Annotated in this window: 437 protein-coding genes, 2 other RNA genes, 6 pseudogenes, 3 riboswitches and 3 other annotated features (1 of these 451 only partly in view); of the genes and pseudogenes, 192 read left to right on the top strand and 253 right to left on the bottom strand. The window is 32.4% G+C overall.

Going from position 1 to position 461,373, the window contains the following annotated elements; translation table 11 throughout:
• The 14 genes from MT340_RS08290 to MT340_RS08225 all read left to right on the top strand — a co-directional run.
• A protein-coding gene (locus tag MT340_RS08290; RefSeq protein WP_243589538.1) for an NAD(P)H-binding protein crosses the window boundary here: on the top strand, positions 1-1,389 show its 3' portion. Its footprint begins 135 nt before the window's first position; only the last 1,389 of its 1,524 coding nucleotides appear in the window; its start codon lies off the left edge, out of view; the stop codon is at positions 1,387-1,389.
• Positions 1,390-1,829: 440 nt separating this feature from the next.
• A complete protein-coding gene (locus MT340_RS08285; protein ID WP_243589537.1) occupies positions 1,830-2,303 on the top strand; it encodes a CHAP domain-containing protein in 474 nt (157 codons plus the stop codon).
• A 114-nt stretch (positions 2,304-2,417) separates the two neighbouring features.
• Complete coding sequence (gene lspA, locus MT340_RS08280) at positions 2,418-2,894, top strand: signal peptidase II (protein ID WP_243589536.1); 477 nt, start codon at positions 2,418-2,420, stop codon at positions 2,892-2,894.
• 11 nt (positions 2,895-2,905) lie between these two features.
• Positions 2,906-3,823, top strand: coding sequence for an RluA family pseudouridine synthase (locus tag MT340_RS08275; protein ID WP_243589535.1), 918 nt, complete (start codon positions 2,906-2,908; stop codon positions 3,821-3,823).
• A 934-nt stretch (positions 3,824-4,757) separates the two neighbouring features.
• Entirely contained in the window at positions 4,758-5,285 is a 528-nt protein-coding gene (gene pyrR / locus MT340_RS08270) for a bifunctional pyr operon transcriptional regulator/uracil phosphoribosyltransferase PyrR (RefSeq protein WP_243589534.1), read from the top strand.
• 244 nt (positions 5,286-5,529) lie between these two features.
• Complete coding sequence (locus tag MT340_RS08265) at positions 5,530-6,840, top strand: uracil-xanthine permease family protein (RefSeq protein ID WP_243589533.1); 1,311 nt, start codon at positions 5,530-5,532, stop codon at positions 6,838-6,840.
• Positions 6,841-6,871: 31 nt separating this feature from the next.
• Entirely contained in the window at positions 6,872-7,765 is an 894-nt protein-coding gene (locus tag MT340_RS08260; RefSeq protein WP_243589532.1) for an aspartate carbamoyltransferase catalytic subunit, read from the top strand.
• Positions 7,766-7,768: 3 nt separating this feature from the next.
• A complete protein-coding gene (locus tag MT340_RS08255; protein WP_243603753.1) occupies positions 7,769-9,043 on the top strand; it encodes a dihydroorotase in 1,275 nt (424 codons plus the stop codon).
• Position 9,044: 1 nt separating this feature from the next.
• Complete coding sequence (locus tag MT340_RS08250; RefSeq protein WP_243589530.1) at positions 9,045-10,145, top strand: carbamoyl phosphate synthase small subunit; 1,101 nt, start codon at positions 9,045-9,047, stop codon at positions 10,143-10,145.
• Positions 10,138-13,311: a carbamoyl-phosphate synthase large subunit gene (carB, locus tag MT340_RS08245; RefSeq protein WP_243603752.1), complete on the top strand. Its 3,174-nt coding sequence runs from the start codon at positions 10,138-10,140 to the stop codon at positions 13,309-13,311. Before MT340_RS08250 ends, carB begins: the two co-directional genes overlap by 8 nt.
• An 86-nt stretch (positions 13,312-13,397) precedes the next feature.
• The gene (gene pyrF, locus MT340_RS08240) at positions 13,398-14,090 is read left to right on the top strand and encodes an orotidine-5'-phosphate decarboxylase (protein ID WP_243589529.1); all 693 of its coding nucleotides are present in this window, start codon (positions 13,398-13,400) and stop codon (positions 14,088-14,090) included.
• Position 14,091: 1 nt separating this feature from the next.
• Positions 14,092-14,700 (top strand): orotate phosphoribosyltransferase, encoded by a 609-nt coding sequence (gene pyrE, locus MT340_RS08235; RefSeq protein WP_103297895.1) that lies wholly within the window; start codon positions 14,092-14,094, stop codon positions 14,698-14,700.
• A gap of 29 nt (positions 14,701-14,729) precedes the next feature.
• Positions 14,730-14,957 carry a hypothetical protein gene (locus MT340_RS08230; protein WP_243589528.1) on the top strand — a complete coding sequence of 76 codons (228 nt, stop codon included), beginning with the start codon at positions 14,730-14,732 and terminating at the stop codon, positions 14,955-14,957.
• A 383-nt stretch (positions 14,958-15,340) separates the two neighbouring features.
• Entirely contained in the window at positions 15,341-15,745 is a 405-nt protein-coding gene (locus MT340_RS08225; RefSeq protein ID WP_243589527.1) for a VOC family protein, read from the top strand.
• Positions 15,746-16,563: 818 nt separating this feature from the next.
• Here MT340_RS08225 and MT340_RS08220 read toward each other — a convergent pair.
• The gene (locus tag MT340_RS08220) at positions 16,564-18,261 is read right to left on the bottom strand and encodes an Rqc2 family fibronectin-binding protein (protein WP_243589526.1); all 1,698 of its coding nucleotides are present in this window, start codon (positions 18,259-18,261) and stop codon (positions 16,564-16,566) included.
• A 158-nt stretch (positions 18,262-18,419) separates the two neighbouring features.
• Between MT340_RS08220 and gmk the strand changes: the two genes are divergently transcribed.
• From gmk to MT340_RS08195, 5 genes are all read left to right on the top strand, one after another.
• The gene (gene gmk, locus MT340_RS08215) at positions 18,420-19,043 is read left to right on the top strand and encodes a guanylate kinase (protein WP_243589525.1); all 624 of its coding nucleotides are present in this window, start codon (positions 18,420-18,422) and stop codon (positions 19,041-19,043) included.
• On the top strand, positions 19,043-19,255 hold the full coding sequence (gene rpoZ, locus MT340_RS08210; RefSeq protein WP_103297890.1) for a DNA-directed RNA polymerase subunit omega: 213 nt from the start codon (positions 19,043-19,045) through the stop codon (positions 19,253-19,255). Before gmk ends, rpoZ begins: the two co-directional genes overlap by 1 nt.
• A 201-nt stretch (positions 19,256-19,456) precedes the next feature.
• On the top strand, positions 19,457-20,656 hold the full coding sequence (gene coaBC, locus MT340_RS08205; protein ID WP_243603751.1) for a bifunctional phosphopantothenoylcysteine decarboxylase/phosphopantothenate--cysteine ligase CoaBC: 1,200 nt from the start codon (positions 19,457-19,459) through the stop codon (positions 20,654-20,656).
• Positions 20,656-23,064 (top strand): primosomal protein N', encoded by a 2,409-nt coding sequence (gene priA, locus MT340_RS08200; RefSeq protein ID WP_243589523.1) that lies wholly within the window; start codon positions 20,656-20,658, stop codon positions 23,062-23,064. The genes coaBC and priA overlap by 1 nt, the downstream gene beginning before the upstream one ends.
• Before the next feature lie 187 nt (positions 23,065-23,251).
• Positions 23,252-23,674 carry a hypothetical protein gene (locus MT340_RS08195; RefSeq protein ID WP_243589522.1) on the top strand — a complete coding sequence of 141 codons (423 nt, stop codon included), beginning with the start codon at positions 23,252-23,254 and terminating at the stop codon, positions 23,672-23,674.
• Positions 23,675-23,724: 50 nt separating this feature from the next.
• On the opposite strand, the gene MT340_RS08190 is transcribed toward MT340_RS08195, so the two are convergent.
• Entirely contained in the window at positions 23,725-23,928 is a 204-nt protein-coding gene (locus MT340_RS08190; protein WP_243589521.1) for a TM2 domain-containing protein, read from the bottom strand.
• Between the two features lie 178 nt (positions 23,929-24,106).
• On the opposite strand from MT340_RS08190, the gene MT340_RS08185 reads away from it, so the two are divergent.
• From MT340_RS08185 to MT340_RS08145, 9 genes are all read left to right on the top strand, one after another.
• Positions 24,107-24,595, top strand: a complete 489-nt coding sequence (locus MT340_RS08185) for a peptide deformylase (RefSeq protein WP_243603750.1) — start codon at positions 24,107-24,109, stop codon at positions 24,593-24,595.
• Positions 24,588-25,520, top strand: coding sequence for a methionyl-tRNA formyltransferase (gene fmt / locus MT340_RS08180; RefSeq protein WP_243603749.1), 933 nt, complete (start codon positions 24,588-24,590; stop codon positions 25,518-25,520). The genes MT340_RS08185 and fmt overlap by 8 nt, the downstream gene beginning before the upstream one ends.
• Positions 25,517-26,824, top strand: coding sequence for a 16S rRNA (cytosine(967)-C(5))-methyltransferase RsmB (gene rsmB / locus MT340_RS08175; RefSeq protein ID WP_243589519.1), 1,308 nt, complete (start codon positions 25,517-25,519; stop codon positions 26,822-26,824). Before fmt ends, rsmB begins: the two co-directional genes overlap by 4 nt.
• A gap of 1 nt (position 26,825) precedes the next feature.
• Positions 26,826-27,920 (top strand): dual-specificity RNA methyltransferase RlmN, encoded by a 1,095-nt coding sequence (gene rlmN, locus MT340_RS08170; RefSeq protein WP_243589518.1) that lies wholly within the window; start codon positions 26,826-26,828, stop codon positions 27,918-27,920.
• 5 nt (positions 27,921-27,925) lie between these two features.
• Entirely contained in the window at positions 27,926-28,669 is a 744-nt protein-coding gene (locus tag MT340_RS08165; protein WP_243589517.1) for a Stp1/IreP family PP2C-type Ser/Thr phosphatase, read from the top strand.
• Positions 28,666-30,753, top strand: a complete 2,088-nt coding sequence (pknB, locus tag MT340_RS08160) for a Stk1 family PASTA domain-containing Ser/Thr kinase (protein WP_243589516.1) — start codon at positions 28,666-28,668, stop codon at positions 30,751-30,753. Before MT340_RS08165 ends, pknB begins: the two co-directional genes overlap by 4 nt.
• A gap of 211 nt (positions 30,754-30,964) precedes the next feature.
• Positions 30,965-31,840 (top strand): ribosome small subunit-dependent GTPase A, encoded by an 876-nt coding sequence (gene rsgA / locus MT340_RS08155; protein ID WP_243589515.1) that lies wholly within the window; start codon positions 30,965-30,967, stop codon positions 31,838-31,840.
• A complete protein-coding gene (gene rpe, locus MT340_RS08150) occupies positions 31,840-32,484 on the top strand; it encodes a ribulose-phosphate 3-epimerase (protein WP_243589514.1) in 645 nt (214 codons plus the stop codon). The genes rsgA and rpe overlap by 1 nt, the downstream gene beginning before the upstream one ends.
• A gap of 5 nt (positions 32,485-32,489) precedes the next feature.
• A complete protein-coding gene (locus MT340_RS08145; protein ID WP_243589513.1) occupies positions 32,490-33,128 on the top strand; it encodes a thiamine diphosphokinase in 639 nt (212 codons plus the stop codon).
• An 81-nt stretch (positions 33,129-33,209) separates the two neighbouring features.
• Here the strand turns inward: MT340_RS08145 and rpmB are convergent, their stop codons facing one another.
• The gene (gene rpmB, locus MT340_RS08140) at positions 33,210-33,398 is read right to left on the bottom strand and encodes a 50S ribosomal protein L28 (protein WP_103297877.1); all 189 of its coding nucleotides are present in this window, start codon (positions 33,396-33,398) and stop codon (positions 33,210-33,212) included.
• A 342-nt stretch (positions 33,399-33,740) separates the two neighbouring features.
• On the opposite strand from rpmB, the gene MT340_RS08135 reads away from it, so the two are divergent.
• The 18 genes from MT340_RS08135 (at position 33,741) to rplS (ending at position 52,839) form a co-directional block, all read left to right on the top strand.
• Positions 33,741-34,115 (top strand): Asp23/Gls24 family envelope stress response protein, encoded by a 375-nt coding sequence (locus MT340_RS08135; protein ID WP_243603748.1) that lies wholly within the window; start codon positions 33,741-33,743, stop codon positions 34,113-34,115.
• Between the two features lie 14 nt (positions 34,116-34,129).
• Positions 34,130-35,788 carry a fatty acid kinase catalytic subunit FakA gene (gene fakA / locus MT340_RS08130; RefSeq protein WP_243603747.1) on the top strand — a complete coding sequence of 553 codons (1,659 nt, stop codon included), beginning with the start codon at positions 34,130-34,132 and terminating at the stop codon, positions 35,786-35,788.
• Between the two features lie 193 nt (positions 35,789-35,981).
• Positions 35,982-36,737, top strand: coding sequence for a thermonuclease family protein (locus MT340_RS08125; RefSeq protein ID WP_243589511.1), 756 nt, complete (start codon positions 35,982-35,984; stop codon positions 36,735-36,737).
• A gap of 203 nt (positions 36,738-36,940) precedes the next feature.
• Positions 36,941-38,992, top strand: coding sequence for an ATP-dependent DNA helicase RecG (gene recG / locus MT340_RS08120; RefSeq protein WP_243589510.1), 2,052 nt, complete (start codon positions 36,941-36,943; stop codon positions 38,990-38,992).
• 248 nt (positions 38,993-39,240) lie between these two features.
• Positions 39,241-39,810 (top strand): transcription factor FapR, encoded by a 570-nt coding sequence (fapR, locus tag MT340_RS08115; protein ID WP_070373179.1) that lies wholly within the window; start codon positions 39,241-39,243, stop codon positions 39,808-39,810.
• Positions 39,803-40,789: a phosphate acyltransferase PlsX gene (gene plsX, locus MT340_RS08110; protein WP_243603746.1), complete on the top strand. Its 987-nt coding sequence runs from the start codon at positions 39,803-39,805 to the stop codon at positions 40,787-40,789. Before fapR ends, plsX begins: the two co-directional genes overlap by 8 nt.
• A complete protein-coding gene (gene fabD / locus MT340_RS08105; protein ID WP_243589508.1) occupies positions 40,782-41,708 on the top strand; it encodes an ACP S-malonyltransferase in 927 nt (308 codons plus the stop codon). The genes plsX and fabD overlap by 8 nt, the downstream gene beginning before the upstream one ends.
• The gene (fabG, locus tag MT340_RS08100; protein WP_103297870.1) at positions 41,701-42,438 is read left to right on the top strand and encodes a 3-oxoacyl-[acyl-carrier-protein] reductase; all 738 of its coding nucleotides are present in this window, start codon (positions 41,701-41,703) and stop codon (positions 42,436-42,438) included. Before fabD ends, fabG begins: the two co-directional genes overlap by 8 nt.
• Before the next feature lie 142 nt (positions 42,439-42,580).
• Complete coding sequence (locus MT340_RS08095) at positions 42,581-42,814, top strand: acyl carrier protein (RefSeq protein WP_243603745.1); 234 nt, start codon at positions 42,581-42,583, stop codon at positions 42,812-42,814.
• A 109-nt stretch (positions 42,815-42,923) separates the two neighbouring features.
• Positions 42,924-43,625, top strand: coding sequence for a ribonuclease III (gene rnc, locus MT340_RS08090; protein WP_279390712.1), 702 nt, complete (start codon positions 42,924-42,926; stop codon positions 43,623-43,625).
• Positions 43,626-43,700: 75 nt separating this feature from the next.
• On the top strand, positions 43,701-47,270 hold the full coding sequence (gene smc / locus MT340_RS08085) for a chromosome segregation protein SMC (RefSeq protein WP_243603743.1): 3,570 nt from the start codon (positions 43,701-43,703) through the stop codon (positions 47,268-47,270).
• Complete coding sequence (gene ftsY / locus MT340_RS08080; RefSeq protein WP_243603742.1) at positions 47,267-48,490, top strand: signal recognition particle-docking protein FtsY; 1,224 nt, start codon at positions 47,267-47,269, stop codon at positions 48,488-48,490. Before smc ends, ftsY begins: the two co-directional genes overlap by 4 nt.
• Positions 48,477-48,809 (top strand): putative DNA-binding protein, encoded by a 333-nt coding sequence (locus tag MT340_RS08075; RefSeq protein ID WP_243589505.1) that lies wholly within the window; start codon positions 48,477-48,479, stop codon positions 48,807-48,809. Before ftsY ends, MT340_RS08075 begins: the two co-directional genes overlap by 14 nt.
• Positions 48,810-48,834: 25 nt before the next feature.
• Positions 48,835-50,205 carry a signal recognition particle protein gene (gene ffh / locus MT340_RS08070; RefSeq protein ID WP_243589504.1) on the top strand — a complete coding sequence of 457 codons (1,371 nt, stop codon included), beginning with the start codon at positions 48,835-48,837 and terminating at the stop codon, positions 50,203-50,205.
• Between the two features lie 372 nt (positions 50,206-50,577).
• Positions 50,578-50,853 (top strand): 30S ribosomal protein S16, encoded by a 276-nt coding sequence (rpsP, locus tag MT340_RS08065; RefSeq protein ID WP_103297864.1) that lies wholly within the window; start codon positions 50,578-50,580, stop codon positions 50,851-50,853.
• Positions 50,854-51,143: 290 nt separating this feature from the next.
• Positions 51,144-51,647 carry a ribosome maturation factor RimM gene (gene rimM, locus MT340_RS08060; protein ID WP_103297863.1) on the top strand — a complete coding sequence of 168 codons (504 nt, stop codon included), beginning with the start codon at positions 51,144-51,146 and terminating at the stop codon, positions 51,645-51,647.
• Positions 51,647-52,384 carry a tRNA (guanosine(37)-N1)-methyltransferase TrmD gene (gene trmD, locus MT340_RS08055; RefSeq protein WP_243590255.1) on the top strand — a complete coding sequence of 246 codons (738 nt, stop codon included), beginning with the start codon at positions 51,647-51,649 and terminating at the stop codon, positions 52,382-52,384. The genes rimM and trmD overlap by 1 nt, the downstream gene beginning before the upstream one ends.
• A 104-nt stretch (positions 52,385-52,488) precedes the next feature.
• A complete protein-coding gene (gene rplS / locus MT340_RS08050) occupies positions 52,489-52,839 on the top strand; it encodes a 50S ribosomal protein L19 (RefSeq protein ID WP_103297861.1) in 351 nt (116 codons plus the stop codon).
• Positions 52,840-52,946: 107 nt separating this feature from the next.
• Here rplS and MT340_RS08045 read toward each other — a convergent pair whose 3' ends face one another.
• Both MT340_RS08045 and MT340_RS08040 read right to left on the bottom strand, forming a co-directional pair.
• The gene (locus MT340_RS08045) at positions 52,947-55,580 is read right to left on the bottom strand and encodes a YfhO family protein (protein ID WP_243589503.1); all 2,634 of its coding nucleotides are present in this window, start codon (positions 55,578-55,580) and stop codon (positions 52,947-52,949) included.
• 1 nt (position 55,581) lies between these two features.
• On the bottom strand, positions 55,582-58,173 hold the full coding sequence (locus tag MT340_RS08040) for a YfhO family protein (RefSeq protein ID WP_243589502.1): 2,592 nt from the start codon (positions 58,171-58,173) through the stop codon (positions 55,582-55,584).
• A 239-nt stretch (positions 58,174-58,412) separates the two neighbouring features.
• On the opposite strand from MT340_RS08040, the gene ylqF reads away from it, so the two are divergent.
• The 44 genes and pseudogenes from ylqF (at position 58,413) to rny (ending at position 109,670) form a co-directional block, all read left to right on the top strand.
• Positions 58,413-59,297: a ribosome biogenesis GTPase YlqF gene (gene ylqF, locus MT340_RS08035; RefSeq protein WP_243603741.1), complete on the top strand. Its 885-nt coding sequence runs from the start codon at positions 58,413-58,415 to the stop codon at positions 59,295-59,297.
• Positions 59,281-60,048: a ribonuclease HII gene (locus tag MT340_RS08030; protein ID WP_243603740.1), complete on the top strand. Its 768-nt coding sequence runs from the start codon at positions 59,281-59,283 to the stop codon at positions 60,046-60,048. Before ylqF ends, MT340_RS08030 begins: the two co-directional genes overlap by 17 nt.
• A 110-nt stretch (positions 60,049-60,158) precedes the next feature.
• A complete protein-coding gene (gene sucC, locus MT340_RS08025; protein ID WP_103297856.1) occupies positions 60,159-61,325 on the top strand; it encodes an ADP-forming succinate--CoA ligase subunit beta in 1,167 nt (388 codons plus the stop codon).
• A gap of 21 nt (positions 61,326-61,346) precedes the next feature.
• Positions 61,347-62,252 carry a succinate--CoA ligase subunit alpha gene (gene sucD / locus MT340_RS08020; RefSeq protein ID WP_243589501.1) on the top strand — a complete coding sequence of 302 codons (906 nt, stop codon included), beginning with the start codon at positions 61,347-61,349 and terminating at the stop codon, positions 62,250-62,252.
• Positions 62,253-62,498: 246 nt separating this feature from the next.
• On the top strand, positions 62,499-63,362 hold the full coding sequence (gene dprA / locus MT340_RS08015; protein WP_243589500.1) for a DNA-processing protein DprA: 864 nt from the start codon (positions 62,499-62,501) through the stop codon (positions 63,360-63,362).
• A 200-nt stretch (positions 63,363-63,562) separates the two neighbouring features.
• Positions 63,563-65,635 (top strand): type I DNA topoisomerase, encoded by a 2,073-nt coding sequence (topA, locus tag MT340_RS08010; protein WP_243603739.1) that lies wholly within the window; start codon positions 63,563-63,565, stop codon positions 65,633-65,635.
• Between the two features lie 20 nt (positions 65,636-65,655).
• Positions 65,656-66,963 (top strand): FADH(2)-oxidizing methylenetetrahydrofolate--tRNA-(uracil(54)-C(5))-methyltransferase TrmFO, encoded by a 1,308-nt coding sequence (gene trmFO, locus MT340_RS08005; RefSeq protein WP_243603738.1) that lies wholly within the window; start codon positions 65,656-65,658, stop codon positions 66,961-66,963.
• A 175-nt stretch (positions 66,964-67,138) separates the two neighbouring features.
• A complete protein-coding gene (xerC, locus tag MT340_RS08000) occupies positions 67,139-68,002 on the top strand; it encodes a tyrosine recombinase XerC (protein WP_279390711.1) in 864 nt (287 codons plus the stop codon).
• Positions 68,003-68,548 carry an ATP-dependent protease subunit HslV gene (gene hslV / locus MT340_RS07995; protein WP_243589496.1) on the top strand — a complete coding sequence of 182 codons (546 nt, stop codon included), beginning with the start codon at positions 68,003-68,005 and terminating at the stop codon, positions 68,546-68,548.
• A 62-nt stretch (positions 68,549-68,610) separates the two neighbouring features.
• Entirely contained in the window at positions 68,611-70,014 is a 1,404-nt protein-coding gene (hslU, locus tag MT340_RS07990) for an ATP-dependent protease ATPase subunit HslU (protein WP_243589495.1), read from the top strand.
• A 21-nt stretch (positions 70,015-70,035) separates the two neighbouring features.
• Positions 70,036-70,809, top strand: a complete 774-nt coding sequence (codY, locus tag MT340_RS07985; RefSeq protein ID WP_243589494.1) for a GTP-sensing pleiotropic transcriptional regulator CodY — start codon at positions 70,036-70,038, stop codon at positions 70,807-70,809.
• Positions 70,810-71,073: 264 nt separating this feature from the next.
• Positions 71,074-71,862, top strand: coding sequence for a 30S ribosomal protein S2 (gene rpsB / locus MT340_RS07980; protein WP_103296943.1), 789 nt, complete (start codon positions 71,074-71,076; stop codon positions 71,860-71,862).
• Positions 71,863-72,045: 183 nt separating this feature from the next.
• Positions 72,046-72,924, top strand: a complete 879-nt coding sequence (gene tsf / locus MT340_RS07975) for a translation elongation factor Ts (RefSeq protein WP_243589493.1) — start codon at positions 72,046-72,048, stop codon at positions 72,922-72,924.
• A 140-nt stretch (positions 72,925-73,064) separates the two neighbouring features.
• On the top strand, positions 73,065-73,787 hold the full coding sequence (gene pyrH / locus MT340_RS07970; protein WP_103296946.1) for a UMP kinase: 723 nt from the start codon (positions 73,065-73,067) through the stop codon (positions 73,785-73,787).
• Positions 73,788-73,802: 15 nt separating this feature from the next.
• Complete coding sequence (gene frr, locus MT340_RS07965; RefSeq protein ID WP_243589492.1) at positions 73,803-74,357, top strand: ribosome recycling factor; 555 nt, start codon at positions 73,803-73,805, stop codon at positions 74,355-74,357.
• A 226-nt stretch (positions 74,358-74,583) separates the two neighbouring features.
• Complete coding sequence (locus MT340_RS07960; RefSeq protein WP_126566632.1) at positions 74,584-75,354, top strand: undecaprenyl pyrophosphate synthase; 771 nt, start codon at positions 74,584-74,586, stop codon at positions 75,352-75,354.
• A gap of 3 nt (positions 75,355-75,357) precedes the next feature.
• Entirely contained in the window at positions 75,358-76,140 is a 783-nt protein-coding gene (locus tag MT340_RS07955; RefSeq protein WP_243589491.1) for a phosphatidate cytidylyltransferase, read from the top strand.
• A 216-nt stretch (positions 76,141-76,356) separates the two neighbouring features.
• On the top strand, positions 76,357-77,643 hold the full coding sequence (rseP, locus tag MT340_RS07950; RefSeq protein ID WP_243589490.1) for an RIP metalloprotease RseP: 1,287 nt from the start codon (positions 76,357-76,359) through the stop codon (positions 77,641-77,643).
• Between the two features lie 17 nt (positions 77,644-77,660).
• Positions 77,661-79,361, top strand: coding sequence for a proline--tRNA ligase (locus MT340_RS07945; RefSeq protein WP_243589489.1), 1,701 nt, complete (start codon positions 77,661-77,663; stop codon positions 79,359-79,361).
• Positions 79,362-79,589: 228 nt separating this feature from the next.
• The gene (locus MT340_RS07940) at positions 79,590-83,900 is read left to right on the top strand and encodes a PolC-type DNA polymerase III (protein ID WP_243603938.1); all 4,311 of its coding nucleotides are present in this window, start codon (positions 79,590-79,592) and stop codon (positions 83,898-83,900) included.
• A gap of 165 nt (positions 83,901-84,065) precedes the next feature.
• Positions 84,066-84,533, top strand: coding sequence for a ribosome maturation factor RimP (gene rimP, locus MT340_RS07935; RefSeq protein WP_243589488.1), 468 nt, complete (start codon positions 84,066-84,068; stop codon positions 84,531-84,533).
• A gap of 20 nt (positions 84,534-84,553) precedes the next feature.
• Complete coding sequence (nusA, locus tag MT340_RS07930; RefSeq protein ID WP_243589487.1) at positions 84,554-85,837, top strand: transcription termination factor NusA; 1,284 nt, start codon at positions 84,554-84,556, stop codon at positions 85,835-85,837.
• A gap of 27 nt (positions 85,838-85,864) precedes the next feature.
• Positions 85,865-86,149 carry an RNase P modulator RnpM gene (gene rnpM, locus MT340_RS07925; protein ID WP_126566645.1) on the top strand — a complete coding sequence of 95 codons (285 nt, stop codon included), beginning with the start codon at positions 85,865-85,867 and terminating at the stop codon, positions 86,147-86,149.
• Positions 86,146-86,463, top strand: a complete 318-nt coding sequence (locus MT340_RS07920; protein WP_103296961.1) for a YlxQ family RNA-binding protein — start codon at positions 86,146-86,148, stop codon at positions 86,461-86,463. The genes rnpM and MT340_RS07920 overlap by 4 nt, the downstream gene beginning before the upstream one ends.
• Positions 86,464-86,467: 4 nt before the next feature.
• Positions 86,468-88,588 carry a translation initiation factor IF-2 gene (infB, locus tag MT340_RS07915; protein ID WP_243589486.1) on the top strand — a complete coding sequence of 707 codons (2,121 nt, stop codon included), beginning with the start codon at positions 86,468-86,470 and terminating at the stop codon, positions 88,586-88,588.
• Positions 88,589-88,836: 248 nt separating this feature from the next.
• Complete coding sequence (locus MT340_RS07910) at positions 88,837-89,427, top strand: DUF5780 domain-containing protein (RefSeq protein WP_243603736.1); 591 nt, start codon at positions 88,837-88,839, stop codon at positions 89,425-89,427.
• 139 nt (positions 89,428-89,566) lie between these two features.
• Positions 89,567-89,917 carry a 30S ribosome-binding factor RbfA gene (gene rbfA / locus MT340_RS07905; RefSeq protein WP_243589484.1) on the top strand — a complete coding sequence of 117 codons (351 nt, stop codon included), beginning with the start codon at positions 89,567-89,569 and terminating at the stop codon, positions 89,915-89,917.
• Positions 89,918-90,015: 98 nt separating this feature from the next.
• A complete protein-coding gene (gene truB, locus MT340_RS07900) occupies positions 90,016-90,936 on the top strand; it encodes a tRNA pseudouridine(55) synthase TruB (protein WP_243589483.1) in 921 nt (306 codons plus the stop codon).
• 14 nt (positions 90,937-90,950) lie between these two features.
• Positions 90,951-91,922 carry a bifunctional riboflavin kinase/FAD synthetase gene (locus tag MT340_RS07895; RefSeq protein WP_243589482.1) on the top strand — a complete coding sequence of 324 codons (972 nt, stop codon included), beginning with the start codon at positions 90,951-90,953 and terminating at the stop codon, positions 91,920-91,922.
• 114 nt (positions 91,923-92,036) lie between these two features.
• The gene (rpsO, locus tag MT340_RS07890) at positions 92,037-92,306 is read left to right on the top strand and encodes a 30S ribosomal protein S15 (protein ID WP_103299157.1); all 270 of its coding nucleotides are present in this window, start codon (positions 92,037-92,039) and stop codon (positions 92,304-92,306) included.
• Between the two features lie 134 nt (positions 92,307-92,440).
• Positions 92,441-94,537 (top strand): polyribonucleotide nucleotidyltransferase, encoded by a 2,097-nt coding sequence (gene pnp, locus MT340_RS07885; protein ID WP_243589481.1) that lies wholly within the window; start codon positions 92,441-92,443, stop codon positions 94,535-94,537.
• A gap of 244 nt (positions 94,538-94,781) precedes the next feature.
• Positions 94,782-96,455: a ribonuclease J2 gene (gene rnjB / locus MT340_RS07880; RefSeq protein WP_243589480.1), complete on the top strand. Its 1,674-nt coding sequence runs from the start codon at positions 94,782-94,784 to the stop codon at positions 96,453-96,455.
• A 248-nt stretch (positions 96,456-96,703) separates the two neighbouring features.
• Positions 96,704-97,529 (top strand): annotated as a pseudogene (locus MT340_RS12890) (cell division protein FtsK); the annotation flags it as partial.
• Positions 97,530-97,672: 143 nt separating this feature from the next.
• Positions 97,673-99,130: pseudogene (locus tag MT340_RS12885) on the top strand (DNA translocase FtsK); the annotation flags it as partial.
• A gap of 2 nt (positions 99,131-99,132) precedes the next feature.
• A complete protein-coding gene (locus MT340_RS07870; protein WP_243589479.1) occupies positions 99,133-99,849 on the top strand; it encodes a GntR family transcriptional regulator in 717 nt (238 codons plus the stop codon).
• 26 nt (positions 99,850-99,875) lie between these two features.
• Positions 99,876-101,159 carry an EF-P 5-aminopentanol modification-associated protein YfmF gene (gene yfmF, locus MT340_RS07865; protein WP_243589478.1) on the top strand — a complete coding sequence of 428 codons (1,284 nt, stop codon included), beginning with the start codon at positions 99,876-99,878 and terminating at the stop codon, positions 101,157-101,159.
• A complete protein-coding gene (yfmH, locus tag MT340_RS07860) occupies positions 101,149-102,438 on the top strand; it encodes an EF-P 5-aminopentanol modification-associated protein YfmH (RefSeq protein ID WP_243603734.1) in 1,290 nt (429 codons plus the stop codon). Before yfmF ends, yfmH begins: the two co-directional genes overlap by 11 nt.
• Entirely contained in the window at positions 102,438-103,142 is a 705-nt protein-coding gene (gene ymfI, locus MT340_RS07855) for an elongation factor P 5-aminopentanone reductase (RefSeq protein WP_243589477.1), read from the top strand. Before yfmH ends, ymfI begins: the two co-directional genes overlap by 1 nt.
• A 120-nt stretch (positions 103,143-103,262) precedes the next feature.
• Positions 103,263-104,093, top strand: a complete 831-nt coding sequence (locus MT340_RS07850; RefSeq protein ID WP_243603733.1) for a YmfK family protein — start codon at positions 103,263-103,265, stop codon at positions 104,091-104,093.
• Between the two features lie 21 nt (positions 104,094-104,114).
• Positions 104,115-104,507, top strand: coding sequence for a helix-turn-helix domain-containing protein (locus MT340_RS07845; protein WP_243589476.1), 393 nt, complete (start codon positions 104,115-104,117; stop codon positions 104,505-104,507).
• Positions 104,508-104,541: 34 nt separating this feature from the next.
• On the top strand, positions 104,542-105,117 hold the full coding sequence (gene pgsA / locus MT340_RS07840; protein WP_243589475.1) for a CDP-diacylglycerol--glycerol-3-phosphate 3-phosphatidyltransferase: 576 nt from the start codon (positions 104,542-104,544) through the stop codon (positions 105,115-105,117).
• A 157-nt stretch (positions 105,118-105,274) separates the two neighbouring features.
• On the top strand, positions 105,275-106,417 hold the full coding sequence (locus MT340_RS07835; RefSeq protein WP_243589474.1) for a CinA family nicotinamide mononucleotide deamidase-related protein: 1,143 nt from the start codon (positions 105,275-105,277) through the stop codon (positions 106,415-106,417).
• A gap of 336 nt (positions 106,418-106,753) precedes the next feature.
• Positions 106,754-107,800 (top strand): recombinase RecA, encoded by a 1,047-nt coding sequence (gene recA / locus MT340_RS07830; RefSeq protein WP_243589473.1) that lies wholly within the window; start codon positions 106,754-106,756, stop codon positions 107,798-107,800.
• Positions 107,801-108,110: 310 nt separating this feature from the next.
• On the top strand, positions 108,111-109,670 hold the full coding sequence (gene rny, locus MT340_RS07825) for a ribonuclease Y (RefSeq protein WP_243589472.1): 1,560 nt from the start codon (positions 108,111-108,113) through the stop codon (positions 109,668-109,670).
• Between the two features lie 163 nt (positions 109,671-109,833).
• Here the strand turns inward: rny and MT340_RS07820 are convergent, their stop codons facing one another.
• Positions 109,834-110,052 (bottom strand): hypothetical protein, encoded by a 219-nt coding sequence (locus MT340_RS07820; protein ID WP_243589471.1) that lies wholly within the window; start codon positions 110,050-110,052, stop codon positions 109,834-109,836.
• A gap of 160 nt (positions 110,053-110,212) precedes the next feature.
• Here MT340_RS07820 and MT340_RS07815 point away from each other — a divergent pair, with 160 nt between their 5' ends.
• From MT340_RS07815 to hfq, 17 genes are all read left to right on the top strand, one after another.
• Positions 110,213-111,007 carry a TIGR00282 family metallophosphoesterase gene (locus tag MT340_RS07815; protein WP_243589470.1) on the top strand — a complete coding sequence of 265 codons (795 nt, stop codon included), beginning with the start codon at positions 110,213-110,215 and terminating at the stop codon, positions 111,005-111,007.
• 148 nt (positions 111,008-111,155) lie between these two features.
• On the top strand, positions 111,156-112,916 hold the full coding sequence (locus MT340_RS07810) for a 2-oxoacid:acceptor oxidoreductase subunit alpha (RefSeq protein ID WP_243589469.1): 1,761 nt from the start codon (positions 111,156-111,158) through the stop codon (positions 112,914-112,916).
• Positions 112,917-113,783, top strand: a complete 867-nt coding sequence (locus tag MT340_RS07805; protein ID WP_243589468.1) for a 2-oxoacid:ferredoxin oxidoreductase subunit beta — start codon at positions 112,917-112,919, stop codon at positions 113,781-113,783.
• A gap of 170 nt (positions 113,784-113,953) precedes the next feature.
• Positions 113,954-114,574 (top strand): poly-gamma-glutamate hydrolase family protein, encoded by a 621-nt coding sequence (locus MT340_RS07800; protein WP_243589467.1) that lies wholly within the window; start codon positions 113,954-113,956, stop codon positions 114,572-114,574.
• Between the two features lie 65 nt (positions 114,575-114,639).
• Positions 114,640-114,936 (top strand): thiamine-binding protein, encoded by a 297-nt coding sequence (locus tag MT340_RS07795; protein ID WP_243589466.1) that lies wholly within the window; start codon positions 114,640-114,642, stop codon positions 114,934-114,936.
• Between the two features lie 231 nt (positions 114,937-115,167).
• Positions 115,168-116,712 (top strand): tRNA (N6-isopentenyl adenosine(37)-C2)-methylthiotransferase MiaB, encoded by a 1,545-nt coding sequence (miaB, locus tag MT340_RS07790; RefSeq protein WP_243589465.1) that lies wholly within the window; start codon positions 115,168-115,170, stop codon positions 116,710-116,712.
• Position 116,713: 1 nt separating this feature from the next.
• A complete protein-coding gene (locus tag MT340_RS07785; RefSeq protein WP_243589464.1) occupies positions 116,714-117,082 on the top strand; it encodes a YlbF/YmcA family competence regulator in 369 nt (122 codons plus the stop codon).
• 19 nt (positions 117,083-117,101) lie between these two features.
• Positions 117,102-117,593, top strand: a complete 492-nt coding sequence (gene thiW, locus MT340_RS07780) for an energy coupling factor transporter S component ThiW (protein ID WP_243589463.1) — start codon at positions 117,102-117,104, stop codon at positions 117,591-117,593.
• Between the two features lie 267 nt (positions 117,594-117,860).
• Positions 117,861-120,518 (top strand): DNA mismatch repair protein MutS, encoded by a 2,658-nt coding sequence (gene mutS / locus MT340_RS07775; RefSeq protein ID WP_243589462.1) that lies wholly within the window; start codon positions 117,861-117,863, stop codon positions 120,516-120,518.
• Between the two features lie 10 nt (positions 120,519-120,528).
• Positions 120,529-122,565, top strand: coding sequence for a DNA mismatch repair endonuclease MutL (gene mutL / locus MT340_RS07770; RefSeq protein WP_243603732.1), 2,037 nt, complete (start codon positions 120,529-120,531; stop codon positions 122,563-122,565).
• Positions 122,566-122,580: 15 nt separating this feature from the next.
• A complete protein-coding gene (locus MT340_RS07765) occupies positions 122,581-123,114 on the top strand; it encodes a glycerol-3-phosphate responsive antiterminator (protein WP_243603731.1) in 534 nt (177 codons plus the stop codon).
• A 278-nt stretch (positions 123,115-123,392) separates the two neighbouring features.
• The gene (locus tag MT340_RS07760; RefSeq protein ID WP_243589459.1) at positions 123,393-124,211 is read left to right on the top strand and encodes an MIP/aquaporin family protein; all 819 of its coding nucleotides are present in this window, start codon (positions 123,393-123,395) and stop codon (positions 124,209-124,211) included.
• Between the two features lie 135 nt (positions 124,212-124,346).
• Positions 124,347-125,846 carry a glycerol kinase GlpK gene (gene glpK, locus MT340_RS07755; RefSeq protein ID WP_243589458.1) on the top strand — a complete coding sequence of 500 codons (1,500 nt, stop codon included), beginning with the start codon at positions 124,347-124,349 and terminating at the stop codon, positions 125,844-125,846.
• A gap of 145 nt (positions 125,847-125,991) precedes the next feature.
• Positions 125,992-127,665: a glycerol-3-phosphate dehydrogenase/oxidase gene (locus tag MT340_RS07750; RefSeq protein WP_243589457.1), complete on the top strand. Its 1,674-nt coding sequence runs from the start codon at positions 125,992-125,994 to the stop codon at positions 127,663-127,665.
• Positions 127,666-127,918: 253 nt separating this feature from the next.
• Entirely contained in the window at positions 127,919-128,854 is a 936-nt protein-coding gene (locus MT340_RS07745; RefSeq protein WP_243589456.1) for an alpha/beta fold hydrolase, read from the top strand.
• A 2-nt stretch (positions 128,855-128,856) separates the two neighbouring features.
• Positions 128,857-129,858 (top strand): tRNA (adenosine(37)-N6)-dimethylallyltransferase MiaA, encoded by a 1,002-nt coding sequence (miaA, locus tag MT340_RS07740; protein ID WP_243589455.1) that lies wholly within the window; start codon positions 128,857-128,859, stop codon positions 129,856-129,858.
• The gene (gene hfq / locus MT340_RS07735; RefSeq protein ID WP_243589454.1) at positions 129,812-130,054 is read left to right on the top strand and encodes an RNA chaperone Hfq; all 243 of its coding nucleotides are present in this window, start codon (positions 129,812-129,814) and stop codon (positions 130,052-130,054) included. The genes miaA and hfq overlap by 47 nt, the downstream gene beginning before the upstream one ends.
• Before the next feature lie 192 nt (positions 130,055-130,246).
• Here the strand turns inward: hfq and MT340_RS07730 are convergent, their stop codons facing one another.
• The gene (locus tag MT340_RS07730) at positions 130,247-130,723 is read right to left on the bottom strand and encodes a glutathione peroxidase (protein ID WP_243589453.1); all 477 of its coding nucleotides are present in this window, start codon (positions 130,721-130,723) and stop codon (positions 130,247-130,249) included.
• 109 nt (positions 130,724-130,832) lie between these two features.
• Between MT340_RS07730 and hflX the strand changes: the two genes are divergently transcribed.
• From hflX to glnA, 4 genes are all read left to right on the top strand, one after another.
• Positions 130,833-132,071 carry a GTPase HflX gene (gene hflX / locus MT340_RS07725; RefSeq protein ID WP_243589452.1) on the top strand — a complete coding sequence of 413 codons (1,239 nt, stop codon included), beginning with the start codon at positions 130,833-130,835 and terminating at the stop codon, positions 132,069-132,071.
• 19 nt (positions 132,072-132,090) lie between these two features.
• Positions 132,091-133,329 (top strand): methionine gamma-lyase family protein, encoded by a 1,239-nt coding sequence (locus MT340_RS07720; RefSeq protein ID WP_243603730.1) that lies wholly within the window; start codon positions 132,091-132,093, stop codon positions 133,327-133,329.
• Between the two features lie 213 nt (positions 133,330-133,542).
• A complete protein-coding gene (locus MT340_RS07715) occupies positions 133,543-133,911 on the top strand; it encodes a MerR family transcriptional regulator (RefSeq protein WP_243589450.1) in 369 nt (122 codons plus the stop codon).
• Positions 133,912-133,931: 20 nt separating this feature from the next.
• Positions 133,932-135,272, top strand: coding sequence for a type I glutamate--ammonia ligase (glnA, locus tag MT340_RS07710; RefSeq protein WP_243589449.1), 1,341 nt, complete (start codon positions 133,932-133,934; stop codon positions 135,270-135,272).
• Between the two features lie 190 nt (positions 135,273-135,462).
• Here the strand turns inward: glnA and MT340_RS07705 are convergent, their stop codons facing one another.
• Entirely contained in the window at positions 135,463-136,488 is a 1,026-nt protein-coding gene (locus MT340_RS07705) for a threonine aldolase family protein (protein WP_243603729.1), read from the bottom strand.
• Between the two features lie 233 nt (positions 136,489-136,721).
• Between MT340_RS07705 and MT340_RS07700 the strand changes: the two genes are divergently transcribed.
• The 6 genes from MT340_RS07700 to MT340_RS07675 all read left to right on the top strand — a co-directional run bounded on the left by MT340_RS07700 (position 136,722) and on the right by MT340_RS07675 (position 141,907).
• Positions 136,722-136,916 carry a hypothetical protein gene (locus MT340_RS07700; RefSeq protein ID WP_243589448.1) on the top strand — a complete coding sequence of 65 codons (195 nt, stop codon included), beginning with the start codon at positions 136,722-136,724 and terminating at the stop codon, positions 136,914-136,916.
• Positions 136,917-136,976: 60 nt separating this feature from the next.
• The gene (gene cls / locus MT340_RS07695) at positions 136,977-138,452 is read left to right on the top strand and encodes a cardiolipin synthase (protein ID WP_279390860.1); all 1,476 of its coding nucleotides are present in this window, start codon (positions 136,977-136,979) and stop codon (positions 138,450-138,452) included.
• Between the two features lie 146 nt (positions 138,453-138,598).
• Positions 138,599-139,477 carry an ABC transporter ATP-binding protein gene (locus MT340_RS07690; protein WP_243589446.1) on the top strand — a complete coding sequence of 293 codons (879 nt, stop codon included), beginning with the start codon at positions 138,599-138,601 and terminating at the stop codon, positions 139,475-139,477.
• Positions 139,470-140,207, top strand: coding sequence for an ABC transporter permease (locus tag MT340_RS07685; protein WP_481906663.1), 738 nt, complete (start codon positions 139,470-139,472; stop codon positions 140,205-140,207). Before MT340_RS07690 ends, MT340_RS07685 begins: the two co-directional genes overlap by 8 nt.
• Complete coding sequence (locus MT340_RS07680; protein WP_243603728.1) at positions 140,208-141,308, top strand: sensor histidine kinase; 1,101 nt, start codon at positions 140,208-140,210, stop codon at positions 141,306-141,308. It abuts the gene before it with no gap.
• Entirely contained in the window at positions 141,305-141,907 is a 603-nt protein-coding gene (locus MT340_RS07675; protein WP_243590253.1) for a response regulator transcription factor, read from the top strand. Before MT340_RS07680 ends, MT340_RS07675 begins: the two co-directional genes overlap by 4 nt.
• On the opposite strand, the gene MT340_RS07670 is transcribed toward MT340_RS07675, so the two are convergent.
• Entirely contained in the window at positions 141,904-142,086 is a 183-nt protein-coding gene (locus MT340_RS07670; RefSeq protein WP_243589445.1) for a hypothetical protein, read from the bottom strand. The two genes, MT340_RS07675 and MT340_RS07670, sit on opposite strands and share 4 nt — an antisense overlap.
• A 170-nt stretch (positions 142,087-142,256) precedes the next feature.
• Complete coding sequence (locus tag MT340_RS07665; RefSeq protein WP_243589444.1) at positions 142,257-142,448, bottom strand: LapA family protein; 192 nt, start codon at positions 142,446-142,448, stop codon at positions 142,257-142,259.
• A 163-nt stretch (positions 142,449-142,611) separates the two neighbouring features.
• Here MT340_RS07665 and nucI point away from each other — a divergent pair, with 163 nt between their 5' ends.
• The gene (gene nucI, locus MT340_RS07660) at positions 142,612-143,148 is read left to right on the top strand and encodes a thermonuclease NucI (protein WP_243589443.1); all 537 of its coding nucleotides are present in this window, start codon (positions 142,612-142,614) and stop codon (positions 143,146-143,148) included.
• 90 nt (positions 143,149-143,238) lie between these two features.
• Here the strand turns inward: nucI and MT340_RS07655 are convergent, their stop codons facing one another.
• The gene (locus MT340_RS07655) at positions 143,239-144,096 is read right to left on the bottom strand and encodes a hypothetical protein (RefSeq protein ID WP_243589442.1); all 858 of its coding nucleotides are present in this window, start codon (positions 144,094-144,096) and stop codon (positions 143,239-143,241) included.
• Between the two features lie 460 nt (positions 144,097-144,556).
• On the opposite strand from MT340_RS07655, the gene MT340_RS07650 reads away from it, so the two are divergent.
• The gene (locus tag MT340_RS07650) at positions 144,557-145,138 is read left to right on the top strand and encodes a hypothetical protein (protein ID WP_243589441.1); all 582 of its coding nucleotides are present in this window, start codon (positions 144,557-144,559) and stop codon (positions 145,136-145,138) included.
• Between the two features lie 87 nt (positions 145,139-145,225).
• Here the strand turns inward: MT340_RS07650 and MT340_RS07645 are convergent, their stop codons facing one another.
• Positions 145,226-146,608, bottom strand: coding sequence for an aspartate kinase (locus MT340_RS07645; RefSeq protein WP_243589440.1), 1,383 nt, complete (start codon positions 146,606-146,608; stop codon positions 145,226-145,228).
• Positions 146,609-146,811: 203 nt separating this feature from the next.
• On the opposite strand from MT340_RS07645, the gene MT340_RS07640 reads away from it, so the two are divergent.
• From MT340_RS07640 to MT340_RS07625, 4 genes are read left to right on the top strand one after another with little or no spacing between them, the layout of a single operon-like run.
• A complete protein-coding gene (locus tag MT340_RS07640) occupies positions 146,812-148,089 on the top strand; it encodes a homoserine dehydrogenase (RefSeq protein WP_243589439.1) in 1,278 nt (425 codons plus the stop codon).
• 5 nt (positions 148,090-148,094) lie between these two features.
• Entirely contained in the window at positions 148,095-149,156 is a 1,062-nt protein-coding gene (thrC, locus tag MT340_RS07635; protein WP_243589438.1) for a threonine synthase, read from the top strand.
• Positions 149,157-150,074 carry a homoserine kinase gene (gene thrB / locus MT340_RS07630; protein WP_243589437.1) on the top strand — a complete coding sequence of 306 codons (918 nt, stop codon included), beginning with the start codon at positions 149,157-149,159 and terminating at the stop codon, positions 150,072-150,074.
• Positions 150,075-150,125: 51 nt separating this feature from the next.
• The gene (locus MT340_RS07625; protein ID WP_243589436.1) at positions 150,126-150,929 is read left to right on the top strand and encodes a Cof-type HAD-IIB family hydrolase; all 804 of its coding nucleotides are present in this window, start codon (positions 150,126-150,128) and stop codon (positions 150,927-150,929) included.
• A 93-nt stretch (positions 150,930-151,022) separates the two neighbouring features.
• Here MT340_RS07625 and MT340_RS07620 read toward each other — a convergent pair whose 3' ends face one another.
• Both MT340_RS07620 and MT340_RS07615 read right to left on the bottom strand, forming a co-directional pair.
• Complete coding sequence (locus MT340_RS07620; protein ID WP_243589435.1) at positions 151,023-151,337, bottom strand: hypothetical protein; 315 nt, start codon at positions 151,335-151,337, stop codon at positions 151,023-151,025.
• Positions 151,338-151,514: 177 nt separating this feature from the next.
• Positions 151,515-152,966 (bottom strand): amino acid permease, encoded by a 1,452-nt coding sequence (locus MT340_RS07615; protein WP_243589434.1) that lies wholly within the window; start codon positions 152,964-152,966, stop codon positions 151,515-151,517.
• A 212-nt stretch (positions 152,967-153,178) separates the two neighbouring features.
• On the opposite strand from MT340_RS07615, the gene MT340_RS07610 reads away from it, so the two are divergent.
• The 5 genes from MT340_RS07610 (at position 153,179) to MT340_RS07590 (ending at position 157,582) form a co-directional block, all read left to right on the top strand.
• Entirely contained in the window at positions 153,179-154,702 is a 1,524-nt protein-coding gene (locus tag MT340_RS07610; protein WP_243603727.1) for a catalase, read from the top strand.
• Between the two features lie 80 nt (positions 154,703-154,782).
• The gene (gene rpmG / locus MT340_RS07605) at positions 154,783-154,932 is read left to right on the top strand and encodes a 50S ribosomal protein L33 (RefSeq protein ID WP_103299054.1); all 150 of its coding nucleotides are present in this window, start codon (positions 154,783-154,785) and stop codon (positions 154,930-154,932) included.
• A gap of 201 nt (positions 154,933-155,133) precedes the next feature.
• On the top strand, positions 155,134-155,403 hold the full coding sequence (gene rpsN / locus MT340_RS07600) for a 30S ribosomal protein S14 (protein WP_070440137.1): 270 nt from the start codon (positions 155,134-155,136) through the stop codon (positions 155,401-155,403).
• A gap of 154 nt (positions 155,404-155,557) precedes the next feature.
• Positions 155,558-156,541 carry a GMP reductase gene (guaC, locus tag MT340_RS07595; RefSeq protein ID WP_243589433.1) on the top strand — a complete coding sequence of 328 codons (984 nt, stop codon included), beginning with the start codon at positions 155,558-155,560 and terminating at the stop codon, positions 156,539-156,541.
• 24 nt (positions 156,542-156,565) lie between these two features.
• The gene (locus MT340_RS07590) at positions 156,566-157,582 is read left to right on the top strand and encodes a CAP domain-containing protein (RefSeq protein WP_243590251.1); all 1,017 of its coding nucleotides are present in this window, start codon (positions 156,566-156,568) and stop codon (positions 157,580-157,582) included.
• A 228-nt stretch (positions 157,583-157,810) separates the two neighbouring features.
• On the opposite strand, the gene lexA is transcribed toward MT340_RS07590, so the two are convergent.
• Positions 157,811-158,434: a transcriptional repressor LexA gene (gene lexA, locus MT340_RS07585; protein WP_243589432.1), complete on the bottom strand. Its 624-nt coding sequence runs from the start codon at positions 158,432-158,434 to the stop codon at positions 157,811-157,813.
• 142 nt (positions 158,435-158,576) lie between these two features.
• Between lexA and sosA the strand changes: the two genes are divergently transcribed.
• From sosA to sbcC, 7 genes are all read left to right on the top strand, one after another.
• Positions 158,577-158,810 carry a DNA damage-induced cell division inhibitor SosA gene (gene sosA, locus MT340_RS07580; RefSeq protein WP_481906646.1) on the top strand — a complete coding sequence of 78 codons (234 nt, stop codon included), beginning with the start codon at positions 158,577-158,579 and terminating at the stop codon, positions 158,808-158,810.
• A 282-nt stretch (positions 158,811-159,092) separates the two neighbouring features.
• Positions 159,093-159,335 (top strand): DUF896 domain-containing protein, encoded by a 243-nt coding sequence (locus MT340_RS07575; protein WP_243589430.1) that lies wholly within the window; start codon positions 159,093-159,095, stop codon positions 159,333-159,335.
• Between the two features lie 99 nt (positions 159,336-159,434).
• On the top strand, positions 159,435-161,423 hold the full coding sequence (tkt, locus tag MT340_RS07570) for a transketolase (RefSeq protein ID WP_243603726.1): 1,989 nt from the start codon (positions 159,435-159,437) through the stop codon (positions 161,421-161,423).
• A 182-nt stretch (positions 161,424-161,605) separates the two neighbouring features.
• Positions 161,606-161,848 (top strand): YneF family protein, encoded by a 243-nt coding sequence (locus MT340_RS07565; protein WP_243589429.1) that lies wholly within the window; start codon positions 161,606-161,608, stop codon positions 161,846-161,848.
• A gap of 157 nt (positions 161,849-162,005) precedes the next feature.
• On the top strand, positions 162,006-162,473 hold the full coding sequence (locus MT340_RS07560) for a CcdC family protein (RefSeq protein WP_243589428.1): 468 nt from the start codon (positions 162,006-162,008) through the stop codon (positions 162,471-162,473).
• Positions 162,474-162,591: 118 nt separating this feature from the next.
• Complete coding sequence (sbcD, locus tag MT340_RS07555) at positions 162,592-163,716, top strand: exonuclease subunit SbcD (protein ID WP_243589427.1); 1,125 nt, start codon at positions 162,592-162,594, stop codon at positions 163,714-163,716.
• Positions 163,717-163,719: 3 nt separating this feature from the next.
• Positions 163,720-166,755 carry an exonuclease subunit SbcC gene (sbcC, locus tag MT340_RS07550; RefSeq protein ID WP_243603725.1) on the top strand — a complete coding sequence of 1,012 codons (3,036 nt, stop codon included), beginning with the start codon at positions 163,720-163,722 and terminating at the stop codon, positions 166,753-166,755.
• Between the two features lie 96 nt (positions 166,756-166,851).
• On the opposite strand, the gene mscL is transcribed toward sbcC, so the two are convergent.
• Positions 166,852-167,211, bottom strand: a complete 360-nt coding sequence (mscL, locus tag MT340_RS07545) for a large conductance mechanosensitive channel protein MscL (protein ID WP_243589425.1) — start codon at positions 167,209-167,211, stop codon at positions 166,852-166,854.
• Positions 167,212-167,408: 197 nt separating this feature from the next.
• Here mscL and MT340_RS07540 point away from each other — a divergent pair, with 197 nt between their 5' ends.
• The 3 genes from MT340_RS07540 (at position 167,409) to menI (ending at position 172,611) form a co-directional block, all read left to right on the top strand.
• A complete protein-coding gene (locus tag MT340_RS07540) occupies positions 167,409-169,058 on the top strand; it encodes a glycine betaine uptake BCCT transporter (protein WP_243589424.1) in 1,650 nt (549 codons plus the stop codon).
• Positions 169,059-169,339: 281 nt separating this feature from the next.
• Positions 169,340-172,045 (top strand): aconitate hydratase AcnA, encoded by a 2,706-nt coding sequence (acnA, locus tag MT340_RS07535; protein WP_243589423.1) that lies wholly within the window; start codon positions 169,340-169,342, stop codon positions 172,043-172,045.
• A 95-nt stretch (positions 172,046-172,140) separates the two neighbouring features.
• Positions 172,141-172,611: a 1,4-dihydroxy-2-naphthoyl-CoA hydrolase MenI gene (gene menI / locus MT340_RS07530; protein WP_243589422.1), complete on the top strand. Its 471-nt coding sequence runs from the start codon at positions 172,141-172,143 to the stop codon at positions 172,609-172,611.
• Positions 172,612-172,681: 70 nt separating this feature from the next.
• Here the strand turns inward: menI and MT340_RS07525 are convergent, their stop codons facing one another.
• Entirely contained in the window at positions 172,682-172,981 is a 300-nt protein-coding gene (locus tag MT340_RS07525; protein ID WP_243589421.1) for a HesB/YadR/YfhF family protein, read from the bottom strand.
• Positions 172,982-173,230: 249 nt separating this feature from the next.
• Positions 173,231-173,839, bottom strand: a complete 609-nt coding sequence (gene plsY / locus MT340_RS07520; protein WP_243589420.1) for a glycerol-3-phosphate 1-O-acyltransferase PlsY — start codon at positions 173,837-173,839, stop codon at positions 173,231-173,233.
• 202 nt (positions 173,840-174,041) lie between these two features.
• Between plsY and parE the strand changes: the two genes are divergently transcribed.
• The 6 genes and pseudogenes from parE (at position 174,042) to mprF (ending at position 185,205) form a co-directional block, all read left to right on the top strand.
• The gene (gene parE / locus MT340_RS07515) at positions 174,042-176,042 is read left to right on the top strand and encodes a DNA topoisomerase IV subunit B (protein WP_243589419.1); all 2,001 of its coding nucleotides are present in this window, start codon (positions 174,042-174,044) and stop codon (positions 176,040-176,042) included.
• Positions 176,039-178,438 (top strand): DNA topoisomerase IV subunit A, encoded by a 2,400-nt coding sequence (gene parC, locus MT340_RS07510; protein WP_243589418.1) that lies wholly within the window; start codon positions 176,039-176,041, stop codon positions 178,436-178,438. The genes parE and parC overlap by 4 nt, the downstream gene beginning before the upstream one ends.
• A gap of 217 nt (positions 178,439-178,655) precedes the next feature.
• Positions 178,656-180,116: a glutamine transporter AlsT gene (gene alsT / locus MT340_RS07505; protein WP_243589417.1), complete on the top strand. Its 1,461-nt coding sequence runs from the start codon at positions 178,656-178,658 to the stop codon at positions 180,114-180,116.
• Positions 180,117-180,287: 171 nt separating this feature from the next.
• Positions 180,288-181,135: pseudogene (gene glcT, locus MT340_RS07500) on the top strand (glucose PTS transporter transcription antiterminator GlcT).
• A gap of 118 nt (positions 181,136-181,253) precedes the next feature.
• The gene (locus MT340_RS07495; RefSeq protein ID WP_243589415.1) at positions 181,254-182,483 is read left to right on the top strand and encodes an AI-2E family transporter; all 1,230 of its coding nucleotides are present in this window, start codon (positions 181,254-181,256) and stop codon (positions 182,481-182,483) included.
• 199 nt (positions 182,484-182,682) lie between these two features.
• Positions 182,683-185,205: a bifunctional lysylphosphatidylglycerol flippase/synthetase MprF gene (gene mprF / locus MT340_RS07490; RefSeq protein WP_243603724.1), complete on the top strand. Its 2,523-nt coding sequence runs from the start codon at positions 182,683-182,685 to the stop codon at positions 185,203-185,205.
• Between the two features lie 79 nt (positions 185,206-185,284).
• Here mprF and msrA (MT340_RS07485) read toward each other — a convergent pair whose 3' ends face one another.
• The gene (msrA, locus tag MT340_RS07485) at positions 185,285-185,794 is read right to left on the bottom strand and encodes a peptide-methionine (S)-S-oxide reductase MsrA (RefSeq protein ID WP_243589413.1); all 510 of its coding nucleotides are present in this window, start codon (positions 185,792-185,794) and stop codon (positions 185,285-185,287) included.
• 142 nt (positions 185,795-185,936) lie between these two features.
• Between msrA (MT340_RS07485) and MT340_RS07480 the strand changes: the two genes are divergently transcribed.
• Positions 185,937-186,914 carry an LCP family protein gene (locus MT340_RS07480; RefSeq protein WP_243603723.1) on the top strand — a complete coding sequence of 326 codons (978 nt, stop codon included), beginning with the start codon at positions 185,937-185,939 and terminating at the stop codon, positions 186,912-186,914.
• A gap of 89 nt (positions 186,915-187,003) precedes the next feature.
• Here MT340_RS07480 and MT340_RS07475 read toward each other — a convergent pair whose 3' ends face one another.
• A complete protein-coding gene (locus MT340_RS07475) occupies positions 187,004-187,189 on the bottom strand; it encodes a 2-hydroxymuconate tautomerase (protein WP_243589412.1) in 186 nt (61 codons plus the stop codon).
• Positions 187,190-187,339: 150 nt separating this feature from the next.
• On the opposite strand from MT340_RS07475, the gene MT340_RS07470 reads away from it, so the two are divergent.
• A complete protein-coding gene (locus tag MT340_RS07470; protein WP_243589411.1) occupies positions 187,340-188,602 on the top strand; it encodes a Y-family DNA polymerase in 1,263 nt (420 codons plus the stop codon).
• Between the two features lie 76 nt (positions 188,603-188,678).
• Here the strand turns inward: MT340_RS07470 and MT340_RS07465 are convergent, their stop codons facing one another.
• Positions 188,679-189,770 carry a prephenate dehydrogenase gene (locus MT340_RS07465; protein ID WP_243603722.1) on the bottom strand — a complete coding sequence of 364 codons (1,092 nt, stop codon included), beginning with the start codon at positions 189,768-189,770 and terminating at the stop codon, positions 188,679-188,681.
• 148 nt (positions 189,771-189,918) lie between these two features.
• Here MT340_RS07465 and MT340_RS07460 point away from each other — a divergent pair, with 148 nt between their 5' ends.
• The 11 genes from MT340_RS07460 (at position 189,919) to MT340_RS07410 (ending at position 202,508) form a co-directional block, all read left to right on the top strand.
• Positions 189,919-190,956, top strand: a complete 1,038-nt coding sequence (locus tag MT340_RS07460) for a M42 family metallopeptidase (protein WP_243603721.1) — start codon at positions 189,919-189,921, stop codon at positions 190,954-190,956.
• A 459-nt stretch (positions 190,957-191,415) separates the two neighbouring features.
• Complete coding sequence (locus tag MT340_RS07455; protein ID WP_243589409.1) at positions 191,416-192,825, top strand: anthranilate synthase component I; 1,410 nt, start codon at positions 191,416-191,418, stop codon at positions 192,823-192,825.
• On the top strand, positions 192,822-193,418 hold the full coding sequence (locus tag MT340_RS07450) for an anthranilate synthase component II (protein ID WP_243589408.1): 597 nt from the start codon (positions 192,822-192,824) through the stop codon (positions 193,416-193,418). Before MT340_RS07455 ends, MT340_RS07450 begins: the two co-directional genes overlap by 4 nt.
• On the top strand, positions 193,396-194,394 hold the full coding sequence (trpD, locus tag MT340_RS07445) for an anthranilate phosphoribosyltransferase (RefSeq protein ID WP_243589407.1): 999 nt from the start codon (positions 193,396-193,398) through the stop codon (positions 194,392-194,394). The genes MT340_RS07450 and trpD overlap by 23 nt, the downstream gene beginning before the upstream one ends.
• Before the next feature lies 1 nt (position 194,395).
• Positions 194,396-195,181, top strand: a complete 786-nt coding sequence (trpC, locus tag MT340_RS07440) for an indole-3-glycerol phosphate synthase TrpC (protein ID WP_243589406.1) — start codon at positions 194,396-194,398, stop codon at positions 195,179-195,181.
• Positions 195,178-195,831, top strand: a complete 654-nt coding sequence (locus tag MT340_RS07435) for a phosphoribosylanthranilate isomerase (RefSeq protein WP_243603720.1) — start codon at positions 195,178-195,180, stop codon at positions 195,829-195,831. Before trpC ends, MT340_RS07435 begins: the two co-directional genes overlap by 4 nt.
• Positions 195,806-197,017 carry a tryptophan synthase subunit beta gene (gene trpB, locus MT340_RS07430; protein WP_243589404.1) on the top strand — a complete coding sequence of 404 codons (1,212 nt, stop codon included), beginning with the start codon at positions 195,806-195,808 and terminating at the stop codon, positions 197,015-197,017. The genes MT340_RS07435 and trpB overlap by 26 nt, the downstream gene beginning before the upstream one ends.
• Positions 197,010-197,738, top strand: coding sequence for a tryptophan synthase subunit alpha (trpA, locus tag MT340_RS07425; RefSeq protein WP_243603719.1), 729 nt, complete (start codon positions 197,010-197,012; stop codon positions 197,736-197,738). The genes trpB and trpA overlap by 8 nt, the downstream gene beginning before the upstream one ends.
• Before the next feature lie 571 nt (positions 197,739-198,309).
• The gene (locus MT340_RS07420; protein WP_243589402.1) at positions 198,310-199,563 is read left to right on the top strand and encodes an aminoacyltransferase; all 1,254 of its coding nucleotides are present in this window, start codon (positions 198,310-198,312) and stop codon (positions 199,561-199,563) included.
• 27 nt (positions 199,564-199,590) lie between these two features.
• Positions 199,591-200,850: an aminoacyltransferase gene (locus MT340_RS07415; RefSeq protein ID WP_243589401.1), complete on the top strand. Its 1,260-nt coding sequence runs from the start codon at positions 199,591-199,593 to the stop codon at positions 200,848-200,850.
• A gap of 866 nt (positions 200,851-201,716) precedes the next feature.
• Positions 201,717-202,508 carry an HAD-IIB family hydrolase gene (locus MT340_RS07410; protein ID WP_243589400.1) on the top strand — a complete coding sequence of 264 codons (792 nt, stop codon included), beginning with the start codon at positions 201,717-201,719 and terminating at the stop codon, positions 202,506-202,508.
• A 76-nt stretch (positions 202,509-202,584) separates the two neighbouring features.
• Here MT340_RS07410 and MT340_RS07405 read toward each other — a convergent pair whose 3' ends face one another.
• A complete protein-coding gene (locus tag MT340_RS07405; RefSeq protein ID WP_243589399.1) occupies positions 202,585-202,932 on the bottom strand; it encodes a hypothetical protein in 348 nt (115 codons plus the stop codon).
• A 152-nt stretch (positions 202,933-203,084) separates the two neighbouring features.
• Here MT340_RS07405 and pepF point away from each other — a divergent pair, with 152 nt between their 5' ends.
• A complete protein-coding gene (pepF, locus tag MT340_RS07400) occupies positions 203,085-204,893 on the top strand; it encodes an oligoendopeptidase F (RefSeq protein WP_243590250.1) in 1,809 nt (602 codons plus the stop codon).
• A 147-nt stretch (positions 204,894-205,040) separates the two neighbouring features.
• Here pepF and phoU read toward each other — a convergent pair whose 3' ends face one another.
• From phoU to cvfB, 6 genes are all read right to left on the bottom strand, one after another.
• The gene (gene phoU, locus MT340_RS07395; protein WP_243589398.1) at positions 205,041-205,694 is read right to left on the bottom strand and encodes a phosphate signaling complex protein PhoU; all 654 of its coding nucleotides are present in this window, start codon (positions 205,692-205,694) and stop codon (positions 205,041-205,043) included.
• Between the two features lie 8 nt (positions 205,695-205,702).
• On the bottom strand, positions 205,703-206,590 hold the full coding sequence (gene pstB / locus MT340_RS07390; RefSeq protein WP_243589397.1) for a phosphate ABC transporter ATP-binding protein PstB: 888 nt from the start codon (positions 206,588-206,590) through the stop codon (positions 205,703-205,705).
• An 80-nt stretch (positions 206,591-206,670) separates the two neighbouring features.
• Positions 206,671-207,591 (bottom strand): phosphate ABC transporter permease PstA, encoded by a 921-nt coding sequence (gene pstA / locus MT340_RS07385; RefSeq protein ID WP_243589396.1) that lies wholly within the window; start codon positions 207,589-207,591, stop codon positions 206,671-206,673.
• Between the two features lies 1 nt (position 207,592).
• Complete coding sequence (gene pstC / locus MT340_RS07380) at positions 207,593-208,519, bottom strand: phosphate ABC transporter permease subunit PstC (protein WP_243589395.1); 927 nt, start codon at positions 208,517-208,519, stop codon at positions 207,593-207,595.
• Positions 208,520-208,702: 183 nt separating this feature from the next.
• On the bottom strand, positions 208,703-209,662 hold the full coding sequence (locus MT340_RS07375) for a PstS family phosphate ABC transporter substrate-binding protein (protein ID WP_243589394.1): 960 nt from the start codon (positions 209,660-209,662) through the stop codon (positions 208,703-208,705).
• 272 nt (positions 209,663-209,934) lie between these two features.
• Positions 209,935-210,831 (bottom strand): RNA-binding virulence regulatory protein CvfB, encoded by an 897-nt coding sequence (cvfB, locus tag MT340_RS07370; RefSeq protein WP_243589393.1) that lies wholly within the window; start codon positions 210,829-210,831, stop codon positions 209,935-209,937.
• Positions 210,832-210,984: 153 nt separating this feature from the next.
• Between cvfB and MT340_RS07365 the strand changes: the two genes are divergently transcribed.
• The 9 genes from MT340_RS07365 (at position 210,985) to lysA (ending at position 221,416) form a co-directional block, all read left to right on the top strand.
• Positions 210,985-212,589, top strand: a complete 1,605-nt coding sequence (locus tag MT340_RS07365; protein ID WP_243589392.1) for an ABC-F family ATP-binding cassette domain-containing protein — start codon at positions 210,985-210,987, stop codon at positions 212,587-212,589.
• A gap of 237 nt (positions 212,590-212,826) precedes the next feature.
• A riboswitch (Lysine riboswitch) is annotated at positions 212,827-213,003 on the top strand.
• 86 nt (positions 213,004-213,089) lie between these two features.
• Entirely contained in the window at positions 213,090-214,292 is a 1,203-nt protein-coding gene (locus MT340_RS07360) for an aspartate kinase (protein ID WP_243603718.1), read from the top strand.
• 68 nt (positions 214,293-214,360) lie between these two features.
• Positions 214,361-215,350 (top strand): aspartate-semialdehyde dehydrogenase, encoded by a 990-nt coding sequence (locus tag MT340_RS07355; protein WP_243589390.1) that lies wholly within the window; start codon positions 214,361-214,363, stop codon positions 215,348-215,350.
• A gap of 2 nt (positions 215,351-215,352) precedes the next feature.
• Positions 215,353-216,240, top strand: a complete 888-nt coding sequence (dapA, locus tag MT340_RS07350) for a 4-hydroxy-tetrahydrodipicolinate synthase (RefSeq protein ID WP_243589389.1) — start codon at positions 215,353-215,355, stop codon at positions 216,238-216,240.
• Entirely contained in the window at positions 216,237-216,962 is a 726-nt protein-coding gene (gene dapB / locus MT340_RS07345) for a 4-hydroxy-tetrahydrodipicolinate reductase (protein ID WP_243589388.1), read from the top strand. Before dapA ends, dapB begins: the two co-directional genes overlap by 4 nt.
• 48 nt (positions 216,963-217,010) lie before the next feature.
• The gene (gene dapD, locus MT340_RS07340) at positions 217,011-217,730 is read left to right on the top strand and encodes a 2,3,4,5-tetrahydropyridine-2,6-dicarboxylate N-acetyltransferase (protein ID WP_103298052.1); all 720 of its coding nucleotides are present in this window, start codon (positions 217,011-217,013) and stop codon (positions 217,728-217,730) included.
• Between the two features lie 183 nt (positions 217,731-217,913).
• Positions 217,914-219,065 (top strand): M20 metallopeptidase family protein, encoded by a 1,152-nt coding sequence (locus MT340_RS07335; protein ID WP_243589387.1) that lies wholly within the window; start codon positions 217,914-217,916, stop codon positions 219,063-219,065.
• 6 nt (positions 219,066-219,071) lie between these two features.
• Entirely contained in the window at positions 219,072-220,148 is a 1,077-nt protein-coding gene (locus MT340_RS07330) for an alanine racemase (protein WP_243589386.1), read from the top strand.
• A gap of 2 nt (positions 220,149-220,150) precedes the next feature.
• Positions 220,151-221,416 (top strand): diaminopimelate decarboxylase, encoded by a 1,266-nt coding sequence (gene lysA, locus MT340_RS07325; protein WP_243589385.1) that lies wholly within the window; start codon positions 220,151-220,153, stop codon positions 221,414-221,416.
• A 162-nt stretch (positions 221,417-221,578) separates the two neighbouring features.
• Here the strand turns inward: lysA and cspA are convergent, their stop codons facing one another.
• Complete coding sequence (cspA, locus tag MT340_RS07320; protein ID WP_002433901.1) at positions 221,579-221,779, bottom strand: cold shock protein CspA; 201 nt, start codon at positions 221,777-221,779, stop codon at positions 221,579-221,581.
• Between the two features lie 204 nt (positions 221,780-221,983).
• Positions 221,984-222,292 (bottom strand): regulatory protein MsaA, encoded by a 309-nt coding sequence (gene msaA / locus MT340_RS07315; RefSeq protein WP_243589384.1) that lies wholly within the window; start codon positions 222,290-222,292, stop codon positions 221,984-221,986.
• Between the two features lie 163 nt (positions 222,293-222,455).
• On the opposite strand from msaA, the gene MT340_RS07310 reads away from it, so the two are divergent.
• From MT340_RS07310 to MT340_RS07300, 3 genes are read left to right on the top strand one after another with little or no spacing between them, the layout of a single operon-like run.
• Positions 222,456-222,725, top strand: coding sequence for an acylphosphatase (locus MT340_RS07310; protein WP_243589383.1), 270 nt, complete (start codon positions 222,456-222,458; stop codon positions 222,723-222,725).
• Positions 222,726-222,745: 20 nt separating this feature from the next.
• Entirely contained in the window at positions 222,746-223,372 is a 627-nt protein-coding gene (locus MT340_RS07305) for a 5-bromo-4-chloroindolyl phosphate hydrolysis family protein (RefSeq protein ID WP_103298391.1), read from the top strand.
• Positions 223,373-223,397: 25 nt separating this feature from the next.
• Positions 223,398-224,561, top strand: coding sequence for a toxic anion resistance protein (locus MT340_RS07300; RefSeq protein WP_243603717.1), 1,164 nt, complete (start codon positions 223,398-223,400; stop codon positions 224,559-224,561).
• A 60-nt stretch (positions 224,562-224,621) separates the two neighbouring features.
• On the opposite strand, the gene brnQ3 is transcribed toward MT340_RS07300, so the two are convergent.
• The 25 genes and pseudogenes from brnQ3 to MT340_RS07180 all read right to left on the bottom strand — a co-directional run bounded on the left by brnQ3 (position 224,622) and on the right by MT340_RS07180 (position 248,152).
• Positions 224,622-225,968, bottom strand: a complete 1,347-nt coding sequence (brnQ3, locus tag MT340_RS07295) for a branched-chain amino acid-like transporter carrier protein BrnQ3 (RefSeq protein WP_243589381.1) — start codon at positions 225,966-225,968, stop codon at positions 224,622-224,624.
• 128 nt (positions 225,969-226,096) lie between these two features.
• Positions 226,097-227,986 carry a vWA domain-containing protein gene (locus MT340_RS07290; RefSeq protein WP_243589380.1) on the bottom strand — a complete coding sequence of 630 codons (1,890 nt, stop codon included), beginning with the start codon at positions 227,984-227,986 and terminating at the stop codon, positions 226,097-226,099.
• 12 nt (positions 227,987-227,998) lie between these two features.
• Positions 227,999-228,790 carry an ATP-binding protein gene (locus tag MT340_RS07285; protein WP_243589379.1) on the bottom strand — a complete coding sequence of 264 codons (792 nt, stop codon included), beginning with the start codon at positions 228,788-228,790 and terminating at the stop codon, positions 227,999-228,001.
• A 108-nt stretch (positions 228,791-228,898) separates the two neighbouring features.
• Positions 228,899-229,102: a DUF6501 family protein gene (locus MT340_RS07280; RefSeq protein WP_242239179.1), complete on the bottom strand. Its 204-nt coding sequence runs from the start codon at positions 229,100-229,102 to the stop codon at positions 228,899-228,901.
• Between the two features lie 27 nt (positions 229,103-229,129).
• Positions 229,130-229,945 (bottom strand): VOC family protein, encoded by an 816-nt coding sequence (locus MT340_RS07275; RefSeq protein WP_243589378.1) that lies wholly within the window; start codon positions 229,943-229,945, stop codon positions 229,130-229,132.
• A gap of 655 nt (positions 229,946-230,600) precedes the next feature.
• Positions 230,601-231,881, bottom strand: a complete 1,281-nt coding sequence (gene sucB, locus MT340_RS07270) for a dihydrolipoyllysine-residue succinyltransferase (protein ID WP_243589377.1) — start codon at positions 231,879-231,881, stop codon at positions 230,601-230,603.
• A gap of 12 nt (positions 231,882-231,893) precedes the next feature.
• Positions 231,894-234,701, bottom strand: a complete 2,808-nt coding sequence (locus MT340_RS07265) for a 2-oxoglutarate dehydrogenase E1 component (RefSeq protein ID WP_243589376.1) — start codon at positions 234,699-234,701, stop codon at positions 231,894-231,896.
• Between the two features lie 325 nt (positions 234,702-235,026).
• The gene (locus tag MT340_RS07260; RefSeq protein WP_243603716.1) at positions 235,027-236,388 is read right to left on the bottom strand and encodes a HAMP domain-containing sensor histidine kinase; all 1,362 of its coding nucleotides are present in this window, start codon (positions 236,386-236,388) and stop codon (positions 235,027-235,029) included.
• Positions 236,385-237,044 carry a response regulator transcription factor gene (locus MT340_RS07255; RefSeq protein ID WP_243589374.1) on the bottom strand — a complete coding sequence of 220 codons (660 nt, stop codon included), beginning with the start codon at positions 237,042-237,044 and terminating at the stop codon, positions 236,385-236,387. Before MT340_RS07255 ends, MT340_RS07260 begins: the two co-directional genes overlap by 4 nt.
• Before the next feature lie 173 nt (positions 237,045-237,217).
• Positions 237,218-237,339, bottom strand: a pseudogene (locus tag MT340_RS12860) (hypothetical protein); the annotation flags it as partial.
• Between the two features lie 205 nt (positions 237,340-237,544).
• The gene (locus MT340_RS07250) at positions 237,545-238,168 is read right to left on the bottom strand and encodes a phosphatase PAP2 family protein (protein ID WP_243589373.1); all 624 of its coding nucleotides are present in this window, start codon (positions 238,166-238,168) and stop codon (positions 237,545-237,547) included.
• 18 nt (positions 238,169-238,186) lie between these two features.
• A complete protein-coding gene (locus MT340_RS07245) occupies positions 238,187-239,254 on the bottom strand; it encodes an undecaprenyldiphospho-muramoylpentapeptide beta-N-acetylglucosaminyltransferase (RefSeq protein ID WP_243589372.1) in 1,068 nt (355 codons plus the stop codon).
• Positions 239,255-239,272: 18 nt separating this feature from the next.
• Entirely contained in the window at positions 239,273-239,779 is a 507-nt protein-coding gene (locus MT340_RS07240) for a GNAT family N-acetyltransferase (protein WP_243589371.1), read from the bottom strand.
• Between the two features lie 16 nt (positions 239,780-239,795).
• Positions 239,796-241,268 (bottom strand): S41 family peptidase, encoded by a 1,473-nt coding sequence (locus MT340_RS07235; protein ID WP_243603715.1) that lies wholly within the window; start codon positions 241,266-241,268, stop codon positions 239,796-239,798.
• A gap of 222 nt (positions 241,269-241,490) precedes the next feature.
• Positions 241,491-241,712, bottom strand: coding sequence for a YozE family protein (locus tag MT340_RS07230; RefSeq protein WP_243603714.1), 222 nt, complete (start codon positions 241,710-241,712; stop codon positions 241,491-241,493).
• Positions 241,712-242,212 (bottom strand): PTS sugar transporter subunit IIA, encoded by a 501-nt coding sequence (locus tag MT340_RS07225; RefSeq protein WP_243603713.1) that lies wholly within the window; start codon positions 242,210-242,212, stop codon positions 241,712-241,714. Before MT340_RS07225 ends, MT340_RS07230 begins: the two co-directional genes overlap by 1 nt.
• A 12-nt stretch (positions 242,213-242,224) precedes the next feature.
• Positions 242,225-242,653 carry a peptide-methionine (R)-S-oxide reductase MsrB gene (gene msrB, locus MT340_RS07220; RefSeq protein ID WP_243589367.1) on the bottom strand — a complete coding sequence of 143 codons (429 nt, stop codon included), beginning with the start codon at positions 242,651-242,653 and terminating at the stop codon, positions 242,225-242,227.
• Positions 242,646-243,173, bottom strand: a complete 528-nt coding sequence (gene msrA / locus MT340_RS07215; RefSeq protein WP_243589366.1) for a peptide-methionine (S)-S-oxide reductase MsrA — start codon at positions 243,171-243,173, stop codon at positions 242,646-242,648. The genes msrB and msrA (MT340_RS07215) overlap by 8 nt, the downstream gene beginning before the upstream one ends.
• Before the next feature lie 85 nt (positions 243,174-243,258).
• Positions 243,259-244,098, bottom strand: a complete 840-nt coding sequence (fakB2, locus tag MT340_RS07210; RefSeq protein ID WP_243589365.1) for a fatty acid kinase binding subunit FakB2 — start codon at positions 244,096-244,098, stop codon at positions 243,259-243,261.
• 21 nt (positions 244,099-244,119) lie between these two features.
• Complete coding sequence (locus tag MT340_RS07205) at positions 244,120-244,605, bottom strand: dihydrofolate reductase (RefSeq protein WP_243589364.1); 486 nt, start codon at positions 244,603-244,605, stop codon at positions 244,120-244,122.
• Positions 244,606-244,732: 127 nt separating this feature from the next.
• Positions 244,733-245,689, bottom strand: a complete 957-nt coding sequence (locus MT340_RS07200) for a thymidylate synthase (RefSeq protein WP_243589363.1) — start codon at positions 245,687-245,689, stop codon at positions 244,733-244,735.
• Positions 245,690-245,918: 229 nt separating this feature from the next.
• Positions 245,919-246,353, bottom strand: coding sequence for a bacilliredoxin BrxA (gene brxA, locus MT340_RS07195; RefSeq protein WP_243589362.1), 435 nt, complete (start codon positions 246,351-246,353; stop codon positions 245,919-245,921).
• Positions 246,354-246,390: 37 nt separating this feature from the next.
• Entirely contained in the window at positions 246,391-247,503 is a 1,113-nt protein-coding gene (locus tag MT340_RS07190; protein ID WP_243589361.1) for a conserved virulence factor C family protein, read from the bottom strand.
• Between the two features lie 29 nt (positions 247,504-247,532).
• Positions 247,533-247,784, bottom strand: a complete 252-nt coding sequence (locus MT340_RS07185; protein WP_243589360.1) for a NifU N-terminal domain-containing protein — start codon at positions 247,782-247,784, stop codon at positions 247,533-247,535.
• A 173-nt stretch (positions 247,785-247,957) separates the two neighbouring features.
• Positions 247,958-248,152 (bottom strand): zinc-finger domain-containing protein, encoded by a 195-nt coding sequence (locus MT340_RS07180; protein ID WP_243589359.1) that lies wholly within the window; start codon positions 248,150-248,152, stop codon positions 247,958-247,960.
• Positions 248,153-248,359: 207 nt separating this feature from the next.
• Between MT340_RS07180 and MT340_RS07175 the strand changes: the two genes are divergently transcribed.
• Positions 248,360-249,064 carry a queuosine precursor transporter gene (locus MT340_RS07175; protein WP_243589358.1) on the top strand — a complete coding sequence of 235 codons (705 nt, stop codon included), beginning with the start codon at positions 248,360-248,362 and terminating at the stop codon, positions 249,062-249,064.
• 131 nt (positions 249,065-249,195) lie between these two features.
• Positions 249,196-249,594 (top strand): ribonuclease HI family protein, encoded by a 399-nt coding sequence (locus MT340_RS07170; RefSeq protein WP_243589357.1) that lies wholly within the window; start codon positions 249,196-249,198, stop codon positions 249,592-249,594.
• Between the two features lie 87 nt (positions 249,595-249,681).
• Here MT340_RS07170 and MT340_RS07165 read toward each other — a convergent pair whose 3' ends face one another.
• The 8 genes from MT340_RS07165 to MT340_RS07130 all read right to left on the bottom strand — a co-directional run bounded on the left by MT340_RS07165 (position 249,682) and on the right by MT340_RS07130 (position 258,173).
• Positions 249,682-250,560, bottom strand: coding sequence for a 5'-3' exonuclease (locus MT340_RS07165; RefSeq protein ID WP_243603712.1), 879 nt, complete (start codon positions 250,558-250,560; stop codon positions 249,682-249,684).
• Between the two features lie 16 nt (positions 250,561-250,576).
• Positions 250,577-254,023: a dynamin family protein gene (locus MT340_RS07160; RefSeq protein ID WP_243603711.1), complete on the bottom strand. Its 3,447-nt coding sequence runs from the start codon at positions 254,021-254,023 to the stop codon at positions 250,577-250,579.
• Positions 254,024-254,327: 304 nt separating this feature from the next.
• On the bottom strand, positions 254,328-254,966 hold the full coding sequence (locus tag MT340_RS07155) for an SDR family oxidoreductase (protein WP_103365954.1): 639 nt from the start codon (positions 254,964-254,966) through the stop codon (positions 254,328-254,330).
• Positions 254,967-255,170: 204 nt separating this feature from the next.
• Positions 255,171-256,304, bottom strand: coding sequence for a THUMP domain-containing class I SAM-dependent RNA methyltransferase (locus MT340_RS07150; protein ID WP_243589354.1), 1,134 nt, complete (start codon positions 256,302-256,304; stop codon positions 255,171-255,173).
• Positions 256,305-256,423: 119 nt separating this feature from the next.
• An RNA gene (rnpB, locus tag MT340_RS07145) (RNase P RNA component class B) lies at positions 256,424-256,807 on the bottom strand.
• A gap of 107 nt (positions 256,808-256,914) precedes the next feature.
• Positions 256,915-257,250 carry a cell division regulator GpsB gene (gene gpsB / locus MT340_RS07140; RefSeq protein WP_243589353.1) on the bottom strand — a complete coding sequence of 112 codons (336 nt, stop codon included), beginning with the start codon at positions 257,248-257,250 and terminating at the stop codon, positions 256,915-256,917.
• A gap of 10 nt (positions 257,251-257,260) precedes the next feature.
• On the bottom strand, positions 257,261-257,824 hold the full coding sequence (locus tag MT340_RS07135) for an SLOG family protein (RefSeq protein ID WP_272106545.1): 564 nt from the start codon (positions 257,822-257,824) through the stop codon (positions 257,261-257,263).
• Between the two features lie 13 nt (positions 257,825-257,837).
• Positions 257,838-258,173, bottom strand: a complete 336-nt coding sequence (locus tag MT340_RS07130) for a DUF1798 family protein (protein WP_243589352.1) — start codon at positions 258,171-258,173, stop codon at positions 257,838-257,840.
• A 296-nt stretch (positions 258,174-258,469) separates the two neighbouring features.
• On the opposite strand from MT340_RS07130, the gene recU reads away from it, so the two are divergent.
• On the top strand, positions 258,470-259,096 hold the full coding sequence (gene recU, locus MT340_RS07125) for a Holliday junction resolvase RecU (protein ID WP_243589351.1): 627 nt from the start codon (positions 258,470-258,472) through the stop codon (positions 259,094-259,096).
• Positions 259,093-261,351: a transglycosylase domain-containing protein gene (locus MT340_RS07120; RefSeq protein WP_243589350.1), complete on the top strand. Its 2,259-nt coding sequence runs from the start codon at positions 259,093-259,095 to the stop codon at positions 261,349-261,351. Before recU ends, MT340_RS07120 begins: the two co-directional genes overlap by 4 nt.
• 101 nt (positions 261,352-261,452) lie before the next feature.
• Here the strand turns inward: MT340_RS07120 and MT340_RS07115 are convergent, their stop codons facing one another.
• From MT340_RS07115 to cmk, 25 genes and pseudogenes are all read right to left on the bottom strand, one after another.
• Complete coding sequence (locus tag MT340_RS07115) at positions 261,453-261,776, bottom strand: YpoC family protein (RefSeq protein ID WP_243589349.1); 324 nt, start codon at positions 261,774-261,776, stop codon at positions 261,453-261,455.
• 20 nt (positions 261,777-261,796) lie between these two features.
• Entirely contained in the window at positions 261,797-262,441 is a 645-nt protein-coding gene (gene nth / locus MT340_RS07110; RefSeq protein ID WP_243589348.1) for an endonuclease III, read from the bottom strand.
• Complete coding sequence (locus MT340_RS07105; protein ID WP_243589347.1) at positions 262,431-263,117, bottom strand: DnaD domain-containing protein; 687 nt, start codon at positions 263,115-263,117, stop codon at positions 262,431-262,433. The genes nth and MT340_RS07105 overlap by 11 nt, the downstream gene beginning before the upstream one ends.
• Before the next feature lie 93 nt (positions 263,118-263,210).
• Positions 263,211-264,503 carry an asparagine--tRNA ligase gene (gene asnS / locus MT340_RS07100; protein ID WP_243589346.1) on the bottom strand — a complete coding sequence of 431 codons (1,293 nt, stop codon included), beginning with the start codon at positions 264,501-264,503 and terminating at the stop codon, positions 263,211-263,213.
• A 111-nt stretch (positions 264,504-264,614) separates the two neighbouring features.
• Positions 264,615-267,317, bottom strand: a complete 2,703-nt coding sequence (locus tag MT340_RS07095; protein WP_243603710.1) for a helicase C-terminal domain-containing protein — start codon at positions 267,315-267,317, stop codon at positions 264,615-264,617.
• Positions 267,318-267,348: 31 nt separating this feature from the next.
• Positions 267,349-268,320, bottom strand: a complete 972-nt coding sequence (locus MT340_RS07090; RefSeq protein WP_243589344.1) for a biotin--[acetyl-CoA-carboxylase] ligase — start codon at positions 268,318-268,320, stop codon at positions 267,349-267,351.
• Positions 268,307-269,509 (bottom strand): CCA tRNA nucleotidyltransferase, encoded by a 1,203-nt coding sequence (locus tag MT340_RS07085; RefSeq protein ID WP_243603709.1) that lies wholly within the window; start codon positions 269,507-269,509, stop codon positions 268,307-268,309. The genes MT340_RS07090 and MT340_RS07085 overlap by 14 nt, the downstream gene beginning before the upstream one ends.
• A gap of 1 nt (position 269,510) precedes the next feature.
• Entirely contained in the window at positions 269,511-270,641 is a 1,131-nt protein-coding gene (bshA, locus tag MT340_RS07080) for an N-acetyl-alpha-D-glucosaminyl L-malate synthase BshA (protein WP_243603708.1), read from the bottom strand.
• A gap of 32 nt (positions 270,642-270,673) precedes the next feature.
• A complete protein-coding gene (locus tag MT340_RS07075; RefSeq protein WP_243589342.1) occupies positions 270,674-270,991 on the bottom strand; it encodes a nucleotide pyrophosphohydrolase in 318 nt (105 codons plus the stop codon).
• Positions 270,992-271,139: 148 nt separating this feature from the next.
• Positions 271,140-271,841 carry a zinc metallopeptidase gene (locus MT340_RS07070; protein ID WP_243589341.1) on the bottom strand — a complete coding sequence of 234 codons (702 nt, stop codon included), beginning with the start codon at positions 271,839-271,841 and terminating at the stop codon, positions 271,140-271,142.
• Positions 271,842-271,867: 26 nt separating this feature from the next.
• A pseudogene (locus tag MT340_RS07065) lies at positions 271,868-272,489 on the bottom strand (DUF1405 domain-containing protein).
• Positions 272,490-272,495: 6 nt separating this feature from the next.
• On the bottom strand, positions 272,496-273,056 hold the full coding sequence (locus tag MT340_RS07060; RefSeq protein WP_243589339.1) for a YpiB family protein: 561 nt from the start codon (positions 273,054-273,056) through the stop codon (positions 272,496-272,498).
• Between the two features lie 14 nt (positions 273,057-273,070).
• Positions 273,071-274,315, bottom strand: a complete 1,245-nt coding sequence (locus MT340_RS07055; protein WP_243589338.1) for a tetratricopeptide repeat protein — start codon at positions 274,313-274,315, stop codon at positions 273,071-273,073.
• Between the two features lie 6 nt (positions 274,316-274,321).
• Entirely contained in the window at positions 274,322-275,620 is a 1,299-nt protein-coding gene (gene aroA, locus MT340_RS07050) for a 3-phosphoshikimate 1-carboxyvinyltransferase (protein WP_243589337.1), read from the bottom strand.
• A gap of 10 nt (positions 275,621-275,630) precedes the next feature.
• The gene (aroB, locus tag MT340_RS07045; protein ID WP_243589336.1) at positions 275,631-276,695 is read right to left on the bottom strand and encodes a 3-dehydroquinate synthase; all 1,065 of its coding nucleotides are present in this window, start codon (positions 276,693-276,695) and stop codon (positions 275,631-275,633) included.
• A gap of 36 nt (positions 276,696-276,731) precedes the next feature.
• Entirely contained in the window at positions 276,732-277,898 is a 1,167-nt protein-coding gene (gene aroC / locus MT340_RS07040; RefSeq protein ID WP_243589335.1) for a chorismate synthase, read from the bottom strand.
• Between the two features lie 209 nt (positions 277,899-278,107).
• Positions 278,108-278,557 carry a nucleoside-diphosphate kinase gene (ndk, locus tag MT340_RS07035; RefSeq protein WP_243589334.1) on the bottom strand — a complete coding sequence of 150 codons (450 nt, stop codon included), beginning with the start codon at positions 278,555-278,557 and terminating at the stop codon, positions 278,108-278,110.
• Between the two features lie 164 nt (positions 278,558-278,721).
• Positions 278,722-279,678, bottom strand: a complete 957-nt coding sequence (locus MT340_RS07030) for a polyprenyl synthetase family protein (protein WP_243589333.1) — start codon at positions 279,676-279,678, stop codon at positions 278,722-278,724.
• Between the two features lie 12 nt (positions 279,679-279,690).
• Complete coding sequence (locus MT340_RS07025) at positions 279,691-280,410, bottom strand: demethylmenaquinone methyltransferase (RefSeq protein ID WP_243589332.1); 720 nt, start codon at positions 280,408-280,410, stop codon at positions 279,691-279,693.
• Positions 280,403-280,990, bottom strand: a complete 588-nt coding sequence (locus tag MT340_RS07020) for a heptaprenyl pyrophosphate synthase subunit A (RefSeq protein WP_243589331.1) — start codon at positions 280,988-280,990, stop codon at positions 280,403-280,405. The genes MT340_RS07025 and MT340_RS07020 overlap by 8 nt, the downstream gene beginning before the upstream one ends.
• Positions 280,991-281,221: 231 nt before the next feature.
• Entirely contained in the window at positions 281,222-281,494 is a 273-nt protein-coding gene (locus MT340_RS07015; protein WP_103298232.1) for an HU family DNA-binding protein, read from the bottom strand.
• A 168-nt stretch (positions 281,495-281,662) separates the two neighbouring features.
• Positions 281,663-282,661 carry an NAD(P)H-dependent glycerol-3-phosphate dehydrogenase gene (locus tag MT340_RS07010; RefSeq protein ID WP_243589330.1) on the bottom strand — a complete coding sequence of 333 codons (999 nt, stop codon included), beginning with the start codon at positions 282,659-282,661 and terminating at the stop codon, positions 281,663-281,665.
• A gap of 15 nt (positions 282,662-282,676) precedes the next feature.
• The gene (der, locus tag MT340_RS07005) at positions 282,677-283,987 is read right to left on the bottom strand and encodes a ribosome biogenesis GTPase Der (RefSeq protein ID WP_243589329.1); all 1,311 of its coding nucleotides are present in this window, start codon (positions 283,985-283,987) and stop codon (positions 282,677-282,679) included.
• A gap of 205 nt (positions 283,988-284,192) precedes the next feature.
• Positions 284,193-285,371, bottom strand: coding sequence for a 30S ribosomal protein S1 (gene rpsA, locus MT340_RS07000; protein WP_243589328.1), 1,179 nt, complete (start codon positions 285,369-285,371; stop codon positions 284,193-284,195).
• 308 nt (positions 285,372-285,679) lie between these two features.
• On the bottom strand, positions 285,680-286,342 hold the full coding sequence (cmk, locus tag MT340_RS06995) for a (d)CMP kinase (RefSeq protein WP_243589327.1): 663 nt from the start codon (positions 286,340-286,342) through the stop codon (positions 285,680-285,682).
• 76 nt (positions 286,343-286,418) lie between these two features.
• Here cmk and MT340_RS06990 point away from each other — a divergent pair, with 76 nt between their 5' ends.
• Positions 286,419-287,387 carry an asparaginase gene (locus MT340_RS06990; RefSeq protein WP_243589326.1) on the top strand — a complete coding sequence of 323 codons (969 nt, stop codon included), beginning with the start codon at positions 286,419-286,421 and terminating at the stop codon, positions 287,385-287,387.
• Between the two features lie 59 nt (positions 287,388-287,446).
• Here the strand turns inward: MT340_RS06990 and ypdA are convergent, their stop codons facing one another.
• The 4 genes from ypdA to MT340_RS06970 all read right to left on the bottom strand — a co-directional run bounded on the left by ypdA (position 287,447) and on the right by MT340_RS06970 (position 292,736).
• Positions 287,447-288,433, bottom strand: coding sequence for a bacillithiol disulfide reductase YpdA (gene ypdA, locus MT340_RS06985; RefSeq protein WP_243589325.1), 987 nt, complete (start codon positions 288,431-288,433; stop codon positions 287,447-287,449).
• 208 nt (positions 288,434-288,641) lie between these two features.
• A complete protein-coding gene (gene ebpS, locus MT340_RS06980) occupies positions 288,642-290,273 on the bottom strand; it encodes an elastin-binding protein EbpS (protein ID WP_243589324.1) in 1,632 nt (543 codons plus the stop codon).
• A 137-nt stretch (positions 290,274-290,410) separates the two neighbouring features.
• Complete coding sequence (locus tag MT340_RS06975; RefSeq protein ID WP_243603707.1) at positions 290,411-291,790, bottom strand: RecQ family ATP-dependent DNA helicase; 1,380 nt, start codon at positions 291,788-291,790, stop codon at positions 290,411-290,413.
• A complete protein-coding gene (locus MT340_RS06970) occupies positions 291,777-292,736 on the bottom strand; it encodes a helix-turn-helix domain-containing protein (RefSeq protein ID WP_243589323.1) in 960 nt (319 codons plus the stop codon). The genes MT340_RS06975 and MT340_RS06970 overlap by 14 nt, the downstream gene beginning before the upstream one ends.
• 108 nt (positions 292,737-292,844) lie before the next feature.
• On the opposite strand from MT340_RS06970, the gene MT340_RS06965 reads away from it, so the two are divergent.
• Complete coding sequence (locus tag MT340_RS06965; protein WP_002449743.1) at positions 292,845-293,093, top strand: ferredoxin; 249 nt, start codon at positions 292,845-292,847, stop codon at positions 293,091-293,093.
• A gap of 167 nt (positions 293,094-293,260) precedes the next feature.
• Here the strand turns inward: MT340_RS06965 and MT340_RS06960 are convergent, their stop codons facing one another.
• The 6 genes from MT340_RS06960 to MT340_RS06935 all read right to left on the bottom strand — a co-directional run bounded on the left by MT340_RS06960 (position 293,261) and on the right by MT340_RS06935 (position 298,930).
• Positions 293,261-293,806 carry an ECF transporter S component gene (locus tag MT340_RS06960; protein WP_243603706.1) on the bottom strand — a complete coding sequence of 182 codons (546 nt, stop codon included), beginning with the start codon at positions 293,804-293,806 and terminating at the stop codon, positions 293,261-293,263.
• A gap of 64 nt (positions 293,807-293,870) precedes the next feature.
• Positions 293,871-293,997, bottom strand: a riboswitch (FMN riboswitch).
• A 324-nt stretch (positions 293,998-294,321) separates the two neighbouring features.
• Positions 294,322-296,076 (bottom strand): ATP-binding protein, encoded by a 1,755-nt coding sequence (locus tag MT340_RS06955; RefSeq protein WP_243589321.1) that lies wholly within the window; start codon positions 296,074-296,076, stop codon positions 294,322-294,324.
• Positions 296,057-296,782, bottom strand: coding sequence for a response regulator (locus tag MT340_RS06950; RefSeq protein WP_243589320.1), 726 nt, complete (start codon positions 296,780-296,782; stop codon positions 296,057-296,059). The genes MT340_RS06955 and MT340_RS06950 overlap by 20 nt, the downstream gene beginning before the upstream one ends.
• 150 nt (positions 296,783-296,932) lie before the next feature.
• A complete protein-coding gene (locus MT340_RS06945; protein ID WP_243589319.1) occupies positions 296,933-297,670 on the bottom strand; it encodes a pseudouridine synthase in 738 nt (245 codons plus the stop codon).
• Positions 297,667-298,206, bottom strand: coding sequence for an SMC-Scp complex subunit ScpB (gene scpB, locus MT340_RS06940; RefSeq protein ID WP_243603705.1), 540 nt, complete (start codon positions 298,204-298,206; stop codon positions 297,667-297,669). The genes MT340_RS06945 and scpB overlap by 4 nt, the downstream gene beginning before the upstream one ends.
• Positions 298,199-298,930 (bottom strand): segregation and condensation protein A, encoded by a 732-nt coding sequence (locus tag MT340_RS06935; RefSeq protein ID WP_243589317.1) that lies wholly within the window; start codon positions 298,928-298,930, stop codon positions 298,199-298,201. Before MT340_RS06935 ends, scpB begins: the two co-directional genes overlap by 8 nt.
• A gap of 94 nt (positions 298,931-299,024) precedes the next feature.
• Here MT340_RS06935 and MT340_RS06930 point away from each other — a divergent pair, with 94 nt between their 5' ends.
• Complete coding sequence (locus MT340_RS06930; RefSeq protein ID WP_243589316.1) at positions 299,025-299,531, top strand: DUF309 domain-containing protein; 507 nt, start codon at positions 299,025-299,027, stop codon at positions 299,529-299,531.
• 30 nt (positions 299,532-299,561) lie between these two features.
• On the opposite strand, the gene xerD is transcribed toward MT340_RS06930, so the two are convergent.
• The 3 genes from xerD to MT340_RS06915 form a co-directional block, all read right to left on the bottom strand.
• Positions 299,562-300,449, bottom strand: a complete 888-nt coding sequence (gene xerD, locus MT340_RS06925) for a site-specific tyrosine recombinase XerD (protein WP_243589315.1) — start codon at positions 300,447-300,449, stop codon at positions 299,562-299,564.
• Positions 300,450-300,541: 92 nt separating this feature from the next.
• Positions 300,542-300,988 carry a ferric iron uptake transcriptional regulator gene (fur, locus tag MT340_RS06920; RefSeq protein ID WP_103297783.1) on the bottom strand — a complete coding sequence of 149 codons (447 nt, stop codon included), beginning with the start codon at positions 300,986-300,988 and terminating at the stop codon, positions 300,542-300,544.
• Positions 300,989-301,092: 104 nt separating this feature from the next.
• On the bottom strand, positions 301,093-301,635 hold the full coding sequence (locus tag MT340_RS06915; protein ID WP_243589314.1) for an NUDIX domain-containing protein: 543 nt from the start codon (positions 301,633-301,635) through the stop codon (positions 301,093-301,095).
• Between the two features lie 81 nt (positions 301,636-301,716).
• On the opposite strand from MT340_RS06915, the gene MT340_RS06910 reads away from it, so the two are divergent.
• Together MT340_RS06910 and MT340_RS06905 are read left to right on the top strand one after the other, a co-directional pair.
• Positions 301,717-302,631, top strand: a complete 915-nt coding sequence (locus MT340_RS06910) for an aldo/keto reductase (RefSeq protein ID WP_243603704.1) — start codon at positions 301,717-301,719, stop codon at positions 302,629-302,631.
• A gap of 414 nt (positions 302,632-303,045) precedes the next feature.
• On the top strand, positions 303,046-303,648 hold the full coding sequence (locus tag MT340_RS06905; protein ID WP_284120751.1) for a hypothetical protein: 603 nt from the start codon (positions 303,046-303,048) through the stop codon (positions 303,646-303,648).
• Between the two features lie 251 nt (positions 303,649-303,899).
• On the opposite strand, the gene MT340_RS06900 is transcribed toward MT340_RS06905, so the two are convergent.
• Both MT340_RS06900 and MT340_RS06895 read right to left on the bottom strand, forming a co-directional pair.
• Positions 303,900-304,142, bottom strand: coding sequence for a DUF1413 domain-containing protein (locus MT340_RS06900; RefSeq protein WP_243589311.1), 243 nt, complete (start codon positions 304,140-304,142; stop codon positions 303,900-303,902).
• A gap of 18 nt (positions 304,143-304,160) precedes the next feature.
• Entirely contained in the window at positions 304,161-304,916 is a 756-nt protein-coding gene (locus MT340_RS06895; RefSeq protein ID WP_243589310.1) for an SDR family NAD(P)-dependent oxidoreductase, read from the bottom strand.
• A gap of 330 nt (positions 304,917-305,246) precedes the next feature.
• Here MT340_RS06895 and proC point away from each other — a divergent pair, with 330 nt between their 5' ends.
• Positions 305,247-306,062, top strand: a complete 816-nt coding sequence (proC, locus tag MT340_RS06890; RefSeq protein ID WP_243589309.1) for a pyrroline-5-carboxylate reductase — start codon at positions 305,247-305,249, stop codon at positions 306,060-306,062.
• Positions 306,063-306,126: 64 nt separating this feature from the next.
• On the opposite strand, the gene rnz is transcribed toward proC, so the two are convergent.
• Positions 306,127-307,047, bottom strand: coding sequence for a ribonuclease Z (gene rnz / locus MT340_RS06885; RefSeq protein ID WP_243589308.1), 921 nt, complete (start codon positions 307,045-307,047; stop codon positions 306,127-306,129).
• 246 nt (positions 307,048-307,293) lie between these two features.
• Here rnz and zwf point away from each other — a divergent pair, with 246 nt between their 5' ends.
• Positions 307,294-308,781 carry a glucose-6-phosphate dehydrogenase gene (gene zwf, locus MT340_RS06880; protein WP_243589307.1) on the top strand — a complete coding sequence of 496 codons (1,488 nt, stop codon included), beginning with the start codon at positions 307,294-307,296 and terminating at the stop codon, positions 308,779-308,781.
• 192 nt (positions 308,782-308,973) lie between these two features.
• Positions 308,974-309,837: an AraC family transcriptional regulator gene (locus tag MT340_RS06875; protein WP_243603703.1), complete on the top strand. Its 864-nt coding sequence runs from the start codon at positions 308,974-308,976 to the stop codon at positions 309,835-309,837.
• Positions 309,838-310,030: 193 nt separating this feature from the next.
• On the opposite strand, the pseudogene MT340_RS06870 reads toward MT340_RS06875, so the two are convergent.
• The 5 genes and pseudogenes from MT340_RS06870 to MT340_RS06850 all read right to left on the bottom strand — a co-directional run.
• Positions 310,031-310,096, bottom strand: a pseudogene (locus tag MT340_RS06870) (type I toxin-antitoxin system Fst family toxin); the annotation flags it as partial.
• Complete coding sequence (locus MT340_RS06865; RefSeq protein WP_243589306.1) at positions 310,093-311,739, bottom strand: glycoside hydrolase family 13 protein; 1,647 nt, start codon at positions 311,737-311,739, stop codon at positions 310,093-310,095. The pseudogene MT340_RS06870 and the gene MT340_RS06865, both read right to left, overlap by 4 nt.
• Positions 311,739-312,764: a LacI family DNA-binding transcriptional regulator gene (locus tag MT340_RS06860; RefSeq protein ID WP_243603702.1), complete on the bottom strand. Its 1,026-nt coding sequence runs from the start codon at positions 312,762-312,764 to the stop codon at positions 311,739-311,741. The genes MT340_RS06865 and MT340_RS06860 overlap by 1 nt, the downstream gene beginning before the upstream one ends.
• A 190-nt stretch (positions 312,765-312,954) precedes the next feature.
• Entirely contained in the window at positions 312,955-314,361 is a 1,407-nt protein-coding gene (gndA, locus tag MT340_RS06855; protein ID WP_243589303.1) for an NADP-dependent phosphogluconate dehydrogenase, read from the bottom strand.
• Between the two features lie 77 nt (positions 314,362-314,438).
• A complete protein-coding gene (locus MT340_RS06850; RefSeq protein ID WP_243589302.1) occupies positions 314,439-315,563 on the bottom strand; it encodes a M20/M25/M40 family metallo-hydrolase in 1,125 nt (374 codons plus the stop codon).
• Positions 315,564-315,732: 169 nt separating this feature from the next.
• On the opposite strand from MT340_RS06850, the gene prli42 reads away from it, so the two are divergent.
• Positions 315,733-315,828: a stressosome-associated protein Prli42 gene (gene prli42, locus MT340_RS06845; RefSeq protein WP_243589301.1), complete on the top strand. Its 96-nt coding sequence runs from the start codon at positions 315,733-315,735 to the stop codon at positions 315,826-315,828.
• A gap of 96 nt (positions 315,829-315,924) precedes the next feature.
• On the opposite strand, the gene MT340_RS06840 is transcribed toward prli42, so the two are convergent.
• From MT340_RS06840 to MT340_RS06760, 17 genes are all read right to left on the bottom strand, one after another.
• Positions 315,925-316,902: an aromatic acid exporter family protein gene (locus MT340_RS06840; protein WP_243589300.1), complete on the bottom strand. Its 978-nt coding sequence runs from the start codon at positions 316,900-316,902 to the stop codon at positions 315,925-315,927.
• Between the two features lie 12 nt (positions 316,903-316,914).
• Positions 316,915-317,352: a bacilliredoxin BrxB gene (gene brxB / locus MT340_RS06835; RefSeq protein ID WP_243589299.1), complete on the bottom strand. Its 438-nt coding sequence runs from the start codon at positions 317,350-317,352 to the stop codon at positions 316,915-316,917.
• A gap of 105 nt (positions 317,353-317,457) precedes the next feature.
• Positions 317,458-318,783, bottom strand: coding sequence for a dihydrolipoamide acetyltransferase family protein (locus MT340_RS06830; RefSeq protein WP_243589298.1), 1,326 nt, complete (start codon positions 318,781-318,783; stop codon positions 317,458-317,460).
• A gap of 12 nt (positions 318,784-318,795) precedes the next feature.
• The gene (locus tag MT340_RS06825; RefSeq protein WP_243589297.1) at positions 318,796-319,779 is read right to left on the bottom strand and encodes an alpha-ketoacid dehydrogenase subunit beta; all 984 of its coding nucleotides are present in this window, start codon (positions 319,777-319,779) and stop codon (positions 318,796-318,798) included.
• Positions 319,772-320,773, bottom strand: coding sequence for a thiamine pyrophosphate-dependent dehydrogenase E1 component subunit alpha (locus MT340_RS06820; protein WP_243589296.1), 1,002 nt, complete (start codon positions 320,771-320,773; stop codon positions 319,772-319,774). Before MT340_RS06820 ends, MT340_RS06825 begins: the two co-directional genes overlap by 8 nt.
• Before the next feature lie 18 nt (positions 320,774-320,791).
• Positions 320,792-322,216: a dihydrolipoyl dehydrogenase gene (gene lpdA, locus MT340_RS06815; protein ID WP_243603701.1), complete on the bottom strand. Its 1,425-nt coding sequence runs from the start codon at positions 322,214-322,216 to the stop codon at positions 320,792-320,794.
• 144 nt (positions 322,217-322,360) lie between these two features.
• Positions 322,361-324,037 (bottom strand): DNA repair protein RecN, encoded by a 1,677-nt coding sequence (gene recN / locus MT340_RS06810; RefSeq protein ID WP_243603700.1) that lies wholly within the window; start codon positions 324,035-324,037, stop codon positions 322,361-322,363.
• Between the two features lie 15 nt (positions 324,038-324,052).
• Positions 324,053-324,505: a transcriptional regulator AhrC/ArgR gene (gene ahrC, locus MT340_RS06805; protein ID WP_103297133.1), complete on the bottom strand. Its 453-nt coding sequence runs from the start codon at positions 324,503-324,505 to the stop codon at positions 324,053-324,055.
• A 280-nt stretch (positions 324,506-324,785) separates the two neighbouring features.
• Positions 324,786-325,667: a polyprenyl synthetase family protein gene (locus MT340_RS06800; protein WP_243589293.1), complete on the bottom strand. Its 882-nt coding sequence runs from the start codon at positions 325,665-325,667 to the stop codon at positions 324,786-324,788.
• Positions 325,660-325,875, bottom strand: coding sequence for an exodeoxyribonuclease VII small subunit (locus MT340_RS06795; protein WP_103297135.1), 216 nt, complete (start codon positions 325,873-325,875; stop codon positions 325,660-325,662). Before MT340_RS06795 ends, MT340_RS06800 begins: the two co-directional genes overlap by 8 nt.
• Positions 325,868-327,205, bottom strand: a complete 1,338-nt coding sequence (gene xseA / locus MT340_RS06790) for an exodeoxyribonuclease VII large subunit (RefSeq protein WP_243589292.1) — start codon at positions 327,203-327,205, stop codon at positions 325,868-325,870. The genes MT340_RS06795 and xseA overlap by 8 nt, the downstream gene beginning before the upstream one ends.
• 15 nt (positions 327,206-327,220) lie before the next feature.
• Entirely contained in the window at positions 327,221-327,610 is a 390-nt protein-coding gene (gene nusB, locus MT340_RS06785) for a transcription antitermination factor NusB (RefSeq protein WP_103328165.1), read from the bottom strand.
• A 32-nt stretch (positions 327,611-327,642) separates the two neighbouring features.
• Entirely contained in the window at positions 327,643-328,002 is a 360-nt protein-coding gene (locus MT340_RS06780; protein ID WP_243589291.1) for an Asp23/Gls24 family envelope stress response protein, read from the bottom strand.
• Between the two features lie 13 nt (positions 328,003-328,015).
• Positions 328,016-329,371 carry an acetyl-CoA carboxylase biotin carboxylase subunit gene (accC, locus tag MT340_RS06775; RefSeq protein WP_243589290.1) on the bottom strand — a complete coding sequence of 452 codons (1,356 nt, stop codon included), beginning with the start codon at positions 329,369-329,371 and terminating at the stop codon, positions 328,016-328,018.
• Positions 329,371-329,856 (bottom strand): acetyl-CoA carboxylase biotin carboxyl carrier protein, encoded by a 486-nt coding sequence (gene accB, locus MT340_RS06770; RefSeq protein ID WP_243589289.1) that lies wholly within the window; start codon positions 329,854-329,856, stop codon positions 329,371-329,373. The genes accC and accB overlap by 1 nt, the downstream gene beginning before the upstream one ends.
• A 233-nt stretch (positions 329,857-330,089) precedes the next feature.
• On the bottom strand, positions 330,090-330,647 hold the full coding sequence (gene efp, locus MT340_RS06765; protein ID WP_243589288.1) for an elongation factor P: 558 nt from the start codon (positions 330,645-330,647) through the stop codon (positions 330,090-330,092).
• Between the two features lie 27 nt (positions 330,648-330,674).
• The gene (locus tag MT340_RS06760) at positions 330,675-331,733 is read right to left on the bottom strand and encodes a M24 family metallopeptidase (protein ID WP_243603699.1); all 1,059 of its coding nucleotides are present in this window, start codon (positions 331,731-331,733) and stop codon (positions 330,675-330,677) included.
• A 102-nt stretch (positions 331,734-331,835) separates the two neighbouring features.
• Here MT340_RS06760 and MT340_RS06755 point away from each other — a divergent pair, with 102 nt between their 5' ends.
• Both MT340_RS06755 and MT340_RS06750 read left to right on the top strand, forming a co-directional pair.
• Complete coding sequence (locus MT340_RS06755) at positions 331,836-332,417, top strand: hypothetical protein (RefSeq protein ID WP_243589286.1); 582 nt, start codon at positions 331,836-331,838, stop codon at positions 332,415-332,417.
• 17 nt (positions 332,418-332,434) lie between these two features.
• Positions 332,435-332,650 (top strand): SA1362 family protein, encoded by a 216-nt coding sequence (locus MT340_RS06750; protein ID WP_243603698.1) that lies wholly within the window; start codon positions 332,435-332,437, stop codon positions 332,648-332,650.
• A 103-nt stretch (positions 332,651-332,753) separates the two neighbouring features.
• Here the strand turns inward: MT340_RS06750 and MT340_RS06745 are convergent, their stop codons facing one another.
• Positions 332,754-333,584, bottom strand: a complete 831-nt coding sequence (locus MT340_RS06745) for a lipoate--protein ligase family protein (RefSeq protein WP_243589284.1) — start codon at positions 333,582-333,584, stop codon at positions 332,754-332,756.
• A gap of 156 nt (positions 333,585-333,740) precedes the next feature.
• On the opposite strand from MT340_RS06745, the gene MT340_RS06740 reads away from it, so the two are divergent.
• Positions 333,741-334,127: a rhodanese-like domain-containing protein gene (locus MT340_RS06740; RefSeq protein WP_243589283.1), complete on the top strand. Its 387-nt coding sequence runs from the start codon at positions 333,741-333,743 to the stop codon at positions 334,125-334,127.
• Between the two features lie 119 nt (positions 334,128-334,246).
• On the opposite strand, the gene gcvPB is transcribed toward MT340_RS06740, so the two are convergent.
• From gcvPB to ccpN, 30 genes are all read right to left on the bottom strand, one after another.
• Entirely contained in the window at positions 334,247-335,725 is a 1,479-nt protein-coding gene (gene gcvPB, locus MT340_RS06735; RefSeq protein ID WP_243589282.1) for an aminomethyl-transferring glycine dehydrogenase subunit GcvPB, read from the bottom strand.
• Positions 335,712-337,064, bottom strand: coding sequence for an aminomethyl-transferring glycine dehydrogenase subunit GcvPA (gene gcvPA, locus MT340_RS06730; RefSeq protein WP_243589281.1), 1,353 nt, complete (start codon positions 337,062-337,064; stop codon positions 335,712-335,714). The genes gcvPB and gcvPA overlap by 14 nt, the downstream gene beginning before the upstream one ends.
• Before the next feature lie 16 nt (positions 337,065-337,080).
• The gene (gcvT, locus tag MT340_RS06725) at positions 337,081-338,172 is read right to left on the bottom strand and encodes a glycine cleavage system aminomethyltransferase GcvT (protein WP_103299024.1); all 1,092 of its coding nucleotides are present in this window, start codon (positions 338,170-338,172) and stop codon (positions 337,081-337,083) included.
• 77 nt (positions 338,173-338,249) lie between these two features.
• A riboswitch (glycine riboswitch) is annotated at positions 338,250-338,384 on the bottom strand.
• Positions 338,381-338,893, bottom strand: coding sequence for a shikimate kinase (locus tag MT340_RS06720; RefSeq protein ID WP_279390488.1), 513 nt, complete (start codon positions 338,891-338,893; stop codon positions 338,381-338,383). (Overlaps the previous riboswitch by 4 nt.)
• A gap of 164 nt (positions 338,894-339,057) precedes the next feature.
• A complete protein-coding gene (locus tag MT340_RS06715; protein ID WP_243603697.1) occupies positions 339,058-339,486 on the bottom strand; it encodes a hypothetical protein in 429 nt (142 codons plus the stop codon).
• Entirely contained in the window at positions 339,473-339,766 is a 294-nt protein-coding gene (locus MT340_RS06710; protein ID WP_243589279.1) for a hypothetical protein, read from the bottom strand. The genes MT340_RS06715 and MT340_RS06710 overlap by 14 nt, the downstream gene beginning before the upstream one ends.
• A complete protein-coding gene (gene comGD, locus MT340_RS06705; protein ID WP_243589278.1) occupies positions 339,753-340,199 on the bottom strand; it encodes a competence type IV pilus minor pilin ComGD in 447 nt (148 codons plus the stop codon). The genes MT340_RS06710 and comGD overlap by 14 nt, the downstream gene beginning before the upstream one ends.
• Positions 340,180-340,500 (bottom strand): competence type IV pilus major pilin ComGC, encoded by a 321-nt coding sequence (comGC, locus tag MT340_RS06700; protein ID WP_243589277.1) that lies wholly within the window; start codon positions 340,498-340,500, stop codon positions 340,180-340,182. The genes comGD and comGC overlap by 20 nt, the downstream gene beginning before the upstream one ends.
• A 15-nt stretch (positions 340,501-340,515) precedes the next feature.
• Positions 340,516-341,580, bottom strand: coding sequence for a competence type IV pilus assembly protein ComGB (gene comGB, locus MT340_RS06695; protein WP_243589276.1), 1,065 nt, complete (start codon positions 341,578-341,580; stop codon positions 340,516-340,518).
• Complete coding sequence (gene comGA / locus MT340_RS06690; protein ID WP_243589275.1) at positions 341,552-342,526, bottom strand: competence type IV pilus ATPase ComGA; 975 nt, start codon at positions 342,524-342,526, stop codon at positions 341,552-341,554. The genes comGB and comGA overlap by 29 nt, the downstream gene beginning before the upstream one ends.
• A 51-nt stretch (positions 342,527-342,577) precedes the next feature.
• Positions 342,578-343,204: an MBL fold metallo-hydrolase gene (locus tag MT340_RS06685; RefSeq protein WP_243589274.1), complete on the bottom strand. Its 627-nt coding sequence runs from the start codon at positions 343,202-343,204 to the stop codon at positions 342,578-342,580.
• 1 nt (position 343,205) lies between these two features.
• Positions 343,206-343,529 (bottom strand): MTH1187 family thiamine-binding protein, encoded by a 324-nt coding sequence (locus MT340_RS06680; protein ID WP_103298547.1) that lies wholly within the window; start codon positions 343,527-343,529, stop codon positions 343,206-343,208.
• On the bottom strand, positions 343,529-344,515 hold the full coding sequence (locus MT340_RS06675; RefSeq protein WP_243589273.1) for an ROK family glucokinase: 987 nt from the start codon (positions 344,513-344,515) through the stop codon (positions 343,529-343,531). The genes MT340_RS06680 and MT340_RS06675 overlap by 1 nt, the downstream gene beginning before the upstream one ends.
• On the bottom strand, positions 344,512-344,715 hold the full coding sequence (locus MT340_RS06670) for a YqgQ family protein (protein ID WP_243589272.1): 204 nt from the start codon (positions 344,713-344,715) through the stop codon (positions 344,512-344,514). The genes MT340_RS06675 and MT340_RS06670 overlap by 4 nt, the downstream gene beginning before the upstream one ends.
• Positions 344,696-346,156, bottom strand: coding sequence for a rhomboid family protein (locus MT340_RS06665; RefSeq protein WP_243589271.1), 1,461 nt, complete (start codon positions 346,154-346,156; stop codon positions 344,696-344,698). Before MT340_RS06665 ends, MT340_RS06670 begins: the two co-directional genes overlap by 20 nt.
• Positions 346,157-346,170: 14 nt before the next feature.
• Positions 346,171-346,707, bottom strand: coding sequence for a 5-formyltetrahydrofolate cyclo-ligase (locus MT340_RS06660; protein WP_243589270.1), 537 nt, complete (start codon positions 346,705-346,707; stop codon positions 346,171-346,173).
• A 185-nt stretch (positions 346,708-346,892) separates the two neighbouring features.
• Complete coding sequence (gene rpmG, locus MT340_RS06655) at positions 346,893-347,042, bottom strand: 50S ribosomal protein L33 (protein ID WP_103298552.1); 150 nt, start codon at positions 347,040-347,042, stop codon at positions 346,893-346,895.
• 116 nt (positions 347,043-347,158) lie between these two features.
• Positions 347,159-349,204 (bottom strand): peptidoglycan D,D-transpeptidase FtsI family protein, encoded by a 2,046-nt coding sequence (locus tag MT340_RS06650; protein ID WP_243603696.1) that lies wholly within the window; start codon positions 349,202-349,204, stop codon positions 347,159-347,161.
• Between the two features lie 134 nt (positions 349,205-349,338).
• Positions 349,339-349,938, bottom strand: a complete 600-nt coding sequence (locus tag MT340_RS06645) for a superoxide dismutase (protein WP_103298554.1) — start codon at positions 349,936-349,938, stop codon at positions 349,339-349,341.
• Between the two features lie 248 nt (positions 349,939-350,186).
• Positions 350,187-350,609 (bottom strand): Fur family transcriptional regulator, encoded by a 423-nt coding sequence (locus tag MT340_RS06640; protein ID WP_243589268.1) that lies wholly within the window; start codon positions 350,607-350,609, stop codon positions 350,187-350,189.
• 3 nt (positions 350,610-350,612) lie between these two features.
• The gene (locus tag MT340_RS06635) at positions 350,613-351,458 is read right to left on the bottom strand and encodes a metal ABC transporter permease (protein ID WP_243589267.1); all 846 of its coding nucleotides are present in this window, start codon (positions 351,456-351,458) and stop codon (positions 350,613-350,615) included.
• A 60-nt stretch (positions 351,459-351,518) separates the two neighbouring features.
• Positions 351,519-352,295: a metal ABC transporter ATP-binding protein gene (locus tag MT340_RS06630; RefSeq protein WP_243589266.1), complete on the bottom strand. Its 777-nt coding sequence runs from the start codon at positions 352,293-352,295 to the stop codon at positions 351,519-351,521.
• Between the two features lie 136 nt (positions 352,296-352,431).
• The gene (locus MT340_RS06625; protein ID WP_243589265.1) at positions 352,432-353,322 is read right to left on the bottom strand and encodes a deoxyribonuclease IV; all 891 of its coding nucleotides are present in this window, start codon (positions 353,320-353,322) and stop codon (positions 352,432-352,434) included.
• 9 nt (positions 353,323-353,331) lie between these two features.
• Positions 353,332-354,678, bottom strand: coding sequence for a DEAD/DEAH box helicase (locus tag MT340_RS06620; RefSeq protein ID WP_243589264.1), 1,347 nt, complete (start codon positions 354,676-354,678; stop codon positions 353,332-353,334).
• 43 nt (positions 354,679-354,721) lie between these two features.
• Positions 354,722-355,822: a Nif3-like dinuclear metal center hexameric protein gene (locus MT340_RS06615; RefSeq protein WP_243590247.1), complete on the bottom strand. Its 1,101-nt coding sequence runs from the start codon at positions 355,820-355,822 to the stop codon at positions 354,722-354,724.
• Positions 355,812-356,501: a tRNA (adenine(22)-N(1))-methyltransferase gene (locus MT340_RS06610; RefSeq protein WP_243589263.1), complete on the bottom strand. Its 690-nt coding sequence runs from the start codon at positions 356,499-356,501 to the stop codon at positions 355,812-355,814. The genes MT340_RS06615 and MT340_RS06610 overlap by 11 nt, the downstream gene beginning before the upstream one ends.
• 261 nt (positions 356,502-356,762) lie before the next feature.
• Positions 356,763-357,869 (bottom strand): RNA polymerase sigma factor RpoD, encoded by a 1,107-nt coding sequence (gene rpoD / locus MT340_RS06605; RefSeq protein WP_103298679.1) that lies wholly within the window; start codon positions 357,867-357,869, stop codon positions 356,763-356,765.
• A 408-nt stretch (positions 357,870-358,277) separates the two neighbouring features.
• Positions 358,278-360,089 carry a DNA primase gene (gene dnaG, locus MT340_RS06600; RefSeq protein WP_243589262.1) on the bottom strand — a complete coding sequence of 604 codons (1,812 nt, stop codon included), beginning with the start codon at positions 360,087-360,089 and terminating at the stop codon, positions 358,278-358,280.
• Between the two features lie 60 nt (positions 360,090-360,149).
• Positions 360,150-360,965, bottom strand: a complete 816-nt coding sequence (locus tag MT340_RS06595; RefSeq protein WP_243589261.1) for a pyruvate, water dikinase regulatory protein — start codon at positions 360,963-360,965, stop codon at positions 360,150-360,152.
• A gap of 11 nt (positions 360,966-360,976) precedes the next feature.
• Positions 360,977-361,600 (bottom strand): transcriptional regulator CcpN, encoded by a 624-nt coding sequence (gene ccpN / locus MT340_RS06590; protein WP_243590246.1) that lies wholly within the window; start codon positions 361,598-361,600, stop codon positions 360,977-360,979.
• Between the two features lie 333 nt (positions 361,601-361,933).
• Between ccpN and MT340_RS06585 the strand changes: the two genes are divergently transcribed.
• The gene (locus MT340_RS06585) at positions 361,934-363,325 is read left to right on the top strand and encodes a glycine--tRNA ligase (protein ID WP_243589260.1); all 1,392 of its coding nucleotides are present in this window, start codon (positions 361,934-361,936) and stop codon (positions 363,323-363,325) included.
• Positions 363,326-363,389: 64 nt separating this feature from the next.
• On the opposite strand, the gene recO is transcribed toward MT340_RS06585, so the two are convergent.
• From recO to lepA, 19 genes are all read right to left on the bottom strand, one after another.
• On the bottom strand, positions 363,390-364,142 hold the full coding sequence (gene recO, locus MT340_RS06580) for a DNA repair protein RecO (RefSeq protein ID WP_243603695.1): 753 nt from the start codon (positions 364,140-364,142) through the stop codon (positions 363,390-363,392).
• 31 nt (positions 364,143-364,173) lie between these two features.
• The gene (gene era, locus MT340_RS06575; RefSeq protein WP_243603694.1) at positions 364,174-365,073 is read right to left on the bottom strand and encodes a GTPase Era; all 900 of its coding nucleotides are present in this window, start codon (positions 365,071-365,073) and stop codon (positions 364,174-364,176) included.
• A complete protein-coding gene (cdd, locus tag MT340_RS06570; protein ID WP_243589258.1) occupies positions 365,074-365,478 on the bottom strand; it encodes a cytidine deaminase in 405 nt (134 codons plus the stop codon).
• A 21-nt stretch (positions 365,479-365,499) separates the two neighbouring features.
• Positions 365,500-365,835 carry a diacylglycerol kinase family protein gene (locus MT340_RS06565; RefSeq protein ID WP_103299128.1) on the bottom strand — a complete coding sequence of 112 codons (336 nt, stop codon included), beginning with the start codon at positions 365,833-365,835 and terminating at the stop codon, positions 365,500-365,502.
• A gap of 7 nt (positions 365,836-365,842) precedes the next feature.
• On the bottom strand, positions 365,843-366,304 hold the full coding sequence (gene ybeY / locus MT340_RS06560; RefSeq protein WP_103299129.1) for an rRNA maturation RNase YbeY: 462 nt from the start codon (positions 366,302-366,304) through the stop codon (positions 365,843-365,845).
• Complete coding sequence (locus MT340_RS06555; RefSeq protein ID WP_243589257.1) at positions 366,305-367,252, bottom strand: PhoH family protein; 948 nt, start codon at positions 367,250-367,252, stop codon at positions 366,305-366,307.
• Positions 367,253-367,639: 387 nt separating this feature from the next.
• Entirely contained in the window at positions 367,640-368,344 is a 705-nt protein-coding gene (locus MT340_RS06550; RefSeq protein ID WP_243589256.1) for a hypothetical protein, read from the bottom strand.
• A gap of 18 nt (positions 368,345-368,362) precedes the next feature.
• Positions 368,363-369,349 carry a flotillin-like protein FloA gene (gene floA, locus MT340_RS06545; protein WP_243589255.1) on the bottom strand — a complete coding sequence of 329 codons (987 nt, stop codon included), beginning with the start codon at positions 369,347-369,349 and terminating at the stop codon, positions 368,363-368,365.
• Between the two features lie 12 nt (positions 369,350-369,361).
• The gene (locus tag MT340_RS06540; protein WP_243590245.1) at positions 369,362-370,012 is read right to left on the bottom strand and encodes an NfeD family protein; all 651 of its coding nucleotides are present in this window, start codon (positions 370,010-370,012) and stop codon (positions 369,362-369,364) included.
• A gap of 222 nt (positions 370,013-370,234) precedes the next feature.
• Positions 370,235-370,411: a 30S ribosomal protein S21 gene (rpsU, locus tag MT340_RS06535; protein ID WP_000048060.1), complete on the bottom strand. Its 177-nt coding sequence runs from the start codon at positions 370,409-370,411 to the stop codon at positions 370,235-370,237.
• 131 nt (positions 370,412-370,542) lie between these two features.
• Positions 370,543-371,889 (bottom strand): tRNA (N(6)-L-threonylcarbamoyladenosine(37)-C(2))-methylthiotransferase MtaB, encoded by a 1,347-nt coding sequence (mtaB, locus tag MT340_RS06530; RefSeq protein WP_243603693.1) that lies wholly within the window; start codon positions 371,887-371,889, stop codon positions 370,543-370,545.
• A 5-nt stretch (positions 371,890-371,894) separates the two neighbouring features.
• On the bottom strand, positions 371,895-372,647 hold the full coding sequence (locus MT340_RS06525) for a 16S rRNA (uracil(1498)-N(3))-methyltransferase (protein WP_243590244.1): 753 nt from the start codon (positions 372,645-372,647) through the stop codon (positions 371,895-371,897).
• A 1-nt stretch (position 372,648) separates the two neighbouring features.
• On the bottom strand, positions 372,649-373,587 hold the full coding sequence (prmA, locus tag MT340_RS06520; protein ID WP_243589254.1) for a 50S ribosomal protein L11 methyltransferase: 939 nt from the start codon (positions 373,585-373,587) through the stop codon (positions 372,649-372,651).
• A gap of 3 nt (positions 373,588-373,590) precedes the next feature.
• Positions 373,591-374,724 carry a molecular chaperone DnaJ gene (gene dnaJ / locus MT340_RS06515; RefSeq protein ID WP_243589253.1) on the bottom strand — a complete coding sequence of 378 codons (1,134 nt, stop codon included), beginning with the start codon at positions 374,722-374,724 and terminating at the stop codon, positions 373,591-373,593.
• 151 nt (positions 374,725-374,875) lie between these two features.
• The gene (dnaK, locus tag MT340_RS06510) at positions 374,876-376,738 is read right to left on the bottom strand and encodes a molecular chaperone DnaK (protein ID WP_243603692.1); all 1,863 of its coding nucleotides are present in this window, start codon (positions 376,736-376,738) and stop codon (positions 374,876-374,878) included.
• A 60-nt stretch (positions 376,739-376,798) separates the two neighbouring features.
• A complete protein-coding gene (grpE, locus tag MT340_RS06505; protein WP_243589251.1) occupies positions 376,799-377,431 on the bottom strand; it encodes a nucleotide exchange factor GrpE in 633 nt (210 codons plus the stop codon).
• A gap of 31 nt (positions 377,432-377,462) precedes the next feature.
• A complete protein-coding gene (gene hrcA, locus MT340_RS06500) occupies positions 377,463-378,440 on the bottom strand; it encodes a heat-inducible transcriptional repressor HrcA (protein ID WP_243589250.1) in 978 nt (325 codons plus the stop codon).
• Positions 378,441-378,539: 99 nt separating this feature from the next.
• Positions 378,540-379,664, bottom strand: coding sequence for a radical SAM family heme chaperone HemW (gene hemW / locus MT340_RS06495; protein WP_243589249.1), 1,125 nt, complete (start codon positions 379,662-379,664; stop codon positions 378,540-378,542).
• Between the two features lie 220 nt (positions 379,665-379,884).
• Positions 379,885-381,708, bottom strand: a complete 1,824-nt coding sequence (gene lepA, locus MT340_RS06490) for a translation elongation factor 4 (RefSeq protein ID WP_243589248.1) — start codon at positions 381,706-381,708, stop codon at positions 379,885-379,887.
• 336 nt (positions 381,709-382,044) lie between these two features.
• Here lepA and rpsT point away from each other — a divergent pair, with 336 nt between their 5' ends.
• Entirely contained in the window at positions 382,045-382,296 is a 252-nt protein-coding gene (gene rpsT / locus MT340_RS06485) for a 30S ribosomal protein S20 (protein WP_103298117.1), read from the top strand.
• Between the two features lie 52 nt (positions 382,297-382,348).
• Here rpsT and holA read toward each other — a convergent pair whose 3' ends face one another.
• From holA to MT340_RS06325, 32 genes are all read right to left on the bottom strand, one after another.
• Positions 382,349-383,323 carry a DNA polymerase III subunit delta gene (gene holA, locus MT340_RS06480; protein WP_243603691.1) on the bottom strand — a complete coding sequence of 325 codons (975 nt, stop codon included), beginning with the start codon at positions 383,321-383,323 and terminating at the stop codon, positions 382,349-382,351.
• Between the two features lie 78 nt (positions 383,324-383,401).
• Entirely contained in the window at positions 383,402-385,585 is a 2,184-nt protein-coding gene (locus MT340_RS06475) for a DNA internalization-related competence protein ComEC/Rec2 (protein ID WP_243589247.1), read from the bottom strand.
• Positions 385,586-385,591: 6 nt separating this feature from the next.
• The gene (locus MT340_RS06470) at positions 385,592-386,050 is read right to left on the bottom strand and encodes a ComE operon protein 2 (RefSeq protein ID WP_243603689.1); all 459 of its coding nucleotides are present in this window, start codon (positions 386,048-386,050) and stop codon (positions 385,592-385,594) included.
• Between the two features lie 78 nt (positions 386,051-386,128).
• Positions 386,129-386,824 carry a helix-hairpin-helix domain-containing protein gene (locus MT340_RS06465; protein ID WP_481906645.1) on the bottom strand — a complete coding sequence of 232 codons (696 nt, stop codon included), beginning with the start codon at positions 386,822-386,824 and terminating at the stop codon, positions 386,129-386,131.
• A 55-nt stretch (positions 386,825-386,879) separates the two neighbouring features.
• Positions 386,880-387,605: a class I SAM-dependent DNA methyltransferase gene (locus MT340_RS06460; RefSeq protein WP_243589245.1), complete on the bottom strand. Its 726-nt coding sequence runs from the start codon at positions 387,603-387,605 to the stop codon at positions 386,880-386,882.
• A gap of 1 nt (position 387,606) precedes the next feature.
• Complete coding sequence (gene rsfS / locus MT340_RS06455; protein ID WP_103298677.1) at positions 387,607-387,960, bottom strand: ribosome silencing factor; 354 nt, start codon at positions 387,958-387,960, stop codon at positions 387,607-387,609.
• On the bottom strand, positions 387,961-388,545 hold the full coding sequence (gene yqeK, locus MT340_RS06450; RefSeq protein ID WP_243589244.1) for a bis(5'-nucleosyl)-tetraphosphatase (symmetrical) YqeK: 585 nt from the start codon (positions 388,543-388,545) through the stop codon (positions 387,961-387,963).
• Positions 388,535-389,107, bottom strand: a complete 573-nt coding sequence (locus tag MT340_RS06445) for a nicotinate-nucleotide adenylyltransferase (RefSeq protein WP_243589243.1) — start codon at positions 389,105-389,107, stop codon at positions 388,535-388,537. Before MT340_RS06445 ends, yqeK begins: the two co-directional genes overlap by 11 nt.
• A gap of 3 nt (positions 389,108-389,110) precedes the next feature.
• On the bottom strand, positions 389,111-389,401 hold the full coding sequence (gene yhbY, locus MT340_RS06440; RefSeq protein WP_103298674.1) for a ribosome assembly RNA-binding protein YhbY: 291 nt from the start codon (positions 389,399-389,401) through the stop codon (positions 389,111-389,113).
• A gap of 1 nt (position 389,402) precedes the next feature.
• Positions 389,403-390,209: a shikimate dehydrogenase gene (gene aroE / locus MT340_RS06435; RefSeq protein WP_243589242.1), complete on the bottom strand. Its 807-nt coding sequence runs from the start codon at positions 390,207-390,209 to the stop codon at positions 389,403-389,405.
• Positions 390,210-390,222: 13 nt separating this feature from the next.
• Entirely contained in the window at positions 390,223-391,323 is a 1,101-nt protein-coding gene (gene yqeH / locus MT340_RS06430; protein ID WP_243589241.1) for a ribosome biogenesis GTPase YqeH, read from the bottom strand.
• The gene (locus tag MT340_RS06425) at positions 391,324-391,851 is read right to left on the bottom strand and encodes a YqeG family HAD IIIA-type phosphatase (RefSeq protein ID WP_243603688.1); all 528 of its coding nucleotides are present in this window, start codon (positions 391,849-391,851) and stop codon (positions 391,324-391,326) included.
• A gap of 22 nt (positions 391,852-391,873) precedes the next feature.
• Positions 391,874-392,560: a 5'-methylthioadenosine/S-adenosylhomocysteine nucleosidase gene (mtnN, locus tag MT340_RS06420; RefSeq protein ID WP_243589240.1), complete on the bottom strand. Its 687-nt coding sequence runs from the start codon at positions 392,558-392,560 to the stop codon at positions 391,874-391,876.
• 155 nt (positions 392,561-392,715) lie between these two features.
• Complete coding sequence (locus tag MT340_RS06415; protein WP_243603687.1) at positions 392,716-393,954, bottom strand: NRAMP family divalent metal transporter; 1,239 nt, start codon at positions 393,952-393,954, stop codon at positions 392,716-392,718.
• An 11-nt stretch (positions 393,955-393,965) separates the two neighbouring features.
• Positions 393,966-394,718: a 5-oxoprolinase subunit PxpA gene (gene pxpA / locus MT340_RS06410; protein WP_243589238.1), complete on the bottom strand. Its 753-nt coding sequence runs from the start codon at positions 394,716-394,718 to the stop codon at positions 393,966-393,968.
• A complete protein-coding gene (locus tag MT340_RS06405) occupies positions 394,718-396,079 on the bottom strand; it encodes an acetyl-CoA carboxylase biotin carboxylase subunit (protein ID WP_243589237.1) in 1,362 nt (453 codons plus the stop codon). The genes pxpA and MT340_RS06405 overlap by 1 nt, the downstream gene beginning before the upstream one ends.
• A gap of 14 nt (positions 396,080-396,093) precedes the next feature.
• Entirely contained in the window at positions 396,094-396,546 is a 453-nt protein-coding gene (locus MT340_RS06400; RefSeq protein WP_243589236.1) for an acetyl-CoA carboxylase biotin carboxyl carrier protein, read from the bottom strand.
• Positions 396,547-396,549: 3 nt separating this feature from the next.
• Complete coding sequence (locus MT340_RS06395; protein WP_243589235.1) at positions 396,550-397,551, bottom strand: 5-oxoprolinase subunit C family protein; 1,002 nt, start codon at positions 397,549-397,551, stop codon at positions 396,550-396,552.
• The gene (gene pxpB / locus MT340_RS06390; protein ID WP_243589234.1) at positions 397,541-398,272 is read right to left on the bottom strand and encodes a 5-oxoprolinase subunit PxpB; all 732 of its coding nucleotides are present in this window, start codon (positions 398,270-398,272) and stop codon (positions 397,541-397,543) included. The genes MT340_RS06395 and pxpB overlap by 11 nt, the downstream gene beginning before the upstream one ends.
• A 460-nt stretch (positions 398,273-398,732) precedes the next feature.
• Positions 398,733-399,209 carry a transcription elongation factor GreA gene (gene greA, locus MT340_RS06385; RefSeq protein ID WP_243589233.1) on the bottom strand — a complete coding sequence of 159 codons (477 nt, stop codon included), beginning with the start codon at positions 399,207-399,209 and terminating at the stop codon, positions 398,733-398,735.
• Positions 399,210-399,294: 85 nt separating this feature from the next.
• Positions 399,295-399,918 carry a uridine kinase gene (gene udk, locus MT340_RS06380; protein WP_243589232.1) on the bottom strand — a complete coding sequence of 208 codons (624 nt, stop codon included), beginning with the start codon at positions 399,916-399,918 and terminating at the stop codon, positions 399,295-399,297.
• Positions 399,918-401,186 carry a peptidase U32 family protein gene (locus MT340_RS06375; RefSeq protein ID WP_243589231.1) on the bottom strand — a complete coding sequence of 423 codons (1,269 nt, stop codon included), beginning with the start codon at positions 401,184-401,186 and terminating at the stop codon, positions 399,918-399,920. Before MT340_RS06375 ends, udk begins: the two co-directional genes overlap by 1 nt.
• 15 nt (positions 401,187-401,201) lie before the next feature.
• Positions 401,202-402,125 carry a peptidase U32 family protein gene (locus MT340_RS06370; protein ID WP_243589230.1) on the bottom strand — a complete coding sequence of 308 codons (924 nt, stop codon included), beginning with the start codon at positions 402,123-402,125 and terminating at the stop codon, positions 401,202-401,204.
• A gap of 2 nt (positions 402,126-402,127) precedes the next feature.
• The gene (locus MT340_RS06365; RefSeq protein ID WP_243603686.1) at positions 402,128-402,763 is read right to left on the bottom strand and encodes an O-methyltransferase; all 636 of its coding nucleotides are present in this window, start codon (positions 402,761-402,763) and stop codon (positions 402,128-402,130) included.
• Positions 402,764-403,141: 378 nt separating this feature from the next.
• A complete protein-coding gene (locus MT340_RS06360) occupies positions 403,142-403,456 on the bottom strand; it encodes a DUF1292 domain-containing protein (protein ID WP_103298274.1) in 315 nt (104 codons plus the stop codon).
• A gap of 14 nt (positions 403,457-403,470) precedes the next feature.
• Entirely contained in the window at positions 403,471-403,899 is a 429-nt protein-coding gene (ruvX, locus tag MT340_RS06355; RefSeq protein ID WP_243589228.1) for a Holliday junction resolvase RuvX, read from the bottom strand.
• A 3-nt stretch (positions 403,900-403,902) separates the two neighbouring features.
• On the bottom strand, positions 403,903-404,163 hold the full coding sequence (locus MT340_RS06350; protein WP_103328434.1) for an IreB family regulatory phosphoprotein: 261 nt from the start codon (positions 404,161-404,163) through the stop codon (positions 403,903-403,905).
• Between the two features lie 64 nt (positions 404,164-404,227).
• Positions 404,228-406,858, bottom strand: coding sequence for an alanine--tRNA ligase (alaS, locus tag MT340_RS06345; RefSeq protein ID WP_243603685.1), 2,631 nt, complete (start codon positions 406,856-406,858; stop codon positions 404,228-404,230).
• A 67-nt stretch (positions 406,859-406,925) separates the two neighbouring features.
• Positions 406,926-407,123, bottom strand: a binding site (T-box leader).
• Positions 407,124-407,150: 27 nt separating this feature from the next.
• On the bottom strand, positions 407,151-409,598 hold the full coding sequence (gene recD2 / locus MT340_RS06340; protein ID WP_243603684.1) for an SF1B family DNA helicase RecD2: 2,448 nt from the start codon (positions 409,596-409,598) through the stop codon (positions 407,151-407,153).
• Between the two features lies 1 nt (position 409,599).
• The gene (locus MT340_RS06335) at positions 409,600-410,271 is read right to left on the bottom strand and encodes a tetratricopeptide repeat protein (RefSeq protein ID WP_243589225.1); all 672 of its coding nucleotides are present in this window, start codon (positions 410,269-410,271) and stop codon (positions 409,600-409,602) included.
• Positions 410,272-410,372: 101 nt separating this feature from the next.
• Positions 410,373-411,485 carry a tRNA 2-thiouridine(34) synthase MnmA gene (gene mnmA, locus MT340_RS06330; protein ID WP_243589224.1) on the bottom strand — a complete coding sequence of 371 codons (1,113 nt, stop codon included), beginning with the start codon at positions 411,483-411,485 and terminating at the stop codon, positions 410,373-410,375.
• A 2-nt stretch (positions 411,486-411,487) separates the two neighbouring features.
• Entirely contained in the window at positions 411,488-412,627 is a 1,140-nt protein-coding gene (locus MT340_RS06325; protein WP_243589223.1) for a cysteine desulfurase family protein, read from the bottom strand.
• 236 nt (positions 412,628-412,863) lie between these two features.
• On the opposite strand from MT340_RS06325, the gene MT340_RS06320 reads away from it, so the two are divergent.
• Positions 412,864-413,868, top strand: coding sequence for an LLM class flavin-dependent oxidoreductase (locus tag MT340_RS06320; protein WP_243589222.1), 1,005 nt, complete (start codon positions 412,864-412,866; stop codon positions 413,866-413,868).
• A gap of 565 nt (positions 413,869-414,433) precedes the next feature.
• Here the strand turns inward: MT340_RS06320 and MT340_RS06315 are convergent.
• Complete coding sequence (locus MT340_RS06315; protein ID WP_243589221.1) at positions 414,434-414,577, bottom strand: SAS049 family protein; 144 nt, start codon at positions 414,575-414,577, stop codon at positions 414,434-414,436.
• Positions 414,578-414,716: 139 nt separating this feature from the next.
• The gene (cymR, locus tag MT340_RS06310) at positions 414,717-415,139 is read right to left on the bottom strand and encodes a cysteine metabolism transcriptional regulator CymR (protein ID WP_243603683.1); all 423 of its coding nucleotides are present in this window, start codon (positions 415,137-415,139) and stop codon (positions 414,717-414,719) included.
• An 85-nt stretch (positions 415,140-415,224) separates the two neighbouring features.
• Here cymR and MT340_RS06305 point away from each other — a divergent pair, with 85 nt between their 5' ends.
• Positions 415,225-416,493, top strand: coding sequence for a replication-associated recombination protein A (locus MT340_RS06305; RefSeq protein WP_243589220.1), 1,269 nt, complete (start codon positions 415,225-415,227; stop codon positions 416,491-416,493).
• A 60-nt stretch (positions 416,494-416,553) separates the two neighbouring features.
• On the opposite strand, the gene MT340_RS06300 is transcribed toward MT340_RS06305, so the two are convergent.
• The 24 genes from MT340_RS06300 to MT340_RS06185 all read right to left on the bottom strand — a co-directional run bounded on the left by MT340_RS06300 (position 416,554) and on the right by MT340_RS06185 (position 440,699).
• Entirely contained in the window at positions 416,554-417,330 is a 777-nt protein-coding gene (locus tag MT340_RS06300) for a tRNA threonylcarbamoyladenosine dehydratase (RefSeq protein ID WP_243589219.1), read from the bottom strand.
• Between the two features lie 88 nt (positions 417,331-417,418).
• Positions 417,419-417,609: non-coding RNA, 6S RNA (gene ssrS, locus MT340_RS06295), on the bottom strand.
• A 227-nt stretch (positions 417,610-417,836) separates the two neighbouring features.
• A complete protein-coding gene (gene aspS / locus MT340_RS06290; protein ID WP_243589218.1) occupies positions 417,837-419,603 on the bottom strand; it encodes an aspartate--tRNA ligase in 1,767 nt (588 codons plus the stop codon).
• A gap of 17 nt (positions 419,604-419,620) precedes the next feature.
• Positions 419,621-420,883: a histidine--tRNA ligase gene (hisS, locus tag MT340_RS06285; RefSeq protein WP_243589217.1), complete on the bottom strand. Its 1,263-nt coding sequence runs from the start codon at positions 420,881-420,883 to the stop codon at positions 419,621-419,623.
• Between the two features lie 367 nt (positions 420,884-421,250).
• The gene (locus tag MT340_RS06280; RefSeq protein WP_243603682.1) at positions 421,251-422,126 is read right to left on the bottom strand and encodes an N-acetylmuramoyl-L-alanine amidase; all 876 of its coding nucleotides are present in this window, start codon (positions 422,124-422,126) and stop codon (positions 421,251-421,253) included.
• Entirely contained in the window at positions 422,123-422,575 is a 453-nt protein-coding gene (dtd, locus tag MT340_RS06275; protein WP_243589215.1) for a D-aminoacyl-tRNA deacylase, read from the bottom strand. Before dtd ends, MT340_RS06280 begins: the two co-directional genes overlap by 4 nt.
• Before the next feature lie 16 nt (positions 422,576-422,591).
• Positions 422,592-424,781, bottom strand: coding sequence for a RelA/SpoT family protein (locus MT340_RS06270; RefSeq protein WP_243589214.1), 2,190 nt, complete (start codon positions 424,779-424,781; stop codon positions 422,592-422,594).
• Positions 424,782-425,152: 371 nt separating this feature from the next.
• On the bottom strand, positions 425,153-425,671 hold the full coding sequence (locus MT340_RS06265) for an adenine phosphoribosyltransferase (protein ID WP_154837509.1): 519 nt from the start codon (positions 425,669-425,671) through the stop codon (positions 425,153-425,155).
• 21 nt (positions 425,672-425,692) lie between these two features.
• Positions 425,693-427,966 (bottom strand): single-stranded-DNA-specific exonuclease RecJ, encoded by a 2,274-nt coding sequence (recJ, locus tag MT340_RS06260; protein ID WP_243603681.1) that lies wholly within the window; start codon positions 427,964-427,966, stop codon positions 425,693-425,695.
• A 154-nt stretch (positions 427,967-428,120) separates the two neighbouring features.
• Positions 428,121-430,406 (bottom strand): protein translocase subunit SecDF, encoded by a 2,286-nt coding sequence (gene secDF, locus MT340_RS06255; RefSeq protein ID WP_243603680.1) that lies wholly within the window; start codon positions 430,404-430,406, stop codon positions 428,121-428,123.
• A gap of 953 nt (positions 430,407-431,359) precedes the next feature.
• A complete protein-coding gene (gene yajC / locus MT340_RS06250) occupies positions 431,360-431,620 on the bottom strand; it encodes a preprotein translocase subunit YajC (RefSeq protein WP_103298268.1) in 261 nt (86 codons plus the stop codon).
• 15 nt (positions 431,621-431,635) lie between these two features.
• Positions 431,636-432,775 carry a tRNA guanosine(34) transglycosylase Tgt gene (tgt, locus tag MT340_RS06245; protein WP_243589210.1) on the bottom strand — a complete coding sequence of 380 codons (1,140 nt, stop codon included), beginning with the start codon at positions 432,773-432,775 and terminating at the stop codon, positions 431,636-431,638.
• Positions 432,776-432,794: 19 nt separating this feature from the next.
• The gene (gene queA / locus MT340_RS06240; RefSeq protein WP_243589209.1) at positions 432,795-433,820 is read right to left on the bottom strand and encodes a tRNA preQ1(34) S-adenosylmethionine ribosyltransferase-isomerase QueA; all 1,026 of its coding nucleotides are present in this window, start codon (positions 433,818-433,820) and stop codon (positions 432,795-432,797) included.
• 10 nt (positions 433,821-433,830) lie between these two features.
• Positions 433,831-434,826 carry a Holliday junction branch migration DNA helicase RuvB gene (gene ruvB / locus MT340_RS06235; protein ID WP_103328454.1) on the bottom strand — a complete coding sequence of 332 codons (996 nt, stop codon included), beginning with the start codon at positions 434,824-434,826 and terminating at the stop codon, positions 433,831-433,833.
• Between the two features lie 57 nt (positions 434,827-434,883).
• Entirely contained in the window at positions 434,884-435,489 is a 606-nt protein-coding gene (gene ruvA, locus MT340_RS06230) for a Holliday junction branch migration protein RuvA (RefSeq protein WP_243589208.1), read from the bottom strand.
• A 12-nt stretch (positions 435,490-435,501) separates the two neighbouring features.
• A complete protein-coding gene (locus MT340_RS06225) occupies positions 435,502-435,957 on the bottom strand; it encodes an ACT domain-containing protein (RefSeq protein WP_103328456.1) in 456 nt (151 codons plus the stop codon).
• An 11-nt stretch (positions 435,958-435,968) separates the two neighbouring features.
• A complete protein-coding gene (gene obgE, locus MT340_RS06220) occupies positions 435,969-437,261 on the bottom strand; it encodes a GTPase ObgE (protein WP_243589207.1) in 1,293 nt (430 codons plus the stop codon).
• Positions 437,262-437,399: 138 nt separating this feature from the next.
• Entirely contained in the window at positions 437,400-437,684 is a 285-nt protein-coding gene (gene rpmA / locus MT340_RS06215; RefSeq protein WP_103328457.1) for a 50S ribosomal protein L27, read from the bottom strand.
• 11 nt (positions 437,685-437,695) lie between these two features.
• Positions 437,696-438,016: a ribosomal-processing cysteine protease Prp gene (locus MT340_RS06210; protein ID WP_126567047.1), complete on the bottom strand. Its 321-nt coding sequence runs from the start codon at positions 438,014-438,016 to the stop codon at positions 437,696-437,698.
• Positions 438,017-438,021: 5 nt separating this feature from the next.
• Positions 438,022-438,330 (bottom strand): 50S ribosomal protein L21, encoded by a 309-nt coding sequence (rplU, locus tag MT340_RS06205; RefSeq protein ID WP_103328459.1) that lies wholly within the window; start codon positions 438,328-438,330, stop codon positions 438,022-438,024.
• A 12-nt stretch (positions 438,331-438,342) separates the two neighbouring features.
• Positions 438,343-438,421, bottom strand: a sequence feature (ribosomal protein L21 leader region).
• Positions 438,422-438,454: 33 nt separating this feature from the next.
• Positions 438,455-438,976 carry a rod shape-determining protein MreD gene (gene mreD, locus MT340_RS06200; RefSeq protein ID WP_243589206.1) on the bottom strand — a complete coding sequence of 174 codons (522 nt, stop codon included), beginning with the start codon at positions 438,974-438,976 and terminating at the stop codon, positions 438,455-438,457.
• Between the two features lie 2 nt (positions 438,977-438,978).
• Positions 438,979-439,812 carry a rod shape-determining protein MreC gene (gene mreC / locus MT340_RS06195; protein ID WP_243603679.1) on the bottom strand — a complete coding sequence of 278 codons (834 nt, stop codon included), beginning with the start codon at positions 439,810-439,812 and terminating at the stop codon, positions 438,979-438,981.
• Positions 439,813-440,009: 197 nt separating this feature from the next.
• On the bottom strand, positions 440,010-440,141 hold the full coding sequence (locus MT340_RS06190) for a hypothetical protein (protein ID WP_272108709.1): 132 nt from the start codon (positions 440,139-440,141) through the stop codon (positions 440,010-440,012).
• Positions 440,142-440,228: 87 nt separating this feature from the next.
• Entirely contained in the window at positions 440,229-440,699 is a 471-nt protein-coding gene (locus MT340_RS06185; protein WP_243589204.1) for a DUF4930 family protein, read from the bottom strand.
• A 170-nt stretch (positions 440,700-440,869) separates the two neighbouring features.
• Here MT340_RS06185 and MT340_RS06180 point away from each other — a divergent pair, with 170 nt between their 5' ends.
• Positions 440,870-441,046 carry a hypothetical protein gene (locus tag MT340_RS06180; RefSeq protein WP_243589203.1) on the top strand — a complete coding sequence of 59 codons (177 nt, stop codon included), beginning with the start codon at positions 440,870-440,872 and terminating at the stop codon, positions 441,044-441,046.
• A gap of 62 nt (positions 441,047-441,108) precedes the next feature.
• Here the strand turns inward: MT340_RS06180 and MT340_RS06175 are convergent, their stop codons facing one another.
• The 5 genes from MT340_RS06175 to MT340_RS06160 form a co-directional block, all read right to left on the bottom strand.
• Positions 441,109-441,390, bottom strand: coding sequence for a hypothetical protein (locus MT340_RS06175; RefSeq protein ID WP_243589202.1), 282 nt, complete (start codon positions 441,388-441,390; stop codon positions 441,109-441,111).
• 80 nt (positions 441,391-441,470) lie between these two features.
• Positions 441,471-442,148: a RadC family protein gene (radC, locus tag MT340_RS06170; RefSeq protein WP_243603678.1), complete on the bottom strand. Its 678-nt coding sequence runs from the start codon at positions 442,146-442,148 to the stop codon at positions 441,471-441,473.
• Between the two features lie 13 nt (positions 442,149-442,161).
• Complete coding sequence (locus MT340_RS12880) at positions 442,162-442,851, bottom strand: prepilin peptidase (protein ID WP_481906658.1); 690 nt, start codon at positions 442,849-442,851, stop codon at positions 442,162-442,164.
• A gap of 213 nt (positions 442,852-443,064) precedes the next feature.
• Entirely contained in the window at positions 443,065-444,324 is a 1,260-nt protein-coding gene (locus MT340_RS06165) for a bifunctional folylpolyglutamate synthase/dihydrofolate synthase (protein WP_243589200.1), read from the bottom strand.
• An 11-nt stretch (positions 444,325-444,335) separates the two neighbouring features.
• The gene (locus tag MT340_RS06160) at positions 444,336-446,966 is read right to left on the bottom strand and encodes a valine--tRNA ligase (RefSeq protein ID WP_243589199.1); all 2,631 of its coding nucleotides are present in this window, start codon (positions 446,964-446,966) and stop codon (positions 444,336-444,338) included.
• 41 nt (positions 446,967-447,007) lie between these two features.
• Positions 447,008-447,236, bottom strand: a binding site (T-box leader).
• A 61-nt stretch (positions 447,237-447,297) separates the two neighbouring features.
• On the opposite strand from MT340_RS06160, the gene MT340_RS06155 reads away from it, so the two are divergent.
• Positions 447,298-447,858 (top strand): DNA-3-methyladenine glycosylase I, encoded by a 561-nt coding sequence (locus tag MT340_RS06155; protein ID WP_243589198.1) that lies wholly within the window; start codon positions 447,298-447,300, stop codon positions 447,856-447,858.
• A 33-nt stretch (positions 447,859-447,891) separates the two neighbouring features.
• On the opposite strand, the gene MT340_RS06150 is transcribed toward MT340_RS06155, so the two are convergent.
• The 14 genes from MT340_RS06150 to rpmI all read right to left on the bottom strand — a co-directional run bounded on the left by MT340_RS06150 (position 447,892) and on the right by rpmI (position 461,358).
• Positions 447,892-448,953 (bottom strand): AbrB family transcriptional regulator, encoded by a 1,062-nt coding sequence (locus MT340_RS06150; RefSeq protein ID WP_243589197.1) that lies wholly within the window; start codon positions 448,951-448,953, stop codon positions 447,892-447,894.
• 70 nt (positions 448,954-449,023) lie between these two features.
• Positions 449,024-450,307: a glutamate-1-semialdehyde 2,1-aminomutase gene (hemL, locus tag MT340_RS06145; protein WP_243603677.1), complete on the bottom strand. Its 1,284-nt coding sequence runs from the start codon at positions 450,305-450,307 to the stop codon at positions 449,024-449,026.
• A 26-nt stretch (positions 450,308-450,333) separates the two neighbouring features.
• Complete coding sequence (gene hemB, locus MT340_RS06140; protein ID WP_243589196.1) at positions 450,334-451,308, bottom strand: porphobilinogen synthase; 975 nt, start codon at positions 451,306-451,308, stop codon at positions 450,334-450,336.
• Positions 451,308-451,979 carry a uroporphyrinogen-III synthase gene (locus tag MT340_RS06135; RefSeq protein WP_243589195.1) on the bottom strand — a complete coding sequence of 224 codons (672 nt, stop codon included), beginning with the start codon at positions 451,977-451,979 and terminating at the stop codon, positions 451,308-451,310. Before MT340_RS06135 ends, hemB begins: the two co-directional genes overlap by 1 nt.
• Before the next feature lie 48 nt (positions 451,980-452,027).
• On the bottom strand, positions 452,028-452,960 hold the full coding sequence (hemC, locus tag MT340_RS06130; RefSeq protein WP_243589194.1) for a hydroxymethylbilane synthase: 933 nt from the start codon (positions 452,958-452,960) through the stop codon (positions 452,028-452,030).
• Between the two features lie 29 nt (positions 452,961-452,989).
• Positions 452,990-453,802, bottom strand: a complete 813-nt coding sequence (ccsA, locus tag MT340_RS06125) for a cytochrome c biogenesis protein CcsA (RefSeq protein ID WP_243589193.1) — start codon at positions 453,800-453,802, stop codon at positions 452,990-452,992.
• 21 nt (positions 453,803-453,823) lie between these two features.
• Positions 453,824-455,170 (bottom strand): glutamyl-tRNA reductase, encoded by a 1,347-nt coding sequence (hemA, locus tag MT340_RS06120; RefSeq protein WP_243603676.1) that lies wholly within the window; start codon positions 455,168-455,170, stop codon positions 453,824-453,826.
• 172 nt (positions 455,171-455,342) lie between these two features.
• Positions 455,343-455,930, bottom strand: a complete 588-nt coding sequence (yihA, locus tag MT340_RS06115) for a ribosome biogenesis GTP-binding protein YihA/YsxC (protein WP_103329347.1) — start codon at positions 455,928-455,930, stop codon at positions 455,343-455,345.
• A gap of 161 nt (positions 455,931-456,091) precedes the next feature.
• Complete coding sequence (clpX, locus tag MT340_RS06110) at positions 456,092-457,354, bottom strand: ATP-dependent Clp protease ATP-binding subunit ClpX (protein WP_243589191.1); 1,263 nt, start codon at positions 457,352-457,354, stop codon at positions 456,092-456,094.
• Positions 457,355-457,508: 154 nt separating this feature from the next.
• Positions 457,509-458,813, bottom strand: a complete 1,305-nt coding sequence (tig, locus tag MT340_RS06105; RefSeq protein WP_243589190.1) for a trigger factor — start codon at positions 458,811-458,813, stop codon at positions 457,509-457,511.
• Between the two features lie 164 nt (positions 458,814-458,977).
• Entirely contained in the window at positions 458,978-459,901 is a 924-nt protein-coding gene (locus MT340_RS06100) for a hypothetical protein (RefSeq protein ID WP_243589189.1), read from the bottom strand.
• A 15-nt stretch (positions 459,902-459,916) separates the two neighbouring features.
• Positions 459,917-460,525 carry an NUDIX domain-containing protein gene (locus MT340_RS06095; protein ID WP_243603675.1) on the bottom strand — a complete coding sequence of 203 codons (609 nt, stop codon included), beginning with the start codon at positions 460,523-460,525 and terminating at the stop codon, positions 459,917-459,919.
• 220 nt (positions 460,526-460,745) lie between these two features.
• Entirely contained in the window at positions 460,746-461,102 is a 357-nt protein-coding gene (gene rplT / locus MT340_RS06090) for a 50S ribosomal protein L20 (protein ID WP_103298707.1), read from the bottom strand.
• A 55-nt stretch (positions 461,103-461,157) separates the two neighbouring features.
• On the bottom strand, positions 461,158-461,358 hold the full coding sequence (rpmI, locus tag MT340_RS06085) for a 50S ribosomal protein L35 (protein WP_002448990.1): 201 nt from the start codon (positions 461,356-461,358) through the stop codon (positions 461,158-461,160).
• Positions 461,359-461,373 lie beyond the last annotated feature (15 nt).

Genomic DNA, 461,373 nt, shown 5'->3' with positions numbered 1-461,373 from the left:
AAAGTAGCAGATTTATTTGATTTAGATGAAATTACAGAAGTTATGGAAGGTATTGATATTGCGGTATATCTAGTACACTCTATGAGGTCAAGTGCGAAATTAACTCAAGCTAATTTTGAAGATATGGATGCATTACTTGCAGATAACTTTGCACGTGCCGCTAAAGCACAAGGTGTAAAACATATTGTTTTCATGAATGATATTATTCCTAATGAAAATAATATATCATCTCATTTACGTAGTCGTTCAGAATGTGAAAAAATTCTTGGTTCATATGGTATTCCAGTAAGTACATTACGTGCTGGTTTAATTATTGATTCTAAAGGTAGTTCCTATCCTATTTTAAAAAGATTAGTTGATCGTTTACCAGCAATGCTTCTTCCTAGTTGGGCCTACAATATGATTGCACCAGTAGCAATCGAAGATGTTATTGATAAATTAGTAGCATTAGTAGACCGTGCACCGGATGAAAATGAAACATTTGATATTACGGGACCAGGAGTAATGAACTATAAAGAATTAATTAAGCGCACAGCTAACGTATTAGATAAACGCTTACCTATACTAGATTTACCTATCATTCCTGTTTGGGTGAGTCGTTATTGGGTACAGTTAATATCACAAGTACCAAAAGAAATGGTCTATCCTTTAATGAATAACTTAGTTCACGATATGATTCCACCACCTCATCGTATTCATCCAGAACTTTCACTTGGCAATATTGATTACGAAGATAGTATAAAAAAAGCTTTAAAAGAAGAAGAAAAGCATGGACAAGTGAAAAAAAGTAAGGAATCTAAATCTAAGCGTTCTAATGAGAAAAATAAAAAAGAAGAAATTAAAGATGTTCGTGCTATTACAAGAATTAAAATACCTGAAAGTTATTCAATACGTGATGTAGCACAAGAATATGCAAAATTTATTAATGATATTACATTACACTTGGTTAGTGGCAATATTAATGAATATGAATTCAATATTCGTTTACCGCTAATTAATAAATTCCTTTTGAAAATGGAGAGAGATGAACACGACGCTACAAAAGAAATGATTGTATATAGAATCGTGGGTGGCGATCTTGCATTAGCTAGAGATGATGGTAATGCTAGGTTTGAATTTAGACGTATTTTAGATACGAATGAAGGTTTAATCGCACTTCAAGAATACGAACCAACTTTACCATGGACGATTTATAAATTTACACAAGCGAATGCTCATAAAGCTGTAATGGATGTTTTCATGAAACATATGGATTATTTAGCAGCATCAGAAGAAGAAAAACAACTGTCATCTCAAAAAGAAAAATTTGCAAGTAATTTAGTTATGACAACAGGCGCTATTGTGGGCGCATATGTAGGCGCAAAAATTTATAATAGTTTTAAAAAATAATATAAGTATTACTGATAGCTCAATTCACTGATTAAATTGATTCAGTGAATTGGCCTTTTTTTATAAATAATTTGAAAATAGTAAGCTAATAAATTGCAAACTATATAGAGTACTGGTAAAATATTTAGTATTTTATAGTAAATTTAAACTAATTATTTTACGTAAGTGATTTTTGCAATACGTAAGTAGAAGATGATTTTATAGAATAGTTTGGTTTAGAACGAATAGCTTCTTTAGATAATTTCTCTCTTTTATTAGGTTCTGCCCAATGTTACCCTCGTTCAATTCACTCATAATTATTTAGTTTAAAATTGATGAGAATCACTCTACTTACTGTTTAATACTTATAAATATCTATTATCCCAAATCCCTTATTTAACTATTAAAGAACTTAATGATTTCTTATTTCGATTTAATTTATATAGAAGTAGTGTGATAAAATGAAAAAACTTTTATTAATAATAATAGTTGGAAGTGCACTTTTTACAGGTGGTGCGCTTTATGATGGTGTAGATAATCAGGATATGACAGAACCGACCATACATTTTTGGCAAAGCAATCCCATGAAGTTTAACACGTATGTTAAAGGACAATGTACTTATTATGCTTTCGATCGTATTCGTCAAGACGGTAAAAAGATTAACAATGAATGGGGAGATGCTAAAGATTGGGCATCAAACGCTAAAGATGAAGGTTATAAAGTTGATGAAAATCCAAAAGTTGGTTCAATATTACAAACCTCTGAAGGCGACCATGGTCATGTGGCTTATGTAGAAAAAGTAAATGACAATGGTTCACTCATAGTGTCAGATATGAACTATAAAAAGCCTTACGAAGTGACAACAAGACATATACTAACTTATGAAGTGAAAGAGTATAATTACATTCATCCTAAAAATAATGCTAAAGCGTAATAGATGATAAAATTTAAATAGATTGAGATTGAAACTGTAGCTTTTTTTATAAAGTCTATTAAGCTATAATGTAGAGTGTTGTCAAAGCATTGAGGTGTGAATGGAGGCACGTGAATGAAAAAGAAATATTATATTGGTATTTCACTTATAATAGCAATCGCTATTTTAGCGATTGACCAAATAACGAAACGCATAATCGCGACGACGATGAATATTGGAGATTCATATGAAGTAATTCCTAATTTCTTAAATATAACGTCACACAGAAACAATGGTGCAGCATGGGGAATTTTAAGTGGTAAGATGGTATTCTTTTACATTATCACGATTATTATTTTAGTGGTGCTCGTATTATTTTATATTAAAGAAGCAAAGCATAATTTATTTATGCAAGTAGCGATTAGTTTATTATTTGCTGGCGCATTAGGTAACTTTATTGATCGTTTATTTAATGGTGAGGTAGTAGACTTTATTGATACGAATATTTTTGGATATGATTTTCCAATATTTAATATAGCAGATTCAAGTTTAACTATAGGCGTAATATTAGTCATCATTGCTTTAATTAAAGATGCGACATCAAAAGGATAGGAGGTTATAACTTGGAAACATATGAGTATAAGATAGATAGTGAAGAACTTGTTGGGCAACGAATTGATAAATTACTTTCTGAGTTCAATGGAGAATGGTCTAGAAGTCAAATTCAAGATTGGATTAAAGAAGGACTTGTGACAGTTAATGGCAAAGTCATTAAATCAAATTATAAAGTTAAAATGAATGATGACATAGTTGTGACTGAAAAAGAAGTCGTTGAAGCGGATATACAACCTGAGAATTTAAACTTAGATATCTATTATGAAGATGAAGATGTAGCTATTGTATATAAACCTAAAGGCATGGTAGTTCATCCGTCACCAGGTCATTATACAGGTACTTTAGTTAATGGATTAATGTATCAAATCAAAGATTTATCAGGTATTAATGGAGAAATTCGTCCCGGTATTGTGCACCGTATCGATAAAGATACGTCAGGTTTATTAATGGTTGCTAAAAATGATATTGCCCATCGTGGACTAGTGGAACAACTTATGGATAAAACAGTTAAACGTAAATATACAGCGTTAGTTCATGGTAATATTCCACATGATTATGGTACGATTGATGCACCTATTGGACGTAATGAAAAAGATCGTCAATCTATGGATGTAGTCGATAATGGTAAAGATGCTGTAACACATTTTAATGTATTAGAGCATTTTAATGATTACACATTAATTGAATGTCAGTTAGAAACAGGACGTACGCACCAAATCCGTGTGCATATGAAATATATAGGTTTCCCATTAGTTGGCGACCCTAAATATGGTCCTAGAAAAACACTTGACATCGGTGGTCAAGCATTACATGCAGGTGTCATTGGTTTCGAACATCCTGTGACACATGAATACATTGAACGCCAAGCTGACTTACCACAAGAATTTAAAGATTTATTAGAAGAAATTCGTTTAAGAGAAGCATAATATAGAAGAAACTAGGATATACAGTTCTTGAATAAGTACAAGAGACAATTTCTATTGCAATAATATAGAAATTGTCTCTTTTTAATTATTATGATTTTATTTCGCTTGTGAGGTTATTGTATATTTATATGGATGTTAACAAACATAAGTAGTTCTGAGATAGATAACGAAGCGTAGTTATGAGACGCCTATGTTGATTATTAATGAACCTAAGTGCTAAAGCGCTTAGGTAAGGAATTCTAGAGATGAACTACGAGTGCTGTTGCGCAACTTTTGGCGTTTTTTTATATTGAACACAAGTGCAAGTGCACTTGTGTAAGGCGTTCTAAGATAGATAACGAAACGTAGTTGCGTAGACTCCTATGCTAATTATTAATGAACCTAAGTGCTGAGGCACGTAGGTAAGTAGTTCTAAAATGGATGATGGAGCGTAGTTGAGCGACGCCTGAGGGAGCAGGATGAGTGTCGAGACCAAGGCCTCGACCCAGCCCCCTAGGCAAGCGTCTCAACTTAAGTGAAATGCTAATCCATTTAAGAACTGCTTTAGAAGACTACAGGCTGAGACGGCACCCCTGGAAAGCTTAGCAACTTAAGTGAGTGAATCTCTATCTAAGAACTATGTATTTAAAATTTTTTCAGTTTAAGAATGTATCTTTTTTAAAAATTGCATTGACTTATTTTCAAAAAAGCATTAAGCTAATAACAGTTCAAATAAGAAAACGTTATGTCTTTAAGTGAAAGTCCAGAGAGGCTTCAAAGACAGAGAGAATAATTATATACTAAATTAAAACATAGCATCGATATTAGGTCGATATGTTTTATTAAGTGAAACTTTTAATATGTAATCGCATAAGCATTACATATTTGTATATAAATAAACCCTCGTGTCTTTGATTAAAGGCATGAGGGTTTTTATATTTTAAGAGGTGAGATAATGTCAGAACGTATCATTATGGATGATGCTGCAATTCAAAGAACAGTCACACGCATTGCGCACGAAATTCTTGAATACAACAAAGGTACTGAAAATCTTGTATTACTCGGAATTAAAACAAGAGGCGAATTCTTAGCACGACGCATTCAAAATAAAATTAACCAAATTGAGCAAAAAAGTGTTCCAACCGGTACGATTGACATTACGCATTTCAGAGATGATATCGAAATCACAAATAAACAAATTACTAAAGAAGCTATCGATATTGATGCTGATATCACAGATAAAGTTGTCATCATTATCGACGATGTCCTTTATACTGGACGTACAGTCAGAGCTTCATTAGATGCAATACTATTACATTCTCGACCAAATAAGATTGGCTTAGCGGCACTCGTTGATCGAGGGCATCGTGAATTGCCAATTAGAGCAGATTTTGTTGGAAAGAATATTCCAACTGCTAAAAATGAAGCCGTTTCAGTTTATTTAGATGAAAAGGATTCACGTAATGCAGTAGTAATTGAATAAGGACCTTTTAAATCAGTACGAGAGACTGAAAAAGGTGAAGTATTTAATGGTGAGCATGTAAATCGATAATATAAAATAATCAATTAAATTATCATAATACTCACTGCAATTAAATACTTTATCACGTACTTAATAGATAAATTACGTTACATTCCACATTATCTATTAACACGAGTACAAATTTTTTAGTCTCTTTACATCCACAATGTAAAGAGACTTTTTTTATAGAAAGGAAGAAAAAAAGATGGAAAATGATCAAATGTTTGAACGCACCGTCAAACCGGTGTTAGATGTGAAAGATAAACCGAAACCTACGCAGTGGGCATTACTTAGTTTGCAACATTTATTTGCCATGTTCGGCTCAACAGTATTAGTACCGTTCCTAACAGGTTTGCCAATCTCGGCAGCATTGCTAGCTTCAGGAATAGGAACGTTACTTTACATCTTAATAACAAAAGCGAAAATTCCAGCGTATCTTGGTTCAAGCTTTGCATTTATTACGCCTATCATCACTGGATTAAGTACACATAGCTTAGGTGATATGTTAGTCGCTTTATTCGCTAGTGGTGTGATGTACATTATCATTGGTATTTTAATCAAAATCAGTGGCACAGGGTGGTTAATGCATCTGTTACCACCAGTAGTAGTTGGACCAGTCATCATGGTTATTGGCTTGAGTTTAGCACCTACAGCAGTAAACATGGCGATATTTGAAAACTCAGGTGAGATGAAAGGTTACAACTTAAGCTACTTAGTCGTTGCCTTAATCACATTATTAGTAACGATTATCGTACAAGGTTTCTTTAAAGGTTTCTTATCACTTATCCCAGTGCTTATCGGTATTATAGTAGGTTACATTGTAGCTATCTTCATGGGAATTGTTAATTTCGCACCTATCGCAAAAGCAAGCTGGATTGATTTCCCACACATCTACTTACCGTTTAAAGATTATGTTCCATCTATACACATAGGATTAATCTTGGTAATGTTACCCATCGTGTTTGTAACAGTAAGTGAACACATTGGGCACCAAATGGTTATTAACAAAATCGTAGGACGTAACTTCTTTGAAGATCCAGGTCTACATCGCTCAATCATTGGTGATGGTGTCTCAACAATGTTCGCAAGTATCATTGGTGGACCACCAAGTACAACATATGGTGAGAACATCGGCGTGTTAGCCATCACAAGAATTTACAGTATTTATGTCATTGGAGGCGCAGCAGTCATTGCGATTGTGCTTTCATTTATCGGTAAATTCTCAGCTCTTGTTTCATCAATACCTACACCAGTCATGGGTGGCGTTTCCATCTTACTCTTCGGTATTATTGCTGCAAGTGGTTTAAGAATGTTAGTTGAAAGTAACATTGATTTCTCAAGCAACCGTAACTTAGTTATCGCGTCAGTTGTCTTAGTAGTTGGTATTGGTAACTTACTTATCAACTTAAAAGGACTTGGCATAAATCTTCAAATTGAAGGTATGGCGTTAGCAGCACTTTCAGGTATTATCTTAAATTTAATTTTGCCAAAAGAAAAAGAAGAACCAAAACACTAATTTAAATAGATTATTTATCAGGAGGCGCTTTATGAAAAACTTATTATCTATGGAACACTTATCAAACGAGGACATTTACGATTTAATTCAAACAGCTATCGATTATAAATCAGGCGAACAAGCATTACCACAATACGAAGGTCAATTTGTTTCAAACTTATTCTTTGAAAATTCTACACGTACAAAATGTAGCTTCGAAGTTGCAGAACAAAAACTTGGCTTGAAAGAAGTGAACTTTGAAACAAGTACTTCTTCTGTACAAAAAGGTGAATCACTTTACGATACATGTAAAACGTTAGAAAGCATTGGCGTGGACTTATTAGTTATTAGACATTCACAAAATGCATATTACGAAGAATTAGAGAACCTTAACATTCCGATTGCGAACGCGGGTGACGGAAGTGGTCAGCACCCTACACAAAGCTTATTAGACATCATGACAATTTATGAAGAATATGGTTCGTTTGAAGGTTTAAATGTATTAATTTGTGGTGACATTAAAAACTCACGTGTAGCTAGAAGTAATTACACTAGCTTAACAGCACTAGGTGCAGAAGTGATGTTCTCTAGTCCAGATGAGTGGGTGGATGACACACTCGATGCGCCATATGTTCAAATTGATGATGTGATTGATCAAGTAGATATAGTAATGTTATTACGTGTACAACATGAAAGACACGGTATAACAGGTGAAGCGAATTTTGAAGCAAATGAATACCATGAGAAATATGGTTTAACTACTGAACGTTATGACAAATTAAAAGATAATGCGATTGTAATGCATCCAGCACCAGTTAACAGAGGTGTAGAAATTGACTCAGAATTAGTTGAAGCACCTAAAGCACGTATCTTTAAACAAATGACTAACGGCATGTATTTAAGAATGGCAGTTATCAATAAACTATTATCAGGAAAAGGGGAGTAAACAATGAAATTAATCAAAAACGCTCAAATTTTAGATAACGGTGAACTGAAACAAGTCTCAATATTAATTGATGGGCAACGCATCAAAGAAATTAGTAACTCAATTCATGAAAAAGACGATGTTGAAGTAATTGATGCACAAGGCCAATTTGTGGCACCTGGATTTGTAGATGTACATGTACACTTACGTGAACCAGGCGGTGAACATAAAGAAACAATTGAAACAGGTACGAAAGCGGCAGCTCGTGGTGGTTTCACAACAGTGTGTCCAATGCCTAATACGCGTCCTGTACCAGATTCAGTTGAAAATATGGGGCGTTTAAATGAACTTATTAAAGAAAATGCTCAAGTACGTGTATTACCATACGCTTCAATTACAGTTCGTGAAGCAGGTAAAGAACATGTAGATTTTGAAGCTTTAGCTAAAGAGGGCGCTTTTGCTTTCACTGATGATGGTGTAGGCGTGCAAGAAGCCGCTATGATGTATGAAGCAATGCAACAAGCTGCTAAAGTAAATAAAGCTGTAGTCGCACACTGTGAAGATAACAGTTTAATCTACGGTGGTGCGATGCATCAAGGTAAACGTAGTGAAGAATTAGGCATTCCCGGTATCCCTAATATTTGTGAAGCAGTACAAATTGCTAGAGACGTATTATTAGCAGAAGCTGCAGATTGTCATTACCATGTATGTCACGTTTCTACTAAAGAAAGTGTTAGAGCAATCCGTGATGCTAAAGCAGCAGGCATTCATGTGACTGCAGAAGTAACACCACATCACTTATTATTAACAGAAGATGATGTGCCAGGGGATGACGCCATTTTCAAAATGAATCCACCTTTAAGAAGTAAAGAAGACAGAGAAGCGTTATTAGAAGGGTTATTAGATGGTACGATCGATTGTATCGCAACAGACCATGCGCCTCATGCTAAAGAGGAGAAAGCACAACCGATGACGAAAGCGCCATTCGGTATTGTGGGTAGTGAAACAGCATTCCCATTATTATACACACACTTTGTGAAAAATGGAGACTGGACACTTCAACAATTAGTGGATTATTTAACAATTAAACCTGCTGAAACATTTGATTTACCATATGGCAGATTAGAAGAAGGAAGCTTTGCTGACTTAACAATCATTAACTTAGATGAGGAACGTGAAATCAGAGGCGAAGATTTCTTATCTAAAGCGGACAATACACCATTCATTGGATACAAAGTATACGGTAATCCAGTATTAACAATGGTTGAAGGCGAAGTTAAATTTAAGGAGGATAAGTAAGATGCTTGAACGACGTTATCTTGTATTAGAAGATGGGACATTTTATGAAGGCTATAAATTAGGATCAGATGAATTATCTATCGGTGAAATTGTGTTCAACACTGCAATGACAGGTTACCAAGAAACAATTTCTGACCCATCTTATACTGGTCAAATCGTGACCTTTACCTACCCATTAATTGGAAATTACGGGATTAATAGAGATGATTTCGAATCATTAACACCTACATTAAATGGTGTAGTAGTGAAAGAAGCAAGTACACATCCAAGTAATTTTAGAAAACAAAAAACATTACACGAAGTACTTGAACAATACAAGATTCCAGGAATTTCAGGCGTTGATACACGCAGTATTACACGTAAAATCAGACAACATGGTGTATTAAAAGCTGGATTCACTGATAATAAAGAAGAAATTGAACAACTAATTGAAAACTTAAAAACTGCAGAGTTACCTCGCGATGAAGTGACTACAGTTTCAACTAAAACACCATATGTTTCAACAGGTTCAGACTTAAGCGTTGTATTATTAGACTTTGGTAAGAAACAAAACATTGTGCGTGAATTAAATTCAAGAGGCTGTAACGTAACAGTTGTACCATACGATACATCAGCAGAAGAAATCTTAGCGATGTCACCAGATGGTGTAATGTTATCAAACGGCCCTGGGGATCCAGATGAAGTAGATGTGGCATTAGATATGATTAAAGGCATCTTAGGTAAAATTCCATTCTTCGGTATTTGCTTAGGACATCAATTATTCGCATTATCTCAAGGTGCTACATCATTCAAGATGAAATTTGGTCACCGTGGTGCGAACCATCCGGTTAAAGACTTACGTACAGGTAAAGTAGATATTACTAGCCAAAACCATGGTTATGCGATTGATAAAGACTCATTAGCAAATACAGATTTAGAAGTTACACATATCGCATTAAATGACGGCACAGTAGAAGGTTTAAGACATAAAACATTACCTGCGTTCTCAGTACAATATCACCCTGAAGCAAGACCAGGCCCAAGTGATTCAAATTATTTATTCGATGAATTTATGACGATGATGAAAGAATTTAAAGAAAAGGAGCATACAGTAAATGCCTAAACGTGACGATATTCAAACCATTCTAGTAATTGGATCAGGTCCAATCATAATAGGACAAGCTGCAGAATTTGATTATGCAGGTACACAAGCGTGTTTAGCGCTTAAAGAAGAAGGATACCGTGTTATCTTAGTTAACTCGAATCCTGCAACAATTATGACAGATAAAGAAATTGCAGATAAAGTTTATATCGAACCGTTAACACATGATTTTATTGCTCGTATTATCCGTAAAGAACAACCTGATGCATTACTACCAACACTAGGTGGTCAAACTGGTTTAAACATGGCGATTCAATTACATGATAGCGGTGTATTAGAAGCAAATAATGTAAAACTATTAGGTACTGAACTTGAATCAATTCAACAAGCAGAAGACAGAGAATTGTTTAGATCATTAATGAATGACTTAGATGTTCCTGTACCTGAAAGTGATATCGTAAATACGGTAGAACAAGCTTTTGCTTTCAAAGAACAAGTAGGTTATCCGTTAATTGTACGCCCAGCATTCACTATGGGTGGTACTGGTGGCGGTATTTGTCACAATGATGAAGAGTTAAAAGAAGTAGTAAGTAATGGTTTACATTATAGCCCTGCTACACAATGTTTAATTGAAAAATCAATCGCAGGTTATAAAGAAATCGAATATGAAGTAATGCGTGATAAAAATGATAATGCGATTGTAGTATGTAATATGGAAAACATTGATCCAGTCGGTATCCATACTGGTGACTCAATCGTAGTGGCACCAAGCCAAACGCTATCTGATGTTGAATATCAAATGCTACGTGATGTATCACTTAAAGTCATCAGAGCTTTAGGAATTGAAGGTGGATGTAACGTTCAATTAGCTTTAGATCCACACTCTTTAAATTACTACATTATCGAAGTAAACCCACGTGTATCACGTTCATCTGCCCTTGCGTCTAAAGCAACTGGTTATCCTATCGCTAAACTAGCGGCTAAAATCGCAGTAGGATTAACGTTAGATGAAATGTTAAATCCAGTAACTGGCACATCTTATGCTGCCTTCGAACCAACGTTAGACTACGTTATTTCTAAGATTCCTCGTTTCCCATTTGATAAATTTGAAAAAGGTGAACGAGAACTGGGTACGCAAATGAAAGCCACTGGTGAAGTTATGGCTATTGGACGTACATATGAAGAATCGTTATTGAAAGCCATCCGTTCATTAGAATATGGAGTACATCATTTAGGCTTACCAAATGGTGAAAGTTTCGACTTAGACTATATTAAAGAACGTATTGGTCATCAAGATGATGAACGCTTATTCTTCATCGGTGAAGCCATTCGTCGTGGTACAACATTAGAAGAAATTCATAACATGACTCAAATCGATTATTTCTTCTTAAATAAATTCCAAAATATCATTAACATTGAACATGAATTAAAAGAACATCCTGGTGATTTAGAATATCTTAAATATGCTAAAGACTATGGCTTCAGTGATAAAGTTATCGCTCACCGCTTTGGCATGACAGAAGAAGAAGTATATCAATTACGCCAAGATAACAATATCAAGCCAGTATATAAAATGGTAGATACATGTGCAGCAGAATTCGAATCTACTACACCATATTATTACGGTACGTATGAAACTGAAAATGAATCAATTGTTACAGATAAAGAAAAAATCTTAGTACTTGGTTCAGGTCCAATCCGTATTGGTCAAGGGGTAGAATTTGACTATGCTACTGTACACGCTGTATGGGCTATCCAAAATGCTGGATATGAAGCAATTATCGTGAATAATAACCCTGAAACAGTTTCAACAGACTTTTCAATTTCAGATAAATTATACTTTGAACCATTAACTGAAGAAGATGTAATGAACATCATTAACTTAGAACAACCTAAAGGTGTGGTTGTGCAATTCGGTGGTCAAACAGCAATCAACTTAGCAGATAAGTTAGCGAAACATGGTGTTCAAATCTTAGGTACGACACTAGAAGACTTAAACCGTGCAGAAGATAGAAAAGAGTTCGAAGCATTATTACGTAAGATCGATGTGCCACAACCTAAAGGTAAGACAGCAACTTCTCCTAAGGAAGCGCTTGAAAATGCCCGTGAAATTGGCTATCCAGTTGTAGTTCGCCCATCGTATGTTTTAGGTGGACGTGCAATGGAAATCGTAAATAGCGATACTGAATTAGAAAACTATATGGAACAAGCGGTTAAAGCGAGTCCAGAACATCCTGTATTAGTGGATAGATATTTAACAGGTAAAGAAATCGAAGTAGACGCGATTTCAGACGGTGAAACAGTTATCATCCCTGGTATCATGGAACATATCGAACGCGCAGGTGTGCATAGTGGTGACTCAATCGCAGTGTATCCACCACAAACATTAAGCCAAGAAGATATCGATACGCTAGAAGATTACACTATCAAATTGGCTAAAGGTTTAAATATCGTTGGTTTAATCAATATCCAATTCGTTATCGCACATGATGGTGTTTACGTATTAGAAGTGAATCCACGTGCCAGCCGTACAGTGCCATTCTTAAGTAAAATCACTGATATTCAAATGGCGCAATTAGCAATGCAAGCGATTATGGGTACTAAGTTGAAAGACTTAGGTTATAAACAAGGTGTACAACCATACTCAGAAGGTGTATATGTTAAAGCACCAGTATTCAGCTTTAATAAGTTGAAAAATGTAGACGTAACGCTTGGACCTGAAATGAAATCTACCGGTGAAGTTATGGGTAAAGACATGACATTAGAAAAAGCATTATATAAAGGCTTAACGGGTAGTGGCGTTGAAGTTAAAGATCACGGTACTGTATTAATGACAGTTAGTGATAAAGATAAAGAAGAAATCGTAAAAATAGCACATCGCTTAAATGAAGTAGGCTATAAAATCTTAGCAACAGAAGGTACAGCTGAAAAATTAAAAGAACATCACATCCCAGTTGAAGTCGTAGGTAAAATCGGTGGAGAAGATGATTTACTAACACGTATTCAAAACGGAGAAGTACAAATTGTGATTAATACAATGACAAAAGGTAAAGAAGTAGAAAGAGATGGTTTCCAAATCCGTCGTACTACTGTAGAAAACGGTGTACCTTGCTTAACTTCATTAGATACAGCAAGCGCATTAACAAATGTTATTGAAAGCATGACATTCACAATGAGAAATATGTAAATAATCAATAAGATAAGAGCGACAGAGTAGAATAAGTCATTGAGCTTACACTGCTCTCGTCGTTCATTTTCAAAAGGAGCTTTTAAATGAAAGATTTACCAATTATCGCTTTAGATTTCGAATCTGCAGATAAAGTAAACACATTTCTTGATCAATTTGATGAACCACTGTTTGTGAAGATTGGTATGGAATTATTTTACCAAGCAGGGCCAGATTTAATTAAAACGATTAAGTCACGTGGACATGATATCTTTCTAGACCTTAAATTGCACGATATTCCTAATACAGTGGAAAAAGCAATGGAAGGCTTAGGTAAACTTGATGTAGATTTAGTTAATGTGCATGCTGCTGGGGGTACACAAATGATGGAAGCAGCTGTACGCGGTTTACGTAAATATAGTAAAGGTACAAAGATTATAGCGGTAACTCAATTAACTTCTACTACTGAAGAAATGTTGCATAATGAACAAAATATTCAAACGACAATTGAAGAAGCCGTATTGAATTATGCGAAATTAACACAGAAAGCTGGACTCGACGGTGTGGTATGTTCACCACTAGAAGCGGAATTATTAACAAATGAGTTAGGTTCAGACTTTTTAAAAGTAACACCAGGGATCAGACCACAAGGGGCAGCGGTTAATGATCAAAAGAGGATTACTACACCAGAAGATGCTAAACAATTAGGGGCAACACATATTGTAGTTGGACGTCCAATTACGCAAAGTCAAAATCCAGTAGAAAGTTATAAAAATATTAAAGAAAGTTGGTTAGGTTAAGATGGCAAAAAACATTGCGAAATCATTATTAGATATTGAAGCAGTTACATTATCACCAAACGATTTATATACGTGGAGTTCTGGTATTAAATCACCTATCTATTGCGATAACCGCGTGACATTAGGTTATCCTGAAGTGCGTGAAGCAATTCGCGATGGCTTAAGTCAATTAATCACTGATAAATTTGATGGTGTTGAGATTGTTTCAGGTACTGCAACAGCTGGTATTCCTCATGCTGCTTATATCTCTGAAAAGTTAAATTTACCAATGAACTATGTACGTTCTAAAAGTAAAAGTCATGGTAAACAAAATCAAATCGAAGGTGCTCAAAGTAAAGGTAAAAAAGTAGTAGTAGTGGAAGATTTAATTTCAACTGGTGGATCATCAATTACAGCAGTAGAAGCTTTACAAGAAGCAGGTGCTGAAGTAGTAGGTGTAGTAGCTATTTTCACTTATGGTTTAGCTAAAGCGGATAAAATGTTTAAAGACATTGGTGTACCTTTCTATACATTAAGTAACTATAATGAATTAATCGAAGTAGCTCGTGAAGAAGGTCAAATTTCTGAAGAGGATATTCAAACATTAGTTGATTGGAGAGACAACTTATAATAAGCTATGTCTAAAGGGGGTAGTGGATAGTGACTACTGAAAAAGAGAAAAATCATTTTTATACTAAGATGAAACATGTAAATGATTTTTTATATAGTGAACATAATTTTAAAACCCCAGACCATACACTAACGATTGATGAAAGTATTGAAAGCATCAAGAATGAAAGCAAACCCACAAACATGGAAGCTTTCGAACATACAATTGACTTTTTCAAAAAAGCAAAAGAAAAATTACGTCAAAAAGGCGAAATTTAAAAGACAAAGTGGTATATATTACGACGCTCGTTTGTAACCAGACATAGTCGTATATGTACCATTTTTTTATAAAAGAAAATAACGCCAATGAGCGCGTCCTCTCATGGCGTTTAAATGTATCCAACTCATAATATTAACGAATAAAAATTTTAATTAAAACCCAGCCTATTAATAACACAATAACCATAGATAATAGGGGGATAAGAAAATGCATCATTGTGAAGAGCCTCCAATTTAACTTTACTTAATTGTAACGATAAAACGCAATAAGTCAAAAAATTAAGTTTTAGAAACTATCTGGTTTGGATGGAAATTTTGTTAAATTACTAATAATTAGTTTAAAATAATAATGTGAACATAAAGAAAAACGTAGGGGGATTATCATGGAAATACCTAAAATAACAACATTTTTAATGTTTAATAATCAAGCTGAAGAAGCGATTAATTTATATACAAGCTTATTTGAAAATAGTGAAATTCTAACTATGGTGAAATATGGAGAAGAAGGCCCGGGTGTGCCAGGTACAGTGCAACATTTTATTTTCACTTTAAATGGTCAAGTATTCATGGCTATTGATGCCGATAATGGGGAAGACATTCCTATGAACCCATCAATTTCATTATATATCACTGTAGATAATGCGATGGAAATGGAACGTTTATTTAGCGGATTAAAAAAAGAAGGCGCTATTTTAATGCCTAAAACAGCAATGCCACCATTCAGAGAATTTGCTTGGGTACAAGATAAATTTGGCGTAAGCTTCCAACTAGCTTTACCAGAAAAATAAATTAGATTATGTAATTTCATCTTAAAATATAAGGCACTTTGCAAATTTTGTTTAACGATAAATAAAATATGCGAAAGTGCCTTTTTGTGTATAAATTTAAAAACACTTTATATACTTAAAGAAAGATAATTTTTAAATGAGTAGTGAAAAGTAATTGTAAGATACTAAGTAAGTAGTAGTTTTAATAAATCTAAATGTTATAGTACGCAGATAAGAAATTCTATTGAGTAATTGGAGATGTATTGTGAGGCAGTATGTGAGATAGATTAGTAATGAACGTAAGTGTTCAACACTTACGTAAGTAGTTCTAAGGTAGATTACGAAGTGTAGTTGTGAAGACTCCTATGCTAATTATTAATGAACCTAAGTGCTATAGCACTTAGGTAAGTAGTTCTAAAATGGATAATGGAACGTAGTTGAGCGCGGGGCCCCAGCAAAGAGACTTTCGCATAGAAAGTCTACAAACAAAGCAAGCTGGGGAGAGAGTATGGGAGCAGGTTATCAATGAACGTAAGTGTTCAAACACTTACGTAAGAAGTTCTAAGATAGATAACGAAACGTAGTTGAGTGACGCCTAAGGGAGCAGGATGAGTGTCGAGACCGTGGCTCGACCCAGCCCCCTAGGCAAGCATCTCAACTTAAGTGTAATGTCAATCCATTTAAGAACTGCTTTACAAGACTACAGGCTTGAGCCTTTCCCACCGGAAAGCGTAACAACTTAAACAAGTGAATATCTATCTAAGAACTACTTTCAATTAATCAAAAAAATATCCACGTTATATGCAATTTATAACGTGGATATTCCTTCTTATACTTTACTATTTTTGTTTCATGCTTTGGATTTTATCGTAATCAGGCGTAGCAAAAAGTGTTTTTTGATTATCATATGTGACGAAACCAGGTTTCGCACCTGAAGGTTTATGAACATTTCGAATTTCAGTATAATCCACTGGTATTTGTCCAGAGTTACCTGCTTTAGAGAAGTAACCCGCTATCATTGCTGCTTCTTTAATCGTTTGCTCACTAGGCGCATCATTTAAAATCACCACGTGAGAGCCTGGTATATCTTTCGTATGGAACCAAATATGAGATTTTTGCGCCTTACGATTCGTTAAATAATCATTTTGCTTATTGTTTTTACCAACTAATATCGTATCTCCATCGGTTGAAAGATACGTTTGAAGTTGAATCTTTTCATTTTTCTTCTTCTTAACATTTTTACGTTGCTTCATAAAGCCTTGTTCAGCTAATTCATCTCTAATATCATCTATCTCGTTCACTGTAATATGTTCCAGTTGTTGTTCAATATTAGCGAAGTAATCAATATTTTCACGCGTTAATTTAATCTGATGATCAAGTTCTCGTTCACGCGTTTTCATGCGGTTATACTGCTTATAATAATATTGCGCATTTACAGAAGGAGACTTCGTTGGATTTAAAGGAATAGTCACTTCTTCATTAGTATAGTAATTCAGCGCAGTGACAGACTCATCACCTTGTTTAATACGGTAAATATTTGCTGTAATGAGCTCACCATATAATTGTTGCGTATCCTTATCTTTCGCACCTTCGTATTCATCAACTAATTTACTTAATTTGTGTTGTTGTTTTTGAAGTTGTTGTTGAACAAAGCGCACTAAATCATTTGCACGTTGTTTCACTCTTTCTCGTTCACCACGCGCATCATAAAAACGATCTAATAAGTCATGTAATGAATCATAAATCACGGCATCATCTTGGAACTGTTTGAGTTTCATAAAGTAGAAATCTTCTTTGCCCGTTTCATGATTTTTATGAAAAATAGGTACAGGTTCCTGACGTGTTTGTTCCATTACTTCATCGTATGCTTTAGGTAAAGTGTCAGAAGTCATAAATTGATAACGGTCGACAATTTCATTTGTAATTAAAGGACTAAATCCTTCAAATGTCGTTAATAATTGTTTCGCAATTTTACCACTATTAAAATCAATATGTTTTAATGCGTCTTGCCCATCCATTTCAAATGGGTTGATTTTATTTTGCGTAGGAGGCGCATCATATTGGAAGCCAGGCATTACTGTACGATATTGGTTAGTATTAGGCGTCAGATGTTTAAATCCTTCAATAATTTTATAATTTTCATCCACTAAAATGAGGTTACTATGTTTACCCATTATTTCAAGAATGACAGTACGATTAATCGTGTCACCAATTTCATCTTTACTTTCGACGTCAATTTCTACGCGTCGGTCATTCCCGATTTGACGCACCGCTTTAACAATGCCACCTTCTAAATGCTTACGGAATACACGTGCAAACATAGGTGGATTAAATGGATTATCGTATTTTTTATTAGTTAAATGCATTCTTGAAAAGCTTGGATGTATTGATAATAATAAGTGATGGTTTTTACGATTTTGTCGTACAATCATAATTATTGTGTCGTTTTCTGGTTGATTAATTTTGTGAATTCTACCAGAAACTAGAAATTGTAGTGAGTCTACTATTTTATTAGTAAATAAGCCATCGTATGCCATAATTAATTTCCACCTTCAATTTTTTCATTCATTATATTGTAACATGGCAAAATCATAGCGTCATGATTTAAGTTTGTCGTTCTCACTCTATACAATTCATTCCTCAATGTGATATTATATTTAAATAATAGAAGAATAGCTTAGAGAGGTCGTAAGGCATGGATAATGAAAAAGGATTACTAATCGTTCTTTCAGGTCCTTCAGGAGTAGGTAAAGGAACTGTTCGTAAAGAGATATTTGACGATCCAACTACATCATATAAGTACTCTATCTCAATGACTACACGTAACATGCGCGAAGGAGAAGTTGATGGTGTAGATTACTTTTTTAAAACGAAAGAAGAATTCGAAGCGTTAATTCAGGAAGATCAATTTATTGAATATGCCGAATATGTAGGGAATTATTATGGCACACCTGTACAATATGTTAAAGATACTATGGAAGCTGGACATGACGTATTTTTAGAGATTGAAGTAGAAGGGGCAAAGCAAGTAAGAAAGAAATTTCCTGACGCATTATTTATCTTCCTTGCACCGCCAAGCCTAGACCATTTGAGAGAACGTTTAGTTGGGCGAGGCACAGAATCTGATGAAAAAATTCAAAGCAGAGTTAATGAAGCACGTAAAGAAGTGGAAATGATGAATCTTTACGACTATGTTGTCGTTAATGATGAAGTAGAGTTAGCCAAACAACGTATTCAATCGATTGTTGAAGCGGAGCATTTAAAAAGAGAACGCGTAGAAGCTATATATAGAAAAATGTTATTGGAGGCAAAAAAATAATGTTAAACCCACCTTTAAATCAATTACAATCAAAAATTAATTCTAAATACTTAATTGCTACGACTGCAGCTAAGCGTGCACGTGAATTAGATGAAAAACCAGAAACAGCTTTATTAAATGGTTATCATTCAGCTAAACCAGTTGGACAAGCATTAGAAGAAATTGCTAATGGTAAAATTGAACCTGAATATCCAGATGATTTTTACGCATAAGTTTAGCGTTTAAATAATTTTAAAATTCATAAATTAGTATTAATTTGTGAGACTATAATAAAAAGATTCGCACACCTTACATTAAATGATTCATTCATTTTGCTAGGGTGTGTGTTTTTAATTATTCGACTGATTTGTGTATAATTAATTTAATGTAAAAACCTATTTAATAAACGAAAAAAGTAAGGGAGAAAGCCGATTATGAAACACATTCTACTCGCCGTAACAGGTGGGATTGCAGCTTATAAAGCAATTGATTTAACAAGTAAGTTAACACAAGCTGGTTACGATGTAAGAGTTATGCTTACAGATCATGCTCAAGAATTCGTAACACCCTTAGCGTTTCAAGCTATTGGTAGAAATCCAGTTTACACGAGTACTTTTAAAGAAGAGAATCCTCAAGAAATTCAACATGTGGCACTAGGAGATTGGGCTGATGCGATTATAGTAGCACCAGCTACTGCCAATATAATTGCTAAATTGAGTGTAGGCATTGCTGATGATATGGTTACGTCTACGCTGTTAGCTACTGAAACACCTAAATTTATAGCGCCAGCGATGAATGTACATATGTATGAGAACCCACGTACGCAGCGTAATATTGAGGTGCTTAAATCAGATGGATATCACTTTATTGAGCCTGGTGATGGTTTCTTAGCGTGCGGTTATGTGGCAAAAGGAAGAATGGAAGAACCGCTACAAATTGTAAGTGTTCTTAACGATTATTTTAAACAACAACAACACATTCAACATAGTAGCTTCACTGGTAAGCATGCACTAGTTACAGCGGGACCTACAGTAGAAGTAATTGACCCAGTCCGTTTTGTTTCAAATCGTTCTTCTGGAAAGATGGGATTTGCAATTGCCCAAGCCTTACGTGATCGTGGCGCGCATGTAACATTAGTTACTGGTCCTACTCAATTAGAGGATCCAACTGGGATACAGGTTATCCATATTGAAAGCGCGGAAGAAATGTTTCAAGCGGTAACACAACGCTATGCAGAACAAGATATTGTAGTGAAAGCAGCGGCAGTGTCAGATTATACGCCTACACAAGTATTAGATCAAAAGATGAAAAAGCAAGAAGGGGATTTATCAGTCACTTTTAAGCGTACTAAAGATATATTAAAATATTTAGGTGAACATAAAACACACCAATATTTAGTAGGTTTTGCTGCAGAAACACAAAATGTTGAAAAGTATGCACAAGACAAATTAAAGCGCAAGAATGCAGATGTTATTATTTCAAATAATGTAGGCGACCAATCCATTGGTTTCAAATCCGATGATAATGAATTAACGATGCATTTTAAAAACGGTGAGATGCACAGTATTAAGAAAGGGAAAAAAGTGCAATTAGCTCAACAAATTTTAGATATATTAGAAACTAGGTGGCAATAATGATTGCAAAGGTCATTGTAGATGTACCTTCTAAAAGTGTAGATTTTAAGTTTGACTATCTTGTACCTAAAAATTTAGAAGAGTTTATACAAGTTGGCGTTAGAGTTATCGTTCCATTTGGGCCTCGAACAATTCAAGGCTATGTTATGGATATTCAGTCGCAACCAAGTGAAGATATTGACCTTCAAAAGCTAAAAGAAATTAAAGAAGTTCAAGATATACGTCCAGAATTAACGCCTGAATTAATACAATTAAGTGAATGGCTCAGTTATTCTCATGTGTCTAAGAGTATTTCTGTGCTTGAAGCAATGTTACCTAGCGCAATTAAGGCAAAATATACAAAAGTGTTTGAAGTTGTAAAACATAATGACATGGAAGAAGACCTTTTAAAATATTTTGATTCAAAAGGGCATTATAAATATAAAGATGCGCAAAAAAATAACCACTTGCCGGTGCTAAATAATTTACTCAAAGAAGGTATCGTTCAAGAAGTAACATTGTTATCTCAAAACACTAGTAAAAAAATGCAAAGAGCGGTTCGTATTCTTGATGACTATAATCCTGATGAAGTACTGGCATTGCTAGAAAAATCCATGAAGCAATACGATGTGTATGCTTTCTTATTAGATGAACAACATAAGACGGTTTTTCTTAAAGATTTAGAAGAAATGGGATTTTCAAAATCAAGTATTGATAGTCTTGTCAAAAAAGGGTTTATTGAAAAATATGATGCTGAAGTAGAACGTGATCCATTTGCAGACCGTATTTTTGAAAGGGAAGACAAACGTACATTAACGCAAGAACAAGAAATGGCATTTAAACAAATCAAAACAACTATTGATGGAGAACAACAGCGTACGTTCTTATTACATGGTGTTACTGGTTCAGGGAAGACAGAAGTCTACTTACAAACTATTGAAGAGGTGCTTAATAAAGGACAACAAGCCATGATGTTAGTACCTGAAATTGCGTTAACACCACAAATGGTTTTACGTTTTAAACGTCGTTTTGGGGATGATGTTGCCGTGCTTCATTCAGGTTTATCAAATGGAGAACGCTACGATGAATGGCAAAAAATTAGAGACGGAAGAGCGCAAGTAAGTGTAGGCGCGCGTTCAAGTATTTTCGCGCCTTTTAAAAATATAGGCATTATTATTATTGATGAAGAGCATGAATCAACTTACAAACAAGAAGATTATTCGCGCTACCATGCGCGTGATATTGCTGAATGGCGTAGTCGTTATCATAACTGTCCGTTAGTGCTAGGAAGTGCAACGCCAAGTCTGGAATCGTATGCTCGTGCTGAAAAGAATGTATATCAACTTTTAACATTGCCTACTAGAGTGAATCAACAAGCTTTACCTTCAATTGATATTATTGATATGCGAGAAGAATTAAGTTCAGGTAACCGTTCCATGTTCTCAAATGAATTGCGTGAAGCGATTCAAGACCGTTTGAATAAAAGTGAACAAATCGTATTATTCTTAAATCGTCGGGGATATGCATCATTCATGTTATGTCGTGATTGTGGTTATGTTCCTCAATGCCCTCATTGCGATATTTCGCTCACCTATCACAAAACAACGGATCAGTTAAAGTGTCATTATTGTGGTTATCAAGAAACGCCACCTAATATATGTCCTAACTGTGAGAGTCCCCATATTCGTCAAGTGGGTACAGGGACACAACGTGTAGAAGAAATTTTACAACAGGAATTTGAAGAAGCACGTATTATTCGTATGGACGTAGATACCACATCGCGTAAAGGTGCACATGAGAAATTACTTACGGATTTTGAAAAGGGCAAAGGCGATATCTTATTAGGTACGCAAATGATTGCGAAGGGCTTAGACTATCCTAATATTACATTGGTAGGCGTACTTAATGCCGATACTATGTTAAATTTGCCTGATTTCAGAGCAAGTGAACGGACATACCAATTATTAACTCAAGTGTCAGGTCGAGCTGGGCGTCATGAAAAACCAGGGAAAGTTATTATTCAGACATATAATCCGAAACACTATGCTATTGAAGATGTACGACAAAATGATTATTTAACGTTTTATCAAAAAGAAATGGAATTTCGAAAAATAGGAAAATATCCACCATATTACTTTTTAATTAATTTTACAATTACGCATAAAAATATGAAAAAAGTGATGGAAGCGTCAAAACACGTTCATCAAGTGTTGTTACAACATTTAACAGATAAAGCTTTAGTGTTAGGACCATCTCCAGCAGCTATAGCACGTATTAATAATGAACATCGTTTCCAAATTCTTGTTAAATATAAACGTGAGCCAGAGTTGCTTAAAGCATTACAATACTTAGATGATTACTATCATGAAGCTTACATGAAAGATAAATTATCCTTGAAAATTGATATTAACCCTCAAATAATGATGTGATGAAATTGTCGAGTTTTTCTAGTAGATAAAAAATATGCAAAGGTGTAAAATGTAATTTAAATTAGAGCGTAGTATGTCGCTAAAACGCAATGTTTAATTTACCATTAATTATTCTATGTCATTAAAGCATCTAGAAAATTCACATCACTGTAAGCACTTGGCATTTTAATAATGGAGGATGACCGCTATGGTTGAAGAAAAATACGTCGGCACCAAAGCATTTGAGGAATTTAAAGAAGATGTTGATTCAAGATTTAATCATCTTGAAGATAAAATCAACAAAACTGAGTCAAGACTTAGTGAGAAAATAGATAATGTCGAGCTAAGACTTGATCAAAAAATTGATAATGTGGAACAAACATTAACTCAGCGTATCGATAATGTGGAACAAAAGTTAACCCAACATATTTTAAACGTGGAAGAAAAATTAAGTCATAAGATAGAAAGTAATTATGAAGAGTTAAATTTAACCATTCAAAACATGATGTTTCAAATTAAAGAAGAAGTTTATAAAAAACATGTTGCTGATATACGTTTTGTAATTCCAACTATTATAAGTGTATTGGCAATTGTTGTTTCGATTATATTGTTTATTCTTAAAATAAATTAAAAGTTACGCTACAGAGCATCAACTCTGTAGCGTAACTTTTTATAAATAGTCTACATTACTACGTTACCATTTTCATCGGCAGGTCTGAGTAATGTTAAGATTGCGCTAATAATAGCGATAATATGTGGAATACCTGTCCAGAAGAATGCTAAATGTAAAATGCCTGACATATTTTTACCTGCATAAAATTTGTGAACACCGAAACTACCTAGAAATACAGCTAAAACGATATAGATGATTTTGTTTACTTCCATTATAAAGACACCTCCCATCTTCTTTTTATTTTATTCCTTCTTACTTACTATTTTAATGATATCGAATTTAAATGCAATTGATACCAATCTATTCAGTGTTAATTTCAGTCTAAGGTCGCAATTCAATTTGAATTAAGTTATAATAATATGATGAATTTTTTCAGGAGGAGCATACATTATGGCGATACAAAAATTAGTCCAATCTACGCATCCTGTATTAACTAAAAAAGCACAACCCGTAACACAATTTGATGATGTATTAAAAGATTTATTATTAGATATTGAAGATACGCTATACGCTGAAGAAGCATCTGCATTGAGTGCACCACAAATAGGAATTAGTAAGCAAGTAGCGATGATTGATATGGAATTAGAAGGGTTATTACAACTTGTTAACCCTGTGATTAAATCTGAATCAGCTGAAAAAATAACTGACTTAGAAGGTTCTGTGAATTTACCTGGTGTATATGCAGAAGTAGAACGTAGTAAAATGATTACAGTAGAAGGTAATGATTTAGAGGGAAATAAAATAGAATTGACTGCCTATGATGATGTGGCACGCATGATATTACACATTGTCGATCAATTAAATGGCATGTTATTTACAGAACGTGCTAAGAAAGTATTAACCGAAGAAGAAGTGGAGGCGTATTTTGAAAATGAGTAAAATAATTTTTATGGGAACACCTGATTTTTCAACAAAAGTATTAGAAATGTTAATTGCAGAGCATGAGGTTATCGCAGTCGTTACTCAACCAGATAGACCAGTTGGACGTAAACGTGTGCTAACGCCGCCCCCAGTTAAAAAAGTAGCTCAAGCGCATGAGATACCAGTTTATCAACCTGAAAAACTTAAAGATTCAGAGGAACTAACAACATTATTGAGCCTCGACCCAGATTTAATTGTAACTGCCGCATTTGGTCAGCTATTGCCTGCAAGTTTATTAAACTTACCTAAAAAAGGTGCTATCAATGTTCACGCCTCACTATTACCAAAATATCGCGGTGGTGCACCTATTCACCAAGCGATTATTGATGGAGAGAAACAGACTGGTATCACGATTATGTATATGGTAAAAAAATTAGATGCTGGTAATATTATTTCTCAAAAAGCGATTGATATTGAGCAAGATGATAACGTAGGAACAATGCATGACAAATTAAGTTTCTTAGGTGCCGATTTATTAAAAGAAACATTACCCTCAATTATTGAAGGAACGAATGATAGTATTCCTCAAGACGATGCAAAGGCTAGTTTCGCTTCAAATATTAGCAGAGAAGATGAGCGTATTGATTGGACGAAATCAGCACAAGATGTTCATAACCACATTAGAGGATTGTCGCCATGGCCAGTAGCTTATACTAAGATGGATGACACAAACTTAAAACTATTTGCTGCTCATATTATTGAAGGTAAAAAAGGTGAACCAGGACAAATTATTGAAACGACTAAAAAAGCAATTATAGTTGGTACAGGTTCAGATGATGCTATAGCATTAACAGATATTCAATTAGCAGGGAAAAAACGTATGTTAGTAAGTAATTACTTAAGTGGCGTGCAAGAATCTCTAGTTGGGAAAACATTGGTATGACACAAACAGTGAGAGAACTAGCGTTTCAAGCTATTCAAGATATATTAAATGATAATGCGTATAGTAACTTAAAGATTAACGAAATACTGTCTAATGAGGAAATATCTTCTATTGATAAACCTCTTTTCACAGAATTAGTTTATGGTACGATAAAACGTAAATTAACATTAGATTTTTATTTGAAACCTTTTATTAAAACAAAAGTAAAAGGCTGGGTAAGACAACTACTGTGGATGAGTTTATATCAATATGTTTACTTAGATAAAGTGCCTAATCATGCCATTATTAATGAGGCTGTAGATATCGCAAAACGTCGTGGTGGCCCTCACAATGGTAATATAGTAAATGGTATTTTAAGAACAATTTTCAGAAGCGATTTACCTAGAATCGATACTATTAAAAATGAAAAGCAACGTATGTCTATTCAATATAGTGTTCCGAAGTGGATTATTGAACATTGGATTACACACCATGGTGTGGAACAAACGCATAAAATTGCCAATGCGTTTCTACATCAAACTGCGAATACAGTAAGAGTTAATACGAGTCGAATTAGTCCTGGAGAAATGGTAGCACGTTTACAAGATGAAGGTTACGAAGTTGAAATAGATAATATCATTCCATACTGTTTACATTTAAAAGGTAAACCAGTGGTAGAGGCATTAGCATTTAAAGAAGGACTTATCTCAATTCAGGATAAAAGTTCAATGTTTGTGGGCTATTTCATGGATGTGGAACCTAATGATGAAATTTTAGACGCATGTAGTGCACCGGGAGGCAAAGCATGTCATATGGCAGAACTATTGTCGCCAAATGGTCACGTTGAGGCGACAGATGTTCATAAGCATAAAATTGGTTTAATCAAAGAAAATATTAAAAAATTACAACTTAAGAATATAACAACATTTGATCATGATGCTACAACACCCTATAAAGGTATGTATGACAAAATTTTAGTGGATGCACCTTGTAGTGGACTAGGTGTATTGAAACATAAGCCAGAAATCAAATATGTACAATCTCAACAAAGTATTAATGACTTAGTTGAATTACAACTCGAGATATTAGACAATGTAAAAGGTAACTTAAAGCCTGGAGGTACACTTGTTTATTCAACGTGTACGATAGAGCAACTTGAAAATGAGAATGTGATTTATACTTTCTTAAAACGTAATAAAGAGTTTGAATTTGAGCCTATTACACATCCAATAAGTGGAGAACAAGTCAAAACGTTACAAATTTTACCCCAAGACTTTGATTCAGATGGATTTTTCATAACTAAAATAAAAAGAAAGGAAAGTTAAGATGATAACTGCTGAAAAAAAGAAGAAAAATAAATTCTTGCCTGATTTCGATAAACAATCAATCTATTCTTTAAGATTCGATGAAATGCAAGAGTGGTTAGTTGAGCATGGTCAACAGAAATTTAGAGCGAAACAAATTTTTGAATGGTTATATCAAAAACGCGTAAATAGTATTGATGAGATGACGAACTTATCTAAAGATTTACGCCAAGTATTAAAAGACAACTTTGCTATGACAACGTTGACTACCGTAGTCAAACAAGAAAGTAAAGATGGTACGATTAAATTCTTATTTGAATTACAAGACGGTTATACAATTGAAACAGTATTAATGCGTCATGATTACGGTAATTCTGTTTGTGTAACAACACAAGTAGGTTGTCGCATTGGTTGTACATTCTGTGCCTCTACATTAGGAGGATTAAAACGTAACTTAGAAGCGGGAGAAATTGTTTCTCAAGTATTAACTGTACAAAAAGCGTTAGATGCTACAAACGAACGCGTTTCTCAAATTGTTATCATGGGAATTGGCGAACCATTTGAAAACTACGATGAAATGATGGACTTTTTACGAATAGTCAATGACGATAATAGTTTAAATATCGGTGCTCGTCACATTACGGTTTCAACGTCAGGTATTATTCCACGTATTTATGATTTTGCGGAAGAAGATATTCAAATCAACTTTGCTGTAAGTTTACATGCAGCGAAAGACGAGATACGTTCAAAATTAATGCCTATTAACCGTGCTTATCATGTAGATAAGTTAATGGAAGCGATTAAATACTATCAAGAAAAGACAAATCGTCGTGTTACCTTTGAATATGGTTTGTTTGGAGGCGTTAATGACCAATTAGAACACGCTCGTGATTTAGCGCATCTAATTAAAGATTTAAATTGCCATGTCAATTTAATACCTGTTAACCATGTTCCAGAACGTAATTATGTAAAGACACCAAAAGATGATATTTTTAAATTTGAAAAAGAATTAAAAAGACTCGGCATAAATGCTACGATTAGACGTGAACAAGGTGCCGATATTGATGCAGCATGTGGACAATTAAGAGCTAAGGAACGACAAGTAGAAACGAGGTAATCAAAATGTTAAACGCACAATTTTTCACAGATACTGGACAACATAGAGATAAGAATGAAGATGCAGGAGGTATTTTTTATAACCAAACCCACCAACAACTATTAGTATTATGCGATGGCATGGGTGGTCATAAAGCAGGAGAAATTGCAAGCCAGTTTGTTACTTACGAACTTCAAAAACGCTTTGAAAATGAAAACTTTATTGAGTTCGAGCAAGCAGAAACTTGGTTGCGTTTGACTTTAAAAGATATAAATCGTGATCTATTTGAGTATGCTCAAAGTCATGAAGACTATAAAGGCATGGGCACAACATGTGTCTGTGCACTTGTCTTCGATAAGAAATTAGTAGTGGCCAATATTGGAGATTCTAGAGCTTATCTCATTAGTACAAGACAAATAGAACAAATTACGCATGATCATTCATTTGTTAATCATTTAGTAATGACAGGACAAATAACTGAGGAGGAAGCATGGTCTCATCCTCAACGTAACATTATTACTAAGGTGATGGGTACAGATAGACGTGTTAACCCTGATGTGTTTATTAAACGTTTTAGTTATTATGATTACCTTTTATTAGCGTCAGATGGCCTTACAGATTATGTAAGAGAAGCACGTATTTTAGAAGCGTTAAGTGAATCATTATCACTTGAAGAACATGGTAATCAGTTAATTCAATTAGCGTTATATCATCGTTCTAAAGATAATATTAGCGTGCTATTAGCAGCTATTGAAGGTGATAATGTATGATAGGAAAGTTAATTAGTGAGCGCTATAAAGTGATAGATAAACTTGGTGGCGGTGGAATGAGTATTGTTTATCTTGCAGAAGATACAATTTTGCAGCGAAAAGTAGCTATTAAAGCAATTTCCATCCCACAGAATGAAAAAGATGAAACGATGCGTCGTTTTGAAAGAGAAGTTAACAACGCTACGCAATTAATTCATAAAAATATCGTTGAAGTCTATGATGTAGATGAAGAAGAAGAATGTTTTTTTCTCGTTATGGAGTATATTGATGGACCAACGCTTTCTGAATATATACATAGCCATGGACCACTAAGTATTGATACGGCAATTAATTATATTGATCAAATTTTAAAAGGTGTGCAACAAGCGCATGAAAAACGTATTGTACATAGGGACATTAAACCCCAAAATATTTTAATAGATAAAAATAAAACATTAAAAATATTTGATTTTGGTATTGCTAAAGCACTTAGTGAGACTGCTATGACACAAACTAACCATGTCCTAGGCACAGTACAATATTTATCACCTGAGCAAGCAAAAGGCGAAGCAACAAATGAAACAACTGATATTTATTCAATTGGGATAGTACTATATGAAATGCTTCTTGGTCATCCACCATTTAATGGTGAAACAGCTGTCAGTATTGCAATAAAGCATATTCAAGAATCTATTCCCAATGTGACAGATAAAAGACAAGACGTCCCTCAATCGCTAAGTAATGTTGTATTAAAGGCAACTGCTAAAAATCCAACACATCGTTATCAAAGTATAAGTGAAATGAGAGAGGACTTAAGCAGTGTATTAGTTTCAAGTCGCGTAAATGAAAAAAAACATACGCTTGAAAATGATGAGAAAAAAACAGTTCCTATTAATAAAAATGAAATTAAAGATAAATTACAAGAAGAGAATGCTAAGAAAAATATTGCACAAACCATGCAAATTCCTATTGTTAACAGCCCTCTATATCAAACTGGTGAAAATCATATTTTTGAACCATCACCTAAAAAACGTTCTAGGAAGAAAAAAATTGTTATTGCATTGATTTTACTTTTTCTTTTAATAAGTTTATTCGGTTTTATAGCGATAGGTATGTTTGGCGATAAGTACTCTGAAATGCCAGACTTAACTGGTAAAACAGAAAAAGAAGCAGAAAAATTGTTGCGTAAGTCCCATTTAGAAATTGGTAACATTTCACGTGAATATAGTGATACATATCCTGAAAATAAAATTACAAAATCTACACCAAAAGCGGGTGAAAGGATTAATCAACATGACAAAGTTGATATTGTTCTTTCAAAAGGCCCTGAACGCGCTAAAATGCCTAATGTTATCGGGATGAAAAAAGACGAAGCAGTCAATGAACTTAAAGGATTAAAATTAAATAATATTTCAATTCAACAAGAATATAATAATCAAATTCCAAAAGGTAGTATTGCGCGTCAAAATATTGATCCTGATAGTGATGTAAAAGTAAATGATCATCACATTGTATTAATAGAGTCTTTAGGTGTGAAGAAAGTTTATGTTAAAAACTATGAGAATAAAGATTATCAAATTGCCAAAAAAGAATTGGAAAAAAACAGATTGAAAGTTGAAATATCTGAAGCATTTAACAACGATATTAAAAAAGGCAAAGTTATTTCTCAAACGCCTAAAAATACCCAAGTAAACGAAGGTAGCATCATCCATCTCACTGTTTCTAAGGGGAAAGATGATAAGAAAGATGACAAGAAAGATGACAATGATAGTGTAGATAAAGAAAATAGTAAGGATAGCAAAGACGAAGAAGATAATAAAAAGAATGAGTCACAAGAAAAAAGTGATGATTCGAAAGATACCGCAGATATAAAAAACTATAATGAAACATATACAATACCCTATACTGGAGAAGATAATAAAAGTCAAAAAGTTCAAGTATACGTAAGAGATAAAAATAATAGTGGTACAAGTGCTATTCAAACGTACTCCATTACTAATGATAAAACGGTATCAATTCCTTTAGCAATTGAAAAAGGGACATCAGCTGGCTATACTATTAGAGTAGATGGTAAAGTCGTCGCAGATAAAGATATTTATTACTAATATTGTTTCAATAAAGATTGATAATATCAGTCTCAAAGTGATTTTGAAAGTATGTCGTAATCACTTTGAGGCTTTTTTATAATTTTAAAATTCAACTATAAATAAATTATGTAAACTATAGTATTAATAACACCTTTTAACTCTAACTTAGAATATTCATTCACATTTTGCTATAATATGTAATTATAAATATAAGACAAGAGGTGTCATTTTGGAGACTGGACGTATTATTAAATTAGTAAGTGGCGTTTATCAAGTAGATGTAGAAGGAAAATTATATAATACTAAACCACGAGGTCTATTTAGAAAGAAAAAGTTTTCTCCTATTGTGGGTGATATTGTAGATTTTGATATTCAAAACATAGATGAAGGGTATATTCATCATGTACATGATCGACGTAACGCTTTAAAACGTCCGCCAGTAAGCAATATTGATGGCTTAATTATAGTGATGAGTGCAGTAGAACCTGAGTTTTCAACACAGTTATTAGATCGATTCTTAGTCATTGCACATTCTTATGACTTAGCGCCAAGCATATTAGTTACAAAGAAAGACTTAGCATCAAAAGCACAAATTGAATATATTGAATCATTATTAACTAATTATAAATCTATCGGGTATAATATCCAATTTGTCGGTAAGGACTCTGATAAAAGCGATGTCGTTGCTTCATGGCCTAATGGGTTAATAGTTTTAAGTGGGCAATCTGGTGTAGGTAAATCAACATTTATCAATACATTTAATCCTGAACTAAATCTTGAAACGAATGACATATCGAAATCGCTTAACCGTGGTAAACACACTACACGACATGTAGAATTGTTTGAAAGAGGGAATGGCTTCATAGCTGATACTCCCGGGTTTAGTGCTTTAGATTTCGATCATATTGAAAAAGATGATTTGAAACATTATTTCATCGATATTGATAACTACGGTGAGCAATGTAAATTTAGAAATTGTAACCATATTAAAGAACCTCAATGTAATGTAAAACATCAATTAGATGACGGTCATTTACCACAATTCCGTTATGACCATTATCTTCAATTATTCAATGAAATTTCTAATAGAAAGGTTAGATATTAATGAGAAGAATATATCCTTCGCTATTATCAGCAGACTTTTTAAATTTAAAAAATGAAATTGCTTTATTAGAAGAAGCTCAAGTAGATGGCTTGCACTTTGATGTAATGGATGGACAGTTTGTGCCGAATATTTCTATTGGCTTGCCTATTTTAGACGCCGTACGTAGTGTTACTCATCTTCCAATTGATGTCCATTTAATGATTGAGAACCCTGAACAATATATTGAAACTTTTGCTGAGCATGGTGCTGATATGATTTCAATTCATGTAGAAGCAACACCTCATATTCATCGTGCGTTACAAATGATTAAAAATACTGGTAAAAAAGCAGGTGTTGTGATTAATCCTGGCACACCAGTGGAAGTATTAATGCCTATTTTAGAAATGATTGATTACGTATTAATTATGACGGTAAATCCAGGCTTCGGTGGACAATCATTTATAGAAGCTTGTGCAACTAAAGTGAGACTATTACGTGACATAAGAGAATCTTCGGCATTGCATTTTGACATTGAAGTAGATGGTGGCATTAATGACGAAACGATTCAAATATGTGCAGAAAATGGTGCTACTATGTTTGTGACTGGATCATATTTCTTTAAACAAGATGATTATAAAAAAGTTACGCAACAATTGAAAGGCTGATTGATATGAGAATCAATTTACTTTGTGGAGATAGACATTTACCGCAGGATATATTTAATAATATGCAAGATGTGGATTGGAGTGGCATCGATAGAGGTACTTTGATACTTACTAATCATCAAATTATCCCTAAATTCACAGTAGGTGATTTCGATTCGGTAACTGATGAAGAAAGAAAACGTTTAAAAGAAACGCTTGATATTCATCCGGTTAAAGCAGAAAAAGATGATACTGATTTAGCACTTGGTGTCGACGAAGCAGTACAACGAGGCTATAATGAAATTTATATTTTTGGAGCAACTGGTGGACGTTTAGATCACTTTATGGGGATGCTTCAAATTTTGTTGAAACCCATTTATTCTGAAAAACAAATAAAAATAATCGTAGTTGATCGACAAAATGAGATTCAATTATTAAATCTTGGTATACATAAGATTGAAAAGTCTGCGGCTTATAAATACGTATCTTTTATTCCAGTAAACGGAGAAGTAACTTTGACGTTAAAAGGGTTTAAATATAATCTTCAGCATCAACATTTAGAAATTGGTTCTACATTAACCATTTCTAATGAAGTCAAAGACCCAATTGCGCATATCAATATCGAAAATGGCCAAGTACTACAAATGAGAAGTAAAGATTTATAACACTAACATTCATCACAATAAAATTTAGACATAAAAAATGCCTTCACCACATATGAAGGCATTTTTTGTGCATTATATTTATTAAACTCTAGTAACTTTACCAGATTTTAAAGCACGCGCAGAAACCCAAACTTTTTTAGGTTTTCCGTCAACTAAAATTCTAACTTTTTGAAGGTTAGCATTAAATCTACGTTTGTTCGCATTTAAAGCGTGTGAACGATTGTTACCAGTCGATGCTTTACGACCTGTTACGAAACATTGTTTACCCATCAAAGTACCTCCTTTAATAAATATAAATACACTTGACTACTTATATACTTTACTAAGATACCACAGATTAAATATTAAAGCAATAAAATAAAATGTATTTTAACTTAAATGTTTTGAAATCTTTAAATTATGGTATAATTGTAAGCTGAGGAGTTATGTAACACATCTTAAAGTAATTCAATTATTTGATTATGAAGTAAAAGTGATATTCAATGTATAAATAAAGTGTAGATTGTAGACGCATGTACATACTGTAAATGACTGAAAGAATTAGTCTATAATCTGAGTGTAGTTTCTTTAAAATTAACGTCATTTTAACCATAATTCAGGAGGAATAGGAAGATGACAATAGAAATCTCAAATGACTATGGCAAAATAGATATTTCAAATGAAGTAATCGCATCAGTAGTGGGTAGTAAAGCAGTTGAAAGTTACGGAATAGTAGGTATGGCATCTAGACAACAAGTGAGAGATGGCATTGCTGAAATATTAGGCCATGAAAATTATGCTAAAGGCATTATTGTTAAGGAAAATAATGGCGTGATTGACATCGATATGTATATTATCGTGAGTTATGGTGTGAAAATATCTGAAGTAGCGAATAACGTTCAATCATCCGTAAAATACACATTAGAACACTCATTAAATCTCAAAGTAAATTCAATTAATATTTTTGTACAAGGCGTACGACTTAATAACAAGGGCAAGAAGGTATAGGAGGATTAAGCACGATGATTAGCACAATTAACGGTAAATTATTTGCCGATATGATTATACAAGGGGCACAAAATTTATCTAATAACGCAGATTTAGTGGATTCCCTAAATGTTTATCCTGTTCCAGATGGCGATACAGGAACAAACATGAACTTAACCATCACTTCAGGGCGTGAAGAAGTTGAGAATAATTTATCAAATAGTATTGGTGAATTAGGTAAAACATTCTCTAAAGGACTATTAATGGGCGCACGTGGTAATTCCGGCGTGATTTTATCACAGTTATTTAGAGGTTTTTGTAAAAATATCGAACAAGAACAACATATTAATGCGCAACAATTAGCGAGTAGTTTCCAAGCTGGGGTAGATACTGCCTATAAAGCAGTAATGAAACCTGTTGAAGGAACAATTCTTACAGTTGCTAAAGATGCAGCGAAAGCAGCTATCAATAAAGCTGAAGAAACAGATGACTGCGTTGAAGTTATGGAATACACAATTGTAGAAGCTGAAAAATCTTTAAATAATACACCAAACTTATTAGCTGTGTTAAAAGAAGTAGGTGTCGTTGATAGCGGCGGTAAAGGCTTATTATGTGTATATGAAGGCTTCTTAAAAGGTCTCCAAGGTGAAACAATTGAAGCTAAGAAACCTAAATTAGATACAGATGACTTAGTGCATGAAGAACATGATTTTCATGGCGTTATCAATACTGAAGATATTAAATATGGCTATTGCACTGAAATGATGGTTCGTTTTGGAAAAGATAAAAAAGAATTTGTCGAACAAGAATTTAGAAATGACATGAGTCATTTTGGTGATTCTCTACTCGTTATTAATGATGAAGAAATTGTCAAAGTTCATGTTCATACTGAAACACCAGGTGAAGTGTTTAACTATGGTCAACAATATGGTGAATTAATTAAGTTAAAAGTTGAAAATATGCGTGAACAACATCGTGAAGTTATTCGTAAAGAACAACAAAATCAACATACTGAAAAAGATGAAACACCAAAAACAGTAGAAACAGCTATTATTGCGATTTCTATGGGTGAAGGTATTTCAGAATTATTTACTTCAATGGGTGCAACACATATTATCAGTGGTGGACAAACAATGAACCCGTCTACTGAAGATATTGTTAAAGTCATTGAACAATCACAATGCCAACGTGCGATTATTCTTCCTAACAATAAGAATATTAGAATGTCGAGTGATCAAGCAGCCGAACTAGTTAAAGCAGATACTATTGTTATTCCGACAACATCTATCCCTCAAGGTATTGCGGCACTCTTCCAATATGATCCATCATCTACATTGGAAGAGAACCAGTCTCACATGACTACTTCGCTTGAAACAGTTAAATCTGGATCAATCACATTTGCAGTGAGAGATACTAAAATTGACGGCGTAGAAATTAAAAAAGATGAATTCATGGGCTTAGCAGAAAGTAAGATTGTTACTAGTAATGCTGATGAATTTGCAACTATTAAAGGCCTACTATCTGAATTATTAAATGAAGATAGCGAAATTTTAACTGTTATTGCTGGTGAAGAAGCTAGTGAAGACATGACAAGCCAATTAATAGAATGGGTTGAAGCAGAATATCCAGATGTTGAAGTGGAAGAACATGATGGTGGCCAACCTATTTATCAATATTTATTCTCAGTTGAATAGATTTTAAAAGTTTTAGATGGTAAGAGTAAATTTGCTCTACCATCTTTTTTATTTTTTGAAAATTAAGCAGACCTACGCTTTTTAAGTTTCAATAATATGTAAAATTTAAATACTAGAAAAATTTACAAAAATTTATATTTATATTTTCTAAAATTAGTATAAAATATATTTGATGAAACTTAGGAGGATAGAGATGAGAAATTCAAGTTTAGTTATTAAAACATTCATTATCACTTTAATTAGCGTAATAGCATTAACATTAGGAACTAGTTATACATATGATGCTCATATTGCAAACGCGCAAACGTCACTAAAAAAAGAACCAGCAAAATTTGTTAGAGGCGTTGATGGGGATACTGTTCAATTATTATATAAAGGTAAAAAAGCAACGTTCAGATTATTGCTAATTGATTCACCTGAAACGAAAGATCCACGTAAACCTGTTCAGAAGTATGGTCCAGAAGCAAGTAAGTTTACTACTCGTATGATGGCGAACGCACGAAATATCCAAGTACAGTTTGATAAGGGACAACGCACTGATAAATATGGTCGTTACTTAGCTTATGTATATGCAGATGGTCAAATGGTAAATAATGCTATTGTAAGACAAGGTTTAGCTAGAGTAGCTTATGTTTACCCACCAAATAATACTTATGTACAAACGTTATATGCAAGTCAATCTAGAGCACAGGCCGAAAAGTTAAACATTTGGAGTACACAATCAACTAAATCAACTACTAAATCGACAACTAAGACTAGTGCAGTACCTAAAACTACAAAACCTAGCACTTCAGTACCTAAAACTACAAAAACTACTGCACCACAATATTTTAAAAATTGTACAGCTATGAGACAAACATATCCAAATGGTGTAAGTAAAAACCATCCAGCTTATCGTCCAACATTAGATAGAGATAAAGATGGATGGGCATGTGAAGTAAGTAGATAATTAAATAGTAATTGAGAAAACCTGTCTTAGAAAGCAGGTTTTCTTTTTTTATGACTATAATTTAATTATGTAAATTAAAGATAATAAATATCTAATTTCCTCTCTCCTTATTATTACTCATTTTCAAAAAGCGTTAACTATCATTAATACGGTTAAACCATGTTAAAATAGAGATAAGATTATAAATATTAGGTGAGAAAACGATGTCTAAAGTCAATTTAATAGAGAGTCCATATCCGCTTCAAAATATTAAAGGACTTGGACCTAAAAGAATGGCATTATTGCATGAATTAAACATTCATACTGTCGAAGATTTAATACTATATTTGCCGACAAGATACGATGATAATACGATAGTTGATTTAAATATGGCAGAAGACCAATCTACTGTAACGGTAGTGGGTCAAGTTTACTCAGTACCAACCGTGGCATTTTTCGGGAGAAATAAATCGAAGTTAACGGTACATCTTATGGTAGATAATATTGCAGTGAAATGCGTCTTCTTCAATCAACCATATTTAAAAAAGAAAATTGAACTACATGGCACAGTAACAGTCAAAGGGAAATGGAATCGAGCGAAACAAGAGATTAATGGTAATCGTATGTTCTTTGATGCCCAAGCGCAAGATACTGAAGAAGTGAAGCTAGAGCCAGTGTACCGAATTAAAGAAGGCATTAAGCAAAAGCAAATGCGCGATATGATTCATCAAACATTAAATGATGTAACTATTCATGAATGGTTAACGGATGATTTAAGAAATAAATATAAATTAGAAAGGTTAGATTATACGATTAAAACAATGCATCAGCCGAAAGATAGAACCGAGTTAATGCGCGCACGTAGAACATATGCGTTCACAGAATTATTTATGTTTGAGTTAAGAATGCAATGGCTTAATCGAATAGAGAAGACGTCTGATGAAGCAATTGAAGTTAATTACGATATCAAAAAAGTAAAAGCATTTATTGATACATTACCATTTGAATTAACTGATGCTCAAAAAACAAGTGTCAATGAAATATTTAGAGACTTAAAAGCGCCGATAAGAATGCATCGTCTATTACAAGGGGATGTAGGTTCAGGTAAAACCGTCGTCGCAGCAATTTGTATGTATGCATTGAAAACGGCTGGTTACCAATCTGCGCTTATGGTACCTACCGAAATTTTAGCAGAACAACATGCCAATAGTTTAACGGAACTGTTTGGAGACTATATGAATGTCGCTTTATTAACGGGTTCTGTAAAAGGAAAAAAACGTCGTGCCTTAATAGAACAATTGGAAAATGGTACGATAGATTGTTTGATTGGAACACATGCGTTGATTCAAGATGATGTTATTTTCAATAATGTGGGATTAGTAATCACCGATGAACAACATCGCTTCGGAGTAAATCAACGTCAGATGTTAAGGGAAAAAGGCGCTATGACTAATGTCTTATTCATGACGGCAACACCAATTCCGAGAACTTTAGCTATTTCAGTATTCGGTGAAATGGACGTGTCTTCAATTAAGCAATTACCTAAAGGACGTAAACCCATCATCACCAATTGGGCGAAGCATGAACAATATGAACAAGTGTTAGCGCAAATGACTTCTGAATTGCAAAAAGGCAGACAAGCATACGTTATCTGTCCTTTAATTGAAAGTTCTGAACACCTTGAAGATGTGCAAAACGTTGTAGCCCTTTATGAATCACTACAAGCGCATTATGGCAAAGGCCGTGTAGGACTACTTCACGGCAAAATGCCAGCAGATGAAAAAGATGAGGTCATGACACGATTCAGTGAACATGAACTAGATATTCTTGTTTCTACGACGGTTGTAGAAGTAGGGGTTAACGTGCCAAATGCTACATTCATGATGATTTATGATGCGGATCGTTTCGGCTTATCAACGTTACATCAATTAAGAGGACGTGTAGGTCGAAGTGAACATCAAAGTTACTGCGTATTAATCGCATCGCCTAAGACTGAAACAGGAATTGAACGTATGACAATTATGACGCAAACGACAGATGGGTTTGAGTTAAGTGAACGTGATTTAGAAATGCGCGGTCCTGGTGATTTCTTTGGCGTGAAACAAAGTGGTTTACCTGACTTTATGGTGGCCAATATAGTGGAAGATTATCGCATGCTTGAAGTAGCGCGTGATGAAGCTGCTGAGTTAATTCAATCAGGTGTCTTTTTCACAGATGCTTATGAACATTTGCGTACGTTTATTGATGAGAATTTGCTACACATGAGCTTCGATTAAATGACTGTAGACAAGCCTCTTTCACTCTAAAGTACCACTTCTTCTTTAGAAGTTAGTGGTATTTACACATGAGCTTTAGCTCATGTGTTCCTTTTCTTAGCTTTGATTAATAATATGTTTTTGCCTTTTCTGAAAAAGGGGACAAGGTAGGATGATATTTGTTGAGCTTCTTAAATAGAAAGTGTTATGATATGTGAGGAATGTTTAAGACTTGGTACTAAATTCGTGTGTAGAGGGGGGGACTTTATTTGAAAATGAAGAAAGACGAACGTCGTCAAGCCATTCAAAAGGCAATTGATTTGAACCCCTTTATGACGGATAGTGCGCTGTGTGAAATGTTTGGTGTGAGTATTCAAACGATTAGGTTAGATCGCACGTATCTTAATATTCCTGAGTTGCGCAAGCGTATTAAGTTAGTAGCTGAGCAAAATTATGAGCAGATTCGTGCATTAGAGGCTAATGAAGTGATAGGTGACTTGATTCAAGTTGCGCCTAATGAATCAGCGCAATCGATTATTGAAGTAACAGAAGAATCGGTATTTGCGAAGACTCAAATTGCACGTGGTCATGTGTTATTTGCGCAGGCGAATTCGTTATGTGTAGCATTGATACATAAATCGACAGTTCTGACACAGGAAAGTTCGATTAAATTTATTGAAAAAGTGAAGTTACATGATACTGTAAGAGCAGAAGCACATGTGACTGACCAAACAACGCATCATTATTTTATAAAAGTTAACTCTTATGTTAAAGATACTTTAGTGTTTCAAGGCACGTTTAAAATGTTTTATATAAGCGAGGATGAAGCAAATGGTTAAAATTGCGATAGATATGATGGGTGGCGATGATGCCCCTGGTATCGTGTTAGAGGCTGTTGAAAAAGCGGTTAATGATTTTAAAGATTTGGAAATTATTCTTTTTGGTGATGAAAAACAATATACGCTCAATCATGAACGTATTGAATTTAGACATTGTTCTGAAAAAATTGAAATGGAAGACGAACCAGTTAGAGCCATTAAACGTAAAAAAGATAGTTCAATGGTACGTATGGCTGAAGCGGTTAAAAATGGCGAAGCAGATGGTTGTGTTTCAGCTGGTAACACAGGTGCATTAATGTCTGCTGGGTTATTTATTGTAGGTCGCATTAAAGGCGTAGCACGTCCAGCTCTTGTCGTTACATTACCAACGATTGATGGTAAAGGCTTTACATTCTTAGATGTAGGTGCCAATGCGGATGCTAAACCAGAACATTTATTACAATACGCACAACTTGGTAATATTTATGCTAAAAAAGTGCGTGGCCTCAATAATCCAAAATTATCACTATTAAATATTGGTACTGAGCCAGCTAAAGGTAATTCATTAACGAAAAAAGCGTATCAATTATTAAGTGAAGATGGCAGCTTTAACTTCACTGGTAATATCGAAGCAAAAACGTTAATGGAAGGTAACACAGATGTTGTTGTAACAGATGGTTACACTGGTAACATGGTATTAAAAAACATTGAAGGTACTGCGAAATCTATCGGTAAAATGTTGAAAGAAACATTATTAGGTAGCTTCAAAAATAAATTAGCTGCAGCTGTATTGAAAAAAGATTTAGATACGTTTGCTAAGAAAATGGACTATGCAGAGTATGGCGGAGCAGTATTATTAGGCTTAGATGGTACTGTAGTTAAAGCTCACGGTGGTTCAAATGCGCGTGCATTTTACTCAGCAATTCGCCAAGCTAAAATTGCTGGAGATGAAAAGATTGTTGAAATTATGAGAGAAACGGTAGGTAATCAAGATGAGTAAAATTGCGATTGTTTTTCCTGGACAAGGTGCTCAAAAAGTTGGAATGGCAAATGATTTATACAATGAAGATGCTAAAGCAACAGAGATATTAAATTCAGCACAAGAAGCAGTAGATTTTGACTTATTAGAAACAATGTTTACTGATAGCGAAGGGAAATTAGGCGAAACTGAGAATACACAACCCGCATTGTTAACGCATAGTGCAGCATTATTAAATGCACTTGAAAATATTAATGCAGATTATACAATGGGGCATAGTTTAGGTGAATATTCAAGTTTAGTAGCTGCTGACGTATTAAACTTCGAAGACGCTGTTAAAATTGTACGTAAACGTGGTCAATTAATGGCACAAGCGTTTCCAAATGGTGTAGGCAGTATGGCAGCGGTACTAGGTTTAAGTTATGAAGAAGTGGACAAAATCTGTAAAGACTTATCTACTGAAGATGAATTAATTGAACCAGCAAACATTAACTGTCCTGGACAAATTGTTGTGTCTGGCCATAAAACATTAATTGATAAATTAGCAGAAGAAGGCAAGTCACTTGGCGCTAAACGTGTATTACCTTTAGCTGTGTCTGGACCGTTCCATTCATCAATGATGCAAGTCATTGAAAAAGATTTCGAAGCTTATATTAATCAATTTGATTGGCATGATGCTAAATTCCCTATCGTGCAAAATGTTAACGCTGAAGGCGAAACAGATGCTGAAACAATCAAACAAAATATGGTTAAACAATTATATTCACCAGTTCAATTTATTAAATCAACAGAATGGTTAATCGACCAAGGCGTTGATCATTTTATTGAAATTGGACCTGGCAAAGTATTATCTGGTTTAATTAAAAAAATTAATCGTGATGTTAAATTAACATCTATTCAAACTCTAGAAGATGTGAAAGGATGGAATCAACATGACTAACAAGAATGCATTAGTAACTGGTGCTTCAAGAGGCATTGGTCGTAGTATTGCGTTACAATTAGCTGAAGATGGCTTTAACGTAGCTGTAAACTATGCAGGTAATAAAGAAAAAGCAGAAGCAGTAGTAGCTGAAATTAAAGAAAAAGGCGTAGAAAGCTTTGCGATTCAAGCAAACGTTGCTGAAGGCGATGAAGTTAAAGCAATGATTAAAGAAGTTGTGAGTCAATTTGGTTCATTAGATGTACTTGTAAACAACGCTGGTATTACGCGTGATAACCTATTAATGCGTATGAAAGAGCAAGAATGGGATGACGTAATTAATACAAACTTAAAAGGTACATTCAATTGTATTCAAAAAGCTACACCACAAATGTTACGTCAACGTGGCGGTGCTATCATCAACTTATCAAGTATTGTTGGTGCTATGGGTAACCCTGGCCAAGCAAACTATGTTGCAACAAAAGCAGGTATTGAAGGCTTAACTAAATCAAGTGCACGTGAACTTGCATCACGTGGTATTACAGTGAATGCTGTAGCACCTGGTTTTATTGTTTCAGATATGACAAATGCTTTAAATGATGACTTAAAATCACAAATGTTAGAACAAATTCCATTATCACGTTTTGGTGAAGATAAAGACATCGCTTATACAGTAGCATTTTTAGCCTCTGAAAGAGCTAAATACATCACAGGCCAAACAATCCATGTGAATGGTGGCATGTACATGTAAGGTTAAATTTCGAGGTCAGAATTTATACTTTACTTAGTGTAAATAGTATCTTTACAATGCTAATAAATGCTTGTATTTTAACCACTAAAATGGGAAAATAAAATAGTCTATGGATAGACACTTTTAAAGGAGGTGAATCGACGTGGAAAACTTCGATAAAGTAAAAGATATCATCGTTGACCGTTTAGGTGTTGATGCTGACAAAGTAACTGAAGATGCATCATTCAAAGATGATTTAGGCGCTGACTCACTTGATATCGCTGAATTAGTAATGGAATTAGAAGATGAATTTGGTACTGAAATTCCTGATGAAGAAGCTGAAAAAATCAACACTGTTGGTGATGCTGCTAAGTATATCAATAGTCTTGAAAAATAAAAAACCTACATCTGAGTCGTCTACAGGATGGCTCAGATTTTTTCATAAGAATCAATCATAGAATAGATAAAATGGAGGTTCTAGTGTGACAAATCCAAAGAAAATAGCAATGGTAAATGAGTTTCGACAACAATTTTCGAAAAAAATGAAATCGCTTGGATTTGAATATTCAAATATCGAATTATATCAACAAGCATTTTCACACTCGAGTTTTATAAATGATTTCAATATGGATCGTTTAGAACACAATGAACGTTTAGAATTTTTAGGAGATGCGGTATTAGAATTGACGGTTTCACGTTATCTTTTTGATAAACATCCTGACTTGCCGGAAGGGAATTTAACTAAAATGCGTGCAACAATTGTATGTGAGCCCTCACTTGTAATATTTGCAAATAAAATCGGTTTAAACCAATTAATTCTATTAGGTAAAGGTGAAGAAAAAACGGGAGGAAGAACACGTCCATCTCTAATTTCAGATGCGTTTGAAGCATTTGTAGGCGCTTTATACCTTGATCAAGGCTTAGAGGTCGTTTGGCAATTCGCTGAGAAAGTGATATTCCCCCATGTTGAAGATAATGAATTAATAGGTGTTGTAGATTTTAAAACACAATTCCAAGAATTTGTTCATAGTCAAAATAAAGGAGACGTAACATATCGCCTTATTAAAGAGGAAGGTCCCGCCCATCATCGCCTATTCACGTCTGAAGTGATTTTGGAAAATGAGGCAGTCGCAACGGGACAAGGAAAAACGAAAAAAGAATCCGAACAAAAAGCAGCTGAACAAGCCTATACTAAATTAAAACAATAAAACACTTTAAAAGAATGATATTAATAATTGTCCCTTATCATCAAGAATGAGTATGAAGGTATTAAGGAGAATAGAATGGTTTATTTAAAATCAATTGATGCCATTGGTTTCAAATCATTTGCCGACCACACGAATGTGCAATTCGATAAAGGAGTGACGGCAATTGTAGGACCAAATGGTAGTGGGAAAAGTAATATCACAGATGCCATTAAATGGGTACTAGGTGAACAATCAGCTAAATCCCTTCGCGGCTCTAAAATGGAAGATATTATCTTTTCAGGAGCAGAACATCGAAATGCTCAAAACTATGCAGAAGTACAACTTAATTTAGATAACTCTACCAGACAATTACAAATTGATGCTGATAATATCGTTGTGACACGCCGATTATACCGCAGTGGTGAAAGTGAATATTATTTAAATAACGATCGAGCACGCTTACGAGATATTACTGAACTATTTTTAGATTCTGGTTTAGGAAAAGAAGCATTTAGTATTATCTCTCAAGGAAAAGTAGACGAAATTTTAAATGCAAAACCTATCGATAGACGCCAAATTCTAGAAGAATCTGCGGGTGTGCTTAAATATAAAAAGCGTAAAGCAGAGTCATTACAAAAACTTGGCCAAACTGAAGATAATTTATCTCGAGTGGAAGATATATTGTACGATTTAGAAGGACGTGTAGAGCCACTTAAGGCTGAGGCATCGATAGCTAAAGAATATTTACAATTATCTAAAGAAATGAAACAAAGTGATGTGATTGTCACTGTGCATGACATCGATCAGTATACAGAGGATAATCGACAATTAGATAATAGATTAAATGAGTTGAAAAGCCAACAAGCTGACAAAGAAGCGAAACAAGCTCAAATTACACAATATTTACAAAAACAAAAGACGAAACGTCAACAAATAGATACTGATGTAGAACAACTCAATCATGACTTAATCAAAGCCACAGAAGAGTATGAGAAATTCACTGGTCAGCTTAATGTCTTAGAAGAAAGAAAACGCAATCAATCTGAAACTAATGCACGTTTCGAAGAAGAAATTGAAAATCTTAATGAAGAATTAAGTAATGCTGAAAAAGAAAAAGAGGAGATTGCGCAACAACTTGTCTCTTTAAAAGATAAACAAAAAGACTTAAATGCAGAAATACGTGATTTAGAATCTAAGCTTTATATTTCTGATGAACAGCATGAAGAAAAACTTGAAGCCATAAAAAATGATTATTATGAATTAATGTCAGAGCAATCTGATGTTAATAATGACATTCGCTTTTTAGAACATACGCTTAAAGAAAACGAGGCTAAAAAATCACGTTTAGATACACGTTTGGTTGAAGCTTTTAATCAATTGAAAGAAATACAAAAAGAAATTTCAATTACTGAAGAACGTCATCAAACTATTTCAAATCAATTCAAAGATGTTGAAAAACAAATTCAACAGCAAGAAAAAGCGCTCTCAGATGCAAAACAGTCACAGACTGAGTATGAAGATAAACTGTACCAAGCGTATCGCTATACCGATAAAATGAGAGCGCGAATTGAAAGTTTAGAGACGCAAGAGGAAGAATATTCTTATTTCTTTAATGGCGTTAAACATGTGTTAAAAGCAAAAGGTAGTACACTACAAGGTATTCACGGTGCAGTAGCAGAAGTTATTCAAGTGCCTTCAGAACTAACACAAGCGATTGAAACGGCGTTAGGTGCTTCTTTACAACATGTCATTGTTGAAACTGAAAAAGAAGGGCGCCAAGCCATTCAATTCTTAAAACAAAAAGGCCTAGGAAGAGCAACGTTCTTACCATTAAATGTAATCAAACCTCGCATGCTGTCAGCAGACATAAAAAGAACAGCGCAAAATTCCAATGGCTTCATTAATGTTGCCTCAGAAGCGGTTTCAGTAAGCAAACAGTATCAAGCTATTGTTGATAATCTTTTAGGCACAACAATCGTTGTCGATAATTTGAAAAATGCTAATGAACTTGCAAAAGCCATACAATATAAAACGCGTATTGTCACATTAGAGGGCGACATCGTTAACCCAGGTGGTTCAATGACAGGTGGTGGCGCTCGTAAAACGAAAAGTATTTTATCTCAAAAAGATGAACTTACTACGATGCGTGCCCAGTTGAAAAATTATGAACAGCAAACTCAAGACTTCGAACATCAATTACAAACACATAAACAAAAAGTTGAAAGTTTAAGTGATAAATATATTGAGTTAAATCAACAATATAATGACTTAAAAGAACAATCTCATAATGAAGCGTTAGCTTTAGATCGCTTGAAAACACAAGAAGCACATATTAAAGATGAGCATGAAGAATTTGAATTTGAAAAAAATGATGGTTACCAAAGTGAGACAAGCCGATTAACGCTAACAGAAAAACAAAATCGATTAGTTGAAATTCAAACACAACTTACACAACTTGAAAAAGATATTGAGCGTTATACACAACTATCTAAAGAAGATAAAGAATCAACCTCAAAAATGCAACAGCACTTAAACCAAAAACGTTCTGATCTAGCAGTAATTAAAGAACGTATTAATGCGCAAAAATCTTCATTAGATCGTGCAGAAAAACAAATTAGCAATATTCAGCAACAATTAACAAATGTTAATGAAAAGATTGAATTGTTTAATTCAGATGAAATGATGGGGCAACAAGCTTTCGATAAATTACAAAACAATATTCAAGAGAAACAAGGGTTACGTGAATCAGTGACTCAACAATTAGAAGAACTGAAACAACAACGGTTAGCCGTTAATGAAGACGTAGAAATTCATGAATATCAATTACAAGAATGTCATCAAGACTTGTTATCAATTGAAAGTTTTTATCAAGATATTAAAGCGCAACAATCTAAATTAGATGTGCTAATTAATCACGCTATTGATCATTTAAATGAAAATTATCAATTAACAGTTGAACGTGCCAGAGAAGAATATCAAGATGATACACCTATTGAAGCGTTACGCAAGAAAGTTAAATTGACAAAAATGTCTATTGATGAATTAGGCCCTGTTAATATCAATGCGATAGAACAATATGAAGAAATTAATGAACGCTATACGTTCTTAAACGATCAACGTAATGATTTGCGAGAAGCGAAACAAACGCTTGAACAAATTATTGAAGAAATGGACCAAGAAGTGAAAGGTCGTTTTAAAGAAACTTTCTTACAAGTTCAATCGCACTTTACTACAGTGTTTCAGTCGTTATTTGGTGGTGGACATGCTAAATTAGAATTGACAGATGATGATTATTTATCAGCGGGGGTAGATATAATTGTTCAACCTCCGGGTAAAAAACTACAACATCTCTCATTATTAAGTGGTGGTGAACGAGCATTAAGTGCAATTGCTTTATTATTCGCAATATTAAAAGTTCGTTCTGCGCCATTTGTTATACTAGATGAAGTAGAGGCTGCACTTGATGAAGCAAATGTCATTCGCTATGCTCAATTTTTAAAAGAATTGTCAGTACAAACTCAATTTATTGTTATTACACATCGTAAAGGAACGATGGAATATTCAGATCGCTTATACGGTGTCACAATGCAAGAATCAGGCGTTTCTAAATTAGTAAGTGTCAATTTAAATACTATAGATGAGGTTATGAAGGAGGAGCAAGGATGAGTTTTTTTAAACGATTAAAAGATAAGTTTTCATCTAAATCTACTGAGGATATTGAACAAGAATTATCTGAAAGCGAAGAGGTAGAGGGTGAGTCACCATCGCAACAAGATGACATGGCAGAGCCTGCCCCTAAGAAGAAACCTCGTAAGTTAAGTGAAGCAGACTTCGATGATGATGGTTTAATTTCAATTGAAGACTTTGAAGAAATTGAAGCTCAAAAAATGGGTGCTAAATTTAAAGCTGGTCTTGAAAAATCACGTCAAAATTTCCAAGAACAACTTAATAATTTAATTGCACGTTATAGAACTGTAGACGAAGATTTCTTCGAAGCCTTAGAAGAAATGTTGATTACAGCGGACGTTGGATTTAACACAGTAATGCAATTAACTGACGAATTACGTACAGAAGCTCAACGTCGTAACATTAAAGAAACTGAAGATTTACGTGAAGTTATCGTTGAAAAAATTGTAGAAATTTATCACCAAGAAGACGATAATTCTGAAGCGATGAACCTTGAAGACGGGCGCCTTAATGTCATTTTAATGGTAGGTGTTAACGGTGTAGGTAAAACAACTACAATCGGGAAATTAGCACATAGATATAAAATGGAAGGAAAAAAAGTCATGCTTGCTGCAGGCGATACATTCAGAGCCGGAGCTATCGAACAATTACAAGTTTGGGGCGACCGTGTCGGTGTAGAAGTTGTTAAGCAAAGTGAAGGTTCAGACCCAGCAGCGGTTGTATATGACGCAATTAATGCTGCGAAAAATAAAGGTGTCGATATTTTAATTTGTGATACAGCTGGACGTTTACAAAATAAATCTAACTTAATGCAAGAATTAGATAAAATGAAACGTGTCATTAGCCGTGCTGTACCAGACGCACCACACGAAGCGTTATTATGTTTAGATGCAACAACTGGTCAAAACGCATTATCACAAGCGCGTTCATTCAAAGAAGTAACGAACGTCTCTGGTATCGTATTAACTAAATTAGATGGTACTGCTAAAGGTGGTATCGTGCTTGCTATCAGAAATGAGCTTCATATCCCAGTTAAATACGTAGGTCTTGGTGAGAAATTAGACGACTTACAACCATTTAACCCAGAAAGTTACGTATACGGCTTATTTGCAGATATGATTGAACAAAATGAAGACATTCCTGATGAAGTTGCTGAATTAGATTTTAATGACGAGGAACATTCGAATGGGGAAAAATGATTTAGTTAAAACCTTACGAATGAATTATTTGTTTGATTTCTATCAATCATTACTTACTGAAAAACAAAGAAATTATCTTGAATTGTTTTACCTAAAGGACTATTCTTTAAGTGAAATTGCAGAGACATTTAATGTGAGTAGACAGGCAGTTTATGATAATATAAGAAGAACTGGCGATTTAGTAGAAGATTATGAAGCTAAGCTCAACTTATATGAAAAATTCGAACAACGTCGTATTATCTATGAAGAAATGAAGAAAACGTTAAATGACCCAGATAAATTAAAACATTATATTACTCAATTAGAAGAATTGGAATAATTTTCAAAAAAGGAGGGCAATTAACATGGCATTTGAAGGATTATCCGATCGCTTGCAAGCCACGATGCAAAAAATCCGTGGTAAAGGTAAAGTCACAGAAGCGGATATTAAAACAATGATGCGTGAAGTACGTCTCGCATTACTTGAAGCCGATGTTAACTTTAAAGTAGTTAAAGACTTCGTAAAGACTGTATCTGATCGTGCTTTAGGTTCAGACGTAATGCAATCTTTAACACCAGGTCAACAGGTCATAAAAATTGTACAAGATGAATTAACACAACTAATGGGTGGAGAAAATTCATCGATTACTATGGCTAATAAACCGCCAACAGTTGTAATGATGGTAGGTTTACAAGGTGCCGGTAAAACAACAACTGCTGGTAAACTAGCATTATTAATGCGTAAAAAATACAACAAAAAACCAATGTTAGTAGCTGCCGATATTTATCGTCCAGCAGCGATTAACCAATTACAAACAGTAGGTAAACAACTTGATGTGCCCGTATATAGTGAAGGGGACCAAGTTAAACCACAACAAATCGTTGAGAATGCCTTAAGTTATGCGAAAGAAGAACACCTTGACTTCGTAATCATCGATACAGCTGGTCGTTTACACATCGATGAAGCGTTAATGAACGAACTTCAAGAAGTTAAAGAAATTTCTAAACCAAATGAAATTATGTTAGTTGTCGATGCAATGACAGGTCAAGATGCCGTTAACGTTGCACAATCATTCGATGATCAATTAGATGTGACAGGTGTCACTTTAACTAAATTAGATGGTGACACTCGTGGTGGTGCTGCGCTATCAATTCGTTCTGTTACTCAAAAACCAATTAAATTTGTCGGTATGAGTGAGAAGATGGACGGTTTAGAACTGTTCCATCCTGAACGTATGGCTTCTCGTATTCTTGGTATGGGTGACGTTTTAAGTCTTATTGAAAAGGCTCAACAAGATGTCGACCAAGAAAAAGCAAAAGACTTAGAAAAGAAAATGCGTGAATCATCATTCACATTGGATGATTTCTTAGAACAATTAGATCAAGTTAAAAACTTAGGTCCACTTGATGACATTATGAAAATGATACCTGGTATGAATAAAATGAAAGGTATCGATAAATTAAATATGAGCGATAAACAAATCGACCATATTAAAGCGATTATCCAATCAATGACACCAAGTGAAAGAGAAAACCCAGCAAGTTTAAATGTTTCACGTAAAAAACGTATCGCTAAAGGTTCAGGTCGTTCTTTACAAGAAGTAAACCGACTAATGAAACAATTTAATGATATGAAGAAAATGATGAAACAATTTACTGGTGGCGGACGTAAAGGCAAAAAAGGTAAACGTAGCCAAATGGAAAATATGCTTAAAGGCATGAACTTACCATTTTAATAGCAATGAAAATATCGAATTCCTTATGAGTAGGAATTCGATATTTTGTGTTGAAATGACCATTTTGATTTTTCAATTTAGGTTAATATGTATGGTTTATTTCATAAAACTATTTTCAAAGGTTCGCCTGAGCTAAAGCTCATGCGCAGTGGTTGATTGGACTTGAAATAAAATATTTCAAGCGCCTAATCAACTGTGCGGGGGTGAGAGGACGAATTCAGAAGAATTCTATCTCACTCCCATAACCAAATCTACGTTTTTGAAAAAACCTAGATTTGGTAAAGAAAAAAGTCTTTACAAAGTTTGATTGAACTGTTAATATTATTTCTTGTAGAAAATAAAAAGTAAAAGATTTAAAGGAGAGTTTTATATATGGCAGTTAAAATTCGTTTAACTCGTTTAGGTTCAAAAAGAAATCCATTCTATCGTATCGTTGTAGCTGACGCACGTGCTCCACGTGACGGTCGTATTATCGAACAAATCGGTACTTACAACCCAGCTAGCGTTAACGCACCAGAAGTTAAAATCGACGAAGAATTAGCTTTAAAATGGTTAAAAGACGGTGCTAAACCAACTGATACAGTTCACAATATCTTATCTAAACAAGGTATTTTAAAAACTTTTGACGAACAAAAGAAAGCTAAATAATTAGTTGATTTTATCGTCAAAATAATTGTAAAGTAGAAAGACTGCTAGAAAACCCTTGTCAATCGAGGAAACGAAATGCGTAACGACGGGAGTTTACTATGAGTAAATGACCTAGGCACGCATAAGATGACAAAGAGTGAAAGAGCTTGTCTACAGTCTAAGCTAAATAATTAGCGAAAGTTTTAACATTTTAAAACTTACCAAAGGCGCCCTTTGTGGCGTCTTTTTATTTAATAAAAAATCATGATACTATGTAAGAAATGAACTTAATGTATTAGGAGGGGCGCAATATGGAAGTTGAAGTGGGGCAGATTGTTAACACGCACGGAATTAAAGGTGAAGTGAAAGTGAAATCTAATTCAGATTTTACGGAAACACGTTTTCAGCCAGGAGAGACATTAATAGTTAAACACAATAATAATGAAATAGCGTTAACCGTTACTTCTTACCGTGTACATAAAGGCTTTCACATGCTTAAATTTGAAGGTATAAATAACATTAATGATGTTGAACAGTATAAGGGAGACTATTTATATCAAGAACGTGATCATGAAGATATTGAATTAGAAGAGAATGAGTTTTATTATTCAGACATCATTGGATGTACAGTGTTTGATGAAGAAGATACACCAATCGGTCGAGTAATCAATATTTTTGAAACAGGTGCGAATGATGTATGGGTAGTGAAAGGTGACAAAGAATATCTTATCCCTTATATTGCCGATGTAGTTAAAGAAGTTGATGTTGAAAATAAATCAATTCGAATTACACCAATGGAAGGATTGTTAGACTAATGAAGATTGATTATTTAACATTATTTCCAGAAATGTTCGATGGTGTGCTTAATCATTCTATTTTAAAACGAGCACAAGATAAGAATATTATTGATGTAAATACTATTAATTTTAGAGATTATGCTGTCAATAAACATAACCAAGTAGATGATTATCCATTTGGTGGCGGTCAAGGCATGGTTTTAAAGCCGGAACCTGTATTTAATGCTATGGAAGATATTCAACGTGATGAGCATACACGTGTGATATTAATGTGTCCTCAAGGGCGTCCATTTTCACAAGAAATAGCACAAGAACTTAGCGAAGCTGAACATATTGTCTTTATCTGTGGACATTATGAAGGCTATGACGAACGTATTCGTGAGCATCTTGTTACGGATGAAATTTCAATGGGTGATTACGTCTTAACAGGAGGCGAGTTACCTGCGATAACGATGACGGATGCGATTGTGCGCCTGATTCCTGGTGTGCTAGGTAATGAGCAATCTCATCAAGATGATTCGTTCTCAGACGGTTTGTTGGAATTTCCGCAATATACGCGTCCAAGAGAATTTAAAAATATGACGGTGCCAGATGTATTATTGTCTGGTAATCATGCTAATATTGAAAAGTGGCGTCATGAACAAAAATTAATTCGTACTTATAATAAGCGTCCTGATTTATTAGAACAGTATCCACTTACTGATGAGGATAAAGAAATTTTAGAAAGCTATAAAAAGCAATTGAAAAACGATTAGTTGTATGCTAATATATATCAAGTGTGAAAAGACACTAAAAATCACTATGATCCGCTGCTATATGTATGTCTAGGCAAGAACATAGGTTGAAGGAGAGTATAAAAATGAGTAATCATAAGTTAATCGAAGCAGTAACTAAATCACAATTACGCACAGACTTACCAGCTTTCCGTACTGGTGACACTTTACGTGTACACGTACGTATCGTGGAAGGTTCACGTGAACGTATCCAAGTATTCGAAGGTGTTGTAATCAAACGCCGTGGTGGAGGAATTTCAGAAACTTTCACAGTTCGTAAAATTTCTTCAGGTGTAGGTGTGGAACGTACATTCCCATTACACACTCCAAAAATCGAAAAAATCGAAGTTAAACGTCGTGGTAAAGTACGTCGTGCTAAATTATACTACTTACGTAGTTTACGTGGTAAAGCTGCTAGAATCCAAGAAATTCGTTAATCAGCATACTGAAGATATTACAAAGATATGGGTTAGTCACAACGCATATCTCAATAAAAAAGACTTCCAACTCATGGCTTCATGCCAAGTTGGAAGTCTTTTTTGTGTTAATGATGATGTGTTGAAGTTTGCTGTCCTTTACGTTTTACCCATAGGCTAAATATTACGCTACCTATGATTCCAATTACACTTAATACTATTAACGTAAATAAGTGAGGTGGTGTATACGTTAAACGAATGTGGGTATCATTTTTATTGACTGGAATTGCAGTCATGATGCCATTTGCTTTTTCAACGTTAACGTCTCTCCCGTTAACCTTTGCTTTCATACCATCTGCATATACAGTTGGTAAAACAACATAACCTGAAGAACCTTTAGATTTTGTAATAGTATAGCCATTTCTATTATCTTTTACTTTTACAGGCTCTAACTCTTTTGAAGCATGTTTTAAGGTATCGTAATTTTCACCATAAATACCTTTTACAGATAAGCGATAATTTCCTTTTGAAAGGTGAATATTTAACTTATCAGATGATTTCACTCTCATTGTGACTGGTGTAACAAAGCGACGATATTTATAGCTTAATGCATTACGATTTTGAACATATTCATTCACACCTACTTCATGTGCTTTATCAGGCGCCAATAATTCTACATCCATTTCTACATACATATCTTTATATTTATCTGCAATAGATTGTGGTAATGATAAAGTTACGCCCCCATCATCTTTCGTTACTTTAAGATGATTTTTATTTTGCCAAGTGGCATTATTTAAAGATTCTTTCGCTTCATCAAGTAAGTTGTCATTACGCTTGAATGATGTATTTGCTTTTTTAGAGTGATTATCTAGCACGACACCTTGTAACATAGCTTGTTCACGATCTAAAGGTGATTTAAGGTCACTAGCATTGTAAATCTTACCAGTAACATGTGCAGCTGGATAATCTATCTTATTTTTAGAATGAAGTAATGTATCTTTGTCCTCAGTGATTGTCTCTGCCTTTTCAAAACCATAAGGCATGTTCAAATCATCAGGGTGACGGAAGCGGTCTTGAACGTCCCACATTGCTTCTAAATTCGCGCGGTTACCTAAATAACGATAGGTACTATTCTTATCCACCGGCATATTGATTTGCATTAATTTATCATAATAATTTAAGATGCTTCCATCGAAAATGCTGGAATATAGGGATATGCCATTATAATGATAAATAAATGGTGAATTTAAAGCGTACATCGACATGTAATCAATGCGATGGAATGGATCGTTACTCGCGTCATTAATATGGTCAATCTTGTTAGCAAGCGCCTTGTTATGATAACTAGGATCATGAACTGTCTTCATTGTAGTGGCATACGGATCAATCGTACGCTCTCTTGAATCATGCGTTAAAACAACTTGTTGTACAACGAAGATAAGAACGATTGCTACCAGTATGGTAGGATGATGTAACCACTTTTTCATCCAAATTAAGAAAGCAAGTATAATCATTAATGCTAATGGTACGACCATCCAATGAACATAGCCTTCAGCAAAGATTAGTTTAAGTATGCCGAAAATGAAGACCGGTACCGCAGCAAATAAATAATGTTTCATCGATAATTCTGATAAATGTTGGATAAATAAAGCAATCAACACACTTGTCGAGAAGGATAAGAAATAAACCCAGCGACGTTGTGGTAATGAGAAACCGTTAAATGCACTATCAAAGTATTGTGAAAGGGAACCAATTAATAAAAACCAAGTAATAATGGCAAAAATACGGTAATAGTAATGTTTGTATAATTTAAACGATAATAATGCGACTAGTGCAATAATTGACACTGTGATATAAAAACCGTTTGAGAAAATGTAATATTTATTTTGAGTTAAATCAGTAAATAACGAAATGTTAAATTCATTATTCTGCTGTCTATCATTATTTAAAAATGAAGACACGCCAGTGTAGAAACCTAAAATACTAGAAAGTAACGCTAAAATTGCGCCACAAGCAAGTAGATAAAATTTTTGCCAACGTGTAACGATATCGTACCGATATGTAAAAATTAGGCGTAATAAGAAATATATGCCTAATACGATGGCTTGATAATAGCTAAAGTAAAAATTGGAAAATAAAGTTAACGCCACTGAAAATATAAATAAGCCGATTTTTCGTTGTTGGAAGAAACGTTCCATTCCCCAAATTGATAATGGTAGGAAAATCAATAAATCACCATAAAACGACCAAGTAAAGTTGTAGTACAGTATGAGCGTTGAAGCGCCATATGAGATAGTCGCTAATAATAATGGTGCGGGTTTTAATTTTAACCATCTAAAACAATAAAATGCACAGATAAATGTAATAATTGTTCTGATGTATGCAACAATCAATTGGTTAAGTGGCCAAAAATCAATTTCATGGGGGTTCCAATTAAATAAAGTATCTCCAAGCCAAATAAAGATGAAATTAACCCATATAATAGGGGAAAGGGAGTAATAATAAGCAAGCCCTTTAACATAGTCGCCCCCTAAACCAAATGATTGGTCATAAAAACCTTTGAATTGAGTAAAATGCTCATATAAATAGAGTTGAAAAGGCATCATTTGTCTGAAACCATCGCCAGAACCACTAAACACATATCCCTCTCTAATATAATCGCGTATAAATGGATAATAAATTGCTAACGACACCAAATTAGCAACGATAAAAATGAATCCAAATGTCCATAATGGTTTAGTCCAAACTTTCTTAATCAATTTATTTCCTCATCTTTCTCTTTTTTGAATTGTTAAGTCTTACAAATATGAAGCTAATCATCATACTAATTAAAGAAATGAATATCATCGTATTCCAATAAGGTGGTTGATACTTAATGGTAATCGTTTTAGCAGATGCATTTACAGGTACACCTGTCATCATGTAATTTACTTTTACTGGATTTACGTGCTCTCCATCCACATAGGCGCGCATGCCATCTCGATAAGGTATATTGATTGAAGCCATTCCTTTACGATGTTTATCTAGATGGACTTCCACACCATTTTTAATATCTGTGTAATTACTATGATCTTTATGTCGATAAGCCTGTTTAAGCGTATCATAATTTTCTCCATTTAAATCGAGTAACTTCATATTAAATTCGCCATCTGGAGATAACATGATAGTAATATTGCCGTTTTTATCAGGTTGCGTACGGTAAAGTTGCGTATCTACACCAGTTCGGTACGTTGAATTATTGAATAGACGATGGTTCGCATAATTATTTACCGCAACCGTATAATTACTATCCGGATTGCCACGTTTAATCATCATTGTAAGATAGAAATCATCATACTTTTCACGTAATGACGCAGGGACATGTAAAGTGATGGTACCGCCTTTACCACCTACAACTTTATATTTATGTTTGTCTAGCTTCTTGATGTTATGAGATTGCATGTCTACTTTATTAAGTAAGTCAGGTGCTTTAGCAGTATACTTAGTCCCTTTGTCTTCCATAATGACGCCATCTAGCATCGCATGTTCTCTATCTATTGCTGTAGTTAAGCTCTTACTATTATAAATATTGTTTGTCACTTTTACTGATGGAAGATTAAGTTTATTTTCATATATTGTGTATTGTCCGCTTGTTTTTATTTTTTGAAAATGCGCAGGCAAATTACCTTGATATTCTTTTAACATTATATAACGAATAGAGAATAAACTTGCGAGATTTTGACGTCCATTAATAGACTGATAGCGACTCAATGATTCTTCAGCTAAATTAATCTTCAAGGCATCGTAATAGAAATCAAGAATATTATGATGGAAGATACTTGAATAAAGACTTAAACCTTTGAAATGTTGATACATCGGCGTATTATCTTGCTCATTCACGCGCCAATCTATACGCTCATCTTCTTGCTTATCGTTCACCATTTCTCTGACAAGCGCGCGTTGTAAATCTGAACTATATAAACTTGAATTTACATAGAAAGTATTGGCACGATCTCGATGATCTTTAAAATAAATTTGATTATTTATAAATACAATAGATACTACAATGCTTAATAAGATAATGGATATTCCATATATATAATTCAGCTTTATACGATTAGACGTATCTTTTATTAATAAAATAATTAAACCAATGAGTGACACTATTGGGACAAGAATTAACCAAGCTACGAACTTATGATATACAATGGCACTACTAAAAATAACTATTTCAGCTATAAGGTTAGATATTATGTAAGTTTTAAGGCTTAACGTACGATAATATTTTAGAAATAGACCAATTAATATGGCTGAATTGAACGCTAGAATAAAGTGCCAACGTTTTTGAGGTGCAGAAAAGCCGTTAAACATTTGGTCCACAAATGGAATAAAACTAAATATAATAAAAATTAAGGTGAGTATCGCAAACAGTCGGTAGTAATAATGTTTATATAATTTAAACGACAATAAAGCCTGGATTGTAATAAACAATATGACAATAAGATAATTATCAAAGAATACATTAGTATTAATGTCTAATTTTTCAAAAACAGGAACGTCACCTGAAAAAGGAATACGTCGATTGTTTAAAAAACTTTGTGCGCCATGGAAGAAAATAAATAAACTGTTACCAAGCGCTAATAATGCACTAATAACTAACAATAACAGGGCTTTTCCACGTGAAATCGTATCTTTAGGATGTCTAAAGATAATACGTATTAATATGTAACCTGCACCTATTAAGCATAAATAATAAGCGAAATAGAAATTATTAATTAATAGTAGTGTGACAGTCACTATGAATAAGCCAAATTTTCGCTTCTGTAATACACGTTCAATTGACAATAGTAGAAGTGGCATCCAAATAAAAACATCACTAAAAAATGGCCAATAAACGGTAAAACGATAGTATAGAGGTGACATGACGAATAGAAAGGCCATGATTAAACTTAGCCATGTATTTTTAGAAATCCATTTAATATATAAATAGGTACAATATAGCGCAATGGCTGCTTTGATAATTGACATAATGAGTGCATCAATCATCCAAAACATTAAATCTTGAGTATGTAATGTTATGAAAGTTTTTAATATTAATATAATAATAACGTTTAAAATAAATAATAAATTAGTAGAGAAGTAATAACTTAAGTCAGTGAAAAAGTCTCCACCTAAACCAAAATCCGTAGCATAAAATAGATTGCCATGACTCCACTTCTCAAATAAATACATTTGAATAGGAACCATTTGCTCCATACCATCATTCGGTCCAGTAAATAAAATGCCGTCATGAATGAAACGGTAAATAATGTAGCTATGGCCAATTAAAGCGAGCGCTAAAAATAAGCATATATGTATTAGAAATTTCTTCATATTTAACCTCTAATGTATTTTAAATCTTTTTCATAATTAAATTGTAGGCTATCCGTGGATAGGAATAAAGTAATTTGGGTATGCCACCTAAGTAATATAACCTCTAATAGTTCACTCATATTAAATACGAATGATAAAATAATAGAGAACATACATGATTAGTGGTGAAGGTTTTAATTTTCAAGTATAATCAAAAAGTTGAAATCGACATAAAATTAATGAAAGCAAGGTGAATGAATATGCCAATTCAATGGTATCCAGGCCATATGGCAAAAGCCAAAAGAGAGGTTACGGAACAATTAAAAAAAGTGGACGTTGTCTTTGAATTAGTCGATGCACGTATTCCATATAGTTCACGCAATCCAATGATCGACGATGTCATTAAGCAAAAACCAAGAGTAGTTATTCTAAATAAGAAAGATATGGCTAATTTAAATGAAATGCAAAAATGGGAGCGCTTCTTTGTAGATAAAGGCTATTATCCTGTAGCAGTCGATGCTAAGCACGGTAAAAATTTAAAAAGCGTAGAAACAGCGGCTATTGAAGCAACTAAAGAAAAGTTTGAAAGAGAAAAAGCAAAAGGATTAAAACCACGTGCCATTCGTGCCATGATTGTAGGTATTCCAAACGTGGGTAAATCAACGCTTATCAATAAATTGGCTAGAAAGAATATCGCTCAAACAGGAAATAAACCTGGCGTTACTAAACAGCAACAATGGATTAAAGTGGGACAATCGCTACAATTATTAGACACACCAGGGATTCTTTGGCCTAAATTCGAAGATGAATTAGTAGGTAAGAAATTAAGTTTAACGGGTGCGATAAAAGACAGTATCGTACATTTGGATGAAGTAGCGATTTATGGTTTAGAATTCTTGATTAAACATGATTTAGAAGGGTTTAAACAACATTATAATATTGATGTGCCTGAAGATGCCGAAATGTTAGAATGGTTCGACGCTATCGGCCGACGTCGAGGGCTATTACAACGTGGTAATGAAGTTGATTATGAAGCGGTCATTGAATTAATTATCAATGAGGTGCGAAATGCTAAAATCGGCACATATTGTTTTGACTTATATGCTGAAATGAAAAGTGAGTTAAACGATGACGCAGACAATTAAAGAAGTCAAAGCATTACTAGCCACAATCACAGATATTGAAGAATTAGATAACCACGAATTAAATGCTGATAGTCGTAAAGGCGTGCAACAAAATATTGCTCAACGTCGCAAACAACTTTTAAAAGAGCAAGAAGTCATTCAGCATTATCAAGTGATGAATAAATATGAGAATGAATTGCTTGAAAGACGCCCTGAAGCATTAATTTGTGGGATAGATGAAGTGGGGCGCGGGCCATTAGCGGGACCTGTAGTGGCTTGCGCTGTCATACTAAATCCGGGTCATCAATATTTAGGATTAGATGATTCGAAAAAAGTCTCACCTGTCAAACGCGAGTTGTTAAATCGACAACTCAAAGAAGGCGTATTAGATTATGCATATGGGGTAGCGAGTGCAGAAGAAATCGACCAGTTAAATATTTATAATGCGACAAAAGTAGCGATGGAACGTGCTATTGCGCAATTGAAACATCAGCCTGATCACTTGTTAATTGATGCGATGACTTTAGATAATTCCGTTCCCCAAACTTCAATTATTAAAGGGGATGCTAAGAGCGTATCGATAGCGGCTGCAAGTATTATGGCAAAAGAGTATCGAGATACATTAATGAAAGAAATTGCTGAAGCATATCCTGGTTATGATTTCGATAAGAATGTAGGTTATGGCACGAAAGCCCATCTTGAAGGTTTGAATCAATTAGGCATAACGCCATATCATCGCAAAAGCTTTGAACCAGTAAAATCTATGTTGTAATTATTTGAATTTTAAATTTATTGCAAAAAATGAAACAGTTTCAGTTTACAATAGCGCTTTCATTTTTTATAATTGAAATGAACTTAACCTAAGAAACAGGAGGATGGAAGATGAATATCCACGAGTATCAAGGTAAAGAAATATTTCGTTCTATGGGCGTAGCAGTTCCAGAAGGACGCGTTGCATTCACTGCTGAAGAAGCAGTAGAAAAGGCGAAAGAATTAGACTCAGATGTTTATGTGGTAAAAGCACAAATCCACGCTGGGGGTAGAGGTAAAGCAGGTGGTGTTAAAATTGCTAAATCACTATCTGAAGTTGAAACTTACGCTAATGAATTATTAGGGAAACAATTAGTTACACACCAAACTGGTCCAGAAGGTAAAGAAGTAAAACGTTTATATATCGAACAAGGTTGCGATATTCAAAAAGAATATTATGTAGGTTTCGTTATTGATCGCGCAACTGATCGTATTACTTTAATGGCTTCTGAAGAAGGTGGTACCGAAATTGAAGAAGTAGCTGCTAAAACTCCAGAAAAAATCTTTAAAGAAACAATCGACCCAGTTGTAGGTTTATCACCTTACCAAGCACGTCGTATTGCTTTCAATATTAACATTCCTAAAGAATCAGTTAATAAAGCAGCGAAATTCTTACTTTCTTTATACAATGTATTTGTAGAAAAAGATTGCTCTATCGTTGAAATTAACCCATTAGTAACAACTGGTGACGGTGACGTTTTAGCTTTAGATGCGAAACTTAACTTTGATGACAATGCTTTATTTAGACATAAAGATATTCAAGAATTACGTGATTTAGAAGAAGAAGATCCAAAAGAAATTGAAGCATCTAAATATGACTTATCATACATCGCATTAGATGGAGATATCGGTTGTATGGTTAACGGTGCTGGTTTAGCTATGGCCACAATGGATACAATTAATCATTTTGGTGGAAATCCAGCTAACTTCCTAGACGTTGGGGGCGGCGCTACTAAAGAAAAAGTTACTGAAGCATTCAAGATCATCTTAGGTGATGACAATGTTAAAGGTATCTTTGTAAATATCTTCGGTGGAATCATGAAATGTGACGTTATCGCTGAAGGTATCGTAGCAGCAGTTAAAGAAGTAGACTTAACTTTACCTTTAGTTGTACGTTTAGAAGGTACTAACGTTGAACGTGGTAAACAAATCTTAAACGATTCAGGATTAGCAATCGAACCAGCAGCTACAATGGCTGAAGGCGCACAAAAAATTGTTAAACTTGTTAAAGAAGCGTAAGGAAAGGATGGGAACACTAAGATGAGTGTATTTATAGATAAGAATACTAAAGTAATGGTACAAGGTATTACAGGGTCTACTGCCCTTTTCCATACAAAACAAATGCTTGATTATGGCACACAAATCGTTGCTGGTGTAACACCAGGTAAAGGCGGACAAGTCGTTGAAGGCGTGCCAGTATACAATACAGTAGCAGAAGCTAAAGAAGAAACAGGGGCAAACGTATCAGTCGTTTATGTTCCAGCACCATTTGCTGCAGATTCTATTTTAGAAGCGGCTGATGCTGACTTAGACATGGTTATTTGTATTACTGAACATATTCCTGTTGTCGACATGATTAAAGTTAAACGTTACTTAGAAGGTAGAAAAACACGTTTAGTAGGACCAAACTGCCCAGGTGTTATCACTGCTGATGAATGTAAAATTGGTATCATGCCTGGATATATCCACAAAAAAGGACATGTAGGCGTAGTTTCACGTTCTGGTACATTAACTTATGAAGCTGTACATCAATTAACTGAAGAAGGTATTGGTCAAACTACAGCTGTAGGTATCGGTGGCGACCCAGTTAACGGTACAAACTTCATCGATGTTCTTAAAGCATTCAATGAAGATGAAGAGACTAAAGCAGTTGTAATGATTGGTGAAATCGGGGGTACAGCTGAAGAAGAAGCAGCTGAATGGATTAAAGCTAACATGAAGAAACCAGTAGTAGGTTTCATTGGTGGACAAACTGCTCCTCCAGGTAAACGTATGGGCCACGCTGGTGCGATTATTTCTGGCGGTAAAGGTACTGCAGATGAAAAAATTAAAACATTAAACGATTGTGGTGTTAAAACTGCAGATACACCTTCAGAAATTGGTACAACTTTAATTGAAGCAGCTAAAGAAGCTGGCATTTATGAAGAATTATTAACAGTAAAATAATTTGATATCATTTCAAATTTGATAGCCTAGATTCCAAATTGGTGGAGTCTAGGCTTTTTTGTGTTGAAATCAGTCTTTAAGGGAAATTTAAATCACTATAGTGACAAAAAGTAGGGAATAGTTTACATAAGGAATAGCGAGGTTTTACTCATTAAATTTTGATTTAATTTTTAAAGCGAATTGTCTTACAAATGAAAAAATTTTACGAATAATTTGTACTATAATAGTTACAAAGGAGAAAACATCATGTCAGACAACGAAATAGTTTTATTGAAACTTAGATGGGCTGGGTATTCAACACAACAGATTCATCATTTATTAAACTTGTACCCTGATTATTTAAGTTTTTCATTCAGAGATCAAGTAGATACCTTAAGAACTTGGGAAAAGCTTTACAGTAAAAAAGAACTTGTAGATCGATTTATTAAAATTAACATCAACGAAATAACAGAACAATTATCATGCCATCATGTGAGTTTTATTTCTTCATTTAATGCTTCGTATTCACCGCTTCTCAAGCAAATTTATGATTATCCATTGATTATATTTTATAAAGGAAATGTCAATTTACTCTCTTCTACCAATACTTTAGGCGTTGTAGGCTCACGTGTCGCTACTCAATATTCCTCTCATGCCATGCAATATCTCTTCTCAAACTTCACTCATATACCTCTTACTATTGTTTCAGGACTAGCTAAAGGTGCAGATAGTTTAGCACACCATTACGCATTAAAATTCAATTTACCTACTATTGCAGTTTTAGGTCATGGTCATTTAAAACACTATCCCAAAGAAACTGAAAAACTACGATATATAATTGAAGAAAAAGGATTAGTTATTAGTGAATATCCACCATTTATAAATATTGCAAGGTATCACTTTCCACAACGTAATCGTCTAATTAGTGGTTTATCAAAAGGGGTTCTAATTACTGAAGCAGGTATTAAAAGCGGTAGTCAAATTACGATAGACTGTGCGATTGAACAAAATAGAAATGTATATGTATTACCAGGCTCTATGTTTAACCCATTAACAAAAGGAAACTTGTTAAGAGCTCAAGAAGGAGCAATGATAGTTTCAGAAGCACAAGATATATTGAATGATTATTAAGTATAGTCAATTTTTAAAAAATTGCTAAAATTGTTATAAATGATAATTTATATTGCGAAATAAGTTGATATTATATGTTAATAGAAACTAATTTAAATGGTGATCAAAAACGAATTTAATTAAAGTTAAATATTGACAAAATCAAAATCGACCGTTTATCATTTATCTTTAGTAATTGAAAAAGCAAGGGGGAATTCACTTTGGCAGATAATTTAGTCATAGTTGAGTCGCCTGCAAAAGCTAAAACCATTGAAAAATATTTAGGTAAAAAATATAAAGTTATTGCTTCTATGGGACATGTTCGTGACTTACCAAGAAGTCAAATGGGTGTCGATGTAGAAGATAATTTTGAACCAAAATATATTACTATTCGCGGTAAAGGTCCCGTCGTTAAAGATTTGAAGAAATATGCTAAGAAAGCGAAAAAAGTTTTCCTAGCGAGTGACCCCGACCGTGAAGGTGAAGCGATTGCTTGGCATTTATCAAAAATTTTAGAACTTGATGATACAAAAGAAAACAGAGTAGTATTTAATGAAATTACAAAAGACGCGGTTAAAGAAAGTTTTAAGCATCCACGTGATATTCAAATGGATTTAGTAGATGCTCAACAAGCGCGTCGTATTTTAGATAGATTAGTAGGTTATAACATTTCTCCAGTATTATGGAAGAAAGTGAAAAAAGGTTTATCAGCAGGACGTGTGCAATCAGTAGCATTAAGATTAGTAATTGATAGAGAAAATGAAATTCGCAATTTCAAACCTGAAGAATATTGGACAATTGAAGGCGAATTTAGATATAAAAAATCAAAATTTAATGCGAAATTTTTACATTATAAAAACAAGCCATCTAAATTAAAGACTAAGAAAGATGTAGAAAAAATTACTGCTGAACTTAATGGTGATGAATTTGAAATTACGAATGTAAATAAAAAGGAAAAAACAAGAAACCCAGCTAATCCTTTTACAACTTCAACCCTTCAACAAGAAGCAGCGCGTAAATTAAACTTTAAAGCTCGTAAAACAATGATGCTTGCACAACAATTGTATGAAGGTATTGATTTAAAAAGACAAGGGACAGTTGGTTTAATTACTTATATGCGTACAGACTCTACACGTATTTCTCAATCAGCTAAAGACGAAGCGAAAAATTATATTGAGGATAAATACGGAAAAGAGTATGTTTCTCGTCGCACAGCTAAAGGCAAACAAGGGGACCAAGATGCCCATGAGGCAATTCGTCCTACAAGTACATTACGTACACCTGATGAAATGAAAGCGTATTTAACTCGTGATCAACATCGTTTATATAAATTAATTTGGGAACGTTTTGTAGCGAGTCAAATGGCACCAGCTATTTTAGATACTGTAGCTTTAGACGTTACTCAAAATGACATTAAGTTTAGAGCCAATGGACAAACAATTAAATTTAAAGGCTTTATGACTTTATATGTTGAAGCTAAAGACGATAAAGAAAATGAAAAAAAAGAAAACAAATTACCAAAATTAAGTGAAGGCGATAAAGTTACTGCAACACAAATTGAACCTTCACAACACTTTACTCAACCACCTCCACGTTATACAGAAGCACGTCTAGTAAAAACATTAGAAGAATTGAAAATCGGTAGACCATCAACGTATGCACCGACCATTGATACAATTCAAAAAAGAAACTATGTAAAACTTGAAAGTAAACGTTTCGTACCTACTGAATTAGGCGAAATCGTGTATGAACAAGTTAAAGATTACTTCCCTGAAATTATCGATGTAGAATTTACAGTTAATATGGAAACACTTTTAGATAAAATTGCTGAAGGAGATATTGGTTGGAGAAAAGTTATAGATAATTTCTATGGTAGTTTCAAACTAGACGTGGAACGCGCTGAAGAGGAAATGGAAAAAGTTGAAATCAAAGACGAACCAGCTGGAGAAGATTGTGAAGTCTGTGGTTCGCCAATGGTTATCAAAATGGGCCGTTATGGTAAATTCATGGCTTGTTCTAATTTCCCTGATTGTAGAAATACAAAAGCTATTGTTAAAACAATTGGTGTTACTTGTCCTAAATGTAAAGATGGCGATGTAGTAGAAAGAAAATCTAAGAAAAATAGATTATTCTATGGTTGTTCAAATTATCCAGAATGCGACTTTATTTCATGGGATAAACCAGTAGGTCGTGATTGTCCTAAATGTAATCACTATCTCATGGAACATAAGAAAGGACGTAGTTCTCAAGTTATTTGTTCAAATTGTGACTATAAAGAAGAAGTTCAGAAATAAAAATTTTGAGGAGGATCAATATGAGTCAAACCGTTAACGTAGTTGGTGCAGGTTTAGCTGGTTCAGAAGCTGCTTACCAATTAGCACAACGAGGAATTAAAGTTAACCTAATTGAAATGCGTCCAGTGAAACAAACACCAGCGCACCATACTGATAAATTTGCAGAATTAGTATGTTCTAACTCATTAAGAGGTAATGCATTAACAAACGGCGTAGGTGTATTAAAAGAAGAAATGAGACGCTTAGACTCATTAATTATTGCAGCTGCTGACAAAGCTAGAGTTCCTGCGGGAGGCGCTTTAGCTGTAGATAGACATGACTTTTCAGGTTATATCACTGATACATTAAGAAATCATCCTAATGTGACTGTATTAAATGAAGAAATTCATAGCATTCCAGAAGGCTATACAATCATTGCTACTGGACCATTAACTACTGAGAATTTAGCAAAAGAAATTGTAGACATTACTGGCAAAGACCAATTATATTTCTATGATGCTGCAGCGCCTATTATTGAAAAAGATTCAATTGATATGGACAAAGTGTATCTAAAATCACGTTATGATAAAGGTGAAGCGGCATACTTAAACTGTCCGATGACAGAAGAAGAATTTAACCGTTTTTATGATGCAGTTCTTGAAGCAGAAGTTGCGCCAACAAATGAATTTGAAAAAGAAAAATATTTCGAAGGTTGTATGCCTTTTGAAGTAATGGCTGAACGTGGTCGTAAAACATTATTATTCGGACCTATGAAACCAGTTGGTCTTGAAGATCCTAAAACAGGTAAACGCCCATATGCAGTTGTACAATTACGACAAGACGATGCAGCTGGTACACTTTACAATATTGTTGGTTTCCAAACGCATTTAAAATGGGGCGCACAAAAAGAAGTTATCCGATTAATTCCAGGCTTAGAGAATGTTGATATCGTAAGATATGGCGTTATGCATCGAAATACATTCATTAATTCACCAGATGTTTTAAATGTGAAATATGAATTAATTAATGAGAATAGAATTCAATTTGCTGGTCAAATGACTGGCGTTGAAGGTTATGTAGAAAGTGCAGCAAGTGGGCTTGTAGCTGGAATTAACTTAGCTCATAAACTTCAAAATAAAGGCGAAGTTATTTTCCCTAGAGAAACTATGATAGGTAGTATGGCATATTATATTTCTCATGCTAAAAATGAAAAGAACTTCCAACCTATGAATGCCAATTTCGGCTTGCTTCCCTCATTAGAGAAACGTATTAAGGATAAAAAAGAACGTTACGAAGCACAAGCAAACAGAGCTTTAGAATACCTTGAGAACTTCAAGAAGACACTATAAGTTTTAAATTTTATATAAATTAAAAATGAGAATTATTATTTCGATATTTTGAACAATTCTCAAAAGATTTTGAATTCTATAGCTAATTATTTTAGTCCCTTCCATGTTATATGCTACAATTGCATATGATGGAGGGGATTTTTAAGTGGAAGAAATCCAAAATATATTTTTAAATATGCTAAAAGTTGAAAGAAATTTCTCCGACCATACCTTAAAATCTTATCATGATGATTTAGAGCAATTTAACCGTTTTCTAAATCAAGAAATGTTAAAATTAAATACATTTGAATATAAAGACGCTAGAAATTATTTGAGTTTTTTATATTCTCAAAATTTAAAAAGAACGACTGTATCTAGAAAAATATCAACGCTAAGAACATTTTATGAATTTTGGATGACCCAAGATAATTCAATCGTTAATCCTTTTGTTCAATTAGTGCATCCCAAAAAAGAACAATATTTACCCCAATTCTTTTATGAAGAAGAGATGGATGCATTGTTTAAGACAGTAACTAAAGATGCTAAAAAAGGATTAAGAGATCGAGTTATTTTAGAATTATTGTATGCAACCGGCATACGTGTTTCAGAATTAGTAAATATTAAACTTACAGATATAGATATGTCATTACCAGGTGTGAAAGTACTAGGCAAAGGTAATAAAGAACGCTTTGTGCCATTTGGAGAATTTTGTCGACAAAGTATTGAACAATATTTAAATGAATTTAAACCTGTTCAACACAAATCACATCCCTATTTGATTGTGAATATGAAGGGTGATCCTATTACAGTTAGAGGAATTCGTCATGTACTCAATGATGTAGTTAAGCGTACTGCAGGTGTAACTGAGATACATCCACACAAATTAAGACATACGTTTGCTACGCATTTATTAAATCAAGGGGCTGATTTAAGAACGGTACAATCTTTGTTGGGTCATGTAAATCTTTCTACAACTGGAAAGTATACACATGTATCAAATCAACAATTACGTAAGGTATATTTAAACGCACATCCTCGAGCAAAAAAGGAGAGTAAATAAATGAGTAAGACATCATTACATGCTACAACTATTTATGCAGTTAGACATAATGGAGAAGCAGCGATGGCAGGAGACGGCCAAGTTACACTTGGTGAACAAGTCATTATGAAACAAACTGCCCGTAAAGTTAGACGCTTGTATGAAGGTAAGGTATTAGCTGGATTTGCAGGAAGTGTTGCTGATGCGTTTACTTTATTTGAAAAGTTTGAAACTAAACTACAACAATTCAGTGGTAATTTAGAGCGTGCAGCTGTTGAACTCGCTCAAGAATGGCGTGGGGATAAACAGCTACGTCAACTTGAGGCAATGCTTATTGTTATGAATAAAGATGCTATATTAGTTGTTAGTGGAACAGGAGAAGTTATTGCACCAGATGATGATTTAATCGCCATTGGTTCTGGTGGTAACTATGCATTAAGTGCTGGTAGAGCATTGAAACGTCATGCAACACATATGTCAGCAAAAGAAATGGCTTATGAAAGTTTAAAAGTAGCTTCTGATATTTGTGTGTTTACAAACGATAATATTATTGTAGAAACTTTATAATAATTTAATAGTAATTGGGAATGAATATATATGAACATACATTTAGTTGGAGGTAATAATTAATGGATGCAAACGGTATAAAACTTACACCTAAAGATATCGTATCTAAATTAGATGAATATATTGTTGGTCAAGATGATGCGAAACGTAAAGTCGCAATTGCTTTAAGAAATAGATATAGAAGAAGCCTTCTTGACGATGAAACTAAACAAGAAATCGCCCCTAAAAACATTTTAATGATTGGTCCAACGGGTGTAGGTAAAACAGAAATCGCACGTCGAATGGCTAAAATTGTAGGAGCCCCATTTATTAAAGTGGAAGCTACTAAATTTACTGAAGTAGGTTATGTAGGTCGCGATGTTGAGAGTATGGTAAGAGACTTAGTAGATGTCGCAGTAAGATTAGTGAAGGATCAGAAAAAAGCTTTAGTTAAAGATGAAGCTACTGAAAAAGCAAATGAAAAATTAGTGAAACTTTTAGTTCCTAGTATGAAGAAAAAAGCGTCACAAAATAATAATCCACTCGAGTCACTTCTAGGAGGCACACTTCCAAACTTTGGTAATAATAACGATGAGGAAGAAGAAGCACCTACTGAAGAAATTAAAACGAAACGCTCAGAAATTAGAAAACAACTGCTAGACGGTAAACTTGAAGAAGAAAAAGTTAGAATTAAAGTTGAACAAGATCCTGGCGCATTAGGCATGTTAGGAACAAACCAAAATCAGCAAATGCAAGATATGATGAATCAACTTATGCCTAAACGTAAAGTAGAACGTGTGGTTCCAGTAAAAACAGCACGTAAAATTTTAATAGATGATTTTGCTGATGAATTAATTGACCAAGAAACAGCAAATCAGGAAGCGATAGAACTAGCCGAACAAATGGGTATCATCTTTATAGATGAAATTGATAAAGTTGCGACTAATAATTCAAATAGTGGTCAAGATGTATCAAGACAAGGTGTTCAACGTGATATTCTACCAATCCTCGAAGGTAGCATGATACAAACGAAATATGGTACTGTAAATACTGAACATATGCTATTTATAGGGGCTGGCGCATTTCATGTTTCAAAACCTAGTGACTTAATTCCTGAATTGCAAGGTCGTTTCCCAATTAGAGTGGAACTCGAAAGCTTAACAGTAGATGACTTCATCAGAATTTTAACAGAACCAAAATTATCACTGATTAAACAATATGAAGCTTTACTGAAAACTGAGGATGTAACAGTGAACTTCTCTGAAGAGGCAATTACTCGCTTAGCAGAAATGGCCTATCAAGTAAACCAAGACACTGACAACATCGGTGCGCGTCGTTTACACACTATTTTAGAAAAAATGCTTGAAGACTTATCGTATGAAGCACCAAATATGCCGAATGCGGTCGTAGATATAACACCTCAATATGTTGATGACAAATTGAAATCTATTTCAACTAATAAAGATTTAAGTGCATTTATTTTATAATATAAAAAAAGGAGAAATTTTATGAGCTTATTATCTAAAACGAGAGAATTAAATACGTTATTACAAAAACATAAAGGTATAGCTGTAGACTTTAAAGATGTTGCGCAAACAATTAGTAACGTAACAGTGACAAACGTGTTTATTGTGTCACGTAGAGGAAAAATCTTAGGATCAAGTTTAAATGAACTTTTAAAAAGTGAAAGAATTAGCGATATGTTAGAAAGCAAACATATTCCAAGCGAATACACTGAATTATTAATGGATGTTAAACAAACAGAATCTAATATCAAAATTGACAATGAATTAACTGTTTTCCCACCTGAAGATAAAGAGGCTTTCATTAATAGCCGTACGACTGTTTTTCCAATTTTAGGTGGAGGAGAACGTCTAGGAACATTAGTGTTGGGACGTATAGAAGATGACTTCAATGAAAATGATTTAGTTTTAGGTGAATATGCAGCTACGGTTATCGGTATGGAAATTCTTCGTGAAAAACACAACGAAGTAGAAAAAGAAGCACGAGATAAAGCAGCTATCACAATGGCGATTAATTCTCTTTCTTATTCTGAAAAAGAAGCGATTGAACACATCTTTGAAGAATTAGGTGGTAATGAAGGATTATTAATTGCATCTAAAGTTGCCGATAGAGTAGGTATCACTCGTTCAGTAATCGTAAATGCTTTACGTAAATTAGAAAGTGCAGGCGTAATTGAATCTCGATCGTTAGGTATGAAAGGTACGTTTATTAAAGTTAAGAAAGAAAAATTCTTAGACGAATTAGAACGCAATAAATAGTTGTTAATCATTTTCCAAACTTAATTAATAGAAACGAGCTAAGTTCATCCTTTGGATAAGATGACTTGAAGGCTCGTTTTTATTTTTAAGAAAAACAAATGATATCAAATCAATCGTTGCACTAGAAAAAAAATTATGTTATTATTATTGACGGCTATAAAGCCAATACACACATAATAAATGTATATGCAAAGGGTGCAATTCCAAGAATTGTCTTTACATTAGTTTATTATGGAGGTAAATAACCAATAGGAGGAATTTAAAATGGCAGTAATTTCAATGAAACAATTACTAGAAGCCGGTGTTCACTTCGGTCACCAAACACGCCGTTGGAACCCAAAAATGAAAAAATATATCTTCACTGAAAGAAATGGTATCTATATCATTGACTTACAAAAAACAGTGAAAAAAGTTGAAGAAGCTTACAATTTCTTAAAACAAGTATCAGAAGATGGCGGTAAAGTCTTATTCGTAGGTACTAAAAAACAAGCACAAGAATCAGTTAAAGCTGAAGCTGAACGTGCTGGACAATTCTACGTTAACCAAAGATGGTTAGGCGGAATTTTAACTAACTACAAAACAATTTCTAAACGTATTAAACGTATTTCTGAAATCGAAAAAATGGAAGAAGACGGTTTATTCGAAGTATTACCTAAAAAAGAAGTTGTTGAACTTAAAAAAGAATATGACCGTTTAATCAAATTCTTAGGCGGTATTCGTGATATGAAATCTATGCCTCAAGCATTATTCGTTGTTGACCCTCGTAAAGAGCGCAACGCAATTGCTGAAGCACGTAAATTAAATATCCCAATCGTTGGTATTGTTGACACTAACTGTGATCCAGATGAAATTGATTACGTTATCCCAGCGAACGATGATGCTATCCGTGCCGTTAAATTATTAACTGGTAAAATGGCAGACGCTGTCTTAGAAGGTCAACAAGGTATTTCTAACGATGAAGTAGCTGCAGAACAAAACATCGATTTAGATGAAAAAGAACAATCTCAAGAAGCAGAATCAACTGAAGAAAATACTACTGTTGAATCAAACTAAGATATAGTTTAAATGGGTGATAAGATGTAATGCTTATCGCCCTTTTTTCAAATATAAAACGAAATCAACATCTTAAAAAAATATTCATGAAATAATAATAGAGTATTGGAAATTAGAGTACCTTTAATGGTAATATTTAATTATCATCTATTATTACAATTAGACATATTGGAGGAATAATTAATGGCAATTTCAGCAAAACTTGTAAAAGAATTACGTGAAAGAACTGGCGCTGGTATGATGGATTGTAAAAAAGCGCTAACTGAAACTGATGGTGACATCGATAAAGCGATTGATTACTTACGTGAAAAAGGTATCGCTAAAGCAGCTAAAAAAGCTGACCGTATCGCAGCAGAAGGTTTAGTACACGTTGAAGTAAAAGGTAATGAAGCTGCAATCGTTGAAATCAACTCTGAAACAGACTTCGTTGCTCGTAATGAAGGTTTCCAAGAATTAGTAAAAGAAATTGCTAACCAAGTTCTTGAAAGCAAAGCTGAAACAGTTGAAGCTTTATTAGAAACTAAATTATCAAGTGGTCAAACAGTTGATGAAAGAATGAAAGAAGCTATCTCAACTATCGGTGAAAAATTAAGTATTCGCCGTTTTGCTATCAGAACTAAATCAGACAACGATGCATTCGGTGCATACTTACACATGGGTGGACGTATTGGTGTGTTAACTGTTGTTGAAGGTACAACTGATGAAGAAGCAGCTAAAGACGTTGCAATGCACATCGCAGCAATCAACCCTAAATATGTTTCATCTGATCAAGTAAGTGAAGAAGAAATCAGCCACGAAAAAGAAGTATTAAAACAACAAGCATTAAATGAAGGTAAACCTGAAAATATCGTTGAAAAAATGGTTGAAGGACGTTTACGTAAATATCTTCAAGAAATTTGTGCAGTTGATCAAAACTTCGTTAAAGATCCAGACCAAACAGTTGAAGCCTTCTTAAAATCTAAAGGTGGTAAACTTGTTGACTTCGTACGTTATGAAGTAGGCGAAGGTATGGAAAAACGTGAAGAAAACTTTGCTGACGAAGTTAAAGGACAAATGAAATAATCTTTCAACATTACTAAACAAGAAAGAAGGCACCTTTGAGTTTTTCTATTAGATAAAGTACCTACTTTATCTTAGAAGACGCGTTCGTGTCTTCTTTACTTGTATATATTACATATTTTTACAATAGAGAGGAAAAAACAATGGCGCAAACTTCTAAATATAAACGTGTAGTCTTAAAACTTAGCGGTGAGGCACTTGCAGGAGATAAAGGCTTTGGAATTAATCCAATGATTATTAAAAGCGTAGCTGAACAAGTAGCTGAAGTAGCTAAAATGGATTGTGAAATTGCTGTAATTGTTGGCGGTGGCAATATCTGGAGAGGTAAAACTGGTAGCGATTTAGGTATGGACCGTGGTACAGCGGATTATATGGGTATGTTAGCAACTGTAATGAATGCACTTGCTTTACAAGATAGCCTTGAACAATTAGACTGTGACACTCGTGTATTAACTTCAATTGAAATGAAACAAGTTGCAGAACCTTACATCCGACGTCGTGCAATTAGACACTTAGAGAAAAAACGTGTGGTTATTTTTGCGGCTGGTATTGGTAACCCATACTTCTCTACAGATACTACTGCAGCATTACGTGCAGCAGAGGTTGAAGCTGATGTTATTTTAATGGGTAAAAATAATGTAGATGGCGTATATTCAGCTGATCCTAAAGTTGATAAAAATGCAGTGAAATATGATCATTTAACTCATATCCAAATGTTACAAGAAGGATTACAAGTTATGGATTCAACTGCTTCTTCATTCTGTATGGACAATAATATTCCACTAAATGTCTTCTCAATCATGGAAGAAGGAAATATTAAACGTGCAGTAATGGGAGAAAAAATCGGTACTTTAATTACTAAATAATTTGAGGTGTAAAACATGAGTGATATTATCCAAGATACTAAAGCTAGAATGAACAAATCTATCGAAAACTTATCACGCGAATTAGCGAACATCAGTGCAGGTAGAGCTAACTCTAATTTATTAAATGGCGTAACTGTTGATTATTATGGTGCACCAACACCTGTACAACAATTAGCTAGCATTAATGTGCCTGAAGCACGTTTGTTAGTTATCTCTCCATATGATAAAACATCTGTTGCTGATATCGAAAAAGCAATTATTGCTGCTAACTTAGGTGTTAATCCAACAAGTGACGGTGAAGTAATTCGTATTACTGTGCCTGCATTAACAGAAGAGCGTCGTAAAGAATTAGTTAAAAACGTGAAGAAAATTGGTGAAGACGCTAAAGTTTCAATCCGTAACATTCGCCGTGACATTAACGATCAATTGAAAAAAGATGAAAAAAATGGCGATATTACTGAAGATGACTTAAGAAGCCAAACTGAAGATGTTCAAAAAGCGACTGATAATTCTATTAAAGAAATTGATCAATTAGTAGAAGATAAAGAAAAAGATATCATGTCTGTATAATTTAGAATATTAATAACGTTTAATTATTCATATAAATTGTGAATTTACCGTATTATTAATTATGATAGTACAATAATCATTTTAGTCTAAACTGTGCCAATTCAGACTTTGGTACAGTTTTTTAATTTGCTTATTCAATGCCATTATCGAGTATGATAAAATGATAGATGATTTCTTAAATAACTCATATAATATAACAGAGATGATCAGGCTCGGAGGAAAGACCATGTTTAAAAAGCTAATACAAAGAAATAAGACTAAAATCACTCATAACGATGATTTAGATTTACATAATTTACCTGAACATGTAGCGATTATCATGGACGGAAATGGACGTTGGGCTAAAAAGCGTAAAATGCCTAGAATTAAAGGTCATTATGAAGGTATGCAAACGATAAAAAAAGTAACGCGTGAAGCAAGCAACTTAGGTATTAAATACTTAACTTTATACGCTTTTTCAACGGAAAATTGGTCTAGACCTGAAAATGAAGTTAATTATATCATGAATTTACCTGTTAATTTTTTAAAAACTTTTCTACCAGAACTAATAGAAAAAAATGTACAAATTGAAACAATTGGTTTTTTAGAGGCAGTGCCTCAATCAACCATTGATGCTATTGAATATGCAAAAGAGAAAACAAAAGATAATACAGGTTTGAAATTAATATTTGCCATTAATTATGGTGGACGAGCTGAAATTGTTCAAAGTATGAAATCAATTTATGATGAGCTTCAAAATAATGGTCAGGATAGTAATGACATCGACGAAACAATGATATCGAAACATTTAATGACGCATCCCTACCCAGATCCTGAATTATTAATTCGCACTTCTGGTGAACAACGCATTAGTAATTTTTTAATTTGGCAATCTTCTTATAGTGAATTTATATTTAATGAGAAGTTATGGCCAGATTTTGATGCTGAGGAATTTAAAAAATGTTTAAAAATATACCAATCTCGTCAAAGACGATTTGGAGGATTAAGTAAGGAGTAGCGTATGAAAGTTAGAACTTTAACCGCAATTATTGCTTTAATTGTATTTCTACCTATTTTATTAAAAGGTGGAACTATTTTAATGTTATTTGCGTACTTGTTGGCTTTAATTGCATTAAAAGAACTATTGAATATGAACATGATAAAATTGCTTTCTATTCCAGGTATTTTTAGTGCGTTAGCATTAATTATTATCATGTTGCCACAAGATGCTGGCCAATGGGTCAATGATGTGCAATTAAAAAGTTTAATCGCAATGAGCTTTATATTATTAAGTTATACTGTACTGTCTAAGAATAGATTTAGTTTTATGGATGCAGCTTTTTGCTTAATGTCAGTTGCGTATGTAGGCATTGGCTTTATGTACTTTTATGCTACACGTGAAGATGGCTTGCATTATATACTTTATGCATTTTTAGTTGTATGGTTAACTGATACAGGCGCATATATATTTGGCCGTTTAATGGGGAAACATAAATTATGGCCTGTCATCAGCCCTAATAAAACCATTGAAGGTTTTATTGGTGGGTTGATTTGTAGCTTAATTGTGCCATTAGTTATGCTATTTTTCGTTGATTTTCATTTAAACATTTGGTTATTATTACTAGTAACAATAATTTTAAGTATGTTTGGTCAACTTGGAGATTTAGTGGAATCAGGATTTAAACGTCATTTCGGTGTGAAAGATTCAGGCAGAATTTTACCCGGACATGGTGGTATACTAGATCGCTTTGATAGCTTTATGTTTGTGTTACCTTTACTCAACATTTTATTAATACAAATATAGCAAGAACTTAACACAATTTTTAATTTTTAAAAATGAATAATGGTATAATTGAGGAGTTATTGAATTTACTGTTGATTTGAAGCATTCAATCACGTAATTCTTAACTCCTTTTCTCAAAGATAATAATATTACTTGAAAAAAATTACAAAATCATACATAATCTACAACATTCTAAAGAATCTACGTAGACAAATTTAATTAGTTGAGGTGTAGCGAGTGAGTTATTTAGTCACTATTGTCTCATTTATTATCGTATTTGGTGTACTAGTAACGGTACATGAATATGGTCATATGTTCTTTGCTAAACGTGCAGGAATTATGTGCCCAGAATTTGCGATTGGTATGGGACCGAAAATTTTTAGTTTCCGCAAAGATGAAACCCTTTATACAATCCGTTTATTACCTGTGGGAGGCTATGTAAGAATGGCTGGGGATGGTCTTGAAGAACCACCCGTTGAACCAGGTATGAATGTAAAAATAAAATTAAATGATCAAGATGAAATTACACATATTATTTTAGATGATCAACATAAATTTCAAAAAATTGAAGCTATTGAAGTAAAGCAATGTGATTTTAAAGATGACTTATTTATTGAAGGTATTACGTCTTATGATAATGAAAGACATCACTTTAATATCGCTAAAAAAGCTTATTTTGTTGAAAATGGTAGTTTAATTCAAATTGCGCCGAGAGATCGTCAATTTACTCATAAAAAACCATTACCCAAATTTTTAACATTATTTGCAGGACCATTATTTAACTTTCTTCTTGCTATCGTGTTATTTATCGGCTTAGCTTATTATCAAGGAACACCTACAACAACGGTTAAGCAGTTGGCGGATAACTATCCAGCACAACAAGCTGGTTTAAAAACAGGCGATAAGATTATACAATTAGGTAGTCATAAGGTAGATAATTTTGAAGATATTCAAAAAGCTGCCGACCAAATTAAAGACCATAAGACAACGCTAAAAGTTGAACGTGATGGTAAGGTTAAATCGTTAGATATTACACCTAAAAAACAAGTCATTAAGCAAACAAAAATGAATTCAGTTACAAAATATGTATTAGGATTCCAACCTAAAAATGAACATTCATTGTTAAAACCTATTCCAGCTGGTATTGAAGATTTTGTTAATGCAAGTACAGTCATTTTCAAAGCAGTAGGTACGATGATAGCAAGTATCTTCACTGGTGGTTTCACATTTGACATGTTAAATGGACCAGTTGGCATATATCATAATGTCGATTCAGTGGTTAAACAAGGTGTCATCGCGCTTACATTCTATACTGCATTATTAAGTGTAAACTTAGGTATAATGAACTTATTACCAATTCCAGCACTTGATGGCGGTAGAATTCTATTTGTTATCTATGAAGCAATTTTCAGAAGACCAGTGAATAAAAAAGCAGAAACAGCTATCATAGCTGTTGGGGCAATATTTGTAGTAATTATCATGGTACTGGTTACTTGGAACGATATACAACGCTATTTCTTATAATATAGGAGGAGAATGATATGAAACAATCAAAAATATTCATACCAACGATGCGAGAAGTTCCTGCAGAAGCAGAAGCTTTAAGTCATCAATTATTATTAAAAGCAGGATTAATCAAACAAAGTACAAGTGGTATATATAGCTATTTACCACTAGCAACTCGCGTATTAAATAATATTTCTAAAATTATTCGTGAAGAAATGGAAAGTATAGACGCAGTTGAAATCTTAATGCCTGCGCTTCAACAAGCTGAGTTATGGGAAGAATCAGGACGTTGGGGAGCATATGGTCCTGAATTAATGCGTTTAAAAGATCGAAATGGTAGAGAATTTGCTTTAGGACCAACACATGAAGAGGTAGTCACTTCAATCGTACGTGATGAACTTAAATCTTATAAACGTTTACCAATTACTTTATTCCAAATTCAATCGAAATTCCGTGACGAGAAACGTCCACGCTTTGGATTATTACGTGGTAGAGAATTCATTATGAAAGATGCTTATTCTTTCCATGCAGATGAAGAATCATTAGATCAAACTTATCAAGATATGTATAACGCTTATAGCCGTATATTTAAAAGTGCAGGAATCAATGCACGTCCAGTTGTAGCAGATTCAGGTGCTATCGGTGGTAACCACACTCATGAATTTATGGCGTTAAGTAAAATTGGTGAAGACACAATCGTTTATAGTGAAAATAGTGATTATGCAGCAAATATCGAAAAAGCAGAAGTTGTTTATCATCCTAATGAAAAACATACAGACGTGGCTGAATTAAGTAAAATTGAAACACCAAACGTTAAAACTGCCCAAGAATTAGCTGACTTCTTAAATCGTCCAGTAGACGAAATTGTTAAAACAATGATCTTCAAAGTAGATGGCGAATTTATTATGTTCCTAGTAAGAGGTCATCATGAATTAAACGATGTGAAAGTGAAATCATTCTTTGGTACGGATAATGTGGAAATGGCGTCTCAAGATGAAATCGTTAACTTATTAGGCGCTAACCCAGGTTCATTAGGCCCTATTCATGATAGAGAAATCAAAATCTATGCTGATAATTATGTGAAAGATTTAAACAACATTGTGGTAGGTGCAAATGAAGATGGATACCACTATGTAAATGCGAATGTTGATCGTGATTTCAAAGTAGATGAATATGGAGACTTCCGTTTCATTTTAGAAGGTGAACAACTAAGCGATGGTTCGGGTGAAGCTAAATTCGCTGAAGGTATTGAAGTAGGACAAGTATTTAAACTTGGTACTAAATATTCAGAAGCGATGAATGCAACATTCTTAGATAATCAAGGTAAAGCACAACCATTAATCATGGGTTGCTATGGTATCGGTGTTTCTAGAACACTAAGTGCGATTGTAGAACAAAATAATGATGAAAATGGTATTATTTGGCCTAAATCAGTGACACCATTTGATTTACATTTAATTACAATTAACCCTAAAAAAGAAGAACAACTTGAATTAGCTAACCAATTATATACACAGTTTCAAGGTAAATATGATGTACTATACGATGACCGTCAAGAACGTGCAGGTGTTAAATTCAACGATGCTGATTTAATCGGTTTACCTATTCGTGTAGTGGTAGGTAAAAATGCTTCTGAAGGAATCGTTGAAGTAAAAGTACGTCATACTGGCGAAAGCGAAGATGTGCATATTGATGATTTAGAAGCACACGTAGCTAAAATTTATGAAAACTTATAAGATTATTTAAAAGTATCATTAAAAGCGGTAAAAATGTTTGTGGCATTTTTACCGTTTTAATTATGTATATAGAATTAATTTTCAAAAAATAAAGAAATAATCTGGACGAATGAAAAATGATAATTGAAGTAGTATAATAGATATCAAGTTTGTAAATATAAGGTAGTTAGGAACACTATAAACAGTGATGAATTTAAGTAAGAAATAAGGTGGTTATCTGTCGTGGCAATGACGAATCAAGAAAAATTTAGAGTGCTTGCTGACCAAATCAAAATTTCAAATCAACTTGATCAAGAAATTCTTGAAAATGGGGAATTAACGCGCGTTGATGTATCAAATAAAAATAGAACATGGGAATTTCAAATTACATTGCCATACTTTCTTTCACATGAAGATTATTTAATCTTTACCAATGCAATCACCGAAGAATTTAAAGAAATCGCTAAAGTAGATTGGCATTTCACGATACAAAATACGAGTAATCAAGATGAACATGCGATCAAATACTTTGGTCACTGTATCGAACATACTGCTTTGTCTCCTAAAGTAAAAGGGCAATTAAAGCAGAAACGCTTAATTATGTCTGGTAATGTTTTAAAAATTATGACTTCAAACGATATCGAAAGAAATCATTTTGACAAAGTATGTAATGGCAGTTTGGTTAAAGCTTTTCAAAAATGTGGATTTGATATAGATAAAGTTGTTTTTGAAACGGATGAGTCAAATACAGATGAAGATTTAGCTTCATTAGAGGCGCATATTCAAGAAGAAGACGAAAAAAGCGCAAGAGAAGCAACCGAAAAAATGGAAAAAATTAAAGCTGAAAAAGCGAAGCAACAAGATAATAACGAAAGTAGCGTCGATAAATGTCAAATTGGTAAACCAATTCAAGTTGAGAATATTAAACCAATCGAATCGATTGTTGAAGAAGAATTTAAAGTAGCTATTGAAGGGGTTATCTTTGATATTAATCTGAAAGAACTAAAAAGTGGTCGTCACATCGTAGAATTGAAAGTGACAGACTACACAGATTCACTAGTATTAAAAATGTTTACTAGAAAAAATAAAGATGATTTAGATCACTTTAAAGCATTAAGTGTAGGTAAATGGGTGCGTGCACAAGGACGTATTGAAGAAGATACATTTGTACGTGACTTAGTGATGATGATGTCTGATATTGAAGAAATTAAAAAGACACCTAAACAAGATAAAGCCGATGAGAAACGTGTTGAATTCCATTTACACACATCTATGAGCCAAATGGACGGGATACCTAACATTAGTTCTTATGTCGCACAGGCAGCAAATTGGGGTCATAAAGCTATTGCCGTGACCGATCATAATGTAGTTCAAGCATTCCCAGAAGCACATAGTGCTGCTGAGAAAAATGGCATTAAAATGATTTATGGCATGGAAGGCATGCTTGTAGATGATGGTGTACCAATTGCTTATAAACCAACAGATAGAGATTTAAAAGAAGCAACTTATGTGGTCTTTGACGTTGAGACAACAGGTTTATCTAACCAATATGACCAAATTATTGAACTTGCGGCTGTTAAAGTGAAAGACGGAGAAATCATTGATAAATTTGAACGTTTTAGTAATCCCCATGAGAAGTTATCTGAAACGATTATTAACTTAACGCATATCACAGATGATATGTTAACAGATGCTCCAGAAATTGAAGAAGTGCTGACAGAATTTAAAGAATGGGTTGGCGACGCTATATTTGTAGCGCATAATGCTTCATTCGATATGGGCTTTATTGATACTGGATATGAAAGACTTGGTTTCGGTCCTTCTACAAATGGTGTTATTGATACCCTTGAATTATCTCGTACAATTAATACTGAATATGGTAAACATGGTTTGAACTTCTTAGCTAAAAAATATGGCGTAGAACTTACACAACACCACAGAGCCATTTATGATACTGAGGCAACGGCCTACATTTTCATAAAAATGGTGCAACAAATGAAAGAGTTGGGCGTTACAAACCATAAAGATATCAATAAAAAATTAACTAATGAAGATGCATATAAACGTGCGCGTCCTACACATGTTACTCTAATTGTGCAAACGCAAGAAGGGCTCAAAAATCTCTTCAAGATTGTAAGTGCATCGTTAGTTAAATATTATTACCGCACACCAAGAATTCCGCGTTCATTATTAAATGAATATCGTGAAGGCATCTTAGTGGGTACGGCTTGTGATGAGGGTGAACTGTTCACAGCAGTAATGCAACGAGATCAAGCAGAAGTTGAAAAAATCGCGAAGTACTATGATTTCATCGAAGTACAACCACCAAAACTTTATCAAGATTTAATTGATCGTGAGTTAATTAGAGATACTGAAACGTTATATGAAATTTATGACCGTATTTTAAAAGCTGGTGAGAGCACTGGTATTCCTGTGCTAGCAACTGGTAATGCGCATTATTTATACGAACATGATGCTATTGCACGTAAAATTTTGATTGCTTCTCAACCGGGTAATCCATTAAATCGTTCAACGTTACCAGAGGCTCATTTTAGAACGACAGATGAAATGTTAGATGAATTTCATTTCTTAGGAGAAGAAAAAGCCTATGAAATTGTTGTTAAAAACACGAATGAATTAGCAGACCGTATAGATAAAGTCATTCCGATTAAAGATAAACTGTTCACGCCACGTATGGAAGGCGCTAACGAAGAAATACGAGAATTAAGTTATGCCAATGCAAGAAAAATTTATGGGGAAGATTTACCACAAATTGTTATTGATCGATTAGAAAAAGAATTAGCAAGTATTATCGGGAATGGTTTCTCTGTAATCTATCTAATTTCTCAACGTTTAGTTAAAAAATCATTAGACGATGGCTATCTTGTAGGGTCTCGTGGTTCTGTAGGTTCAAGTTTCGTAGCGACAATGACTGAAATTACAGAAGTTAATCCATTGCCACCACATTACATTTGTCCGAACTGTAAGACAAGTGAGTTCTTCGATGATGGGTCAGTAGGTTCTGGTTTCGACTTACCTGATAAGAAATGTGATACATGTGGTGCGGATTTAATTAAAGAAGGACAAGATATTCCGTTCGAAACGTTCTTAGGATTCAAAGGGGATAAAGTACCCGATATTGACTTAAACTTTAGTGGTGAATATCAACCTAACGCGCATAACTATACGAAAGTATTATTCGGTGAAGATAAAGTATTCCGTGCTGGAACAATTGGTACGGTTGCTGAAAAGACTGCCTTTGGTTATGTAAAAGGTTATTTAAATGATCAAGGTATTCATAAACGTGGCGCTGAAGTGGATCGTCTAGTTAAAGGATGTACCGGTGTTAAACGTACGACTGGTCAGCACCCTGGCGGTATTATCGTAGTACCTGATTATATGGATATTTATGATTTTACGCCTATTCAATTCCCAGCAGATGATCAAAGTGCTGCATGGATGACAACGCACTTTGATTTCCATTCTATTCATGACAATGTATTAAAGCTTGATATACTTGGACACGATGATCCAACTATGATTCGTATGCTACAAGATTTATCAGGTATAGATCCTAAAACGATACCAGTCGATGATAAAGAAACAATGCAAATTTTTAGTAGTCCTCAATCTCTGGGAGTGACTGAAGAAGAAATATTATGTAAAACAGGAACATTTGGCGTGCCTGAATTTGGTACAGGATTTGTTCGCCAAATGTTAGAAGATACAAAACCTACAACATTCTCAGAGCTTGTACAAATTTCAGGATTATCTCATGGTACAGACGTATGGTTAGGTAACGCACAAGAACTGATTCGTTCTGGCATATGTGACTTATCAAGTGTAATTGGTTGTCGTGACGACATTATGGTTTATTTAATGTATGCAGGTCTAGAACCATCTATGGCCTTTAAAACAATGGAGTCAGTACGTAAAGGTAAAGGGTTAACGGATGAAATGATTGAAGCTATGAAAGAAAACGATGTGCCAGATTGGTATTTAGACTCATGTCTTAAAATTAAGTACATGTTCCCTAAAGCCCACGCTGCAGCATACGTCCTAATGGCTGTACGTATTGCATATTTCAAAGTTCATCATCCTTTATATTACTATGCTGCTTATTTCACCATTCGTGCATCAGACTTTGATTTAATCACTATGATTAAAGATAAAGAAAGCATAAAAAATACAGTTAAAGACATGTATTCTCGTTATATGGATTTAGGTAAGAAAGAGAAAGACGTGTTAACTGTTTTAGAAATTATGAATGAAATGGCACATAGAGGTTTCCGTATGCAACCTATTAGTCTAGAGAAAAGTCAGGCATTTGATTTTATTATTGAAGGTGACTCATTAATTCCACCGTTTATCGCTGTTCCTGGATTAGGAGAGAACGTAGCGAAACGTATTGTAGAAGCGCGTGAAGATGGTCCTTTCTTATCTAAAGAAGATTTAAATAAAAAAGCAGGTTTATCACAAAAAATCATTGAGTATTTAGATGATTTAGGTTCTTTACCAGACTTACCAGACAAAGCACAGTTATCTATCTTTGATATGTAAAATCAGTTAGTCGAGTGATAGTTCAAGTTATACTGTTAAAACATCAAGGCTCAATTTGTTTAATAAATGAACTTGTGATATAATTGCACTGTGTAAAAATTAGACTCAGGCAGAAAGAGTGGGCATATACCCGCTCTTTTCTATTTGCCAAAAAAGGAGGCCTGTATGAGTAAAATAACTGAAGAAGTAGAAACTATCATTTCTCCTGTTTTAGACGAATTAAATTTTGAATTAGTAGATATCGAGTATGCTAAAGAAGGAAAAGATCATTTCTTAAGAATTTCTATCGATAAAGAAGGTGGCGTCGATTTAAATGATTGTACGCTTGCTTCTGAAAAGATAAGCGAAGTCATGGATGAGAAAGATCCAATATCTGAAATGTATTATTTAGATGTCGCTTCACCAGGTGCTGAGCGCCCTATAAAAAAAGAACAAGATTATCAAAACGCAATTGATAAACCGGTATTTGTGTCATTATATGCTCCAATTGAAGGGGATAAAGAGTGGTTAGGTATCTTAAAAGAAGTAACTGATGATGCAATTACGATGGAAGTTAAAGAAAAAGCTAGAACTAAAAATATCGAAATCCCAAGAAATAAAATTGCAAAAGCACGTCACGCAGTAATGATTTAACGTGATGAGGAGGAATAATTGTGGCAAGTAATGAGTTATTATTAGCAACTGAATATTTAGAGAAAGAAAAGAAAATCCCAAGAGAAGTTTTAATTGATGCTATTGAAGCAGCATTAATTACAGCATATAAGAAGAACTATGATAGTGCTAGAAACGTACGTGTAGAATTAAATATGGATGAAGGTGCTTTCAAAGTTATCGCACGTAAAGAAGTCGTTGAGGAAGTATTTGACGACCGTGATGAAGTTGATTTAAGCACAGCATTAGTTAAAAATCCTGCTTACGAAATCGGTGACATCTATGAAGAAGATGTTACTCCTAAAGACTTCGGTCGAGTAGGCGCACAAGCTGCTAAACAAGCAGTAATGCAACGTTTAAGAGATGCTGAAAGAGAAATTCTTTATAAAGAATTCATCGATAAAGAAGAAGACATTTTAACAGGTGTGATTGACCGTGTTGACCACCGTTATGTCTACGTTAATTTAGGACGTATAGAAGCTGTGTTATCTGAAGCTGAAAGAAGTCCAAATGAAAGTTACATTCCAAACGAACGTATCAAAGTGTATGTAAACAAAGTTGAACAAACAACTAAAGGTCCTCAAATTTATGTATCTAGAAGCCATCCAGGTTTACTTAAACGTTTATTTGAGCAAGAAGTGCCTGAAATCTACGATGGAACTGTTATCGTTAAATCAGTAGCACGTGAAGCGGGAGACCGTTCTAAAATTAGTGTGTACTCTGAAAATCCTGACATTGATGCAGTAGGCGCTTGCGTAGGCGCTAAAGGTGCACGTGTTGAAGCTGTAGTTGAAGAACTTGGTGGAGAAAAAATTGACATCGTTCAATGGAATGAAGATCCTAAAGTGTTCGTGCGTAATGCATTAAGCCCATCACAAGTACTTGAAGTAATTGTTAATGAAGATAACCAATCTACAGTCGTAGTTGTTCCTGATTATCAATTATCTCTTGCTATCGGTAAAAGAGGTCAAAACGCACGTTTAGCAGCTAAATTAACTGGTTGGAAGATTGATATTAAATCAGAAACTGATGCACGTGAAGCGGGCATTTATCCTGTTATCGAATCAGAAGAACAAGCTGATGAAATCGTTATGACAGGCGATGAAGATGTAGAAATCGATGACGTTAATTTAGAAGAATCTAACTTAACAACTGCTGAGTTAGCAGCTGAAATTGATGAACCTTCTGATGAAGAAAGTGAAGAAGCTTCTGAAAATGAAGAAACAGAAGAAACACCTGAAGATGTAGAGCAAACAGAAGACGAGAAAGAAAATAAAGACGTTTAAGCACAAAATTGGGGTGAGTAATTAATAATGAAGAAGAAAAAAATTCCAATGCGCAAATGTATTATTACTAATGAAATGCGTCCTAAAAAAGAAATGATTCGCGTTGTTATTAATAAAGAAGGCGAGATATTTGCTGATGGTACAGGGAAACAGCAAGGAAGAGGCGCATATGTTTCAAAAGATGTTAAAAGTGTAGAAGAAGCTCAACAAAAAGGCGTACTTGAGAGATATTTTAATGAAAATCCTGAAAAATTAGACCCAGTCTACAAAGAAATTATCAGATTAATTTATAGAGAAGAGATTCCTAAATGACCAAAGAAAAAATATTCAATTTTTTAGGGTTAGCTATGAGAGCTAGAAAAGTTAAAGCAGGAGAATCTGTATTACTAACAGAAATTAAAAAACAAAATGTTAAATTGGTTATTTTAGCTTCTGATGCTTCGGAAAACTCTATAAAAAACATACAAAATAAATGTGAAACATATCATGTTCCATTTAGAATTTTCGGTACGAGAGCAGAATTAGGCCAATCTTTAGGCAAAGCAGAACGTGTAAATGTTGGAGTCACTGACTCAGGATTTGCTAAAAAGCTTAAGTCTATGATTGATGAATATTGTAAGGAGTGATTATATGAGTAAAAAAAGAATTTATGAATATGCGAAAGAATTAAACGTGAAAAGTAAAGAGATTATCGATGAGTTAAAAAAAATGGACGTAGAAGTATCTAATCACATGCAGGCGCTTGAAGACGATCAAATTAAAGTGCTTGATAAGAAATTTAAACCACAACAAAGTGGTAATAATGATAAACAAACTACTCAAAATAATCACCAAAAACAACAAAGCAACAATAATAACAAGAAACAAAATAACAAAGGAAACGCTAATCCTAAAAACAATAAAAACAATAATAAAAATAAAAACAACAAAAATAATAAGAACAACAAGAACAATAATAAAGGAAATAAAAATAAACCAGCAGCTGAACCTAAAGAAATGCCATCAAAAATCACTTATGAAGAAGGCATTACTGTTGGTGAATTAGCGGATAAATTAAATATTGAATCATCAGGCATCATTAAAAAATTATTCTTATTAGGTATTGTAGCGAATATTAACCAATCTCTAGACGAAGAAACGTTAGAATTAATTGCTGATGATTATGGCGTAGAAATTGAAAAAGAAGTAGTCGTTAATGAAGAAGATCTTTCAACTTATTTTGATAATGAAGAAGACGATCCAGATGCAATTGAAAGACCAGCTGTTGTAACTATCATGGGTCACGTTGACCACGGTAAAACAACTTTACTTGATTCAATTCGTCATACAAAAGTAACTGCTGGCGAAGCTGGTGGTATTACGCAACATATCGGTGCATACCAAATTGAAAATGCTGGTAAGAAAATTACTTTCTTAGATACTCCAGGACACGCAGCTTTCACTACAATGCGTGCACGTGGTGCTCAAGTTACTGATATCACTATCTTAGTAGTAGCAGCAGATGATGGTGTAATGCCTCAAACAATTGAAGCGATTAACCATGCCAAAGAGGCAGATGTACCTACAATCGTTGCAGTAAATAAAATTGACAAACCAACTGCTAATCCAGATCGCGTTATGCAAGAATTAACTGAATATGGTTTGATTCCTGAAGATTGGGGCGGCGACACAATCTTTGTTCAATTATCAGCGTTAAGTGGCGACGGTATCGATGACTTATTAGAAATGATCGGTTTAGTAGCTGAAGTTCAAGAATTAAAAGCTAATCCTGATAAACAAGCTGTTGGTACAGTAATTGAAGCAGAATTAGATAAATCACGTGGTCCAGCAGCATCATTACTTGTACAAAACGGTACATTAAATGTTGGTGATTCAATCGTAGTAGGTAATACTTATGGACGTATTCGTGCTATGGTAAATGACCTTGGTCAAAGAATTAAAACTGCAGGTCCATCAACTCCAGTTGAAATTACGGGTATTAATGATGTGCCTTTAGCAGGTGACCGTTTCGTTATTTTCAAAGATGAGAAACAAGCGCGTCGTATCGGTGAAGCACGTCATGAGGCAAGCGTGATTCAACAACGTCAAGAAAGTAAAAACGTTTCATTAGATAACTTATTTGAACAAATGAAACAAGGTGAAATGAAAGATCTTAACGTAATTATTAAAGGTGACGTTCAAGGTTCAGTAGAAGCCTTAGCCGCTTCATTAATGAAGATTGATGTTGAAGGCGTAAATGTACGTATCATTCACACTGCCGTAGGTGCTATCAACGAATCAGACGTAACATTAGCTAATGCATCAAATGGTATCATTATCGGATTTAATGTTCGTCCTGATGCTGGTGCTAAACGTGCTGCTGAAGCTGAAAATGTAGATATGCGTCTTCACCGTGTCATTTACAACGTTATTGAAGAAATCGAATCAGCTATGAAAGGTTTATTAGACCCTGAATTTGAAGAACAAGTAATCGGACAAGCTGAAGTACGTCAAACATTCAAAGTATCTAAAGTTGGTACAATTGCAGGTAGTTACGTAACTGAAGGTAAAATCACACGTAACGCAGGCGTACGTGTTATCAGAGACGGTATCGTATTATTTGAAGGGGAATTAGACACATTAAAACGTTTCAAAGACGATGCTAAAGAAGTAGCGCAAGGCTACGAATGTGGTATTACAATTGAGAAATTTAACGATATCAAAGAAGGTGACATTATCGAAGCCTTTGAAATGGTAGAAGTTGAAAGATAATAATTGAATTAATATTTTTAGACTATCAACTAAGCGAAAAGCTTAGTTGATAGTTTTTTTATCATTATTTGTTGGATTCTATATAGTTTCCAATTATTATTTAAGTATTATTTATATTTTAAGATTATTAAGTAAATAAAATTGAAAAAGTTATATTACAATCTATATTCTAAAAAATTACGTTTGTTGCTATTATAATTTTGTTATTATTTTTCAATAATTAAATTATAAAATCAAAGGGGATTAACATGAAAAAAATTACAAACATAACAATAGGTTGTTGTATAAGTGGAGTATTATTATCAGGTTGTAGTTCTGTAAAAGCAGATAACGACGGGGTGTTTTCATCTAATAATGCTGAAACAATTGATAAGAAATTAAAAAAACAGGACGTACATGTTGAAAATGTAAAGTTCATAGATAAAGATACTGATGATGGTTATCTTAGAACATGGGATCAATTAAATCCAACGATAGTAAATAACAGTAATAAAGATATTAAAGAAGTGACTTTAGCTGTAGTTGCATGGGATAAAAACGGCTTACCAATCAAACCTGATTTTGCAATGGCGTTTAGCCAAGATGCATATATTAGTAATTATGCAGATGATGAAATCAATTTGACAGGTCACAGTAGTAGTGATAAAGAAATATTTAATTTAGAAAGTGATAATAAAATAGCATCATATAAAATTATTGTTTCTGCCTATAAAGATTTTGATGGTCACACTTGGAAAAACCCACTTTATGAAAAATTTGAAAAAGTTTATGGTCAAAAACGATTAAAAGACATTAAAGGAAGTAAAAATACTACTAATTCACTCGAAACTGAAGAATAAAAATTTTGTTTTTGAGGCTAATAAGATATAATAAAATAATGAGCAAAAATTTTCATAGTGAAATTATAAATCATGTCTTTACTAGTTAATTTATAAGGGTATAATAATAGGACAAAATTTTTAAAGAGGTGAAATATCCATGAGTAACATGAGAGCAGAACGTGTTGGCGAACAAATGAAAAAAGAAATTATGGATATCGTTAATAATAAAGTGAAAGATCCTAGAGTAGGATTTATCACAATTACTGATGTTGACTTAACAAATGACTTATCACAAGCTAAAGTGTATTTAACAGTACTTGGTAGTGATAAAGAAGTTAAAGATACTTTCAAAGCTTTAGACAAAGCTAAAGGATTTATTAAATCTGAACTTGGATCAAGAATGAGATTACGTATTATTCCAGAATTATTCTTTGAATATGATGAGTCAATCGAATACGGAAATAAAATTGAAAAAATGATTCAAGATTTACACAAACAAGATAAATAATGATAGATTGGCTGAGGCATAGTATCATGCCTCAGCCTCTCAATTATTAGGGAAATAAAACTTATACATAAATCGTTTTAAGACAAGGGTGTGTAATTATGTACAACGGTATTTTACCCGTATATAAAGAACGTGGACTTACAAGTCACGATGTTGTATTTAAATTAAGAAAAATTTTAAAAACGAAAAAAATTGGTCATACTGGCACACTAGATCCAGAAGTGGCAGGGGTGTTACCTATTTGTATTGGTCCTGCTACTAGAGTGAGTGACTACATTATGGATATGGGTAAATCTTATAAAGCAACCGTTTCAATTGGTGAAAGTACGACTACTGAAGATCAAACTGGGGATGTTGTGGAAAAGGTTAACATTACGACAAATGAACTTAGTGAACGTCAAGTTGATTCAATATTAGAAGAATTTCAAGGTATCATTACGCAAATCCCACCTATGTATTCTTCAGTAAAAGTGAATGGTAAAAAATTATATGAATATGCGAGAAACGGTGAAACGGTAGAACGACCAGAGAGGAAAGTGAATATTAAACAAATCGAGCGCACGTCAGAGTTAGTATTCAAAGATAATCAATGTCACTTTGATATTATTGTTCATTGTGGAAAAGGGACATATATTCGTACACTTGCCACTGATATAGGTAAAGAACTCGGCTATCCAGCGCATATGTCTTTATTAACGCGTACAACTTCAGGTGGCTTTGATATAAAAGAAAGTTTAACACTTGAACAAATTTCAACATTCCATGAGCAAGAAGCATTACAATCCCATCTATTTCCTATAGAATATGGTTTGAAAAGTTTGCCTGAGATACCTATATCGGATGAAAAAATGAAAAAAAGAATTTTGAATGGCCAGAAATTTAATAAGAAAATATTTGAAAAATCTATAGCAAGTGATCAACTTGTATTTAAAGATACAGACACCGATAAAGCAATGGCTATTTATGTTCAACATCCTGACAAACCACATGAAATAAAACCTAAAAAAGTATTCAATTAAAGGAGTTAGACGTTATGAAAGTGATAGAAGTAACCCATCCAATTCAAAAAGACCAATTAATTCAAGAAGAAGTAGCCATGGCTTTTGGTTTTTTTGATGGAATGCATCGTGGACATAATAAAGTATTTGAAGCATTAAATAAACGTGCTCAAGAGAAAAATTTAAAAAAAGCAGTCACAACTTTTGATCCGCATCCTTCTGTAGTGTTAAATCCAGAACGTAAACGTACGGATTATTTAACACCGCTTTCAGATAAACTTGAGATGATTGAGCAACATGACATCGATTATTGCATTGTCATTAATTTCTCTTCTCGATTTGCTAATGTAACTGCCGAAGAATTTGCGCAAGAATACATCATTAATAATGATGTTAAAGAAGTGGTTGCCGGTTTCGATTTTACATATGGTAAATTTGGAAAAGGTAATATGTCAGTTTTAAACGAAATGGAAGAATTTAATACAACTATAGTTGGTAAACAAGAAATGGAATCTGAGAAGATTTCAACAACTGCTATAAGAGAAGCATTAAAAAATGGTGACTTGAAAAAAGCAAATGAACAATTAGGTTATTTATATCGTATCAAAGGCACGGTAGTACAAGGCGAAAAACGTGGACGTACGATTGGTTTCCCTACTGCCAATGTTCAACCTAGTGATGATTACGTTTTACCGAAAAAAGGTGTATATGCAGTAAGTATGGCTATTGGTGCAGAAAATAAAATCTATCGTGGCGTAGCAAATGTTGGGGTGAAACCTACATTTCATGATTCATCAAAAGCAGAGGTAGTTATTGAGGTAAACATCTTCGACTTTAGTGATAATATTTATGGTGAACGCGTGATTGTTTATTGGCACCACTACTTAAGACCAGAAGTTAAATTTGATGGTATTGACCCATTAGTAGAACAAATGAACAATGATAAAGAACGTGCCAAATATCTATTAGCTGTTGATTTCGGAGATGAAGTATCGTATAATATCTAAAGTTGAGTTTTATAAATATAAGACTTATCAAATTTATTCCTTTCTCTTGGCAAGTTGAAACTCCGACGCTTAGCTCAGATTAAGGTGTATACAAAATTTAGGAGGAATTTAATTATGGCAATTACTCAAGAACGTAAAAATGAAATTATCAAAGAATATCGTGTACACGAAACTGACACTGGTTCACCAGAAGTACAAATCGCTGTTTTAACTGCAGAAATCACTGCATTAAACGAACACTTACGTGAACACAAAAAAGACCACCATTCTCGTCGTGGATTATTAAAAATGGTAGGTCGTCGTCGTCACTTATTAAACTACTTACGTGGTAAAGATATTCAACGTTACCGTGAATTAATTAAATCATTAGGTATTCGTCGTTAATATTAATATATTTAAAGGAAAGCACCACTTGGTTTGGTACTTTCCTTTTTTTATCGTTTTAGATAATCACTAATATAAAATTATAAAAATTAATGATATGATGTAGATATTAGATTTCAGAGAGGAGATTCATAATGTCTCAAGATAAAAAAGTTTTTAAAACTGAGTGGGCTGGAAGATCGTTAACGATTGAGACAGGTCAATTAGCGAAACAAGCTAATGGTGCAGTGTTAGTACGATATGGTGATACGGTAGTATTATCGACGGCTGTTGCCTCAAAAGAACCACGTGATGGTGACTTTTTCCCATTAACAGTGAATTATGAAGAAAAAATGTATGCTGCTGGTAAAATTCCTGGTGGTTTTAAAAAACGTGAAGGTCGTCCTGCAGATGAAGCAACATTAACTGCACGTTTAATCGATAGACCGATTCGACCACTTTTCCCAAAAGGCTACCGTCATGACGTACAAATTATGAATACAGTATTAAGTGCAGATCCAGATTGTTCACCTGAAATGGCGGCGATGATTGGTTCATCAATGGCATTAAGTGTGTCAGATATTCCATTCCAAGGACCAATTGCCGGCGTAAATGTCGGTTATATTGATGGAGAATATGTAATCAATCCTACACTTGAGCAAAAAGAAGTTTCACGCTTAGATTTAGAAGTAGCTGGTCATAAAGATGCAGTTAACATGGTGGAAGCGGGCGCAAGTGAGATTACTGAAAAAGAAATGCTTGAAGCGATCTTCTTTGGTCATGAAGAAATCAAACGTTTAGTGGCATTCCAAGAAGAAGTTGTGGAACATATTCAGCCCGTTAAGAAAGAATTCGTACCGGTTGAACGTGACGAAGAACTTGTGAATAAAGTGAAAGCTTTAACAGAAGAAAAAGGCTTGAAAGAAACAGTCTTAACTTTCGATAAACAACAACGCGATGAGAATTTAGATGCTTTAAAAGCTGAAATTGCAACTGAGTTTGTCGACGAAGCTGATCCTGAAAATGAATTATTAATTGATGAAGTCTACGCTATTCTTAACGATTTAGTTAAAGAAGAAGTGCGTCGCTTAATCGCAGATGAAAAAATTAGACCAGATGGTCGTAAACCAGATGAAATTCGTCCTTTAGAATCTGAAGTTGGTTTATTACCACGTGCACATGGTTCAGGATTATTCACACGTGGTCAAACACAGGCTTTATCTGTTTTAACTTTAGGTGCTTTAGGCGACTATCAATTAATTGATGGGTTAGGACCAGAAGTTGAAAAACGCTTTATGCATCATTATAATTTCCCTAACTTCTCAGTGGGGGAAACTGGTCCTGTAAGAGCACCAGGCCGTCGTGAAATTGGACATGGTGCTTTAGGTGAAAGAGCATTAAGATATATTATTCCTGATACTGCTGACTTCCCATATACAATTCGTATTGTTAGTGAAGTATTAGAATCTAACGGTTCATCTTCACAAGCTTCAATCTGTGGTTCAACACTTGCATTAATGGACGCAGGTGTTCCAATCAAAGCACCGGTAGCAGGTATTGCAATGGGACTTGTAACACGTGAAGATAGTTATACTATTTTAACGGATATTCAAGGTATGGAAGATGCACTAGGTGATATGGACTTTAAAGTAGCAGGTACTAAAGAAGGTATTACTGCAATCCAAATGGATATTAAAATTGATGGTTTAACAAGAGAAGTGATTGAAGAAGCCCTTGAACAAGCACGTCAGGGTCGTTTAGCAATCATGGATCACATGTTACAAACTATTGATCAACCACGTAAAGAATTAAGTGCGTATGCACCTAAAGTAGAAATCATCCACATCAATCCTGATAAAATTAGAGACGTTATCGGACCTGGTGGTAAGAAAATCAATGAAATCATTGATGAAACTGGCGTAAAATTAGATATTGAACAAGATGGTACAGTCTTTATCGGCGCAGTTGACCAAGCGATGATTACCCGTGCTCGTGAAATCATTGAAGATATCACACGCGAAGCTGAAGTTGGTCAAGTCTACAATGCTAAAGTTAAACGTATTGAGAAATACGGCGCATTTGTAGAAATTTTCCCAGGCAAAGATGCATTATTACACATCTCTCAAATTTCTAAAGAACGTATAAATAAAGTTGAAGATGTATTAAAAATTGGCGATACAATTGAAGTTAAAATTACTGAAATTGATAAACAAGGACGCGTTAATGCATCTCACAAAGCATTAGATGAGTAGGAAGCAAGACAGAAATTAAAGGTTAGGGCGTTTGATACGCCTTAACCTTATTTTTTAACTCTTTATACTTTTGGTTAAATCACTTTTCTGAAAATGAAAATTCAAACAAAAAACAAGTATTAATAGTTATTGCCTATATTAGAAGAAGTAATGAAGTACTTTAATAGTGTACATCCTACATAAATTAAATTATAATAAATGATGAGTTTATATGGACGGGGATTATTATATAGGAGGTAACATTTTGAGTTTAGTAAAGAAAAAAAATGACGATATTCGCATTATCCCACTCGGTGGTGTTGGCGAAATCGCTAAAAATATGTATATCGTTGAAGTAGACGATGAAATGTTCATGTTAGATGCTGGGTTAATGTTCCCAGAGGATGAAATGTTAGGTGTAGATATTGTTATTCCTGACATTCAATATGTAATTGAGAATAAGGAAAAATTAAAAGGTATCTTTTTAAGTCATGGTCATGAACATGCGATTGGTGCAGTAAGCTATATCCTTGAACAAATTGATGCGCCAGTCTATGGTTCGAAATTGACATTAGCACTAGTTAAAGAATACATGAAATCAAGAAATGTGAAGAAAAAAGTGCGCTATTATACTGTTAACCATGACTCAGTGATGCGTTTTAAAAATGTAAACATCACATTCTTTAATACGACGCATAGTATTCCAGACAGCCTAGGTATTTGTATTCATACATCTTATGGTTCAATTGTTTACACGGGTGAATTTAAATTTGATCAAAGTTTACAAGGTCATTATGCACCAGATATTAAACGAATGGCTGAAATTGGAGAAGAAGGCGTATTTGCATTAATCAGTGATTCTACAGAAGCAGAGAAACCTGGTTACAATACACCGGAAAATGTAATTGAAACACACATTTATGATGCGTTTGCTAAAGTGCGAGGACGTTTGATTGTGTCTTGTTACGCATCTAATTTCATTCGCATTCAACAAGTGCTTAATACGGCTAGCAAATTAAACCGTAAAGTCTCATTCTTAGGACGTTCATTAGAAAGTTCATTTAACATTGCACGTAAAATGGGATATTTTGATATTCCAAAAGACTTATTAATCCCTATTAATGAAGTTGAGAATTATCCTAAAAATGAAGTCGTGATTATTGCTACAGGTATGGAAGGCGAACCAATTGAGGCGTTAAGTCAAATGGCTCAACATAAACATAAAATTATGAATATTGAAGAAGGCGATTCAGTTTATTTAGCAATTACCGCTTCAGCAAATATGGAAGTTATTATTGCTGATACATTGAATGAACTTGTGCGTGCAGGTGCACACATTATTCCTAATAATAAAAAAATCCATGCGTCTAGTCATGGCTGTATGGAAGAATTAAAAATGATGATTAATATCATGAAACCAGAATATTTCATCCCTGTACAAGGTGAATTTAAAATGCAAATTGCTCATGCTAAATTAGCAAATGAAGCGGGTGTTGCGCCTGAAAAGATTTTCCTTGTAGAAAAAGGCGATGTTATTCACTATGATGGTAAAGATATGGTATTAAACGAAAAAGTACAATCAGGAAATATTTTAATTGATGGTATTGGGGTTGGAGATGTAGGTAACATTGTATTAAGAGACCGTCATTTATTAGCAGACGATGGAATCTTTATCGCAGTTGTAACATTAGATCCTAAAAATAGACGTATTGCTGCAGGACCTGAAATTCAATCAAGAGGTTTTGTATATGTACGCGAAAGCGAAGACTTGATGAAAGAAGCTGAAGAAAAAGTACGTGAAATCGTTGAAGCTGGACTTCAAGAGAAGCGTATTGAATGGTCTGATATTAAGCAAAATATGCGAGATCAAATTAGTAAGCTTTTATTTGAAAGTACAAAACGTCGTCCAATGATTATACCAGTCATTTCTGAAATATAAGATACAAACAATAAAAAAAGAGGTCGGGACAACACATCATAGCAGTGTAATAATAGAATGTTGGGGTATCACAAACTCATGTATTTTTGTTATTCACTTAAGTTAGAGGCTATTTTAGTCTAAAGATGTATGATATTGTCTCAACCTCTTTCCTAATTTTTGAAAAAATTGAAATAAATACATAGTTATAACTTGTTTTAAGCAATACATATAAAATTAACGTTTGAAATAAAAGAAGGTGTACAAATTTGCCACAAACTAAGAAAAAAACAACTACCAGAAAAAAAGGGACTTCTACAAGGGCACGCAATACTAAAAAGAAAAAGCCTCAAAAAAAGGATAGTTCCTTAAGATATGTCATAGCAATTGTAGTTGTCATTTTATCAGTATTAGGCATGTTTCAACTCGGCATTGTTGGACGAATGATTGATAGCTTTTTTAATTACTTATTTGGTGTGAGTCGCTATCTAACATATATTTTAGTAAGTTTAATTACAATCTATATTGCTATGCAAAAACGTTTTCCTAGATCACGCCGTACGATAGGCTTAATTCTTTTACAATTTGTATTATTAATCTTTGCACAAATTATATATCATATATCTAAAGGCACAGTTGCGGAGCGTGAACCGGTTCTCTCTTATGTATATAAAGCTTATAATCATACACATTTCCCAAATTTTGGGGGAGGGTTAATTGGTTTTTATTTACTAAAAGTATTTGTGCCACTAATTTCTATTGCTGGTGTTATTATTATTACTTTATTATTACTAGCATCAAGTATTATTTTACTAATGAAGTTACGTCATAGAGATGTTGCTAAATTATCTCTTGAAAAGATGAAATCATCAAGTTCAAGTGCATCGTCTAATTTTAAAGAAAAAAGAGAGCAAAATAAGATTAAAAAAGAAGAACGTGCACGTGAAAAAGAAGAAAAAGCACGAGAGCGACAATTACAAAAAGAGCAAAATGAAGAGGAACGTTTACAACGAGAAAGAGAAATTACTGACGTTAGTGATTTCCCAGAAGTAGAAGCACCGCCTGAAGATATTCCGATTTATGGGCATAACGATAATTCAGAAGAGAAACCGGCATCTAAAAAAAGAAAAAAACGTCGCTTCGACTTTGATGAAGAAACACCTTCTGAACGAGCACCAAAATCAACTGAACCTAAGCCTTCTAAACTACAACAAGACACTTCGTCAGAAGACAGTAATCAAACGGGTGGGTCTATTTCAGAAGCAGGAGAAGTTGCGAATGTTGCTTACCACATTCCTCCTTTATCATTGTTAAAACAGCCGGCTAAACAGAAAGCGACATCTAGAGCGGAAGTACAAAGAAAAGGACAAATTCTGGAATCTACTATGAAAAATTTTGGTGTCAATGCGAAAGTGACTCAAATTAAAATTGGTCCTGCCGTTACTCAATATGAAATTCAGCCAGCTCAAGGTGTAAAAGTGAGTAAAATCGTCAATTTACATAATGATATTGCTCTTGCATTAGCTGCAAAAGATGTGCGAATTGAAGCTCCAATCCCAGGACGTTCAGCAGTAGGAATTGAAGTGCCAAATGATAAAATTTCATTAGTTACGTTAAAAGAAGTATTAGAGTCTAAATTCCCAGCACAAAATAAATTAGAAGTTGGATTAGGTCGAGATATATCTGGAGAACCAATGACGATTCAATTAAATGAAATGCCTCATTTATTAGTTGCAGGTTCTACAGGAAGTGGTAAATCAGTATGTATTAATGGCATTATTACTAGTATTTTATTAAATGCTAAGCCACATGAAGTCAAACTTATGTTAATCGATCCTAAAATGGTAGAATTAAATGTATATAATGGCGTGCCACATTTATTAATACCAGTAGTTACAAATCCTCATAAAGCATCTCAAGCTTTAGAGAAAGTTGTAGCTGAAATGGAACGTCGCTATGATTTATTCCAACACTCATCAACACGAAATATTGAAGGATATAATCAGTTCTTACGTCGTCAAAATGAAGAATTAGAGGAGAAACAAGCTGAATTACCTTATATCGTTGTTATTGTCGATGAGTTAGCTGACTTAATGATGGTAGCAGGTAAAGAAGTGGAAAACGCTATTCAACGTATTACACAAATGGCACGTGCAGCAGGGATTCATTTGATTGTTGCTACACAAAGACCATCTGTAGACGTCATTACAGGTATTATCAAGAATAATATCCCATCACGAATTGCATTTGCTGTAAGTTCTCAGACAGACTCAAGAACAATTATAGGTTCTGGAGGCGCTGAAAAGTTACTCGGTAAAGGTGATATGTTGTATGTTGGTAACGGAGAATCTTCTCAAACGCGTGTTCAAGGGGCATTTTTAAGTGACCAAGAAGTTCAAGATGTAGTAAATTATGTTGTAGAACAACAAAAAGCTAACTATGTGAAAGAAATGGAACCCGATGCACCTGTAGATAAATCAGAAATGAAAAGTGAAGATTCATTATACGATGAAGCTTATCTATTTGTAGTAGAAAAACAAAAAGCAAGTACATCTTTATTACAAAGACAATTTAGAATTGGCTACAATAGAGCATCAAGATTAATGGATGATTTAGAACGCAATCAAGTAATCGGTCCTCAAAAGGGCAGTAAACCAAGACAAGTTTTAATAGATTTAGATGATGAAGAGGTGTAAAAATGACCGAATTAAACTCAGTTTTTAAAGTAAAAGAGCATATATTTAGACAGATAAACAATCAATCTTTAAAACCTGGTGACAAACTTCCTAGCAATTTAGAAATTGCTAGAGAAGTGAATGTCAAAACAGATGATGTCTATGACGCAATTGGCGAACTTATTACAGAGCAAGTCTTAACAGATAACTTTGAAGAGGGACCAAGTGTTAAAGATTTACACCCTTTCTTTTATCCATTAAATAAATTATTTAGCATTAGTGACATGATTGAAAAAGCAGGTTATCAATCAAGAACTGAATATTTAAGTTTAGAACAACAACCAGCTTCAATATTAGATGCACAAATGTTAGGAATTGAAGATAAGCAGCCTATTACCATTATTGAACGATTACGTACTGCTAATCATCAACCAGTGATATACTGCTTAGATAAAATTGCTGAAAGTTATTTGACTTGCACAGATTATCAAATAAGTGATGGCTCTATGCTTAAAGCAATAGAAACAAATACAGGTCATAAAGTGGCATCTGCAGAAACTGAAGTTGAAGCGATTAGCTATGAGCCACATATATCCGAAATCTTAAACGCTTCTCCACATGAAGGTTTAATGTTATTGAAGGTTGTACATTATGATGAAACGGGTAAACCCATCTTATATTCATTAAATTATGTCAAAAGTAGTTTAGTTAAATTTAAACTAACGCGCACAAAACTTTAAAACTTAATAAGGAGTGAGACGTTACATTGGAATCGCAAGTAAATCATAAGGCTCAACACATTAATATATTACCTACTGAAAAATTTAAAACAACGATGATTACTTTTAAATTTATGGCACCACTTGATTATCATACAATCACAGCAAGGGCACTATTAAGTAAAGTATTAGTTCGTGCTACTAAACAATGGCCAACTGATAAAGCATTGAATAAAGAATTATCAGAATTATATGGTGCTTATATCAATAGTTTTGTTTCAAAATTTAAAGATAAACACGTGATTACTATCTCTTTGGAAATAGTCAATGAACGTTATCTTAGAGATGATACACCGTTATTTGAAAAAGGATTAAATCTACTACAAGAAGTAATTGCCCATCCTCTTATTGAAAATAATGCATTTAACTCTACTTTTGTTGCGCAAGAAAAATCTTTATTAACTAAAAAAATCGAGTCACTCATAGATAATAAAGCACAATATTCATTTTTAAATTTGCTAAAACATATGTTCAAAGATGAACCTTATCGCTACTTAGCAACAGGTCAAATTGAGAACATAGCGAAAATTTCACCAGAAAATTTATACGATACATATCAATCTATGATCAATAATGACGACTGTTCAGTATATGTCGTAGGAAATGTAGATGAATCTGAAGTAAATCGATTAATTAAGAAAAAATTCGATATAAAACCTTTTGTACTTCAAAAATCAGCTGTGCCTGAATTGAATTACAATCAAGCAGGACCTCAATTCATTATTGAAGAGGATGAAGTAGACCAAGCTAAGCTCAACATTGGTTATCGTTTTCCTACACATTTCGGTGCTAAAGATTATTATGCGCTTGTCGTTTTAAACACAATGTTTGGTGGGGATCCCTCATCTGTATTATTCAGTGAAGTGCGTGAAAAACAAAGTTTAGCTTATTCAATCCATTCACAATTAGATGGTAAAAATGGCTATTTATTTGTGTTAAGTGGCGTATCGGTTGATAAATATGAAATCGCTAAAGAAACGATTTTACAAGAATTCGAGAAATTTAAAAATGGTGAATTTGAAGATAGTAAATTAGCACTTGCTAAAAAGATTATTGTTTCACAACGTCAAGAAATTGCAGATAGACCTAAAAGTATTATTGAGGTAATGCAAAACCAATTACTTCTTGAAGAAACACAAACTGATGAAGAGTATATTCAAGCTATCATGAATGTGACGAGAGAAGATGTCATTGAAATGGCTAATAAAGCCTTACTTGATACTATTTATGTGCTTACAAAAGGAAAAGGAGGTCAAACTGATGAAAAATAAATATTATGAACTTATTGATGAGCATGTCTTTGAACATGAACTAGAGAATGGTTTACGTTTATTTGTGATTCCGAAAAAAGGTTTTCAAAAAACCTTCGTTACATATACTACTCAGTTTGGCTCATTAGATAGCACATTTAAACCTCATCAAAGTGATGAATTTGTGACTGTGCCAGATGGTGTTGCTCACTTTTTAGAACATAAATTATTTGAAAAAGATGAAGATGAGGATTTATTTACTACATTTGCAGAAGACAATGCTCAAGTAAATGCTTTCACTAGCTTTGATCGTACAAGTTATTTATTTAGCGCTACAGATAATGTTGATAGTAATATTAAACGTTTACTTGAAATGGTAGAGACGCCTTACTTTTCAAAAGAAACAGTGGATAAAGAAAAAGGAATTATAGCTGAAGAAATCAAGATGTATCAAGAACAACCGGGCTATAAGATTATGTTTAATACGTTACGCGCCATGTACCAAAATCATCCAATTAGAGTGGATATTGCTGGTAGTGTGGAAAGTATTTATGACATTACAAAAGATGATTTATATTTATGTTATGAAACGTTCTATCACCCTTCAAATATGGTGTTATTCGTAGTTGGAGATGTCGATCCTGAGCATATCCGTGAAGTAGTTGAAACGCATGAAAATAAACGTCATAAAACGAATCAACCGAGTATTCAAAGAGGCCCTATTGATGAACCAGTCAATGTGATAACACCTTATGTTACTGAAGAAATGAAGTTGCAATCACCAAGATTGATGTTAGGTTTTAAAAATCAACCTCTAAATGAAACACCTGAAAAATATGTACAACGCGATTTAGAAATGACTTTATTCTTTGAATTAGTCTTCGGTGAGGAAACGGAATTTTATCAAGATTTATTGAATAATGATTTAATTGATGAAACATTCGGTTATCAATTTGTATTAGAATCTACATACAGTTTTTCAATTATTACAAGTGCAACTCAACATCCTGACAAGTTAAAAGAAGTTCTCTTAAATGAGTTGAAACAACGTAAAGGGGCGCTCACTGATACTGAGGCATTTGAATTATTGAAAAAACAATTTATTGGTGAATTTATTTCAAGTTTAAACTCTCCAGAATATATTGCGAATCAATACGCGAAATTATACTTCGAAGGTGTAAGTGTATTTGATATGTTAGATATTGTTGAAAATATAACACTTGATAGTATTAATGAAACGGCAAATCAATATTTAAACTTAGACAATTTAGTAGATAGCCGCTTGGAGATTAAGCAATAATGAAAGCTTTAGTGTTAGGCGGATCTGGTAGTATAGGCACTGCTATTGTAGAACGACTATTGAAAGATAACTTTGAAGTTGTTGTGCAATATCATCATACGAATGTATCCATTTTAAAAGAAAAATATCAAAATGAAGCGGTTGAATTTATCCAAACGGACTTGAAGAAAGATATTGAATTAGAACAAATCTTTGGTCATATACAACATTTAGATTGCTTAGTATATAGTGCTGGTACAGCTTTATATGGCATGATTCAGGATATGACTGATGATGATATCGATCAAAGTTATAACATTCATGTCAAACAATTTATAAGATGTTGTCGTTACTTTGTAGATATGTTGCGTCAAAGTCCTAGTGGGAGAATTATCGTAATCTCTTCTATTTGGGGAGAAACTGGTGCAAGTATGGAAACCATTTATTCTGCAATGAAAAGTGCTCAAATTGGTTTTGTTAAAGCGTTGAGTCAAGAATTAGCAATGACAAGTGTGACGGTGAATGCTGTGACCCCAGGATTTGTCTCAGGTAATATGTCCCAAACATTTAGCAATGATGAAAAAGAAGTCATTTTAGCAGAACTACCGCAACAACGAATGGTGACGCCTGAAGAGGTAGCGCATACGTGTGCTTATTTGTGGCATCCATTTTCTCAAAGTGTGACAGGTACCATTCAAAAAGTGAATGGCGCATGGTATTTATAAATTCAGGGTTACAAGATTAAATTATTAATTAGCATTACGTAAATAAATGATATAATATGAATATCATTTTAAGAATGCATGCTGATGCTAAATTGATATTTAAACAAGGGGCGGATGTAGATGACGATTGCCGAAAAAAAAGAATGGTACCTTGAATATGAGATAACTATAAATCGTGCTGGTTTATTAGGGGATGTTTCAAGTTTACTTGGCATGTTAGGTATTAGCATTGTCACAATTAATGGTGTAGACCGAGGGCGCCGTGGTTTATTAATTAAAACGGATAATCTTGAAAAGGTTAAACGCTTTGAGCATATCATTAAAGAGCTTAATGAAATAGAAATCACTAAATTACGATTGCCTGAATTGCGAGATCGACTAGCAGTACGTCATGGTAGATATATCGAACAAGATGCAGATGATAAGAAAACATTTCGTTTTGAACGTGAAGATTTAGGCTTACTTGTAGATTTTTTAGCCGAACTTTTCAAAGAAGAAGGGCATAAATTAATTGGTATCAGAGGTATGCCACGCGTGGGTAAAACTGAATCAATTGTGGCAGGAAGTGTATGTGCGCACAAACGTTGGTTATTTATTAGCTCTACTTTAATTAAGCAAACTGTACGTAGTTCGCTTATTAAAGGTGAATATGAAGGAAATCATGTTTATATTATTGATGGCGCAGTTACGGCTAGAGAAACTAATCCTAAACATCAAGAATTAGTAAAAGAAGTAATGGAATTACCGTCAATTAAAGTGGTGGAACATCCAGATTTATTTGCAGAATCATGTAATTATAGTATGGATGATTTTGATTATATTATTGAATTACGTGAAAATGAAAATCAAGAAATACAATATGAACATATGAAACAACAAACTGTTAAAAGTAAAAATACATTAGATTTTGGTGAAGATACATTTGGCGAAGGTTTTGGATTTTTTGAATAGTAAGTGTGGAGGCTTTTGAAAGTGAGAACAATTGGTGAAACTTTAAAAGGTAGAAGAGAAAGACTAGGAATGACTTTAGCTGAACTTGAGGATCGTACACAAATCAAACGTGATACATTAAAGCTTATTGAAGGAAACCATTTCAATCGATTAGCTAAAGTGGATTATGCAGAAGGATTTATCAAACGTTATGCTAGTGTTGTGAATATAGATGCGAATCAACTTATTTCAGCGCATAAAAGTGAAATTCCGAGCAGTCAGAATCAATTAGATGACCTCCTTTATCGCTATCGTAATAATGATGCGCCAGATTATCGCACTAAAAATAAAGAACCGTTGCAACTTGCAGTTATAATGGGTGGGATCATTCTGATTACTTTCGTTCTTTGGGTTTTAGCGGTGTTAATATTATAATTAAAAGAGATAAATTTAGAAATGAGGCTTTAACATGAATATACCAAATCAAATTACAGTTTTTAGAGTAATTCTCATCCCTGTATTTATATTATTTGCTCTAGTTAACTTTGGATTTGGCAATGTATCAATTTTAGGTGGATATGAAATTCGAATAGAACAACTTATTGCCGCTATTGTTTTTATTTTAGCGTCACTAAGTGATTTTTTAGATGGCTATTTGGCTAGAAAGTGGCAATTAGTTACTAATATGGGGAAATTTTTAGATCCTTTAGCAGATAAGTTATTAGTTTCAAGTGCACTAATCGTTATGGTCCAAATGGACTTAACAAATTCAGTAGTAGCTATCATTATTATAGCTCGAGAATTTGCAGTTACTGGCTTACGTTTATTACAAATAGAACAAGGTTTTGTTAGTGCAGCAGGCCAATTAGGTAAGATCAAAACTGCAGTAACGATGGTTGCTATTATATGGATTTTACTAGGGGACTTATTTGTACATTGGATTGGATTCCCAATTGGTCAAGTCTTACTTTATATTGGTGTATTCTTTACAATTTTATCTGGTATTGAATACTTCTATAAAGGTAGAGATGTTTTTAAACAATAAAATAGTGAAATTATTAACCAAGAATAATAAGAAGAAAATCTTTTCTTATTCATATTCTTGGTTTTTATTATTCATAAGCCTAATTTTAGAATAAATAGATTAAGATGTTTATAATATATATGTTATACATGAACAAATAGTATAAGGGGAGTCATAAATGAATATTTCAATCATTGCAGTAGGTTCAGAATTATTATTAGGTCAAATAGCTAATACTAATGGTCAATACCTATCTAAATTGTTTAACAGCATTGGAAAAAGCGTAGTTGAACATACAGTTATTGGAGATAATCCTCAAAGACTTGAATATATAATTAAAGAAGGTTTGAGACGATTTGATACATTGGTACTAACAGGTGGCTTAGGACCCACTAAAGATGATTTAACTAAACATACAGTAGCTAAAGTATTAGGTAAATCACTTGTAACGGATAATGATGCTTTAGAATATATTGAACAATATTTTAAAGAGCAAGGACAAGAAATGACGCCTAATAATAAGCAACAAGCTTTAGTTATTGAAGGTTCTAAAGTATTAAAAAATAATTATGGTATGGCACCAGGTATGCTAGTAGAAAAAGATGATAAGAAAGTAGTATTATTACCTGGTCCACCTCGTGAAATGCAACCTATGGCTAAAAATGAATTGCTTCCTTATTTAATGGATGACGATAAAGTCATCTTTTCAGAACAATTAAGATTTGCCGGCATTGGGGAATCAAAAGTTGAAACAGTATTAATGGATTTGATTGATGAACAGTCTAACCCTACTATTGCACCATTAGCTGGTACACATGAAGTATATATAAGATTAACTGCAAATGCTGATACAAAAGATGAATGTCAGCAACTTATAGCGCCTGTGAAAAAGGAAATATTAAACCGTATAGGAGAATATTATTATGGGTCTGACGATATTGTAATTGAGCAGTCAGTAATGAAGACAATGACAGAAACATTTAGTATATATGATGGCGTAACAAATGGCGCTATCTATACGCGTTTAAAAAATTATGATAATAAAAATATTCTAAAAGGATTACTACCTGATAATGAAGTATTCCTTAATGAGAATAATAATATCGAAGAAAAAGTAAAAGAAGCAACACAATATGTTAAAGATTTATATAAAACAGAAGTGGGTATAGCTTTATTACATGAAAATGAGTATGTTGTCTTAGGAATGCATAGAAATGGTGATTTTAAAATAGATACATTTAAAATGCCACAGAAAAGAAATCTTTTACAAAACAGAAGTCAAAATTATGCATTAATAAGAATACTAAATTGGTTTAGTTAATACGTTATTCCAACAAAATTCAATTTTTTGAGTACGTTTGTTCGATTTTAGAACTTTTAATTTTAAAAAATACGAACAAATATTCGCAAAATACTTGTAATAAAATCTAATAGAAGGTATAGTATTATATAAGATGTTAAATAGATAACTAAGGTTGTCGATAAAGTAATTTAAAATATAAAGACTGAAAGAAAACCTTTGTCAATCGAAGTAGTGAAATGCGTAACGACAGGAATTTGCAACGAGTAAATGAACTACGCACGGATAAGATAACGATGAGTGAAAGGGTTTATCTACAGTCTAAACATATAACTATCTCATTTAGGAGGTTTCGCTTTGGATAATGAACGTCAAAAAGCTTTAGATACAGTTATTAAAAATATGGAAAAATCCTTTGGTAAAGGTGCTGTTATGAAATTAGGCGATAATAAAGGTCGTCGTGTTTCAAGCACTTCAACTGGCTCAGTTACTTTAGATAACGCTTTAGGTGTCGGAGGGTATCCTAAAGGAAGAATCATTGAAATTTATGGTCCTGAAAGTTCAGGTAAAACTACAGTTGCTTTACATGCTATTGCTGAAGTACAAAAAAATGGAGGCGTAGCTGCATTTATTGATGCTGAACACGCGCTTGATCCTGTGTACGCAGAAGCTTTAGGTGTAGATATTGATAACTTATATTTATCTCAACCAGACCATGGTGAACAGGGTCTAGAAATTGCAGAAGCATTTGTGAGAAGTGGCGCAGTGGATATCGTAGTAGTCGACTCTGTAGCAGCTTTAACGCCAAAAGCAGAAATTGAAGGAGAAATGGGCGATACTCACGTAGGTTTACAAGCTCGTTTAATGTCACAAGCATTACGTAAACTTTCAGGTGCAATTTCTAAATCTAATACTACTGCAATATTTATTAACCAAATTCGTGAAAAAGTTGGCGTAATGTTTGGTAATCCAGAAACTACGCCTGGTGGTAGAGCATTAAAATTCTATAGTTCTGTTCGTTTAGAAGTACGCCGTGCTGAACAATTAAAACAAGGGCAAGAAATTGTTGGTAATAGAACTAAAATTAAAATTGTTAAAAATAAAGTGGCACCTCCATTCAGAGTAGCGGAAGTAGACATAATGTATGGTCAAGGTATTTCTAAAGAAGGCGAATTAATCGATCTTGGTGTTGAGAATGAAATCGTTGATAAATCAGGTGCATGGTACTCATATAATGGAGAAAGAATGGGTCAAGGTAAAGAAAACGTTAAAACTTACCTTAAAGAAAATCCTCAAATAAAAGAAGAAATTGATCGAAAATTACGTGAAAAACTTGGTATTTTTGACGGTGATGTTGAAGAAAAAGAAGAAGAAAAACCTCAATCTTTATTTGACGAAGAATAATATTATTAGTTTGTCGATACTTCAGAAATTTACTATATGTAAATAACGTAGTCACGCATAAAATGACAAAGTATGAAAGACCTTGTCTATAGTCGTATATCAATAAGTAGGTGAAAGAGAAGTTTCACCTACTTTGTTTTTTGAATTACGTAAAATATGATATATGTAAATTGAATTATCAGTGCAATTTCATATCTTGACACTACCAACTTTATAAACGTACAATTAATATGTATAATTATTATACAACTTATAAAATCATAAAGATTTTGATATACAAAGCAAATACCTAGAAAAAGGAGGTGTTTATGTGAATTTATTAGACCTCTTACTCATTTTGCTGGGGATTATTCTAGGGGTTGTTGTAGGGTATATTGTAGCCCGAAATATATTGCATCAAAAGCAACTACAAGCTAGACAAACTGCTGAAGATATTATTAGGCATAGTCAAAAAGAGGCCGAAAATATCAAAAAAGAAAAATTATTAGAGGCAAAAGAAGAAAATCAAATTATAAGAGAACAAACTGAAACTGAACTACGTGAAAGACGTGGTGAGCTTCAAAAACAAGAAGCCCGACTTCTTCAAAAAGAGGAAAATTTAGATCGAAAATCTGATCTTTTAGATAAAAAGGATGAGATTTTAGAACAAAAAGAATCTAAACTTGAAGAAAGACAACAACAAGTAGATGCAAAAGAGAGTAGTGTTCAAACGTTAATAATGAAGCATGAACAAGAATTAGAACGCATCTCCGGTCTCACTCAAGAAGAAGCTGTTAATGAACAACTTCATAGAGTAGAAGAAGAACTGTCACAAGATATTGCAGTACTTGTTAAAGAAAAAGAAAAAGAAGCAAAAGAAAAAGTTGATAAAAAAGCGAAAGAACTATTAGCTACTACCGTTCAAAGATTAGCTGCTGATCATACTACAGAATCAACAGTGTCTGTTGTAAATTTACCGAATGATGAAATGAAAGGCCGTATCATCGGTAGAGAAGGTAGAAATATTCGAACTTTAGAAACATTAACAGGTATCGATTTAATCATCGATGATACACCCGAAGCGGTTATCTTATCTGGATTTGATCCAATTAGACGTGAAATCGCTAGGACTGCATTAGTTAACTTGGTGTCTGATGGTCGTATCCATCCAGGCCGTATTGAGGAAATGGTTGATAAAGCTAGAAAAGAAGTCGACGATATTATTAGAGATGCTGGTGAACAAGCTACATTTGAAATTAATGTTCATAACATGCACCCTGATTTAGTCAAAGTATTAGGTCGTCTTAACTATCGTACTAGCTATGGTCAAAATGTTTTAAAACATTCTATAGAGGTTGCGCATTTATCAGGAATGCTAGCAGCAGAATTAGGAGAAGATGTTAATTTAGCTAAACGTGCTGGCTTACTTCATGATGTTGGTAAAGCCATTGACCACGAAGTTGAAGGTAGTCACGTTGAAATCGGCGTAGAATTAGCAAAAAAATATGATGAGAATGATACAGTAATTAATGCTATACATTCCCATCATGGTGACGTAGAGCCAACATCAATCATTTCAATACTAGTAGCTGCAGCTGATGCACTTTCTGCAGCAAGACCAGGCGCCCGTAAAGAAACACTTGAGAACTATATCCGTAGACTTGAACGTTTAGAAACATTGTCTGAAAGTTACGATGGTGTAGAAAAAGCATTTGCTATTCAAGCGGGTAGAGAAATCAGAGTAATTGTATCACCTGATGAAATTGATGACTTGAAGTCATATCGATTGGCGCGAGACATTAAAAATCAAATCGAAGAAGAATTACAATATCCTGGTCACATCAAAGTGACAGTTGTAAGAGAAACAAGAGCAGTTGAGTATGCGAAATAATTTTTAACAGACCTAATTTATTGGGTCTGTTTTTTTACTTTATAACATAATGAATGATTGAAATGAATGTTATATTTTTAAGTATGATTTTTAAATATAAAAATAAGCTAGAAGTCAAAAAGTTATATTTTCTCACTTTAACTTCTAGCTTTTAAAATATTATTTATTTTTTTAGTTGTAAATCAGCTTTTCTTAATTCAGTAATTATTTCGGCTGTATCGTAACAATTTGTAGCGATATTTGAATATCTTTCTGCTAAACGATAAGCGTTAATGTATAATTCTAAACTTTCTTTAGCAATATCTTCAGCATCCTCAGATTTTGATGGATTAGATGTAACTACTAATTCTGCAAATTTTTCAGGATCAATATTAATTGACATATAATTATTACAACTCCTATTGTTTTTATAAATTTAATATTATCATATGTTATATACATGCTAAAGTAAAGTGAAGTATAGGTATGGATTGAATATAAATCATCTCTTTAAATCTATACTTTTTTGAATTAAACTGTTTTTATGAGAGGATGAACATTTAATGAGAATATTATTTATTGGGGATATAGTTGGTAAAATTGGTAGAAACGCTATTAGTGAGTATTTGCCCAAAATTAAACAAGCGTATAAACCAACAGTAAGTATTGTAAACGCAGAAAATGCGGCTCATGGCAAAGGTTTAACAGAAAAAATATACAAACAGCTTTTAAGAGAAGGCGTAGATTTTATGACAATGGGTAATCATACATATGGACAACGTGAAATTTATGACTTTATTGATGATGCTAAAAGAATGGTTCGTCCCGCGAATTTTCCAAGCGAAGCTCCTGGAGTGGGAATGCGTTTTATTCAAATTAATGATATTAAATTAGCGATTATTAATTTACAGGGTCGTTCATTTATGCAAGATATTGATGATCCATTTAAAAAAGCAGATCAATTGATTGAAGAAGCTAAAAAGGAAACAGATTATATCTTTGTGGATTTTCACGCTGAAACGACATCGGAAAAAAATGCTATGGGATGGTATTTAGATGGAAGAGTAAGTGCTGTAGTTGGTACGCATACGCATATACAAACATCTGATGATCGTATTTTGCCACAAGGTACTGGTTATATCACTGATGTAGGGATGACAGGATTCTATGATGGTATTCTAGGGATCAATCGCGATGAAGTAATTGAACGCTTTATTACAAGTTTGCCACAAAGACATGTAGTGCCAAATGATGGTAGAAGTGTCCTTTCAGGTGTTATTATTGATTTAGATAAAAATGGTAGAACAAAACATATTGAAAGAATTTTAATCAATGACGATCATCCTTTTAATAAATAATATAGTATATTTAAAACGTTTTATTAAAAATGGATTTAACATATAGTCCATTAGTATGAATTTAATCAAATGCCACTGTTGACATAGTAAGACGGTGGTTATTTTTGTTATCATTTAATATGAATTATTTCCACAGGAGGCATATGATATGAAATCACAAATATCATGGAAAGTGGGCGGACAACAAGGTGAAGGTATTGAATCAACAGGTGAAATATTCGCCACAGCAATGAATCGTAAAGGCTATTATTTATATGGATACAGACATTTTTCTAGTCGTATTAAAGGTGGTCATACCAATAATAAAATTAGAGTCTCTACCGATCCGGTTCATGCGATTAGTGATGATTTAGATATATTAGTAGCATTTGATCAAGAAACAATTGAATTAAATCATCATGAAATGCGTGAAGATAGCATTATTATTGCAGATACTAAAGCAAAACCTAATAAACCAGAAGATTGTCGTGCTCAATTAATTGAATTACCTTTTACGAGCACCGCTAAAGAATTAGGCACAGCCCTTATGAAAAACATGGTAGCAGTTGGTGCTACATGTGCAATTATGGATTTAGAAACGAATACTTTTGAAGAACTTATTACTAATATGTTTAGTAAAAAAGGCGATAAAGTCGTTGAAATGAATATTGAAGCATTAAACCAAGGATATAACTTAATGAAAGAGCAATTATCTGAGGTGAAAGGTGACTTCACATTAGAAGCAAATAATGAAGCGCCACATTTATATATGATTGGTAATGATGCAATTGGATTAGGTGCCATCTCAGCAGGATCAAGATTTATGGCAGCTTATCCAATTACACCTGCTTCAGAAATAATGGAATACATGATTGCAAACGTTCCAAAAGTTGGTGGCACAGTTGTTCAAACTGAAGACGAAATTGCAGCAGCTAATATGGCTATTGGAGCCAACTATGCTGGCGTAAGAGCATTTACAGCTAGTGCTGGACCAGGCTTATCATTAATGATGGAAGCAATTGGTTTATCAGGGATGACTGAAACGCCATTGGTTATTATTAATACACAACGTGGAGGTCCTTCAACAGGATTACCTACGAAACAAGAACAATCAGATTTAATGCAAATGATATATGGTACGCATGGTGATATTCCTAAAATTGTCGTAGCGCCAACTGATGCAGAAGATGCATTCTATTTAACAATGGAAGCTTTCAATTTAGCTGAAGAATATCAATGTCCAGTTATTGTATTAAGTGATTTACAATTATCTTTAGGTAAGCAAACTGTTAAAAATCTTGATTATAATAAAATCCAAATTAAACGTGGAGAATTATTACAATCTGATATAGAACGTGAAGAGGATGATAAACAATACTTTAGACGTTATGCATTAACAGGTAATGGCATATCTCCAAGACCGATACCGGGAGTTAAAGGTGGTATTCACCATGTTACTGGCGTTGAGCATAATGAAGAAGGTAAAACTAGTGAAGCAGCTGAAAACAGACGTCAACAAATGGAAAAACGTATGCGTAAAACAGCTGATATATTAATTAAAAATCCTGTTGAGTTAAATGAAACACATGAGGAAGCAGATATATTATATATTGGTTTCATTTCAAGTAAAGGTGCAATCCAAGAAGGTACGAAACGTTTAAATGAAAAAGGTATCAAAGTAAATACGATGCAAATTCGTCAATTGCACCCTCTACCGGTAGAAATGATTCAAAATGCTATTGATAAAGCTTCAAAAGTAATTATCGCAGAACATAATTATCAAGGACAATTAGCAAATATTATTAAAATGAACACGAATGTTCAAAGTAAATTAATCAACCAAACTAAATATGATGGTACACCATTCTTACCTCATGAAATTGAAGAAAAAGGTTTAGTAATAGCTAAAGAAATTAAGGAGTTGGTTTAATTGGCTACATTTAAAGATTTCCGAAATAATGTTAAGCCAAATTGGTGCCCAGGTTGTGGAGATTTCTCTGTTCAAGCAGCAATTCAAAAAGCAGCAGCGAATGTAGGACTTGAACCAGAAGAAGTAGCAATTATTACAGGTATAGGTTGTTCAGGTCGTTTATCAGGTTATATTAATTCATATGGTGTTCATGGTATTCATGGACGTGCTTTACCACTAGCTCAAGGTGTTAAAATGGCTAATAAAGATTTAACAGTTATTGCTTCAGGTGGGGACGGAGACGGTTATGCAATTGGTATGGGACATACTATTCACGCTTTACGCCGTAATATGAACATGACTTATATTGTTATGGATAATCAAATTTACGGATTAACAAAAGGTCAAACTTCTCCTTCTTCAGCAGTTGGCTTTGTAACTAAATCTACGCCTAAAGGTAATATCGAAAAAAATGTTGCACCATTAGAATTGGCTTTATCTTCAGGTGCGACATTTGTAGCACAAGGATTCTCAAGTGATATTAAAGCATTAACAAAATTAATTGAAGATGCTATAAACCATGATGGTTTCTCTTTCGTAAATGTGTTCTCACCATGCGTAACATATAATAAAATCAATACGTATGACTGGTTTAAAGAACATTTAACTAGTTTAGATGATATTGAAGGATACGATCCAACGGATAAACAATTAGCTATGAAAACAGTAATAGATCACGAATCTTTAGTTAAAGGCATTGTTTATCAAGATACGGAAACACCGTCATATGAATCTCAAATTGAGGAACTAGAAGAAAGTGCATTATCTAAAAGAGATATCCATATTTCAGAAGAAGATTTCAATAAATTAACAGCACAATTCGTATAATAATAGTTACTCATACTTAAATTAGTTAAATTTAAGTATGAGTTTTTTATTATTAAATGAAAATAAAAAATTTTAACCATAAGTAAGTTTTATTAAAAATTAGTAAAACTACTTTTTATACTAAATTTAAAGGGAAGACCTTAAATATATTATTAAAAAGTGGGGTTTCTATGGACAAATATAAATCAATGACAGAATTAGAAAAACAAACAAAAGAAAATGAAGATTGGGAAATTATAAGTAATGATTTAAGAAGTAATGTGACTATACTAGCTATACATGGAGGTGGAATTGAACCAGCAACCTCAGAATTAGCATGTGTCATTGCTGAGCAAGGTCAATATAATTATTTTGCTTTCAATGGAATAAGAAGTAAGGGAAACAATGAGTTACATGTTACTTCAATTCACTATGATAATGAAATTGCATTGAATCTCGTAAATAATAGTGATATAGCTATAACAATACATGGTTGTGTTGGTGATGAAAGTATTGCATACATAGGTGGGAAAAATATTGAACTTAAAGAGACTATTGGTAGAGGATTGGCAGACATCGGTATAGAAATTCAAGCTGCACCGAGTAATATGGCTGGCGCTCAAGATAACAACATTGTAAATCGTACGACAAAAGGGGCCGGTGTGCAGATTGAACTTTCTTCAAAATTAAGAAAGTCTTTATTTAAAAATAGAAAAAGTAATTTCAAAAGCAGACGTGATCAATCTAATTGGGATGATTTAATGTATGATATAGCAAAAGCTATTAATAAAGCAATTGAAAATGTAAATTAAATAGTTTATTTAAGAATAAGAGTGCTAAAATAAATATGAATACAATTGATAGAGGTGAATGATTAATGCAAGATACTTTAATGAGTATACAAATTGTACCCAAAACACCAAATAATGAAGATGTAATTCCATATGTAGATGAAGCTATTAAAATTATAGGTGAATCTGGTTTACATTTCCGAGTAGGACCACTTGAAACAACGGTTCAAGGAGAAATGAGTGAATGTTTAATTTTAATTCAAAAATTAAATGAACGAATGGTTGAATTAGAATGTCCAAGTATTATTAGTCAAGTGAAGTTTTATCATGTACCCGAGGGCATCTCAATTGAAACATTAACTGGTAAATATGACGAAGCATAAAGATTGTGATTGAAACCAAGACATATTAAGTGTCTTGGCTTTCTTTATTTTAAATAGCATAATTCATTATTTGTCGGAATTTTAGAGATCTGATATTAATGAATTTTAAGACTCCTCTGTTTTAATAAACGTTACTATTTTATGAATTTTTTTGAACTCTTTTTGCACTTTATGATTAATTTTAATATAATGTACTAATGATATTAGGGCATATAGAAAGGATATTTTAAAGTGAATGAAGAACAAAGAAAAGCTGGTACGATAAATATTTTAGATGAACGTAATAAAAAAGCAGAAAAGGATTATAGTAAATATTTTGAACAAGTTTATCAGCCACCTAGTCTTAAAGAAGCGCGTAAACGTGGAAAACAAGATGTAAATTATAATCGCGACTTTCATATAGAAGAGAAATACAAAGGAATGGGAAAAGGACGTACATTTCTAATTAAAACATATGGATGTCAAATGAACGCTCATGATACTGAAGTTATGGCAGGTATTCTACAGGCATTAGATTATACTGCAACTGATGATATTAATGAAGCGGACGTTATTTTGATAAATACTTGTGCAATTCGTGAAAATGCGGAAAATAAAGTATTTAGTGAAATAGGGAATTTAAAACACCTTAAAAAGAATAGACCAGAAGCTTTAATTGGTGTATGTGGTTGTATGTCTCAAGAGGAATCAGTGGTAAATAAAATTTTAAAATCATATCAAAACGTAGATATGATTTTTGGAACGCATAATATCCATAAGTTACCTGAAATTCTTGAAGAAGCGTATTTATCTAAAGCAATGGTCGTTGAAGTATGGTCTAAAGAAGGCGATGTCATTGAAAATCTACCTAAAGTACGTGAAGGTAGTACAAAAGCATGGGTAAATATCATGTATGGTTGTGATAAATTCTGTACATATTGCATTGTTCCATTTACTAGAGGTAAAGAGCGAAGTCGCCGTCCAGAAGATATTATTGAAGAAGTACGTGGTTTAGCACGTGATGGTTATAAAGAAATTACATTGTTAGGACAAAATGTTAACTCTTATGGTAAAGATATAAAAGAATTGAACTATGGTTTAGGAGATTTATTAGAAGACATTTCTAAAATAGATATTCCTCGTGTTCGCTTTACTACGAGTCATCCTTGGGACTTTACTGATCGTATGATTGAAGTTATCGCTAAGGGAGGAAATATCGTTCCCCATATTCATTTACCAGTACAATCAGGAAATAATGCTGTTTTAAAAATAATGGGACGTAAGTATACACGTGAAAGTTATTTAGACTTAGTTTCAAGAATTAAACAAGCTATTCCAAATGTTGCATTAACTACAGATATCATTGTTGGTTATCCAAATGAAACAGAAGAACAATTTGAAGAAACTTTATCATTATACGATGAAGTGAAATTCGAACATGCTTACACTTATTTATACTCACAAAGAGATGGCACACCTGCTGCTAAAATGAAAGATAACGTGCCTAATGAAGTTAAAAAAGATCGCTTACAACGTTTAAATAAAAAAGTAGGACAATATTCTGAAGAAGCAATGAAACAATATGACGGTCAAATAGTCACAGTATTATGTGAAGGTACTAGTAAAAAAGATGATACTGTTTTAGCAGGATATACTGAAAAAAATAAATTAGTTAATTTTAAAGGTCCTAAAGAAGCAATTGGACAATTAGTAGATGTAAAAATTAAAGAAGCTAAACAATATTCTTTAAATGGTACTTTCGTACGATTCAATGATAATTTATTGGTGACAAATTAAAATGTATAGTAAAGAAGAAATATTAAAACAAGCAGAGCAACTTTCAGATAAGATAAGCAATTTAGAAATCGTTAAAAACTATCAAAATATTGAACAACAGATTCATGAAAACAATACGATTAAAACAAAAATGAATCAATTAAAAAAACAACAAAAACAATCTGTTAATTTTCAAAATTACGGAAAAAAATATGCCTATGAACAATCAGAAGACACAATTTATAATTTAGAAAATGAAATAAATGAATTACCTATTGTTGAAGAATTTCGCTCTGCTCAATATGAAACTAATGATTTTTTACAAATGATGATAAGTACTATGGAAAAAAGATTAAACGACTATAATAAAAAAGAACATAACGACTTATAAATTGGAAAGGAATTATACTATGAACACTCGAAAACTTACACTTACTGCATTATTAATAGCTATTAATGTCGTGTTAAGTAGTATCATTGTTATCCCTTTAGGCCCAATTAAAGCGGCACCAGTACAACATTTTATCAATGTACTTTGTGCGATTTTCGTTGGACCATGGTACGGTTTAGCACAAGCATTAATATCTTCAATTATAAGAATTCTCTTCGGAACAGGAAGTTTCTTCGCATTCCCTGGAAGTATGATTGGTGTGTTATTAGCTAGCGTATTTTATATGTATAGAAAACATATATTTATAGCTGCAGTTGGTGAAGTTATTGGTACTGGTATCATAGGTAGTTTAATGTGTATTCCTGTAGCATGGATGCTAGGGATGCAAAACTTTTTCGTTAAACCTTTGATGCTTGCTTTTATAGCGTCAAGTTTCATAGGTGCAATCATTAGTTATTTCTTACTTATAATGTTGAAAAAAAGAGGTTTACTCGATAAATTTCAAAAATAATTTTCGATGAAGTAAATCAAATCTATTTAAAAAGATTATCATTTCAAATGAAGCTAATAGAAATTACAATTTCTCGTATCTTTTATTTTGAAATGGTAATTTTTTTATCCAAAAATATATTAATAAATAAAATACAAAGTACAATCGAGAATAAATTTTTGAAATTTCATTAGTAATGAGGACGAGCGTGTAATTATGAGTTATGTTAAAATATACAAGTTAATAGTACGTATAAAATTAGAAATACTTTAGTTAGGTTGTGAAAATATGTCGAATACGACTCCAATGATGCAACAATATTTAAAAATCAAATCTCAATATCAAGACTGTTTATTATTTTTTAGATTAGGCGATTTTTATGAAATGTTTTTTGAAGATGCTAAAGAGGCTTCTAGAGTTTTAGAAATCACTCTAACTAAGAGGGATGCTAAAAAAGAAAATCCTATTCCAATGTGTGGCGTTCCATATCATTCAGCTAATAGTTATATCGAGACGTTGATTAGTAATGGATACAAAGTAGCAATTTGCGAACAAATGGAAGATCCAAAACAGACTAAAGGCATGGTGAAAAGAGAAGTAGTCCGAATAGTAACTCCAGGTACTGTAATGGAACAAGGGGGTATGGATGAAAACCAAAATAACTATATACTTAGTTTTATTTGGGAAGATAACACGTACGCCTTAAGCTATTGTGATATCTCTACAGGAGAGCTTAAAACTACGCATTTCAATGATGAGAGTACCTTAATAAATGAAATCATTACCATCAATCCTAATGAAATTGTAGTTAATCATGAGATAGGTGAGGAATTAAAAAAACAAATTAATTTAACGACTGAAACTATAACAGTTAGAACTGATATTTCTGATGCTAATTATGATGTTAATCAATTAGATAATCAAAAAATGCATTTATCGACACAATTACTTTTAGATTACATCCATCATACTCAAAAAAGAGATTTGTCTCATATTGAAGAAGTCATTTCATATACAGCGATTGATTTTATGAAAATGGATTACTACGCTAAAAGAAATTTAGAATTAACAGAAAGTATTAGGCTAAAATCGAAAAAAGGCACGTTATTATGGTTAATGGATGAAACAAAAACACCAATGGGTGCACGTCGTTTAAAACAATGGATTGATAGACCTTTAATCCATAAAGATAAAATTGAAGAACGTTTAAATATAGTAGAATCTTTTATTAATCATTTTATTGAGAGAGATACATTAAGAGGTTATTTAAACCAAGTTTATGATATTGAAAGATTAGTAGGACGTGTAAGTTATGGCAATGTTAACGCTCGTGATTTAATCCAACTTAAACATTCTATTTCAGAAATTCCTAATATTAAATTATTGCTTGAAGAAATGGATAATACAGCCTCTAAACAATTTAGCGCACTTGAGCCTTTAGAAGATTTATTAAAAGTGCTTGAAGATAGTTTAATTGAAGAACCACCGATTTCTGTCAAAGATGGTGGAATTTTTAAACAAGGATTCAGTAAACAATTAGACGAATATCTTGAAGCGTCTAAAAATGGTAAAGATTGGTTAGCTCAACTTCAAGCAAAAGAACGTGAACGTACCGGAATTAAGTCATTAAAAATCAGTTTCAATAAAGTATTTGGTTATTTTATAGAAATTACGCGAGCTAATCTTCAAGGTTTTGAACCTTCTGAGTTTGGCTATCACCGTAAACAAACACTGTCTAACGCTGAACGATTTATTACCGATGAACTTAAAGAAAAAGAAGATATTATTCTAGGTGCAGAAGATAAAGCAATCGAATTAGAATATCAATTATTTGTTAGATTAAGAGAGCATATTAAAAGTTATACTGAACGATTACAACGACAAGCTAAAATCATTTCAGAACTAGATTGTCTGCAAAGTTTTGCAGAAATTGCGCAAAAATATAATTATGTTAAACCTGAATTTAGCGATGATAAAACATTGAAACTTGAAAATTCTCGACACCCAGTTGTTGAACGCGTGATGGATTACAATGACTATGTTCCTAATGACTGTCAGTTAGATAAAGATAATTTTATTTATTTAATTACAGGGCCAAACATGTCTGGTAAATCTACGTATATGCGACAAGTAGCTATTATTAGTATCATGGCACAAATGGGAGCTTATGTTCCTTGTGATGCTGCTGTGTTACCTATTTTTGATCAAATATTTACTAGAATAGGCGCTGCCGATGACTTGGTTTCAGGTAAAAGTACGTTTATGGTAGAAATGTTAGAAGCTCAAAAAGCATTAACTTACGCCACTGAAGATAGTTTAATTATCTTTGACGAAATCGGCCGCGGAACTTCAACATATGATGGATTAGCATTAGCTCAAGCAATGATAGAATATGTAGCACAAACCTCTCACGCTAAAACATTATTCTCTACACACTATCATGAATTAACTACTTTAGAACAAGAATTGCATAGCTTGAAAAATGTGCACGTTGCTGCGGAAGAGTACCAAGGAGAATTAATATTCTTGCATAAAGTTAAAGATGGTGCGGTAGATGACAGTTATGGTATTCAAGTAGCAAAGTTAGCTAATTTACCTGACTCAGTAATCAGCCGTGCACAAGTAATACTAAATAATTTTGAACAAAAAGATGATAATCAAATTAATTCATCTACACTAAGGGAACTTCATAAAGAAGATCCACTTTTATCTGAAGAGCAGTCCATTACTTCTGTTAATAGTGAAGAAATTAACCCATCAACCGAAGTAAAAAAAGACGTTTCCAGTATAAATGATAATCAATTTGAACAAGCGAGTTTCGATTTATTTGAATCAAACAAAGAAATCAGTGAAATTGAAGAACAAATTAAAAATCTTAATATATCAAATATGACACCTATTGATGCATTATTAAAATTAAGTGAATTACAAAATCAGTTAAGATAGAGGTGCTATTATGGGTAAAATTAAAGAATTACAGACCTCTCTAGCTAATAAAATAGCTGCAGGAGAAGTAGTTGAAAGACCAAGTTCAGTTGTAAAAGAATTACTTGAAAATGCAATTGATGCCCAATCAACAGAAATTAACATTGAAGTTGAACAATCAGGAATTTCTTCTATTCGTGTAGTAGATAATGGATCTGGAATTGAACAAGATGATTTGAAATTAGTATTTCATAGACATGCTACAAGTAAGTTAGATACTGACGATGATTTATTTCATATTCGAACTTTAGGCTTTAGAGGTGAAGCATTAGCAAGTATATCTTCTGTAGCTAAAGTGACTTTGAAAACTTGTACCGATAATGAGAATGGCCATGAAATTTATGCTGAAACTGGAAAAATTATTAATCAAAAACCTGCTAAAGCTAAAAAAGGTACTGATATTAAAGTAGAATCATTATTTTATAATACGCCAGCGCGTCTGAAGTATATTAAAAGTTTATATACAGAATTAGGAAAAATAACTGATATTGTAAATCGCATGGCTATGAGTCATCCAAATATCCGTATCTCCCTTATTTCTGACGGTAAAGTCTTACTTAAAACAAATGGTTCTGGTAAAACAAATGAAGTTATGGCAGAAATATACGGTATTAAAGTAGCTAAAGATTTAGTTCATATTTCCGGTGATACGAGTGATTATCATTTAGAAGGTTTCGTGGCTAAGCCAGAGCATTCTAGAAGTAATAAACACTATATTTCGATTTTTATTAATGGAAGATATATTAAAAACTTCGTACTTAATAAAGCCATAGTAGAGGGATATCATACATTACTTACTATTGGTAGATATCCGATATGTTACATTAATATCGAAATGGATCCGATTCTTGTAGATGTCAACGTTCATCCTACTAAATTAGAGGTTAGACTATCTAAAGAAGAACAATTATATAATTTAATAGTTGAAAAAATCCGAGATGCTTTTAAAGATAGAATTCTTATCCCTCAAAATGATTTAGATAAATCATCAAAGAAAAACAAGGTACTCCATACCTTTGAACAACAGAAAATAGATTTTGAAAAAAGTCAAAATGATAAAGAACAAGCATTGAAACAAAATAATCATAGCTCTAATATCAATTGGAACACAAACAGTTCCGATGACGTAAATTACCAAGATGAACATACAAGTGAAAATGAATCTATGTCAAATGAAGATACTGCTAATTTTGAACCTCATAATAATAAACGGTCAGACGAGATAGATTACTTCCAAATTCAAAAAGATATTTTAAATAGTCTAGATAGAGCAGAAGATTCATTAAACACAAATAATGAGCGAGCAGATTTAGAAAATAATGTATTCAATCAAAGTGACGAACTAAATAATGAGACGCAACAAACGTTAAGTAATGATAACGAAGAAAATGATATTAAAGGTAAAGTAAGTAAAACACCATCTCGTCGCGTGCCTTATATGGAAGTTGTAGGACAAGTACATGGCACTTATATTATTGCCCAAAATGAAAATGGTATGTTTATGATTGATCAACATGCTGCACAAGAAAGAATTAAATACGAATATTTTAGAGAAAAAATCGGAGAAGTAAGTAATGAAGTTCAAGATTTGTTAATTCCTTTAACGTTTCACTTTTCAAAGGATGAACAAATGATTATTGACCAATACCAAGAAGAATTAGATAAAGTGGGCGTGCATTTAGAACACTTTGGTGGTCATGATTATATCGTTAATAGTTATCCAGTATGGTTCCCTAAGGTAGAAGCGGAAGAAATTATTAAAGATATGATAGAATTGGTGCTCAATCATAAAAAAATAGATATTAAAAAAATGCGAGAAGATGCTGCGATTATGATGAGTTGTAAGAAATCCATAAAAGCAAACCATTATTTAAAAATCAATGAGATGGCTGATTTAATAGACCAGTTACGTGAAGCGGAGGATCCATTCACATGTCCGCATGGTAGACCAATTATTATTAACTTCTCAAATTATGAATTAGAAAAACTATTTAAACGAGTAATGTAGAAAGGGATACGCTAAATGAACAAGAATGTGTTACCGGCAATTCGTAATATGAAAGATTTAGAGAAACTTACTCAATCTGATTATAAAGTTTGTGTTTTACTAGATATGCACATCGGACATTTAAAAAGTGTGATGGACTTACTTAGAAAGCATGATATTGAGGCTTATATTCACATTGACCTAATTAAAGGAATGGCTCATGACGAATTTGCATGTGAATACATTATACAAACCTATAATCCTAAAGGTATCGTTTCAACTAAAACTAAAGTCATTCAAAAAGCTAAATCACTCAATATATTAACTATATTTAGAGTGTTCATCATTGATAGCCAGGCACTAAATAGAAGTATTCAACTTATTAAAAAAGTCCAACCTGATTTTGTAGAAGTCTTACCTGGCATCGCTCACAAAATTGTTACAATTGTTAGGAATGAAACTTCTTCAAAAGTCATAGCAGGGGGCTTGATTGATGATGATAGAGAAGTACAAGAAGCGATTGATAGTGGTGCAAGTTATGTAACAACTAGTAATCGAACATTGTGGTAAATTGAAGGTGAAGAATGTTTGGTGACAATTAAATAATTATTACAATGTTCAAACGCTTATTATCGTTATACTTCAAAAATATAGGGCTAATAAGCGATTTTATTTTAAAAATAAGGTTTCTAATTATGACAATTTTTTTACAAAAGTATTGACAACGCTTACACGCTTTATGTATTATTTAACCAAGTTAATATTTGATTAAGAGACGAAGAGATTTCTGCAATGCATTCATCTAGTGCTTTTGTAGGAATCTTTTTGTCTTCATAGGAGGTATATACATGAATGTATATTTAGCAGAGTTTTTAGGTACTGCTATTTTGATATTATTCGGTGGTGGCGTTTGCGCAAACGTAAATTTAAAACGTAGTGCTGGTCAAGATTCTGACTGGATCGTCATCGCAGCTGGTTGGGGATTAGCAGTTACGATGGGTGCGTATGCAGTTGGGAAATTTTCAGGTGCACATTTAAACCCTGCTCTAACGATTGCACTTGCAATGGATGGTAGTTTTAGTTGGGTACAAGTTCCAGGATACATTATTTGTCAAATGCTTGGAGGTATCTTCGGTGGTGCTTTAGTTTGGTTAATGTATTTGCCACATTGGAAAGCAACAGAAGATCAAGGCGCTAAACTTGGCGTATTCTCTACAGCGCCCGCAATTAAGAACTATTTCGCAAACTTTTTGAGTGAAATTATTGGTACAGCTATTTTATGTTTAGGGATTATGTATATTGGCATAAATAAAATTGCAGATGGTATGAATCCATTGATTGTTGGGGCATTAATTGTAGCGATTGGCTTAAGTTTAGGTGGTCCAACTGGTTACGCAATTAACCCAGCACGTGACTTAGGTCCTAGAATTGCACATGCGATTTTACCAATTGCTGGAAAAGGAAGCTCCAATTGGGGTTACGCAATCGTTCCTGTTTTAGGTCCAATTGCTGGTGGTATGCTTGGTGCAACAATTTATAAAGTATTTTATAAAGGACATTTCGATATTTCATGTATCGTTGCGATTGTTGTCGTTATAGCAACATTATTATTAGGCATGGCACTAAATAAATCTAATAAATCAAATGATATTGAAACTATTTACTAATTTTAAGTTGAATATAGCTTTTTTTATGATTAATTTTTAGGAAAAGTGTAATAACAATAGTACACTTCCTTAATAACGAAATACTTAAGCTACATAACAGAACTTTTTCATTTAAATTAGAAAGGAAGAAAAGTTATGGAAAAATACATCATGTCAATTGACCAAGGCACAACAAGCTCGAGAGCGATTTTATTCGATAAAGATGGAGGTATTAAAGGCGTCGCTCAACGTGAATTTAAACAATATTTTCCTAAATCTGGATGGGTAGAGCACGATGCTAATGAAATTTGGACCTCAGTATTAGCAGTTATGGCTGAAGTACTAAATGAGAACGAAATTAATGCTGAACAAATCGAAGGTATCGGTATTACTAACCAACGTGAAACGACGGTTATTTGGGATAAAAATACTGGACGTCCTATATATCATGCTATTGTATGGCAATCTCGTCAAACTCAATCGATTTGCCAAAAATTAAAAGATCAAGGCCACGAAGAAACTTTCCGAAATAAAACTGGTTTATTATTAGATCCATATTTTGCAGGTACGAAAGTGAAGTGGATTCTTGATAATGTGGATGGTGCTAGAGAAAAGGCTGAAAACGGCGATTTATTATTTGGTACTATCGATACTTGGTTAGTATGGAAATTATCTGGTGGAGAAGCACATATTACTGATTATACGAATGCAAGCCGTACATTAATGTACAATATTTTTGACTTAAAATGGGATGACGAACTATTAGAATTATTAGATGTGCCTAAAAACTTATTACCAGAAGTTAAAGAATCAAGTGAAGTTTACGCACATACTAAAGATTATCATTTCTTTGGTCAAAAAGTTCCAATTGCTGGTATTGCCGGAGACCAACAAGCAGCATTATTCGGTCAAGCTTGTTTCGAACGTGGAGATGTAAAAAATACGTATGGAACTGGTGGCTTCATGTTAATGAATACTGGAGAAAAGCCAGTCAAATCTGAGAGTGGTTTATTAACAACAATCGCGTATGGCCTTGATGGTAAAGTGAGTTACGCATTAGAAGGTTCAATATTTGTATCTGGTTCTGCGATTCAATGGTTACGAGATGGTTTAAGAATCATTAACTCAGCACCACAATCAGAAAACTATGCTACACGCGTAGATTCAACTGATAATGTATATGTAGTACCTGCCTTTGTAGGTTTAGGTACACCATATTGGGACTCAGAAGCAAGAGGTGCAGTATTTGGATTAAGTCGTGGTACTGAAAAAGAACATTTCATTCGCGCTACACTTGAATCATTATGCTATCAAACACGTGATGTAATGGAAGCAATGTCTAAAGATTCCGATATTGACGTGAAGACTTTACGTGTTGATGGTGGCGCTGTTAAAAATAATTTCATCATGCAATTTCAAGCGGATATCGTTAATGTTGCAGTAGAACGTCCTGAAATTCAAGAAACGACAGCTTTAGGGGCTGCATATTTAGCAGGTTTAGCAGTAGGTTTCTGGGATAGTAAAGATGAAATTGAAAACAGATGGCAATTAGAAACTGAATTTAAACCACAAATGTCTGAAGAACAAAGAACTAAGTTATATAAAGGTTGGAAAAAAGCGGTAGAAGCAACTCAGGTCTTTAAATTAGAAGATTAATCATTATCAATGGCTTAGTTTTGAAAGATATGTTATGATAAACTTAAGTTAATACATTAATCGAGATTTGAGAGACCTGTTTCATGCAGTATACTTCTGTATGGATGGGTCTCTCATTTTTTATTAAAAGTTGGAGGGGTATAGTATGGCTTTATCTACTTTAAATAGAGAAGTAATAAAAAAGAATTTACAAGATACAGAATATGACGTAGTTATTATTGGTGGCGGTATTACTGGTGCAGGTATTGCATTAGATGCTAGCCAACGTGGTATGAAAGTTGCTTTAGTGGAAATGCAAGACTTTGCTCAAGGTACTAGTTCACGCTCAACTAAACTTGTTCACGGTGGTTTACGTTATTTAAAACAAGCTCAAATTAAAGTTGTAGCTGAAACAGGTAGAGAACGTGCCATCGTTTACGAAAATGGTCCACATGTAACTACACCTGAATGGATGCTATTACCAATGCATAAAGGTGGTACATTTGGTAAATTTACAACAAATTTAGGTTTAATGATGTACGACCGTTTAGCCCGTGTTAAAAAATATGAACGTAAAAAAATGTTAACGAAAAAACAAACCTTAGATAAAGAACCTCTAGTTAAAAAAGACGGCTTAAAAGGTGGCGGTTACTATGTAGAATACCGTACTGACGATGCTCGATTAACGATTGAAGTTATGAAACGTGCCGCAGAAAATGGTGCAGAAATTATTAATCATACTAAGTCTACAAACTTTTTATATGATTCAAAATCAAAAGTAAATGGTATTGAAGTTCAAGATCAATTATCAGGCGATATTTACCAAATTAAAGCTAAAAAGGTAATCAATGCTTCTGGACCATGGGTAGATGAAGTCAGAAAAAAAGATTACACACGTAATAATAAACAATTACGTTTAACTAAAGGTGTACACGTAGTTATCGACCAATCTAAATTTCCATTAGGTCAAGCGGTTTACTTCGATACGGAAAAAGACGGCCGTATGATCTTCGCTATTCCACGTGAAGGTAAAGCATACGTAGGTACGACAGATACTTTCTACGATAACGATAAAGCGAAACCATTAACAACTCAAGAAGATAGAGATTATCTAATTGATGCGATTAATTATATGTTCCCAGATGTAAATGTCAAAGATGAAGATATTGAATCTACATGGGCTGGGGTACGACCACTTATATTAGAAGACGGTAAAGATCCTTCAGAAATTTCACGTAAAGATGAAATTTGGGAAGGTAAATCGGGTCTACTTACAATTGCTGGTGGTAAATTAACAGGTTATCGTCACATGGCTTTAGAAATTGTTGATTTATTAGCTAAACGCTTAAAACAAGAACACAGCCTAAAATTTGACGAGTGTGCTACTAAAAACACGCCAATTTCAGGTGGTGATGTTGGTGGAAGTAAAAACTTTGAAAAATATATTGAACGTAAAGTTGAAGAAGGTAAAGCAATTGGGTTAAAAGAGGATGTTGCGCGTCGTTTAGCTTCTAAATATGGTTCGAATGTAGATAAATTATTTAATATAGCTCAAATCGCAAAAGATAAAGAGCTTAAATTACCATTAGAATTATATGTGCAATTAGTATATAGTGTTCAAAATGAAATGGTTTATAAACCGACTGACTTCATAGTACGTAGAACTGGTAAATTATACTTTAATATTAACGAAGTAAAACAATATAAAGAAGCAGTTATCGAAGAATTAAGTCGTTTATTAAATTATACTCAAGCACAAACTAACGAATATACTAAAGAACTTAATTTAGCTATAGAAGAAGCAACACACGGAAATGAACAACTTGCTGTGAAAAAATAATAACTAAGTTCCCTTAAAATATATTAAATACTACTAACATATTGGTCTGAGACTAATATGTTAGTAGTATTTTCTTATTTAATAAATAGCATTTTATATTTCATAATAAAGATTTATTTACATATTTTCAGATTCAAAAAATATTGATGTCCTATTAAAAAGTCTCTTTCAATTTGATAACATTAAAAAGTAAAGGTATATTTAAAGGAATAATAAATTATAAAAGGTTTGTTTTTTGATGGGAGGCATATGCGTGGGTCAAAATTCTTATAAAATTACCGTTGAAGATGGTACAACATTAGAAGTTAAAGTAGATAAAGCAAAGATAGCTACCTTTGGCGTCGTTCATATTTTTCACGGGATGGCTGAGTATATGGAGCGATATGAATCACTCGTTCAATCTTTAACTCAACAGGGATATGATGTAATTAGGCATAATCATAGAGGACACGGTAAAGAAATTAATGAGGATGAACGTGGTCACTATGACGATATGGAAATAATCGTCCAAGATGCATATGAAATAGCGCAAACATTACAAAGTGAGAAAAATGAGTTGCCATATATTGTTTTAGGGCATTCAATGGGTTCTATTATTGCTCGTTTATTCGTTGAAAAATACCCTAATATAGCACAGGGATTGATATTAACAGGCACTGGTCTTTACCCTAAATGGAAAGGCATACCAGCAACGATCGGACTAAAATTAATTACACTATTTAGTGGTAAGCGTAGTCGTTTAAAATGGGTAAATCAATTAGTTTATAAGTCTTTTAATAAAAAAATAGATCGGCCAGAAACTCAGAGTGATTGGCTATCTTCTAAACGTGATGAAGTTGATAAGTTTGTTAAGGATGACTATACAGGCTTCTTAGTTTCAAATCAGCTCATTTATCAAACAGTTAAAAATATGATGAACACAGCAAATTACGGTCAATTGAAAAAGATGAATCCACAATTACCAATACTACTTATTTCAGGTAAAGAAGATCCATTTGGAGAATATGGTAAGGGCGTAAAAAGTTTAGGGAAAAAATTTAAAACTGCCGGAATCAAACATATTACAGTTCAATTGTATGCCCATCGACGTCATGAAATTTTGTTTGAGGAAGATGAACAAATGATTTGGAATCATATGTTTGATTGGATTCAGAAACAAATATTAAATAAGAGTCAAAGTGAGGGATAATTTTGAGTGATTCAACTAAACCCTTTTTAGTGGTTATAGTGGGACCGACCGCTTCAGGAAAAACTGAATTAAGCATCGAATTAGCTAAACGCATCAATGGAGAAATTATTAGTGGAGATTCTATGCAAGTGTACCGACAAATGGATATTGGAACCGCTAAAGTGACTCAAGAAGAAATGGATGGCATATCTCATCATATGATAGATATATTGAATCCAGATGATACTTTTTCTGCTTATGATTTTAAAAAAAGAGCCGAAACTTTGATTGATGATATTACTGCTAGAGGTAAAATACCTATCATAGCTGGAGGCACTGGCCTTTATATACAATCATTAATTTATGACTATCCATTTGATGATGAAAAGAGTGTATCTCAAGAAGTGGAGGCACAAGCAAACGCAAAATTGAGCGAATTAGAACAACTTGATAATCAAACTTTACATCAATACTTAGCTTCGTTTGATGCTGAATCTGCAAAAGATATTCATCCTAATAATCGAAAAAGAGTAAATAGAGCGATAGAATACTACCTAAAAACGAAAAAACTTTTAAGTTCTCGCAAGAAAGTGCAACAATTTACAGAAAATTATGATACATTATTAATAGGGATTGAAATGTCGCGCAAAACATTATATTCAAGAATAAATAAACGTGTTGATATTATGTTGGGCCACGGATTATTTAATGAAGTGAAACAACTCGTTGAACAAGGTTTTGAATCTACTCAAAGTATGCAAGCTATTGGTTACAAAGAACTTGTTCCTGTCGTCAAAGCGCAAATGGACTTAGAACCAGCTGTTGAAACGTTGAAACAACATTCAAGACAATATGCTAAGCGACAATTGACGTGGTTTAAAAATAAACTCAATGTTCACTGGTATAATAGAGAGACAATGACACTTCAAATGATGTTAGATGAGATTACAACCCAAATAAATAAAAGGAGTTCTAAACATGATTGCAAACCACAACATCCAAGACCAAGCACTAGAGAACTTTAAAGCAGAAAAAACTGAAATCACGGTCTTTTTCTTAAACGGATTTCAAATGAAAGGTGTTATCGAAGATTTCGATAAATACGTGATTAGCTTAGTTTCTCAAGGCAAACACCATCTGATTTACAAACATGCGATCAGCACTTTTACTGTTGACGATGAAACTACAGAAGTAGAAACAACAGTTGCAAGTGAAGAATAAGTTGTAATCAAAGTGCCAAGTTAAACGTTTTATAGAGCGTAGACAGCGGTCTTTTAAATCTTTAACTTGCTAAAAACTCATCAATTTTAGCACTTTTGAACAAATAGAGGAAATGTTTGTAATAAGAAAAAGCTTCGTATTAGAGAAACATTTGAAAATAAATGTCTTCTGATACGAAGCTTTCTTATTGTTTTATAATAATTTTTCGATATCTTTTTCGATTTGAGCAGGTTTCTTCTGTGGTGAGAAGCGACTCACTACATGTCCTTCACGATCTACTAAAAATTTAGTAAAGTTCCATTTAATTTTTTCGTTCAACATGCCTTTAGCTGCATCAGTTAAATAACGGAATAAAGGATGTTGATTGTCTCCTTTAACATCTACTTTTTCATGGATAGGGAAGGTCACCCCATAGTTGATTTTACAATTTTGATTAGCTTCGGCACCAGTACCCGGTTCTTGCCCACCAAATTGGTTGCAAGGGAAACCTAAAACAATGAAACCTTGATCTTTATATTTCTCATATAAAGCTTGTAAGCCTTCAAATTGTGGCGTAAAACCACATTCGCTTGCTGTATTTACGATTAGCATAACTTGTCCTTTATAGTCAGCTAATTTGTAATCTTCACCATTAGATTTTTTTACTACAAAATCATATATATTTTCCATAATATCACCCTTTCTTATCAGCTTAAATTTAACATAATTTCAGAAGATAGTCTTTAGAAACACACTATGATAGAATATTTGAGAAACATTTTAGAAGGAGATGTATAACATGGCGCAGCAACCCATTCATGATACAAAGAAAAAATTAGAAACTGCTGTTTTAGTCGGTGTACATGCTCAAAACGATGATCAATTTAATTTTGAGTCAACAATGGAAGAATTAAAAGCATTATCTTTAACTTGCCAACTAGATGTTAAAGGACAAATCACGCAAAATAGAGAACAAATCGATCATAAATATTATGTTGGTAAAGGTAAAATCGATGAATTAAAAGCTTTTATAGAATTTCATGAAATAGATGTAGTAGTAACGAATGATGAATTAACTACTGCACAGTCAAAAACATTAAATGATAATTTGAGCGTAAAAATTATTGACAGAACTCAATTAATTTTAGAAATCTTCGCATTAAGAGCACGTAGTAGAGAAGGTAAACTTCAAGTCGAGTTGGCGCAATTAGATTATCTTTTACCACGATTACAAGGTCACGGGAAAAGCTTATCCCGTCTAGGTGGCGGTATTGGTACAAGAGGTCCCGGTGAAACTAAATTAGAAATGGACCGCCGTCATATTAGAACGCGTATGAATGAAATTAAACATCAACTTAAAACTGTGGTAGAACATCGTGAACGTTACCGTAATAAACGAGAACAAAACCAAGTTTATCAAATCGCATTAATTGGCTATACTAATGCTGGTAAATCATCATGGTTTAATGTCCTAGCTGGCGAAACTACATTCGAAAAAGATTTACTATTCGCGACACTAGATCCTAAAACGAGACAAATACAAATTAATGAAGGCTTTAATTTAATTATTTCAGATACCGTTGGGTTTATTCAAAAATTACCAACTACGCTTATTGCTGCTTTTAAATCAACGTTAGAAGAAGCTAAAGGGGCAGATTTATTATTACATGTTGTAGATGCAAGCCATTCTGAACATCGTGCACAATTTGATACTGTCAATCAATTAGTTAAAGATTTAGACATGGATCAAATCCCACAAGCAGTCATTTTCAATAAAAAAGATCAATGCAATAATGAGGAGGACACACCCGTTGCAGATGCGCCTTCAGTATTTGTTTCAAGTCGAGCTGAGGAAGATAAAACTAAAGTGAAACAATTATTAATTCAACAAATTAAAACGTCATTAACGCATTATAAAGAGACAGTTCCAGCAGCTGATGCCGATAGATTATACTTCTTAAAACAACACACATTATTAGAAGAAATGGATTTTGACGCTGAAAAAGAAGTATACCTTATTGAAGGATATAAAAAATAATAAAAGGAAGTCATTAAGCATGTCAGATATGAAACAATTGGTTACTGAAGTAGAAGATACTTTGGCGCCATATTATAGAGAAATAGAAGAAACAGCATATATTAACCAAGAAAAAGTGTTAAATGCATTTCATCATGTTAAAGCCACAGAAAGTGACTTAACGGGTAGTACAGGTTACGGTTATGATGATTTCGGACGTGATCATTTAGAAGAAATATATGCGCATACATTTAAAGCAGAAGATGCGATTGTCAGACCTCAAATTATTTCAGGTACACATGCGATAACGTTAGCACTTCAAAGTACGCTTAAATATGGGGATGAACTGATTTATATTACTGGTAGCCCGTATGATACGTTGTTAGAAGTCATAGGCGTAAACGGCAATGGTATTGAAAGTTTGCAAGAACATGGCGTCAGTTATAATGAAGTCGCTTTAAAGAACGGACGCATTGACATTGAAAGTGTCTTAAACGCTATTTCAGAAAAAACGAAAGTTGTAGCAATTCAACGTTCTAAAGGTTATGATCAACGCCCATCGATTCCTGTTGATGAAATTGAGGAGGCTATTCAACGTATTAAGGAGCATCATCCGAACGTTATTGTCTTTGTGGATAATTGTTATGGTGAATTTGTCGAACGTCGTGAACCGATTGAAGTAGGGGCCGATTTAATCGCTGGTTCATTAATTAAAAATCCAGGAGGCGGTTTAGCTAAGATTGGTGGTTACATTGCTGGTAGAAAGGATTTAATCGAACGCTGTGGTTATCGATTAACAGCTCCAGGTATTGGTAAAGAAGCGGGTGCATCTCTAAATTCACTTCAAGAAATGTATCAAGGATTCTTCCTTGCGCCTCATGTTGTTAGCCAAAGTTTAAAAGGTGCGTTATTTACGAGTTTACTTCTTGAAAAAATGAACATGAAAACTGTGCCTAAATATAATGAAAAACGTACAGATTTAATTCAAACAGTTCAATTTGATACGAAAGAACAAATGATTGCGTTCTGCCAAAGTATTCAACATGCTTCACCAATTAATGCACATTTTAGTCCAGAACCTAGTTACATGCCGGGTTATGAAGATGATGTCATTATGGCAGCCGGTACGTTCGTTCAAGGTTCTTCCATTGAAATATCTGCAGATGGCCCAATTCGACCACCATTTGAAGCTTATGTTCAAGGCGGATTAACGTATGAACATGTGAAGATTGCAGTCACAAGAGCAGTTAGTCATTTGAAAGAACAGAATATGATATAGTGAAAAATCCTACTTTTTTAAGTAGGATTTTATTTTTTTCTGAAAATTAACATGAAACTATGATATGACAATTAATAAAAACTGAGGTAAATGCTTGATATGACAATGTTTTATAGGTATTTTAATTTTTATGTCAGAAAACCTAACATATTTTTGAAATGCATCTGAAACTATGCTAAATTAAAGACAAGTTCAAAAGTAGAGGTGAGGTTATTGATGTCTAACGATAGAATAAGACGGAATATGGCCGTGTTCTCTATGAGTGTTGTTTGTAAATTAACTGACCTCACTGCGAGACAAATCCGCTACTATGAAACACATGAACTTGTAAAGCCTGAACGTACGGAAGGAAACAAGCGATTGTTTTCTTTAAATGATTTGGAAAGACTTTTAGAAATCAAATCTTTAATTGAAAAAGGATTTAACCTAAAGGGTATTAAACAAATTATTACCGGTAACCAAGGGCATTTGTCACCCGATGAACAAGAGACTAGAAAGAGAATGATTGTAGACGCAACGCAAAAACCACCCGGTGAAGCTTTGCCAATAAATCGTGGCGATTTATCCCGATTTATTAATTAAATATTTGGAGGATTTCTGTTATGCCAAAACGTACATTTAGTAAAGACGATATTCGTAAATTTGCAAAAGAAGAAAACGTTAGATACTTAAGATTACAATTCACTGATATCTTAGGTACAATCAAAAATGTTGAAGTACCAGTAAGCCAATTAGAAAAAGTTTTAGACAATGAAATGATGTTTGATGGATCATCAATCGAAGGTTTCGTACGTATCGAAGAATCAGATATGTATCTATGCCCAGACTTAGATACTTGGGTTATCTTCCCTTGGACTGCTGGTCAAGGTAAAGTAGCACGTTTAATCTGTGATGTTTACACAACTGATGGCGAACCATTTGCTGGTGACCCACGTAATAACTTAAAACGTGTGTTAAAAGAAATGGAAGATATGGGCTATACAGATTTCAACTTAGGGCCTGAACCAGAATTCTTCTTATTCAAATTAGACGAAAAAGGTGAACCAACATTAGAACTAAATGATAATGGTGGTTACTTCGACTTAGCACCAACAGACTTAGGTGAAAATTGCCGCCGTGACATCGTATTAGAACTTGAAGATATGGGCTTCGATATCGAAGCAAGTCACCATGAAGTAGCACCTGGTCAACATGAAATTGATTTCAAATATGCAGATGCTATCACAGCTTGTGATAACATCCAAACATTCAAGTTAGTTGTTAAAACAATTGCGCGTAAACATAACTTACATGCAACATTCATGCCTAAACCATTATTTGGTGTTAACGGAAGCGGAATGCACTTCAACGTTTCATTGTTTAAAGGAAAAGAAAATGCATTCTACGATCCAAATGGTGAAATGCAATTAACTGATGATGCATATCACTTCACTGCAGGTATTTTAAATAACGCCCGTGGATTTACAGCTGTATGTAACCCATTAGTTAACTCTTACAAACGTTTAGTACCAGGTTACGAAGCACCATGTTATATCGCATGGAGTGGTAAAAACCGCTCACCATTAGTACGTGTACCATCTTCAAGAGGTTTATCAACTCGTATTGAAGTACGTTCAGTTGACCCAGCTGCCAACCCTTACATGGCATTAGCAACTATTTTACAAGCAGGATTAGATGGTATTAAAAACAAAACTAAAGTACCAGAGCCAGTTAACCAAAATATCTATGAAATGAACCGTGAAGAACGCGAAGCTGTTGGTATCCAAGATCTTCCATCAACTTTATACACAGCGTTAAAAGCTATGCGTGAAAACGATACAGTTAAAAAAGCGTTAGGTAACCATATCTACAATCAATTCATTAACTCTAAATCAATTGAATGGGACTACTATCGCACTCAAGTGTCTGAATGGGAACGCGATCAATACATGAAACAATATTAATCGCTAAGCAAATCGGGGAAAGACTTAGGAATATAGAAGCTAAGGCGAAAGGTCTTAGCTTCTTTTTTATATTTAAAAGTGGACAAATATTGAAGCATATATTTCAAAATATAATTAAGGAGTTATGCAAAAATGAAAATTACTGTAAAAGTACGTAAAACTATTAAAGAAGAAAAAATAAAAGGAATAATTAAATTAACTCTAGTAACTTATCTACATTTTTCTCAGTAGTCGCCCAACTGGTCGCAAATCTAACAACACGATGGTTGTCATCATATTTTTCCCACACTGCGAATTTTACTTTTTTCTGTAATTCTTTAATCTTATTTTCACTTAATATAAAGAATTGCTGGTTTGTTGGTGAGTCGAAATACACTTGATAGCCTTTGTCAATAAATCCTTTTTTCATCTTGTTAGCCATGTTAATCGCATGACGGCTAATGTCAAAGTATAAATTATTAGTAAATAATTCTAAGAATTGTACACCGACTAAACGACCTTTAGCTAATAAAGCGCCATGTTGTTTAATCCGTGTAGTAAAATGTTTCGGTTCGTTATGATTTGTAAAAACGATCGCTTCTCCACATAGGGCACCAATTTTTGTACCACCGATATAAAAAATATCGCAATACTTCGCAATATCTTCAATAGTTAAATCACTTTGATCGCTCATCAATCCATAACCTAATCTAGCACCATCCATGAACAGTGGCACTTTATGTTCCTTACAAACAGTAGCTAGGTTTTTTAATTCTTCTTTACTATATAGCGTTCCATATTCAGTTGGGTGAGAAATATATACCATACCAGGAAATACCATATGTTCACGTTTAAAGTCACTATAAAATGTATCTAAATAAGCGTTAACTTCTTTAGGCGTGATTTTACCTTCATGAGAAGGAATAGCTAATACTTTATGGCCGCTAAATTCAATTGCGCCACCTTCATGCACTGCAACATGTCCTGTATCAGCTGAAATGACGCCTTCATACGATTCTAAAACGGAATTAATTACAACTTGATTTGTTTGTGTACCGCCTACTAAGAAGCGTACTGTTGCTTCAGGGCATTTAATAGTAGCTTTGATTTGTTCAGCTGCTTTTTTGGAAAATTGATCATCCCCATAACCACTTGCTTGTATTAAATTGGTATCGAGTAGTCTTTGTAACACTTTTTCATGTGCGCCTTCTAGATAGTCATTTTCAAAAGAAATCATATATTTCCCTCCACGAATTTAATCAACATTAATTATTTAATTATTCTGAAAATTTAAAAGAATGTCTTTAGTATACCTTAACTTAAGTATTATGTGAATTTATTATTTTAAAAATACAATTGTAAACGTTTTAAAAATAGTGGAGTGTGTTAATTAATGAATTTAAATTTAGTTGCTAAACGTATATAAAAAGACTATCATTTAAACAAATAGACTATAGGAGTGTTAAACATATGAATAAAGTTAAATTTAAAAAACTCAAAGAAAATACTTTAGAGGAATTAGAAAATAAAGTTAATGAGTTTTTAGCTAGTGAAGAAGGTAGGCAATATCAACTTTTAAATGTTTCTGTTGAAAAGGTAGAAGAACAAAAGTTTCCACACAATGAAGAAGTTTTAAGTGCTATTTTGACATTAGTTAATCAATAAGGTTCTTTATAAATATTAACACTAATTATAAGATTTATAGGAGTAAATGTTATTAAATATATGTTTGGTCCAGATTTAGGGACTGTATTTACAATTATATTAGCTTTAGGGTTTGTTATTAATTTAGTTTTAGCTTTTATAATTATATTTTTAGAAAGAGATCGTCGTAGTGCAACATCGACATGGGCTTGGTTATTTGTATTATTTGTTTTACCTTTAATCGGTTTTATCTTGTACTTATTCTTTGGTAGAACCGTATCTAAACGTAAAATGGAAAAAAACAACGGTAAAGAACTGGACACCTTCAAAGATGTCATTAAGCAACAAGTTGAGGCATTAGACGCTAATAATTATCAAACGAATAATAAAGAAGTTAAAAAACATCGTGACATGATTAGAATGTTATTGATGAAACAAGATGGGTTTTTAACTGAAGGAAATAAAGTAGATTTATTTACAGATGGTCATAAATTATATGACAAAGTCATTGAAGATATCTATAATGCGAAAGATTACATACATTTAGAATATTATACATTCGAACTAGATGGGCTAGGTCATCGAATTATTGATGCATTAGAAACAAAGCTTAAAGAAGGTTTGGAAGTTAAAATTTTATATGATGATGTAGGTTCCAAGAAAGTAGGAAGAGCTAAATTCAAAAAATTCACTTCATTAGGTGGCGAAGTAGAAGCATTCTTTGCTTCTAAATTTCCTATAATCAACTTTAGAATGAATAACCGTAACCACCGTAAAATCATTATTATTGATGGACAAGTGGGTTATATTGGTGGGTTTAACATAGGTGATGATTATTTAGGTTTAGGAAAATTAGGCTACTGGCGTGATACACATACTCGTGTAGAAGGTGATGTGGTTGATGCTTTACAGATGCGTTTTATCCTCGATTGGAACTCTCAAGCGCATCGTCCACAATTTGAATATGATGAAAGATATTTTCCACCAAAGAAAGAACAACATCAAGGAGGTTCAGCCATTCAAATTGCTTCAAGTGGACCGGCTTATGAACTACATCAAATCGAATATGGTTACACTAAGATGATTATGAGTGCTAAGAAATCGGTTTATTTACAAAGCCCTTATTTTATTCCAGATCGTTCATATATTAACGCTTTGAAAATGGCTGCTAATGCTGGCGTGGACGTGCACTTAATGATACCAAGTAAACCCGACCATCCTTTCGTATATTGGGCTACATTTTCAAATGCAGCAGATTTACTTGAAAGTGGTGTAAAAGTCTACACATATGAAAATGGTTTTATCCATTCAAAAGTCGCTATGATTGATGGAGAAGTTAGCAGTGTCGGTTCTGCAAATATGGACTACCGTAGCTTTGCTTTAAACTTCGAAGTCAATGCGTTTATTTATGATAAAGATATCGCGCAACAATTGAAAACAGCATTTGAAGAAGATATTAAAAAATCTAAACAGTTAACTAAAGAAGAATATGATAAACGATCAGTTATCATTAAAATTAAAGAAGATCTTGCAAAATTAGTATCACCAATTTTATAGAAAATTACGACTCACTAAGACTAAATTTTAGTTTTAGTGAGTTTTTCTATGACAAATGTCATATCAAAACAGTGACAGATTGGACTAACTCTAAGAAGTAAGAATTGATACATTATATCTATATTATAAAAGGAAGTGAAACAGTCATGGTTGAAATAATGCATTTGTCTAAATCTTTTGGAAAAAAAGAGGTACTTAAGGATATTTCATTAACAATTGAAAAGGGAGCATGTACTGCTTTAATTGGGAAAAATGGAGCAGGTAAATCAACATTAATTGATATATTAATCGGCCACAAACATGCCTCGAAAGGCTCGGTTGAAGATACAGAGGGCTTAAATCAATCAAAAAATATGGGAATCTTATTTCAACGTACTAACTTCCCAAAATTAATTAAAGTTAAAGAATTATTTTATTTATATCAAAATTTGTATAAAAATAGTATGACATTAGAGCAATTTAGGGAATTAACGCAGTTTAGTCAAACGCAAATGAACCAACATGCTAATGATCTTTCAGGTGGCCAAAAAAGACTGTTAGATTTCGCGCTTACACTAATTGGTAATCCTCAATTTTTAATTTTAGATGAACCAACAGCTGCTATGGATATAGAAACAAGAGAACATTTTTGGCAAATCATTTATCGCCTTAAACGTCAAAATATAACAATATTATATACTTCGCACTACATAGAAGAGGTAGAGCGGATGGCTGATAGAGTGATTTATTTAGAGGCTGGAAAAGTAAAAATTAATGATACGCCACAACATATCTTATCTAATCAAGATAATTCAGTTATAGAGTTAACAAATTATAGCTATAAAATACATCAAATACTTGCAAAATTATTCAAAACAGAAGTGAAAAATGAAAATTTGAAAATTTATACGAATGAAGTTGAAAAAGTGATAAAAAGCTTGATAGAACTAAACTTCAATTTAAACTATATGACTATTTATAAAAAATCATTGCTTGAATTAATGTTTGCAAATACTAATAAGAAAGGGGCATTAAATGATGAATAATACTATGATTTTATTAAAAACTGAATATAAATTAATGGTTAGACGCAAATTAACTACTTTCTTAGCATTCATATTTCCTGTAGCATTTTATATATTATTTACCTCTTTGATCGATTTACCAGAAGATGCTAAAAAAGTTTTCTATAAAGAGTATATGTATAGTATGACAACGTTTAGTTTAATGGGATTTTGTTTGATGCAATTTCCACTTGAAATCATTGAAGAAAGAAATATTGGCTGGTATAAAAAATTGATAGCTACGCCTATGACAACTTTTAATTATTATTTAGCAAAGATTATAAAAACGATGACACTTTTTTTGATTTCAATTATATTATTATTTAGTGTAGCGCATTTTTATAAAGGTGTTAATTTGAGTTTGAGTGAATGGGTTTTATCTGGGTTTTCATTATGGATTGGAGGAAGTTTATTTTTAACTTTTGGTCTTATTATTACCCAATTTAATGAAGCGCAAAAAGCGAGTGGTATTGCAAATCTACTTAATATGGTATTAGCAATTCTTGGAGGGCTATGGTTTCCAATTCAAACATTTCCTAATTGGTTACAACACATTTCGAAGTGCATGCCTACCTATCATTTACGTCAACTTGCGTTAGATTTAGGTAAAGGTAATGGTTTCAATATACAATCATTTGTTATTTTAATTATGTATAGCTTCGTATTTTTAATCATTGCACTATATATAAATAAGAAAAGAGAAGTGAATTAAATGACACGTCGTGACTTCGGTGCTAGGATGGGAGAAATTTCTTCATTAATTTATCTTATCTTTCCGTTTTATGGAGTTTATTTAACAAGAAATCGAGAAGAATTTATTCTAAATATTATAGTTGTATTTATTTTTACTATTGCCTACAGTGGTTTAATTCTGTTTCATCAAAAGTTAAATCATAGATTAAATTTAACTTTATTTATTGTACATTTAATTGCAATTATTTATTTTGTAGCATTATTTAGTCCAATGCTAAGCTTATTTTTCTTCTTTAGTGCATTTGCAATTCCTTTTATGTTTAAAGCAAGTGTAAAATCAATCGAATTTTTGCTTTTATTGCTTACGATGGTGAGTTGTCTCATTGTAACAGTTTATCAAGATGACATTTTTAGTTTAGTAAGTCTACTTATTTACTATATTGTTATTTTAGCATTATTATTCGGAAATTTTAGTACTGCAAAAGATCGAGAAACTCGTAGACAACTTGAAGCAAAAAATAAATATATCAATGTGCTTATTGCAGAACAAGAACGTAATCGAATTGGACAAGATTTACATGATACTTTAGGTCATGTGTTTGCTAGCCTTAGTTTAAAATCAGAATTAGCTTTTAAATTAATTGAAACAAACCCTGAGTCTGCGAAAGAAGAAATTAAAAATATAAATGAAATTTCAAAAGAAACTTTAAATAAAGTAAGGCATATTATTGAGAATTTGAAAGTGCAAAATTTTGAAGATGAAATTATATCTATTGATAATATATTACATGATGCTAATATTGAATTTTCATTTGAAAATAAACAAGGGGCCAATTCTTTAAATCCTGCCAAACAGTCTATACTAGCGATGATTTTCAGAGAAATGATAAATAATATTATTAAACATGCGCAAGCTACTAAAGTTGAAAGCAAATTAGAAAATAATCAAGAAAGTATTCAATTACTTGTAAAAGATAATGGAATTGGAATTAAAAACCCAAAAGAAATTAAACTAAAAAGTATAAGTGATAGAGTGGAATTACTTCATGGTGCGTTAGAAGTCGAGTCAATTAATGGTACCCAACTAAAAATCACTATACCGAGAGAAGGTGTACAATGATTTCAATTGTAATTGCAGAAGATCAATATATGTTACGTCAAGCAATGGTTCAATTAATAGAATTCAATGAAGACATGAAAGTCGTAGATGATTTTGATAATGGCGAAGATACACTGAATTTCATTAAACATAATATGCCAGATATTGCGATATTAGATATAGAACTGCCAAGAATGACAGGTTTAGAAGTCTTGGCAAAGTTAAGAGAGACGTCAATTAACACAAAAATTATTATAGTCACAACATTTAAACGCCCAGGTTATTTTGAAAAGGCAGTAGCAAATGAAGTGGATGCTTACGTTTTAAAAGAGCGTTCAGTAGATGAATTAGTCAACACTATTCATAAAGTGATGGAAGGTGAAAGGGAATATAGTACCTCACTAATGACGTCTTTATTTAAAGAATCTAACCCTCTCACGTATAAAGAACAAGTCGTTTTACGTGAGATTGGTGAGGGTTTAAGTAGCAAAGAAATAGCGGAGAAATTATACCTTTCTAATGGCACAGTGCGAAATTATACTTCAACTATAATTGAAAAACTATTAGCAGAGAACCGTTTTGATGCTTGGAAAAAAGCAATAAATAAAGGATGGATCTAATTATCATTGGTTTTTTCTGCTTCCAATTTATCTACATGTGTTGCTAATAAACGCAAAACTTGAGCAACCTTATCTGGCGGTGTATCATTCGCTAGTGTGTGCTCAAAGATATTGCCATTTTGAGTTTGAACTCTGTATATAAGTCCGTGTGTATCGATAATAATATCAAGAATTTCCATTGTTTCCACCTCTCTACTTTAATATTTAATGTGAGGTTTTTATTGAGTATTGTCGAAAATAGTTATAATTATTTTCAAAATTGGATTTGTTTCTTATATTTACCACTGTATTTATAAAATACTCTTGAATATATAAATAAAATGCTAACTAGTCAAATCTAGTTAGCATTTTATTTGTTATTACGTTTGTTTAAGTATGATTGAATAATATAAACTATAAAACCTACTAAAACGCCTAATAATACGGCTACAACCACAGATACAATGATTGGAAGTTTATAAACAATCTGAAGAATAACGCCAACAATGATGGCTACTACAACAGCTATTATTGTTACTAAATTTTCACTACGTTCGTTCATGTATTTCACTCCTAACGCATTACATTATAGCATGATTTTAATGGTTTCCTCATTTTCAAGAAAATAAAAAGTATTTAGCACTAATAAAAATAAATATTTAATTGACGATTAAATTCTAATTATATATTATATGGAAGTATCGAAAAGAGGAGCAGGTGAATACATGAAATCAAAAAAATCACTCAGTATAATAGTATTAGCCGTGATTATTGTTGGAGTATTGGCATTCCAATTTATTAATCACACAGGACCGTTTAAAAATAGTGGAAGCCATACTTCATCAACTACAGAATTAAAAGATAAAGAAAAAGTGCATATTGAGCGTGTTGTCGATGGAGATACATTTGTAGCTAAAAATAATAACGGTAAAGAAATAAAAATAAGATTAATTGGTGTGGATACGCCTGAAACCGTTAAACCGAACACACCTGTGCAACCCTATGGAAAAGAAGCATCAAATTATAGTAAAAATCATTTAACAGGTAAGGATGTCTATTTAGAGTACGATAAAGAAAAAGAAGATCGCTATGGACGTACTTTAGCATATGTATGGTTAGATAAAGACACAATGTTTAATGAAGAGTTAGTAAAACAAGGCTTAGCACGTGAAAAGTACTTCGCGCCTAACGGTAAATATAGAAGCACCTTTGAAAAGGATGAAGCGGAAGCTAAAAAGAATAAAGTTAACCTTTGGAGCTAAAAAATAAGCGATTATCATACACTATATATGAGGAAAGGTATGATAATCGCTTTTATTATTTAAAAAAGTAATTGTTGATTTATTGAAAAACTAGTTACTAAAGCTAGTGACGATTTTAGTAGCCTGAGCTTCAGTAAGTGGGTGTTTAGAGAATTCAATTGCATTCTTTATAACATGTTCAAGGGAATATTTTGTTGAAACTGTATCTACATATTTTTCCCGTTCTTGCGTACCTTCAATGATGTTAACACTTCCATCACTGAAGTATATGATACCGATACTTTGAATTTTATGATTAAATTTCTTTTCAATATTATCTTTTAAAGATTTAGAGTTAATAGCTGCTTGTTCATATGGATCATGATTATAAAATTCATAAATGACCCTGTTATTTTGAACTTCTTCGATAAATGTGTAAATTTCACTACGTGGTGAATTGAATTGATTATGGTATTGTTTACTAATATAATGTCCAACAATTTGATTGACATCACTAGTATCAATAACCATTTTGTCGTCTACTGGCGCGTTAAAATGATAAAACGTTTTCTGATTCCATTTTTTTACATCAATATTGATTAAACCAACATCAGAAATAACAATAAAATCAAATGTTCTAGCGTATTCAAACAAAGGATGTTTAGTTGCTAAATTACTAGTCGTAATAATATGATAAAATTTTAATTTACCTTCAGTGATATAATTATCTAAAATTTCTCGTAATTCTCTTTTCGCATTACTTTTAGCGTGAGGACTAATTTCTTTATTAGTACTTAACATTTGATTTTTAAGATCTAAATTTTCCTTACTTAACGCTGAATTCTTAGTTATCATTTGATTTCTAGCATACATTTCAGTATCAACTCTATCTTGCATATAGCGTTGATTTAAAATAAATGCCAAAATAAGTACAATGATGATAACTATTAAAATAACTGTTAACGTCATCACTAATCACCTGCATTATTGTTTATTCGTTTATATCATAGAACGTTTTTTCAAAAATTAAATGATATAAAACAACATATAAATTATAAACATTCTATATAGATAGTTCAATATTCTGGAAAGCAAGAAGATTTTAAGATTTTGTTAAAATAATATGAAGCGTATTTAAATTTATTCTTTATTAATAACTTGAGAAGTATCATCTTATGTACTATTTCGAAATGAATGAAGGTTATTTTATTTAAAAACAAATTTAATATTTGTAAGAATATATATCGAAATATTTAAGAGAATATTTTATAATAATTATTTAATGATTAAACATGAATGAACTTAAAATGTAATGATTATCAATTTACTAGTTGGATATTTACATATTTTTCATAATTTGAAGTTTGAAAATAAAGTATGAGAAAGGTATAATATTCATTATGAAAGCGTTTCCTTAGGAGGTAGATGAATGGAGAATGAGCATCAAGAACATGTTGAACAATTAGTAGACATTTTAAAGTTAAAATGTCGAACATCTTTTAAATTTCACGGGGAAGTCGCTATGCAGTTATTTTTGAATGATAACTTTATACTACCTTCGAAAGTTGACATATGTGTGGAAAGAAAGTATTTAGTCGAAGTACTAAGAGTAATTCCTTCATCGTATACATTTAATTATTACAATAAAAATGATGAAAAGATGGATAAAGATAAATTAAATGTGCCAGAAGTAGCACATATTGACGTCACTATTAATAATAAAGTAGCGCTAAATATTTTTATTTATGATGTAGTAAATGAAGAATGGATATTTAGATTAGATGAAAACATTAGAATTCCTAAAAATAATATATATTTTCATTCGCTCACTTGGAATGTAGACTATATTAAACCTGAAATAGTTCTCATGTATGATTTAATGGATAACCAAAATTATCATCAATTACCTAATTACAAATTGGTATTAGAAGCGTTAAGTTACTATCAATTTGTTATATTAAAAGTAGTAGTGGGCGAACAAAGGATCAAAGAAGCCTTAACACAAAGCTAGCTTTTGTATGATTATATGATGTAAAAAGCAACTGATATTTCTAGATTAAACTTTAAAAATGTTTATCTACATATCAGTTGCTTTTTATTAATTTTTAGAACATAAATTTTTTAAACATACGCCATGATAGCAATATTCATATGTTGAAAGCACAGCCTTATCAGCATCTTCAACGGAAATACCAAACATCATTGAAATTTCAGATGCCCCTTGGTTAATCATTTTTAAGTTAATGTTAGATTCAGCTAACGCATGTGTGATTTTATTTGCTGTACCTACAGCTTTGTTCATTCCTTCTCCTACAATCATCAATATCGCCAAATCATGTTCAATATTTAACTCATCAACTTCGCATTTTCTTCGTATAGCATTTAAAACTTCTTGTTCCTTACCTTTAATTTGATGTGTACGCATAATAATACTGATACTATCTATCCCTGAAGGCATGTGATCAAAAGAAATATTGAAATCTTCAAGAATTTCTAATATTTTGCGAGTAAAACCAACTTGTCTATTCATCAAATATTTTTTAATGTTGATGACTGTAAAGTCTTTGTCACAACTTATTCCAATAATCACATCTTTATCGTTTACGTCACGATCATGTCTAATAAACGTACCTTTGTCTTGAGGTCGATTAGTGTTTTTTATAACGACGGGAATTCTGTGTTTATATAAAGGTTGTAACGCTTCATCATGGAACACACCAAATCCTGCATAAGATAATTCACGCATTTCTTTATATGTAATTTCATTAATAAGTTCAGGTTTCTTAATAACATTTGGATTTGCTTTAAAAATTCCTGAAACATCAGTGAAATTTTCATAAATAGAGGCTTTTATTCCTCTAGCGATAATTGCCCCAGTTATATCTGAGCCACCCCTTGGAAATGTCACGACATAACCATTTTTAGAAACCCCAAAGAAGCCTGGAATAATAATTTTTCCTTCAATTTCTCTTAGTTTATAAATTTGGTCATAAGCTTCCTCTAATATTTGTGCTTGTTGAGGTAAATCAGTGACTAAAATACCAGCATCTTTAGGAGAAAGATACGTTGTTTTAACCCCTGTAGAATCATTATAACTGGCAATGAGTTGAGCATTAAAATTTTCTCCACATGATAATAGCGCATCATATAAACGAGGGGGTTCGTCTTTTAGTGTTTTAATAATGTGCTCAAGCGTCTCATCAATTGTAGCTAAGAAAATCATATCCATATTTAATTCTTCTAAAATATCTGCATAACGCTGAATAATCTCTTTTTTCTTATCTTGATAATTTAAGCCGTTTAAGACTTTTTCGTATAGACGAATTAAAAGATCTGTTGTTTTAATGTCATCTTTATGCCTTTTACCAGGAGCAGAAACAATAATGATTTTACGTTCATCATCTTCATTGACAATGTTAAGGACTTTTTTAATTTGAGTTGCATTAGAAACTGAACTACCGCCAAACTTTGCTACTTTCATAAATTGTATCAACCTTTCTAAAAAATCAGAAAATTTTGTTTAATTTTCTGATACCACGTGGTAATATATATCTATATATTCACTTTTTACGCTAAAAAAGTCCTATCGATTTAATATGATTTAATAGTATACTATAGTTAAGTATATTGCAATAAAACAATTGTATTTCTCAGTAATACAAACATATGGGGGAAGATAGTTATATGAAAGAATTGAATGTTGCTTTGCTTGGTCTTGGAACAGTTGGATCAGGTGTAGTAAAAATTATTGAAGAAAATAGACAACAAATTAAAGATACGCTTAATAAAGATATAGTTATTAAACATATTTTAGTTCGTAACAAGTCTAAAAAAAGACCTATCAATATTAGTCAATATCATCTAACTGAAGATGTAAATGAAATTTTGAATGATGATTCAATTGATATCGTTATTGAAGTAATGGGTGGAATAGAACCTACTGTCGATTGGCTTAGAGATTCCCTTAAAAGAGGTAAACATGTCATTACGGCAAATAAAGATTTACTTGCTGTGCATCTAAAACTATTAGAAGACTTAGCTGAAAAACAAGGGGTAGCATTAAAATTTGAAGCAAGTGTTGCAGGCGGTATCCCAATTGTAAACGCCATTAATAATGGTTTGAATGCCAATAACATTTCTAAGTTTATGGGGATTTTGAACGGTACCTCTAATTTTATTCTTTCTAAAATGACACGCGAACAATCCACTTTTGAAGAAGCATTAGATGAAGCAAAACGCTTAGGCTATGCAGAAGCAGATCCTACTGATGATGTTGAAGGTATAGATGCAGCACGTAAAGTGGTAATTACTTCATACTTATCATTTAACCAAGTCATTAAATTAAGTGATGTGAAAGTAAGAGGAATTAGTAATACAACATTAAGCGATATCAATGTAGCAGATAAATTAGGTTATAAGATTAAACTGATTGGTAAAGGAACATATTATAACAGCAAAGTTTACGCTTCTGTAGAACCAACTTTAATACATAAATCTCACCAATTAGCTGCTGTAGAAAATGAATATAATGCTATTTATGTTATTGGTGATAATGTAGGAGATACTATGTTTTATGGTAAAGGGGCTGGTAGTTTAGCGACAGGCAGTGCGGTAGTAAGTGACTTATTAAATGTCGCGCTATTTTTTGAATCGAACTTGCATACGCTTCCGCCACATTTTGAGTTAAAGACAGATGAAACCCGCGAATTAATGAACAGTGATGAGTCAGTTTCTATTAAGGAAAAGTTAAATTATTATGTTGTCATTCATAGTGACATTTCAATTGAACGATTTGAAGACGAATTAAAAGCAATCTTACCTTTCCATAAATCGCTTCAAATTGAAAAAAGAGATGAAACATCATATGGCATAGTGATTGTTGGCTTAGATCTATCACCGGAAGATGAACTAAATAAAGCAGGGTTGAATGTGGAAAAAATTTATCCAGTTGAAGGAGTTTAATAATTATGAAAAGATGGCAAGGATTAGTAGAAGAATTTAAAGAATATTTACCTGTGAATGAAGACACACCTCATTTAACACTTAATGAAGGCCATACACCACTTATCCATTGTGAGAATTTATCAGCAATGTTAAACATCGACTTATATGTCAAATTTGAGGGTGCAAATCCTACAGGTTCTTTTAAAGATCGTGGGATGGTAATGGCTGTCACAAAAGCAAAAGAACAATGTAAAAAAGTAGTGATTTGTGCTTCAACTGGTAATACATCAGCTTCTGCAGCAGCCTATGCCGCTAGAGCAGGTTTGAAAGCAATAGTCGTCATTCCTGAAGGTAAAATCGCGTTAGGAAAGTTATCCCAAGCTGTAATGTATGGCGCTGAAATCGTTTCGATTGAAGGTAATTTCGATGAAGCTTTAGAAATCGTTAAAGAAATAGCGGCAAATGATGATGAAATTGAATTAGTTAATTCAGTTAATCCATATCGTATCGAAGGTCAAAAAACAGGCGCATTTGAAATTGTTGAACAATTAGAACAAGCACCGGATGTATTAGCAATCCCAGTAGGAAATGCTGGAAATATTACTGCATATTGGAAAGGATTTAAAGAATATCACGAGAAAAAAGGTAGCCAATTACCACAATTGTTTGGCTTCCAAGCAGAAGGCGCATCTCCAATCGTTCAAAATAAAGTAATTAAAAATCCTGAAACAATTGCAACAGCTATTAGAATTGGAAATCCTGCTAGCTGGACGAAAGCGACAAAAGCTTTAGAAGAATCTAACGGTTTGATTGATAGTGTAACAGATGAAGAAATTTTAGAAGCTTACCAATTAATGACTTCTAAAGAAGGCGTATTTAGTGAACCTGCAAGTAACGCTTCTATTGCTGGGCTCATTAAATTACATCGTGCAGGTAAGTTACCTAAAGATAAAAAAGTTGTAGCTATTTTAACTGGTAATGGCTTAAAAGACCCTGACACAGCCATTTCTATTTTAGATAATCCTATTCAACCGCTTCCGAATGATAAAGCAAGTATTATTGATTATATTAAAGGAGCATTATAAATGAATAAATATTTGCACCTTAAGATTCCAGCATCAACTGCTAATTTAGGGGTAGGATTTGATTCGATTGGAATGGCTATCGACAAATATTTAAATTTATATATTCATAGAATTGAAGGAGACGAGTGGGAATTTGATTATTTAAGTCCAGAATTAAATAGTCTTCCTAACAATAAAGATAATTATATTTATCAAGTCGCCCAACAAGTTGCTGCTAAATATAATATTGCTTTACCAGCTTTAAAGATTGAAATGAGAAGTGACATTCCATTAGCGAGAGGATTAGGATCTTCAGCATCTGCTTTAGTTGGGGCATTGTATATCGCTAATTATTTTGGAAATATACAGCTTTCAAAATATGAGTTACTTCAATTGGCGACAGAAATTGAAGGGCATCCTGATAACGTAGCACCAACAATATATGGTGGATTATTAGCAGGTTATTATAATCCTGAGACGAAAGAAACAAATGTAGCTCATATTGAGGTGCCTGATGTTGATATTATTTTAACTATCCCTCCATATGAGTTAAAAACTGAAGATTCACGAAATGTATTACCAGATAATTTTTCACATAAGAAAGCAATTCAAAATAGTGCGATTAGTAATACAATGATTTGTGCTTTAATACAGCATAATTATGAACTTGCTGGAAAAATGATGGGGCAAGATGGTTTTCATGAACCGTTTCGTCAACATTTGATACCGGAATTTGAACAGGTAAAAGCGTTAGCCAACAAATATGATGCCTATGCTACAGTAATTAGTGGTGCGGGACCAACGATCTTAACGTTTAGTCGTAAAGAAAAAAGTGGTGAGTTAGTTAGAACGTTAAAGCACCAAATTACCAATTGTCATTCTGAATTAGCGACGATTAACCAAGTAGGTGTAGTTGAACAAATTGTGTATCCTTCCTAAAATTATTGTAAAATGAGAACAAGTGATTTTTGAAAGGAGCACCATATAGATATGAGTAATTTCAAAGTGATAGTTATGGATATGGATGATACTTTAGTAAATAGTGATAATAAAGTAAGTCCTGAAACAAAAGAATATTTAATAGATATCCAAAACCAAGGTTATAAAGTAGTGTTGGCTTCCGGACGACCAACAGAGGGAATGATGCCAGTAGCTAAAGCGTTACATCTAGACAAACATGATAGTTATATCATTAGTTATAACGGTGGAAAAACAATCAAAGTAGCCACTGAAGAAATAAAAGTAAGTAAAAGTGTTTCAAAAGAAGACTTTGATGAAATTGTAGACTTCTGTAGAGAAAAAAACTTTCTAGTGCTTACTTATCAAGATGGTCATATTATTCACGATGGCGATCATGAATATAGAGAGATTGAATCCCAAGTTACAGGTTTACCAATGAAAAGGGTAGAGGATATTAAAAAGTACATTAATGAAGATGTCCCTAAAGTGATGGGTGTAGATTATGTAGAGAATATTACGAATGCAAGAGATGCTTTACATGGTTCATTTAACTCCAACATTGATGTCACTACGAGTAAACCATTTTTCCTAGAGTTTATGGCTAAAGATGTTTCTAAAGGTAATGCTATTAAAGCTTTATGTGAAAAATTAGACATTCCTTTAGAAGAGGTTGTATGCTTTGGGGATAGTTTAAATGACCAATCTATGTTTGAAGTAGTTGGATATTCTGTAGCAATGGGAAATGCTACTGAAGAACTGAAAGAAGTTGCAGATAGAGTAACATTAGATAATGATTCTAATGGTATTCCTGTAGCTTTAAAAGAAATCTTATAAATTAAAAAGCATGAGTAACTTATATCAACGTTATATATACTAAAGTAAAGTGTACTTTAGTAAAACGTTAATAAGTGCTCATGCTTTTTTATATTATTTAGCCGTATGTGTCCAGTCGTGTTTGCCACGATAACGTTTGACGTAAGCATAAATTTGGTCTGCTGCATAATCTAAATTAGTATAAACAGTAATCGTGTATGCAGATTGATTATCGTTAAATGGTTCATTGCTAAATACATCTTTTAAATGAATGAATAAATTCTCCATTTGATCATGTTTAAGACTTGGATACTCTCGTAGAGTACGTTTAAGTAGTTGTCCGTTTTTCTCCTCAAGAGATTGGACTACGATTACGAAACGCTCTTCGCTTTTAATGACATCGTCAAATAAATTTGTTTGACCAACCATTCTTCTCACCTCTAAGTCATTATCTTAAGACTTATTATACAGAATAAATTAAACCGTGAAAATATGTACTACAAGTTTATATGAAAAAACGAACAGTAGAGAAAAAGGGGGAACATGCCTATTTATATCCGAACCTCTCTCAACTGTTCGCTAAAACTAAATTTTAAGTTATAAATCTTAATTATTATGATAATGATGAGGAGAAATATCCATCTCATCTAATTTAACAAATTTGGTTTTTCTTATTAATTTATGAACTAAGAATATCATTGCTAACACAATTAAAGGTAAAATATTAACAATGAACTTGCCGATATTTCCACTAAATAAATCGCCTATTGAATTACCAAAATATAGGAAAATGAGTGTAGCGAATACTAGGATTGGACCTAAAGGATATAAAGGTGATTTATAAGGTAATAATGTATGAACATCTTTACCTTGTCGTTTTATCGCTCTACGTAGACGAACTTGAGCCCACGAACTAGCTGCCCAAACGATGATTACCAATGATCCAATAATATTTAATAAACTAAAAACTGCATTAGAATAGAAGTTAGCAATAATAATAATTGCTACAATTAAAAAGTATGTTGTAACTAATGCACGTAATGGAAGTTTAGTTGTTTTATTTAATTTGCTTAAAAATTTAGGCGCTTGTTTTTCGTCACTTAAAGAGAACAACATTCTACTTGTAGTATACATTCCTGAATTTGTCGCTGATAATAATGAAGTTAAAATAACTGCATTAATAACAGAAGCAGCGAAAGCAATTCCAATTCTATCAAAAACAATCGTGAAAGGGCTTTGTGATACAGATTCATTTTCATTTAACAGAAGTGGGTCTGTATAAGGAATGATAGCTGCAATGACAGCAATAGATAACACGTAAAATAATAAAATTCTCCAAAATACTTGTTTAACCGCTTTAGGCATTGTTTTTTCAGGATTGTCTGATTCACCCGCAGTTACAGCTACTACCTCTGTACCACCCACAGAGAAGCCTGCCACAAGTAATACGCCTAAGAAACCAGAAATACCACCAACAAATGGCGCTTGACCTTTAGTATAATTTTCAAAACCATATGTATGGCCACCTAAAATGCCAAGAATCATTAAGAAACCAACAATTATAAATACTATAATTGTAATAACTTTAATTAGTGAAAGCCAAAACTCAGTTTCACCGAATGCTTTAACCGTAAAAATATTTAAAAGGAATATTATAGTAATAAAAATTAAACTCCAAGTGAGTGGGCTGAAGAATTTAAAAACATCCCAGTAGAATAAAACATTTGATGCAACCATAACGTCCACGCTTGAAACTAAAGACCACATTATATAATATAGCCAACCCATCGTGAAACCTAGAGAAGGATCTACAAAGCGGGTAGCATATGAACTGAATGAACCTGATACAGGATAAAATGTAGCAAGTTCTCCAATTGATGACATTAAAAAATAAAGCATGACGCCAATTAATAAATAAGCTAAAATAGCGCCTCCAGGACCTGCTTGAGCCACTACACTACCAGTAGCTACGAAGAGGCCTGTACCGATTGCTCCGCCAATTGCAATCATGGATATGTGTCTTGAATTAAGACCACGTTTCATATTGTTATCTTCCATATGTTGTCTCCTATCCAAAAATTAAATATACACATCATTTTAAAACTTTTAGCGTAAGTATTCAATAACTTTCGAACAATTCGTTCGAAAAATTCCTAATTTTCAGATTTTTTAAGAAATAGTGAATTGAGTTTTAGTCATAAGACAAATGGGTTTAATTATAGTAGTTCCTACATTATAATTATTATAAAGAAACGAAAGGGGATTTACCTATGTCTAGAGAAGAAAAAAAATTGACTGGTTTATTCGGACATCCAGTTTCAGATAGAGAAAATAGCATGACAGCAGGTCCACGTGGTCCTTTATTAATGCAAGATATTTATTATTTAGAACAAATGTCACACTTTGATCGTGAAGTTATTCCAGAACGTCGTATGCACGCTAAAGGATCAGGTGCATTTGGCACATTTACAGTAACTAATGATATTACGCAATATACAAGTGCAAAAATATTCTCAGAGGTTGGTAAACAAACGGAAATGTTTGCACGTTTCTCAACTGTTTCAGGTGAGCGAGGCGCTGCCGACCTAGAGAGAGATATTCGCGGTTTCGCTTTAAAATTTTATACAGAAGATGGCAACTGGGATTTAGTAGGTAATAACACACCAGTATTTTTCTTTAGAGACCCAAAATTATTCATTAGTTTAAATCGTGCCGTTAAACGTGACCCACGAACTAATATGAGAAGTCCACAAAATAACTGGGATTTCTGGACAGGCGTGCCAGAATCACTACATCAAGTTACAATCTTAATGTCAGATAGAGGTATGCCTAAAGGTTTCCGTAACATGCACGGATTTGGTTCACATACTTATTCAATGTACAATGATAAAGGTGAACGTGTATGGGTGAAATATCATTTTAGAACTCAACAAGGTATTGAAAATTATACAGATGATGAAGCAGCTGAAATTGTAGGAATGGACAGAGACTCTTCTCAACGCGATTTATATAATGCGATTGAACGAGGAGATTATCCTAAATGGAAAATGTATATCCAAGTGATGACTGAGGAACAAGCTAAAAATCATCCCGATAATCCATTTGACTTAACTAAAGTGTGGTATAAAGGAGATTATCCTTTAATTGAGGTAGGGGAATTTGAATTAAATCGTAACCCTGAAAATTACTTTATGGAAGTAGAGCAGGCTGCATTTGCTCCTACAAACATTATACCTGGTTTAGACTTCTCACCTGATAAAATGTTGCAAGGCCGTTTATTCTCATATGGGGACGCACAGCGTTATAGATTAGGTGTTAACCACTGGCAAATCCCGGTTAACCAACCTAAAGGAGTAGGTGTAGAAAACTTATGTCCATTTAGTCGTGATGGCCAAATGAGATTCCTTGATGGTAACCAAGGTGGTGGTCCTCATTATTATCCAAATAATCAAGGTGTATATGATTCACAACCAGAATATAAAAAGCCACCATTCCCTGTAGATGGAGATGGTTATGAATATAATTATCGTCAAGATGATGATAATTACTTCGAACAACCAGGTAAGTTATTCCGTTTACAATCAGATGCAGCTAAAGAGAGAATCTTTAAAAATACAGCCAATGCAATGGATGGAGTAACAGAAGATGTTAAACGCAGACATATTCGTCATTGCTATAAAGCAGATCCAGAATATGGTAGAGGCGTTGCCAAAGCATTAGACATTGATATTAATGATATTGACTTAGAAACAACAGAAGATGAAACATATGAAAACTTCAAACAAGATTTTTAATATTAATTGCGCATAATGTGTACTTATGATATAATTTTAAATCGTAAGAATTCCTAATTGGACAAGAAAGGATGTTAACTATGCGCGTTAATGTAACATTAGCTTGCACAGAATGTGGCGATCGTAACTATATTACGACTAAAAATAAACGTAACAATCCTGAGCGTATTGAAATGATGAAATATTGCCCAAGATTAAATAAACACACGCTACATCGTGAGACTAAATAATCCCTTATCTTTTAAATACGACATTTTAAGATAATGTATTAAAAAGCTCAAATATTTTATTTAGCTAAGACTGTTGACAAAGTTAGAAAAATTTTGTCAGCAGTTTTTTTATTCAATCTTTTGTAATTTACTTGCAAATAATAAGAGATATGCTAATATATAAAACGTAATTATTACGATTTATAAAAGGAGATATCATTTATGGCTAAAAAATCAAAGATTGCAAAAGAAATAAAAAGAGAAAAATTAGTGAATCAATATTATGAATTAAGAAAAGAATTAAAAGCTAAAGGTGATTATGAAGCTTTAAGAAAATTACCAAGAGATTCATCACCGACACGTTTAACAAGAAGATGTAAAGTGACAGGTAGACCTAGAGGAGTATTAAGAAAGTTTGAAATGTCTCGTATTGCATTTAGAGAACATGCACATAAAGGACAAATTCCGGGTGTAAAAAAATCAAGTTGGTAATTATTTTAAAAAGTACTACTTTAGTCCATTTACAATACATTTAAAAGGTTGTAAAGTATATAAGGGTGAAAATTATGAATGATTTTTGTAAATGTTTTGTAAATTGTTCGTATTTTCAATGTTAAACTAATTTGTATAGGGGCTATAAAATAAAATGAAAATTTTTGATTATGAAGATATCCAATTAATTCCAAATAAATGTATTGTAGAAAGCAGATCAGAATGTGACACAACGGTTCAATTTGGACCAAAGACTTTTAAATTACCTGTTGTACCAGCAAATATGCAAACAGTTATGAACGAAGAACTTGCAGAATGGTTTGCAGAAAATGATTATTTTTATATCATGCATCGTTTTGATGAAGCGGGGCGTATTCAATTTATCGAAAAAATGCAAGGTAAAGGATTATTTGCTTCAATTTCTGTAGGTGTTAAAAAAAATGAATTTCAATTTGTTGAAGCATTAGCTGAAAAAGAATTAGTTCCAGAATATATTACTATTGATATAGCGCATGGACACTCAGATTCAGTGATTAATATGATTAAACATATTAAAAAACATTTACCTGATTCATTTGTTATTGCAGGTAACGTGGGAACTCCTGAAGGTGTAAGAGAATTAGAAAATGCTGGCGCAGATGCTACAAAAGTAGGTATTGGACCTGGAAGAGTTTGTATTACAAAAATTAAAACAGGATTTGGTACAGGTGGTTGGCAATTAGCTGCATTAAATATTTGTAGTAAAGCTGCTCGCAAACCAATTATTGCTGATGGTGGTATTAGAACACATGGTGACATTGCTAAATCTATTAGATTTGGTGCAAGCATGGTAATGATTGGATCACTATTTGCAGCTCATGAAGAATCTCCAGGTGAAACTGTTGAATTAGAAGGTAAACGTTATAAAGAATATTTTGGTAGTGCTTCTGAATTTCAAAAAGGTGAACACAAAAATGTTGAAGGTAAAAAAATGTTTGTAGAACATAAAGGTTCATTAAAAGATACATTAGTTGAAATGCAACAAGACCTCCAAAGTTCAATTTCATATGCTGGTGGTAAAGATTTAAAGTCATTAACAACAGTAGATTATGTGATTGTAAGAAATTCAATCTTCAATGGGGATAGCGATAGAGGTTAATTATTAAAGTGGCAGGTGTGACTTATTAAAAAGTTTCTTTTATTTTCATTATTATTGTTGTTCGTTATTCTATTAGTGCCACTTAATGAAAGCCAACCACTCATTCATTTACAAAATAACGTTAAAGCAAAAGTTCATAGTTGGATGAATGGGGACGCTAGTGTTAAAAATAATTCGTTAAAAGTTCCGAAAGATCAGGAATTTGCAATTAACAATATACAATTAAACACTTCGAAAAATAAAGTTGAACGTCAATTAGGTAAGCCTAAACGAGTGTCTACAAATGAATATGGGTTAAAATGGTTTACTTATTATGATGGTAATTATAATAACTTTGTCATGGTAAGTTATATTGATAATAAAGTTAATGCACTATATAGTAATCAAAATATTATTACGTCAAAATCGAAAATAAAGTATAATACGCCTAAAGATGTTGTTGAAAAGCGGTTGGGTGAACCGATAAACGAAATAGTTAAAGGTAGATATCGTTTTGAAGTGAAAAATGATGAATACGATGTCTTCCATCAAGACCATGTTTATTCAACTGTCTTTTATGATAAACATAATAATAATGGTGTAACAGCACTATTACAAGTAAGTGAGGCAATGGAAAACCGATTGTCCCAACAATACGGTGCGCCTTCTTCCACTTTAGAAAAAAGTTATGAATATCAAAATTATGATTTTGTAAATGCCGAACGTAAACAACATGGCTTAAATACGCTAAGTTATTCAGACAGTGTTTCTCATACAGCAAGAAAACATAGTGAAGATATGGCTAAGAATAATTACTTTGATCATACCGATTTACAAGGAAATTCGCCTTTTGATCGTTTGCATGAAGATGGTATTACATTTGATGCAGCTGGAGAAAATTTAGCGTACGGTCAAACAAGTAGTATCTTTGCGCACGAAGGGCTGATGAATTCTTTAGGTCATCGTAAAAATATACTCAACACCAATTTTACTACGTTAGGTGTTGGAGTAGATTTCAATAATGATCGTCAACCATATTGGACTGAAAATTATACAGGATAATGGTTTAAATATACAATGTTTGGGGTATCTTTTTATTGATAAGGAAGTTGATATTATGACAACTAATACTCAAAATAAAAAAGACATTCTTGATAAAGTAAAAGATATTTTAAACAAAAAAGAATCAGTTAAACAAAAGAACTAGAGCTAGCTTAAAGCTAGCTCTAGTTCTTTACTTTATATATATATATATAAGAGAGATAGTTAACTTAAGAAAACAAGTGCTACTTATAATTCTCTATAAAGACCTATTACTTTACCGATAACAGTGACGTTATCTAAATATATAGGATTCATAGTGCTGTTTTCTGGTTGTAATCTATAACGATTTTTTTCTTTATAGAAACGTTTTACAGTAGCTTCATCATCTTCAGTCATTGCTACAATTATATCTCCATTTTCTGCAATTGTTTGGCTTCTAACGATGACTTTGTCTCCATCTAAGATGCCAGCTTCAATCATACTTTCACCAATGACATTTAAAATAAAGATATCACTGTTATGAGTAGATGTTAAATGCTCAGGTAATGGAAAATATTCTTCAATATTTTCTACAGCAGTGATAGGTACGCCAGCTGTAACTTTACCAATTACTGGAACATATATTGTTTCTTCCATGTTAATAGAACCATTTGATTGTTCACTTACAATTTCAATTGCTCTCGGTTTAGTCGGATCTCGTTTAATATATCCTTTTTCTTCTAATCTTGATAAGTGACCATGAACGGTAGAACTGGAAGCTAAACCGACAGCTTCTCCGATTTCACGAACACTTGGTGGATATCCTTTGACTTGAACTACATGTTTAATGTAATCATATATTTCACTTTGTCTTTTTGTTAATTCTCTCATATATAGGCACTCCCTATGTTTATTTAATGTTATTATAGCATTATTTTTTCTTTAAAACAAACATTTGTTCGTTTTTGTATTGACTAGGAACGTCTGTTCTGTTAAAGTATAAATACAAACAAACGTTCTAGGAGTGTAATCAATGATTAATAAATATACTAGTAATTTTATAAGCAATGTTGTTGTAATTATGGTTTCTTGCATAGTTTTTCTAGTTTTCTTCATTAGTTTATATCATAGCTCACAAACGGAACAAACGTACGAAATTACAGACCATACTATTTCTAAAAAAGCTATGTTAAATAGTGACGATAAGAACATAAAAGATGAAAATACAGAACAAACAGATTACAAAGTGTTCGCATTAGTTCAATAAAATTTCAAAATGTTGGCTGATGTTATATATATAAATTTTCAAAGCATAAATTTCTCATCCAATTCGACGAGGTATTTATGCTTTTTATTTTAAGAAAGTATTCAATGTGAAAAAGAATGTTGAAAGAGTATTAATATTTATCCTATGAGATATGTAACTTAAGGTTTTGGTAACTTGTTAAAATAGAAATAGCTTTTCAAAAACTTTTTTAACCTACATTTTTTTGTTATATTTTATAAAGTAATTATTAAAAATATTATATTTGAAGAGAGAGTGATTGCCTTGACTAAAGACAATTTAAATATAGATAGAATTAATGAATTAGCTAAAAAGAAGAAAGAACAAGGATTGACTGAAGCTGAAGCAAAGGAACAGTCTAAATTACGCAAAGCTTATTTAGAATCATTTAGAAAAGGATTTAAGCAACAAATTGAAAGTACTAAAGTAATAGACCCAGAAGGAAACGACGTAACACCAGAAAAATTGAAAAAAATTCAAGAAGAAAACAAAAATCACAAAGGCTAAATTATAAGGCCTAAACCCCTAAGCTTAATTCCTTATCAAAAACAATATATTTAAGTTATAATATAACAAAGATTATTTAGTAGAAGGGAAGTATTATAGATGTTTAACGAGAAAGACCAATTAGCCATTGATACTATTCGTGCTCTAAGTATTGATGCAATTGAACAAGCAAATTCTGGGCACCCAGGTCTACCTATGGGAGCAGCTCCAATGGCTTATACTTTATGGACACGCCACTTAAACTTCAATCCACAATCAAAAGACTATTTTAATAGAGATCGCTTCATTCTTTCAGCAGGACATGGTTCGGCTTTACTTTATAGTCTGCTTCATGTGTCAGGAAGTTTAGAATTAGAGGAACTTAAACAGTTCAGACAATGGGGTTCAAAAACACCTGGTCATCCAGAATTCAGACATACGGATGGCGTAGAAGTTACAACTGGTCCTTTAGGCCAAGGTTTAGCTATGTCAGTAGGTATGGCCTTAGCAGAAGATCATTTAGCCGGTAAATTTAATAAAGAAGATATCGATATCGTTGATCATTACACATACGTATTAGCTTCTGATGGTGACTTAATGGAAGGTATCTCTCATGAAGCTGCTTCTTTCGCTGGTCACAATCAATTAGATAAATTAATTGTGTTATATGATTCAAATGATATTTCTCTTGATGGCGAATTAAATAAATCATTCTCGGAAGATACTAAAAAACGTTTCGAAAGTTATGGATGGAATCATATCTTAGTTAAAGAAGGCAATGATTTAGAAGAAATTGATAATGCTATTACTAAAGCTAAGTCTCAAAAAGGCCCTACAATTATTGAAGTTAAAACAATTATTGGTTTCGGTGCGCCAAATGTAAGTGGTACTAACGGTGTTCACGGTGCGCCATTAGGTGAAGATGAAAGAAAATTAACATTTGAAGCTTATGGTTTAGATCCTGATAAACGCTTCTATGTGCCAGAAGAAGTATATGAAATTTTCCAAAAAACTATGTTAAAACGTGCTAATGAAAATGAAGATGCTTGGAAAGAAAAATTAGAAGAATATTCTAATAAATATCCAGAATTAGCTGAAGAATTTAAATTAGCGATTAGTGGTAAATTACCTAAAAACTATAAAGATGAGTTACCTAAATTTGATAGCGACCATAATGCTGCAACTCGTGCTGATTCAGGAGAAGTTATCCAAGCTTTAAGTAAATCAGTGCCTTCATTCTTCGGTGGTTCTGCTGACTTAGCTGGTTCTAACAAATCTAATGTTAAAGAAGCTACAGATTATGATCGTAACACACCTGAAGGCAAAAACGTTTGGTTTGGTGTGAGAGAATTTGCAATGGGCGCAGCAGTTAATGGTATGGCAGCTCATGGTGGTCTTCACCCATACGCTGCAACCTTCTTCGTATTCAGTGATTACTTAAAACCTGCACTTCGTTTATCAGCAATTATGGGACTTAATTCAACATTTATCTTTACACACGATTCAATTGCAGTTGGTGAAGATGGTCCCACTCATGAACCAATTGAACAATTAGCTGGTTTAAGAGCGATTCCAAATATGAATGTTATCCGTCCAGCTGATGGCAATGAAACAAGAGTAGCTTGGGAAGTTGCTTTAGAATCTGAACAAACACCAACATCATTAGTATTAACTCGTCAAAATCTTCCTTATTTAGATGTAGATGAAGCTACCGTTGAAGAAGGTGTTCGTAAAGGTGCTTATACAGTTTATGAAACTGAAACTAAACCAGAATACCTACTATTAGCTACTGGTTCAGAAGTGAGCTTAGCTATTGAAGCGGCTAAAGATCTTGATAAACAAGGCAAAGGTGTAAGAGTAGTCTCTATGCCAAACTGGTTAGCATTTGAACAACAAAGCGATGAATATAAAGAATCAGTCATTCCTAAAGACATTACTAAACGTGTTGCTATTGAAATGGCTTCACCACTTGGTTGGCATAAATACGTCGGTACTGAAGGTAAAGTTATCGGTATTGATGGATTTGGCGCAAGTGCCCCTGGTGATTTAGTAGTAGAAAAATATGGATTTACTAAAGAAAATATTTTAAATCAAATTAGAACATTCTAAATCATTACCTTTGCTTAAAGGAAGGCTTTCAACGCGAAAGTCTTCTTTTTTATAAAATTTTAGGTATCAAAGTAATGCATTAATTTGTTATCATAATAAATGTGTTTTTATTCTTAAACTAGCTATTGAAAATAAGATAGTTATTTAGTAAAATTCAGTAGGTATAGAAAGTGGGTGAAACAATGGCAACTTGGTTAGCGATAATATTAATCATTTTAGCGCTTATCATCGGACTTGTTGGTGGTTTCTTCTTAGCAAGAAAATATATGATGGATTATTTGAAAAAAAACCCACCTATTAATGAAGAAATGTTACGTATGATGATGATGCAAATGGGACAAAAACCATCTCAAAAGAAAATTAATCAAATGATGACTATGATGAACAAAAACATGGATCAAAACATGAAAGGTTCAAAAAAATAATTTTTAAGAAGGATTGTGCCGTTAAAAGGTTTACAATCCTTTATTTTTGATGTAAAACAATTTTAGGATTATTAATGATCTAGCAATTTAAGTTGAAATTTAGCTATTGAAAATAATTTTTGGAAGTATTAGTTTATGAATATAAGAAGGTGTAATTTTGGCATATTTAATTTTTTCAGTAGTATTTGCATTATTTATGGGGATTGTTGTTATTTTCATACGTATGAAAGCTCAAAAATTCCCGGTTAATGAGAAAAAAATTATCTTACCACCGTTTTTTATGGCAACGGGTGCTTTAATGTATGTCATTCCATACTTTAGATTAACTGGTGCAGAAATCATTGAATCTATCATCTTAGGCGTTATTTTTTCATCTGTACTAATTTGGACGAGCCATTTTGAGGTTCATGGAACTGAAATTTATATGAAAAGATCTAAAGCTTTTCCAATCATTTTAATTTCATTATTAATTATTCGTACAGTGATTAAAATATTTATTAGTAGCTCAATTGATCCTGGTGAAATCGGGGGGATGTTCTTTTTATTAGCATTCAGTATGATTGTACCGTGGAGAATAGCTATGTTATACAAATTTAAAAAGTTAAAAAAATCTTTAGTTTTATAGATTTTGTGGAAGTGGTACAGAAATGATTTTAGTTTCTGTATCGCTTCTTTTTTCATTTGAATTGAGGAAAAAGAATGTGTATAATTTATACGAACAAACGTTCTTAAGGGGGATTTCTATGAAGATAATACATACAGGAGATTGGCACTTAGGAAAGATTCTAAATGGCAAGCAATTTTTAGAAGATCAAGAATACATATTAAATCAGTTAATAAATAAGATTAATGAAGAAAATCCAGATGTTTTTATAATTTCTGGTGATATTTACGATACAACATACCCAAGTAAGGAAACAATTAAATTATTCGAAAAAACACTTAGTACGATAAATATAAAAATGAATATTCCCACTATTATTACAAATGGCAACCACGATGGGAAAGAACGCTTAAATTATGGTTCTACTTGGTTTCAACATTCAAACCTATACATACGCACTAAATTAGAGGATATGAATTATCCTATTACAATTAATGGTGTTAATTTTTATACATTACCTTTTGCGACGGTAAGTGAGATTAAAGTATTTTTTGAAGATGATTCAATTGAATCATATGAACAAGCAACTCAAAGATGTATTGCGTATATTTCTGAAACTATGAATAAAGATGAAGTTAATGTTTTAATTGCACATCTCACAATTAATGGAGGAAAAACGTCTGATTCTGAAAGACCACTTACAATTGGTACAGTTGAAAGTGTAGATAAAGCATCTTTCAACATTTTTGACAAAGTATTATTAGGCCATTTACATCATCCATTTAGTATTGAAGATAATGTGATTAGTTATAGTGGTTCATTATTGCAATATTCATTCTCAGAAAGTAACCAACCAAAAGGTTATAAGCGACTTGTAATTAATTCTAAAGAAGATATTACTAATCAGTTTATACAGCTTAAACCTTTGCGAGAATTGGAAGTGATCGAAGGTGAATACGAGGATGTTATACAAGGTAACGTGAAAATGAAGAATAAAGAAAATTATTTTCATTTTAAATTGAGAAATATGTCACATATTAATGACCCTATGATACAACTCAAACAACTTTATCCTAATACCTTATCATTAAGTAATATAACCTTTGAAAGTAGTGGTCAATTCTATCAAGCTGAATTAAAACAAGAAGATGATGTGACGATTATTAAGCAATTTTATAAAACGATTGCAGATCAAGAGCTAACTGATTATCAAAGTAATAAAATTCATGACTTACTTAATCAAGTAATTAACAAGGAGGTTTAAAGGTTGAAGCCTATAAAATTAAAATTAACTAACTTCGGACCTTTTTTAAATGAAACAATTGATTTTCAAGAAATTAATAATGAACGATTATTTTTGATAAGTGGTAAAACTGGCTCAGGTAAAACAATGCTATTTGATGCAATTGTCTTCGCTTTATTTGGTAAAGCTTCTACAGAAGGGCGAAATGAAAGTGAATTAAGAAGTCATTTTGCAGATGGAAAATCACCTATGTCTGTCATTTATGAATTTGAACTTAAAAATAAAACATTCAAGATTGTGAGACAGGGCGCTTTTACAAAAGAAGGTAATTTCTCTCAAACGCCAGGTAAGTTAGATGTCTATGAATTAGAAAAAGAAACAAATCAATATGAATTACGGGAGAGTAAGATTAGTTCCGGAAATGCGTTTATTAAAAGTATTTTAGGCGTGAATGCAGAACAATTTAGACAACTATTTATCTTGCCACAAGGTGAATTTAAGAAGTTTTTAGTTTCTAATAGCTCTGATAAGCAAAGTATTTTAAGAACTTTATTTAATAGTATAAGATTCGAAGAAATTCAGAATTTGCTAATAAATGAAGTGAAAGCTGAAAAGAAACAAATTGAATCACGTCAAAATCAAATTCAATTATTATGGGCAGATATAGATGATTTTGAAAATGAAACGTTGAGTCAACTTAAGTTAATCGATAGTCTACAAACTCAAGAAATTTTAAAAATAATGCCTCATTTTAAAGAAGTGGGTAATCAGTTACTTAAAGATTATGAAAAATTAAAAAATAAAAACTATGAAGTGCTAACGAATTTAAATCAACGTATTGAAGATAATAAACAACTTCAACAAAATATTATAGATTTAGAAAAACGAAAAGAATTAAAAAAACAATTAGATGAAAAAGCTAGTTATATTAACCAATTGAATGAAGAATTGGATAGATTAAATGAAATAAAAACGTTATCTAATTTATATGAGCAAGAAAGAAATAAAGTCTTAAAAATTGAAGAAATAAAAAATAAAATAGCGACCTCAAAATCTAATATTACTCAATTAAAAGAATCATTAGAATTACATTCAGGTGAAATGGAATCTTTAGTACAAAACGAAAAAAGTATTGAACAAAGATCTGAATATATTAATAATACTAGACAATTTTATGTAAATCTCACAAAATACAACAACGCTTATACTGAAATAAAAACTACTGATAATCAGATTATTGATAATAATAAAAAGCAAAAAGAGGTTAGCCATGATGTAAATGCACTTAACGAGAAAGTTAAAACGATTGAGGTTAATGAGGATGAGATTGATCAATTAACACAAAGTATTTATGAATTAGAAAGAGAAATTGAAAATCAAAAACAATTACAAACTAATAAAGATAAATATGCCGAATTAAAAATTGAATATGAGGATATAACAAAGCAATTCAAAGTCTTAAAACAAGAAATAGACAACTCTAATACGCAATTAGAAAATATTGATAGAACAAACATTGATTTAAATGATAAACAAACGTTTGTGCAAGAAGTTCAATCTGCATTGCATATTGGTGATACTTGTCCAATATGTGGAAATGAAATTGAATCTTTAAATGAACATATTGATTTTGAAAAAATTAATCAAAATCAACAATTGATAAGAAAATTAACCAACGATATCAATGAAAAAAATATTAAATTAAGTCATTTAGAAACTGCTCAAGCTTTTGTGACTAAGCAAATGAATGAATTAGAAGTTAATGAAAGTGAATTACAAGATATTAATCAATTAGAACAATCAGTACAAGATAAAAAGAAAGAAAAACAACTAATTCAAGAACAAAAAAATGCACTCAAAAAATATAACTCTCAATTAGATCATCTTAAAGAAACTAAACATCAATTATTGGTGGATTACGAAAAATTAAACTCTCAGAGAAATCAATATGAAATATTAATTAATGATTTTGAAAAAACGACACAGTTTAATGACATTAAGTCATTTGAAAAACATTATATTAACAATGAAAAAATGGTTACTGACTTTCAAAAACAAAAAGAAAATTTAAATAAAAAAATTCAACAAAATAACCAAGCATTAGCTATCGAAAAAAATAATTTGGAAAATCATGAAAATGGTAATCAAGAACTAAAAGAAGAGTTACAAAAATTGAAAGCTCAAATAGATAATGAAATGACAAGAATTGGTGTCGCAAATTATGAAGAAATTGAGAAATTGTTAAAAAAATTAAATATTAAAAATGATATTGAAAAAGAAATTGAAGACTATAATCATGAACAACATAAACACTCAATTGAAATAGAGCGATTAACTCGTTTAACAAAAGATAAAGAATTAGAAGATATTCAATCTTTAGATGAAGAAAAACAAAAGGTAGAAAAGTATTACAATGAAACACTCGAAATCTCAGCAACTTTACAATATAAAATACAACAAAATGATAAGAAATTTGAAAATATGAAGGTTCACATCAACTATTTAAATGAAGAATTAAAAGAACAACAACAAATATTCGAATTAGCTGAAGTATTGTCGGGCAAAAACAATCAAAAACTAACTCTCGAAAACTATGTTTTAATTTATTATTTAGAACGTATTATTCAACAAGCCAATTTGCGATTGAAGAAAATGAGTGGTCAAAGATACCAACTTCAACGTAGACAAACGGTCTCACAAGGTTATAGTGGATTGGAAATTGATGTATTTGATCTTCATTCTAACCATTCGAGACATATTAGTTCTTTATCAGGTGGAGAAACATTCCAAGCGTCTCTCGCTTTGGCGTTAGGGTTAAGTGAAGTGGTTCAACAAGAATCTGGTGGTATCACTTTAGACTCTATGTTTATTGATGAAGGATTTGGAACATTAGACCAAGAGACTCTTGAAACAGCGCTAGATACTTTAATGAAATTACAAACTTCTGGAAGAATGGTGGGAATTATCTCGCATGTCAGCGAATTAAAGCAACGTATTCCACTTATACTCGAAGTAAAAACAAATCAATACCAAAGTAGTACACAATTTAAATGGCATTAATACGACAACAATCAATATAAATAAGATAAAAAGACATCATAGTATCTATACGGATAGAAATGTATAGATATTAAGATGTCTTTTTATATGACACGATTATTTTTGTCTTAATAAGTCACGGATTTCAGTTAATAATACTGTATTAGCTTCAATCTCTTCCTCTTCTTCTGGTTCTTCTTTTCTCATAAGCGTATTAGCAATTTTCACGAAGATAAATAAAGCCGCTGCCACAATAATGAAATCAATAATTGATTGAATGAATAGACCGTATTTAATTCCCCAGAATTCCCAATCTTTAGCAAAGTCTACTGAACCAAAGATTTTACCGATTAAAGGCATAATAATGTAGTTAACTAATGATGTAACTATTTTGTTAAAAGCTGCCCCCATAACAACAGCGATAGCTAAATCTAATACATTACCTTTTAAGGCAAATTCCTTAAACTCTTTTAACATAAGAAAGGCTCCTTTCATTTTAAACAGAATAAAATATATTATACATCATATAAAATATTTAGTAAATCATATTTTTAATGAAATTTGATTAAGAAATAAGCCTTTGTTATGCTTTTATATAGAGCTATGGAAATAAAGTGATATTATTTCTACGCACTTTGAAAATTTAATATGGGAATGAAAGGAGTATATTTATTATGAATTCTTCTTCTGAAGGAAATAAAAAAGGTAAGAAGTTTTCGCCGGTTTTTATTTATAGTGCAATAGTAGTCGCGATTGTTGTTTTAATTGGGGCTTTTTTACCTGAACAATTTGACTCTATTACTGGTAAGATCAGTGGATGGATCACTGAAAAACTTGGCTGGTATTACATGATTTTGACTACAGTTATTGTGTTCTTTTGTATATTCTTAATTTTTAGTCCAATCGGTAAACTTAAGCTTGGTAAACCAGGGGACAAACCAGAATTTAATACAATTTCATGGTTTGCTATGCTATTCAGTGCTGGTATGGGGATTGGATTAGTTTTCTATGGTGCTGCCGAACCAATGTCAGATTTTGCTTCACCACCGAATGCTGATCCTAAAACTACCGAAGCTTATACTGAAGCATTACGTTCAACTTTCTTCCACTGGGGATTCCACGCTTGGGCAGTATACGGCGTTGTAGCGCTTGCCTTAGCATATTCTCAATTTAGAAAAGATGAACCAGGTTTAATTTCAAGAACGCTTCGTCCAATTTTAGGTGATAAAGTTGAAGGACCAATCGGTACAATTATTGACGTACTTTCAGTATTCGCAACAGTTGTAGGTGTTGCGGTTTCTTTAGGTATGGGTGCGTTACAAATTAACGGTGGTCTTAACTATCTATTTGGTATTCCAAATAATGTTTGGGTTCAATCAATTATCATCGTTATCGTTACTATTTTATTTATTGCTAGTGCTTGGTCTGGATTAAGTAAAGGTATCCAATACTTAAGTAACTTAAATATTGGTTTAGGTACAGTATTAATGATTGCTGTTTTAATTATTGGACCAACAGTATTAATATTAAATATGTTTACTAGTTCAACTGGTAGCTTATTAAATACTTTCTTATTTAATAGTTTTGATACTGCAGCATTAAATAACCAAAAACGTGAATGGATGTCTTCATGGACACTTTACTATTGGGGCTGGTGGTTAAGCTGGAGTCCATTCGTAGGCGTATTTATTGCGCGTGTATCTAAAGGACGTTCAATTCGTGAATTCATTTCAGGTGTATTATTAGTTCCTGCAATTGTAAGTTTCTTATGGTTCAGTGTATTTGGTGTACTAGGTATTGAAACAGGTAAAAAACATCCTAAACTATTTGATATGACACCAGAAACACAACTATTTAGCGTATTTAATCATTTACCATTAGGTATGGTGCTATCCATCGTAGCACTAGTATTAATTGCTTCATTCTTCATTACATCAGCAGACTCTGCAACATTTGTACTTGGTATGCAAACCACATATGGCTCACTCGAACCAAGTAGTATCGTTAAAGTGACTTGGGGTATTGCTCAGGCACTTATCGCGTTTATTTTACTACTTGCAGGTGGAGGTAATGGACCTGATGCACTAAATGCTATTCAAAGTGCAGCAATTATCAGTGCGTTCCCATTCTCCTTTGTCGTCATAATGATGATGATTAGTTTCTATAAAGATGCTAACCAAGAACGTAAATTCTTAGGACTAACTTTACAACCTAATGAAAGTAGAATGAAAGACTATATTAAATATCAACATGAAAATGAGGATTCTGATATTTTAGAGAAACGAGAAGCTCAAAAAACACCTGATGAAGTTGAGAAAAAATAATATATTCTATGTAAAAAACCTCGAAAGTATAATCTTTCGGGGTTTTTTCTTATATATGAGAAAAAAAGAGTATGTGGCAATGAAAATCATTCTCAATTAATAATATTTACTTATTGCACTAGTAGTATATGATAAGTATTACTTATATACTCCGATTAAAAATGCGAATGCAAAATAGTGTGAAAACGAGGGGTACAGAGTTGTTTTAAAAAACATATAATTATACAATTTAATTAAAGGCATATAATTATAAAATGTTAATATTCAAGGGGGATAAACATATGACTTCTAACATAAAAGAACAAGCTAAAAAAACGTTTGAAGTAAATGGTAAATCATATACTTACTATGATTTAAAAAGTTTAGAAGAGCAAGGTTTAACCAAAATCAGTAAATTACCTTATTCAATTCGTGTTTTATTAGAATCTGTTTTAAGACAAGAAGATGATTTCGTAATAACTGACGAACATATCAAAGCTTTAGGTAATTTCGGTAATAAAGGTAATGAAGGGGAAGTTCCTTTCAAACCATCACGTGTTATCTTACAAGACTTCACAGGGGTTCCAGCTGTAGTAGATTTAGCATCATTACGTAAAGCGATGAATGATGTTGGTGGGGATATTAATAAGATCAATCCTGAAGTGCCAGTAGATTTAGTTATCGACCACTCAGTACAAGTAGATAGCTACGCTAATCCTGATGCACTAGAACGAAATATGAAATTAGAATTTGAAAGAAACTATGAACGTTATCAATTCTTAAACTGGGCAACTAAAGCATTTAATAACTACAACGCAGTACCTCCAGCAACTGGTATTGTTCACCAAGTTAACTTAGAATATTTAGCAAATGTAGTACATGTACGCGACGTAGAAGGTGAACAAACGGCATTTCCAGATACATTAGTGGGTACAGACTCTCATACAACAATGATTAATGGTATCGGCGTTCTAGGTTGGGGCGTTGGTGGTATCGAAGCTGAAGCGGGTATGCTTGGACAACCATCATATTTCCCAATTCCTGAAGTAATCGGTGTACGTTTAACAAATTCATTACCACAAGGTTCAACAGCTACTGACTTAGCTTTACGTGTAACTCAAGAATTACGTAAAAAAGGTGTGGTAGGCAAATTTGTAGAATTCTTTGGTCCAGGTGTTGCAGATTTACCATTAGCTGACCGTGCTACAATTGCTAACATGGCTCCAGAATATGGTGCAACTTGTGGTTTCTTCCCAGTAGATGAAGAATCACTTAAATACATGAAATTAACTGGTCGTTCAGAAGAACACGTTGAATTAGTTAAAGCATACTTAGAACAAAATAATATGTTCTTTACTGCGGATAAAGAAGATCCAACTTACACTGATGTTATCGATTTAGATTTATCAACAGTTGAAGCTTCATTATCAGGTCCTAAGCGTCCTCAAGATTTAATTTTCTTAAGTGATATGAAATCTGAATTTGAAAAATCAGTTACAGCGCCAGCAGGTAACCAAGGACATGGCTTAGATAAGAGTGAATTTGATAAGAAAGCTGAAATTCAATTCAAAAATGGCTCAACAGCTACAATGAAAACAGGTGATATTGCAATTGCTGCAATCACATCATGTACAAATACTTCTAACCCATACGTAATGTTAGGCGCAGGTTTAGTGGCTAAGAAAGCTATTGAAAAAGGTCTTAAAGTACCTGAGTTTGTTAAAACTTCATTAGCACCAGGTTCAAAAGTAGTAACTGGTTACTTACGTGATTCAGGATTACAAGAATATCTTGATGATTTAGGTTTCAACTTAGTAGGTTATGGTTGTACAACATGTATCGGTAACTCAGGACCACTATTACCAGAAATTGAAAAAGCAATTGCAGATGAAGATTTATTAGTTACATCTGTCTTATCAGGTAACCGTAACTTTGAAGGTCGTATTCATCCATTAGTTAAAGCTAACTATTTGGCATCTCCTCAATTAGTAGTTGCTTACGCTTTAGCTGGTACAGTGGATATTGATTTACAAAATGAACCCCTTGGTAAAGGAAAAGACGGAGAAGACGTATACTTAAATGATATTTGGCCTACAATTCAAGAAGTGGCTGATACAGTTGATAGCGTTGTAACTCCAGAATTATTCTTAGAAGAATATAAAAACGTTTATAGCAATAATGAAATGTGGAATGAAATCGATGTTACAGATGCACCATTATATGACTTCGATCCAAAATCAACTTACATTCAAAATCCAACATTCTTCCAAGGTCTATCTAAAGAACCTGGCACAATTGAACCATTAAAAGATTTACGAGTAATGGGTAAATTTGGCGATTCAGTAACTACTGACCATATTTCTCCAGCAGGCGCTATCGGTAAAGATACACCAGCAGGTAAATATTTAGTAAGCCATGATGTACCAATTCGTGACTTTAACTCTTATGGTTCACGTCGTGGTAATCATGAAGTAATGGTAAGAGGTACATTTGCGAATATCCGTATTAAGAACCAATTAGCACCAGGTACTGAAGGTGGTTACACTACTTATTGGCCAACTGATGAAGTAATGCCAATTTATGATGCAGCTATGAAATACAAAGAAGATGGTACTGGCTTAGCTGTATTAGCTGGTAATGATTATGGTATGGGATCTTCTCGTGACTGGGCTGCTAAAGGTACAAACCTATTAGGTGTTAAAACGGTTATCGCTCAAAGTTACGAGCGTATCCATCGTTCTAACTTAGTCATGATGGGCGTGTTACCATTACAATTCAAAGATGGTGAATCAGCTGATTCATTAGGTCTTGATGGTAGAGAAGAGATTTCAGTAGATATTAATGAAGATGTTAAACCTCATGATATTGTGAAAGTTCACGCTAAAAAAGAAAACGGCGAGGTTGTTGACTTTGAAGCAATTGTTCGTTTCGACTCATTAGTAGAATTAGACTACTATCGTCACGGTGGTATCTTACAAATGGTATTAAGAAATAAATTAGCGCAATAATAATTATTGATATTAAGCCATGCTGACTTATATGTTGGCATGGCTTATTTGTGTTACTATTAAATGGAAAGATATTTGAAAAGAGGTACTTATATATGATTTACAGTATGACTGAAATTGAAGCTAGATATCAGGAAACAGATAAAATGGGTGTAATCTATCATGGTAACTATGCGACATGGTTTGAAGTTGCCCGAACTGATTATATTCGTAAGTTAGGTTTTAGTTATGCAGATATGGAAAAAGAAGGTATTATATCGCCAGTAGTGGATTTACAAATTCAATATAAAAAATCTATCTTTTATCCTGAAAAAGTAAAAATCAAAACTTGGGTAGAACATTATTCAAGATTACGTTCACAATATAATTACGAAGTATATAATGAAAAAGGGGAATTAGCTACAACTGGCTCAACTCAACTTATTTGTATGAAAGCGAGCAATTTTAGACCTATTCGTTTAGATCGCTATTTCCCAGACTGGCATGAAACATATAGTAAAGTTGAAGCGTTAAACAAAGAAGGTAAAGATTTAGAGATTACTAGTAGAAAAGATTTAGATTTCTAACTAATAATAAAGACCATGAGAACGTGGAGCACGAATATCTCATGGTCTTATCTTCGACATTATTTTAGCATTAATTTATTTTAGAATAGGCAATTTCATCATCGTGATCTACTTTTTCGACGAGTACTTCGCTATCTTCGAAATACCATAAATCATCTTCTGCTACAACTACAACTAAGTCATTGTAATTTTCTTCATAGCCTATTTCAACGTCATCTCTTTGTTCAACTCTAAATGCTGGACTAAAACCTTGTTTAAGTTGGAATTCTCCACCATATCTAACATAAAACTGTAAAACTTTATTATCTTCAGGTAAATCTAATTCATCTTTAAACCATTCTACAGCTTGTTCAGATAATTTGATTTTCATTATAGAATCCTCCTTGTTTTTCTGTATATTTATAATTAAATTAATTTGCTATGAGAACTGTCAAAATTATAACATATTGTAACTTTTAAAAAACTTTATAAGCTTAAGGCGTTCATAATAACAAAAGAGAGCAAACTGGAAATCACAGTTCATTCCAATGATTTCATCAGCTTGCTCTCATATCAAAGTCTAATTTTAGACTAAGTTATAATATTTTTAACTAACCCGCTTCTATAGTGAATAAGGAGATTACATCCACTTGATTTTAGGCTCTTCTCCTTTAAAAATTCTTACAATATTTGTTCGGTGTCTTACAATTAAGATTATAGAGACAAATAAGCTCATCCAAAATAAAATATAGTCTTGTATAATTAAAGATCCAATAACACAGCTAATTGCTGCAATGATACTTGAAAGTGAGACATATTTTGAAAGGTAAAGTACGCCAAAGAAGATAATAGCTAATACAAGTAACAATATAGGATTAACGCCTAATACTACACCAGCACTTGTCGCTACAGCTTTACCGCCTTTAAATTTAAGATAAACAGGATAAACATGTCCTAAAATAGCAAATATACCAACAATCAATCCGTGCGTGAAGAACGTGCTAAGTGGTCCATCAGCATGCACTGGAAACCATATTGGAAAAAATACAGTTATAAACCCTTTGAATATATCTAGAAAAGTAACTATAAAGCCTGCTGGTTTACCAAGAACCCGGAAACTATTGGTCGCGCCCGTATTTCCACTTCCAAATTGTCTTATATCTTTTTTGAAAAAGAGCTTCCCTATAATATACCCATTAGGAATAGCACCGATGAGATAGCTAAGAATTAACATAAGCACTATCATCATATAACTTTACACATCCTTTTATAACTTAGATTTATTTTACCATAATCTATGAGTTAACAACGACTGAAAATGAAAAAATGTTTAAGACATTTATATAAATCTCTATAGTGTATAACTCATACTTGCAATTTAACTTAATTTATATAAAAATATCTATTGTATAGTTTTTGTAACGAACGTACGTTTGTAGGAGGCGAACAGATTGACGACGAAAAAATCAAATCACTACTCAGATGATTCCATTCAAGTGTTAGAAGGATTGGAAGCGGTTAGAAAACGTCCGGGTATGTATATAGGATCTACTGATAAAAGAGGATTACATCATTTAGTATATGAAATTGTCGATAACTCCGTCGATGAAGTATTAAATGGTTATGGGAATGAAATTGATGTAACAATTAATCAAGATAATAGTATTTCAATTCAAGACAATGGCCGTGGGATGCCTACTGGTATGCATTCATCAGGTAAACCTACTGTAGAAGTTATTTTTACAATATTACATGCAGGTGGTAAATTTGGACAAGGTGGCTATAAAACATCTGGTGGTTTACATGGGGTAGGTGCCTCAGTTGTAAATGCTTTGAGTGAATGGTTAGAAGTTGAAATACATAGAGACGGTAACATTTACAAACAAAGCTTCAAGGATGGGGGTGTGCCAGCGTCAGGTTTAATTAAAGCTGGCAAATCGAAAAAAACTGGAACTAAAGTAACATTTAAGCCAGATCCAGAAATTTTTAAAGCTACAACAACGTTTAACTTTGATACTTTGAGTGAGCGCTTACAAGAGTCAGCTTTCTTATTGAAAAATCTTAAAATCACGTTAACTGATTTACGTAATGGTAAAGAAAGAGAAGAGATATATCATTATGAAGAAGGTATTAAAGAGTTTGTAAGTTATATTAACGAAGGTAAAGAGACATTACATGATGTTACAACATTTACTGGTGATGCAAATGGCATCGAAGTAGATGTGGCTTTTCAATATAACGACCAATACTCTGAAAGTATCTTGAGTTTTGTTAACAATGTACGTACTAAAGATGGTGGAACGCACGAAGTAGGATTTAAAACTGCGATGACACGTGTGTTTAATGATTATGCAAGACGCATTAATGAATTAAAAGAAAAAGATAAGAACTTAGATGGTAATGATATCCGTGAAGGTTTAACTGCTGTTATTTCAGTACGTATTCCGGAAGAATTATTACAGTTTGAAGGACAAACTAAATCTAAATTAGGTACGTCTGAAGCGCGTAGTGCGGTAGATTCAGTGGTTTCAGAGAAACTTCCGTTTTATCTAGAAGAAAAAGGTCAATTATCTAAATCACTTGTTAAAAAAGCAATCAAGGCACAACAAGCAAGAGAAGCGGCACGTAAAGCGCGTGAAGATGCGCGTTCTGGTAAAAAGAATAAGCGTAAAGATACATTACTGTCAGGAAAGTTAACGCCTGCACAAAGTAAAAATACAGATAAGAATGAATTATACCTAGTTGAGGGCGACTCTGCTGGTGGTTCTGCCAAACTTGGGCGAGATCGTAAATTCCAAGCTATCTTACCGTTAAGAGGTAAAGTTATTAATACTGAAAAAGCCCGTCTTGAAGACATTTTCAAAAATGAAGAAATCAATACGATTATTCATACAATTGGCGCTGGCGTTGGAAATGACTTCAAATTAGAAGATAGTAACTATAACAGAGTTATTATAATGACCGATGCCGATACAGATGGTGCACATATCCAAGTATTGTTATTAACGTTCTTCTTTAAATATATGAAACCTTTAGTGCAAGCGGGCAGAGTATTTATTGCTTTACCACCGTTATATAAATTAGAAAAAGGTAAAGGCAAGTCTAAGAAAGTGGAATACGCTTGGACAGATGATGAGCTTGAAAAGCTTCAAAAGAAACTTGGCAAAGGATTTATGTTACAACGTTATAAAGGTTTAGGTGAGATGAATCCTGAACAATTATGGGAAACAACGATGAATCCAGAAACTAGAACATTAATTCGTGTACAAATTGAAGACGAAATGCGCTCATCTAAACGTGTAACGACGTTAATGGGTGATAAAGTTGCGCCTCGTCGTGAATGGATTGAAAGTCATGTAGAGTTTGGTATGCAAGAAGACCAAAGTATACTAGATAATACTGAAGTCCAAGTCTTAGAAACTGAAGCATATACTGAGGAGGAAGGAAATTGAGTGAGATAATTCAAGATTTATCACTGGAAGACGTGATTGGTGATCGTTTTGGAAGATATAGTAAATATATTATTCAAGAACGTGCGTTACCAGATGTTCGTGATGGCCTAAAACCTGTACAACGCAGAATTTTATTCGCAATGTATAGTAGTGGAAATACTTATGATAAGAACTTCCGTAAAAGTGCTAAAACCGTGGGGGATGTTATTGGTCAATATCATCCACACGGTGACTCTTCAGTTTATGATGCGATGGTGCGTCTAAGTCAGGACTGGAAATTACGTCATGTATTAGTAGAGATGCATGGTAATAACGGTAGTATTGATAATGACCCGCCTGCAGCGATGCGTTATACTGAGGCGAAATTAAGTCAGTTATCTGAAGAATTAGTACGTGATATCAACAAAGAAACAGTAGAGTTTGTATCTAACTATGATGATACAACGCTAGAACCTATGGTACTTCCTGCACGTTTCCCCAATTTATTAGTAAATGGATCAACTGGGATTTCTTCGGGTTATGCTACTGATATTCCACCTCATAATTTAGGTGAAGTGATTCAAGCTACATTAAAATATATCGATAATCCTGATATTTCAGTAAGTCAACTTATGAAATATATTAAAGGTCCTGATTTCCCAACTGGCGGTATTGTTCAAGGCATTGACGGTATTAAGAAAGCCTATGAGACAGGTAAAGGTAAAGTCATCGTACGTTCGAAAGTAGACGTAGAAAAATTACGTAATGGTCGTCAACAATTAATCGTTACTGAGATACCTTATGAAGTTAATAAAAGTTCACTTGTTAAACGTATCGATGAGTTACGTGCAGATAAAAAGGTAGATGGCATCGTTGAAGTACGAGATGAGACAGATCGTACTGGTTTAAGAATTGCCGTTGAATTGAAAAAAGATGTCAATGCGGAGTCCATTAAGAATTACCTTTTCAAAAATTCAGATTTACAAATTTCTTATAATTTTAACATGGTGGCAATTAGTAATGGCCGTCCTCAATTAATGGGTATTCGTCAAATTATTGATAGTTATCTTGGACACCAAATTGATGTTGTAACCAACCGTACGAGATTCGATCTTGAACATGCAGAAAAACGTATGCATATCGTCGAAGGGTTAATGAAAGCTTTATCTATTCTAGACGAAGTGATTGAGTTAATTCGTGGTTCTAAAAACAAGAAAGATGCCAAGGATAATTTAGTAACCAAATTTGACTTTACTGAAGCACAAGCGGAAGCGATTGTTATGTTGCAATTATACCGTTTGACAAACACAGATATCGTATCGCTTGAAAACGAATTTAACGACTTAAAAGAAGTCATCAAAGAATATCATCATATTTTAGATAATCATGATGCATTACTGGATGTTATCAAAAATGAATTAACAGATATTAAAAAACGATTTAAGTCAGAACGTTTATCAATAATTGAAGCGGAAATTGCAGAAATTAAAATTGATAAAGAAGTGATGGTGCCTAGTGAAGAAGTCATCTTAAGTGTAACGCGTCAAGGCTACATTAAACGTACATCTACGCGTAGTTTTAATGCGAGTGGTGTTGCTGAAGTTGGCTTGAAAGATGGCGATAGTCTACTCAAGTATCAAACTGTTAATACACAAGATACCGCCTTAGTATTTACAAATAAAGGCAGATATTTATTTATCCCAGTCCATAAATTGGCTGACATACGTTGGAAAGAATTAGGTCAGCATGTATCTCAAATTGTGCCATTAGAAGATAATGAAATGGTTGTAGATGTGTATAATGAAAAAGATTTCAAAGACGATGCATATTACGTTATAGCGACGCGTAACGGGATGATTAAACGAAGCGGTGTTTCATTATTTAAAACGACGCGTTATAACAAGCCATTAGTTGCGATGAAAGTTAAGGATAATGATGAAGTAATTAATGTTATCCGATTAAGTGAAGACCAACTCATCACTGTACTAACGCATAAAGGTATGTCATTAACGTATTCAACAGCTGAATTATCAGATACTGGCTTAAGAGCTGCAGGGGTTAAATCGATAAACTTAAAAGACGAAGATTATGTAGTGATGACTGAAGCAGTGGGGCCAGACAATACTATTATTATGGCAACTCAAAGAGGTGCAGTGAAACGTATTAAATTTACAGTTTTACAAGAAGCTAAACGTGCGCAAAGAGGAATCACATTACTTAAAGAATTAAAGAAAAATCCACATCGTCTTGTAGCGGGACATGTAGTTAGAAATGAAGAGAACTATATTTTAGTGTCAGCAGCGCATATTGAAACTGGTCAGATTTCTGATGTTCACGTATCCGAACAGTATACAAATGGCTCATTTATCGTAGATACTGATGAGTTTGGAAACGTAATAGACATGAGACTTAGCTAACAAAATTTGAGATTTTATATTTTCAAGTTATTCATAAAATGATAAACTTAATTTTGTTATTTTAACACTTATAATTAACAAGAGATTTATATTGTTTTTGAGTAAAGAATTAAAAGCATTCGAATTATTAACTATGCTTAATCATTTTTATTCAATTTAATATAAATCTCTTGAACTGTATTTAAGATTTTATTTTAAAATGATGAGAGGGATTTCATTGAGCGATTTTGATAGTTTAATTCCTGGATGGTTCAAATCAATTGTTCAGGTAGGAAATGATTTAATATGGTCTCAATATCTTATTGGACTATTATTAACGGTAGGCGTGTTCTTCACTATTAGTTCTAAATTTATTCAGTTACGTATGTTACCTGAAATGTTTAGAGCATTAACAGAGAAGCCTGAAACATTGAAGAGTGGGGAGAAAGGTATTTCTCCATTTCAAGCATTTGCGATTAGTGCAGGTTCACGTGTAGGTACTGGTAATATTGCCGGCGTAGCTACAGCAATTGTATTAGGTGGTCCTGGCGCAGTATTTTGGATGTGGGTAATTGCTTTTATTGGCGCCGCGAGTGCCTTTGTAGAAGCAACGTTAGCACAAGTTTATAAAGTACATGATAAAGAAGGCGGCTTCCGCGGAGGTCCAGCATATTACATAACTAAAGGTTTAAACCAAAAATGGTTGGGTATTTTGTTTGCTGTTTTAATTACAGTAACGTTTGCATTTGTATTTAATACTGTTCAATCAAACACTATTGCTGAATCTTTAAAAACACAATATAACGTAAGTCCTGTTATCACAGGTATTATCTTAGCTGTTATTACTGCAATCATCATCTTTGGTGGTGTGCGTAGTATCGCGACGTTATCATCACTAATTGTGCCTATTATGGCTATTATTTATATTGGTATGGTTTTAGTTATTTTACTTTTAAACATTGATCAAATTATTCCAATGATCGGTACAATTATTAAAAGTGCATTTGGCATAGAACAAGTTACAGGCGGAGCAGTTGGTGCTGCTATTTTACAAGGTGTTAAACGTGGATTATTCTCAAACGAAGCTGGTATGGGTTCTGCACCTAACGCAGCAGCGACTGCAGCAGTACCTCACCCTGTGAAACAAGGTTTAATTCAATCACTAGGTGTATTCTTTGACACAATGCTCGTATGTACAGCGACTGCAATCATGATTTTATTATATTCTGGTTTAAAATTTGGCGATAATGCACCTCAAGGCGTAGAAGTCACACAATCTGCATTAAATGAACATTTAGGTTCAGCAGGTGGTATTTTCTTAACTATAGCGATTACGTTATTTGCGTTCTCATCTGTAGTAGGTAACTATTATTACGGCCAATCTAATATTGAATTCTTATCTAATAATAAAATAGTATTATTTATCTTTAGATGTTTAGTTGTTGTGTTAGTATTTGTAGGTGCAGTTGTTAAAACTGAAACAGTATGGAGTACTGCTGACTTATTCATGGGCTTAATGGCTATCGTAAACTTAGTTTCAATTATAGGATTGTCAAATATAGCTATCGCAGTAATTAAAGATTATCAACGTCAACGTAAAGCAGGTCAGAAACCTGTATTTAAACCTGAGAATTTAGAAATTAACTTATTCGGTATTGAAACATGGGGTCGAGAAAATAAGATTCCTAAAAAATACTAAGCTATCATTTTATAATATTAGCTTCATCATAATGATATACCCCTTTCAGAGTATGTTCTTTCCTATGAAAGAAAGTACTTTGATAGGGGCATTTTTGGTTTGAGTGAGATATCTTTTCAATTATAGTGTTTAGCTATATAATTTTAATCATAGAAAAGAAAGGTGATTATGATGAGCGAGTATTACATTTCTAAAACTTTAAATAATAACGTCATCATATGCACTAATAATAACCAACAAGAGGTCATTCTGATAGGCAAAGGTATCGGATTTAATAAAAAGCCTGGTATGATGCTAGACGATAATGCTTCAATTGAAAAGTTTATAAATTAGAGCAAAAGCAACAACAAGAATATTATAAATCTTTAGTAGAATTAGCTGATGAAGACGTCATACATGCTATTATCGAGGCGATTAATTTGATTACAAGTAAAATCAATACGACTGATGATAAAAATTTAGTCGTAGCGTTAACTGATCATATTATTTTTGCATATAAAAGACTTAAACAAAATCAAGTAATAAATAATCCTTTCGCAATGGAAACCATGCATTTGTATAGTGAAGCTTACACTATCGCAAGCCAAGTTATAGAGCGATTGAATAAACGGTTAGATGTTGAGTTTCCTCGTGATGAAATAGGTTTCATAGCCCTTCACATTGCTTCTAATACTGAAGATTTATCTCTCCATGAAATGTCATTAATTAATAAATTAATCAGTAAGAGTATTTTAATTATAGAGAATGATTTAGGCCATAAAATTAATAATCAAACCGTTCAATATCAACGATTTATTAGACATATTCAATTCCTAATACGTAGATTAAATAAACAAGAACATCTTCAAGCGCAAGTGGTCTTTATCGATATGGTTAAACAACATTATGCAAATTGTTATAATACAGCATTTAAAATCTCTAAAATGATTCAAAAACATATTAATGTTCCCGTAGAAGAGTCTGAAATAGTCTATCTTACATTACATATTTATCATTTCGAAACTCAAATAACTACGTAAAATTAAAATATAATTTTGAATATTTTATGTTATGATGATATTTAGTTGAAGTTTACATTTAAGCATGATTTCAACAATCCAAAATCTTATATTTGTTAGTTAAGGTATGGTGAAAAACATGGCAACTGAACAGAAACAAGTTGAAGAAAAGGTACCCAAAAAGCTTAGCCTTTCTGAAACGCGTTTTATGAAATTTTTAGGTGGTAAAGATTTAATATTTGGTTTAGTTTCACTTGTGTTACTTGGGATTGTTATATTTATTTTTGATAAAGTTTCTTATATTTTCCATCCCTTTATTATCGTATTTAATACGATTGTAGCACCCATTATCGTATCACTAATTTTATTCTATTTAATTAATCCGGTGATTAATTTTATGGAACGATTTAATATTCCGAGATTACTTGGTATTATTATTGTCTTCTTAGCTATTGCGGGAGGCGCTACTTTAATCGTTAATTTATTAATCCCTGTTATTGGTGATCAGATTACGCGATTAGTTAACAATTTCCCGAAATATGTAGGGAAATTTAATGATTTAATTGATAAAGTAACTCATTTTTCATTCTTATCATCGTTTTATGGTCAAATACAAGATGGATTAGACTCTTTTTCAAATAAAGTGCCGACACTTGTTTCAGACTATTTTGATGGATTTGGTACTAAGATTAGATCATTTGCTGAAACACTCGTTAATGTTGGGGTTGTTATTGTAACAACGCCTTTCGTGTTATTCTTTATGTTAAAAGATGGACATAAATTTAAGGACTATAGTACTAAAATAATGCCTCCCAAATTCAGAAAAGATTACCATGATTTAATTGAGAAAATGAGTGTTCAAGTAGGTTCATATATTCAAGGACAAATTATCGTATCATTTTGTATTGGTATTTTATTATTCATTGGTTATAGTATTATTGGCTTAGATTACGGTTTAGTTTTAGCTTCAATTGCTGCTGTAACGAGCGTTGTACCTTATTTAGGTCCGACGATTGCGATATCACCAGCTATTATCATTGCATTAATAACCTCTCCATTTATGCTGTTAAAACTGATTATCGTATGGACATTGGTGCAATTCTTTGAAGGTCACTTTATTTCACCAAATATTATGGGTAAAACATTGAAAATCCATCCACTGACAATTATCTTTATCTTGTTATGTGCTGGAAACTTATTTAATATTGTTGGGGTTATACTAGGTATTCCTGGTTATGCTATTATAAAAGTTTTAGTATCACATCTCTTCTTATTATTTAAACGTCGTTATAATAAGTACTATGGTGATGATTCTGGCAAATATGAAATTAAACAAGAAGAACATAAGGATTTTACAGAAGCAGAATAATTAATTTTTTATAGGTCATGACAAGTGAATTTCATTTGTTATGACTTTTTTAATTTTTAATATAAAAGCAAGCTGTATTTTTCGCGAATGAGCTTTACATTACAATACTGTTAGCCTTATTCCAGGAAGAGTATATGTTCATTCCAAATAAGGTATGATATATTTTAAATTAACTGATGATAAAGGATAGAGTGAAATAATGACTGAAGAATTAAAAAATAGAATTTTATCAATATTAAAATTTGTATTTGCAGCGGTATTATTTATCACCGTCGTGGTAACGCTATATCACGAATTAGCTAATATTAATTTTAAAGAAACGCTAGAATCATTTGGTAAAATCAATCGATGGCATTTAATAGGTTTATTTATTTGTGGTGGCGCTTCAATGATATTACTGAGTCTGTATGATTTAATCCTTGTTAAAGCGCTAAAACTAGATATAGCACTGTCGAAAGTCTTTAGATTGAGCTATATTATTAATACTTTTAATGCAATTGTTGGTTTCGGAGGCTTTATTGGAGCTGGATTTAGAGCATTTGTATATAAAAATTATACTTCTGATAGAAAGAAACTCGTTCATGCGATTTCAATTATTCTTGTATCCATGTTAACTGGGTTAAGTTTACTTTCTATTTTAGTCGTCTTACATATCTTCAATGCTTCTCACATTCTAAATAAGATTAGTTGGGTAAGATGGATTCTTTATATTGTTGCTTTATTCTTACCTATATTCATAGCGTATACAATCATTAAGCCTATTGATCAACAAAACAAGTTTTTAGGCGTTTATTGTACGTTAGTTTCAAGTATTGAATGGATAGCAGCGGCAGTAGTGCTTTATTTATCGACTGTTATTGTTAATAGCCATGTAGCATTCACTACGGTAATTGGCATTTTTATTATTGCTGCTTTAGCTGGATTAGTAAGTTTTATCCCTGGTGGTTTTGGAGCTTTTGATCTGGTAGTCTTACTTGGCTTGAAATCTCTAGGTGTACCAGAAGAGAAAGTTTTATTAGCATTATTATTATATCGTTTTGCTTATTATTTCGTGCCGGTTATTATCGCGCTTATTCTATCTACTTTTGAATTTGGTTCATCTGCGCGTAAATATTTTGAAGAATCGAGATATTACGTGCCAGCTAAAGATGTTACATCTTTTATATTTTCTTATCAAAAAGATATTGTGTCTAAGATACCTTCATTTGCGTTATCAATTCTTGTACTATTAACAAGTATTATCTTCTTTATAAACAATATTACGATTGTCTATGATGGTCTTTATGATGTTAATCACTTTATTTATTATATTGTGTTATCCATTCATACAAGTGCCTGTTTATTATTGCTGATTAATGTTAAAGGTATCTTCAAACAAAGTAGAAGAGCTATTATCTTCGTGATGATTGCATTGATTTTAATATTCGGCGCAACGATTTATACTTATGCTTCATTCATTTTACTAGCATGGTTAGTGCTTATCTTTATTTTACTTATCCTAGCGTATCGTCGTGCTAGAGTAATAAAACGTCCATTTAGATTTAAAAATGTGCTATTGACATTACTATTTAGCATTATCGTTTTATATATTAATCATTTAGTTATTTCAGAAACATTATACGCTTTAGATATTTATCATATTGAGATGGATACGTCTCTATTAAGATATTACTTCTGGTTAACAATTTTAGTAGTTGTTATTATTGTAGGTGTTATTGAATGGTTATTAGAAATTCGTTTTACTAGACCACATAAAGTTGAAGATTTATCTCAATGTCAATCTATTATCGAAACTTATGGTGGTAATTATCTCAGTCATTTAATTTATAGTGGAGATAAGGATATCTTCATGCATGAGAATGAACAAGCTTTTCTTATGTATCGTTATAAGTCTAATGCATTAGTTGTGTTAGGAGACCCTATTGGAGAGACATCTTCTTTCCAATCGTTACTCATTGAGTTTTACAATTATGCTGAAAAGTTAGGCTATGATATTATTTTCTATCAAGTTTCTGATAGATTTATGCCACTATACCATAATTTTGGAAACCAATTTTTCAAATTAGGTGAAGAAGCTATTATAGATTTAACGCAATTTACGACATCTGGAAAAAAACGTCGAGGTTTCCGTGCAACATTAAATAAGTTTGATGATTTAAATATTCATTTCGAAATTGTTGAACCTCCATTTTCAAAAGAATTATTTAATGAACTTAAAGAAGTAAGCGACCAATGGCTAGATGGTCGTAGTGAAATGCATTTCTCTGTAGGCCAATTTACAGAAGATTATTTAAAAGAAGCACCTATTGGTATTATGAAGAATGAAGAAGGTAAGATTATTGCGTTCTGCAGTTTAATGCCAACACATTATAATGAAGCTATTTCAGTAGACTTAATTAGATGGTTACCGGATTTAGATTTACCATTGATGGATGGTTTATACTTGCATATGCTGTTATGGGGTAAAGAGAAAGGCTATAAAGCGTTTAATATGGGAATGGCGACTTTATCTAATGTAGGACAGTTAGATTACGCATATCCTAGAGAACGGATTGCAGGTCGTGTGTTTGAACACTTTAATGGTTTATATCGCTTCCAAGGCTTACGTAAGTATAAGCAAAAGTATAGCCCTAATTGGGAACCAAGATTTTTAGTTTATCGTAGAGATAGTTCATTAGTGTCTAGCATGGTGAAAGTTATGAGAGTCATTAGACATAAATAATAGAAATAGATATAAAAAAAGACATCCTACTTAAGTGTAAATGATTAAACACAATAGTATGGATGTCTTTTTTTATAGATTATAAGTCGTTTTTATAATTTGCACGATCTTGTTGTTCTTTTGCATAACGTTCTGGATTCTTTTTATAAAAATCTTGGTGATACGCTTCAGCTTCATAAAAGGCAGAAGCGGGTAATATTTTTGTAGCGATTGCTTTATCAGCATGTAATGTGTCTTGTAACTGATGAATGTATGCTTCAGCAAGCTTCTTTTGATCTTCATTCGTATAAAAAATAGCGGTTTGATATTGTGAACCTCTATCTTGAAATTGTCCTTCAGCATCTAATGGATCAATTACTGAAAAGAAAATTTCTAATAATTTATTATATGAGAATAGCGCTACATCATATTCGACTTTTACGGTTTCGTAATGACCTGTTGTACCACTTTTCACTTCTTCATAGGTAGGGTTATCTGTTGTTCCTCCCATATATCCAGAGGTGGCTGTTTCTATTCCATCGAATTGATCGAAAGGCTTGGTCATACACCAGAAACACCCACCAGCAAAATATGCTGTATTAATATTCATTTACGCCATCCTTTCATTAGACCTTAGTCCCATCTATATAAAAAGCACTTGATTTTTTAAAGTAAGTTCTTTAACTTTATTATATATAATTATAGTACATAGATATATAATTTTGAAGATTTTAAACATAAGGTAGGTAAATATGACAGACGAGAAGGATAAGACACAATTAAGCAGACAATCTCACTCACAAACACCTTCTAAGCGACGTAAGAAGAGAAGACTTCGCAAATTACCTTTTATAGTGCTGATTCTATTTGTGATACTGTTGGCGATAGTTATTTATGTAATACATGGTTACAGAAGCGGGTTAAATTATGCAAAAGAGCACGCTAAAGATGTGAAGGTACATCAATTTAATGGTCCAGTAAAAAATGATGGAAAAATATCAGTTCTTGTACTTGGTGCAGACAAAGCGAATGGCGGTAAATCTCGTTCGGATTCCATCATGGTTATACAATATGATTATATCCATAAAAAAATGAAAATGATGTCCGTTATGCGTGATATCTATGCAGAAATACCTGGATATCAAAATTATAAAATTAATGCAGCTTATTCACTGGGTGGACCTGAATTATTACGTCAGACATTAAATAAAAATTTAGGTATTAATCCCGAATATTACGCTGTTATTGACTTTACAGGTTTTGAAAAAATGATTGATGAATTAGAGCCTAATGGGATACCAGTTAATGTTGAAAAAGATATGTCTGAAAATATTGGTGTATCATTGAAAAAAGGGCGCCATCGTTTAAACGGTAAAGAATTACTTGGTTATGCTAGATTTAGACATGATGAAGAAGGTGACTTTGGTCGAGTTAGACGTCAACAACAAGTCATGCAAACATTAAAACAGCAATTAGTGACGCCAGATTCTATTGTTAAATTACCTAAAGTTGCAGGTATTTTAAGAGGTTATGTTAATACCAACATACCTGACTCTGCTATTTTCCAAACTGGTGTGAATTTTGGTATTAGGGGAGATAAAGATGTTCAGTCATTAACAGTCCCTGTTAAAAACTCATATCAAAATATAAATACAAATAACGATGGAAGCGCACTTGAAATTGATAAAGAAAAAAATAAACAAGCTATCAAAAATTTTTTAAATGAATAAAGTTTAAAAGCCATGCTTAACAGCATGGCTTTTTCGTTGTTATATTAAAACAATAATTTTATTATGTAAACTTAAAACATGCTTACTTATTACGCATCTGATTTTCTTACTCCAGCTACACCGTAGTGGTTTTTCTTCATTTCTTCAATCACTACATGGATGGCTTCTCTATTAGCGCCTGTTGTTTTTTCTACTGCATTAGTGACTTCAGTTACTAGCTCTTTTAATTGTTCATCTGAACGTCCTTCAAGTAATTTAACGTTTACGATTGGCATAGAATTTCCTCCTTAATTTTAAATACAAGATTAGTATAGCATTTTTCATTTTAACCGCAAAAATATTTTATAAGAACATTAGTTCGTATTTATATTGATATAGAACAAATGTTCGTATATAATAAATAATGTATAAGGGAGGTTATTAAGATGTATGATTATAACTTACTTGAAGATAGAGATGTTCTATGTATTGATCAAAAGAGTTTTTTTGCAAGTGTGTCATGTATTGCAAAGGGTTTAGATCCATTAACTACAAAATTAGCAGTAGTAGCTGATACTAAAAGGCAGGGGTCTGTGGTGTTAGCAGCTACACCAAAATTAAAAGAAATAGGAATAAAAACAGGTTCAAGATTGTTTGAAATACCACATCGTAACGATATTTATATTATTAATCCCAGTATGCGAAAATATCTCGAAGTATCTATTGAAATTTCAAAAATTGCACTTAAATATGTTCCAGGAGAGGATTTACATCAGTATAGTATTGATGAGTTTTTTATAGATGTAACTAATAGTTACCACAGATTTAATTCTACAGTAGCTTCGTTTGCAGAAAGATTACAGAAAGAAATTATAGATAAAACAGGTATATACTGCACTATTGGAATAGGATCAAACATGTTGTTAAGCAAAGTAGCTATGGATATAGAAGCCAAACATACAAAAAACGGTATTACTGAGTGGCGTTATCAAGATGTTCCACAGAAATTGTGGCGTATTCAACCTTTAAGAGACTTTTGGGGCATTAATAAAAAAACAGAAATGAAACTCAATAAAAGAGGGATTATTACTATAGGGGATTTAGCACAGTATCCTTATAGATATTTAAAGAAAGAGTTTGGTATTTTAGGCACAGATATGCACTTACATGCTAATGGTATTGATCAAAGTAAAGTGAGAGAAAAATATCAAGTTACAAATCCTTCAATATGTAAAAGTCAAATTTTAATGAGAGATTATCGTTTTGAAGAAACTAAAGTTGTGATGCAAGAATTAATCGAAGATGTAGCAAGCCGTATTAGAGCGCGTAAGCAATTAGCACGTACGATACATTTTTCTTTTGGCTATGCAGAAGGCGGGGGCGTACATAAGCAATACACTCTAACAGATCCCACTAATTTAGAAAAAGATATTTTTAAGGTAGTAAATTATTATGCGAATCAACTATGCGATAAAAGAGCGTTATATCGAACATTGAGTGTTTCATTAACACAATTGATTGGTGAAGATGATAGACAATTAAACTTGTTCATTGATGAATATGAACGACGAAGAGATGAAAGATTAGCTAAGACAATAGACTTTTTGCAAAATAAATATGGAAAGGGTATCGTATCAAAGGCGATTTCGTATACTGATGCAGGTACTAAACATGGACGTTTAGGTTTAATGGCAGGACATAAAATGTAGAAAAGTATCCTCCTAACGATAGAGAAAAGTATCCAATAGTGATTGGAATAACCTCTATCAGTTAAGAGGATATTTTTTATAAAATATAAGTTTCAAAATGATTAAGTGCTTTAACTCCTAATTCACGATCTTGAGGCGTTTTAAAACTAATACGCAGGGCACCTAAAATATCTTCGCGAACTTCTAAAATTTTTAAGTTACTTATAGAAATATTATGTAAACTTAGTATATTAGTAATTTTATTAATCATACCCGGTTCATCCGGAATATCTACATATAGATCATACGCTACATTTAGTGCACCACGTTGTTTAACAGGAAGTTGATCTTTATATTTTTTAGCATCTTTGAAAAAGGAATGTATAGTTTCACTTTCATCGTTTTTAATTGAATTTGCGATAGCTTGGAATTGTAGTTGTAACATTTCTAATATATTTAAAATATTTTCTTTATTACTTAAGGTAATATCTCTCCACATATCCGCGTTACTACTAGCAATACGGGTAATATCTCTAAAACCACCGGCTGCTAATTGCTTCACTAATGCATGTTGGTTTGAATAATTTTCGCTTAAATGTACTAGACTAGAAGCTACTATATGAGGCACATGGCTAACAATACCTGTAACATAATCATGTTCTTGAGCTGTAGTAGTAATGAATTTAGCAGATGTTGAAGATAGCAACTCTTGTAAGTTTTTAGCAGCTAAAGTATTTCGATCATCATTGTAAACTAAAATATAATAAGCATTTTCAAATAAATATTTCTTAGAATTAAGTACACCTGATTTATGACTACCAGCCATTGGATGACCACCAACTAGATGAATATTATGTTCTAAAAGATATGATTCATATTGTTGAATATTTGCTTTTGTACTACCAGTATCTGTAACAATTAAATTAGGGCGTGTGTGATAGTTAGGTAATTCTTTTAAGTATATTTCAGTCTGTTGAACGGGTGTAGCATAGATAATGATGTCAGCTTTTTCGACACCTAAAGCATAGTCTTTAATCTCTTCATCTATAATTCCAATAGATTGCGCTTTATCAAGCTGACTTGAATCGGTATCAAAGGCAGAAATTTGAACATCTGGACGATAAAATTTTAAGTTACTTGCTAAACTACCGCCAATTAAACCTAGACCTACGAATAAAATATTTTTCAATTGAATCACCTTATTTCGAAATTTTCAGAATATATTTATTGTAAAATAGCCGACAAAATTAAACAATAGTTATATAAATGGATTAATAGAGATAGGGGAATAAGTACGATAAAATAAATATTAATAGGAGATAAGGAGGAAATAAAAAATGAGTGAAAAGGTTCTGCAAACGATTAAAGAATTAACAGAAATTAATAGTCCTTCTGGTAATGCAACCGAAGCTGTGAACTATGTAAAAGATAAAGCTGAAGATTTAGGTTATCCAACTAAATTAACTAATAAAGGTGCATTACTCATTACTGTTAAAGGAGAAGATGATGAGCATCAAAGATGTATCACTGCTCATGTAGACACACTTGGAGCCATGGTTAAAGAAATTAAAGAGGATGGGCGATTAGCGCTTAGTTTGATTGGAGGCTTTACTTATAATGCTATCGAAGGGGAGTATTGTGAAATTCAAACAGAAGCTGGCCAAGTTTATACTGGAACAATTTGTTTACATGAAACAAGCGTACATGTTTATAAAGATAATCATGAAATCGAACGTAATATTGAACATATGGAAGTTCGTATAGATGAAAAGACAACCTCTGCTGAAGAAACAAGAGATTTAGGAATTGAAGTTGGAGATTTCATTAGTTTTGATCCAAGAACTCAAATTACACCTTCAGGATTTATAAAATCACGTCATTTAGATGATAAGGCAAGCGTAGCTATGATTTTAGAATTACTAGAAAAGTTAAAACAAGAAGATACAACTTTACCACATACTACACAATTTTATATATCGAATAATGAAGAAATAGGGTATGGCGCGAATGCTTCAATTTCAGAAAAGATTATAGAATTTATCGCATTTGATATGGGAGCATTGGGTGATGGACAATCTTCAGATGAATATACAGTTTCTATTTGTGCAAAAGATAGTTCTGGCCCATATCATAAAGAATTAAAATCTCATTTAATTAATTTATGCAAGATTAATCAAATCCCATATAAAGTAGATATTTATCCATATTACGGATCTGATGCCTCAGCAGCACTTAGAGCTGGAGCTGATATTCGTCATGGTTTATTTGGAGCAGGAATTGAATCCTCACATGCATTAGAAAGAACACATATTGATTCAATTAAAGCTACTCAGGACTTACTCTACGCATATTGTTTATCGCCAATAAAATTGTAAAATGTCATTGACAATTAAATTGATTCTATGTATTATACTGAATTATAAGAATTGTCGAATAATTTTAAGTGAAGTAGATAATATGATTTGTAGCATAAGAAAGCTAATGGTAGATGGAAATTAGCACAACATATTTTTTGAATTGGGCTTAAAAAGTATAACTGAATAATTATTGAGTGAACATGAGAATGTTAATTAAGGTGGCACCACGGTAACGCGTCCTTATATTTGAGGATAGCTAACTGTGGTGTCTTTTTGATTTGCGATTATCTTTAATATAGGTTAATGACAAATAATTAATGAATAAGCTAAATGAACATCGCTAGTTAAAAAGTTAAATTTCGAAAATAAGTATAAATAAAATAATCTGAATTTTCAAAGTAATTAAAAGGCAAAGCTTTATCAACTTTTAACATTTCAATATTAGATAACAAATTTTAACAAGAAAAGGGTGAAACTATGGAAATATATTATGAGGTGATAAGAGCTAACATCACTCCAGAGGTTCTAGGGCAACTAAAAGAACAAAAGATAATATTAGAAAGTACAAGTCAACAAGAACTAAAAGGCAGGTATTCAATTGTTGCATTTGATTATTATGGGACAGTAACTTTGACAGATGAAAGGTTAGAAATTAAAACTAAACGTCAAAATCAAATCATCACGACGGAACCCTATAATTATCTAAAAACCTATATCAACCAGTTTAATATTAAGGTTGATGATGATTTGCTGAAGCAATTGCCATTTATTTCAGGATTTATCGGTACGTGTAGTTTTGATTTGGTCAGACATGAATTTCCTATATTACAGCGAAAGAAAATTGAAGCTAAGAAAGAACATAACGATGTACAACTTTACATGATTGAGGATGTCTACGTATTTGACCACTATCGAGATGAATTATATGTCATCTCCACTAATCAATTTTCAGAGGTTAAAAAAGAAGAGTTAAAAACGAGAGTAAAAAAGCGTATTGAAAAGCTATCATCTATAAAAGTCTATGAACAAAAGGTTATAGCTCCACCAAAAAGAACAAATATAACGGCTAATATAACGGATAATGATTTTATAAAAAATGTTAAATACCTAAAACAGCTAATAAAAGAGGGGGATATGTTTCAGGTTGTACCTTCCAGAATTTATCATTACCAACATCATTTTGGAGAAAATAAATATCAATTAAGTTATCAACTCTATCAAAATTTAAAACGTCGTAATCCTAGTCCGTATATGTATTTTATTAATATGGGTGGACCAATTATTGTTGGAAGTTCTCCAGAAAGTTTCGTCAAAGTGCATGATAGCGAAGTCATTACTAATCCAATTGCTGGCACGATAAAAAGAGGTAAGACGGTTGAAGAAGATGAGCATAATGCAAGCCAACTTATAGCAGATGAAAAAGAAATAAGTGAACATAGTATGTTAGTAGATTTAGGAAGAAATGATATTCATAGAGTGAGTAATACAGGAACCTCAAAAATCACAAAATTAATGGAAATCGAAAAATATGAACATGTGATGCATATCGTGAGTGAAGTTAGAGGTGAAATAAAAAAAGAACTATCGCCTATGACTGTAATTGCTAACCTTTTGCCTACAGGAACGGTTTCAGGGGCACCAAAACTAAGAGCGATTCAAAGGATATATGAAGTCTATCCTCATAAGCGCGGTATATATAGCGGTGGTATAGGCTACATAAATTGTAATCAAAATTTAGATTTTGCTTTAGCTATTCGAACAATGTTTATTGATGATACTACTGTTCAAGTAGAGGCTGGTTGTGGCGTAGTGTATGATTCAATTCCTGAAAAAGAATTAGAAGAAACACGTTTGAAAGCGAAGAGTTTATTGGAGGTCTCCCCATGATACTAATTATTGATAATTATGATTCATTTACTTACAACTTAGTAGATATAGTAAAGCAGCTAGATAAAGTGATAGTTAAATATCCAGATGACAAGGATGTGTTAGATTATGGTGATCAAATTAGCGGCGTCATCATTTCTCCTGGGCCTGGCCATCCACTCGATAATGATTGTTTAATCAATGCTATTGAGACATATAAACATTTACCAATCTTAGGTGTGTGTTTAGGTGCTCAAGCACTCACTTGTTATTATGGCGGTAAGGTGGTTCAAGGCGCAAAAGTTATGCACGGCAAAGTAGATACAATGAAAGTATGTAGTCCAACGCTTCTATATCAAGATTTACCGACTGAATTTAAAGTTATGCGTTATCACTCATTGATAAGTGATGAAAAATCATTTCCTTCAAATTTAACGATTACGGGTAAGACAGCAGACAGTATTCAATCATTTGAAGATAACCATCATCTTCACTTTGGTATTCAATATCATCCGGAGTCTTTCGCTACTGACTACGGAGAAGAAATTATTACTCACTTTATACATCTTGTGAATGAAAGGAACAACTTAGATGAAACTATTGGAACACATTAATAATCAAACTGTTTTGACACAAGAACAAGCGACAGAATTTATCGATACCTTAATTAATCAAGATATTAGATTTGAAGAAAAGGTTGAATTACTTGAAGCATTTTCAAGAAAAAACCTTCATCAACAAGAGCTAACTTATATTGTAGAAAGTCTAATTCATACCATGTATCCTACGCAACCAACCTTTGACGGAAGTATTTGTGTATGTGGAACGGGAGGCGACAAATCTAATAGTTTCAATATTTCAACGACCGCTTCATTTATCGTAGCGAGTGCTGGCGTGTCAGTCATAAAGCATGGTAATAAAAGTATTACTTCAAATTCGGGTAGCACAGATTTATTACAAGAATTAGGTATTTCAACGACTGATGTAACTGATGTGTCGGCGCAAGTGAAAAATAAAGGACTAGCGTTTATAAGTGCGATGGAATCTTATCCAATCATGAAATACATTCAACCAGTTAGAAAAGCAATCAGTACACCTACGATTTTTAACTTAGTAGGACCTCTGATTAATCCATTTAAACTCACTTATCAAGTCATGGGCGTCTATGATGCATCTAAATTAGAAATGATTGCTCAGACATTAAAAGATTTAGGACGACGTAAAGCAATAGTTGTACATGGTGCAAATGGAATGGATGAGGCTACTCTCTCAGGTGACAATGAAATTTATGAATTACAAGAAGATGGTTCTATTCATCATTATCGTATAAACGCTAAAGATTTAGGTTTGAGAAATGCAGATAATAGCGAATTAAAAGGTGGAACACCTCAAATTAATAAACAAATCACTTTGAATATTTTAAACAATCAAGATCACTCTGTTAAACGTGATGTAGTCGTTTTAAATGCTGCACTTGCACTTTATGTTACTGAAAAGGTTGAAACAATTAAGGCAGGAGTGAAGTTAGCTCAACATCTTATCGATAGTGGCCAAGCTATGAAACAGTATTTATTAATGGGAGGGTGTTGAGATGACTATTTTAGATGAAATTGTAGAGTATAAGGAACAATTACTAAATAAAGGATATTACGATGAAAAATTAACTACACTTGAAAATATAGATGTCTCACATAAATCGAAATTAGTTGAAAGTTTGAAAACGAATTCTAGATTAAATATTATTGCAGAAATTAAATTGAAAAGTCCGTCTGTATCTGCATTTCATGAACGTAATTTAGTACAACAAGTAAAAGATTACGAAAAGTATGGGGCCAATGCGATTTCCATTTTGACTGATGAGCAATATTTTGGTGGTAGCTTTGAACGTTTACAGGAACTTACACTACAAACTAACTTACCTGTATTGTGTAAAGATTTTATTATCCATCCGCTTCAAATTGACGTAGCTAAAAAAGCTGGTGCAAGTCTCGTTTTGTTAATAGTCAATATTCTAACCGATAATCAATTGTGTGAATTATACACTTATGCAAGCAATTTAGAATTAGAAGTGTTAGTGGAAGTTCATGACGAAGCCGAATTAGAAAGAACCTATCAATTAAACCCAGAAATAATAGGCGTAAATAATAGAGACTTAAAAACATTTATTACACGTGTAGCACATACAAATCAAATATTACGTAATAAAAAACAAGGATATTATTATATTTCAGAAAGTGGCATTAATACGAAAAAAGATGTAGAAAATATTATTCAAAGTGGGATTGATGGTTTATTAATAGGTGGGGCATTAATGAATTGTCATGATTTATCTAGCTTTTTACCATCTCTAAAATTGCCAAAGGTTAAACACACATGATACTTAAGTTTTGTGGATTTAAAACAATAAAAGATGTAGCAAAAGTTAAGTCATTAAATATCGACATGATTGGGTTTATACATTTTCCTAAAAGTAAGCGTCACGTGGATATGCAACAATTAAATAAATTTATGCACAATATTCCTCGAAATATTGAAAAAGTCGTTGTAGTAGTAAATCCAACTTTTAAAGAAATTCAAAACTTAATAACGAATACACCGCTTGACTGTATCCAGTTTCATGGCAATGAACCAATCGAATTAATCAAAAAGACTAAAGAGAATTTCAAGAATATTAAGATAATTAAAGCCCTTCCTGCCACAGACAATATTGCTAAATCAATAAAATTATACGAAAACTGTACTGACTTATTAATTATAGATACACCTTCAGAACAATATGGAGGCACAGGACGAAAATTTAATTGGAAACTACTAAACAATATTCAAACGTCGACGCCTTATTTAATCGCTGGAGGATTAGATTTAGAAAGTATTCAACAACTCGAACAATTAAATTTAAAGCATGCGGGTTACGACATTTCTAGTGGCATTGAAAGTAATCACGACAAAGACTTAACTAAAATGAGTAAAATCGTAAATCTTGTGAAAGGGGATTTAAACTATGAAGAACATCCAAACGGAAGCTGATGAATTAGGATTCTTTGGTGAATATGGAGGACAGTATGTTCCAGAAACATTAATGCCAGCTGTTATTGAATTAAAGAAAGAATATGCGAAAGCCAAACAAGATCCTCATTTTCAAAAAGAAATAGCATATTACTTAAAAGAATATGTTGGTAGAGAAACGCCTTTAACATATGCAAAATCTTATACGGAAACATTAGGAGGCGCCAAGATTTATCTCAAACGGGAAGACTTAAATCATACGGGCGCGCATAAAATCAATAATGCCATTGGACAAGCTTTATTAGCGAAACGCATGGGGAAAAATAAATTGGTTGCTGAAACAGGTGCGGGCCAACATGGCGTAGCTAGTGCAACGGTAGCAGCACTGTTTGATATGGAACTGATCGTATTTATGGGAAGAGAAGATATTAAAAGACAACAACTGAACGTCTTTCGCATGGAATTATTGGGCGCTAAAGTCGAAGCAGTAGATGACGGACAAGGTACATTGTCAGATGCAGTGAATAAAGCATTACAATATTGGGTAAGTCATGTCGACGATACACATTATTTACTAGGTTCAGCACTTGGACCGGATCCATTTCCGACAATGGTTCGCGACTTCCAAAGCGTCATTGGTAAAGAGATTAAGACACAAATATTAGAAAAAGAAAGTCGCTTACCAGATGCAGTAGTAGCATGCGTCGGCGGTGGATCAAATGCAATAGGAACATTCTACCCATTTATACAAGATGACGTTAAATTATATGGCGTTGAAGCAGCCGGTAAAGGTTTTAATACTAATAAGCATGCACTTGCTATTGGAAAAGGGCGACCAGGCGTACTTCATGGTTCGAAAATGTATTTAATTCAAGATGATAATGGACAAATAGAATTAGCACATTCCATATCAGCAGGACTGGATTATCCTGGAATAGGACCAGAGCATTCCTACTATCACGACATAGGAAGAGTAAAATACGAGTGTGCAAGTGATCAAGAGGCAATGGAAGCACTCATCCGCTTCAGTAGAATTGAAGGGATTATCCCAGCAATTGAAAGTGCCCATGCATTAAGTTACGTAGAAAAATTAGCGCCTACCATGAAGAGGGATGAAATTATTGTGGTTACAATATCTGGACGTGGTGATAAGGATATGGAAACTATTCGACAATATACTAATGAAAGAGGTGGTATAAATGAGTAAATTATTTATACCATATGTTATGGGTAACAAAGATTTCATAAAAAATATTAAAGTATTAGATGAAAATGGGGCTGATATCATTGAAATTGGTGTGCCGTTTTCAGATCCTGTGGCAGATGGACCTGTGATAATGGACGCAGGAAATAAAGCGATTAAAGAGGGCATAACGATTGACTTTATATTTAATGAATTAGTTTCACATCAACATGAGATAAATTGTAAATATGTACTTATGACATATTACAATATTATTGTTTCATATGGGGAAGAAGCCTTTTTCAAAGAATGTGAAAAAGTAGGAGTTTATGGCGTTATAATTCCAGATTTACCATTTGAATTAGCTGAAGCATTGAAAAGAAGAGTTAGTCAATACTCGGTGAAAATCATTTCACTAATAGCAATGACCGCTTCAGAAGAACGAATTAAAATGATTGCTCAACATGCAGAAGGATTTATTTATACGGTAACAATGAATGCTACAACTGGCGAAGATGGAACTTTCCACCCTGAATTGAAAGAGAAATTAAAAAGAATTAAAGAACTTACTGATATACCCGTAGTTGCAGGATTTGGCATTAGAACACCAGAACATGTTTCTAACATAATAGAAGTAGCTGACGGCGTTGTTATCGGTAGTGAAATTGTTAGTAGATTTGAAAACGAGCATCCATTTGAAATGGGAAAATATTTAGTGTCAATAAAAGAGGCATTAAATAAATAGCAACTGTTAAATTCAGTATAATAATACAACTAGAATAATTGGCAAAGCGTGTCAAAATCCTTTAAAATAAAATTAACATAATTATTACATGAGGTCGGGACAAAAGCGTTTAGGATTTGAGCAGAACCGAACGATGAGCAAAACTGTTTCTCAAATTTTGTCGAATCGAGAGTATAACCCCAACTTACTTTGATTTTAGAATTTCTGAACAAAATTCTCTCTGTTGGGTGACTGCTTCCTATAATCCTGCTTTTGGGATGCTAAAGCAAACTAGTTATTTTTAATAACTAGTTGTACTTTCTTAGAAGCTATTAGTTTCTAAGTTCTACTTTAGAGTTTCCCAGAGCACAAACTCTTTATGTCTCAACCTCTTATTATTTGTATACATTAATATACAATAAATTAATCCATTCGTCTGTATTAATGGTTTCTATTTCAGTTTTATTAATATCTATTGTATACTTATTGAGATAAAAAAAAAATTTCATATTACTATATAAATTTAAAAATTTTAATTGAAATAGTGAACATTAATCTAAAGAAAGATATCTTAAATTAGGAGTTATAAATAATGAAGTTTACAAATTTAACAGCTACAGAGTTTGGCGAATTTACAGATAAAATGCCATACAGCCACTTTACGCAAATGACTGAAAACTATGAATTAAAAGTTGCGGAAAAAACTGAAACTCATTTAGTTGGAATTAAAAATAACGATAATGAAGTAATTGCTGCATGCTTGTTAACGGCTGTGCCAGTAATGAAATTCTTTAAATACTTTTATAGTAACCGTGGTCCAGTTATTGACTATGAAAATAAAGAACTTGTTCACTTTTTCTTTCATGAATTAGATAAATATTTAAAACAACATAATTGTTTATATGTGCGTATAGACCCATATTTACCATATCAATATCGCAATCATGAAGGTGAAATAACTGGAAATGCTGGTAATGATTGGTTCTTCGACAAAATGAAACATTTGGGTTATGAACATGAAGGCTTTACAACAGGATTTGATCCTATTTTACAAATACGTTTCCATTCGGTTTTAGATTTAAAAGACAAAACGGCTAAAGATGTACTTAATGGTATGGATAGTTTACGTAAAAGAAATACTAAAAAAGTGCAAAAAAATGGTGTGAAAGTTAGATTCTTAACTGAAGAAGAATTACCCATTTTCAGATCGTTTATGGAAGACACAAGTGAAACAAAAGACTTTGCTGATAGAGAAGATACGTTCTATTATCATAGATATAAACACTTTAAAGATAGAGTGTTAGTGCCGTTAGCGTATATGAAGTTCGATGAGTACTTAGAAGAGCTACAAAGTGAACGTGAAACATTAACAAAAGATTTAAATAAAGCATTAAAAGATATCGAGAAACGTCCTGAGAATAAAAAAGCATATAATAAAAAAGCTAATCTTGAACAGCAATTAGATGCTAATCAACAAAAAATTGACGAAGCTGCTAAATTGCAAAGTGAACATGGCAATGAATTACCTATTTCTGCAGGCTTCTTCTTTATTAATCCATTTGAAGTAGTTTATTACGCAGGTGGTACGTCCAATAAGTATAGACATTTTGCTGGGAGTTATGCAGTCCAATGGAAAATGATTAATTACGCTTTAGAACATGGAATTAATAGATATAATTTCTATGGTATTAGTGGTCACTTTACTGAAGATGCTGAAGATGCAGGTGTTGTAAAGTTCAAAAAGGGATTCAATGCTGATGTAATTGAATATGTCGGAGATTTTGTGAAACCTATAAATAAACCAATGTATTCAGTATACAGAACTTTAAAAAAGCTCAAAAAATAGATTTGATTAAGAGGGGAATAGACTAATATGAAATTTACAGAGTTAACAGTTAAAGAATATGAAAACTTTGTACAAAACCCATCATTAGAAAGCCATTACTTCCAAGTTAAAGAAAATATTCAAACGCGTGAAAATGATGGTTTTGAAGTTGTGCTATTAGGTGTTAAAGATGAAAGCAATAAAGTAATTGCAGCTAGTCTTTTTTCTAAAATTCCGACTATGGGTAGTTATGTTTATTATTCAAATCGTGGACCAGTAATGGATTATTCTGATTTAGGTCTCGTCGATTTTTACTTACGTGGACTTGAAAAATATCTACATCAACATCAATGTTTATACGTGAAATTAGACCCTTATTGGATTTATCAAATATATGATAAAGATATTAATCCAATTGAAGGACGAGAAAAAAATGATGCGTTAGTTAACTTATTTAAATCTCATGGTTATGAGCATCATGGATTCACTACTAAATATGATACTTCAAGCCAAGTGAGATGGATGGGCGTAGATTATCTAAAAGGTGAAACACCTGCTTCACTTAAAAAACAATTTGATAGTCAACGTAAGAGAAATATAAATAAAGCGATAAACTATGGAGTAAAAGTTAGATTCTTAAAAAGAGATGAATTTCACATCTTCTTAGATTTATATCGTGAAACTGAAGCAAGAACGGGATTTGTATCTAAAACGGATGAATATTTCTATAACTTTATTGATACATATGGGGATAAGGTTCTTGTTCCACTTGCATATATTGACCTTGATGAGTATATTAAAACATTACAAGAATCACTTAGTGACAAAGAGTCTCGTCGTGATCAAATGATGGCAAAAGAAAATAAAAATGATAAACAACTTAAAAAGATTGCCGAATTAGATAAACAAATAGAACATGACCAAAAAGAGCTCTTAAATGCGAGCGAATTACGCCAAACAGATGGTCAAATTTTAAACTTAGCTTCTGGTGTATACTTTGCAAATGCCTACGAGGTTAATTACTTCTCTGGAGGATCATCAGAAAAATATAATAATTATATGGGCCCATACATGATGCATTGGCATATGATGAATTATTGCTTTGATCATGGTTATGATCGATATAATTTCTATGGTTTATCTGGTGATTTCACTGAAAACAGTGAGGATTATGGTGTTTATCGCTTTAAACGAGGATTCAACGTACATATTGAAGAGTTAATAGGAGATTTTTATAAACCAATAAATAAAGTGAAGTATTGGTTATTTACGACACTTGATCGTATACGTAAGAAAGTTAAAAAATAAAGTTGAAAGAAAAGCATATTGGCATGACGCCAGTATGCTTTCTTATTATCGTAATAAGTGATAGAGCCAAATTACGATATAGTGTAGGTAAATTCTAAGTTGTCATTGCGTGTTGTAGCCTACAAATTAATAATAGCACAACTCTGGATTTTAGCAATAATATTCCTAAATAATTTTATTTTGCAAAATTAATAAATATAATAATATAAAGTCTTTTGTTTTTTACTTAGAATGATAATTGGGTATAATGTAAGAATAGATGAGTGATAAAACGAAATAATTACGATTTAAATTTAAATCGAAACTGGAGCTTAAATAAGTTGTTTGAATCATAATCTATAGCGTTTAGCGCTAAAAGCAATTTAATATATCATTATACAAGCAACGATTATATACGTATGTATTATAGTTAAACGTAATTCTAGATTAGATCTCCGTATAGAGGTTTAAATCATTATAAAGTGTGTTGTGTTTAAACTTAGCATATTTATATAAATATACGAATATGAGTTGTTAAACAAATATGGCTTAGAATGAAAAATTAAAATTTAACATAAGTGATATGAACGTAAATAAAGTAAACTGTACATAAGAAATAATAAAAATGCTCAGAAATCGTCCTGACAGTGTCTATAAATATGAAATATTAAGTATTCAATATTTTAGTTTACATAATATATATTATAGGAAGTTATATATTGAACTCTAGGGGCTTATCCTTTTACATTGCTTCAACTTATTTAACAGTTTTAATAAGTATTAGTTAAAGGTCACTTAATATCTATTTGACTAGTTCTAGTAAATTACTTACATATCTTATGATAATATCTATACATATATACTATATAAAGGAGCTTATGTTACATATGAATTTAGTTTTTGATATTGATGGCACGATATGCTTTGATGGTCAGCACATTGACGAAGAAATAACTCAAAGATTAACTAGTTTACATAACGTAGGACATAGAATTATTTTTGCATCGGCAAGACCAATACGTGATTTACTTCCAGTTTTACCTAAACCTTTTCATAAATTCCCATTAATTGGTGGCAATGGTTCAATTGCTTCTGAAAATAAAACAATTCGAACTTTAGCTACTATATCTCATACTGATTTTCAAATTATCAAAGATATTATCAATAAATATGATCTAAATTACATAGTTGATGACAAATGGGATTACGCTGCTAATGTAAGTACTACAAATGAAATCTACAAACGTTTAGATCCATTACATTTAGCACAAAAGCGGTCTGTAGATGATATATCTTCACCTATCAAAGTTATCATGCTGAATATACCAACGCAGCATTTCGAGGATATTGCATCACATTTAAGTGTAAAAGCGCCCCATTTATCTTTAATTAATCATTCAAATGAACTTAATATAGATATAACGGCACAGCATATCAATAAATATACTGCTATTGAGTATATACTTGGTTCAACCCCAGTATATGTTGCTTTTGGCAATGATCATAATGATATTACGATGTTGCAAAATGCTGAGGCGGGTTATTTTGTTAATAATAAGACGTTTAATCTTACCGATTTAGAAAATCATAATAACATAAATATGATAGAGGCTGATGTTGCTTCAATATGTACAATACTTGATCAAATAATATATAACACAATTACAAAAGTTCAATAATTTGATAAAAACCGTTGAAACATTATTATGTTTCAACGGTTTTTACCTTATTCTCTCCTATTTTATAAAAAGGTAATTAAAAACGACGACGATGTTTTCTATCTTCATTTTCATAATTCTCATATTTTTGTATTTCTTTTTCTAATTTTTTCTTTTTACGCTCTCGTCTCCAATTTCTAGTAAAGTACCATAATAAGAAACTAATGATTAAACTTATAATTGATAGAAAAGCAGCGTAGCCAAGTAATGGTTGGAATGAAATGTCATAAAAATTAGGTATAAAGAATGCTAATATTCCAAGTATTATAAAAGTAATGACTGCTGATATTATCCACTTTTTCAAGACAAGCGAACAGAATACAGTCAAAATCAACATAGCAACTATAGTAATCCATAAATAGTTCGGCATATCAAAAATAGTCATGTAAAACTCCTTATATTATAAATGTATATAACATTATTCTAATTAATTATACAGTTTAATAAAAGTGATTTACTCGGCCTAAAGGCTTAATAATGAGATTGAAAATAAACTTGTGTATAATGATTGTAAAACAACAATCAAGGAGTGATTACATGTCAATGGGCTTACCATTTAGAAAAGATGTGCCTCAAGAAGAAACTTGGAATTTAAACGATCTATTTAAAGATGATCAACAGTTCTATGAAGTTTTAGATAATACGATAAATGATGCTAGAAGCTTAAACAAAAAATATAAAAATAACATTTCACTTTCTAATATTCATGAGGTTTTAAATGAGTATGAAACGATACTGATTCAACTAGATCGTTTAGGCAATTATGCAGAGTTAAGATTAAGCGTGGATACTTCAAATGAAGATGCTCAAACATTAAGTGCTAAACTTTCAACTTCCTATGGCAAAATTACTAGCCAATTATCATTTGTAGAATCTGAAATTTCAGCATTGTCTAATAGTGAGATTGAAAGTGCTATGGCTAATTCAAACGTCCCTCACTATTTACAAAAAATAATGAGTAATAAGCCTTATCAATTATCTCCAGAAGTAGAAGAAGTGTTAGCGAGTTTGTCCCCTACTTTCCAAAGTGCATATGAACTTTATGGCACAACGAAAATGTTAGATATAGCCTTCGAATCATTTGAACATAATAACGTGAATTATCCTTTGGATTATGCAACTTTTGAAAATGAATATGAAGATAATCCAGATCCTGAATTTAGACGTAAAAGTTTTCAAAATTTCAGTAATGCTTTAAGAAAATATCAACATACTACGGCAGCTACTTATAATCAGCATGTTCAACAAGAAAAAATTGAAGCAGATTTAAGAGGTTATGACTCAGTGATTGATTACCTATTACATGACCAAGAAGTAACGCGTGAAATGTATGACCGTCAAATTGATGTCATAATGAGCGACTTAGCTCCAGTAATGCAAAAATATGCGAAGTTACTTCAAAGAATTCATGGTTTAGATAAAATGCGTTTCGAAGACTTGAAAATTTCTGTAGATCCAAGTTATGAACCTCAAATTTCTATTGAAAAGTCTAAAAAATATATTCATGGTGCACTTAATATTTTAGGTGAAGATTATATTAAAATGATTGATAATGCCTACCAGGATCGTTGGATTGATTTCGCTCAAAATAAAGGTAAAGATACTGGCGCTTATTGTGCAAGTCCTTATTTCACTCATTCTTATGTGTTTATTTCTTGGACTGGTAAAATGGCCGAAACATTTGTATTGGCGCATGAATTAGGCCATGCAGGACACTTTACATTAGCACAACAACATCAAAATTTATTAGATTCTGAAGCCTCTATGTATTTTGTTGAAGCACCTTCTACCATGAATGAAATGCTAATGGCGAATTACTTATTCAGTAATAGTGATAATCCTAAATTTAAACGCTGGGTAATTGGTTCTATTTTATCTCGTACTTATTATCATAATATGGTAACGCATTTGCTTGAAGCGGCATACCAACGTGAAGTGTATCGTAAAGTTGATAATGGTGAATCTCTTACTGCTACAGTGTTGAATAATATTATGCGTACAGTTTATGAACAATTTTTCGGAGATGCAGTTGAACTTACTGAGGGCACAGAATTAACTTGGATGCGTCAACCTCACTATTATATGGGATTATATTCATATACTTATTCTGCTGGATTAACAATCGGAACAGTGATGTCTCAGAAAATTAGAGAAGAAGGTCAACCTGCCGTTGATGCTTGGTTAGACACACTTAAAGCTGGAGGCAGTAAATCACCAGTTGAACTTGCTAACATCGCTGGTGTCGATATTACGACAGATGCGCCATTGAAATCTACAATTAAATATATATCTGACTTAGTAAATGAAGTGGAATCTCTTACCGATCAAATTGAACAAGAAAATTAATCGATATTATACCTATACACATCATTTATCTTAAAAGCAACAACCCCGTTATTCAAATCATTACGAATAACGGGGTTGTATATATTTATTTATCTAAATTTGGGTTATTTTAGAATAAATGTATAATTTATAAATCTCGAACCTATATTATTGGCGAGAAGATTTTTCATAGTGTTCGCCGGTAAAATAGTAATATGCACTTTCTGCAATATTACTAACGTGATCACCTACGCGTTCTAGGTTTCTAGCAGCTAATTGCGCTTGTCCAGCTACAAATGGATCGTTATCGATAAGATAAGTAGTATTAACAATATTAATATATAAATCATCGATATCTCGATCCCGCTCAATAACTTCTTTAATCAATGTGATATCTTCATGTTTAGCAGCAGTATTTAAATCTTGCAACATAAGCATTGCTAACTTACCCATTGTTTTTAAACGTGTTAAAACGTAATGGTCTGTAATTTTTACTCTTAAACGAATATGAGCGATATTAGCTGCATTATCCCCCATTCTTTCGAAATCGGTAGAAATTTTTAAAGCTGACATCATCATTCTTAAATCAGTTGCAATAGGTTGTTGTTTAGTAATTAACATTATGACTTTCTCATTAATTTCACAATCGAAATCATTAATTTCTTTGTCTTTTTCAATGACTTGTCTTGCAAAATTTTTATCATCTTCACTTAACGACACTAACGCGTTTTCAATATTAAAATAAACACGAAGACCAAGGCGACGGATATCTTTGATTAAATCGCCTAGTTGACCTTCGTATTTTTGTCTAATAATCGTCATGTTGAATATTAACCGAAGCGTCCTGAAATGTAGTCTTCTGTTTGTTTATCAGAAGGGTTAGAGAAGATTTTATCAGTGTCGTCATATTCATTTACATAACCATTAAGGAAAAATGCAGTTTTGTCAGATACACGCGCAGCTTGTTGCATGTTGTGTGTAACCATAATAATTGAGTAATTTTCTTTTAATTCTTGAACTAATTCTTCAACTCTTAATGTTGAGATTGGGTCAAGTGCTGATGTTGGTTCGTCCATAAGAATAACATCAGGCTCAATTGCTAGACATCTAGCGATACATACACGTTGTTGTTGCCCACCAGATAAACCGTAAGCATTTGTATGTAATCTATCTTTTAATTCATCCCAAATTGCAGCGCCACGTAATGATTTTTCTACGATTTCATCAAGGATTTTTTTATCTTTAATACCATGAGTTTTAGGACCATAAGTAATATTGTCATAAATAGATTTAGGGAATGGGTTTGGTTGTTGGAATACCATTCCTACATTTGTTCTTAATTTTTCTTTTGAATAATTTTCATCAAAGATATTTTGATCACGGTATAAAATTTTACCTGCAGTTTTTACTGAAGGAACTAATTCAACCATACGATTTAATGTTTTAATATAAGTTGATTTACCACAACCTGATGGTCCAATAATTGCTGTTACATTATTTTCTAAAATATCTAAGTTAATATTTTGAAGTGCGTGTGTTTCTCCATACCATAAATCTAAATTTTGAGTAGAGTATACAACTTTTTTATCACTATCTGAAATTTTTGATTGGTCATTTTGTTTTTCATTTGAAGACACAACAGTAGATACTGGTGTTTTTGAGTGATCAGTATGATTTGCTACTTCTTGTTTTTTTTCATCTACATTTGTATTTGCCATAATTAAAACTCCTTCTATATTTGAGAGAAAAGTGACCTAGCCACTTTCTCTCCCCCAAAATTACATTAAATAGATTTGAATTAATATTTTCTTGAGAATTTGTTACGTAAGAAAATTGCGATAGCGTTCATTAATAATAAGATAACAAGTAATACGATAATTGCAGCTGAAGCAACGTTTTGGAATTCAGCTTGTGGCATTTTAGCCCATGTATAAATTTGAGTCGGTAAAGCAGTAAACATAGACATAATACTAGTTGGTGTTGCTAGTAAAATTGTTGGTACACCGATTAAAATCAATGGTGCTGTTTCACCTAATGCACGAGATAAAGATAAGATGAAACCAGTTAAGATACCAGGTAATGATGCTGGTAATACAACTCGTCTAATTGTTTGCCATTTGTTAGCACCTAACCCATATGATGCTTCACGAACTGAGTTTGGCACTGCTCTTATTGCTTCTTGACTTGATACAATAATAATCGGCAAAATAAGTAAAGACATTGTTAAAGCTGCGGCGATAACGCTGTTTCCTAATGATAATGCTTGAATGCCACCGCCACGAACGAATATTGTTAAACCTAATAAACCGAATACGATTGAAGGAACACCCGCTAAGTTAGAAATACTAATTTTAACAAAACTAGTGAAAAAGTTATCTTTAGCGTATTCTTCTAAGTAAATTGCCGTTCCTACACCTAAAATAATTGAAATTGGAATAATACTTACCATTAACCAAATTGTTCCTGCTAAAGCCCCTTTAATTCCTGCTTGTGAAGGTGTTGAAGAGGAGAAGTTAGTGAAAAATTCAGGTGTTAAGTGGCCTGCGCCTTTAACAAGCGTTTGTATAAGTAATGCTACAAGTACTAATAAGGCGATTACGATACACGCAAAGAATAACCACTTATTAATTTTATTTTTAGTTGCTCGACTTGAAATGTTTTTTTCAACTTTATTTTGATCTACTAAGCCTTTTGCTTTAGGGTTTGTAGTTGCTGTCATATTAATACTCCTCTCTGAAGCGTTTAGAAACCCAATATGAAATAAGGTTCATAATTAAAGTGAAGATGAATAATGTGAAACCAACAGCGTAGATACTGTAGTAAATATCTGAACCAAAAGTTGCATCTCCAGTAGCGATTTCAACAATATAACCAGTCATTGTTTGAATTGAACTAGTTAATGACAATGATGCTGTTGGTGAACTACCTGCTGCTAATGATACAATCATTGTTTCGCCGATAGATCTTGAAATACCTAATACGATTGAGGCAACCACACCAGAGGCAGCAGCTGGAAGTACAACTTTAGTCGCTACTTCAAATTTAGTTGATCCTAAACCATAAGCACCTTCACGAATTTTGTTAGGTACTGATGACATAGCGTCTTCACTCATACTAGTAATGATAGGAACAATCATAATACCTACTACTATCCCTGGACTAATGGAGTTGAAACTGTCTAATACAGGAAGAATAGTTCTTAGTACAGGTGTTACAAAAGTTAACGCAAAGAAACCGAATACGATTGTTGGAATCCCTGCCAAGATTTCAAGAATTGGTTTGATGATACGACGTGCTTTGTCACTAGCGTATTCGCTTAAATAAATGGCAGCTCCTAAACCAATTGGTACTGCTACAATTGTTGCAATAACTGTAATTTTCAATGTTCCAATAACTAGTGCCCAAATACCATATTTCGGATTTGAACCAGTAGGGTTCCACTCTTTAGTGAATAGGAATTCAGTGATTGAAACACGAGTGAAAAATGTAATTGTTTCTGTAATTAAAGTGAATAGAATGCCAATGGTAGTTAAAATAGAGATAGCTGCAATAATTCCTAAAATGATGGGCACAATTTTATCGCTAAAACCACCTTTTTTAGCATTATTTTTAGCTATCATTTCTCTAACATTAGTTTCTGTAGCCATATATAACCCTCTCTTTTTTTCTCCCAATCAATTTAAAAAAGAGCAAGGAAATTATTAGGTAATAATGAGTTCAAATTAACTAAAACATTTTAAAATCACCCATATATTCGAAAACAAGGTGGCGGTTAAACCACCTTGTCATACCCCTTGAATAATTTCCCAGCCCTTTGATATTAATAATGATTATTTTTTATCTGAATCTTTTTTACCATATTTATCTAATTCTTTAAGTTCGTCTTTGTAAACTTTATCTGGAGAAGCTACATAACCAGCATCTTCAGCAGATTTACCTTTGTCTTCTAAAGTGAATTTCATGAATTCTTTCATTACATCATTATCTTTTAATGATTTTTCTTTAACATATAAGAATAATGGTCTACTTAAAGCATATGAACCGTCTTTGATTGCATCTTTCTTAGGTTCAGTTGCTTTGCCTTTATCGTCTTTGATTTTAACTGCTTTTAATTTATCTTTGTTTTGTTCGTAGAAGCTATAACCAAAGTAACCAATACCTTCTTTGTTTTTCTCAACTGATTGAACGATTACGTTAGTGTCTCCGTTTTTCTCAGCTTTAATGTCGCCTTTATCCATTACTTCCTCTTCGAAGAAGTCATAAGTACCATGACTTGAGTTAGGTGAGAAAGCTTTGATTTTTTTGTCAGGATAGCTTGAATCTACATCTTTCCAAGTTTTAGCTTCGCCACTATAGATTTTTTTTAATTGGTCTTTAGATAATTCTTTAACGAAGTCATTATCTTTGTTGACAGCGATTGTTACACCGTCTTGAGCGATTTTGAATTCTTTATATTTAATACCTTTGTCTTCTAATTTTTGTTTTTCTTCATCTTTGATTGGTCTAGAAGCTTGAGAGAAATCAGTTTCTCCAGCGATGAATTTTTCAAATCCAGCACCAGTACCAGCTTGACCAGATGAGATAGTAGCGTTTGGATGATCTTTAGCCCATTTTTCGTTTAATTTCTCAACGATAGGAGCTACAGTAGATGAACCTTCACCTTTTGCTTCGCCTTTAAGGTCTTTTCCATCTCCAGAACCACTACCGTTACTGCCGTTGCCACCGCCACAAGCACCTAATAATACTGAAGCACTTAATACAGTTGTACCGACTAATTGCCATTTTTTCATTAAAACATCCTCCTAATATAGATAACCCAAATGTTATATGTATTTCTTACAATGCTTATATTACATATCTTTTGTTAATACAAAATATAATAAATGTAAAGGTTTTGTTAATTTTATAAAGAGGTTAATTTATAGCATAGATTATCTCTATATACGTAAAAAACCCACAACTCTAAATCGAGTTGCGGGTTTTTTAAAATAGCGCTAAAGTAATCAATCACAATCAGTATATATAATAGAAGAAAAACGAATTAATTTTTAAAACTAATCGTCTAGTCTTCTGCACGACTCCAACCTTTTTTAGTTAGCGTAATTTTTCCAGTTTCTATATTGATAATTTTTTGTTTGTATAAATGTCCAATAGCACGTTTAAAAGCACCTTTACTCATATTGAACACTTCTTTTATCGCTTCTGGACTTGATTTATCCCAAAATGGTAACTCACCCTCATATTCTACTAACAAGTCAAAGATTAATTGACCATCTTCATCTAGACGTTCATGCGCTAATGGTAAAAAGGATCCATTTAATTCACCTTTATCATTATGGCCAATAATTCGTACCTCTATCTCTTCGCCCAAACGTGGTTCTTCTTTTCGTTCAGATTCGTGAACAAATATTTTATAACCATCTTTGGATAATAAAAAGCTACCCACACGTAATAGACGATAAGGTCTTGCTACTAAAACTTGGTTTAATTTATCATCGTCGAATACTGGAGAAAACATCTTTTCAACAATTGTTTCACTAGCCAAACGTGCAAACATTTGATTATCCCTATCAATACGTAAAGTGACTAATACATAGTCACCAGCTTGAGGCCATAACGTTTTAACCTTAGGTAAATCTTCCCAAGGAATGAGTACTTCTCTAGGTAATCCTACATCTACTCGCGCGCCATCACGATCTGTTTTAAGCACTTTTGCAAAATCGTACTTATCCTTAGTGATGTCTGGTATGTTTTGAGTAGCAAATAATTCACCTGAACGGTTTGGATAAATAAAGAAACTATATTCCTCGCCTATTTCAAAATCATCTTCGTCATCTATTTCTGATTGATTTAATTTAACTTGTTCTCCATTAGGTCCTTTTAAAAGGTACGTTGAACCTTCTAAGCCAACAACTTCTAAAAATTCTATTGACCCAACTATATCTTTATCTAATGCCATAATATTCTCCTTCAAGGGTTTGTATTCTTTTGTATTATAACATGCCTCTTTCAAACAAGCATTCTTACAATTGAATCTACATGAGGTCGAAAGTAAAAACATTATGTGATATAATTTTTGCGTTAGATAAACGATAAATAAAGGAGTAAAGGCATGCTACAAGTAACTGATGTAAGTTTACGTTTTGGTGATCGTAAACTATTTGAAGATGTAAATATTAAATTTACTGAAGGAAACTGTTATGGACTTATTGGCGCAAATGGTGCTGGTAAATCTACATTTTTAAAAATTTTATCTGGTGAACTTGATTCACAAACTGGGCACGTCTCATTAGGAAAAGATGAACGTTTAGCAGTTTTAAAACAAGATCACTTTGCTTATGAAGACGAACGTGTATTAGATGTTGTAATTAAGGGACATGAACGTTTATATGAAGTTATGAAAGAGAAAGATGCAATTTATATGAAACCAGATTTCAGCGACGAAGATGGTATTCGTGCAGCAGAATTAGAAGGAGAATTCGCTGAAATGAACGGTTGGAATGCAGAAGCAGATGCTGCTTCTCTATTATCAGGTTTAGGTATTTCAACAGAATTACAAGATAAACAAATGTCTGAATTAGAAAACAATCAAAAAGTAAAAGTATTATTAGCACAAAGTTTATTTGGTGACCCTGATGTGCTTTTACTAGATGAGCCTACCAATGGTTTAGATATTCCAGCAATTAATTGGTTAGAAGATTTCTTAATTAATTTTGATAATACTGTAATTGTTGTATCCCATGACCGTCATTTCCTTAACAACGTGTGTACACATATTGCTGACTTGGACTTCGGTAAAATCAAATTATATGTAGGTAACTATGATTTCTGGTATCAATCAAGTCAATTAGCACAAAAAATGGCTCAAGAACAAAATAAGAAAAAAGAAGAAAAAATGAAAGAGTTACAAGACTTTATCGCTCGTTTCTCTGCGAATGCTTCAAAATCAAAACAAGCAACAAGTCGTAAGAAACAATTAGAAAAAATTGAGTTAGATGACATTCAACCTTCTTCAAGACGTTATCCATATGTTAAATTCACACCAGAACGTGAAATTGGTAATGACTTGTTAGTTGTTGATGGTATTTCTAAAACAATTGATGGCGAAAAAGTGTTAGACAATATTTCATTTACAATGAACCCTAATGATAAAGCAATTCTTATTGGTGATAGTGAGATTGCTAAAACAACATTATTAAAAATCTTAGCTGGCGAAATGGAACCAGATGAAGGTTCATTTAAATGGGGTGTCACTACATCATTAAGTTACTTCCCTAAAGATAATTCTGAATTCTTCGAAGGTGTAGACATGAACTTAGTTGAATGGTTACGTCAATATGCACCTGAAGATGAACAAACAGAAACATTTTTACGTGGTTTCTTAGGTCGTATGTTATTCAGTGGCGAAGAAGTTAAGAAAAAAGCAAGTGTTTTATCAGGTGGTGAAAAAGTACGTTGTATGTTAAGTAAAATGATGCTTTCAAGCGCAAACGTTTTACTATTAGATGAACCAACGAACCACCTTGATTTAGAAAGTATTACTGCTGTTAATGATGGCTTAAAATCATTTAAAGGTTCAATTATTTTCACATCTTATGACTTTGAATTCATTAACACTATTGCTAATCGCGTGATTGATTTAAATCAACAAGGCGGATTATCTAAAGAAATTCCTTACGAAGAATATCTTCAAGAAATTGGCGTATTACAAAAATAATTTTATTAACTCACTTCCTATCTTACTTTGGGGAGTGAGTTTTTTAGCAAATTAACAAAATTTTTATAGTTATGCACTTTACTCTTTCGTAACGCCCTACTTTTTACTAAATAGAAGTATCATTACTATTAATTGGTAAATTAACTTTTTGATTTTTCAGTCTATTGCAAAAAATCACAATTATCGGTTTACAGACACAATTGCCTTATGTATAATAAAAAACATAACAATTGAATAAGAAATTGATGAGGCGCATCAATCATTAGTACATATTAGATATACTGTCTGCAACAGCTAATATTGAAAGGGTGCGATGCCGAAACGTTTTATAGTCGCAGATGTAAAGCGTTGGACTTTGCGGTTAAGAGCTGAGAGTTTGTCATTATTATTTAATAATGGAGTGCATCACTTGTATATAAATTATGAACAAGTTCGTGGCGCATTCCGAACTTGTTCTTTTTTTTATAGCGTGGGCCTCCCAAAATGTAGGAGGTATAAGTTTGAAACGAAATGTTTTGAAGTTCGGTGGTTCATCCGTTGCCGATTTTACAAAAATAAAAAATATCGCAGAACTGCTTAAACATCGTGTGGATGACGGTGAACAATTAATTGTAGTGGTGAGTGCCATGGGCAAAACTACAGACCAATTAATGGAAAATGTATCAAATCTTACTACAACACCTAAAGATGAAGAATTAGCCCTACTATTAACTACTGGTGAACAACAAACAGTTTCTTACCTATCTATGGTATTGAATGATATCGGTGTAAATGCTAGATCGATGACTGGTTATCAAGCTGGTATTAAAACAATTGGTCATCATCTTAAAAGTAGAATTGCCGAAATTAATCCAGAAACGTTTGATAAAGCATTTGAAGATAAAGATGTTTTGGTTGTAGCAGGCTTCCAAGGCATCAATGATGAATTTGAGTTAACAACGTTAGGCCGAGGTGGTTCTGATACAACTGCCGTTGCCTTAGCTGCTAGTAATCAAATACCCTGTGAAATTTATACTGACGTTGATGGTGTGTACGCTACTGATCCAAGAATACTTAGTAAGGCAAAGCGCTTAGATTATGTATCCTATGAAGAAATGATGGAAATGAGTGCTTTAGGTGCTGGGGTCCTTGAAACAAGAAGCGTTGAATTAGCTAAAAATTACGACATTCCCCTTTATTTGAGTAGAACATTATCAAATGTGAAAGGAACATGGATTATGCCGAGAACAGAAATACTAGAGAAAAAAGCTGTAACAGGTGTTGCATTAGATAAACATATGATGCACGTGACAATCAGTTATCCCCTGCCGGATAATAGATTGTTAACACAATTATTTACTGCATTAGAAGATGGCTCAGTAAATGTAGATATGATTTCTCAAATTGTTAATACAGAAGGTTTACAATTATCTTTCTCAATTAAAGATAGTGATGCGCATCAAATTTCCAATATTTTGAAGCAGTTATCTATAGCATTTGAAGCATTGGACTATAAAATTAATGAAGAATACGTCAAAATCTCTTTGATTGGTTCTGGAATGAGAGATATGTCTGGTGTAGCATCTAAAGCATTTATTACTCTAATCAATTCTAATATTCCTTTTTATCAAACAACAACGTCTGAAATTAGTATTTCATATGTAATTGATAAAGAGAATGGTGAAAAAGCAGTTGAAATTTTATACGATGCTTTTGATATCTAAGTTGAAAGATCCTATTTATAATTAATTTTTTAAAAATTCAAAATAATAAAATAATGGAGTGACTTTTTATGACAAGAATCGCAGTAGTCGGAGCAACAGGATTAGTAGGAACAAAAATGTTAGAAACACTTGATCGTAAAAATATTGAATTTGACGATTTAGTTTTATTTTCATCATCAAGATCAGCAGGTAAAGCAGTTGAGTTTCAAGGTAAAACATATATTGTTCAAGAACTTACAGAAGAAGCAGCAAGTGAGAAATTTGACTACGTATTGATGAGTGCTGGTGGTGGAACAAGTGAACGATTTGCCCCTATTTTTGAACAAGCTGGCGCTATTGTCATCGATAATTCTAGTCAGTGGCGTATGGCTGAAGATATTGATTTAATTGTTCCAGAAGTAAATGAGCCCCACTTTAAACGTGGTATCATTGCTAACCCTAACTGTTCAACAATTCAATCAGTAGTACCCTTAAAAGTGTTACAAGATAAATTCGGGTTAAAACGTGTAGCTTATACAACTTATCAAGCGGTTTCAGGCTCTGGTATTAAGGGTAAACGTGATTTAACTGAGGGTGCAAATGGTAAAGCCCCTGAAGCTTACCCACATCCAATTTATAATAACGTTCTTCCTCATATTGATGTCTTTTTAGAGGATGGTTATACAAAAGAAGAACAAAAAATGATTGATGAAACACGCAAAATCTTAAATCAACCTGAGTTACGTGTAACTGCAACATGTGCGCGTGTACCTGTTCAAGACAGCCATAGTGTTGAAATTGATGTGACACTTGATAAAGAAGCGACAGTTCAAGAAATTAAAGACTTATTTGATCAAGATAGTCGCGTTGTATTGGTAGATAATCCAGAAAATAATGAATATCCATTAGCAATTAACTCAACTGGTAAAGACGATGTATTTGTAGGACGTATTCGTCGCGATGATTCATTAGATAATACATTCCACGTATGGTGTACATCTGATAATTTACTTAAAGGTGCAGCATTAAATGCAGTTCAAGTATTAGAGCAAGTAATCAATTTAAAAGGAGCTAGATAATAATGGCACATATTTTTGAAGGCGTTGGTGTAGCGCTTGCTACCCCATTCACAAATAATGAAGTGGATTACAATGCATTAGAAAAACATGTTGATTTCTTATTAGAAAATGGTGTACAAGCAATTATAGTTAATGGTACGACAGCTGAGAGCCCTACTTTAACTGAAGAAGAAAAAGAACAAGTGCTTGAAGTGGTAGTAAAACAAGTGGATCATCGCGTAACAATTATTGCAGGTACTGGTACGAATAATACTGCTAAATCTATCCAAGCTTCACAACGTGCTAAACAATTAGGCGCAGATGCAATTATGTTAATTACGCCTTATTACAATAAAACGAATCAACGCGGCTTAATTAAACATTTTGAAAAGATTGCAAATGAAGTTAAATTGCCTGTTGTACTATACAACGTACCTTCACGAACAAATATGACGATTAATCCTGAAACAGTTGAAACATTAAGTCATAACGAATATATTGTCGCAATTAAAGATGCTACAAATGACTTTGAATACTATGAAGAAGTAAAAAAACGTATTAATCAAGATGAATTCGCTCTATATAGTGGTAATGACGATAATGTTGTAGAGTTTTACGAACGTGGTGGAAATGGCGTTATTTCAGTTATAGCAAATGTTATTCCAAAAGAATTCCAAGCATTATATGATGCTAAACAAAGTGGACAAGATATTTCTAAAGATTTCGAACCAATTGGCAAATTATTAGATACCCTTTCTATTGATGTAAATCCAATTCCAATTAAAGCATTAACAAGTTATCTAGGTTTCGGAGAGTATGAATTACGCTTACCTCTTTTACCTTTAGAAGTTGAAGATGCCAAAGTATTGGTTGATGCATATGAACAGTTTAAAGCGGGTGAACACGAATGAAAATTTTATTAATTGGTTATGGTGCGATGAACCAACGGGTTGCTAGACTAGCAGAAGAAAAAGGTCATGAAATTATAGGTGTTATCGAGCCTGAACATAACGAGGCTACACCTTATGCGCATTTTGACCATATTGCTGAGGCGCAAGATAAAGCGGATATCGCTATCGATTTCTCAAATCCGAACCTATTATTACCGCTCTTAAATGAGGATTTCGAATTACCATTAGTCGTAGCTACTACTGGTGAAAAAGAGAAACTTGTTGCTAAATTAGAAGAACTTAGTGAACGTATGCCAGTATTCTTTAGTGCGAATATGAGTTATGGCGTTCATGTGTTAACTAAAATTTTAGAAACAGCAGTACCTTTATTACAAGATTTTGATATCGAATTAACAGAGGCACATCATAATAAGAAAGTCGATGCGCCAAGTGGCACCCTTGTTAAACTATATGATGTTATTAAAGATTTACGTAACAATGTGTCCCCTATTTATGACCGCCATGAACGCACTGAAAAACGTGAGAAAGATGAAATTGGTATCCATGCAGTACGTGGTGGCACGATTGTAGGAGAACATGATGTTTTATTTGCAGGAACAGATGAAACAATTACAATTTCTCATAAAGCACAGTCGAAAGATATTTTCGCAAATGGCGCAATAACAGCTGCTGAACAGTTAATTAATAAACAAAATGGTTATTACACTTTTGATAATTTGTAAAAACTGAAAGTAATCTTTAAATAAATGAAATAATAAGGAGAATTGAACATGGTACAACACCTTTCTGCACAAGAAATTATTCAATATATAAGTGATGCTAAGAAATCTACACCTTTAAAGGTTTATGTTAATGGAGAATTTAATAATGTTAATTTCCCAGAATCATTTAAAGTGTTTGGATCAGATAATTCAAAAGTTATCTTCTGTGAAGCGGATGATTGGAAATCTTTCTACGAAGCCAACCAAGCTAGCATTACTGACTTAGAAATTGAAATGGATCGTCGTAATTCGGCTATTCCTCTTAAAGATTTAACAAATACGAATGCCCGAATTGAACCAGGTGCTTTTATCCGTGAACAAGCCATTATCGAAGACGGCGCAGTAGTTATGATGGGCGCTACTATTAATATTGGTGCCGTTGTTGGCGAAGGCACAATGATTGATATGAATGCGACATTAGGCGGTCGTGCTACAACTGGTAAGAACGTTCATGTCGGTGCAGGCGCTGTATTAGCTGGTGTTATTGAGCCGCCAAGTGCCTCTCCAGTAGTGATTGAAGATAATGTGCTTATTGGAGCAAACGCTGTTATTCTTGAAGGTGTAAGAGTTGGCGAAGGTGCTATCGTAGCAGCTGGTGCTATTGTTACTCAAGATGTCCCAGCTGGTGCAGTAGTAGCTGGTACCCCTGCGAAAGTAATTAAACAAACGTCTGAAGTTGAAGACTCTAAACGTGAAATTGTTTCAGCGTTAAGAAAGTTAAATGATTAAGATTTATTGAGCTTTTATTTTTAGTATGTAGAGGCTGGGACACTTTAGTCTCAGCCTTTATGTATAATTACCAAAGTTTTTCATTCTTTTTATGAAAATGAAGCTCCAGTAAGGCTAGCAACTATTTTTCAAAAAAGAATATAACTATACGTCTGATTATTAAGTAAACAAAGGAATGATAAAATGAATGAATTAGAATTTGTAATAAAACATAGAAGACACTTACATCAACACCCTGAATTGAGTTTGCATGAATTTGAAACAACACAATATATCATCAATTTCTTAGAAGAGTTAGGTGTTTCATATGAACGACCACTTGAAACAGGCGCAATCGCTTATTTAAAAGGAAATAGTGATCATACTATTGCTTTTAGAGCCGATATTGATGCCTTACCTATTTTTGAAGAGAATGAAGTCGATTATCGTAGTCAAACAGATAATATTATGCATGCTTGTGGACATGATGGTCACACAGCTGCATTAATGTTATTTGTAAAACGTTGTAAAACAATGGCTGATAATGGTGAGTTACCTCATAATGTCGTGTTTATCTTCCAACCTGCTGAAGAAACAGGTGGTGGCGCAAATCGTCTAATTAAAGCGGGCGCATTTAATAATTACCCTATTGAAGCGATATTTGGAATTCATGTAAACCCATTTGCTGACGAAGGACAAGTGGTGATTCGTGATAATGAAATTACAGCAAGCGCCACAGAATATCGTTTCTTTTTAAAAGGATTATCAAGTCACGTAGCTGATAAAGAACAAGGGCATTCATGTGGTGAAGCCCTATTACACGTATTAAATCAAGTAGGACAAATTCAACAGTATCATTTAAATGGTTTGAAACGTAACATTGTTCATATGGGCCATTTTGAAGCTGGTGAAGCAATTAATACAGTTCCAAGTAATGGTTATTTAGAAGGAACAGTACGCACATACGACGCCAATGACTTAAATGTGGTTAAAACACAAATGCAAAAAATTGCAGAAAGCGTACAGTTACTATTCAACGTAGAATGTGAAGTGAAATTTGAAGAAGGTTATCCTGCGACAATGAATAGCCCTGAATTAAAAGTGAGTGTTGAACAAGCTATTCGTAACGCAAATTTAGAAGTGATAGAGAAACCTTTACCATTCTTATTTGGTGAAGACTTTAGTTTCTATGGACAACAACTGGCCCCTGCTTACTTTGCATTTGTAGGTACTCGCAATGAAGGTAAAGGTTATGTCACAGGTTTACATACTTCTCACTTGAACTTTGATGAAAAAGTATTAATAGATGTGGCGAACTATTATGAGCAATTATTAATGCATTATGGAGAGGAGTAACTGAAATTGACAGCAATATGGTCGGTTAATTCAGAAGCGTTTTATCAAAATGCTGTTAAAGTAAAAAAGAATAATTCTATTATGGCAGTAGTAAAAAATAATGCTTATCATTATGGATTGGAATTTGCGGTGAAACAATTTACAAAAGCAGGTATTACTACTTTTAGTACGACTTCTTTAAAAGAAGCTGTAAGAATCCGTAAATTAGTTCCAGAAGCTACAATATTCTTGATGAATGCAGTATATGACTTTGAAACTGTGAGAGATAATCAAATTCAAATGACATTACCTTCTTTAGAATACTACTATAAATATAAAGAGGATTTACATGAAATTAAAGTTCATGTAGAGTTTGAAAATTTATTACATCGATCAGGGTTTAAAACATTAGCAGAAATTAAAGAAGTATTAACAGATGATTATAATAATTCTAATCCACGCAAAATGGTAATTTCTGGATTATGGACACACTTTGGATATGCTGATGAATTTGATGTTCCAGAGTATAGTCTAGAACGCAAAGCTTGGTTAAATGTAGTCAACACACTATTAGACGAGGGTTACCAGTTTGATATGATACATGCTCAAAATAGTGCTAGTTATTATCGTGAAGATCAAAAGTTGCTTCCATTCCATACACATGCACGTGTAGGGATTGCTTTATATGGATCTCGTCCATACAGTAAATTAGATGAAGAAAGCATTCAGCAGTCGCTTACTGTTAAAGGGAATGTTATACAAATTCGAGAAGTAAATGAAGGTGATTATTGTGGCTATAGCTTTGCATATGAAGCTACACGTGACAAAACACGATTAGCAGTTGTAGATGTAGGCTATGGCGACGGTATTCTTAAATCACGTGCGAAACATGAAGCGCTTATTAATGGCAAACGTTACCCTATTCGAGCTTTAATGATGAGTCATATGTTTGTAGAAGTTGATGATGAAGTGCATGCACAAGATGAAGTGATATTATATAATAACGATATACGCATTGATGAATACACATTCAAAGGTGTGGGCGCTAACTCTGAACAACTTAGTGCGATGAATCATGATTCTCTCATAAAGGAGTATAGATAAAAATGTCAGTTAAATATAATGAATATGGTGAATTAACAATGGCAGGTACAAGTTTAAAAACACTTGCTCAAAGTTTTGGTACACCTACTATTGTTTATGATGAAGATGAAATCCGCAATCAAATGCGTAGATATCACTCAGCTTTTCAAAAAAGCGGTTTAAAATATAATATTTCATATGCTTCAAAAGCGTTTACTTGTATTCAAATGGTCAAATTAGTACAAGAAGAAGACTTACAATTAGATGTCGTTTCTGAAGGTGAATTGTATACAGCATTAGAAGCTAAATTTGACCCAAGCAAGATTCACTTCCATGGAAATAACAAAACAAAACGTGAAATTCAATACGCTCTAGAAAGTGGCGTTGGTTACTTTGTCATTGATTCACTTGAAGAAATTGATTTAATCGACAGATATGCAAGCGATACTGTAAATGTAGTATTACGTGTTAATCCTGGTGTTGAAGCGCATACACATGAGTTTATTCAAACTGGTCAGGAAGATAGCAAATTTGGTTTATCAATTCGCCATGGCTTAGCGATTGAAGCGGTTAATAAAGTACGTGACTCTAAACGTTTACATTTAAAAGGAATTCACTTCCATATTGGTTCTCAAATCGAAGGAACTGAAGCGATGATTGAAACTGCTAAGATCGTGCTTAATTGGCTTTCTGAAAATGATATTAAAGTTGAATTACTTAACTTAGGCGGAGGTTTCGGTATCAAATACGTTGAAGGAGACGTAAGTTTCCCTATTGAAGAAGGTATCGCAGAAATTACAGATGCAATCAAAGCTGAAACTGAACGTTTACATTATGAAGTACCTGAAATTGGTATTGAGCCAGGTCGTTCTATCGTTGGAGAAGCTGGAATTACTTTATATGAAGTTGGTACAATTAAAGAAATTCCTGAAGTAAATAAATATGTTTCAATTGATGGCGGTATGAGCGATCATATTAGAACTGCATTATATGGTGCTAAATATCAAGCATTATTAGTTAATCGTCATGAAGATGCTAATGAAACAGTAACAATTGCTGGTAAATTATGTGAATCAGGCGACATCATTATTCGTGATGCGAAACTCCCTTCTTCTGTTCAACGTGGTGATTATCTAGCGATTCTTTCTACAGGTGCATACCATTATTCAATGGCTTCTAATTACAATCAAATGCAGAAACCACCTGTGTTCTTCTTAAAAGATGGAAAAGCACGCGAAGTCATTAAACGTCAATCATTACGTCAATTAATTATTAATGATACTAAATAATCTTTTATAATTAGTGAATTTTGTATAAAAAAATTTAGCCATATTCTAATCCTTTCAAACTGGGACAGAATATGGCTTTTATATATACTAAAATTGGACAATAAAAAAACACCCTACATCTTGGTAAGGTGTTACTAAAGTCAATATTTTACAATCTATTTATTATAGTTTAACAACGTTTGCAGCTTGAGGACCGCGGTCGCCTTCAACTACTTCAAATTCAACTGATTGACCTTCTTCTAATGATTTATAACCATCTTGGTTAATTGCTGAAAAGTGTACGAATACGTCGTTTTCACCTTCAACTTCGATAAAACCAAAACCTTTTTCAGCGTTAAACCATTTAACTGTACCTTGTTTCATAATTCTGAAACCTCCAAGACTAAATTCTTTCAATATGCATTATTCGCATATTACAAAAAATACATGTGACAATTATGTATGAATAACAAAACGCTATAAATAACTCTTACAGATATTCTTTGCAATATGGAATAAAACCATTGCTTAATAGCTATTATATGTTAGTTCGTATTAAATTGCAATACAAATATAGAAAATTATCTTTTAATTAAATTTTGGTAGATTACAATAAACTTCATTATTATTTAAAACAATAAAACTATAAAATATTTGTAAATCTTCATCGCAATCTTCACAAAAATTTAAATCACAATTATTATAAAATGCATGAATATTATATTTACCAATTACATGGTTATCATAATATTGTTTGCTTTCATTAATTAATTTTTTATAATTTCTCAACATTTCTTCATAACTATTAAAATGGTGTTGCTCCACTATTTTATCTGTCCAGTCGCTAAATAACCACCATCCCTCGTAGTCAGCTCTGATCTTTGCAACTGTCCACATTGTAAATTCCCCTCTCAAATTAAAACTATAAAGTTATTTTAACGCGAATATGAATGAATTCAAGTTTAACGTCTCATACTTTTGGCGGACCTTTATCGTAAGTGATAGTAATTATTAGTTTTTTAACGTTAAAGTTCGTATAATAGTAATAAGAGGTGATATTATGCAACATAAGCATTTACAAGTTTTTGGAACAGTTCAAGGTGTAGGATTTCGTTATTATACACAAAAAATAGCGCAGAAATATAACATCGTAGGAACAGTTCAAAACGTGGAAGACTATGTTGAAATTTATGCTCTAGGAAAAGAAGCGGATTTAGAACAATTTATAAATGCCGTTATTGATGGCGCATCACCAGCTTCTTCAGTTGATAATTATACTATTGAAGAGGCTAATAACGATAAACAATATTCAGAATTTCAATCGATTTAAAATATAAAGGAAGATGCCATTTGAGATATAATATTTCTCGATTCATAGGCGTTTTAGTAGGAATTCCAGTAGCTATTATTTCATGGGCGGTAAGTATATTTGGATTTGATCTTTCATTTATACTAGACGCTCTAATAGGTATTGGGATGTTTTTTGTATCTTACTTCCCTACTCAACGCTTAACGTCAAAAAAATATTTAACTGAAATAGGCTTATCACGTAGAGATTATCGCTTTGTTAGAAATCAGTTAAATCAATCGCAAGATAAAATTAGAAATATATTAAGATCTTATGTTAATGTGCGATCTCTTAAAGATTTTCGTCAAATCAATGATATTTATCGTATTTCGAAATCAATTCATGTTGCCGTTAAACAAAGACCGGGTTTGTTTTTCAAAGTTGAAAGTTTCTTCTATTCTCATATTGATAATGCGTTAAATTTAATTGAGTCATATACGCGTTTATCGAAAATGCCTAAGAAATCAGCAGCAGAGAAACAAAAATTGGAACAAACTCGCATTACATTAGACGAAGTAAAACGCACATTGATTGCAGATTTAAAACGTTTAAATGAAGACGATTATGAGCGATTAGATGTTGAAATGGAACTTAATCGTCTTGAACAAAATCGTCATAAAGATAATTAATTTAAAGAATGGAGCGAAGATATAAATGACGAAAGAAGAACAATTTATTAACTCACATCCATTAGATGATTATATAGACCAACAACAACTAAACACAAACACTACTAACAACCCTAATATTTCTCAGAATACGATTGCTGAAGATTTTGAGCGTCAATTTAATAAGAATGAACTTAAAAAAATTGATTCTATTAGCCAACAAATTAAACCATTAGATAACGATGGTTTATTAGCATTTGGTTCTCATCTACAACAAAATATGTCTCAATTCTCACATCGAATGTTAGATGAAGTTCAAGCCAAAGAAATTGGGCCTGTGGGCGATGCATTGAATCAATTAATGTCTAAACTCAAAACTGTAAATCCAGATGATTTAAATCCGGAGAAACAATCTAAACTTAAACGACTGTTTAAAAGAACTAAAGCTTCAGTTAATGAAATTTTCTCAAGAATGCAGTCAGTAAGTTCACAAATTGACCGTATTACTATTCAATTGGATAAGCATAAGAATAATTTATCAAAAGACATTCAATTGTTAGACGGTTTATATGAACAAAATAAGACGTATTTCGATGATGTTTCATTATATATTGCTGCAGCTAAACGTAAAAAACAGGAAATTCTTACTAATGACATTCCTAAATTACAACAACATGCTGAACAAACAGGCAATCAAATGGACATTCAAGCCGTGGCAGATATGGAACAATTTGTTGATCGTCTAGATAAACGTATTTATGATTTACAATTATCAAGACAAATTGCTATTCAAACTGCCCCACAAATTCGAATGATTCAAAACGTGAACCAAGCATTGGCTGAGAAAATTCAAAGTTCAATTCTTACAAGTATTCCACTATGGAAAAATCAAATGGCAATTGCCCTTACGCTAATGAGACAACGAAATGCAGTGAGTGCGCAACGTGCCGTTACAGATACAACGAACGATTTATTAACTCAAAATGCAGCTATGTTAAAACAAAACGCTATTGAAACTGCTACTGAAAATGAACGTGGTATTGTAGATATAGAAACGCTTAAAACAACGCAAAGTGATATTATTGAAACAATTGAACAGACTCTTCAAATTCAGCAAAATGGACGTCAAAAACGACAAGAAGCTGAACGTGAACTTAGTGGCCTAGAAAATGAACTTAAACAACATTTATTAACAATGAGAAAAGAATAAAAAATCAATTTCTTAAAAAACGAGCGCATCACCCTATCATGAGTGATGCGCTCGTTTATATTATTTGTCGTTTTGATATTTAATATAGTCTTGTTTGACAAATGTAGATATGATGTAGCTTATAATAGTAGCAATAATTGCAATGGGTAACCATTCTAAGGCTACTTGTTTTAAAGGTAATCCGTCTATAAATGCAATTTTTACCCAACCATTTGAAGAAATGGTACTTAGTATAGAAACACAACTTACTACGATAATAGGTATTTGTTGAGCAATTGGTTTTGTTGGAATAAATTGTGCAAGTAAAATTAATAAGATAACGGTTATTGCGATTGGATATATAATACTTAGCACAGGAACCGACATTGAGATAACAGAATTCAAACCAAGATTTGCTAACACAAAACTTATAAGAGTAAATATAACGGCATATATTTTATATGAAATTTTTGGATACAAACTATGGAAATATTGGCTTACAGAGACAATCAAACCACAAGCGGTAGTTAGACAAGCCAATGCTACGATGATACCTAATAAATATTTTCCAAAAACACCGAAACCTTGAGTTGCCATATTGGTTAATAAGTATGCACCGATATTTTGATTTTTAGCAGCTAGGCTATCAAGCGTGTGATGATTAATCACCATATGGTTACCTATAAAACCTAAAGAAACATAAATAAATATCAATGCTACGGCAGCAATAAGACCGGCCATAACTGTTTGTTTAAAAATACTATTTCTATGACTTACTCCAGTTGACTTAATAGCATTCACTACAATCATTGAAAAAGCGATTGAAGCGATAGCGTCCATAGTTAAATAGCCTTCTGTAAATCCTTTAGTAAAGCTACCTAACGTAGATGTATATACTTCTGCATTTCCATTTGAATGACTATTGCCTCCAAAATCTACAAAACCTTTAATAATCATTGCTAGAATGGTAATTAACAACAATGGTGTAAGCAATGAACCAATTCGATCTACTATCTTATTAGGATTAATACATAAATATAAGACAATTAAAAAGTAAATGAGAGTAAATATGAATAAAGCAATATTACTATTCGTGTGTGCAATTGGCGTCACTGTCATTTCAAATGCTGTTGAACCAGTACGTGGTATCGCGAAAAGAGGCCCAATAGTTAAATAAATGATAATTAAAAAGATCATAGAAAATTTAGGCGAAATCTTACTTAATGAACCTATGTAACCTCGATTATCAAAGGCTCCTACAATCACGCCTAGTAAAGGCAAACCTATGCCTGTTAAGCAGAAAGGAATCATAGCCCACCAAAAATATTGGCCACTGTCCTGCCCTAATTTAGGAGGAAAAATGAGATTACCAGCACCAAAAAACATGGCAAATAGCATAAACCCCATTATCCAGGTATTTCTGTTCATAGAATTGCTCCTTTTTATGTGTATATGTGCAATAGTTAACATTCTATCATAAAAAGGATTTGCAAGTCTATGTAAATTCAGAAAATTTAAAAACATTAATTATATTTTCTAGTTATTAATTTTAATTTTTAAAAAGATTTAAGTAATAATTTTTTGAGTAATGGAGATAAATGAGCCGGGAGATTCTCTACGCCTTCTACAAACAACGCATATTGACCATAAATATTATGAATAGTTTGTTCAATGTCTTCTGTAATCGTATCTTGGCTTAAAAATACATTGAAGACTTCTATACCATATTTACGTGCCATTTCAACAGCTTCATACGTATCTAAAATACCATCTTGAGCATAATTAAATGCAGAAGGTTCACCATCTGAAAAGACGATTAAAAATCGTTGGTTATGACTTCGTCTTAATAATCGCTCACTAGCGATACGTATGGCTACCCCATCACGATTATCATCTTGAGGGTGTAATGACATAATGCGGGGACCACTTTTTTCCATCGTTGAATAATCATAATGAACAATTTCATCAATGATGTTAGGTTGTTTGTTATCATCTGAATCAAATGCATCTTCATTAAATGCAAGTATTTCATGTTTAACGTTCAATGATTTTAATGTTTCATGGAATAAGATAACACCTTTGATTGTTTCATCCATTTTATCGAACATACTTGCAGATACATCAATTAATAAAGTGAATGTAGCATCAAAAGTCTTACTTAAATCTTGTTTTTTATAAAATAATTTATATTGGTCATCAATAAACCAATTTATTAAATCACGTTGTAAACGACCTTTAGTTAGATTGTGTCGTTCATCTACATGCTCACGATCAATAGTTTTCTTAATAATTTGAATTAAATCTTTTGTTTCTAATTGAACGTCATTTTTCACATTTTGATAATTTAAAAGATACTCTGGTTCAATATCAGGTACATTCCATTTAATTTCAACGTTTTCATTAATACCTTTAAGTGCAAATGAAGGATTCTGACCAATCGTTCCACCTTCATCATTATTTAGCGTATTATCTGAGCCATGTCCCTTTTTAGTCATCATATCTGTCATATCATCGGTTGAATCGCCTTCACGTGCTGTATCATTGTCACTTAAAACGTCACTATTTTCTCCTTCATGCAATTCCATCTCTAAATATGCGCCACCCTCGGATTTACTATCTTGAGCTTTGGTTTCTGCTTCAGCCGTTTCAGCATCCGTATCTTCACTTGTATTATCATGACCGTCCACGTTGCTTGCATCCGTACGTTTAATATCTTCAAAGGATAACTCATGTATCGCTTCATACACTCTTCTAGGAAGATAATAGTATTCATTTAACATGTCTTTATTTAATATATCGTCAATTTGGAACATAATACGTTGTGCCAAGTACATATTATCTTCAGAAGTTTCATTTTGGAAAAAGTTAGGCAAATACTGAAACATATGATTTAAAATATCATCAAGTTGTGGATCCATCATGGGAATATCAAAGAAATTTTGGCTTAAAAATGCACGTTCTAAATATAAAAATAATAAGTCTGTATAAACCGTCTTTGTTTTATAAAATGTAATTTGTGTTTCAGTATAAGATAAACGTGTTTGTAGACGTAAGTCGATAAGTTTAGCAGTACTTGGTCGTTCATTACGAATATAGTTGAAGACACGCATATCTTCTAACAAACGGAAGAGTTGATGATAAAATTTAGGATGTTCAAATTCATCTTCATGAAGAACTTCATTTACAATTTTTTCATCCATCATTTGATAGCCATATGCAGCCAACATTACATCTGTTTTTAAACCTGCATTTTCAACTTCAGCAGGACGATGAGACCAAAACCAGCTAGTGATAAGCGTATTATTAATCGGATCATAAAAAGGGAATTTTTGAATTTTAACCTGTGTTTGCTCGTTTTTTAGAAGTAAGCGCGCTAAGTCTTGTAACATCATGACTTGTTTAGCATCGAGTTGCTCATCATTAAATTTTATAAAACGATCACTCATATTAATCCCTCTCTAAAAGTTTAGTTCTATTGCGTTTTTAATCGCTTGTTGTTCACGTTCGTCTTCCAATTTGTCGATAATTGTGCGTTGAATGGCACGTTCAATAGGCATCACAGTAATTAAATCGCTTAAGTCGATAAGCGCACGAATACTAGCCGCCTCTTCTGAAATTTGGCCTTGTTTAGACATTGTACGTAAATCTTCATTGAATTTGATAATTTGTTCAATGATTTTATCGTCTTGTAAATTACTTTGTTGTTTAATCACTTCTTTTAAAATGTCGCCATCAATGTAATCTACTTGAATGACTACAAAACGGTTCTTAAGCGCTTCGTTCATCGGTAATGTACCAACATAACCTTCGTTAATCGCTGCAATAACATTGAAACCAGGTGCAGCTTTAATTACTTCTCCAGTGAATGGATTAGTTAATTGACGACGATAATCTAATACACCATTTAGAATTGGTAATGTTTCAGGTTTAGCCATGTTAATCTCATCAATATATAAGATATGACCTTCACGCATTGCTTTGATAACTGGTCCATCAATAAACACAATTTCTTGGCGCCCTTCATCGTTTGTTTTTATTGTTTTGAAGCCTAATAAACTCTCGGCATCCAAATCGACAGAACAGTTCACTTGATGCATAGGTGTATTAACCGTTTCACTTAAAGTTTCAGCTAATTTCGTTTTACCAGAACCAGTTGGACCTTTTAATAAGATATTTTTGTTTAACTTAAATAATGCTTTGGCATCATTAAATACAGATTCATCAGAATTGATATATTGATTTTGTATCATAATAATTTAAACTCCTTTTTTCTTTGAAAATGAAAAAATAGACTAAGGAGCTTTTTTATAGCTCCTGAGTCTTTTATGGAACAATATGTTTAGAAATGATTTGCAGTCTTAAACTTCTTTAAAATAATCTTTATAATAACCGCCAACTAAACCGGAATTATCAATAATTTGATAATATTCTTCAGTTTCATTAATCACATCATATTGTTTGCCGATAGTTAACATATCAGAAACTGTGAATTTCTTAGCATCTGTATTTGTCACTTCGACTTTTTTAATTGGTGTACGCTCTTTCCATGTTTCATGTAACATAGCCATATATATTCCTCCAATAATTAACTATTGTAATTTATTATCTAAAGTATAAATGAATGAGATGCCACTATTTTCAGTAATACGGATTGATTTAGCATCACCTTGATTTAACATTTGATACGGGATTCCAATTTCATCAAGCTCTTTTTGAGCCTTTTCAAAATCCTCTGATGAGTTGGCACTAAATTCAACTTGTTCAACGATACCTTCTTCAACCATTTCTATTTCTTCCTTAGGTTGATATAAATGAAGTTCACCGCCTAAACCACCATCGCCGATTTTGAATACTTGAATAACTTGTTCTGGAAACTCAGTAGATTCATATTCTGCATAATGTACTAAACTAAATACATTTTTAAAGATGGAAGCTGTTACAGGCATTTCATTAACTTTAATAATGATTGGCCCTAAACCTTGTAATTGATGAAGTGGATTTACTGAACTTTCAAATGTTGGAGTGCCTAAGCCGATTCCAGTATTATGCTCATTTGAATAAATATCAAAAATTTGTTGGTTAGCATCTTTAAAATTAAAATGCTTATTACCGTTTAACTCTGTTATAGAACTATAGTCAATATCATTATCTTTTAAGATTTGTTGATATTCCTCTAGACCTACATCAGATGGAGTTCTTAATCCTACACTAGAAATGTGTTGGTTTTGATATGCTTCATTTGGAACTTCAACAAAATGTATACGTGTACCAGGACTTAAGTCTGCATCACCAAAACGTAAAGCTTGATTTTTAGATGCAACATTAAGACCTAAGATATCTTTAAATAATTTCTTTGTTTTAGAAAGATCACTTGTCCCTAGTGTGACACTTCTAAGTCCACTCATTGACTGACACCCCTATATTTATCTTTTCTCATTTATTATAACGTATTTTTCATGTGATTTATATGATGAACTATTGCAGAGTACTTTTTATATCATTTTAAAAAATACGAACATTGTTTATTTTTTAAATGCATTAAGTTCAATATATATATATTAGTTAGAAAGTTAAATTTATCGATACACTCCCTCCCCTGCCTTTTAAAATATAGGGAGGGGAGTTATATAAAACACAGTAAAGTATAGCTGTATATCTAATATAATATATACATAAAGTTCGTTTTTGAGTTTTTCGAAGATCTGTAAGGGCTTATTTTGAATTCTTATTTTATTGAAAATGTATATGTAACTACTAAGATATTTGATTTGCTGTAAACATGTAAACTATAAGCAACCACATTTTAGTGCTCTATCTTATCTTTTGAATGGCGTTAAACCATTATTTTCTCTTTGTTGTGTACCAATACATGCACGGATACTTTGACCCAATCTTCATCATGATCATTGATTGATAGAACTTGTGTCACATTAGTTGAAATGCTGATTTAAATAAACTCTTGTAACAATCTCTAACACTTTTCATATTTTTTAAACAAAAAAATACAACGACGATAAGACGTCGTTGTATCAATATTTACGAGGTTGTATTCCTTTGTGATTAGCTTTCTAATAAAAGATCTTCTGGGCTTTCAATAAGTTCTTTGATTGTTTTTAAGAATCCTACTGCTTCTTTACCGTCGATAATTCTATGATCATAACTTAATGCAATATACATCATTGGTCTGTTCTCAATAGTGTCTTTATCAATAGCTATTGGGCGTGTAATGATTGAGTGCATTCCTAAGATTGCAGCTTGGTTACCATTGATAATTGGTGTACTCATCATTGAACCAAAGACTCCACCATTTGTAATTGTGAATGAACCATTAACCATGTCATCAAGTCCAAGTTTTTTCTCACGTGCTTTCACTGCTAAGTCAGCGATTGCTCTTTCAAGTTCAGCGAAGTTTTTCTTATCGCAATCTCTTACGAATGGTACTAATAAACCATCGTCAGTAGAAACAGCTACACCGATATCATAATATTGTTTCGTAATCATATCGTCGCCATCAATTTCAGCATTTACTTCTGGGTATTTCTTCAATGCTGCTACAGCTGCTTTAGTGAAGAATGACATAAAGCCTAATTTCGTACCATCGTGATCTTTGATAAATTGTTCTTTTTTACGTTTACGAAGTTCCATAACATTTGTCATGTCTACTTCATTGAATGTAGTTAACATTGCAGTGTTATTAGATACTTCTAATAATTTTTTAGCAGCTGTTTTCTTTCTACGTGACATTTTTTCACGAATAACTGGTTTATTTGGTGTGCTAGATGATTGTTTAGTTTCTTGTGGTTTACTATCTTGTGAAGATTTTGTAGCTTGAGATTGACTTGCTTTTTGGCTATTGTCTACATCTTCTTTACGTACTACATCTTTGCCTTTACCTGAAACTGAACTTAAATCTACGCCATTTTCACGAGCATGACGACGTGCAGATGGTGTCGCATTAATGCGTTGGTTATAAGATGAAGATTGTTCTGATTCATTTGAGCTAGTTGAAGGTGCTTCTGTTTCTTTACCTTCGTTTTTCTCATCGTTTTTTTCTTTTTTACCTTCAGATGATTGTTCATTATCGCTACTAGAAGCGTTATTTCCACTACCTTCTCCAACTGTCGCAATTACTTGACCTACTTCTACTGTATCACCTTCAGAAGCGAGTTGTTCTTGTAGAACACCTTCTTCTTCAGACACCACTTCAACATTAACTTTATCAGTTTCTAATTCAAGAATGGCTTCGCCTTTTTCAACGCTATCACCCACGTTTTTTAACCATTCTGCAATAGTACCTTCTGTAATTGATTCTGCTAATTCTGGAACTTTTACCTCTGCCATATTATTTTCCCCCTAGTTATTTTGAGTGCTACTTTCAATAATTTTATTTTGAACAAGTTTATGAATTTCTCCATCACCTTCAGCTGGTGCTGCACGTTGAATTCTACCGTGATAACTTAAGTTATATTCATTGCCTGCAAGAGATTTTAAGTATGGGTATACAAATAACCACGCGCCTTGATTTTTAGGTTCTTCTTGAACCCAAGAAATAGTTTCAAGATTTGGTAATTCATTTAACACTTCTTTAATGTCCTCTTCAGGGAATGGATACAATCTTTCTACAGCGATCAGTAAGATAGATTCATCTGGATTTTTAGCTAAATTTTCTTTTAAATCAATGAACATCTTTCCTGAAGCTAAAATAACTTTAGTCACTTTATCTTTATTAGCTTCCTCCACAAGGATTGGTTTAAATCCACCAGATGTAAATTTATTAATTGGTTGAGCCACTGTTTTGTTTCTCAACAAGCTTTTTGGAGACATAATAATTAAAGGTCTCATAGCTTCTGTGCCTAAACTTTTAGCTTGTGCTCTTAATAAATGGAAGTAGTTACTTGAACTTGATAAATTAACCACTGTACTATTATTTTCAGCTGCTAATTGTAAGAATCTTTCAAGTCGTGCTGAAGAGTGTTCTGCCCCTTGACCTTCAAATGCATGAGGTAAGAATAGCGTTAGGCCTGTTCTTTCACCCCATTTAGCACGTCCAGAAGACATGAAATTATCGAATATCATTTGTGCCATATTAGAGAAGTCACCGTATTGTGCTTCCCAAATGTTCATGCTTTCTTTATTCTCAACATTGTAGCCATATTCGAAACCAACAACAGCTGCTTCAGATAATGGGCTATTGTGCACTTCAAAAGTAGCTTTTTGATCAGGTACATGATGTAGAGGTGTATGAATATCACCATTTTCTTCATCATGTAAAACAGCATGTCTATGACTAAATGTGCCACGTTCACTATCTTGACCAGTTAGACGAACAGAAATGCCATCTTGAACGATTGTTGCAAATGCAAGTTGTTCTGCTTGCGCCCAATCTACTAAACCACCATCTTTTTCGAATGGTTCTCTACGTTTTTCAAGAACTTTATTTAATTTTTTCAAAATATGGAAGCCTTCTGGATATGTTAGCATTGCGTCATTAATTTCTTTTAAATGATCGTAAGTGAAATCTTTATCATCACTTTGTAAAGGTTGTTGTAAAGATTCAGGTTTTTCCATATCAGGATTGTCCATTTTATCAGATTTATCAATTTTATCTTGCGCTGAGCGCATAGCTTTATGAACATTATCTATAATCTCATTCATTTGCTCTTTATCAATAACGCCTTCTTCTACTAGTTGTTTACCATAGATAATTTCAACAGATTCGTGTTTACGAATATTTTGATATGGCACAGGGTTTGTGATTGATGGTTCATCCATTTCGTTATGCCCGTAACGACGATAGCCTACTAAATCAATGACAAAGTCTTTATGGAATTCTTTTCTGAAATCCATTGCAATATCAATTGCTTCAATTGTAGCTTCAACATTATCAGCGTTAACGTGTAAGATAGGTACGTCATAGCCTTTAGCAATATCAGAAGAATAAGTTGTTGAACGGCCATCTACTGGTTCAGTTGTAAAACCAATACGGTTATTCGTAATAATATGGAGCGCTCCTCCTGTAGAATAGCCATCTAGATTACTTAAATTCATAGTTTCAAAATTGATACCTTGTCCTGGATAAGCTGCATCTCCATGAACTATGATAGGCATAGCTTTATGGAAATCAGTAGTTGGCCCACCACTATGATGTGTATCATCTTGAGCAGCACGTGTTTTACCAATTACAACTGGCGCCACAATTTCTAAGTGACTTGGGTTGTTAGCAAGTGAAATACGTTGTTCAATACCATAAGAAGAAGTCGTTTTAACCCCACCTAAATGATATTTAACGTCTCCTGTCCAACCAGAAGTTAATTCTAAGCTACCATCTTTAGGTAAAAATTTCATTGGATCAGTATGCATGAATTCTGAAATCATCATTTCATATGGTTTTTCTAATACATGTGTTAACACATTTAAACGACCTCGATGTGCCATACCGATTTGAATATTCTGAATTTCAACTTCTGCGGCTCGTTTTAACGTATGTTGTAACATCGGTACTAATGTATCTACACCTTCAATTGAGAAACGTTTTGCTCCTACAAAGTTTTTATGTAAATACTTTTCAAAACCTTCAACGCGTGCTAAAGTTTCGAATAATTTTTTCTTTTCATCCTTATTAATATTTGCTTTATAAGGAGTCTCAATTCGACGTTTCAACCATGTACGTTCTTTATTGTTGTTAATATGATTATATTCAAAAGCAATCGGCCCCTTATAACGCTGTTCCATGCGTTCGATTGCTTCATAAGCATTATCATAAATATCATTAAAGTGATCTGAAACAATTCCTGCAGAAATTTGTTCTAATGTTTCTTTATCTAAATTAAAATCTTCAATTCCTAATTTAGGAACACTAGTTCTTTTTGGAGCATTTACAGGGTAAATATCGGCCTTAAGGTGACCATATTGTCTAATATTATCGATTAAGCGCATGATACGTTTGATTGTAATATCATCCGCTGAAGAACCACTCCCTTTTGTGGTAGGTTTAGCCTCGATATTAGCTTCACCATTTTTAATTGTACTAAAAAGAACTTGTAAATCATCGGATACAGAAGAAGGGTCTTGTAGATAATCATCATATAAATCTAGCATAAGACCTAAATTTGCACCAAAGTTTACAGGAGCTTCTGTAACATCCTTGTTATCCTTTGCCATAGTATACCCTCCACAAAATAGTTAAACCGCTTACAGAATAATCATAGCATTATTTAACGCTTTGATAAAGCCTATTGACTGAATATTATGTAAAAGGAAACGGAATTAAATTATTTTTATATGAAATAATTTTTTGTAATAAAAATTTATATTATTGTGAGGCTTTTTTTCGAAAATTTCTTGATTATTATTATACTAAAGATCTTAAAATTGAACTAAAAAATAAATAAAAAGACTAGGAAAGAAACAGCTTAATACAGGCCTTATCTCATTCCTAGTCATAGTTATTTTTATCATATCAAAATATAGTTATTATGTTTTATTACTAGTTAAAAATAATTTTGAAAGTAGTATATTGATTAATTTCACTTTCAACTGTAATGGTGCCTCCATATTGTTGAACAATTTTCTCTGCTATGGAAAGACCTAAACCATTACCTCCTTGACTTCTTGCACGAGATTTATCCACACGATAAAAACGATCAAATATAAACTCCTGATCTTCTTTAGGGATACCCATGCCATGATCAGTTATCTCAATACTTGTTTGTTTATTGCGAAGTTGCGTTTTAATTACAATATGTTTGTTTTCTTTATCATATTTCATAGCATTGTCGATAAAGATTAAAAGTAATTGTTCAAATTGATGACGATTGATGTGTAATTTCAAAGGTTTATTTGCCAAATCAATCTTAAACTGATAGTCAGGATGTAATTTTTGCAATGATTTGACTCTTGATTGGATTTCTTCATTAATATTCACATCTTCACTTTCTAAAGCTTGAATATTTACTTTATCCTTAGTTAAAAGCAATAATTCTTCAACTAGTTTTGTAATACGATTCATTTCCTCTATTGAAATATTTAATGATTCCTCTAATACAGCAGGGTCTTTTTTACCCCAACGCTGAATTAAATTTAAATGTCCTTGTATAATTTGAAGTGGTGTTCTTAATTCATGAGATGCATCCTCTACAAATTGACGTTGTTGATTAAATGATTCTTCAATTTGAAACATCATATCATTAAACGTTTCAATTAAGTTATCGGTTTCTTCATAATTGGTATTAAGTTCTAATTTTTTTTGGAAACCATCACGGCGTATCTGATTCATTTTATTAGACATTCTTATTAAAGGTTTAGTTATTTGTCTTGAAAAGATATAACTTATTCCACCTGTTATAAAAGTTGCAAATAAGCCAAATGCTATTGCTACTAAATATAGAGACCGAACAATGTTATTATATCCTTCTAATGAATGAACTAATACGCTAAAACCTACAAAATTCCGACTTTGAATAGGTTCAGTTATAATGAGAAAGTGCTTGCCTTTATAATGCGCAACTTTCACATGTTCAATGTTTGTTAAATCAAATGTCGGTTTGAAATGCATGCTACTATCATTAGAAGTATGCATCATTTCATTACCTTCTTCATTGTATATCATTACTTCTTCAAAATTTTCTAAAGATGCACTTAAATCTAAAGTTGAAATATGATCAATTGATCGTGTTTGAATTAAATTGACGATTTCGCTAGAACTATGCTCAGCTTCATCAATTTCTCCTTCACGCAAAGTATCTTTAAGAAAGAAGATGATAATTAAACAAAATAAAAGGATAGTTGTAAACATAATAAGCGTAGTAATAATCATCCATTTATATTGTAAAGTACGTTTTTTAATCATCTAATCACATATCCTACACCACGAACGGTTTCAATTGTTTTTTCTTTATTAAAAGGTTTTAATTTATTTCTTAAATATCGTATATATACGTCTACTACATTCGTTTCTACTTCACTATCGTAGCCCCAAACATGATTTAAAATCTGTTCTCTTTGCAGTACATGATTGCGATTAGTAGCTAATACATACAATAAGTCATATTCTGTTTTTGTTAAATCAAGTTGTTCGCCATTAACGGTTACTTTAAAAGCATCTACATCAATTTTAATGCCATTAATGTCAATAATATCTTTTTGAGGTTGACGACGTAATACGGCACGAATTCTTGCAAATAACTCTTCGATTTCGAAAGGTTTAACAATATAATCATCAGCGCCATAATCCAATCCTGTGACCTTATCGTATGTATCACTTTTAGCTGTGATGATAATAATTGGTGTCGTTTGTTCTTGTCGCACACGACGACAAATTTCTAATCCATTAATATTTGGAAGCATTAAATCTAAAATAATTAAATCGTAACTATGATTCAATGCTTTATCCAAGCCGGCTTGTCCTTCATATTCAATATCAACATTGTAATTGTCATGTGTTAACTCTAATTCAAGAAATCGAGCTAAATTTTGCTCGTCCTCTACTATTAATATATCCGTCAATGATTGCACCTCTCTTGTCGAAAATTTGATTATACTAATTATAATAATTAATCTTCTATAATATAAACAACATTTTATCATAGTATTAAACAAAATAAGTATTCTAGTCAGTTCAAATATATTAATATGTGATAAATATTTGACGAACTTGCTAATTTTAAAAAATAAATTTAAAATTTCCATATTTCTAATTGACAATGATTATCATTAATGTATAATAATAGTTGAAAATGATTATCAATACCGACTAAGACAATTCCCCCCACATATATTTCGTTCTTACAGGATTGATCATTTTCGAGTTATTCCCCTTTTATATGCCCGTAAAAGACTAACGTTGAAGTTTTAAAAATAGCTTTAAACGTTTTAATTAAAGCAGTGAATCTAATGCCGAGATTCACTGCTTTCTTATTTTTATTTATCACTTATCTCATTTTCCTAAAAATAAAAGAGAAACAGGCTTCAATAATGAATACACTGCTTCTCTTATAAAAAAGATATTAATTTGTAGATGGATAAAGTTGTTTCTTCAATATTAAAGTTGATAAAACAATACAAAACGCTCCACCAATAATACCAGCTATAACATCTGTAGGGTAATGAACGCCTAAATATACTCTAGAAATTGATATTAATAAAATAAATAAAGCGCAAAGGCCGATGATGATTCCTTTATTCGAACCAGACATACTTCGATTAACGATAAACATTGCACTTCCAAAAAATGATGTTGAGCCCATGGCGTGTCCACTGGGAAAGCTAAAACCACTAATATCAATCAGACGTAATAATGTTGGACGTTCACGGTCAAAGATATTTTTTAACACAGGATTTAGAATGCCTGATAGTGCCATTACGATTGCGAAAAATAATGTTTCAATTTTATAACGTTTAAGCATTAAATAAGCTACAAACATAAGTGATAAACAAACCATCGCCCATACTTCTCCAATTTTGGTTGCACCTAATAAAATTGAAGTGGTAATAAAACTTTCTGATGAATATATAAATTCATATACTTCAGTATCAATCCATTTACCTAATCTTGATTCATGGAAAAAAGCGATAATTCCAAAGATTAGAGTGAAAACTATGAGTAATGTAATGCGCTTTGCACGATTCATCAAGTACGCCTCCTGTAATTATAAAGCGTCGTTCAAGATTTTATTAAATAAATCTTCGCGTGTATAACTTTCTTTGTATGTTTCCATTTGTTTAATAATAACATCTCTATGATTCTCAATATCTTTTAATTGTTCCAATAGTTTAACTTGAGTAAGTTGATCTTCAGGAATAGTTCTGCCATATCCTTTTGTTTCAAAGTTTTTAGCATTATCTATTTGATCTCCACGAGATTGATCTAATCCTAACGGAATTAATAGCATTGGAATACGCAGTGTTAGAAATTCATAAATTGCATTTGATCCAGCACGACTTACCACAGTGTCTGTAATAGCAAGTATGTCTGTAAGTTCTTCTTTCAGAAATTCATATTGTACATATCCCTTTTTATCAATAGAATGATCCATTAAACCATGTCCTGTAAGGTGGATAATTTGATAATCCTGAAGTAAGGCTTCTAAATTTTCATGAATCGTCTCATTTAACTTCTTACTACCTAAACTTCCTCCCATTACAAGTAGGACTTTTTTAGAATTATCCAAACCTGTAAATTGATAACCAGTTTGTTTATTACCTTCTTTTAGATCTGCACGGATTGTCGCGCCTACAAAATCAGCTTTATTTGTAGGAAGATAATTAACAGTATCTTCAAAAGTAGTATAGATTTTTTTAGCAAATTTTAATGCAATTTTATTTGCTAAACCAGGTGTTAAGTCTGATTCATGGATAATAGTAGGGATTTTTAATGAACGTGCGGCTATAACTACCGGCACTGAAACAAACCCACCTTTTGAAAATAACAAATCCGGCTTTTCTTTTTTTAATACTTTACGCGCATCAAAAATGCCTTTTAATACTTTGAATACATCTTTAGCATTTTCAAAAGATAAATATCTGCGTAATTTCCCACTAGATATTGGGTGATATTTAATTTCAGATAATTGAGATTCAATCATTTCACGTTCGATACCGTGTTTAGATCCAATGTAAAAAGCAGTGTGACCTTTTTCAATAGCAGTCGGAATGAGACTTAGATTTACGGACACATGTCCGACTGTGCCACCACCAGTAAATGCTATTTTAGTCATAGTTATTAACCTCTATTCTTATATGTTTTTATAGTATGCATAGAATGGTGCGCCTCTATCAAATGGATGATAGTCTATTTCTGCTTCGCCGACCTTTTCGAAGCCAAATTTATCAAATAAACCTTGTGCTGGTTTATTAAGCGCAAATGTATCTGTTAATAAAACATGAACGCCGTGCTCTTCAGCAAGTTGAACGGCGAAGTCAAATAGTTCAGTAGCTGCACCTTTATATTTTTTAGAACCAGCTAATCTATGGATGACATAAGCACCTTCTCTATCAACTGGCCATTCTAAATCATCATACCATTCTGACTGTTGTTGGTCGACCACAATAAAACCATAAATTGTATTCTCTTCTTCTAATACATAAAGTGTTTTTGTATCAATATCTTCCTCAAAATGTTCTGTAATAGGATATTTATCATCCCATTGATTGTTATCTTGTTCTCGCATTGTTTGTTTTGCTTCTTCAACTAATGTTTCAATTTGAGAAATATCTTCTTTTTTACCTAATCTAATTGTCATTTTCAAAAACACCTCTTTATTTTAGTTTTTCTAACAATTTATCTAATACAGTATCTTCTTTATTAGATTTTTCAACTAGTAACTGTGTGAATTTATCGTTCGTTTTAGCATCAAATTTACCATTAGTAGGTAAATGATTATCAGCTTGAAATGCTTTGAGCTCTGAAGATAAATTTGAATCGAATTGATTTGATTCATTATTTACTTTATAACCTAATGCATTTAACCCAATCTTAATTGATTTAATATTTTTATTATTATCTCCGACCGAATATGTTTTGTCGGTTGGGATAACACTAATAGATTGGTATTTAGGAGACGCTATTTTAACATCTGGCTCGATACCTTTACCATGGATATAATGGCCATCTGGCGTTAACCATTTCATTTGAGTATATTTTAATAGTGAGCCATCACTAAATTCACGAGTTGTTTGTACTATACCTTTTCCAAACGTTTTTGAACCATAAACTTTGGCTTTATGATGATCTTTCATAGCTCCTGTAAAGACTTCTGAAGCACTTGCTGAACCTTCATTCACTAGAATGCTTATTTTCATGTCTTTCGCTTCTTTTAAAGCATCATTTGACGTGGTAATTGCTTCTTTATCATTCCCTTTTTCCAGTTGAACAACTGTTTGACCTTTATCGATAAATATATTTGCCATTTTGACAGCTTCATCTAATAGACCACCAGGGTTATTACGTAAATCAAGTACAATACTATGAACGCCTTCTTTATGTGCTTTAATTACTGCTGCTTTTAATTCGCCAGCCGTGTTTTCTTGGAATTTATTAATGGTCATAATACCGATACCGTCTTTTTTCTTATATTCAACACTTTTGACATGAATCTTTTCTCGTTTAATATTAATATCTTTTTCTTGAGATCCTCGTTTGATAGTCAGTTTGACTGAGGTGCCTTCTTTACCTCTTACAATTTTTACTACTTCATCTAAAGGTTTACCTTCTATAGAATGTCCATTTATTTTAGTGACAACATCTTTTGGCTGAATTCCAGCTTTTTCAGCAGGCGAATCTTTTATAGGACTAGTAATTATAATTTCTTTGTCTTTTTTTTGCATTTCTGCTCCAATACCTACGAAATCACCTGAGACATCTTCATTAAAACTTTTAGTTTCTTCTTTAGTCATATATTCAGAATATGGGTCTTTCAATTCTTTGACCATACCACCGATAGCAGCTTCTGATAATTTGTTAGATTGTTGTTTTTTATAATAGTCATTACTTAACGTTTTATATGCATATTCAATTTTATTCATTTCTTTACGTTCGTCTTTAGTCAATCCACTCAATTTGTGACTAATACCAATAGTTGTAGCAACAGTTAACGCTGCTGTAAGAATGATAGCAAGCAGTAAGATAAGAATAAATTGCCAAATCTTTAAGTGTACTTTTTTAGGTGATGACACTTTTTGATTATCATTAGAGGGCAATTGTTCATCTTGCTTATCTATTTTATTATTCATTCAAACACTTCCTCTATTACTTCTTATGTATTTACTTTTTATTTTTAAAAAGATAATACTAGTATGTCTTTATTTAAAGTTAAACGCAAATCAGAAGATTTTTTAACCTTAAAAGTAAGAATGCGGGAGAGAAATTAATCTTTTAAAAAGATTTCCTCGTCCCGCACTAGTAAAAATGGTTAACTTCATAAGTTTATTGTATAGATTAACCATTCACGGTATTTAAAATTTCAACCATTCTGTATATTCTTCATATAAATCATCAAATACTGACATTGGTACTGTAATATCACTTTGCATCTCAATATAATCAGATAGTGTATTAAAGTCACTTTCATGTTTAGGAAAAGCTAAATCATGAAAGATTTCTTCTGCTAATTCGCCTTTACTATCTTTTCTTCCTCTGACAGTAAGTGCAAACTGATAAAAAGAATGATTTTTCATTAGCTCATAGTCACATCAATGACTTTTGTTTCACCTTTAACTACAGCTTGAACATCATCGATATGAATTGATTCAGTTTGATCTGAATTCGTAATGATAATTGGTGAGATAACATCTTTAGCATTTTGTCTAATATATTCTAAATCAAATTTTAATAGTGGATCGCCAATTTTGACTGTATCGCCACTATTCACTAAAATTTCAAAGCCTTGACCATCAAGTTGGACAGTATCTAAACCGATGTGAACTAAAAGTTCAAGACCATTGTCAGCTTTTAAACCAATGGCATGTTTCGTTGGAAAGACATTATCAACTTTCCCTTCGATTGGTGATACTACTTCGCCTTCAGAAGGATTAATACCAAAACCTTCACCCATCATTTTTTGTGCGAATACAGGATCTGGAATATCTTCGATTTTTACATATTCACCTGTAAGTGGTGCATAAATTTGAGTTTCTTTATTAACTTCTTTACCTTTACCAAATAATTTTTTAAACATATTCTTTCACTCCTATTTTTCAAAATGTGGAATTAAATCGCCGTATCCAAGTTCTTCTAACTTCTCATATGGTATAAATTGAATAGCAGCCGAATTAATACAATAACGTAAACCGCCACTTTCTCTTGGACCATCATTAAAAACATGGCCTAAATGACTATTTGCTTCTTCTGATCTGACTTCAGTTCTGACCATACCGAATGTTTTATCCACGAGTTCAATAATCTCATCGTCATCAAGCGCTTTTGAGAAACTTGGCCATCCACAATTAGATTCAAATTTTTCTTCAGATGTAAATAAAGGCTTACCTGAAATTTTATCAACATAAATCCCTTTATCAAAATGATTCCAATATTCATTTTGGAATGGAGGTTCAGTGCCATTTTCTTGCGTAACTAAGTACTCCATTTCATTTAATTCACTTTTATTTTTTTTAATCATTTTTTGACCCCCAATGTGATTCAATAAAAGCTTTTCGACCTGATCCACGTTGGTATTGTTCATAGTGCATAGGATTTTTCTTATAATAATCTTGATGATAGTCTTCTGCAGGATAAAAATTCTTATAAGGAAGCACAGGCGTAATGACAGGTTTTTTAAATATGCCTTGTTCATTTAACTGTTGAATTTTCAATTCAGCAGCCTGCTTTTGTGTTTCATCATGATAAAAAATAGCAGGTTCATAGCTTTCGCCTCTATCAAAGAACTGTCCACTGTTATCAGTAGGATCAAATGATTTAAAATAAACATCTAAAATATTCTCATAAGACGTAATTTCAGGATTGTAAGTGATTTGAACAGCTTCTCTATGTCCTGTTTTATTTGTACACACTTGTTCATACGTGGGGTTTTCTACGTCGCCACCACTATAGCCTGAAACTACACTTTCAATACCTGGATACGAAGTGAATGGTTTAACCATGCACCAGAAGCATCCTCCAGCAAAAGTTGCATATGCCATTTGATTACCTCCTTTGTTATTATTTAAATTTACGACAATATGAATTGATTTTAAAGTGATTTACTTATACAGCACTTAAAATATATTAATGACGAACAACGACTAGTCCTATTGCCCCTTGACCAGTATGAGTTGAAATAACTGGCGTTGTGACATTTACATCATATTCTTGTGGGCCAAAGGCGTCATCAAATTGTGATTTTAACTTTTCAACAAAATCAATCACATTTGCATGTGCTACGCCAATTGATTTAATTTTATGCTTGTCAATAAATTCTGAAATTTCTTTTTTCAAATATTGAATACTAGAGTTTTGTGTACGCGCATTATGCACCATTTCTAAATAGCCATTTTCAAGCGTACCAATAGGTTTAATTTTCATAATGTTACCAATAAACCCTTTTGTTTTACTAATACGTCCACCTTTAATTAGTTGATTAAGTTGACCAATAACGACAAATAATTTTGTGTTTTTCTGTACTTCTTTAAGACTTTCGACTATTTCTGATGAAGTCAAATTTGTATTTATTAATTCAACTAATTTTTGAATTTGATATCCGAGACCGAATGAAATCGATTTTGAATCAATAACTGTTACATTAGCATCTACCATCTCACTCGCTTGGAGTGCAGTTTGATATGTGCCACTTAGTCCTGATGACATATGAATACTAAATATTTCTACATTATCTTTACCAAGTGTTTCATATAATTCGATAAACTTTCCAATTGGGGGTTGACTTGTTTTAACATCGGCATCTTCCTCTATACGTTGAATAAACTCTTCAGATGTAATATCCAATTGATCCACATATGATTTGCCATCAATCGTTATACTTAAAGGAATGACATGGATGTTTTGTTGTTTTAAAAAATCTTGCGATAAATCTGACGTAGAATCCGTCACTATAATTTGTTTTGTCATAAATACCTCCATTAAAGCACTTTACTTATTATGTTTACGAACTAAATGTAGAAATGTATGTGGAATAGTATTTTTTTCATCTAATTCCCCTTCTACTGAAGATTCAACTTCCCAGTCTTCAAACGTATACTCAGGGAAAAATGTATCTCCTTTATGTTTCCCTTCTACAACTGTAATATACATATCATCTACTTTATCTATCATTTCTTCGAATAATGATTGGCCACCAAAAATAAATAAATGACCTTCTAAATCGTATATTTCATCTATAGAATGTATCACATCTACGCCTTCAACGTTAAATGATGTGTCATGTGTTAAAACAACATTTCTTCTATTTGGTAATGGTTTACCAATTGATTCATATGTTCTTCGTCCCATAACTAATGTGTTACCGGTTGAAAGTTTTTTAACATGTTTTAAATCATTTGGTAAGTGCCATGGTAAGTCATTATTGTAACCAATAACACGTTGTTGATCGTGTGCTACTAAAATTGATAAAGTCATAATTTCCCTCCATTATATATTTAAGGATAAATTTTTGAAATTTTATTAAGTATTGTAGTTAAATATTTTTTAAAATGAGAAAGTTCCTTGTAATTCATTTTAAAATAAATAAGAAATTGGCGTAGCTTTAAACAGCAATAGGCGCTTTGATTGCAGGATGTGATTGATAATCAACGAGTTCTAAATCCTCATAATTGATATCGAAAATCGAAGCATCAGAATTTATTTGTAATGTAGGAGGCGTATAGCTTTCTCTCGATAATTGTGTCTGAATAGCATCAATATGATTTGAATAAATATGTGCATCTCCGAACGTATGAATAAATTCTCCTGCTTCAAGTCCACATTCTTTAGCTATAAGATGTGTTAATAGAGCATAGCTAGCAATATTAAAAGGTACCCCTAAGAAGATGTCGGCGCTCCGTTGATATAATTGGCAACTTAATTTACCATTTTGCACATAAAATTGGAACATTGTATGGCAAGGTGGCAAAGCCATTGAATCAATTTCAGCAGGATTCCAAGCAGACACAATGTGACGTCGTGAGTTAGGATTGTCTTTGATTTGTTGAATCACTGTTTTCAATTGATCAAAGTGGTTCCCTTCTTTATCTACCCAATCACGCCATTGTTTACCATAAACATTTCCTAAATCGCCATATTTTTGAGCAAAACTATCATCGTTTAAGATGCGTTGCTTAAATTTAGCCATTTCTTCTTTATATTGTTCGTTAAATTCAGCATCTTCTAAGGCTCTATGACCAAAATTTGTCATATCTGGTCCATGATAATCTTCAGATTGAATATATTTTTCAAAAGCCCATTCATTCCAAATATTATTATTGTATTTTAATAAATATTGAATATTGGTATCGCCTTTAATAAACCACAATAATTCAGTAGCCACTAATTTAAAAGATACTTTTTTTGTAGTTAAAAGTGGAAATCCTTTTGATAAATCAAATCGTAGTTGATGACCAAATTTTGAAATAGTACCAGTATGTGTTCGATCATCACGTTCATTACCTATTTTTAAGATTTCTTCGCATAAGCTGTGATACGCTGAATCAAAAGGGTTTAACATAGTGTCATCTCCTAAATTTTTATATTAACTACTATTATACTAGAAATTGAGAGGTTATTAAATTAACTCTAATAGAGTTTCTAAGTTTTTTAGAATTTTGAACATTCTTATAGTCTAAATTTTGAAAATGGAAGCGTGAATATAAAAAATAAAAACCTATAATAAACTCTTTGAAAAATCAATTAGTTATTATAGGTTTTAGAAATTTAAATATAAGGATTGATTTTATTTAGCAATTTTCATCAAAAGCATCTTTAATATCCATGCAGATATCTTGAATATCGCGACCTTCAATATGTTCACGTGGGATAAAATGTTTTAATTCAGTACCTCTAAATAGAGCATATGAAGGACTTGATGGTACTTGTTGGATATATTCACGCATTGTTTGTGTTGCTTCTTTGTCTTGTCCAGCGAATACAGTGATTTTATTTGTAGGTTTCTTATCGTTTTGTTCTGCCACAGCAACAGCAGCTGGTCTAGCTAAGCCGGCAGCACAACCACAAGTAGAGTTGATAACAACGAATGTTGTATCGTTATCGCCGACATTATTCATATAGTTTGAAACTGCTTCGCTTGTTTCTAAACTTTCAAAACCATTTTCAGTAAGTTCAGCACGCATTTGTTGTGCTAGTTCTTTCATGTATTGTTCATATGGATTCATAGTTAATACACTCCTCATCATGTAAGTATTTAAATTATTATTTATCACGATTGGCAATTTGTTTCCACACTGAGCCAAGTGCTTCGTCTCCCTTTTCAATACGAGAGATAGCCATTTCAATTTGTAATTTAACTTCGTATGCTGAATCATTCGAATGCGCCTTTAAACTTGGAAGTTGCTCTTCACCGCCCTCATCAAATAAAAACATAGCTGCACGCCAACGTACAATTTTTTGAGGGTCGTTTAAGGCTTTTTCCATTTCTGGTAAAGCTTCTTTATAACCTAAGTCACTCAGACAATCTCCTGCTGTGCGTCTAACAGCTGGGCTCTTATCTCTAAGACCTTCATAAAGATATGAAAGTACAGCTTTATCATCTATCATGCCAAGTAAAACGATAGCTTCTCTTCTTAATGCCACTTTTTCTTCTTGTAAAGCGAGTTGTAGAAGCGGTAAATCTTCAATGGTAGGGGTTGGAAATTCCTTTAACATACGTAGGCGAACTTTCCAATCTTCCATTTGTTGATATTCTTCTATTGTAATATGTTTATATTGTGATTGAGGAATAACTGTATCTGTAGATAAAGCTGCTTGCGCTAAATCTTCCAATCTTCGTTCAGGATACATTGCGAGAATTTCCTCAACGACTTCTTGCATAACATCATCAAGTTCGCCGTAACGAATACCTAAATCACGCCATTTACGTAAAAAGACGACGTTTTCTCCATCTTTTTGTGCACTTAACATACTATCTACGAATATATCAGGAAGTTGTTGACGTTTTTCTTCATCAGAAGTAGTTAATTTGATTTGATAAGGGATATCTTTGAATGTTAATACCTCTGCTTTTACTTCACCGAAATGGTCGTCAATTTGAGATTGCACTTCAGTTGCATCTTCATTACTTAATGTGGAAGTAATGAGAGGCAATACATTTTCCCAATTAGCGCGTGGTTCTTTATCTATAGCTAAAAAGTCCATAACATAAAAGATAGATTTAACGCCTTCTAACGCTATTAAATCATTTATAAATTTTGGATTTGCTTCTTTAATTTCTGTATAAGTATTAGATTGATTATCTGCTCTTTTTTCAGTTAATATTATTTTCATGGTGTTAGGGCTCGGCGTTGGTTCCACTCTTAAAATTTCCATTTGAAAAATCCCCCCCTCTTAATTATGAATTAGTTGAAAGCGGATTGAATTTGAGGTAATAAATCATTCCAATTAGCATTTTCTTCTTTATCCACTGAAATAAAATCCATTACATAAAAAATAGATTTTACCCCATCAATTTCAAATAATCGATTGATAAAATCAGGTTGTCCCTCTTTAGCTGATGTGAATGTATTAGATTTATTATCTGCTCTTTTTTCATCTAAATTAATTTTCATTGTATTATAATTTGGTGTTTCTTCGATTGATATGATTTGCATGATACGATTGCCCCCTATTATAGACTGTAGCCAAACCTTTTCACTCTTTGTCATCATATGCGTGCCTCGGTCATTTACATTTAGTAAACTCCCGTCGTTACGCATTTCAATTCCTTGATTGATAAAGGCTTTCTTTCAGTCTAAATGCTTTGAATTAGTTTCTCAAGACACTTCTATTGAAGTTCATTTCCTAATTGCTTAATCTGTTTCCCAATTGAGCACTCTGAAATACAAAAATGATGGGCTTGTGTTTTGCCTTCTGTTTTTCTGATATGCGTTTTAAGTAAACATTTATCACAATAAGTATTCATTAAGTCATCAATTTTTTGAATTGCACTTTGTTCGGAATGCGTAAGAATGCGAGTCACTCCTTATTTTAAGAATTATCTCATCATAATCATGGAGTTATTATAACTTAAATTAAAGTAATTTTGAAATAATCGATTTGCTTAGAAATTTATAAAATTATTAAAATTTCTACCTCCTATTGCAACTATTATATTTTTACTATAAAATATATTAGTTGTTTTTGCGGTTTCTAAACACCCGCATTATCAAAATTTAGGAGGATAATCATGTTTAATGAAATTTTTGGAGTAGCAACCTTTTTTGTTACTTTTATTTTAATGGTCGTAATGTTTCGTTGTTTTGGTAAGCAAGGCTTAATTGCTTGGGTCGCTATTGGGACTATCATTGCCAACATCCAAGTAATTAAAACGGTAGATATTTTTGGAATATCTGCAACTTTAGGGAATGTCATGTTTGCTTCCATTTACTTAGCTACGGATATCTTAAATGATATCTATGGACGTAAAGTGGCTAAACGTGCTGTATGGTTAGGCTTTTCATCAACATTAGTTATGATTATTGTGATGCAAATGTCATTACATTTTATTCCAGCACCTGAAGATGTATCTCAAAAAGCATTATCAACTATCTTTGATTTAGTGCCACGTATTGCGCTTGGATCAATCGTAGCTTATATTATTGGTCAACATGTCGGTGTCTTTATCTTTTCAATGATTAAAAAAATCTTTAGTTCTGATAAAACATTTATCATTCGAGCATATGGTAGTACAATGTTAAGTTCAATTATTGATACAGCTTTATTTGTAACTATCGCATTCGCAGGAACACTACCTTTCGCAGTAGTATTCGAGATATTTATAACAACTTATTTACTTAAATTAATGTCAACTATATTTAATGTTCCATTTGGTTATATTGCTAAATCGATGTATCGCAAAGGAAGAATTCATAAACTAGATGAAGGTTATTAATTAATAGAATAGCGTGGGAGTGAGTCGAGCGGTATATAACGTTGACGCACTTCTCATGCTATTCTCTTTTTTTAGAATTTGATACTATAGTATTGAAATCGTAAACTTATTTTTTGAAAAGGTGTTATAAAATGGCGAAAATATATTTTGATGCTGCATCAAATGGTAATCCAGGTCAAAGTACGTGTGGCATTGTAATTAAAGAAGAGAATGAAAAATACACATTCACCCATGATCTAGGTGAATTAGATAATCATAGTGCAGAATGGGCAGCTATGATACACGCCCTAGAACACGCAAGAGAATTAAATGTAACGAATGCGCTATTGTACACAGATTCTAAATTAATTGAAGATAGCGTTAATCAAGGTTATGTCAAAAATATCCGTTTTAAACCTTATTTTGAGAATATAGAAATTTTAGAACAAAGTTTCGAATTATTATTTGTAAAATGGGTTCCTCGCGATCAAAATAAAGAAGCAAATCAATTAGCACAACAATATCTTTATAAATTAAGTAAGAAGATATAATTAATCAAAATAAAATCCTTGAGATGAGGAAGCATCACTCTTAAATTAGAGATGATTGTCTCTTCCTTTTATCTCAAGGATTTTTAATTATAATTTAGAAGAAATATACTTACCGGACACGTATAGCTCATGCTCATTACAAATAGATAATATATGATGGAGTGAATGAGCATATTCCATTTCGTTATATAAAGAAGTTATATCGAGTGGAACCTCTGTATGGATTTCAGCTAATTGTTTGGATAATAGTAAATTTGATTCGTCATTTTTAATTTTCTTTTGCTGTCCTGGTGTTAATTTATCAATATGTTGAAGGACATTTTCAACACTATCGTAGGCTTGAATTAATTTAATTGCTGTTTTCTCGCCTATCCCTTTCACACCAGGATAACCATCTGCACTATCTCCCATAAATGCTTTAATATCTATTAATTGAAGCGGATCTAGTTGATACTCTTCATTAAAACGGTCTAACGTATAACGATTATATATATTGAAGCCCTTTTTAATAAGCCATACTTCTACGTTTTGATTAATACATTGAAGAATATCTTTATCTCCAGTAAGAATGTGTACCTCATTATCCTGGGAATAAGCTTTAGCTAATGTTCCTATAACATCATCAGCCTCATAATTGACCATTCCGACGTTAATGAAACCAAATTGTTCTGAAATTTCTTTAACATAATCAAATTGAGGAATGAGTTCTTCTGGAGGTGCGGGACGATTTTGTTTATACGAATCATACATTTCATTTCTGAAAGTCGATTGCCCCATATCCCAACACACAGCTACATGTGTAGGATTAATGTCATGAATAGCGCTAAAAATATGCCTTACAAATCCTTGTATACCATTTGTAGGTACACCTTTCGAATTATACATAAATTGATTGTGTAAACTTGTAGCATAAAAATGTCTAAATAATAACGCCATTCCATCTACTAGTAGGACACGTGATGTCATAAATAGTGCCTTCTTTCTATTTTAAAAGTACTTTTAATTTTGAGTTTACTGATTTTAATTGTTCTATTAGTGTTTCATCCATAGTAAATGATAATAAATCATCTATTTGTTGTTGTATATCATTTTCTAAATGATTAAACGCATCATCAGCCTCTTTAGTTAATGTTGAAACATAAGAAATGAGTGCTTGTCTTAATTCACTTAATTGTGCTTGAAGCAAATCTAGTGTATTAGCACTAATTGTTTCCTGTATTTCTCTTTGAGAATTAGGATTTAATATTTTACGTTTAGTCAGTTGTTTAGGTAAAGCTGCCACCATATCATTAATATCAATTCTTAAAAATGCCTTATCTGTAAAATAAGGTTTAATGTTAAATTCAGGATAAATAAGTACATGCAATTGATTTAACTTTTGAACGACGGGTGCAACTTGTTCATTGAGTTGTCGATTATAGTATTTTTTAATACGTTCTACTAAGAGACTTTGTTCAAGATATAAACGTTGATGGATTTGATCTAAGAATGTCTTAGCTGAAATTTTCTTTTCTTCATTAAAATCATTATTCTGCGTCATTTGACTATTGAATACACTTTTAACATCATCCAATAATTGTAACTTTAAGCGTCCATTTAAGTGATAAATTTGGTCTTCAACTTCATTATTAGTGTGTTGCTCACTTGTCATTAACAATTGGCTTGGTAGACGTTGTTCATGTTGATAAGCTTTAAGTTTATCTTGACGTTCAGTGATTAATGATTGATTAGTTTGGAATTCTTCAATCATTTGATCAAACGATTGACTCATTTGTTCAAGTTGTTTAATCATTTGTTGCTCTAAAATGGTATTAGATTCTACTTCTACAAAGTGTTGAATACTCTCGCGTAATTGTGAAATACCTTTATCTTGGGCTTTAAGTGCACGTCTACTTGAAACCCCGAATATTTCAGAGTTTAAGTTAACTTGGTTTAAAGCATCAGCAACGTAATCTTTTACAGCTTTAACATCTTCTTCATTCTCTGCTAAATCAATTGCGTTGATAACCATTTTAAAGGCTTGATTTTCATTCAATTGATTCATATCTTTCATATGTTCAATAAAAGCTTTGTCATTATCTGTAAATGAATGATTAAAGTAACTTACATACAATATTAAATCTGAAGAAGTTAAAATTTGTTCAGTTTCATTTGTATGACGTTGGTTGTTTGAATGTAACCCTAGTGAATCCACGATAATTTTACCTTTTAACCATTCAAGTGGTAAGTTGATGTGAACAGTTTTAACAAAGGTAGCGTATTCGTCTTCGGCACTCCACTTTTTAATATCTTCTTGTGAAATTTCATGCGTAATGGCTTCATTTACCATGTCTTGATAAAGTGCATAATGCTTTTCAACCGCATTAACAAAAGCTAATTGATTTTTTTCTAATTGCTGCTTCAATGTGGTAATATCGCTGTTAATAAATTCCTCTAATGAATTAAATGAAATATTGTGATATTCAATAAGTTGATTCAACTCTTCTAGTAATTGTTGTTGTGTTTTCAATGTAATTTTACTATCTTCACCATAAGATAATTCTGTCGTAGCTGCAGTTGTTGGATTTGGTGAACTCACTAAATATTGCCCACCAAGTAAGGCATTGATTAAACTACTTTTACCTGCACTAAACGTACCAAACACACCAATTTTAACGATTTTATTATCTAAGCGATGTAGCGTATCTTGAATATCTTTTTTCGTTCTATCAAATAACGGCACTGGCTCAACTAATTCTAAAGCTTGTTTAATATCAACCTCATTCGTTGTTGATGATTGAGTTGCTTCATTTTCATCTAACTGATCTTCACTCACTTCGCCTTGAGTCTCATCTTTAAATTGATAGTTTGCTTCAGTTCGACCTATTAACTTATCTAAAGAATCTTCCATATGAATATAATAATGGCGATAATTCTCAGTTGTTAAAGATTCCTTCAAATTCTTTAACTCTAGAAATCGTTCATAAACTTGCATATCTTCATCTTCTGTATTTGTTAAGCCTGTCGCCTGTGTATTGTTAATTGTTTTTTCAAATAATGGATTAGATTCTTTCTCAACAAAATTATTAATGGCTTTTTTAACTTCATCGCTAAACGTTAATACGTACGTATTACTAATACTTGTTTGAGGTTGATATAAATTTGAGATTAATTCATTATTAATTTTATAATGTTGATTTAAAATTTCTTTGTTAACGTCACTATTATTGATAAATCGCGTTAAAAATGACATATCTTCTCTTAAAGGTTGACGAATTTGTTGATTCACTTTGTCTTGCAATTTTTCAACCACTATTACCAAGCGTTGTTCTTGTTCTTCTAATTTCTTTTTCTTTTTATTTAAAAGACCGCCTACTTTAAAGTCAGAAGCCATACTTTCAAGATAATGTCGAATATCTTCACGCATATCATGAGTCATAATGTAAGCATTCTCAAGAATGTCTTTACGTTTTTGTTTTAAAAAGCTTAACAATTGGTCAGGATTATTTAATAAACGTGCTTCCTCACTCACAGCTTGATTCTGTTGGAATTTTGAATATGCTTGTTCAAACTCATCTTCGTTAATATTCAATTCTTCAAGAATATCTTGTATTTCATTTTGAATATAACCGAGTTGAGCGTCTGTAATAAATTTAACCGTACGTTTTACATAGTCTTCAATAGGTTCACGACGATTATCTTTGTCTACTAAATAGTCAGAGAGTTGATTGATTTCATTTTCAGGATGATCGAATTTAGACACGTAGAAGATTTTAGTTAATTTGATCTCCCAATCCGCAATTGATTTATTCACTCTTTCTTTAAAAGTAGCAAAAGAAATTTCGTCTTCATTATGTTTATCAATTTGGTTAATAATGAAAATCACAGGAATGCCTACATCATTCATGCGTTTCATAAATTGAAAATTAAGCGCAGATTGCACGTGATTATAATCCACTGTATAAAACAAAATATTACTTGTATACATGAACTGCTCAGTCGTCGTTTGGTGTGTCGCTACATTTGAGTCGACACCAGGCGTATCTTGTAAAGTAAACCCATTATGAAACTTTGTAGAAGGAAATTTAATTTCTACAGATTCGACATCAACATTTAAGCGATTCATTTGTTTCACTTCATCATAAGTTTTTAACTTTGTATACTGTTGATGTTCAAGATTAGCAATAATCTCTTCTTGATCTGCAACAGAAACAATAGCTGTATTACTTGTTGTTGGTACAGGAGAACTTGGTAAAATATTCTGTTCAAGTAATAAGTTAATTAATGTAGATTTACCTGCAGAAAAATGTCCCACGAAAGAAGCGGTATATTGATTTAAATAGACTTTTTTGATGACTTGATTGATTGTATGTACTAATGCCGTATTGTTGGATTTCTCAACTTCTTTTTTTAATTTATATAAAATATCTAATTGTTCAGTATTCGCCATGCCTAATCCCCTTTATTTCAAACGTTCTATACGTAATAAAAAAGTAAGAGGTCTGGACAAAAGCGTTTAGGATTTGAGCAGAACCGAACGATGAGCAAAATTGTTTCTCAAATTTTGTCGAATCGTGATGGACTCTGCCGATAATCCTGCTTTTGGGAAGCCGTTAAACGATTTCCCAGAGCACAAACTCTTTATGTCTCAACCTCCTATTAATAGAAAGTGATCGCAAAAGTAAATCAATACTTTTGAAATCATTTATTAAATTTTATCACACTCATAAATTATAAAAAATATAAATAGAACTTTAATTAAACCAAGCTGGCTTATCGCCATCTGTATTAGGTTTATTAACACCTATATTGTCTCTTGAATAAAGTTCAGGATTTTTAGCAATGCGAACAGCTAAATTAGCAATACTACGTCTTGATACTTCTGTACCTTTGAACTCAGTATCTTTAGAGGTGATTTCATAATCTGATTCATTTTTAAAAGTTAACCAAGCTGGACGAATGATTGTATAATCTAAATCTGAAGCTTCAATAATGTCCGCAGCTTTTCGATATTTATCTAATTTCTCACCAAATTGTTCTTTGTTAAATTCATTAAATTTTGTTGGTAATTCATTATAAATTCCTGGCGCTGCAATGAAAATTAAGCGTTTTACGCCTTTTTTAGTCATTGCTTTAACGATAGCATCAGCCTCAATATCCAATGAACCTGATAAACTAGCGAAGACGACGTCGACTTTGTCTAATGCTTTTTCTAAATCTTCTTCATTTTTTGCGTCCCCTTCAAATACAGTAATACGATTAGATGCATAATCAGGGATACGATGTGCATTTCTTAAAAATAAATCTACATTAAACGAAGTATCTTCTAAAAATATTTTAGTTGCCTCTATAGAAACTTTACCGTTTGCGCCTATAATTAAAACAGTTTGCATATTTCTCTCTCCTCACTAAGATGTAATTTATATGTATGTAGTTAAATGTTAAAACACTCTTATTATCACTTTACATCAGTCATAATAAGAGCGCTAATATATTGTTTAAATTAATTAAATATTTTCCAATAAATTAAGAAAAATTTACAAAATTAATAAAAAATAAACTTGAAAATTACGTAAGTATTTTTAAATGATTAAACATTAATATTTTTCAGGTTTCTTACCCCAATATTGATAATACATACATTCTATATATCCATTGAACAGTTTACGTCGTTTAGTTGCCTTTTGATTAACAAGATATTCAAATTCTTTATTACTTGTCAAAATATAAGTCGATAGATAAGGATGTTGTTTCATTAATTTTCCAATATAGCGGTACATTTCTTCAACTTCATCTCTGTCGCCAATACGTTCCCCATAAGGTGGGTTACCTACTAATGCAATTGGTTCTTCTGTATCAATCGTTAATGTATTCACGTCTTTAACGCTGAACTGAATAATATCTCCCAAGCCTACTTCTTCAGCATTACGTTTAGCTATTTCAACCATTTCTGGATCAATATCAGAAGCATAGACTTGAATGTCTTTATCATAATCAGCTTGTTTGTCAGCCTCATCTCGCATTTTATCGTAAATGTTAGGAGGCATAATGTTCCATTCTTCAGAAACAAAATCGCGGTTAAACCCAGGCGCGATATTTTGAGCAATTAAACATGCTTCAATAGCAATAGTTCCTGAACCACAGAATGGGTCTATAAATGGCGTATCGCCTTTCCAATTTGCAAGTCTTACTAAACTTGCGGCCAATGTTTCTTTGATTGGTGCTTCACCTTGAGCAATACGATATCCACGTCTATTTAGCCCTGAACCTGAGGTATCTATAGTAAGTAACACATTATCTTTTAGAATAGCTACTTCTACTGGATATTTAGCCCCACTTTCATTTAACCAGCCTTTTTCGTTATAAGCATGTTTTAAACGTTCAACAATGGCTTTCTTAGTAATAGCTTGGCAGTCTGGCACACTGTAAAGTGTAGATTTGACGCTTCGTCCTTGTACAGGAAATTGCCCTTCTTTATCAATAATATCTTCCCATGGTAAAGCTTTTGTTTTTTCAAATAATTCATCAAATGTTTTAGCGTTAAATCGGCCTACCACGATTTTTAGTCGATCAGCAGTCCGTAACCATAGATTACATTTAACAATCGCTTTGACATCTCCTTCAAAAAAGATGCGACCGTTTTCTACTTGAGTTTCGTAGCCAAGTTCTTGAATTTCTTTTGCAACGACTGCTTCTAATCCCATTGGGCATACTGCTATTAATTGGAACATTGGTTTGTCTCCTTTGTCAATATTGTTACGTTATATGTTAACAGAATTTAAATCATATATGTATAAGTAAAATAAAAAAGCTCTCCATCTAATGGGAGAGCTAAACTAGTCAATGATATTTCTGTAAGCCATGTTCTGTACCGTTGTACTCATAACGTACACTAGTTGTACTGGTACTCTGGTGGTAACCATCTGTCTACAAATCTTTATTATACGAATAAAGACGTCTCGTTTATACGTTGAATTCCGCTAAACAAGTGCTCCTACCTAATTTGGATTGCTCACTCGAGGGGTTTACCGCGTTCCACCTTTTATATTTCTATAAAAGCTACGTCACTGTGGCACTTTCAAACTAATCTAGCCATATCTAAAGACTTAGGCTATTTCGTTGCCGTCAAATTAATGCCTTGATTTATTGTTTCATCAAGCACGAACACTACAGTCATCTCAGACTGTGTGAGCATGGACTTTCCTCTATATTACTATAGCGATTACCCAAAATATCACTTTTGAGATTATAACACATATTTAAAAACTATAACAGATATTTTTTACTTTTAAAACATACTAACAATATCGCTAGCATTTACAATAATTAATTATTAAATGATTATTTTCCAAAAACAGCTTTTTCAAGATTAGAAATTCTTTTTAAAATATCTACATTATTAGATGAAGTAGAATTATTTGAAGAGAAAGATTTATTATCAGTAGATCTTGATGTTGCTACTCTTAATCTTAAATCTTCTACTTCTTTTCTAAGTTTATTGTTTTCTTCAGATAATTTAACTACTTCATTATTTAAGTCAGCCATTTTTTGATAGTCAGTGATAATATCGTCTAAAAAAGCATCAACTTCTTCACGGCGATAACCTCGAGCCATCGTTTTTTCGAAGTCTTTTTCATAAATATCTTTTGCTGAAAGCTTTAAAGAAACATCTGCCATTTTTTCCACCTCATTCGAAACTTTGATCTTGTTCCCACTGTAAATCATTTATAAAAGCAGTGAGTTCATCAAATGCAACAATATCACAAGTATAGTTTGTTTTATCCATAAAATCAACTAACATCCTTTTGAAGAATTTAGGGCTCCCCTCTTGTTCTTCATCGTATATTAGTAACGTCATATCTGTATGATTTAGCATAAATTGATCAGTTTGTTTAAATTGATAAGGCCCTTCATACTCGGTATGATGGACACTTTCAAGAAAGTCAGCTTTTTCTGCAATATTATTATACTTCGATTGGTTTAGTTCATTCCACTTTGAAGTATGTCCATAAAATGGTGTAATAATACCAAGTTTTAAAGCAGGATAAGTTTGTTTTAACTCAAGGACAACTTCTGCTGTCCAAAGTTCAATACCAATTTGCCCTTGAATTAATACCCATTCAAGCCCCTCCTCAATATATTGCAATAATTTATGTTTGATAAATGCTTTTAGATATTTAACTTCTGGCATCTCATCTTTAAATATGTTTAATTCGAAAGATTTATATCCTGTCACGTATAGCGTCTTCAAAGTATATATCACTCTATTCTTTAGTATATTCAAGTAAATAATTCAAATCGTAATTAACAGCTTTAAATTTTTCAATGAAAAGTTTTCTACTTGTTCTATGAAAATGACAATCCACCGATAATTCTTTAATATTGTTAAAAAGTAATTTGAGCTTTTTCTCATTCATATAAGGTAATAAAAGAATATTATCCTGATATTGATTTAATTTATTCAATATATCATCTATATGTTGAACGTAAGGCTTTACTGTCTGATAAAAATTAAAATCTTCACCTGTTGTTTTAGCTTCATTATAATGTTTCTCAATATACTGGAGTTCTATCAATAGATCTTTTACAACTTTTTCCATGAAGATGCCTCCTACACTGAAATAATGTATCATAATTCATACATACCGTCATGTAGTATAAGTCTATAAAAATTTAAAGTTTTATACTACATATTTTATCACCCGCTCGTTACAAATTCAGACACATATTGTTTTAACTGTTAAAGCACGTTAAAATAAAGTAGGTTAATAATGAGAATTCGTTATTATCTAATTTAGTTTGTTGAATAGTAAGTGACATAGATTGTACTTTGTTAATTAAATAAGTTCTTCAATTTATTATACTTTTCTATAAGCAAACTAGCGTGGTGAATACTATGAATTATCCTAATGGGAAACCTTTCAAGGAAAATAAGACTAAGGTCGGAAGTCATTCACGTTCATCCTTTAGTAAGATAGAGTATGGTGGACGAGGGATGTCCCTTGAAAAAGATATTGAATTATCAAACGATTATTATTTAGTACATGGAAAGGCTGTTATACATAAAAAACCTACGCCAGTTCAAATCGTTAATGTTCATTATCCCAAACGAAGTAAAGCCGTAATTAACGAAGCTTACTTTCGTACTCCTTCTACAACTGATTATAATGGTGTTTATGAAGGCTATTATATTGATTTTGAAGCAAAGGAAACTAAAAATAAAACTTCCTTTCCTTTGAATAATATTCATGATCATCAAGTTGAACATATGAAGAATACATTTCTTCAGAAAGGAATTGTATTTTTAATAATAAGGTTCAAAATGCTTGATGAAGTATATCTTTTGCCTTTTTCTAAATTCGAACCTTTTTGGAAAAAATATAAAAATGAAATAAAAAAATCAATAACAGTTGAAGAAATAAGAAAAAATAGTTACTATATTCCTTATCAGTATCAACCAAGATTAGATTACCTCAAGGCTGTTGATAAGTTGATATTAGATGAAAGTGAGGACCGCGTATGACGGAAAATAAAGGATCTTCTCAACCTCGTAAAGGGAAAAATGGGAAATCCAAAGAAAAAAAGAATAGAAATGTTAAACGAACGATTATCAAGATTATAGGCTTTTTATTAATTGCCTTTTTCATTTTAGTTCTACTGGGTATTTTATTATTTGCATATTATGCTTGGAAAGCACCAGCATTTACTGAATCTAAATTACAAGACCCTAAACCTGCCGAGATATATGATAAAAACGGCGAATTGGTTAAAAAATTAGATAATGGTGCTAGAAGAGAACATGTTGATTTAAATGATGTGCCTAAAAATATGAGAAATGCCGTTTTAGCAACTGAAGATAACCGTTTCTATGACCATGGTGCCTTAGACTATAAACGTTTATTTGGGGCTGTTGGTAAGAACTTGACTGGTGGATTTGGTTCACAAGGTGCCTCTACGTTAACACAACAAGTTGTTAAACGTTCATTCCTTACTGAGAAAAAATCTATCGGACGTAAAGCTCAAGAAGCATATTTATCCTATCGTTTAGAACAAGAATACAGTAAAGATGAAATCTTCCAAATGTATTTGAATAAAATCTATTACTCAGATGGGGTTTATGGTGTTAAAGCTGCGGCTAAATACTATTTCAACAAAGATTTGAAAGATTTAAATTTAGCTGAATCAGCATACTTAGCTGGTTTACCTCAAGTTCCAAACCTTTATAATATTTATGATAATCCTAAAGAAGCGGAAAGTCGTAAAGAAACTGTTTTATACTTAATGCATTATCATAATAGAATTACTGATAAACAGTGGCAAGAAGCTAAAAAGACTTCATTAGAAGATAACTTAGTAAAACGTTCTAATAAAGAGCGTCAAGTGGGTTCAACTAATGAAGATCCAGAATACGATTCTTATGTTAACTTTGTTAAAGCTGAATTAATGAACAATAAACATTTCAAAAATAAAAATTTAAGTGATTTATTACAAAGTGGTATTAAAATCTATACTGATATGGATAAAAATGTTCAAAAAACATTACAAGATCGTATTAATAACGGTAATTACTATAAAAACGATGATCAACAAGTTGGTGCAACAATTCTTGATAGTAAAACCGGTGGCATTGTAGCGATTTCTGGTGGACGTAACTATAAAGATGTAGTTGACCGAAATTCTGCAACGGATGCTCACTTAACTGGTTCATCATTAAAACCATTCTTAGCATATGGTCCAGCAATTGAAAATATGCAATGGGCAACAAATCATGCTATTCAAGATGAATCAAGTTATCAAATAGACGGCGGTACATTCCGAAACTATGATAGTCAAGGACATGGTAAAGTATCTGCTTATGACGCATTAAGACAAAGTTTCAACATTCCTGCGTTAAAAACTTGGCAAGCAGCACAATCTAACGGTGGCAAAGATTCTGTAAAAGATTTTGCTTCTAAAGTTGGTTTAGATTACCAAAATGACCTTGGACCATCTGATGTCTTAGGTGGTGGCGCTTCAGAATTCTCACCTACTCAATTAGCATCAGCATTTGCTTCAATTGCTAATGGTGGTACTTATAACAATGCGCATTCTATTCAAAAAGTTGTTACTGATGATGGTGACACTGTTGAATTTGATCATACTAGCCATAAAGCTATGAAAGACTACACATCTTATATGTTAGCTGAAATGTTAACTGGTACGTTTAAACCTTATGGTTCTGCTTATGGTCATGGCGTTTCAGGAGTTACAATGGGCGCTAAAACTGGTACGAGCACGTACGGTTCAGAAATAAATCAACAATACAACTTACCAGATAATGCAGCAAAAGACGTATGGATTAACGGTTTCACACCTAAATATACAATGTCTATTTGGATGGGCTTCAGCCAAATTAAAGAAGGTGGCGTTAACTCATTCTTAGGTCACACTGAACAAGAATATCCTCAATTCTTATATGAAGATGTTATGTCAGATATTACTTCAAATGATGATGGTGACTTCAAAAAACCTGATTCAGTTGTTGGCTCTAATGCAGATGATCTATCTGTAAGTGGTCACCCTGATAACGACACTACTAATCGTGAAGTTTATGGTAGTAATGGCTCTAGCGATAGTTCATCTAAGAAATCAAGTTCATCAGATAACTCTTCTGGTGAGTCAAGTGATTCAAGTAATTCTGGTAATAACGGAAATAATTCATCACAACAAAATAGCACAAATACTAACAATAGTGACAACGGAAATACGCTATCAAACATTTTCCATTTCAATAGATAATCGTATATAGTTTATAATTCATTGTTAGTAAGTTAAATAGCTATTCAAAAAGGCTGGGCACATTGCCCAGCCTTTTTTGCATATAATTAAAAATTATATTTTTAACGTTTTTTTCTAATTTGATATGAAGCATTCATTTTAATCAGTTCAACTTTTAATGTCTTCATTTGACTATAACCCATAAAATGATATTTTCTGGCTAACATATAATTATAGCGTTCTTCAAAATTCATAGGTACTACTGGATAACTTTCAAGATTATGAAAATCTATCTCCTCTACTTCATTAATTTGTTTAAAGAAATCAATGATTAATGCAAAGTATTGATCGATTACCGGTTTAGCTTCAGTTGAATTAAGCGCCCTTTTACTTGCAAATTGATCCAGCTGTTCTTCTAAAAGTTCAAAATCATGTTTAGTAATCATAGTATCAAGCTTCCTTTTAATTATGCTTTCATTCGTTTCTGTCCTTCTCTACAGTCCTCTAATAATGGGCAAATCTCACACTTTGGTTTGCGTGAAATACAATGGTAACGTCCAAAAAAGATGAGTTGGTGATGACTTTTACTCCATCTCTCTTTTGGAATAATGCTACATAATCTATCTTCAACTTGAGTTACGTTATCTTTCCATCTATTAATCCCTAATCGTTTAGAAACACGTTCTACATGAGTATCCACGGCTAATGAGGGTTCACCAAACGCTACACTCATCACTACATTTGCTGTTTTTCGCCCTACACCTGCTAGGCTTTCAAGTTCTTTATGAGTGTGTGGTACTTCTCCTTCAAACTTTTCAAGTAATGATTCGCATAATTTTTTAATATTCTTAGATTTATTGCGATATAAGCCAATTGAACGAATGTCTTCTTGTAGCTCTTCTATATCTACTTTCACATAATCTTCTGGAGTTTTATATTTTTTGAAAAGTGAACGCGTAACTTTATTAACTAAATTATCAGTACACTGAGCTGATAACAAAACAGCGATAGTGAGTTCAAATGCATTGTCATGTTTTAATTCACATTCTGCGTCAGGAAACATATCAGCTATTACATCTATCATTTCAAGTGCTTTTTTCTTACTTATCATCTAAATTCTCTCCGTTTAACCAATCAAATTTCGGTACATGTTTTACAGTATGTGTCATTTTAGGTTTATTAAATCGCTCTCTTATTTTTTTGGAGTCATCTATAGTTGTAACATTATTTTTTTTCCAGTTTAATAAGATACGATCTACATATTTAAAACTCAATTTGTCATGACTATATGCTTCGTCAAGCGCTGCGCGAATAAGTGAGAAATCATGTTGATCTACATCAATCCATTGGTTTAATGTTTCAATTTCATATGGGGATAAGGGTCTAGCAAATAATTGTTCTATATATTGAAATAAATCTTTAAATTGCTGTTGAGAATTAGATTGTTTATTATCGACTTCATCTTGCGCTAAAACATGACTGAATTTATCGTAAAAGCCATCTAAATTCATATATTCTGTAAATTTACCTTCTTCATCTTTTTTAACTTGAAGTTCTAACAAATCTCGTTGAATTAGATTTTGAATGATAGAAGTTATTTCTCTAGGCTCCATGGTTGAACCCTTTTTTAAAAAATCGATAGAAGGCTGTTTATTAGAAGTTTCTGAGGCATAAATCAGTTTAATCAAAATGATTAAATCTTTCTCGGACATGCCTAATTCTGAATAATGATCTAGAAGCTCACGTCTCACAACGACAGGTCGTGTTTTAAGTTGAAGTTTGTCCAAGTTAAGTGCCTCCTTTTTTTAGGTTGAAAAAGCGTCCAGTCAAAAAGAAATGACTGGACGACATTCATATATTTGTTTCTAATTAAAAATAGCTTATGGATATAATCGATTTAATAAACGTGGGAATGGAGATGTTTCTCTTACGTGTTCCACGCCTGAAATCCAAGCTACAGTACGTTCTAAACCTAATCCGAAACCACTGTGTGGCACACTACCATAGCGACGTAAATCTAAATAATAGCTATAGCTTTCTTCGTCTAATTGATGTTCATTGATACGTTGTTCTAATAATTCTAAATCATTGATACGTTCTGAACCACCAATGATTTCACCATACCCTTCTGGGGCAATTAAGTCTGCACATAACACAGTGTCTTCATTCTCAGGATTTGGTTGCATATAGAAAGGTTTAATCTTAGTTGGGTAGTTCGTAATAAATACTGGTAAATCATAATGATTAGCAATTGCCGTTTCATGAGGCGCACCAAAGTCTTCGCCCCATTCAATGTCTTCAAATCCTTCTTCTTTTAAGAATTTGATAGCATCATCATAAGAAATTCGTGGGAATGGTGTTGCCACCTTTTCCAATTTAGTTGTATCTCTATCTAATGCTTTTAATTCTAATTTACAGTTTTTAAGTACTGATTGAACGATATGAGCCACATATTGTTCTTGTACTTCTAAGCTTTCTGCATGATTAGTAAATGCCATTTCAGGTTCAATCATCCAGAATTCGATTAAATGACGACGTGTTTTAGATTTTTCTGCTCTAAAAGTAGGACCAAATGAGAATACACGGCCATGTGCCATTGCTGCAGCTTCCATGTAAAGTTGTCCACTTTGTGATAAGAAAGCATCCTCATCAAAATATTTAGTATGGAATAGCTCACTTGTACCCTCAGGTGCACTTGCAGTTAAAATTGGTGGGTCAATTTTAGTGAAGCCATTTTCATTAAAGAATTCATAAGTTGCTCTAATGATTTCATTTCTGATTTTCATTACAGCATGTTGTTTTTTAGAACGTAACCATAAGTGACGGTGATCCATTAAGAATTCAGTACCATGATTCTTAGGTGTGATTGGATAGTCATGTGCTTCGTGAATGACTTCAATTGATTTCACTTGCATTTCATATCCTAAATCTGAGCGATTATCCTCAGTAATGACGCCTGTAACGTATAATGATGATTCCTGAGTGATGTCTTTAGCAAGTTTGAATGTGTCTTCATCAACTTCTGATTTGACAACTACCCCTTGCATAAAGCCACTGCCATCACGTAATTGTAAGAATGCAATTTTACCGCTAGAGCGTTTGTTTGTTAACCAAGCACCAATAGTTACTTCTTCGTTAAGATGCTGTTTAGCTTGTTTTATAGTTGTTTTCATAACTAATCTCCTAATTGAAATTTCTATTTATACAATCCTTTACTATTTTAACAAAATAGATAGTGAAGTTCTACCACATGGCTAGTTTGCATTAAGAATATTCTTGTTTGATTATTTATTTTTATCTACATCTCGTTGAATTTTTTGCAACAATTTACTGAACTGTTGTATGTCCCCTTTTTTCTGAACATAATTCTCCAATGTTTGAGCAAAGAAAGATTTGTAATTACTATTAACAAGGCGATCATCAAATGACACAATAAGCCCCTTATCATCCTCTTTACGGATTAAACGTCCTAGACCTTGTCTAAAACGGGTAACGGCATCTGGTAAAACATAATCTTTAAACGTAGAATCAAATTCTGAATCCATTAACCAATGTTTCGTGTTGTATTTATTCATGAATGGTAATTTAGCTATCATTACACATTTAATGCCATTAGACTGGTAGTCAAATCCTTCAAAGAAAGTAGAAGTTCCTAGAAGAATAGATTTATCGAAATTATTAAATTGTTGCACTATTTTATAGTTTTGGTTCTGTTGTTGAGTCAAAATAACGTAATCTTCAAAGGTTGGTAATTCATTTAATAGCTCTTGAACCATATACATCATGCGATAACTTGTAAAGAGAACGAGACACTTGGATTCTGTAATAGAAACATACTCTTCAAGATAATCCACTATTGACGCTACATAGTCATCAATATTTTTATAATTATAAGATGCTACATCGCTCGGTATATAGATATTTGTGTTCTTTTTATTAGTTAAGATTGACTGTACTTCGTAAGTATTAAAATGGATATCTTCATTAAACCAATTTTTAAATGCGCCAAATGAATGAATAAATGTTAACGTACCTGAAATAAATGTTAAAGAATTAAATTTATCTAGTACTTGTGTTGTGAGCACGTCTTTAACGTCATAATCTTTTACAATTAAACGAATAGTTGATTTTTGAGATATATTTTTAATAGAAATATAAGCAGTATGATTATTTTTTAAACTTTGCTCAATATTTCTGTAACTGTCATTAATATACAATAATTGTTTGCGAATGGATTTAATCGTTTTATGATTCATGCCATTGAAAAATTCTAACGTTTTATTAATCTTGTCTACAATAGAATGTAAGTCTTTAAGAATTTGTGATTTGTCGAAATCAAATACATAATGATAACGATGCACGTCATCATCGTGAATTTCAGAATTTTGTATGATTTTAAAGATATTATTAAATAAAATTTCATTTAAATCATGAATATCTGTAATGTTACTTTTTAGGCCAAATACATCTATTGGCGCAATATCTAATCGTTCTAAAATACGTTGTTGTTCAAGTTGATCAACGGCTTTTAACAATTTTTCGTTTTCATTTTTACCTATTAATCCCAATTGATATTTCAAGTCTGAATAATTAAGTTCATTCGTAACTTGGTTAAGTGCATAGTCAGGTAAACGATGAGCTTCATCTATAATACAATCGTCAAATAATTGGTAGATTGAATTCTCTTGATCAGAATGTATTAAATGTGCGTGATTTGTTATACCAATTTGTATGTTTTGGGCATTGCGTTTGATGTAATTATAGTAATGAATATCGTGTCTTACGGGCACATACGTTTCCACTTTTTGCTCAAAATACATTTTTTGGCCACCTTTAAGGTTCAATTCTTGAATATCCCCTGTCTTAGTTTCAGTGATCCAAATAAGTAACTGCATTTTAAGAATATTGACTTCATAGTTAGAAGTGTCATCTTTTAAAATTTGGCTAATTAAACCTAGAGAAATATAGTCGCTTTTACTTTTAATTAACGCTGCATTAATTTTAAAATTCAAAGCGTCATTTAAACTTGGTATATCTTTTTGAAGTAATTGACTTTGAAGCAATTTCGTATTTGTTGAAATCATGACATGACGTCCTGTTTCAATGTTATACATTAAAGCTGCTAATAAATAAGCAAGCGACTTACCACTGCCTAATGGCGCTTCAATCATAGCTTTGTCACTATGCATTAATTGTTCTAATATTATTTCCGATAAATAAAGCTGTTGTGGGCGATAAGTAAGATTTAAAGCCTCGGTTACTTTTGTATAAAGTTGTTTTAATGAACCATTAAAGTTTGTGTGAGGTGCTTTTAAGTCACTTTGCTTTTTATAAATAATCTGTTCAAATTGATCAAATTGTGGATCTAATTCAGTTTGTTTATGGTGGCGAACCATTTCGAATAGTATGTTAAATAAATCATATTTAAGGTTCTTACTTAAATAATAAAGTTGTTTAAGCGTATCTATTGGAAGTTGTTCAAACTTTTTAAAGGCTTTTATCATTAAGTATGCCGTTGTCGTCGCGTCTTCATCCGCTCTATGGGCATTGGCAAGTGGAATATTATGAGAATTCGCCAATTCGCTTAGCTGATAGCTCTTATCTGTTGGGAAGACAATTTTGAACAATTCTAACGTATCTATCACTTTTTTAGGTGCGTATGTAATACCACTTTTTTCAAAGGCTTTTTTGATAAAATTAAGATCAAAATCCACATTATGCGCTACGAACACACAATCTTTTAACTGATAAAAAATTTCATCTGCAATTTCATGGAAATATGGCGCTTCTTCTAACATAGTTTCTTCGATAGAAGTTAGCGCTTGGATGAATGGCGGTATTTCTAAATCAGTACGTATCATCGAATGATATGTTCCAGATATTTTATTATCACGAACAAATGTAATACCAATTTGTATAATTTCGTCATAGTCAAGTTGATTACCGGTCGTCTCTAAATCAACTACCGCAAAACTTGTGTTAGCCATTTTTATCTCTCCTTATTCCCATGTCTTATACTTATATATCTATATCTGCGCTGATTAAGCGTCTTACTTCGTCATTCTCATCTTTCACCATTAAGAAACCATCATGATCAATATCAATCGCTTCTCCTACAAATTGGCTGTCATTCTCAGTAAATCGTAACTTACGATGCCAAATGTTTGAAGCTTCAATATATTCATCTCTAATTTCACTAAATGGGTGATTTAAAAATTGAGTATAGCGCTTTTCAATTTCATTAATTAATCTAGTTAAAAAGCGATATCTGTCTATTTTATCGTCACTATGTAAGCGAATACTTGTTGCTCTATATTCAATCTCTTTTCCGAAATCTTGTTGTTGATGATTAACATTAATGCCTATGCCACAAATAATAGCTTCAATAGCATCGTAATTCGCTACCATTTCAGTTAAAAAGCCACATACTTTCTTATCATTAATATAAATATCATTTGGCCATTTAATTGCTACTTTATCATTAGAGAACGCTTGAATTGCATCTCTAATGCCTAGTGCAATAAATAAATTGAATTTCGGAATCATTGAAAACGGCACATTAGGTCTTAAAACTAATGACATCCATAAACCTTTGCCCTTTGATGATGCCCAATTACGATTAAATCTACCACGACCTTGCGTTTGTTCTTCACTAAGTATCATCATTGAATCTTCATGATCAACCAAAGTTTGCTTAGCAATCGTTTGTGTTGATTCAACTGAATCATACACTTTTATGGTAGAAATGAGATTTTGCTCTTCTAATAAACTAGATACAATGCCACTATACCATTGATTTGGCAATGCATTTAATTTATGACCTTTTTGATTAATCGATTTAATATCGAAACCATCTAATTTCAATTGATCAATAATTTTTTTAACTGCAGCTCTAGAAATTTGTAATTGATCAGCAATGTATTGTCCTGAAATATATTCAGATTGGTTTTTATATAGCATTGCAATAACGTCTTGACTATATTTTGACATTGTCATCCACCCACTTCAAAATTTCATCTTTGGTATTTTGAACTTTACCAGTCACAATGGTACATTCAATGTTGCGAAGTATCTCTTTTAACCATGGTCCACTTTTCTTTTGAAAATGATTTAACAAATCGTCACCATTAACATTCATTTCTTTACGAGTTTGTATAGGAAGTTGGTTCGATATTCCATTAATTACTTGTGCATTAACAATTATAGGTGAAGCGGTTGCTAAATCATTAGCTTGAAGTATAGATTGAATGCTAAGAATATCTAGTATATTTGTCTTACCATAATCATACACGCATAGTTTCAAATCTTCTTTACTATTTATTTGAGGTAATGCTGTCATTATTTTTGAATAAAGTTGTATATCTGACTTTTCTTTATTACTAATTTTTATTTTTGATAATGTCGTTTGAGGCTGACATTTTGTCACAATGATAGCTAACCACATTTCAAAACTAATAGGCGTATCTATTTTTACTTTAGTCATATCGATGTCTTTGAAAAAAGGAACATGTGTAAATAGGCCTAATTTTAATAAATTATTATAACTTTCTTCAACATTTTGACCACTTATTAATTTCTTCAATTCAACTACGATACGTTCTATCGATAAGTGTTCTATATCAGCAATTTGCTCTTGCATAGCAATATAAGTAAGTTTATCTATTGTAAATGCTAATTGAGATTGAAAACGTAGTCCTCTAAGAATGCGTAAAGCGTCTTCACTAAAACGCTCTTGAGCATTACCAACTGTTCGAATAAGACGATGTTTGATGTCATCTTGACCTTCAAAATAATCATATAGCTTATAATTTTTATCCATAGCGATAGCATTAATTGTAAAGTCACGACGTTGCACGTCTTTATATAAATCACGAACGAAATAAACTTCACTTGGTCTACGATGATCTACATAGTCTGATTCTGCTCTAAAAGTAGTCACTTCATAGTTATCACCTTGATAAACTACATTGACTGTCCCATGTTCTCTACCAATCGGAATCGTATGGTCAAACATATCTTCTATTTCATCAGGTGTGGCGCTTGTTGTGATATCAATATCATGAACTGCTCTATCCATAATATAATCTCTTACAGAACCACCAACAAAGTAAGCTTCAAAACCATTTTTTTCAATTGTATCTAAAATAGGCAATGCCTTTTCAAATAATTCAAGTCCCATATTACGCCTCTTCTTTATTTAGCATTTTTTTATAATAATATTCGTATTGATCTGTAATTAAATCTGAAGCAAAGCGTTCTTCAATATCCTTAAGCATGTTAGATTGTAACTTTTTATAAAGTTCTGGATTAGTTAGCAATTCTAAAGCGTAATGACTAGCACTTTCACTATCGCCAATGTCCACAATGAAACCTGTTTCTTCATGTTTGATAACTTCTTTAATACCACCAGCATTAGAACCAATAGGCACTACACCTGTTTTCATCGCTTCAAGTAATGTCAGACCAAAGCTTTCTTTTTCGCTTAATAATAATACTAAATCTGACATTTGATAAAATTCACTTACTTGATCTTGTTTTCCTAAAAATAAGACAAACTCTTCTATATCAAGTTCTCTTGCTTTTTTTCGCATATCAAGTAGTTCAGGTCCATCACCTAATAAAATAAGTTTGCTTGGTAACTTTGCATGGACTCTAGCAAACGTTTCTAATATCGTATCTATACGTTTTACCCTTCTGAAGTTAGATACATGAATTAATACCTTTTCTTCAGGTTTAATACCATACATTTCTTTAAGTTTTGTTTCATGACGTGTTGGGAATTCATTTTCACGAACAAAATTATAAATAGGTACAATTTCTTTCTCAGTTTCAATAATATCTTTAGTTTGTTTCGCTAATGAATGGCTTACGCTCGTCACAATATCGCTTTGTTCAATACCAAATTTAATGGCGCCTTTAAGTGAATGATCATAGCCCAGAACTGTTATATCTGTGCCATGTAATGTGGTCATTATTTTAACATCTCTACCTGACATTTGACGTGCTAGAATACCGCATACGGCATGGGGCACTGCGTAATGCATATGTAGAATATCTAAATCATACTCTTTGATAACATCAGAAATCTTTGTACTTAACGTAATGTCATATGGAGGATATTGAAAAACAGCGTATTGATTAACTTCAACTTGGTGGAATCTAATATTTGGTAAGGGTTTACGAATTCTAAATGGAATATTTGAAGTAATAAAGTGAACCTCATGCCCTCTTTCAGCCATTTTAATCCCTAATTCGGTCGCGATAATCCCGGAACCACCCATTGAAGGGTAACAAGTTATACCTATTTTCATAAGGCAATTCCCATCCTTTCTATTTATATCGTTTATTTACGTTCGAAACGATCTTTATCTCGTGTATTAAACTTTTGCATGGTTTCATTAAAACTTTCAGTCATATCAATATCTAATGAGTTGGCGATGCAAAGTAATACGAATAAATTATCACCAAGTTCTGCTTTGATTGTATTTTCTGCTTCGGAGTCTTTCTTTTTCTTTTCACCATGATAATGATTAATTTCTCTAGCTAATTCGCCTACTTCTTCCGTTAAACGAGCAAGGTTAGCTAAAGGAGAGAAATATCCTGCCTTAAATTGTCCAATATAGTCATCAACTTCGTTTTGCATATCTTTCATTGATTTCATAACTAAACTCCTTTGCAAATGATTCTAATATAGTATATATCATATTAAACAATCATGCATTTTATGAATATGGAAAACGCCATTTAATTTTACAATAAAAAAACTGGCACTCACTCATATAAGTAAGTACCAGCTTATAGAAAAATATTTAGTTATTATCGCTTGCTTTTGCCATTAAGATAACTCTTACAAGTTCAGCAACAGCTGTCGCAGTTGCTGCAACATATGTCATAGCGGCAGCAGATAATACTTTTTTCGCATGTTTATATTCTTTTTCATTCACAATATTTAAAGCAGTAATTTGTTTCATTGCTCTTGAACTTGCATCGAATTCAACAGGTAATGTAACAATAGAGAAAAGGACTGCTAGTGATAATAATCCAGCGCCAATCCATAATGCTGTTGAACCAAATACACTGCCCATTGCTGTTAAGATAACACCTAGCATTACAATCATGTAGCTAAGTGAACTACCTAAGTTTGCTAAAGGCACTAATGCTGTTCTGAAACGTAAGAAAGCATAACCTTGAGCATGTTGGATAGCGTGTCCAACTTCATGGGCTGCAATAGCTGTACCAGCTACTGATGGTCTATCAAAGTTTGCAGGAGATAAACAAACAACTTTTTTATTAGGATCATAGTGGTCGGTTAAAAAGCCTTCACCTTTCACGACATCTACATCATAAATACCATTAGCATGTAGAATCTCTTCGGCTACTTCGCGACCTGTTTTACCACTTGTTGATCTAACTTGTGAATATTTCTCATAATTTGATTTAACTTTGTGTTGCGCCCACATTGGAATGAGCATAATAATGACGATATAAATTATATAAGACACAATTGACAATAATTCCACTCTCCTTTACTAACATTTTACTGGCTATTGCCTTTATAATCAAATAATTTAAACTTTGGTACAAATTGTAAATAATAATACAACATGTTGGCTAGAATACTTAATATAAATGCGATATATCCTACCAAGGCTATATGAGTAGCAATAAAATTATAATATGGATATTTGCCAAGAACATAGTCGATGTAATCGTTATTAAATATCCATATTATAGATATAAATAACCCATGCATTGTAATAGTAAATCTGGGATAGAAATATAAAGCCTCTATAGCCATGATGCCGTGACTCATAATAAGAAAGACATTCATAATCGTTATATCATGGGCATAAGTAATCATTATTACATTCATAATGACAGCCCACAATCCGTATTTAAATAAAGTAACAAATGCTAATGCTTCTATTATTGAATTTTGTTTATTGAAAATGATCCCTATGATAGCTACACATAAAAGTAACGAAGCTAGCTATTGGACTATCTGGTACAAAAGGAAAAAAATACCATGGCGTTTTAACTAGTTGGTCACCATACCAGATAAAGCCATATATCGTTCCACATGAATTACAAATGAGTAAAAATATCAAACAAGTACGATGAAAAAGTGTTAACTCCCAAAATTGTTTTAAAGTAAGCATACATAATTAATCCTTTGATGATAGATAGTGATGTCGTGCTTTTAAATTATTTAGAATTTGTGTTAATTGATAAAATTGCTCTCGGTCATTCATTTGTAAACTTAAATCGATATTCATTTGTAATTGCTCTAATAAAGAATTTTCCTTATAAGTATCTAGTATAAGATTATAGATATTTTCTAAATAAGATGAATAGTGCGTTGAATGAATTAACTGTTGAATAATTAAGTCATTCAACTTAGAATCTGGAAAGTGTGCCTCATCAAAATGAATTAAAATATCGAAAGAAATAGTCTGATTGGTAATATAAGTAAAGATTTCATTAGTATTAATTAGAATTCGATTATTTTTCGTTAATTTTATGGCCGAAGCATTGGCGTTTTTAAGGCCTATTTCAAGTGTCATATGATCTGCAATTCTGTGATTGACGAAATGAATATTTTGTAAGTTCTTGGGTGATGCTTTTAAAAAGTTTAACAGCCATACGCTAATTCGTGATTTAAAATGATAATGAAACAAAGCATATTCAATATAGCTTTGTTTCATATTAGTAAGAGTATGTTCCAAGAGGATCACCTACTTTAATAATCCAATCGGTTTGCTTCTTCGTGCCAAGTTTCATTACTAGGATCTATTTCTAATAATTGATTTAGTATAGACTTAGCTTCTTCCTTATGACCAATTTCAGTTAAATAGAAATAATAGTCGCTTAAGAAAGCACTTTGTGATTTCATTGTTGGATAAGCAAGTTCAAAGAAATGTTGCGCTTCTTTGTCTCGTTCTTCTTCTCCATAAGCATGAGCTAAGTGCCACATGAATACTGGATCTAAATCTTCCTCATCCACATAAGATAATAATTCAATAATTGCTTCATAATCCTCTTCATTACGGAACAAGTCACTTAAGATTAATAATGGTTCATGATAAGCATTATCTACTTCAAGTGCTTGTTTAAGTAATTCGACACCTTCATTCGCATCGCCATGTTCAATTTCTAGACTCCCTGTTGAGACCATTAACTCTTTATAGAATTGATTTAATCGTAAACCTTCTTTGCCGGTTTCAATTGCATCAGGATAATTCTTTTCATTCTCATATAAAGATTGTAAATAAAAGTAGCCTTGAATAAAGTCAGGGTCTTTTGATAGTAAAGTTGTCATGATTTTAATTGCTTCTTGCGTGATATCATTCTTTTCATAGGCGATTGCTTTTTTAAAGAAGTCTTCTGAAGTCATTTCATCTTCATTTATTTCATCGAATAAATTGATGGCATCACTATAGTTACCACTTTGTAAAGCACAATCAGCCATACGAGCGAATAAATTAACGCCATTAACCTCATATTCGCCTGTATCTAATACTACTTCGTATTCACGAGTAGCACGTAAATATTGACCGTCAAAGTACAACAGTTCAGCTAAGGCGAAATGGATAATTGGATCATTAGGTTCCAGTTCGCGTGCTTCGGTAAGTTTATCAATAGCAACTTCCATCATATTAATTTGTTGATAAAGATCAGCTTCAAGCATTAACTTTTCAGTAGATAGTTCAACTTGACTTAAATATTCTAATGCTTCATCTGTTTGATTCTCAGACATAAGTCCTTCGATAAAATAAATTAATAATTCACTTTCATCAGGATACTTATGATAGAGCGTTCTAAATACTTCTAGTCCTTGAGGTGTTAAACCAAAATTATATAAGGTTTCACCTAAGATGAATAAAGCATCGTCGTTGTTTGAACTTAATGCTTCATTGACACGTGTATCTAAATTATCTAATTTTTGAAGATTGATATCGTCTATTAATTTATAGATATCCTCCATAGTGTATTATCCCTCATTTTCTAAAAGCTTTAATTTGGGCAAGAAACCTGGGAATGATACGTTAACTGCATCAAACTGACGAATTGTGATTGCTTCACTACTTAATAATCCTGCTATAGCAAGCATCATGCCTATGCGATGATCCGTTAAACTATCAACTGTAGCAGGCGTAGTAAATTCAGATGGATGGATAATTAGTCCATCTGCAGTAGGTTGAAGTTCGAAACCTAATAAGCCGAGCATATCAGCAGTTGTATCAATTCGATTTGTTTCTTTAACTTTTAATTCCTCTGCATCTTTTATAATACTAGTTCCTGTGGCTTGAGTACACAATAGTGCAATAATAGGTAATTCATCTATTGCTTTAGGGACCATGTCCCCTTCTATGTGCACTGGCTTTAAGTTTGGAGTATAAGTAATTCTAATAGACGCAGTAGGTTCAGAAGCATTGGTAACATTAAATAGTTCAATATTACCGCCCATTTGTTCAACGATGTCTATAATACCTGAACGTGTAGGGTTTATGCCAACATTATGAATTGTAATGTCACTACCCGGCGTAATTAATGCAGCGACAATAAAGAATGCTGCTGATGAGATATCTCCTGGCACGTTAAAATCTCTTGCTTGAATGTTATGAAGTGCGTTCGGTTCAAGTTTGATCGTTTTACCATCGACGGTAATAGGAATATTGTAATGTTCGAACATCGTTTCTGTGTGATTACGACTTATATTTAACTCTGTAATAATAGTCGATTCTTTAGCAAATAAACTTGCTAATAATATAGCGCTTTTAACTTGAGCACTTGCTACTTCCATTTGGTAAGTAATTCCTTTAATAGAAGCGGGTTCAATCACTAATGGTGTGTAGTTGTCCTCTACCCCACGAATATTCGCGCCCATGAGATGAAGTGGTTTTAATACGCGGTTCATCGGACGTGTGCCAATAGATTTATCTCCTGACAATACACATTCAATATCTAACCCACTTAATAAACCAGCAAGCAAACGCGTCGTAGTACCGGAATTGCCCGTATACAACGTTTGATGAGGCGTTTTAAAGTTCTCATACCCAGGAGAATCCACGATAATTTTATCATCTGTAATGGTAATATCAACACCAAGTAATTTGAAGATTTCTGCAGTACGTTGGCAGTCTTCGCCTAGTAAAGGTTTGTGAATGACAGATTTACCTTTTGCTAAAGAAGATAACATAATCGCTCTGTGCGTCATTGATTTATCTCCAGGGACCTCAATTTCTCCTTTTAAAGGACCGTGTATATCTATTGTTTGTTCATTTGCCATGTTCGTTCACCTACTTTGCTAAGGATTGTAATTCATTAAAGGCATTCATTAATACATCTTTATCGACATGATGCACAGAAGGTTTACCTAATGTTTCAAGAAGCACCATTTGGATGCCTTCACCGTTGTTTTTCTTATCAGATAACATGTAATTGTACATATCTTTGAAATCTAAATCATTGATAATAGCTACTGGATAATGCAGTTGTTTAATATAATTCCAGTAATGTTGAATATCAAATTCAGCATTGAGCAACGCATTAGATACAATAAATTGATAAATCGTTCCTATCATAATAGCGTGTCCGTGAGGAATTTTATATTTGTATTCAACAGCGTGGCCAAACGTATGTCCTAAATTTAGATATTTGCGCATGTTTTGTTCTTTTTCATCTTTAATAATAATATTTAATTTTGTTTTAATACCTTTAAATATAAATTGATCTATTTCTTCTAGTGATTGCAGTTTCTCTTTATTTGAAAAGTGTTTCTCAATATCGTCTACTGCCACTTGTCCTGTTAAAAGTGCATGTTTATATACTTCGGCATAACCACTTAATATCTCTTCATATGGTAACGTCTGTAAGAAATCTAAATCATATATAACAGCTTTTGGTCGATAAAACGCCCCAATAAGATTTTTTCCATGTGAAGAATTAATACCTACTTTTCCCCCAACACTTGAATCGTGCGCTAGTATAGTTGTTGGTACCTGAATAAAATCTACACCTCGTAAAAGCGTAGATGCAAGAAATCCAGTGAAATCACCAGTTGCGCCTCCACCTATAGCTACTAAACACGTATTTCTTGTAAGTTGATATCCTAACAATCTTTCAAGAACTTCATGATAATGGTGGAAGGTTTTCATTTTCTCACCCGCAGGCACAGTCACTTTGAAAATATTAGATTTAGTAAGTAAAAATTCAAATTTACTTTTAAAATTAAAATCTACATACTCATCAACAATAAGAAAAACTTTATTGTATTCTTGTATATAGTCTGTTAAATAATTAAAAGCGTGATGTTCAACGATAATAGGATAATTATTATTAGGATATGTCGTTTGTAATTGCATAAAAAAGACCTCGATTCTTACAAATAAATAATATTTTTAAAATTCAATATTAAGTTTTCTACGCTCAGAGATTTGTTTTTTTAATTGATCAATATGATTTGATTGAAACTCTTCAAGTAATGCTTTAGCAACTTCAAATGCAACAACATGTTCACATACCACGCTAGCTGCTGGTACTGCACAACTATCAGAGCGTTCAATTGTAGCTTTGAAGTCTTCTTTCGTGTTAATATCTACTGAATTTAAAGGTTTGTAAAGTGTTGGAATAGGTTTCATTACGCCATTAACAATAATCGGCATACCATTTGTCATACCACCTTCAAATCCGCCCAAGTGATTTGAACCTCTGTAAAAACCTTGTTCAGAATCATATAAAATTTCATCTTGAATCTCACTGCCTGGTTTTTCAGCTGCTTTAAAGCCTTCGCCGAAGCTAACCCCTTTAAATGCATTAATACTAACTACACCTTGTGCAATGCGGCCATCCAATTTACGGTCATAATGCACATAGCTTCCAATACCTATAGGCATATTTTCCACCATAACTTGTACGACGCCGCCGATTGAGTCGCCTTCTTTTTTAGCTTCATCTATCTTATCGCGCATTTTTTGAGCAATAGTTTCATCGATGACACGAACATCGTTTTTATCGATATTTTGTTTGAATGTTTCAGAATCGTATAACCCTTCGTCTTTAACGCCGCCTATTTCAACTACACGACTATATGTATGAATACCTAATTGTTGCAGTAAAAGTTTAGATACAGCGCCTACAGCTACACGGGCAGCTGTTTCACGTGCAGATGAACGTTCTAAAACATTTCTTAAGTCACGATGATTATATTTCATACCACCGATTAAATCAGCATGACCAGGGCGTGGTTTAGTAATAGTACGTTTCATATTTTTACGTTCTTCATCGCTAATAGGCCCAATACCCATAATATTTCTCCAATGCGTGAAATCATCATTCTTCACTACAATTGTAATGGGGCTACCTAATGTGTAACCATTTCTCACGCCAGAAACTATTTCGACAGCATCTTTTTCAATTTGCATTCTGCGACCTCTTCCATAACCACCTTGACGTTTAAACATTTCTGTATTAATATCTTCAGCTTTAATTTCTAAATTTGCAGGTACACCTTCAATAATTACTGTTAATTGAGGACCATGTGATTCTCCTGATGTTAAATATCTCATGAGAATACGCTCCTTTCCTTTACTACGTTAAATTGTAATATGTGTTATCATATCATATTCAACGTTAGAACATAACTAATGTTTTAGATATCTGTTTAAATTGTTCGAATATTCAAACGGTTATTAGAGAGTATATAGCACAAAAATAAAGAGTAACACACTTTGGAGGTGCGTTACTCTTATCGTTAAAATAATCCTATATTTAAAAATTATTCATACAACCAAGCATCTCTACTTGCATCGTAATCACTTAATTCTTCTTCTTTAAACCATAAATCAATTTCACGTTTCGCAGACTCAACTGAATCTGAACCATGAATAACATTTCTACCTACTGTTAAACCTAAATCACCTCTGATTGAACCAGGCGTTGCTTCTGAAGGATTTGTTTTACCAATGATATGTCTAGATACATTTACTGCATCTTCCCCCTCAACTACCATTGCGAAAACAGGTGCTGATGTAATAAATGAAATTAATTTATTATAAAAAGGTTTATCTTTATGTTCTGAGTAATGTTCTTCCGCTAATGATTGAGGCACTGTCATTAGTTTGGCTCCAACCAATTTTAAACCTTTACGTTCGATACGAGTAATAATTTCTCCGATTAAATTACGTTGTACTGCATCCGGTTTGATCATTAAAAAAGTTCTTTCCATTGTGCGTTCCCCCTATGTTTTTAAGCAATAATCATTAAATTTTAAAAAATCAGATTATTCGATTTATGTAACAAATATATATAAAGGTTGTTTTAACAAAAATCAACCTGCTACTTCTTAATAGTAACAGGTTGATAAAGCGCTTTCAATATATTTTCATGTCCTTAAACATTTCGTGAACCCATTTTTTTAATGAGTTTAATAAATAGATTTTGCGCATTTGATTCATTCAATTGGTCAATTAGATTTAATGCTTTGATTAAGTACTTATCGCTGATTTTTTTCGATTGTTGAATACTATCAGACTCTCTAATATGTTTAATAATCGGCGCAAATTCTTCAGGTTTCGTTTGATGATTTAAAGATGCAATTTGTTGTTTAAATGCTACATCTTTACGCATTTCTAGCAATACTGGTAATGTGATATGACCGTTCATTAAATCACTACCTACTGGCTTACCTAGTTTTTTCTCTGTACTGGTGAAATCCAAGATATCATCTACAATTTGAAAGCTCATACCAATATAATGTCCTATCATTTTTAATTTATGAATAGTCTCATTATCTGCCTCAGAGGTAATCGCTCCTACTTCAGTTGCGAGTTGAATTAATAATGCTGTTTTACGGTTAATACGTCTCAGATAGTTAGTGATAGTTTGATTACTGTTAAATTGATCTTGAAATTGAAAGAGTTCTCCCCTACACACATCTACAATTGCATTAGAAATAATGTGGTGTATGCGATTATCTTGTATTTCAGAGAGATGTTGTAGTCCTAATGCTAATAAGAAATTGCCAGTTAAAATGGCAGTGGTAACATCCCATTTTTTTACAATAGTTAAACGACCACGACGTTTATCACTTTTATCTATAACATCATCATGAACTAGTGTAGCCATATGAATTAACTCTAACGCTACAGCTACTCGGTACGTATCTTCTGTATTCTTTTTAGGACCAAACTGACTACTCAATATCACAAATGCTGGTCTCACACGTTTACCACCAGATGATAGCAGATGGGAAGCAGCTTCTTGTAACACTGAATCGTTACTTTTGATAGCGTTTTGAAGCCGTTTTTCTACATTCTTAATTTCACTATTCATATTTAGCTTTGCCACGTTTATCACCTTTTATTTAGTAGAACTTTTTTGTTTATAGCCTAGGTGCATTGCAGCAACGCCCCCTGTGAAGCTACGCACTTTGATATTATTAAAACCAGCTTGTTCAAACAAACGTTTTAATTTTTGTTTGTCAGGAAAATTAAACGTTGATTGTTGAAGCCATTCATATTCTTCCTTAGATTTAGCAAAGAACTTACCGAAGATAGGCATAACAAATTTAAAATATAATTTATACACTTGTTTAAATACTGGCATCGTTGGTTGACTCGTTTCTAAACATACAACCATGCCTCCAGGTTTAAGTACTCTGTTCATTTCTTTTAATGTCGCTAAATAGTCAGGTACATTACGTAATCCAAATCCAATCGTTACATAGTCAAAAGAATTATCTTCAAAAGGTAATTCCATAGCATCACCATGCACCAAATGAATGTTATCCATAGCCTTAGTTTTCTCTTTACCTACTTCAAGCATATTTTCACTGAAATCTAATCCAGTTACTTCTCCATTTGGACCAACTGCTTTACTTAATGCAATCGTCCAGTCTGCAGTGCCACAACACACATCAAGCGCTTTACTATTTGCTTTAACGTTCATATCTTTCATCACGCGTTTACGCCAAACTTTGTGTTGCTCGAAACTGATAATATTATTTAAACGATCATATTTTTTTGAAATATTTTGAAATACTGTATGAACTTGTTCTTTATTTGCATTATTTTCAGCCATTTATATTACCTCTACTTTTTTCTATATAGCTTTGTTTAATTGTTCTGAAAAATTGGTCTACTTCATTATTAGTAAACATTTTTAAATATGAAGGATAATAGGATTCTACATTTCCGAATAAATAACGGAAAATATCCGTTTCTGATATTTGTTGCTCACTAAAATGTGAAAGCGTAATAATAGGAAATATAGTTTCTATGTTAAAAATTGCTTCATAAATATCATGTACTTCTAGGGATTGATGATGCAAAGAAGATTTTAATTCATTAGATTTAACAATTGCCTGACTTATAGCTAATTGAAACGTTGGATCGTTAATTTCAGCTAATAAAGTGTAAAAATGGGCACTTAGTAAATCTCCAATTAATATGGATTTCTTTGATAATTTACTATGTGAAATTTCATCAAGATGTTTCATTGAAGTATCGATAGTGAGGCAAGCAAGTTTAGCATTCATTGGAATATCATAACTGTCTAACAAATCACTTAAATTATTGTTAATGTTAATTGATTCATAGTCAGTGACTCCCTTAAGCCTTTGATCAATTTGTCTATTTAATATGCTTAATGTTCGTTCCATGTTCACACCTCACGTTATTATCACTATACATCTTAACATTATATCTATAAAAATAAAATATAGCGACTTCATAGGACTAAAACTTTATATTCAAAAGCTTAAAATAAGGTGATTTATAAATAGAGAGGTAACAGTAGTAAAGTAAAAGTTGTTAATTAATATAATGATGTATAACTTTATGAAAAATTAATATGTATAAATAAAAAAGCCCACGAAGGGCTTTTAAGTAAATTATTTTACAGCATCTTTTAATGCTTTACCAGCTTTGAATGCTGGAACTTTACTTGCAGGAATTTCGATTTCTTTACCTGTTTGAGGGTTACGTCCTTTACGTGCAGCACGTTCGCGTACCTCAAAGTTTCCGAAACCAATTAATTGAACTTTTTCACCTTTAGATAGTGAGCCTTGGATTGATTCGAAAACAGCGTCTACAGCTGCACCAGCTTCTTTTTTAGTTAAATCAGCTTGTTCAGCAACCGCATTGATTAAATCAGTTTTATTCATTATGAATTCACCTCCAGATGAATGATAATGATATCTTTATATCATTATGCTATGACTTTAACACAACATTTAACATTACCGCAACGATTTAAACGTCTAAAACGCTGAAATATCAACATTTATACACTGAATTTAAAAAAATTTTACATTAAAGTGTAATTTAACACTTTATTCAGCTTTTTTATCGCGCCCCATTAAATCTTTGACGCTATCTTTTACGGGTTTATTTTCAAATAAAACTTTATATAAAGCAGTCGTAATAGGCATATCAACATGTTGTTCTTTAGATAGATGATAAACTGAATTAGTAGTATAAATTCCTTCCACAACCATATTCATTTCACTAAGCGCTTCTTCAGTCGTTTGTCCCTTACCTAATTTATAGCCAAGTGTATAATTACGAGAATGTGTTGAAGTACAAGTAACAATTAAATCACCGATACCACCTAAACCTAAAAACGTCATAGGATCGGCACCTAATTTTTCACCAAGTCTACTTATCTCAGCTAACCCTCTAGTCATTAAAGCAGCTTTCGCATTATCACCGTAGCCCATACCTGCTACAATGCCACTAGCGACAGCAATGATGTTTTTTAGTGCACCACCTAGTTCTACTCCTACTAAATCATTATTCGTATAGACACGTAAATAATCATTCATAAATAAGTCTTGAATGAGCTTACTAATTTTTTCATCTTTAGAAGATGCTGCTACTGTAGTCGGTTGTTTTATGACTACCTCTTCAGCATGACTAGGTCCAGATAATACACCAATACCGCCGTTATGGTTTTCTGATATTGAGTCTTCAATCATTTCAGAAACACGTTTGAATGTATCATTTTCAATACCTTTAGCAACATGAATAAAAATTTTCTTAGAATCGATAAGTTGATCAATTTGATTTGTAATTTCTCTAATTGCTTTTGTAGGGAGTGCGATTAAATATATGTCAGTAAAATCTACTGCCTCTTTCATATCAGAAGTTGCTCGAATACTTTCATCTAATTTAGCTTCTTTTAAATATCGTTTGTTTTGATGATGTTTATTTAATTCATCGACACTTGTTTCATTTTTTCCCCACATTAAAACAGTGTGACCATTTTCAGCTAGTACATTTGCAAGTGCTGTACCAAAGCTTCCCATACCAAAAACAGTAATCTTAGTCATAACGAACGCTCCTTTTTAATTTCTTCTTCGTGGAATGATATGAATAGGTGTGCCTTCAAAGCCAAAAGCATTTCTGATTTGATTTTCAAGGTAACGTTTATAAGAGAAATGCATCAATTCTACATCATTAACAAAAACAACAAAAGTTGGAGGTTCAATAGCAACTTGAGTTGTATAGAATACGTTTAATCGACGGCCTTTATCAGTAGGTGTGGGATTCATTGAAATCGCATCTGTTACTACCTCATTAAGTGTAGAACTTTGAACACGTTTTTTGTGATTTTCACTTGCCTCATTAATATAAGGGAATAGAGTACGTAAACGTGTTCTTTCTTTCGCAGATACAAAGGCGATTTGAGCATAATCTAAGAATTGGAATTGATTACGAACATCATCCGCAAATTTTTTCATCGTATTACTATCTTTTTCAACAGTGTCCCATTTATTAACAACAATAACGATAGCTTTACCTTCTTCATGAGCATAACCAGCTACACGTTTATCTTGTTCAATGATACCTTCTTCAGCATCAATTACAATTAATACAACATTTGAACGTTCAATCGCTTTTAGCGCACGTAATACCGAATATTTCTCAGTTGATTCATACACTTTACCTTTTTTACGCATACCAGCCGTATCTATCAAGACATAATCTTGACCATCATAGCTATATTCTGTATCTACGGCGTCTCGTGTCGTACCTGCAACATTAGAAACGATAACACGTTCTTCGCCTAATATCGCATTGACTAAACTTGATTTCCCTACATTTGGACGGCCAATAATTGATAAGCGAATTGTATCCTCATCATAAGGATCTTCAGTATCTTCTTTAAAATGTTTTACCACTTCATCTAATAAATCCCCTAATCCTAAACCGTGGGAACCAGAAATTGGGTAAGGGTCTCCGAATCCTAGTGAATAGAAATCAAAAATATCATTTCGCATTTCAGGATTATCAACTTTATTTACAGCTAAAACTACTGGCTTTTTAGATTTATATAACATTTGAGCGACCATTTCATCGCTTTGTGTTAAACCTTCACGTACATTAACCATAAAGATTATAACATCAGCTTCATCAATAGCTATTTCTGCTTGTGCTCTTATTTGGGTTTGAAAAGGTGCATCACCAATTTCAATGCCACCTGTATCAATTATATTAAATTCATGTGTTAACCATTCACCTGATGAGTAGATACGATCACGAGTGACACCAGGTGTATCTTCAACAATTGATACACGCTCACCTACTACTCTATTAAATATTGTAGATTTACCTACGTTTGGTCTACCCACAATAGCTACAATAGGTTTCGTCATAAGCTAACTTCCTCTCTATCTAAAATCTATATAATTTTATCATATGACCTAATGTTTTAAAACTAAGTATATATAACCTTAAACTTTAATTTCCTTTATGAGTCTACTTTTCTTTAGAAAATCAAGGACATTTAACATTAAAAAATCCCAATTAAAGGATTAAACTTTAATTGGGAGATACATAATTTAAAATTTAAAAGTCAACTTAAAATTTTAAATCTTTAAATTTATCACCGAAAACGTCCCCTAATGTTGGGTTATCATCATCTGAATCACTACTTAAATAACTTTGAGTAGTAGCTTCATCGCTTTCGATTAAATCTTCTTTAGGTAAAGTAGCTTTAATTGATAAAGAAATACGTTCATTTTCTTCATCAATTCCTAAAATTTTAACATTCACTTGTTGACCAGGTTCTAATACTTCACTTGGCGTACCAATATGTTTATGGTCAATTTCAGAAATGTGAACAAGACCTTGTACTCCTGGAGCAATTTCGACAAATGCACCAAAGTTTGCTAAACGCACAACTTTACCTTCGATAACGTCGTTTTCGTGGAATTCACCTTTAATACGTTCGAATGGAGTTGGAAGTGTATCTTTAATTGAAAGTGAAATACGTTCAGCTTCTTTTTCTACAGATTTTACTTTCACATCTACTTCTTGTCCAACAGAAACAACGTCTTCTGGAGAATTAACATGTTCGTGAGAAAGTTCAGATACGTGAACTAAACCATCTACGCCACCAATATCAACGAATGCACCAAAGTTTGTTAAACGAGCAACTTTACCTTTGATTACGTCACCTTCATTAAGTGATTCTAATAATGAAGCTTTTTTAACATCGTTTTCAGCTTGTTCTACAGCTTTACGGCTTAAAATGACTCTATTATTTGCTGGATCTAATTCTTCAACTTTAATGCGAATTGTTTGTCCCTCAAATACAGAGAAATCTTCAATGAAATCAGTTGAAATTAGAGAAGCAGGTACGAATCCTCTTTGACCAACGTCAACAACTAATCCACCTTTAACTACTTCAGTAACTTTAGCTTCAATCACTTCATCATTATCAAGTTTTTCTTGTAAATATTCATATGATTTTTCAGTTTCAAGTTGACGTTTTGATAAGATGTATGCACCAGAGTCATTTTCTTCATCAACTTCAATTTTAGTTACATAAGCTTCAATGTCATCACCTTCTTTAACCACTTCGTTAGGATTTTCGATGTGATGAGTTGAAAGTTGGCTAATTGGAATAATGCCGTTATATTTAGCACCTTCAATATGCACTACAACTTGTTTGTCTTCAACTTGTTGAACCTTTCCAGTGACTTTGTCACCTTCGTTAATATCATTAATCATTGATTCATTGAATTCTTCAGTCATCTTGTTTGCCTCCTTATACACTACATAACTATAACATCTTATAAACTGGTAGAATTGTCAAGAAATTCCCCTTTAGTTTCATAAGTTTTTAAAAAAGATATCAATTTTTAAAATTATTTAATATTAAGCAATGAGTTATTTGTATTATTGATTTTTCAAAATAATTTTCTATAGAAATGATATTCTTTAGATTATAGTTATTAATCTTTTCTACCTCATTTATAATTATATAAGACAAAAAAAGCTATTTAAAATATTTCGCATTATTGATTATGAATAACACAAATTATTTTAAATAGCGAGGTATATTATTTTTTAAGGTTCTCTACTAACGTCATAATTTCTTTAGTAACTTCTTCGATTGTTTTACTTGTTGTATCTAAAGTAATTGCATCATCAGCTTTTTTTAAAGGTGAAATTTCACGATTCATATCATAATGATCTCTATCTGCAATTTCCTGTTTCAACTGTTCTAAAGTTGAAGGTATGCCACGCTCTTCATTTTCTTTTTGACGTCTTTCAGCACGTTCTTCTACAGAAGCAATCATGTATACTTTTAATTCTGCATCAGGAAGGACAACTGTACCAATATCTCTTCCATCCATAACGATACCTTTCTTTGCTGCTAAATCTTTTTGTTTTTCAACTGCAAAAGTACGAACAGGTTCTTTAGAAGCTACATATGATACGTTTTGTGTAACATCATTTTCACGTAAATAATCAGTTACATCTTGATTATCCAGTATAATACGTTGTCCTTTGGTATCGTCATATTTTAATTCTAAAGTAGTTTCACTAACAAGTTTTTGAAAATCTTCAGCTCGTTGCTGTTGTAAATATTTATAAGTGATAGCACGATACATTGCTCCAGTATCTACATATATCATTGATAATTTACTAGCTACTCGTCTGGCGATTGTACTTTTACCTGCAGCTGCAGGGCCGTCCAAAGCAATATTAATTGACTCCATAGTTATTTTTCCTTCCTTGTTGTTTTATTTGTATTATTTTATCATAAATATGTAAATTAAAAATAGGAGGAATTTAATGAAACATCTTCTTGTTATTCATACAGGAGGGACGATTAGCATGTCCCAAAATCAATTTAGTCAAGTGGTGACCAATGAGATTAATCCCATCTCTTTACATAAAGATATTATTAATGAATATGCTCATGTGAATGAAATTCATCCATTTAATATTCCCTCTCCACATATTACAATTCAACATATTATTGAACTCCGTAACTTAATACTTCAATCTTCTCAAGAGTATGAGTATGATGGTTTTGTCATTACACACGGCACTGATACCTTGGAAGAAACAGCTTATTTATTAGATTTACTCATTGATATCGAACAGCCGATTGTTATTACTGGTGCAATGAGATCTTCGAATGAAATTGGTGCAGATGGCTTATATAATTTCATTTCTGCTATCAGGGTAGCGTCTTCAGATGAAGCTTTTGAAAATGGTGTAATGGTAGTTTTTAATGATGAAATACATACGGCTAGAAATGTTACTAAAACACATACATCGAACATTAATACATTTCAAAGTCCCAATCAAGGACCATTAGGTATCCTAACAAAAGATGATACGCATTTTTATAATCGCCCATATAAACAGAAGTCATTTAAAAACATCGATACCCATTTAAATGTTCCTTTATTAAAAGCCTATATGGGTATGCAAAGTGATATCTTAAAATTTTACGCTGAGAAAAATGTGGACGGCTTAGTTATTGAAGCGCTTGGTCAAGGAAATTTACCACCAAGTTGTTTAGAAGGTATTGAGATTTGTTTGAGTAATAATATCCCTATTGTCATCGTCTCGCGATCATTTAATGGGATAGTTAGTCCAGTTTACGCTTATGAAGGTGGCGGTTATTACTTATCTCAAAAAGGGTTAATATTCTCAAACGGATTGAATGGACCGAAAGCAAGGTTAAAATTATTAGTTGGGCTAAGTAATGACATGAGTTTACAAACATTAAAGAATTATTTTGAACAATAATCTGTAAAATAAAAACGGAACAGAGAATTTAACTTCTGTTCCGTTTTTAGTGTTCTAATTTAGCTTTCTAAAGGTGTTTGTTTTTTACTTAAGATACTTTGAGTAATGATACCACCATGATATTTACCATTCTCGATAAAAATTGAATTATTGTCATTTCCAGCAGCAATAACACCAGCGATATAACAATTCTCAACATTTGTTTCAAATGTTTCCTTATTGTGAACAGGTGCTGTTCCAAATTCATTAGTATTAATTTCAATACCAATAGATTTTAAAAAGTCATAATCTGGATGATACCCAATCATCGCAAAAACATGATCATTAGGAATTTCGATTGTTTTACCGTTTTTTTCATAAATTACACTATTTTCAGTAATTTCATTTACATTGGCATTAAATTCCATTGTAATCTTTTCATGATTAACTAATGATTCGAAGTTTGGTAAAATCCATGGCTTAATCGCTGCAGAATAACGGTCACCTCTATATAGAACTGTTACTTTAGCGCCTGCTTTCTCTAACTCAAGAGCGGCATCTACTGCAGAGTTTTTACCACCAATAACTGTAACATGTTGATTAAAATATGGATGAGCTTCTTTGAAATAATGTTGGACTTTAGGTAAATCTGCCCCTTTAACTTCTAGCTTATTGTGTTGACCATAATAACCAGTAGCAACAGTTAAAAATTTACATTCATAAACATCTTTAGTGGTTGTAATCGTAAACTTATTGTCGATCTTTTTAACAGTTAACACTTCTTCAAATGCGTTGACGTTTAACTGATGATGTTTAACTACTTCTCTATAATAAACAAGCGCTTGATTTCGATGTGGCTTACTTTCTTCAACTATAAAAGGTATATCTCCAATGCTTAATTTATCACTAGATGAGAAGAATGTTTGATGTGTTGGATATTTATAAATAGCATCCACTACATTTCCTTTCTCAATGACTAATGTTTCAATTCCTTTTTTCTTTTGTTCAATTGCGGCGCTTAAACCACATGGGCCTCCACCAATAATAATACTTTCAATGCTTTTCATGTTTTTGGCCTCCTTTAATCACCCATATATTATAGCAATAAAGTTGCTTTTACTAAATAGAAAAAATTGTTTTTAGGAAAAGAGAAGATAAAATGACAAATAAATATTACTAAATTTTAGAATATATAATAGTATATTAAAAATTTAAACAATAAAAAAGAAGCCAAAATCTAAAATTTTGACTTCTTTAAAACTAATCTTTAATAGCTTATTGAGGAATAATTAATTTCTCACCATTATTAATGTTGTTACTTGTTAAGCCATTTGCTTGTTTAATTTTGTTTACATTTTCAGCTGTACCTTTGCCATAATATTGAATAGCGATACGATATAGATTTTCGTTACCAGTTACTACATGCGTTTGCTGACCAGCAGAGGCATTATTAGATTGATTGCTACTTCCATTTGAATTTTGATTATTATTTTGATTGTTATTTTGAGTAGCTTGTGAATTAGCATTGTTATTATCGCTATTGCTATTATTAGCAGAAGCGTTATTTGTATTATTATCTGAAGAAGAGGCATTATTGTTATCGGTAGTTGCTGCCCCAGTTGAAGCATTATTATCATTACCGTTAGTAGCGCTGTCTTCAGAAGAATTTTTATCAGTTGTTGCGTTTTCGTCTGACTTATTATCGTTTACTGTAGATTTTTCAGATGATTTATCTGCTTTATTATCTTCAGAAGTTTTGTCTTTAGCATTATCTTTTTTATCTGATTTATTAGAAGTTTGCTCTGTAGCATTGTCTTGTTTAGTACCATCTTTGTCTTTATTATCGTTATTTAAATACATACCAATAAAGATAGCTAGAGCAGCTAAAATTAACAATAATGCAAGTAGTGGTAATAATATTCCCATTAAACCACGTTTTTTCTTGCCATCATGTGCATGGAAACCGTCATGGTTATCATATCTATCATTATCGCGATAATCATCGCGTCTATCACGAGAGTCCTTATGATTTTCATCATGTCTATTATGGTGGTCTAAATCACTATCTCTGTGATGATTTTTTTTATTCTTAGAAGCTGCTACACCCGCAGCCCCAGCAGCTCCGGCAGCACCAGCGCCAATCGCAGCTTTTTTGCCTTTGCTATTTTTCTTATGTTTATCATGTGAACGATTAGTATCATCATAATGTTCATCTTCGTATTTGTCATTTTCACGAACACGAGGATTTTTATCATTATTTAAATCGTTTCTATTATCACGAGAATCTATGCGGTTGTTTTTACGATTTTTCTTATTATTTTTATTACGACCAGCTGCAGCCCCAGCAGCTCCGGCAACACCAGCGCCACCAGCAATTGCAGCGTCTTTACCTTTATCTGAGCGTTCATTTTGTTTATTTTCAATATTTTCATCGTGTTGATGATTTCTTTTAGTATTTTTACGGTTTCTATGCCCATCTTCTACTTGATCAAAATCACGATGACGACGATCATTATCATTTAAACGATCTTCTTCAAATTCATCAGATTTATTAGAATGTCTTTCATTATTGCGATGATTTCTTTTTGAGTTATCTGCTTCATTGTCAAAGTGATCATTATGTACTTCTTCGAAAGATTCTTCATCGTAGCGATCATCTAATGATCCTTCATTATTGGGTTCATTTGGTTGATCATCAAATTTTTTACTACGATTTGTAGCTTGATTACGTCTTCTTTGACGTCTTTGAGAATTTCTTGGTGGAAATTGTTGATCTGATTGATTATCAAAATCATCAATAGATTCATCAGAATTTTGATTTGTATGTTCGAATTGATCGTCTGAGTCAATTGACTGACGATTTTTTTCGAAGTCATCTCTAAAATTGTTTTTAGACACAATTAACATCCTTTCTTTTCAATTATTTAATTGTCACATTACTTATACCCTCGAATGCAGCAAATATGTATCATTTTTAATGTTTTTATAAAACATTTGTTAGTATAATTATAGCCTGTATAAAATATTATAGTAAAGAAAAGCACTTAATGTTTGAATAAATTTTTTAGCTTTTCATTATACTCAAATTTTCTCTTCACTTTCTTTCTATTAAAATGATTAATAGGTGTTAAGTTAGTATCAATATCACAACATTGGGCGGGTTTAGAAGGTACTTCTCCAAAAAACTCCAGTAAATAGCTTCTTCGACATTGGTCTAAACTAGTATAGCCAATCATACGCTGATAGCCTAGTTTCTTACGCACTAAAGATAGTTTGAAAATATGCTTAAGCTGCATAATTGAGTATCTTTGATGCAAAATTTCTAATATTTCTTGTTTATTAGGAGGTAAAAAGGCACCTAAATCATAAGCTTCTACATCTTCAACTAAAATTGCATCGTTAAATAACAGCGTTTCAAGAATAAAACTGTCATCTGGTTGAAAAAGACTAATGGCTTGGCTTTGTTTGCCATCCCTTCCCGCTCTGCCGATTTCTTGTAAGTAATTTGACGGACTTGTTGATAAGTGAAAATGTATCACAGTACGAATATCCTTTTTATTAACCCCCATACCAAAGGCACTTGTTGCAACAATAACAGGAATAAAATTATTAATGAATTGCTGTTGAACAGTTTGACGTTCTTGATAAGATAAATCACCATGATAAATTCCGGTTAAATAACCTCGTTTATAAATAAGACTAGCCAATTCAAAACACATTTTCTTTGAAGAAACATAAATAATTGTTGGTCCTGAAGTTTCTAAGAAATCAAGTAACCAAGTTATTTTTTCGTCATCATTCGCAAAATTTAAGTGAGAAAAAGAGATATTCTCTCTATTCATTGTTGTTTTAATTGTTGTAAATTTTATATTTAAAATTGTTTCTAGATCTTCGGTTAAATGCGGCGGTGCTGTAGCTGTGAGTGCTAAAATAGTGGCACTTTTAAAGAATTGGGTAATTTGTCCTACTAAAGCATAATGAGGTCGGAAATCATACCCCCACTCTGATAAACAATGTGCTTCATCTAAAACAATCAAACCGAAATTAATTTTCTTGATTAGTTCAAAATGATTCGATTGTAATAAAAATTCTGGACTTAAAAATATAAACCGACTTCTCTTTAATAAATTTATATTTTCTTTCTTTTCTTGCTCTTCCATACCTGAATGAATGTAACTGACATGCTTTTCTCCTTGCGCTTTCAGTTGCATAACTTGGTCATCCATTAATGATATTAGCGGAGAAATAATGAGTGTGGGTTGCTTGTTCATATAAGTAGGAAATTGATAACATAAACTTTTCCCACTCCCAGTTGGCAGAACACCTAATGTGTGTTGCCCTTCAAGAATACTTTCTATTATTTCACGCTGGCCTGGATTAAAAGCATCATACCCAAACCATTCTTTTAGTTTATCTTTCAACACTAATATCACCTCTTTCAATACCTACAATAATTAATTTGATTTGAAAATATGATAATTGCTCGAATTGATTTTTATATATTTTCAAACGTTCACCTCTATTATCAATGTAAAACTTTTCAAAATCAGTAATTAAATTTTCATCAACGTAATCCGTATACACATGTAAATATCCTTTTATAAATAACTCCAATACATGGTCCTCTATAGTATTAATTTTTACATTTTGTATTACTGCAGCTTCATCCATTGTAATTCCTCGAAGCAATTGTTGATGTGATAATGCCGTTTTATTTAATAAAGGTGGTAATATGATTAACTTAGAAAGTATTGGAAACTGTTCTTTTTGTTCTAGGGCATACATAAGTTCCACTAAATCATTTAGCTCTAACGTAAATAAATCAGTTATAGGCATATCTTCAATCAAACTCACTTGTTGACGCGTATACATTGGCTCATCATAACCTTGTAAGTAATAATGGATATAACATTGATTATTATTTTTAGTATAAATAAAGTGGAATAACTGACATAATTCATCTTGGAAATCGTTTATTAAATCATGTTTTACTATGTCTGAATATACCTGTTTAACTCGTTGTTGAACCCTTAACTGTTGTGAAATTGGTACAAAATTTAATTTGTTATTAATATACTGAGTTATTGATTGTACTAATAATTGAATACAGCTATAAGTACTAATTAAACTATCATATGTATATCGAGGATGAATTTTCAATTGAATATGGCTACTTTCATATTTTTGAATATATCGCTCAAAAGACGGATATTTTAATTTAGGAAAACTGTGATATAATGATAAAAGTTGTTGAGAACAAGCATCAAAAAATGTTTGATGCGATTTTTTTCCAGATAATATATTATAAATACTTTTATCAGTTTTATAATTAAATGTGTGTTTATACGCATATGAAAAGATATCGTACATAGGTGAATCCTCACTTTATGAAACTTGTAATTTTAAATTAAAATAATCGATGTCTAAATTAACATTTGTTATACTAGTGTAGCATTTTTATCAAAGGAGGCGAAGAAATTGGCAAAGTATACAATCGTTGATATGGATACCTGTATAGCTTGTGGTGCATGTGGCGCAGCAGCACCGGATATTTATGATTATGACGACGAAGGTATTGCTTTCGTAATCCTTGATGATAATCAAGGTACTGCAGAAGTACCAGAAGAATTATATGAAGATATGGAAGACGCTCTTGAAGGTTGTCCAACAGATTCAATTAAAATCGAAGAGGAACCATTTGATGGCGACGCATTAAAATTTGAATAGTAAATTTAAATTAATTATATCATTAAACCATAGATGACCGACAAAGTTTTATACTTTGTCGGCTTTTTATATATAGACACTTCTTTAACATGATTTAAAAAGCTGGAACTGTATTAGTTCCAGCTTTTCTATCGACAAACTTATATAAATTATCGTCAATTTGTATTCTATTGAAGTACTCTCTTTAAACGTTTATATAAAAGCATAAAAATAACTGAAATGATAACCCCTTTAATGATGTTAAAAGGAATGATTCCAGATAAAATTATAATTTTTAAATTTGTGAAAACATCGCCTAAGTTAAAAATCATGCCATATAATGGTATCAAGACAAAGTAATTTAAGATACTTAGAACAAATGTCATAACAATCGTACCTACAGTTAGACCAATAACTAAAGAGCGAGTAGAGTGACGATATTTTTTCTTACTCACATAGTAAGCAGATAATAAGAAACTCACACCAGCTAGGAAGTTGGCAATAGGACCTACCGGATCTGCCATATTAAAAATGAAATTTAGTATATTTTTTACTAAGGCTACTATGACACCCGCTAGTGGTCCAAACGTAAAAGTAGCTAATAGTGTAGGTACATCACTAAAGTCTAATGTTAAGTATGGTGGTAAAAATGGCAATGGAAATTTTATAAATGTTAATAAAAAAGCGATTGCACTTAGCATACTTATAGTAATAAGACGTTTATTTTGTTGCATATTCAATTTTCTCCTTCCATTCATCTTACATAGAATAGGAGGATAATTTTGCGCAACAAAAAACCTCCATCTTCTCCCATCCAGACTATACTGTCGGCTTCAGATTTACACTGAATCAGCCACTTCAATGAAGCGGGTCGCAGGCTTAATTTACTGCCGGTTGGGACTTTCACCCTACCCCGAAGATGAATTTCATAATTTATTAATTTAAATTAAATATTACAATAAAGAAAAACTTTGTGCAATACACTTGCTCACTTCAAATTTAAACCCAATTGAGAGTGAAACAGAAATCTTTATTTAATAAAAAGATTTCATAGCCTAACCTCCACTCGCTTTGTCTGTATATTTTCTTTTCGAAAGTTTTTATGTTTGGACTTATTAGCTGAAAAGGATGACTAGATTTAAAAATTCTTGATTTAAGCACAATTTCAATACAGTTAGTTACTGCTAAAATGTGTAATGAGCCTATTACATTTAATAATGTAATAGGCTCATTTGAGTAAAATTAACGTTTATTTAGGTTTTGGTAATTTAATAACAAAGGTAGTTCCTTCACCTAATTTACTTTCTACTGAAATAGTACCACCATGTTCTTCAATAATCATTTTACAAATAAACAGTCCTAAACCAGTACCTTGTTTACCACGTGTTCTTGAAGCTTCTACTTTATAAAATCTATCAAATACTAAGTCAAGGTGTTCAGGTGCGATACCACTACCTGTATCATTTACATTTAATATTTGATAATTATCATCTACCGAAGATGTGATATTAATTTTGTCACCTGGTTTAGTGTAACGAGTGGCATTGTCAATTAAATTAGTTAGTACTTGATCGATACGATCTGCATCGTATTCCCACGGTTCTTCATCAATGGACGGGAGTAAATCCATGTGGATTTCTAAATCTTGGGCTTGTTGTCGATATTTCATTTGTATTTTGGATAATAAGGGTGTAATAGGTTGTATTTCTTTATTAACTGTTAAACCTTCAGCATCCATACGTGCTACATTAAGCAGTTCATTAACTAGACGGTTAAGTCGTTTTGTTTCATCTAAGACAATTGAGAGAGAGTCTCTAATTTCATCAGGTTCTGTTACAATACCATCTACAATTGACTCCGTATAACCTTGTAATAATGAAATAGGTGTACGTAATTCGTGTGATACATTGGCAATAAAATCTTTTTTCAGTTGGTCAAGATTATGTTCATTTGTCATATCTCTAATGATAACTACAATTCCACTGCGTCCATCTTGTTGAATACGTCGAATATAGCTCATAATAAACACATAAAATTTACCATTAAATTCATATTCTTGGAATTCAGTTGTTTTAGATGCAAATGTAGTTTCAATCTGTTTTTCAATATTATGGTGTGTCGTTTGATCAATAGTTGGGATAATATCATCTGCCATTTTATTAGATAATATAATTTCTCTATTATCGTTTAAGCCCAATACGCCCTCTACCATAGAATTAATTAAGCTATCGCGAATATTTCTTTGAGTTGAAATTGCTTCTACATGTTTACGTATTTGATAACTCATTTGATTAAAAGTACGTGATAATTCTCCAATTTCATCCTTAGTTGAAACAGTTGTTTTTTGAGAATAATCTCCCTTTGATACATTAAATGCTTGAGTACGAAGTTGTCGTAAAGGTTTAGTTATTTTATTAGATAAAAAGAAAGCAAATACGGTTGAAATTGCTAAGAAAATAATAGCAGTAATTAATATAATAATGGTAATTGCATTATTGGTGTCTTCAATTGATTTTAAATCTTGATAAATAAAAACACCGCTATACTTAGAGTTACTATGACTTTGTGATTGCATAGGATAACCTAATAGTATATATGATCGAGAGTTTCCATTATCGTTTATTGTTACATTTTGAGTAGCTGATTCACCTTTAGTAAACACTTGATAGAAATGACTATTATTATGGATTTCTTGTAACATTTTATTTTTAAGTGGTGTGTTTGAAGTTTTTGGTTTCATATCTTTATCAGCCATAAAAATTACGCCACCAGATCCATCGATAAGTTGCTGGCTATGTTTAATGGCTAATTGTTTATTATCTGCTTGCTCAACTAAATGGCTGATTTTAGAAGCATCTGATCTGATTTCATTCTCCGTTTGTTGTGTATAGTAATATTGTATAAATGTGATTAAGGCTGCACTTAATAAAATTAAAACTGTCGTCACTATAAAAATAATAGTTAACCACAGTTTTATTACTACACTATTTAGTCGGTTCGTCACTTGTTTTTACCTCAAATTTATAACCAACACCCCAAACAGTTTGAATCATTTGAGCAGCATCTGCAGAAACGCGATTTAATTTTTCTCTTAAGCGTTTTACATGAGTATCAACAGTTCTTAAATCTCCATAAAATTCATAGTGCCAAACCTCTTTAAGAAGTTGTTCACGATCAAATACTTTATTAGGTGTTTTAGCCAAGTAGATAAGCAATTCATATTCTTTAGGCGTCAAATTAACTTGTTGGTTATCAGCTAATACACGATGAGCGTCATTATCAATAATTAAGTGATTAAATTCAATAATATCTCTTGCGTGAGGTTCACTTTGTTCTGGTTTTGAAGATTGAGTTCTACGTAATAGGGCTTTAACTCTTAAAACAACTTCTCTCGGTGAAAATGGTTTAACAATATAATCATCTGCACCTGATTCAAAACCTTCCACTCTATTCGTTTCTTCTCCTTTAGCTGTAAGCATTATAATAGGTGTATCTTTATGCTCACGCAATTTAGATGCCATTTCAATTCCATCCATTTCTGGAAGCATCAAGTCCAATAGAATGCACGCATAGTCATTTTCCATGGCAAGGTTATAAGCCTCTTTACCATCACTTGCTTCATGGATAGTAAACGATTCTCTTTCTAAATAGAGTTTTAATAATCTTCTAATTCTATCTTCATCGTCTACAATTAAAATTTCATTCGTCATTTTGCTCTCTACCTCCTACACATGCTCTTACTCTATATATTATAGCACATAGCACTGTTCAAATCTCTAGTTAGTGGTTATATTGTGAAAAAAATATCAAATGAAATTTTGTGTAATTAATTTCATTTGATATTTGAATTAGAAATAATTTTATTTTCCGTTTTCAGCCATATGTCTTAGAACTTTTACTTCATGAGGAGATAAAACTCTACCCTCACCTGCATTTAAACCTTTTAGATTTAAATTACCAAACTCGATTCTGGTTAATTTATCAACTTTATGACCGAAATGCTCAAACATGCGTCTTACTTGTCTGTTACGTCCTTCGCTAATAGTAATTTCTACAAGTGTCGTATTTTTCTCTTTATCTTGTTTTTTGACTTTAACTTGTGCTGGTTGTGTGAAGCCGTCTTCAAGTTCAATACCGTGCTCCAATGCTTTTACTTCTTCGCGCATAAGGTAACCTTTTAACTTAGCTACATATTTTTTTTGAATATGATATCTCGGATGAGTCATTAAGTTAGTGAATTCCCCATCATTCGTTAACAGTAATAATCCAGATGTATCATAATCTAAGCGTCCAACTGGATAAATACGTGTTTCTAAGTCATCGAAGTAATCAGTTACTACTGTACGTCCTCTATCATCTGAAACGCTTGTAATAACTTGAGTTGGTTTATAAAATAAAATATACATTTTATCTTCTTGTTCAATTTTAATGCCTTCAACCTCTACTGTATCTGATGGTTTCACTTTTGTACCAAGCTCAGTTACTACTTCCCCATTTACTTTTACTTTTCCATCAGCAATTAAAGTTTCAGCTTTTCTGCGTGACGTATAACCACTATTAGCAATTCTTTTTTGTAATCTTTCTAATTCTTTGCTCATTTTGAGTCTCCTTTTTGATTTACAAGGTTACTGAAGAAATCTTCCATTTCTTCTTCATCTTCCTCAGTAGTTGGTAAATCTTCAATTTTTTCAAGTCCAAATACATTTAAAAATAAATCAGTCGTATTTAAAAGATGGCTTCGCGATTGTTCATTGTCTTTAGCTTCTATTAACCCGCGTGCGATAAGAGTACGAACAGCACCATCTGAATTGATTCCTCTAATTAATTCTATATCGCTTCTAGTTAAAGGTTGATTATAAGCAATAATAGATAAAGTTTCCATAGCAGCTTGAGAAAGTTTCATATTAGATTTCTGTTCAACCAACTGTTCTATATATGAAGCAGCTTCTTTTTTTGAAGTTAAAATATAAATATTTCCATATTTTTGGATAGCAAGTCCTTCTGAATGAAATGACTCAATAAGATTGGATAAAGCATTTAAATCGATATCCAGAATTTCAGCTAACTGAGAAGCTTCAAGGCCTTCATCGCCTGCCGTATATAATAATGCTTCTAAAATTCCTATATTACCCAATATTGAAATTCACTCCTCTAATGATGTTAATGTCGTCAAAACTTTTAGTTTGCTCTATATTGATTAAACCAGCTTTTGACATTTCTAAAATAGCTAAAAAATGTGTCACTACATGTTCGATAGGCTCATGAAATGTAAATAAGCTAAAGAAATTTAATGAAGCTTTACTTTGTAATTGCTGTGATACTTTTTCAGTAGCTTGTTGTATTGTGAAAGACTCTTTTGTAATTTCCACTGTTTTTGGTGTATTCAAAGCCACTCTACTTTTAACACGTTGATAAGCAACAATTAAATCTGTTAAATCTATCGTTTGGTTACTGTCCCAAGTAGTATCTTTTTCAAGATGAGATAAATCGGTAGGATGTTTTGTAAAGTATAATTCACGTTCTTCTTTTTTATCATTTAATAACATCGTATATTCTTTATAATTTTGATATTCAATTAATCTTCCTACTAAGTCTTCACGTGGGTCCTCTTCTAACTCATCTACTGTTTCATGTTGAGGTAACAGTAACTTACTTTTAATCATTAAGAGTTCTGAAGCCATAACTAAATATTCACTTGCTACATTGATTTCTAACTGTTTCATTGCATGTACATACTGCATATATTGTTCAGTCAAAGCTTTCATCGGTATATCATAAATATCAATTTCGTACTTTTGTATTAAATGTAATAATAAATCTAGAGGGCCATTAAAGGCATCTAACTTAACTTCATACATAATTATCGTCCTTATATTAATTCTCTGTCGTGCATAATTTACTAAAGTATTATAGCATGAATATCATAAACATTTAAATTGAGGTTGAAGTAGAATGGAACACGCATTAATTGATTTTTATTATCAATTTCATAAGCATCAACATTATTTTTTATGTCATGATATTTTAGAAGATGCTTGGAAAGCTAATCCTTATTTTTCTAAAAATGAAGCAATTGTAAGCCTTATATTGTTTACTACTGCTATGTATCATTATAGAAGAGAGAATTATATTGGAGCATTAAAAAGTTGTAAAAAAGCATTAATCACATTTCAAAATGCTAAAGATAAATCTAGTGTTGGTTTACAGGAAGAAAAATATGAAGCATTATTAAATACTCAAATTGAAAAGATTGCACAACATGAACAATTTACTCCTATAAAGTTACCTATTAACAAGCAATTTGAAAATAAAATCTATACTGAAATGCCAGATTATGAATTTAATGAATTTGTAGTCAAAGATGATTACATCGTACATCACCACTTGCGGAGAGATCGCAGTGAAGTAATTGCTGCTAGACAACATGCGATTTTAAATAAAAAAAATAAAGAAATATAAATGCATTATACTTCTTTATCATTACAATATTTAAGCTCTTGGATGAAACTGGTTATACATTTGACGTATTTGAGATTTAGAAACGTGCGTATAAAGTTGAGTTGTAGAAATATCAGAGTGTCCTAACATTTCTTGTACCGCACGTAAATCAGCCCCATTTTCAAGTAAATGTGTAGCAAATGAATGACGAAGTGTGTGAGGCGTCAACGTTTTATTGATGTTAGCTTTTAAACCATATTGTTTAATCATTTTCCAAATACCTTGGCGTGTCAAAGGTCGGCCATGCATATTAAGAAATAATACATTAGTCATTGTCTTTTTGAATAATTGAGGACGTACTTTTTCTAAATAAGTATCTAAGAATTCAATTACTGTATCTCCTAAAGGTATAATTCTTTCTTTATGCCCTTTCCCGAAGACTTTAACAAATCCCATTATTAAATTGATGTCTTCAATTTCTATATTGATTAATTCTGATACACGCATACCTGTGGCATATAAAAGTTCTAAAATTGTACGGTCACGATAACCATTATTTTTATTTAAATCAGGTGTTTCAAGAAGTTGCTCTACTTCCTTTACTTCTAATACATCAGGTAGTTTTTTCTCGTACTTAGGTGTTTCAATCAATACAGTTGGATCTTTAGCTGCATATTTTTCACGTAATGCAAATTGGTGAAAACTGCGAATGGTTGAGATAAAACGAGCAATTGATTTTGATGACGCACCTTCGTCAATAAAATGGCCGAGACATTCTTGAATTACTTGTCGGTCAATAAAATCGATATGGGCAATTTTATGCTCTTTCATATAAGCATCGTATTTAGCTAAGTCTCTTCTATAGGCACCGATTGTATTCTCACTTAATCCTTTTTCAATCTGTATAAATTTCAAATATTCTTCAATAATCGTATTCATATTTCCACCTTCATTTATATAGAAAAATGGAGTGAAACAAATTCTATGTGCTTGTTTCACTCCGACGTTTAAATTCGCTCAAATTAACTAAATTATTTCCCTTTAGCTTGACATTCAGCACAAACGCCATGAAATGTTAATCTATGGTCTAAAATTCTGAAATTATATTCTGATTCAACACGTTCTTCTACTTGAGGTAGTAAGTCTTCGTGAATTTCATCTACTTTACCACATTCCATACATACAAGATGATGATGAAAATGTTTGGCACCTTCTTTTCTCAAATCAAAACGTGCTACGCCATCTCCAAAATTAATTTTGTCTACCACTTTTAATTCTGCTAATAACTCTAATGTTCTATATACAGTGGCTAATCCAATTTCAGGTGCTTTGTCTTTAACTTTTAAGTAGACATCTTCAGCACTAAGATGATCTTTTTCATTTTCAATTAGAACACGAACCGTTGCCTCACGTTGAGGTGTTAATTTGTAAGATGATTGTTGTAATTGTTGTTTTACTCTGTTTAATCGTTCTTCCATGGGAGCGACACTCCTCTATTAATAATTATAATCATTTTAAAGTGATAATATCTCACTTACTAAATTAACAATATTCTCAATAAAAGGCAAGTTTAAAATGGATGTTATTTAGAATGATTATAATTTAATAATATATACTGTAAGCCAATGATTGTTTTGGCATCTTCGATTTCGTCGCTGTCAAGTAGATCTTTGATTTTATCAATTGGTACTTTGTGAAGTTCTACAAATTCATCATCATCTAAGTTCATTTCTCCTTCACTTAAGTTATCTGAGAAATAAATTGATAATTTTTCATTAGAAAAGCCGGGTGATCCATACATATGAGTAATAAACTCTAAATCATTAGCAATATATCCTGTTTCTTCTTCCAGTTCACGTTTAGCTGCTTCTTCCCTTTCTTCATCTTCTTCTAGTTTGCCAGCTGGAATTTCGAGTAATGGTTTTTCGATAGGTTTTCGGTATTGTTTGACTAAGAGTACTTCATTTTCAGGAGTAATCGCACAAACAGCTACTGCACCATTATGGTTAACAATCTCCCTCTTAGATGTTTTACCATCTGGTAGTTCTACATCATGAATTTCTAAATCAATAATTTTACCATTATAAATCACGGTTCTATCAAAAGTTTTTTCATTAAATTCCATTATATTCACGTCCCTTTTAATTCTTTATATAAATTGATAAGATGAATGCGTTACTTAAAGTGTATCGAAAGGAGATTGGACATGCAAAAGAATATATTAAAAAGCGGCATAGAAATTTCGGAGTTAGGTTTAGGATGTATGAGTTTAGGTACAAATTATCGAGAAGCGGAACCAATTATTGAGAGTGCTATTGACGAAGGTATCACTTATTTCGATACTGCTGACATTTATGATCGTGGTGTAAATGAAGAGATTGTTGGAAAAGCTTTAAAAAAATATCAAGATAGAGAAGATATTGTGATTGGTACCAAAGTTGGAAACCGCCCTCTTGAAGATGGCAGTACAACATGGGATCCTTCTAAAAAATATATTAAAGAAAGCGTTAAAGGCTCTTTACAGCGTCTTGGATTAGATCATTTAGATTTATACCAATTACATGGTGGAACGATTGATGATCCCCTTGATGAAACAATTAGCGCATTTAATGAACTTAAACAAGAAGGTATTATTAGAGCTTATGGTATTTCTTCAATACGTCCAAATGTTATTGATTATTATTTAAAACACAGCGAAATTGAAACAATTATGTCTCAATTTAATTTAATTGATAATCGTCCAGAAAAGTTATTAAATGATATCCATGCTCAACATGTAAAAGTATTAGCGCGGGGTCCTGTTTTTAAAGGATTACTTACTTCTAAAAGTGTGGACATTTTAGATGAAAAGTTTAAAGAAGGTATATTTGATTATGATTATCACGAATTAGGTGAGACGCTTGCTTCAATAAAAGAAATTGAAAGCAATTTAAGTGCCCTTTCTTTTGAATATCTAACTTCTCACGATGCACTTGGTTCAATTATTGTTGGCGCTAGTTCTGTAGATCAATTGAAAGATAATGTTGAAAATTATAAAAAAACTGTCAGTCTTGATCGTATAAAAGCAGCACGTGAACGTGTGAAAAATCTAGAATATACCCAACATCTAAATACAAAGTAAAATAAATGAAAAATCGGAATAGCTCTTCGTTTACTACAAACGGCTATTCCGATTTTTTATTAGCATTATTATTATCTCCCTATTTCCCTACACTATAAATATTTCTAAAATATTGATGCGATAATACTTTGAATTATTTTAACAGTAACCGGTAAACAACCTAACTCTAAACTCATAACAACAGTTGCTTTAGTATTATTAGTATTTGGATGCATTTTTAAATAAAAATAAACATGTAATAAAAATTGATTCATTGAGTTCTGAGGTATGTTATGCCGAAGAACTTTTTTTACATATAAGTTTATAGAAAAATTTTAAAATATTATATTATTTTCAGACTATTTATAGTTATAATATAATTATTCAAATATTAACCTAAAATATTTCAAAACAATAGTCATAAGGAGATAGTAAATGAAAATTAAATACTTAGGAGTTTCAAGTTTGGCAATAAGTTTATTATTAACTGGTTGTAGTCAAGAAGCAGATAATAAGACTTCGAAGCAAGAACAAGTACAAAAGAAAGACAAGAAAGTAAGTAAAAGTGATGAAAACAAAGAAAAAGATAATGTATCTAAAAAAGAAAAAAGTAAAGCTTCACAAAATACTTCTGAGGTAAATAATTCTGAAATAAACACTTCTGAAGTGAATACTTCCCAAAATGTAAATGAAAAATCTACAAATGAATATCTTCCAAATAATAGTACAGCTAATACTGCAAACTACTCAAATAATAGACCAGAAACACAAGCTGAAGCCAATCAAAGATTACAAGAAGAAAGTCGTTCAGAACATAATGGTTTGAGTAATGCTGAATATGCTATGAAAATTTTTAACGAAGCATCTAATAAAGAAAACCCAAACCCTTATCAAGGAGCAACTAAAGGTAGTGATGGACATTATTATTCTCCAGGAGGAACAGATTTAGGTAATCCAGAAGCAGGTGGTTCTACTCCTACTGTAGGTGCTGATAGTGATCCTAATCAAAGAGCATTTAATCCAGATTTAGATGAATAATTTAATTCAAAACCATCTATTATAAACATGTTAAGATGTGACTTTCTATGCCCATCATAACCAGTTATATTACATTGTAATTCAATACATCTCTAATATCGGTTATAAATTACCTTTATTAGAGGTGTATTTTTTATAAAAATATTTACAACTTTAATATGATGTTCTGGTTTTGACCATTATTTATAAAATTCAATCTAAAAACGTTATAGATTTTGTTATATAGCCATGTTTGTATGTAATTGTTATTATTAATAATTTTTAATATAATGAAGCATTTTTTCATCTTCAGCATCTAAAATTGATACATTCATTATTTCCCCTCTTAAAATTAACTCATGAAATTTAAATTCTATAAATTCTTGTTCACTATTTTCTAAAGAGTGATAATATGAATCTCCTAATAAGTCTTTGAATTCAAAAACAGTTTGTGGTGCAATGGTTTGCAAGTTTTCAACAGCATATTTGACATGTTTATTCACACAACAAATCATGAAAATTCCTCCTTAACTTTAGCTTTTATTTTTAAATAAAGGGGTTAACCATTGTTCAAATGTTCTTGGAGCCAACTGGTAAATTTTAAGTAAAGAGTGCATCCACTTCGGTTGGTTAATTTCTCTTTTTCGTTTAATGATGCCTATCAAGATATCTTTAGCTAATTGTTGAGGATCAATCATTACTGTTTCATATTTTTGGGCATATTTTAAGCTTGGATCAGCCTTTTCGTGGAATGGTGTTTTGATTGGTCCCGGATTCACTGCCATAAAATGAAATTGAGATTCTTCAATGCGTAAAGCATTTAAAACCGCATTAAGAGCAGCTTTAGAAGCGCCATAATGTGCAGCATTGGCTTGTGTAACAAAAGCGGCCTGACTTGAAATACTAACGATTGATGCATTTTTTGAAAAGTAAGGTCGCAATACATTGTAAAGTAGATTGAAACTAATTAAGTTCACATCGTAAGTTTCAATCATTTCTTCAGTAGAATGATGCGTAACTGATTTAAAATAGCCTAACCCTGAACTGTAAATCAATCCATTAATTGGATATTTAATGGTAGAGGTTATATTAGCGATGGCTTCCCTATTTTGTAAGTCACAATGAACCATAGTCACTTTAGATTGATATGAACCAAAATCAATATCATTAAATTTTGACTCATTTCTTGCTATTACTGTAACAAATACACCTTTTTCTAGTAACTGTTTAACTATTTCTAAACCTAGCCCACTTGTGCCTCCAGTGACAATATAATGCTGACCAATCATATTTTGAACTCCTTTATAAATTTTATAATTATAGTAACTTATTTTTAAGTATTTATAAATAAATTGGGGATTTAAGCGTTATTTATTTTGAAAATAAAGCATTCATATAGTGATACTAAATTTTTATTCTAAAAATAAACTTAAAGGATCACCTGAGCTGAAGCTCATGCGTATAGTCGAACTATCTTTTTTTGTGAAAAAGAGTTCTTGCAGAGGGTCACCTGAGCTAAAGCTCATGCGTATAGAGGCACTAAATTTTTATTCTTAAAAATAAGTGCCTCTTATATGTTACTATGGTGGTATAAAAATATTGCGAGGGTGATGTTGTTAATGAAATTAGTATTTTATGGTGCTGGTAATATGGCACAAGCGATTTTTAAAGGAATTATCAATTCTAAAACGCTTAATTCAAATGATATCTATTTAACTAATAAGTCAAACGAAGAGAGGCTTAAACAATTTGCTGAAGAGTTAGGTGTGGAATACAGTTATGATGATGAAGCATTATTAAAAGATGCGGATTATGTATTTTTAGGAACTAAACCTTACGATTTTGAAGAAGTAGCAAAAAGAATTCAACCGCATATTACAGATGAAAATCGATTTATTTCCATTATGGCTGGTTTACCAATTAACTATATTCATGAACAACTTCAAGTATCTAACCCTATTGCACGTATAATGCCTAATACTAATGCGCAAGTTGGTCATTCAGTAACAGGTATTAGCTTCTCAGGGAACTTTGGGCCTAAATCTAAAGAAGAAGTGATTGAATTAGTTAATGCATTTGGTTCTGTAATCGAAGTTGATGAAGATCACTTACATCAAGTAACTGCCATTACTGGGAGTGGTCCTGCTTTCTTATATCATGTATTTGAACAGTATGTTAAAGCTGGAACTGAATTAGGTCTTGAAAGAGGTCAAGTTGAAGAGTCAATAAAAAACCTAATTATTGGAACAAGTAAAATGATTGAACGTTCTGATTTAAGTATGGAACAATTACGTAAAAATATTACTTCTAAAGGCGGCACTACTCAGGCGGGTTTAAATGCACTATCGGAACATGATATTAAAGGTGTTTTTGAAGATTGCTTAAATGCTGCTGTTGAGAGAAGTATGGAACTTTCTAAAAACGAAAATCACTAATATTAAAATTTTGTAAAAAACCCTATCCTCTTTTGTTATATGGATAGGGTTTTTCATTAAATAATTAAATTTTATAAGTTTCAAAGTCTTTTACAAATTCGAAGTTTGGTGTATCTTCTAACTGTTTTAACTCAATTTTTATTTTGTCGATATCTTCGAAATTATAACGATTGCTTAAATGAGTAATTAGACTTCTATTTACGTTGGCTTGTCTAATTAAAGAGAAAACATCGTCGATATGACTGTGATGATAGTTGTTAGCTAATGTTTTGTCGCCTTCTATATAGGTTGCTTCGTGTATCATTATTTCTGCATCCCGAGCAATAGTTACTTCATTTTTACAAGGTTTAGTATCTCCGAAGATTGAAATTACGGGTCCTGGTTTAGCAGGTCCTTTAAAGTCATTAGAATTAAATACTTGTCCATTGTGTTCAAAAGTATCATAAATTTTAACTTCTTGATATTTCGGACCGGGTTCTAAACCAATCGCTTTTAATGCCTGAACATCAATTGTACCTGGTGTTGTAGGTGATTCTATACGGTAACCATAGGAAGGTATGCCATGATTTAATAACTTAGCTGAAACTGAAAAACCTTTATGATGATATGTAAAATTATTATCAATTTCAATAAATGTTGTTGGATAGTTTAAATGTGATTCGGATAATTTTAGTGAGGTTTCAATATAAGCTCGTATACCTTTAGGTCCAATAATAGTTAGCGGTTTGTCTTCTCCACCTTGAAACGAACGACTTGTTAATAATCCAGGTAAACCAAAAATGTGATCGCCGTGCATATGCGTGATAAAAATATGATCAACTTTTCCTAGTTTAATTGAATGATGTAAAATTTGATGTTGTGTTCCCTCGCCAACATCGAAAAGCCAAATTGCATTTGAATATGGCTCAAGATTTAAAGCAATGGATTGAGTGTTTCTTTCTTTAGTTGGTAATCCTGCACTCGTTCCAAAAAATGTCACTTCCATGCATATGCCTCCTTTTTCTTCAATATATTTTATCATATGTAGAAGTGATTGTTATAATAAGAAATAAAATAAATAAATTCAAATCGGTTTAAGGTATAATGATATTTATAATATATTAAATTGTGCGTTATACGTTTCGAATGAAAATATGAACTTAATACTTATTTAAAGCAAAAATATAGGAAGTACTATTAATTTATTTTATAATAAATAAATCATAGCTATTAAAGAATTGAGGTTTTGAACTTGAGTAAACAAACGAAACACATCCCTTGTTTAATTACTATCTTCGGGGCTACTGGAGATTTAAGTCATAGAAAGTTATTTCCGTCTTTATTCCACTTATTTCAACAAGATAATTTAGATGAACATATCGCTATTATTGGAATTGGACGTCGAGATTACACGAATGAAATTTTCCGTGAACAAGTGAAAGCATCTATTCAATCGCACGTTGAAGATACTACTCAAATTAATGAATTTATGGAACATGTTTATTACTTCAAACATGATGTTAGTGATGAACAAAGTTATCATGCTTTATTAGATTTTTCTAATCAGTTAGATACTCAATATCAATTAAAAGGTAATCGCTTGTTCTACTTAGCGATGGCACCTCAATTCTTTGGTATTATTTCTGATTATTTAAAATCATCGGGTCTTACTGAAACAACCGGCTTTAAACGTCTTGTTATTGAGAAACCATTTGGTAGCGACTTGAAATCAGCTGAACGATTAAATAATCAACTTCGTCAATCATTCAAAGAAGAAGAAATTTATCGTATTGACCATTATCTTGGTAAAGATATGGTACAAAATATCGAGGTGTTACGTTTCTCAAACGCCATGTTTGAACCATTATGGAATAATAAATATATTTCTAATATACAAGTTACATCTTCTGAAATACTGGGTGTTGAAGATCGTGGTGGATACTATGAGTCAAGTGGTGCTTTAAAAGATATGGTACAAAACCATATGTTACAAATGGTCGCTTTATTAGCAATGGAAGCCCCTATTAGTCTTAAAAGTGAAGATATCCGTGCTGAAAAAGTTAAAGTATTAAAATCACTTAGACAATTAAAGCCTGAAGAAGTGAAAAAGAACTTTGTTCGTGGACAATATGATAGAGGTTATATAAACGGTGAAGAAGTAAAAGCTTATCGTGAAGAAGATCGCGTGGCTGAAGATTCAAATACACCTACATTTGTTTCAGGACGTTTAACTATTGACAATTTCCGTTGGGCAGGTGTGCCATTCTATATTAGAACAGGTAAACGAATGAAGTCTAAAACAATTCAAGTTGTAGTTGAATTCAAAGAAGTTCCTATGAATTTATATTATCAAACTGATAAATTACTTGATTCTAATTTACTAGTTATCAATATTCAACCAAATGAAGGTATGTCACTTCATCTAAACGCTAAGAAAAACATTCAAGGCATTGATACTGAACCTGTACAGTTATCATATGCATTAAGTGCTCAAGATAAAATGAACACTGTGGACGCATATGAGAACCTATTATTCGATTGCCTTAAAGGTGATGCGACAAACTTTACTCATTGGGAAGAATTAAAATCAACTTGGAAATTTGTTGATGTTATTCAAGAAGAATGGTCAATGAATGAACCATCATGCTTCCCTAATTATAAATCTGGTACGAATGGTCCATTAGAAAGTGATTTATTGTTAAGTCGTGATGGAAATCATTGGTGGGACGATATTCAATAAACTCATTTACAATATTATTTTTAAAGGAGGACACAATATGATGTTTGAATCTGGATGATTTGAACTCATATTCTGTCCTTTTTAAGTAATTTTTGAAAAAGTTTCTAAAGATAGCACACGTTAAGGTGTATATTTTTATAAAATAAGGTAAAATATGTATTAATTGATTGTAAAATTATTGGAGTGAAAGTTTTGGACGTTATCAAGCAGATACAACAGGCAATCGTATATATTGAGGATCGTTTATTAGAGCCGTTTAATTTGCAAGATTTAAGTGATTACGTTGGTCTTTCTCCTTACCATCTAGATCAATCATTTAAAATGATTGTAGGACAATCACCAGAGAGTTATGCACATGCTAGAAAAATGACTGCAGCAGCTAGAGAGATGATGCTAAGTGCTTCAAGGTTAGTTGATGTAGCTAAAAAATACAATTATACAAGTTCGAATGAATTTGCTAATGATTTTAGTGATTTTCATGGTATCTCACCTATTCAAGCATCTGCAAAAAAAGATGAGTTAAAATTACAAGAACGACTGTATATTAAATTAACAACCACTGAACGTGCACCCTATCCATATAGACTAGACAATACTGATGATATACCATTAGTTGGATATGCTCGATTTGTTGAAGCGGATAACTTATCTAACCCATATAAAGTCCCTGATTTTTTAGAAGATTTATTCAACGATGGTAGATTAAAAGAATTGAAAAGATATAATAATATAAGCCCATATGAGATATTTGTCATAACTTGCCCATTAGACGAAGGTGTAGAAATATTTGTTGGCGTCCCAAGTGAACGCTATCCAGCACATTTAGAAAGTAGATTGTTACCGGGCAGACATTATGCTAAATTCAATTTAAAAGGTGAAATTGATTATGCAGTTAATGAGGCTTGGTATTATATAGAATCAAGTTTACAACTCACTTTACCATATGAACGAGACAGCTTGTATGTAGAAATTTATCCTTTTGATTTCTCATTTGAGGACCCATTCACTAAAATTCAACTTTGGTTACCTATTAAACAAGAAGATTACGATATATAAATTATTGAATAAGATAAGTACGATTAACAAGCTACTAACTATAGTTCATTAATCGCTTTATTAGGTATATATATTTGCAATATTCTACGCTCTAGTGTCATAATTCGATTAACAAGAGCTTCGTGCATCTTATACACTAATCCCCTCACTATTGCGAGTAGTGAGGGGATTTTTTAGTGGTGTGGCTTGTCGCCTATTTTTTCTTATTATTGCGTGTGCGTAGCCATTGCGCAAATATCGCAACAATACAACCACTTATATCTCAGCTACAAAAGCTTCGAATGGTTTGAGAGATGCTACATTTAACGGACAATCATAGTTGTGTAATTTAATTGCTTCACTATCCACTTCAAATGCTAATGATAATTGTGCAGATTTATCTGTTAAGTTGCCTGCCACGACGACTGTTTTACCATCTAATTTACGCGTATAAGCAAACACATCTTCATTATCGGCATCGACTAAATCAAATTGTCCATAAGTATAAATATCGTATGATTTCTTCAATTGAATTAATTTTTTATAAAAATTAAGTACGGATTTCTCATCTTCTAATTGTTGTTCTACATTGATTTCTTTATAATTTGGATTGACTGGGAACCATGGTTCACCTTCAGTAAACCCACCATTAGTAGAATCATCCCATTGCATTGGCGTACGTGAATTATCACGATTTTCCATTTTATATTTATCTAATAATTGAGTAACGTCTCCGCCTTGTTCTTTTACAATTTGGTACTCATTTTTAACAGCAACGTCATTAAAGGTTTCGATACTTTCAAACGGATAATTAGTCATACCAATTTCTTGTCCTTGATAAATAAATGGTGTACCTTGTTGTAAGAAATAAACTACTGCGTGACTAGTAGCTGATTCATACCAATAATCTGTATCATTGCCCCATGTAGATACTCTACGTGGTTGGTCGTGATTTTCAATAAATAAAGCGTTCCAGCCCACACCCTCTAATGTCTTTTGCCAACGATTTAATACTTCTTTATACGCTTTAACATCGAATTGTGAGTCGCCTGTGCTCCATAAACCTAAATGTTCGAATTGGAAGATCATATTAAATTTACCCTTATCTTCTCCGACCCATTCTTCCGCATTATCTGGATTGACACCATTCGCCTCTCCTACAGTCATGATGTCATATTTACTTAAAGACTCATCTTTCATTTCCTGTAACCATTCTTGAATACCAGGTTGGTTCATGTCTACTTCAAATGCTGGCGCATATCTTTTTCCTTCAGGTACTGGTAAATCACCGGCTTCAAACGTTTTCTTAATATGCGTAATTGCATCTACTCGGAAGCCATCGATACCTTTCTCAAACCACCAATTCATCATATCAAACACGGCTTCACGTACTTCTGGATTATCCCAATTTAAATCTGGTTGTTTTTTGCTAAATAAATGGAAGTAATATTGATCTGTGACTTCATCAAATTGCCAAGTTGAACCATTAAAGATGCTTTCCCAATTGTTAGGTTCAGAACCATCAGGTTTTGGGTCAGCCCAAATATACCAATCTCTTTTAGGATTATCTTTACTTGATTTCGACTCAATAAACCATGGATGTTCGTCTGACGTATGATTGACAACTAAATCTAGAATGAGTTTCATGCCTCTATCATGTACGCCTTTTAACAAACGATCGAAATCTTCCATTGTGCCAAATTCATCCATAATTTCTTGATAATCACTAATATCATATCCATTATCATCATTTGGTGATTGATACATAGGGCTTAGCCAAATCACATCGATACCTAAGTCTTTTAAGTAATCTAATTTTTCAATAACACCTGGTAAATCTCCAATCCCGTCATTATTACTATCATTGAAGCTTCTTGGGTAAACTTGATACGCTACTGCTTCTTTCCACCAATTTTTAGTCATTATTCATTCTCCTTTGCTATATTTTTTGTTGATTGTCTAATTTCTAAATGTGTTTCTATTTCTTTTTTTGAAAATGAAACAGGCAAACCTTTCAATAAATTGATTATTGTTGCGCCAGCTTTTTTACCTAACAAATCAGGGTTAATGCAGACGCTAGTTTGTGGTGGTGCTGCATTTTTAGTCAAAAAAGATGTATTAAAAGTACAAGTTTGAATGGTGTCAGGTATATGAAGGTTGTAATCATATAAAACGCTAAGAACTTGAAGATTTAACATCGCATCAGAAGTAATCATTACAGTAGGTTTTAGGGGATGATCTTCAATGCAATAGTGTTCAACAATCTTATTTACTGAATGTCGCGACTCTGCTTCTTCAACTGCATATTGAATTTTAAATTTCTCACAAATATTTCTGAAACCAAGTTCCCTATCGTTCGTTACCGCAAAATTTCCTGGCTCTTTGAGAAAAAGCATATGTCTATGGCCTAAGTCATATAAATACTTTGTTAATCGTTGAGAAGCATTTATATTATCGTTATCAATATGAATTACATCATCGTAGTTAAGTGGTTTACCAACAACTATATAAGGAAGACTATGTTCATGAAGAAGTCTTTCTATTTCATCATTCTCTTTAGAATATAAGAGTATAAAACCATCTACACTTCGCGATTGAACCATTTGTTTAACTTCAGTAAATAGCTCATTTGAATGTTCAGATACCGTCATTTTGGTTGAATAGCCGTGGCGATTACATTCTTGATGAATGCCATTTAACACATCACTATTAAACGGATTTTGCCTTACATCTGAGGAAGAACTTTTAATAATTAAACCAATTGTTAAGGTTTTATTTGTAATTAATGTGCGAGCAGCTTGGTTTGGAATATATCCTAATTTGTCCATCGCTTCTCTAACTCTGTTTGCAGTTGCTTCAGTGATCTTAGGGTTATTACGGATCACTCTTGAAACAGTTGAGATGGATACATTCGCCTCAGAAGCTACATCTTTAATGGTTGTCCTCATGAGAAACCACACTTTCTTTTTAAAATGGGTAAGCGCTTACAAGTAAGCTATACACTTATATTAAAAATATATTAATAAGAAGTCAATGATTTTGTGCAATCGTTTGCACATTTAATTATAAAAAATGAAGTAGTAACTTGAATTGCTACTACTTCATCAAAATATATTAATTTTTATATTTTAAAAAGGTTTATTCTTCTACCCATTGAGTATGGAATACGCCTTCTTTATCTTTACGTTCATAAGTATGCGCACCGAAATAGTCACGTTGAGCTTGAATTAAGTTAGCTGGTAGATCTTCTGAACGGTAACTATCATAATAGTTTACACTTGCAGAGAAACCAGGTGTTGGTACACCATTGCGAACACCAGTTGCAATAACATCTCTTAATGCATCTTGGTATTCAGTAACTATGCCTTTGAAGTAAGGGTCTAATAATAAGTTTTGTAATTCTGCATTATTATCATAAGCATCTTTAATTTTTTGTAAGAATTGTGCACGGATGATACAACCTTCTCGCCAAATCATAGCAAGATCGCCTAATTTAAGGTTCCATTCATTTTCTTCACTTGCTTTACGCATTTGAGCGAAACCTTGAGCATATGAACAAATTTTACTCATATATAAAGCTTTACGAATTTTTTCTAAGAATTCTTCTTTATTGCCGTTGAATTTAACTTCAGGACCGTTTAATTCTTTAGATGCATTTACACGTTCTTGTTTGATTGAAGAAATGAAACGTGCGAATACAGATTCAGTAATAATTGTTAAAGGAATACCTAATTCTAATGCGTTGATTGAAGTCCATTTACCAGTACCTTTTTGACCGGCTGTATCAAGAATTTTTTCAACTAAAGCTTCATTATTTTCATCTAATTTAGTGAAAATGTCACCAGTGATTTCAATTAAATAACTTTCTAATTCACCAGCATTCCATTCTTTGAAAGTTTTAGAAATTTCTTCATGAGACATACCTAGTAAATCTTTCATCATTGCGTAACTTTCAGCAATTAATTGCATATCTGCATATTCGATACCATTGTGCACCATTTTTACATAATGGCCTGCACCATTAGGACCAATGTATTCTACGCATGAAGCGTCATCTTTAGCTTTCGCAGCGATAGCATCTAAAATATCACTTACTTTATTGTAAGCAGCTTCTTGACCACCTGGCATTAATGAAGGACCAGTAAGCGCACCAACTTCACCGCCAGATACTCCCATACCAATAAAGTTAATACCACTTTCTGCTAACGCTTTGTTACGACGAATAGTATCTTGGTAATTTGTATTACCACCATCGATTAAAATATCATCGTCATCTAATAAAGGTAATAAGCTGTCAATTGTTGCGTCAGTAGCTGGACCAGCTTTAACCATTAATAAAATTTTACGTGGTTTTTCTAATGAATTAACAAATTCCTCTAAAGAATATGTTGGGTGAATTTGTTTACCTTCTGATTCTTTCACCATTTCGTCAGTTTTTTCGCTTGAGCGATTATATACTGATACGCTGTAACCACGAGATTCAATATTCCATGCTAGGTTTTTACCCATTACAGCTAATCCTACTACACCTATTTGTTGAGTCATATTACTTACCTCTCTCATTCGATTTTTTTCAATAGTATTGTATCACAAAACTTGAAAAGACTTCACTAAACTAATAACTATTCACTGACTAATTCAATGATTTTTAATAACTGCTGTGCTAATTGATTTAAAGACTCAACAGCTATACGTTCAGAAGTAGTATGAATATGCTCATATCCTACGCCAAGGATGACTGTTGGAATACCATACGTATTTATGATACTTCCATCTGATCCACCGCCAGCAATAACAGTATTACCACTAAGTCCAAGTTGTTGTGCACTGTTAATTGCATATTGTGTCACTTGATCATCATCTTCAATTTTAAAGCCTGGATAACTTTTTTCTATTTCAACTTTAGCTTGCCCACCTAATTCTTGAGCAGTCTTTTCAAATACTTCTTTCATATGAGTGACTTGTTTATCGATACTTTCATCATTATGAGAACGTGCTTCAGCCTCAATAACTACTTCATCAGCTACAATATTTGTGGCTGATCCACCATGGAATTTACCAATATTCGCAGTGGTATAATCGTCTATTTGACCTAAACTCATTTTACTGATTGCTTTAGCTGCAATATTGATTGCACTGATACCTTCATTCGGGGTGCTCGCATGTGCTGTTTTCCCATGAATAGTTGTTTTCAATACCATTTGTGTCGGCGCGCCTACTACCGTTGTACCTACTGGTTGACTAGCATCTACTGCATAACCAAATTGAGCATCAAGCATAGATGGATCTAATTCTTTAGCGCCTTTTAATCCTGATTCCTCTCCAACAGTAATCACAAATTGAATTTGTCCATGAGGAATATTATTTTCTTTTAATACTTCGATTGTTTCAATGATTGCTGCTAAGCCGGCTTTATCATCAGAGCCAAGTACAGTTGTACCATCAGAATAAATATATCCATCATCTTTAACTTGCGGTTTCACATCTATACCTGGAACCACTGTATCCATATGACTTGTAAAGTAAATTTTAGAAACATCTTCTTCAGTCGTGTTGCTTGGTAATGTACAAACTAAATTATTAGCACCTAACCACTCTTTCTTTGATGCATTATCTTCTTTTACTTGTAAACCTAGATCTTCAAATCGTTTTTTTAAAATGGGTTGAATAACTTCTTCATGGCCCGTTTCAGAATTAATTTGAACTAATTCTAAAAATGTATTTAATAAGCGTTGACTGTTTACCATACGTAAAATCCCCTTTCTCATATAATTATTATTTTAACTGACTTTCATCAATTTCAAAAATAAATTGATTGCCATTTGTATTAAAATCATTTAAGGTTAATTTATATACTATAATTTAACTATATTAAAAGGTTTTAAGCAGAAACTTGATATTTAAGGAGCGACAAAGTTGAATAATAAAGTCTTAAAAGTGATTATTATCGTCATGTTAATTGCTGTAGTGGCAGCATTATTACTTACAAGTTTAGTTCCATTAATGCACTAACAATATGACGCATATAAATTGAGGACGAAATGTTGATCAACATTTCGTCCTCAATTTTTCAGAATAATAAAAAATAAGTGTAGCTATTCAAACGGTTTACATCTCATTATGTAATCTTAATGAACCAAATTGAGATTTAATATTCAAATATTCTTCTAACTCATTAAGTATTTGCATCATACTTGCTCGTGATCTTAAAGATTGATGTGATTTCGGCAAAGGTAATTCATCTAAGGATAAACGAATTTCATATAAAGAGTGTAAACGTAAAGCAGTATAATCGTTACTATTAACATTTTTGCCAATTTCAGCCATCAAATTAGAAATATCTTCAATTAAAGGATCATCAACTGTTATCTGATGTATTAAAGGTTGTAATCTACGTAGAAGTTCAAGTTGTTCTTGTCTCATATCAAAATAGTGATAATATGAATTTTCATTACGTCCAAAATGATTTTTCACGTCTCTAAAAGCAATTGATTTCGCTTTTCTAATATCTAATTGTATCTTTTCAAAAGAAATAACTAAATCATTATTATAATGAGTACAAGCTTCACTATAGGATTTGAATATTTCCTTAAATCCTGATTCCACTTCTCTTTTAAAATCAAGTAATTTCTTATCTAGACTAGGCATAATTAAATTCATTATAAATGCAATTCCTAAGCCAATAGTCAATAGGAGCAGTTCATTGATGATTAGATGTAGATTAATTGTTTTTGCATTAAATACATGTAGTAATATAACACAACTTGTCACTACGCCTTCTTGGACTTTGAGCATTACAGTTATAGGAATAAATAATAATACTATTAAACCTAATACTATCGCGTTTTGCCCTAGTAAACTAAAAATGAGAGAACCAAATAATAAGACCAAAACACAAGAAACAACTCGTGATACAATAGCTTGTACAGAATGTACTTTAGTGTGTTTAATACATAAAACAATAAGGATAGCGCTTGAAGCATAATTATCAAGCCCTATCCACTTTGCTAAGATAACGCCAAGCGTTATCCCTACCGCTGTTTTTAGTGTTCTAAATCCAATCTTATAAGGATTTAACTTTAACATGGTAGGCTCCTCTTATCTTTCTTCACAATATTTTTCGAAAAGAGTTTGTAATTGATTAATAACATCCATCACGTCATGACCTTCAATTTGATGACGTTCAATCATTTCAGTAATTTTGCCATCTTTAACAAGAGCAAATGATGGACTTGATGGAGCATAGCCTTCAAAATAATCTCTTGCTTGTTGTGTTGCTTCTTTATCTTGACCAGCAAATACAGTTACTAATCTATCTGGTAATTTATCATAATGTAAAGCGTGACTTGCAGCTGGACGTGCAATGCCTCCTGCGCAACCACATACAGAGTTAACCATAACTAATGATGTACCGTTTTGTTGTAATACTTTATCTACTTCTTCAGCAGTTGTTAATTGTTCATAACCTGCAGATTCAATTTCATTACGTGCCTGGTCAACTACGCCATTCATATATAAATCAAAATTTAAGTCCATGAGAATCACCTTTCTATCATTTCTTTAGTTATTGTCATTCTACTAATTTAATAAACAGAGTTCAAATAGCTTGTCTAACGATTGGTGAACTTTCCCTTATTAAAACTAGTAAATATTAGTATTTTCAACTGAATAATTCTCAATGCGTTGTTTTACTTGAGACATGAAACGACCAGTTTGTACGCCGTCAAGGATACGATGGTCAATAGAAATACATAAATTCACCATGCTTCTAATCGCTATCATGTCATCAATAACGACAGGTCGTTTGACAATCGATTCCACTTGCAAGATAGCAGCTTGAGGATGATTAATAATACCCATTGACGATACAGAACCAAATGTTCCGGTATTATTAACAGTAAATGTACCACCTGACATATCTTCTTGAGTTAATTTACCATTATGTGCTTTAAGTGCTAATTCATTAACTTCTCTAGCAATGCCTTTTATAGATTTTTCATCTGCATTTTTAATGACAGGGACATATAACTTATCTTCATCAGCTACCGCAATAGAAATATTGATTTCTTTATGCAATACAATCTCGTTGCCATCCCAACTACTATTTAATAGTGGGTTTGCTTTTAGCGCTTCAGCTACTGCTTTTACGAAGAAAGCAAAATACGTTAAGTTATATCCTTCATTTTCTTTAAAACTATTTTTGTGATAATTTCTCGTTTTTACCAAATTAGTAGCATCTACTTCAACCATCATCCAGCCATGAGGAATTTCAGTAACACTTGTCACCATGTTTTGTGCAATTGCTTTACGTACACCTTTTACTGGAATGACTTGGTCATTTTGATTTGATGATTGAGGTGTTACTGGCACATCTTGAGTTTTTAATTTATCTTTTGGCGCAGATGATTGCGTCGGTTGAGAAGTATTATTATGGCTTGATTTAATATAAGCTTCGATATCTTTTTTAGTAACTCTATTTTCAAAACCAGTACCAGGTACTAACGATAAATCTACGTTATTTTCTGAAGCAATTTTAAATACTACAGGAGAAAAACGACCATTATTTTTAGGTGCAGATGATTGCGATTGAGATTGTGACTGAGATTGAAGCGATTGTTGAGGCCCATTTGCGTTATTATGCTGATCACTATTCTTATTATTGATTGTAAGTTGATCATCACCACTCAAATTCACATTAAGTTGTTGGTCCTCATTATCATTCGACTCTGATTCATTTTCATTTTCAATCTTGCAAATCACATGATTGATTTCGACTGTTTCACCTTCATTTACACATAGCTCAGTAATGATACCTGAACTCGTTGAAGGCACTTCTGCAGTCACTTTATCAGTTACAACTTCACATAGTGGTTCATATTCATCAACGTGGTCTCCTACAGACACTAACCATTGTTCAATCGTACCTTCGTGTACACTTTCCCCTAATTTTGGCATTTTAATATCCATAATATTGCCTCCTTAAAATTGCGCAAGTTCGCGCATTTTATCTAAGATTTTGTCAGGGTTCATCATGACTTCATTTTCAAGATTAGGTGAAAATGGCATTGAAGGCACATCAGGTCCAGCAAGTCGCATAATTGGTGCATCTAAATCAAACAAGCAGTTCTCAGCAATAATAGCTGAAACTTCTGACATAATACTACCTTCTAGATTATCTTCTGTAACAAGTAAAATTTTGCCATTATTTTTAGCTCGTTCAATAATCGTTTGTTTGTCTAAAGGATAAACGGTACGTAAATCAACCACTTCTACACTAATGCCATCTGCAGCTAATATATCAGCAGCTTGAAGACAATAGTTTACGCATAAGCCATATGTGAAGACAGTAATATCTTCGCCTTCACGTTTAACGTCTGCTTTTCCTAATGGAACAGTGTAATAGTCTTCTGGTACTTCTTCTTTTAAGAAACGATATGCTTTCTTATGTTCAAAGAATAACACTGGATCATTAGATTCAATAGATGATAATAATAGACCTTTAGCGTCATATGGTGAAGACGGTATAACAATAGTTAATCCAGGTGTAGATGCAAAGATGCTTTCTACACTTTGTGAATGATATAAACCGCCATGGACGCCACCGCCGAATGGTGCTCGTATTGTTAAAGGACATTGCCAGTCATTATTTGAACGATATCGCATTTTAGCAGCTTCACTAATAATTTGATTTACTGCAGGTAAAATGAAATCAGCAAATTGAATTTCCGCGATCGGACGTTTTCCTAACATTGCAGCCCCGATTGCAGTACCAATGATATTTGATTCAGCTAACGGCGTATCTATTACACGTTCGACACCATATTTTTCTTGTAAACCACGAGTAGCACCAAATACGCCACCTTTACGACCTACATCCTCACCTAAAATGAAGACGTTTTTATTTTGTTCCATTGCTAAATCCTGTGCTTGTTGAATGGCCTCAATATAGCTCATTTTAGTCATTAGTTATACCTCCTTCAGGGTCATATACATATTGATACACTTCATTTACTGAAGGATAAGGTGCTTGCTCAGCATCTTTAGTTGCTTTATTCACGATAGCTTTGTGCTCTTCTTCAACTTCACTTAACCATTTTTCATCAATAACGCCTTGTTCTAATAGGTAATCTTTAAATTTTAAATTGCAATCCAATATTTTTAAAGATTCACGTTCTTCTTTTGTACGATATGTATCATCATCGTCTGAAGAATGAGGTGTCATACGGCTAGTAACTGCTTCAATAAGCGTTGCACCTTCTCCGCTTAGAGCTCTTTCTCTAGCTTCTTTCATAGCTTTATACATTGCAATTGGATCATTACCATCTACAGTTTCTCCATAAATGCCATAACCAGCAGCTCTATCAGATAATTTTTCTGCAGCATATTGTAAAGAATCAGGTACTGAAATCGCATATTTATTATTTATAATGACACAAACGAATGGTAAGTTATGAACACCCGCGAAATTTAAGCCTTCATGGAAATCACCTTGGTTGGAACTACCTTCACCTACAGTTGCTGTAGATATATTTGATTTTCCATCCATTTTTAATGCTAGAGCAGCTCCTACAGAATGTGGTATTTGCGTTGCTACTGGAGAACTTTGTGATAGTATGCCTTTTTCACGATGACTAAAATGCGATGGCATTTGTTTACCGCCAGAATTAATATCATCTTTTTTACCAAATGAAGCTAGCATTGTGTCATAAGGCGAAATACCCATATAAGTGACAAACGCTAAATCTCTATAGTAAGGTGATGAAATGTCTCCTTCTTTCATGGCATAAGCCATACCAATTTGTGTTGCTTCTTGACCTTGGCCACTTACGACAAAAGGTATTTTACCAGCGCGGTTAAGCAACCATAATCTTTCATCTACTTTTCTTCCTAAATCCATCCATTTATAGATTTGTTTGAGGTCTTCTTCTGTAAGGCCGACAGATTTATAATCAATCATCCGATATTTTCCTCCCTGTTAAACATGAATTGCTCTATTTTCTATTTTTAATCCTAATTCCATTAATACTTCAGATATGGAGGGATGTGCATGTGTAGTTAGACCTAATTCTAATGCAGAACCATTCATAAATTGTAATAAAGCTGCTTCGTTTATTAATTCAGAAGCATGTGGTCCTATCATGCTTAAACCAATAATTTCATCGTTATCTTGATTGATGACAACTTCACAAAATCCTCGTTGCTTTGCATCCTCATCGATAACTGCTTTTCCTATCGCGTTAAATGATGCTTTATATGTACGTGTATTTATTCCTTGAGATTTAGCTATTTCATTGTTCATCCCAATGGATGCTATTTCAGGATAAGTATATACGCATTTAGGCATTAAATTATAATCTAACGGTATTGGTGGTGTACTGAACATATGTTCAACTGCAATCACACCTTCTTTTGAAGCAACATGTGCAAGTTGTAATTTTCCGATACAATCACCAGCAGCATAAATATGTGCATCCTCTGTCTGTTGAAAAAGATTAACCTCGATATAGCCAGCATTATCTGTTTTAATTTTTGTATTATTTAAGCCAATGTCAGATGTATTAGGCATACGCCCTATAGCTATTAAAACTTTTTCAGCTTCAACAGATTGGTCGTTATTCACCGTTATTGATACATTGTCCGCAGTAATTGAAATTGAAGATTCATCTAATTGACAATTTTCAAAAAATGTTACGCCTCTCTGCTCTAAATTATCTTTAAGGAATTTAGCGATTTGATTACTCTCAGTAGGCAAGATACGTTCATTCGCTTCAATCACTGAAACCTTTACACCTAAATCAATTAAAAGCGAAGCAAATTCAAGTCCTATTACTCCCCCACCAATAATAGCTATACTATTAGGCAATTCCGGCATCTCTAATAAGTCATTGCTCGAAATAATATGTTCGTTATCAAAGTCTAAGAATGGCAATGGTCTAGGACTTGTACCAGTTGCAATCAATACATATTGATTCGGCAATAATTCAGACTCTCCATTACTATATTCCACTGATATTGTACCACTTTGTGGAGAAAAGATTGAAGTGCCCATAATACGACCAGTTCCATTGTAAACATCGATATGGTTTTTTGACATTAGTGCGTTAACACCGTTATGCATTTGTTCAACAATCTCAGTCTTTCTTGCCATCATTTTTGAAAAATCAATCGTAAAGTCATTCACGTTAACACCAAAGTTTGAAGATTGTTTGACTGTGCGTGTCACTTCAGCCGATTTTAATAGCGCTTTAGTTGGGATACAACCTTTATGTAAACATGTGCCACCTAACAAAGATTGTTCAACCACAGCTACTGTTTTGCCCAGTTGTGAGGCACGGATGGCTGCTACATATCCTGCAGTTCCTCCACCTAACACGACTAGGTCATATTGTTTTTCAGACATGTTCTTACTCCTAACTTGTCTAAACTTAGATAGAGAGCGTGAAACGATTCAGTTCACACCCTCTTATAAGTTGAAATTATTTATACTTAATTATTTTACATCAAATTTATAAATTCTGAAAATAACCCTTACTATTTTATACAACTATTTTCTACGATTTTGTTCAATCATTTCTTTAGCATTTTCACGCGTTAAATCAGTCACGCTTGCACCTGAAATCATACGCGCAATTTCATCTATTTTATCACCGTCTTCAAGTTCTTTCACTTGAGTAGTAGTACGCTCTTCATTTGAAGCTTTACTAATTAATAAGTGATGATCACTCATAGAGGCAACTTGAGGTAAATGTGAGATACAAATAACTTGAATATACTGTGCTATATCACGCATTTTCTCAGCCATTTTTTGTGCTGCTTGACCTGATACACCTGAATCTACTTCGTCAAATAAAATTGCTGTTTGACCTCTAGATTGAACAAATATACTTTTTAGAGCTAACATAATACGCGACAGTTCCCCACCTGAAGCGATTTTATTTAAACTTTTAAGTGACTCACCTTTATTTGGGCTAATTAAGAATTCTACAAATTCTATACCTTCTATTGTCGGCTTATCAAGAGGTTGAAAAGAAATTTCAAGATTTGCATCTTTCATTTGTAAATTTTGAATTTCTTTAACGATGTGATCTCTTAATTCACGCGCAACTTTACGACGTTCTTTAGAAAGAGTTTTACCAACTTCAAGTACTTTTTTATAAAGTTGACATATTTCTTCTCTTAATTGAGTTGTACTTTCTTCGTAATTTTCAATTTTAGAAATTTCACTCTCAAGTTTATCTTGATATGTGATTAATTCGTTAATATCTTTTCCGTATTTACGTTTAAGATTATTCAGCAAATTCATTCTAGACTCAAGTTCATTTAATACTTGCTCATCAAATTCTGTATTGGACATTTCATCATAAAGTTCATGTTTAGCATCTTCAAGCGTATAATAAAATTGGTCGACATCTTCTTTTAATTTATTGTATTTATTTGGAAGAATATCGTTGATAGATTGAAGATGATTACTTAATTCATATAGTCTATCAGTAATAGCATGCTCATCAGTTAAAGTAACATGCGCATTATTTAAAGCTAAGCTTAATTTTTCAGAGTTTTGAATCCTACGTATATCAGCTTCTAGTTGTTCTGTCTCCCCTTCTTTTAAGGAAGCTTCTTTTAATTCTTCAAATTGGAATTTCATCAAGTCTAAGCGTTGTAACAAAGCTTGATCTGCAGATTCAAGTTCCTCTAATTCTTTAGTTTTAATTTTGTATTCATTAAATAATTGTTGATAGTTTTCTTGAGTATCTAAATACTTATCTTCAGCATAATCATCTAATAATTTAAGATGATATTTTTGTTTTAATAATACCTGCGTTTCATGTTGTCCATGTATATCTAAAAGCTCTTGCATTACTTTACGCAAATCTTGAAGCGTAACAGTTTGATTATTGATTTTACATATACTTTTCCCAGAGCTGAAAATTTCTCTTTTAACTATTAAAAAATCTTCATCAATGTCAATATCTAAACTTTTTAAGATTGAAATTGCATCTTTACTATTATCAATATCAAATATGCCTTCAATAATTGCTTTTTTCTCTCCATGCCTTACATAGTCTGATGAAGCACGCATACCAATCAATTGTCCGATTGCATCTATAATAATTGATTTACCAGAACCAGTTTCCCCACTTAAAACAGTTAAGCCATCTGAAAATTGAATTTCCAGTTCATCAATGATTGCAAATTGTTTTATTGATAAGGTTTGTAACATGAATTCATCGCATCCTTATAATAAATTAAAAATTCTAGTTTTAATTGTATTACTTGCTTCTTCATCTTTACAAATTAAAAGGCAAGTGTCGTCTCCACAAATAGTTCCTAAAACTTCATCCCAATCAATTTGATCAAGAATAGCGCCAATTGATTGGGCATTTCCAGGAAGCGTTTTTAAAACAAGTAAATTTCCTGTTCCTTCAATATTGACGAAAGAATCCATTAAATATCGGCCCAGTTTTTCAAGAGGATGATATTTACGATCATTTGGTAAACTGTAAACATATTGACCTGAAGGTGTAGGTACTTTAATTAATTGTAGTTCTTTTATATCTCGTGAAACGGTTGCTTGAGTAACATTTAAATCATATTCATTTAGCCGTTTAACTAGTTCATCTTGGGTTTCAATCTGTTCACTTGAGATAATTTCTCGGATTTTAATATGTCTCACTGATTTCTTAGCCATTGTGAACACTCCTAGTTTCGAATATTTATACATTGATTTTAACACAACAATTTAGTAACTACTACTAAATTAAACTTGTTACAAATGTTGTCATATCAAACATTTAAGGTTGAATTTTATAGATACATATATTTCGGAAAATGCATTTATTACATTTAAATGTATAAAGTTATACATATTAAAGAGATAATTTTGCTATTTTAAAATATAGATTTATCTTTTATAAGAAAAAACCTTCTAAGTAATAACACATAGAAGGTTTTAAATAATATTATTTTAGTTAGTGATCTCTGTTATAAAATAAATCTATAATGTCTAACAATTGAGTAATATCATACTGAGATTTAAGAGGATTTAATGCCTCGATTGCTTTATTTCTATGATATTCTAATTTTTCTTCAGCCCCTGTTTTACCTAGTAAAGACACATAAGTGCTTTTATTATTTTCTAAATCGCTACCTACTTTTTTACCTAATTTTTGTTCGTCTCCATAAATGTCTAACAAATCATCTTTAATTTGGAACATTAAACCTAAATTATCACTAAATTTTTCTAATGCTATTGAAATTGTTTCGTTTACTTCAGCAATATCGGCTGCACTTAAAATAGCAAACTGTAATAATGCACCTGTTTTAGCTCTATGAATTTGTTCAAGTGTGGTTAAATCTACAGACTTTTCTTCGCTTGCCATATCTAATGTTTGTCCTCCGACCATTCCTAAATGACCACTACCGTGGGCTAAACGTGAGATAACTTTCACTTTAACTTCAGGTTTAAGTAATTTATCATTTGCTACGACTTCGAATGCTTTAGTTAATAAAGCATCACCAGCAAGTATAGCTTTCCATTCACCATAAACTTTATGATTTGTAAGTTTACCTCGTCTATAATCGTCATTATCCATAGCAGGTAAGTCATCATGTACAAGTGAATAAGTATGAATCATTTCAAGTGCTAAAGCTGTTTGAAGTCCCTTATTATAATCCTCATTTAAAACATTTAAAGTTAATAAAACAAGTAAAGGACGAATACGTTTACCACCAGCATTTAGAGAATAACGCATACTTTCTTCTAAATTTGTATTAAGTGAAGAATCTTCAATTCTCTCATTAAGTAAGGTATTAATTTGTTCAATTAATTCATTTGTTGATAATTTACTCATTATCGGCACCCTCTGTTTCATCTTTAATTAATTGATTCACTTTATTTTCAGCATCTTTCAAAGTTGTTTCGCAAGCAGCAGATAATTTCATTCCTCGTTGGTATAGATTCAATGATTCTTCTAATGAAACTGTTTCATTATCTAATTTTTGAACTATATTTTCTAATTCTTGCATCATTTCTTCAAAACTTTGTTGTTCTTTACTCATCTTTACACCTAACTTTCTTAACGATAGCGTTGACATCTCCATCTTTCATAGATAATGTAATCTCGTCGTTTTCTTTTAAATCATGTGTACTTGTTATGAACTTATCATTTTTATTAACGATTGTATAACCTCGTAACATAATATTAGTAGGACTTAAATTATTAAGTTGTTCTATCTTATTCTGTAATTTAATTCTACTATTTTCTATATTTTGATTAGTTACATTAATTAAACGATTACGATGATTTGATACTGTTTTTTGGTTTTGAATAATAGTTCGATTGAAATTTTTTAAATTAAAATGATTTTGTAATAATTTAATATTGTTTTTCTTACTTTCAATACTTAGTACAAGATTTTGCTTCAATTGTTTTTCTAAATCATCTCTACGTTGTAATTGTTGATCATATAGTAATGATGGTTGCTTGAATTTATAATATGATGCTAAATAATCTAAACGTTTATTTTGTTTTTCAACGTATTGTTTAATAAACTTCGTCAATGAAAATTGATATTGCTTAATTTGTTGTAATAATTCATATTGATCTGGTGTGGCAATAACTGCAGCTTGAGTAGGTGTAGCTGCTCTAACATCTGCAACAAAGTCACTCAATGTAAAATCAGTTTCGTGGCCAACTGCTGAAATAATGGGCGTTTTACAATTAAAAATAGCTTTTACCACTTCTTCTTCATTAAAGTTCCATAAATCCTCTATAGAACCCCCGCCACGACCTAAAATTATCGTATCTACACTTAAACTATCAGCATATTTAATTTTTTCGATAATATCATTTTTAGCTTGAGCCCCTTGTACTAAAGTGCTAATGGACATCTTTTCTGCAAGAGGATAACGGCTATTAATCGTTGAGTGAATATCACGTATTGCTGCACCAGTGCTTGCAGTCAAGATGGCTATTTTTTTAGGATATTTAGGTATTGGCTTTTTATATTCTTTATTGAAAAAGCCTTCTTTTGCTAACTTTTGTTTAAGTTCTTCTAATTTTTGGTATAGATTTCCAATACCATCAAGTTCCATTTTGTTAACGTAGATTTGATAATTACCTCGACGTTCATATACTGAAACCCTAGCTTCAAGTAATACTTCATCGCCCTCTTTAGGATTAAATGTAAGTTGAGAAGCGTTCCCTTTAAACATCATTGCATTGATAACACTATCTTTATCCTTAACATTAAAGTACAAATGACCACTTGAATGCTTTTTAAAATTTGATAGTTCACCTTTAAGTAGCACAGATTGCAAATGCGGATCTTGATCAAATTTGTACTTAATGTATTTAGTTAGAGTTGTAACACTTAAATATTCTGACATATATATCACTCAATATTATTTTTTTATATTGCTTAGTACACCATTAATAAATTTGTAATGATCATCATCACTGAATTGTTTAGTAAGTTCAACGGCTTCGTTAATAATTACTTTTGGAGGTGTTTCACTATGAAGAAGTTCAAAAGTAGCCATTCGTAAAATTATACGATCACTTTTTAATAAACGTTGGATTGACCAATCTTTAAGTTTAGGTTCGATTGTTTCATCAAGGACCGGCTCATGATCTTTGACGCCAGTTACTAACCAATGAATGAAATCAAAATCTAAATCCGGATAATCATCTTTAATAAAGTTGATCGCCTCATTAATAGTCAAATCTGTATCTTTCATTTCTAATTGAAATAATGTTTGAAATGCTTGTTTTCTAGATTCTTTACGACTCATAACAAACTCCTTATTTTAATATTTGTTCTAATCTATTCAGCAGTAATATGCATGATATGAATGTTAATCTCTTTAGGTTCAATAGCAGTCATTGTTTTAATAGAATTGAAAATATTTGCTTGGATTTTACTAGCAAACTTAGAGATTTTAACTCCGTGTTTAATAGAACAGTAAACATCGATATGAATACCATCATCTTTTGCTTCAATTTTTAAATTTTTACTTAAATTCTTTCTACTGATTTTTTCTAAATTAGTAGTGTTTAAGTCGGCGAAATGTCCAGTTACTCCCTCAATTTCTGATACTGCGATGCTCGCGATAACTGAAATGACTTCAGGTGCAATTTCTACTTTCCCTAAATTTGAATTTGAATAATCTGCTACTTTTACCATTTGATTTAACCCCCTACTCATTATCATCCATAATATTATACTTTTCTAAGAAATTTGTATTAAAATTACCACTTCTAAAAATATCGTTATTCATTAATTTTAAATGGAACGGAATTGTAGTATCAATTCCTAATATTAGATACTCACTTAATGCTCTAATACCAGTCATAATCGCTTCATCTCTAGTTGGTTCATGCACGATTAATTTAGCTACCATTGAATCATAATATGGAGGTATAGTGTAATTTGTATAACAAGCTGATTCAATTCGAACACCATATCCTCCTGGTGCTATATATTGTGTTATTTTCCCTGGAGAAGGCATAAAATTTTTATACGGATTCTCAGCGTTTATTCTATATTCAATTGCATGACCATTAATTGAAATATCTTTTTGTTTGTAAGGTAGCGGTTCTCCCATAGCTACTTTTAGTTGAAGTTTAACTAAATCGATACCTGTTACCATTTCAGTTACTGGATGTTCTACTTGAATACGCGTATTCATTTCCATGAAGTAGAATTTATCATCATTTAAATCATAAATAAATTCAATTGTACCTGCGTTTTCATAGTTAACTGCCTTAGCAGCTCTGACAGCAGCATCTCCCATTTCTTGACGTGTTTTTTCAGAAAGAATTGGAGAAGGAGATTCTTCTACTAACTTTTGCATACGTCTTTGGATTGTACAATCACGTTCACCCAAATGAATGACATTACCAAATTGATCGCCAATCACTTGAATTTCAATGTGACGGAAGTTTTCGATGAATTTTTCAAGATACAATCCACCATTTCCGAATGCAGTTTCTGCTTCTTGTTGTGTCATGCGGAAACCATTTTCTAATTCTGTTTCATCACGAGCGACACGAATTCCTTTGCCGCCACCACCAGCAGTAGCTTTGATAATCACTGGATATCCGATGTCATTGGCAATTTTTTTAGCATCATTTATTGTTTCAACTAGACCATCGCTACCAGGCACAACAGGAACGTTTGCTGCTATCATTTCCGCTTTAGCCACGTCTTTAATACCCATTTTTTGTATAGATTCATAACTTGGGCCAATAAACTTCAATTGACATGCTTCACATAATTCAGCGAAATCGCCATTTTCAGCTAAAAATCCATAACCAGGATGAACACCGTCACAACCTGTAGACGTTGCTATAGATAAGATATTAGGAATATTTAAATATGAATCTTTAGACTGAGTAGGACCAACGCAATATGCTTCATCAGCAATTTGAGTATGTAATGCGTCTTTATCTCCTTCAGAATAGATTGCAACAGTTTGAATACCTAAATCATGACATGCTCTAATAATTCTAACCGCAATTTCACCTCGGTTAGCAATTAAAATCTTTTTCATTATTTCACCTTAAATAACGGTTGGCCATACTCTACCATTTGTCCGTCTTCTACTAATATTTCTACGATTTCACCAGAAACCTCTGCTTGTATTTCGTTAAATAATTTCATAGCTTCTAAAATGCATACTGTTGAATCATCCGATACTTTATCGCCTACTTTAACATATGCATCCTCTTCAGGTGACGGCGATTTATAAAATGTACCGACCATAGGAGCATTAATTGTTTGATAGTTAGTTTCTGTCTCAGAAACATTCTCAGAACTTGATGGTTGCGTAGTTTCAGCTGTCGTTTGTGGTTGAGAAGCTGAAGATTGTGGCGCTACTACAGGAGCCTGTGGTTGCGCATATTGTGGCGTAATAATTTCAGTTTCTTTTTGTTTTTTTAAATTAACTACGCTACCTTTATTATCTTCAATATTGATTTCAGTTAAACTTGATTGATCCAGAATTTCGATTAATTCTTTTATTTCTTTAAAATTCATAGGTTAATGACTCCTTGACTTAGTTTTCATCTACCAATCTATTTTACTTGACTGTTTCAACCAATTCAAGCATGTGTCATTTTCAATTCAATTGTTAGAGATTATTCTTATATTTTCTTGGTTCTGTAAAATCAACCTAAATACATTTTTAAACTATTATTTAACCACTTATATAATTAAAAAACTCTAAGACAAAAAATATGTCTCAGAGTTGTAGTACATAACGCTAAATATTAACCTCTTGAAATATAGCTACCATCGCTAGTGTTGATAACTAAAATGTCTCCTTCATTTACGAATAAAGGAACATTTAACGTATATCCAGTTTCAACTGTCGCAGATTTAGTAGCACCAGTTGCAGTATCACCTTTGATACCAGGTTCAGTTTCTGTAACTTCTAATTCAACAGTCTTAGGTAATTCAACACCAATTGTTTCGCCTTCGTAAGATTGAATTTGAACTTCCATATTAGCTTTTAAGTATTTTAATTCATCTTTTAAGTAATCACCAGATAACTCAGTTTGATCAAATGTTTCGTTATCCATGAATACATGATTATCACCATCAGCATATAAGTATTGCATACGACGGTTTTCAATCATAGCTTGTTCTACTTTTTCACCAGCTCTAAATGTTTTTTCTTGGATAGCGCCAGTTCTTAAGTTACGTAATTTAGAACGTACAAAGGCAGAACCTTTACCTGGTTTTACGTGTTGGAAATCAATAACTTTCCAAATACCATTATCTACAGAAATAGTTAAACCTGTTTTAAAATCATTAACCGAAATCATTCAGTTTCCTCCTCAATTATACGCTTACTATAAAATAATAAGGTCTTTCGTACATTTAGTAAAGACTTCACGACCATTTTCAGTGATTAAAATGTCATCTTCAATACGTACCCCACCAAGACCATCGACATAAATACCTGGTTCAATAGTAACACAGTTATTTACTTCAATTGTACCATTTGCATTTTTAGACAATAATGGTCCTTCATGAATTTCTAATCCAATACCATGACCTAAAGAATGGCCGAATTCTGCACCATAACCATGTGCGTCTATATAATCTCTAGATAATGCATCGGCTTCTTCTACGCTCATACCAGGTTTAATTTCATTAATAGCTTTAATTTGAGATTTAAGGACAATATCATAAATTTCTTTTAATTTAGTATCAGGTTCCCCTATAGCGAAAGTTCGTGTGATATCAGAGCAATATCCTCTATAATATGCACCAAAATCTAAAGTGATCATATCTCCTTGTTCAATTACCTTATCGCTTGCGACACCATGAGGTAAAGCACCTCTATAGCCAGAAGCTACGATTGTATCGAATGAAGGACCGTCAGCACCAAGTTCTAACATTTTACTTTCTAATAACGCTTTTACTTCCCTTTCAGTCATACCAACTTTAACTGTTTCTAATAGATAATTATAAGTGTCGTCAACAATTTTAGCAGCAATTTTAATTTTCTCTATTTCTTCAGGAGTTTTAATTTCTCTGATATGTTCAATTTCATTTCCTATACTAACCAATTGAGCCGAAGTATTGTTAAGAATTTGATATGTATCATAACTCACTAAACGTCCTTCAAACCCTACTTTTTGAAAATTTTGATTATTTATGATTGAAATAATTTCATCATTAATACTGCCTTTTCTATTAATAATTTCAAAATTGACTGCTTGATTTGTTGCTTGTTCAATATAACGGAAGTCCGTAATAAGTTTATTTTCATTTTTAGAAATAAGAAGTGCGCCACTTGTTCCTGTAAAGTCTGAAACATATCTGCGGTTATAGTCTGATAAAATCACAACTGCGTCTAAATCTTGTTGGTTAAGTAATTCGTGAATTTTTGCTAATTTATCCATTTTGTCCACCTCTTGTATAACGTTTGTACATTTTAATTATTTACATTAAAATGATATCATACTTATTTTCGAATAAATAGATTTTGATTTAGGGAGATTTACATGAAAAAATTAATAACAATTATAGGAGCTTCGTGTTTGCTAGTTGGCTGTGGCACTCAGAACTTAGGTCCTTTAGAAGATAAAACAACTAAATTAAGAGATGAAAACCACGACTTGAAACTAGATATCCAACAACTAAATCAAGATATCAGTAACCAGAAATCGCAATTAAATGCTTTAAATAATGATAAAAAAAATGTATCTAAAACTGTAGATAATAATAATGAAACCCAATTCTTAAGTGCTAGTTCTCAGTATTATCAAAATATTGCTAAAGTAATTGGAAATTTTAATAAGCTTGACTTAACTAAGAAGAAAAAAGAAGATAAAAATCAAAACTTAGAGAAATTAAATACTATTTCAAATGATATAGATGACGCTTACAGTAAGTACAAAAATGCTGTATCAAAAGATAAAATGAGTGCCAATAATGAAAATGAAGATAAAAATATTAAACAAATAAATAAAAATCTTCAATCTGCATTTAAAGATATTAAAAATGGTTACGAATCTAATAACAAAGAAAAATTAAGTAAAGGGAAAACAAAATTATCGCAAATTAATATGTCTAGTAATTCTTAATCGTAGGAGTTTTTAAATTGAAAAATGTTATTTTTTATATTGTTTTAGCGATTGCAGCGATTGGATTAATTTTAAATCTAAATGTATTTTTAATGTCGTTTGTTAAAACAATCTTTACTTTTGCAATTATTGCATTAATTATTTATTTAATTTATTACTTCTTCTTTCTTACTGAAGATCAAAGAAAGTATAGAAAAGCTGTAAGAAAGTACAAACGACGTAATCGCAAATAATTTATATATAAAAGAGGCTGAATTAATAATGTCCAATTTGAACAAGAGTTAATATCACTCTGCTCTAGTTTTTAGAATAGACATTTATCAGCCTCTTTTTTAATTATTTTTTATATAACCATTCATCAGAACGATATTTTTCCTCGAGTTCTTTAACTTCTGCTAATTGTGCATCCGTTAAAGTTAACGGTTTAAAATCAATATTTAAACCTTTTTTGAAGCCTTCTTCAAATGCTGTTTCCATTTCTTCAATAGAAATAAATCGATCTGCAATATCATTTATTGCCACAGCTTTATCTACAAATGCTTTTTTCATTTTATCTTTTAAACGTTCATTTTTGAAGATAAACATGTCAAATAGTTCATCGACGTCAACATCTTGTAGTAACGAACCGTGTTGTAGAATAACACCTTTTTGGCGAGTTTGGGCACTGCCTGCTATTTTACGTCCTTCAACCACAAGCTCATACCAACTTGGCGCATCAAAGCAAACAGCACTTCTAGGTTGTTTTAATTTTTCTCGTTCTTCTTTTGAACGAGGTATGGCAAAATATGCTTCAAATCCTAATATCTTAAATCCTTCTAATAAACCTTCTGAAATAACACGATAAGCTTCGGTTACAGTAGATGGCATATTGGGATGTGATTCTGAAACGATAACACTGTACGTTAATTCTTTATCATGTAAAACGCCTCGGCCACCTGTCTGACGACGTACTAAGCCAAATCCTTTTTCTTTTACTTTATCAATATCTATTTCTTTTGTTAGTCTTTGAAAATATCCTACTGATAATGTCGCAGGGTCCCATGTGTAAAATCTTATTACTGGATCAATTTCCCCTCTAGAAACAAAATTTAATAAAGCTTCATCCATAGCCATATTATAATATGGGTCATGACTTCCAGTATTAATAAAATTCCATGTTTCAGTCATAAAAAAACTCCATTCAAAATTTTTTATTTATTTATAAATCAAATATATAAATTAGCGTTAACTTTAATAAAGCCATAATTAGACAATAAAAAAATTTTGATAAATTGTGCTAACAGCCTTATAATTATAATATCGGTTAATTAGGGAGGATGCAATATGAATGTATCTTTGATTATAGCATTAGTTATTATAGTCTTAATTATTCTTTACATGCTAGGAAATTGGTTTATTAATAAACGTGCTGTGACAGAGTTAGAGCAAAACGAATTTCATAAAGGCTTAAGAAAAGCTCAAGTTATTGATGTACGTGAAAAAGTAGATTATGATTATGGACATATTAATGGAGCACGTAATATTCCAATTTCTATGTTTAGCCAAAGATTCCAAGGTTTAAGAAAAGATCAACCTATTTATCTTTGTGATGCTAATGGCGTTGCTGGTTATCGTGCAGCACGTATTCTTAAAAAGAATGGCTATAAAGATATTTATATGCTTAAAGGCGGATATAAAAAATGGACTGGCAAAATTAAAACTAAAAAATAGTTGTATGCCAGTAAGAAACACTTAGAGATAAGCTCTAAGTGTTTTATTTTATAAAAATAGAAATATTAAAAAATAAGGCTTGCACAATTAATTGTCCAAGCCTTACTAATTATATTAAATTATTGTTTTTCTTCATGTAATTTTTCGAATTTCAATACTGGTTTACGAGCCGCAGTAGTTTCATCTAATCTATCAATAATTGTAGTATGAGGCGCTTCTAAAACTGTATCAGGATTATTTTCAGCTTCATCAGCAATTTGTATCATTGCATCAATGAAGTAATCTAATGTTTCTTTAGACTCAGTTTCAGTAGGCTCAATCATCATACCCTCTTCAACATTTAATGGGAAGTAAATAGTTGGTGGATGTACACCAAAGTCTAATAAACGTTTAGCCATATCTAATGTACGAACGCCATGTTCTTTTTGTTTAGAACCACTAAGTACAAATTCGTGTTTACAATATTGATCATAAGGAATTTCATAACGCTCTTTTAAGCGTGCCTTAATATAGTTTGCATTAAGTACAGCAGCTTCTGAAACTTCTCTTAAGCCTTCAGCACCCATAGTTCTAATATAAGTGTAAGCTCTTAAGTAGATTCCAAAGTTACCGTAGAATGGTTTTACACGACCGATAGAATTTTCGATATCATTATCATATTTGAAAGTATCGCCATCTTTAACAACCATCGGTTTAGGAAGATAACTTGCTAGTTCTTTTTTAACTCCTACTGGACCTGAACCAGGGCCACCACCACCGTGTGGACCAGTGAATGTTTTGTGTAAGTTTAAGTGTACAGCGTCAAATCCCATATCGCCAGGACGAACTTTATCCATAATAGCGTTTAAGTTTGCGCCATCATAGTATAATAAACCACCTGCTTCGTGAACAATTTCACGGATTTCCATAATGTTTTTCTCGAAAATACCTAAAGTATTTGGGTTTGTTAACATGATAGCTGCTGTATTTTCGTTTACAACGCGTTTTAAATCTTCGATATCAACTTCGCCACGTTCATTTGATTTAACAGTTACAGCTTTGAAACCTGCAAATGAAGCTGATGCTGGGTTAGTACCATGTGCTGAGTCAGGAACGATAACTTCATCACGATGTCCTTCACCATTAGCAATATGATAAGCTTTAAAGATCATTAAAGCTGTCCATTCACCATGAGCACCAGCAGCAGGTTGTAATGTAACCTCATCCATACCTGTAATTTCTTTTAGCTCTTCTTGTAAGCTATAAATAATTTCAAGAGAACCTTGTACTTGTTCTTCTTCTTGTAATGGATGAGATTCAGCGAATCCTGGAATACGTGCTACTCTTTCATTAATTTTTGGATTGTATTTCATTGTACATGATCCTAGTGGATAGAAACCAGAATCTACACCAAAGTTTTTATTTGAAAGTTCAGTGTAATGACGTACTAAATCTAATTCAGCTACTTCTGGGAATTCTGCTTTATCTTTACGGATGAACTTTTCATCTAAAATGCTTTCAACAGAATCACCTTTAATTTCGCTTTGCGGTAATGAATATGCATATCTACCTGCTCTAGATCTTTCGAAAATTAATGGACTTGATTTACTTACTACCATTTAGCTCACCAGCTTTCTTAACAAATGTATCTATTTCATCTTTAGTTCTTAATTCAGTAACAGCAACTAACATATGATTTTTAAAATCACTTGATGCTTCTCCTAAATCAAAGCCACCAATAAAGCTTTCTTCAGCTAATTGTTTGTTAACTTCTTTGATTGGTTTATCAAATTTAACTACAAATTCGTTAAATGATGTTCCATCTAAAACATCAAAACCATTTTCTTTAAATTGATTTTTTGCATAATTAGCGTGTTCTAAGTTTTGAACTGCAATATCATAAACACCTTGTTTACCAAGAGCAGACATAGCAATTGATGAAGCTAAAGCATTAAGTGCTTGGTTAGAACAAATATTTGAAGTAGCTTTATCACGACGAATATGTTGTTCACGAGCTTGTAATGTTAATACAAAACCTCTATTGCCATCATCATCTTGAGTTTCACCAACTAATCTACCAGGTACTTTACGCATTAATTTTTTAGTAGTAGCAAAGTAACCACAGTGTGGACCACCAAATTGAGTTGGGATGCCGAATGGTTGAGTATCTCCTACTACAATATCTGCACCAAATGATCCTGGAGGAGTTAATAAACCTAAAGCTAATGGATTAGCGTATACGATAAATAAAGCTTTTTTATCTTCTATAAATGAATGGATTTTTTCTAAATCTTCAATTGAACCATAGAAGTTTGGATATTGAACAGCTACTGCAGCTGTTTCATCATCAACAGCTTGTTCTAATTTTTCTAAATCAGTAATTGTGCCATCTAAATCAACTTCAACAATTTCAAATTCTTCACGAACTTTTACATATGTTTTAAGCACTTGTAATGCTTGATAATGAAGACCTTTTGAAACAACAATCTTGTTCTTTTTAGTATGGTTGAAAGCTAAGATACAAGCTTCAGCAAAACTAGTAATGCCATCATACATTGAAGAGTTTGCTACATCCATATTTGTTAATTCACAAATTAAAGTTTGGAATTCAAAAATAGCTTGTAATTCACCTTGAGAAATTTCAGGCTGATAAGGTGTATAAGCTGTATAGAATTCTGAACGTGAAATCATTGCATCTACTACTTGAGGTGCATAATGATCATACACTCCTGCACCTAAGAATGATGCATGTGTTTCTTTAGTGATATTCTTGTTAGCTACTCTATTTAATCTTTTTAATAAAGTTGTTTCAGCTTCACCACTAGCGATATTTAAATCTCTATTTAGTAAAATATCTTCTGGTACATCACCAAATAGTTCATTAATAGAATTAGCACCAATAGTCTCTAACATTTCTTTTTTATCTTTTTCAGTTAACGGTATATAACGATGACTCACAATACACACCCCTTAATTATTTTTCGATTTGATTTTTCTTAACGATTTTAGCTTTAAGCTGTCTTTTACGCACTTGAACTAATAATTCTCTTCCCATTTCAAATTCATCACGTTTAATTATTGCCATTGCAATTGATTTACCTGATGAAGGTGATTGAGTTCCAGATGTAACTTCCCCGATTTGATTACCATCTAGATCTAATACTGGATAACCAGTTCTTGCGATACCTTTTTCAAGTAATTCTAAACCAACAGTTCTACGTTCAGAACCATTTTCTTTTTGATCTTTTAATACTGATTTACCAATAAAATCTTCTTCGATTAATGGTTTAGCAGCAAAAGCGATACCACCTTCGTATGGAGTGATAGATTCAGTAAGATCTTGACCATGTAAAGGTAATCCAGCTTCAAGTCTTAATGTGTCTCTTGCACCTAATCCACAAGGAACTACATCATGTGAGATAAAGCCATTCCAGATATCTACAGTATCTTTTGCATCGCAATAGATTTCAAAGCCATCTTCGCCAGTGTAACCAGATTGAGATAAAATAACATTTTTACCAAATAAAGTTACACCTTGTTTAAAATCAAATGGTTTCATTTCACTTACATCAACGTCAACTAATTCACTAACTAAATCTCTAGCTTTAGGACCTTGAACAGCTAATTGACCGTATTGATCAGAAATATTTGATACTTCAACATCAAAGTTAGCTGATTGTTTTTGAACCCAAGCAAAGTCTTTATCAGTGTTAGCAGCATTAACAATTAATAAATAATCATTTTCGCCTAGTTTATAAGTTACTAAGTCATCAATGATACCGCCTTCTTCATTACATAAAGCAGTATATTGTGCTTTAGTTTCAGTTAAATTATTAGTATCGTTTGATAATAAGTATTGGACAAATTTACTAGCATCGTTACCTTTAATTGAGATTTCTCCCATATGGCTGACATCGAACATACCTACATTATATCTAACTGCATTATGTTCTTCTTTGATACTTGTAAACTGAACAGGCATAGCCCATCCACCGAATTCTACTATTTTAGCACCACTATCTACATAATTTTGATACAATGGTGTTTTTTTTAATTCGCTTGTCATTTGAAAACCCCCTATAATTTTTATAAAAAAACAGAGTAGCAAATCGCTACCCTGTTTATACACTTAATCCAGGAATGCGTAACAGTATTATCCTTTTGCCTGAGAGTTTCGTATTATACTTGCACCTTCGGCGATAAAGAAAAATCACAGTGGAATCTATTACACTTCTAAAGATACATATGATTATCAATATTCTCTCTAATACTGATCAACCGCAAGATAGATGATTTATGATAAAATCATAAATTTCTTTGATTGTTTTTTCACTATTCACTTTCATGAATGCGATTTCATTATATCTTGAAATCCTTGATAAATACAAGTTTTTTAATTGTTTTTTAGTTTTATTTTTAGCATTAGGTCTATGAGGATCATTTAAGATTCGTCGATAAACAGTGTCAATAGAGCAATCTAACCATATAACATGCTTTATTTGTTTTAAAAATTTTAAAGAATCATCATTTTCAATTATGCCCCCACCAGTAGAAATAACGTCATATTTCGACATGCATTGTTTTAAATATTTGTATTCTAATTGTCTAAAACCACTTTCCCCAATCTGGTTGAAAATTTCAGGAATAGATTTGTTTTCTTTTATTTCAATATAAGAATCTAAATCGACAAACGTTAATTTCTGTTCTAGTGACAGGAAATCGCCTATTGTACTTTTACCAGTTCCCATAAAGCCAATAAATATAATAGGTAATTTTTTATCATCCATGTGAATCACCTTTTTTTAATTTTTCAATAATAACATTGTCATAATAATGATTAATATTATGGATTGTCTTCAATTTTATACTAAATTGAGTAGTATAAAAAGTTATTATTGATAAATAAATAATAAAAAGGAATAAAGAATAACTACTAATGAAGCCTTTAACACTAAATGTATAGTTCTTTTTCATAATTTACTTTTTCATCCCCGATTTTTAATCTAATTTTAATTATTTTAGCGTTAATGCACTTAATGTTGAAATATATTACATTATTTAATAAAGTTATATTTCCCCGACCGTTATTTTCATAAATCAATTTAGAGTTTTTATATTTTATAAAACTTTTTTCCTCTTTTTCACGTATTAATATTGTATTTTCCTTAACTATTTGAAAGGAAGTTTGTGGTTTGCTTAATAAGTGACTCATATCGGATTGAAAAAAGGCATATTCAGTTTGATAATTTTCATAAGATTCTCGAAGATAATATTGAGTTAGTTTTAATATTCCTGGTATTAAATTTAAAATTAATAAGGTAATTAATAGTGCTAAAAGCATTTCAATAAATGTAAAAGCTTTTAAATTAGTATTTGACACAGACTTTAATTTTTTTATTTTTCTTATAATTACAAATCGAATTTTTATAGACTTTGATATTATAATCACCTAACTTTATACCTTGGCTTAATTGACTGTTATTATAATGATTGATACTAGTTAGCATCATTTGTTTCATTTCTAGATATTCATATTGTTGAGTAATAGTAAAATTTAATTGTGATAATAAAGGGATAAAAATAATAGTAATAATAATAACAATTAAAAATGAGAAAAGACTATCTGCTAAAATGCTTGCTTTTAATTTAAACCGATACATATCTTATTCTTCCTTTTTCAATATGGAAAATTACTTTGTAAAATCGTCTGTTTATCTCTATTACAAATGAGCCAAAATTATTTATTTCCCCCTCTTTATTAAATGTTATTTTTTTTATTTTAGAAATAGATTTGATTTTGCCATTTTTAATTTTGAATTTATAATGAGATCCTTTTTCTTCCACCACACTTATATTTGAAGAATTTTTCGTTAAAATTAGCGTAATAGATTGTTTGTCGCCTATAGCTTTAGATTTAAAATAGTCTAATTGAGTTATAAGTTGATTTAAACATAATTCATCATTGATAATTGAAAACTTATTTCCTTTAGAATTTGTTAAACTTATATTTAATAGAATAACTAGTATTAATAGAGTTAATAGACTTTCTATCATAGTAAAACCATTAAATAGTTTAACTTGCAACAGCTTCACCATTATTAATAGTAATAGTTTCTCCTGATTTACAAGATTTTTGTCCTTCTTTGATGTAACCATCTTTAACTAATTCATCAATACTGCTAGGTGCTCTATTATTTTTAAGTGTGAAGGCTTCAATTTGGCTATTTACCATCTTTACTTGTGCATCGCAACCCGTAGATTGAATATGCGCTGTTTGTTTAGCAATATTAGGAATGATTAAAATTAGTAACACGCTGATAATGAGTAAAACAAGCAACATTTCGATAAGCGTAAATGCTTTTAAACTTTTTAATTTTTTTACATAATTTTTCATAATACCGCCTCTTTGTCATTTAATATTTTGCATAAGTTGAAACATGGGAAGCATGATAACTAAATATAAACTGATAATGAAAAATCCTAAAAATAAAAAGACAACTGGTTGAATAATCTTAGAATGTTTTAAAGCTTTATTTTTAATTCTTTGGATTAATATTTGACTATATAATTTAAGTTCAACATCTAATTTTCCACTTTTTTCTCCTTGTTGTATGAATTTAATTAAATCTTCTTGAAAGCATTTTTGTTCACTTAAACTCTTAGCTAAGCTTATTCCATTATTCGAATTTTGTAATAGAATTTCACCTAAATAATTTAAAAAAAGATTATTTTTTTGATTAATATATATAGATACGATATTTTGTAAGGTAATTCCATTTTTATAAAATAATGAAAGTTCACTTGCAATTTGATATGTTTTAAATAATTTGTAATAACCTTTAAAAATCGGTATTTGAATTAAAAATTTAACTTTTTTAGCAATGTCCATCTTAGCTTGTATAATGAGTACAATTATGAAAAGGACAATGAAAAGATTTGTGATAATCAATATAAAAGTAGGCAAAGTAGCAATAATTTGTGTAAGAAGTTTTTGGAAAAAGGTAAGATTCACATTCATCGTAGCGTAAAGTTGTTCAAACTGAGGGAGCACAGTATAGTTTAATATAGTTATCATGCCAATAAAGATAACTATTAAAATTAACGGATATTGTATAGATTTTAATATTTGTTGTTTAGCATTTAAGTTTGTTTTTAAATAATTAATAGCTTCGTCGAGAGCTTCTTCTATGTTCCCAAATTTTTGGGCGAAATATATTTGTGTAATGATTGATTGAGGATAGCCAATTAGATTTAATACCTCATCACATGCCATCCCGTTTTTGATACCTTCAATAATCCTATTGCTTAAAGTTCTATCACTATATTTAAAATATAAGTTTATAAAATTGAAACATTCAAATAAGGTGAAACCACTTTTTAATAAACTATTTAAATTTTCAAGTAACATAATTTGTTGACTAGAGTTCAAATTTTTCTTCTTTTCTCTATAAATATTTATCTGCAATTTCTTCACATATAGTTCCCTCTTTCGATAGCATTAATAATTTATCCTTTAAATTATTAAAGTTTTTAGGCAACGTATTATTATGTTCAAAAAAGTATTGTATTTGATTATTATTTATCAATTCGCAAACAAGTTGTCTTTGATTAGACAAAGTAGTTATTAACCGTTGATTGGATATTAAATTCACAGCTTGTGAAATTTCTTGAATACTGATTCCCATTTCTAATAAGCGAAGTAATGCACCTTTACAATTGCTTGAATGCATCGTCGATAATACTAAATGACCACTCAAACTAGCTTGAATTACACATTTTGCAACTTCGGCATCTCTTATTTCTCCTATCAAAATTACGTCTGGGTCACATCTTAAAATGGCTTTAAACGAGTTAATATAATCTATGCCAGCTTTTTTATTAATCGAAACTTGAGTAATGCCTTTAAGTAATTGTTCAACCGGATTTTCAATCGTAATCACATTTAAATTAAGTTTTTCATATGCATATAAAACCATTTGATACATTAATGTACTTTTTCCAGACCCTGTAGGTCCAGTGAATAAAATGAGACCCTGTTTTTTATTCATTAAATGTTTGAAATCTTTAAAATCTTTATATTCTTTTTTTGATTGGAAATATTGAGGAATGATTCGTATCACACAACTTTCTGTGCCTAGTGATAAAGGTAACGTAGAAATTCTTAAATAATATAAACTTTTCGCTTGATAGGTATACCGACCACTTTGAGCAAGTTGTTGAGTTGATACATCTAACCCAGCTTGAAATTTCATATACACTAATAATTTCTGATAAATATCTAATTTGAAAGTATCATATAATTCAAGATTATCATTCACTCTAAATTTTATATATACCTCATCTTCAGCTGGAATAAAATGAATATCACTTGCGTTTTTACTAATAGCCTTGTTTACAATTTCTTTAAATAATAATTTCAAAAAATCACCTCCTACATTAATAAACGTAGGAGGTGAGAATTTTACTTTATTTTATTGTCCATCTAAATACGGATTTAATTGTTCATCATCAACAGTTGTGTATTGTCCATGTCCAGGGAATAATGGCAGGTTCCCATCTAATTCAAACAATTTGTCTTTAATTGAATCTACTAACGTTTCATAATCGCCTCTATATAAATCTGTTCGACCAATTCCACTATTAAATAGTGTATCACCAACAACGGCAAATTCATCAAATACATACGTTAAACTGCCTGGAGAGTGTCCAGGGGTATGAAGTACTTTCATATTAAAGTCACTAATAGTAAAGTCGCCTTCATCTAATGAATTAGGCTTTGCTTTACTTGTGATTAAAGGCATGCCATATTGTTTAAATTTGGCTGCTCCATTTTTTTCTGGATCAGTTAAAAAGTCAAATTCTTCTTTATGCATGTAGAGAGGTACGTCATATTTTTCTAAGACGTCATCAAGTGCGCCAATATGATCGAAGTGTGCATGGGTTAATAAAATAGCTTTCAATGGTTTATTAATTTGATTTAATTTCTTGAAAATCTTATCAGGTTCTCCTGCAGGGTCAATTAATAACACACTATCTTCATTTTCAATAAAATATGCATTAGTATCTACTAAGCCTAAAGTTAAATTTGAAATTCTCATTTTACTCACCTTGTCCATCTATATGTTTTTGAACTGATTTTAACTTATCATTCATTTTACGAGATTTATCTCTTCTGTCATCAATACGTAGGTTAGTACAAACTCTATCTAAACCTTTATCAAATGGAAGTTCATGAATAGCTTGAACAACTTCAAATAAATCTTTAAGATCACCTTCAATTAATGTATTCATAGGTGTTAATTGATAATCAATTTTACCTTCTTTTTTGAATTCTTCTAATTTCATTTGAATTTCAGCAATATATTTACTTACGCTTGGCCCGTTTGTGCCAACGGGAATAATAACTACATCAACGATAGCCATTATTTTACACCATCCTTTTCTAGTATATAAGTTTTAATTAATCCAGCTGCTCCTGTGATGCCTGCATCATTGCCAAGCTGTGCTTGGACGATTTCAGTATCTTTCTGTGCGGGAGTAAAAGTTAAATTATGATATTCAGTTTTAATATTTTCAATTAAAATTAATCCAGCAGTAGACATGCCTCCACCGAGTACAATATATTTAGGATTACTTGTAGCACTTATAATACTGCATAGGTATCCAATATGATTAGCAACTCTTTCTGTAATGAAAATACAGAACTGATCACCAGATTTAGCGGCATCAAAGACAGCTTTAGCAGTAACTTTATTCTCCTTTATTAATGGTAAAATAGAAGATTTAAATGTTAATTTAGGATAATAAAAATTCACTAAATTAACAACCCCAGTTGCTGAGGCAACAGTTTCAATACAACCTGATTTACCGCAGTTACAATTAAATCGCTGATCGAAATCTGTTCTAATATGACCAATTTCAGCTCCTGAACCATTATGTCCGTGAACAATTTCACCGTTTGAAATAATGCCACCACCTAAACCGGTACCAAGTGTTATAGCCACAACATCATCAGCACCTTGTCCTGCGCCTTTATGTTTTTCACCTAAAGCTGCTACATTCGCGTCGTTATCAACTAAAATTGGACAATCAATGAATGTACTAAAAATTTTTTGAACGTTTACTTTATCAGGCCAATGCAAATTTACAGCACCGTTAACTGTACCAGTTTCAAAATCAACAGGACCAGGTACACCTATCCCTACACCAATAACATTCTTTTTATCTAAATTACGTGTACCTAAAATTTCAATAAAAGAATCATAGATATTTTTTAATAACTTTGTACCTGTATGATCTGATGTATCAGTTTTAATTGACCACTTATGTAACTGTTCTAAATTTTCATCAAAAATACCGAGTTTACAAGTTGTACCACCAATATCTGCTGCTAATATTACGTTTGTCATTTATGTTCATTCCTTCTTTGGTTAATAATTAAAATACACTTCAAATAATCATTTTTAGATATTAATTCATAATTATAGAGTGATTTTATTTCTTGTAACATCATTTCACACGTATCATTAGGATCTTTAAAATAAATAATAAATCCAAATTTTTTTAAAAGCTGTAAGACATCATAGAAATTATTGATTTCCTGTTTCATTTGTCTTTTTCAACTCTTTTTCTAAATTTTTATATTTATTGTCATTTGAATCATTTTTTACTGCTTTTTTTACATAGCTTAATGCTTTATCGTTATCATTAAGCGCTCTATTCGCAATAGCTAATTCATAATTTAATAAGCTTGAATTGGGATATTTTTTTAAACCTCTTTCCCAGTCAGCCATCCCTTCAGCTCTTGAGCTTGTAGTTGCAGTAATTAAACCTTTTAAGTAATAAGTTTCGGCATCATCATAGCCTTTGTTAATAGTATGATCAACTAATTGACTTGCTTCTTTATATTCGTATTTTACCATTGCATCTTGAATTAATTTATCATAGATATTTTGTTCTTTAATTGCGAAAATTCTAATCTGTAATGCTACAAAAATAACAAGTAGTAAAATTAAAAATATCCAAAATAAATTACGATTTACAGTAAAGTAATAACCAACGAGAGTAATTAATATTCCACCAACAAATCCACCCAAATGTGCCATTATATTTATATTAGACATAAATAAAGTTAATACGACCATTATTAATAACGCAATTAACATCTGTCCAATCACTTTTTTATCAAACGTCTTACTAACAATCATCATCGCAAAAATAGCACCTATGAGGCCGAAAATAGCACCACTAGCTCCTACTGATATGGTATGGATGTTAAAAGATAGCGAAATAAAATTGCCTAATAATCCAGAGACCATATATATGCCTAGCATTTTAAATGGCCCCACAATAGATTCTACTATTTTACCAAAAATAAATAATGACAACATATTCATCAAAATATGTTCAAAATTAAAATGTAAGAACATTGAAGTAATAAGTCGATACCATTCGCCATGAACCACATTAAAATGAACTAACCCACCAACATCTAATAATTTAATATCAGAGAAATGATTTAAATATAAAATCATGATTAGCCAAATAATTACATTAATTCCGAGTAAAAGATATGTCATAGGAGTGAATGACATCATATATCTATCAATTGGATTTTGTCTCAATACACGTTTTTTATATTGCAATGCGGATGTTTTACCATCTCTAGAAATGAGTTTCGTCAACATCAAATTTGGCATTAATTTCTCTAAATCTTTCAATTCATTTATTAAATGAAAATTTAGTTTCAAAGGATATGTTTCATTTAAATCATCAACATTTAAGTTTTTATCGGAAATATAAATAAATTCAAATGTTTTAGGTTCGAATTTTAATTGTTCATTTAGCCTATTACTATTATCATAAATTTTAGATTTATCAAACCGAATTTCTTGAGTTGAGGTTACTTCTTTTCGGAAAATAGCTATTTTTCTTTTGTGTTTATTAGCAAGCCATACCTCATTTTCATTTTTATCAATATTTATCAGATGAAAGTCAAAGTAACGAATCCAATAATATATTGATTTCCAAAATTGTTTCTCATTATCCATTAATTTCTCCACCATCAAGTTTTATAAATAATTACTTCACTAACAGGTTGATCGTGATTTTCAATTTCAAAATCCGTAAGTTGAAAATCATAAATCAAACTGATCGTATTTGCGTTTGATTTACTAAGAAATCGATCAAAATAGCCTCCACCATAGCCAATTCTATAACCATCATTACGGAAAGCTACTCCTGGCACTACGATTAAGTCTAATTCATCTGTAATTTCAGTATCACCCTTCACTGAATTAATACCTTTTTCATCTTCTACAATAGAATCTAAGTCGATAATTTCCTTAAAATTCATTTCACGCGTTTTGTAATTAGTATTAGGAACAAATACTTTTTTATTATCATTTAATGCAGTTTGGATGATTTTATATGTATCTACTTCATGAGGCATTGAAAGTACCATACCGATACGTTGAGCTTTCTTATACCACTCATTATCAAGTAATTGTTCTTTTAACCAATTATCAGCATCTTCTTTTTTTGAAGAGTTAAAGTCCTTCATTTTTGAAATAATATCTTTACGGATAGATTTCTTATTCATTCCCTTACACCACCTTTATGTACTAAATATATTATAACGTTATTAAAAGATGATGTCATTTAGATGAAGTAAAAAGAGCAATGCAATCAACACTAGATATGTGATTGCATTACTCTTTTAGTTAAAAATTTAGAGGCTAGGACAAAATTATATGTCTTAGCCTCACTACCTAATCAATGGTTTTATTATTTTGTTTCACGATGTAAAGTATGTTTGTTATCACGTGAACAATATTTTTTCATTTCAATACGTTCAGGATTGTTTCTTTTATTTTTAGTTGAAATGTAGTTTCTGTCACCACATTCTGTACAAGCTAATGTTACGTTTACGCGCATGTTAATTCCTCCTTACCTTTTCTAAATACGACTTTATTATCATACCACTTAGATGAAAAATTGAAAAGTATAAATTTTAGTAACACATATCAATTCTACTTATGTTAGATTAAAGGTTATTTATCATTTTTAAAATAATAATTAATTACATCTCGTCCTAAGTCTCCGCCATTTAACCATGGGGGTGGCACAGGTTGATTAGTATACACAATTGAAAAAGCTAATTTTGGATTTTTAACTGGCGCATAACCAATATAAGTTGAGTTTACGCGAGAATGACCATCTTGGAATACTTCTGCTGTACCTGTTTTACCAGCAGATGGCACTTTTGTTTTGTGGAAACTAGCATAGCCAGTACCATCTTCTTTATTAAATGCCATTTCAAATCCTTTTTTGACTTCATCAATTTCATCTTGCGAGTTGTTAACTTTATTTAATACAGTGCCTTTAATTTTCTCTTTAACTGGACCTACATCGTCACTATTTGTAGCATCATGAACTGCTAAGCCTATATGAGGTTGAACTCTGTATCCATTATTAGCAATAGTAGAAACATATTGTGATAATTGAAGAGGCGTATAAGTGTCATATTGGCCAATAGATAAATCCAAATAATTACCAGGATTATTGGTTAGCGGTTCAATTTGACCCATCGTTTCATTTGGCAAATCAATACCTGTTTTAACTCCTAAACCAACTTGATTTAGCCCTCTTCTTAATTTTTGGCCAGCTTCGGTAACATTAGATGGTAAATTCATACCATATTTATAAGGGTCTCCCGCGAGTTCTAATGCAGTTTTAAACATGTAAACGTTAGATGAATGCATTAAAGCTTCTTTGTCATTGATTTTTACTTTGCCGTTTTGGTTAAAGTAAGAGCGTTTTGTTAATCCACCACGGAAATGTAATGGTTCATCGATCATTTCTTCTCCGACTTCGATAGCATTGTTTTGATAACCTGTTAGTAAAGTACCGCCTTTGACAGAAGAACCTACAGCAAATTGGCCTGTGAAATTACCTAAATCATAATCTGTCAATTCACCATTTTTACTAATTTGTTTTCCAGCCATAGCTAAAATATCTCCATTTTTAGGATTTTGAACTACTATAAGTGCATTATCCATATTTGTAGCACCTTGGCTACGTAACGTTTTAATTTCGTTTTCAAGTAATGATTCGACCTTTTTTTGTAAATCAATATCAATCGTTAATTGCAAGTCATCTCCTCTTGAACCTTTATTAATTACTTCTGAATTAATGACTTTACCAGATTTATCTGTAGTATATTTCATTTCTTTCTTTTTACCACGTAACACATTTTCATATTGATATTCTAAATAAGATTTACCTACTCTATCATTTCTTGAATAGCCTTTAGCTAAGTATTGTTCAGTTAATTCTTTAGGGATCCCTTCAGATGGTGTTGATACACTACCGAATATACTTCGAAGTGTGTCACCATAAGAATATCGTCTATCCCAATCCATTGAAGTATTTACACCAGGAAGTTTGTCTAATTGTTGGGATACAGCAGCATATTCTTTTTCACTAACATCGTCATTTTTAATTGTTTCTGGATCTAATGTTGAACCTGCTGACATTTCTCTATAAATTGCTAAGACTTGTAACTCTTTTTTACTTAAAGAATTTAATTGTTTATCCCCTATTTTAGTATAAAGTTGTTTATCATATTGGTCTTGACTAATACTTCCTTCATTAAGCATGGATTGTTCTTTTTTCATCATTTGATTTACTTGTTCTGGATGTTTCTGAATCCAAAAGTCTTGTTTATCACGTTCAGTTATTTTATCGGTTTTCATTGTGATTAACTTAGAAAGTTTCTCTGCAGTGTCAAGCATGTCTTGTTGACTCGTTTTTTTTGAACGTGTGTATGTAATTGCGAGTTTAGAAGCGTTGTCTACTAAAACCTTACCATTTCTGTCCAGTATTCTACCTCTTGGCACAGACTCATTCACTGTTATGTTTTCATCATTTTTTACCAATTGCTTATAATGTGAACCTTGTGCAATTTGTAAATACCCTAACCGTAATACAATAATTGCAAATATAAATACTATAGCACCGAAAATAAAATTAATCCGTTTATTCATTGTATATTTTATTTTCTCATCATTTGTCTTTTCTTTTAACCTTTTAAGCAAGATAACCTACCTCAATTATTAAACATGTTTACTTATAAATGATATATGAATTTTATAAATATTACCATTATTATAGCAAAAAAATAGTGGTCTCTTTAAAAAGAGACCACCTAAATAAACGTTTATTCATTAACTTATTTAGCAGCGTTATATAATTCGTCTACTTTTTCCCAGTTAACAACGTTCCAGAAAGCACTGATGTAATCTGGACGTTTATTTTGATATTTTAAGTAGTAAGCATGTTCCCAAACGTCTAAACCAAGGATAGGTGTTTTACCTTCTGTTAATGGGTTATCTTGGTTTGGAGTAGTAACGATTTCTAATTGACCGTTATTAACTACTAACCATGCCCAACCTGAACCGAAACGTGCTGCAGCTTTGTCAGCGAATTCTTTTTTGAATTCATCTAAAGAACCCCATTGTTCTTTAATTTTATCAACTACAGTACCTTTTTCTTCAGAATTAGGAGTTAATAATTCCCAGAATAATGAGTGGTTTAAGTGTCCACCACCATTATTACGTACAGCTGTTTGAATGTCTTCAGGTACGCTATCTAAATTAGCAACGATTTCTTCAATTGATTTAGATTCTAAGTCAGTACCCTCAACTGCAGAGTTTAATTTTGTCACATAAGTATTGTGATGTTTGTCATGGTGGATTTCCATAGTTTCTTTATCAATGTGTGGTTCTAATGCATCTGCTGCATATGGTAAATTTGGTAATTCAAAAGCCATAAATAATCATCCTCCTAAAATTTCGTTACATTAATAATAACAAGCAATTTATTAAGCAACAAACCTTTTGCTTAATTTATATATATTGTTTACTTATTATCTTGTTACTCTATTAATATAACTCATAAAGTTAGATTTTAAACATAATATGGCTCTAATTATAAAAATTCCTTAATAATTCAGACTAATGGCCTATAATTTAGAAAAACCTATCTAGCATATAAGGCAATAAGCTAGATAGGTTTTCGTTAATTAGTACCTTTGTGATGACATGTTTCACATATGCCATATACTTCTAATTTATGTGTATGGATGTCTACGTTTGGCAAGAACTGTTTGATTTCGTCAATTGGACAATAATCAATTACTTTTGTATCACCACAATTTTCACAGATAAAATGATGGTGATGATGATTTGTACAAGCAATTCTAAATTTCATTTCTCCGTCTAATTCAGTACTCTCAATGATATTTAAATCTTTAAATAGATGTAAGTTTCTATAAATGGTATCGAAAGAAATGCCAGGGTAATCTTTATCTAATTGTTGTTGAATGTGTTTAGCATTAATATATTTATCTTCTTGAACAAATATATTAATCATATCTTCACGTTTCTTTGTATATTTTAAACCGTTATTTTTTAAAATTTTTATTGCATCATTTGTATTCATACTTTAATGCCCCTTTTTAAATCTAAAAGTAGATTTTTGATATAACATCGTAATTCCTAATAATAGAACTAATAGGACTACGATAACACCACCAGGTGAAATATTCATATAGAAAGCAAGAATTAATCCTAAAATTACTGAACTTTCACCGATAATAATACTTAAAATGATTAATTGTTTAAAGCCTTTAGTTATTCGCATAGCAATTGCTATTGGGAGGGTGATCAAAGCACTCACTAGTAAAATCCCTACTACTCTCATAGATGCTGAAATAACCATAGCGACGATCATTATAAATATAAATTGTATCCATTTAGGAATATTAATTACTTTACTATATTCTTCATCAAAAGATAAAATAAATAACTCCTTGTAGAATAAAATAATGAATAAGATTACGATGATTGAAATTACTGAAATTGTAAGTAGATCACTTAAATTCACCGCACTTATAGAACCAAATAATAGCCCTACAATTTCTTGGTTGAATCCATCAGCTAATGAAATGAATATTGCACTTAATGCAATACCAGCACTCATAATAATTGGGATAGCTATTTCTTGATAATTTGTGTAAGACGTTCTTAATTTTTCAATTAGTAGCGCTCCAACAATTGCAAATAGAATACCAAACCACATTGGATTAATAAAGGCTAATACGGGAGATAAAGTTAGGACAAACATTCCAAATGAGATACCACCTAAAGTCACATGGCTTAAAGCATCTGCAATTAGAGATAAACGTCTTACTACAATAAAGGCACCTATTAATGGCGCAATAAAACCAATAAGAATACCACTTATTAGTGAATAACGCATAAAATCAAAATTTAATAAGGCTTCAATCATGGAAATCACCGTATATAGTTTTATTTAATTTATTCATAATTAACTCCTTATAATCTTATATTATACTTCACAGCATGTTCTATTGTGTTGATGATCAACAAATTTTACGGGATGACCATAAATTTTAGAAATTTCAACTTCATCAAGGGATTTAAATTCTTCAGTTGAGCCATGAAAATGTAGATGTTTGTTAAGACAAGCCACTTTAGTAGCGGTATCGGCTACAACCCCAATATCATGGGTTACAAGTATAATTGTAATGCCTTCTTGTTTCAAGCGTTCTAGTGTTTCATAGAATTCACTGACATGTTTAGCATCTATACCATTTGTAGGTTCATCGAGTATTAACACAGAAGGATTAGATATTAAAGCACGTGCAATTAAAATTCGTTGTTGTTGTCCTCCAGATAGCTCTGCGATATTTTTATCAATTAAATGATGAATGTTTAATCTTCGCAAGACGTCTTCTATTAACTTTTCATCTTCTTTATTAAAACGTTGAAAAAGCTTTTTTGTCTTAGTAAGCCCACTTAATACTACTTCTCGTACGCTAGCTGGAAACCCCGCTCTGAAAGCATTTGCTTTTTGAGATACATAGCTTATTTTTAAAGCTGATTGTGTATTCTTTTTATATGATTTTCCATCGATAAATATTTCACCGTTTTGAAGCGGAAGTAATCCTAAAATCACTTTTAGCAATGTGGATTTACCTGCCCCATTTGGTCCTACTATTGCAAGAAAATCACCTTTATTAATTTTTATGTTTATATTTTCAAGCACTTGTTTATTATCAAAAAAGTAATCTATATTTTTTAATTCAAATACGGGTTGGCTCATGATTTCACCTCGTTTAATACTATACAATTATTGATTTAGTTTGTAAATAGTAATCTTTACGACTTATACAATAAAAAGATGAAATTAAGTGATAACACTTAATTTCATCTTAATCGTCACATCAATAAATCATATTTTATTGTTGAAGAATTTTATCTTTTAAATCTGGATCGAATTGTTGAGATTTTATCATTTCAATTTCAAATTTGTAAGGTGGTTTTTTATTTTTCTTATCTTCACCAACGTATGGAGTTTCTAAGATTTTAGGAATATTTTTGAAAGCATCATGATGAACAACATAGCTTAACGCGTCGAATCCAATATGACCAAATCCAATGTTTTCATGTCTATCTTTGTGAGCACCTTGCTCATTTTTACTATCATTAACATGTACGACTTTGATTCGGTCTAATCCAATTATCTTATCAAATTCGTTTAATACACCATCAAAGTCTTTTTTAATATTATAGCCAGCATCATGCGTATGGCATGTATCGAAACAAATAGATAAACGATCGTTGTGTGTCACGCCATCAATAATACGCGCGATTTCTTCAAAGTTACGGCCTACTTCTGACCCTTTACCAGCCATAGTTTCAAGCGCAATACGCACATCATTATCATGTGTAAGTACTTCATTTAATCCTTTAATAATTTGTGCGATACCTTTATCTGCACCAGCGCCAACGTGAGAACCAGGATGTAACACAATATCTTTAGCACCGATAGCTTGCGTGCGTTCGATTTCATTTTGTAAAAAGTTTACGCCTAATTCAAACACTTCAGGTTTAGTAGTATTTGCAATATTAATAATGTACGGCGCATGAACTACGATATTAGATAATCCATATTGTTCCATTGCTTTATGGCCATTTTCTATATTTAAGTCTTCAATACTTTTTCTACGAGTATTTTGTGGTGCACCTGTATAAATCATAAATGTAGATTCGCCGTATTTATGTGCTTCTTCAGCAGAACCTTCTAACATTTTTTTGCCACTCATTGATACGTGAGAACCAATTAACATGCTATTCACCTATCCTTTTTTATTATTCTTTCTTTGTTGTCTATTTTGACGTTTACTATATTGTTTACGTTCTTGACGTTTCATTTTTTCAACTTCACGTTTGAATTTCTTTTTATAACCTGGTTTAACTTTATTTTTAGTTTTACTTCTGACTTTATGTTTTACTTCATTTGTTAAATGATCTTCTTTTCTTTCACGTTTACGTCTCACATTATGTGCTTTTATCGGTTTTAACTCGCCATTTTTGACGTCTACATTTTCAAAATGATAGCCTTTATCTTCAATTAAAGAAATATTGTGTTCTTCATCAGGGCTATACATTGTGATAGCTACGCCTTTATAATTGCCACGGCCTGTTCTACCGACTCTGTGAGTAAAGAAATCAATATCATTAGGGACATCAAAGTTGATAACATGACTTACGCCTTCAATATCGATACCACGAGATGCTAAATCACTGGCAATGACATATTGGAAGTCTAAATTACGAATACGTTTCATTTGTTGTTTACGCTCTCTAGGCGTTAAACCACCGTGAATCATACCAACTTTAATGCCAGCTTCATTGAGTGAATCAGCCAATTCATTCGCATTGTCTCTACTATTACAGAATACGATACATAAATAAGGATTTAATATATCAATTAGTTGAAGTGTTTTTTCAACTTTTTCTGTACCTTTAGTAGGAATTAAATAAAATTCGATATTTTTCTTATTTTGAGATTTAGAATCAACGACTACGAAATCTGGATTATTTAAATATTTATTTAAAAATGGTTGAAGCGATTTAGGAATTGTTGCGCTAAATACTGCAATATTTGCATCATCATCTAAGCGGGCTGCGATGTAGTCTACATCTTCGATTAAACCTAAATCTATCATTAAGTCTGCTTCGTCCACTACTAAATATGATGCTAGATGTACATGTAAATGGCCACTTTGAGATAAGTCATTGATTCGTGTTGGCGTACCAATAACTAATTGCGGTTGAATATTAGTACGTTGTTTATCTTTTTCAATATCTGTACCGCCAATAAACAAACTTACTTTTACATCAGTTTTGAATTTTGCCAAATGACTAGCAGCTTGAAATAATTGTTGTGCTAATTCGCGTGTAGGTGCCACAACGATAGCTTGGGGTTCTTGAATTTCTGGATTAATTGAATCCATTAAAGGTAATAAAAAGGAATGAGATTTACCAGTACCGGTTTGTGATTGACCGATTAAATTAACACCCTTTTTTATTCTTGGAATAATTCTATTTTGTATTTCAGTTGGTTTTTCAAAATTAAGGTCTTTAACAGCATCGATTAATTTTGAATCTAAATTAAATAGTTCAAATGGATGATTTGGCATTGATTTTGCCTCCTTGTATCATTCTTGTAGTATATTTTTAGTGTTACATATAAGTGAAAGGATCAGTATTAATATCAGAGGATTCAATTTTAAAATCAACACTGAATTCAAACAACCATTGATTTAATAAGTCTTTAAGTCCATCTCTCATAACATATTCACTATAGTGATTAATATCTAGTAAATTAATACCATCAGTTTTAGCATCTAAAGCATCATGATGTTTAATATCTCCAGTAATAAAGATATCTGCTCCTTTGGCAGATGCCATATGTTCAAAGCCGATGCCAGCACCGCCAATAATAGCTACCTTGCGTATAATAGCATTCTCATCACCAGCGAATCTGACGCTAGGAATTTGTAGTTGTTGTTTCACTTGCGTTACAAAATCTTTAATTGCTACAGGTTCAGCAACTTCTCCAATTTTTCCTAAACCATAATTAGCAGTTTTAGTCATTTTAATAAAGTCATAAACTGGTGTTTCATACGGATGATTTTCAATAATTGTATTTTCAGCTAAAAATCGTTGATGATTTTTAATCATAAACTCTATTTTTACTTCATCTACATATTCAATACTATCAATTTGTCCTAAATGAGGATTAGCATTTCCGACTGGTTTAAATTGTCCTCTTCCTTCTGACTCATAAAAACAATATTCGTAATTACCTTCTTGCGCTAGACCTGCACGATCTAAACTATCCTTAAAGTCTTCAACATTTTCTTTTGGAATATAAGTTTGCACTTTATAATACGTTTCTTGTTCATTATTTAAAAATTTAATTTTTTGCAGATTTAATTTTTGAGCAAGCATTTCATTAACGCCGTCAACATGATTATCAAGATTAGTATGCAAAGCAATAAGCTGAATATCATTAGAAATAATTTTACGAATTAATTTACCATATCCATCATCAGTAATATTTTTAACTCCTTTGAAAATTAAGGGATGGTGAGCAATTATCGTATTAAACCCTTTCATTATTGCTTGATCTACTACGGCATCAGTACAATCCAGTGTAGTCAATATGCCAGTAATTTCCTTGTCATTAGTTCCAATCAATAGACCTACATTATCCCACTCTTCCGCAGTATTTAAAGGAACATTCTTATTAATTACAGACATTAATTGCTTAATTTTCATCATCTAGCACCTCTTTAATCAATGATATTTCATTTTCTATCTCTTTAAGTCTCTCATGATGAACTTCTGAATTCAATTGTTTACGAATGTGTTCTAATGCCTCTAATTCTCTACGCCATTTTTTGTAAAAAATAGATGTTTTATGTTCAATTAATTTAGGACCAAATTTTAAATTAAATTTATTTAGGTGTTCAATATTATCATTATATTCACTTACAACTATTTCGTATATGTGACCTTTTTCTTCAATAATTTCTTCTGCAATAATTTCATAATTCAAACTTTGTAATGTTTGACGCAATACTTCAGTTTGGATATTGCTTTGTAAAATTAAACGAGGATGATTCTTTAATTTATCTTTACCCTCATCTAAAATTTTAGCAATTAAAGGACCGCCCATGCCACAAATAGTAATATTTTGAACGTTATCATCTTGATTAATCACACTTAAGCCATCGCCTAAACGAACATCAATTAAGTGATTAAATTGATATTCTGTTACGTTTCTTTGTGCAGCTTCAAAAGGACCTTTAATTACTTCACCTGCTATAGCAGTTTGACAAAGACTATTTTGAAGTGCGTAGATAGGCAAATAAGCATGATCTGATCCAATATCTGCCATCATACCAGGTAATAAATATCGACTTACAACTTTTAATCTTTCATTTAAATTAATCATAATAAACTCCTTTTACTATAAAAAGGGAGTGAGACAGAAATCCTAATTTATTAAAAAGATTTCGTCGTCTCACCCCAGCAAAGATGACTAGATTTGAATAAAGCTTAATAGAAGTGCATATTTAAATCAGTCAGCTACTGCCTACATAATAACTAAGGCTGAGATACTTAATTTTATCCCAGCCTCTAATTTTCATATCCGAGTCATATTTAGATTTAAAAGCGCTTTATTCATCTTTAAAATTGTTCTTAAATTCGATGATTAGTCCATGAAATCTTTAAGACGTTTACTACGACTTGGGTGTCTAAGTTTTCTAAGTGCTTTGGCTTCAATTTGACGGATACGTTCTCTAGTAACGCCAAATACTTTCCCTACTTCTTCTAGAGTACGAGTTCTGCCATCATCTAAACCAAATCTTAAGCGTAGAACGTTTTCTTCACGATCAGTTAATGTATCTAATACATCTTCTAATTGTTCTTTTAATAATTCATATGCTGCGTGATCAGAAGGACTTTGCGCTTCTTGGTCTTCGATAAAGTCACCTAAATGACTGTCGTCCTCTTCACCAATTGGTGTTTCAAGTGATACTGGTTCTTGAGCAATTTTAAGAATTTCACGTACTTTTTCAGGAGGTAAATCCATTTCTTCCCCAATTTCTTCAGGAGCTGGATCACGACCTAAATCTTGTAATAATTGTCTTTGAACACGAATTAATTTATTAATTGTTTCTACCATATGCACAGGTATACGAATAGTACGTGCTTGGTCTGCAATTGCACGTGTAATCGCTTGTCTAATCCACCATGTAGCGTAAGTTGAGAACTTAAATCCTTTACTAAAGTCGAATTTTTCAACTGCTTTAATAAGACCCATGTTACCTTCTTGGATTAAATCTAAGAATAACATGCCTCGACCAACATATCTTTTAGCGATACTTACAACTAAACGTAAGTTAGCTTCTGCAAGGCGTGATTTAGCCACTTCATCACCTTGTTCGATACGTTTAGCTAATTCAATTTCTTCTTGAGCACTAAGAAGATTAACGCGTCCGATTTCTTTTAGATACATTCTTACTGGATCATTAATTTTAACACCTGGAGGGGCACTTAAATCATTCGGATTTAATTTCTCATCCGTATCTGAACTATCTTTTTCGTTTACTAAACTGATATCATTATCATTTAATTGGTCAAAGAAATCATCCATTTGATCTGAATCCATGTCGAAATTTTGTAGCTTTTCAGCAATTTCTTCATGGCTAAGATGACCTTCCTTTTTACCTTTATCAATTAATTGTTTTTTAACATCTTCTAATGTTAATGTCGGATCAATTGTTTGTTTTTTAATTTTAACTTGGTTATCAGACATGAAAAGGCCTCCCAATTTTAATATAAACTTTCAATTAAGGGTTTATTTCTATAATAATTCAATATAATAGAAAAAATATTAATAAAATTTCACAATAATTTTAACATGTAACAATTCAAAATAATATATTGTGAAATAAATTTAATTAGACAAAATTGATTCTTATTTAATTTATGGTACATATTTACCCATTAAAAGCGCATAATAACCATTATACAATAATGGTTATTAAATAGAAATACTATATTAAAATATTTCAATATAGCAGACTAAAGTCCAACCCATTCACTTTTCGGCAACTCATGCGTAATTTGCTCATTTGCAAATAGTAAACTCCCTTCATTACGCTACGCATCTCGTTTTGCCGATTGAGAAGGGTTTCTTATAGTTTTATTTATAAAATTCTTTTTACATTCTCTGTTTATTTTTATTTACGATTAGTCCTAAATAGTATTTTTGCATTTCAACATCGCCTATGCGTGAGGCTTCACGCAATTTATGATTTAATTCTTCAATTGAATCTTCATATTTATGTTCATTTATACTTTTAATATAATCATCAATCTCGTTATCATAGGGTTCATTATTTAATTCATAATTATCCAAGGCAATCACTGCTTCTCGCACGTCATTATCATTTACATATAAAATGATATCACTAATCGTGTATTTATCATTTTCGGCATAATATTCTTTTAAGAGTTTATAAATGCTTTGAAAATATTTATTTGTGAAATCTTCATCTTCAATTTCTTTATGATAATTTAAAAAGATATCTTTGTCATTCATAAAATGTTTAAGCAAAGCACGTTGCGCTTTTTCCTGTTTATTTAAATGTGTGAAAATAGCCGAAATATTTGGGGAATTATTATCATTATTATGATGTTCATAATCAGATGGATAATAGACATCATTTGGTATATATTGTTGTTGATAATTAACATTATTGTTTAATGTATTCTGATCAACATTAAATATATCAGCTACATCTTGAACTACTTTCTTTTGCAAGATAGAAGAGTTCATCATTGCGATATCTTGCGTCACTTCTTTAAGATAACGCTCGTAAGCTAAGTCATTATTATTAATTTCATCTTTATGACTATTTACTTTAAATAAAATAAATGACTTTTTCTCATTATTAACAAATTCTAAAAACTTCTCTTTTCCATATTTTGTGATATATTCATCTGGGTCCATGTTTTTAGGTAACTGTACAGCAAACACATTTAGCCCTTGTTGTAACAAGGTTTGGCCTGTTTTAAGCGTAGCCTCTTGACCTGCAAAGTCCCCATCAAACATAAGGGTAATATTAGAAGTGAGCTTTTTAAGCACAGTAATATGCTCATCTGATAAAGCAGTACCCATGCTTGCCACTACAGTTTTAAGACCGGAATAATCTGCCTTAATAACATCCATAAATCCTTCTAGTAGTATCACTTCATCATTTTTACGAATAGACTTTCTAGCTTTATCAAGGTTATAAAGTAATCTTCTTTTTTGGAAAATGGGTGTCTCAGGACTATTCAAATATTTAGGTTCTTGATTATTATAAGTTCGTCCGGAATAGCCAACAATTCTGCCATGCGCGTTCATTAGCGGAAACATAATACGGTCTCTAAAGCGATCGTAGTAACTGAAGTTCTCTTCGTTTCGTGATAATAAACCTGCTTCATAAGCAAGTTCAATATCATAGCCCTTTTTCTCAAGAAAATCATGACAAAAATGAGAGCTATTCGGTGCATAACCTATACCACGCGACTTAATAAGTTCTTCAGTAAATCCACGACTCATTAAATAATTAAGCGCTTCTTCACCCTCAACCGTCTTCATTAAGGCGTACATATAGTATTCTTGGATGCTTTCATGCATTTCAATCATACTTAAATCATCTGAAGCAATTTGCGTAGTTTGTTGACTAGTATTACCAACATCAACTTGTATATTGACACGCTCACCTAGCTCTTTAACTGCTTCAACAAATGAAATGTCTTTAATTTCTTGAGTAAATTGAAAAACATTTCCGCCTTTTTTACAGCCAAAACAATGACAAATTTGTTTATCTTCTGAAACTGTAAAAGATGGCGTTTTTTCATCATGAAAAGGACACAAACCGATGTAATTGCGTCCCCTCTTCTCTAATTTCACATATTCACTAACCAAATCTAGAATATCTGTTTTTTCTTTTATTTCATTAATAACTGACTGTTCAATTCGCAAAATAAATCACCTATTAAATATTAGTCATAACATTATACCTTTATCGAGTAAAAATTAAAATTATTTTGCTTGCTGTTCTATAATATGTAGCACATCATTCGCAGTTTCTTCAATTGCTTTATCTGAAACATCAATGATAGGACAACCAATTTTTTCAACTATTTCTTCAAAAAATTGAATTTCTTCTTTAATACGTGCTTCATTTGCATATCTCGCTAAATCACTTAATCCTAACTGTTTTAATCGTTGCTTACGAATTCGATTTAATTTATCTTCACTAATACGAAGTGCAATACATTTAGAAGGATCTATCTCAAATAAAGCTTCTGGTGGAGTAACTTCCGGTACAATTGGCACATTCATTACTTTATAACTTTTATGTGCTAAATATTGAGATAAAGGTGTTTTAGATGTTCTTGAAACACCTATTAACACGATATCTGCTTTAGGTAAGCCTTTAGGATCCTTACCATCATCATATTTAACCGCAAACTCAATAGCATCTATTTTTTTAAAGTAAGCATCATCTAATCGATGTACTCTGCCTGGTTGATTATATGGATTCTCGTTAAATGAGTCTTTTAATAATCCCATTAATGGCCCCATAATATCTACAGATTTAAGTTGATGCCTTTCTATTTTATCCTCCATATAATCTTTCATCTCAGGTTTAACAAGCGTATAAACTATAATAGCGTTTTGATCAATAGCAACTTGAATAACTTCGTCGATATTGTCAAATGTCTCAATATATGGATATCTTAAAAACTCATGTTTACATTCTTTGGGATTAAATTGAGAAACACATGCTCTTGCTACAAGTTCTGCTGTTTCCCCAATCGAATCGGATGCGATGATAATCTTTATATCTTCCATCGTAATACCACCTATTCTTTAAATAATGATACGAATAATTTCGCTATTGTTGTTTTAGAAATGCGACCTACCACTTGATATTTATTATTGTCTTTTTTTCTAACTATAGGGATAGAATCGATTTCTTTTTCAATCATTTGGTCTGCCGCATATATGACTAATTCATGTTCCTCTAAATAAGTAAGATTAGGCATTCTAGACATATTAACACCTACAGGCATAGTATGAATGTCTTCGCCAATCATTGATGCGCGTAATAAGTCCTTTCTTGAACAAACACCTATAAAATCATTATTATCATTAGTAATAAATAACGTTCCTGTATCTTCGAGAAAAATAGTACAAATAGCATCATAAATGCTCATGTCTTCTTTGACAATTACAGGCGGTGACATATAATCTTTTACAATATATTGACGTAACTGATCACTCAAAATTTTATTTTTTGATTTACCAGAATAATAATAGCCAACTCGTGGTCTTGCTTCAAGAAAACCTGACATTGTAAGGATAGCTAAGTCGGGTCGCAAAGTGGCACGAGTGAGTTGTAATTTTTCAGCAATATGCTCTCCAGTGATTGGGCCACCAGTTTTAACAATTTCTATTATCTGTTCTTGACGTTTACTCAGTTCTATAGGTCTTCACCCCTTTTAAATTCATATCTATTATACCTATTTATTCATACACCTACAAATGCATACAAATCCTTGCTTATAAATCATCAATGAATTAAACTATTAATAAGCGAGTTAAGGATGGTGTGAGCTTAACAAAATAACTTGGCCTAATCATTAAATTCATAAAAGCGAGTGTCTACACTAAATTGGGTGGAACCGCGGGTTAAAATTAGTTTAAACTATATTATTTTTATATAGATAAATCAATTAACTCGTCCCAAGATAATAATAAATGTGACTTTACATTTATTTATTGTCTTGGGACGTTTTTTATTCTAAAGGAGAGATTATATGGTTAAAGATATGGATACAATTGTAGCATTAGCAAAGCACAGAGGATTTGTATTCCCTGGTAGTGATATTTATGGAGGTTTATCAAACACTTGGGATTATGGTCCATTAGGTGTTGAATTAAAAAATAACGTTAAAAAAGCTTGGTGGCAAAAATTCATCACTCAATCACCATTTAATGTTGGTATTGATGCTGCTATTTTAATGAACCCTAAAACTTGGGAAGCATCAGGTCACTTAGGTAACTTTAATGACCCTATGATTGATAACAAAGATAGTAAAATTCGTTACCGTGCAGATAAATTAATTGAAGACTACATGCAAAAAGAAAAAGGCGATGAAAACTTTATTGCTGATGGCTTGAGCTTTGATGAAATGAAGAAAATCATTGACGACGAAGGTATTGTTTGTCCTGTTAGTGGTACAGCAAATTGGACAGATATTCGTCAATTCAATTTAATGTTCAAAACTTTCCAAGGTGTAACTGAAGACTCTACTAATGAGCTTTTCTTACGTCCAGAAACTGCTCAAGGTATTTTTGTAAACTACAAAAATGTACAACGTTCTATGCGTAAAAAATTACCATTTGGTATTGGTCAAATTGGTAAATCTTTCCGTAACGAAATCACTCCAGGTAACTTCATTTTCAGAACAAGAGAATTTGAACAAATGGAATTAGAATTCTTCTGTAAACCTGGTGAAGAAATCGAATGGCAAAACTATTGGAAAACATTTGCTAGCCAATGGTTAAAAGACTTAAATATTAACGAAGAAAACATGCGTTTACGTGACCATGATGAGGAAGAATTATCTCACTACTCTAATGCAACTACAGATATCGAATATCGTTTCCCATTTGGTTGGGGCGAACTTTGGGGTATCGCTAGTCGTACAGACTTTGATTTGAAAAAACATAGTGAACATTCAGGTGAAGATTTCAAATATCATGATCCTGAAACAAATGAAAAATACGTTCCATATTGTATTGAACCATCATTAGGTGCTGACCGTGTTACATTAGCTTTCTTATGTGATGCATATGAAGAAGAAGGTGTAGAAGGAAGTAAAGATGCACGTACAGTTATGCACTTCCACCCTGCTTTAGCGCCATATAAAGCTGCAGTGTTACCATTAAGTAAAAAATTATCAGAAGAAGCAATTATAATCTTCGAACAATTAAGCGCTAAATTCTCAGTTGACTTTGATGAATCTCAATCAATCGGTAAACGTTACCGTCGTCAAGATGAAATCGGTACACCATATTGTATCACTTTCGACTTCGATTCATTAGAAGATAACCAAGTAACTGTTCGTGATAGAGATTCTATGGAACAAGTACGTATGCCTATTTCAGAATTAGAAACATTCTTAGCTGAAAAAGTAGCATTTTAATAATTAAAGTTAAACCACACTTAAACGTTCTCATCTGTTTAAGTGTGGTTTTTTAAATTTTAGATTATTCATCAAGTCGTTTTAATTGATTTATAAGTTTCTGACTTTTGAAATACATGCCTGCATACTCTCTATAAAGCATAATAAGTAATTCAGACATTTCATCTAAAATGTCTTGATTAATGTTGAAATGATTCATTTTATTAATTGGTAATTTTTGAAGAACATCTAGTAAATAAAATGTTTTATTTGAAATACGCAAAGCATGAGGATCTTGTGTTAGTTCTTTTTCAGTAATTGTACCGTCAAATCTAAAGCTATATGCTACTAGTTGAGATTGATCTGTATCTCCTGAAATTGCTGAATGGTCAAAGAAAGCTGTGAAACCGAATCGGCTCATACATTTTAATAACACAATGATTGACATTAATTGAGCAGAGTCGCCTTCTTCTATTTTTTCCAATACAAAATGCAATAATTGATAATGATATGTTGACACTTCATCTTGCTCCATCGAGCGATCAATCGTTTCTGCGCAAAGTGTTGCATAACTACTATTAAAAATATCTAAACGTAAGTCATAATACTGATTAATGACATCAATTGAAGACAAAGTCCCCATACCGCGCCATTTATTATAAATAAATAAGCCATACACAAATAATTGCGTATGGGCTTGTAGGCCAGTTCTTGATTTTTTAGCACGTCTAACCATTAAAGGAATTTTAGCACCATATTCATTTAAAATAGTGATAATTTTATCAGATTCACCATAGTCAACTGATTTAATAATAATCCCTTTTTGTCTTTCGAGCATTTCCTTCACCGGCCTCTAATCTAACTATTTTTTAATCTTGGTCTTCAATATAACCCATTTGACGAATGAAATTCACTTTATTACGCCAATCTTTTTGAACTTTAACCCAAAGTTCTAAATATACTTTTGAGCCAAGTAGCATCTCGATATCTTGACGAGCGCGTTTACCGACTTCTTTGAGTTTTTTTCCACCTTTACCGATTACAATTCCTTTTTGAGAATCGCGTTCTACGTAAATTGTAGCTTCAACTCTAACACGATCTTCGCTTTCTTTAATCATTCTATCTACATTTACACCAATAGCGTGCGGAATTTCTTCACTCGTTAAATGCAAGATTTTTTCACGAATAATCTCACTTACTACGAATTGTTCTGGATGGTCAGAAATTTGATCATCTGGATAATACTTCGGCCCTTCAGGTAAGTATGTTTTTAAAACATCGATAAAATGGTCAACGTTTAAGCCTTCTAATGCTGAAATTGGCACGATTTCAGTAAAATCCATATATTCTTTATATTGTTCAATTCTTGGCATTAATGCATCTGGGTGCACTAAATCTATTTTATTTAGCACTAAAAATACTGGCGTTTTAACATTTTTCAACATTTCCATAATGTACTCATCGCCACGTCCAATTTCTTCATTTACGTTTACCATAAACATAATAGCGTCAATTTCTGAAAGTGTATTTTTAGCAACACGCATCATGTAATCACCTAATTTATGTTTAGGTTTGTGGATGCCTGGTGTATCTAAAAAGATGATTTGTGCATCATCTCTTGTCATGACACCTTGAATTTTATTACGTGTTGTTTGAGCTTTATCTGACATAATTGCAATTTTATGTCCTATTACTCTGTTCATAAATGTTGATTTACCAACATTTGGTCTTCCTATAATAGAAACAAATCCTGACTTATATTCTGTCATTTATTCTAAATCCTTTCCTGAGAAGCCATGAGGTAATAATTCTGCTACCGTTGACTCTAATAATTCTCCTTTGTGATTTGTCATATACACTGGCATATCATCATCACATAATTCTTTTAATACTTGTCTACAAGTGCCACATGGCGATGACGGTTTCTCTGCATCAACTGTGACAGTAATAGATTCAAAGTCCCCAGGTCTGTAGCCTTCTGCAATTGCTGCGACTAGACTTGATCTTTCAGCACATATACTAGATGGATATGCTGCATTTTCCACATTAGCGCCATAAAATGTACGACCATCTTTCGCTTTTAAATAAGCGCCGACTTTGAATTTACTATATGGTGCATAGGCACGTTTTTGTGCTTCTCTTGCTTCTTGAAAATAATGCGATTGATAACTCATTTACCTCATCCCCTTTTCCACCTAAAAAATATGTGGAATAAAAATAATTAATCCTATAATCAATGCAAAGATAGAGACTAACATCACACTGAACGCTGCTATATCTTTCGCTTGTTTAGCAAGTTCATGATAATCCATGGTTACTAAATCGACCACGCACTCAATTGCAGTATTAACTGCTTCTAACGTCAGTACTAAAACAATCGCTAGTATTATAAACATCCATTCAAATCGATTTAAATGAAACACGAATCCTAAAATAATTGCAATTAGTGCAACAATCATATGCAATAAGTAATTATGATCTTTTATAAGAAGCGTTTTAAAACCATCAAAAGTGTATTTAAATCTATTTATAAATCTATTAATCTCTAGTCAATCCATAAGCATTTAATATTGTATCTTGACGGCCAAACATTTCTTTCTCATCTTCTTCATTCATATGATCATAACCTAATAAATGTAAAAATCCATGTAATGCTAAAAATCCAAGTTCACGTTCAAATGAATGTCCATAACTATCTGCTTGTTCTTGAGCAACATCAGTACAAATAATGATGTCACCTAATACACGTGGAATGTCCATGCCTGAAATCTCAGGTTCGTCTTCTTCAAGTGCAAATGAAATAACATCTGTAACTTTGTCTTTATCGCGATACGTTTTGTTAATATCTTGGATTTCATCTTTATCTACAAAGGTAACTGAAAGTTCAGCTTCTTCTTTGATATTTTCTTGATCTTTTGCAAAATTGAGTAAGTCATCAATTTGTTGATACCAATCCTCTTTGACGAGTCCAGTGTGATCATTAAAATCAATTGTAAACATTTAAATGTCTCCTTCATATCGATCAATAATTTTACTTACTAATGGATGTCTTACTACATCACTTTGGTCTAATTGCATAATATTAATGCCCTTCACACCATGTAATTTTTTAACTGCTTCTTTCAAACCACTTTTTACGCCTTTTGGCAAGTCAATTTGCGTTTGGTCGCCAGTGACAACCATTTTTGAACCGAAGCCTAATCGAGTTAAGAACATTTTCATTTGTGCGTGCGTAGTGTTTTGTGCTTCATCAAGGATAACAAACGCATCATCTAATGTTCGTCCACGCATGTATGCTAAAGGTGCAATTTCAATTGTACCACGCTCAATAAAGCGAGCAGTTTGTTCTCTTCCTAGCACAGTATTTAAACCATCATATAAAGGTCTTAAATAAGGATCAACTTTTTCTTTTAAATCGCCTGGTAAGAAACCTAAAGACTCTCCAGCTTCAACTGCAGGTCTTGTTAAAACAATGCGTTTAACATTCCCTTTTCTTAATTGTTTAGCTGCATAAACAACTGCTAAAAAGGTTTTACCTGTACCTGCTGGACCGATACCGAAAACTAAATCATTGCGTTTCATTGCATTAATATATAATCTTTGTCCCATTGTTTTAGCGCGAATAGTTTTACCAAATGCATCTTTAGTAATTTCTTCGTCATATAAATCTAGTAAATATTGAATTGTATCATTTTGTGCCATTTTAATAGCAGCTTCAACATCTTTCAGTGAAATCGAGTTTCCCAATTCAATTACCTTTAATAAATTTTTTAGAACTAATTCTGCTTTTTCAACATGCTCTAATACCTGGCCTTTTACAGCAATTTCTTGTCCACGAGCATGTATCACGACATCGAACGCTTCCTCTATAGCTTTTAAATGTTCATCGTTATTACCTATTAAAGCTTGAGAATGATTAATGTCGTCTATTTGAATTATTCCTGGCATAAAAGCGCTCCTTTTCACTAATACAATATGTTTATTAATTTAAATTGACAGTTTTAATTATAACTCCAATTTTCCATTAAAATAAATTATAAAACTTAGTAGATTTCTAAATTACTGATATTAAATAGTTGTTTATAGTAATACTATCTGTCACTTAAATTTTACTAAACAATGTTAAAGGATACAAATGTAATAGGTTTTGTCCATGGTAGAATATTACTTAATTTTAGTATTAATAATAAGTATTATTTAAATTTTTAGATTTTAGCTTTCAAATCATATATCTGTAGTACAAAGTAAAAAGAGCAGAACAGAAATCAATGTTAATTCCAAAGATTTCAATGTTCTGCTCCTTTAAATAATTTTATTTTTAAAGTAAATGACTCATTATAATTGCTTAGGTTTTTCGAGCACTTCTTGCCAAATTAGCCCATTAATAATGGGATCTTTATCAAATTGTAAACTTTGATGTGTCATATCTTGTTCGATAGATTTACTATTAAGCAATTGTTTTAATCGATAGCGCTTAGTTCGTTCAGATAAATTTTTATCTTCAATAATAGCACGTGCTTTATTTTCAATACGAGTAAGTTGCTTTTCTTTTTCTCGATCAATTTCAGAACGAACATTATATAAACTATCAACTAATTCTTGTTCTAATTTCTTTTGTAATTTTTGACGTTCGTTACCCCTACGGCGTCCTTGGTTTTCTGTTTTATTTTGTTGGGTTTGTTGCATTTCAACTTTACGATGTTGTTGTCTTTGCATTCGCCCGATTTCTTCGGGTTTTTGCTCTTCATATATTTCTTTTTCAAGATTTTTATCTTGATAAACTTTCTTTTTCTTATGTTGTGATTTTTTTTGAGACTTTTTTGTTTGCTTAGGTTCATCTGATAAATCTTTTTCAAATTCGTTGAAAGCTTCTTCTAATTGTTCGAAAAACCCTTTTTTACGTTCAGGTTTTTGATTAGGTCCCCCAACTTTTCTTTGAGGAGGACGTTGATTATGACGCTCTTCATGACTTTTATCACGCATTGCGCTCACAATCGATATAATAACAGATATTACAAATATGAGAATACCTATATTCATTTAATCACCCCTTGTTAGTTACTTCGGTGATTCGTCATCGTTTTGTTCAGTACGTTTATTTATTGCATTTCTCATACCTGTATCTGCTTCTACATTTTTTAAATTATAATAATCTTTCACACCGATGTTACCTTTGCGTAAAGCCTCAGCCATAGCAAGAGGAACTTCTGATTCAGCTTCAACAACTTTAGCACGCATTTCTTGAACACGAGCTTTCATTTCTTGTTCAGATGCTACTGCCATAGCACGACGTTCTTCGGCTTTGGCTTGCGCAATATTTTTATCTGCAAGCGCTTGTTCAGTTTGTAAGTCAGCACCGATATTTTTACCGATATCTACATCAGCAATATCGATTGATAGAATTTCAAATGCTGTACCTGAATCTAATCCTTTACTTAATACTGTCTTAGAAATATTATCAGGATTTTCTAGCACTTGAGTGTGATGTTCACTTGAACCAATTGTAGAAACAATACCTTCACCGACACGAGCAATAATTGTTTCTTCTCCGGCACCACCGACTAATCGTGAAATATTCGCACGAACTGTAATTCTAGCTTTCGCTTTAACTTCAATCCCATTCATTGCTACACCAGTAATAAATGGTGTTTCAATCACTTTCGGATTTACTGACATTTGAACAGCTTCTAATACATCACGACCAGCTAAGTCGATTGCTGCACCTCGTTCAAATGGTAAATTAATATCTGCACGTTGCGCAGCGATATTTGCATCTACTACTCTATCAACATTACCACCTGCAAGATAATGAGATTCTAATTGATTTGTTTTCAAATTTAATCCAGCTTTATGAGCTTTAATAAGTGGATTAATAACTTTTCGTGGAGATACGCGACGTAATCTCATACCTACTAATGTGCCAATACCTACTTTCACACCTGCCGCAATTGCAGATATCCAAAGTCCTACTGGCACAAATGAGAATAGCAATAATAATGCTACTATAATGATGACAACAATGATGATAAGTCCAAAACTAAACATTAAATCGCTCCTTTATAAGTGTTCTATTTCTCTTACAACAACTCTCGTACCTTCAACTTCAAGAATTTTCACTTCTTTATTTCTAAGAATAAAAGAACCATCAGACACAGCGTCAATTCTTTCATTATTAATATAAATGATACCTGCTGGTCTTAAATCCGTAACGGTACGAGCGGTTTGTCCAACTAAATGAGAACGGTCATCGTGAGATCTATAACCTGCATCAGCAGATGTGGAGTCTTTTAATACAACCTTATCTAAAAATGGAATCTTTCTTTTGAATACTTTCACTAATATCACCCACTCAATAATAGCCAAGATTATGGCAATTATTACATTTAGTAACATCAGGAGAATATTATCTCCAAGCATTATAATACTTAGCACTATTAGGGTAATGCCTATAGTCCCTATTACGGCACCTACTATAAATAATTCAATTATCACTAATACCGTACCAACGAAGAATAGCAATATAGAAATTAAATTAACATCCCCACTAATTAAAAAGCCTAAAAATAAAACCAATAATGCTAAAGAAGCAAGGATACCTGCTAAATTAAACCTTTTAGAATATAGTTGGTATAAAAAGCCTAAAAATATAATACAAGTTAATACTAAAGAAATAATAGGATGAGTAAGTGTATTAGATAAATCTTTCATCCAAGAAATATTAGATAAAACTGAATTAAAACCTATATGTATTGCGTTAGAATAAGTCACAATTTCACCTCGCTCTCGTTTATGATTATACATGAATCTATTTATATATTATAGTGTTAGTGAAAAACTAATTGGATATAAAAAAACTCCCGATTAGCAAAGGCTAATCGAGAGTATATATATAATTAACATTCTTGTTGAGGGAGTCAACAGAGCTATTAATTATTTGAATTTACGTTTACGTGCAGCTTCTGATTTCTTTTTACGTTTTACGCTTGGTTTTTCGTAAAATTCACGTTTACGTACTTCTTGGATAGTACCACTTTTAGATACTGAACGTTTAAATCTACGTAATGCATCTTCTAGTGATTCATTTTTACGTACTACTGTTTTAGACATCTGTATTTCCCTCCCTCCAAATATCAACGGAACTTTAAAGTCATTAAGCACATAGCACTTTTACTATGCTTTTATTAGTATAATATATGAAATTATTATGGTCAATTACAAATCTTTATAATTTTTAAAAATTATAATAGTACAGCGTCTTCTGATTTGTTAGTAGCATGCTCTACTACTCTAATAGCACTACCAATATTAATTGGATAATCAGCTTTATTAATTTTTACTTTTACAATTTGACCAATTAATGATTCATCACCTCTAAATTCTACTTTCATGTAGTTATCCGCATAACCAACTAATGTGCTTTCAGTTTCACCAGCTTCTTCAGGGATAACTTCTAATACTTCATCTTCAAATTTAGATGCATATTCTTTCGCAAGTTGATCACTTAACGCGATTAATTTATGAACACGTTCATTTTTGATATTTTCATCAATTTGATCATCCATACGTGCTGCAGGTGTACCAATTCTTGATGAATATGGGAATACGTGAAGTTCAGAAAATTTGTGTTTAACAATAAAATCATATGTTTCTTGGAATTCTTCTTCTGTTTCTCCAGGGAAGCCAACGATAACGTCACTTGTTACTGCTAAATCAGGTAAAGCATCATGCAATTTCGTTAATCTTTCAGAGAAGTGTTCCATTGTGTATTTACGTCTCATACGTTTTAAGACTGTATCTGAACCTGATTGAAGTGGTACGTGTAAATGTCTTACCACTTTATTACTTTGTTTCAATACACCAATGACTTCATCTGTTAATTGGCTAGCTTCAATTGAAGAAATTCGAATACGTTCTAAACCATCGATTTCTTCTAAGTCTCTTAGCAACTGTGCTAAATTATAGTTTTTCAAATCTTGACCATAACCACCAGTATGAATACCAGTAAGTACAATTTCTTTATAACCAGCATTAACTAGTTGAGTTGCTTGTTCAACCACTTTTTCAGGGTCACGAGAACGCATCAAACCACGTGCCCACGGAATAATACAGAATGTACAAAAGTTGTTACAGCCTTCTTGAATTTTTAGAGAAGCTCTTGTTCTATCAGTGAAATAAGGTACATCTAATTCTTCATATGTACGGTTTTTCATGATATTTCCAACACCGTTAATCGGTTGACGTTCTTCTCTAAATTGATCGATATATTCAAGTAATTTGTGGCGATCTTGAGTACCTACTACTACATCTACACCTGGAATTTCCATAATTTCTGCAGATGATGTTTGAGCATAACAACCTGTAACACATACAACGGCCTCAGGATTTTGACGGATTGCTCTTCTAATAATTTGTCTACTTTTTTTATCTCCAGTATTTGTTACTGTACAAGTATTGATTACGAATACATCAGCATTTGTTTCAAAATCGACTCTATCGTAATCTGCTTCTTTAAATAGTTGCCAAATTGCTTCGGTTTCATAGTGATTCACTTTACAACCTAAAGTGTGAAACGCTACTGTTGACATATTATTCACCCCATTAATTCTTTTTCGAAACTTATAGCACTTAATGCATAAAGTGGCGCAGTTTCAGCCCGTAAAATTCTTGGTCCTAAACCTATAGTGGTACCTACTTCACTAAATTTAGAAATTTCTTTTTCTGAAAAGCCACCTTCAGGTCCAAATATAAATAAAATGCGATCATTAGTCTTAAATTGTTTTAATTGTTCTTTAAAAAGACTAACTTCCCCACGTTTTGCTTCATCTTCATATGCTAATAAAATATAGTCATAATGACTAATAGTATCATAAATTTCATCTAAATTCGACTTGAATTTTATATCTGGGATGACTAAACGATAACTTTGTTCAGCAGCTTCTTTAATAATTTTTTGCCAACGTTCTAATTTCTTTTGAACTTTATTTGCTTGCAATTTTACAACAGATCTATCCATTCCAACCGCTATAAAATTTGAAGCACCCATCTCAGTACTTTTTTGTAATAGCCATTCATATTTATCTGCTTTAATAAGTCCACTACAAATTGTCACTTCCACAGGCAATTCAGTATTAATATCTTGTTGTTCTAATAACTTAATTTCGATTTTATCTGATTCCATATTACTGATTTGAGTTGTATAAACCTTTTTATCGTTGAAAGTAATAATAATCTTATCTCCCACAACATTTCTCATTACATTAGTAATATGATGAATATCTTCTTTACTCGTAATAAAAAAACGCTGATCTTCATCAGCGTTTTGATTAATAAAGTACCTTTGCAACTTAGTCACTCACTTTCTGGCCAACGATACAAACCCAACCGTTGTCATGATTGATTGATACTATATTGAAACCTACACGCTTCATATGAGACACGATGTCTTCATGTTTTTCCTCAATAATACCTGAAGTAATAAAATAACCTTCTTCATTTAGAGTATTATAAGCATCTTCAATCATTTCATCAATAATGTGAGCTAAAATATTTGCAATTACAATATCAAATTTTTCAGTTTCATCTTGTAATAAGTTGCCTGGAACAGCTTCAATTGCATCTTCACAATTGTTTTTCTTAAAGTTTTCTTTAGCTACATTGACAGCCATTTCATCGATATCTAGTGCTTTGATTCTTTTAACACCAATAAGATGACTTGCAATACTTAGAATACCAGAACCTGTTCCAACATCTATTACTGAATTAGATGGTGACACATATGTTTCAATCGCTTTTAAACACATACTTGTAGTAGGATGATCTCCTGTACCAAATGCCATTCCAGGATCTAATTCAATACATAGCTCCTCATTTGATTCCTTAGTGTATTGTTCCCAACTAGGTACAATAGTAAATCTTTCGGAAGCTCTGAAAGGATGGAAATAGTTCTTCCACTCATTTGCCCAATCTACTTCAGCTATAGTCTTTTCAGAAAAAATAACTGAATCTTTATCGATCTCTTCAAGAGCTAGAATGTCATTATGAATTTTATCTTTTAATTCCTGAGTATATTTTATTTCATTAAAGTAAGCTTTTAATCTCACACCATATTCAGGATAATCTTCTTTTTTTAGTTCATAAATTTCACCGAATTTGTCGGCTGGTTGATTGATTAAGTCATCAGAATCCTCAATCACTACACCATTCGATCCGTAGTTCTCTAAAATGTTTGTAACTAAATATTCAACTTCATGATTAACTACAACTGAAAGTTCTGTCCAGTTCATTATTTATTCTCCTCTAAAGAATTTACGTGCTTTATCTTTAAAATTAGATGGTTGTTCTTCTACACTTTCACCACTAATTTCTGCAAATTCTCTCATTAATTCTTTTTGTCTATCAGTTAACTTAGTAGGTGTAACTACTTTAATATTAACAAATAAATCGCCGTGACCGTAACCATGAACGTTTTTTACACCTTTATCTTTTAAACGGAATTGTTTACCATTTTGTGTTCCAGCAGGGATAGTAAGCATTACATTTCCATTTAATGTAGGGATTTTAATTTCGTCACCTAATGAAGCTTGAGGGAAACTAACATTTAATTTATAGAATAAATCGTCGCCGTCACGTTCAAATTTATCTGAAGGTCTAACACGGAAAACGACATATAAGTCACCATGTGGTCCACCGTTTTCGCCTGGTGCACCTTCACCAGCTAAACGAATTTGTTGGTCATTGTCTACACCTTCTGGCACAGTAACTTCCAATTTAACTGTTTTATTTTCGGTACCTTTACCGTGACAAGTTGGACATGGTTCTTCAAATTCTTGACCTGAACCATCACATTTAGGACAAGTTTGCTGAGTTCTCACTCGACCTAAGATAGTATTTTGTTCCACTGAAACATGACCAGCACCATTACAATAGCTACATGTTTTCTTATTAGTACCTGGTTTAGCCCCGTCACCATTACAAGTATGACAAGTAACATCTTTTCGAATTGATATTTCTTTTTTAGTGCCAAATACAGCTTCTTCAAAATCAAGTGTCATTGTATATTGTAAGTCATCGCCTTTTCGAGGGGCGTTAGGATCTCTTTGACGAGAACCACCAAAGAATGAACTAAAGATATCTTCAAATCCACCGCCACTAAATCCACCGAAGTCTTGACCACCGAAGCCCTGGCTACCAAAGCCACCTTGAGGACCATCATGACCGAATTGATCATAGTTTGCTCGTTTATTCTCATCGCTTAACACTTCGTATGCTTCAGAAATTTCTTTAAATTTCTCGTCTGCACCTTCTTCTTTATTAATGTCTGGATGATATTTTTTGGATAACTTACGATAAGCTTTTTTAATTTCATCTTTAGAGGCATCTTTACTTACGCCTAAAACTTCATAGTAATCTCTTTTAGCCACTGTTATCTCTCCTTTTAATCGCGTTCTAAATGTTTTCAAATATGTTAATTATAACAGAAAAAGTCAAAGCCAATGTTCAATTGACTTTGACTTTTTGGCTGACATTTATAGTTATTTACTGAATCCAGCAAACTTTATAAACGATTAGCTATTATTTTTTATCTTCATCGTCTTTGACTTCTTTAAACTCAGCATCTTCAACATTACTATCATTACCTGATTGTTGTTGTGCATCACCTTGAGCTTGTTGTTGTGCATCACCTTGAGCTTGTTTTTGTGCTTGTTGCGCTTGTTGATAAACTTTAGCTGATAATTCTTGAACAACTTTTTCAAGTTCTTCTTTTTTAGATTTAATTTCATCTAAGTCTTGGCCTTCAAGAGCTGATTTTAATGCGTCTTTTTTGCTTTCTGCGTTTGATTTATCATCTTCACTGATGTTATCGCCTAAATCAGAGATAGTTTTTTCAACTTGGAATACTAAGCTATCTGCTTCGTTTCTTAAGTCTACTTCTTCACGACGTTTTTTATCAGCTTCAGCGTTTTCTTCAGCGTCTTTAACCATACGATCAATTTCATCATCAGATAATGCTGAGCTTGATTGGATAGTGATATTTTGTTCTTTATTAGTACCTAAGTCTTTTGCTGTTACATTTACAATACCATTTTTATCGATATCAAATGTCACTTCGATTTGAGGTACGCCACGTGGAGCTGGTGGAATATCAGTTAATTGGAATCTTCCTAATGTTTTGTTGTCAGACGCCATTGGACGTTCACCTTGTAACACGTGAATGTCTACTGCTGGTTGGTTATCAGCTGCTGTTGAGTATACTTGTGATTTAGAAGTTGGGATAGTTGTATTACGTTCGATTAACGTATTCATACGGCCACCCATAATTTCGATACCAAGTGATAATGGTGTAACGTCTAATAATACTACATCTTTAACGTCACCAGTGATAACGCCACCTTGGATAGCTGCACCCATAGCTACTACTTCATCTGGGTTTACACCTTTATGAGGTTCTTTACCGATTTCTTTTTTAACTGCTTCTTGTACAGCTGGGATACGAGTTGAACCACCAACTAAGATAACTTCATCTATTTCTGAAGTAGATAAACCAGCATCTTTAAGCGCTTGGCGAGTTGGTTCCATTGTGCGTTTAATTAATGAATCCGCTAATTCTTCAAATTTAGAACGAGTTAAACTGATTTCTAAGTGTAATGGACCACTTTCACCTGCTGAAATAAATGGTAAAGAGATTTGAGTTTGAGATACACCAGATAAATCTTTTTTAGCTTTTTCAGCTGCATCTTTAAGACGTTGTAATGCCATTTTATCTTGAGATAAATCTACGCCATTTTCTTTTTTGAATTCAGATACTAAATAATCAATAATTACTTGGTCAAAGTCATCCCCACCAAGTTTGTTATCACCTGCAGTAGAAAGTACTTCGAATACGCCATCGCCTAATTCAAGGATAGATACGTCAAACGTACCGCCACCTAAGTCGAATACTAATACTTTTTGATCTTGATCAGTTTTATCTAAACCATAAGCTAATGCAGCAGCTGTTGGTTCGTTGATAATGCGTTCAACTTCTAAACCTGCAATTTTACCAGCATCTTTAGTAGCTTGACGTTCAGCATCATTGAAATATGCAGGAACAGTGATAACTGCTTTTTCTACTTTATCTCCTAAGTAGCTTTCAGCTGTATTTTTTAAGTTTTGTAAAATCATAGCTGAAATTTCTTGAGGAGTGTATGATTTACCTTCAATGTCAACTTTGTAGTCTGTACCCATATGACGTTTGATAGATTGTACAGTATTAGGGTTAGTGATAGCTTGACGTTTAGCAACTTCACCTACTTGAGTTTCACCATTTTTGAATGCTACAACTGATGGTGTAGTTCTAGCACCTTCTGGGTTTTGGATTACTTTAGGTTCGTCTCCTTCTAAAACTGAGACACATGAATTTGTTGTACCTAAGTCAATACCGATTACTTTACTCATAATAAAATTCCTCCAATATGATTAGTTTAATGTAATAAATGGTGTTTTCGTCAAATAAAATTATTGATTTACTTTAACCATTGATGGTCTTAAGACTCTATCTTTTAACTTATACCCTTTTTGTAATTCTTGAGTAATTTCGCCAGATTTAAAATCAGGATTATTATCTTGAACTACTGCTTGGTGAAAGTTAGGGTCGAATTCTTGACCTTCAGACTCGATTTCTTCAAGACCATTTTCTTTTAAAGCTCTTAGTAAGCTTTCGTGAACCATTTGTACACCTTTTTGTAATGATTTAAATGATTCATCTTCGCCTTCAATTTGAAGTGCGCGTTCAATATTATCAATTGTTGGCAAGATGTCAGTTAAGACACTTTGCGCTTGATATTTTTTATTTGTTGCATTTTCATTTTGAATTCGACGTTTGTAGTTTTCGAATTCTGCATATAATCTTAAATATTTTTCTTCGTTTTCGTTAGCTTTTAATTGTAATTGCTGAATTTCTTCATCTTTAGGATCTACTGATGTTTCTTCAGTGTTTTCTTCACTAACGTCATTATTTTGTAAATTATCATCTTCTGAAGTAGAAGTAGTTGAGTCACCGTTTTCTACTGTTGTTGGTTCCTCTTTACGTGCTTCTTTTTCCTCAGAAACGTCTGTAGTGTTTTTTACAGATTCATCTTTTTCTGTCATGTTATGCCCTCCAATATAATTACAATTAGACTTACCAAATTTGGTTAAGTAATTGAATCACATTTTGATAATGCATCGCAGTTGGTCCGATAACCGCAATTTGTCCTTTTAGAGAATCATCAAAATGATACTGACTAGTGACAATTGAAATATCACTCAGACTATCATCAATTTCTTTACCAATTTTTACATTAATACCTGAAGTAGATATATCTTCAAGTAATTCAGTAATCCGTTCAGATTCTAAATATTGTAAAATTGGTTGAATAGATGAAACATTGGTTTCATTCAATGCATCAATTAGTTTAACCTTTCCGCCCATGAAAATGCTATTACTTTGTTTGAGTAAATGAGAATTAAGCATTATTATTAAATCATTTACAAAATATTCTTCTTCTAGAGTCTTTGAAAAATACTTTGTTTTCTCATTTAACGTTGTATCTTCAAGACCATAGTTACTAGTAATAAATTTCGCTATTTCTGTTAATCTATTACTATTCAAACTTATATTAGAACTTAATTGCAAATGTTCTACATGGCCGGAATGATAAATAATAACCATAATTAATATAGACGGATTAGCCTGTATTAAATGAATATTATTTATAATATCTTTATTGTGATTAGGACGAACAACTAACGTTGCATATTGAGATTTCATAGATAATTCGTTTGCAAAATAACTTAATGCTGAAGAAATATCGTAGTGATTCTCAATCAATAGTTGATTTAACCGTTGAACTTTCTTTTGTTTATGATGAGATGTTTGTTTTAATAATTGATTGACGTATAATCTCAAACCTTTCTCTGAAGGAGAACGACCTGATGAAGAATGTGCTTTTTCTAAAAAGTTTAATTCTTCAAGTTGTTTCATATCGTTCCTAATCGTAGCTGGGCTCACATTTAAGTGATGTCTGTCAATCAAGGTCTTAGAACCAATAGGTTGTCCTAAATCAACATAATCTTCAACAATTGCATTTAAAATGCTTAATTGCCTTTCAGTAATCATGTTTTCACCTCATTAGCACTCTTTTATCTCAAGTGCTAATTATAATTTATCAAATTGGTCAAAGTAAGTCAACGTTAAAGCTCTGATTTTTATAAAAAATTATATATTTAATAAAAACGCCTCGAAAACCTCGTTTCCTATCACTTTTCCCCTTTCAGTCAACGATATATAATCATTATTTTCTTTTAGTAAATGTTTGTTTTTAAGTTGATTGATTGTTTGACCAAATACCTCATTTAAAGAAACGTTAAATTTATTTTCAAACGTTTGTCTATTAACACCTTTATTCATTCTTAAACCTAAAAACATTTCTTCTTCCATCTTTTCTTCAAATGTAGGAAAATTGCTGGTTAAGATAGGACGTTTTCCATTGTTTATTGCATTTATATAATGTTGAACTGGATTTAAGTTTGAATAACGTTCCCCATTCACATATCCACTTGCTCCAGCTCCGAAACCATAATATTCTTCATTTAGCCAATACACCTTATTATGTTCTGATTCATGTCCTGGTTTAGCAAAATTAGAAATTTCATATTGATGAAATTGAGTATCTGCTAATGACTTCATTAAATATTGATACATGTCTGCACCCAAGTCTTCATTCGGTAACTTGAGTTTGCCTTTACGATACATATTATAAAATTGAGTTTTAGGTTCAAGTATTAACCCATAACTCGAAATATGATCAATATCCATTTGAAGCGCTCTATTTAAGCTATCCGAAAAATCTTCTAAAGTTTGTGAAGGTAAATGATACATTAAATCTAAACTTATAGACTCAATCCCTGCTTTTCTTGCAATATTAACTGCATTATAAATATCTTGAGTTTGGTGCGTACGACCAAGAATTTTTAATAATTCAGGTTTAAACGTTTGGACACCCATAGATATTCTATTAACGCCATAGTCTTTTAATAATTTAACTTTATTAAAAGTAAGTTCATCAGGGTTAGCTTCAAAACTATATTCACCATTGATTTTAAATATAGAATTAATAGCCTTGAGCAATCTTTCAAGTTGAGCTTCACTCAATGCAGTTGGCGTACCACCACCCACATACATAGTTTCTAATTCTCTATTTTGGCTAGTTTTCATTTCTTCAATTAGTGCAGTTAAATATTCATCTACAGGTTGTTTATGAATAAAGTATTTGTTGAAATCACAATACGTACAAATTCTGACACAGAATGGAATATGGATATAAGCACTTTTAACCGACATTTTTACACCCCCACTTATAATTTTCGAATAAAAAAAGGTTAAGACAAAGGTACAAGAGTTTAGTAGTTTTAAGTAAGTTTAATCCTTACTTATGACAGTTAATTACTCTACTAAATTCTGTTATAAGGGAGTGAAACAGAAATCTTAATTTTTAAAAGAATTTCGTTGCCTCACTCACTATATAAACAGTACCTATAATTGTCTCAACCTCTTTTATATACTATTCGTCGTCCATTTTTAATACCGCTAAGAAAGCATCTTGTGGAATTTCTACACTTCCTACAGCTTTCATTTTAGCTTTACCTGCTTTTTGTTTTTCTAAAAGTTTACGCTTACGGCTAATATCGCCACCATAACATTTTGATAAAACGTTTTTACCCATTGATTTAATGTTAGTTCTAGCAACAATTTTTTGGCCGATAGCAGCTTGGACAGGTACTTCGAATTGTTGTCTAGGAATCAATGTTTTTAATTTTTCAACTAAAGCCTTACCTCTTTCATAGGCAAAGTCTTTGTGAACGATAAAACTTAAAGCATCGACTTTGTCGCCATTTAACAGAATGTCCATCTTCACAAGGTTACTTTCTTTATTCTCAATGAACTCATAATCAAATGAAGCATAACCTTTAGTATTTGATTTAAGTTGATCAAAGAAATCGAATACGACTTCTGATAATGGGATTTCATAAACAATATTTACACGAATATCATCTAAATAATCCATATTGATAAATTGACCACGTTTACGTTGGCATAGTTCCATTACTGCACCTACATAATCATTAGGAACCATCATAGTCGCTTTTACATATGGTTCATAGATTGCCTCAATTTTATCACGTTCTGGCATTTGAGCAGGATTATCTACAGTTACTTCTGAACCATCTTTCATTATACATTGATAAATTACAGATGGAGCAGTAGCAATTAATTCAATACCAAATTCTCTTTCAATACGTTCTTGAATAATTTCCATGTGAAGCATACCTAAGAAACCAGTCCTGAAACCAAAACCAAGAGCTTGAGATGATTCAGGTTCAAATTCTAATGAAGCATCGTTTAATTGAAGTTTTTCAAGCGCTTCTCTTAAATCGTTATAATCTTTATTTTCTATTGGGAATAATCCACAATAAACCATAGGATTCATTTTTTTATAACCTTTTAGAGGCGCCTCAGCAGGACGCTCAGCATGAGTAATTGTATCACCCACACGAGAATCATCTACATTCTTGATACTTGCAATAATGTATCCAACATCACCAACAGTTAACTCTTCAACAGGTAACTGTTTAGGTGTGTTAATACCTACTTCACTTACTTCAAATTCTTTGCCTGTAGCCATCATTTTTATACGATCGCCTGCTTTTACTACGCCTTCCATTACACGAATTGATGAAATGACGCCTCGATATGGGTCGTACTCAGAATCAAAAATAAGTGCTTTTAATGGTGCACTTGGATTGCCTTCTGGAGGCGGTACAACTTCTACGATTTTTTCTAAAATCTCTTCTATCCCAATATTTGATTTAGCACTTGCTAACACTACGTCATCTTGATCTAAACCGATAACGTCTTCTAATTCTTGTTTTACCCTCTCTGGTTCAGCTGCAGGTAAATCAATTTTGTTAACAACAGGGAGTAATTCTAATTCATTATCTAATGCTAAATAAACATTTGCTAATGTTTGTGCTTCAATCCCTTGTGCAGCGTCAACAACAAGTATTGCACCTTCACAAGCGGCTAATGATCTAGATACTTCATAAGAAAAGTCTACGTGTCCTGGTGTATCAATAAGATGGAACGTATAAGTTTTTCCATCGTTCGCTTCATATTTTAAACGTACAGCATTTAATTTAATTGTAATACCACGTTCTCTTTCAAGATCCATAGAATCTAATAATTGGTCTTGCATTTCTCTTGTTTCTACAGATTTTGTGTTCTCCAAAATTCTATCAGCTAATGTTGATTTACCATGATCAATATGAGCAATTATAGAAAAATTTCGGATAGTCTCTCTTCTGTTATAGCGTTCTTGCATATCCATAACCTATCATTCTCGCTTTCATAAAATTAGCCCGTATATGTATACATCTTTGATATAATATCGTTTTTAAAACTTAATTGCAAATTTGAGATAAACTATTATATTGTTACTTTAATGATTTAAATTAACTTATTTCAACGAACTAGTTGTTAATTTATACTTCAATTATAAAGTGTTGAATTAGGGTTTCCAATAGCAAATACAATTTAATTGCTAAATAAAATCGTTTAACTTCAATTAATGATTGCACAAACATATATGTTTTGATAAAATATTTCTTGTTGTAATCAAAATAAAATTTGATATGCTAAAGCTCACTTTTAGGAGGTGACAGTAATGCCAAATATTAAATCTGCTATTAAACGTGTGAGAACAACTGAAAGCGCTGAAGCTCGTAACATTTCACAAAAAAACGCTATGCGTACTGCAGTGAAAAATGCTAAATCAGCTATCGCTAATAACGCTGATAACAAAGCTGAATTAGTTAGCTTCGCTATCAAATCAGTTGATAAAGCTTCACAAAGTAACTTAATTCATTCAAATAAAGCTGATCGCATTAAATCACAATTAATGTCATCAAGTAAATAATTCTTTTTAAAAAAGTTCAAGCCTTGTGCTTGAACTTTTTTATTGGAAAATTTTACAAGGATAATATAAATAATTCGAGTATCAATTGCTTATCCATATAAGAAGATTTGAGTTTATAATCTGTTTCAGCACAATTATCAATGATGTTTAAAAGTTGATTTAATTGATAGTGTCTTACTTGAGTAAGAGCAAGTTTCACTCTGTATGGATGTACGTTAACTGTCTTAGCAATTTGTTGTCCACTATAGCCCTTCTGAGAAAGAATCTTACATTGATAATACAATCTATAATTACTTGTTATTAATGCTAATAACTTTATAGGTTCTTCCTTCATGATAATTAAATCTTTAACAAGTTCAATTGCTTTAGCTTTTTGTCCTTTTTGAATATATTCCGTTAATAAGAAGACATTTTGTTCTAAACTACGATTAATGATTAAATTAACATCCTCTTTAGTTATTGTTGCTCTATCACCTAAAAATAGTATGATTTTTTCCAATTCTTGTGAGACAATGTTGAAATTTATACCAGTCAGTTCAATAAATAAATTTAATGCATCCTGCTTGATATCTTTATAATTTTCATAAAGTTTATTTTGTATCCAAGATTTTATTTCCTGTTCAGACATTTGTTCTACTTTAGAAAGTTTGCCCTTTTGTTTTAGCGTTTTAGTTATCTTTTTGCGTTCATCCAATTTATTTTGATAAATTTCGAAAATGATAAGATTTTCGCCATCATATTTATTAAGAAATTCTAAAATTTGATCATTATTAGGTGTTAAATCTTTTGAAACTTTTTCGCCAGTAAAAATAAAAGAATTTTTAACTACAATGGCTTTTTTCTCTGAGATAAATGGCATAGTCAGTGTCTCTTCAATAATATTAGACATACTATGTTCATAAAGATTAAATTTAATATAATTAAAGTCATCTTTTTCTTCATTTAAAAAGTCATTTACTATTTCATTACTTTTCTTCTCAACAAGCTCTGGTACTTCTCCATATACGGCCACTATATTATTCCCCATAGTAATAAGCACCCTTTCTAATTTTTACACGTTTATATATTATATCATGAGACAATTATTATCACTAATTATCAATAATTATTTAAATGAGGTATTGAAGTGATTATCAAGATTAATAGAAATTTCTCCATTACTTTGCGTATTAAAAATTTTTGAACCCAATTTTAGAAGAGAATCAATTGTTGATTGATTAGGAAGATGGTACTTATTATTCTTACCACTCGAAATAATACTTATTGAAGGATGTATTTTTTCGAGAAATGGAAGCGAGCTACTCGTTTTACTGCCATGATGCCCTACTTTGAGTATATCTACTTTAGGTAATTCATATTTTTTAAGCAACAAAGTTTCATTATTTTTTGTCGCATCACCCATTAATAATATATTAATCTTTTTATATTTAACTAGTAGAACAATACTTTGTTCATTTTTATCCTCACTTAATGGTATATAAGAATTAAGAAAAGATATACTACTATTTGATAATTGAATTGAAGCAATCCTTGTCGCATCGACTAATTTGATATGATTCTTTTCACAAATCATTCGTATTTGAGAGTATTGTTGTTTTGAATAACTTGGGATATTAATATATAATCTTTTGATTTTAATATGATTAGCTAAGTAAGGAAATTCTGCGATATGATCTGCGTGGGGATGTGTCAGAATTAGATAGTCGATTGAAGATATACCTTTAGATTTTAATGAAGGAAGTATATGATATTTTGAAATATTATGGCTAGCAGATTGGTTGTTGGATGATTCCTTTCCTCCAGTATCAACCATTACAGTTTCATTTTTATTAGTTTGAAATAATAAACTATCCCCTTGCCCTACATCAAAAAAAGTAATTGAATTATGATGTGGCTGTGAATTGAATAAGATGATTACTAGAAATGTTGATAGAATTAAAAAACTAGCTAACAACTTCTTGTGGCAAATAAAAATATAAGTCAGAAGTGAAAGTAAAAAGTAGATTAATAAGTTAAATGAAGAAGTTGAGGCAACAAATATCTGATCACTTTTAAAGGTAAGAAATAGATTGAGGATATCATCATGAACAATAAAAACTTCGTTCATGAGATGGTTTATAAAATTAACGTTATTTACAAAGTGATAAATAATAAATATAAAAATTGATAAAGGAAAGATAATAAAGCTATATAAAGGGACAAATATTAAATTTGAAAACAATCCAATCCATTGAAGTTGATTAAAGTGATAAATACTTATAATTGAAGATGATAACTGCGCGATAAATGTTAGGAATAATAAACTTTGTAAGTGAGACAACGAATTTATTAGTGGCAAAGAAAGAAGTATAAATAATGATATTAAAAATGAAAATTGGAAACCTATATCATATATAATTGGCGGGTAGCTTATTGTTAAACTTATAAAAACAACACTTAAAATATTTAGTGAAGAAAGTTTAAACTGACGTGGAATGACTAAAAATATAATCGTAGCTAAAATAGCTCTTAAAGCACTAGGAGCAAAATCAGTATAAAAAGCAAAAAGAATAAGCATTATAATTATAGACAATTTTATAAGTACTTTCGGAACATTAAATCTCACTAAACTTTGATGAATTAAAAAGGATATAGTAGCAATGTGAGAGCCGCTCACTGCAAGTAAATGATAAATACCTATTATTTTTACTTTGTCTAAATATTCTTTGTCTATCCCACTCATGTCACCAGTAATTAATGCTAATATTTTTTCAGGATTTTTCAAATTACTATGCTGAAGCTTAGCAGTAATATATTTTATGTGACGCTCAATAAAATTATTATGAGTAACCATATGACATTGTTTATAATTAATTTCTTTAATAAAGACATATGCCTTATCATTGATTACATTTGAGAGGGTTCCTTTAATTGGACATGCATTATTTTCTAGCATACTCACTTTTACATTTGGGTTTTTACTTATATATGTAAATGAATAGCCAATATTATCAATATAGAATTCGCCTTTAAACTGATTTTTAGTTTGGCTAACCATACCATTAAATACTACTTCCCTATCAATGCTTTGATTCAATTTATAGTATTGGTTTAGTTTAACGCTAGCGTTGATATTATGTTCTGCTACCAATATCCCACTTATAAAACTTATAATTAATAGAATTAAGAAGTAGAAATTAAAATGTTTTTGAAAACCAAGAAAAATTAATAAACTTATAAGAAACAGTGAAAATGTTTTTAAATGAATCCATAAAATTCCAGATAATAAACTTAAAGCTACATAAATCATAAGTTATTAATTTAGTAAATATCGAGCAACTTTCTCAGCTGAAAAATCAATTTGCTGATGCTCTATTCCCGATTGAGCTAACAATTTAAGTGCATACTCATGATTATGATAATCTTGGGCATAATAGATTCTAGTAATACCAGCTTGAATAATTGATTTAGTACAGTTTAGGCAAGGGAAATGAGTAACGTAAATAGTTGCACCTTCAGTAGATACACCTTGTTTGGCACATTGAAGTAACGCATTCATTTCAGCATGAATGGTTCTAATACAATGACCATCTTCGATTAAACACCCTTCATCGATACAATGAACTTCGCCTGCAACTGACCCATTATATCCACCTGCAATGATTCTATTATCTTTTACAATAGTAGCTCCCACTGAAAGACGTTGACAAGTTGAACGTAATGCTAGTAGATGGCTTTGCGCCATAAAGTATTCATCCCATTTGATTCTTTCCATAATTTTCAGCTCCATTAAAATGTATATTAATTAATATTATAATTTAAGTTATTTTGTTAGCCAATACTTACTTTATTGTCAAACTGTAAAGTAATCTTTTATTTTCTCAAAAGTTTTTCCTCCTATTCCTTTAATTTCCTTTAAATTATCAACACTATTAAACTGACCATTTTTTTGTTTATATTCTAATATTTCTTTAACTTTTGTCGGTCCTATACCTGGAACATTTAAAAGGTCACTTTCAGTAGCAGTATTCAAATTCACTTTGCTTTGTGAAGAAGATTTCCCATTTGTATAGGCACTAGTGATTTGGCTTGGAGAACTTTTATTTGTATCATTTTTAGATGGAACATTAATCATTTTTTGATCAGTTAGCTTTTCAGATAAATTAATTTGAGTTACATCAGCCTCTTTCAAAAGTTTAGCCTTTTTTAACACATCATTAACTCTATCTGAGCTTTTCATTTCATAAACATCGGGTTTCTCGACAGCTCCTTTGACATCAACTAAAACGGTTTTGTTTTCTGACTCCTTTTTATCTGAACTATCACTTGCAGAATTTTCATTTTTAGTTTGGTTGTTACTTCCATGTTTATACATTTCACTATTATTAGTTGACGATTTTGCTAAATTATTATTCAATGTTGTTTCTGCATTATCCTCTCCTTTAAAAAAAATTAAGAAAATCCCAACTAAGATAACACTAATTGCAATTATAATTTGAACTTTCCATTTTAAAATGAAGTTGATTATGTCAGTCATATTATTAAACAAAAAACTCATCTCCTTATATGTATAAACGTATAAGGAAACGAGTTTACTTTAAAAATTATTTATGAACGACGAAAAATAGTCTTTCACCATTTTCATCATGATTATTAATATCAAAATCTACAAATGTTTCAATTTGAGAAAAGCCAGCTTGTTTTAATAAATTACGATAATGTTGCTCTTCAAAAGTTCTTTGATAGTGAGACTCATCAAATCTATGATAACTTCCATCAGTATTTTTTATGAAAAAGCTCATATCATGATAAACACTATAAGGCACTTCTCCAACAACAGCTTCCCATGCAAGGAAAGTATCATCAGTTTCGTCTATATAACATTGATTGTGGAATAAGGTATTCATTTTAAAAATAGTATGAACATCAAAAATGAAAACTCCAGTATCTGATAGATGGTTATATACACAATTAAATGTATCAAGTACTTCTTCGTCATCTGGTAAGTAATTCAGTGAATCACAAAATATTGTTATGACATTAAACGTTTTATTTAATGTAAAATCGGTCATATCTCCTTCTAACCAAGTTACTTGATTAGATTTATTAGCAGCAATGGATAGCATGTCACTACTTAAATCCATTCCCGTAACCGTTCCAATAGAAGTAAGCAACGATGTTAAACTTCCTGTACCACAGCCGATATCAAGTAAATCAGGTTTATCTGTAAAAGGCTGGGCATAATGTTTAACTATAGTAAACCACTTATCATATGGTTGATCTAAAGTTAATTGATCGTATACTGTACTCATTTCTACATACTGAGTCATATTAATAAACTGCCTGTTCGTATGTTTCTATTGGCGCGTCTTGATATAATTTCTCAATATTATAGTAATTACGTTCGTCCTTATGGAATATATGTACTACAACATCAGCTAAATCAATCAATACCCAACGAGCACTTTGATATCCTTCCATGCGCTTAACATCGATATCTTGCTCATGAGCAGCTTCTTTAACAGCTCTAGCGATTGATTGTACTTGTCTTTCGTTATTACCATGACAAACTACAAAGTAATCAGTCATATCACTAATACCTTGCATACTAAGAGAAACAATATCTTCCGCTTTTTTGTTTTCTGTCGCATTGACAGCAATATTTAATAATTCTTCTGAATTCATTTAATCATCCTTTATTCTTTGATCACTATAATTATAATAGTTTAAACATGAAATCGTTGCGCCGAATACTGTAATATCTTTACCAATTAAAAATAAAACTGTTCGCTTAGAAATTTCATAAATTGTTTTATCTAAGCTACCTTGATTGTATGCCATATCTCGGATTTCTTCAACTCCGGGGGTCTTTCTTCCAGGCTCAATGTAATCAGCAATAAAAACTAATTTTTCCGTTTTAGTCATTTCTTTACGACCAGTAGTATGGTTTTTAATAGCCAATAATACTTCTTCATCTTGAATATTATATTCAGATTTCATAATTGCTGCACACACTGGTCCATGTAAGATCTCGCTGCCATAACTTAATAATTCACTATCTAAATCATGTTGACGTACGATTTGATACATACTACTTAAATCATCATACTTGCAATAATCATGTAAGACGCCTGCTAATTCTGCTTTTTCTTTGTCACCATCATAAATTTCAGCAAGTTTAACTGCTGTTTCAGCGACTCTTAATGAATGTTTGAATCTTTTTTCAGGCAATTTATCTTTAACTAATTCAACAGCTTTTTTAATTTTCATAAAATCCTTCCTCTCTAATATAGTTATTAACCTTTCGAGGGACTAAGACATTTATTGTTTCTTTATTTTTTACGCGTTGTCTAATCATAGAAGAACTAATATCCATACGAGGAATAGTAATAGAAACCATATCCTCATCAACTGTCTGATGATCTACGCCACGATTAACAATAATAAAAGTAATTAACTGTTTTAATTCTTCAATTTTATACCATTTATCTAATTGCTCATATTGATCAGTGGCAATGATGAAATATAATTTAACATCAGGTTCAATATTAACTAGGTCTTTTAAAGTGTCATACGTATAACTTTGCCCTTTTCTTTGTAATTCAGCTTCACAAATTTCACCAAAGCCAAGTTCACTTATTACCATCTCAATCATTTTCATTCTATATTTCGCATCTAAATAATCTTCATGACTTTTTAGAGGCGCCATATAACTAGGTAAAAAATAAAATTTATCAGGCTTAATAATAGAATGCACTTCATTAGCTACTAACATATGTGCAGTATGAATTGGGTTAAATTGACCGCCATATAAAACGATTTTTTTTGCCATAACTTATGGTAAAGTGATTTCTTTATTTTCTTCAGATTCTCTGTAAATCACAATCATTGAACCAATTACTTGCACAACTTCACTATTAGTAGCTTCACTTAAAGCAGTTGCTAATTCATTCTTATCATCAAAGTTATTTTGTAATACGTGAATTTTAATAAGTTCTCTATTTTCAAGGGTATCATCGATTTGAGCAATCATATTTTCATTTATTCCTGCTTTACCAATTTGAAAAATAGGATCAATATTATGAGCTAAACTTCTTAAATATCTTTTTTGTTTTCCTGTAAGCATATTATTCTCCTTTTAAATTTTTTAGTACTGCATATTTCATTACTTGAATATTTGCTTGTTTTCCAGTCCAAATTTTAAAACTTTCTGCGCCTTGATAGACAAACATATCTAGACCATTATAAATTTGGTTTCCTTTAGCTTCAGCTTCTTCTAGGAAAGGCGTTTTATAAGGAATGTAAACAATATCGCTAACTAAGGTGTTAGGTGATAAATGTTTTAAGCTAATGACATGTTCTTTATTCTCATCCATACCAGCAGGCGTAGTATTAATAATAATATCGAATTCATCTAAATGAGTCTCAGCTTGTTCAAGTGAAATCGCATTAATATCTAATGTCCAAGATTCAAAACGACTCATAGTTCTATTTGCAACTGTTAATCTTGGGTGAACAAACTTGCTTAACTCGTTTGCAATGCCTTTACTAGCTCCTCCAGCACCTAAGATTAAAATATATGCATTTTCTAAATCTGGATAGACTTGTTTTAAACCAGTAACATATCCTAGACCATCAGTATTATATCCAATCCATTTACCATCAACTATTTTCACAGTATTAACTGCACCTACAGTTTCTGACTGTTCATCAATCTCATCTAAATAAGGAATGATACGTTCCTTATGTGGAATGGTAATATTGAAACCTGAAATGCCTTTTTCTTCCATAATTTCTCGGATTTGATCAAAACGTTCTACTGGAATATGCAATGCTTCATATGAATCGTTTATGTCTAATGAATGAAAATTAGCATTATGCATGATTGGAGATAATGAATGTGAGATTGGATCACCTATTACGGCATATTTCATTTAAATTACCACCTTACATTATAGAGTTACGTAATATTACATCAACATTCTTAGGAACTCTAACTATTACTTTTGCGCCTGCTTCAATAGTAATAAAGCCTAATCCAGATATCATCACATCTCTTTTTTCTTTACCTGTTTCTAATCGGACTGCTTTAATGTTACTCATATCAAAATTCTTAGCATCTTTTGGAGGTGTTAACACATTACCAATTTGATTACGCCATAAATCATTTGCTTTTTCAGTTTTAGTACGATGAATATTTAAATCGTTTGAGAAATAGCAAACTAATGGACGTTTACCTCCACTGACATAATCAATTCTTGCTAAACCGCCAAAGAACAGTGTTTGTCCTTCGTTTAGTTGGAAAACGCGTTGTTTAATTTCATTTTTAGGTACAACTATTTTTAATTCTTTTTCAGTTACATAATGCGTCATTTGATGTGCTTGTATAATACCCGGTGTATCATACATAAATGTACGTTCATCAAGTGGAATATCTATCATATCTAATGTAGTGCCTGGAAATCTTGAAGTAGTAACAACATCTTTTTCTCCAACACTTTGTTCAATCAATTTATTAATAAGCGTAGATTTCCCTACATTTGTTGTCCCAACGATATAGACATCACTGTTATCACGGTGATGATCAATGGCAGCTAATAAATCATCAATTCCCCAACCTTTGTGGGCAGAGATTAATACAACTTCTTCAGCCTCTAAGCCGTATTTTCTTGCTATTCTTTTTAGCCATTCTTTTACACGGCGTTTATTTATTTGTTTAGGTAATAAATCCAACTTATTAGCTGCTAAAATAATTTTTTTATTACCTACAATACGCTTAATAGCATTGATAAAAGAACCTTCGAAATCAAAGATATCTACCACGTTTACGATAATACCTTTGCGATCGGCTAATCCGTTTAATAAATTTAAAAAGTCATCGCTATCCATCCCGACATCTTGAATTTCATTATAGTTCTTAAGTCTAAAACAGCGCTGACAAATTACATCATCTCTAAATAAATTATGTTCTGGCACATAACCAGGCGCATTTTTATCTTCAGATTGAAGAGGTGCCCCACAGCCTATACATTTTAAAGTTTCATCCAATCAATTTTCCTCCCATTTAATGTATCCTTTATTTTTAAAATAATTTAATAAACGTCGTTCGATAATTCTATTAAATTTAGTAATAAATCCATCTGTTCTTTTTACTGGAACAACCATAATAGTATACAACCCATTGCGATTACCACCAAAAACATCTGTAAGCATTTGGTCGCCAATAACAATCGCTTCTTTAGGTTGAATACGCATTTGTTTAATCGCTTTTTTAAATGCTTTACCCATAGGTTTACGTGCTTTAAAGATAAAGTCCACATTTAAGTCCTTAGAAAAACTTGCTACACGTTCTTCATTATTATTTGAAACTATAGTAATAGTAATACCTAAGTCATTGGCTTTTTTAAACCATTCTTTAATTTCAATTGTAGGAGATTTTACGTCCCATCCTACTAATGTATTATCTAAATCTGTAATAATGCCTTTGAATCCTGCTTTTGCTAATTTTTCGATATCAATTTCAAAAACAGATTTAACGTAATCATTCGGCATGAAATATTTTTTTATTAAACCCATAATCTTCACCTTTAATATTTTTTTATAGTTCAGATACTAACTTTTCAACAATTTTACTTGATGATTGAGCTGCCTTTCCTAAAAATTCTTCAAAAGACATTTCAGCCTCTCCATTTGCTAAATCTGAAACAGCACGTGTAACAATAAATGGTACTTTAAATTGGTAACAAGTTTGTGCGATTGCTGTAGCTTCCATCTCTACTGCCATTGCAGTTGGAAATTGGCGTTTAATAGCTAAACGTTGCTCAGCACTACCAATAAAACTATCGCCACTTACAATTGATCCCACTTTAGCATTTAAATCTTGATTAATAACGATTTGTTCAGTTAATTTTAATAGTTTTGAATCTGTATTAAATTTAGCTGGCATTTGAGGAATTTGGCCATATTCATAACCAAATGCAGTCGCGTCAGCATCGTGATAAATAACGTCATTACTTATTAAAATGTCGCCTACCGCTAAACTTTCATCTAAAGCACCAGCTGATCCTGTATTAATGATAATGTTAGGGTTAAACTTCTCAATTAATAAAGTTGTTGAAATAGCAGCGTTCACTTTACCTATACCACTTTGAGTTAGCACGACCTCTTTATTATTAAGTTTTCCTCTATAGAATTTTACATGAGCTGAAGTGATTTCACTCATTTCTACTAATTTATCTTTTAAAATAGCTACTTCTTCTTCCATAGCTCCAATAATTCCAATCATATTTACACCTCTATTTTCATCTTAGCATAAGCTATTTTATCACAATTTTATAGTCATCACGACCAAGATAAGTTAATTACGCAATAAATAATGGGTCTTTAATATTCAAAAAATAAAAAACTCTACACTGTTAAGAGTGTAGAGTTTTAATTACATTAACCTTTCCATAACGTGGCTAAATCTTGTAATGAGAATATTCCAGTGATAATCGTTACTATAACCGCAAGAATACCGAATAATAGCATCCATGTTGGATGTTTATAATCACCAACAACTGATTTTTTACGGCTTGCGATTAGGATAGCTCCTAATGTGATAGGTAAAATCCAACCATTAATAGCTCCTGCAATAATCAATAGGCTTACTGGTTTACCAATAAACAAGAAGATTAACGTTGATAAAACAATAAAAATAATAACGATAAGGTTATTTTTATTAACCATTGATTTATGTAATGTTTTAAGGAACGTTGCACTAGTATATGCAGAACCGATTACAGATGACATCGCTGCTGCAAAGATAACAACACCAAAGATGTTCTTACCGATAGGTCCAATTGCATGTTCAAATACTGATGCTGGTGGATTGTCTGCACTTAGTGTGACGCCAGTTACCACAACACCTAACACTGCTAAGAAAAGTAAAGTTCTCATAATACCAGTCGTTAAAATACCTGCCACAGCAGAGCGATTAACAAACGGTAAAAACTGTTGACCTTTCATACCTGAATCAAGCAATCTATGTGCTCCAGCGAATGTGATGTATCCACCTACTGTACCACCAACTAATGTAATAATTGGTAGAATCAATTTAATAGGATGTTCTGGTGCTACTGTACGAACCAATGCTTCTCCATATGGCGGGTTAGATACAACCATGACATATGCCACTACAAGTATCATAACAACACCTAGAATCATTGATACAACGTCCATAATTTTTTGACCACTTTTACTTACGAAAATTAAAATTGAGAAAATCGCTGTAATAGCAGCGCCCCATTTAATATCTAAGCCAAACATTGCATTTAAACCAAGGCCTGCACCGGCAATATTACCGATATTAAACGCTAGTCCCCCAAAAGCGATTAATAATGAAATTACTGTACCTAAGCCAGGTAACACTTTGTTTGAAACCTCTTGACCTCGTAAACCAGTTACTACAAGTACACGCCAAATATTTATTTGTGCGCCAATATCAATAATGATTGATATTAATATTGCAAAAGCAAAACTAGCATAAAATTCTGCAGTAAATACAGCAGTTTGTGTTAAGAAAGCTGGTCCAATTGCTGACGTAGCCATTAAAAAGACTGAACCATAGAGTAAACGTCTATGATTTTTCGTGAATTGGAAATCTTTCTCGTTAGTTTTTGGTTTTAAATTTTCTCCCATCTTGGAACCCCCTATAAGGATTGAATATCAATGCCTTCTTTCGTCAATTTTTTTCTGATTTGTGATACAAAATCCAATGCGTGGGCGCCATCACCATGCACGCAAATAGTATCAGCTTTTAAATCAATTTCTTTCCCATTTTTACTAATTACTTTATTTTCAGTAACCATTTTAATCACTTGATCTAAAGCTTCATCAGTATCTGTGATGACTGCATCAGCTTCTTTACGACTAACTAATTGACCATTATCTTCATAACGTCTATCTGCAAAGACCTCTGAAGCAGTTTTAAGACCAACTGACTCAGCTTCTGAAATTAATAAAGAATTAGATAACCCTACTAAAATTAATGATGAATCAAAGTCATATACAGCTTGCACAATGGCATGTGCAATGTCTTTATCTTTAGCGCCCATATTATATAATGCGCCATGAGGTTTAACATGATTAATACGCGTACCATGTGCTTTACAAAAGCCTTCTAAAGCACCTAGTTGATAAATCATTAAATTATAAACTTCTTGTGGCGCAATATCGATGTTTCTACGACCGAAACCTTTTAAATCTGGTAAACCAGGATGTGCGCCAATACTTACGTCATTGTCTTTAGCAATTTTTACAGTATCATTCATCACATTTTCATCACCTGCATGGAAACCACAGGCAACATTAGCAGATGTGATTAAAGGAATTATATCTTTATCCCCGCCAAATGAATAATTACCAAATGCTTCGCCTAAATCACAATTCAAATCAATTTTCATTAAAGCTCAACTCCTTTGATAATTTGATGTTTTTCAAGGAATTTAATATCTACTTCTCTCGCATCGCCATCAGCATATAATGGATAGCTTAATACTGCATATAAAAAGTCTGCTGTTGTTGAAAAGCCATCGATTACCATTTCATCAAGTGCTACTTTTAATTTTTTAATTGCATTTTCACGGTTAGTATCTTTCACAATGACTTTAGCTACTAAAGAATCATAATAAGGTGATACTTGATAACCAGGATATAATAATGAATCTACGCGAATATTAAATCCTTGTGGTAAATGTAATTTTTTAACTTTACCAGGTGTAGGTTGGAATTTCTTTTCAGGATTTTCAGCGTTAATACGTGCTTCAATGACATGTCCATTAAACACAATATCTTCTTGAGTAAATGGTAGTTCACCGTGTTGAAGTAAGTAAAGTTGTGCTTGTAATAAATCTCTATCAGCACGCATTTCAGTTACAGTATGTTCTACTTGGATACGCGCATTCATTTCTATGAAGTAATGGGCATCTTCTGTAACTAAGAATTCAATTGTACCTGCACTTCTATAATTAGAAGCTTTTGCTACTTTAACAGCATCTTCACAAATTTGTTTACGTCGCTCTTCTGATAAAGCTGCACAAGGTGATTCTTCGATTAATTTTTGGTTTTTACGTTGAACGGAACAATCACGTTCACCTAAGTGAACATAATTTTCTTTACCGTCACCAATGATTTGAACTTCCACGTGTTTTGCTACTGGGATGAATGCTTCAACGTATACACGATCATCATTAAAGTATTTTTGTCCTTCACTTTTAGCTTCTTTTAAAGATTTTTCTAATTGTTCAGGTTCTTTAACGATACGAATACCTTTACCGCCACCACCACTAGCAGCTTTTAATACAACTGGAAAACCAATCTCTTTAGCTAATTCTTTTACCTCTTCTATTGAATTAACTGCACCAGATGAACCAGGTATAACAGGAACGCCTGCAGAATCAACAGTTTGGCGAGCAGTGATTTTATCACCCATCATTTCCATTGTTGTTTTATTAGGACCAATGAAATAGATATCATTTTCTTCAACCTTTTCAGCAAAAGTTGTACTTTCAGATAAGAAACCATATCCCGGGTGAATCGCATTAGCACCAGTAATTTCAGCAGCGCCAATAATACGTTCAATATTTAAATAACTATCTAATGGGTTAGCTTCTCCAATACAAACAGCTTGGTCAGCAAGGCTAACGTGTAAGCTTTTTTCGTCCCCTTTAGCGTAGATCGCAACAGTTTCTATGCCCATTTCACGACACGCTCTAATGATGCGGACCGCAATTTCTCCTCTGTTTGCTACTAAACAACGATACATACACAAGTTCCCCCTTATTTGACTTTAACTAGTACTTGATCATATTCTACATTTGTTCCATGATCCACAACGATTTCAGCAACTTCTCCATCAACGTCACTCGTTACTTCATTCATTACTTTCATTGCTTCAATATAACCAATGACATCGCCTGATTTGATTTGGTCGCCTACTTTAATTTGAGGTTCAGTTAATTCTTTACTATCTTGTAAAAAGAATGTACCGACCATAGGAGATTTAATTTCTTGTGCACTCTCATTTGAACTTTCGTTTTGACTTTGAGGTAACGTTTCTTCATTTGAATAAGTACTTTGTGAAGCTTGGGTAGGAGTACTTACACTACCTTGACTTTGAACACCTTCTGTGAAGTCTAACTCTAATTCACTTTTATTATCTTTAAATTTAAAACGTTTAACTCCGTTTGATTTTACTAAATTAATGACCTCTTCTATCTTTTTAATATTCACTAATTATTCCTCCTCAATTATTTTTGCTAATTTATGTGATGTTGGTCGCATAGATTGAATATCGTATATAGGTTCTTTTTCAATACTATTAAGCAACTCGTTAAAGTTTTCATCAAAATTTTGTACATATTGGTTGGCTTCTTCAATTGATATCCATTTGAATTGTAGTTGATTACCAGGTTTCAACTGAGCTAATTTATTTAAATCATGTTGAGTTACTGTGGCAATTTTTGTATAGCCTCCAACCGTTTGTTTATCATTTAATAGGATAATTGGATTGCCATCATTTGGCACTTGGATACTACCTAAAGCTACAGGTTCAGATATGATATCAGCGCTTTCTTCTGGTGCAATATTATCACCATTCAAACGATATCCCATTCTATCGGATTGATCAGAAATGTTATATTCATTTTTAACCAGGAGATCTCTTTTATCTTCTGAAAATGCTTCAAATTGTGGTCCTTCTAAAATATGAATAATGTTATCTTCAGGTATAGCATTATAATCAAGCGTTTTACCTAGATTGCTTTTATAAGTGTCGTTAGACTTAACTTCAATAACATCATTCTTTTTTAAAGTTCTACCTTTATAACCACCAATTTGACTTCTTGTATGCGTTGAATAACTATCTGCAACTTCAATAATATCTAGTGGACGACCGAAGAATAAATAGCCACGAGCGCCCTCTATAGCAGAACCAATTTCAAGTTTATCACCTTTCGCAGCAAATAATACTGTATTATATGCCACATCTTGTTGATTCAACTTAGCATTAAAGTTGCCCCCAGTAATAACAAAAGTATTATCTTCTTTAAATTCAATCGTTGGACCTATCACTGTAAATTCAAGACATGGTCCCTCGTTATTAATTAAAGCTTGACCTACTTTAAAACTATTTTGATCCATTGCCCCAGCACCTGAAAATCCTAAATGTTGGTAACCATAACGGCCTAAATCTTGTACTGTAGTAAAGAGCCCTGGCTTAATAATTTTAATGCTCATGATTATTAGTCACCCACTTTTCTTTATTAAATTTATTGTTAGCAATTTCAGTTTCTATTTCTTCAAAAGTAGCTTCATCAATTGCATAAAATTTAATATAGTCGCCAGCTTCATAAAGCGTCATTGGATCAGAATATTGGTCAAAGACTTTTAAAGGTGTGCGACCAATGATTTGCCATCCTCCTGGAGAGTCTGAGGGGTATAAACCTGTTTGATTATTAGCAATACCCACTGAACCTGCATTAATCTTAACTCTTGGTTCAGAACGACGAGGTGTGTGTAAACGTTTATCCAAGCCACCTAAGAATGGGAATCCAGGCATAAATCCTAGCATATAGATTAAATACTCATTATCAGTATGGATATTAATTACTTCATCAACACTTAAATCATTATGTTTTGCAACTTCCTCCAAATCCGGGCCAACTTCTAAGTTATATAGTACTGGAATATGTATAACTTTCTTATTAGCATTCTCATCTGATGTAGAAAGTTCAATGTGGTTTAAGTCTAGTTGTGATATCAGCTGCTCATAATCTAACTGCTTATTATCAAAATTAATCATAATTGCTCGGTATGAAGGTACAACATCTCTAATAGCTGAAATATGTTTTGAAAGTATGTATTGTGTAGTTGTATCTACATCTTTATAATTTTTTTCACTAATTTCTTCTTTAAAATAAAGTAAAATTGATTGTTCATTTATAACTTTAATTTCCAATGTGATGCCTCCCCCCTATAAAAGCTATACACATATTGTAAAGCAAAATTTATAATTTTATCTAATTATCTATTAAATTAGCCATTATTTATTTTGAAAATGTGGTTAGCTTAGCTAGACAATAATTAATATTTATAAAAAATTATATCATTTGTATATCGTAGTTGTTTAATAAGTATTTCAAATTATGAATAATAAAAAAAGTAAGGACAAAATTGTAATCGCTTACTTTATTGTATTCATAGTGTTTATTCAGTTGTATTTACATAGTTATTTAAGCATATAAAATGGATTTTGTCATGAAAAATTTATAATTTTTAAAAATATTTAGTGATATTCGTAATATAAAATGTATATTTTAGAGTTTAAAATACTTATAAATAGTAAAATTGCACCTTATATTAAGCAATATTAAAGAAACACTTCAAATGAAAAATTTACATTTGAAGTGTCGCATAATCTATTTAATATTTACGATTTTAACTTTAATTTCGCCACCATTTGGAAGTGAAACTCGAACTTCATCATTTAAACTTTTACCGATTAAAGATTTAGCCATTGGAGATTCGTTTGAAATTTTACCTTTGAATGCATCAGCTTCTGCAGAACCAACAATTTGGTAACTTTCCTCTTCATCGCCAGGTAATTCTACAAAAGTAACAGTTTTACCAATTTGTACAACGTTGTTATCGCCAGTATCTTCAATAATTAAAGCATAGCGTAACATATGTTCAATACGTTGAATATCTTGTTCGATAAAGCCTTGTTCATCTTTAGCTGCATCATACTCTGAGTTCTCAGATAAGTCACCAAATGAACGTGCAACTTTAATTTTTTCAACTACTTCTGGACGTTTAACCGTTTTTAATTCTTCTAATTCTTGTTCTAATTGCTCATAACCTTCTTGAGTCATTGGATATTGTTTTTGATTTTCCATTATGTCATCTTCCTTTTCCCATACTAATATTTAACTTTTCAAAATAAATAAAATAAGTTAGTTGTAATATTGAGTTACTCGTAAGCTATTGCTTACTTACAAGTGTTTGGATTTTGGTTGTCATAATATCTATTGCGACCTTATTACTTCCACCTTCTGGAATAATAATATCTGCATAACGTTTAGTTGGTTCAATAAATTGATTATGCATAGGTCTGACAACATTTAAATATTGATTAATAACTGATTCCATTGAGCGTCCACGCTCTTTTGTATCTCGCACTAAACGGCGTAAGATTCTTAAGTCGGCATCAGTATCAACATATATTTTAACATCCATCATATCACGTAAAGTTTTATTTTCTAATGCAAATATTCCTTCTACGATAATAACATCTTTAGGCTCAAATGCAATTGTTTCATCACTTCTTGTGTGGTTAGTGTAGTCATAAGTAGGAACTTCCACGGCATGACCGTTGCGTAGGTCTTTTAAATTTTCTATTAATAAATCATTATCAAAAGCGAAAGGATGGTCGTAGTTCGTTTCTAAACGTTCTTCAAAAGTTAAATGTGATTGATCTTTATAATAATAATCCTGTGCTAATAAAGCTACGCTATGTCCTTCTAAATTCTTCATAATTTCATTAGTAACTGTAGTTTTGCCTGAGCCAGATCCGCCTGCAATTCCAATAATTGTTGTGTTCGACATTATCCGACTTCCTTTCTCATCATGTTGTTAGGATAAATAGGATGTTTCACTTTGATTTGAACTATTTGAAGTGGATGACGTGCAGCATCCAGGCGATTTCCTTCTTCATCATATATGTCATCGATAACTTGATTAAAACTTTCAATTTCAGGTCCGAAGAATTCAATTTCTTGACCAGGTTTAAAATGGTTACGCTGTTGGATAGTTGCCATTTGAGACTCAGCATCATAATCTAATACTAGCCCACAAAAATCATAAGGTGATTTTTTATTTTGCTGTAAACCAAACATTTGCTCTTCATATCCAGGTGTACCTTCAAAGAAAGCTGGCGCAGTATCTCTATTAGCACATTTATCTAATTCGATTAACCACTCAGGTTTAATTTTAAAATTCTCAGGATCTTCTGCATATGCATCGATAACCTTTCGATAAACTGAAACTACCGTAGCAATATAGTGAATTGATTTCATACGACCTTCGATTTTAAGTGAATCGATACCGATGTCCATCATTTGTGGAATTGATTCTACTAATTTTAAATCTTTAGGGCTCATGGCGAACGGTACAACCTCACCATCTTGATAATACAAATCTAATTCTCCATCTTCATCGACAGAAAGTAGATCATAATCCCAACGACAACTTTGACAGCAACCACCTCTATTAGAGTCTCGTGCCGTCATATGGTTACTAAGCGTACATCTACCTGAATAAGCGATACACATCGCACCATGAATAAATGCCTCAATTTCAATATCTACATTTTCTTTCATTTCTTTCATTTCCATAGCACCTGTTTCACGTGCTAATACTACGCGATCTAATCCTTCCTCTTTCCAATATTCTACTGCTTTATAATTAGAAAGAGATTGCTGTGTAGATAGATGAATTTCTAATCTTGGTGCTACGCGTTTACATGTTTCAATAATAAGTGGATCAGCCACTATGATTCCAGTTGCACCAGTTGCATCTAATTCCATTAAATAAGATTCTAAGCCGTCGATATTTTCATCATGTGCAATAATATTTGTAGTGACATAGATTTTTGCGCCATACTGATTAGCGAATTCTACGCCTTCTTTAATTTCTGATAAAGTAAAGTTATCCGCGTTAGATCTTAAACCATATTCTTGTCCACCTAGGAACACAGCGTCTGCGCCATAATGTACAGCAATTTTTAATTTTTCTAAATTACCAGCAGGCGCTAATAATTCAGGTTTTTTAACTTTAGCTTTACTTGTTGAATTAATTTCAGTTAATGTTTTCATATAAGCGCCTCCCTTTTAATAAACAGTTTGTTTGTATAAAAATCCTTCATCGATTGGACGATGTTCTGGTTGAATTTCTTCAATAGGATCTACTAACATAAATTTTTCATCTTCATATGCTTCAGGATCTTCATTATATAAATCTATAGCTTCTCTATATTGAGTCGTTACAGTGTTAATATATTCTTCACTTTGCAAGACGCCATCAATTTTAAATGAATCAATGTCAGCCTCAAAGAACGGCTCAAGTTCTTCTATTAAGCAAATATCATTAGGTGACATAATATGTGTACCATTATAATCTTCGAACACAGGATATTTATTATCACGTTCTTCATCATATAATAATAACTCAGTATCGTCTTTATCACGTTGAATCTTCATTTGTCTATCTTGGAATGTATAATAATTGCCAAGTAACATACGTTTAGATTGGAACATACAAGTCATGCCATGTACCTGAACTTCAATTTCTACATCAGCATTTTCTTTAATATTAATAATTTCATCTAAGTTTAATTCACGCGCTAATACTGCTCTTTGTGCGCCTCTTTTTCCCCAATAATTACATTGGAAGTAGTTTGTTACAATAGTTTCAGCGTCCCAATTTAGTGGAATTGGATTATTTTGTTGCTTAACGAACATCACTACAGCTGGATCACCAAATATAATTCGATCGACGTTGACTTCATGTAAAAAATTAATATAATCTTCAAGCGCATTTAAATGATAATTATGGAAAATGCCATTTACAGCAACATAAACTTTTTTCTCGTTATCATGTGCTAATTTAACAGCTTGTTTAATATCGTCACGATTAAATTCTCCTGCTAATCGTAACCCAAACTTTTCTTCTCCAATAACAAATGCATCAGCACCTAAATCAATTAATGTTTCCATATGAGCCAGTGATTTAGGAGTAACTAGTAATTCTGTCATATTTATTCTCCTTTAATAGATATGGCTAACCCATCATCCATATTTACAAAATTAGTTTGATAATTTTCTTGTGTCATTAACCAAGCATTAAATTTTTGCACTTTTTTGACCATTTGTTTAACATTTCTAGAGCGTACAACCTCTATATCCGCTACGAACCCGTGATAAAGTACATTATCTGTAATGACAAGACCACCTTTTTTAAGTAAAGGTGTATATAGTTCAAAGAATTTTTTGGATTGTGCTTTTGCCGCATCAATAAATATAATATCGTATTCTTGGTCATCCACATTGGTATATTGTTCTAATGCATTACCTTCAATAAGTCTAATTTGTTTATTGTAACCAAATTTTTCAAAATTTGATTTAGCTTGTTGAATCATATCTTCATCACGTTCAATTGTTGTTATGCTTATATCTTCTGAAATTGAAGCGAATTGCATTGAACTGTAGCCGATAGCCGTTCCTATCTCAAGTATATTTTTAGCTTGATGTATTCTTATTAATTGTTTGACTAGTTCAAGAGATAATCTATCAATAATAGGTACAGCATGTTCTTCAGCATAAGCTCTTAATTCTTCAATATGATTATTTGTTTTTTCATGTATTTCAAGTAAATACTGTTGATTTGCTTCCATTTTTTACTTCCTTTTAAAATACAAAATAACATTAAAAATAATCAGTCTATTTACTGGAAGTTTTACTTCTTAAAATAAGTTTTAACTCGAAAACTTATATATTTAATGACTGATTGAATGATTAATATATGCTTATAAGATTTAAACTTTATATATTTTACCATAGTTTCAAACTAAATTTAAGAACGAATTTGGAAAACGAGGCCTTTCTATCTGTTTTGAAACAATCATACTACAAAAATTTTCGAAATTATAACCCTACTGCGCAGATTGACAAATAAATATAGCGCAAAAAAACTCCTCCATAATCAATTCATAATATGGAGGAGACTAACATTTATTATTCAATTTTACATGAACAGAATAGCTATTAAATCTCTACTCTTCCATGTTTGTATTAACGACTTCTTCAATCATATCCCATTCTTCATCAGTTTCGATTGGTACTAATTTACCACCGTCGCCTGATTCATCAGGTTCATTAATCATTGGGATAAGTTCAATCATATCATCGTCATCTGATTGAGCGCCTTCTTCGGCTAAAATAACATATTCTTTTTTGAATTCTGGATGATAGAATTCTAACATCTTTCTGTATAAAACTTCATTACCATCTTCATCAAATAATGTTAATAGTTCTTCTTCATTACTAATATTTAACTCAGAGTTATGGTCGTGATTATGTTCAGTCATAATTTAATTCTCCTTTATTGGATAGAGTCTAAATAGCCTTGCAAGATAAATACAGCGGCCATTTTATCAATAACTTTCTTTCTTTTTTGTCTTGAAACATCTGCTTCAAGTAGAGAGCGTTCAGCGGCCATTGTGCTTAGGCGCTCATCCCACATAATTATTTCTATATCTGGTAATGCTTCTTGTAGCAACTCCTTGTATTGTAACGAAGCTTCGCCACGAAATCCAATAGAATTATTCATATTTTTTGGTAGACCAATTACTACTGAACCTACATTGTGTTCTTTAATAATTGTTACTAACTCATCAATACCAAATTCGTTATTTTCCTCATTAATTCTCAGAGTGTCTAATCCTTGGGCAGTCCATCCCATTAAATCGCTAATTGCAATGCCTACAGTTTTACTTCCTACATCTAAACCTAAAATCTTGTGTGCTAACATAAATTATTGCTTATGCTCTTTAAGATAGTTTGAAACAAGCTCTTCCATAATTACATCACGATCGATATGACGGATTTGATTACGGGCATCATTTTGACGTGGTATATATGCTGGATCTCCAGATAATAAATAACCAACAATTTGATTTACAGCATTATAGCCACGTTCTTCAAGTGTTCGATGTACGTTATTTAAGACTGATTCGACATTTTCTTTAGGGATTTCTTCATAGTTAAACTTCATTGTTTTATCAATATTTTCCATAGATGCGACACTCCTCTAATACGAATTATCTTACATAATAATTTTACACTAGTTGATTACAAAGTTATAGGTTTTTAATGTAATCTTTAATAAAGCGTAATGAGTTTGAGATATTTTCTGGTTCAGTACCGCCACCTTGAGCCATGTCAGGACGGCCGCCACCTTTACCACCAACAACAGGAGCCATATTTTTTATAATATCTCCAGCTTTAATTTGGTTGGTATATTCTTTAGGGACTGTTGCGATTAGTGAAACCTTACCGTTTACTTCACTTGCTAAAATGATGATAGCATCTTGTTGTTTTGATTTAAAGTCATCCATTGTTTGTCTAATTTCTTTAGGATTTGAAACTTCAACTTCAGTAGCAAGTACTTTGAAACCATTAATTGTTTCAATTTGATCCTCAATATTACCCATTTTAAGTGATGTGATTTCTTTATTGCGTTGTTCTAATTGTTTATGAAGTTCTTTTTGTTCATCTTGAATTTGGATTACTTTATCATAGACTTGATTATCTGATTTAACTTTTAATTGAGTTTTAATAGCATTGAATTTGTTTTGGACTTCTTCTAAATATAAGAATGCAGCTTTACCAGTTAAAGCTTCGATACGTCTTACACCTGCACCAGTACCTGATTCACTTACAATTTTAAATAAACCAATTTCAGCTGTATTATCTACGTGAATACCACCACATAACTCGATTGAGAATGGTGCCATATTTACTACACGCACGATATCGCCATATTTTTCACCGAATAATGCCATAGCGCCCATTTCTTTAGCTTCAGCTATTGGCATTTCTTGAATGTGAACAGAGATGCCTCTCCAGATTTCTTCATTTACACGTCTCTCTACGCGATCAATTTCTTCTTGTGTCATTGGACCGAAATGAGAGAAGTCAAATCTTAATCTTTCACTTTCAACTAAAGAACCAGCTTGGTTAACATGCTCGCCTAATACTTCTTTTAACGCAGCGTGTAACAAGTGTGTAGCACTGTGGTTCTTTTGAATATCTTTACGTTCATCGCGATTTACACTTGCATCTACTTCGCTGTTAACAGTAACTTGTCCAAATTGAACGACACCTTTATGCAAATTTTGGCCATTTGGTGCTTTAGTTACTTCTTGAACTTCGATTTCAAAGTTATCATTACTTACAGTACCTTTATCAGCTACTTGTCCACCACTAACAGCATAGAACGGTGTTTCTTTAAGAATAAAGTAAATTGTTTCGCCAGCCTCTACACTTTCAACTTTTTCACCGTTGAAAATTAGATCTGTTAATGTAGTTTGATAATCTGTAGTTTCATAACCTACAAATTTGCTATCAGTATTAATATTTTTTAATACGTCACTTTGTACTTGCATAGATTGAGAACTTTGACGTGCTTCTCTAGCACGAGTACGTTGTTGTTGCATTTCTTCTTCGAACGTCGCCATATCAACGCTAATGCCTTCTTGACTTGATAATTCTTCAGTTAATTCAATTGGGAAACCATAAGTGTCATAAAGTTTGAATGCATCAGAACCATTAATTTCATTTGTAGATGCTTTCGCTTTATCAATTAATTGATTTAAAATAGCTAAGCCTTCTTGTAAAGTCTCGTGGAAACGTTCTTCTTCTGATTTCACTACACGTTTAATGAATGTAGCTTTCTCCTTAACATTTGGATAATAAGGTTCCATAATGTCAGCCACGATATCTACTAGTTTATACATGAATGGTTCGTTAATTCCAAGAGTTTGGCTAAATCTTACTGCACGACGTAATAAACGACGTAACACATAGCCTCGTCCTTCGTTTGATGGTAATGCGCCATCAGAAATCGCAAATGCAATTGTTCTAATGTGATCAGCAATTACCTTAAATGCCACATCTTGTTCAGGTACTTCTAAATATTTTTTGCCTGAAACATTTTCAACTTCATGAATGATAGGCATAAATAAATCTGTTTCATAGTTAGTACGAACATTTTGTGAGATTGAAGCCATACGTTCTAATCCCATACCAGTATCAATATTTTTATTTGGTAGTGGAGTATACGTATTATCTTTATTATGGTTAAACTCACTGAATACTAGGTTCCATACTTCTAAATAGCGTTCGTTTTCTCCGCCTGGATACATTTCTTCAGCAGGATCATCTTGACCATATTCTTCACCACGATCATAGAAGATTTCAGTATTCGGACCTGAAGGACCTTCACCAATATCCCAGAAGTTACCTTCAATTCTAATAATGCGACTTTCTTCAAGACCAACTTCTTCATTCCATAAACGGTAAGCTTCTGTATCTTCTGGATGAATCGTTACATATAATTTTTCCGGTTCCATACCCATCCATTTGTCACTAGTTAAGAATTCCCATGCAAATTCAATTGCTTCTTTTTTAAAATAATCCCCAATAGAGAAGTTTCCTAACATTTCAAAAAATGTATGGTGTCTAGCAGTAAAACCAACATTTTCAATATCGTTAGTTCTAATTGCTTTTTGAGAGTTAACAATTCTAGGTTTTCTAGGTGTTTCACGACCATCGAAATATTTTTTTAGTGTTGCTACACCTGAGTTAATCCATAATAAAGAGTCATCATCAATTGGTACTAATGGCGCAGAAGGCTCAACCATATGCTCTTTTTCAACAAAGAAATCAATATACATTTGACGAATGTCACTTGCTTTTAAATTTTTCATTTATTCCACTCCTAAACATTCTTTATTTTTGAAAATTAAAGAAAAACAAAAAAACGCCCATCCTCAATCAAGGGACGAACGTTTTCGCGGTACCACCCTAGTTATAAACACAATGACTGTATCACAATACTATCTTTGTTTATCACTTAATTACATTATGAAACTACCATGAAGTAGCGTTCAACAATCAACCTTGCACTTTTCACCAGCCAGTGCATCTCTAAAAGTGTTTAAATTGCCTACTCATCTTCATGCGAATTTAAATTTATTTTAAGTATTTTTCAGTTAAATGTCAACGTTCGACAAAGTCATATGGCGAAACGTCACCCATATTAATCATTGGATTAATTTGATAAATCGTTGCTTCACTTAACACAATTCGGTCCTGAACATCATGTGCACTTTCTTCGGCTTCTTCATTTAAACCATAACCCTCAGTCTCACCATTCTTACCTTGCGTAGAGGTATCTTCAGAAGGCGTATCAACTTCAAAGTAAGCAAGAATCAGTTCGCGAAGTTGTGTTTGACGCGTTTGTCCTTGTGTATTTAAGCCAATTTCAAATGCTTTTGGATCACCTAATAAAACGAGTGATTGCTTAGCTCGAGTAAGCCCAGTATATAGTATTGGACGTTGTAACATTCTAAAATATTGTTTAACTATCGGCATGATGACAATCGGAAATTCTGAGCCCTGTGATTTATGAATCGATGTACAATAAGCATGCGTTAATTCTAATAAATCTTGACGAGTGAACGTGATTTCATTGCCTTCAAAATCCACGACAAGTACATCTTTATTGAGCGCATTTTCCTTTGCCCAGAAAATGCCGACAATTACGCCAATATCGCCATTAAAAATATTATCATTAGGTCTATTTACTAATTGGAGTACTTTATCTCCTTTTCGGAAGTTAATATCTCCAAATTCAATTTCTCTAACATCATCTTTTTTAGGATTTAAAATGTCTTGCAATACCTGGTTAAGTCGTTTGATTCCAGCGCTCCCTTTGTACATCGGTGCTAACACTTGAATGTCGCTCATATCATAACCTTTTTTCACTGCACTTGAAACGACCTTTTCAACTACATCGGGGATTTGATCAACGTTACAGTTAATAAAACTTCTATCATGATAACGTTTTGTAATATCGATTGGTTCACCATGTTTCATACGATGTGCCAAATCAATAATACTTGAACCATCTTGCTGACGATACACTTCAGTAAGATTAACGCGTGGTAAAGCATTAGAGTCTATTAAATCTTTAAATATTTGACCAGGACCTACTGAAGGTAATTGGTCTTCATCACCTACTAGAATAATTTGTGCATCTAAAGGCACGGCACTTAGAAATTGATGGAATAACCACGTATCTACCATAGACATCTCATCTATAATTATTAATTTGGCATTGATTTCATTATCTAAAATATCTTCAGGTTGCGTATCTTGATTCCAACCTATCAAACGATGAATCGTCATCGCTTCTAGTCCCGTTGACTCTTGAAGACGCTTAGACGCACGTCCAGTAGGCGCAGCTAAGACAATCGGATAATCATCTTCTTCATAATCAGAATAATTTAATGATAGGCCATGAATTTCAGCGTATAATTCGACGATTCCTTTAATAACTGTCGTTTTACCCGTACCTGGCCCGCCTGTTAAGAGCATAATTTTGGAATTGATAGCGGTTTGCAACGCTTCTTTTTGCGAAGGCGCATAACTCACATTATTACTGTCTTCAATCTCACCAATGTGTAATTGTAAATCAGACTGTTCTATTTCTTTAAGTTTATTTTTATACGTTTTTATACGATATAAGTTTTGCACACTTTTTAATTCGGAATAGTAAAGACTTGGTATAGCTACACGGTCATTTTCAAATACAAGTTTACTTTCTTCCGCCAGAATTTGTAGTACTTCTTCTAATTGATTGCCCTCTACTACTTCTTCATTACGCGGGTCACTTAACATCTCTTGTGTAACTTCTATCACAAATTGATAAGATAAGTATGTATGCCCTTGTTTAATACATTCTTCCTCTAGCGTATATAGAAGTCCTGCTTTCAATCTTTCTGGATCATTAAATTCTATTCCATTATTGCGCGCTAATGTATCAGCTTTTTGGAATCCAATACCTTTCACATCGTAAACAAGTTGGTAGGGATTTTTCTCTAGTACATTTAATGTTTCTGATTGGTAAAATTGATAAATCGCCATTGATAACTTAGGCCCAAATCCTAAGTCATGTAAACGAATCATCACTTTTTCTGATTCTTGATTTGCGCTAATTTGTTCAGCTATTTGCTGTTGTTTCTTTTTAGGTAAACTCGGCACTTTTTCCAAAACAGTAGCATCATTCAAAATATCATTAATTGCATTTTCACCTAAAGTATTTACAATATTTTGAGCCGTTTTTTTCCCTATTCCTTTGAAAAGGTCACTTGATAAGTAACTCACAATCGCATCTTTAGTTTGCGGCAACTCTTTTTCAAATGTTTCAGCCTTTAACTGTTTACCGTAACGAGGATGTTCAACCACTTGTCCTTTAAAAATATAAACATCGCCTTCAGCAATATTTGGAAAGAACCCTACAACTGTGGGCAAGTTATCAAATGATTCATTCGTTTCAATGGTATCGATTTTAAGAACAGTATAAAAATTATCTTGGTTCTGAAATAAAATAGCATCTACTGTCCCCTTAATCATTGAATAGTCAAATAGTGTAGGGTCTGACATATTATTCCTCCTGCGCTTTTAAAGATTGAAATGTTTGTTTCGCATGTTGACTTAACAAATGTTTAGGGTCGATTTCAATTGCTTTATCAAAATAAGCAATCGCCTCGTCTACATTTTCTGTTTCCATGTATGTGGCAAGGCCTAAATTATATAATGCATCAACATGTTTAGAATCAATAGTGAGTACTTTATTTAACTGTTTAATAGCTTCTTTAAACAGTTCTAAATGACATAAGACTAATCCATATTGGAATTGAACTTCCGCATCATTGTTTTCATCCAGTTCAGCTGCTGTCATTAAGAACGGCATAGCTTCTCTGTGGGAATCTAATTGATTAAATGCCATACCAATCATATAGTTTGTATCCACTTTAGCCATATCATGTTTTAAAGCAAGTTGATATAGTTTGATAGCCTCTTGATAACGATCTTGATTATAATATAAGTTAGCTAAATTATAATAAACTGCACCATTCTTGTCATCAATTGTAATAGCTTTTTGGAAAAAGCGTTCCGCTTTTTCAACTCCGCCAGCGTCTGCTAAAACAATACCAGCATTGATATAATTTTCAACTACGTTTGGCTCTTCTTCAATATTATTAAACAACGCTTGTAAAGCTTGTTCTAACTGTCCTTTTTTTATCCATTCATAAATTGTTTCTTGATTTACCATTACAAATCTCCTCAATTATATGTATTATTTACGAAATTAATTTTCAAAAAAGAAAAGAACTGGGACGTTATTATTCCCAGCCCTACATCAATATATTTAAATTAAACCACGTAACTTAATTGGCCAGTTGTTTTGTATACATCATCAATTGTAGCGCCACCAAGACAAACTTCTCCGTCATAAAATACAACTGCTTGTCCAGGAGTAATCGCACGTACAGGTTCATCAAAAGTAACGCGAATTGAATTATCGTTTTCTTTTTGTACAAATACTTTAGTATCTTTTTGACGATATCTAAATTTAGCTGTACATTCAAATCCTTCTTCTAAGTCGACAGGATTTACAAATGAGAAGTCAGAAGCGATAAGGTAATCGCTATATAATGCATCATGATGAAAACCTTGTTCAACGTATAGCACGTTATCTTGTAAGTTTTTACCAACTACAAACCAAGGATCTCCGTCCCCACCAATACCTAAACCATGACGTTGACCAATCGTATAATACATTAATCCATTGTGCATACCCATTTTCTTACCATCTAATGTTCTCATTTCTCCTGATTGAGCTGGAAGATATTGTGATAAGAATGATTTAAAATTACGTTCGCCAATAAAGCAAATACCAGTAGAATCTTTTTTCTTAGCAGTAGCTAAATCTTGTTCTTCTGCGATTCTACGTACTTCTTTTTTCTCAATATCACCAATTGGGAACATGACTTTAGATAATTGTTGTTGAGATAATTGGTTTAAGAAATAAGTTTGGTCTTTATTGTTATCTACGCCTCTTAACATTTCTACGTGTCCATCTTCATGACGACGAATACGAGCATAATGTCCTGTTGCCACATAGTCTGCACCTAGTTTAAGTGCATGTTCTAAGAATGCTTTAAATTTAATTTCTTTATTACACATTACATCTGGATTAGGTGTGCGTCCTTTTTTATATTCATCTAAAAAGTAAGTAAATACTTTATCCCAATATTCTTGTTCAAAATTAACTGCATAATAAGGTATGCCAATTTGGTTACATACCGCAATCACGTCATTATAATCTTCTGTTGCTGTACATACACCATTTTCATCCGTGTCGTCCCAGTTTTTCATGAAAATACCAATGACATCATAACCTTGTTCTTTTAATACATACGCAGTAACTGAACTATCAACGCCACCAGACATACCAACTACAACGCGTATATCTTTGTTTGACAATTTTATTCCTCCTTAAATTTATGATAAATTTTATGAATTTCAGCTACGATATATTTAATTTCTTGCTCAGTTGTTTGTTCATTAAAACTAAAGCGTACTGAATGTTTAGCACGTTCCTCATCTTCATACATCGCTGCTAAAACATGTGAAGGAGTAGTTGAACCAGCCGTACATGCTGATCCAGAAGAAACATAAATATTAGACAAGTCTAACAATGTTAGCATTGTTTCTACATCTATAAATGGGAAATATAAATTTAATATATGCCCAGTTGTTTCTACCATTGAACCATTCACTTCGAAAGGAATTGCACGTTCTTGTAAACTAACTAAAAACAATTCTTTTAATTGCATTAAATGAATATTGTTATTGTCTCGATTTTCATCAGCAAGTTCTAGAGCTTTTGTTAAACCAACGATTTGCGCTAAATTTTCAGTTCCAGCACGTCGTTTCGTTTCTTGTTCGCCACCTAATTGAGAGAATTCGATAGGCGTTTGATCTTTAACTAATAACACTCCCACGCCTTTAGGACCTCCGAATTTATGAGCAGTGACACTCATAGTATCGATTTTGAAGTCTTCAAATTTTATATCAAGATGACCTACAGCTTGCACAGCATCAACATGTAGTAATGCACTTGATTGAGCAACGATATCTTCAATATCATAAATTGGTTCAACCGTTCCAACTTCGTTATTAACGAACATAATTGAAACTAAAATTGTATCTTCAGTTAACGCTTCTTCTAACTGATCTAAATCTACTTTACCTGTATCATCTACATCTAAATAAGTAACATCATATCCTTCTTTTTCAAGCTCTTCAAAGACATGAAGTACTGAGTGATGTTCGATTTTAGTAGTAATGATATGATTTCCTAAATGTTCATTTTCATAAACTAAACCTTTAATAGCAGTGTTGTTAGATTCAGTAGCACCACTTGTAAAAATCACTTCACTTGGTTTAGCGCCAAGAAGTTTAGCAACTGTTCTTCTAGATTCGTCTAAATAACGACGTGCATCTCGCCCTATTGTATGAATTGAAGATGGATTACCATAATGCGATTGGTAAATTTCCATCATTGCATCTATCACTTCTGGTTTAACTGGGGTAGTTGCAGCATAATCTGCATATACTTCCATTATTTTGTACACTCCTCACAATATTATCAATGTTCCTATAATAGCACCTAACCATCAATTTTTCTACATTGTTGTTTGTAACTTCATTACTTCATATTTTAACATTTATCCCTTCTCTATTTATACATTTTTTATTTTTGAAAATGTCTTCTACATACACAGTGAGCAAATTAATAACTCATCGTCGTCCATCTTGTTACACTAAACCATAGTAAAAAATAAAGGAGTCTTTGCAAATGTCTAATATGAAATTTTCTGCACTTAATTTAGTGCCTATTAAAGAAGGTCAAAGTGATAAAGACGCCATTAACGATATGGTTGCGTTAGCTCAAAAACTTGATGAGCTTGATTATGAAAGATATTGGATTGCTGAACATCATAATGCACCTAACTTAGTAAGTTCAGCTACAGCATTACTCATTCAACATACATTAGAACATACTCAAAATATCAAAGTGGGTTCAGGCGGTATCATGTTACCTAACCACGCGCCATTAATAGTGGCAGAACAATTTGGTACGATGGAAACACTTTTCCCAAATAGAGTGAATCTTGGTTTAGGAAGAGCACCTGGTACAGATATGATGACAGCGAGTGCGTTACGCCGTGACCAACATAACGGTGTTTATGCCTTTCCAGAAGAAGTAGAACAACTTCAAACGTACTTTGGTCCAGGTAATAAACAAGCGTATGTGCGCGCTTATCCAGCAGTAGGAAAAAATGTACCATTATATATTCTAGGTTCATCAACAGATTCTGCGCATTTAGCTGCACGTAAAGGTTTACCTTATGTATTTGCTGGACATTTTGCACCTCAACAAATGAAAGAAGCGATTCAAATTTATAAAGAATTATTTGAACCTTCTGAGGTATTACAAGAGCCTTATATGATAGTGTGTTTAAACGCTATTGTCGCTGAAACAGATGAAGAAGCTGAATATTTAGCAAGTACGTTGGCTCAGGTGTTTATTGGTATCGCTCGTGGTAGAATGCAACCAGTTCAACCACCAACAAATGATTTACAAGGATTATTGACGCCACGAGAATATGAAATGGCGAAACAACGATTTAATGATTCATTAGTGGGTTCAGAAGCTACGGTTAAACAGAAATTAGAAGACTTTATTGAAGAATATGGAGAAATTGATGAGCTAATGGGTATTAGTTATATTTACGATCAAGATAAACAGTTTGAATCATTTGAGCGTTTGAAAAATGTAGTTCAATCTTTGAATAAGTAATATTAATAATAAAGCTAGAAGTTAGTAAAGTAGTTCTTAGATAGATGTTCACTCATTTTTGTTGCGACGCTTTCTTGCGGGAAAGGCTTAAGCCTGTAGTCTTATAAAGTCGTTCTTAGATAGATATTCACTCACTTAAGTTGAGATGCTTGCCTAGGGGGCTGGGTCGAGCCACGGTCTCGACACTCATCCTGCTCCCTTAGGCGTCACTCAACTACGTTTCGTTATCTATCTTAGAACTACTTACTTAAGTGTGTAAGCACTTAAGGTCCTTCCCCAGCTTGCTTTGTTTGTAGACTTTCTATGCGAAAGTCTTTGTGCTGGGGCCCCGCGCTCAACATCATTCGTTATTCATCTTAGAACTTCTTACGTAAGTGTTTGAACACTTACGTTCGTCGATAACTTTAAAACCCTCAGGTGTCACAAAGCTTTACTTGATGTTTTCACAATTATATATAATTAAATATTCTATATATAAAATTAACCCTTCAATTACTTTTGAATAGTTTTTGAAGGGTTTTATGGTATAAAAAAGGACGGTGATTACCGTCCCTAAAATTAATATTTATTTATCGTCTTCATCTTTTTTATCACTGTCATTATTACCGCCAGTGTATTCGTTGATTTGATCTTTTACTTTATCAACTTGTTCGTTATCACTATTTTTAAATTTGTCTGCAGCCTCTTTAGCTTTATCCATGAATCCCATAATGAAATTCTCCTTTCAAATTTAAGCATAATTTAATAACTAATTTTTGTTTTATCTACGATAACAAAACGTTATCGACTAGATGTATTACTTAATTACCACCTTTAATTTATGAATAAACATATTTTAGCTAAAAAATTTAAATATAAAACATATATCCATCTAATTTATCATCAGTTTCGATATAATCTGCTAAATATTTTAACGTTGTATTATCTAAAACTTCACGTACGGCATCTCTCATGCGAAGCCATAATTGTTTTTGAGCAGGTGGTTCAGATTCAATACTTTCTACAATTGTAATAGGACCCTCTAATAAGCGAATGATATCGCCTGCTGTAATTTCGTCAGATGGTACTCTTAGTTGATAGCCACCTTTAGCACCACGAACACTTCGAATTAATCCAGCATTTCTTAAAGGGCCTACGAGTTGTTCAAGATATAAATCACTTAATTTATTTTCTTCTGCGATTGTTTTTAATGATACACACCCTTGCCCTTCTCTTTTAGCTAGGGATATCATTAAAGTTAACCCATATCTCCCTTTCGTTGATATTTTCATAACATTACCTCACTTAATTCGAATAATATATATTCCCATTCTAGCATTTTTTCAGTTAAGATAGTAATAGAAAGGTGTGAAAAACGTGAGTACTGAACCATTAGCTTCAAGGATGCGCCCTACTAATATAGATGAAATTATTTCACAACAGCATTTAGTAGGACCCAAAGGTATCATAAGACGTATGGTTGAAACCAAACGTTTATCCTCAATGATTTTTTATGGACCTCCTGGAATTGGTAAAACAAGTATTGCTAAAGCTATTTCAGGAAGTACTGAATATAAATTTAGACAACTTAATGCAGTAACTAATACTAAAAAAGATATGCAATTAGTCGTGGAAGAAGCAAAAATGTCTGGTCAAGTCATTTTACTATTAGATGAAATCCATCGTTTAGATAAAGCAAAACAGGATTTTCTACTACCACATCTAGAGAACGGAAAAATTGTATTAATTGGTGCAACTACTTCTAATCCATATCATGCTATCAATCCTGCTATACGTTCTAGAGCGCAAATATTTGAGTTATATGCTTTAGATGAGAATGACGTCCGTGTAGCCCTTGATAGAGCTTTGTCAGATGAAGAACGAGGATTGAAAATATATAATCCAGTTGTTGACGAAGATGCACTTGAATACTTTTCAACTCAAAGTCATGGAGACGTTAGAAGTGCATTAAACGCTTTAGAATTAGCAGTGTTAAGTGCTGATGTAGCAGATGAACAACGTCGTATAACATTATCAGATGCAAAGGATTGTTTGCAAAAAGGTGCTTTTGTAAGCGATAAAGATGGAGATATGCATTATGATGTGATGAGTGCTTTTCAAAAATCAATTAGAGGTAGCGATGTGAATGCAGCATTACATTATTTAGCAAGATTAATTGAAGCTGGAGATTTACCAACGATTGTCAGACGTTTATTAGTCATTAGTTATGAAGATGTCGGTCTCGCTTCGCCAAGTGCTGGACAACGAACGCTTGCAGCTATACAATCTGCTGAACGCTTAGGTTTCCCAGAGGCACGCATACCTCTTAGCCAAGCAGTAATTGAACTTTCGCTATCACCTAAATCTAATTCAGCTATCATGGCAATTGATAGCGCCTTGAGTGATATACGTAAAGGCCAAGTTGGTCAAATCCCTGATCATTTAAGAGATGGGCACTATAAAGGAGCGAAAGAATTAGGACGAGCAATTGGATATAAATACCCTCATAATTATGAAAATAGTTATGTAGTTCAACAATATTTACCAGATAAATTAAAAAATAAAATTTATTATGAACCGAAGACGACATCAAAAAGTGAGCAACAATTTAAAGCAGTATATGATAATCTTCGCAATAAAAAATAAAGTTAAAGACTATGAAATATAGAGTGATATCATTCCTCTCAATTTCATAGTCTTTTTTAATTAAAAATTACCTTTATCTTTAATGCGTCGAACTGGTACATCTTTTAAGATATCGTTAACTACGTAACTGGCACATATTAAACCTACTGTGCTAGGTACAAATGCATTTGAAGAAGGAGGCATTTGACCTTTACGGTTACTAGCATTCGGGTCCCCCACCGTTGCTTTTACATCTTCACGTATTACGATAGGACTTTCATCTGAGAATACTACAGGAATACCTTTTTTAATACCCTGACGTTTTAATTTATTTCTAATAATTTTAGCCATGGGATCCATATACGTTTTAGAGATATCTGCAATCTGGAAACGTGTAGGATCAGTCTTATTAGCAGCGCCCATACTTGAAATCACTTTAATTCCACGTTCTAGACATTCTTTCATAAGATGTACTTTATATATAATCGTATCACTAGCATCTATGAAATAATCGATATCATAGTTGTTGAATAAATCTTCATAAGTCTCTTCAGTATAAAACATATGTAAAGGTGTTACTTTACAATCAGGATTAATTAATTTAATTCTTTCTTCCATAAGCGTTACTTTGCTTTGGCCAATAGTTGTAGTTAAAGCATGAATTTGACGATTGACGTTTGTAATATCGACGTCATCTTTATCTATAAGAATAATATGACCAATATTTGTTCTAGCAAGCGCCTCAGCTGCAAATGAACCAACGCCCCCTACTCCTAACACGGCCACTGTTTTATTCTTTAATAAATCTAAACCTTCTTTACCATATGCTAATTCATTTCTTGAAAATTGATGTTTCATTTTGAACTCCTTTATCAAACATTACGTTACCATAATATTAACAGAAAAAGACAAATAAAAATACGCAAGACAAAAGTCTTGCGTACCGATAGAGTCCGTAATTGCCGTAGTTATAAAAAGCTTGATCATTCGGCCTGCTATATACAGGTGGGTGCCCTGTTTCTTGTTTTGCAAGTCCTCCTATTGAGGCGTGTGCGCTGCAAGAAAACCTATTGGGCTCCCTGATCAAAAAGTGTTAGGCCCAAATAAAAAGCAAACATACGTACAATACAGATGACTATCTTATATAGATATAATAGCACAAACCTCAAAATAAAGAAATCCTTAAGAATTGTCAGAAATTCAAACTTGTGATAAAAAAATTTTTAAATATTATAAGTTGACATAATATAATTATAGTAGTTTAAAAAGTAATGGTTGCTTCTTTTTCCTAAAAAAAGACTGCTAATAAAGTATGAAAATCCTCTATTAACAGCCTCTGCAAATTTACTATTTAATTATTTATATTAATGACGAATTCTTAATGATAATTCTTCAAGTTGTTTATCAGAAACTTCTCCAGGTGCATCTGTAAGCAGACATGTAGCTGAAGCAGTTTTAGGAAATGCAATTGTATCACGTAAGTTAGTGCGATTAGTTAATAACATTACTAAACGGTCTAAACCTAATGCGATACCACCGTGTGGCGGTGCACCATATTTGAATGCATCTAATAAGAAGCCAAATTGTTCTCTAGCTTGTTCTTTAGTAAATCCTAGAACTTCGAACATTTTTTCTTGTAATTGGCTATCTGAGATTCTGATAGATCCCCCACCTAATTCATAGCCGTTTAGTACGATGTCATAAGCGTTAGCTTCAACGTTTTCAGGTTCTGAATCTAATTTAGCAATATCTTCTTGTTTAGGTGATGTGAAAGGATGATGTGCTGCTACATAGCGTTTAGCATCTTCATCATATTCTAATAATGGCCAATCAGTTACCCATAAGAAGTTTAATTTAGTTTCATCAATTAAGCCAAGCTCTTTAGCAAGTTTCACACGTAATGCGCCTAAACTTTGAGCCACAACACTTGGTTTATCTGCAACGAACATAACTAAGTCGCCTGATTTAGCGCCAGTTAATTCTTTTAATGTTGCTACATTTTGGTCTTCAAAGAAACGAGCGATTGGACCACTTAAACCGTCATCTACAACTTTAACCCAAGCTAATCCTTTAGCACCATAAATGTTTACAAACTCAGTTAAGCCGTCCATATCTTTACGAGTGTAATTGTCTGCAGCGCCTTCAGCAACAATTGCTTTAACTTCACCATTATTTTCAACAGTATCTTTAAATACTTTGAAATCCATTTCTTTCCCTAATTGAGATACGTCAATTAATTCCATTCCAAATCGTGTATCTGGTTTGTCTGAACCATAACGACGCATTGCTTCAGCGTATGTCATACGTGGGAATTCGTCTTCTAATTCAATACCTTTAACGTCTTTAACTACTTTACGAAGCATTTCTTCGCCCATTTGAATAATATCTTCTTGATCTACAAAGCTCATTTCGATATCGACTTGAGTAAATTCTGGTTGACGATCAGCACGTAAGTCTTCGTCACGGAAACATTTAACGATTTGATAGTATTTATCGAAACCACTAATCATTAATAATTGTTTAAATAATTGTGGTGATTGTGGTAATGCGTAAAATTCACCTTCATGTACACGAGATGGTACTAAGTAGTCACGAGCACCTTCTGGTGTAGATTTAGTTAATACTGGTGTTTCTATATCAAAGAAACCACTATTATCTAAATATTCACGAATAGATCGTGTTGTTTGATGTCTCATTTTAAATGTTTGAGCTAATTCTGGACGTCTTAAATCTAAATAACGATATTTTAAACGAATGTTTTCATCTACATTTTGATTTTCTTCGTTAATTGAGAATGGAGGTGTTTCTGCTTTATTTATGATTGTAATATTTGAAACTTGTACTTCCACTTGTCCAGTTTTAATTTTAGGGTTCACTGTTTCAGGATCACGTTTTGTTACTGTACCTTCAACTTCAACTACATATTCAGAACGTACTGTTTCAGCAATACTCAATGCTTCTGCAGAGAAATCAGGGTTAAATACGATTTGAACGATACCTTCTCTGTCACGTAAGTCAACAAAGATTAACCCACCTAAATCACGACGGTTGTGTACCCATCCTTTTAAAGTTACTTTTTGATCTAATAATTCTTCTGTAACTAAACCACAATAAGTTGTTCTCTTACTCATTTTTAATTCTCCTTTTATTATTTTTCAAAAAAGTTAACAAGTTCATCTAATTTAACAGTTTTTGATTCACCTGTTGCCATATTTTTCACATCTATTTGATTATTTTCAAGTTCTTGATCACCTATTACAACTGTATATTTAGCATTTAAACGATCGGCTTGTTTCATTTGACCTTTAATTTTACGTTTTAAATAATCTTTATCAGCTTTAACGCCGTGTTTTCTTAAATTATTTAATAGTTTCACACTATAGCGTTCAGCTTCTTCTCCCATAGTCACTATGAATAAATCAAAATCATCTTCAACATCTAATTCAATGCCTTCTTCTTCAAGTGCTAAAAGTAATCTTTCAATACTTAAAGCGAAACCAATACCAGTTTGACTTGGGCCGTCCAATAACTCTAATAAGCCATTATAACGACCGCCACCACATAGTGTAGTGATTGCCCCATCATAGTTAGGGTTATCCATCATAAGTTCAAAAGCAGTATGAGTGTAATAGTCAAGACCACGAACTAAGTTAGGATCTTCTACATAATTAATACCTAACTCATCTAAGTAACCTTTAACTTCCTCATAATAAGCTTTTGATTCGCTATTTAAATAATCAGTAATACGTGGCGCGTTTTTAACCGCTTCTTTATCACGGTCAACTTTACAATCTAAGATACGCATTGGATTACTGTGTAAACGTGATTGGCAATCAGGGCAGAATGTATCTATCACTGGTTCAAAATGTTTTACCAATGCATCGTTATATTCTTTACGTGAAGACGCATCTCCAATACTGTTAATAACTAATTTTAAGTGTTTTAGACCAAATGACTCATAAATATGCATTACCATTGCTAACACTTCAGCATCGATACTAGGATTTTCGGCACCAATCGCTTCCACACCAAATTGATTAAATTGGCGATAACGCCCTTTTTGTTTACGTTCATATCTAAACATTGGGCCATTATAATATAATTTAATCGGTTGATTTGGATTACCTTGCATTTTATTTTCAATATAAGAACGAACGACCGCAGCAGTGCCTTCAGGTCTTAATGTAATACTTCTATCACCTTTATCTTTAAATGTATACATTTCCTTTTGTACCACGTCTGTCGAATCTCCCACACCACGTGCAAATAAATCTGTGCTTTCAAAGATAGGCGTACGAATTTCTTTATAGTTATATAATGTCATCAGTTCGTCTAGCTTATTTTCAATATAACGCCATTGACTAGACGCCTCAGGTAAAATATCTTGAGTTCCTCTAGGAATTCTAATCACCTAACCACTCCTTCAACTATTTATTACTTTAGTAACTTAACATCCTCTAATAAAAAAAGTCCCTTATATAGCACTAAACTATATAAGGGACGAATCGCCGTGTTGCCACCCTAATTGAGAATAAAATAAATGATTTTACTCTCCACTCAAAACGTTTAACGTACGTAAACCGGCTTTATTTATTAAAGCACCTCTTCTTGTGTTCAAAAGTAAAATTACTTAGTATAATCTTTCAGCCAAGGATTATATCTCTACGCAAGCAAAGTCATCACTGCTACCTATTTCATTTAACTTTTCAAGAATAATAACGGTATTATATATAAAGTTCACTCATTATGATAACGAGTTTAACTTAAGTTTGCAAGCTTTATGAAGCAAAATATTGTTTTAAGCCATCGACAACCGCTTCTTCCACGACTTGTCTATGTAACGTATCTCTAATCATCATTTCATCTGTAGGATTACTAATATAGCCTAGTTCTAACAATACAGCTGGTTTATTTGTTTGTCTTAATACTTGGAAGTTCTCTTGGCGAGTTCCTCTATTATTTAATAAAGATTTCTTTTGAATATTCTCATTCAATGTTTCAGCTAGTGCTTCTTGATTGTCTTTATACCAATAAACGGTGGCACCATTTGCGTTAGCACTGTCCAAAGAATCATTATGAATACTTATATAAGCATCTCCATTCATCTTACGATCATCTAAGCTCACATACGTATCATCGTAACGCGTTAGTTTAACTTTAGCTCCTGCTTTTTCAAGCGCTCGTTTCAATTCTTTCGCTGTTTTCAAAGTATAGGTTTTTTCTAAACTTTTATTAGCTGTATTGCTAGAAGCACCTTGGTCTCTACCACCATGGCCAGGGTCTAGAACAATTAATTTATTTTTCAAAGGATTCTCTTTTTTGTTAACATCCTCTGTAATATTTAAGCTTGTATGCCAACCTGCAATCCAACCCTTTTTAGTAGCATTATGATTCTCTACTTCTATACATTTTCCAAGTTTATCTACCTTTTTAAAACTTTCACCTTTATCAACTTGATAAATGACCGGGTAACCTGCGTTGGGGCCTGTACGTAATTCAGCATCTTCCGTTACCGTAATACGATCGCTATCTTGGTCATCATGATTCATAAACATAAATAGTAAAATCAAAAATAGAATGAAGATGAGAACCACAACTAAAGTGAGACTATTTTTTAGACCATGTTTTGTTAACCATGCATCTATTTTCTTCATATCACCTTGCCATCCTGACTTTCATAAATAATTGTCACTGGACCATCATTGATAATTTCTACTTCCATGTCCGTACCGAATTCTCCAGTTTCTACTTCAACACCGTAATTTCTTAAAGCAGTGTTAAATTTTTCATAAAGTTGTTCTGCTTCTTCTGGGTTTTTTGAATTTGAAAATCCTGGACGATTACCTTTTTTTACGTCAGCATATAGCGTAAATTGAGACACCGAAAGTATTTGTCCTTCCACTTGTTGAATATTTAAATTTAATTTTCCGTTCTCATCCTCAAATAAGCGTGCGTTTACTATCTTTTTAGCTACTGCTTCTACATCCGCCTCATTAGAATCTTTGCCTACACCAACTAACAGACAATATCCTTTTTCAATTTTGTGATGTATATTAACATTTTTTACTGACGCTCGTTTCACTCTCTGTACAATTATTTTCATCTCTTTTGCACCTCAATTAATTCCATACTCTTGAAACAGTATATATATCACTTAGTTGTTTAAGTTTTTCAACGACTCTATAAACGTCGTTAACATTTTTAACCATGACACTAATCGTTATAACAGCATTTTTATCTGTATCTGAACGACCGTTTATTTTTATAATACTACCTACAGTAGAATTGACTGCTTGTATCACTTCGTTCAATAAACCATTTCGGTCGTAAGCATTAACTTCCAGATCCACTTGATAACGTTGTGTAGAATCTTTAGATTTCACCCACTCTACAGCTATTAAACGATCATTTTCATTTTTAATATTTGGACAATCTGCTCTATGTACTTTGATGCCATGTCCTTTTGTAATATATCCAACGATATCATCACCTGGAATAGGGTTACAACATTTAGAAAGTTTAATTAGGACATTTTCAATACCTTCTACATAAACACCACTATCTGTAATGATATCATCTTTGATAGGTAATGACTTAACGATTTCTTGTGCTTCATTAAGTGCTTTTTGTTTATCTTGAATACGCTGACGCTCTGTTAGTTTATTCACCACCTGTAGCGCAGTTACACCACCAAATCCTACAGCGGCAAATAAATCATCATCATTAGCAAAATTATATTTTTCATTCACTACTTCTATATTTTTCTCTGTTAAAATATCATCAACTCTGAAACCTTGTTCTTTAATCTCCGCTTCAACCATAAATTTTCCCTTTTCAATATTGGATGAGCGATCTTGTTTTTTGAAAAAGCTTTTTATCTTACTCTTAGCACTTGACGACTTAACAATTTTTAACCAATCTCTACTTGGACCGTAAGAATGTTTACTAGTTCTAATTTCGATAATATCTCCCGTTTGAAGAACATAATCAATTGAAACAATTTTACCATTTACTTTAGCGCCTATCATTTTGTTTCCTACTTCACTATGAATCGCATATGCAAAATCTATCGGTACTGCACCATATGGTAATTCGATGACATCACTCGCAGGAGTGAATGCATATACTTTATCACTCTGTAAGTCATATTTTAATGACTCCATAAATTCTTGTGCATCTGAAGAAGTATGATCTGCTTCAGCTAGTTCTTTTAACCAATTCAGTTTATTTTGGAAATCTTGCGTTTTTTCATTTACCGTTTTGCCTTCTTTATACGCCCAGTGTGCTGCTACCCCGTGTTCAGCAATTTCATGCATTTCAAATGTTCTAATTTGAATTTCAAGTGGATCGCCATTTGGACCTACAACAGTTGTATGTAAAGATTGGTACATATTTTGTTTAGGCATCGCAATATAATCTTTGAAACGACCAGGCATTGGTTTCCATAACGTATGTACTAAACCTAAAATTGCGTAACAGTCATTAATCGAGTTAACGATGACACGAATAGCTAATAAATCAAATATTTGATCGAATTGTTTTTTCTGCTTCATCATTTTTCGGTAAATACTGTAAATATGTTTAGGACGCCCACTAATTTCCCCGCTAATCTTCATGTTATCCATTTCTTCTTGAATCTTTTCGATAGCGTTTGCGATATAAGCTTCACGTTCACTACGTTTCTTCTTCATCAAATTAACGATACGAAAGTATTGCACACTATCAATGTAACGTAAGGCAGTATCTTCAAGTTCCCACTTAATTGTATTAATCCCTAATCTGTGAGCAAGAGGCGCATAAATTTCTAACGTTTCTTTAGAAATACGAACTTGTTTTTCGCGAGCCATAGCTTTTAGCGTTCTCATATTATGCAGTCTGTCTGCAAGTTTAACTAAGATAACGCGTACATCTTTGGCAATCGCAATGAATAACTTTCTGTGGTTTTCTGCTTGTTGTTCTTCTTTAGAACGGTATTTCACCTTTTTCAACTTCGTAACACCATCTACAATACGCGCAACTTCTTCATTAAACATTTCTTTTACATCATCAAATGTATAAGGTGTATCTTCAATTACGTCATGTAAGAATCCTGCTACGATAGTTGGACCGTCTAAACGCATCTCTGTTAATATACCTGCTACTTGAATAGGATGCATAATATAAGGCAGACCATTCTTTCGAAATTGACCTTGATGTGCTTCATACGCAATATGATAACTTTTTAAAACATATTGGTACTCATTTGCTGATAAATAGGATTTCGCTTTATGTAGTACCTCGTCAGCACTATATGGATATTCATTATTCAATATATGACACCCCAACTCTCTTATATTCCAAATACTCTGCCCGTTAATTGACTTTTTTAAAATTAAGCTACAAACTCTTTAGTGTCTTTTAATTTGTATAAAAATAACATTTCCAAAGTCATAGAAATGCGAGTATTACTTTTAGTGTATCAAATGTTTAATACACTATAAAAGGTCTAACTTTTTTATAAATAATAGTTTTATGATACTACAAGTTTTTAAATAAATAAATGCTGTTAAATTAAATTTAAACATCTAGAAATATAAGAAAAAAGAAGCGGTAGAGAAAGTCATTTTAATCAATGATTTCTTTCTTCCGCTTCTATATGAGTAGTTATAATACATTTGAATCGAGCATTTTATATTAATGCTTACTCATCGTAAGAGATTAAACTCATTACATCATAATCTTTAATTTTTTCAATACCATTTAAGTATTTTAATTCTATAATAAATGCAATACCTACAACTATGCCACCTAGTTTTTCAACTAATTTAATTGCCGCTTCAATTGTACCACCAGTAGCTAACAAATCATCTGTAATTAACACACGTTGCCCTGGTTTAATGGCGTCTTTATGCATTGTTAAAACATTTTTGCCGTATTCTAAGTCATATTCATAACGAATCACTTCGCGAGGTAATTTACCTTCTTTTCTAACTGGAGCAAAGCCGATACCCATTGAATAAGCGACAGGACATCCAATAATAAATCCCCTTGCTTCAGGCCCTACGACAATATCCACATCTCTCTCTTTAGCATATTCAACAATTTGGTCAGTGGCATAGCCATATGCTTCTCCATTATCCATGATTGTTGTAATATCTTTGAAACTCACACCAGCTTTAGGCCAGTCTTCAACCTCTGAAACATATTGCTTTAAATCCATTTATCTATTTCCTCCTAATATTTAGCCCTTTTGATTTTTAATCCATTTTTTTAATTGTGAAAAGTCATCATAGAGTAGAAGTTGCTCAACTTCAATTCTTGCTTGTCTAGCTTGATAAATGCGACTTGATTCAATCGCTTGTTTGTTAGGATTATTGTTTATTTTAATTATACCATTTTCATCAGTGATAAAGCCTAAATCAAGAAACACTTTCAACATAAATTTCAGTAAGTTAGGTTTAATTCTTAAATATTGACATAATTGCATACCTTCTTGTACTAAATTCATTTCTTGTTTATTCAATAGTGCTTTATAGCAATTTTTAAACAACGTAGCGTTTGGCATGCCTTCGAAATATATAGACTGACTATGTTGTAAGACTAAATATAATTGTGAATAAGTTAAACCTTGTAAACTTTGTTGAACACTTTCAAGATTCGGTGGTAAATCACGAAATACAATTATATCATGACTCGGTCTAATCTCTTCACCATAAAAATAATAATTGTCATCTAATTTTTCTTTCTTAGGATGAATAACAAACGCATATTGATGATTGGTAGGATCTATATCTAATTGTTTACGTTTACTTCTATAATCTAATATTTGTTCATCGTTTGTTGCTAAATCTTGAATGATAAGTTGTGGTGATTGATTGCCATTCCATTCATTAATTTGTAAATGACCCAATAAATTAATAGGCTGGCCTATTTCGATCTGAGTGGCTAGTTGCCCATTTTTCCAGAAAAGATTTTGAAGTTGTTGTTCGCCGGCTACTAATTTTAAATGTGTCTTATCTTTACCAATGGCTTTAACATCTGTTACATCTATATCATCAATTTCAAATAATGGTTTCTCGAAATCCGTACCGAAAGGACTTAGTTTTTGAATATCATTAATATTACCAACTGTAATGTCTTTTTCTTCGAGTTTTACAGTAACATGTTTAGTAGGTTCTAATGAAGTATGTTCTGTTAACTGTGCCATCCATTCATTTAAGCCTTGCTCTAATGGGTCAATGTTCTCAATTTCCATAGTCATTCCTGCAGCCATATGGTGACCACCAAATTTAGAGATTAAGTCTTGATGCGCACTCAATATTTCAAACATTGACACTTGTTCGATACTTCTAGCTGACCCTTTAGCATGATTTTGTTCTAAATCTATATTTAAAATTAAAGTTGGTAATGAATAGGTTTCAACAATTTTAGATGCTACTATTCCTAATACACCTTCGTGCCAATCTTCTTTGGCGAGTAATAAAAATTGATGACCAGCTTTCACTTTTTCTTCAGCCATAACTAAGGCTTCTTCAGTAATCTGAGCAACAATATCTTTACGCTCAATATTAAAATGTTCGACTTGTTCAGCTAAAAACTCGGCCTCTTCCTCATCTTCTGACATAAGCAATTCTGCAGCTAATGAAGCATCTTCTAGACGACCTACTGCATTTAGTCTAGGTCCAATAATAAAACCAATCGTTTCTTCATTTATCGTGTCATTAAATCCCGCTTGATTTAAAATAGCTTTAATTTGTAATGGACAGTGCTCATTTAAGTGAGCTAACCCATTATTTACAATGGTACGGTTCTCATCTGTTAATGACACCAAATCAGCAATGGTTCCTATAGCAGCTAAGCTCTCAAAATAATTAGGAGGATTGTCTAATAGCACTTGAGATAATTTAAATGCTACACCAGCCCCACATAAATAATGAAATGGATAATCGAATTCTGGATGCATAGGATGCACGATAGCAAAGGCTTCTGGAAGTGTACGACCAATTTCATGATGGTCCGTAACAATAACGTCTACCCCTAATTCCTGCACCATTTTTATTTCATCATGACCTTGTATCCCATTATCTACCGTAATAATGAGTGAAACACCTTCGTCGTAAGCATTTCTAAAAGCAAGTTCATTAGGGCCATAACCTTCAGTGAAGCGGTTTGGAATATACCATCCAACTTCAGCACCTAACATTCTTAACGTATTAACGAGAATAGTGGTAGAAGTAACACCGTCAGCATCATAATCTCCATATACTAATATACGTTCACGTTTATCAATCGCTTGATTGATTCTTTCAATTGCTTTATCCATGTCGCTTAATAAGCGTGGATCGTGACTAACTGGTGCCTCTGACAGTAAAGCTTTAATATCACTTTCTTTAGTGATGGCTTTACTTTCCAATACTTTTTTTATAATAGGTGTTAATTTATATGCTTTAGCTACATCATCTGCTATATATTCAGTTGGAGGTTCATAAAGCCATTTATACTTAGATTTAATCATACAACTATCCTTCCTTTTTCCAAGAGCCATTATACCTAAAATTATATTAAATAAAAAGTAACACCTTAGTAAATAAATAAAATTAAATAATTTAGAAAAAAGAAAAGAACTATTGATAAACCGAAGTTCATCAATAGTTCTGATAAATTAAATATTAAACTAAGATTTTTTCATCATTAGATTTTTTCTCTTTATACACTACTAATTTTCCATTTTCAGATTTCTTCAATTGGCGTTTCTTCATAATGCCCCAAAGTGGAACAGCGATAAAGACTGAAGAGAATACCCCTGAAATTAAACCAATTAATAATGCAAGTGAGAAATTAAATAGACTTCCTGCACCAAAGATTAATATCGCGATAACAACAACTACAACCGTTAATACTGTATTTATAGAACGTGTCATCGTTTGTCTGATTGAACGATTAACAATATCATCAATTTGTTCAGGATCAGTAATCACTTTAATCTTATGTAAGTTTTCCCTTACACGGTCAAACGTAACAATTGTATCGTTAATTGAATAACCTACGATAGTTAAAATTGCTGCAATGAATGTAATATCTACTTCTAATCTGAATAAACTAAATAACGCAACAATAATAAATACATCGTGAAGTAAAGCTAATACAGATGAAAGACCCATTCTCCATTCGAATCTTAATGATACATATATGATGATACCAATAGCTGCAAATATAAGTGCTTTCATAGCATTTTTAGCTAACTCTTGACCAATCATAGGTGATACTGTATTTACAGTTGGTTTATGACCATATTCATCATTCATTTTTTCATTTACTTTAATAACTTCATTTTTAGATAAATCTTTTTTAAATTGAACTGTTGCTTTTTTATTGCCCTCTCCGTTAATTTGAATTTGGTCTGGCGTTAAGCCTAAATCCTTAACTGTGCGCTCTACTTTTGCTTGCGTCAATTTGGTATCAGAATTGATGTCTACACGCGTACCAGCTGAGAAATCGATACCTAAATTTAATTTAAAAATACTTAAAATAATAATACCGACTACTAAAATAAGTACACTTATACTAATTAGTGGTTTAGCTAGTTTAACAAAATCCCATTTTTCGAATGATGTTTTTAAATCATGTACATCTACGCTTTCATTTATATCATGACGGTCTTTTTTCTTAACACCAAATAACCAATATTTCTTTTTGAAATAATTAGATGATACAAGTAATGAAAGTAACCATCTTGATAAGAATACCGCTGTTACGAAGATCATTAAAATACCTAATAGTAACATCGTAGCGAAACCTTTAACTGAGCTTTCACCGAAGAAGAATAACACGCCGGCTGCAATAACAGTTGTTAAGTTTGAGTCAAAGATCGTTAAGAATGAACTTTTGTTTGCCTTGCTATAGGCTTGTTTAAGCGTTCGTCCAATCCTCAATTCATCTTTTATCCGTTCATACATAATGATGTTAGCATCGACTGCCATACCTACACCAAGCACTAGGGCAGCTAAACCTGGTAGTGTAAGCACCCCAGATATAAAGTTAAATGCTACTAGGGTTAAGTAGATATATACCGTTAATGCGATAATCGCAACTAAACCTGGTAATCTGTAGAAACCTACCATGAATAAGTAAATTACAGCAATACCAATGGCAGATGCGAAAATTGTTTTATCCAGTGCATCTTGACCAAATTGAGCACCTACAGAATTTGAATAAATCTCTTTTAAATCAACTGGTAATGACCCAGCGTTAAGTAGTTCTGCAATTTGTTTAGCTCTTTCTACGCCTTTTTGACCATGGAAACCACCAGAAATTTCTACGCTATCTGAATTGATAGGTTGATTAACTGAAGCAGCTGAAACGTATTTACGTTTATCCTCAGGTTTCTCTAATTCTTTATGGTAGCTATCACCTTTTTTATAGTCTAACCAAACTACCATCATGTTTTCTTGCTTTTTAGAAATTTCTTCCGTTACTTTTTTAAACTTAGCACGATCTTTCAATTTAAAAGTAACTGCTGGTTCATTTGTACCTTGCTTAAATTCTTGCTTGGCTGAACCTTGTTCAATATCCTTACCTGTTAATTTAACTTTGTCATCTGCATCACGAATCGTTAAATTTGCTTGAGAAGATAAAATCTTCCGAGCTTCATCCGGATCTTTTACACCAGCTAACTGAACTCTGATACGATCAGGGTCTTCTACTTGAATATGTGGTTCGGAAACACCCAATACATTTACACGATTTTCTAACGTGCGAGCAGTAGATTGTAAAGCTTTATCATCAATCTTTTTACCACCATCAAGTGGTTTGACTTGATAAAGCACCTCGAAACCACCTTGTAAATCAAGACCAAGATTTACGTTCTTAACTACGTTCTTATATGTAAGTCCCATTCCCACAAAGAGGACGACTACAATTAATAAGAATGCAATTATCCTACTAATTTTTTTCACATGAACACCTCATTGTTTACTTATGTAATTAGAATAATCTTTTAATTAACCACGTGCAAGTTAATAAATGATTACATTGTTATAACATGACCTAACTATATTAACATAACACAACATTTAGTGAAATTCAGACCCATATCCATTTTTTAAATTTAGGATCATAGTATTACATTCTTTATCATATTTTAAACCTTAAAAAATTTGATTTATATCTATTTTCATATAAAAAATAGATAATGAAATGAAGTAAAACGGCGCCTGAGGGATAGGTTTTGAATGAACGTAAGTGTTCAACACTTACGTAAGTAGTTCCAAGATGAATAACAAATGACGTTGTTCGCGGGACCCCAGCACAAAGACTTTCGTATAGAAAGTCAACAAACAAAGCAAGCTGGGGACGGGGCCCCAACATAAAGAATTTCGAATAGAAATTCTTTATGTTGGGGTTGAGGAACTTAAGTGTTCAAACACTTACGTAAGAAGTTCTAAGATGAATAACGAATGACGTTGCGCGACTCTTGGCGTTTTTTATTCTTATATTGAACACAAGTGCGCGTGCACTTGCGTAAGGCGTTCTATGATAGATAACGAAACGTAGTTGAGTGACGCCTGAGGGAGCAGGATGAGTGTCGAGACCAAGGCTCGACCCAGCCCCCTAGGCAAGCATCTCAGCTTAAGTGAGTGAATATCTATCTAAGAACGACTTTATAAGACTACAGGCTTAAGCCTTTCCCGCAAGAAAACGTCGCAACAAAATGAGTAATATTCATCTAAGAACTACTTTACAAGACCGCGACTCGACCCAGCCCCCTAGGCAAGCATCTCAACTTAAGTAAGTGAATATTTATCATAGAACACCTTTAATAAAAACCTATACAAAAAATGCCCATAAAGTTTTTAACTTCATGGGCATTCCAAGTTTCAAAGTATGATTACTTTGAAACTTAAATTAATTATGATGGGTCAACTTGTTTAATGGCTGGTTTTTCAAAAGTCATTTCTGTACCATGACCATTTACAGTGATTACTACAGTAGTTTCATCTACAGCTTTAACTGTACCTTTTAAACCACCAATTGTAGTAACACGTTGACCTGATTCAATTCGACTAATCATTTCACGATGCTCTTTCGCACGTTTTTGTTGAGGTCGAATTAAAAAGAAATAAAACACAATAATTAAAATTATTGGTAAAATCAATGCTGAAACGTTCATTATGTTTTCTCCTTACTAAAAGTTTTTAGGGTTCTCTACATTAAGTCCATATTGTTCGAAGAATTCTTCTTTAAAATCAAGTAATCTATCTTCTCTAATGGCCTGTCTAATATCTTCCATTAATTTTAGCAGAAAATGTAAATTATGAATAGTAGTAAGACGGATACCAAAAGTTTCCTCAGCTTTAATTAAATGTCTAATATAAGCACGTGTATAATTCTTACATGTATAACAATCACAATTTTCATCAAGTGGTCTGAAATCATCTGCAAATTTAGCGTTTTTAATGACTAATCTACCATTAGAAGTCATACAAGTACCATTACGAGCAATACGCGTTGGTAAGACACAATCAAACATATCCATACCACGAATACTACATTCGATTAATGCATCTGGAGAGCCAACGCCCATTAAATAGCGTGGTTTATCTTCAGGCATATATTGAACGGTATGTTCTACCATGTCATACATTACAGGTTTCGGTTCACCTACAGATAAACCACCAATCGCATATCCAGGGAAATCAAGTTTAACAAGGTCTTTAGCACTTTGTTCTCTTAAGTCCTTATATTCTCCACCTTGGATAATTCCAAATAATGCTTGATCTTCAGTACGTTTATGCGCTTTAAGACAACGTTCTGCCCATCTCGTAGTACGTTCAATAGAATCTTTAACATATTTATATTCAGAAGGCATAGGTGGACATTCATCGAACGCCATCATAATATCTGAACCTAAATCATTTTGAATTTCCATTGATTTTTCAGGGCTTAAGAATAATTTAGATCCATTTGTATGGTGTCTAAATTCAACGCCCTCTTCTGTAATTTTTCTTAAATTACTTAAACTAAATACTTGGAAACCACCTGAGTCAGTAAGAATTGGCCCATCCCAATTCATGAACTTATGCAAGCCCCCAGCTTGTTTGATGATATCATTTCCAGGTTGTAACCACAAATGATATGTGTTTCCTAGAATGATTTTGGCCTCAATCTGACGTAATTCTTCAGGACTCATTGTTTTAACAGTCGCTTTTGTTCCAACTGGCATAAACATAGGCGTTTCAAATGAACCATGTGGTGTATGCACAATACCTAAACGTGCGCCGGATTGCTTACAAGTTTTAATATGTTCATAAGTAACTGCTGGCATTAGCTTTACCTCTCATTCATTATATAATTAACATTGCATCACCAAAGCTAAAGAATCTATATTCTAATTCCACAGCTTTATTGTATGCATTTAAAATATTTTTCTTACTACTAAATGCTGATACAAGCATAACTAGCGTTGATTTAGGTAGATGGAAGTTAGTAATTAAACCATCTATTGCTTTATATTCGAAACCAGGATAGATAAAAATATCTGTCCAACCACTAACTGCTACAAATTGAGCGTAGTCGCGACGAATTGTTTCTAATGTTCTAGTAGATGTAGTACCAACTGAAATAATGCGATGCCCTTTAGCTTTAGTTTCATTTAATAAATCAGCCGTTTCTTGTGTCATTTGATAATATTCACTATGCATTTCGTGATCATCAATATTTTCTACACTAACTGGTCTAAATGTACCCAATCCTACATGTAAGGTAATGAAAGCAATATTAACGCCTTTTGCTTTTATCTTTTCTAATAATTCATCAGTGAAATGTAAGCCCGCAGTCGGTGCAGCAGCAGAGCCACTTTCTCTCGCATAAACCGTTTGGTAACGATCTGGATCATCTAAGCGTTCTTTAATGTATGGTGGTAACGGCATTTCACCTAGTTCATCAAGACGCTCTTCTAAGATACCATCATAATGCAAGCGCATAATACGTCCGCCTTGGTCTAACTCTTTAATACACTCAGCGACAATTTTCCCTTCACCGAAAGATAATTTATTGCCGACTTTGATTCGTTTAGCAGGTTTTAATAATACTTCCCAATCGTTACCATCAATGCGCGTAAGCATTAACATTTCTACTTTAGCGCCCGTTTCTTCTTTTAGACCAAATAAACGGGCTGGCATAACACGCGTATCATTTAAAACAAGCGTATCACCCGCTTCTAAGTAATCAATGACATCTGTAAAATGTTTATGTTCCATTTCTCCAGATTCGCGCCCTAGTACTAATAAACGACTATGGTCTCTATCTTTTAATGGCGTTTGAGCAATTAACGATTCCGGCAAGTGATAATCAAATTCCTCAACATTCATTTAAATTCCCTCATTCTTTTATATTTTTAAAATGTTCATACGCAAATGCCGTAGCTTTTCTTCCTCTAGGCGTACGTTCAATAAATCCTTTTTGTATTAAAAATGGTTCATAAACATCTTCAATAGTGATACGTTCTTCACCAATGGATACTGCAATCGTATCAAGACCTACAGGGCCTCCATTATATTGATTAATAATACAGTTCATCATTTTATGATCGATGTAATCTAAACCTTCATCATCTACTTGTAAAAGCTGTAATGCTTGTTTAGTTGTCTCAATATAAATTTGTTCATCCTCATTCACTTGTTGGAAATCTCTGACCCTTTTCAAAAGACGATTTGCAACACGAGGAGTCCCACGAGAGCGTTTAGCTAATTCAATTGCACTTTCATCGTCAATCTTGGTTCCTAACACATCTGCAGTACGTATAATAATTTCTTTTAAATCATTCTCATTATAATATTCAAGTCTGAGATGAACGCCAAAACGATCTCTTAAAGGACCGGTTAAACTTCCAGCACGTGTAGTAGCACCTACTAAAGTAAATGGAGGTAAATCAATACGGATACTACGTGCTTCATCACCTTTTCCAATAATAATATCTAAGAAGAAATCTTCCATAGCAGAGTATAGAACTTCTTCTACGACACTACTTAAACGGTGTATCTCATCGATAAATAATACATCACCTGGTTGTAAGCCTGATAATATAGCTGCTAAGTCTCCAGGTCTCTCTAATGAAGGTCCTGAAACAGTACGAATGTTAACTTCCATTTCATTAGCAATAATATTAGATAGCGTCGTTTTACCTAATCCTGGGGGACCAAATAACAACACATGATCAAGCGGTTCTTCACGTAATTTAGCCGCCTTAATAAAAACTTCTAAGTTACTTTTAATAGAAGATTGGCCAATATATTGTTTTAATCTTGTTGGTCTTAATGAATATTCAAAAGATGACTCATCATTGTGTAAAGATTGATCAACCATTCTATCATCCATACTTATCTCCCCCCAGCTATTTAAATTTTTTTATACAAATCTAATTAACCTCGTAATTTATGATACTAAAGTTCTTAAACCTATCTTAACCGCTTCATCCACGGATTCTACATTTTCTTTATTAAGCACTTTTTCAACTTTCGTTAATTCTCTCTTAGAATAGCCTAATGCTTCAAGCGCTAATAAAGCTTCTTTAATTACATTTTCACTCACTGATGCATGACCATCCATTTGGAATAGCGTTTCACTCGTTTCCTCAGTGATTTGAACTTTGCCTTTTAAGTCCAACACAATTTGGCGTGCCGTTTTCTTTCCAATACCAGGAAATTTAGTTAGATACGCATCGTTTTCATTTTCAATAGCGCGTTTGACTTCATTTGGTGTACTTGTAGCTAAAATAGCTAATGCTGATTTAGGTCCTATACCTGTGACCTTTATTAAACTTAAAAACATATCTTTTTCTTCTTCATTAATAAAGCCATATAACAATTGAGCATCTTCTCTAACGATTAATGAAGTATAGATTGTCGCTTCTTTGTTTAAATATTTTTGAAAACGATAAGAATTAGGTGTTTGTATTTCATAACCAATTCCACTAGTTGTTTCTATAACAACATGTGTAGGAAATAATTGTGTTAATTGTCCTTTAATATAAGCGTACATTTTCGACCTTCCTTACATACTCATACTGATTAGTTCTACTTTAGAAACGTGTTCAATATCTCTTAGTGCGATGATAATTTCATCAATAGATTTCGCTGTATCTTTCGCACTTAATGACAACGTGATAGTCGCTTTATCTTCCATAGGCACACTTTGATGAATAGTGAGCACAGACAATTCTAATTTAGAAACTGTATTTAACACTTGTGCAAGCATACCTACAATGTCATTTACGTATAAGATAAGCGTAAATTCACGATGTTCAAGCATTTTCTCATCGACCGGAAAGATGGTTTCTCGGTATTTATAAAATGCACTCCGTGATAAATCAAATTGCTTTACTGCTTCAAAAATGGACAAATTAGGATTATTTTTCAAAGCATCTTTAATTTTTAAAGTTTTTACCACAGATTCTGGTAACACGTCTTCTCGTATTAAATAAAACTTTTTATAATCTTTATTGTCCACTTTAAGCACTCCTATTCTACAAATTCAAATTCTCCACCTAAGATTCTTACGATATCGCCGTTGCTACAACCTCGGTCTCTTAAAGCATCATCAATACCCATTGAACGCATTTGTCGTGCAAATCGTCTTACGGCTGGGTCACTGTTAAAGTCTGTCATTTTGAACATACGTTCAATAGCATTACCACTTACTACATAAGCACCATCATCGTCTCTTGAAATCGTAAATTTATCTTGAGATGGTGTATGTTTATATAGCACTCGGTTAATACCTGCATCTTCGTCTTCATCTATACTAAAGTCGATATCTTTAACTTCTTCTAGTTTATCAGCAATTGTATATAATAATTGATCGATATTATCTCTAGTAATAGTAGAAACTGGAACAATAGTCACGTTGTCTTCAACTTGTTCTTTGAAAAGCGCTAAATTGTCTGAAGCTTCAGGAATATCCATCTTATTAGCTACAATAATTTGAGGTCTATCTTCTAATCTCTGCTTGTAATTGACTAACTCTTTATTTATGATTTGATAATCTTCATAAGGTTCACGACCTTCTGAGCCACTCATATCTATCATATGAACAATTACTTTTGTACGTTCTACATGTCTTAAAAATTGGTGACCTAAACCAACGCCATCAGAAGCACCTTCAATTAATCCAGGCAAATCAGCCATTACAAAACTTCTACTATCCGGAGTTGAAACCACACCTAAATTAGGCTTGATTGTTGTAAAATGATAAGCACCAATTTTTGGTTTAGCTTTAGAAACAATTGATAATAATGTAGATTTACCAACACTTGGGAAACCAACTAAGCCGACATCTGCTAATAATTTAAGCTCTAAAGTAACATCTAATTCTTCCCCTGGTTCACCATTCTCACTGAAATCTGGTGCAGGGTTTCTAGGTGTAGCAAAACGTGAATTCCCACGTCCTCCTCTACCACCTTTTGCGATGATAGCTCTTTGTCCATCTTCAACCAAGTCTGCTAAAACTTCATCAGTATCTACACTTTTAATAATTGTACCTGGGGGCACTTTTAAAACTAAGTCTTCAGCATTTTTACCATGCATATTACTACTTTGCCCGTTTTCACCTTTTTTCGCTTTAAAATGACGTTGATATCTGAAGTCTAATAACGTTCTTAATCCTTCATCAACTTCAAATACAACAGAAGCACCTTTACCTCCGTCGCCACCAGCTGGACCTCCAAATGGTACATATTTCTCTCTACGATATGCTGTGATACCATTACCTCCATCACCAGCTTTAAGAGATATTTTAACTTGATCGACAAACATATATCTCACCTCTTTTACATTTAATTCATCAATGACAATATTATATCATTAAGTATAAAATTCATATAAATAAACAAATTGTGTTTTAAACAAAATAAAACACCAGAAGTATTCACTTCTGGTGTTAACTAGACAAAATTATTCAGCTACTGTGTATACAGAAACTTGTTTTTTGTCGCGACCTTTACGTTCGAAACGAACAACGCCGTCGATTTTAGCGAATAATGTATCATCGCCACCACGACCTACATTTTCACCAGGATAAATTTTAGTACCACGTTGACGATATAAGATTGAACCGCCAGTAACGTATTGACCGTCAGCACGTTTAGCACCTAAACGTTTTGATTCAGAGTCACGTCCGTTTTTTGTAGAACTTACCCCTTTTTTAGATGCGAAGAATTGTAAGTTTAATTTTAACATCGGGATACACCTCACTTGTAATTTAATCTGATATTTTCATTATATTCATCTTCAATAGTTTGTAAAGAAACTAACATCGCTTGTAGGATGAGCTGAGCTTGTTCATTATTTGTATCTACACTTCTAATATGAAAATGACCACCGTCATCATCATAATCAATGTCAGGCTTTTCCGAAGTTAAACCTAGAATAGCATTAACGCTACCAAATAACACTGCCGAAGCACCTGCGCAAACAATGTCATGACCATATTCGCCATGATTAGCATGGCCATCCATAATCACATCTGTTACCTTACCATCTTCATTTATTGAAATATCAACAGTTATCATAAGAATTAAGCGTTGATTTTATCAATAGTTAATTTAGTATAAGGTTGACGATGTCCTTTTTTACGTTTAGAGTCTTTACGACGTCTATAAGTGAAAACAGTAATTTTTTTACCGCGTCCTTGTTTATTAACTGTAGCAGTTACAGTAGCACCTTCAACTGTTGGCGCACCAACTTTAACTGAATCGCCACCTACAAATAAAACTTTATCGAATGTGAATGAATCACCTTCATTAACATCTAATTTTTCAACGAAGATTTCTTGACCTTCTTCTACTTTAATTTGTTTACCGCCTGTTTCGATAATAGCAAACATACTTTGCACCTCCTATATTATAAGTCACGCCATATACAGGTGACCTGTTAAATAAGTACTTAAACCTGTATGTGAGCGGTTGTATGTAGCTATAAAACTACTCAACTACTGCATCTTACCATTCCTATATCTTACTGTCAATCTTGTTTTGTGTTTTTTTAATAAATTTGAGAAAGATTGTATATGATATGAGTAAGAGTAAGGTATTTAATATTATAGTTGGTAATAAACGCAATAATAAGAAATGTAAAATATCAAATTGAACAAATCCAATAATTGTATAAATAAAGGCAATATAAATTTCAAAAAGTATCACAGCACATAAATTGAATACAAATATCATAGTATAATCTCTGTAAAAGACTTTAATAAATTTATCGAAAAGCAAGGTTAAAACTAAATATCCAAACATATATAGTCCATATATACTACCTAAATAAATATCTGTAATAATTCCTAAAAATACGCCAAGTAATAAAGCTACACCTAAACCACGATATATGTCTAATAATAATATAAACATGAGTGTTAAATGTGGAACTAAAATAAATTGTAAATTACCAATATGCATAGGAATAATTAGGCCGATAACGATATCTATATAGAAAAGTATGACGCTAATAATCAAATAAGATATAACTCTCATTATTACTCCCCGCTTTCTTCTGGAGCACTTTTAGCATCTCGCTTAGCAATATACACATGGTTAACTTGAGATAAATTGGCGCCTGTTTTCACTCTTACTTCTTTAGCTAATCCATATTCATCATTTTCTACCTTAGTAACTTCCCCTATGTATAAATCACTTGGCAACTGATCAGCTAATCCACTTGTAACTACCTTATCGCCTTTTGATATTTTATCTTTATTATTAACATTACTAATAATAAGTTCTTGGCTTTTTTTATCATAGTGATCAATTAAGCCAAATACATTACTAGAGCCATGTTGAATATTAACTGATAATTTACCTGTTCTCGTATTTGTAGATAATAAGTCTACTTGTGAAGAAAATTGATTAACTTTAGTTACCCTACCAATTAATCCATCAGCTGTCATTACAGCCATATTATTTCCAACACCAGCTTTTTTACCTTTATCTATAATGACTGTATTCATCCATTGATCAGGATTGCGCGCAATAACAGCCCCTGATATTGCGTCATATTTAGAAATGTCACTCATATGTAATTCTTTCTTTAAATCTTTATTTTCCGCTTCTAATTTTTCATTTTTAGCTTCTAATTTGCTAATTTTTTTATTGTCAGTTGTTTTAGATGAGCTAAAAATATTATTTATTGCTCCAGTCACAAAATTAACGGGATAACTGATAACTCTTTGTCCAAATGAAACAGAATCCCCTACGTATTGTTCCGGAGGTGATTGAGTTTGCGAACGAATGGACAAACCAATCAGTGCAATAAAAATTATAATTGCACAAAAAACAACAATCAATTTGTTATTTTTGAAAAACTTTTGCACTCACAACACCTCTACCAATTGTTATTTAAATTGTCTTTTATTATTTTATATTACTCTATAACCTAAATAAAGCACTAAATGCTTATCTTTTATGCAATTTTAATATAAATATAAAAATAGAGGTTTGATATATCCTGCTTAAAACACCTTTAAATCGATGTATTAAGCACCGTAATATCAAACCTCATACCATATTATTATTTTTCTTTATCGGAATTTTGTTTTTTTTCATCTTCGCTATATAACGTTTCATCTTTTCTCCATTTAGCGAATAAGTTTTGTGCTTTGGCTTGTTCATTTGCTTGCTTTTCTTTAGATTGTTCTGACATATATCACACCAACCTTTGATTTTTTATCTCTATTAAAACTGTAACGTATTTAATTTTTCATTTCAAATAGTTGATTTAAGCTATTTATTAATAAGCACTCTGCGGTTTGAGTTCAATTCTTTGTCCCATTCGATTTAAATCTTGTTCCATTTCAATTTCAGTACTATATACTCTTATTGAATCACTACCAAATTTATAAACGATAAACTTATCCTCTCTTTGACCAGCAATGTAATTATCATTATATCCCATTCTACCAAGTCCTGAAACGGCCATAAATTCATTCTTATCAATTAGTTTAAATACGTTTCTCGTTTGGCTTGGGGGAATATTTTCTAATAAATCGTTGTCCTCTAATACATAACGCTTACCGTTTGTAGGATATTGATTATCACTTTGATTATATTGATCGCTTATAGGCGCATTTGTAGGAGGATGATTAATTGGATTCCATTCTTGTTCTCTTAAGAAAGGAGCATATTTTAATGCAATATAGACAATACAAATAATAGCTATAACTGCAACAATATTTTTTATGAGACTCAGAATAAATCGCATTACTTTCCCTCCTAATTAAATCCTATTTATTATAAATAAACCTTGAATAATATTCATCAGTCTTGAGAACTAGTCAACCTCATACCCAAAGTATGATAGGTTTTTATGCTAAAATGAATTACAATAATATTATATTGTAATTGATAAATTTTTTAGTGAGGTGTGTGAACATGCATATTCTTACAATTATATTAATAGCATTATTAGTTATCTTATTATTTAAAGTAGGATTTGCCATTTTAAGATTCCTAATCTCTGCTGCTTTAGTCATTTTATGTCTTTATTTAGGTTATCAAGGTGTTCTTTGGATTCTCGAAAATTTCCAAACACTCACAGCCTATATCTGATAAAACAGAAATGCTAGCTAAGTATCTAACCTTAATTTGTAGATGACTTAGCTAGCATTTATTTATTTTTTAAACGTGTGCGTTAAATAATTACAGAGTTTAAATGTACCCACCAAGAGTAATCCCCAAATGATACCAGTTACAATCCCTCCAACTAATAATGTAAAGATATTTATTTTTTGATGACTAATGGATACTCCTAAAATTGAAAATACTACAAAACCTATGACAGATAATCCTACTGTTATTAATACTTCTTTAAAATGTATCGATTGTTGTTTTACATTTAGTCTAATGACATAAATGATTGGCAATAATATACCAATAATCAAAAAGATTGTCATAGTACACCTCTTAACATTGTATTAAAACCTTATTATACAAAAAGTTATTTAGTCATACTATAACGAGTTTCAATTATCCTTTACTCAAAATACCCTTCTTCTACTAAGCTAGTAAATTTTTGGTCACCTATAATAATATGATCTAATAAATCTATACCGAGAATATGACCACATTCTTTTAATCGGATAGTGGTTGCAATGTCTTCTTTAGATGGTGTTACATCACCAGAAGGATGATTATGTACTACGATAATTGCATTACTAGACGCCCTAATTGCCGCATTGTACACCTCTCTGGGATGTATTACTGAGGAATTCAATGTTCCTTTGTAAATAATTTCTTCTTTTATTACAACATTTTTCGAATTTAAAAATAATGCTACAAAATGTTCTTGAGTTAAATCTTTCATCTTAGCCATCATCATATCCGCTACATCTTTAGGAGATTTAATTTTAACCTTTTCAAGCGTACTTCTTGTGTTCATTCTTTCTCCTAATTCAAACGCTGCCTTTAAAGTAGTTGCCTTATAAGTCCCAATACCTTTTATTTTCACTAAATCATCAACTGATAATTGCTTTAGTTCTTTTAAATTTGGATATTTGTTCATAATGTCATTTGCTATGTCAATACTAGAATAGCCCTGGCGTCCAGTATTAATTAAAATCGCCAGCAATTCACTATTTGATAAACTTTTTGCTCCTTGTTGAATGAGTCGCTCTCTAGGTAATTCACTTGTCGCCATGTCCTTAATTTTCAAAAAATCAACCTTTCTATAAATAAATTAAAAAATATGGATAGAAATAACTTGTTAAAAGATAACCAAGAAAGATAAAAGGAATGAATGGAAGATTTGATCCTCTTTTATTTAAAATTGAGATAAGAGAAAAAGGTATTGCTATTGCTATAGAAAAAAGAAGAAAAATGCAGAAGAAATGGTATGGATAAAATAGTGATAGCATACTAAGTAAAAGAATATCTCCATAACCAATTTGCTTAGGTACAATAACAAAACAAGCATGTAATATTGAAAAGAAAATAAAAAAAGTAAATATATAAATGTGTGCTATAAAGAAAGAAATAATAAATAATACAACTATAAGATTCACATTGATAGTCTTTGTATCAATGTCATAAAAAGACATAGTCAATAAAAAAAGATAGGTAGTTAAAAATAAAGGGAAATATAGATTAGGAATAAAGTAAGATGAGAATGGGATAATTAAAAATGCTAATAGTTCACCTATAAAATAGTTTTTATTAAGTTGATAGCCACAACAATTAGATCGCCCTTTTAAGCAAATAAAACTTATGATTGGTAAAAGTTCAAACCATTTTAATGGTTGGTGACAATTGTCGCATTTGGATCGTAATTTAAAATAACTGAAAGAGAGTTTGTTGATTGAGCTCAGTTGATATAAATAACTAAAGAGGACACTACATAAGTAAGAAAGTATAAACATGGAACATCTCCTTTCTCTTATTGTAGCAAAAATTCCATAAAAGTAAACTGTATAATTTTATTAATATATAATTATGTTATAAAAATTTATAAATTTCTTACTTCAATATCCTAAATTTTAGTTTCTGCAAATAAATTCAATATAAAAACCACTTAATAAACGCCTATGTTTAAAATAGTACGTTATTAAGTGGTTAATGAATGTTATAACATTTTAAAATTGCGTCTTAGCTTTTACTTCACTAATGAAATATAAGCTTCCGGTAATTAGTAATCCGTCGCCTTCATACTGATTTATAAACTCAACATAGTTATCGATAAATTGAATATTGTCAGTATTAACACTTTCGGCGAGTTCTTCTTTACTAAGTGCTTTAGGAAAGTCGAATTCTGTAAAATAAATTGTCTTCGCTACTTCTGATAACTTATTTAACATACCTGAAACCGGCTTACCTTTGATAGCTGAAAATAAAATGTCCATTTTAGTCCCATAATAATTTTTAATTGTGTCTATTAAAGCCTCCACACTTTCATTATTATGTGCACCATCGATAATAATTAATGGATTTTCTTTAACTTGCTCAATTCGTCCAGTCCATGACACGCTCTCAATGGCATCAATCATTTTATTGAAATCTAATTCAATTACATTTTCTTCGTTAAGTTCGATTAATGCAGTAATGGCTAATGCAGCATTTTCTTTTTGATGATCACCTAACATATTTAAGATAATCGTTTCTAATTCATAATCTTTATAACGGTAAGTAAATTCGTCTTCTTGAGAAAGGACTACAATTTCACGATCTAATTCCATAGGTTTGGCATCGTTATTTTCAGCTAAATCACGAATATACTTAAGCGCTTCTTCATTTTTCACCGCATATATTACTGGCGTATTAGGTTTAATAATCGCGCCTTTATCTTTTGCGATATCTAAGTAAGTATTGCCTAAAATATCTGTATGATCTAGACCAATGCTCGTTAAAATTGAAATAATTGGTTTGAAAACATTGGTAGAATCATTTTTAATTCCTAAACCAGCTTCAACTATTACGAAATCAACGGGATGAATTTCTCCGAAGTATAAGAACATCATAGTCGTAATAATTTCAAATTCTGTAGCGCCACCTAGCTCAGTTTCTTGCTCTAATGCCTCACTTACAGGTTTGACGCGTTCGACTAATTCTACTATTTCATCATTTGTAATGGGATGGCCATTTAAGCTTATTCTTTCATTAAATGTTTCAATAAATGGTGAAGTAAACGTACCTACTTCATAACCATTTTCAACAAGAGCGGCTCTTAAATAAGCAACTGTAGAGCCTTTACCATTTGTACCACCAACATGAATGCCTCGAATATTTAATTGAGGGTTGTTCAAACGATCTAGCATCCATTCCATTCTTTTTACACCTGGCTTGATACCAAATTTTGTTCGTTCATGTATCCAATACAAACTATCTAGGTAATTCATTGGCGATTCTCCTATGCTTTTAATTGTTCAATTCTAGTTTTTACACCATCATATTTTTCTTGATAACGTTGTTGCTTTTCTCTTTCTTCGTTGATAACTTTTTCAGGTGCTTTATTCACAAAGTTTTCGTTAGATAATTTTTTATCTACTCTATCTAATTCTTTTTGTAATTTATCTAATTCTTTTTCAAGACGAGCGATTTCTTTATCCATATCGATTAAGCCTTCTAAAGGTAATACGACTTTACCCGCTTCAACGACTGAAGTCATCGCTTTCTCAGGAATATCAATATTTGTATCAATCACTAATTCGCTTGGATTACAGAATTTATGAATGTAATCTGCGTTTTCATTAAGTGTCGCTTTCACGTTTTCATCTTTTGCTTGAATGAAAATTGGTATAGATTTAGAAAGCGGTGTATTAACTTCAACACGAGATTGTCTCACTGATTTAATAATTTCAACAAGTTGTTGCATTGTTTGTTTACTATCTTCAAAACTCAATTCTTCTTTAACTGTTGGCCAAGATGCGTTAACAATTGTTTCTCCTTCATGAGGAAGACTTTGCCATATCTTTTCAGTGACAAATGGCATGAATGGATGTAACATACGCATAATTTGGTCTAATGTATAACTTAATACAGAACGTGTGGTTTGTTTTTGCGCTTCATCGTCACCATTCATTGGAATTTTACTCATTTCGATATACCAATCACAGAATTCATCCCAAATAAAGTTATATAATGCTCGGCCTACTTCACCAAATTCATATTTATCACTTAAGTGTGTGACTGTTTCAATTGTTTCATTTAAACGCGTTAAAATCCATTTATCTGCTAAAGATAAATTGCCAGATAAATCAATATCGTTGTAGCTAAAGTCATCACCAATATTCATTAAACTGAAACGTGCACCGTTCCAAATTTTATTGATGAAGTTCCATACTGATTCTACTTTTTCAGTAGAATAACGTAAATCATGACCTGGAGATGAACCAGTTGCTAAGAAGTAACGTAAGCTGTCTGCACCGTATTCTTCAATAACATCCATTGGGTCAACACCATTACCTAATGATTTACTCATCTTACGACCATCTTCGGCACGAACTAAACCATGTAATAATACGTCGTTAAATGGACGACGATCAGTGAACTCTAATCCTTGGAAGATCATTCTCGCTACCCAGAAGAAGATAATGTCATATCCTGTTACAAGCGCATTTGTAGGATAATAACGTTTAAAGTCTTCTGCTTCTTCATTAGGCCAACCAAGTGTTGAGAATGGCCATAAGGCACTTGAGAACCAAGTATCTAATACATCTTCGTCTTGTTCCCAATTTTCAATGTCTTGTGGTGCTTCTTCGCCAACATAAAGTTCGCCTGTTTCTTTATGATACCAAGCTGGAATTTGATGACCCCACCATAATTGACGAGAAATCGTCCAGTCTCTAATTTCTTCCATCCAGCGATTGAAAGTATTCTCAAAACGAGGTGGATAGAAATCGATACGATCATCTGTTTTTTGATTATCTAATGCTCTTTGAGCAAGTGGTTTCATTTTAACGAACCATTGTGTAGATAAATATGGTTCAACTACAGCACCCGTACGTTCTGAGTGACCTACTGAATGCATGTGCTCTTCAATTTTAATAACTAAATCTTGTGCTTTTAAATCTTCAACTAATTGTTTACGGCATTCGAAGCGGTCTAAACCAGCATATTTATCAGCTTTATCGTTCATTTTACCGTTTTCATCCATAACAATAATATTTTCTAAGTCATGACGTTGTCCAATTTCAAAGTCATTTGGATCGTGTGCAGGTGTTACTTTCATTGCACCACTACCGAATTCAATATCAACATATTCATCTGCTAAAATTGGTAATTCACGGCCAACGATAGGTAAAATAACTTTTTTACCAATAACATCTTTATAACGTTCATCATTAGGGTTAACAACAATTGCTGTATCACCTAACATTGTTTCTGGACGTGTAGTAGCAATTTCGATATATCCTTCGCCATCAGCATATGGATATTTGAAATGATAGAAGTGACCTTGTACATCTTCATGGATTACTTCAATATCTGATAATGCCGTTCTCGCTTCTGGATCCCAGTTAATAATACGCTCTCCACGATAAATAATACCTTTGTTATATAGGTCAACAAACACTTTCTTAACAGCTTGGCTTAAGCCATCATCTAAAGTAAATCGTTCTCTGCTATAGTCTAAACCTAAGCCTAATTTAGCCCATTGTTGACGAATAAATGAAGCATATTCTTCTTTCCAAGACCATGCATGTTCTAAGAATTTCTCACGGCCAATATCATGACGAGAAATACCTTGCTCTTTTAATTTCGCATCTACTTTAGCTTGTGTTGCAATGCCGGCATGGTCCATACCTGGAAGATATAGCGTGTCATAGCCTTGCATTCTTTTCATACGTGTAATAATATCTTGTAACGTTGTATCCCATGCGTGACCAAGATGTAATTTACCAGTTACATTTGGTGGAGGAATAACAATCGTATAAGTTTCTTTTGATTTATCTTCTGAGGGTTTGAAATACCCATTTTTTACCCATTCTTCGTAACGACCCGCTTCCACTTCACGCGGGTTATACTTAGGTTCCATGTTCATAGAAAAAAACCTCCTAATTATAAAAAAACACCCCTCCTAAAAAATAGGACGGATGTTCCGTGGTACCACCTAAATTCAAGATTAAACTCCTCAACTGAAAACTTTAACCTTGCACTTAATTATGATTAACGCTCAAACACGCTTTTATTTACTCTATATATGTTCAATAAAAGTTCAAGTGGGCTACCTTCAGTAAGAACGCTATACATATTTCCACCAACCATATGCTCTCTTTGCTATCATTCAAACTTACTCTTCCCATAGTTATATTTAATTACTTATTTATAGTATAATGGAAATCCTAATAAGTCAATCTCTTGGAGGTATATTTATGAACGAATGTGCGTTTGGTACAAAAGATTCAGTTTATCTTGATTATCACGATCAGGTTTGGGGACAGCCACTATATGATAGTAAAGCGCTGTTCAAATTATTGGCGTTAGAATCTCAACATGCCGGCCTATCTTGGTTAACGATTTTAAAGAAAAAAGCCTCCTATGAAGAAGCTTTTTATAATTTTGAACCTGAAAAAGTGGCAAGTATGACGGACGAGGATATTGATAAATTAATGGAATTTCCTAACATAGTGCATAATCGTAAAAAATTAGAAGCTATCGTATCTCAAGCGAAAGGCTATTTTGAAATCGAAAAAGACTATGGTAGTTTTAGCGATTACTTATGGTCGTATGTGAATCAACAACCTATCGACTTACATTACCAACACGCTTCTGACAGAATTACTGTTGATGAGCGTGCAACACAATTATCTAAAGACTTAAAGAAATATGGTTTTAAATTCCTAGGTCCAGTTACTGTATTTTCATTTTTAGAAGCGGCTGGATTATATGACGCACACTTAGAAAGTTGTCCTTATAAACCTAAACATAAATAAAAAATAGCGAACGCTCGTAAAAACGAGTATTCGCTATTTTTTTAAATTCTTTTTCATGAAAAATCCAATTATCGGAGCGACGAAGAATAATATAAAGAAAATCCTAAATATATGGAAACTTGAAATCATCGCTACATCTGCACCTGTTGCTATAGCTACAAGCACGATTTGACTCATTCCACCAGGCGCCCCTCCTAGAAATAACTCATTCATTGAATTATGGGTAAATAAATGAACGATAAACACCATTACAAATGCGCTAAGAATTAAAAGGACATTTTGATAAATTATCGCTATGGCAAGACGCCCTTTTAAATCTCCTAATAATTTAGCAATTTGTAGTCCAATTCTAATCATATAAATCAACTGTGCTGATGCAAGAATGCCATTGTCTAGTGTGAATGTAGCGTGTGTAGTTAAATTCCATACTACTAAGACAGCTATTGGCGCTAATAATTGTTTAGTTGGAAAATGGATCTTCGCCATTATAAAGTACACAATGCCAATTGTAATAGCTAAAAATAAAATTTGCGAAATATTTAAAGCTTCAGTTAACGGAGGCGCCTTACTTACTGTTTGATTGCTACCCTCTCCACTACTAAAGAAATATGAGATAAATGGAACTAAGACCACCACAAATATAACGCGAGATGTTTGTGTTAAACTCACCACAAGAATGTTGGCCCTTTTATTTTCCTCGGCCATAATTAGCATTTGACTAAGTGCACCCGGAATAACACTTAATATGGCTGTTTCCGTATTGACTTGAGCTATTTTTTTGAAAAAATAAGCAATTAATAAAGAAAGCAATATCAGTAATATTGTGACCACTACTATTGTTGACCAATCATTTTTAATATCATTAATAACTTTCTTTGTAAAAGTAGAACCTATTTGAACCCCTAGTAAAATTAAACCAATCTGACTGAACCAAAAAGGCCATTGTACTCTCAACTTAAACACTTTCCCTACTAATATAGCAGCAATAATGGGACCAAACATGAACGGCAAAAGGACATGAGCAAAATATAAAATTAAACTCATAACAACTGCGGTAACAAATAAAATTATATTATTACGCCATAATAACCACATTAAGGCTCACTTCTTTCATTAAAAAGAAGGTTAAGACTATAGTCTTAACCTTCCATCATTTTATATTAAATTATACAATGCGACTTAATGCAGTATCAAATGCTTGAATTGTTTTTGCAATATCTTCTTTAGTGTGGGCTGTAGATAAGAATGTACCTTCAAATTGTGATGGTGGTAAGAAGATACCTTCTTTAGCCATTTCACGATACATATTGCTAAAGAGTTCTAAGTCACTCTTATTCGCTTCGTCAAAGTTAGTTACTGGGCCTTCATTTAAGAAATAACCAATCATTGAGCCCGCTCTGTTAACTGTAATAGGCACATTATGTTTCGCAAAGACTTCTTTTAAACCTTTTTCTAAAATGTCTCCAAGTTCTTGGAAATACTCGTAAGTTTCTGGAGTTAATTGACTAAGTGTTTCATATCCACTAGTCATAGCTAATGGGTTACCTGATAACGTACCAGCTTGATAAATGTTACCTACAGGTGCAATGCTATCCATAATTTCTTTTTTACCACCAAAGGCACCTACTGGTAAGCCACCGCCAATTACTTTTCCTAAACAAGTAATATCAGGTGTTACACCAAAGTAACCTTGCGCACAATTATAGCCTACACGGAAACCAGTCATTACTTCGTCAAAGACAAGTAATGAACCATATTCAGAAGTAATATCTCTAAGTCCTTGTAAGAAACCTTCTAAAGGTGGCACTACGCCCATGTTACCTGCAACAGGTTCTACAATCACACCTGCAATATCATCGCCATAATTTTCAAAAGCAACTTTAATTGCATCTAAATCATTGTAAGGTACAGTAATTGTGTTTTTGGCAGTACCTTCTGGCACACCTGGAGAGTCAGGTAAACCTAATGTCGCTACGCCAGAACCCGCTTTAATAAGCAATGAATCACTGTGTCCATGATAGCAACCTTCAAATTTAACAATTTTATTTCTACCTGTGTAACCACGTGCAAGACGTAATGCAGCTAATGTAGCTTCAGTTCCTGAAGATACCATACGTACTTTTTCAATAGATGGTACACGGTCAATAACTAATTCGGCTAATCGATTCTCTTCAAGTGTAGAAGCACCAAAGCTTGTACCTTTATCCACCGCTTCATGTAACTTCTCAATCACTTGTTTATTTTTATGTCCTAAGATTAAAGGACCCCAACTTAATACATAATCGATATATTCATTACCATCGATATCATAGATTCTAGAACCTTCCGCGTGATCCATAAAAATCGCTGGTGTATCTACAGATTTGAATGCTCTTACTGGACTATTCACCCCACCAGGCATTAAATTTTCCGCAATTTTCATTGCTTCTTGTGATTTCTCGTAACCCATATTTAGTCCTCCTTTTCAAAAAATAATTATTTATCTAAATAACGGCAAATATCTTTCGCAAAGTAAGTGATAATCATATCAGCACCCGCGCGTTTCATTGATACCATTTGTTCCATCACAACGCGTTCTTCATCAATCCAACCATTGAGTGAAGCGGCTTTAGTCATCGCATATTCACCACTAACATTGTATGCAACAACTGGAATATTTGTATTATTTTTAACATCTCTAACGATATCTAAGTAACTTAACGCAGGTTTAACGATCATCATATCTGCACCCTCTTTCAAGTCACTTTCTAATTCTCTTAAAGCTTCTAAGCGATTGGCAGGATCCATTTGATACGTTTTTCTATCTCCAAATGAAGGAGCAGAATCTGCAGCATCTCTAAATGGACCGAAGAAGCTTGAAGCATATTTAATACCGTAACTCATAATAGGAACGTTATAGTACCCCGCTTCATCTAAACCTTGACGAATTTCAGTTACAAAGCCATCCATCATATTACTTGGAGCGATAATGTCTGCACCAGCTTCAACTTGTGAAACAGCCGTTTTCACTAATAATGGTAATGATTTATCATTATCAACATCGTGTGTGTGATCATCAATTAAACCACAGTGACCGTGGTCAGTGTATTCACATAGGCAAGTATCTGCTACGATGAGTAAATCCTCATGTAATGATTTAGCTTTACGAGTTGCTTCTTGAACAATTCCGTTATGATCGTAAGCACCTGAGCCAACTTCATCTTTTTCATTTGGTACACCAAAGAACATAATAGCTCTAATACCTAAATCGTAGGCTTCGTTAATTTCGTCATCTAAAAGGTTTAGACTAATTTGATATACGCCAGGTAAAGATTTAATTTCACTTTTAACATTGTCTTTTTCTACTACAAAGATAGGGTAAATTAAATCTTCTTTTCTCACATGGGTTTCTCTAACTAAACTACGCATTGACTCTGAGGAGCGTAATCTTCTGTGTCTATCAAATTTCATTATTTATTCCTACTTTCTATAACTTTATTAATAAGTGCTTCTGCCGTCTGTTTATCAGCTATATATGGTTCGATACCATACTCCCTTAATGTATCTGCAGTTTGATGACCGATTGCATAATATTGATTAAAGTCAGACGGAGATCCTTCATTAAAATAATAACGCACTGCCGACGAACTTGAAAACGTAAGTGCTTCAATTTCATTATTATTTATCATATTTATGACGTCATGGATATTATTTTTATGTGGAATAGGTTTATATAAATCAATCTTCACTACATCATTATTGATTGCTAATTGCTGTTGCAATTTAGGACGCGCTTTGGCACTACTCGGTATCAAGACTTTCTGGCCTTGTATTTTTAAATTATTCAATAGGCCTTCTTGTGAAAAATCTTCTGGTACAAAATCTACCTTAATATTCAATTCACGACATAGTTGCGCAGTTTTAGTCCCTATTACAGCGATATGTTTAACTTGAAGTTTACCCATATAATGTTTGAATAACCTCACTGCATTTTTAGACGTAAAAATAAGCCAGTCATAGTTGTTCTGCAATAGTCGAGTATCAATCTCAAGTGGTTGTATTTGGATAAAAGGTTTATGCACAATTTCCACTAAATCACTTTGTATTTTACTCGTTTGCGTCATTACTATAACTGGTTTCATTTGTTTTACACCTCTAAATTTTGTACTAATGTATAAATACATTAATTATTAGTGTGATTGTTCCTCATTTAGCTTTCTAATAATTTCATATGCGCCTTGTTCAATAAGCACATCACTTACTTTTTTCCCTAATTCTACTGGATCAGTACCGACTACAGTGTGTTCATATCTTTCCTTGCCATCTGGCGTCATAATTAAGCCTGTGAATTCAATTTCTCCATTTGAATTATTAGTAGCATAACCACCAATAGGCACTTGGCAACTGCCATCCATAGCAGCTAAGAATGTACGTTCCGCTGTAACGCAATCTGCAACTTGTTTGTTATGAACTTTCTGAAGTAATTCTAATAACTCTTTATCATCACTACGGCATTCTATACCTAATGCGCCTTGACCGATTGCAGGTAAAAGAACATCTTTATCAAGATAAGTAGTTACAATGTCATCGGACCAGCCCATACGACGTAAACCTGCAGCTGCTAGAATGATTGCATCATAATCTTCAGTTTCTAATTTATGAAGTCGAGTATCAATGTTTCCACGTATCCATTTTATTTTTAAATTAGGATATTTAGATAATATTTGTGCGCCTCGTCTCAATGAACTAGTACCAATAATACTGCCATCAGGTAATTCATTTAAAGGCGTGTGGTTTTTAGAAATATACGCATCAAAAGGCACTTCTCTATCGGGGATACAACCTAATGTAAGGCCTTCTGGAATAATACTTGGAACATCTTTTAAAGAATGAATTGCCATATCAATATCTTTATTAAACAACTCATGTTGAATTTCTTTAACGAAAAGGCCTTTGCCTCCAACTTTTGATAGTTGTTTATCTACAATTCGATCCCCTTTAGTGACAATTTCTTTTATTTCTATATCTAAAGTCGGGTCCACTTCTTTAAGTTTATCAATAAATTGTTGACTTTGCGTTAAAGCAAGTTTGCTTCTTCGCGAACCTACAACTAATTTGCGCATACGTGCTGCCTCCTATTGCTTTTCAAAAATTAAGTAAAATGAGTTGTAAAAAATAAATTAATCATACATAAGCAAAATAACACAATATTAAAGTAAATTAAATGAATTGATTTAAGCCACTGATTTAGTCGACTAAAAATATATATAGTATAGAAAATTGTGATTATTGTAGATAAAATGACTTTAGGATCTGTAAAAATGCTTTCTCCTACTGCATAAAAGCCCCATTGAGCACCTAATATAATACTTAAAATTAAAATAATTAGGCCACTTAAAGATGAGTAAAACACAATAGTTTCTAAGGTAGCAACGCTCTCAATTCTAAAATACTTTTGATCAAATTTTTTCTCTCTTAAATTGCGATATTGGATAATGTATAATAATGCGTTAACAAATGCCAATGCAAAGAACGCATAACTAAGGACAGCTAAACCTATATGAATTAACAGTAACTCATTGATAATTGTTACTCTTTGTCCATTTGTAGAATAGTGTTCTGGTTGAAAAGTGTTCATCATTAATAGGACAAAGCCTATCACATTTAGAAAGAATACTGAAAAACTCAATACTTTAATAACATTTAAAATTAAAGAAATAGATATAATTATCCATGCCAAAAAGAAAAACACATCAAAAAGAGAGTTAAGTGTTATTTGACTATGGGATGTTATATAAATAGACAAAGAGATTGTTTGTAATATCCAAACAATCCCTAGTGTATATATACCTAATTCTCTAATTTTATGACTTTTTCGAACAAAATCAATAAAGTAACAAAGAATACTTATTAAATATATGACTAATATAATTTCATGAAATCTAATAAACAGGGTTTCTTGCATATTATCACCATATTAATATGCTTATTCAAAACTTAAGATATGTCGTACTGAAAGCTCCTTCTCTCTTTCTGCTTTTCGTGTTTTAATTTCTTCGTAAGGATTTTCAGCTTCTATATCAAAAATATTTTGAAATAGCTCTAATTTTTCATTGCTTTTCTTATCATTACTTAATTCTTTAGCCTGTTTAATTGGATCTTTTAGCATTTGATTAATAATACTTTTAGTGTGCTTAGAAATAACCGTGCGTTCTCTATCTGACAAATTAGGAAGCTTTCTATCAATACTTTCCATTGTTTTTGCCTGGATTGTCATTGCTTTCTCACGTAATGCTCTTATAACTGGTACAACACCTAGCATATTGACCCAGTCATTATGATTTTGAATTTCATGAGGTATTTGATCTGCAATCATTTCTGCAGCCATTTGACGCTCACGCAAGTTAGCATCTACTAACCCTTTCAAATCATCTACATCATAACTAAATACATTATCACTAAAATCAATGCCTGGTTCAATATCTCTTGGCACAGCAATATCTATCATTAATAATGATGTAGTTTTTCTATACGATAATGTTTCATCCATCATACTTTTTGTAATAATAAAATCTGGTGAACTAGTTGAACTAATTACAATATCAGCAGAAGCCAATAAGGCAGGTAAAGAATCAAGTGATTTATATTTAACATTATGTTTTTGTGCTAACAATTTTGCGTTCTCTTCAGTTCTATTTACGACTGTAATATCCATAATTCCAGAACCTAATAAATTAAGTAGTGATAATTCACTCATTTCCCCTGCACCAATAATGACAGCTTGTTTACTTTTAAGTTTGCCGAATACCTTTTTAGCTAATTCAACAGCTGCATAAGAAACACTCACTGCATTGTCTGCGATATCAGTTTCACTATGCGCTTTTTTAGCGAAAGTAATTGCCTGTTTAAATAAATGATTAAAAATTGTTCCAGTTGTCTTTGTTTCTTGGGCTAAAAAGAATGCATCTCTCATTTGTCCAAGTATTTGAGTTTCACCTAAAACAATTGAATCTAAGCCAGAAGTGACACGCAATAAATGTTCTACTGCTTCGTCCCCCACTTTAACTTCTGACATTGCTTTAATATCATCTACTTCAAATCCAAATGAACGCGCTAAAAATCTTTGAATATAATAACGGCCAGTGTGAATTTGATCAACAACAGCATATACTTCTGTACGATTACATGTAGATAAAATGACGTTTTCTAAAATTGATTTAGTTTCAAATAAATCTTCATGGGCTAATCGTAAGGCATCATTTCTAAAAGCAACTTGCTCTCTAAGTGCTACATCGGCTGTACGATGATTTATACTTAAAGCAATAAAATGCATTTATAACGCCCTCCATATACTAACAATATCATTAGTATAACATATATACCTTTGATTTTAAGTTGATTGCTCAAATAAATTAGAAAGATTCTAATTTAAAGTCATATTTTTGTCATTAATTGACATACTTTTATAATATTGGAATATTTAACTTTAGTAGTAATTATAATTATTATAAATAAGAAGCAATTAAATCCCAAATTTGTTGTTGTTTAGTATTTTGAATTGAAGAATAACTAATAATCGTATCTTCAGGATCTAAGTCTAATTTTTCTTTTATGTTTTTAATATGCTTTTGTACTTTACCTTTAGCTATTTTATCTTCTTTCGTACAGATCACTAATGTAGGAATTTCAAAGTGTTTTAGGTAATCATACATTAACACATCATCTTCTGTAGGATTATGGCGCAAGTCAACAAGTTGTATAACTAATTTTAAGCTTTCTCTCTTAGTTAAATATTCTTCAATCATCTTTCCAAACTTTTCTCGCTGCGACTTACTTACTTTCGCATAACCATATCCAGGTACATCTACAAAGATTAATTGATCATCGATATTAAAGAAGTTAAGTGTTTGTGTCTTACCTGGCTGTTGTGATGTACGAGCCATATTTTTTCTACCAATCATGCTATTAATAAATGAAGATTTACCTACATTTGAACGACCACTTAATGCCACTTCTGCTAAGCCAGTTTCTGGATATTGTGCTTCTTGAACTGCACTGATAATTAAATCTATATTATTAGGATTAATATTCATATGTTATCCTCTCTCTTTAAAGTTTATTATAACTGTTTTATTATAATATATTTTGACCTAAACCTAAAAGACTATATGATTTCTCAAACTCCTTCTTTTAGTATAAAAAAGAAAAACCCAAATCTAAAATCGATTTGGGTTTAAAAATGGCTTCCTATATATTATGCCGATGTTTTACTATCATTTAATAAATTACCTTCTGAATCATATAATTCAGGTTCGATTTCATCTTGGATAGTCTTAGCAGTAATGATTACTTTAGCGACATCATCAGATGAGGGTACATCATACATAATGTCGATTAAAGCTTCTTCAATGATTGAACGTAAACCACGAGCACCAGTTTTACGTTCGATTGCTTTTTCACTTACAGCTGCTAAAGCATCCTCAGTAAATTCAAGTTCAACATTATCTAGTTCGAGCATTTTAGTATATTGTTTAACCAATGCATTTTTAGGTTGAGTTAAAATGTTTTTTAACGCTTCTACATCTAAAGTCTCTAAATTAGCAACAATTGGAACACGACCAATAAATTCAGGGATTAAACCATACGTTTGTAAATCTTCTGGTCGTATTTGTTCAAGTAATGCTTCTTCATCATATTTATCAGCTTCATTACTTGCAAATCCGATTATTTTTTCTCCTAAGCGACGTTTAATTACTTCATCAATACCATCAAAAGCGCCACCTAAGATAAATAAAATATTGGTTGTATCAATTTGGATAAGTTCTTGGTTAGGATGTTTACGTCCACCTTGAGGAGGCACACTAGCAGTTGTACCTTCTAAAATTTTAAGTAAAGCTTGTTGAACACCCTCACCTGAAACATCACGTGTAATTGAAGTGTTTTCAGATTTTCTTGCAATTTTATCAATTTCATCAACGTAAATAATACCTTTTTCAGCTTTATCAATATCAAAATCAGCAGCTTGAATTAAACGTAGTAAGATATTCTCAACGTCGTCACCTACATAACCCGCTTCTGTAAGACTAGTAGCATCTGCAATTGCAAACGGCACATTAAGTGTTTTAGCTAATGTTTGAGCTAATAATGTTTTACCACTACCTGTAGGTCCGATTAAAGCGATATTACTTTTTTGTAATTCAACATCATCTTCATTTGGTCCTAATTGTTGGATACGTTTGTAATGATTATATACTGCAACAGCTAAAGATTTTTTTGCTTTTTCTTGACCGATAACATATTCGTTAAGATGGTCCATGATTTCTTTAGGTGTAGGTAACTCAGTAAACTCTTCGGACGTAGATTGTGCTAATTCTTCCTCTACTATCTCAGAGCATAATTCAATACATTCATTACAGATATATACGCCGCTACCTGCGACTAATTTTTTTACTTGATCTTGGTCCTTACCACAAAAAGAACATTTTAAATTTTCTTCATCTTCATTGAATTTAAACATTCATTTACACCTCTATTCTTAAACGACTATACTAGATAGCATTCTACAATGCAAATTAATGGTAAACAACTATTATGCTTAAAATATAGAGTAGCAGATACATATATTGATGCACCTGCTACTTAAATTTTAATATATTAATTTAAAAAATTAATTATTTATCTTCTTTAGTTGTTTCAACATATTTAGCATTGTCTCTTAATAAGTCGATAACTTTTTGAATACGTACGTCATTTTTAATGATGTCTGTATTACCTAAAGTATTTTTAATATCTTCAACTGAAATGTTGAATTGTTTACTCATTTTTTCTAACTCTTTATCGATATCTTCATCAGTAGCTTCGATACTTTCTTTTTCAGCAATAGCAGTTAAAGTTAAGTTAGTTTTGACACGTTGCTCTGCATCGTCTTTCATTTGTTCTCTTAATTGAGATTCATCTTGACCTGAGATTTGGAAATAAGTTTGTAAATCTAAGCCTTGTTGTTGAATTCTTTGACCGAATTCTTGAACCATGCGATCTAATTCAGTATCAATCATAGCTTGTGGAATATCGATTGTTGTATTTTCAGTTGCTTTATTAATAGCCTCTTCTTTTTCAACATTTTCAGCTTCTGTAGCTTTTTGTTCTGATAAACGTTTACGTAAGTTTTCTTTATATTCATCAACTGAGTTAGCTTCTGAATCTAATTCATTAGCAACTTCGTCGTCTAATTCTGGAACATCTTTGTATTTAATTTCATTTACTTTAGTTTTGAAAGTAGCCTCTTTACCAGATAATTCTTCAGCATGATATTCTTCTGGGAAAGTAACAACTACGTCTTTTTCTTCGCCAGTTTTTAATCCTACTAATTGATCTTCAAATCCAGGAATGAATGAGCCTGAACCGATTTCTAAGTCATAACCATCAGCTTGGCCACCTTCAAATTGTTCACCATCAACATAACCATCGAAGTCAATGTTAACTGTGTCACCGTTTTCAACAGCGCCGTCCTCTTTAACTACCATATCAGCTAAATGACCTAAACTATGATCAATTGCTTCTTGTAATTCTTCATCTGTTAATTCAGACTCTTGTTTCTCAATTTCTAAACCTTTGTAATCACCTAATTGAACTTCAGGTTCAACTGTTACAGTAGCTTCAAATTCGAAGTCTTTACCTTTTTCGATTTGAGTAACATTGATTTCTGGTTGTGCTACTGGATTAATTCCAGTTTCATCGATTGCTTCACCATAAGCTTCAGGTAAAAGAATATCTACTGCATCTTGATATAATGCTTCAACGCCGAAACGTTGTTCAAAAATTGGACGAGGCACTTTACCTTTACGGAAACCAGGCACGTTAATTTGTTTAACTACTTTTTTAAATGCTTGATCTAATGCTTTGTCTAGTTTTTCTGCTGGAACTGTAACTTTTAATAACCCTTCGTTACCTTCCTTTTTTTCCCAAGTTGCTGTCATGTATAATACCTCCATGATTACATTTTTTATTTTTTCAACTTCCCTATTATAGCATACGTCTAATACGGACACAAACATTGTTTTATAGGGCTTTTTTCACTTTTATTTAAGAAAATCAATATCATTACTTTAACGAATTCGGATAATAAATTAAAATAATTTGCTCAATTTTGACCATCTAAAGTATAAATAAATTGCAATAACTCTGAATTAGCTTCATTTGTTGGAAGACCAATCATCGTTTTAAAATAATTCTCATATGTTTTAATCCATTCTGAGTCACTATACAGTTCAAAAATACTTAATGGATAAAGTAATATAGAATGATTATTCATTACATGATGCGCTTCATTAGATATATTAAGTGCACCTTCACTCAGTAATTCAGTTACCTTAGGTATTACGACTGTCTTCATTTCAGTATGTTCAAGACCATTTAATTTTGAAGGTCTAATACTAATAGAAAACCCATATTTATTTATCGAAATTAATTCTTCATAATTGGCAAAACGCAAATATTCTAACATTAAACTTTTTAAATTATTAGCTTTCACTTCGTGTGTAAGTAAAAATGCTACAGTTTCCTTAAACTCATAATGCCCATTATCAATTAATTTCATTACCAATTTAATCTGTTCATTTAAATTTAGAGTACTGAATTGAGATAATAATTGACTTGTTATATGTTTGTCTTCATTCAATTGTGATTGAGCATATTCTCTAATTGGAAATAAGGCCATTCTCGTTTTATGATCTTTCACTTCATCAATGATTTGATTAATAACCTCAATCGCTTCATAATGTTGCCCTAAACCATTTAAGGCCTTAACATAATAAATCATTAATTCTTCATAATAAGATAAACCTTTTTTTAAAAGAACAATTGCTTCTTCACGTAGTTCTAAAAATGATTCAAGTTGATATAACATATCGCACTTAATTAAAGACAATTGATCATCCAATTCATATTGAGCTTCATAGTCTTCAAATAACTGGTATAATCTTTCATGATTTTGCTGATTATTTACTTCAATGATATCTTTATACAACTTATTTTGTGCTTTAGGAAAAGGGATAATATCTGACACAATTTTGCCCCCTTTTTATAAATCTTTTAAAATTAATGCACTCCAAGTTTCGAAGTTATCATAGTCTTCAATTTTTCCTTGTTCAACCCATTCAATTTTTAATGTATCTGTTTCTTTAACTTCTATATCTTGAGAATTAACTTTAATTTTAAAAACTACACCAATGTGAACTTTACCAACTTCATTAGTATCATCATTGATAAAGCCTATATAATCCATATTTTGAGAATGTTGTTCTGATAAGCCAACCTCTTCTTCTAATTCACGTTGTGCATTAACACGTAAAACTTCATTAATAGATTGTGCGCCTACTACATCATTCATATGGCCTCCTACGCCTATTGAAGATTGCCCGTGTAAACGTTCTTCTCCTCCGCCACTTAAACGTTTATAAACAAGTAATTCATTATTTTCATTTTCAAGCAAACAATAAGAAATTAATTGTTTATATGAAGGATCTTCTTCCATATCTCCACGACGTTTCACTTCATAATGTGTTAAGGAATTAAAAATACTTTCTCCTTGTGTATCATTTTTTGGTAAAAAGCCATTGAATGTATTTGTTTCATCTTCGAAAATTATCTTTCTAGGGACTACTATAATTTGTTCATCGTATTTAGACATACAGTTCTCCTTACTTATTTATTCTTTTTATGTATTTTATCAAACTCATCTATCGAACCACAATTAAAGCAATCATTTTTAACTAATCATAATTGGATTTTCAACTAATGAAAGGCACAGCGAAATAATTACTAAATAAATATTTTATAAAAAATGTCGACAAAGATAACAACCCTTGTCGACATTTTAAGAAAGTTTATTAAAAACTTTTATTGAAATATTATTTTAAAGCTTCTTTAGCTTTTGATACTAATTCAGCAAATGCTTTATCGTCTGAAATAGCTACTTCAGAAAGCATTTTACGGTTGATGTTGATGTCAGCTTTTTTCAAACCGTTCATTAATCTTGAATAGCTGATATCATGTTTACGTGCAGCTGCATTGATACGTGTAATCCATAATTTACGGAAGTCACGTTTACGTTGACGACGGTCACGGAATGCATATTGACCTGATTTCATAACTTGTTGTTTTGCTACTTTATATAATGTGTGTTTTGAACCGAAGTAACCTTTAGCTAATTTAATAGTTTTTTTACGACGGGCTCTTGTTACTGTTCCACCTTTAACTCGTGGCATATTAAATTCCTCCTCAGATATAACTATTTATTATCGTTCTTTTTAACGTCTACAATTATTTTTTGTATGCTAATAATTGTTTTACGCGTTTCATATCGCTTTTAGAAACTAATTTAGCTTTACGTAATTTACGTTTTTGTTTAGTGTTTTTGTTTGCGAATAAGTGAGATGTGAAAGCTCTTGAACGTTTTAATTGACCTGAACCAGTTCTTTTAACACGTTTAGCTGCTCCACGGTGAGTTTTCATTTTTGGCATGATTCATTTCCTCCT

The organism is Staphylococcus sp. NRL 16/872, assembly GCF_022815905.2.
In the GTDB taxonomy this organism is placed as follows: Bacteria; Bacillota; Bacilli; order Staphylococcales; family Staphylococcaceae; genus Staphylococcus.
Note: the sequence above shows the minus strand (reverse complement) of the source record. Positions and strands in the feature narration are given on the sequence as shown.

What these genes read in the sequence shown, in the direction of transcription:
- MT340_RS08285 (WP_243589537.1), top strand. Translation starts at nt 1,830, where the DNA reads ATGAAAAAACTTTTATTAATAATAATAGTTGGAAGTGCACTTTTTACA.
- lspA (WP_243589536.1), top strand. Translation starts at nt 2,418, where the DNA reads ATGAAAAAGAAATATTATATTGGTATTTCACTTATAATAGCAATCGCT.
- pyrR (WP_243589534.1), top strand. Translation starts at nt 4,758, where the DNA reads ATGTCAGAACGTATCATTATGGATGATGCTGCAATTCAAAGAACAGTC.
- MT340_RS08265 (WP_243589533.1), top strand. Translation starts at nt 5,530, where the DNA reads ATGGAAAATGATCAAATGTTTGAACGCACCGTCAAACCGGTGTTAGAT.
- MT340_RS08260 (WP_243589532.1), top strand. Translation starts at nt 6,872, where the DNA reads ATGAAAAACTTATTATCTATGGAACACTTATCAAACGAGGACATTTAC.
- MT340_RS08255 (WP_243603753.1), top strand. Translation starts at nt 7,769, where the DNA reads ATGAAATTAATCAAAAACGCTCAAATTTTAGATAACGGTGAACTGAAA.
- MT340_RS08250 (WP_243589530.1), top strand. Translation starts at nt 9,045, where the DNA reads ATGCTTGAACGACGTTATCTTGTATTAGAAGATGGGACATTTTATGAA.
- carB (WP_243603752.1), top strand. Translation starts at nt 10,138, where the DNA reads ATGCCTAAACGTGACGATATTCAAACCATTCTAGTAATTGGATCAGGT.
- pyrF (WP_243589529.1), top strand. Translation starts at nt 13,398, where the DNA reads ATGAAAGATTTACCAATTATCGCTTTAGATTTCGAATCTGCAGATAAA.
- pyrE (WP_103297895.1), top strand. Translation starts at nt 14,092, where the DNA reads ATGGCAAAAAACATTGCGAAATCATTATTAGATATTGAAGCAGTTACA.
- MT340_RS08225 (WP_243589527.1), top strand. Translation starts at nt 15,341, where the DNA reads ATGGAAATACCTAAAATAACAACATTTTTAATGTTTAATAATCAAGCT.
- MT340_RS08220 (WP_243589526.1), bottom strand. Translation starts at nt 18,261, where the DNA reads ATGGCATACGATGGCTTATTTACTAATAAAATAGTAGACTCACTACAA.
- gmk (WP_243589525.1), top strand. Translation starts at nt 18,420, where the DNA reads ATGGATAATGAAAAAGGATTACTAATCGTTCTTTCAGGTCCTTCAGGA.
- rpoZ (WP_103297890.1), top strand. Translation starts at nt 19,043, where the DNA reads ATGTTAAACCCACCTTTAAATCAATTACAATCAAAAATTAATTCTAAA.
- coaBC (WP_243603751.1), top strand. Translation starts at nt 19,457, where the DNA reads ATGAAACACATTCTACTCGCCGTAACAGGTGGGATTGCAGCTTATAAA.
- priA (WP_243589523.1), top strand. Translation starts at nt 20,656, where the DNA reads ATGATTGCAAAGGTCATTGTAGATGTACCTTCTAAAAGTGTAGATTTT.
- MT340_RS08195 (WP_243589522.1), top strand. Translation starts at nt 23,252, where the DNA reads ATGGTTGAAGAAAAATACGTCGGCACCAAAGCATTTGAGGAATTTAAA.
- MT340_RS08190 (WP_243589521.1), bottom strand. Translation starts at nt 23,928, where the DNA reads ATGGAAGTAAACAAAATCATCTATATCGTTTTAGCTGTATTTCTAGGT.
- MT340_RS08185 (WP_243603750.1), top strand. Translation starts at nt 24,107, where the DNA reads ATGGCGATACAAAAATTAGTCCAATCTACGCATCCTGTATTAACTAAA.
- fmt (WP_243603749.1), top strand. Translation starts at nt 24,588, where the DNA reads ATGAGTAAAATAATTTTTATGGGAACACCTGATTTTTCAACAAAAGTA.
- rsmB (WP_243589519.1), top strand. Translation starts at nt 25,517, where the DNA reads ATGACACAAACAGTGAGAGAACTAGCGTTTCAAGCTATTCAAGATATA.
- rlmN (WP_243589518.1), top strand. Translation starts at nt 26,826, where the DNA reads ATGATAACTGCTGAAAAAAAGAAGAAAAATAAATTCTTGCCTGATTTC.
- MT340_RS08165 (WP_243589517.1), top strand. Translation starts at nt 27,926, where the DNA reads ATGTTAAACGCACAATTTTTCACAGATACTGGACAACATAGAGATAAG.
- pknB (WP_243589516.1), top strand. Translation starts at nt 28,666, where the DNA reads ATGATAGGAAAGTTAATTAGTGAGCGCTATAAAGTGATAGATAAACTT.
- rpe (WP_243589514.1), top strand. Translation starts at nt 31,840, where the DNA reads ATGAGAAGAATATATCCTTCGCTATTATCAGCAGACTTTTTAAATTTA.
- MT340_RS08145 (WP_243589513.1), top strand. Translation starts at nt 32,490, where the DNA reads ATGAGAATCAATTTACTTTGTGGAGATAGACATTTACCGCAGGATATA.
- rpmB (WP_103297877.1), bottom strand. Translation starts at nt 33,398, where the DNA reads ATGGGTAAACAATGTTTCGTAACAGGTCGTAAAGCATCGACTGGTAAC.
- MT340_RS08135 (WP_243603748.1), top strand. Translation starts at nt 33,741, where the DNA reads ATGACAATAGAAATCTCAAATGACTATGGCAAAATAGATATTTCAAAT.
- fakA (WP_243603747.1), top strand. Translation starts at nt 34,130, where the DNA reads ATGATTAGCACAATTAACGGTAAATTATTTGCCGATATGATTATACAA.
- MT340_RS08125 (WP_243589511.1), top strand. Translation starts at nt 35,982, where the DNA reads ATGAGAAATTCAAGTTTAGTTATTAAAACATTCATTATCACTTTAATT.
- recG (WP_243589510.1), top strand. Translation starts at nt 36,941, where the DNA reads ATGTCTAAAGTCAATTTAATAGAGAGTCCATATCCGCTTCAAAATATT.
- plsX (WP_243603746.1), top strand. Translation starts at nt 39,803, where the DNA reads ATGGTTAAAATTGCGATAGATATGATGGGTGGCGATGATGCCCCTGGT.
- fabD (WP_243589508.1), top strand. Translation starts at nt 40,782, where the DNA reads ATGAGTAAAATTGCGATTGTTTTTCCTGGACAAGGTGCTCAAAAAGTT.
- fabG (WP_103297870.1), top strand. Translation starts at nt 41,701, where the DNA reads ATGACTAACAAGAATGCATTAGTAACTGGTGCTTCAAGAGGCATTGGT.
- rnc (WP_279390712.1), top strand. Translation starts at nt 42,924, where the DNA reads ATGGTAAATGAGTTTCGACAACAATTTTCGAAAAAAATGAAATCGCTT.
- smc (WP_243603743.1), top strand. Translation starts at nt 43,701, where the DNA reads ATGGTTTATTTAAAATCAATTGATGCCATTGGTTTCAAATCATTTGCC.
- ftsY (WP_243603742.1), top strand. Translation starts at nt 47,267, where the DNA reads ATGAGTTTTTTTAAACGATTAAAAGATAAGTTTTCATCTAAATCTACT.
- MT340_RS08075 (WP_243589505.1), top strand. Translation starts at nt 48,477, where the DNA reads ATGGGGAAAAATGATTTAGTTAAAACCTTACGAATGAATTATTTGTTT.
- ffh (WP_243589504.1), top strand. Translation starts at nt 48,835, where the DNA reads ATGGCATTTGAAGGATTATCCGATCGCTTGCAAGCCACGATGCAAAAA.
- rpsP (WP_103297864.1), top strand. Translation starts at nt 50,578, where the DNA reads ATGGCAGTTAAAATTCGTTTAACTCGTTTAGGTTCAAAAAGAAATCCA.
- rimM (WP_103297863.1), top strand. Translation starts at nt 51,144, where the DNA reads ATGGAAGTTGAAGTGGGGCAGATTGTTAACACGCACGGAATTAAAGGT.
- trmD (WP_243590255.1), top strand. Translation starts at nt 51,647, where the DNA reads ATGAAGATTGATTATTTAACATTATTTCCAGAAATGTTCGATGGTGTG.
- rplS (WP_103297861.1), top strand. Translation starts at nt 52,489, where the DNA reads ATGAGTAATCATAAGTTAATCGAAGCAGTAACTAAATCACAATTACGC.
- MT340_RS08040 (WP_243589502.1), bottom strand. Translation starts at nt 58,173, where the DNA reads ATGAAGAAATTTCTAATACATATATGCTTATTTTTAGCGCTCGCTTTA.
- ylqF (WP_243603741.1), top strand. Translation starts at nt 58,413, where the DNA reads ATGCCAATTCAATGGTATCCAGGCCATATGGCAAAAGCCAAAAGAGAG.
- MT340_RS08030 (WP_243603740.1), top strand. Translation starts at nt 59,281, where the DNA reads ATGACGCAGACAATTAAAGAAGTCAAAGCATTACTAGCCACAATCACA.
- sucC (WP_103297856.1), top strand. Translation starts at nt 60,159, where the DNA reads ATGAATATCCACGAGTATCAAGGTAAAGAAATATTTCGTTCTATGGGC.
- sucD (WP_243589501.1), top strand. Translation starts at nt 61,347, where the DNA reads ATGAGTGTATTTATAGATAAGAATACTAAAGTAATGGTACAAGGTATT.
- dprA (WP_243589500.1), top strand. Translation starts at nt 62,499, where the DNA reads ATGTCAGACAACGAAATAGTTTTATTGAAACTTAGATGGGCTGGGTAT.
- trmFO (WP_243603738.1), top strand. Translation starts at nt 65,656, where the DNA reads ATGAGTCAAACCGTTAACGTAGTTGGTGCAGGTTTAGCTGGTTCAGAA.
- xerC (WP_279390711.1), top strand. Translation starts at nt 67,139, where the DNA reads ATGCTAAAAGTTGAAAGAAATTTCTCCGACCATACCTTAAAATCTTAT.
- hslV (WP_243589496.1), top strand. Translation starts at nt 68,003, where the DNA reads ATGAGTAAGACATCATTACATGCTACAACTATTTATGCAGTTAGACAT.
- hslU (WP_243589495.1), top strand. Translation starts at nt 68,611, where the DNA reads ATGGATGCAAACGGTATAAAACTTACACCTAAAGATATCGTATCTAAA.
- codY (WP_243589494.1), top strand. Translation starts at nt 70,036, where the DNA reads ATGAGCTTATTATCTAAAACGAGAGAATTAAATACGTTATTACAAAAA.
- rpsB (WP_103296943.1), top strand. Translation starts at nt 71,074, where the DNA reads ATGGCAGTAATTTCAATGAAACAATTACTAGAAGCCGGTGTTCACTTC.
- tsf (WP_243589493.1), top strand. Translation starts at nt 72,046, where the DNA reads ATGGCAATTTCAGCAAAACTTGTAAAAGAATTACGTGAAAGAACTGGC.
- pyrH (WP_103296946.1), top strand. Translation starts at nt 73,065, where the DNA reads ATGGCGCAAACTTCTAAATATAAACGTGTAGTCTTAAAACTTAGCGGT.
- frr (WP_243589492.1), top strand. Translation starts at nt 73,803, where the DNA reads ATGAGTGATATTATCCAAGATACTAAAGCTAGAATGAACAAATCTATC.
- MT340_RS07960 (WP_126566632.1), top strand. Translation starts at nt 74,584, where the DNA reads ATGTTTAAAAAGCTAATACAAAGAAATAAGACTAAAATCACTCATAAC.
- MT340_RS07955 (WP_243589491.1), top strand. Translation starts at nt 75,358, where the DNA reads ATGAAAGTTAGAACTTTAACCGCAATTATTGCTTTAATTGTATTTCTA.
- MT340_RS07945 (WP_243589489.1), top strand. Translation starts at nt 77,661, where the DNA reads ATGAAACAATCAAAAATATTCATACCAACGATGCGAGAAGTTCCTGCA.
- MT340_RS07940 (WP_243603938.1), top strand. Translation starts at nt 79,590, where the DNA reads ATGACGAATCAAGAAAAATTTAGAGTGCTTGCTGACCAAATCAAAATT.
- rimP (WP_243589488.1), top strand. Translation starts at nt 84,066, where the DNA reads ATGAGTAAAATAACTGAAGAAGTAGAAACTATCATTTCTCCTGTTTTA.
- rnpM (WP_126566645.1), top strand. Translation starts at nt 85,865, where the DNA reads ATGAAGAAGAAAAAAATTCCAATGCGCAAATGTATTATTACTAATGAA.
- MT340_RS07920 (WP_103296961.1), top strand. Translation starts at nt 86,146, where the DNA reads ATGACCAAAGAAAAAATATTCAATTTTTTAGGGTTAGCTATGAGAGCT.
- infB (WP_243589486.1), top strand. Translation starts at nt 86,468, where the DNA reads ATGAGTAAAAAAAGAATTTATGAATATGCGAAAGAATTAAACGTGAAA.
- MT340_RS07910 (WP_243603736.1), top strand. Translation starts at nt 88,837, where the DNA reads ATGAAAAAAATTACAAACATAACAATAGGTTGTTGTATAAGTGGAGTA.
- rbfA (WP_243589484.1), top strand. Translation starts at nt 89,567, where the DNA reads ATGAGTAACATGAGAGCAGAACGTGTTGGCGAACAAATGAAAAAAGAA.
- truB (WP_243589483.1), top strand. Translation starts at nt 90,016, where the DNA reads ATGTACAACGGTATTTTACCCGTATATAAAGAACGTGGACTTACAAGT.
- MT340_RS07895 (WP_243589482.1), top strand. Translation starts at nt 90,951, where the DNA reads ATGAAAGTGATAGAAGTAACCCATCCAATTCAAAAAGACCAATTAATT.
- rpsO (WP_103299157.1), top strand. Translation starts at nt 92,037, where the DNA reads ATGGCAATTACTCAAGAACGTAAAAATGAAATTATCAAAGAATATCGT.
- pnp (WP_243589481.1), top strand. Translation starts at nt 92,441, where the DNA reads ATGTCTCAAGATAAAAAAGTTTTTAAAACTGAGTGGGCTGGAAGATCG.
- MT340_RS07870 (WP_243589479.1), top strand. Translation starts at nt 99,133, where the DNA reads ATGACCGAATTAAACTCAGTTTTTAAAGTAAAAGAGCATATATTTAGA.
- yfmH (WP_243603734.1), top strand. Translation starts at nt 101,149, where the DNA reads ATGAAAAATAAATATTATGAACTTATTGATGAGCATGTCTTTGAACAT.
- ymfI (WP_243589477.1), top strand. Translation starts at nt 102,438, where the DNA reads ATGAAAGCTTTAGTGTTAGGCGGATCTGGTAGTATAGGCACTGCTATT.
- MT340_RS07850 (WP_243603733.1), top strand. Translation starts at nt 103,263, where the DNA reads ATGACGATTGCCGAAAAAAAAGAATGGTACCTTGAATATGAGATAACT.
- pgsA (WP_243589475.1), top strand. Translation starts at nt 104,542, where the DNA reads ATGAATATACCAAATCAAATTACAGTTTTTAGAGTAATTCTCATCCCT.
- MT340_RS07835 (WP_243589474.1), top strand. Translation starts at nt 105,275, where the DNA reads ATGAATATTTCAATCATTGCAGTAGGTTCAGAATTATTATTAGGTCAA.
- MT340_RS07820 (WP_243589471.1), bottom strand. Translation starts at nt 110,052, where the DNA reads ATGTCAATTAATATTGATCCTGAAAAATTTGCAGAATTAGTAGTTACA.
- MT340_RS07815 (WP_243589470.1), top strand. Translation starts at nt 110,213, where the DNA reads ATGAGAATATTATTTATTGGGGATATAGTTGGTAAAATTGGTAGAAAC.
- MT340_RS07810 (WP_243589469.1), top strand. Translation starts at nt 111,156, where the DNA reads ATGAAATCACAAATATCATGGAAAGTGGGCGGACAACAAGGTGAAGGT.
- MT340_RS07800 (WP_243589467.1), top strand. Translation starts at nt 113,954, where the DNA reads ATGGACAAATATAAATCAATGACAGAATTAGAAAAACAAACAAAAGAA.
- MT340_RS07795 (WP_243589466.1), top strand. Translation starts at nt 114,640, where the DNA reads ATGCAAGATACTTTAATGAGTATACAAATTGTACCCAAAACACCAAAT.
- MT340_RS07785 (WP_243589464.1), top strand. Translation starts at nt 116,714, where the DNA reads ATGTATAGTAAAGAAGAAATATTAAAACAAGCAGAGCAACTTTCAGAT.
- thiW (WP_243589463.1), top strand. Translation starts at nt 117,102, where the DNA reads ATGAACACTCGAAAACTTACACTTACTGCATTATTAATAGCTATTAAT.
- mutS (WP_243589462.1), top strand. Translation starts at nt 117,861, where the DNA reads ATGTCGAATACGACTCCAATGATGCAACAATATTTAAAAATCAAATCT.
- mutL (WP_243603732.1), top strand. Translation starts at nt 120,529, where the DNA reads ATGGGTAAAATTAAAGAATTACAGACCTCTCTAGCTAATAAAATAGCT.
- MT340_RS07765 (WP_243603731.1), top strand. Translation starts at nt 122,581, where the DNA reads ATGAACAAGAATGTGTTACCGGCAATTCGTAATATGAAAGATTTAGAG.
- MT340_RS07760 (WP_243589459.1), top strand. Translation starts at nt 123,393, where the DNA reads ATGAATGTATATTTAGCAGAGTTTTTAGGTACTGCTATTTTGATATTA.
- glpK (WP_243589458.1), top strand. Translation starts at nt 124,347, where the DNA reads ATGGAAAAATACATCATGTCAATTGACCAAGGCACAACAAGCTCGAGA.
- MT340_RS07750 (WP_243589457.1), top strand. Translation starts at nt 125,992, where the DNA reads ATGGCTTTATCTACTTTAAATAGAGAAGTAATAAAAAAGAATTTACAA.
- hfq (WP_243589454.1), top strand. Translation starts at nt 129,812, where the DNA reads ATGATTGCAAACCACAACATCCAAGACCAAGCACTAGAGAACTTTAAA.
- MT340_RS07730 (WP_243589453.1), bottom strand. Translation starts at nt 130,723, where the DNA reads ATGGAAAATATATATGATTTTGTAGTAAAAAAATCTAATGGTGAAGAT.
- hflX (WP_243589452.1), top strand. Translation starts at nt 130,833, where the DNA reads ATGGCGCAGCAACCCATTCATGATACAAAGAAAAAATTAGAAACTGCT.
- MT340_RS07720 (WP_243603730.1), top strand. Translation starts at nt 132,091, where the DNA reads ATGTCAGATATGAAACAATTGGTTACTGAAGTAGAAGATACTTTGGCG.
- glnA (WP_243589449.1), top strand. Translation starts at nt 133,932, where the DNA reads ATGCCAAAACGTACATTTAGTAAAGACGATATTCGTAAATTTGCAAAA.
- MT340_RS07705 (WP_243603729.1), bottom strand. Translation starts at nt 136,488, where the DNA reads ATGATTTCTTTTGAAAATGACTATCTAGAAGGCGCACATGAAAAAGTG.
- MT340_RS07700 (WP_243589448.1), top strand. Translation starts at nt 136,722, where the DNA reads ATGAATAAAGTTAAATTTAAAAAACTCAAAGAAAATACTTTAGAGGAA.
- cls (WP_279390860.1), top strand. Translation starts at nt 136,977, where the DNA reads ATGTTTGGTCCAGATTTAGGGACTGTATTTACAATTATATTAGCTTTA.
- MT340_RS07690 (WP_243589446.1), top strand. Translation starts at nt 138,599, where the DNA reads ATGGTTGAAATAATGCATTTGTCTAAATCTTTTGGAAAAAAAGAGGTA.
- MT340_RS07685 (WP_481906663.1), top strand. Translation starts at nt 139,470, where the DNA reads ATGAATAATACTATGATTTTATTAAAAACTGAATATAAATTAATGGTT.
- MT340_RS07680 (WP_243603728.1), top strand. Translation starts at nt 140,208, where the DNA reads ATGACACGTCGTGACTTCGGTGCTAGGATGGGAGAAATTTCTTCATTA.
- MT340_RS07675 (WP_243590253.1), top strand. Translation starts at nt 141,305, where the DNA reads ATGATTTCAATTGTAATTGCAGAAGATCAATATATGTTACGTCAAGCA.
- MT340_RS07670 (WP_243589445.1), bottom strand. Translation starts at nt 142,086, where the DNA reads ATGGAAATTCTTGATATTATTATCGATACACACGGACTTATATACAGA.
- MT340_RS07665 (WP_243589444.1), bottom strand. Translation starts at nt 142,448, where the DNA reads ATGAACGAACGTAGTGAAAATTTAGTAACAATAATAGCTGTTGTAGTA.
- nucI (WP_243589443.1), top strand. Translation starts at nt 142,612, where the DNA reads ATGAAATCAAAAAAATCACTCAGTATAATAGTATTAGCCGTGATTATT.
- MT340_RS07655 (WP_243589442.1), bottom strand. Translation starts at nt 144,096, where the DNA reads ATGACGTTAACAGTTATTTTAATAGTTATCATCATTGTACTTATTTTG.
- MT340_RS07650 (WP_243589441.1), top strand. Translation starts at nt 144,557, where the DNA reads ATGGAGAATGAGCATCAAGAACATGTTGAACAATTAGTAGACATTTTA.
- MT340_RS07645 (WP_243589440.1), bottom strand. Translation starts at nt 146,608, where the DNA reads ATGAAAGTAGCAAAGTTTGGCGGTAGTTCAGTTTCTAATGCAACTCAA.
- MT340_RS07640 (WP_243589439.1), top strand. Translation starts at nt 146,812, where the DNA reads ATGAAAGAATTGAATGTTGCTTTGCTTGGTCTTGGAACAGTTGGATCA.
- thrC (WP_243589438.1), top strand. Translation starts at nt 148,095, where the DNA reads ATGAAAAGATGGCAAGGATTAGTAGAAGAATTTAAAGAATATTTACCT.
- thrB (WP_243589437.1), top strand. Translation starts at nt 149,157, where the DNA reads ATGAATAAATATTTGCACCTTAAGATTCCAGCATCAACTGCTAATTTA.
- MT340_RS07625 (WP_243589436.1), top strand. Translation starts at nt 150,126, where the DNA reads ATGAGTAATTTCAAAGTGATAGTTATGGATATGGATGATACTTTAGTA.
- MT340_RS07620 (WP_243589435.1), bottom strand. Translation starts at nt 151,337, where the DNA reads ATGGTTGGTCAAACAAATTTATTTGACGATGTCATTAAAAGCGAAGAG.
- MT340_RS07615 (WP_243589434.1), bottom strand. Translation starts at nt 152,966, where the DNA reads ATGGAAGATAACAATATGAAACGTGGTCTTAATTCAAGACACATATCC.
- MT340_RS07610 (WP_243603727.1), top strand. Translation starts at nt 153,179, where the DNA reads ATGTCTAGAGAAGAAAAAAAATTGACTGGTTTATTCGGACATCCAGTT.
- rpmG (WP_103299054.1), top strand. Translation starts at nt 154,783, where the DNA reads ATGCGCGTTAATGTAACATTAGCTTGCACAGAATGTGGCGATCGTAAC.
- rpsN (WP_070440137.1), top strand. Translation starts at nt 155,134, where the DNA reads ATGGCTAAAAAATCAAAGATTGCAAAAGAAATAAAAAGAGAAAAATTA.
- guaC (WP_243589433.1), top strand. Translation starts at nt 155,558, where the DNA reads ATGAAAATTTTTGATTATGAAGATATCCAATTAATTCCAAATAAATGT.
- lexA (WP_243589432.1), bottom strand. Translation starts at nt 158,434, where the DNA reads ATGAGAGAATTAACAAAAAGACAAAGTGAAATATATGATTACATTAAA.
- sosA (WP_481906646.1), top strand. Translation starts at nt 158,577, where the DNA reads ATGATTAATAAATATACTAGTAATTTTATAAGCAATGTTGTTGTAATT.
- tkt (WP_243603726.1), top strand. Translation starts at nt 159,435, where the DNA reads ATGTTTAACGAGAAAGACCAATTAGCCATTGATACTATTCGTGCTCTA.
- MT340_RS07565 (WP_243589429.1), top strand. Translation starts at nt 161,606, where the DNA reads ATGGCAACTTGGTTAGCGATAATATTAATCATTTTAGCGCTTATCATC.
- sbcD (WP_243589427.1), top strand. Translation starts at nt 162,592, where the DNA reads ATGAAGATAATACATACAGGAGATTGGCACTTAGGAAAGATTCTAAAT.
- mscL (WP_243589425.1), bottom strand. Translation starts at nt 167,211, where the DNA reads ATGTTAAAAGAGTTTAAGGAATTTGCCTTAAAAGGTAATGTATTAGAT.
- MT340_RS07540 (WP_243589424.1), top strand. Translation starts at nt 167,409, where the DNA reads ATGAATTCTTCTTCTGAAGGAAATAAAAAAGGTAAGAAGTTTTCGCCG.
- acnA (WP_243589423.1), top strand. Translation starts at nt 169,340, where the DNA reads ATGACTTCTAACATAAAAGAACAAGCTAAAAAAACGTTTGAAGTAAAT.
- menI (WP_243589422.1), top strand. Translation starts at nt 172,141, where the DNA reads ATGATTTACAGTATGACTGAAATTGAAGCTAGATATCAGGAAACAGAT.
- MT340_RS07525 (WP_243589421.1), bottom strand. Translation starts at nt 172,981, where the DNA reads ATGAAAATCAAATTATCTGAACAAGCTGTAGAATGGTTTAAAGATGAA.
- plsY (WP_243589420.1), bottom strand. Translation starts at nt 173,839, where the DNA reads ATGATGATAGTGCTTATGTTAATTCTTAGCTATCTCATCGGTGCTATT.
- MT340_RS07495 (WP_243589415.1), top strand. Translation starts at nt 181,254, where the DNA reads ATGGCAACTGAACAGAAACAAGTTGAAGAAAAGGTACCCAAAAAGCTT.
- mprF (WP_243603724.1), top strand. Translation starts at nt 182,683, where the DNA reads ATGACTGAAGAATTAAAAAATAGAATTTTATCAATATTAAAATTTGTA.
- msrA (WP_243589413.1), bottom strand. Translation starts at nt 185,794, where the DNA reads ATGAATATTAATACAGCATATTTTGCTGGTGGGTGTTTCTGGTGTATG.
- MT340_RS07480 (WP_243603723.1), top strand. Translation starts at nt 185,937, where the DNA reads ATGACAGACGAGAAGGATAAGACACAATTAAGCAGACAATCTCACTCA.
- MT340_RS07475 (WP_243589412.1), bottom strand. Translation starts at nt 187,189, where the DNA reads ATGCCAATCGTAAACGTTAAATTACTTGAAGGACGTTCAGATGAACAA.
- MT340_RS07470 (WP_243589411.1), top strand. Translation starts at nt 187,340, where the DNA reads ATGTATGATTATAACTTACTTGAAGATAGAGATGTTCTATGTATTGAT.
- MT340_RS07460 (WP_243603721.1), top strand. Translation starts at nt 189,919, where the DNA reads ATGAGTGAAAAGGTTCTGCAAACGATTAAAGAATTAACAGAAATTAAT.
- MT340_RS07455 (WP_243589409.1), top strand. Translation starts at nt 191,416, where the DNA reads ATGGAAATATATTATGAGGTGATAAGAGCTAACATCACTCCAGAGGTT.
- MT340_RS07450 (WP_243589408.1), top strand. Translation starts at nt 192,822, where the DNA reads ATGATACTAATTATTGATAATTATGATTCATTTACTTACAACTTAGTA.
- trpD (WP_243589407.1), top strand. Translation starts at nt 193,396, where the DNA reads ATGAAACTATTGGAACACATTAATAATCAAACTGTTTTGACACAAGAA.
- trpC (WP_243589406.1), top strand. Translation starts at nt 194,396, where the DNA reads ATGACTATTTTAGATGAAATTGTAGAGTATAAGGAACAATTACTAAAT.
- MT340_RS07435 (WP_243603720.1), top strand. Translation starts at nt 195,178, where the DNA reads ATGATACTTAAGTTTTGTGGATTTAAAACAATAAAAGATGTAGCAAAA.
- trpB (WP_243589404.1), top strand. Translation starts at nt 195,806, where the DNA reads ATGAAGAACATCCAAACGGAAGCTGATGAATTAGGATTCTTTGGTGAA.
- trpA (WP_243603719.1), top strand. Translation starts at nt 197,010, where the DNA reads ATGAGTAAATTATTTATACCATATGTTATGGGTAACAAAGATTTCATA.
- MT340_RS07420 (WP_243589402.1), top strand. Translation starts at nt 198,310, where the DNA reads ATGAAGTTTACAAATTTAACAGCTACAGAGTTTGGCGAATTTACAGAT.
- MT340_RS07415 (WP_243589401.1), top strand. Translation starts at nt 199,591, where the DNA reads ATGAAATTTACAGAGTTAACAGTTAAAGAATATGAAAACTTTGTACAA.
- MT340_RS07410 (WP_243589400.1), top strand. Translation starts at nt 201,717, where the DNA reads ATGAATTTAGTTTTTGATATTGATGGCACGATATGCTTTGATGGTCAG.
- MT340_RS07405 (WP_243589399.1), bottom strand. Translation starts at nt 202,932, where the DNA reads ATGACTATTTTTGATATGCCGAACTATTTATGGATTACTATAGTTGCT.
- pepF (WP_243590250.1), top strand. Translation starts at nt 203,085, where the DNA reads ATGTCAATGGGCTTACCATTTAGAAAAGATGTGCCTCAAGAAGAAACT.
- phoU (WP_243589398.1), bottom strand. Translation starts at nt 205,694, where the DNA reads ATGACGATTATTAGACAAAAATACGAAGGTCAACTAGGCGATTTAATC.
- pstB (WP_243589397.1), bottom strand. Translation starts at nt 206,590, where the DNA reads ATGGCAAATACAAATGTAGATGAAAAAAAACAAGAAGTAGCAAATCAT.
- pstA (WP_243589396.1), bottom strand. Translation starts at nt 207,591, where the DNA reads ATGACAGCAACTACAAACCCTAAAGCAAAAGGCTTAGTAGATCAAAAT.
- pstC (WP_243589395.1), bottom strand. Translation starts at nt 208,519, where the DNA reads ATGGCTACAGAAACTAATGTTAGAGAAATGATAGCTAAAAATAATGCT.
- MT340_RS07375 (WP_243589394.1), bottom strand. Translation starts at nt 209,662, where the DNA reads ATGAAAAAATGGCAATTAGTCGGTACAACTGTATTAAGTGCTTCAGTA.
- cvfB (WP_243589393.1), bottom strand. Translation starts at nt 210,831, where the DNA reads ATGGCATTAGATAAAGATATAGTTGGGTCAATAGAATTTTTAGAAGTT.
- MT340_RS07365 (WP_243589392.1), top strand. Translation starts at nt 210,985, where the DNA reads ATGCTACAAGTAACTGATGTAAGTTTACGTTTTGGTGATCGTAAACTA.
- MT340_RS07355 (WP_243589390.1), top strand. Translation starts at nt 214,361, where the DNA reads ATGACAAGAATCGCAGTAGTCGGAGCAACAGGATTAGTAGGAACAAAA.
- dapA (WP_243589389.1), top strand. Translation starts at nt 215,353, where the DNA reads ATGGCACATATTTTTGAAGGCGTTGGTGTAGCGCTTGCTACCCCATTC.
- dapB (WP_243589388.1), top strand. Translation starts at nt 216,237, where the DNA reads ATGAAAATTTTATTAATTGGTTATGGTGCGATGAACCAACGGGTTGCT.
- dapD (WP_103298052.1), top strand. Translation starts at nt 217,011, where the DNA reads ATGGTACAACACCTTTCTGCACAAGAAATTATTCAATATATAAGTGAT.
- MT340_RS07335 (WP_243589387.1), top strand. Translation starts at nt 217,914, where the DNA reads ATGAATGAATTAGAATTTGTAATAAAACATAGAAGACACTTACATCAA.
- lysA (WP_243589385.1), top strand. Translation starts at nt 220,151, where the DNA reads ATGTCAGTTAAATATAATGAATATGGTGAATTAACAATGGCAGGTACA.
- cspA (WP_002433901.1), bottom strand. Translation starts at nt 221,779, where the DNA reads ATGAAACAAGGTACAGTTAAATGGTTTAACGCTGAAAAAGGTTTTGGT.
- msaA (WP_243589384.1), bottom strand. Translation starts at nt 222,292, where the DNA reads ATGTGGACAGTTGCAAAGATCAGAGCTGACTACGAGGGATGGTGGTTA.
- MT340_RS07310 (WP_243589383.1), top strand. Translation starts at nt 222,456, where the DNA reads ATGCAACATAAGCATTTACAAGTTTTTGGAACAGTTCAAGGTGTAGGA.
- MT340_RS07300 (WP_243603717.1), top strand. Translation starts at nt 223,398, where the DNA reads ATGACGAAAGAAGAACAATTTATTAACTCACATCCATTAGATGATTAT.
- brnQ3 (WP_243589381.1), bottom strand. Translation starts at nt 225,968, where the DNA reads ATGAACAGAAATACCTGGATAATGGGGTTTATGCTATTTGCCATGTTT.
- MT340_RS07290 (WP_243589380.1), bottom strand. Translation starts at nt 227,986, where the DNA reads ATGAGTGATCGTTTTATAAAATTTAATGATGAGCAACTCGATGCTAAA.
- MT340_RS07285 (WP_243589379.1), bottom strand. Translation starts at nt 228,790, where the DNA reads ATGATACAAAATCAATATATCAATTCTGATGAATCTGTATTTAATGAT.
- MT340_RS07280 (WP_242239179.1), bottom strand. Translation starts at nt 229,102, where the DNA reads ATGTTACATGAAACATGGAAAGAGCGTACACCAATTAAAAAAGTCGAA.
- MT340_RS07275 (WP_243589378.1), bottom strand. Translation starts at nt 229,945, where the DNA reads ATGAGTGGACTTAGAAGTGTCACACTAGGGACAAGTGATCTTTCTAAA.
- sucB (WP_243589377.1), bottom strand. Translation starts at nt 231,881, where the DNA reads ATGGCAGAGGTAAAAGTTCCAGAATTAGCAGAATCAATTACAGAAGGT.
- MT340_RS07265 (WP_243589376.1), bottom strand. Translation starts at nt 234,701, where the DNA reads ATGGCAAAGGATAACAAGGATGTTACAGAAGCTCCTGTAAACTTTGGT.
- MT340_RS07260 (WP_243603716.1), bottom strand. Translation starts at nt 236,388, where the DNA reads ATGATTAAAAAACGTACTTTACAATATAAATGGATGATTATTACTACG.
- MT340_RS07250 (WP_243589373.1), bottom strand. Translation starts at nt 238,168, where the DNA reads ATGAATCGTGCAAAGCGCATTACATTACTCATAGTTTTCACTCTAATC.
- MT340_RS07245 (WP_243589372.1), bottom strand. Translation starts at nt 239,254, where the DNA reads ATGACTAAAATAGCATTTACTGGTGGTGGCACAGTCGGACATGTGTCC.
- MT340_RS07240 (WP_243589371.1), bottom strand. Translation starts at nt 239,779, where the DNA reads ATGACAATTAGATTAGGTAAAAAAGAAGATATTTCTCAAATTGAAACA.
- MT340_RS07235 (WP_243603715.1), bottom strand. Translation starts at nt 241,268, where the DNA reads ATGAATAATAAAATAGATAAGCAAGATGAACAATTGCCCTCTAATGAT.
- MT340_RS07230 (WP_243603714.1), bottom strand. Translation starts at nt 241,712, where the DNA reads ATGAAAAATCATTCTTTTTATCAGTTTGCACTTACTGTCAGAGGAAGA.
- MT340_RS07225 (WP_243603713.1), bottom strand. Translation starts at nt 242,212, where the DNA reads ATGTTTAAAAAATTATTTGGTAAAGGTAAAGAAGTTAATAAAGAAACT.
- msrB (WP_243589367.1), bottom strand. Translation starts at nt 242,653, where the DNA reads ATGATTAAAAAAAATAAAAGTGAATTAAATGAAATGGAGTACTTAGTT.
- msrA (WP_243589366.1), bottom strand. Translation starts at nt 243,173, where the DNA reads ATGGCATATGCAACTTTTGCTGGAGGATGCTTCTGGTGCATGGTTAAA.
- fakB2 (WP_243589365.1), bottom strand. Translation starts at nt 244,098, where the DNA reads ATGACAAAACAAATTATAGTGACGGATTCTACGTCAGATTTATCGCAA.
- MT340_RS07205 (WP_243589364.1), bottom strand. Translation starts at nt 244,605, where the DNA reads ATGACTTTATCAATTTTAGTAGCACACGATCAACAACGTGTTATTGGT.
- MT340_RS07200 (WP_243589363.1), bottom strand. Translation starts at nt 245,689, where the DNA reads ATGTTAAACCCTTTTGATTCAGCGTATCACAGCTTATGCGAAGAAATC.
- brxA (WP_243589362.1), bottom strand. Translation starts at nt 246,353, where the DNA reads ATGAATCCATATGAACAATACATGAAAGAACTAGCACAACAAATGCGT.
- MT340_RS07190 (WP_243589361.1), bottom strand. Translation starts at nt 247,503, where the DNA reads ATGGAAATTTTAAGAGTGGAACCAACGCCGAGCCCTAACACCATGAAA.
- MT340_RS07185 (WP_243589360.1), bottom strand. Translation starts at nt 247,784, where the DNA reads ATGCAAATCATATCAATCGAAGAAACACCAAATTATAATACAATGAAA.
- MT340_RS07175 (WP_243589358.1), top strand. Translation starts at nt 248,360, where the DNA reads ATGTTTAATGAAATTTTTGGAGTAGCAACCTTTTTTGTTACTTTTATT.
- MT340_RS07170 (WP_243589357.1), top strand. Translation starts at nt 249,196, where the DNA reads ATGGCGAAAATATATTTTGATGCTGCATCAAATGGTAATCCAGGTCAA.
- MT340_RS07165 (WP_243603712.1), bottom strand. Translation starts at nt 250,560, where the DNA reads ATGACATCACGTGTCCTACTAGTAGATGGAATGGCGTTATTATTTAGA.
- MT340_RS07160 (WP_243603711.1), bottom strand. Translation starts at nt 254,023, where the DNA reads ATGGCGAATACTGAACAATTAGATATTTTATATAAATTAAAAAAAGAA.
- MT340_RS07155 (WP_103365954.1), bottom strand. Translation starts at nt 254,966, where the DNA reads ATGCAAACTGTTTTAATTATAGGCGCAAACGGTAAAGTTTCTATAGAG.
- MT340_RS07150 (WP_243589354.1), bottom strand. Translation starts at nt 256,304, where the DNA reads ATGTTCCAATTAATAGCAGTATGCCCAATGGGATTAGAAGCAGTCGTT.
- gpsB (WP_243589353.1), bottom strand. Translation starts at nt 257,250, where the DNA reads ATGGCAGATGTTTCTTTAAAGCTTTCAGCAAAAGATATTTATGAAAAA.
- MT340_RS07130 (WP_243589352.1), bottom strand. Translation starts at nt 258,173, where the DNA reads ATGGAAAAAGTTGTAAAAGATCTATTGATAGAACTCCAGTATATTGAG.
- recU (WP_243589351.1), top strand. Translation starts at nt 258,470, where the DNA reads ATGAATTATCCTAATGGGAAACCTTTCAAGGAAAATAAGACTAAGGTC.
- MT340_RS07120 (WP_243589350.1), top strand. Translation starts at nt 259,093, where the DNA reads ATGACGGAAAATAAAGGATCTTCTCAACCTCGTAAAGGGAAAAATGGG.
- MT340_RS07115 (WP_243589349.1), bottom strand. Translation starts at nt 261,776, where the DNA reads ATGATTACTAAACATGATTTTGAACTTTTAGAAGAACAGCTGGATCAA.
- nth (WP_243589348.1), bottom strand. Translation starts at nt 262,441, where the DNA reads ATGATAAGTAAGAAAAAAGCACTTGAAATGATAGATGTAATAGCTGAT.
- asnS (WP_243589346.1), bottom strand. Translation starts at nt 264,503, where the DNA reads ATGAAAACAACTATAAAACAAGCTAAACAGCATCTTAACGAAGAAGTA.
- MT340_RS07095 (WP_243603710.1), bottom strand. Translation starts at nt 267,317, where the DNA reads ATGGCTAACACAAGTTTTGCGGTAGTTGATTTAGAGACGACCGGTAAT.
- MT340_RS07090 (WP_243589344.1), bottom strand. Translation starts at nt 268,320, where the DNA reads ATGTCAAAATATAGTCAAGACGTTATTGCAATGCTATATAAAAACCAA.
- MT340_RS07085 (WP_243603709.1), bottom strand. Translation starts at nt 269,509, where the DNA reads ATGGGACTTGAATTATTTGAAAAGGCATTGCCTATTTTAGATACAATT.
- bshA (WP_243603708.1), bottom strand. Translation starts at nt 270,641, where the DNA reads ATGAAAATAGGTATAACTTGTTACCCTTCAATGGGTGGTTCCGGGATT.
- MT340_RS07075 (WP_243589342.1), bottom strand. Translation starts at nt 270,991, where the DNA reads ATGAAATCAATGAAAGATATGCAAAACGAAGTTGATGACTATATTGGA.
- MT340_RS07055 (WP_243589338.1), bottom strand. Translation starts at nt 274,315, where the DNA reads ATGGAGGATATCTATAAATTAATAGACGATATCAATCTTCAAAAATTA.
- aroA (WP_243589337.1), bottom strand. Translation starts at nt 275,620, where the DNA reads ATGGCAAATGAACAAACAATAGATATACACGGTCCTTTAAAAGGAGAA.
- aroB (WP_243589336.1), bottom strand. Translation starts at nt 276,695, where the DNA reads ATGCAATTACAAACGACATATCCTAATAATAATTATCCTATTATCGTT.
- aroC (WP_243589335.1), bottom strand. Translation starts at nt 277,898, where the DNA reads ATGAGATATTTAACATCAGGAGAATCACATGGTCCTCAATTAACAGTA.
- ndk (WP_243589334.1), bottom strand. Translation starts at nt 278,557, where the DNA reads ATGGAAAGAACTTTTTTAATGATCAAACCGGATGCAGTACAACGTAAT.
- MT340_RS07025 (WP_243589332.1), bottom strand. Translation starts at nt 280,410, where the DNA reads ATGGCTGAAAATAATGCAAATAAAGAACAAGTTCATACAGTATTTCAA.
- MT340_RS07020 (WP_243589331.1), bottom strand. Translation starts at nt 280,990, where the DNA reads ATGGAACGAACATTAAGCATATTAAATAGACAAATTGATCAAAGGCTT.
- MT340_RS07015 (WP_103298232.1), bottom strand. Translation starts at nt 281,494, where the DNA reads ATGAATAAAACTGATTTAATCAATGCGGTTGCTGAACAAGCTGATTTA.
- MT340_RS07010 (WP_243589330.1), bottom strand. Translation starts at nt 282,661, where the DNA reads ATGACTAAGATTACTGTTTTTGGTATGGGAAGCTTTGGTACAGCACTT.
- der (WP_243589329.1), bottom strand. Translation starts at nt 283,987, where the DNA reads ATGACGAAACCTATTGTAGCTATTGTGGGTAGACCAAACGTAGGTAAA.
- rpsA (WP_243589328.1), bottom strand. Translation starts at nt 285,371, where the DNA reads ATGACTGAAGAATTCAATGAATCAATGATTAATGATATTAACGAAGGT.
- cmk (WP_243589327.1), bottom strand. Translation starts at nt 286,342, where the DNA reads ATGGAGTCAATTAATATTGCTTTGGACGGCCCTGCAGCTGCAGGTAAA.
- MT340_RS06990 (WP_243589326.1), top strand. Translation starts at nt 286,419, where the DNA reads ATGAAACATCTTCTTGTTATTCATACAGGAGGGACGATTAGCATGTCC.
- ypdA (WP_243589325.1), bottom strand. Translation starts at nt 288,433, where the DNA reads ATGAAAAGCATTGAAAGTATTATTATTGGTGGAGGCCCATGTGGTTTA.
- ebpS (WP_243589324.1), bottom strand. Translation starts at nt 290,273, where the DNA reads ATGTTAATTGTGTCTAAAAACAATTTTAGAGATGACTTCGAAAAAAAT.
- MT340_RS06970 (WP_243589323.1), bottom strand. Translation starts at nt 292,736, where the DNA reads ATGTACGATATCTTTTCATATGCGTATAAACACACATTTAATTATAAA.
- MT340_RS06960 (WP_243603706.1), bottom strand. Translation starts at nt 293,806, where the DNA reads ATGCAACAAAATAAACGTCTTATTACTATAAGTATGCTAAGTGCAATC.
- MT340_RS06950 (WP_243589320.1), bottom strand. Translation starts at nt 296,782, where the DNA reads ATGACGAATGAAATTTTAATTGTAGACGATGAAGATAGAATTAGAAGA.
- MT340_RS06945 (WP_243589319.1), bottom strand. Translation starts at nt 297,670, where the DNA reads ATGAGCAAAGAATTAGAAAGATTACAAAAAAGAATTGCTAATAGTGGT.
- MT340_RS06935 (WP_243589317.1), bottom strand. Translation starts at nt 298,930, where the DNA reads ATGTATGAAGTTAAGTTAGATGCCTTTAATGGCCCTCTAGATTTATTA.
- MT340_RS06930 (WP_243589316.1), top strand. Translation starts at nt 299,025, where the DNA reads ATGGAACACGCATTAATTGATTTTTATTATCAATTTCATAAGCATCAA.
- xerD (WP_243589315.1), bottom strand. Translation starts at nt 300,449, where the DNA reads ATGAATACGATTATTGAAGAATATTTGAAATTTATACAGATTGAAAAA.
- fur (WP_103297783.1), bottom strand. Translation starts at nt 300,988, where the DNA reads ATGGAAGAACGATTAAACAGAGTAAAACAACAATTACAACAATCATCT.
- MT340_RS06915 (WP_243589314.1), bottom strand. Translation starts at nt 301,635, where the DNA reads ATGGAATTTAATGAAAAAACTTTTGATAGAACCGTGATTTATAATGGT.
- MT340_RS06910 (WP_243603704.1), top strand. Translation starts at nt 301,717, where the DNA reads ATGCAAAAGAATATATTAAAAAGCGGCATAGAAATTTCGGAGTTAGGT.
- MT340_RS06905 (WP_284120751.1), top strand. Translation starts at nt 303,046, where the DNA reads ATGAAAATTAAATACTTAGGAGTTTCAAGTTTGGCAATAAGTTTATTA.
- MT340_RS06900 (WP_243589311.1), bottom strand. Translation starts at nt 304,142, where the DNA reads ATGATTTGTTGTGTGAATAAACATGTCAAATATGCTGTTGAAAACTTG.
- MT340_RS06895 (WP_243589310.1), bottom strand. Translation starts at nt 304,916, where the DNA reads ATGATTGGTCAGCATTATATTGTCACTGGAGGCACAAGTGGGCTAGGT.
- proC (WP_243589309.1), top strand. Translation starts at nt 305,247, where the DNA reads ATGAAATTAGTATTTTATGGTGCTGGTAATATGGCACAAGCGATTTTT.
- rnz (WP_243589308.1), bottom strand. Translation starts at nt 307,047, where the DNA reads ATGGAAGTGACATTTTTTGGAACGAGTGCAGGATTACCAACTAAAGAA.
- MT340_RS06865 (WP_243589306.1), bottom strand. Translation starts at nt 311,739, where the DNA reads ATGACTAAAAATTGGTGGAAAGAAGCAGTAGCGTATCAAGTTTACCCA.
- MT340_RS06860 (WP_243603702.1), bottom strand. Translation starts at nt 312,764, where the DNA reads ATGAGGACAACCATTAAAGATGTAGCTTCTGAGGCGAATGTATCCATC.
- gndA (WP_243589303.1), bottom strand. Translation starts at nt 314,361, where the DNA reads ATGACTCAACAAATAGGTGTAGTAGGATTAGCTGTAATGGGTAAAAAC.
- MT340_RS06850 (WP_243589302.1), bottom strand. Translation starts at nt 315,563, where the DNA reads ATGGTAAACAGTCAACGCTTATTAAATACATTTTTAGAATTAGTTCAA.
- MT340_RS06840 (WP_243589300.1), bottom strand. Translation starts at nt 316,902, where the DNA reads ATGTTAAAGTTAAATCCTTATAAGATTGGATTTAGAACACTAAAAACA.
- brxB (WP_243589299.1), bottom strand. Translation starts at nt 317,352, where the DNA reads ATGGACTTAAATTTTGATTTATATATGAATGGCGTAGTTGACCAGGCA.
- MT340_RS06830 (WP_243589298.1), bottom strand. Translation starts at nt 318,783, where the DNA reads ATGGATATTAAAATGCCAAAATTAGGGGAAAGTGTACACGAAGGTACG.
- MT340_RS06825 (WP_243589297.1), bottom strand. Translation starts at nt 319,779, where the DNA reads ATGACTAAAATGAGCTATATTGAGGCCATTCAACAAGCACAGGATTTA.
- MT340_RS06820 (WP_243589296.1), bottom strand. Translation starts at nt 320,773, where the DNA reads ATGATTGATTATAAATCTGTCGGCCTTACAGAAGAAGACCTCAAACAA.
- lpdA (WP_243603701.1), bottom strand. Translation starts at nt 322,216, where the DNA reads ATGTCTGAAAAACAATATGACCTAGTCGTGTTAGGTGGAGGAACTGCA.
- recN (WP_243603700.1), bottom strand. Translation starts at nt 324,037, where the DNA reads ATGTTACAAACCTTATCAATAAAACAATTTGCAATCATTGATGAACTG.
- ahrC (WP_103297133.1), bottom strand. Translation starts at nt 324,505, where the DNA reads ATGGCTAAGAAATCAGTGAGACATATTAAAATCCGAGAAATTATCTCA.
- MT340_RS06800 (WP_243589293.1), bottom strand. Translation starts at nt 325,667, where the DNA reads ATGAGTAAATTATCAACAAATGAATTAATTGAACAAATTAATACCTTA.
- MT340_RS06795 (WP_103297135.1), bottom strand. Translation starts at nt 325,875, where the DNA reads ATGAGTAAAGAACAACAAAGTTTTGAAGAAATGATGCAAGAATTAGAA.
- xseA (WP_243589292.1), bottom strand. Translation starts at nt 327,205, where the DNA reads ATGTCAGAATATTTAAGTGTTACAACTCTAACTAAATACATTAAGTAC.
- nusB (WP_103328165.1), bottom strand. Translation starts at nt 327,610, where the DNA reads ATGAGTCGTAAAGAATCTAGAAAACAAGCATTTCAAACATTATTTCAA.
- MT340_RS06780 (WP_243589291.1), bottom strand. Translation starts at nt 328,002, where the DNA reads ATGGTAAAAGTAGCAGATTATTCAAATTCAAATTTAGGGAAAGTAGAA.
- accC (WP_243589290.1), bottom strand. Translation starts at nt 329,371, where the DNA reads ATGAAAAAGATTTTAATTGCTAACCGAGGTGAAATTGCGGTTAGAATT.
- accB (WP_243589289.1), bottom strand. Translation starts at nt 329,856, where the DNA reads ATGAATTTTAAAGAAATAAAAGAATTAATCGAAATTCTGGATCAATCA.
- efp (WP_243589288.1), bottom strand. Translation starts at nt 330,647, where the DNA reads ATGATTTCGGTTAATGATTTTAAAACAGGTTTAACTATTTCTGTAGAT.
- MT340_RS06760 (WP_243603699.1), bottom strand. Translation starts at nt 331,733, where the DNA reads ATGGATAAATTAGCAAAAATTCACGAATTACTTAACCAACAAGATTTA.
- MT340_RS06755 (WP_243589286.1), top strand. Translation starts at nt 331,836, where the DNA reads ATGAAAAAATTAATAACAATTATAGGAGCTTCGTGTTTGCTAGTTGGC.
- MT340_RS06745 (WP_243589284.1), bottom strand. Translation starts at nt 333,584, where the DNA reads ATGACTGAAACATGGAATTTTATTAATACTGGAAGTCATGACCCATAT.
- MT340_RS06740 (WP_243589283.1), top strand. Translation starts at nt 333,741, where the DNA reads ATGAATGTATCTTTGATTATAGCATTAGTTATTATAGTCTTAATTATT.
- gcvPB (WP_243589282.1), bottom strand. Translation starts at nt 335,725, where the DNA reads ATGGTAGTAAGTAAATCAAGTCCATTAATTTTCGAAAGATCTAGAGCA.
- gcvT (WP_103299024.1), bottom strand. Translation starts at nt 338,172, where the DNA reads ATGACAAGCGAATTAAAAAAAACACCATTGTATCAAAATTATGTAGAT.
- MT340_RS06720 (WP_279390488.1), bottom strand. Translation starts at nt 338,893, where the DNA reads ATGGATGATAAAAAATTACCTATTATATTTATTGGCTTTATGGGAACT.
- MT340_RS06710 (WP_243589279.1), bottom strand. Translation starts at nt 339,766, where the DNA reads ATGTATCGGTTTAAATTAAAAGCAAGCATTTTAGCAGATAGTCTTTTC.
- comGC (WP_243589277.1), bottom strand. Translation starts at nt 340,500, where the DNA reads ATGAAAAATTATGTAAAAAAATTAAAAAGTTTAAAAGCATTTACGCTT.
- MT340_RS06685 (WP_243589274.1), bottom strand. Translation starts at nt 343,204, where the DNA reads ATGAGAATTTCAAATTTAACTTTAGGCTTAGTAGATACTAATGCATAT.
- MT340_RS06680 (WP_103298547.1), bottom strand. Translation starts at nt 343,529, where the DNA reads ATGGCTATCGTTGATGTAGTTATTATTCCCGTTGGCACAAACGGGCCA.
- MT340_RS06675 (WP_243589273.1), bottom strand. Translation starts at nt 344,515, where the DNA reads ATGACAAACGTAATATTAGCAGCAGATATTGGTGGTACAACTTGTAAA.
- MT340_RS06670 (WP_243589272.1), bottom strand. Translation starts at nt 344,715, where the DNA reads ATGAAACAGGAAATCAATAATTTCTATGATGTCTTACAGCTTTTAAAA.
- MT340_RS06665 (WP_243589271.1), bottom strand. Translation starts at nt 346,156, where the DNA reads ATGGATAATGAGAAACAATTTTGGAAATCAATATATTATTGGATTCGT.
- MT340_RS06660 (WP_243589270.1), bottom strand. Translation starts at nt 346,707, where the DNA reads ATGAATAAGAAATCTATCCGTAAAGATATTATTTCAAAAATGAAGGAC.
- rpmG (WP_103298552.1), bottom strand. Translation starts at nt 347,042, where the DNA reads ATGCGCGTAAACGTAACATTAGCTTGTACAGAATGTGGTGACAGAAAC.
- MT340_RS06645 (WP_103298554.1), bottom strand. Translation starts at nt 349,938, where the DNA reads ATGGCTTTTGAATTACCAAATTTACCATATGCAGCAGATGCATTAGAA.
- MT340_RS06640 (WP_243589268.1), bottom strand. Translation starts at nt 350,609, where the DNA reads ATGAATACAAATGATGCAATAAAAATTTTAAAAAATAACGGTTTAAAA.
- MT340_RS06635 (WP_243589267.1), bottom strand. Translation starts at nt 351,458, where the DNA reads ATGATTGAAGCCTTATTAAATTTTGATTTTATGCGTTATTCACTAATA.
- MT340_RS06630 (WP_243589266.1), bottom strand. Translation starts at nt 352,295, where the DNA reads ATGAGCCAACCCGTATTTGAATTAAAAAATATAGATTACTTTTTTGAT.
- MT340_RS06625 (WP_243589265.1), bottom strand. Translation starts at nt 353,322, where the DNA reads ATGTTAATTGGTTCTCACGTATCAATGAGTGGCAAAAAAATGTTAGAA.
- MT340_RS06620 (WP_243589264.1), bottom strand. Translation starts at nt 354,678, where the DNA reads ATGCCAAATCATCCATTTGAACTATTTAATTTAGATTCAAAATTAATC.
- MT340_RS06615 (WP_243590247.1), bottom strand. Translation starts at nt 355,822, where the DNA reads ATGAAAATTAAGCAATTAATGTCTGTAATTAATAAGAATGTTCCTTTA.
- MT340_RS06610 (WP_243589263.1), bottom strand. Translation starts at nt 356,501, where the DNA reads ATGATTAATTTAAATGAAAGATTAAAAGTTGTAAGTCGATATTTATTA.
- rpoD (WP_103298679.1), bottom strand. Translation starts at nt 357,869, where the DNA reads ATGTCTGATAACCAAGTTAAAATTAAAAAACAAACAATTGATCCGACA.
- MT340_RS06595 (WP_243589261.1), bottom strand. Translation starts at nt 360,965, where the DNA reads ATGGAAGATATAAAGATTATCATCGCATCCGATTCGATTGGGGAAACA.
- MT340_RS06585 (WP_243589260.1), top strand. Translation starts at nt 361,934, where the DNA reads ATGGTTAAAGATATGGATACAATTGTAGCATTAGCAAAGCACAGAGGA.
- recO (WP_243603695.1), bottom strand. Translation starts at nt 364,142, where the DNA reads ATGCTCGAAAGACAAAAAGGGATTATTATTAAATCAGTTGACTATGGT.
- era (WP_243603694.1), bottom strand. Translation starts at nt 365,073, where the DNA reads ATGACAGAATATAAGTCAGGATTTGTTTCTATTATAGGAAGACCAAAT.
- cdd (WP_243589258.1), bottom strand. Translation starts at nt 365,478, where the DNA reads ATGAGTTATCAATCGCATTATTTTCAAGAAGCAAGAGAAGCACAAAAA.
- ybeY (WP_103299129.1), bottom strand. Translation starts at nt 366,304, where the DNA reads ATGTTTACAATTGATTTTAATGATCACACTGGACTCGTCAAAGAGGAT.
- MT340_RS06555 (WP_243589257.1), bottom strand. Translation starts at nt 367,252, where the DNA reads ATGCCAGGAATAATTCAAATAGACGACATTAATCATTCTCAAGCTTTA.
- MT340_RS06550 (WP_243589256.1), bottom strand. Translation starts at nt 368,344, where the DNA reads ATGAATATAGGTATTCTCATATTTGTAATATCTGTTATTATATCGATT.
- floA (WP_243589255.1), bottom strand. Translation starts at nt 369,349, where the DNA reads ATGTTTAGTTTTGGACTTATCATCATTGTTGTCATCATTATAGTAGCA.
- MT340_RS06540 (WP_243590245.1), bottom strand. Translation starts at nt 370,012, where the DNA reads ATGAAAGATTTATCTAATACACTTACTCATCCTATTATTTCTTTAGTA.
- rpsU (WP_000048060.1), bottom strand. Translation starts at nt 370,411, where the DNA reads ATGTCTAAAACAGTAGTACGTAAAAATGAATCACTAGAAGATGCATTA.
- mtaB (WP_243603693.1), bottom strand. Translation starts at nt 371,889, where the DNA reads ATGTCAACAGTAGCGTTTCACACTTTAGGTTGTAAAGTGAATCACTAT.
- prmA (WP_243589254.1), bottom strand. Translation starts at nt 373,587, where the DNA reads ATGAACTGGACAGAACTTTCAGTTGTAGTTAATCATGAAGTTGAATAT.
- dnaK (WP_243603692.1), bottom strand. Translation starts at nt 376,738, where the DNA reads ATGAGTAAAGTAATCGGTATTGACTTAGGTACAACAAATTCATGTGTC.
- grpE (WP_243589251.1), bottom strand. Translation starts at nt 377,431, where the DNA reads ATGACAGAAAAAGATGAATCTGTAAAAAACACTACAGACGTTTCTGAG.
- hrcA (WP_243589250.1), bottom strand. Translation starts at nt 378,440, where the DNA reads ATGATTACTGAAAGGCAATTAAGCATTTTAAATGCAATTGTTGAAGAT.
- hemW (WP_243589249.1), bottom strand. Translation starts at nt 379,664, where the DNA reads ATGTCGGTTAAAAGTGCTTATATCCATATTCCATTCTGTGTCAGAATT.
- lepA (WP_243589248.1), bottom strand. Translation starts at nt 381,708, where the DNA reads ATGGATATGCAAGAACGCTATAACAGAAGAGAGACTATCCGAAATTTT.
- rpsT (WP_103298117.1), top strand. Translation starts at nt 382,045, where the DNA reads ATGCCAAATATTAAATCTGCTATTAAACGTGTGAGAACAACTGAAAGC.
- holA (WP_243603691.1), bottom strand. Translation starts at nt 383,323, where the DNA reads ATGGGGAATAATATAGTGGCCGTATATGGAGAAGTACCAGAGCTTGTT.
- MT340_RS06475 (WP_243589247.1), bottom strand. Translation starts at nt 385,585, where the DNA reads ATGATTTATGTAGCTTTAAGTTTATTATCTGGAATTTTATGGATTCAT.
- MT340_RS06470 (WP_243603689.1), bottom strand. Translation starts at nt 386,050, where the DNA reads ATGGAAAGAATCAAATGGGATGAATACTTTATGGCGCAAAGCCATCTA.
- MT340_RS06460 (WP_243589245.1), bottom strand. Translation starts at nt 387,605, where the DNA reads ATGACTCAGTATGTAGAAATGAGTACAGTATACGATCAATTAACTTTA.
- rsfS (WP_103298677.1), bottom strand. Translation starts at nt 387,960, where the DNA reads ATGAATTCAGAAGAATTATTAAATATTGCTGTCAATGCGACAGAAAAC.
- yqeK (WP_243589244.1), bottom strand. Translation starts at nt 388,545, where the DNA reads ATGAAAATTAAAAAAGCTGTTGAATTAGTTAAAGATAAATTGCCTGAA.
- MT340_RS06445 (WP_243589243.1), bottom strand. Translation starts at nt 389,107, where the DNA reads ATGGCAAAAAAAATCGTTTTATATGGCGGTCAATTTAACCCAATTCAT.
- yhbY (WP_103298674.1), bottom strand. Translation starts at nt 389,401, where the DNA reads ATGCTTACAGGAAAACAAAAAAGATATTTAAGAAGTTTAGCTCATAAT.
- aroE (WP_243589242.1), bottom strand. Translation starts at nt 390,209, where the DNA reads ATGAAATATGCCGTAATAGGTGATCCAATCTCACATTCATTATCTCCA.
- MT340_RS06425 (WP_243603688.1), bottom strand. Translation starts at nt 391,851, where the DNA reads ATGGGTTTAATAAAAAAATATTTCATGCCGAATGATTACGTTAAATCT.
- mtnN (WP_243589240.1), bottom strand. Translation starts at nt 392,560, where the DNA reads ATGATTGGAATTATTGGAGCTATGGAAGAAGAAGTAGCTATTTTAAAA.
- MT340_RS06415 (WP_243603687.1), bottom strand. Translation starts at nt 393,954, where the DNA reads ATGGGAGAAAATTTAAAACCAAAAACTAACGAGAAAGATTTCCAATTC.
- pxpA (WP_243589238.1), bottom strand. Translation starts at nt 394,718, where the DNA reads ATGAAAATTGATTTGAATTGTGATTTAGGCGAAGCATTTGGTAATTAT.
- MT340_RS06405 (WP_243589237.1), bottom strand. Translation starts at nt 396,079, where the DNA reads ATGTATCGTTGTTTAGTAGCAAACAGAGGAGAAATTGCGGTCCGCATC.
- MT340_RS06395 (WP_243589235.1), bottom strand. Translation starts at nt 397,551, where the DNA reads ATGAGCATTAAAATTATTAAGCCAGGGCTCTTTACTACAGTACAAGAT.
- greA (WP_243589233.1), bottom strand. Translation starts at nt 399,209, where the DNA reads ATGGAAAATCAAAAACAATATCCAATGACTCAAGAAGGTTATGAGCAA.
- udk (WP_243589232.1), bottom strand. Translation starts at nt 399,918, where the DNA reads ATGTCGAACACAACAATTATTGGAATTGCAGGCGGATCTGGCTCAGGC.
- MT340_RS06375 (WP_243589231.1), bottom strand. Translation starts at nt 401,186, where the DNA reads ATGAAAACATTAACTGAAATTAATTCAACAAGTAAAGCTAAAGTTAAA.
- MT340_RS06370 (WP_243589230.1), bottom strand. Translation starts at nt 402,125, where the DNA reads ATGACAGAATTACTAGTTACTCCTAAATCACTGGCTCATATGGAAACA.
- MT340_RS06365 (WP_243603686.1), bottom strand. Translation starts at nt 402,763, where the DNA reads ATGGAAGCAAATCAACAGTATTTACTTGAAATACATGAAAAAACAAAT.
- MT340_RS06360 (WP_103298274.1), bottom strand. Translation starts at nt 403,456, where the DNA reads ATGACTGAACATAATCACGACCATAACTCTGAGTTAAATATTAGTAAT.
- ruvX (WP_243589228.1), bottom strand. Translation starts at nt 403,899, where the DNA reads ATGTTAGCACACAAGATTTTAGGTTTAGATGTAGGAAGTAAAACTGTA.
- MT340_RS06350 (WP_103328434.1), bottom strand. Translation starts at nt 404,163, where the DNA reads ATGGAAAATATTGATAAAACAATGAAGTTTAACTATGAAGAAATCCCT.
- alaS (WP_243603685.1), bottom strand. Translation starts at nt 406,858, where the DNA reads ATGAAAAATTTAAAAGCAAGTGACATTCGTCAAATGTATATTGATTTC.
- recD2 (WP_243603684.1), bottom strand. Translation starts at nt 409,598, where the DNA reads ATGTCAGACCCTACACTATTTGACTATTCAATGATTAAGGGGACAGTA.
- MT340_RS06335 (WP_243589225.1), bottom strand. Translation starts at nt 410,271, where the DNA reads ATGGTAAATCAAGAAACAATTTATGAATGGATAAAAAAAGGACAGTTA.
- MT340_RS06325 (WP_243589223.1), bottom strand. Translation starts at nt 412,627, where the DNA reads ATGGAAGTATATGCAGATTATGCTGCAACTACCCCAGTTAAACCAGAA.
- MT340_RS06320 (WP_243589222.1), top strand. Translation starts at nt 412,864, where the DNA reads ATGTCTAATATGAAATTTTCTGCACTTAATTTAGTGCCTATTAAAGAA.
- MT340_RS06315 (WP_243589221.1), bottom strand. Translation starts at nt 414,577, where the DNA reads ATGGGATTCATGGATAAAGCTAAAGAGGCTGCAGACAAATTTAAAAAT.
- cymR (WP_243603683.1), bottom strand. Translation starts at nt 415,139, where the DNA reads ATGAAAATATCAACGAAAGGGAGATATGGGTTAACTTTAATGATATCC.
- MT340_RS06300 (WP_243589219.1), bottom strand. Translation starts at nt 417,330, where the DNA reads ATGAAACATCAATTTTCAAGAAATGAATTAGCATATGGTAAAGAAGGT.
- aspS (WP_243589218.1), bottom strand. Translation starts at nt 419,603, where the DNA reads ATGAGTAAGAGAACAACTTATTGTGGTTTAGTTACAGAAGAATTATTA.
- MT340_RS06280 (WP_243603682.1), bottom strand. Translation starts at nt 422,126, where the DNA reads ATGAAGAAAATAGATGCATGGTTAACAAAACATGGTCTAAAAAATAGT.
- dtd (WP_243589215.1), bottom strand. Translation starts at nt 422,575, where the DNA reads ATGAAAATAATTGTACAGAGAGTGAAACGAGCGTCAGTAAAAAATGTT.
- MT340_RS06265 (WP_154837509.1), bottom strand. Translation starts at nt 425,671, where the DNA reads ATGGATTTAAAGCAATATGTTTCAGAGGTTGAAGACTGGCCTAAAGCT.
- recJ (WP_243603681.1), bottom strand. Translation starts at nt 427,966, where the DNA reads ATGATTAAATCTAAGTATAAATGGCTTTATGAACCTCCAACTGAATAT.
- yajC (WP_103298268.1), bottom strand. Translation starts at nt 431,620, where the DNA reads ATGAACGTTTCAGCATTGATTTTACCAATAATTTTAATTATTGTGTTT.
- tgt (WP_243589210.1), bottom strand. Translation starts at nt 432,775, where the DNA reads ATGCCAGCAGTTACTTATGAACATATTAAAACTTGTAAGCAATCCGGC.
- queA (WP_243589209.1), bottom strand. Translation starts at nt 433,820, where the DNA reads ATGAATGTTGAGGAATTTGATTATCACTTGCCGGAATCGTTAATTGCT.
- ruvB (WP_103328454.1), bottom strand. Translation starts at nt 434,826, where the DNA reads ATGGATGATAGAATGGTTGATCAATCTTTACACAATGATGAGTCATCT.
- ruvA (WP_243589208.1), bottom strand. Translation starts at nt 435,489, where the DNA reads ATGTACGCTTATATTAAAGGACAATTAACACAATTATTTCCTACACAT.
- obgE (WP_243589207.1), bottom strand. Translation starts at nt 437,261, where the DNA reads ATGTTTGTCGATCAAGTTAAAATATCTCTTAAAGCTGGTGATGGAGGT.
- rpmA (WP_103328457.1), bottom strand. Translation starts at nt 437,684, where the DNA reads ATGTTAAAATTAAACTTACAATTCTTCGCATCTAAAAAAGGGGTAAGT.
- MT340_RS06210 (WP_126567047.1), bottom strand. Translation starts at nt 438,016, where the DNA reads ATGATAACTGTTGATATTTCAATAAATGAAGATGGTAAGGTAACAGAT.
- rplU (WP_103328459.1), bottom strand. Translation starts at nt 438,330, where the DNA reads ATGTTTGCTATTATCGAAACAGGCGGTAAACAAATTAAAGTAGAAGAA.
- mreD (WP_243589206.1), bottom strand. Translation starts at nt 438,976, where the DNA reads ATGAGAGTTATATCTTATTTGATTATTAGCGTCATACTTTTCTATATA.
- MT340_RS06190 (WP_272108709.1), bottom strand. Translation starts at nt 440,141, where the DNA reads ATGTCAGAACAATCTAAAGAAAAGCAAGCAAATGAACAAGCCAAAGCA.
- MT340_RS06185 (WP_243589204.1), bottom strand. Translation starts at nt 440,699, where the DNA reads ATGCGATTTATTCTGAGTCTCATAAAAAATATTGTTGCAGTTATAGCT.
- MT340_RS06180 (WP_243589203.1), top strand. Translation starts at nt 440,870, where the DNA reads ATGCATATTCTTACAATTATATTAATAGCATTATTAGTTATCTTATTA.
- MT340_RS06175 (WP_243589202.1), bottom strand. Translation starts at nt 441,390, where the DNA reads ATGACAATCTTTTTGATTATTGGTATATTATTGCCAATCATTTATGTC.
- MT340_RS12880 (WP_481906658.1), bottom strand. Translation starts at nt 442,851, where the DNA reads ATGTTTATACTTTCTTACTTATGTAGTGTCCTCTTTAGTTATTTATAT.
- MT340_RS06165 (WP_243589200.1), bottom strand. Translation starts at nt 444,324, where the DNA reads ATGAATTACCTAGATAGTTTGTATTGGATACATGAACGAACAAAATTT.
- MT340_RS06160 (WP_243589199.1), bottom strand. Translation starts at nt 446,966, where the DNA reads ATGAACATGGAACCTAAGTATAACCCGCGTGAAGTGGAAGCGGGTCGT.
- MT340_RS06155 (WP_243589198.1), top strand. Translation starts at nt 447,298, where the DNA reads ATGAACGAATGTGCGTTTGGTACAAAAGATTCAGTTTATCTTGATTAT.
- MT340_RS06150 (WP_243589197.1), bottom strand. Translation starts at nt 448,953, where the DNA reads ATGTGGTTATTATGGCGTAATAATATAATTTTATTTGTTACCGCAGTT.
- hemL (WP_243603677.1), bottom strand. Translation starts at nt 450,307, where the DNA reads ATGGGTTACGAGAAATCACAAGAAGCAATGAAAATTGCGGAAAATTTA.
- hemB (WP_243589196.1), bottom strand. Translation starts at nt 451,308, where the DNA reads ATGAAATTTGATAGACACAGAAGATTACGCTCCTCAGAGTCAATGCGT.
- MT340_RS06135 (WP_243589195.1), bottom strand. Translation starts at nt 451,979, where the DNA reads ATGAAACCAGTTATAGTAATGACGCAAACGAGTAAAATACAAAGTGAT.
- hemC (WP_243589194.1), bottom strand. Translation starts at nt 452,960, where the DNA reads ATGCGCAAATTAGTTGTAGGTTCGCGAAGAAGCAAACTTGCTTTAACG.
- ccsA (WP_243589193.1), bottom strand. Translation starts at nt 453,802, where the DNA reads ATGCAAGAAACCCTGTTTATTAGATTTCATGAAATTATATTAGTCATA.
- hemA (WP_243603676.1), bottom strand. Translation starts at nt 455,170, where the DNA reads ATGCATTTTATTGCTTTAAGTATAAATCATCGTACAGCCGATGTAGCA.
- yihA (WP_103329347.1), bottom strand. Translation starts at nt 455,930, where the DNA reads ATGAATATTAATCCTAATAATATAGATTTAATTATCAGTGCAGTTCAA.
- clpX (WP_243589191.1), bottom strand. Translation starts at nt 457,354, where the DNA reads ATGTTTAAATTCAATGAAGATGAAGAAAATTTAAAATGTTCTTTTTGT.
- tig (WP_243589190.1), bottom strand. Translation starts at nt 458,813, where the DNA reads ATGACAGCAACTTGGGAAAAAAAGGAAGGTAACGAAGGGTTATTAAAA.
- MT340_RS06095 (WP_243603675.1), bottom strand. Translation starts at nt 460,525, where the DNA reads ATGTCTAAATACGATGAACAAATTATAGTAGTCCCTAGAAAGATAATT.
- rplT (WP_103298707.1), bottom strand. Translation starts at nt 461,102, where the DNA reads ATGCCACGAGTTAAAGGTGGAACAGTAACAAGAGCCCGTCGTAAAAAA.
- rpmI (WP_002448990.1), bottom strand. Translation starts at nt 461,358, where the DNA reads ATGCCAAAAATGAAAACTCACCGTGGAGCAGCTAAACGTGTTAAAAGA.